General features: G+C 69.7%; 371 protein-coding genes, 6 tRNA genes, 3 rRNA genes, 6 pseudogenes and 1 riboswitch (2 of these 387 only partly in view). Of the genes and pseudogenes, 257 read left to right on the forward strand and 129 right to left on the reverse strand.

Annotated elements, in window-relative coordinates; genetic code table 11:
• The 7 genes from OWM54_RS35675 to OWM54_RS35705 all read left to right on the forward strand — a co-directional run.
• A protein-coding gene (locus tag OWM54_RS35675; RefSeq protein ID WP_223785676.1) for a hydroxymethylglutaryl-CoA reductase, degradative crosses the window boundary here: on the forward strand, positions 1-519 show its 3' portion. Its footprint begins 879 nt before the window's first position; the window shows 519 of its 1,398 coding nt (coding positions 880-1,398); its start codon lies beyond the left edge, outside the window; its stop codon occupies positions 517-519.
• 74 nt (positions 520-593) lie between these two features.
• Complete coding sequence (locus tag OWM54_RS35680; RefSeq protein WP_223785675.1) at positions 594-2,270, forward strand: sensor histidine kinase; 1,677 nt, start codon at positions 594-596, stop codon at positions 2,268-2,270.
• The gene (locus tag OWM54_RS35685) at positions 2,267-3,610 is read left to right on the forward strand and encodes a sigma-54-dependent transcriptional regulator (protein WP_141332964.1); all 1,344 of its coding nucleotides are present in this window, start codon (positions 2,267-2,269) and stop codon (positions 3,608-3,610) included. Before OWM54_RS35680 ends, OWM54_RS35685 begins: the two co-directional genes overlap by 4 nt.
• Before the next feature lie 230 nt (positions 3,611-3,840).
• Positions 3,841-5,385, forward strand: a complete 1,545-nt coding sequence (locus tag OWM54_RS35690; RefSeq protein WP_223745795.1) for a SulP family inorganic anion transporter — start codon at positions 3,841-3,843, stop codon at positions 5,383-5,385.
• Positions 5,382-6,137, forward strand: a complete 756-nt coding sequence (locus OWM54_RS35695; RefSeq protein WP_223785674.1) for a carbonic anhydrase — start codon at positions 5,382-5,384, stop codon at positions 6,135-6,137. Before OWM54_RS35690 ends, OWM54_RS35695 begins: the two co-directional genes overlap by 4 nt.
• A 99-nt stretch (positions 6,138-6,236) precedes the next feature.
• The gene (locus tag OWM54_RS35700) at positions 6,237-7,082 is read left to right on the forward strand and encodes a sulfite exporter TauE/SafE family protein (protein WP_046714866.1); all 846 of its coding nucleotides are present in this window, start codon (positions 6,237-6,239) and stop codon (positions 7,080-7,082) included.
• Complete coding sequence (locus OWM54_RS35705) at positions 7,079-7,528, forward strand: DUF1634 domain-containing protein (RefSeq protein WP_267700311.1); 450 nt, start codon at positions 7,079-7,081, stop codon at positions 7,526-7,528. The genes OWM54_RS35700 and OWM54_RS35705 overlap by 4 nt, the downstream gene beginning before the upstream one ends.
• 2 nt (positions 7,529-7,530) lie before the next feature.
• On the opposite strand, the gene OWM54_RS35710 is transcribed toward OWM54_RS35705, so the two are convergent.
• Genes OWM54_RS35710 through OWM54_RS35735 form a run of 6 tightly spaced genes read right to left on the reverse strand, consistent with a single transcriptional unit; the run spans position 7,531 to position 12,594 of the window.
• Positions 7,531-8,034, reverse strand: coding sequence for a SixA phosphatase family protein (locus OWM54_RS35710; protein ID WP_267700312.1), 504 nt, complete (start codon positions 8,032-8,034; stop codon positions 7,531-7,533).
• 60 nt (positions 8,035-8,094) lie between these two features.
• Positions 8,095-9,039 carry a metallophosphoesterase family protein gene (locus OWM54_RS35715; protein ID WP_267700313.1) on the reverse strand — a complete coding sequence of 315 codons (945 nt, stop codon included), beginning with the start codon at positions 9,037-9,039 and terminating at the stop codon, positions 8,095-8,097.
• A gap of 12 nt (positions 9,040-9,051) precedes the next feature.
• Complete coding sequence (locus OWM54_RS35720; protein ID WP_141327730.1) at positions 9,052-10,407, reverse strand: sensor histidine kinase; 1,356 nt, start codon at positions 10,405-10,407, stop codon at positions 9,052-9,054.
• Between the two features lie 20 nt (positions 10,408-10,427).
• Positions 10,428-11,108 carry a response regulator gene (locus OWM54_RS35725; protein ID WP_046714861.1) on the reverse strand — a complete coding sequence of 227 codons (681 nt, stop codon included), beginning with the start codon at positions 11,106-11,108 and terminating at the stop codon, positions 10,428-10,430.
• A gap of 56 nt (positions 11,109-11,164) precedes the next feature.
• Positions 11,165-11,674, reverse strand: coding sequence for a hypothetical protein (locus OWM54_RS35730; protein WP_141327734.1), 510 nt, complete (start codon positions 11,672-11,674; stop codon positions 11,165-11,167).
• Positions 11,671-12,594 carry a tetratricopeptide repeat protein gene (locus tag OWM54_RS35735; protein ID WP_141327736.1) on the reverse strand — a complete coding sequence of 308 codons (924 nt, stop codon included), beginning with the start codon at positions 12,592-12,594 and terminating at the stop codon, positions 11,671-11,673. Before OWM54_RS35735 ends, OWM54_RS35730 begins: the two co-directional genes overlap by 4 nt.
• A gap of 164 nt (positions 12,595-12,758) precedes the next feature.
• Between OWM54_RS35735 and OWM54_RS35740 the strand changes: the two genes are divergently transcribed.
• Positions 12,759-13,361, forward strand: coding sequence for a YceD family protein (locus OWM54_RS35740; RefSeq protein ID WP_141327738.1), 603 nt, complete (start codon positions 12,759-12,761; stop codon positions 13,359-13,361).
• 138 nt (positions 13,362-13,499) lie between these two features.
• Here OWM54_RS35740 and rpmF read toward each other — a convergent pair whose 3' ends face one another.
• Positions 13,500-13,688, reverse strand: coding sequence for a 50S ribosomal protein L32 (gene rpmF / locus OWM54_RS35745; RefSeq protein WP_046714857.1), 189 nt, complete (start codon positions 13,686-13,688; stop codon positions 13,500-13,502).
• A 524-nt stretch (positions 13,689-14,212) separates the two neighbouring features.
• On the opposite strand from rpmF, the gene plsX reads away from it, so the two are divergent.
• From plsX to OWM54_RS35870, 25 genes are all read left to right on the forward strand, one after another.
• Positions 14,213-15,274, forward strand: coding sequence for a phosphate acyltransferase PlsX (gene plsX / locus OWM54_RS35750; RefSeq protein ID WP_267700314.1), 1,062 nt, complete (start codon positions 14,213-14,215; stop codon positions 15,272-15,274).
• A 198-nt stretch (positions 15,275-15,472) separates the two neighbouring features.
• Positions 15,473-16,405, forward strand: a complete 933-nt coding sequence (gene fabD, locus OWM54_RS35755) for an ACP S-malonyltransferase (protein WP_141327742.1) — start codon at positions 15,473-15,475, stop codon at positions 16,403-16,405.
• 4 nt (positions 16,406-16,409) lie between these two features.
• Positions 16,410-17,156, forward strand: coding sequence for a 3-oxoacyl-[acyl-carrier-protein] reductase (gene fabG, locus OWM54_RS35760; protein WP_141327744.1), 747 nt, complete (start codon positions 16,410-16,412; stop codon positions 17,154-17,156).
• A gap of 104 nt (positions 17,157-17,260) precedes the next feature.
• On the forward strand, positions 17,261-17,503 hold the full coding sequence (gene acpP, locus OWM54_RS35765) for an acyl carrier protein (RefSeq protein WP_046714853.1): 243 nt from the start codon (positions 17,261-17,263) through the stop codon (positions 17,501-17,503).
• Between the two features lie 84 nt (positions 17,504-17,587).
• Positions 17,588-18,844: a beta-ketoacyl-ACP synthase II gene (fabF, locus tag OWM54_RS35770; protein WP_267700315.1), complete on the forward strand. Its 1,257-nt coding sequence runs from the start codon at positions 17,588-17,590 to the stop codon at positions 18,842-18,844.
• Between the two features lie 20 nt (positions 18,845-18,864).
• Entirely contained in the window at positions 18,865-19,308 is a 444-nt protein-coding gene (gene rpiB, locus OWM54_RS35775; protein ID WP_046714851.1) for a ribose 5-phosphate isomerase B, read from the forward strand.
• A 38-nt stretch (positions 19,309-19,346) separates the two neighbouring features.
• Positions 19,347-20,603, forward strand: a complete 1,257-nt coding sequence (gene glyA / locus OWM54_RS35780) for a serine hydroxymethyltransferase (RefSeq protein WP_267700316.1) — start codon at positions 19,347-19,349, stop codon at positions 20,601-20,603.
• A gap of 41 nt (positions 20,604-20,644) precedes the next feature.
• On the forward strand, positions 20,645-21,148 hold the full coding sequence (gene nrdR / locus OWM54_RS35785; RefSeq protein WP_223745806.1) for a transcriptional regulator NrdR: 504 nt from the start codon (positions 20,645-20,647) through the stop codon (positions 21,146-21,148).
• 10 nt (positions 21,149-21,158) lie between these two features.
• Positions 21,159-22,322 carry a bifunctional diaminohydroxyphosphoribosylaminopyrimidine deaminase/5-amino-6-(5-phosphoribosylamino)uracil reductase RibD gene (gene ribD, locus OWM54_RS35790; protein ID WP_223745807.1) on the forward strand — a complete coding sequence of 388 codons (1,164 nt, stop codon included), beginning with the start codon at positions 21,159-21,161 and terminating at the stop codon, positions 22,320-22,322.
• A gap of 108 nt (positions 22,323-22,430) precedes the next feature.
• Complete coding sequence (locus tag OWM54_RS35795) at positions 22,431-23,090, forward strand: riboflavin synthase (RefSeq protein ID WP_267700317.1); 660 nt, start codon at positions 22,431-22,433, stop codon at positions 23,088-23,090.
• A gap of 40 nt (positions 23,091-23,130) precedes the next feature.
• Positions 23,131-23,634: a 6,7-dimethyl-8-ribityllumazine synthase gene (gene ribE / locus OWM54_RS35800; RefSeq protein WP_046714846.1), complete on the forward strand. Its 504-nt coding sequence runs from the start codon at positions 23,131-23,133 to the stop codon at positions 23,632-23,634.
• Between the two features lie 3 nt (positions 23,635-23,637).
• Positions 23,638-24,069: a transcription antitermination factor NusB gene (gene nusB / locus OWM54_RS35805; protein WP_141327756.1), complete on the forward strand. Its 432-nt coding sequence runs from the start codon at positions 23,638-23,640 to the stop codon at positions 24,067-24,069.
• A gap of 25 nt (positions 24,070-24,094) precedes the next feature.
• Positions 24,095-24,586 (forward strand): M17 family peptidase N-terminal domain-containing protein, encoded by a 492-nt coding sequence (locus tag OWM54_RS35810; RefSeq protein ID WP_223745808.1) that lies wholly within the window; start codon positions 24,095-24,097, stop codon positions 24,584-24,586.
• A gap of 59 nt (positions 24,587-24,645) precedes the next feature.
• A complete protein-coding gene (locus tag OWM54_RS35815) occupies positions 24,646-25,020 on the forward strand; it encodes a response regulator (protein WP_046714844.1) in 375 nt (124 codons plus the stop codon).
• A complete protein-coding gene (locus OWM54_RS35820) occupies positions 25,017-27,452 on the forward strand; it encodes a chemotaxis protein CheA (RefSeq protein WP_267700318.1) in 2,436 nt (811 codons plus the stop codon). Before OWM54_RS35815 ends, OWM54_RS35820 begins: the two co-directional genes overlap by 4 nt.
• 34 nt (positions 27,453-27,486) lie before the next feature.
• A complete protein-coding gene (locus OWM54_RS35825; protein ID WP_267700319.1) occupies positions 27,487-28,053 on the forward strand; it encodes a chemotaxis protein CheW in 567 nt (188 codons plus the stop codon).
• Positions 28,050-28,574 (forward strand): chemotaxis protein CheW, encoded by a 525-nt coding sequence (locus tag OWM54_RS35830; RefSeq protein ID WP_223745811.1) that lies wholly within the window; start codon positions 28,050-28,052, stop codon positions 28,572-28,574. Before OWM54_RS35825 ends, OWM54_RS35830 begins: the two co-directional genes overlap by 4 nt.
• An 18-nt stretch (positions 28,575-28,592) precedes the next feature.
• Positions 28,593-28,973 (forward strand): hypothetical protein, encoded by a 381-nt coding sequence (locus tag OWM54_RS35835; RefSeq protein WP_223745812.1) that lies wholly within the window; start codon positions 28,593-28,595, stop codon positions 28,971-28,973.
• Positions 28,970-30,946: a HEAT repeat domain-containing protein gene (locus OWM54_RS35840; RefSeq protein ID WP_267700320.1), complete on the forward strand. Its 1,977-nt coding sequence runs from the start codon at positions 28,970-28,972 to the stop codon at positions 30,944-30,946. The genes OWM54_RS35835 and OWM54_RS35840 overlap by 4 nt, the downstream gene beginning before the upstream one ends.
• A gap of 15 nt (positions 30,947-30,961) precedes the next feature.
• Entirely contained in the window at positions 30,962-31,843 is an 882-nt protein-coding gene (locus tag OWM54_RS35845; protein ID WP_228557003.1) for a CheR family methyltransferase, read from the forward strand.
• Positions 31,840-32,877 (forward strand): protein-glutamate methylesterase/protein-glutamine glutaminase, encoded by a 1,038-nt coding sequence (locus OWM54_RS35850; protein WP_267700321.1) that lies wholly within the window; start codon positions 31,840-31,842, stop codon positions 32,875-32,877. Before OWM54_RS35845 ends, OWM54_RS35850 begins: the two co-directional genes overlap by 4 nt.
• A 46-nt stretch (positions 32,878-32,923) precedes the next feature.
• Complete coding sequence (locus tag OWM54_RS35855; RefSeq protein ID WP_223745816.1) at positions 32,924-33,304, forward strand: response regulator; 381 nt, start codon at positions 32,924-32,926, stop codon at positions 33,302-33,304.
• A 16-nt stretch (positions 33,305-33,320) separates the two neighbouring features.
• Entirely contained in the window at positions 33,321-34,079 is a 759-nt protein-coding gene (locus tag OWM54_RS35860) for an ABC transporter ATP-binding protein (protein ID WP_267700322.1), read from the forward strand.
• On the forward strand, positions 34,076-35,806 hold the full coding sequence (locus OWM54_RS35865; RefSeq protein WP_223745818.1) for a putative ABC exporter domain-containing protein: 1,731 nt from the start codon (positions 34,076-34,078) through the stop codon (positions 35,804-35,806). Before OWM54_RS35860 ends, OWM54_RS35865 begins: the two co-directional genes overlap by 4 nt.
• A 99-nt stretch (positions 35,807-35,905) precedes the next feature.
• Positions 35,906-36,799 (forward strand): NAD(P)-dependent oxidoreductase, encoded by an 894-nt coding sequence (locus OWM54_RS35870; RefSeq protein WP_267700323.1) that lies wholly within the window; start codon positions 35,906-35,908, stop codon positions 36,797-36,799.
• Between the two features lie 90 nt (positions 36,800-36,889).
• Here OWM54_RS35870 and OWM54_RS35875 read toward each other — a convergent pair whose 3' ends face one another.
• Positions 36,890-38,275, reverse strand: coding sequence for a RagB/SusD family nutrient uptake outer membrane protein (locus OWM54_RS35875; RefSeq protein ID WP_267700324.1), 1,386 nt, complete (start codon positions 38,273-38,275; stop codon positions 36,890-36,892).
• A 3-nt stretch (positions 38,276-38,278) separates the two neighbouring features.
• On the reverse strand, positions 38,279-41,131 hold the full coding sequence (locus OWM54_RS35880) for a SusC/RagA family TonB-linked outer membrane protein (RefSeq protein ID WP_267700325.1): 2,853 nt from the start codon (positions 41,129-41,131) through the stop codon (positions 38,279-38,281).
• A gap of 698 nt (positions 41,132-41,829) precedes the next feature.
• Here OWM54_RS35880 and leuS point away from each other — a divergent pair.
• Genes leuS through lptE form a run of 3 tightly spaced genes read left to right on the forward strand, consistent with a single transcriptional unit; the run spans position 41,830 to position 45,502 of the window.
• Positions 41,830-44,331 carry a leucine--tRNA ligase gene (gene leuS, locus OWM54_RS35885; RefSeq protein ID WP_267700326.1) on the forward strand — a complete coding sequence of 834 codons (2,502 nt, stop codon included), beginning with the start codon at positions 41,830-41,832 and terminating at the stop codon, positions 44,329-44,331.
• A gap of 12 nt (positions 44,332-44,343) precedes the next feature.
• Positions 44,344-44,946, forward strand: a complete 603-nt coding sequence (locus OWM54_RS35890) for a hypothetical protein (protein WP_267700327.1) — start codon at positions 44,344-44,346, stop codon at positions 44,944-44,946.
• A gap of 31 nt (positions 44,947-44,977) precedes the next feature.
• A complete protein-coding gene (lptE, locus tag OWM54_RS35895) occupies positions 44,978-45,502 on the forward strand; it encodes an LPS assembly lipoprotein LptE (protein WP_141332109.1) in 525 nt (174 codons plus the stop codon).
• A gap of 75 nt (positions 45,503-45,577) precedes the next feature.
• On the opposite strand, the gene rpsT is transcribed toward lptE, so the two are convergent.
• Complete coding sequence (gene rpsT / locus OWM54_RS35900; protein ID WP_141332110.1) at positions 45,578-45,850, reverse strand: 30S ribosomal protein S20; 273 nt, start codon at positions 45,848-45,850, stop codon at positions 45,578-45,580.
• Between the two features lie 136 nt (positions 45,851-45,986).
• The gene (gene mazG, locus OWM54_RS35905; protein WP_267700328.1) at positions 45,987-47,159 is read right to left on the reverse strand and encodes a nucleoside triphosphate pyrophosphohydrolase; all 1,173 of its coding nucleotides are present in this window, start codon (positions 47,157-47,159) and stop codon (positions 45,987-45,989) included.
• A gap of 152 nt (positions 47,160-47,311) precedes the next feature.
• Between mazG and OWM54_RS35910 the strand changes: the two genes are divergently transcribed.
• From OWM54_RS35910 to OWM54_RS36005, 20 genes are all read left to right on the forward strand, one after another.
• Positions 47,312-49,495, forward strand: a complete 2,184-nt coding sequence (locus OWM54_RS35910; protein WP_267700329.1) for a tetratricopeptide repeat protein — start codon at positions 47,312-47,314, stop codon at positions 49,493-49,495.
• A gap of 2 nt (positions 49,496-49,497) precedes the next feature.
• On the forward strand, positions 49,498-50,619 hold the full coding sequence (locus OWM54_RS35915) for a DUF4388 domain-containing protein (RefSeq protein WP_248544382.1): 1,122 nt from the start codon (positions 49,498-49,500) through the stop codon (positions 50,617-50,619).
• An 83-nt stretch (positions 50,620-50,702) separates the two neighbouring features.
• Complete coding sequence (locus OWM54_RS35920) at positions 50,703-51,797, forward strand: PhoH family protein (RefSeq protein ID WP_267700330.1); 1,095 nt, start codon at positions 50,703-50,705, stop codon at positions 51,795-51,797.
• A 134-nt stretch (positions 51,798-51,931) separates the two neighbouring features.
• Positions 51,932-54,433: an HD family phosphohydrolase gene (locus OWM54_RS35925; protein WP_267700331.1), complete on the forward strand. Its 2,502-nt coding sequence runs from the start codon at positions 51,932-51,934 to the stop codon at positions 54,431-54,433.
• Positions 54,434-54,455: 22 nt separating this feature from the next.
• The gene (gene ybeY, locus OWM54_RS35930; protein WP_141330607.1) at positions 54,456-55,313 is read left to right on the forward strand and encodes an rRNA maturation RNase YbeY; all 858 of its coding nucleotides are present in this window, start codon (positions 54,456-54,458) and stop codon (positions 55,311-55,313) included.
• 98 nt (positions 55,314-55,411) lie between these two features.
• The gene (locus tag OWM54_RS35935; RefSeq protein WP_223745828.1) at positions 55,412-56,740 is read left to right on the forward strand and encodes a DUF4105 domain-containing protein; all 1,329 of its coding nucleotides are present in this window, start codon (positions 55,412-55,414) and stop codon (positions 56,738-56,740) included.
• A gap of 78 nt (positions 56,741-56,818) precedes the next feature.
• Positions 56,819-57,941 (forward strand): peptide chain release factor 2 gene (gene prfB, locus OWM54_RS35940; RefSeq protein WP_223745829.1). Its coding sequence is split into 2 segments (ribosomal slippage): positions 56,819-56,887 and positions 56,889-57,941, totalling 1,122 coding nucleotides; the frame shifts between segments, so codons are not numbered across the junction.
• Positions 57,942-58,064: 123 nt separating this feature from the next.
• Positions 58,065-58,691, forward strand: a complete 627-nt coding sequence (locus OWM54_RS35945) for an RNA polymerase sigma factor (protein WP_223745830.1) — start codon at positions 58,065-58,067, stop codon at positions 58,689-58,691.
• Positions 58,688-59,071, forward strand: a complete 384-nt coding sequence (locus tag OWM54_RS35950) for an anti-sigma factor family protein (protein ID WP_141330615.1) — start codon at positions 58,688-58,690, stop codon at positions 59,069-59,071. Before OWM54_RS35945 ends, OWM54_RS35950 begins: the two co-directional genes overlap by 4 nt.
• Before the next feature lie 73 nt (positions 59,072-59,144).
• On the forward strand, positions 59,145-60,674 hold the full coding sequence (gene lysS, locus OWM54_RS35955; protein ID WP_223745831.1) for a lysine--tRNA ligase: 1,530 nt from the start codon (positions 59,145-59,147) through the stop codon (positions 60,672-60,674).
• A 12-nt stretch (positions 60,675-60,686) separates the two neighbouring features.
• Complete coding sequence (locus OWM54_RS35960) at positions 60,687-63,083, forward strand: ABC transporter permease (protein ID WP_267700334.1); 2,397 nt, start codon at positions 60,687-60,689, stop codon at positions 63,081-63,083.
• 2 nt (positions 63,084-63,085) lie between these two features.
• Positions 63,086-63,760, forward strand: a complete 675-nt coding sequence (locus OWM54_RS35965) for an ABC transporter ATP-binding protein (protein ID WP_046714818.1) — start codon at positions 63,086-63,088, stop codon at positions 63,758-63,760.
• 295 nt (positions 63,761-64,055) lie between these two features.
• Positions 64,056-66,296, forward strand: a complete 2,241-nt coding sequence (gene bamA, locus OWM54_RS35970) for an outer membrane protein assembly factor BamA (RefSeq protein ID WP_223745833.1) — start codon at positions 64,056-64,058, stop codon at positions 66,294-66,296.
• A 103-nt stretch (positions 66,297-66,399) separates the two neighbouring features.
• Complete coding sequence (locus tag OWM54_RS35975) at positions 66,400-66,957, forward strand: OmpH family outer membrane protein (protein ID WP_223745834.1); 558 nt, start codon at positions 66,400-66,402, stop codon at positions 66,955-66,957.
• A 12-nt stretch (positions 66,958-66,969) separates the two neighbouring features.
• A complete protein-coding gene (gene lpxD, locus OWM54_RS35980) occupies positions 66,970-68,034 on the forward strand; it encodes a UDP-3-O-(3-hydroxymyristoyl)glucosamine N-acyltransferase (protein ID WP_267700336.1) in 1,065 nt (354 codons plus the stop codon).
• Positions 68,034-68,501 carry a 3-hydroxyacyl-ACP dehydratase FabZ gene (fabZ, locus tag OWM54_RS35985; RefSeq protein WP_046714814.1) on the forward strand — a complete coding sequence of 156 codons (468 nt, stop codon included), beginning with the start codon at positions 68,034-68,036 and terminating at the stop codon, positions 68,499-68,501. The genes lpxD and fabZ overlap by 1 nt, the downstream gene beginning before the upstream one ends.
• Positions 68,502-68,530: 29 nt before the next feature.
• Complete coding sequence (gene lpxA / locus OWM54_RS35990) at positions 68,531-69,307, forward strand: acyl-ACP--UDP-N-acetylglucosamine O-acyltransferase (protein ID WP_046714813.1); 777 nt, start codon at positions 68,531-68,533, stop codon at positions 69,305-69,307.
• Between the two features lie 9 nt (positions 69,308-69,316).
• Complete coding sequence (locus OWM54_RS35995; protein WP_223785658.1) at positions 69,317-70,138, forward strand: LpxI family protein; 822 nt, start codon at positions 69,317-69,319, stop codon at positions 70,136-70,138.
• A gap of 238 nt (positions 70,139-70,376) precedes the next feature.
• A complete protein-coding gene (locus OWM54_RS36000; protein ID WP_223785657.1) occupies positions 70,377-71,402 on the forward strand; it encodes an OmpA family protein in 1,026 nt (341 codons plus the stop codon).
• A gap of 33 nt (positions 71,403-71,435) precedes the next feature.
• Positions 71,436-71,894: a hypothetical protein gene (locus OWM54_RS36005; protein ID WP_046714811.1), complete on the forward strand. Its 459-nt coding sequence runs from the start codon at positions 71,436-71,438 to the stop codon at positions 71,892-71,894.
• A 1-nt stretch (position 71,895) separates the two neighbouring features.
• Here OWM54_RS36005 and OWM54_RS36010 read toward each other — a convergent pair whose 3' ends face one another.
• The 3 genes from OWM54_RS36010 to lpxB are packed head-to-tail and all read right to left on the reverse strand — an operon-like array spanning position 71,896 to position 74,421.
• The gene (locus tag OWM54_RS36010; protein ID WP_141331721.1) at positions 71,896-72,528 is read right to left on the reverse strand and encodes a MarC family protein; all 633 of its coding nucleotides are present in this window, start codon (positions 72,526-72,528) and stop codon (positions 71,896-71,898) included.
• A gap of 19 nt (positions 72,529-72,547) precedes the next feature.
• Positions 72,548-73,252: a polyprenol monophosphomannose synthase gene (locus OWM54_RS36015; RefSeq protein WP_046714810.1), complete on the reverse strand. Its 705-nt coding sequence runs from the start codon at positions 73,250-73,252 to the stop codon at positions 72,548-72,550.
• A 17-nt stretch (positions 73,253-73,269) separates the two neighbouring features.
• Positions 73,270-74,421, reverse strand: coding sequence for a lipid-A-disaccharide synthase (gene lpxB / locus OWM54_RS36020; RefSeq protein ID WP_267700337.1), 1,152 nt, complete (start codon positions 74,419-74,421; stop codon positions 73,270-73,272).
• 61 nt (positions 74,422-74,482) lie between these two features.
• Between lpxB and OWM54_RS36025 the strand changes: the two genes are divergently transcribed.
• From OWM54_RS36025 to OWM54_RS36070, 10 genes are all read left to right on the forward strand, one after another.
• Positions 74,483-76,366, forward strand: a complete 1,884-nt coding sequence (locus OWM54_RS36025) for a DUF4388 domain-containing protein (RefSeq protein WP_267700338.1) — start codon at positions 74,483-74,485, stop codon at positions 76,364-76,366.
• A gap of 4 nt (positions 76,367-76,370) precedes the next feature.
• Entirely contained in the window at positions 76,371-78,155 is a 1,785-nt protein-coding gene (locus OWM54_RS36030; protein WP_223785654.1) for an ABC transporter ATP-binding protein, read from the forward strand.
• Positions 78,156-78,699: 544 nt separating this feature from the next.
• The gene (locus OWM54_RS36035) at positions 78,700-79,869 is read left to right on the forward strand and encodes a PHP domain-containing protein (protein ID WP_267700339.1); all 1,170 of its coding nucleotides are present in this window, start codon (positions 78,700-78,702) and stop codon (positions 79,867-79,869) included.
• Between the two features lie 21 nt (positions 79,870-79,890).
• Entirely contained in the window at positions 79,891-81,174 is a 1,284-nt protein-coding gene (locus tag OWM54_RS36040) for a 3-deoxy-D-manno-octulosonic acid transferase (protein WP_267700340.1), read from the forward strand.
• Entirely contained in the window at positions 81,171-82,178 is a 1,008-nt protein-coding gene (locus tag OWM54_RS36045; RefSeq protein WP_267700341.1) for a glycosyltransferase family 4 protein, read from the forward strand. The genes OWM54_RS36040 and OWM54_RS36045 overlap by 4 nt, the downstream gene beginning before the upstream one ends.
• Positions 82,179-82,182: 4 nt before the next feature.
• Positions 82,183-83,217 carry a glycosyltransferase gene (locus OWM54_RS36050; protein WP_267700342.1) on the forward strand — a complete coding sequence of 345 codons (1,035 nt, stop codon included), beginning with the start codon at positions 82,183-82,185 and terminating at the stop codon, positions 83,215-83,217.
• A 55-nt stretch (positions 83,218-83,272) separates the two neighbouring features.
• Positions 83,273-84,376 carry a tetraacyldisaccharide 4'-kinase gene (lpxK, locus tag OWM54_RS36055; protein WP_267700343.1) on the forward strand — a complete coding sequence of 368 codons (1,104 nt, stop codon included), beginning with the start codon at positions 83,273-83,275 and terminating at the stop codon, positions 84,374-84,376.
• Between the two features lie 31 nt (positions 84,377-84,407).
• Positions 84,408-85,421: a bifunctional heptose 7-phosphate kinase/heptose 1-phosphate adenyltransferase gene (locus OWM54_RS36060; protein WP_267700344.1), complete on the forward strand. Its 1,014-nt coding sequence runs from the start codon at positions 84,408-84,410 to the stop codon at positions 85,419-85,421.
• A complete protein-coding gene (locus OWM54_RS36065; protein ID WP_223745846.1) occupies positions 85,418-85,906 on the forward strand; it encodes an adenylyltransferase/cytidyltransferase family protein in 489 nt (162 codons plus the stop codon). The genes OWM54_RS36060 and OWM54_RS36065 overlap by 4 nt, the downstream gene beginning before the upstream one ends.
• Before the next feature lie 3 nt (positions 85,907-85,909).
• Complete coding sequence (locus tag OWM54_RS36070; protein WP_141331808.1) at positions 85,910-86,092, forward strand: Trm112 family protein; 183 nt, start codon at positions 85,910-85,912, stop codon at positions 86,090-86,092.
• Here the strand turns inward: OWM54_RS36070 and OWM54_RS36075 are convergent.
• Positions 86,082-87,176, reverse strand: coding sequence for a glycosyltransferase family 9 protein (locus tag OWM54_RS36075; protein ID WP_223745847.1), 1,095 nt, complete (start codon positions 87,174-87,176; stop codon positions 86,082-86,084). The genes OWM54_RS36070 and OWM54_RS36075 overlap by 11 nt on opposite strands.
• 83 nt (positions 87,177-87,259) lie before the next feature.
• Here OWM54_RS36075 and OWM54_RS36080 point away from each other — a divergent pair, with 83 nt between their 5' ends.
• From OWM54_RS36080 to OWM54_RS36125, 10 genes are all read left to right on the forward strand, one after another.
• Positions 87,260-88,138, forward strand: coding sequence for a YicC/YloC family endoribonuclease (locus OWM54_RS36080; RefSeq protein ID WP_141331812.1), 879 nt, complete (start codon positions 87,260-87,262; stop codon positions 88,136-88,138).
• Complete coding sequence (gene gmk, locus OWM54_RS36085) at positions 88,135-88,758, forward strand: guanylate kinase (RefSeq protein ID WP_141331814.1); 624 nt, start codon at positions 88,135-88,137, stop codon at positions 88,756-88,758. The genes OWM54_RS36080 and gmk overlap by 4 nt, the downstream gene beginning before the upstream one ends.
• 1,032 nt (positions 88,759-89,790) lie before the next feature.
• A 16S ribosomal RNA gene (locus tag OWM54_RS36090) occupies positions 89,791-91,328 on the forward strand.
• Positions 91,329-91,549: 221 nt separating this feature from the next.
• Positions 91,550-91,626, forward strand: a tRNA-Ile gene (locus tag OWM54_RS36095).
• Positions 91,627-91,696: 70 nt separating this feature from the next.
• Positions 91,697-91,769 (forward strand) — tRNA-Ala (locus OWM54_RS36100).
• A 260-nt stretch (positions 91,770-92,029) separates the two neighbouring features.
• Positions 92,030-94,993, forward strand: a 23S ribosomal RNA gene (locus OWM54_RS36105).
• Between the two features lie 163 nt (positions 94,994-95,156).
• Positions 95,157-95,273 (forward strand): 5S ribosomal RNA (gene rrf / locus OWM54_RS36110).
• Together the 16S, 23S and 5S rRNA genes with 2 tRNA genes alongside form the textbook arrangement of a ribosomal RNA operon.
• Positions 95,274-95,897: 624 nt before the next feature.
• Positions 95,898-98,780, forward strand: a complete 2,883-nt coding sequence (locus tag OWM54_RS36115; protein WP_267700345.1) for a serine/threonine protein kinase — start codon at positions 95,898-95,900, stop codon at positions 98,778-98,780.
• Between the two features lie 99 nt (positions 98,781-98,879).
• Positions 98,880-100,250, forward strand: a complete 1,371-nt coding sequence (locus tag OWM54_RS36120; RefSeq protein ID WP_141327821.1) for a KamA family radical SAM protein — start codon at positions 98,880-98,882, stop codon at positions 100,248-100,250.
• On the forward strand, positions 100,250-101,497 hold the full coding sequence (locus OWM54_RS36125) for a KamA family radical SAM protein (protein WP_223751715.1): 1,248 nt from the start codon (positions 100,250-100,252) through the stop codon (positions 101,495-101,497). The genes OWM54_RS36120 and OWM54_RS36125 overlap by 1 nt, the downstream gene beginning before the upstream one ends.
• A 36-nt stretch (positions 101,498-101,533) precedes the next feature.
• Here OWM54_RS36125 and OWM54_RS36130 read toward each other — a convergent pair whose 3' ends face one another.
• From OWM54_RS36130 to OWM54_RS36140, 3 genes are all read right to left on the reverse strand, one after another.
• Positions 101,534-102,250 carry a hypothetical protein gene (locus tag OWM54_RS36130; RefSeq protein WP_223751711.1) on the reverse strand — a complete coding sequence of 239 codons (717 nt, stop codon included), beginning with the start codon at positions 102,248-102,250 and terminating at the stop codon, positions 101,534-101,536.
• 139 nt (positions 102,251-102,389) lie between these two features.
• Positions 102,390-102,725, reverse strand: a complete 336-nt coding sequence (locus tag OWM54_RS36135; protein ID WP_223751710.1) for a hypothetical protein — start codon at positions 102,723-102,725, stop codon at positions 102,390-102,392.
• A 455-nt stretch (positions 102,726-103,180) separates the two neighbouring features.
• Positions 103,181-103,786: a hypothetical protein gene (locus OWM54_RS36140; protein WP_267700346.1), complete on the reverse strand. Its 606-nt coding sequence runs from the start codon at positions 103,784-103,786 to the stop codon at positions 103,181-103,183.
• Between the two features lie 368 nt (positions 103,787-104,154).
• On the opposite strand from OWM54_RS36140, the gene OWM54_RS36145 reads away from it, so the two are divergent.
• From OWM54_RS36145 to secF, 6 genes are all read left to right on the forward strand, one after another.
• Positions 104,155-104,925 (forward strand): SpoIID/LytB domain-containing protein, encoded by a 771-nt coding sequence (locus OWM54_RS36145; RefSeq protein WP_267700347.1) that lies wholly within the window; start codon positions 104,155-104,157, stop codon positions 104,923-104,925.
• 60 nt (positions 104,926-104,985) lie between these two features.
• Entirely contained in the window at positions 104,986-106,071 is a 1,086-nt protein-coding gene (gene queA, locus OWM54_RS36150) for a tRNA preQ1(34) S-adenosylmethionine ribosyltransferase-isomerase QueA (RefSeq protein WP_267700348.1), read from the forward strand.
• 5 nt (positions 106,072-106,076) lie between these two features.
• A complete protein-coding gene (tgt, locus tag OWM54_RS36155; RefSeq protein ID WP_141327825.1) occupies positions 106,077-107,282 on the forward strand; it encodes a tRNA guanosine(34) transglycosylase Tgt in 1,206 nt (401 codons plus the stop codon).
• Between the two features lie 143 nt (positions 107,283-107,425).
• Entirely contained in the window at positions 107,426-107,785 is a 360-nt protein-coding gene (gene yajC / locus OWM54_RS36160) for a preprotein translocase subunit YajC (RefSeq protein ID WP_141327827.1), read from the forward strand.
• A 2-nt stretch (positions 107,786-107,787) separates the two neighbouring features.
• Complete coding sequence (gene secD, locus OWM54_RS36165; RefSeq protein ID WP_248546495.1) at positions 107,788-109,560, forward strand: protein translocase subunit SecD; 1,773 nt, start codon at positions 107,788-107,790, stop codon at positions 109,558-109,560.
• Between the two features lie 24 nt (positions 109,561-109,584).
• Positions 109,585-110,733: a protein translocase subunit SecF gene (gene secF, locus OWM54_RS36170; RefSeq protein ID WP_223785415.1), complete on the forward strand. Its 1,149-nt coding sequence runs from the start codon at positions 109,585-109,587 to the stop codon at positions 110,731-110,733.
• A gap of 104 nt (positions 110,734-110,837) precedes the next feature.
• Here the strand turns inward: secF and OWM54_RS36175 are convergent, their stop codons facing one another.
• Complete coding sequence (locus tag OWM54_RS36175; RefSeq protein ID WP_223751706.1) at positions 110,838-111,437, reverse strand: outer membrane beta-barrel protein; 600 nt, start codon at positions 111,435-111,437, stop codon at positions 110,838-110,840.
• Positions 111,438-111,664: 227 nt separating this feature from the next.
• Here OWM54_RS36175 and recJ point away from each other — a divergent pair, with 227 nt between their 5' ends.
• Positions 111,665-113,380: a single-stranded-DNA-specific exonuclease RecJ gene (gene recJ / locus OWM54_RS36180; RefSeq protein ID WP_267700350.1), complete on the forward strand. Its 1,716-nt coding sequence runs from the start codon at positions 111,665-111,667 to the stop codon at positions 113,378-113,380.
• A 57-nt stretch (positions 113,381-113,437) separates the two neighbouring features.
• Here recJ and OWM54_RS36185 read toward each other — a convergent pair whose 3' ends face one another.
• The 3 genes from OWM54_RS36185 to OWM54_RS36195 all read right to left on the reverse strand — a co-directional run bounded on the left by OWM54_RS36185 (position 113,438) and on the right by OWM54_RS36195 (position 115,929).
• Positions 113,438-113,677 carry a YHS domain-containing protein gene (locus OWM54_RS36185; RefSeq protein ID WP_046714783.1) on the reverse strand — a complete coding sequence of 80 codons (240 nt, stop codon included), beginning with the start codon at positions 113,675-113,677 and terminating at the stop codon, positions 113,438-113,440.
• Between the two features lie 186 nt (positions 113,678-113,863).
• Complete coding sequence (locus OWM54_RS36190; protein ID WP_141327837.1) at positions 113,864-114,646, reverse strand: hypothetical protein; 783 nt, start codon at positions 114,644-114,646, stop codon at positions 113,864-113,866.
• Entirely contained in the window at positions 114,646-115,929 is a 1,284-nt protein-coding gene (locus OWM54_RS36195) for a hypothetical protein (protein WP_223785413.1), read from the reverse strand. Before OWM54_RS36195 ends, OWM54_RS36190 begins: the two co-directional genes overlap by 1 nt.
• A gap of 322 nt (positions 115,930-116,251) precedes the next feature.
• Here OWM54_RS36195 and aspS point away from each other — a divergent pair, with 322 nt between their 5' ends.
• A complete protein-coding gene (gene aspS, locus OWM54_RS36200; RefSeq protein WP_223751704.1) occupies positions 116,252-118,069 on the forward strand; it encodes an aspartate--tRNA ligase in 1,818 nt (605 codons plus the stop codon).
• Positions 118,070-118,072: 3 nt separating this feature from the next.
• Here aspS and OWM54_RS36205 read toward each other — a convergent pair whose 3' ends face one another.
• Positions 118,073-119,479: a PLP-dependent aminotransferase family protein gene (locus OWM54_RS36205; RefSeq protein WP_267700351.1), complete on the reverse strand. Its 1,407-nt coding sequence runs from the start codon at positions 119,477-119,479 to the stop codon at positions 118,073-118,075.
• Between the two features lie 123 nt (positions 119,480-119,602).
• Between OWM54_RS36205 and OWM54_RS36210 the strand changes: the two genes are divergently transcribed.
• From OWM54_RS36210 to OWM54_RS36220, 3 genes are all read left to right on the forward strand, one after another.
• On the forward strand, positions 119,603-120,490 hold the full coding sequence (locus tag OWM54_RS36210) for a PhzF family phenazine biosynthesis protein (protein WP_267700352.1): 888 nt from the start codon (positions 119,603-119,605) through the stop codon (positions 120,488-120,490).
• 370 nt (positions 120,491-120,860) lie between these two features.
• A complete protein-coding gene (locus OWM54_RS36215; RefSeq protein WP_267700353.1) occupies positions 120,861-121,238 on the forward strand; it encodes a hypothetical protein in 378 nt (125 codons plus the stop codon).
• Positions 121,239-121,394: 156 nt separating this feature from the next.
• Positions 121,395-122,318, forward strand: coding sequence for a diacylglycerol/lipid kinase family protein (locus tag OWM54_RS36220; RefSeq protein WP_267700354.1), 924 nt, complete (start codon positions 121,395-121,397; stop codon positions 122,316-122,318).
• On the opposite strand, the gene OWM54_RS36225 is transcribed toward OWM54_RS36220, so the two are convergent.
• A complete protein-coding gene (locus tag OWM54_RS36225) occupies positions 122,308-123,012 on the reverse strand; it encodes a hypothetical protein (protein ID WP_267700355.1) in 705 nt (234 codons plus the stop codon). The two genes, OWM54_RS36220 and OWM54_RS36225, sit on opposite strands and share 11 nt — an antisense overlap.
• 137 nt (positions 123,013-123,149) lie before the next feature.
• Here OWM54_RS36225 and OWM54_RS36230 point away from each other — a divergent pair, with 137 nt between their 5' ends.
• The 4 genes from OWM54_RS36230 to OWM54_RS36245 all read left to right on the forward strand — a co-directional run bounded on the left by OWM54_RS36230 (position 123,150) and on the right by OWM54_RS36245 (position 127,070).
• Positions 123,150-124,310 carry a sensor histidine kinase gene (locus OWM54_RS36230; RefSeq protein ID WP_267700356.1) on the forward strand — a complete coding sequence of 387 codons (1,161 nt, stop codon included), beginning with the start codon at positions 123,150-123,152 and terminating at the stop codon, positions 124,308-124,310.
• A gap of 274 nt (positions 124,311-124,584) precedes the next feature.
• A complete protein-coding gene (locus OWM54_RS36235; RefSeq protein WP_074955558.1) occupies positions 124,585-125,226 on the forward strand; it encodes a response regulator in 642 nt (213 codons plus the stop codon).
• Between the two features lie 136 nt (positions 125,227-125,362).
• On the forward strand, positions 125,363-126,418 hold the full coding sequence (locus OWM54_RS36240; protein ID WP_223751697.1) for a DUF72 domain-containing protein: 1,056 nt from the start codon (positions 125,363-125,365) through the stop codon (positions 126,416-126,418).
• Positions 126,419-126,698: 280 nt separating this feature from the next.
• Entirely contained in the window at positions 126,699-127,070 is a 372-nt protein-coding gene (locus OWM54_RS36245; RefSeq protein WP_267700357.1) for a Smr/MutS family protein, read from the forward strand.
• Here OWM54_RS36245 and OWM54_RS36250 read toward each other — a convergent pair.
• The 4 genes from OWM54_RS36250 to OWM54_RS36265 form a co-directional block, all read right to left on the reverse strand.
• Entirely contained in the window at positions 127,052-129,811 is a 2,760-nt protein-coding gene (locus OWM54_RS36250) for an SNF2-related protein (RefSeq protein WP_141332169.1), read from the reverse strand. The two genes, OWM54_RS36245 and OWM54_RS36250, sit on opposite strands and share 19 nt — an antisense overlap.
• Before the next feature lie 201 nt (positions 129,812-130,012).
• The gene (locus tag OWM54_RS36255) at positions 130,013-131,359 is read right to left on the reverse strand and encodes a DUF58 domain-containing protein (RefSeq protein WP_223785405.1); all 1,347 of its coding nucleotides are present in this window, start codon (positions 131,357-131,359) and stop codon (positions 130,013-130,015) included.
• Complete coding sequence (locus OWM54_RS36260; protein WP_267700358.1) at positions 131,356-132,291, reverse strand: AAA family ATPase; 936 nt, start codon at positions 132,289-132,291, stop codon at positions 131,356-131,358. The genes OWM54_RS36255 and OWM54_RS36260 overlap by 4 nt, the downstream gene beginning before the upstream one ends.
• 80 nt (positions 132,292-132,371) lie before the next feature.
• Complete coding sequence (locus tag OWM54_RS36265; protein ID WP_267700359.1) at positions 132,372-133,331, reverse strand: hypothetical protein; 960 nt, start codon at positions 133,329-133,331, stop codon at positions 132,372-132,374.
• Positions 133,332-133,380: 49 nt separating this feature from the next.
• On the opposite strand from OWM54_RS36265, the gene OWM54_RS36270 reads away from it, so the two are divergent.
• Positions 133,381-135,528, forward strand: coding sequence for a peptidylprolyl isomerase (locus tag OWM54_RS36270; RefSeq protein WP_267700360.1), 2,148 nt, complete (start codon positions 133,381-133,383; stop codon positions 135,526-135,528).
• A gap of 10 nt (positions 135,529-135,538) precedes the next feature.
• Here the strand turns inward: OWM54_RS36270 and OWM54_RS36275 are convergent, their stop codons facing one another.
• Positions 135,539-136,654 carry an HD domain-containing phosphohydrolase gene (locus tag OWM54_RS36275; RefSeq protein WP_223751691.1) on the reverse strand — a complete coding sequence of 372 codons (1,116 nt, stop codon included), beginning with the start codon at positions 136,652-136,654 and terminating at the stop codon, positions 135,539-135,541.
• 237 nt (positions 136,655-136,891) lie between these two features.
• Between OWM54_RS36275 and OWM54_RS36280 the strand changes: the two genes are divergently transcribed.
• The 5 genes from OWM54_RS36280 (at position 136,892) to OWM54_RS36295 (ending at position 141,059) form a co-directional block, all read left to right on the forward strand.
• The gene (locus OWM54_RS36280) at positions 136,892-137,893 is read left to right on the forward strand and encodes a dihydrodipicolinate reductase (protein WP_223751690.1); all 1,002 of its coding nucleotides are present in this window, start codon (positions 136,892-136,894) and stop codon (positions 137,891-137,893) included.
• 14 nt (positions 137,894-137,907) lie between these two features.
• Complete coding sequence (locus OWM54_RS36285; protein WP_046714763.1) at positions 137,908-138,357, forward strand: MaoC family dehydratase N-terminal domain-containing protein; 450 nt, start codon at positions 137,908-137,910, stop codon at positions 138,355-138,357.
• Complete coding sequence (locus OWM54_RS36290; RefSeq protein ID WP_223751689.1) at positions 138,357-139,046, forward strand: MaoC family dehydratase; 690 nt, start codon at positions 138,357-138,359, stop codon at positions 139,044-139,046. The genes OWM54_RS36285 and OWM54_RS36290 overlap by 1 nt, the downstream gene beginning before the upstream one ends.
• A 170-nt stretch (positions 139,047-139,216) precedes the next feature.
• Positions 139,217-139,780: an acyl-CoA dehydrogenase family protein gene (locus tag OWM54_RS43310; RefSeq protein WP_324289166.1), complete on the forward strand. Its 564-nt coding sequence runs from the start codon at positions 139,217-139,219 to the stop codon at positions 139,778-139,780.
• On the forward strand, positions 139,683-141,059 hold the full coding sequence (locus tag OWM54_RS36295) for an acyl-CoA dehydrogenase (protein WP_324289191.1): 1,377 nt from the start codon (positions 139,683-139,685) through the stop codon (positions 141,057-141,059). Before OWM54_RS43310 ends, OWM54_RS36295 begins: the two co-directional genes overlap by 98 nt.
• Before the next feature lie 140 nt (positions 141,060-141,199).
• On the opposite strand, the gene OWM54_RS36300 is transcribed toward OWM54_RS36295, so the two are convergent.
• Both OWM54_RS36300 and OWM54_RS36305 read right to left on the reverse strand, forming a co-directional pair.
• Positions 141,200-141,649: an ExbD/TolR family protein gene (locus OWM54_RS36300; RefSeq protein ID WP_267700361.1), complete on the reverse strand. Its 450-nt coding sequence runs from the start codon at positions 141,647-141,649 to the stop codon at positions 141,200-141,202.
• A gap of 19 nt (positions 141,650-141,668) precedes the next feature.
• Positions 141,669-142,388 (reverse strand): MotA/TolQ/ExbB proton channel family protein, encoded by a 720-nt coding sequence (locus tag OWM54_RS36305; protein WP_267700362.1) that lies wholly within the window; start codon positions 142,386-142,388, stop codon positions 141,669-141,671.
• A 43-nt stretch (positions 142,389-142,431) separates the two neighbouring features.
• On the opposite strand from OWM54_RS36305, the gene OWM54_RS36310 reads away from it, so the two are divergent.
• The 27 genes from OWM54_RS36310 to OWM54_RS36440 all read left to right on the forward strand — a co-directional run bounded on the left by OWM54_RS36310 (position 142,432) and on the right by OWM54_RS36440 (position 170,010).
• A complete protein-coding gene (locus OWM54_RS36310) occupies positions 142,432-143,262 on the forward strand; it encodes a DUF4292 domain-containing protein (RefSeq protein WP_223751685.1) in 831 nt (276 codons plus the stop codon).
• A gap of 60 nt (positions 143,263-143,322) precedes the next feature.
• Positions 143,323-144,084, forward strand: coding sequence for a general secretion pathway protein GspE (locus OWM54_RS36315; RefSeq protein ID WP_141324748.1), 762 nt, complete (start codon positions 143,323-143,325; stop codon positions 144,082-144,084).
• 9 nt (positions 144,085-144,093) lie between these two features.
• On the forward strand, positions 144,094-145,077 hold the full coding sequence (locus OWM54_RS36320; protein ID WP_141324749.1) for a general secretion pathway protein GspE: 984 nt from the start codon (positions 144,094-144,096) through the stop codon (positions 145,075-145,077).
• The gene (locus OWM54_RS36325; RefSeq protein ID WP_267700363.1) at positions 145,074-146,099 is read left to right on the forward strand and encodes an ABC transporter ATP-binding protein; all 1,026 of its coding nucleotides are present in this window, start codon (positions 145,074-145,076) and stop codon (positions 146,097-146,099) included. Before OWM54_RS36320 ends, OWM54_RS36325 begins: the two co-directional genes overlap by 4 nt.
• Positions 146,096-147,151 carry an ABC transporter ATP-binding protein gene (locus OWM54_RS36330; RefSeq protein WP_267700364.1) on the forward strand — a complete coding sequence of 352 codons (1,056 nt, stop codon included), beginning with the start codon at positions 146,096-146,098 and terminating at the stop codon, positions 147,149-147,151. Before OWM54_RS36325 ends, OWM54_RS36330 begins: the two co-directional genes overlap by 4 nt.
• Positions 147,120-147,527: a DUF2085 domain-containing protein gene (locus OWM54_RS36335; protein WP_141324752.1), complete on the forward strand. Its 408-nt coding sequence runs from the start codon at positions 147,120-147,122 to the stop codon at positions 147,525-147,527. Before OWM54_RS36330 ends, OWM54_RS36335 begins: the two co-directional genes overlap by 32 nt.
• A gap of 85 nt (positions 147,528-147,612) precedes the next feature.
• Positions 147,613-148,242: an RNA polymerase sigma factor gene (locus tag OWM54_RS36340; protein WP_223751681.1), complete on the forward strand. Its 630-nt coding sequence runs from the start codon at positions 147,613-147,615 to the stop codon at positions 148,240-148,242.
• Positions 148,239-149,678 (forward strand): zf-HC2 domain-containing protein, encoded by a 1,440-nt coding sequence (locus tag OWM54_RS36345; RefSeq protein WP_267700365.1) that lies wholly within the window; start codon positions 148,239-148,241, stop codon positions 149,676-149,678. The genes OWM54_RS36340 and OWM54_RS36345 overlap by 4 nt, the downstream gene beginning before the upstream one ends.
• Before the next feature lie 96 nt (positions 149,679-149,774).
• A complete protein-coding gene (locus tag OWM54_RS36350; protein ID WP_141324755.1) occupies positions 149,775-150,761 on the forward strand; it encodes a TadE/TadG family type IV pilus assembly protein in 987 nt (328 codons plus the stop codon).
• Positions 150,762-150,776: 15 nt separating this feature from the next.
• Positions 150,777-152,834, forward strand: a complete 2,058-nt coding sequence (locus OWM54_RS36355) for a TadE/TadG family type IV pilus assembly protein (RefSeq protein ID WP_223751679.1) — start codon at positions 150,777-150,779, stop codon at positions 152,832-152,834.
• Positions 152,835-152,854: 20 nt separating this feature from the next.
• The gene (locus tag OWM54_RS36360) at positions 152,855-154,015 is read left to right on the forward strand and encodes a TadE/TadG family type IV pilus assembly protein (protein ID WP_223751678.1); all 1,161 of its coding nucleotides are present in this window, start codon (positions 152,855-152,857) and stop codon (positions 154,013-154,015) included.
• Positions 153,984-154,796, forward strand: coding sequence for a hypothetical protein (locus tag OWM54_RS36365; RefSeq protein WP_223751677.1), 813 nt, complete (start codon positions 153,984-153,986; stop codon positions 154,794-154,796). The genes OWM54_RS36360 and OWM54_RS36365 overlap by 32 nt, the downstream gene beginning before the upstream one ends.
• Positions 154,793-155,614 (forward strand): hypothetical protein, encoded by an 822-nt coding sequence (locus OWM54_RS36370; protein WP_141324758.1) that lies wholly within the window; start codon positions 154,793-154,795, stop codon positions 155,612-155,614. The genes OWM54_RS36365 and OWM54_RS36370 overlap by 4 nt, the downstream gene beginning before the upstream one ends.
• A complete protein-coding gene (locus tag OWM54_RS36375; RefSeq protein ID WP_046714745.1) occupies positions 155,611-155,835 on the forward strand; it encodes a hypothetical protein in 225 nt (74 codons plus the stop codon). The genes OWM54_RS36370 and OWM54_RS36375 overlap by 4 nt, the downstream gene beginning before the upstream one ends.
• Positions 155,832-156,608 carry a hypothetical protein gene (locus OWM54_RS36380; RefSeq protein ID WP_223785398.1) on the forward strand — a complete coding sequence of 259 codons (777 nt, stop codon included), beginning with the start codon at positions 155,832-155,834 and terminating at the stop codon, positions 156,606-156,608. Before OWM54_RS36375 ends, OWM54_RS36380 begins: the two co-directional genes overlap by 4 nt.
• Before the next feature lie 125 nt (positions 156,609-156,733).
• Positions 156,734-157,477, forward strand: a complete 744-nt coding sequence (locus tag OWM54_RS36385; RefSeq protein WP_267700366.1) for a hypothetical protein — start codon at positions 156,734-156,736, stop codon at positions 157,475-157,477.
• A gap of 185 nt (positions 157,478-157,662) precedes the next feature.
• Complete coding sequence (gene cpaB, locus OWM54_RS36390) at positions 157,663-158,478, forward strand: Flp pilus assembly protein CpaB (protein WP_046714742.1); 816 nt, start codon at positions 157,663-157,665, stop codon at positions 158,476-158,478.
• 39 nt (positions 158,479-158,517) lie between these two features.
• Entirely contained in the window at positions 158,518-159,363 is an 846-nt protein-coding gene (locus OWM54_RS36395; RefSeq protein WP_141324761.1) for a type II secretion system F family protein, read from the forward strand.
• Between the two features lie 28 nt (positions 159,364-159,391).
• Complete coding sequence (locus OWM54_RS36400) at positions 159,392-160,258, forward strand: type II secretion system F family protein (RefSeq protein WP_223751674.1); 867 nt, start codon at positions 159,392-159,394, stop codon at positions 160,256-160,258.
• An 86-nt stretch (positions 160,259-160,344) separates the two neighbouring features.
• Positions 160,345-162,300 carry an FHA domain-containing protein gene (locus OWM54_RS36405; protein WP_420715392.1) on the forward strand — a complete coding sequence of 652 codons (1,956 nt, stop codon included), beginning with the start codon at positions 160,345-160,347 and terminating at the stop codon, positions 162,298-162,300.
• Positions 162,301-162,335: 35 nt separating this feature from the next.
• On the forward strand, positions 162,336-164,072 hold the full coding sequence (locus tag OWM54_RS36410; RefSeq protein WP_223751673.1) for an FHA domain-containing protein: 1,737 nt from the start codon (positions 162,336-162,338) through the stop codon (positions 164,070-164,072).
• Positions 164,069-165,799: an exodeoxyribonuclease VII large subunit gene (gene xseA / locus OWM54_RS36415; protein ID WP_267700367.1), complete on the forward strand. Its 1,731-nt coding sequence runs from the start codon at positions 164,069-164,071 to the stop codon at positions 165,797-165,799. Before OWM54_RS36410 ends, xseA begins: the two co-directional genes overlap by 4 nt.
• Before the next feature lie 48 nt (positions 165,800-165,847).
• On the forward strand, positions 165,848-166,195 hold the full coding sequence (xseB, locus tag OWM54_RS36420; protein ID WP_046714739.1) for an exodeoxyribonuclease VII small subunit: 348 nt from the start codon (positions 165,848-165,850) through the stop codon (positions 166,193-166,195).
• 24 nt (positions 166,196-166,219) lie between these two features.
• Positions 166,220-166,600 (forward strand): response regulator, encoded by a 381-nt coding sequence (locus OWM54_RS36425; protein WP_141324765.1) that lies wholly within the window; start codon positions 166,220-166,222, stop codon positions 166,598-166,600.
• 28 nt (positions 166,601-166,628) lie between these two features.
• A complete protein-coding gene (locus tag OWM54_RS36430; RefSeq protein ID WP_223751670.1) occupies positions 166,629-167,522 on the forward strand; it encodes a polyprenyl synthetase family protein in 894 nt (297 codons plus the stop codon).
• Entirely contained in the window at positions 167,519-169,267 is a 1,749-nt protein-coding gene (locus tag OWM54_RS36435) for a 1-deoxy-D-xylulose-5-phosphate synthase (RefSeq protein WP_267700368.1), read from the forward strand. Before OWM54_RS36430 ends, OWM54_RS36435 begins: the two co-directional genes overlap by 4 nt.
• Before the next feature lie 2 nt (positions 169,268-169,269).
• The gene (locus OWM54_RS36440) at positions 169,270-170,010 is read left to right on the forward strand and encodes a TlyA family RNA methyltransferase (RefSeq protein ID WP_074955495.1); all 741 of its coding nucleotides are present in this window, start codon (positions 169,270-169,272) and stop codon (positions 170,008-170,010) included.
• 54 nt (positions 170,011-170,064) lie between these two features.
• Here the strand turns inward: OWM54_RS36440 and OWM54_RS36445 are convergent, their stop codons facing one another.
• Positions 170,065-171,672, reverse strand: a complete 1,608-nt coding sequence (locus OWM54_RS36445; protein WP_223785393.1) for a hypothetical protein — start codon at positions 171,670-171,672, stop codon at positions 170,065-170,067.
• 559 nt (positions 171,673-172,231) lie between these two features.
• Between OWM54_RS36445 and OWM54_RS36450 the strand changes: the two genes are divergently transcribed.
• The 9 genes from OWM54_RS36450 (at position 172,232) to OWM54_RS36490 (ending at position 181,434) form a co-directional block, all read left to right on the forward strand.
• Entirely contained in the window at positions 172,232-174,739 is a 2,508-nt protein-coding gene (locus OWM54_RS36450; RefSeq protein ID WP_141324769.1) for an ATP-binding protein, read from the forward strand.
• 43 nt (positions 174,740-174,782) lie between these two features.
• Entirely contained in the window at positions 174,783-176,660 is a 1,878-nt protein-coding gene (locus tag OWM54_RS36455; protein WP_223751667.1) for a tetratricopeptide repeat protein, read from the forward strand.
• Between the two features lie 12 nt (positions 176,661-176,672).
• Positions 176,673-177,512: an alpha/beta hydrolase gene (locus OWM54_RS36460; RefSeq protein ID WP_223785391.1), complete on the forward strand. Its 840-nt coding sequence runs from the start codon at positions 176,673-176,675 to the stop codon at positions 177,510-177,512.
• A gap of 55 nt (positions 177,513-177,567) precedes the next feature.
• Complete coding sequence (gene bacN / locus OWM54_RS36465) at positions 177,568-177,909, forward strand: bactofilin BacN (RefSeq protein ID WP_046714731.1); 342 nt, start codon at positions 177,568-177,570, stop codon at positions 177,907-177,909.
• Between the two features lie 55 nt (positions 177,910-177,964).
• Positions 177,965-178,288, forward strand: coding sequence for a bactofilin family protein (locus OWM54_RS36470; protein WP_002636698.1), 324 nt, complete (start codon positions 177,965-177,967; stop codon positions 178,286-178,288).
• A gap of 3 nt (positions 178,289-178,291) precedes the next feature.
• A complete protein-coding gene (gene bacP / locus OWM54_RS36475) occupies positions 178,292-178,987 on the forward strand; it encodes a bactofilin BacP (RefSeq protein WP_223751665.1) in 696 nt (231 codons plus the stop codon).
• 352 nt (positions 178,988-179,339) lie between these two features.
• The gene (locus tag OWM54_RS36480) at positions 179,340-180,239 is read left to right on the forward strand and encodes a ParB/RepB/Spo0J family partition protein (RefSeq protein ID WP_267700369.1); all 900 of its coding nucleotides are present in this window, start codon (positions 179,340-179,342) and stop codon (positions 180,237-180,239) included.
• Complete coding sequence (gene pyrE / locus OWM54_RS36485; RefSeq protein ID WP_074955483.1) at positions 180,239-180,805, forward strand: orotate phosphoribosyltransferase; 567 nt, start codon at positions 180,239-180,241, stop codon at positions 180,803-180,805. The genes OWM54_RS36480 and pyrE overlap by 1 nt, the downstream gene beginning before the upstream one ends.
• Positions 180,802-181,434: a hypothetical protein gene (locus tag OWM54_RS36490; protein ID WP_223751663.1), complete on the forward strand. Its 633-nt coding sequence runs from the start codon at positions 180,802-180,804 to the stop codon at positions 181,432-181,434. The genes pyrE and OWM54_RS36490 overlap by 4 nt, the downstream gene beginning before the upstream one ends.
• A 19-nt stretch (positions 181,435-181,453) precedes the next feature.
• On the opposite strand, the gene OWM54_RS36495 is transcribed toward OWM54_RS36490, so the two are convergent.
• The 3 genes from OWM54_RS36495 to nadB are packed head-to-tail and all read right to left on the reverse strand — an operon-like array spanning position 181,454 to position 184,369.
• Positions 181,454-182,047, reverse strand: coding sequence for a TIGR00730 family Rossman fold protein (locus tag OWM54_RS36495; protein ID WP_267700370.1), 594 nt, complete (start codon positions 182,045-182,047; stop codon positions 181,454-181,456).
• A 1-nt stretch (position 182,048) separates the two neighbouring features.
• The gene (locus OWM54_RS36500; RefSeq protein ID WP_223751661.1) at positions 182,049-182,774 is read right to left on the reverse strand and encodes a rhomboid family intramembrane serine protease; all 726 of its coding nucleotides are present in this window, start codon (positions 182,772-182,774) and stop codon (positions 182,049-182,051) included.
• A 5-nt stretch (positions 182,775-182,779) separates the two neighbouring features.
• Positions 182,780-184,369, reverse strand: coding sequence for an L-aspartate oxidase (nadB, locus tag OWM54_RS36505; protein ID WP_223751660.1), 1,590 nt, complete (start codon positions 184,367-184,369; stop codon positions 182,780-182,782).
• Between the two features lie 87 nt (positions 184,370-184,456).
• Between nadB and OWM54_RS36510 the strand changes: the two genes are divergently transcribed.
• From OWM54_RS36510 to OWM54_RS36560, 11 genes are all read left to right on the forward strand, one after another.
• Positions 184,457-185,146 carry a lytic transglycosylase domain-containing protein gene (locus OWM54_RS36510; protein ID WP_223751659.1) on the forward strand — a complete coding sequence of 230 codons (690 nt, stop codon included), beginning with the start codon at positions 184,457-184,459 and terminating at the stop codon, positions 185,144-185,146.
• The gene (locus OWM54_RS36515; RefSeq protein WP_267700371.1) at positions 185,103-186,683 is read left to right on the forward strand and encodes a tetratricopeptide repeat protein; all 1,581 of its coding nucleotides are present in this window, start codon (positions 185,103-185,105) and stop codon (positions 186,681-186,683) included. The genes OWM54_RS36510 and OWM54_RS36515 overlap by 44 nt, the downstream gene beginning before the upstream one ends.
• On the forward strand, positions 186,617-186,967 hold the full coding sequence (locus OWM54_RS36520) for an AIM24 family protein (RefSeq protein ID WP_267701197.1): 351 nt from the start codon (positions 186,617-186,619) through the stop codon (positions 186,965-186,967). Before OWM54_RS36515 ends, OWM54_RS36520 begins: the two co-directional genes overlap by 67 nt.
• Before the next feature lie 10 nt (positions 186,968-186,977).
• The gene (pgsA, locus tag OWM54_RS36525; RefSeq protein WP_141324607.1) at positions 186,978-187,667 is read left to right on the forward strand and encodes a CDP-diacylglycerol--glycerol-3-phosphate 3-phosphatidyltransferase; all 690 of its coding nucleotides are present in this window, start codon (positions 186,978-186,980) and stop codon (positions 187,665-187,667) included.
• 78 nt (positions 187,668-187,745) lie between these two features.
• Positions 187,746-187,820 (forward strand) — tRNA-Gly (locus tag OWM54_RS36530).
• 93 nt (positions 187,821-187,913) lie between these two features.
• Positions 187,914-187,988, forward strand: a tRNA-Gly gene (locus tag OWM54_RS36535).
• 219 nt (positions 187,989-188,207) lie between these two features.
• Positions 188,208-188,990: an ABC transporter permease gene (locus OWM54_RS36540; RefSeq protein ID WP_223785385.1), complete on the forward strand. Its 783-nt coding sequence runs from the start codon at positions 188,208-188,210 to the stop codon at positions 188,988-188,990.
• Between the two features lie 9 nt (positions 188,991-188,999).
• Entirely contained in the window at positions 189,000-190,292 is a 1,293-nt protein-coding gene (locus tag OWM54_RS36545; protein WP_267700372.1) for an ABC transporter ATP-binding protein, read from the forward strand.
• Between the two features lie 75 nt (positions 190,293-190,367).
• Positions 190,368-194,180, forward strand: coding sequence for a glycosyltransferase (locus tag OWM54_RS36550; RefSeq protein ID WP_324289167.1), 3,813 nt, complete (start codon positions 190,368-190,370; stop codon positions 194,178-194,180).
• Positions 194,181-194,453: 273 nt separating this feature from the next.
• Positions 194,454-196,415 (forward strand): methyltransferase, encoded by a 1,962-nt coding sequence (locus tag OWM54_RS36555; protein WP_267700373.1) that lies wholly within the window; start codon positions 194,454-194,456, stop codon positions 196,413-196,415.
• A complete protein-coding gene (locus tag OWM54_RS36560) occupies positions 196,412-198,703 on the forward strand; it encodes a glycosyltransferase (RefSeq protein WP_267700374.1) in 2,292 nt (763 codons plus the stop codon). Before OWM54_RS36555 ends, OWM54_RS36560 begins: the two co-directional genes overlap by 4 nt.
• A gap of 48 nt (positions 198,704-198,751) precedes the next feature.
• On the opposite strand, the gene OWM54_RS36565 is transcribed toward OWM54_RS36560, so the two are convergent.
• Genes OWM54_RS36565 through OWM54_RS36575 form a run of 3 tightly spaced genes read right to left on the reverse strand, consistent with a single transcriptional unit; the run spans position 198,752 to position 203,225 of the window.
• Entirely contained in the window at positions 198,752-200,935 is a 2,184-nt protein-coding gene (locus OWM54_RS36565) for a glycosyltransferase (RefSeq protein ID WP_267700375.1), read from the reverse strand.
• Between the two features lie 21 nt (positions 200,936-200,956).
• Entirely contained in the window at positions 200,957-201,601 is a 645-nt protein-coding gene (locus tag OWM54_RS36570) for a hypothetical protein (RefSeq protein ID WP_267700376.1), read from the reverse strand.
• Positions 201,591-203,225 carry a glycosyltransferase gene (locus OWM54_RS36575; RefSeq protein ID WP_267700377.1) on the reverse strand — a complete coding sequence of 545 codons (1,635 nt, stop codon included), beginning with the start codon at positions 203,223-203,225 and terminating at the stop codon, positions 201,591-201,593. The genes OWM54_RS36570 and OWM54_RS36575 overlap by 11 nt, the downstream gene beginning before the upstream one ends.
• Positions 203,226-203,345: 120 nt before the next feature.
• Here OWM54_RS36575 and rfbB point away from each other — a divergent pair, with 120 nt between their 5' ends.
• Genes rfbB through rfbC form a run of 4 tightly spaced genes read left to right on the forward strand, consistent with a single transcriptional unit; the run spans position 203,346 to position 206,717 of the window.
• A complete protein-coding gene (gene rfbB / locus OWM54_RS36580) occupies positions 203,346-204,371 on the forward strand; it encodes a dTDP-glucose 4,6-dehydratase (protein WP_046714716.1) in 1,026 nt (341 codons plus the stop codon).
• A gap of 1 nt (position 204,372) precedes the next feature.
• On the forward strand, positions 204,373-205,275 hold the full coding sequence (locus tag OWM54_RS36585; protein ID WP_267700378.1) for an SDR family oxidoreductase: 903 nt from the start codon (positions 204,373-204,375) through the stop codon (positions 205,273-205,275).
• 15 nt (positions 205,276-205,290) lie between these two features.
• Positions 205,291-206,175, forward strand: a complete 885-nt coding sequence (rfbA, locus tag OWM54_RS36590; RefSeq protein ID WP_223752191.1) for a glucose-1-phosphate thymidylyltransferase RfbA — start codon at positions 205,291-205,293, stop codon at positions 206,173-206,175.
• A complete protein-coding gene (rfbC, locus tag OWM54_RS36595; RefSeq protein ID WP_267700379.1) occupies positions 206,172-206,717 on the forward strand; it encodes a dTDP-4-dehydrorhamnose 3,5-epimerase in 546 nt (181 codons plus the stop codon). Before rfbA ends, rfbC begins: the two co-directional genes overlap by 4 nt.
• Positions 206,718-206,753: 36 nt before the next feature.
• Here rfbC and OWM54_RS36600 read toward each other — a convergent pair whose 3' ends face one another.
• Positions 206,754-207,194 (reverse strand): SRPBCC domain-containing protein, encoded by a 441-nt coding sequence (locus OWM54_RS36600; RefSeq protein ID WP_141324597.1) that lies wholly within the window; start codon positions 207,192-207,194, stop codon positions 206,754-206,756.
• A 54-nt stretch (positions 207,195-207,248) separates the two neighbouring features.
• Here OWM54_RS36600 and OWM54_RS36605 point away from each other — a divergent pair, with 54 nt between their 5' ends.
• Positions 207,249-207,578: an ArsR/SmtB family transcription factor gene (locus OWM54_RS36605; RefSeq protein ID WP_223785375.1), complete on the forward strand. Its 330-nt coding sequence runs from the start codon at positions 207,249-207,251 to the stop codon at positions 207,576-207,578.
• A gap of 18 nt (positions 207,579-207,596) precedes the next feature.
• On the opposite strand, the gene OWM54_RS36610 is transcribed toward OWM54_RS36605, so the two are convergent.
• From OWM54_RS36610 to OWM54_RS36620, 3 genes are all read right to left on the reverse strand, one after another.
• The gene (locus OWM54_RS36610) at positions 207,597-209,279 is read right to left on the reverse strand and encodes a hypothetical protein (protein ID WP_267700380.1); all 1,683 of its coding nucleotides are present in this window, start codon (positions 209,277-209,279) and stop codon (positions 207,597-207,599) included.
• A gap of 180 nt (positions 209,280-209,459) precedes the next feature.
• Entirely contained in the window at positions 209,460-210,236 is a 777-nt protein-coding gene (locus OWM54_RS36615; protein ID WP_267700381.1) for an AAC(3) family N-acetyltransferase, read from the reverse strand.
• Between the two features lie 13 nt (positions 210,237-210,249).
• Positions 210,250-211,134, reverse strand: coding sequence for a LysR family transcriptional regulator (locus OWM54_RS36620; RefSeq protein ID WP_267700382.1), 885 nt, complete (start codon positions 211,132-211,134; stop codon positions 210,250-210,252).
• 114 nt (positions 211,135-211,248) lie between these two features.
• Here OWM54_RS36620 and OWM54_RS36625 point away from each other — a divergent pair, with 114 nt between their 5' ends.
• From OWM54_RS36625 to OWM54_RS36640, 4 genes are all read left to right on the forward strand, one after another.
• The gene (locus OWM54_RS36625) at positions 211,249-211,854 is read left to right on the forward strand and encodes a hypothetical protein (RefSeq protein WP_267700383.1); all 606 of its coding nucleotides are present in this window, start codon (positions 211,249-211,251) and stop codon (positions 211,852-211,854) included.
• Between the two features lie 141 nt (positions 211,855-211,995).
• Positions 211,996-213,018, forward strand: a complete 1,023-nt coding sequence (locus tag OWM54_RS36630; RefSeq protein WP_223752184.1) for an LLM class flavin-dependent oxidoreductase — start codon at positions 211,996-211,998, stop codon at positions 213,016-213,018.
• 157 nt (positions 213,019-213,175) lie between these two features.
• On the forward strand, positions 213,176-214,243 hold the full coding sequence (locus tag OWM54_RS36635; protein ID WP_267700384.1) for a YihY/virulence factor BrkB family protein: 1,068 nt from the start codon (positions 213,176-213,178) through the stop codon (positions 214,241-214,243).
• Between the two features lie 111 nt (positions 214,244-214,354).
• The gene (locus OWM54_RS36640; protein ID WP_267700385.1) at positions 214,355-214,813 is read left to right on the forward strand and encodes an RrF2 family transcriptional regulator; all 459 of its coding nucleotides are present in this window, start codon (positions 214,355-214,357) and stop codon (positions 214,811-214,813) included.
• A gap of 3 nt (positions 214,814-214,816) precedes the next feature.
• Here OWM54_RS36640 and OWM54_RS36645 read toward each other — a convergent pair whose 3' ends face one another.
• From OWM54_RS36645 to OWM54_RS36655, 3 genes are all read right to left on the reverse strand, one after another.
• Positions 214,817-215,233: a VOC family protein gene (locus OWM54_RS36645; protein ID WP_223785372.1), complete on the reverse strand. Its 417-nt coding sequence runs from the start codon at positions 215,231-215,233 to the stop codon at positions 214,817-214,819.
• 88 nt (positions 215,234-215,321) lie between these two features.
• On the reverse strand, positions 215,322-216,302 hold the full coding sequence (locus OWM54_RS36650) for a sigma-70 family RNA polymerase sigma factor (protein WP_267700386.1): 981 nt from the start codon (positions 216,300-216,302) through the stop codon (positions 215,322-215,324).
• Between the two features lie 85 nt (positions 216,303-216,387).
• Positions 216,388-217,986, reverse strand: coding sequence for an ABC-F family ATP-binding cassette domain-containing protein (locus OWM54_RS36655; protein WP_223752199.1), 1,599 nt, complete (start codon positions 217,984-217,986; stop codon positions 216,388-216,390).
• A gap of 212 nt (positions 217,987-218,198) precedes the next feature.
• Here OWM54_RS36655 and tgt (OWM54_RS36660) point away from each other — a divergent pair, with 212 nt between their 5' ends.
• The 4 genes from tgt (OWM54_RS36660) to OWM54_RS36675 all read left to right on the forward strand — a co-directional run bounded on the left by tgt (OWM54_RS36660) (position 218,199) and on the right by OWM54_RS36675 (position 221,437).
• A complete protein-coding gene (tgt, locus tag OWM54_RS36660) occupies positions 218,199-219,368 on the forward strand; it encodes a tRNA guanosine(34) transglycosylase Tgt (protein ID WP_141324588.1) in 1,170 nt (389 codons plus the stop codon).
• Positions 219,365-220,210, forward strand: a complete 846-nt coding sequence (locus OWM54_RS36665; protein WP_267700387.1) for an MnmC family methyltransferase — start codon at positions 219,365-219,367, stop codon at positions 220,208-220,210. The genes tgt (OWM54_RS36660) and OWM54_RS36665 overlap by 4 nt, the downstream gene beginning before the upstream one ends.
• Before the next feature lie 126 nt (positions 220,211-220,336).
• The gene (locus OWM54_RS36670; protein WP_223785369.1) at positions 220,337-220,861 is read left to right on the forward strand and encodes a hypothetical protein; all 525 of its coding nucleotides are present in this window, start codon (positions 220,337-220,339) and stop codon (positions 220,859-220,861) included.
• Positions 220,862-220,903: 42 nt separating this feature from the next.
• On the forward strand, positions 220,904-221,437 hold the full coding sequence (locus tag OWM54_RS36675; protein ID WP_223785368.1) for a hypothetical protein: 534 nt from the start codon (positions 220,904-220,906) through the stop codon (positions 221,435-221,437).
• Positions 221,438-221,445: 8 nt separating this feature from the next.
• Here the strand turns inward: OWM54_RS36675 and OWM54_RS36680 are convergent, their stop codons facing one another.
• Positions 221,446-221,901, reverse strand: coding sequence for a DUF1622 domain-containing protein (locus OWM54_RS36680; RefSeq protein WP_223752177.1), 456 nt, complete (start codon positions 221,899-221,901; stop codon positions 221,446-221,448).
• A gap of 175 nt (positions 221,902-222,076) precedes the next feature.
• Between OWM54_RS36680 and OWM54_RS36685 the strand changes: the two genes are divergently transcribed.
• Positions 222,077-222,940, forward strand: coding sequence for an alpha/beta fold hydrolase (locus tag OWM54_RS36685; RefSeq protein WP_267700388.1), 864 nt, complete (start codon positions 222,077-222,079; stop codon positions 222,938-222,940).
• Here the strand turns inward: OWM54_RS36685 and OWM54_RS36690 are convergent.
• Positions 222,937-223,755 (reverse strand): hypothetical protein, encoded by an 819-nt coding sequence (locus OWM54_RS36690; RefSeq protein ID WP_267700389.1) that lies wholly within the window; start codon positions 223,753-223,755, stop codon positions 222,937-222,939. The genes OWM54_RS36685 and OWM54_RS36690 overlap by 4 nt on opposite strands.
• A 232-nt stretch (positions 223,756-223,987) precedes the next feature.
• On the opposite strand from OWM54_RS36690, the gene gspC reads away from it, so the two are divergent.
• From gspC to OWM54_RS36710, 4 genes are all read left to right on the forward strand, one after another.
• Positions 223,988-224,851, forward strand: coding sequence for a type II secretion system protein GspC (gene gspC / locus OWM54_RS36695; RefSeq protein ID WP_267700390.1), 864 nt, complete (start codon positions 223,988-223,990; stop codon positions 224,849-224,851).
• A gap of 39 nt (positions 224,852-224,890) precedes the next feature.
• Complete coding sequence (locus tag OWM54_RS36700) at positions 224,891-225,334, forward strand: acetyltransferase (protein WP_223751598.1); 444 nt, start codon at positions 224,891-224,893, stop codon at positions 225,332-225,334.
• Between the two features lie 82 nt (positions 225,335-225,416).
• Positions 225,417-225,851, forward strand: a complete 435-nt coding sequence (locus OWM54_RS36705; protein ID WP_046714694.1) for a hypothetical protein — start codon at positions 225,417-225,419, stop codon at positions 225,849-225,851.
• Between the two features lie 71 nt (positions 225,852-225,922).
• The gene (locus OWM54_RS36710; RefSeq protein ID WP_267700391.1) at positions 225,923-226,519 is read left to right on the forward strand and encodes a hypothetical protein; all 597 of its coding nucleotides are present in this window, start codon (positions 225,923-225,925) and stop codon (positions 226,517-226,519) included.
• Between the two features lie 106 nt (positions 226,520-226,625).
• Here OWM54_RS36710 and OWM54_RS36715 read toward each other — a convergent pair whose 3' ends face one another.
• The 6 genes from OWM54_RS36715 to OWM54_RS36740 form a co-directional block, all read right to left on the reverse strand.
• Positions 226,626-227,135 carry an OmpA family protein gene (locus OWM54_RS36715; protein ID WP_223785363.1) on the reverse strand — a complete coding sequence of 170 codons (510 nt, stop codon included), beginning with the start codon at positions 227,133-227,135 and terminating at the stop codon, positions 226,626-226,628.
• Positions 227,136-227,231: 96 nt separating this feature from the next.
• Positions 227,232-228,593 (reverse strand): sigma-54-dependent transcriptional regulator, encoded by a 1,362-nt coding sequence (locus OWM54_RS36720; RefSeq protein ID WP_223751599.1) that lies wholly within the window; start codon positions 228,591-228,593, stop codon positions 227,232-227,234.
• Positions 228,583-230,688: a two-component system sensor histidine kinase NtrB gene (locus OWM54_RS36725; RefSeq protein WP_223751600.1), complete on the reverse strand. Its 2,106-nt coding sequence runs from the start codon at positions 230,686-230,688 to the stop codon at positions 228,583-228,585. The genes OWM54_RS36720 and OWM54_RS36725 overlap by 11 nt, the downstream gene beginning before the upstream one ends.
• Positions 230,689-230,801: 113 nt before the next feature.
• Positions 230,802-231,599, reverse strand: coding sequence for a DUF3014 domain-containing protein (locus tag OWM54_RS36730; protein ID WP_267700392.1), 798 nt, complete (start codon positions 231,597-231,599; stop codon positions 230,802-230,804).
• Between the two features lie 195 nt (positions 231,600-231,794).
• Entirely contained in the window at positions 231,795-232,415 is a 621-nt protein-coding gene (locus tag OWM54_RS36735; protein WP_046714688.1) for a DUF2378 family protein, read from the reverse strand.
• Between the two features lie 125 nt (positions 232,416-232,540).
• A complete protein-coding gene (locus OWM54_RS36740) occupies positions 232,541-233,545 on the reverse strand; it encodes a LysR family transcriptional regulator (RefSeq protein ID WP_267700393.1) in 1,005 nt (334 codons plus the stop codon).
• Positions 233,546-233,625: 80 nt separating this feature from the next.
• On the opposite strand from OWM54_RS36740, the gene OWM54_RS36745 reads away from it, so the two are divergent.
• Positions 233,626-234,522, forward strand: coding sequence for an NmrA family NAD(P)-binding protein (locus OWM54_RS36745; RefSeq protein ID WP_267700394.1), 897 nt, complete (start codon positions 233,626-233,628; stop codon positions 234,520-234,522).
• A gap of 64 nt (positions 234,523-234,586) precedes the next feature.
• Here the strand turns inward: OWM54_RS36745 and OWM54_RS36750 are convergent, their stop codons facing one another.
• Positions 234,587-235,300 carry an iron-containing redox enzyme family protein gene (locus OWM54_RS36750; protein ID WP_267700395.1) on the reverse strand — a complete coding sequence of 238 codons (714 nt, stop codon included), beginning with the start codon at positions 235,298-235,300 and terminating at the stop codon, positions 234,587-234,589.
• 350 nt (positions 235,301-235,650) lie between these two features.
• On the opposite strand from OWM54_RS36750, the gene OWM54_RS36755 reads away from it, so the two are divergent.
• From OWM54_RS36755 to OWM54_RS36765, 3 genes are all read left to right on the forward strand, one after another.
• Positions 235,651-236,559: a hypothetical protein gene (locus OWM54_RS36755; RefSeq protein ID WP_267700396.1), complete on the forward strand. Its 909-nt coding sequence runs from the start codon at positions 235,651-235,653 to the stop codon at positions 236,557-236,559.
• A 909-nt stretch (positions 236,560-237,468) separates the two neighbouring features.
• Entirely contained in the window at positions 237,469-238,191 is a 723-nt protein-coding gene (locus OWM54_RS36760) for a siderophore-interacting protein (protein ID WP_267700397.1), read from the forward strand.
• A 103-nt stretch (positions 238,192-238,294) separates the two neighbouring features.
• Complete coding sequence (locus tag OWM54_RS36765) at positions 238,295-241,036, forward strand: bifunctional acetate--CoA ligase family protein/GNAT family N-acetyltransferase (protein ID WP_267700398.1); 2,742 nt, start codon at positions 238,295-238,297, stop codon at positions 241,034-241,036.
• Between the two features lie 30 nt (positions 241,037-241,066).
• Here the strand turns inward: OWM54_RS36765 and OWM54_RS36770 are convergent, their stop codons facing one another.
• Complete coding sequence (locus tag OWM54_RS36770) at positions 241,067-243,754, reverse strand: galactose oxidase-like domain-containing protein (protein WP_267700399.1); 2,688 nt, start codon at positions 243,752-243,754, stop codon at positions 241,067-241,069.
• Positions 243,755-243,970: 216 nt separating this feature from the next.
• On the opposite strand from OWM54_RS36770, the gene OWM54_RS36775 reads away from it, so the two are divergent.
• The gene (locus OWM54_RS36775) at positions 243,971-246,517 is read left to right on the forward strand and encodes a DEAD/DEAH box helicase (RefSeq protein ID WP_223751611.1); all 2,547 of its coding nucleotides are present in this window, start codon (positions 243,971-243,973) and stop codon (positions 246,515-246,517) included.
• A gap of 3 nt (positions 246,518-246,520) precedes the next feature.
• Here OWM54_RS36775 and OWM54_RS36780 read toward each other — a convergent pair whose 3' ends face one another.
• From OWM54_RS36780 to OWM54_RS36790, 3 genes are all read right to left on the reverse strand, one after another.
• Entirely contained in the window at positions 246,521-247,036 is a 516-nt protein-coding gene (locus OWM54_RS36780; protein WP_267700400.1) for a hypothetical protein, read from the reverse strand.
• Between the two features lie 364 nt (positions 247,037-247,400).
• Positions 247,401-249,752 carry a glycosyltransferase family 39 protein gene (locus OWM54_RS36785; protein ID WP_267700401.1) on the reverse strand — a complete coding sequence of 784 codons (2,352 nt, stop codon included), beginning with the start codon at positions 249,750-249,752 and terminating at the stop codon, positions 247,401-247,403.
• Positions 249,753-249,880: 128 nt separating this feature from the next.
• On the reverse strand, positions 249,881-250,789 hold the full coding sequence (locus OWM54_RS36790; RefSeq protein ID WP_267700402.1) for a LysR family transcriptional regulator: 909 nt from the start codon (positions 250,787-250,789) through the stop codon (positions 249,881-249,883).
• A gap of 112 nt (positions 250,790-250,901) precedes the next feature.
• Between OWM54_RS36790 and OWM54_RS36795 the strand changes: the two genes are divergently transcribed.
• The 5 genes from OWM54_RS36795 (at position 250,902) to OWM54_RS36815 (ending at position 256,314) form a co-directional block, all read left to right on the forward strand.
• Positions 250,902-251,774 (forward strand): SDR family NAD(P)-dependent oxidoreductase, encoded by an 873-nt coding sequence (locus OWM54_RS36795; RefSeq protein WP_223751615.1) that lies wholly within the window; start codon positions 250,902-250,904, stop codon positions 251,772-251,774.
• An 82-nt stretch (positions 251,775-251,856) separates the two neighbouring features.
• On the forward strand, positions 251,857-252,324 hold the full coding sequence (locus tag OWM54_RS36800; RefSeq protein ID WP_267700403.1) for a hypothetical protein: 468 nt from the start codon (positions 251,857-251,859) through the stop codon (positions 252,322-252,324).
• A gap of 74 nt (positions 252,325-252,398) precedes the next feature.
• Complete coding sequence (locus OWM54_RS36805; protein ID WP_267700404.1) at positions 252,399-255,071, forward strand: phosphoenolpyruvate carboxylase; 2,673 nt, start codon at positions 252,399-252,401, stop codon at positions 255,069-255,071.
• A 10-nt stretch (positions 255,072-255,081) separates the two neighbouring features.
• Positions 255,082-255,546 carry a macro domain-containing protein gene (locus OWM54_RS36810; protein ID WP_223751618.1) on the forward strand — a complete coding sequence of 155 codons (465 nt, stop codon included), beginning with the start codon at positions 255,082-255,084 and terminating at the stop codon, positions 255,544-255,546.
• 60 nt (positions 255,547-255,606) lie between these two features.
• Positions 255,607-256,314 (forward strand): hypothetical protein, encoded by a 708-nt coding sequence (locus tag OWM54_RS36815; RefSeq protein ID WP_223751619.1) that lies wholly within the window; start codon positions 255,607-255,609, stop codon positions 256,312-256,314.
• Between the two features lie 12 nt (positions 256,315-256,326).
• Here the strand turns inward: OWM54_RS36815 and OWM54_RS36820 are convergent, their stop codons facing one another.
• Complete coding sequence (locus OWM54_RS36820; RefSeq protein WP_223751620.1) at positions 256,327-257,601, reverse strand: SGNH/GDSL hydrolase family protein; 1,275 nt, start codon at positions 257,599-257,601, stop codon at positions 256,327-256,329.
• Between the two features lie 214 nt (positions 257,602-257,815).
• The gene (locus tag OWM54_RS36825) at positions 257,816-258,679 is read right to left on the reverse strand and encodes a hypothetical protein (protein WP_267700405.1); all 864 of its coding nucleotides are present in this window, start codon (positions 258,677-258,679) and stop codon (positions 257,816-257,818) included.
• A gap of 200 nt (positions 258,680-258,879) precedes the next feature.
• Here OWM54_RS36825 and OWM54_RS36830 point away from each other — a divergent pair, with 200 nt between their 5' ends.
• The gene (locus OWM54_RS36830; protein WP_223751622.1) at positions 258,880-259,248 is read left to right on the forward strand and encodes a TIGR02266 family protein; all 369 of its coding nucleotides are present in this window, start codon (positions 258,880-258,882) and stop codon (positions 259,246-259,248) included.
• 57 nt (positions 259,249-259,305) lie between these two features.
• Here OWM54_RS36830 and OWM54_RS36835 read toward each other — a convergent pair whose 3' ends face one another.
• The 4 genes and pseudogenes from OWM54_RS36835 to OWM54_RS36850 form a co-directional block, all read right to left on the reverse strand.
• Positions 259,306-259,707 (reverse strand): GNAT family N-acetyltransferase, encoded by a 402-nt coding sequence (locus tag OWM54_RS36835; protein WP_223785344.1) that lies wholly within the window; start codon positions 259,705-259,707, stop codon positions 259,306-259,308.
• A gap of 200 nt (positions 259,708-259,907) precedes the next feature.
• The gene (locus OWM54_RS36840) at positions 259,908-260,966 is read right to left on the reverse strand and encodes an alpha-ketoacid dehydrogenase subunit beta (protein WP_141325735.1); all 1,059 of its coding nucleotides are present in this window, start codon (positions 260,964-260,966) and stop codon (positions 259,908-259,910) included.
• 3 nt (positions 260,967-260,969) lie between these two features.
• Positions 260,970-261,976, reverse strand: a pseudogene (locus OWM54_RS36845) (thiamine pyrophosphate-dependent dehydrogenase E1 component subunit alpha).
• A gap of 122 nt (positions 261,977-262,098) precedes the next feature.
• A complete protein-coding gene (locus tag OWM54_RS36850; RefSeq protein ID WP_267700407.1) occupies positions 262,099-263,226 on the reverse strand; it encodes a metalloprotease in 1,128 nt (375 codons plus the stop codon).
• Between the two features lie 244 nt (positions 263,227-263,470).
• On the opposite strand from OWM54_RS36850, the gene OWM54_RS36855 reads away from it, so the two are divergent.
• From OWM54_RS36855 to OWM54_RS36915, 13 genes are all read left to right on the forward strand, one after another.
• Positions 263,471-265,261, forward strand: a complete 1,791-nt coding sequence (locus tag OWM54_RS36855; protein WP_267700408.1) for a PP2C family protein-serine/threonine phosphatase — start codon at positions 263,471-263,473, stop codon at positions 265,259-265,261.
• 18 nt (positions 265,262-265,279) lie between these two features.
• Complete coding sequence (locus OWM54_RS36860; RefSeq protein WP_267700409.1) at positions 265,280-267,799, forward strand: tetratricopeptide repeat protein; 2,520 nt, start codon at positions 265,280-265,282, stop codon at positions 267,797-267,799.
• Complete coding sequence (locus tag OWM54_RS36865) at positions 267,796-268,713, forward strand: PhnD/SsuA/transferrin family substrate-binding protein (protein ID WP_141325740.1); 918 nt, start codon at positions 267,796-267,798, stop codon at positions 268,711-268,713. Before OWM54_RS36860 ends, OWM54_RS36865 begins: the two co-directional genes overlap by 4 nt.
• A gap of 222 nt (positions 268,714-268,935) precedes the next feature.
• On the forward strand, positions 268,936-271,584 hold the full coding sequence (locus OWM54_RS36870) for a TonB-dependent receptor domain-containing protein (RefSeq protein WP_267700410.1): 2,649 nt from the start codon (positions 268,936-268,938) through the stop codon (positions 271,582-271,584).
• A gap of 9 nt (positions 271,585-271,593) precedes the next feature.
• The gene (locus OWM54_RS36875) at positions 271,594-272,463 is read left to right on the forward strand and encodes a hypothetical protein (RefSeq protein WP_267700411.1); all 870 of its coding nucleotides are present in this window, start codon (positions 271,594-271,596) and stop codon (positions 272,461-272,463) included.
• Positions 272,456-275,662, forward strand: coding sequence for a serine/threonine-protein kinase (locus OWM54_RS36880; RefSeq protein ID WP_267700412.1), 3,207 nt, complete (start codon positions 272,456-272,458; stop codon positions 275,660-275,662). Before OWM54_RS36875 ends, OWM54_RS36880 begins: the two co-directional genes overlap by 8 nt.
• Before the next feature lie 72 nt (positions 275,663-275,734).
• Positions 275,735-278,059: a lantibiotic dehydratase gene (locus OWM54_RS36885; RefSeq protein WP_267700413.1), complete on the forward strand. Its 2,325-nt coding sequence runs from the start codon at positions 275,735-275,737 to the stop codon at positions 278,057-278,059.
• Entirely contained in the window at positions 278,056-279,690 is a 1,635-nt protein-coding gene (locus OWM54_RS36890; RefSeq protein ID WP_267700414.1) for a hypothetical protein, read from the forward strand. Before OWM54_RS36885 ends, OWM54_RS36890 begins: the two co-directional genes overlap by 4 nt.
• A complete protein-coding gene (locus OWM54_RS36895) occupies positions 279,687-281,987 on the forward strand; it encodes a lantibiotic dehydratase (protein WP_267700415.1) in 2,301 nt (766 codons plus the stop codon). Before OWM54_RS36890 ends, OWM54_RS36895 begins: the two co-directional genes overlap by 4 nt.
• 62 nt (positions 281,988-282,049) lie before the next feature.
• Positions 282,050-282,484, forward strand: coding sequence for a hypothetical protein (locus OWM54_RS36900; RefSeq protein WP_223785335.1), 435 nt, complete (start codon positions 282,050-282,052; stop codon positions 282,482-282,484).
• A 150-nt stretch (positions 282,485-282,634) separates the two neighbouring features.
• Positions 282,635-283,036, forward strand: coding sequence for a hypothetical protein (locus tag OWM54_RS36905; RefSeq protein ID WP_223751635.1), 402 nt, complete (start codon positions 282,635-282,637; stop codon positions 283,034-283,036).
• Between the two features lie 114 nt (positions 283,037-283,150).
• Positions 283,151-284,248, forward strand: coding sequence for an NAD(P)/FAD-dependent oxidoreductase (locus tag OWM54_RS36910; RefSeq protein ID WP_267700416.1), 1,098 nt, complete (start codon positions 283,151-283,153; stop codon positions 284,246-284,248).
• A 57-nt stretch (positions 284,249-284,305) separates the two neighbouring features.
• Positions 284,306-284,869 (forward strand): hypothetical protein, encoded by a 564-nt coding sequence (locus OWM54_RS36915; protein ID WP_267700417.1) that lies wholly within the window; start codon positions 284,306-284,308, stop codon positions 284,867-284,869.
• Between the two features lie 12 nt (positions 284,870-284,881).
• Here the strand turns inward: OWM54_RS36915 and OWM54_RS36920 are convergent, their stop codons facing one another.
• The 3 genes from OWM54_RS36920 to OWM54_RS36930 form a co-directional block, all read right to left on the reverse strand.
• Positions 284,882-286,678 carry a tetratricopeptide repeat protein gene (locus tag OWM54_RS36920; protein WP_267700418.1) on the reverse strand — a complete coding sequence of 599 codons (1,797 nt, stop codon included), beginning with the start codon at positions 286,676-286,678 and terminating at the stop codon, positions 284,882-284,884.
• Between the two features lie 215 nt (positions 286,679-286,893).
• Complete coding sequence (locus OWM54_RS36925; RefSeq protein WP_267700419.1) at positions 286,894-288,108, reverse strand: benzoate/H(+) symporter BenE family transporter; 1,215 nt, start codon at positions 288,106-288,108, stop codon at positions 286,894-286,896.
• A 439-nt stretch (positions 288,109-288,547) separates the two neighbouring features.
• Positions 288,548-290,164 (reverse strand): glycosyltransferase family 2 protein, encoded by a 1,617-nt coding sequence (locus OWM54_RS36930; protein WP_267700420.1) that lies wholly within the window; start codon positions 290,162-290,164, stop codon positions 288,548-288,550.
• Positions 290,165-290,387: 223 nt separating this feature from the next.
• Here OWM54_RS36930 and OWM54_RS36935 point away from each other — a divergent pair, with 223 nt between their 5' ends.
• Positions 290,388-296,075, forward strand: coding sequence for an ATP-binding sensor histidine kinase (locus OWM54_RS36935; protein WP_267700421.1), 5,688 nt, complete (start codon positions 290,388-290,390; stop codon positions 296,073-296,075).
• Positions 296,076-296,080: 5 nt separating this feature from the next.
• On the opposite strand, the gene OWM54_RS36940 is transcribed toward OWM54_RS36935, so the two are convergent.
• On the reverse strand, positions 296,081-296,386 hold the full coding sequence (locus OWM54_RS36940) for a hypothetical protein (protein WP_141324330.1): 306 nt from the start codon (positions 296,384-296,386) through the stop codon (positions 296,081-296,083).
• 257 nt (positions 296,387-296,643) lie between these two features.
• Between OWM54_RS36940 and OWM54_RS36945 the strand changes: the two genes are divergently transcribed.
• The 3 genes from OWM54_RS36945 (at position 296,644) to OWM54_RS36955 (ending at position 302,024) form a co-directional block, all read left to right on the forward strand.
• On the forward strand, positions 296,644-297,195 hold the full coding sequence (locus OWM54_RS36945; RefSeq protein ID WP_223751643.1) for a molybdenum cofactor carrier protein: 552 nt from the start codon (positions 296,644-296,646) through the stop codon (positions 297,193-297,195).
• A 133-nt stretch (positions 297,196-297,328) separates the two neighbouring features.
• Complete coding sequence (locus OWM54_RS36950) at positions 297,329-297,730, forward strand: hypothetical protein (protein WP_046714650.1); 402 nt, start codon at positions 297,329-297,331, stop codon at positions 297,728-297,730.
• 10 nt (positions 297,731-297,740) lie between these two features.
• Complete coding sequence (locus OWM54_RS36955) at positions 297,741-302,024, forward strand: AAA family ATPase (RefSeq protein ID WP_267700422.1); 4,284 nt, start codon at positions 297,741-297,743, stop codon at positions 302,022-302,024.
• Here the strand turns inward: OWM54_RS36955 and OWM54_RS36960 are convergent.
• On the reverse strand, positions 302,009-303,424 hold the full coding sequence (locus tag OWM54_RS36960; protein WP_267700423.1) for a B12-binding domain-containing radical SAM protein: 1,416 nt from the start codon (positions 303,422-303,424) through the stop codon (positions 302,009-302,011). The genes OWM54_RS36955 and OWM54_RS36960 overlap by 16 nt on opposite strands.
• Before the next feature lie 505 nt (positions 303,425-303,929).
• Between OWM54_RS36960 and OWM54_RS36965 the strand changes: the two genes are divergently transcribed.
• Positions 303,930-304,466: a YceI family protein gene (locus OWM54_RS36965; protein ID WP_223751645.1), complete on the forward strand. Its 537-nt coding sequence runs from the start codon at positions 303,930-303,932 to the stop codon at positions 304,464-304,466.
• Positions 304,467-304,469: 3 nt separating this feature from the next.
• On the opposite strand, the gene OWM54_RS36970 is transcribed toward OWM54_RS36965, so the two are convergent.
• Positions 304,470-305,483 carry an endonuclease/exonuclease/phosphatase family protein gene (locus tag OWM54_RS36970; RefSeq protein WP_248546084.1) on the reverse strand — a complete coding sequence of 338 codons (1,014 nt, stop codon included), beginning with the start codon at positions 305,481-305,483 and terminating at the stop codon, positions 304,470-304,472.
• Positions 305,484-305,732: 249 nt separating this feature from the next.
• Here OWM54_RS36970 and OWM54_RS36975 point away from each other — a divergent pair, with 249 nt between their 5' ends.
• Entirely contained in the window at positions 305,733-305,873 is a 141-nt protein-coding gene (locus tag OWM54_RS36975; protein ID WP_194869107.1) for a hypothetical protein, read from the forward strand.
• A gap of 13 nt (positions 305,874-305,886) precedes the next feature.
• Here the strand turns inward: OWM54_RS36975 and OWM54_RS36980 are convergent, their stop codons facing one another.
• Positions 305,887-306,780, reverse strand: coding sequence for a sulfotransferase domain-containing protein (locus OWM54_RS36980; protein ID WP_267700424.1), 894 nt, complete (start codon positions 306,778-306,780; stop codon positions 305,887-305,889).
• Positions 306,781-306,866: 86 nt separating this feature from the next.
• Positions 306,867-307,163, reverse strand: coding sequence for a hypothetical protein (locus tag OWM54_RS36985; RefSeq protein ID WP_141324338.1), 297 nt, complete (start codon positions 307,161-307,163; stop codon positions 306,867-306,869).
• 197 nt (positions 307,164-307,360) lie between these two features.
• Between OWM54_RS36985 and OWM54_RS36990 the strand changes: the two genes are divergently transcribed.
• From OWM54_RS36990 to eno, 4 genes are read left to right on the forward strand one after another with little or no spacing between them, the layout of a single operon-like run.
• The gene (locus tag OWM54_RS36990; RefSeq protein ID WP_141324339.1) at positions 307,361-308,797 is read left to right on the forward strand and encodes a DUF3375 domain-containing protein; all 1,437 of its coding nucleotides are present in this window, start codon (positions 307,361-307,363) and stop codon (positions 308,795-308,797) included.
• Positions 308,794-309,408 carry a DUF4194 domain-containing protein gene (locus OWM54_RS36995; protein ID WP_223785321.1) on the forward strand — a complete coding sequence of 205 codons (615 nt, stop codon included), beginning with the start codon at positions 308,794-308,796 and terminating at the stop codon, positions 309,406-309,408. The genes OWM54_RS36990 and OWM54_RS36995 overlap by 4 nt, the downstream gene beginning before the upstream one ends.
• Positions 309,405-312,788 (forward strand): ATP-binding protein, encoded by a 3,384-nt coding sequence (locus OWM54_RS37000; RefSeq protein WP_267700425.1) that lies wholly within the window; start codon positions 309,405-309,407, stop codon positions 312,786-312,788. The genes OWM54_RS36995 and OWM54_RS37000 overlap by 4 nt, the downstream gene beginning before the upstream one ends.
• 60 nt (positions 312,789-312,848) lie before the next feature.
• A complete protein-coding gene (gene eno / locus OWM54_RS37005) occupies positions 312,849-314,132 on the forward strand; it encodes a phosphopyruvate hydratase (RefSeq protein WP_223751653.1) in 1,284 nt (427 codons plus the stop codon).
• 55 nt (positions 314,133-314,187) lie between these two features.
• Here eno and OWM54_RS37010 read toward each other — a convergent pair whose 3' ends face one another.
• Positions 314,188-315,219, reverse strand: coding sequence for a hypothetical protein (locus tag OWM54_RS37010; protein ID WP_223785319.1), 1,032 nt, complete (start codon positions 315,217-315,219; stop codon positions 314,188-314,190).
• A 185-nt stretch (positions 315,220-315,404) separates the two neighbouring features.
• Between OWM54_RS37010 and OWM54_RS37015 the strand changes: the two genes are divergently transcribed.
• The 4 genes from OWM54_RS37015 to OWM54_RS37030 all read left to right on the forward strand — a co-directional run bounded on the left by OWM54_RS37015 (position 315,405) and on the right by OWM54_RS37030 (position 328,062).
• Complete coding sequence (locus tag OWM54_RS37015) at positions 315,405-316,505, forward strand: ornithine cyclodeaminase family protein (protein WP_223751655.1); 1,101 nt, start codon at positions 315,405-315,407, stop codon at positions 316,503-316,505.
• The gene (locus OWM54_RS37020) at positions 316,505-326,854 is read left to right on the forward strand and encodes a non-ribosomal peptide synthetase (protein WP_267700426.1); all 10,350 of its coding nucleotides are present in this window, start codon (positions 316,505-316,507) and stop codon (positions 326,852-326,854) included. Before OWM54_RS37015 ends, OWM54_RS37020 begins: the two co-directional genes overlap by 1 nt.
• A 133-nt stretch (positions 326,855-326,987) precedes the next feature.
• Positions 326,988-327,185 (forward strand): lysine biosynthesis protein LysW, encoded by a 198-nt coding sequence (lysW, locus tag OWM54_RS37025; protein WP_046714639.1) that lies wholly within the window; start codon positions 326,988-326,990, stop codon positions 327,183-327,185.
• 13 nt (positions 327,186-327,198) lie between these two features.
• Positions 327,199-328,062, forward strand: coding sequence for a family 3 encapsulin nanocompartment shell protein (locus OWM54_RS37030; RefSeq protein WP_223752174.1), 864 nt, complete (start codon positions 327,199-327,201; stop codon positions 328,060-328,062).
• 50 nt (positions 328,063-328,112) lie between these two features.
• Here OWM54_RS37030 and OWM54_RS37035 read toward each other — a convergent pair whose 3' ends face one another.
• Positions 328,113-329,081 (reverse strand): SAM-dependent methyltransferase, encoded by a 969-nt coding sequence (locus OWM54_RS37035; protein WP_141328624.1) that lies wholly within the window; start codon positions 329,079-329,081, stop codon positions 328,113-328,115.
• Positions 329,082-329,392: 311 nt separating this feature from the next.
• Between OWM54_RS37035 and OWM54_RS37040 the strand changes: the two genes are divergently transcribed.
• Positions 329,393-331,414 (forward strand): hypothetical protein, encoded by a 2,022-nt coding sequence (locus OWM54_RS37040; protein WP_267700427.1) that lies wholly within the window; start codon positions 329,393-329,395, stop codon positions 331,412-331,414.
• A 102-nt stretch (positions 331,415-331,516) separates the two neighbouring features.
• On the opposite strand, the gene OWM54_RS37045 is transcribed toward OWM54_RS37040, so the two are convergent.
• The 9 genes from OWM54_RS37045 to OWM54_RS37085 are packed head-to-tail and all read right to left on the reverse strand — an operon-like array spanning position 331,517 to position 343,002.
• Positions 331,517-332,923, reverse strand: coding sequence for an aldehyde dehydrogenase family protein (locus OWM54_RS37045; protein ID WP_267700428.1), 1,407 nt, complete (start codon positions 332,921-332,923; stop codon positions 331,517-331,519).
• A gap of 30 nt (positions 332,924-332,953) precedes the next feature.
• Positions 332,954-335,131: a 3-hydroxyacyl-CoA dehydrogenase NAD-binding domain-containing protein gene (locus OWM54_RS37050; RefSeq protein WP_267700429.1), complete on the reverse strand. Its 2,178-nt coding sequence runs from the start codon at positions 335,129-335,131 to the stop codon at positions 332,954-332,956.
• Positions 335,132-335,174: 43 nt separating this feature from the next.
• Complete coding sequence (locus tag OWM54_RS37055) at positions 335,175-336,386, reverse strand: acetyl-CoA C-acetyltransferase (protein WP_267700430.1); 1,212 nt, start codon at positions 336,384-336,386, stop codon at positions 335,175-335,177.
• A gap of 34 nt (positions 336,387-336,420) precedes the next feature.
• Complete coding sequence (locus tag OWM54_RS37060; protein WP_223752168.1) at positions 336,421-337,569, reverse strand: acyl-CoA dehydrogenase family protein; 1,149 nt, start codon at positions 337,567-337,569, stop codon at positions 336,421-336,423.
• A gap of 30 nt (positions 337,570-337,599) precedes the next feature.
• Positions 337,600-338,745, reverse strand: a complete 1,146-nt coding sequence (locus tag OWM54_RS37065; protein WP_223752167.1) for an acyl-CoA dehydrogenase family protein — start codon at positions 338,743-338,745, stop codon at positions 337,600-337,602.
• An 11-nt stretch (positions 338,746-338,756) separates the two neighbouring features.
• Positions 338,757-340,595: an AMP-dependent synthetase/ligase gene (locus OWM54_RS37070; protein WP_223752166.1), complete on the reverse strand. Its 1,839-nt coding sequence runs from the start codon at positions 340,593-340,595 to the stop codon at positions 338,757-338,759.
• A 57-nt stretch (positions 340,596-340,652) separates the two neighbouring features.
• Positions 340,653-341,480 carry an SDR family oxidoreductase gene (locus OWM54_RS37075; protein WP_223752165.1) on the reverse strand — a complete coding sequence of 276 codons (828 nt, stop codon included), beginning with the start codon at positions 341,478-341,480 and terminating at the stop codon, positions 340,653-340,655.
• Positions 341,480-342,163: a TetR/AcrR family transcriptional regulator gene (locus tag OWM54_RS37080; RefSeq protein ID WP_223752164.1), complete on the reverse strand. Its 684-nt coding sequence runs from the start codon at positions 342,161-342,163 to the stop codon at positions 341,480-341,482. Before OWM54_RS37080 ends, OWM54_RS37075 begins: the two co-directional genes overlap by 1 nt.
• A complete protein-coding gene (locus tag OWM54_RS37085) occupies positions 342,160-343,002 on the reverse strand; it encodes an enoyl-CoA hydratase-related protein (protein WP_223752163.1) in 843 nt (280 codons plus the stop codon). Before OWM54_RS37085 ends, OWM54_RS37080 begins: the two co-directional genes overlap by 4 nt.
• Positions 343,003-343,341: 339 nt before the next feature.
• Between OWM54_RS37085 and OWM54_RS37090 the strand changes: the two genes are divergently transcribed.
• Positions 343,342-343,647, forward strand: coding sequence for a hypothetical protein (locus OWM54_RS37090; protein ID WP_267700431.1), 306 nt, complete (start codon positions 343,342-343,344; stop codon positions 343,645-343,647).
• 62 nt (positions 343,648-343,709) lie between these two features.
• Entirely contained in the window at positions 343,710-344,027 is a 318-nt protein-coding gene (locus OWM54_RS37095; protein WP_267700432.1) for a hypothetical protein, read from the forward strand.
• A gap of 60 nt (positions 344,028-344,087) precedes the next feature.
• On the opposite strand, the gene OWM54_RS37100 is transcribed toward OWM54_RS37095, so the two are convergent.
• Entirely contained in the window at positions 344,088-344,492 is a 405-nt protein-coding gene (locus OWM54_RS37100; protein ID WP_223785594.1) for a peptidase inhibitor family I36 protein, read from the reverse strand.
• 267 nt (positions 344,493-344,759) lie between these two features.
• Between OWM54_RS37100 and OWM54_RS37105 the strand changes: the two genes are divergently transcribed.
• On the forward strand, positions 344,760-345,500 hold the full coding sequence (locus OWM54_RS37105) for a M57 family metalloprotease (RefSeq protein ID WP_324289168.1): 741 nt from the start codon (positions 344,760-344,762) through the stop codon (positions 345,498-345,500).
• Between the two features lie 71 nt (positions 345,501-345,571).
• On the opposite strand, the gene OWM54_RS37110 is transcribed toward OWM54_RS37105, so the two are convergent.
• Positions 345,572-346,162: a hypothetical protein gene (locus tag OWM54_RS37110; RefSeq protein WP_223785596.1), complete on the reverse strand. Its 591-nt coding sequence runs from the start codon at positions 346,160-346,162 to the stop codon at positions 345,572-345,574.
• Between the two features lie 142 nt (positions 346,163-346,304).
• Entirely contained in the window at positions 346,305-347,192 is an 888-nt protein-coding gene (locus OWM54_RS37115; RefSeq protein ID WP_267700434.1) for a bifunctional 5,10-methylenetetrahydrofolate dehydrogenase/5,10-methenyltetrahydrofolate cyclohydrolase, read from the reverse strand.
• Positions 347,193-347,765: 573 nt separating this feature from the next.
• Here OWM54_RS37115 and OWM54_RS37120 point away from each other — a divergent pair.
• A complete protein-coding gene (locus tag OWM54_RS37120) occupies positions 347,766-348,434 on the forward strand; it encodes a hypothetical protein (RefSeq protein ID WP_267700436.1) in 669 nt (222 codons plus the stop codon).
• 52 nt (positions 348,435-348,486) lie between these two features.
• Here OWM54_RS37120 and OWM54_RS37125 read toward each other — a convergent pair whose 3' ends face one another.
• From OWM54_RS37125 to OWM54_RS37155, 7 genes are all read right to left on the reverse strand, one after another.
• On the reverse strand, positions 348,487-349,650 hold the full coding sequence (locus OWM54_RS37125; protein ID WP_267700437.1) for an alkaline phosphatase PhoX: 1,164 nt from the start codon (positions 349,648-349,650) through the stop codon (positions 348,487-348,489).
• A 125-nt stretch (positions 349,651-349,775) separates the two neighbouring features.
• Positions 349,776-350,615: a methyltransferase domain-containing protein gene (locus OWM54_RS37130; protein WP_223785600.1), complete on the reverse strand. Its 840-nt coding sequence runs from the start codon at positions 350,613-350,615 to the stop codon at positions 349,776-349,778.
• Between the two features lie 32 nt (positions 350,616-350,647).
• A complete protein-coding gene (locus OWM54_RS37135) occupies positions 350,648-352,396 on the reverse strand; it encodes an ATP-binding protein (RefSeq protein WP_267700438.1) in 1,749 nt (582 codons plus the stop codon).
• 856 nt (positions 352,397-353,252) lie between these two features.
• Positions 353,253-354,446: a hypothetical protein gene (locus tag OWM54_RS37140; protein ID WP_141326360.1), complete on the reverse strand. Its 1,194-nt coding sequence runs from the start codon at positions 354,444-354,446 to the stop codon at positions 353,253-353,255.
• A 3-nt stretch (positions 354,447-354,449) separates the two neighbouring features.
• Positions 354,450-354,965 carry a hypothetical protein gene (locus OWM54_RS37145; protein ID WP_324289169.1) on the reverse strand — a complete coding sequence of 172 codons (516 nt, stop codon included), beginning with the start codon at positions 354,963-354,965 and terminating at the stop codon, positions 354,450-354,452.
• 209 nt (positions 354,966-355,174) lie between these two features.
• Positions 355,175-355,483: a hypothetical protein gene (locus OWM54_RS37150; protein ID WP_267700440.1), complete on the reverse strand. Its 309-nt coding sequence runs from the start codon at positions 355,481-355,483 to the stop codon at positions 355,175-355,177.
• Positions 355,484-355,529: 46 nt separating this feature from the next.
• Entirely contained in the window at positions 355,530-356,132 is a 603-nt protein-coding gene (locus OWM54_RS37155) for an RNA polymerase sigma factor (RefSeq protein WP_267700441.1), read from the reverse strand.
• A gap of 262 nt (positions 356,133-356,394) precedes the next feature.
• Here OWM54_RS37155 and OWM54_RS37160 point away from each other — a divergent pair, with 262 nt between their 5' ends.
• Complete coding sequence (locus OWM54_RS37160; protein WP_267700442.1) at positions 356,395-357,201, forward strand: GNAT family N-acyltransferase; 807 nt, start codon at positions 356,395-356,397, stop codon at positions 357,199-357,201.
• 231 nt (positions 357,202-357,432) lie between these two features.
• A complete protein-coding gene (locus OWM54_RS37165) occupies positions 357,433-357,741 on the forward strand; it encodes a DUF3892 domain-containing protein (RefSeq protein WP_267700444.1) in 309 nt (102 codons plus the stop codon).
• A gap of 112 nt (positions 357,742-357,853) precedes the next feature.
• Here the strand turns inward: OWM54_RS37165 and OWM54_RS37170 are convergent, their stop codons facing one another.
• Complete coding sequence (locus OWM54_RS37170) at positions 357,854-359,683, reverse strand: DEAD/DEAH box helicase (RefSeq protein WP_267700445.1); 1,830 nt, start codon at positions 359,681-359,683, stop codon at positions 357,854-357,856.
• Between the two features lie 317 nt (positions 359,684-360,000).
• Here OWM54_RS37170 and OWM54_RS37175 point away from each other — a divergent pair, with 317 nt between their 5' ends.
• The 5 genes and pseudogenes from OWM54_RS37175 (at position 360,001) to OWM54_RS37190 (ending at position 364,495) form a co-directional block, all read left to right on the forward strand.
• Positions 360,001-361,425, forward strand: a complete 1,425-nt coding sequence (locus tag OWM54_RS37175; RefSeq protein WP_267700446.1) for a B12-binding domain-containing radical SAM protein — start codon at positions 360,001-360,003, stop codon at positions 361,423-361,425.
• 186 nt (positions 361,426-361,611) lie between these two features.
• Positions 361,612-362,166: a transposase family protein gene (locus tag OWM54_RS43460; RefSeq protein ID WP_223752233.1), complete on the forward strand. Its 555-nt coding sequence runs from the start codon at positions 361,612-361,614 to the stop codon at positions 362,164-362,166.
• A gap of 241 nt (positions 362,167-362,407) precedes the next feature.
• Positions 362,408-362,674, forward strand: a pseudogene (locus OWM54_RS43465) (helix-turn-helix domain-containing protein); the annotation flags it as partial.
• 145 nt (positions 362,675-362,819) lie between these two features.
• On the forward strand, positions 362,820-363,686 hold the full coding sequence (locus tag OWM54_RS37185) for a DDE-type integrase/transposase/recombinase (protein ID WP_267700447.1): 867 nt from the start codon (positions 362,820-362,822) through the stop codon (positions 363,684-363,686).
• Complete coding sequence (locus OWM54_RS37190) at positions 363,683-364,495, forward strand: ExeA family protein (protein WP_223752235.1); 813 nt, start codon at positions 363,683-363,685, stop codon at positions 364,493-364,495. The genes OWM54_RS37185 and OWM54_RS37190 overlap by 4 nt, the downstream gene beginning before the upstream one ends.
• A 677-nt stretch (positions 364,496-365,172) precedes the next feature.
• Here OWM54_RS37190 and OWM54_RS37195 read toward each other — a convergent pair.
• The 5 genes from OWM54_RS37195 to OWM54_RS37215 all read right to left on the reverse strand — a co-directional run bounded on the left by OWM54_RS37195 (position 365,173) and on the right by OWM54_RS37215 (position 369,941).
• Entirely contained in the window at positions 365,173-365,505 is a 333-nt protein-coding gene (locus tag OWM54_RS37195; RefSeq protein WP_267700449.1) for a hypothetical protein, read from the reverse strand.
• A gap of 322 nt (positions 365,506-365,827) precedes the next feature.
• The gene (locus tag OWM54_RS37200) at positions 365,828-366,166 is read right to left on the reverse strand and encodes an endonuclease domain-containing protein (RefSeq protein ID WP_267700450.1); all 339 of its coding nucleotides are present in this window, start codon (positions 366,164-366,166) and stop codon (positions 365,828-365,830) included.
• 312 nt (positions 366,167-366,478) lie between these two features.
• On the reverse strand, positions 366,479-366,907 hold the full coding sequence (locus tag OWM54_RS37205) for a hypothetical protein (protein ID WP_267700451.1): 429 nt from the start codon (positions 366,905-366,907) through the stop codon (positions 366,479-366,481).
• A gap of 47 nt (positions 366,908-366,954) precedes the next feature.
• Positions 366,955-367,884 carry a DUF2381 family protein gene (locus OWM54_RS37210; protein WP_267700452.1) on the reverse strand — a complete coding sequence of 310 codons (930 nt, stop codon included), beginning with the start codon at positions 367,882-367,884 and terminating at the stop codon, positions 366,955-366,957.
• Positions 367,885-367,976: 92 nt separating this feature from the next.
• The gene (locus OWM54_RS37215; protein ID WP_267700453.1) at positions 367,977-369,941 is read right to left on the reverse strand and encodes a serine/threonine protein kinase; all 1,965 of its coding nucleotides are present in this window, start codon (positions 369,939-369,941) and stop codon (positions 367,977-367,979) included.
• 198 nt (positions 369,942-370,139) lie between these two features.
• Between OWM54_RS37215 and OWM54_RS37220 the strand changes: the two genes are divergently transcribed.
• The gene (locus OWM54_RS37220; RefSeq protein ID WP_267700454.1) at positions 370,140-370,391 is read left to right on the forward strand and encodes a helix-turn-helix domain-containing protein; all 252 of its coding nucleotides are present in this window, start codon (positions 370,140-370,142) and stop codon (positions 370,389-370,391) included.
• Positions 370,392-370,534: 143 nt separating this feature from the next.
• Positions 370,535-370,894: a helix-turn-helix domain-containing protein gene (locus OWM54_RS37225; protein WP_267700455.1), complete on the forward strand. Its 360-nt coding sequence runs from the start codon at positions 370,535-370,537 to the stop codon at positions 370,892-370,894.
• Positions 370,895-371,054: 160 nt separating this feature from the next.
• On the opposite strand, the gene tnpC is transcribed toward OWM54_RS37225, so the two are convergent.
• From tnpC to OWM54_RS37250, 5 genes are all read right to left on the reverse strand, one after another.
• Positions 371,055-372,494 (reverse strand): IS66 family transposase, encoded by a 1,440-nt coding sequence (tnpC, locus tag OWM54_RS37230; RefSeq protein WP_267700456.1) that lies wholly within the window; start codon positions 372,492-372,494, stop codon positions 371,055-371,057.
• 109 nt (positions 372,495-372,603) lie between these two features.
• On the reverse strand, positions 372,604-372,969 hold the full coding sequence (gene tnpB, locus OWM54_RS37235) for an IS66 family insertion sequence element accessory protein TnpB (protein ID WP_267700457.1): 366 nt from the start codon (positions 372,967-372,969) through the stop codon (positions 372,604-372,606).
• A 4-nt stretch (positions 372,970-372,973) separates the two neighbouring features.
• The gene (tnpA, locus tag OWM54_RS37240; RefSeq protein WP_267700458.1) at positions 372,974-373,288 is read right to left on the reverse strand and encodes an IS66 family insertion sequence element accessory protein TnpA; all 315 of its coding nucleotides are present in this window, start codon (positions 373,286-373,288) and stop codon (positions 372,974-372,976) included.
• A complete protein-coding gene (locus OWM54_RS37245; RefSeq protein ID WP_267700459.1) occupies positions 373,272-374,519 on the reverse strand; it encodes a serine/threonine-protein kinase in 1,248 nt (415 codons plus the stop codon). The genes tnpA and OWM54_RS37245 overlap by 17 nt, the downstream gene beginning before the upstream one ends.
• Positions 374,520-374,946: 427 nt before the next feature.
• Positions 374,947-375,831, reverse strand: coding sequence for a hypothetical protein (locus OWM54_RS37250; protein WP_267700460.1), 885 nt, complete (start codon positions 375,829-375,831; stop codon positions 374,947-374,949).
• 1,206 nt (positions 375,832-377,037) lie between these two features.
• Between OWM54_RS37250 and OWM54_RS37255 the strand changes: the two genes are divergently transcribed.
• Together OWM54_RS37255 and OWM54_RS37260 are read left to right on the forward strand one after the other, a co-directional pair.
• On the forward strand, positions 377,038-379,368 hold the full coding sequence (locus tag OWM54_RS37255) for a DUF3854 domain-containing protein (RefSeq protein ID WP_267700461.1): 2,331 nt from the start codon (positions 377,038-377,040) through the stop codon (positions 379,366-379,368).
• Between the two features lie 280 nt (positions 379,369-379,648).
• Positions 379,649-380,167 (forward strand): helix-turn-helix domain-containing protein, encoded by a 519-nt coding sequence (locus OWM54_RS37260; RefSeq protein ID WP_267700462.1) that lies wholly within the window; start codon positions 379,649-379,651, stop codon positions 380,165-380,167.
• Here the strand turns inward: OWM54_RS37260 and OWM54_RS37265 are convergent.
• From OWM54_RS37265 to OWM54_RS37280, 4 genes are all read right to left on the reverse strand, one after another.
• A complete protein-coding gene (locus OWM54_RS37265; RefSeq protein ID WP_267700463.1) occupies positions 380,164-381,114 on the reverse strand; it encodes a hypothetical protein in 951 nt (316 codons plus the stop codon). The genes OWM54_RS37260 and OWM54_RS37265 overlap by 4 nt on opposite strands.
• A gap of 198 nt (positions 381,115-381,312) precedes the next feature.
• A complete protein-coding gene (locus OWM54_RS37270; protein ID WP_267700464.1) occupies positions 381,313-382,476 on the reverse strand; it encodes a tyrosine-type recombinase/integrase in 1,164 nt (387 codons plus the stop codon).
• Between the two features lie 111 nt (positions 382,477-382,587).
• A tRNA-Sec gene (locus OWM54_RS37275) sits at positions 382,588-382,686 on the reverse strand.
• A gap of 33 nt (positions 382,687-382,719) precedes the next feature.
• Positions 382,720-383,319 (reverse strand): TetR/AcrR family transcriptional regulator, encoded by a 600-nt coding sequence (locus OWM54_RS37280; RefSeq protein ID WP_267700465.1) that lies wholly within the window; start codon positions 383,317-383,319, stop codon positions 382,720-382,722.
• Positions 383,320-383,463: 144 nt separating this feature from the next.
• Between OWM54_RS37280 and OWM54_RS37285 the strand changes: the two genes are divergently transcribed.
• Positions 383,464-384,468, forward strand: coding sequence for an SDR family oxidoreductase (locus tag OWM54_RS37285; RefSeq protein WP_267700466.1), 1,005 nt, complete (start codon positions 383,464-383,466; stop codon positions 384,466-384,468).
• On the opposite strand, the gene OWM54_RS37290 is transcribed toward OWM54_RS37285, so the two are convergent.
• A complete protein-coding gene (locus OWM54_RS37290; protein WP_248546060.1) occupies positions 384,422-385,495 on the reverse strand; it encodes a metallopeptidase family protein in 1,074 nt (357 codons plus the stop codon). The two genes, OWM54_RS37285 and OWM54_RS37290, sit on opposite strands and share 47 nt — an antisense overlap.
• Positions 385,496-385,585: 90 nt before the next feature.
• Between OWM54_RS37290 and OWM54_RS37295 the strand changes: the two genes are divergently transcribed.
• Together OWM54_RS37295 and groL are read left to right on the forward strand one after the other, a co-directional pair.
• Positions 385,586-385,942 carry a response regulator gene (locus OWM54_RS37295; protein WP_074955215.1) on the forward strand — a complete coding sequence of 119 codons (357 nt, stop codon included), beginning with the start codon at positions 385,586-385,588 and terminating at the stop codon, positions 385,940-385,942.
• Positions 385,943-386,110: 168 nt separating this feature from the next.
• Positions 386,111-387,754, forward strand: a complete 1,644-nt coding sequence (gene groL, locus OWM54_RS37300; protein WP_046714602.1) for a chaperonin GroEL — start codon at positions 386,111-386,113, stop codon at positions 387,752-387,754.
• Positions 387,755-388,227: 473 nt separating this feature from the next.
• On the opposite strand, the gene sinM is transcribed toward groL, so the two are convergent.
• Both sinM and sinK read right to left on the reverse strand, forming a co-directional pair.
• On the reverse strand, positions 388,228-389,406 hold the full coding sequence (sinM, locus tag OWM54_RS37305; RefSeq protein WP_267700467.1) for a signal integration modulator SinM: 1,179 nt from the start codon (positions 389,404-389,406) through the stop codon (positions 388,228-388,230).
• Positions 389,403-390,914 (reverse strand): hybrid histidine protein kinase/response regulator SinK, encoded by a 1,512-nt coding sequence (gene sinK / locus OWM54_RS37310; protein WP_170300461.1) that lies wholly within the window; start codon positions 390,912-390,914, stop codon positions 389,403-389,405. Before sinK ends, sinM begins: the two co-directional genes overlap by 4 nt.
• Before the next feature lie 153 nt (positions 390,915-391,067).
• Here sinK and OWM54_RS37315 point away from each other — a divergent pair, with 153 nt between their 5' ends.
• Positions 391,068-391,463: a demethoxyubiquinone hydroxylase family protein gene (locus tag OWM54_RS37315; RefSeq protein ID WP_046714599.1), complete on the forward strand. Its 396-nt coding sequence runs from the start codon at positions 391,068-391,070 to the stop codon at positions 391,461-391,463.
• A gap of 3 nt (positions 391,464-391,466) precedes the next feature.
• On the opposite strand, the gene OWM54_RS37320 is transcribed toward OWM54_RS37315, so the two are convergent.
• Positions 391,467-392,843, reverse strand: coding sequence for a diguanylate cyclase (locus OWM54_RS37320; RefSeq protein WP_267700468.1), 1,377 nt, complete (start codon positions 392,841-392,843; stop codon positions 391,467-391,469).
• A 50-nt stretch (positions 392,844-392,893) separates the two neighbouring features.
• Between OWM54_RS37320 and OWM54_RS37325 the strand changes: the two genes are divergently transcribed.
• From OWM54_RS37325 to nadC, 4 genes are all read left to right on the forward strand, one after another.
• Positions 392,894-393,709, forward strand: coding sequence for a chemotaxis protein CheW (locus OWM54_RS37325; protein ID WP_141323844.1), 816 nt, complete (start codon positions 392,894-392,896; stop codon positions 393,707-393,709).
• A 117-nt stretch (positions 393,710-393,826) separates the two neighbouring features.
• A complete protein-coding gene (locus OWM54_RS37330; RefSeq protein WP_267700469.1) occupies positions 393,827-395,110 on the forward strand; it encodes a response regulator in 1,284 nt (427 codons plus the stop codon).
• A 63-nt stretch (positions 395,111-395,173) separates the two neighbouring features.
• Complete coding sequence (locus OWM54_RS37335) at positions 395,174-398,998, forward strand: valine--tRNA ligase (protein WP_267700470.1); 3,825 nt, start codon at positions 395,174-395,176, stop codon at positions 398,996-398,998.
• Between the two features lie 11 nt (positions 398,999-399,009).
• Positions 399,010-399,891, forward strand: a complete 882-nt coding sequence (nadC, locus tag OWM54_RS37340; protein ID WP_174816738.1) for a carboxylating nicotinate-nucleotide diphosphorylase — start codon at positions 399,010-399,012, stop codon at positions 399,889-399,891.
• A 3-nt stretch (positions 399,892-399,894) separates the two neighbouring features.
• Here the strand turns inward: nadC and OWM54_RS37345 are convergent, their stop codons facing one another.
• Entirely contained in the window at positions 399,895-400,599 is a 705-nt protein-coding gene (locus OWM54_RS37345; RefSeq protein ID WP_267701199.1) for a helix-turn-helix transcriptional regulator, read from the reverse strand.
• Positions 400,600-400,703: 104 nt separating this feature from the next.
• Between OWM54_RS37345 and OWM54_RS37350 the strand changes: the two genes are divergently transcribed.
• Together OWM54_RS37350 and OWM54_RS37355 are read left to right on the forward strand one after the other, a co-directional pair.
• The gene (locus OWM54_RS37350; protein ID WP_267700471.1) at positions 400,704-401,465 is read left to right on the forward strand and encodes an alpha/beta fold hydrolase; all 762 of its coding nucleotides are present in this window, start codon (positions 400,704-400,706) and stop codon (positions 401,463-401,465) included.
• 151 nt (positions 401,466-401,616) lie between these two features.
• Positions 401,617-402,087: a hypothetical protein gene (locus tag OWM54_RS37355; RefSeq protein WP_141323839.1), complete on the forward strand. Its 471-nt coding sequence runs from the start codon at positions 401,617-401,619 to the stop codon at positions 402,085-402,087.
• Positions 402,088-402,102: 15 nt separating this feature from the next.
• Here OWM54_RS37355 and OWM54_RS37360 read toward each other — a convergent pair whose 3' ends face one another.
• Positions 402,103-403,719 carry an alkaline phosphatase family protein gene (locus tag OWM54_RS37360; protein ID WP_267700472.1) on the reverse strand — a complete coding sequence of 539 codons (1,617 nt, stop codon included), beginning with the start codon at positions 403,717-403,719 and terminating at the stop codon, positions 402,103-402,105.
• A gap of 100 nt (positions 403,720-403,819) precedes the next feature.
• Between OWM54_RS37360 and OWM54_RS37365 the strand changes: the two genes are divergently transcribed.
• The 4 genes from OWM54_RS37365 to OWM54_RS37380 all read left to right on the forward strand — a co-directional run bounded on the left by OWM54_RS37365 (position 403,820) and on the right by OWM54_RS37380 (position 406,232).
• Entirely contained in the window at positions 403,820-404,230 is a 411-nt protein-coding gene (locus OWM54_RS37365) for an acyl-CoA thioesterase (RefSeq protein WP_046714591.1), read from the forward strand.
• Positions 404,231-404,243: 13 nt separating this feature from the next.
• Positions 404,244-405,212, forward strand: a complete 969-nt coding sequence (gene glpX / locus OWM54_RS37370) for a class II fructose-bisphosphatase (RefSeq protein WP_267700473.1) — start codon at positions 404,244-404,246, stop codon at positions 405,210-405,212.
• A 33-nt stretch (positions 405,213-405,245) separates the two neighbouring features.
• Positions 405,246-405,671: a type II toxin-antitoxin system RatA family toxin gene (locus OWM54_RS37375; protein WP_223752017.1), complete on the forward strand. Its 426-nt coding sequence runs from the start codon at positions 405,246-405,248 to the stop codon at positions 405,669-405,671.
• A 384-nt stretch (positions 405,672-406,055) separates the two neighbouring features.
• Positions 406,056-406,232: a hypothetical protein gene (locus OWM54_RS37380; protein ID WP_194869062.1), complete on the forward strand. Its 177-nt coding sequence runs from the start codon at positions 406,056-406,058 to the stop codon at positions 406,230-406,232.
• Between the two features lie 119 nt (positions 406,233-406,351).
• Here the strand turns inward: OWM54_RS37380 and OWM54_RS37385 are convergent, their stop codons facing one another.
• The gene (locus tag OWM54_RS37385) at positions 406,352-407,419 is read right to left on the reverse strand and encodes an ADP-ribosylglycohydrolase family protein (protein WP_248546050.1); all 1,068 of its coding nucleotides are present in this window, start codon (positions 407,417-407,419) and stop codon (positions 406,352-406,354) included.
• A 79-nt stretch (positions 407,420-407,498) separates the two neighbouring features.
• Between OWM54_RS37385 and surE the strand changes: the two genes are divergently transcribed.
• The 4 genes from surE (at position 407,499) to OWM54_RS37405 (ending at position 411,644) form a co-directional block, all read left to right on the forward strand.
• Positions 407,499-408,281 (forward strand): 5'/3'-nucleotidase SurE, encoded by a 783-nt coding sequence (gene surE, locus OWM54_RS37390; RefSeq protein ID WP_223752015.1) that lies wholly within the window; start codon positions 407,499-407,501, stop codon positions 408,279-408,281.
• Between the two features lie 2 nt (positions 408,282-408,283).
• Positions 408,284-409,240, forward strand: coding sequence for a peptidoglycan DD-metalloendopeptidase family protein (locus OWM54_RS37395; RefSeq protein ID WP_267700474.1), 957 nt, complete (start codon positions 408,284-408,286; stop codon positions 409,238-409,240).
• A gap of 124 nt (positions 409,241-409,364) precedes the next feature.
• Positions 409,365-410,489 carry a hypothetical protein gene (locus tag OWM54_RS37400; RefSeq protein ID WP_267700475.1) on the forward strand — a complete coding sequence of 375 codons (1,125 nt, stop codon included), beginning with the start codon at positions 409,365-409,367 and terminating at the stop codon, positions 410,487-410,489.
• Positions 410,490-410,504: 15 nt separating this feature from the next.
• Complete coding sequence (locus tag OWM54_RS37405) at positions 410,505-411,644, forward strand: tetratricopeptide repeat protein (RefSeq protein WP_267700476.1); 1,140 nt, start codon at positions 410,505-410,507, stop codon at positions 411,642-411,644.
• 37 nt (positions 411,645-411,681) lie between these two features.
• Here OWM54_RS37405 and lexA read toward each other — a convergent pair whose 3' ends face one another.
• On the reverse strand, positions 411,682-412,347 hold the full coding sequence (gene lexA / locus OWM54_RS37410) for a transcriptional repressor LexA (protein ID WP_046714584.1): 666 nt from the start codon (positions 412,345-412,347) through the stop codon (positions 411,682-411,684).
• A gap of 198 nt (positions 412,348-412,545) precedes the next feature.
• Here lexA and OWM54_RS37415 point away from each other — a divergent pair, with 198 nt between their 5' ends.
• From OWM54_RS37415 to OWM54_RS37445, 7 genes are all read left to right on the forward strand, one after another.
• A complete protein-coding gene (locus OWM54_RS37415; RefSeq protein WP_223752011.1) occupies positions 412,546-415,872 on the forward strand; it encodes a response regulator in 3,327 nt (1,108 codons plus the stop codon).
• A complete protein-coding gene (locus tag OWM54_RS37420; RefSeq protein ID WP_223752010.1) occupies positions 415,869-417,716 on the forward strand; it encodes a sensor histidine kinase in 1,848 nt (615 codons plus the stop codon). Before OWM54_RS37415 ends, OWM54_RS37420 begins: the two co-directional genes overlap by 4 nt.
• Positions 417,717-417,752: 36 nt before the next feature.
• Positions 417,753-418,721 (forward strand): FecR domain-containing protein, encoded by a 969-nt coding sequence (locus OWM54_RS37425; protein ID WP_267700477.1) that lies wholly within the window; start codon positions 417,753-417,755, stop codon positions 418,719-418,721.
• 75 nt (positions 418,722-418,796) lie between these two features.
• Positions 418,797-418,877, forward strand: a riboswitch (cyclic di-GMP riboswitch).
• A 93-nt stretch (positions 418,878-418,970) separates the two neighbouring features.
• Positions 418,971-420,644 carry a hypothetical protein gene (locus OWM54_RS37430; RefSeq protein WP_267700478.1) on the forward strand — a complete coding sequence of 558 codons (1,674 nt, stop codon included), beginning with the start codon at positions 418,971-418,973 and terminating at the stop codon, positions 420,642-420,644.
• A gap of 52 nt (positions 420,645-420,696) precedes the next feature.
• The gene (locus OWM54_RS37435) at positions 420,697-422,595 is read left to right on the forward strand and encodes a hypothetical protein (RefSeq protein WP_267700479.1); all 1,899 of its coding nucleotides are present in this window, start codon (positions 420,697-420,699) and stop codon (positions 422,593-422,595) included.
• A gap of 68 nt (positions 422,596-422,663) precedes the next feature.
• Positions 422,664-426,203 (forward strand): flagellar motor protein, encoded by a 3,540-nt coding sequence (locus OWM54_RS37440; RefSeq protein WP_267701200.1) that lies wholly within the window; start codon positions 422,664-422,666, stop codon positions 426,201-426,203.
• A 9-nt stretch (positions 426,204-426,212) separates the two neighbouring features.
• A complete protein-coding gene (locus tag OWM54_RS37445; protein ID WP_267700480.1) occupies positions 426,213-429,275 on the forward strand; it encodes a hypothetical protein in 3,063 nt (1,020 codons plus the stop codon).
• Between the two features lie 9 nt (positions 429,276-429,284).
• Here OWM54_RS37445 and OWM54_RS37450 read toward each other — a convergent pair whose 3' ends face one another.
• On the reverse strand, positions 429,285-430,688 hold the full coding sequence (locus tag OWM54_RS37450) for a response regulator (RefSeq protein ID WP_267701201.1): 1,404 nt from the start codon (positions 430,686-430,688) through the stop codon (positions 429,285-429,287).
• A 13-nt stretch (positions 430,689-430,701) separates the two neighbouring features.
• Here OWM54_RS37450 and OWM54_RS37455 point away from each other — a divergent pair, with 13 nt between their 5' ends.
• The 3 genes from OWM54_RS37455 to OWM54_RS37465 all read left to right on the forward strand — a co-directional run bounded on the left by OWM54_RS37455 (position 430,702) and on the right by OWM54_RS37465 (position 434,561).
• Positions 430,702-431,088 (forward strand): VOC family protein, encoded by a 387-nt coding sequence (locus OWM54_RS37455; RefSeq protein ID WP_267700481.1) that lies wholly within the window; start codon positions 430,702-430,704, stop codon positions 431,086-431,088.
• A gap of 54 nt (positions 431,089-431,142) precedes the next feature.
• On the forward strand, positions 431,143-432,555 hold the full coding sequence (locus OWM54_RS37460) for a general secretion pathway protein GspE (RefSeq protein WP_267700482.1): 1,413 nt from the start codon (positions 431,143-431,145) through the stop codon (positions 432,553-432,555).
• A 113-nt stretch (positions 432,556-432,668) separates the two neighbouring features.
• Positions 432,669-434,561, forward strand: coding sequence for a hybrid sensor histidine kinase/response regulator (locus tag OWM54_RS37465; protein WP_267700483.1), 1,893 nt, complete (start codon positions 432,669-432,671; stop codon positions 434,559-434,561).
• A gap of 87 nt (positions 434,562-434,648) precedes the next feature.
• Here the strand turns inward: OWM54_RS37465 and OWM54_RS37470 are convergent, their stop codons facing one another.
• Both OWM54_RS37470 and OWM54_RS37475 read right to left on the reverse strand, forming a co-directional pair.
• Positions 434,649-436,748 (reverse strand): protein kinase domain-containing protein, encoded by a 2,100-nt coding sequence (locus OWM54_RS37470; protein ID WP_267700484.1) that lies wholly within the window; start codon positions 436,746-436,748, stop codon positions 434,649-434,651.
• Positions 436,749-436,826: 78 nt separating this feature from the next.
• Positions 436,827-438,178: pseudogene (locus OWM54_RS37475) on the reverse strand (trypsin-like peptidase domain-containing protein).
• 243 nt (positions 438,179-438,421) lie between these two features.
• Between OWM54_RS37475 and OWM54_RS37480 the strand changes: the two are divergent.
• The gene (locus tag OWM54_RS37480; RefSeq protein WP_267700485.1) at positions 438,422-439,036 is read left to right on the forward strand and encodes a response regulator; all 615 of its coding nucleotides are present in this window, start codon (positions 438,422-438,424) and stop codon (positions 439,034-439,036) included.
• A gap of 3 nt (positions 439,037-439,039) precedes the next feature.
• Here the strand turns inward: OWM54_RS37480 and speB are convergent, their stop codons facing one another.
• The 5 genes and pseudogenes from speB to OWM54_RS37505 all read right to left on the reverse strand — a co-directional run bounded on the left by speB (position 439,040) and on the right by OWM54_RS37505 (position 445,500).
• A complete protein-coding gene (gene speB, locus OWM54_RS37485) occupies positions 439,040-440,077 on the reverse strand; it encodes an agmatinase (protein ID WP_223752000.1) in 1,038 nt (345 codons plus the stop codon).
• 43 nt (positions 440,078-440,120) lie between these two features.
• Entirely contained in the window at positions 440,121-440,645 is a 525-nt protein-coding gene (locus tag OWM54_RS37490; RefSeq protein WP_223752029.1) for a hypothetical protein, read from the reverse strand.
• A gap of 45 nt (positions 440,646-440,690) precedes the next feature.
• A pseudogene (locus OWM54_RS43470) lies at positions 440,691-441,491 on the reverse strand (DUF4215 domain-containing protein); the annotation flags it as partial.
• 141 nt (positions 441,492-441,632) lie between these two features.
• Positions 441,633-442,655 (reverse strand): hypothetical protein, encoded by a 1,023-nt coding sequence (locus tag OWM54_RS37500; protein WP_223785635.1) that lies wholly within the window; start codon positions 442,653-442,655, stop codon positions 441,633-441,635.
• A gap of 13 nt (positions 442,656-442,668) precedes the next feature.
• The gene (locus tag OWM54_RS37505; RefSeq protein WP_267700487.1) at positions 442,669-445,500 is read right to left on the reverse strand and encodes a serine/threonine-protein kinase; all 2,832 of its coding nucleotides are present in this window, start codon (positions 445,498-445,500) and stop codon (positions 442,669-442,671) included.
• 452 nt (positions 445,501-445,952) lie between these two features.
• On the opposite strand from OWM54_RS37505, the gene OWM54_RS37510 reads away from it, so the two are divergent.
• Positions 445,953-446,486, forward strand: coding sequence for a hypothetical protein (locus OWM54_RS37510; protein WP_223751997.1), 534 nt, complete (start codon positions 445,953-445,955; stop codon positions 446,484-446,486).
• On the opposite strand, the gene OWM54_RS37515 is transcribed toward OWM54_RS37510, so the two are convergent.
• Positions 446,483-447,472, reverse strand: a complete 990-nt coding sequence (locus OWM54_RS37515) for an NAD(P)H-quinone oxidoreductase (RefSeq protein ID WP_267700488.1) — start codon at positions 447,470-447,472, stop codon at positions 446,483-446,485. The two genes, OWM54_RS37510 and OWM54_RS37515, sit on opposite strands and share 4 nt — an antisense overlap.
• An 85-nt stretch (positions 447,473-447,557) precedes the next feature.
• Here OWM54_RS37515 and OWM54_RS37520 point away from each other — a divergent pair, with 85 nt between their 5' ends.
• The 3 genes from OWM54_RS37520 to OWM54_RS37530 are packed head-to-tail and all read left to right on the forward strand — an operon-like array spanning position 447,558 to position 449,577.
• Entirely contained in the window at positions 447,558-447,767 is a 210-nt protein-coding gene (locus OWM54_RS37520) for a DNA gyrase inhibitor YacG (RefSeq protein ID WP_141333120.1), read from the forward strand.
• Entirely contained in the window at positions 447,764-448,495 is a 732-nt protein-coding gene (locus tag OWM54_RS37525) for a tyrosine-protein phosphatase (protein ID WP_223785638.1), read from the forward strand. The genes OWM54_RS37520 and OWM54_RS37525 overlap by 4 nt, the downstream gene beginning before the upstream one ends.
• Before the next feature lie 17 nt (positions 448,496-448,512).
• Complete coding sequence (locus OWM54_RS37530; protein WP_223751995.1) at positions 448,513-449,577, forward strand: lysylphosphatidylglycerol synthase transmembrane domain-containing protein; 1,065 nt, start codon at positions 448,513-448,515, stop codon at positions 449,575-449,577.
• A gap of 7 nt (positions 449,578-449,584) precedes the next feature.
• On the opposite strand, the gene OWM54_RS37535 is transcribed toward OWM54_RS37530, so the two are convergent.
• Genes OWM54_RS37535 through OWM54_RS37545 form a run of 3 tightly spaced genes read right to left on the reverse strand, consistent with a single transcriptional unit; the run spans position 449,585 to position 450,520 of the window.
• Positions 449,585-450,037 (reverse strand): hypothetical protein, encoded by a 453-nt coding sequence (locus OWM54_RS37535; protein WP_267700489.1) that lies wholly within the window; start codon positions 450,035-450,037, stop codon positions 449,585-449,587.
• A gap of 58 nt (positions 450,038-450,095) precedes the next feature.
• Positions 450,096-450,266: a hypothetical protein gene (locus tag OWM54_RS37540; RefSeq protein ID WP_223752028.1), complete on the reverse strand. Its 171-nt coding sequence runs from the start codon at positions 450,264-450,266 to the stop codon at positions 450,096-450,098.
• Positions 450,263-450,520, reverse strand: a complete 258-nt coding sequence (locus OWM54_RS37545) for a ribbon-helix-helix domain-containing protein (protein WP_223785640.1) — start codon at positions 450,518-450,520, stop codon at positions 450,263-450,265. The genes OWM54_RS37540 and OWM54_RS37545 overlap by 4 nt, the downstream gene beginning before the upstream one ends.
• A 179-nt stretch (positions 450,521-450,699) precedes the next feature.
• On the opposite strand from OWM54_RS37545, the gene OWM54_RS37550 reads away from it, so the two are divergent.
• Positions 450,700-451,257 carry a hypothetical protein gene (locus OWM54_RS37550; RefSeq protein WP_223785641.1) on the forward strand — a complete coding sequence of 186 codons (558 nt, stop codon included), beginning with the start codon at positions 450,700-450,702 and terminating at the stop codon, positions 451,255-451,257.
• A 231-nt stretch (positions 451,258-451,488) separates the two neighbouring features.
• Positions 451,489-452,811, forward strand: coding sequence for a hypothetical protein (locus OWM54_RS37555; RefSeq protein ID WP_267700490.1), 1,323 nt, complete (start codon positions 451,489-451,491; stop codon positions 452,809-452,811).
• 329 nt (positions 452,812-453,140) lie between these two features.
• On the opposite strand, the gene OWM54_RS37560 is transcribed toward OWM54_RS37555, so the two are convergent.
• Positions 453,141-453,214, reverse strand: a tRNA-Ile gene (locus OWM54_RS37560).
• Between the two features lie 444 nt (positions 453,215-453,658).
• Between OWM54_RS37560 and OWM54_RS37565 the strand changes: the two are divergent.
• From OWM54_RS37565 to OWM54_RS37590, 6 genes and pseudogenes are all read left to right on the forward strand, one after another.
• Positions 453,659-454,115, forward strand: a pseudogene (locus OWM54_RS37565) (transposase); the annotation flags it as partial.
• Between the two features lie 98 nt (positions 454,116-454,213).
• Positions 454,214-455,467 (forward strand): AHH domain-containing protein, encoded by a 1,254-nt coding sequence (locus OWM54_RS37570; RefSeq protein ID WP_267700492.1) that lies wholly within the window; start codon positions 454,214-454,216, stop codon positions 455,465-455,467.
• An 18-nt stretch (positions 455,468-455,485) separates the two neighbouring features.
• Positions 455,486-456,736: an imm11 family protein gene (locus OWM54_RS37575; protein WP_267700493.1), complete on the forward strand. Its 1,251-nt coding sequence runs from the start codon at positions 455,486-455,488 to the stop codon at positions 456,734-456,736.
• Positions 456,737-456,885: 149 nt separating this feature from the next.
• A pseudogene (locus OWM54_RS37580) lies at positions 456,886-457,058 on the forward strand (transposase); the annotation flags it as partial.
• A gap of 751 nt (positions 457,059-457,809) precedes the next feature.
• Positions 457,810-458,967, forward strand: a complete 1,158-nt coding sequence (locus tag OWM54_RS37585; protein WP_223785529.1) for an HlyD family secretion protein — start codon at positions 457,810-457,812, stop codon at positions 458,965-458,967.
• Between the two features lie 2 nt (positions 458,968-458,969).
• Positions 458,970-461,373, forward strand: the 5' portion of a protein-coding gene (locus OWM54_RS37590) for an ATP-binding cassette domain-containing protein (protein ID WP_324289170.1). The gene runs 332 nt beyond the window's last position; the window shows 2,404 of its 2,736 coding nt (coding positions 1-2,404); the start codon lies at positions 458,970-458,972; the stop codon falls past the right edge of the window.

Raw genomic sequence — 461,373 nt, forward strand, 5'->3', positions numbered from 1 at the left:
CTCGCCACGGGGCAGGACTGGCGCGCCATCGAGGCGGGCGCGCACGCGTTCGCGGCCCTCCGGGGGCGCTACGGTCCGCTGTCGGTGTGGCGCAGGGAGGCCGGCAACCTGGTGGGCGAGCTCCAGCTGCCGCTGGCGCTGGGCACCGTGGGCGGCACCCTCCAGTCGCACCCCGGCGTCCAGTCGGCGCTCACCCTGCTGGGGCGGCCCAATGCGCGGGAGCTGGCGTGCATCTTCGTCTCGGTGGGGCTGGCGCAGAACCTGGCGGCGCTGCGCGAGCTGGGCGCGGCGGGCGTGCAGCGGGGCCACATGGCGGTGCATGCGCGCACCGTGGCCTCGAGCGTGGGCGCGCCGCCCGAGTGGGTGGAGGCCATCGCCGCGCTGCTCGTGCAGGAGGGCGAGGTGAAGCCGGACCGGGCGCGTCAGGTGCTGGACAGGATGCGCGGCGGAGGGGAGGCGGCCAGCCTGGCGCCGCCGCCACCCACGGGGGACCTGCGGCGTCGCGAGGACCTGGAGTGAGCGCGGGCTGACGCCCGCGCGTTGTCGGTTCCCCAGGCGCGGGGGCTGTGCCACAACGGCGGGGCGAGCACGCCATGACCCCGCCCGAACCGCCTCCCGCGCCACCCTCCACCGCGCCCCTGCGCCACCTGCCGGTGCCCACGCTGACGCCCACGCCGGGGCAGCTGGCGCAGGAGCAGCGGCGGGGGGGCCGCTCGGCGCTCCTGGGGCTGGGCCTGGTGGGCGTGGTGGCGCTGACGAGCCCCGTCCTCGGCTACCTCGAGGATGTGGACAACGCGCGGGAGGAGCTGCTCGGCCACCTGTCCAACCAGGCCCGGGTGCAGGCGGACGCGCTGGGGGTCCACCTGCTGCTGCTGGAGGCGGAGCTGGCGCGCGTCGCGGGCCATCCCATGCTGCTGCCCGAGGACGGCGCGTCCCCGGCGGAGCAGGCGCTGCTCGACAGCGCCTTCTACCACTCGTCGCTCTTCTCGGAGGGCGTGGCGCTGCTGGGCCCCAAGGGGGAGCGCGTGTGGAGCGACCCGCCCGGCATGTCCCTGGGCGCGACACCCATCACCCGCAGGCCCTGGTTCCAGCGCATGGTGGAGAGGAAGGCGCCCACCATCGACCTGCTGGAGGGCGAGGGCGGCCCGCTGGTGGTGGCGGTGCCCATGATGAGCGAAGGCCAGCTCAAGGGGGTGCTGCTCGGCGAGGTGCGCACGGAGGCTTTGCCCACGCGCGCCACGGAGGAGACGGCGCTGTTCCTGATGGACGCGCGCGGGCGGCTGCTGCTGCCGTCGGCGACCTTCAGCCACGCGGAGGACTTCTCGCAGTCGCTGCGCGCCCTGGCGAAGGCGCCCGGGCCGCTGATGCTGGAGGGCACCCGGCTGATGGGGGCCGCGGCGTGGGTGGGACGCAGCGAGCTGCTCTTGGTGGTGCTCGAGGAGGAGCAGTCCGCCACCGCGGGCCTGCGCTCGCGCTTCCTGCGCCAGCTCGCCTTCCACATCGCGCTGCTCACCTGCACGCTGGGCCTGTTCCTCGTCCTGCTGCGTCACTCCTACCGCTCGCTGCTCGCGGCGGAGGAGCGGCTGCGTCGTCAGGAGACCATGGCGGCGCTGGGCACGGCGGCCGCGCTCATCGCCCACGAGGTGAAGAACGCGCTCAACGGCATCCAGGCGGCGCTGTCGGTCTTGAGGACCACGCCCGCGGGCAGCGAGCTGCCCGTCATCGGCCTGCGCTCGCAGGTGGAGCGGCTGGGGCACCTGGCGCGCTCGCTCTTGTCGTTCGGCGCGCCGCGTGCCGCGCTGCGCCGCAGCTGCGAGCTGCATCTGTTGGTGGGAGAGGCGCTGCAGTCGGTGCGCATGCTGCCGGAGTCGGAGACGGTGGAGCTGCGCACGTCGCTGGAGGAGCATCTCACCGTGCAGGGGGACGCGGCGCTGCTGGTGTCCGCCGTGGACAACCTGGTGCGCAACGCGGTGGAGGCGGGCGCGGTGGCGAAGGACACGGGCCTGCGCCCCTCGCCGTGGGTGTCGGTGAGCCTGTCGCGCGAGGGCCCGGAGGCGGTGCTGGTGGTGGAGGACAACGCGGGCGGGGTGGACCCCCGGCTGGAGCCCCGGCTGTGGGAGCCCTTCGCCACCGGACGGGCCAAGGGCGTGGGCCTGGGGTTGCCCATGGCGCGCACGTCCGTGGAGGCACATGGTGGAAGCCTGACCTATACCCGCCGTCCACAGGGCAGCCTCTTCACGCTGCGGTTGCCCCTGGAGCGCACCTCATGAGCACCCATCTGTTGCTGGTGGATGACGACCGGACCTTCGCCTCGCTGGCGGCCACCGTGCTGCGTCACGAGGGCTTCCGCGTGACGCTGGCGCACTCGCTCCATGACGCGCGCGCGGCGCTCGCCCGGCAGGCCCCCGAGGTGGTGGTGCTCGACAGGCGCCTGCCGGACGGGGACGGCATCGACTTCCTGCCGGAGCTGCGCGCGCAGTTCCCGGACACGGCGGTGATGATGGTGACGGCGCACGGCGACATCGCCAGCGCGGTGGACGCCATCAAGCAGGGCGCGCGCGACTACCTGTCCAAGCCCGTGGAGCTGGACGACCTGGTGCTGCGCGCGCGCAGGGCCGCGCAGGACCTGCAGCTGCACGAGCGGCTGCGCCAGGCGGAGAGCGAGCTGGGCGGGCGGCGTCGGCTCTTGCGTCCGCGCGCGCCGGCCATGGTGGAGGCGCTGCAGATGATCGAGCGCATCGCCACCGCGCCGCGCAGCCCGGTGCTCATCACCGGCGAGACGGGCGCGGGCAAGGAGGTGCTCGCGCGCCACCTGCACAACGTGCAGGGCGGGCAGGGGCCCTTCGTGCACGTCAACTGCGCGGCGCTGCCGTCGGCGCTGGTGGAGAGCGAGCTGTTCGGCCACGAGCGGGGCGCCTTCACCGACGCGCGAGCGGCCCGGCGCGGGCTGGTGGAGGTGGCCGACGGCGGCATCCTCTTCCTCGACGAGATTGGCGAATTGCCGCTGAGCCTGCAGGCCAAGCTGCTCACGTTCCTGGACCAGGGCGCCTTCCGGCGGCTGGGCGGGACGACGGAGCTGACGAGCAACGCGCGCGTGGTGACGGCCACCAACCGCGACCTCACGCGCGAGGTGGCCGAGGGGCGCTTCCGCGAGGACCTCTACTTCCGGCTCAGCGTCTTCCGCGTGGAGATTCCGCCCCTGCGCGAGCGGCGCGAGGACGTGCTGCCGCTGGCGGAGTCGCTCCTGGTGGAGCTGTGCGCGGAGCTGGGGCGCAGGCCGGTGGACTTCTCCAGCGCGGCGAAGGCCCGCCTGGAGCGCTACCGCTTCCCGGGCAACGTGCGCGAGCTTCGCAACGTGCTCGAGCGCGCGCTGGTGCTCGAGTCCGGCCCCGCGCTGGAGCTCCAGGCGCTGGAGCCCCGCGGCAACCAGGGCCCCGCCGCGGTGGACCCGGACGCCTTCGTCGTCTCCGGAGGCCCCCGCACGCTCGACGAGGTGGAGCGGCTCTACGTGAAGCACGTGCTGGGCAGGCTGGAGGGCCGCCGCATGGAGGCCGCCAAGGCCCTGGGCCTGTCGTATCCCACCTTCCTGCGCAAGCTCGAGGAGTCCTGAGCCGCCGTCCCACGGCGGCCGCCCGGGGCAGGGGACTTCAAGTTCCTTGCTCAAGTTTCTTGAAGTCGGCCCCCGGCCACTGAAGTTTCCTTTCATCGCCCGCCCTCCCTTGATGGGGGATTCGCATGTGAATCCAAGGGGTTGGTGCGTGGCACATTCATTGCCATGACGCGCCGCGAGACTCAGCGTGCGCCACCCCCGGTGGCGTCTTCTCGTGGAGGTGTATGGCGATGTCGACGAGTCATGGGAACGCTGGCTCGGCCTGGAAGAACCTGGCCGCTGACCTGCCCGCTTCCTTGGTGGTGTTCCTGGTGGCGTTGCCGTTGTGCATGGGCATCGCCCTGGCCTCCGGTGCGCCGATCGTGTCGGGCCTCATCGCCGGCGTGGTGGGCGGCGTGGTGGTGGGCCTCTTGGGCGGCGCGCCGATGCAGGTGAGCGGCCCCGCCGCCGGCCTGGCGGTGATGGTGTTCGGCTTCATCCAGACCATGGGCCTGGCGATGACGTGCGCCGCGGTGGCCGCCGCGGGCCTGCTGCAGATGGCCTTTGGTGGGCTGAAGGTGGCGCGCGCGGCGCTGGCCATCTCCCCCGCGGTGATTCACGGGATGCTGGCCGGTATCGGCATCCTCATCGTGCTGGGGCAGATCCACATCGTGCTGGGCGGCAGTCCCCAGTCGAGCGCCTGGCAGAACATCAAGGAGCTGCCCGAGCAGCTCATCGGGCTGCACGGCCCGGCCGCGCTGCTGGGCCTGGTCACCATCGGGTTGATGGTGGTGTGGCCGTTCATCGGCAAGGGCAAGCTGAAGCTGGTGCCCGCGCCGCTGGTGGCGGTGGTGGGCGCGACGGCGGTCTCGGTGTTCTGGGGCGCGGACGTGGCGCGCGTGCAGCTGCCGGAGAACGTGTTCAGCAGCATCCAGCTGCCGGCGCTGCCCGCGGCGGGAAGCTGGGGCACGTTCATCGCGGCGGTGCTGTCGCTGGCGCTGGTGGCGAGCGCGGAGTCGCTCCTGTGCGCGGTGGCCACGGACAAGATGCACACGGGCCCCCGGGCCAACCTGGACAAGGAGCTGTTCGCGCAGGGCGTGGCGAACACGGTGTCGGGTCTCATCGGCGGCCTGCCGATCACCGGCGTCATCGTGCGCAGCGCGGCCAACCTCGCCGCGGGCGCGAAGTCGCGCTGGTCGGCCGTCATGCACGGCCTGTGGCTCCTGCTCTTCGTCACCACGCTCGGCTCGGTGGCGGGCCTGGTGCCGCTGACGGTGCTGGCCGGTCTGCTCGTCGTCGTCGGCACCAAGCTGGTCAACCTGCACCACATCCGCGAGCTGCAGAAGCGCGGCGAGGTGCTCGTGTACGCGGTGACGGTGGCGGGCGTCGTCGGCATCAACCTGCTGGCGGGCATCGGCCTGGGATTGCTGGTGGCCATCCTGCGGTTGTTGTGGCGGCTGGGCAGCGTGAAGGTAGACGTGAAGCAGGTGCAGGACGAGTACCTCGTCCAGGTGTCCGGCTCGCTCACCTTCGTGGGTGTCCCCCGTCTGTCCATGGCGCTGGCGCAGGTGCCCGCGGGGAGCAAGGTCCGCGTGGACCTGGCCGTGGATACGCTGGACCACTCGGGCTTCGAGGCCATCGAAAGCTGGAGTGACACGCATCGCAAGACGGGCGGCTCGGTCGTCATGGAGTCGCTCGAGGAGGTCTGGGTCCGCAGCGGGACGTCCAAGACCTCGAGTCCTGTCCTGGGTCACCAGGTTCCCAACAACACTCTCGCCTCAGAAGGTGCCCGATGAAGAAGCTCATTCGTGGTCTCTTGGACTTCCAGCTCAAGAGCCGGCCCGCCTACCGGGACGTGTTCGCCAGGCTGGCGAAGGGTCAGTCTCCGGATTGTCTCTTCATCTCCTGCTCGGACAGCCGGCTGGTGCCCAACCTCATGGTGTCCACGGACCCCGGCGACCTGTTCGTCGTGCGCAACGTGGGCAACATGGTGCCCGCGTCGGACGCGCAGGGCGTCTCCACGGGCGACCAGTCCGAGGCCGCGGCGCTCGAGTTCTCCATCGCCAACCTGGAGGTCCAGGACGTGGTCATCTGCGGCCACTCGAGCTGCGGCGCCATGAAGGCGCTGCTCGCGGGCGGTCAGGTGCCCGGCGCGCCGAACCTGTCGGCGTGGCTTTCGCACGGCAACGAGTCGCTCAAGACGTTCAAGGCCGGAAGCAAGCTGGGGGAGGACCTTCCGGACTACGACCGCCTCTCGCAGCTCAACGTGCTCCAGCAGTTGGAGCACGTGGCCTCCTACCCGCTCGTGAAGGAGCGCGTGGCGGCGGGCAAGCTGCGGCTGCACGGCTGGTGGTTCGACATCGCCAACGCGCAGGTGCACGTGTGGCGTCCGGCGCATGGCCGCTTCATCCCCATGACGGAGCTGGTGGGGGAGGCGCTCCTGCGCGAGCTGGGCGGCGACGCGCTGACCCCCGGCGAGGGCGCGGCGGCGAACCAGTCCAACGGCGCGGGCGCGGTGCACCTGTCGGCCGTGGCCAGCGGCCACTAGTCGTCTCGTAGCAAGCAGGCAAGGGGCACGGCCCGTCCTGGGCTGTGACTCCTGATTGGAAATCGGACCGGGGAGAGGAAGGATGCGGCCCGGCGCCGCATGACACCCTTCCTCTTCACGTTCGTCGTCCTCGCCTTCTCCGTGGGGGCGGGCCTGTTGGGCTCGCTGCTGGGGATTGGCGGCGGGCTCATCCTCATCCCCGTGCTGACGCTGCTGTTGAAGGTGGACATCCACTACGCGGTGGGTGCGTCCATCGTCTCCGTCATCGCCACGTCCAGCGGCGCCGCGGCTGCGTACGTGCGCGAGCGGATGGCCAACCTGCGCGTGGCCATGTTCCTGGAATTGGCCACCACGGCGGGCGCGCTCACCGGGGCCTTCCTGTCGGGTCGGGTGGGCGGGCGTGGGGTGTACCTGGTCTTCGGCGCCGTCATGGCGTACTCGGCGCTGGTGATGCTGCGCCGGCTGAAGTCGGGCGCGGTGCCCACCGAGGTGCCCGAGGACGCGCTCGCGGACCGGCTGGGGCTGCACGGCAGCTACTTCGACGAGTCGCTGGGACGCGAGGTGGGCTACCGCGTCACCCGGCCCGTGGCGGGGCTGGGGCTGATGTACGTGGCCGGCACGGTGAGCGGCATGCTGGGCATCGGCTCGGGCGCGCTGAAGGTGCCGGCCATGGACCTGACGATGCGGCTGCCGCTGAAGGTGTCCACGGCGACGAGCAACTTCATGATTGGCGTCACGGCGGCGGCCAGCGCGGGCGTGTACTTCGCGCGAGGCCACATCGACCCGTTCATCGCGGGGCCCGTGTGCGTGGGCGTCACGTTGGGCGCGTGGCTGGGCTCGCGGCACCTGATGGCCCGGGTGAATGCCGCGTGGCTGCGCGCGCTCTTCGTGGGCGTGTTGCTGTGGGTGGCCTTCGAGATGCTGCGCAAGGGGTGGACGTCATGAGCGAGCCTTCGTCGAACGAGCCCCGCGTGGAGGTCCGCGCGGTGGTGGTGCCTCCTGCGGGGGACGCCCCGCTGAGCGCGGAGCTGCTCATCAGTGACCTGCTGCGCTACGGCGTGTTCGCCAGCATGGCGTTGGTGACGCTGGGCACGGTGGTGACGTTCTTGCGCCACCCCGACTACCTGGTGTCGTCGGAGGCGCTGGAGCGGCTCACCGCGCCGCACCCGGTGCCGCATGGGCTGGCGGACGTGGTGGCCGGCGCCCTGGCCGCGCGCGGGCAGTCCTTCGTGATGGCGGGCCTGTTGGTGATGATGGCCGTGCCGGTGATGCGCGTGGCGCTGTCGCTGCTCATCTTCCGGCAGCAGAAGGACAGGCTCTACGTGGCCATCACCACGTGCGTGCTGACGCTGCTGCTGGTGTCCTTCCTGGTGGGCGCGGCGGAGGGCTGACGTCAGCCTTGCGTGTCGTAGCGCTTGAGCGAGCGGCCCGGCGCGGCCCACCACTCGAGCTGGTAGCCGCCGTCGTCGTCGAGGGCCCGCAGGGCCACCGCGGTGCCCTTGCGCAGCTTGTCGGGGGCGCGGGTGTCCTCGCCGAGCGCGAGCGCGAGCGCCTTCTCCAGCGAGGGGTTGTGGCCCACCAGCGCGAAGCCCGGGCCCAGCTCGTGGGCGAGCTTCAGGATGCGACGGGCCGCGCCCTTCTTCGGCAGGAGCGCGGGGTGGACGTCCACCTGGGCCAGGCCCAGGGCCTCGGCGAGCAGCTCCGCCGTCTGGACGGCGCGCACCAGGGGGCTGGTGAGGATGCCGCGCAGCGGCGTGAGGCGGGCGAGCTTGCGCGCGTGCTGGCGGAACAGCGCGCGGCCTTCGGGGGTGAGTGCGCGGGCCTCGTCGCCCAGCACGTGGGCCTCCTCGGCTTCGGCGTGGCGGACGAGCAGCAGGGGCAGTTCGCGTGGGGACATGGTGGCCTGCCCTCAACCACCCGGCGCGCCCCGACTCAAGCAACGCCCTGGCGACAAATCTCAGCCGTCCAGGTCGTTCAACACATCCAGCGGCAGCGGCGCCGCGTCCGTGACGGTGCCGTCCATGTCCGTGGGCAGGGAGGTGGGGTCCACCTCCGGGGGCGCCCGGCCCTCCATCGGCACCGCCGCGTTGCGGATGGGCGCGCCCGGCGGGGGCCGCAGCACGGGGCCCGGAGGCGGCAGGCCGGAGTGACGGCGCGCGGCCTCCATCAGCGCGTGGTGGTGGCGGTAGCGTGCCTCCACCAGCTTGTGGATGAGCAGCGGCCCGCCCGGCACGCGCCGCGCGGTGAGCGCCTGGGTGGCCTTGCGCACCGGGTAGCGCACGCGGCGGATCTGCACGCGCCAGCCCTTGGGCGTGTACGTGAAGACGCCGTAGGCGGGGCGCAGGTCGCCGTCGCGGGGGATGCCCGCGCTGGCCACGTCCGCGATGAGCATGCGGCCCACGCGGCGGCGGTAGGGGAAGTGCAGGTGGCCGAAGGCGCACGCGGCCGCGTCCAGGTGGGCGAAGTAGCGGCGCACCGCCACGTCATCCAGCGTGGGGTCCAGCGACTCCTCGAGGTTGCGCGGGTTGGCGTGGCACACGAAGAGGTCCTGCCCCTTGCGCGGCGTGTAGCGCACGGAGAAGGGCAGGGCGCCCAGCTTGCGCAGGTGCTCCTCGCCCAACTGCTCCCGCGTCCAGCGCAACAGCTCCGTCTTCCAGTGGTCCCGCTCCCGGTACGCACCCCCCAGGTAGTTCCCGGCGAGGTAGCAGTCCGTGTTCCCCATCAGCACGGAGTCGCAGCGGTCGAAGATGAGGTCCACCGTCTCGCGAGGGTGCGCGCCGCGCAGCGCCAGGTCTCCGGCCGCGACGATGAAGTCGGGCGCCACCGAGCGCTCGATGTCCTCCAGCACGGCCTCGCAGGCGGGGAGGTTGCCGTGAATGTCCGCGAGGATGGCGACCCGCATGGTCGCGCCATCCTATCCCGTCGCAGACCGCGCGGGGGCCGCCTGGGGCAGAAAAATGGTGAAGGTGCTGCCCTCGTTCGGTTGGCTCTCGACCTTGACCTCGCCGTCCATGGCCTGGAGCAGGTGTTTCACGATGGAGAGCCCCAGTCCCGTGCCGCCCATGTCCCGGCTGCGACCCTTGTCCACCCGGTAGAAGCGCTCGAAGATTCGCGACAGGTGGCGCGGCTCGATGCCCACCCCCGTGTCCCGCACCCGCACCACGCACCGACCGTCCTCGCACGCTCCGTCCACGTCCACCCGCCCGCCCGCCGGCGTGTACTTCACCGCGTTGTCGAGGAGGTTGAGCAGCACCTGCTCCACCGCGCGCGGGTCTCCCACCGCCCGCAGGCCCGCCGGGACGTGGAGTGAAACCACGTGGCCCTTGCCCTCGGCCTTCAGGCGCACCGTGTCGGCCGCCCGGGCGGCGGCCTCGGCGAGCGAGACTTCCCCGAGTTTCAGGTTCACCTCGCGCGACTCCAGCCGTGACAGCTCCAGCAGGTCCTCCACCAGCTCGGAGAGGCGCTCGGACTGACGGTGGATGATTTCCACCATGCGTGGGGCCATCTTCGCGTCCCCGAGCGCGCCGCCCTGGAGCGTCTCGGCGTAGCCGCGGATGGCGGTGATGGGCGTGCGCAGCTCGTGGGACACGTTGGCGACGAAGTCCTTGCGCACCTTCTCCAGCCGCCGCAGCTCGGTGACGTCGTGGAAGACGGCGGCGCTGCCGGGCAGGTCCTTGCCCAGGGGCGTCACCCGGATGGACAGGGTGCGGGGGAACAGCCCCTCGAGCGACAGCTCCAGGTGCCGGGAGGCGCCCTCGCGGCAGGCGCGCATGACGGCGTCATGGAGCTGGTCGTCGCGCAGGATGGCCAGGGGGCGCTGGCCGACGAGGGAGGCGCCAGGCTGGAGGATGCCGCGCAAGGCGTCGTTGTGGCGCACCACCGTGCCCTCGGCGTCCGTCACCCAGACGCCCTCGGCCATGCTGTCCAGCACGGCGGTGAGCGTGCGCGTCTCCTGGCTCAGCTCGGTGTTGCGCGCGGACAGGCGCGCGTGCAGCGAGTCGATGGCGCCCTCCAGGCTCGCCACCTCCTCCAGCCGGTCCGGGTCCGGCGTGGGCCCGTTGCCGCCCTCGGCGCGGCCGCGCGTGCTGCGCTCCAGCCGGTCCAACTGGCGCTGCAGCGCGCCGCGGCTGAGCCCCAGCGCCATGAGCGAGCCGGCCAGGGTGATGAGCGCCACCGGCACCGCGCCGCTCGGCGTCCCGAGCGAGGCCACGAGCAGTCCCACCACCGTGGCGGGCAGGAGCAGGGGGAGCAGCGTGTAGCGCAGGGGCATGGCGCGTGGGGGCTCGTCGGCTACGGAGGGCTGAGCTTGTAGCCCACGCCGCGCACCGTCTCGATGATGTCACCGGCGGGGCCGAGCTTCTCGCGCAGCCGCTTGATGTGCGTGTCCACGGTGCGGGTGTGGATCTCGGCCTGGATGCCCCAGACGTCGGACAGGAGCACCTCGCGCGTCTGCACGCGGTCGCTTCGCTCCAAGAGCGTGCGCAGCAGGCGGAACTCCAGCGCGGTGAGGATGACCTCCTCGTTCTTCACGCGCACCTGGTGGCGGGAGGTGTCCAGGAGGATGTCGCCCGCGGCGAGCACCTGCGCGGGCCCCTCGTCGGCGTCGCCCCGGCGCAGCACCGCCTTGACGCGCAGGAGCAGCTCGCGCACGGAGAAGGGCTTCACCACGTAGTCGTCCGCGCCCAGCTCCAGGCCCTGCACGCGGTCGGACTCCTGGCCCTTGGCGCTGACGATGATGACGGACGTCTTGCGCAGCTCCGGGTCCTGCTTGAGCATCCGCAGCACCTCGCCGCCCGCGATGTCCGGCAGCATCAGGTCCAAGAGCAGCAGGTCCGGCGGGTTGGCGCGCGCGCGGGCCAGGCCCCCGGCGCCCGTGTTGGCGGACTCGGTCTCGAAGCCGGCGGCCCGCAGGTTGTATTCGACGAGGCCGGCGAGGTCCTGCTCGTCCTCGATGATCAGGATTCGCGTCATGGCGTCCTCTTAAGGCGGTGGGCGGCGCTGTGCCCGGAGCGTGGGCGCACGGCTGCTCAGGGGGCGATGCTCGGGTCGCAGGACTGCTCGGTCAGCACCAGCGGCGCGGCGAGCACCGGCGCGTTGTTCCCGGAGTTGACCACCTGCAGGTAGTTGCAGGAGCTGCCCAGGAAGCGCGAGGGCGAGCCCACGGCGATGGCCTCGATGACGAGCGCGTAGTCGCGCCCCACCGGCACGTCCACCTCGAGCGCCTGGCTGCCGCCGTTCTCCAGGGCCGCCATGTCCACGGTGAAGCGCAGCGCGCGGCCCTCGTTGCCGCGCGAGTCCTCCAGCATCACGAGGTCCTCGCGCTTCACCTGTGTGTTGAGGCAGGTGCGCTGCAACTCCGTGCAGCTGCGGCCCGAGCCGTTCTTGAGCACGCTCACCTGGAGCGCGTGGACCTCGTTGGCCACCGCGCGCGACATCGTCACGTCCAGCGGGAAGCGGCCGGCGTGGGAGGAGGGGGCATCACCGCACGCGAGGAGCAGGGCGGCGAGCGGCAGGACGTTCAGGAGGCGCAGGCTCATGGCTGGGAGGGGTCCACGCGGATGGTGATGGGGACGCGGCCGCGATCTTCGGACGAGGTGAGGGCGACGACGCCCGCGGTGCCGCCGATGGCCACCGCGCCCACGGCCACCCAGAGCCAGGGGCTCTTGTACCAGGGGCGGCCCTCGGAGGCCTCGGCGGCCGTGGCCGTGGCCTTCTCGGGGGCGACCTGGAAGAGCAGCGGCTGGAACGAGTCACCGCGGCCGGCGAGCCGGCGCTGCGCCGCGTCCACCACCTCGAAGTAGTACTCGACCTCGTAGGGCTCGGGCTCCAGGGGCACGTCGTAGGCGGGGACGACGGCGCGGAAGCGCTCCTTCTCGCCGCGGTCCTTCACGAAGTCGACGGAGTTGTACGCCTGGCCTCCGGCGCGTCGGTAGAACAGCCGCGCGCGGGCGCCGAGCGCCAGCTCCTGGATGGTGGCCTCCACGACGATGGGCTCTCCGCCGCGCGGGTCCGGAATCGGGTCCACGTCCAGGGTGACGGGGCGCACGCGCCGGCTGCGGATGTCCTCCTTGATGCGCGCGTAGAGCGAGCGCAGCTTGGGCGGCGCCGTGCGGGGCAGCTCGTAGTCGGGCCGGGCCTGGAGCAGCTTCTCGTAGGCCTCACGCGCCTGGTGCTCGTCGCCCAGGTAGAGCGCCGTGAGGCCGAGCAGGCGGTAGAGCTCCACCAGCTGGTCGTCCGTGACATCCGGCGCGTCCAGCCCTTCCTGGAGCGTGCGTCGGGCCTCCTCGAACTCACCGTCGTCGATCTGCTCGCGCGCGCGGTCGATTTGAGGGCTGGTGGGGCCGAGCTGTGAGAGGACGGGCGCGGGGAAGAGCGGACGGGCCAACCCGGGGGGCGCCAGGAGGCCCACGACGAGAAAGAGCGCCCCCACCCGCGACGGCGAATCATGCCTGTGCATCAAACCGACCCTAGCAAAGCGTTGTCTGGAGGATCCACGAAGGCCACTCCACCGGTGGTGACGGCGGCGTGACATCTTCGCGGTGCTGTGGAACCCGGGCGTGTTGACGCTGGAGGGTCCGCCTTCTATGTTGCCCGCCCCATTTTGACCGGGAAGTCGCGTAAATGCTCGTAAAGGTTGAACAAATTCATGAGTCCGGGCTGAAGCTGGACGAGCCCATCGCGCAGGAGCTGCTGAGCGCCGCGCTGGACGGCGAGTCGTCTGGCCAGGAGACCGGCTTCCGAGCGACGCGGGCCTCCCAGCTCAAGGCGTCGCTGCGCAAGGTGAGCGGCGGCGTGCTGCTGGAGGGGAAGTTCACCGCCCAGCTGACGGCCCCCTGCAAGCGCTGCCTGAAGGACGTGGAGCTGGCCCTGCCCGTGTCCTTCACCCTGAACCTGGTGCCCGAGTCGCTGGCCCGCGGCGACGACTTCAAGGACGACGACGAGAAGTCCATGGAGAAGAAGGAGCGGCAGCAGGGCGAGACGGGCGGCTCGTTCGAGCTGGACGACGCCGACCAGGAGCTCTTCGATGGGAAGACCATCCACCTGGACCCCATCCTCCGCGAGCAGCTGCTGCTGGCGCTGCCGATGAACCTCGTCTGCAAGGAGGACTGCAAGGGCCTGTGCTCGCAGTGCGGCACCAACCTCAACGAGGCGACGTGCCAGTGCGACACCCGGCCGGTGGACCCCCGGCTGGCGAAGCTCAAGGACATCAAGCTCAACAACTGAAGTCTGGATGATTGCTCACGGCCCCGCGCGGTTGGCGGGGTCGTGAAAAGAGCAAGGGCCGCGACCTCCGGAAGCAGGAGGCGCGGCCCTTCGCACTGAAGCGACGCTCCCGGGAAGGGGAGCGTCAGTGAGGCAGACTCAGGCCTCGGCCTGGGGCAGCAGCTCGCGGCCCTTGTACTGGCCACAGGACGTGCAGGCGCGGTGAGGCATCACCGGCTCCTTGCAGTTCGGGCACTTGGTCACCTGCACCGCGGTGCGCAGGTTGTTGTTCGCCGCACGACGGCGGTCACGACGCATCTTGGAAGTACGCTTCTTGGGGACGCCCACGGCTCACCTCTGTCTCACGCGCTGTGCCGGGGTCCCCGGCTCCCTGCGCAACATGTCGGTCCAACGCCGGGCTGGAAGCGGTCGCGATCAACTCGCGTACTCCCCGTCCGGCATGAAAGGCGGCGGACCCTAGCGGCTCACAAGGTCCGAGTCAATGAGCGTGTATGGCTTGGATCCATCATCCAGACCTCGGCGCTCGAAGGCCACCCCGGGGCCAGATATCCCATGGGGCGCGTCGGGACAACGCTCGTGACGCCCAGCCCATTCTGCGCCACCGCGCGGATCATCCCTGGAGCCCTGGAGCCGCGGATCCACGCCGCCCGCCCGGCTGACCTCCACCCCAGGTACGGGACACCGATGCGGAGCGTCTCCCGGGCCGTCGCCCACCTGCTCCCACCCCACGTGGCGGGGCCAGCGATTCGTTGCCCCCCTGGGAGGTTCCTGGTCTCCTGCGCGCCGCCTCGCGCCCGGAAGGTGCGGGCCGGGTGGGACATGACACGCGCACAGACGAGGGGACGGCAGGGATGAGGCTGGTCCTGGACGCGATGGGGGGCGACCATGCCCCGGCCGCTCCGGTGGAGGGTGGCGTGCTCTTCGCCCGCGCCCACCCCGAGCATCAGGTCGTCCTGGTGGGGGACACCGCGCGGGTGACGCCCCACCTGGGCCGGGGGCTGCCGCCGCCGAACCTCCGGGTGCACCACGCCTCGGAGGTGGTGGAGATGGACGACCACGCCTCCACGGCCTTCCGCCGCAAGCGCGACTCATCGCTGCGCGTGGGCTTCGAGCTGGTGCGCGACGGCCACGCGGACGCGCTCGTCTCCGCGGGCAACTCCGGCGCGGTGATGGCGGGAGGGCTGATGACACTGGGGCGGCTGCCGGGCGTGGAGCGTCCGGCCCTGGCCGCGCTCTTCCCCGCGCTCAAGGGCGGCGGGCGCTGCCTGCTGCTGGACGCCGGCGCCAACGTGGATTGCAAGCCCTCGCACCTGGCCCAGTTCGCCGTGCTGGGCGAGGCCTACGTGCGCCTTCGCATGGGCGTCTCGCGCCCCCGGGTGGCGGTGCTCTCGAATGGAGAAGAGGCCTCCAAGGGAACGCCCCTGACGCGCGAGGCGAGCGAGCTCTTGCGCCAGTCGGACCTGGACTTCGCCGGCTACGTCGAGGGCAAGGACCTGTTCTCCGGCGACGTGCAGGTGGTGGTGACGGACGGCTTCACCGGGAATGTCGTCCTCAAGACATCCGAGGGCGTGGGCATGGGCGTCATCGGGCTGTTGCGGCAGGCCATCGAGAAGCGGGGCGGCCTGTCGGAGAAGCTGGGCGCGATGCTGCTCCAGCCCGCCCTGGCGGGCCTGCGCAAGATGGTGGACTACGCCGAGGTGGGCGGGGCTCCCCTCCTGGGCCTGCGTGGGGTGGGCATCGTGGCCCATGGCCGCTCGTCCCCACGCGCCATCCACAACGCGCTGGGTGCCGCGCTGGCCACCGCCCAGGCCGGACTGCAGGAGGAGTTGACGCGATGCATCGCCCGCGCCGCGTCCTGGCTGCCTGCCCACCCGAGGGGAAAAAAGGGGACAGAGCAATCGGTTTCCGATTAGAGAGCGGACGCCTGGGCATTGGGCTGCGACGGGTCTCCTCGAGGTGACGTCAGGACCGGCTGGAGACAGGACGCGCCCCGCGACCCACGACGTCGGGTGAGTGCTTCCCGGCGGAGGACCGTGGCCCGGGGGATGTCGGCGCGAAGGCGCCCGATGTCACAGGACGGATTTGGACGTATCAGGAGGCAGAGACCGCACATGGCGAAGGTCGCATTCGTGTTTCCCGGGCAGGGCAGCCAGGCCGTCGGGATGGGCAAGGACCTCTTCGAGAAGTTCCCCGAGGCCCGCGCCGTCTTCGAGGCCGCGGACGACGCGCTCGGAGAGTCGCTCTCCAAGCTCTGCTTCGAGGGACCAGAAGACGCGCTGAAGCTCACGGCCAACACCCAGCCGGCCATCCTGACGGTGTCGGTGGCGGCGCACGCGGTGTTCGCGAAGCGCGGGCCCCAGGCGGCCTTCGTGGCCGGCCACTCGCTGGGCGAGTACTCCGCGCTGGTGGCCGCGGGCGCCATGTCGCTGGGCGACGCGGCCCGGGCCGTGCGCGCGCGCGGCAGCTTCATGCAGGAGGCGGTGCCCGCGGGCGTGGGCGCCATGGCGGCGGTGCTGGGGCTGGAGCCCGCCAAGGTGAAGGCGGCCTGTGACGCGGCGGCGGAAGGGCAGGTGGTGTCGCCGGCCAACTACAACTCGCCCGAGCAGACGGTGATTGCCGGCGACGCGGCGGCGGTGGAGCGCGCGGGCGTCAAGTGCAAGGAGGCCGGCGCCAAGCGGGTGATGCCGCTGCCCGTCTCCGCGCCCTTCCACTGCGCGCTGATGGAGCCGGTGAAGCCCCGGCTGGCGGCGGTGCTGGGCGGCGTGAAGCTGTCGGCGCCGGCGGTGCCGGTGGTGACGAACGTGGAGGCGCGGCCCAACCAGGACGTGTCCCGCGTGGTGCCGCTCCTGCTCGAGCAGGTGAGCGCGCCGGTGCGGTGGATTGAATGCGTGGAGGCGCTCAAGGCCGAGGGCGTCACGCGCGTGGTGGAGCTGGGGCCGGGCAAGGTGCTGTGCGGGCTGGTCAAGCGCATCACCAAGGACATCGAAACCTTCAACGTCGAGGACGCCGCGAGCCTGGAGAAGGTGCTCGCGGCGCTGGGGTGAGCGCATGAGCTTCAAGGACAAGGTGGTGCTGGTGACGGGTGGCTCGCGCGGCATCGGCCGGGCGTGCGCGGTGGCGTTCGCCAAGGCGGGCGCCTCCACGGTCATCATCAGCTACGCGGGCAACGAGGCCGCGGCCCAGGAGACGGTGGGGATGCTCACCGCCGCCGGCGCCAAGGCGGAGTCGGTGCGCTTCGATGTGTCGGACACCGCCGCGTGCGCCGCCGCCATCGAGGGCATCGTCAAGAACCACGGCCGGCTGGACGTGCTCGTCAACAACGCGGGCATGGCCGTGGACGGCCTGGTCATGCGGGTGAAGGACGACGACTGGGACAAGCAGCTCGACGCCAACCTGCGCGGCCCCTTCGCCCTCATCCGGGCCGCCAGCCGGCCCATGATGAAGCAGCGCTCGGGCGCCATCGTCAACGTCACCTCCGTCGTGGGCGACATGGGCAACCCCGGCCAGTCGGCCTATTCGGCGGCCAAGGCGGGCCTCGTGGGCCTGACGAAGACGGTGGCCAAGGAGCTTTCCAGCCGGGGCATCCGGGTCAATGCCGTTTCGCCCGGCTTCATCAGCACGGACATGACGGCCCACCTGAACGACGAGCTGCGCCAGAAGATGGTGGAGGGCATCCCGCTGGGGAGGCTGGGCAGCCCGGAGGAGGTGGCCCAGGCCGTCCTCTTCCTCTCAGGTGACGCTTCCTCCTACATCACCGGCGAGGTCCTCAAGGTCAACGGCGGCATGTACATGTAACCCAAGGTTGGATTGCCAGCGGGCGTGGGATATACCGCGCCGGCTTTCGACAGGGCTCGGGAAGCCTTCCGGGCCTACATCTGGTTCCTGGAGGGTTCAGCATTATGTCGACGTCCGCTATTGAGGCCAAGGTCAAGAACATCATCGCCGACCAGCTCGGCGTGGGAGAGGACGAGATCAAGCCCGAGTCGTCCTTCATCGAAGACCTTGGCGCCGACAGCCTCGACATCGTCGAGCTCGTGATGGCGATGGAAGAGGAGTTCGAGGTCGAGATTCCCGACGAGGAGGCCGAGAACATCAAGACCGTTGGCGACGCCATCAAGTACGTCACCGACCACAAGAAGTAGACAGCACACAGCGTGCCGGGGGGCGGGGTGACGCCGCGTTGAAGCGCGGCGTCCCCGGCGTCTCAGGCGCCACCGGAGAGGACCGTGTCACACCGTCGAGTCGTCATCACCGGTACCGGGCTCATCTCGGCACTGGGCACAGGAACCGAGAAGAACTGGCAGGCGCTGCTTGCTGGCACTTCAGGCATTTCCCTCGTCACCCGCTTCGACCCCAAGAAGATCGACACGCGAATCGCCGGCGAGGTTCGGGACTTCGAGCCGGAGAAGTTCATCGACAAGCGCGAAGTGCGCCGCATGGACCTCTACGCGCAGTACGCCATGGCCGCCGCGGCGATGGCGGTGGAGGAGTCTGGGCTGCCGGTGGGCCCGGACGCGCCGCACGGCTATGTGCCGGAGCGCGTGGGCGTCATCGTGGGCTCGGGCATCGGCGGCATCTCCTCCTTGGAGGAGCAGCACCGCAAGGGCCTGGAGAAGGGGTTCGACCGGCTGTCGCCCTTCTTCATCATCCAGATGATCGTCAACATGGCGCCTGGGCTGATCTCCATGCGCTACAACTGCAAGGGGCCCAACTGGGCTCCGGTGTCCGCCTGCGCCACCAGCGCCCACGCCATCGGCGAGGCCTGGAAGTCCATCAAGCTGGGCGAGACGGACGCGGCCATCGCCGGCGGCGCCGAGGCGGCCATCACCCCGCTGGGGCTGGGTGGCTTCTCGGTGATGAAGGCGCTGTCCACGCGCAATGACGACCCGGCGGCGGCCAGCCGTCCGTTCGACAAGGACCGGGACGGGTTCGTCATGGGCGAGGGCGCGGGCATGCTGGTGCTCGAGGAGATGGAGGCCGCGAAGAAGCGCGGCGCGAAGATCCTCGCGGAGCTGGTGGGCTACGGCGCCAACTCGGACGCGTACCACGTGACGCAGCCGGCGCCGGAAGGCGAGGGCGCGGCGCGCTGCATGCGGCTGGCGCTCCAGTCGGCGGGGATGAACCCGGAGGACGTGGGCTACATCAACGCGCACGGCACCTCCACGCCCTTCAACGACGCGAACGAGACCAAGGCCATCAAGGCGGTGTTCGGCGAGCACGCCCGCAAGGTGGCGGTGTCGTCCACCAAGTCCATGACGGGCCACATGCTCGGCGCGGCGGGTGGCTACGAGGGCGTGGTGAGCGCGCTGGCCTTGTCGCGCAACATCCTGCCTCCCACCATCAACCAGACGACGCCCGACCCCGAGTGCGACCTGGACTACGTGCCCAACCAGGCGCGAGAGCTCCGGGTGGACGCGGTGATGAGCAACTCGTTCGGCTTCGGCGGCACCAACGCGGTGCTGCTGTTCAAGCGCTTCCAGTAACGGGGAGCGAGGAGACCCGCGTGAAAGTCATTCTCGCTTCGGACCACGCGGGCCTGGAGCTCCGCCAGGAATTGGTGGCGGCGCTCCAGGAGCGGAAGGTGGCCCACGAGGACGTGGGGCCCTTCGCCCGGGACTCGGTGGACTACCCGGACTTCGCCGCGCGCGTGGCGAAGGCGGTGACGTCCGGCGAGGCCACGCTGGGCGTGCTGGTGTGTGGCACCGGCATCGGCATGAGCATCGTCGCCAACAAGCACAGGGGCGTGCGAGCGGCCCTGTGCACCACGGAGTTCGAGGCCCGGATGGCGCGGGCCCACAATGACGCCAACGTGCTGTGCCTGGGCCAGCGCGTGGTGGGGGCCGGCGTGGGCCGGGCCATCCTGGAGGCGTTCCTCGGCACGGCGTTCGAGGGCGGTCGCCACGAGCGCCGCGTGCAGAAGATTCGCGAGGCCGAGTCCCAGGGCTAGCGGCCTTCGCAGTACCCGTCGTCGTGAGGAGATCAGCCATGGAGAACACCCGCACTCTGGCCGAGGTGGACCCCGAGATTGCCCAGGCCGTGCGTCATGAGACCGAGCGCCAGGAGCAAGGCCTGGAGCTGATCGCCTCGGAGAACTTCGTCAGCCCCGCGGTGATGGAGGCGGTGGGCTCGGTGCTCACCAACAAGTACGCGGAGGGCTACCCCGGCAAGCGCTACTACGGCGGCTGCGAGGTGGTGGACGTGGTGGAGAACCTCGCCATCGACCGCGCGAAGCAGCTGTTCGGCGCGGACTTCGTCAACGTGCAGGCGCACTCGGGCAGCCAGGCGAACATGGGCGCGTACATGGCGCTGATGAAGCCCGGTGACACCATGCTGTCCCTGGACCTGAACTCCGGCGGCCACCTCACCCACGGCGCCACGTTCAACTTCTCCGGCAAGCTCTACAAGGTCGTCCACTACGGCCTGACGCGCGACACGGAGACCATCGACTTCGCCCAGGTGCGCCAGCTGGCCCTGGAGCACAAGCCGAAGGTCATCGTCGTGGGCGCCAGCGCCTACCCGCGCACGCTCGACTTCGCGAAGTTCCGGGAGATCGCCGACGAGGCGGGCGCCTCCATGATGGTGGACATGGCGCACATCGCGGGCCTGGTCGCCGCGGGCGTGCACCCCTCGCCGGTGCCCTTCGCGGACATCGTCACCACCACCACGCACAAGACGCTGCGCGGTCCGCGCGGCGGCCTGGTGATGGGCAAGGAGCCGTACGCGAAGTCCATCAACAGCCAGATCTTCCCCGGCATCCAGGGCGGCCCGCTGATGCACGTCATCGCCGGCAAGGCCGTGGCCCTGCGCGAGGCGCTGACGCCGGAGTACAAGGCGTACCAGAAGCAGATCGTCGCCAACGCGAGCGCTCTGGCGGAGGCGCTCCTGTCCGCGGGCCTGCGGCTGACGTCCGGCGGCACCGACAACCACCTGATGCTGGTGGACCTGCGGCCCAAGAAGCTGACGGGCAAGGTGGCCGAGGCGGTGCTCGACAAGGCGGGCATCACGGTGAACAAGAACATGATTCCGTTCGACCCGGAGAAGCCGATGGTGACCTCCGGTGTCCGGGTGGGCACGCCCGCCATCACCACGCGCGGCATGCGCGAGGCCCAGATGGCCACGGTGGGCAAGCTCATCGGCGCCGCGCTGGACGCGGCCCAGGACGACGCTGGGCTCGCGCGCATCCGCGGGCAGGTGAAGGAGCTGGCCCAGAGCTTCCCGCTGTACGCCTCGCGTCTGAAGTAGCTCGCCGCTCGTTCGCCGACAGGAGATTCTCTCCCGCCTCCATGCGTTGCCCGTTCTGCCAGGATGCCGAAAACAAGGTCATCGACTCGAGAGAGTCACACGAGGGCTCCGTCATCCGGCGGCGCCGCGAGTGTCTGGCCTGCAAGCGCCGCTTCACGACGTACGAGCGGGTGGAGGAGCTCTACCCGCTCATCGTGAAGAAGGACGGCCGGCGGGAGGCGTTCGACCGCGAGAAGATCGTCAGCGGCCTGAAGAAGGCCTGCGAGAAGCGCCCCGTCTCCGCCGACAAGCTGGAGGAGACGGTGGTGGCCATCGAGCGGCTCTTGCAGGGCATGGGCGAGAAGGAGATCAACTCGTCCGTCATCGGCGAGGAGGTCATGCGCCGGCTGCAGCAGATGGACGAGGTGGCCTATGTGCGCTTCGCCTCCGTGTACCGCAGCTTCCGCGACATCTCCGAGTTCATGCACGAGCTGAAGGACCTGCTCGAGGACCAGGAGCGCGAGCGCAAGGCGAAGCCGCCGCTCCTCCCGGGCCGGGGCAGTTGAAGGAGAACGGATGAGGCTGCTCACGCGGGCAAAGCTCGAAGCCACGAGGGCGCCCCGGGCGAAGCGGGCGGCGGACTTCGACCGCGCGGTGGCCGAGTTCTTCATGCGCATCGCCCTGGAGGAGGCCGCCAAGGGCCTGGGCCGCACCAGCCCCAACCCCGTCGTGGGCGCGGTGCTGGTGAAGGGCGGCCGCATCATCGCCCGCGGCTACCACAAGAAGGCGGGCACCGCGCACGCGGAGGTGGTGGCGCTGGAGGCCGCGGGCGCCAAGGCGCGGGGCGCGGACCTCTACTCCACGCTGGAGCCGTGCGACCACTACGGCCGCACGCCGCCGTGCAGCCTGGCCATCATCGAGGCGGGCGTGCGCCGCGTCTTCTGCGGCTCGGCGGACCCCAACCCCAAGGTGAGCGGCAAGGGCGTGGCGCGCATGCGCCGCGCGGGCGTGAAGGTCGTCACCGGCGTGCTCCAGGCGGAGGCCGACAAGCTCAACCGGCCCTTCTTCAAGCTCATCCGCACGGGCATGCCCTGGGTGACGCTCAAGGCCGCGGCCACGCTGGACGGCAAGCTGGCCACGGCCACGGGGGACTCGCGCTGGGTGACAGGTGAGAAGGCGCGCGAGTGGGTCCACCGGCTGCGCGACTCCGTGGACGTCATCCTGGTGGGCGCCAACACCGTGCGCCACGACGACCCCAAGCTCACCACGCGGCTGCCCGGCGGCGGGGGCAAGGACGCGCTGCGCGTGGTGGTGGACAGCCGGCTGCGCCTGTCGCCGCGCTACACCGTCTTCAACCAGAAGAGCTCCGCGCGCACCATCATCGCCACGCTGGAGGACCCCGAGGGCCGCAAGGCCCGGCGCTTCCTCGCCCAGGGCGTGGAGGTGTGGCAGGTGCGCCCCAAGGCGGACCGGGTGGACCTGAAGGCGCTCCTGCGCAAGCTGGCCCGCTCCGGCCACAACCACGTGCTCGTGGAGGGCGGCGCGGAGATGTACGGCTCCTTCCTGCGCGAGAAGCTGGCGGACGAGCTGGCGCTGTTCCTCGCGCCCAAGCTGCTCGGCCGCGAGGGCATGTCGTGGGCCGGGGACCTGGGCGTGAAGGAGATGGCCCAGGCGCTCGCGGTGAAGGACCTCACCTTCGAGCAGCACGGCCCGGACATCCTGCTCCAGGCGCTGCTCTAGGCACTTTCGGCGCCCATGAGCGGGGCGCATGGTGTCGGTGAATGACGGACACATCGGCGCGCCGGACGAGGGCGACCCGCGGGGCCGTTCGTTATAAGCCTGGGCATCATGTTCACCGGGCTCATTCAGGACATCGGCAGGGTGGAGCGCGTCATCCCGGGTGGGATGACGGACTTGTGGATTCGCACGGCGCTGGGGGCCTCGGGCTTCGCGCTGGGCGAGTCGATCGCCGTGGATGGCGCGTGCCTCACGGTGGTGGAGCGGTCCGGGGACACCTTCCGGGTGCAGGTGGCGCCGGAGTCGCTCAGGCGCACCACGCTGGACGGGGTGCGGCCCGGGGACCGGGTCAACCTGGAGCGGGCGCTGGCGCTGGGGGACCGGCTGGGCGGGCACCTGGTCTCCGGGCACGTGGACCAGGTCAGCTCGGTGCTGGAGACCTACCCGGAAGGGGGCTCGTGGGTGATGGTGTTCGGCCTGCCGGAGTCCCTGGCGCCGTACTTCATCGAGAAGGGCTCGGTGGCCATCGACGGCATCAGTCTGACGGTCAACAGCGTGGGCGCGGACCGCTTCGGGGTGCAGCTGATTCCGGAGACGCAGGAGCGCACCACCCTGCGGGCCAAGGCGGTGGGGGCCCGGGTCAACCTGGAGGCGGACCCGATTGGGAAGTACGTGGCCCGGCTGTTCTCGCTCCAGCGCGGGCAGGTGGGCGCTTCCCCGGGTGGGGTGACGGAGGCGACCGTCCGGGCGGCGGGCTTCGGCACGCCGTAGCAGGCGACGGCGGGGGCGCGGGTGGTGTAGGAAGCCCCGCATGCCTCGCTACATCGAAGGTGACTTCCTCCCCCCCAAGGGCCGCTTCGCCATCTGCGTTGCCCGCTTCAATGGCTTCATCACCGAGGAGCTGGCCAAGGGCGCCGTGGACACGCTGGTGCGCCACGGCGTGGCCGACGCGGACGTGGACGTGTACCGCTGCCCCGGCACGTACGAGCTGCCCGGGCTGGTGCGCCGCGTGACGGAGTCGCGTCAGTACGTGGGCGTCATCGCCCTGGGCGCCGTCATCCGCGGCGGCACGCCCCACTTCGACTACGTGGCCGGCGAGTGCGCCAAGGGCATCGGCGCGGTGGCCTTCAACGCGGCGGCGGCCAACCCCGCGACGTCCGTGACGTTCGGCGTGCTCACCACCGACACGGTGGAGCAGGCCATCGACCGGGCGGGCGTGAAGGCGGGCAACAAGGGCGCCGAGGCCACGCTGGCCTGCATCGAGATGGTGAACCTGTACGCGCGCATCCCCGCGCTCGACGCGAGGAAGGGGTAGTCCATGGGCGCGCGCAGAACGGGACGTGAGCGGGCGTTGCAGGCGCTCTACCAGCTGGAGATGGCGCCGGGGACGTCGGTGTACGAGGCGCTGGAGTCGGCGTGGACGGCCTCCGCCGAGGCCGAGGAGCAGAAGCGCGATCCGGACGCGGTGAAGTTCGCCCGCGAGCTGGTGGACGGCGTGCAGGGCCACCGCGCGGAGATCGACCGGCTCATCGAGTCGCACAGCCACAACTGGCGGTTGGACCGCATGTCCCGCATCGACCGCAACGTGCTGCGCGTGGGCATCTTCGAGCTGAAGTACCGTCCGGACATCCCCCGCAAGGTCACCATCAACGAGGCGGTGGAGCTGGGGAAGAACTTCGGGACGGAGGAGTCCAGCGCGTTCGTCAACGGCCTGTTGGACCGGGTGGCGGTGGCGCTCAAGAAGGACTGAAGTCCCGAGCCGAGGAGCAACCGCGGTGAGCCAGACGACGACGCACGACATCGGGATGGAGGGGCTGGACTCGCTGACCGGCGTGGACGCCCTGTGCCTGTTCGTGGCCGAGGATGATCGCCCGTTGCCAGCCACCGCGGGCTACGTGGACTGGCGCCTGTGCGGTGCGTTGTCGCGGGTGCTCAAGGGTGGCTTCTTCTCCGGCGTGAAGGACGACTGGCTCCTGTTGCCCGCGGACGGGAAGCTGGAGGTGCCGCGCATCTTTGTCGTGGGCCTGGGGGCCCGGAAGGCGCTGGACGCCGAAAGGCTCCACGAGGCGCTGGCCGAGGCGGGCAAGGTGCTCAGCCGGGCCAAGGTGGCGTCGGTGGCGCTGGAAATCCCCGGCGGCGGTTCGTTGGATGACGCGGCGCGGGCAGAGGCCTTCCAGAAGGGCTTCTTGCCGGCGTTCAAGGGCGGACGGGTGGCCCTCCTGACGGACAAGGCGCTCGTCCGACTCCTACCAGGCAGGAAGGGCTGAAGCTCGGCGACCGGGCAGGCCTTCTGTTAGCATCGGGGGACCGTCCGGGGCGTGCACGCATGCGTGTCAAGGTGTTGATTGTCGAGGACTCCAAGGCGTCGCGCGAATACATCGCGTCGACGGTGGAGGCGGTGGAGGGCATCGAGGCCGTCGTCACCTCCAGCGGCTTCGAGGCGCTGAAGCTGCTGCCGCGTCACCGCTTCGACCTCATCATCACCGACATCAACATGCCCGACATCAACGGGCTGGAGCTCATCAACTTCGTCAAGAAGAACCCCAACTACCGCGACGTGCCGCTCTTCATCATCACCACGGAGGGGCGGGAGCAGGACCGCGAGCGGGGCATGGCGTTGGGGGCGGCGGAGTACCTGGTCAAGCCGTTCCAGCCCGGCAGCCTCGAGGGGCTCTTGCGCCGGTACCTGAAGCTGCCGTGAGTCCCCCGAGCAAGGCCCTGGCCGAGTTCGTGGCCGAGGCGACCGAGATTCTCGAGGCGCTCGGCAAGGACCTGCTGGTGCTGGACGAGCGGCGCGGCCAGGAGGCGGACCCGGAGCGGGTCAACGGCATCTTCCGCGCGGCGCACTCGCTCAAGGGCCTGGCGGGGCTGTTCGGGCAGGAGCGCATCTCCCGGCTGGCGCACGGGACGGAGGACCTGCTCGACCGGCTGCGGCTGGGCAGGCTGCTGTTGGACGACGCGGTGCTCGACACGCTGATTGAAGCGCTGGATGCGTTCCAGTCGCTGCTGGCGGAGACGGCGCGGGGTTCGGAGACGGACGCGCTGAGCCGGCGCGTGGAGGGCATGGCGGAGCGGTTGATCCGCCTGGGCGAGGTGCCCGTCGCTCGGGACGAGGACCCGCTGGAGCGGCTGGAGCTGGAAGCGCAGGTGCGCTCGGTCTTCACGGAGTACGAGGAGCATCGGCTCCGGGAGAACGTGCGGCGGGGCGTGGCGCTGTGGCGCGTGCGCGCGGCGTTCGACCTGTCGGACTTCGACAAGGGGCTGGCGGACCTGAACACGCGGCTCAAGCCGCTGGGCGAGGTCATCAGCACGCTGCCGTCCGCGCGGCCGGGTGGGGCGCATGGCATCGCGTTCGACCTCATCTTCGGCACGCACGTGTCGGTGACGGAGCTGGAGTCCGGGTTGAGTGGGACGCCCGCGGAGCTGGCTCCCCTCAATGTGCGGCCCGTGGGAGTGCCCGCGACGGCCCACTCGGCGGAGGTGCTGGCCCGGGTGGTCGAGCCGCCCGCCATCGTCGTGGAGCCGCCGGGCACGCGCCCCGAGAGTCCCGGGGTGGCGACGCCCGCGCCGAAGCGCGGTGGGAAGAAGCGCGGCGCGAAGGGGGCGGCGGAAGGGCGACAGCCGTCGCTGCCGCTCACGGAGCAAGGGGCTGGGGTGGCGCGGGGTGACGCCGGGCGTGAGAACGCGGGCTCGCCCCCGATGGGGAAGGGGGGCGTGAATCCAACCTCGGGTCCTGCAAGTGTGGGGCTGGGTGGCGTGACGTTGCTGCAGGGCGTCGCGGCCACCACCGGGCCGTCGCTCGTGACGTACCTCCAGGGCCCCGGAGGCCGCGCTCCCGTGCGCGCGGTATCGACCTCCGCCGAAGCCCCGACCTCGACACCTCCGACGACCGTGGCCGCGACCGCGCCGGAGCCGTCGCTGCGCTCGTTGACGCAGACGGTGCGCGTCGACATCGGCAAGCTGGATGGCCTCATCAACATGGTGGGCGAGCTGCTGCTCATCAAGGCGAACCTCCAGCGGCTCGCCGAGTCCGCGCGGCAGGACGGCGTGGTGCCCCTGTCGAAGCTGTTCGGTCAGGAGCTGGCGCGCGAGACGCGGGGCCTGGAGCGCAAGCTGGAGGCCCTCCAGGAGGGCCTGCTCGAGGCACGCATGGTCCCCGTGGGCCAGGTGTTCGACAAGCTGGCCCGGCTGGTGCGTCGCATCACCCGCGAGGCGGGCAAGGAGATCGACTTCGTCATCGGCGGCGGCGAGGTGGAGCTCGACAAGCTCATCGTCGAGGAGCTGAGCGACCCGCTCATGCACCTCATCCGCAACGCCATCGACCACGGCGTCGAGTCACCGGACGCGCGACTGGCCGCGGGCAAGTCCCGCCGCGCGGTGGTGGCGCTGCGCGCCGTGCAGAAGGGCAACCACGTCGTCATCGAGGTGAGCGACGACGGCGCGGGCATCGACGAGCTGCGCGTGCGCGAGGTGGCGCTGACGCGGGGCCTCATCACCTTCGCGCAGGCCGAGGAGATGGGCCGCCGCGAGCTGCTCAACCTCATCTTCCTGCCGGGCTTCTCCACCGCGCGCAGCGTGTCCGAGCTGTCCGGCCGAGGCGTGGGCCTGGACGTGGTGAAGAACAACCTGGGCAACCTCTCCGGCATCATCGACGTGTGGAGCGAGCGCGGGAAGGGCACCGCCTTCCACCTGACGCTGCCCGTCACGCTGGCCATCATCCGCGCGCTGGTCGTGGGCGTGAGCGCGCGCACGTACGCGGTTCCCCTCAACAGCGTGCTCGAAATCCTCTCCGTGCAGCCCCGCGAGATTCGCACCGTGGAGCGGCGCGAGGTGCTGGACCTGCGCGGACAGACGCTCCCCTTCGTGCGCCTGTCGCGCCTGTTCGGTCTGCCCGAGCGGCCGGTGAGCCGCTACTTCGTGGTGGTGGTGGGGCTTGCCCAGGAGCGGCTGGGCATCGCCGTGGACGAACTGCACGGGCAGCAGGACATCGTCACCAAGCCCCTGGGCGGCCGGCTGCAATCGGTCCGGGGCATCTCCGGCGCCACGGACCTGGGAAACCGGACTCCCGTGCTGGTGCTGGATGTCGGCGCGCTGCTGGAAGACGGGCTGGCCCTGGAGCGAAGGCGGGCCTGACGTCCGGCGCGGCCGGCTGCTATCCTCGCGAGCCGTGTCCCGGTTCGCCGAACTGCTCGACGACTTCTTCTTCCGTCCGGACGAGGACGTCAGCGGGCTGCAGGACTTCGCCGCCGGCAGCGACGGCGTGGCCTCCGTCACGCCCGAGGAGGTCCCCGAGGAGTACCTCGCCTTCCGCCTGGAGGGAGAGTGCTACGCGGTGCCCATCCGCGCGGTGCGCGAGATCGCCAAGGTGCCGCCGCTGACGGAGATTCCCAGGGCCGAGCCCCAACTGCTGGGCGTGCTGAACCTGCGCGGCGAGCTGCTGCCCGCGTACGACATCAAGGTGCGCCTGGGCCTCGCGGAACGCGCGCCGCTGGTCGCCGGCCCCGACGCGCCCGTGCCGCCGCGAGAGGCACGCATCCTCGTGCTGCGCACGCAGACGGGGCCCGCGGGTGTGTGGGTGGACAGCGTCAGCGGCGTGGTGAAGCTCAAGCCCTCCATGTTGGAGCCGCCACCGCCGAGCCTCCGAATCGGGGACCGTGACTGCGTGGTGGCCATCGGCCGACGCGGACCCTCGCTGTTCATCCTCCTGGACCCCGAACAGGCGCTGGCGTCATGAAGGACTCCGTCAACCTGCTGGCGCATCATCCTTCCGGTGTGCCCGAGGCGCCCGCGGGACACCCGGACTCGCCAGTGCAGCTGTGCGCCTTCTTCGTCGGCGAGGACGAATACGCGCTCGATATCCAGCGCGTGGAGGAGGTGCTCCCGCTCCAGCGCGTGACACCCATCCCCCACGCGCCGTCGTTCGTCGAAGGCGTGCTGCACCTGCGCGGCGTCATCCTGCCGGTGGTGGACCTGCGCAAGAGATTGCAGGGGCAGCCCTCGGTGGAGTCGCGCAAGGCGCGCCTCTTGGTCTGCAGGCTGGGCGCGCGGCGGGTGGCGGTGAAGGTGGAGCGCGTGGCGGAGGTGCTGCGCGCGCGTCGGGGTGATATCAAGCCCGCGCCCGCGTTGAGGGTGGCGGGGCGCTCGCCCTTCGTCGTGGGAGTGTGCGGTCCACCGGACCGGTTGCGACTGTTGCTGGACTTGAAGGCGCTGTTGCGCGCGGAGCTGGAGCGCGAGGCGGTTCGTCCGGCGCGATGACACGTGAAGGGAAGGGCCATGCCTCGCAGTGACCTGGACAACCACCGCCGCATCCTCGGCATCAGCTTCCTGGTGGTGAACGGCTTGACGGTGCTGGTGGGCGTCGGCGCGATGCTCTTCTTCACGGTCATGGGGCTGGGCATCATCAGCGACACCGCTTCGGCCAAGGACCGCGCCGACTTCTGGTGGTTCGGCGGCGGCGTGAGCGTCTGTGTCCTGGTGTACTGCCTGCCGGGGCTCTTCACGGGCATCGGCTTGTTGAAGCGGCGCGCGTGGTCGCGGGTGCTGGCGCTGGTGCTGGGCATCCTGAACCTGGCGAACTTCCCGCTGGGCACGTGCCTGGGCATCTACGCCCTCTGGTTCTACGCGCAGGAAGGGTCCGACCGGGTCTTCGAATGAGCCACCTGCCCGTCTTCCCCGCGGAGGAGGAGCGCTACCGCGCGCTCCAGGAGCTGGACCCGCGAGCAGAGGGCATCCTCGACGTGCTCGTCACCGGCCTGCACGACGAGAGCTGGCGCGTGCGGCACGCGGCGGCGACGGGCCTGCAGCGGCTGACGCCCCCCGAGCAGGTGGCCTCCCGGCTCGTCGCCGTGCTGGGCGAGCGCGGGGAGACGGGCGCGCGCAACGCCGCGGCGGAGGCCCTCTCCGGCCTGGGCCCGGCCGCGCTCGCGCCGCTGGTGAAGCTCTTGGGCCACGTGGACCCGGACCAGCGCAAGTTCGCCGCGGACATCCTCGGGCAACTGGGGCTCGGCGCCGCGGAGCTGCCGCTCGTCCAGGCCCTGGAGGACCCGGACCTGAACGTGCGCGTGGCGGTGTCGGAAGCGCTGGGGCGCGTGGGCGGGGAGCACGCGGCGCGCGCGTTGTCGCGGCTGCTCGGTGACGCGGAGCCGCTGCTGCGCCTGTCCTCGCTGGAGGGCCTGGCGCTCCTGCGTCGCCCTCCGCCCCTGCCCGTGGTGGTGGCGCTGCTGGACGACGCGAAGCTGCGACGCAGCGCCTTCCGCGTGCTGGGGCTCATCCCCCAGGTGGCCGCCACGGAGCGGCTGTGTCAGGGCCTGTCGTCGGACGCGCGCTCGATTCGCGAGGCAGCCCTGGCGGCGCTGGGCACGCAGGCCTCGCTGGTGGAGGCGTCGCGTCGCTGTGAGCTGGAGGCCGTCATCGTCGCGGCGCTCCGGCGCCTGCCGGACGCGGTGTCGCGGCTGGAGCAGGCGCTGGAGGCGGAGGACGTGGCGGTGCGCTCGGGCGCGCTGCTCGCGGTGGCGGCGCTGGGCGAGGCCTCGCTCGCGGTGCGGGTGGCGGAGGTCGCCCGCGAGGACCGGCTGCTGCGGGATGTGCTGGGCACGCTGGGGCGGCTGGGCTCCGAAGGTGGCCGGCTCCTGCTCGCGGCGATGGCGGACCTGTCCGCGCCGGCGAGGGCCGCGGCGGCCGAGGCGCTGGTGGACCTGGTGGACCCCGGCTCCGTCACGCCGCTGTGCGCGCTGTTGGAGTGGGCGGAGGATGACCTGCGCGGGGTGGTGGTGCGGGCGTTGGGGCGGACCCGCTCACCGGAGGCGGCCAGCCCGCTGGTGGACCTGCTGCGGGACCCGGTGACGGCGGGCGCGGCGACGCGGGCCCTGGGCGCGCTCGCGGGGAGCTGCCGGGCGGCGGTGCTGTCGGCGCTGGAGGAGGCGGTGGCGCGTCGGGCCACCCCCGTGGCGGTGACGGCGCTGGGCCGCGTGGGAGGCGCGCCCGCGCTGCCGTCGCTGCGTGCGCTCGCGCGCGATGTCGACCCGCGCTGGCGAGCCGCGGCGGTGGAGGTGGCCGGAGAGGTGGACGGCGGCGTCGGTCGGGAGCTGGCGCGCGCGGCGCTCGCGGACGAGGCCTCTCCCGTGCGGGCGGCGGGAGCGCGCGCCATGGGACGGCTGGGAGGCGCGGAGGCGGGCGCGCTGCTGCGCTCCGCGCTCCAGGACGAGGACGCCTCCGTGAGGCGGGCCGCGGTGGAGGCGGTGGGGGAGAGCGGCGCGGTGGACCGCGCGCCGGAGCTGGAGCGACTGGTGCGTCATCCGGACGGCGCGTTGGCGGTGGCCGCGGTGCGGGCGCTGTCGAGGCTGGGCCGGGTGGAGGCGAAGGTGCTGCGGGAGGCGTCTGGGCATTCCGACGAGGAGGTGGTGAAGGCGGTGTTGTCCGCGGGTGCGGTGTCGCGGGAGGGCGTGACTCTGGCGGTATCCTTGCTGGAGCATCCCCACTGGGATGTGCGCGCGGCGGCGGCGCGAGTGCTGGGAGACTCGGGAGGGCCGGAGTGTCTGGAGCCGGCCCGTCGGGTGCTGGAGACGGAGCCGGACGCGCTGGCTCGACAGGCACTGGCGGACGCGGTGGAGCGCTTGTCGCGGCGCTGAGCGGGGGGACTCGGGGTGGCTCGCTTCGACGACAGTCGGCCGGAGATGACCGCGGAGGAGTTCCGGCTCCTGCGCGACCACGTGTACTCGCACTGCGGCATCCTCGTGCACGAGGACATGAAGTTCGTGATGGAGCGGCGGCTGTGGCCGCGCCTGGAGACGCTGGGCGTCCCGGACTTCAGCGCCTACCACCGCTACCTGCGCTACGACGCCAACCGGCACGCGGAGCTGGAGGCCGCCGTCGAGTCGCTCACCACGCACGAGACGTACTTCTTCCGCGAGCCCTCGCAGCTCAAGGCCTTCCGGGAGGAGCTGCTGCCCGTGCTCGAGAAGCGCAACGCACGCACGAAGCGGCTGCGCCTGTGGTCCGCGGGGTGCTCCTCCGGTGAGGAGGCGTACACGCTGGCGATGCTCCTCAAGGACGAGCCCCGCTTCGAGGGCTGGGACGTGGAGGTGTACGGCTCCGACATCTCCCGGCGCGTGCTGACGATGGCGCGGCGCGCGGAGTACGGCCCGTCCGCGCTGCGCGCCACGTCCGCGGACCTGCTGGAGCGCTTCTTCGTCCCCGCGGGCAACACCAAGGTGCGCGTGCGCGACGATGTCCGCGCCATGGTGTCCTTCGGCCATCACAACCTGCTGGACGAGGCCGGCAGCCAGCTGGTGATGAAGATGGACGCGGTGTTCTGCCGCAACGTGATGATCTACTTCGACCAGTCCGCGCGCAGGAAGGTGCTGCGAATCCTGCGCGACAGGCTGGTGCCCGGGGGGTACCTGCTCCTGGGGCACTCGGAGAACCTGCTCAACCTGGGCGCGGACTTCGAGCTGGTGCACCTGCGCGGAGACCTGGTGTACCGCAGGCCCGAGCTGCCGGGGCTCGCGGGCGGTGAGGTCCGATGAGCGAGCGGGGCACGGTCTCGGTGCTCGTCATCGACGACTCCGCGCACAACCGGCACACGCTCACCACGCTGCTGGAGTCCTCGCCGGACGTGCGCGTGCTGGACCGCGCGGCCGACGGCGAGGAGGGCCTCAAGAAGGTCCTGGAGCTCAAGCCGGACGTGGTGACGTTGGACCTGGAGATGCCGAAGCTGGGCGGCTACACGTTCCTGCGGCTGCTCATGCGCACGGCGCCCACGCCCGTCATCGTCATCTCCAGCTACGCGCACCGCTCGGATGTCTTCAAGGCGCTGGAGCTGGGCGCCTTCGACTTCATCGCCAAGCCCGCGCGCGGCACGCCCGAGGAGCTGGAGGGGCTGCGCGTGGAGCTGCTCGACAAGGTGCGCGCGGCCCTGCACGTGCGGCCGGGACAGCGCCACGTGTCGCCCGGGGCGAGAGCGCTGGCGGTGGCGGGCGAGCTGCCCCTGGTGGTGGCCATCGGCGCGTCCACGGGAGGACCTCCCGCGGTGCAGCGTGTGCTGGAGGGGCTGGCCGCGGAGCCGACGCCGTGCGTGCTGGTGAGCCAGCACATGCCCGCGCAGTTCACCCGGGCCTTCGCGGACCGGCTGGACAGGATTGGCCCCTTCTCCGTGACGGAGGCGAGCGAGGGGGACGTGGTGCAGCCCGGGCACGTGTACATCGCGCCCGGAGGCCGGCACCTGGTGGTGGTGGACCGGGGGACGCGGCTGGAGCTGCACACGCCCCCGCCGACGCCCGTGGACAAGTACGCGCCGAGCGTGGACCGGCTCTTCACCAGCGTGGCGCAGGTGCTGGGCCCGCGCGCGCTCGCGGTGGTGCTGACGGGCATGGGGGCGGACGGGGCGCTGGGGGCGCGCGAGGTGCAGCGCGCGGGGGGCGAGGTCTGGGCGGAGTCGGAGGAGACCGCGGTGGTGTACGGCATGCCGGGCGAGGCGGTGGCGGCCGGGGCGGTGAAGCGGGTGCTGCGACTGGGGGAAATCGGACCCGCGCTCGCCTCGCTGGCCCGTCGTCGACGGTGAGATGGCCGGGCGGGGCGACGGGGTCGGGTGTTAGTGTGCGCGGGCCATGACGCAGCAGATTCGAGCCCTCGTCGTCGACGACTCGCAGGCGATGCGACGCAGCATCATGTACGCGTTGCAGCGCATCAGCGGGATGGTCTGCACCGAGGCGCAGGACGGCGCCGAGGGGCTCAAGAAGCTGACCCAGGGCCGCTTCGACCTGGTGCTCACGGACATCAACATGCCGTTGATGGACGGGCTGAAGCTCATCCACCACATCCGTCAGGCCACGGACCATCGCGGCGTGCCCATCGTCGTCATCACGACGGAAGGCGCGGCGGCGGACCGGGAGCGGGCGCTGGCGCTGGGCGCCAGTGCGTACCTGGTCAAGCCCGTGCAGGCCAAGGTGGTGATGGACACCGTCAGGGACCTGCTGAAGCTGGCCTGAGGCGAGGGGCGTGCGAATGGACTTCGTCCTGCGGGTGGCGGGCCTGGAGAAGCGCTACGGCGCGGTGACGGCGGTGCAGGGCCTGCACTTCAACGTGGCGCCCGGCGAGGTGCTGGGCCTGGTGGGCCCCAACGGCGCGGGCAAGACGTCCACGCTGCGCTGCCTCGCCGGCATCCTCCCGCCCACGGCGGGCAAGGTCATCGTGGCGGGGTATGATTTGGGCAAGGACGCGGTGGAGGCCAAGCGCGAGCTGGCCTTCCTGCCCGACGAGCCGCGCTTCTTCGACTACCTCACGGTGTGGGAGCACCTGAACTTCACGGCGCGGCTCTACGGCGTGGAGGACTGGGAGGCGCGGGGCCGCGCGCTCCTGGAGGAGATGGAGCTGACGGGCAAGGAGAAGGCGCTGCCCGGCGAGCTGTCGCGCGGCATGAAGCAGAAGCTGTCCATCGCCTGCGGCTTCCTGCACTCGCCCCGGCTCATCCTGCTCGACGAGCCGCTCACGGGCCTGGACCCCATCGGCATCCGGCGCATGAAGGACTCGCTGCGTCGGCGCGCGGAGGAGGGCTCGGCGCTGGTGTTGTCCTCGCACCTGTTGCCCCTGGTGGAGGAGCTGTGCCACCGGCTGCTGGTGATTGCAGGAGGGCGGGCCATGGCGCTCGGCAGCCTGGAGGAGATTCGCGCGCGGCTGAGTGGACCGGACGCGGGCAGCGCGTCGCTCGAGGACCTCTTCGTGCGCATCACCAGCGGCGCGGGCTCGGAGATGCCCAGGCCGTGAGCTTCCCGGGCGCGGTGCTCTTCCTCTGGCTTGCGTCCACGCGCAACCGCCTGCGGCTCCAGGTGCTGCGGCTGCGCAAGCCCCGCTACCTCGTGGGCGCGGCGGTGGGCCTGTTCTACATCTACTCGCTCTTCCTGCGCCGGCTGGACTTCACGGGACCGGTGGCCGCGGTGCCTCCGGGCGTGAGGCTGTTCGCGGAGCTGTCGCTGGTGGGCTCGGTGCTCGTCACGCTGTTCTCCGCGTGGGCGCTGGGACCGGACCGGCCCTCGCTGACCTTCACGGAGACGGAGGTGGTGCAGCTGTTCCCCGCGCCCGTCACCCGGCGCTCGCTGTTGCACTACAAGCTCGCCCGAGGCGCGATGGGCGCGGCGGTGGGCGCGCTGTTCGCCACGCTGTTCGTCGGCCGGGTGGTGAGCCCCGAGCCCGCGCTCTTCTTCGCCGGGGCCTTCCTGTCGCTCGGCACGCTGTACCTGCACGGCATCGCGGCGTCCTTCATGCGCACGCGCTGGGCTGCGAGGGGACGGCGGGGGCAGGTGGAGCGCTGGGTGGGCGTGGGGCTGGTGCTCGCCGCGGTGGTGATGGGGGTGTTCTCCACGCTGGAGACGTACCCGTTCCCCAGGACGGTGGGGACGCCGGGGGCGCTGCGCCACTGGGTGGAGGCGGTGGTGGCCTCGCCGGGGCTGAGCGCGGTGCTGTGGCCCGGCCGGCTCCTGGTGGCGCCGTCGCTGGCGCGCGACACCTCGGCCTTCTGGAGCGCGCTGCCGCCCGTGGTGGTGCTGGCCGTGGCGCACTACGTCTGGGTGCGATTGGCGGAGGTGCCCTTCGAGGAGACGGCGGTGACGCAGGCCGAGGCGCGCGTGCGTGAGCAGTCCCAGCGCCTGTCCGGGACGCTCGTGCGCAAGGGCGGGCTGGGGGCTCGCAAGGCGCCCTTCCGGTTGTCGGCGCGGGGGCGTCCCGAGGTGGCGCTCATCTGGAAGAACCTCATCACCCGCAAGCGGATGGCGGGCGGGGTGTGGACGGTGATGGCGCCGCTGCTGCTCGCCGCCGTCATCGTGTCGGTGATGGGCGAGTCGAACGTGTTCACCGACACGCGCCGCGTGGTGGGGCCCATGGCCACGCTGCTGGCGGTGATGATGACGGTGGTGGGGCCGAGCGCGTTCCGCATGGACCTGCGCATGGACCTGCCGAAGCTGGACCTCTTGCGCGCGCTGCCGCTCGCGGGCTGGCAGGTGGTGGGCGCGGAGCTGGCGGCGTCGGCGCTGGTGGTCAGCAGCCTGCAACTGGGGCTGCTCGCGGTGGGCCTCGTCTGTGGCCCGGGCGCCGAGGACGACTGGCTCATGACGTACTGGTGGCCCGGGGGACTGGCGCTGGCGGCGCTGTTGCCCTCGGTGGCGCTGGCGGGGCTGTTCGTCCAGAACGGCGCGGTGGTGTTGTTCCCCGCGTGGGTTCCGGCGGACCGGGTGGGCAGCGCGCGCGGCATCGAGGCCCTGGGCCAGCGCCTGCTGACGCTGGTGGGCTCGCTGGTGGTGTCCCTGCTGGGGCTGGTGCCCGCGGCGCTGGTGGGCTCGCTGGTGGCCTTCGTGGCCTGGAGCTCGCTGGACCTCTGGGCGCTGCCGCTGGCGGGGCTGGCGGCGGCGGCCGTGCTGCTGACGGAGGTGGGGCTGGGCGTGCTCTGGCTGGGCCGCGCTTTCGAACACCTGGACGTCTCCGAGGACCGGCCGGAGTAGGCCTGAGCGTCGGCTCCTGGACTCGCGCCCGGAAAGAGGTGGCGGGCACCGGGCCCGGGCGCGCAGGAAGTCCGCGGACCGAACCGACGGGAGCGCGACATGAAGGTGGGATTCGTGGGACTGGGCAACATGGGGCTGCCCATGGCGAAGAGCCTGCTTGGCGCCGGGCATGCGCTGACGGTGTGGAACCGCTCACCGGCGCGAGGCGAGCCCCTGGTGAAGCAGGGCGCGCGCGTGGCGTCGAGTCCCGCGGACGCGGCCCGAGGCGCGGACGTGGTGTTCAGCATGCTCGCGGACGACGTGGCGGCGGAGGCCGTGTCCTTGGGCGCCCAGGGCATCATCGAGGGGCTGGGCAAGGGCGCGGTGCACGTCTCCTCGAGCACCATCTCCGTGGCGCTCTCCCAGCGCCTGACGGACGCGCACGCCAGCGCGGGGCAGGGCTACGTGGCGGCGCCCGTGTTCGGCCGCCCCGAGGCCGCCGAGGCGAAGCAGCTGTGGGTGGTGGCCGCGGGCGCGCAGGTGGACGTGGAGCGCGTCAAGCCGCTGCTGGAGTCGCTGGGCCGGGGCCTCACGGTGCTGGGCGAGCACGCGTCCATGGCCAACGTGGTGAAGCTGTCGGGCAACTTCCTCATCGCGTCGATGCTGGAGGCGCTCGCGGAGGCGTTCGCCTTCACGCGCAAGTCCGGCGTCGAGGCCCGGCAGTTCCTGGAGGTGTTCCAGTCCGTCTTCGCAAGCTCGCCCATCTTCGCCAACTACGCCCGCGCCATCGCGGAGGAGCGGTACTCTCCGGCGGGCTTCGCCCTGCGGCTGGGCCTCAAGGACGTGGGGCTGGTGCTGGAGGCGGCGCGCGCGGCGGAGGTGCCCATGCCGCTGGCCAGCCTCGTGAGGGACCAGTACCTGGGCGGCGTGGCCCAGGGACACGGAGAGCTGGACTGGTCCGCGCTGGGAGCGCTCGTCGCGGAGCGCGCGGGGCTGGGCAGGCCTCCTCGCTGAAATGAAACGCCCCGGGCGAGCGACGAGGCGCGCACCCGGGGCTGTGACGACGGGGGCTCCATGCGTTGGCGCTGGAGCCCCGGAGGACGGCTACTGCCGTCCGTTGACCTCGGCGACGGGGATGGGGAAGAACGCGTGCGGCGGGACGTTGGGGTCCAGGTTGCGCGGCAGCTCGTCCAGCTTCCCGTAGCGGCGCATGTCGATCCACCGGTGGCCGCCCTCGAACATCAGCGAGTAGCGCTTCTGCTTGAGCAGCTCGTCCACGGCGTTCTCCGCGGTGATGTCCGTGCGCGCCGGCAGGCGGCCGGAGCGGGTGCGGATGTAGTTGAGGTCATCCGCGGCGGCGCCAATCTGGCCCATGCCGATGTTGGCCTCGGCGCGCAGGAGGATGAGCTCCTCGTTGCGGATGATGGGCACGGGCGCGTCCGCGGACGTGTACAGCGTGAAGCGCAGGTCCGTCGTCAGCTTGCCGTCCGCGGCGCTGACGGGGGCGTTGAGCTTGACCGTCTTGCGCGTCACGCGGTCATCCACCGGGCCACCCGCGCCCGCGGTCTCCGCGTCCGTCGCGATGGACGGGTGGGCGAAGACGGTGGTGGACAACAGGCCGTTGTCCGCGTCGCCGGAGGCCGCGCGGAAGACGTGGTAGACGCCGACGTTGAGCGAGGCGAGGGCCGCGGCCTTCGCGCCGTCATCGGCCGGGGCGTTGGCGGTGATGAAGGACTGGCTCAGCGCCGTGAGCGCGTCCTCGTTGCGGCCCATGTACACGGCCACGCGCGCGCGGACGGCGCGGTTGAACGTGCGGAACGTCGCCGGCGTGTCGAAGCCGTTGAAGCCCGTGCTCAGCCGGAACGAGAAGCTGTCCCCGGCGTTGTCCAGGTGGCCCGCGGCCGTGTCGAGCAGGCCGGCGATGTGGGCGAACACCGCGTCCTTGCCCTCGATGGGGGCCAGGTCCGCGCCCAGCGGGCGGTCCACGTCGATGGGCGCGCCCTGGGTGTCACGCGTGTTGATGACCACCAGGAAGTCGAGCGCCTGCATCGTCTTCGCGAAGCCGCGCACGCCCTCCTTCTGCGCGTCCGACAGGCCCGCCACCTTCTCCAGCGCGGCCAGCAGGGTGTTGGCGTTGCGGATGTTGGCGTAGGGCGCCGTCCAGTAGTTGCCGCCGAAGGCCGCGGCGCCCGGGTCCATGACGGGGCCGAGCATCTCGTCGATGGCGCGCGGGTCCGCGGGGTCGAACACGTACGCCTCGCGGCCGATGACGCCCAGCTGCGCGACGTAGCCGTTCGGCGCCGACACGCCCGCGCGGTGGCCCAGCAGCAGGCCCGTGGACGCGCTGTTGACGCCGGAGACGGTGGGGTTGTCGCGGAAATCATCCAGGCTGGGGTTGTTGAGGTCGCCGATGTCCAGGCTGCCGCAGCCGCCCAGTCCCACCGCCGCGCACAACGCCAACAGGGTCTTCTTCGTCTGGTACATGTTCATGGCTTAGAACCCGACGTCGAGCGACGTCCAGAAGCTGCGGCTGGGAGGGAACGGGGCGACGTCGATGTTGCGCGCGATGGCCTGGTTGCCGAAGTTGCTCACCTCGGGGTCCAGACCCGAGTAGCCCGTGAACACCAGGAGGTTGCGGCCGCTGAGGCTCAGCCGCGCGTTCTGGAGCTTCGGGATGGCGGACACCCAGCTCTTGGGCAGGTTGTAGCTGAGCGTCACCTCGCGCAGCTTCAGGAACGTCGCGTCCTCGATGTAGATGGTCGCGTTGCCCCGGCGGTTCGCCACGCGCTCACGGCCCGCCGTCTCGAAGTCCGCGGAGGTGCCCGCGCTGTCATACAGGTAGCGCGTCAGGTTGATGATGTCGCTGCCCTGCTGCCAGTGCCACAGGAAGGACAGCGTCACGTCCGCGTAGCGCAGCGTGTTGGCGAAGCCCATGGTGAAGGTGGGCTCCGTGTCGCCAATCTTGCGGACGATGGGGTTGCCGTTCGCGTCGCGGCCCACGTTGCCGACGATCTGCGTGGCGGACGCGCCCTCCTCGATGAAGAACGCGCCCAGCGAGTTGCCGAAGCCGCCCGCCTGGAAGGGCGCCACCGGCAGGTTCGTCACCTTGCTGCGGTTGAGCGCGAAGGTCGCGGAGCTGGTCCACTCGAGCGGGCCGCTCAGCGGCGTCACCTGCACCATGGCCTCGATGCCGCGGTTGCGCAGCGAGCCGCCGTTGACGAACTGGGTGGTGAAGCCCGTGGAGGTGGGCAGCGCGCGGCGCAGCAGCATGTCGCTGATGGCGCGCTGGTACACGGACAGCTCCAGCGTCAGGTCGCCGCCGAACAGCAGCGCGTCGACACCGGCCTCGATTTCACGCTGGCGCTCCGGGCGGATGTTCGGGTCGCCCGCCACGCCCGTGCCGATGAGGCCCGGGGTGCCCTGCACGTTGTTCAGCGCGCTCATGCCGCTGAACTTCATGCCGTACTGCGGCAGGTTGCCCGTCTCGCCGTAGGCGGCGCGGACCTTCAGCTCGTTCATGAACGCGGGCAGCGTGGGGATGCGGTACGCGGCCGCCAGCTTGGGGAAGAAGAACAGCTTGTTGGGGTTGCCGTTGACGCTGGACTGCTCGCCACGCACGGCGCCCACCAGGGTCAGCCGCTCCTCGAGCAGGAGCACCTCCTCCTGCAGGTAGTAGCCGCGGTCCCTCACGTGGTTGGCGTCGTCGCGGACGCCAATCACGGTGCCGTTGTCCACGCCGGGCTGGCCGGCGTTGAGGTTCTCGCTGATGACGTAGGTGGAGTCGATGCGGCGCTCCTCGAGCTGCACACCGACGGACGTGGTGGCGCTGAGGAACTTGGAGGCCGGCTTGTAGCTGTGCACCAGGTTGAGGCCGCCGTTGAGGTTGCGCACCTGGCTGGTGCCGAACAGCGACGTGCCCGGGAAGGTGTCGTCCACCGGCTCGAAGTTGAGCTCGGGCGGGAACAGCAGCCGGTTCTCCTGCTGGAAGCGGTCCACGCCCGCGTTGGCCAGCACGCGCAGGTGGTGCTCGTCCGTCTTCATCAGGTGGACGGTGGCGTCACCGGACCCGATGAATCGCCACACGTCCTCGTCGTTCTTCACCAGCGCGGCCGTCTGCAGCGGGTTGGCGCCGTTGCCGAGGAACGGGTTGGTGGGGTACACGCCGGCCGCGTCCGGGTCCATGTTCAGGAACTCGGGCACGTTGGGCAGCACCATGTAGTTGGTGATGGTCTGGTTGTCGTTGTTCGTCAGACCGCGCTGACCCAGCGTGTGGATGAGGTTGGTGGCGACGTTCACCTCCACCACCTCGCCGATCGTCTGACCCAGGTTGAGGCGGAACGACTCCTTCTCGTACCCGGTGTTCTTGATGATGCCCTCGTCGTTGCGGAGCATCGCGGACGCGAAGTAGCGCGTGTTGCCGCTGGCGCCGCTCACGCTGGCGAGCGTCTCCGTGGACAGGTCCCGCCGGCCGCTCAACTTGGCCTCGTGGTCATACCGGTTGCCGGTCCAGTAGTTGGCGGCCTCCGGACCGAAGGTCTCCACGGCCTCTTCCACCGTCTCGAAGCGGCGGGTGCCCAGCTTGTTGGCCAGCGTGTACATGCCCACGCGCTGGGTGAGCTCCACCTTGGGCTCGCCGGCGCGGCCGCGCTTGGTGTTGATGATGACGACGCCGTTGGCGGCCTTGGAGCCGTAGATGGCGGCGGCGGACGCGCCCTTGAGGACCTCGATGCTCTCGATGTCGTTGGGGTTGATGTCCGCGATGCGGTTGACCTGGTTGTCCTGGGTGGGGTTCGGGTTGGAGCCGCCCACCGAGTCGGTCACCACGTACACGCCCGAGGCGATGGCCACGTCGCTGACGAGCACGCCGTCGATGACGTAGAGGGGCGCGGTGGAGCCGTTGATGGTGGACACGCCGCGCAGGCGCATCTGGATGCCGCCGCCCGGGGCGCCGGAGTTCTGCTGGATGTTGGCGCCGGCGATCTTGCCCTGGAGGGCCTGGTCCACCGTCTGCGCGGGCGCGCGGTTCATCTCCTCCGCGCTGACGGAGGCCACGGAGTTGGCCAGGTGCTTGCGCGCCAGCTCGGAGGCGCGGCCCACGACGACCATCTCCTCGGAGAAGACGTTGTCGAGCGCCACGTTCACGTTGTCCTGCGTGGCGCCGACGCGCACCTCACGCTCGCCGTAGTCCTGGCTGGAGAACAGCAGCGTGGTGGCCCCCGGCGGGACGTTGGGCAGCGAGAACGTGCCGTCCAGCTCCGTCTCCACGCCCTGGGTGGTGCCCTTGATGATGACGCGCACCAGCGGCAGGCCCTCGTTCGTCAGCCGGTCCGCGACGCGTCCCTTCACCGTGCGGCCCAAGGAGGGCGCGGGCGCCGCGGCGGGCGGGGGGGAGGCTGGAGTGGTGGCGGCCGGAGCCTGAGCGGGTGCCGGGGTCGCCGGAGCCTGCGCCGCGGGAGCCTGCGGCTCGGGAGCCGGAGTGGTGGCCTCCTGCGCCATGGTTTCCAACGAGAAGAGTGCGATCACGCACCCCGGAATCAACGCTCTCTTAAGCGTCATTCGGATCTTTCCTCGCAACGGTGGGAACGGCCCCCCCTGCAGGTGCCGTGGGCGCGAATCGTCGGTGGGTGAACTGAACCAAGTCAATGGTAAGACTTGTTTTTCAAGAATGTTGGCCAAATCCATCCAAACGGAAATATTCCGATCTCGTATCGAGAGCTGACTGACGCGAAGCGCGATGGACCGGCGCCACGAGGGAAGCGGTGTCCCTACCCGAGGGGGGACGTCGTGGATCTCCGCAAGGTCGACGTGGTGGGGAGGGTGGAGGCGTCACCGCAGCAGCCCCCGCAGGGCGGCGCTGTAGCGGGCTGTGTTGGCGCGGTGCATCCGTGCCTGCGGCCGCCCGGTTCCGTGCGCGCGGCGGGCACAGAACGGCCGGGCCGGGGGTTCTCTCGGGTCAGCCGGAGAAAGCGGGCTCCGTCGGCCAGGAGTGGCCGGCGAGATTGGTTGCCCCCAGGGCCGGCCCTCCCATAAGAGGCGCAGCGGATATGGCGATGAACGAGCGTTACGAGCCGCAGGCGATTGAAGGTAAGTGGCAGGCCCGTTGGGACGAGGCCGGCATCTTCCGGGCGGGCAAGCGTCCGGGCGCACCGAAGAAGTACGTGCTCGAGATGCTGCCGTACCCCAGTGGCAAGATGCACATGGGACACGTGCGCAACTACCTCATCGGGGATGTGTACGCGCGCTACTTCCTGATGCGCGGCTACGACGTGCTGCACCCCATGGGCTGGGACGCGTTCGGCCTGCCGGCGGAGAACGCGGCCATCAAGGACGGCGTGCACCCGGCCATCCGCACCCAGGAGAACATCGTCTCCTTCAAGGCGGAGATGAAGAGCCTGGGCTACAGCTACGACTGGTCCCGCGAGGTGAACACCAGCCAGCCGGAGTACTACCGCTGGAACCAGTGGTTCTTCATCAAGATGCTGGAGAAGGGGCTCGTCTATCGCCGCTTCAGCAAGGTGAACTGGTGTACCGGCTGCCACACCGTCATCGCCAACGAGCAGGTGAAGGACGGCGTGTGCGAGCGCTGCTCCTCGCCCGTGGTGGACCGCGAGATGCCCGAGTGGGCCTTCCGCATCACCGCCTTCTCCCAGGATTTGTTGGACGCGCTGGACACGCTCAAGGAGTGGCCGGACCGCATCACGTCCATGCAGCGCAACTGGATTGGGCGCTCGGATGGCGCGGAGGCGGACTTCCGCGTCCAGGGGCATGACGCCTCCATCCGCGTGTTCACCACGCGCGTGGACACTCTCTTCGGCTGCACCTACGTGGTGCTGGCGCCGGACCACAAGCTGGTGGCCCAGGTGACGACGCCCGAGCGCCGCGCGGACGTGGACGCCTTCGTGAAGAAGATGGCGGCCCAGTCCAAGACGGAGCGCACGGGCGAGGACACGGAGAAGGAGGGCGTCTTCACGGGCGCCCACGCCCTCAACCCGTTCACCGGCCAGCCGGTGCCCGTGTGGATCGCCAACTTCGTGTTGAGCGACTACGGCACCGGCGCGGTGATGAGCGTGCCCGCGCACGACGAGCGCGACTTCGCCTTCGCGCGCAAGTACAGCCTGCCCGTGAAGGTCGTCATCCAGCCGGCCTCGGGCGACCCGCTGCCCGCGGGCGACGCGCTGGAGGCGGCGTACACCGAGTACGGCGTGCTGGTGGACTCCGGTGAGTACAGCGGGAAGACGTCCGAGGCGGCGCGTCAGGAGATGGCGCGCAAGCTGGAGTCGGAGGGCCGAGGCCGCGCGACGGTGACGTACCGCCAGAAGGATTGGGGCTTCAGCCGCCAGCGCTACTGGGGCACGCCCATCCCCATCGTCTACTGCGAGAAGTGCGACCCGCAGCGCCACGGCATCCCCGTGCCCGAGTCGCAGCTGCCCGTGAAGCTGCCCGAAATCGACGTGCAGGAGGTGCTCACCGGCAAGGGCGAGCCCCCGTTGGCCAAGGTCGCCTCGTGGGTGAACACCACCTGCCCGAAGTGCGGTGGCCCCGCCCGCCGCGAGGCGGAGACGATGGACACCTTCGTCGACTCCTGCTGGTACTTCGCGCGCTACCTGTCTCCGCACTACGACGCCGCGCCGTTCGACCCGAAGGAGGCCCAGCGCTTCCTGCCCGTGGACATCTACGTGGGCGGGCCCGAGCACGCGGTGATGCACCTGTTGTACTTCCGGTTCTGGACCCGGGTGATGAAGCTCTTGGGCTTGAGCCCGGTGGACGAGCCCGTCACGCGGCTGATCACCCAGGGCATCGTCAACGGTCCGGACAAGCGCAAGATGTCCAAGCGCTGGGGCAACGTCGTCGCGCCGGCCTCCATCATCGAGAAGTACGGCGCGGATACGGCGCGCGCGTACGTGGCGTTCGCCGGCCCGCCGGAGCGGGACTTCGACTGGTCCGACGCCCAGGTGGAGGGCGTGTTCCGCTTCCTGAAGCGCGTCTGGGTGCTGGCCTCCACGCATCAGGCCGCCGTGGCGGGCGCCACGCACCCAGGCCCCTTCGAGGGCAAGGCGCTGGAGATCCGCCGCGCGGCGCACAAGGGGCTGAAGCGGGTGGGGGAGGCCATCGAGCGGCTGTCCTTCAACACCGCCATCGCGGGCATCATGGAGTGCCTCAACGCGCTCTCCGACGCGGGCACGCCGGAGACGCCCGCGGAGAAGGCGGCCATGGCGGAGGCGGTGCGCCTGTTGTCGATGATGCTCACGCCCTTCGCGCCGCACATCGCGGACGAAATCGCGGAGGCCTACGGCAGCGCGCAGCTCACCGTCTCGCAGACGTGGCCCGAGTTCGACCCGGCCCTGGTGGTGGACGACGTCATCCCCTACGCGGTGCAGGTGAACGGCAAGCTGCGCGCGGAGATCCAGGTGCCCGCGGACGCGAGCGAGGCGGACGTGCGCGCGGCGGCCGAGGCGGACGAGCGGGTGAAGTCCGCCATCACCGGCAAGACGCTGCGCAAGTTCGTCTTCGTGCCCAAGCGGCTGGTGAACTTCGTCGTCGGCTGAGCGGGGAGTCGGGTGCCCACCGAGGTCCTCGTCATGTGCACCGCGTGCGGTCGGCCCCAGGCGGCCGGCGGCGCGCGGTGCATCGCGTGTGGCGCGCCCCTGCCGGACGCGCCGCTGCCGGCCCCACCGCCGGCGGACGTGCCGCCTCCCGCTCCTCCCGGGCCGTTCCTGACGGCGGACCTGGGGGGAGGCCGCCAGCTCGTCGGCGAGGCGGGGCGGCTCTCCTATCGCATGGCGGATGGGGTGGCGCCCCGGGGGGTGGAGCTGGTCCACCTGCGCGCGCTGACGCTCGAGACGCGGCCGTTCCTGGAGGCGCTGATGCTCTGCGGCTTCGGTGCGCTGGGGGCCGTGGCCTCGGTGCTCGTGCTCAAGCTCGTCGCCTTCGGACTGACGGCGCTGGGCGTGCTGCTGGCGGCCGTGTGCCGCGTGCACACGCTGGTGCTGGAGACGTCCACCGGGGGCACGACGCGCTGGTCCCTGGGGCTCGCGCGGCGGGGCTCGGAGCGGGACGCGCGGCTGCTCCAGGCCTGGCGCACGCTGGCGGGCGCGGTGAAGGCGCGGGGCGTGGTGGTGACGGATGCGGACGGGCGCCCGGTGGACGGGCCTCACGCTTGACGCAAGGGCCGGGGCGGGTAGGGTGCCGCCCATGTCGCTCCGCTCGAAGTCCGCCTCACGGCGTCTCCACGTGGCCGTGCTGCTGTCGGGCTTGGGGGTGGGCTCCCTGCTGCTGTCCGGGTGTGGCTACCGCTTCACGCCGCGCGGCGAGGGGCTGCCCGAGGGCGTGAAGTCCGTGTGCGCGCCCATCTTCACCAACGACACGCCGGAGCCCGCGCTGGAGACGCTCTTCACGCGCCACTTCCGCCAGGAGCTGACGCGCGTGGGGCGGCTGGGCAGCGGGGCGTCGTGCGACGCGAAGGTGGAGGGGGCGGTGCTGTCGCTGTGGAGCTCGCCCACCATCGTGGGCCGCTTCTTCCGCGTCGCCGCGACGGTGCGCCTGCGGCTGGTGCGGGAAGGACAGCCACCCCAGGAGACAGTCATCTCGGGGACCGAGGACTACCTGCCGGGGAGCGGAGACATCCTCGAGGCCGAGTCCAACCGTCAGGCGGCCCTGGACCGGTTGGCGCAGGTGCTCATGCGGGATGGGTTCGATCGGCTCGCCAGCACCTGGTGAGGAGGCGCGGAGCCTCCTCCCGGGGAGCCTGTTTCGAGGACTGGGCGGGGACCTGTCGAGAGGCCCCCGGGTGCATCAGGCCTGACGCGCGCTCTTGGCGGCGGCCTTGGCCAGGCGGGAGATGCGGCGCGAGGCGGTGCGCTTGTGGATGACGCCCTTCGTCGCGGCCTTGCTCAGCGCCTTGGAAGCCGCCTTGAGCGCGTCCGTCTTCTTGGCGCCGTCCTTGGAGCCGATGGCCTCCCGGGCGGACTTCACGGCGCTCTTCACGTCCGTGCGGACGGTGACGTTCCGGGCGCGGCGCTTCTGGGACTGACGGTAACGCTTCTCTGCGGACTTGGTGTTGGCCAAGAGAAATCTCCAGCGAAAGGCAGGCTAAAAAGAGGGGCCGTCCTTACTGCGACGCCTCGCAGGCGTCAAGACGGGCGTGTGCGTACGGACGGGTTTTCCGGGCTCCGGACGCGATCAGAAGGCTCTGGCGGGGGAATCACCCAGGCTGGGTGGTGTATTCCCACACCAGCCCGGCGGGGTCCCGGAAGGTCAGCCGCCCGGCGCCCGCTTCGAGCACGGCGCCCGGGGAGGTCCGCTCCACCTGCCGGCGGATCAGCGCCACCGCGTGCTCGGACGGTGCCTCCAGGGTGAGGGTGGCCCCTGTCGCCGCCGTCTTCGCGCGCTGGAAGACCAGCCGGATGGATCCGCTCTCGTAGCGGGCCTCATCCGCCGGGGCAGGGGCCGGGATGATCCACCCGAGCAGGGCCGCCAGCGGCGTCCAGAAGGCGGCCTGGGCCTCCAGATCCACCACGCCCAGGCGCAGGGTGGACGGGGGCGCGCGGGGCAGGGTGGGGGGCGGGAGGGATTTCTCCTGGGACTTGGCCGCCTGCCAGTGGCGCTCCATGTGCTCCAGGGTGGCTCCGCCGAAGGGGACCCCCTCGGCCCGGAGTGCGGCCTCGATGTGCTGGAAGCGCCGGGTGAAGCGGAGGCTCGCCAGTCGCAGCGCGTCCTCGGCGGGGGTCTTCACGAAGCGCGCGAGGTTGGCCAGGGAGAAGAGGACGTCGCCCAGCTCATGCTCGATGGCGGCCCTGTCCCCGGAGGCGATGGCCTCGTCCATCTCGACCAGCTCCTCGGCCAGCTTGCCTCGCACGCCGGCCAGGTCCGGCCAGTCGAAGCCGATGCGGCTGGCCTTCTCGGTGAGCCGCTCGGCGCGCAGCAGGGCGGGCGCGGCGGAGGGGACGCCGTCCAGGACGGAGCCCTCGCTGCCCGTCTTCTTCTTGCGCTCCTCGGCCTTGAGCTTCGCCCAGTTGGCCAGCACCTGCTCGGAGCCGTCCACGCGCTGCTCGCCGAAGACGTGGGGGTGGCGGCGGGTGAGCTTGTCGCTGATGGCCCGGCTGACGTCGGCCATGGTGAACTCACCCCGCTCGGCGGCGAGCTGGGCGTGGAAGACAATCTGGAAGAGCAGGTCTCCCAGCTCTTCACACAGCGGGTGCCAGGGGCCGCCCTCGGTGACGCGGTCCATCTCGTCCAGGACCTCGAAGGCCTCCTCGAGGAGGTAGGGCCGCAGCGTGCCCAGCGTCTGCTCCCTGTCCCAGGGACAGCCGTCCGGGGCCCGCAGCCGCCGCATGATGTCCACCAGACGTTCCAGCTCGGTCCCGGGGGTCCCCATGTCGTTCACGCCTCCCTCGCGCGGGCCGTCCCGCGACATGCCGACCCTGTAACACGTGGTCCTGGCCGGCCGTCCCGGAAAGCCGGTCCTGACCGGACAGGTGGCGTTGTCTTTCGTGGTTCGGCCCGGCTCGCCTATCATCCGAACCCTGGATGATCCGCTTCCTGCTTCCCTCCCTCCTCCTCTCGGGCCTGCTGCTCCTGTCCCCTGCGTCGGCCCTCGCGCAGCTCGAGGCGCCCACGCGCCTCCAGGAGGTGGATCCGGGCCCGCTCGAGCCCGACCTCCAGGATGAGTCCTACGACGCGGCCGGGCCCGAGGACGACACCCCCGTCGAGGACGGCGAGCTCGATGTCGACGAAGAGCAGGATCCGGCCTCCCGGCGCACCGGACGGGGAGAGAAGGCCAGACCGCCTCCCGCGCGCGCCGCCACGCCCACCCCGCCCGTCGTCGAGCCCGCGCCGCCCCCCGTCATCGTGCCCCGCCCCGTGCTGAGCCCCATCCTGACGCCCCGGGTGTCGGACGAGGAGGTGCTCGCGGTGTGGGACCGCTGGCGGCAGGCGCGCTCGACGAACGACGTCGGCACGGCCGAGAAGGCGCAGCAGGAACTCCTGACGCTCAAGCAGGAGCTGCTCGCCGCGGACCTGGAGCCCATCAGCGTCGGCTTCCTCCGCGAGTCCGATGTCCGGCGTCGGGCCGGGGACATGGGCGGCGCGGTGCGGCTGGCCCGGCTCGCGGTGGAGCTGTCGCCCCGGCTCCCGCTGGCGCACTTCGAGCTCGCGGAGCTCTACGCCCAGGAGGACTTCACCGCCGTGGGTCGGGTGCTGGGCGAGCTTCGCGCCGCCTTCCTGTCCCTCGCGTTGGATCCCCGCTACCGGGGGCCGGCGCTGGCGGACCTGGGCTCGCTGTTGCTCCTGGCCTGGTCGGCCACGGCCGTGCTCTTCGTCGCGCTGCTGTTCCTCAGGCGCGTGCGCTACGCGCTGCACGACTTCCACCACCTGCTGCCGCGAGCCGTCGCGCGCTGGCAGTCGGCGCTGCTCGGGGTGCTGCTGCTCGGCCTGCCGCTGACGCTGCCGTGGGGGCTGGTGCCCCGGCTGCTGGTGCTGCTCGCCGTGGTGGCGGCGTACCTGACGAACCGGGAGCGCGTCGTCTCCGCCGTGCTGGTGGCGGGGCTCGGCCTGACGCCGCTCGCCGCGGGGCAGCTCACCCGGGTGACGGCGTTCGCGGGCACGCCCGCCGAGGACGTGTTTCTGTTGGAGCGCGGTGGCCTGTCCGCCGAGGGCGCGGTGGCCCGCGTCAAGGCGCGGCACGAGTCGCGCGCGGCCACCTTCGCGGAGCTCAACGCGCTGGGGCACTACGAGTCGCGCCGCGGCCTGCTGGAGGACGCCCGCACGCACTTCAAGGCGGCCTCGGCCGTGCGCAGCGGGGACGCGCGCCTGTTGACCCGCTTCGGCAACACGCTGGTGGGGCTGGGGGACGTGGACGGCGCCGCGCAGCTCTACGTGCAGGCCTCGCAGGCCGACCCGAGGATGGCCGCGCCGCACTACAACCTGGCGCAGCTCCACCGCCGGCGGGCCAAGACGCTGCCGGACTCGGAGGTGGGCAAGGAACTGGACCGCGCGGCCACGGCGACCGCGTCCGCGCAGGCGCTCGATGGCGAGCTGCTCCGCCGCGAGCCCCCTCCGGATGACCGCTTGCTGCTCAACCTGTTGACGCTCGCGCCCACGGTGCCCGCATCGGAGTGGCTGTCGCTCGCGGACGGCTCGGAGGCGGGGCGGCGGGTGGAGGCGCAGCTGTCCGGCTGGGTGTTGCCGGGCGTGGCGCCGGGGCCGGTGTCCTGGCTGCTTCCCGCCGGCGTGGCGGGGCTGCTGGTGCTCTGGGGCGTTGCGGCGCGACGGCTGAAGGCCGCGAAGGTGTGCGAGCGCTGCGGCCGTCCTGTGTGCACGCGGTGCGACCCGGAGCTGGGCGTGGGCAGCACGCAGTGTGGCCAGTGCGTGAACGTCTTCAGTCGCAGGGGCCTGGTTCCCCAGCAGCTGCGTCAGCGCAAGGCGGATGAAGTGCAGCGGCACCAGGCCTGGGTGGGTCGGGTGACGTACGCGGTGGGCACGCTCCTGTCCGGCGCGGGACACGTCTTCTCCGGGAGCACGGTGCGCGGGGCGCTGTACGCCTTCCTGTTCCTCTTCGCGCTGGCCGCCTCGCTGCTGTACCGGGGCCTGGTGCGCGCGCCGTACGCGGACGCGCCGCTGTACCTCAAGCTGGTGCCGGCGGTGCTGCTGCTGGTGGGCATCCACCTGATGTCGCTGCGGGGCCTGGTCCGGCTGCGCAGGGGAGAGGAGTAGCCATGTCCCTGAAGGGAACGCTCAAGGACTTCGGCATCGGCGACATCCTCCAGCTCATCGGCCAGCAGCAGAAGACGGGCTCGCTGCAACTGGAGAACAAGGACCAGGAGGTCCGCATCGGCTTCCGGGACGGCCACATCATCAAGGTCGAGAGCGTCACCCGCAAGCGCAAGGACCTCATCGGCGCCATGCTGGTGCGTGCCGAGCTCATCACCGAGACGCAGCTGGAGGCGGCGCTGGAGACGCAGCGGCGCACCCTGAAGCGGCTGGGCGACGTGCTCGTCTCCAGCCAGGCGCTCACCACCGAGCGCTTCCAGTCGATGATGCAGCTGCAGGCCACGGAGACGCTCTACCGCCTCTTCACGTGGAAGGCCGGCACCTACGAGTTCATCCAGGAGCCCGTGGAGCCCGACGCCGAGGCCATCCGCCCCCTGCGCGCCGAGACGGTGCTCATGGAGGGCTTCCGGATGGTGGATGAGTGGCCCGTCATCCGGAAGTCCATCCACCGCGACGACCTCTCCTTCGAGCGGCTCAAGGCGCTGCCCCCGCCCCGCGAGGGCGAGGAGGGCGGCGAACTGGGCGTCATCGCGGGCACCGAGCGCCGCGTGTACGACGAAATCGCGCCCGGCCGGGATTTGCGCAAGCTGGTGGATGTCTGCTGCCTGGGCGAGTTCGAGACCTGCAAGGCGCTGCACAACCTGGTGAAGGGCGAGTACGTCCGGGTCATCCACCCCGAGGGCGCAAGGGCTCCGGCCCCAGGTGACGAGCGGCTGCTCTCACGGCTGGTGGGCGCGGTGGGGCGCGTGGTGGCCACCATGCTGGTGCTGGCGGTGCTGGGGGTGGTCGTCTTCCGGGTGGCGCTCTCCGATGCGGAGCGCACGCGCGGGGCCACGGCGTTCGCGGACCCAGCGGCCCAGCGTCATGTTTCCGATGCCCAACGCGTCCGCATCGAGGCCGCGCTCGAAGTGTTCCGTCTGGAACGGGGTGAGTTGCCGGAGCGGTTGGATGCTTTGGTCCAGGCTGGATTGTTGAGCTCGGAGGAACTCAGATACCCCTGGCGGGAGGAGTACTACTACCGGCGGCTGGCCGCTCGGCGGTTCGTCCTCCTGCCACCCTTGCGCTAGCCTCTGCGTGAAGTCGTCTTTCGGAGCCGGGGGGGCGGCGTTACGTTGAAGACAACTGGTACCGACCCGAGGAACGACCCGCATTGCGAAACCCCGCCACGTTGGAAGCGCCCGCAGCCGCCGTCACCGCCTCCTCCGCCAAGGTGGACGTCCGTGACAACGAGACGGCCCTGGCGCTGTGCGGCAACCAGAACGAAAACCTCAAACTGATGGAGCGACGCCTCGGGGTCCGTGTGGGACAACGGGGGACGGAGTTCCACCTGTCCGGCCCCTCCGACGCGGTGGCCTTCACGGTGCGCCTCCTGGAGAACCTGGAGGGGATGATCCGCGCCGGTCGCCCCATCTACCGCGAGGACGTGGAGCAGGGCATCAAGGTGCTCGGCCGCGGCGCGGAGTCCCTGCAGGAGGTCATGCTCGGCCCGGTCCTCAAGAGCTCCGGCAACCGGCAGATCGCGCCCAAGAGCATCGCCCAGAAGCGCTACGTGGACGCCATCCGCGCCCACGACATCGTCTTCGGCATCGGCCCCGCCGGTACGGGCAAGACGTACCTGGCCATGGCCATGGCGGTGGCCTTCCTCCAGGAGCGCAAGGTCAAGCGCATCATCCTCGCGCGCCCCGCGGTGGAGGCGGGTGAGAAGCTCGGCTTCCTTCCCGGAGACCTGCAGGAGAAGGTGAACCCGTACCTGCGGCCGCTCTACGACGCGCTGCACGACATGATGGCCGCCGAGCGCGCGGCGCACCTGGTGGAGGAGGGCGTGGTGGAGGTGGCTCCGCTGGCGTTCATGCGCGGCCGCACCCTCAACGACGCCTTCGTCATCCTCGACGAGGCCCAGAACACCACCGTGGAGCAGATGAAGATGTTCCTGACGCGCCTGGGCTACAACAGCAAGGCCGTCATCACCGGCGACGTGACGCAGGTGGACCTCCCCACCGGGAAGCTGTCCGGCCTGAACCACGCCCGCGCGGTGCTCAAGAACATCGACGGCATCCACTTCGCGGAGTTCTCCGACGTGGACGTCGTGCGCCACCCCCTGGTCCAGGAGGTCATCCGCGCGTACGACAAGGCGGAGCTGGCGCAGCGCGAGGCCCACGCCGCTCGCGAGGCCGCCCACGCCACGGCCTCCACCTCGGAGTCCGCTCCCCTGGTCGCCATCCCGCCAGAGGCCGCCGTCGGCTGAGCACCTGTCGAGGCTTACGTATGCCCACCCGCGCCTACCCTGGCGGGCGGGCATTCGTATTTCCGGCCCCGTGAATATTCCGGGACGCTGCGGCCTTGATGGAGCCACGGCCCCTATCTAGGGTGAGGACCTCCATGGACGAACCGGAACCGCAGCACCCCGCGCCCAGTCCGTTGGACGCGCTCGCAGCACGCTTTGGCCTGGGCCGAGGCGTGTGGGGGCGGCGTGCGGTCCAGGTGTTCCTCCTGCTCCTCGTGTCGGTGGGGGCGGGCTTCGTCATCTCCCCCGGGCTGTACAGCCAGCAGATCCCCGCCCTCTCCGAGGAGAACCTCGGCAAGCCCTTCCGGGCCAGCTCCCCCGCCGGCTTCAAGGCCGCGCGCGACTACGAGGTCGTCCACCGCGCCATGACGGCCCAGCGGCGCCAGGAGGCCCGCTCCGCCGTCAAGCCTGTCTACGACTTGAACCCGGCCGTGGTGGGACACCTGCGCACCGTGGTGCGAGCCTCCTTCGCGACCATGCGCCAGCGGCTGGCGGAGCTCGCCGAGGCCCAGTCGGAGCTGGAGCCGGAGGAGGGCGCCGCCCCGAAGAAGTCGCGCAAGGCCCCGGTGCTGACGCCCGAGCAGGTGGAGCGTGAGCGTCGGACGCGCGAGGAGATGCAGGCGGAGCTCCAAGAGTTGCTCTTCGGCCAGCGCGATGCGGGGCTGGAGGCCGAGGACTTCCAGGCGCTCTACGCGAAGGGGTTCTCGGACGAGGTGGAGACGGCCACCTTGCTGCTGCTGGAGCGGGCGTACCGCTCCGAGCAGGGCCCGGTGAACGTGGCGGGCTCCCGGGAGGAACTGGCCCGCGAGGCCCCCCAGGGCCTCACCGTGCGGGACGTGGTGAACAAGGGCGAGGAGACCCTGCCCAACGGCGCGCCGCAGGTGGCGGACATCCGTGAGGCGCACCAGGAGATGGAGCGCTTCGCCTCCATCCCCGGCAACCTCCTGCCGGACGCGCCCGGTGTGCAGCGCCGCGCGGTGCTGCGGCTGGCCAAGCGGCTGGTGCGCGCCAACCTGACCATCAACATCGCGGAGACGGACGCGCGCCGGCACCAGGCCGCGCAGGCGGTGAAGGACGCCGTCATCTCCATCAAGAAGGGCCAGCGCGTCATCGGCGATGGCGAGCTGGTGAACGAGGGGCACCTGGTGGTGCTGCGCGGCATGCGCGCGGAGACGGACCGGCTGGACCTGGTGCAGGTGCAGCTGGGCGGCACGGGGCTGGTGGCCCTGCTGGTGGTGGCCTCGTACTTCTTCTGCATGACGGCGTTCCGCCGCTTCCGGCCCACGCGCAAGGACGGCGTCCTGCTGGGGGGGCTGCTGGTGGGCACGCTGGCGCTCCTGCAGCTCTGGGTGTCCATCGCGGATGCCATCCAGGACCGGTACACGGCGCTGCCCATCGAGGCGCTCTACTACGTGTTCCCGGTGGCCGCGGGCGCCATGCTGGTGCGCTTCATCCTCACGCAGGAGCTGTCGCTCTTCTTCGCGATGGTGTTCGCGTGTCTGGCGGGCGTGATGCTGGGCAACTCGCTGGCGTTCGGCATCTACACGCTGGTGGGCTCGCTGGTGGCGGCCGACCGCATCGTCCGGGCGAAGGACCGCGTGGGCATCTTCCGCGCGGGGCTCGTCACCGGCGCGGCCAACACGGTGGCGGTGCTGTTCCTGTTCCTCGTCGAGGGCAAGGGCCTGACGGCCGACACGGCCATCACCGCGCTGAGCGCGTTCGTCGGCTCGTCGCTGGCGGTGCCGGTGATGGTGATGGCGCTCACGCCGCTCATCGAGATGACGTTCGGCTACGCGTCCGACATCAAGCTGCTGGAGCTGGCGAACCTCAACCACCCGGCGCTCAAGGAGCTCATCGTCCAGGCGCCCGGCACCTACCACCACTCCATCATCATCGGCACGCTGGTGGAGAACGCGGCGGAGACCATCGGCGCCAATCCGCTGCTGGCGCGCTCGTGCGCGTACTACCACGACATCGGCAAGGGTCGGAATCCGCTCTACTTCGGTGAGAACCAGAAGGGCGAGAACCGCCACGACTCGCTGGCCCCCGCGATGAGCGCCGTCATCATCAAGCGCCACGTGACGGAGGGCCTGGAGATGGCGCGCCAGTACCGGCTGCCCAAGCTGGTGGCGGACGCGATTCCGCAGCACCACGGCACGCGCACGGTGGGCTATTTCTACCACAAGGCCTTGAAGGAGCAGGAGGGCAAGGAAGGCGCGCCCCCCATCGACGAGAGCATCTACCGCTACCCGGGACCGAAGCCCCAGTTCCGCGAGGCGGCGCTGGTGATGATCGCCGACGCGGTGGAGGCCTCGACGCGCTCCATGGCGGAACCCACCACGCCCAAGCTCCAGGCCCAGCTGCAGAAGATCATCAACCTCATCTTCTCCGAGGGGCAGCTCGACGAGTGCGACCTGACGCTGAAGGACCTGAACCTCATCTCCCAGTCCTTCCTGCACACGCTCGAGGGCATCTACCACACGCGTCCGGTGTATCCGGCCGGCGCGGTGGGAGGCGGCAAGGCGCCGCCGCTGGTGGTGGCGGGGGGCAAGGCCGTGGAGACCAAGGACAAGGCCCGCTCGGCGGGGGCTTCGTGACAGGGGTGCGAGGAGTGACGGCGTGAGACTGCGCAAGGGCAAGGTCATCCCGAGGGACGACGGCAAGCGCATCGAGGAGTTCGTGGGCGCGGCGACCACCGGCACGGACTCGGCTTCCGTGGCGCGCATGCTGGCGCCGCCGGGCTGGGCGGAGCCGGCGCAGCGGCCGGAGTTCGACGAGGTCGTGCTGGTCCTCAAGGGCGAGCTGACGCTCGTCATCGAGGGCCGCCGCGAGCGCATCGCCGCGGGCGAGGTCGGCCTGGTGCCGCGCGGCAAGCGCGTGGTGTACCGCAACGACGGCAAGGGCGCGTGTGACTACTGGTCCGTCTGCGCCCCGGCCTTCCGCCCCGAGCGCGCGCACATGGAGGCCCCCGCGCCCCCGAAGACGGAGAACGTCGTCACGCTGCAGGTGGCGCACCCCCAGGGCAAGGAGTTCGGCCGGCTGCTCACGACGTGGGCGCGCGACTACCTGACGCGCCTGTCGCTGGCGCACTGCGAGCTGTCGCTGTCGCTCGTCGACGACCGGGCCATCCGCCGGCTCAACCGCACCTGGCGCGACAAGGACAAGGCCACCGACGTGCTGAGCTTCCCCGCGGGCGATTTGCCCAAGGGGACTCCGGGCCCCCGGCCCCTGGGCGACGTGGTCATCTCCCTGGACACGGCGAAGCGGCAGGCCAAGGAGTACGGCCGACCGCTGGAGTCGGAGATGGCGCGCTACCTGGCGCACGGGCTGCTCCACCTGTTGGGGCACGACCACGAGCGCCCGCGCGACGCCAAGCGGATGGCGGCGCTGGAGGAGGAGCTGTTGGGCGAGCGCGGCATGGTGGCGGACTCGCTCCAGGTGGACGCGAAGGCCCGCCGGGCGCGCAGCCTGATGTAGGCCTCGCACGGCTCCCTGTCGGACAATCCGGCATCCTGTCGATTGAGTCGGCCATCGCGCATGATAGGTAGGCCGCCTCCCGCGTGTTGGACACAGCCATGCTCCGCCTGTCGCTCATCGCCCTCGGTCTGCTCGGCTTGTTGCTCGCGTCTCCCGCGCATGCGCAGTCGGGGCTTGTGCCCCCCTGGGGCACGGGCGAGAGCCAGGGCGAGGACCTGGTCATCTCGCTGGCCACCTTCAGCCCCGGCGACGACGTGCCCGCCTGGTGGGGCCACGGCTCGCTGGTGGTGGAGGACCGCAAGCTCGGCGTCACCCGTCTCTACAACTACGGGATGTTCTCCTTCGACGACGCCATGCTGGCCCGCTTCGCCATGGGCCGCCTGGAGTTCTGGGTGGGGCAGGCCCGCGCGGAGGCCACCTACCGCTACTACCGCGCCGAGGACCGCGACGTCCGCATCCAGGAGCTGAACCTCACCCCGGAGCAGCGCGAGCAGGTCGCCAGGCGCCTGGCCGACAACGTCCTGCCGGAGAACCGCGAGTACCTGTATCACCACTACAACGACAACTGCGTCACGCGTCTGCGGGACATGATCGACGTGGCCACGGGGGGCCAGCTGCGCGAGGCGGACCGGGCGCCGGGGCGGATGACGCTGCGCGAGCACACGCGGCGCTACACCGCGGTGAACCCGCCGATGAGCGTGCTGCTCGACTTCATGATGAACGATGAAATCGACCACCCGATCACCCGCTGGGAGGAGGCCTTCCTCCCGGACGAGTTGGAGCAGCAGGTCGCCTCGCTCCAGGTGAAGGGCGCGGACGGCCAGCTGCGTCCGCTGGTGGCCCGGCAGTGGAACTATTACGTGGCGTCCAACCGCCCGCGTCCTCCCGTCGAGCCTCCGCCCTGGGGACCCTGGATCCTGGCGCTCGGGCTGGGGCTCGGGGGCGCGGCGCTGGGACTCGCCGCCTGGGAGCGCAAGAAGGGCGGCCGGCTGCCCCGGGTGCTGCTCGGGTTGGAGACAGCGCTGCTCGGGCTGGTGCTGGGCATCCCCGGCACGGCGCTCTTCGTCATGTGGCTGGTCACGGACCACACGGTGACGTACCGCAACGAGAACCTCTTTTTGGCCAACCCGCTGACGCTGCTCGCCATCCCCTTCGGCGTGTCCCTCATGCGGGGCAAGAACCCGAAGGCGCGCACGAGGCTGTTCAAGCTCTGGGCGGTGCTGGCGGGCAGCGGCGTGCTGGGCGTGGTGCTCAAGTTGTTGCCGCCGTTCGACCAGGACAACTGGCGGCTCATCGCGCTCATCCTGCCCATCTCCCTGGGGATGGCGGGGGCCTTCGGCCTGGAGCGCCTGCTGGCGCGACTGCCGGGCGGGGCGCGGACGTCAGCGCGGCGGGACGGGCCCGTCGCTCGGCTCGAGGCGCCCTGAGCCCTTCACCTTCAACCCTTTCACCCGGGCGGTCGGCGAGCGTCGCCGCACGCGTCCGAAGACGAGGAACGACACACCATGGCGAACGATTCGATGGAGAAGATCAACGGCCTCAGGGAGCGCGTGTTGGCGCTCCGGGGGCATCTTTGACCTCGACCGCAAGCGCTCCCGCATCGCGCTGATTGAGCGGGACAGCACGCAGCCGAACTTCTGGGACGACAACACCAAGGCGCAGGCGATGTTGAAGGAGAAGTCCACGCTGGAGCTGAGTGTGGGCGCCTACGACAAGGTGATGCGCGGGCTGGATGACGCGCAGACGCTCCTGGAGCTGGCCGCGGAGGCCGGTGACGAGGACACGGCCCGCGAGGCGGAAGGCTCGCTCGAGGGGCTGGACGGCGAGGTCGCCAAGCTGGAGCTGGCGCGCATGCTCTCCGGCGAGCAGGACCGCAGCAGCTGCTTCATGGACATCAACGCCGGCGCCGGTGGCACGGACTCCATGGACTGGGCGGCCATGCTGCTGCGCATGTACACGCGCTACTGCGAGTCCAAGGGCTGGAAGGTTGAAATCAACGACGAGGTGCCGGGCGAGGAGGCGGGCTTCAAGAACGTCTCGCTGCGCATCGAGGGCGACTTCGCCTACGGCTACCTCAAGGCCGAGGTGGGCGTGCACCGGCTGGTGCGCATCTCCCCCTTCGACGCCAACGCGCGCCGCCAGACGGCCTTCGCGTCCGTGGACGTCTACCCGGAGGTCGATGACACCATTCAAATCGACATCCCGGAGAAGGACATCGACCTGAAGTTCATCCGGGGCGGAGGCGCCGGTGGACAGAAGGTGAACAAGACGTCCTCCACCGCGCAGCTGCGCCACCTGCCCACGGGCATCATCATCACCTGCCAGACGGAGCGCTCGCAGTCGGCCAACAAGGACATGGCCTTCAAGATTCTTCGCGGCCGCCTGTACGAGCTGGAGATGAAGAAGCGCGAGGCCCTGCGCGACGCCGCCGAGGCCGCGAAGAAGGACATCTCCTTCGGCTCGCAGATCCGCTCCTACGTGCTCGCGCCGTACCGCATGGTGAAGGACCTGCGCACCGGCGTGGAGACGGGCAACGTGGACTCGGTGCTGGACGGTGAGCTGGAGGAGTTCATCACCGCGCAGTTGTTGGGCGTGAAGAACCCCAACCGCAACGCGGCGTTGGATTAGTCACAGGTCCGGTGGAACCTTTTCCGCGCCCCGCTGTCGGAAGGCGGCGGGGCAGGGGAAAGGGGTAGGCTTCTGGGGCAGTGGCTCCTCCTGGGATGGAGGGGCCGTCGCGGGAGGACACCGGTGTCACCGGGCGGCGTGCTCGAAATCGGACAGGACGGGCCGGCCGCCGAGGCGTCCGACTCTCGGCGTGAGGACGCGGCCCTGCTGGCGCGCCTGCGTCAGGGGGACTCGGATGCGTTCGAGCAGCTGGTGCGCACCCACCAGGACCGCGTCTACGACTTCTGCGTCCGCATGCTGGGGGACCGCGAGGAGGCGCATGACCTGGTGCAGGAGATCTTCGTCAGCGTGCACCAGAACGTCCGCCGCTTCCGCGAGGACGCGCGGCTGTCCACCTGGCTGTTCCGAATCACCAAGAACCACTGCATCAACCGGCTGAAGTACCTGAAGCGCCGGGGCCGGGGCCGCTCGGAGGAGTACGACGAGACGAGCGAGGCGTGGGTGGATGGCCCGGGCGCCCCGCCCGCGCCCGACGCCGCCCTGGAGTCCGCGCGCGAGCGGGCCCGGGTGCAGTGGGCCATCTCCCAGCTGGACCCCGACGCGCGCGTGCTGGTGGCGCTGCGCGACATCGAGGGGCTGAGCTACGACGAAATCGTGGACATCACGGAGTTGCCCGAGGGCACCGTGAAGAGCCGGCTGCACCGCGCGCGCGAGAAGCTGGCCAATCTCCTGGGGCGGCTTGAGCCATGAGCCAATTCCATCGCAGACTCCCGGACGTGGACCCGCGGATGAACCACCGCGAGGCGAGGGCCCTGTTCCTCGCGCTCGCCGACGACGAGCTGCCCGCCCCCCAGGCGCAGGCGGTGCGCACGCACCTGGACGGCTGCGACGAGTGCCGCCACGGGTGGGAGGGCTATTCGCGCACGGTGCAGCGCGTGCGGGGTGTGCAGAAGGAGAAGGCCCCCCCGGCCCTGGCGTCGCTGGTGATGACGCGCGTGCGCCGCCAGCGCCGCTTCGGCCTCAAGGGCCTGCACATGGCGCATATGAACCACCGCTTCCCGGTGGAGATCCTCATCCCCCTGCTCCTGGCCGCCGCCGTGGCCGCCTTCCTGGTGATGGCCGCCCCCTGAAGCTTCCCGATGTGTTGCGTTGCGTCCCGGGGGAGCCTTGGCTACGGTGCCGCGCCTCTTGGAAGGGCGCGCGATGGCTGAAGACCAGAACAACGACCTGGGTTCGAAGGAGCAGGAAATCTACGAGCAGCGGCTGGAGAAGGCCGCGAAGTGGCGCGAGGCCGGCTTCAACCCGTACGGCAACGGCCACGCTCCCCAGCACCTCGCCGCCGACATCCTCGCCAAACATGCGGACTCCACCCCGGAGTCGCTCGAGCAGACGCCCGTCACCTACGACGTCGCGGGCCGGCTGGTCGCCATGCGCTCGTTCGGCAAGGCCGCCTTCATCAAGCTGCGGGACCGCTCGGGCGAAATCCAGGTCCACATGAAGAAGGACGCGCTGGCGGACGCGTACGAGGTCTTCAAGCTGTGTGATCTGGGCGACTTCCTGGCCGTCACCGGCACGCTGTTCCGCTCGAAGACGGGCGAGCTGACCCTGGCCGCGACGAAGTTCTCCCCGCTGACCAAGTCGCTGCGCCCGCTGCCGGAGAAGTGGCACGGCCTGACGGACGTGGAGAGCCGCTACCGCCAGCGCTACCTGGACCTGGTGTCCAACCCGGACGTGAAGCAGACGTTCCTGCGCAGGAACAAGCTGGTCCGCTTCATCCGCTCCTTCCTCGACGGGCGTGACTTCATCGAGGTGGAGACGCCCATGATGCACCCGCTGGTGACGGGCGCCGCCGCGCGGCCGTTCTCCACGCACCACAACGCGCTCGACATCGACCTGTACATGCGCATCGCTCCGGAGCTGTACCTGAAGCGACTGGTGGTGGGCGGCCTGGAGCGCGTCTACGAGGTGAACCGGAACTTCCGCAACGAGGGCATCAGCACCCGGCACAACCCCGAGTTCACCATGCTCGAGTTCTATCAGGCGTACGCCACGTACGAGGACCTGATGGACCTGAGCGAGGAGATGATTTCGGAGGCGGCCAAGGCCGTCACCGGCGACTCCAAGGTGAAGTACGGCGAGCACGTGATTGACTTCGGCAAGGGCTGGAAGCGCATCTCCATGACGGAGGCCATCCGCGAGGCGCTGGGCAGCGCGCTGTCCGACAAGGACATGTCGGACGAGGGCAAGCTGCGCCACGAGCTGCTCAAGACGACGCGCGGCGAGGCCGAGCGCCGCGCCGTGGACACGATGACGCACGGGGAGCTGGTGGGCGCGCTCTTCGAGGCCCACGTCGAGCACACCCTGATCCATCCCACCTTCATCACCCATTTCCCCACCGCCGTCTCGCCGCTGGCCCGGCGCAACGACCAGAATCCGGAAATCGCGGACCGGTTCGAGCTGTTCGTGGCGGGTCGGGAAATCGCCAACGCGTTCTCCGAGCTCAACGACCCGCTGGACCAGAAGGGCCGCTTCCAGGCCCAGCTCGACGCCAAGCAGCGCGGACAGCAGGAGACGATGGACTACGACGAGGACTACATCCGCGCCCTGGAGCACGGCATGCCCCCCACGGCGGGTGAGGGCATCGGGATTGATCGCCTCGCGATGCTGTTCACGGATTCGCAGAGCATCCGCGACGTCATCCTTTTTCCGCTCCTCAAGCCACTGGCGAAGTAGCCAGGAGGCCAAGTGCACTCGGCAGAACGGCAGACCGTCCATCGCTGGAGTCTCATCTGGGCCGGAGGACTCGTGGCCCTGGTGGGCCTCATCCTCGTCGGCCTCTCCATCTCCGCCTCCGAGGCGTGGGCGGAGGTGGCCTCGGCCCTGGGCCTGTCGCTCTTCGGTTGGGGTGGGGTGGCCCAGCTCGTCGACGGCGTGATGCTGCTGCCGGCGCAGGCCGCCGCGAAGCAGTCGCTCCCCCTGGGCAGCCCCGGCTTCCTCTGGTCGGGGGCGCTCGCCTGGCTGGTGGGCTGGGGGCTCATCGCCTCCGGCATCCGCCGCGCGCCCGAGCCCACGGAAGGCCCGAGCCCCGCGGCCGGCGCCCCGCTGTATCCTCGCCTGGCGCGCTACCGGGACTTCTACTGGAGCACCCTGGCGGCGTACGGCGGCGGCATCCTGCTGGCGGAGCTGGTGCTGGTGCTGCTCCAGACGGTGCTCTCCAGCGGCGTACCCTCCACGGACCTGTCCTCCGCGCGTGACGCGGGCGGCGGCTTGTCGCTCCCGCCCACGGGGGCGTTCGCCATCGCCCTGGTCGTCGCGGGCCTGGTCGCCTTCATCTCCGGCTTCGTGGGCGCTTCGCGCGCGCAGCGGCTCGCGCTGCCCGAGGCCACCATCGGCGTGCTCTACCTGGGCCTGCCGGTCCCCATCCTGCTCACGCTGATGGAGCGGATTCCGTCGCTCCAGCTCGCGCTCGGCTACCGGCTGCGCGAGGTGACGTATGTCGCGGGACTGCTGGGCCGCCCGGAGCTGGCGTACTGGCTGACCTTCACCGGGCTGGTGCTGGCGCTGGTGCTGGGCATCAACACGGGCTTCATCGCCGCCGGCAGCGGGCGCGTGGACCTGAAGCTCGGCTTCGAGCTGTTCGTCGCGCGCCGCCACGTGGCGGTGTTCCGCCCGTCGCTCCTGTTGGGGACGCTGGCGGTGCTGATGTTCGGCATCATCCCGCCGCTGCTCGTCTACTTCATCATCCGCGCCGCCGAGGCCGCGGTGGAGAAGACGCGCATCCGCTCGCTGGGCCTGTCGGACCCGCTGGCCGCTTCCGAGGCGCTGCACAAGCTGAAGCTGCGCGAGCAGTCGCCGACCATGATGATGACCGCGCTGTCGGTGGGCGGCGTGGGCGTGGGGGTCATGGCGCTCATCATCGTGCTGTCGGTGATGAGCGGCTTCGAGGCGGACCTGCAGCAGAAGATCCTCGGCACCAACGCGCACGCGGTGGTGTCGCGCTACGCGGGGGATTTGCCCGAGTACCCCAAGGTCATGGAGACCATCCGCAAGGTCCCGGGCATCGCGGGGCAGACGCCGTTCATCATCAACCAGGTGATGATCGCGTCCGAGGGCAACGTCGACGGCGTCATCATCAAGGGCATCGACCCGAAGACGGTGGGCGACGTGACGGACCTGCCCCGGAACATCCTGGGCGGCGGCTCGCTCGACATCCTCTACACGCCGGAGAAGATCCTCTCGCGTGGCGGGGACGACGAGGAGTCCGAGACCCCGGCGGGGGAGGGTGACGAGGCGCCCGCGGAGGACGACATCATCCGCCGCACCGGCCCCGCCAAGAAGGCGGCGGCGGTGCTGCCCGGCATCGTGATTGGCCGGGAGCTGGCCGCGTCCCTGCGCGTGGTGGTGGGGGACCGCGTCAACGTCGTGTCCCCGCTGGGCACCGAGCTGTCCCCGTCCGGCCCCGTCCCCAAGAACCGCGCCTACCGGGTGGCGGCCATCTTCTACTCGGGGATGTACGAGTACGACTCCAAGTTCGTCTACATCCTGCTCAAGGAAGCGCAGGACTTCTTCGGCGTCCAGGGCGCGTCCGGCATCGAATTGAAGGTGCTCGACATCGACGACGCGCGCCGCATCGCCGGGCAGGTGGTGAAGGCGCTGGGCGGCTACCCCTACCGGGCCCGCGACTGGGGCGAGATGAACAAGAACCTCTTCTCCGCGCTGCGCCTGGAGAAGCTGGTGATGGGCATCATCCTCTCCATCATCATCATCGTCGCCGCGGGCCTCATCGTCGCCACCGTCATCATGCTCGTGCTGGAGAAGCGCAAGGAGATCTCCGTGCTCAAGGCGCTGGGCGTCCCCGATGGCGGCATCGTGAAGATCTTCCTCGCCGAGGGGCTCCAGATTGGCGTCGCCGGCGGCCTGTTGGGCCTGTTCTCCGGCCTGTCGTGGTGCCTCTTCATCGAGAAGGTCGGCATCAAGCTGGACCCCGAGGTCTATTACATCCCCGCGCTGCCGGTGCGCGTGGAGCCCCTGCAGACCGCGCTGGCCGTCGTCATCGCGGTGCTCGTCACGTACCTGGCCTCCATCTACCCGGCCCTCAAGGCCAGCAGCGTGGAGCCGGTGGAAGGGTTGAAGGCGGAGTAGCCATGACGCTGTTGTCCATCCGCAACGTCTTCAAGAGCTACTTCCTGCACGGCAAGCGCATCGACGTGCTGCGCGCGGTGTCGCTCGACATCGGCAAGGGAGAGCTCGTCTCGCTGGTGGGGGCCTCCGGCGCGGGGAAGAGCACCTTCCTGCACGTGCTGGGCACCCTGGACGCGCCCGCCGCCGGGGAGGTCTTCTTCGAGGGCCGCTCCGTGTTCGCCATGAACGACGCGGAGATCGCCGAGTTCCGCAACCAGACGATGGGCTTCGTCTTCCAGAGCCACTACCTGCTGCCGGAGTTCACCGCCCTGGAGAACGTGGCCATGCCCGCGCTCATCCAGCGCAAGGACCGCGCCGGCGCCTATACCTACGCCCGGGAGCTCCTGGAGCGGGTGGGACTGGGACAGCGGGTGGACCACAGGCCGGGGGAACTGTCCGGTGGTGAAGCCCAGCGGGTGGCCCTGGCGCGCGCCCTGGTGCTCAAGCCCGCCGTCCTGCTCGCCGACGAGCCGACCGGCAACCTGGACCCGGCCACGGGCGAGGGCATCCATCAGCTCCTGAGGGACGTCAACCGGGACCTGGGCATCACCGCCGTGGTCGTCACCCACAATGAAACCCTGGCCCGTTCCATGCCCCGCCGCCTGCGGTTGGCAGGGGGGCAGGTGTCGGAGGCTTGATGGCTCCGCGCTTTTGGATTGAGGGTCTTCGGCCCCTTCTCGTAGATTGCCCCGCCTTTTCCTGGCCGGTCTCCCCTTGAGGCACCCCGTTCTGTCGCGCAAGTCACTGCTCCCGCTGCTAGCGGTCGTCCTGTGGTCGCTCGTGCCCGGCTCCGTCCAGGCGCAGGTGAACGGGGGTGCGCCTTCCGAGGCCCCGGTTCCGAGCTCCCCCGCGCCCGCAACCCCGACTCCCGCGCGTCCCCCGGACGCCCCCGTCGACGAAGAGGCTCCCCCCGAGGACGGCGACCCCGACCGGGTGGTGGAGATTCGCGTCGAGGGCAACAAGCGCGTGGAGGCCGAGGCCATCCGCCGCGCCCTGCGCACCCGGGTGGGCCAGACGCTGGACGCGTCCAAGTCCGCCGAGGACCTCCGCGCCGTCTGGGCCCTGGGCTACTTCACCAACGTGGAGCTGCTCGTGCAGCGGCTGCCCCGGGGCGTGGCCTACGTCGTCCGCGTGGAGGAGCGGCCCATCGTCCGGGCCGTGAACCTCAAGGGCAACGAGGAGCTCAGCCGCGACGACCTCAAGGACGAGCTCGACGCCAAGCCCAACACCATCCTGGACATGGAAGCCGTGCGCAGCACGGTGAAGAAGATCCAGGCCAAGTACGTGGAGAAGGGCTACTTCCTCGCCGAGGTGACCCACCAGATCAAGCCCTCCGAGACGGGGGGCAGCGTGGACGTCATCATCATCATCAACGAGCACGCCAAGGTGATGGTGAAGCAGATCACCTTCATCGGCGCGGAGAAGGTCCCCGCCCAGGAGCTCAAGGAGACGATGATCACCCGCGAGGGTGGCTACTTCTCCTTCTTCACCGGCGAGGGCACGTACCGCGAGGAGGCCTTCCAGCGCGACCTGGCCGTCATCCAGATCGCCTACTTCGACCGGGGCTTCATCAACGTCAAGATCGACAAGCCCACCGTCCAGCTCTCCGCCGACAAGCGCTACATCTACATCACCCTGCGCATCGAGGAGGGTGAGGCCTACGACATCGGGAAGATCGACTTCTCCGGCGACCTGCTCGACGACGTGTCGAAGGAGCGCATGGCGCAGCTGATGAAGTCGACGCCGGGCCAGCGCTTCAACCGCTCGCAGCTGTCGCAGGACATCGTCGGCCTGTCGGACGTGTATTACGACCGGGGCTACGCGTACGCGAACATCAACCCCGTCACCAGCGTCAACGCCAACAACCGCACGGTGGACCTGACCTTCGACGTGCAGAAGGGCCCCCAGGTCACCATCGAGCGCATCAACGTCGTCGGCAACAGCAAGACGCGCGACAAGGTCATCCGCCGCGAGCTGCGCGTCTACGAGGGCGAGCTGTACAGCGGCACCGGCGTGCGCCGCAGCAAGGACCGCGTCACCGCGCTGGGCTTCTTCGAGACGGTGGAGATCACCCAGAGCGCCGGCAGCACCGACGACACCATCGTCCTCCAGGTGGAGGTGAAGGAGAAGGCCACCGGCACCTTCCAGGTGGGCCTGGGCTTCTCCAACGTGGAGAACTTCATCTTCACGGCGCAGATCGCCCAGAACAACTTCCTGGGCTGGGGCCAGAGCGTCTCCGCGTCCGCGCAGATCTCCGGCCTGCGCTCGCTGGTGCAGCTGTCGTTCTACGACCCGTACTTCCTGGACACGAACTACCTCCTGTCCGCGGAGTTCTTCCGCGTCCAGGCCGACTACGACGGCTTCATCCGCAACTCCACCGGCGGCACCGTCTCCATCGGCTACCAGTTCATCGACGACCTGCTGGGCACCATCGGCTACACGCGTGAATGGGTGAACGTGGAGGCGGGCTCCAACCTGGGCGCGGTGCTGCTGGCCAACCAGTTCCTGTCCGGCACCACCAGCGCGGCGCGCCTGTCGCTCTCGTTCGACCGCCGCGACAACCGCCTGTTCCCCTCGCGCGGCTTCATCCACTTCGGCTCGGTGGAGCTGGCCCCGGACTTCCTGGGCGGCACGTTCCTCTTCAACCGGTACACCGCGTACTCGCGCCTGTACTTCCCCATGCCGCTGGGCTTCGTCTTCAAGACGAACGCCACCATCGGCTACATCCAGCAACTCGACTCGAACAAGCCGCTGCCCATCTCCGAGCTGTACTACGTGGGTGGCATCAACAGCGTCCGCGGCTACTACCTGCGCAGCATCAGCCCCTCGGTGAAGGTGCCCCGCTCCGGCAGTCCGGACGCCACCGTCACGGACTTCCTCGTCGGCGGCAACAAGCAGCTCGTCTTCAACTTCGAGCTGGAGTTCCCCATCTTCGAGAAGGCCGGCCTGAGGGGTGTGCTCTTCTACGACGCCGGCAACGCCTTCGCGTCGAGCGAGCGCTTCTTCCAGGACCGACAGAACGACCTGCCGCTCGGCCTCTTCCACTCGGCGGGCTTCGGGTTCCGGTGGTTCAGCCCCATCGGCCCGCTGCGCTTCGAGTGGGGCATCCCGCTCACCAGGCGGCCGGAGGACGACCGGATTCTGTTCGAGTTCACTATCGGCAACTTCTTCTGATAAGCCGTCGCCTGTCGTCCCGGCCCCGCCCTGGCGGGAAGGGTTGAACAAGCCCGGGCGTCTGACGTCGGACCCTGTACCCTTCCCTGAGGAGCTGTTGAACATGTCGCTTCGCACCACTGTCGCGGCCTTGGCCGCCGTCCTGTCGCTTGCCCTGCCGGTGGCCGCCTCGGCCGCCGAACTGAAGGTCGCCTACGTGGACCTCCAGCGCGTCCTGCTCGAGGTGGATGACGGCAAGGCCGCCAAGGCCCGTCTCCAGAAGTGGTTGGATGACAAGCAGAAGGAGATCGACAAGGAGCAGACCGCCCTGCGCGCCGAGAAGGAGACGCTCGACAAGCAGGCGAGCGCGATGACGGCCGAGGTGCGCGCCCAGAAGGAGGGCGAGCTGCAGAAGAAGGTGATGGTGCTCGCCCAGAAGTGGGAGAAGAGCCGGGGCGAGGCGGCCAACAAGGAGCGCCAGGAGATGGAGCCCATCATCAACAAGATCGACCAGGTGGTGGCCTCCATCGCGCAGCGCGATGACCTGGGCATGGTCCTGGACAAGCGGGACTCGGGCATCGTCTTCGCGAAGGCCCAGTACGACATCTCCAACGAGGTCATCCGGGCCTACAACGGCTCCGGCAAGAAGACGACGGCGGCCAAGGACGCCCCGACGAAGTAGCCCCGCGCTCCCGTGAAGACCTCTCCCGCACCCCGACGGCTCGGGGAGCTCGCCGCCCTCGTCGGTGGCGAGCTTCTCGGCGACCCTGAGCAGCTCATCCACGGACTCAACGGGCTCGAGGAAGCCGGCCCGGGAGACGTGTCCTTCTACGGAAACACGCGCTACCGCCGCCAGTTCGAGGCCTCCCGCGCCTCGGCCGTGCTGGTGGGCACCAGCGAGCCGGCCCGCGAGGGCGTGGCGCTGGTGCGCGTGTCCAATCCGCACCTGGCCTACGCGCGGCTCTTGCGCGTGTTCCACCCCGACGTGCGTCCCGCCCCCGGCATCCGCCCGGGCGCGTGGGTGCACCCGGAGGCCACCGTGCACCCGGAGGCCAGCGTGCTCGCGGGCGCGACGGTGGAGGCGGGCGCGAAGGTGGGCGCGCGCTCGGTGCTGTATCCCGGCGCCTACGTGGGCGAGCACGCCTCCGTCGGCGAGGACAGCGTGCTGCACCCCAACGTCACGGTGCGCGAGCGCTGTGTGGTGGGCTCGCGCGTCATCCTCCACGCCAGCAGCGTGGTGGGCGCGGACGGCTTCGGCTTCGCCTTCGACCCGGAAGGGGAAGACGGGCCCCAGCACTTCAAGATTCCCCAGGTCGGCATCGTCCGCATCGAGGACGACGTCGAGGTGGGCGCGTGCACCTGCATCGATCGCGCGACGGTGGGCGAGACGGTGGTGGGGCGCGGCACCAAGCTCGACAACCTGGTGCAGATCGCCCACAACGTCCGCGTGGGGCCGCTGGCGCTCATCTGCGCGCAGGCGGGCGTGTCCGGCTCGGCCGAGGTGGGCACCGGCGTGGTGCTCGCGGGCCAGGTGGGCGTGGTGGGCCACATCCGCGTGGGTGACCTGGCCAAGGTCGGCGCCCAGTCCGGCGTGGCCCATGACGTCCCGGACGGACAGATCGTGAGCGGCAGCCCGGCCATCCCCCACCGTGAGTGGCTCCGGGCCAGCGCGGCCTCGGGGCAGGTGGCGGACCTGCTCAAGGAAATGCGCGCCCTGCGCAAAAGGGTGGAGCAGCTCGAGAAGGAGAAGGGCCCGTGATGGACATCGGCGAAATCCAGAACCTGCTGCCGCACCGGTACCCGTTCCTCCTCATCGACCGGGTGGTGGAGATTGTTCCCGGCCAGCGCATCACCGCCTACAAGAACGTCACCATCAACGAGCCCTTCTTCAACGGCCACTTCCCCGGCCATCCGGTGATGCCCGGCGTGCTCATCCTGGAGGCGCTCGCCCAGGCCTCGGCCATCCTCGCGTACAAGAGCGAGAACATGGACCCGAGCCAGAAGGTGACCTACCTGATGGGGGTTGACGGGGCGCGCTTCCGCAAGCCGGTGGTGCCCGGAGACAGGCTGCAGCTGGGAATCGAAGTGCTGCGCCACAAGGGCGCCGTGTGGAAGACGAAGGGCACGGCGACGGTGGATGGCGTGAAGGTCGCCGAAGGCGAGTTCCTGGCCACGGTGGTGGACAAGGACAAGGGCGCGACGGCGGAAGAGGGCGCGGCGTCCTGACCGCGGGCCCGCGAGGTAGAGGAGACGACATGGCTCAGGTTCATCCCACCGCGGTGGTTCACCCCGATGCGCGTCTGCACGAGTCGGTCCACGTTGGACCGTACTCGGTCATCGGACCGCAGGTGACGATTGGCGAGGGCTCCCACGTGGGCCCTCACGTCGTCATCGAGGGCCGCACGACGCTCGGCGCGCGCAACCGCATCTTCCAGTTCGCCTCGGTGGGGGCGGACCCGCAGGACCTCAAGTACGCGGGTGAGGACACCGAGCTCACGCTCGGCGACGACAACCAGATTCGCGAGTTCGTCACCCTGCACAAGGGCACGGCGGGCGGCGGCGGCGCCACGCGCGTCGGCAACGGCAACCTCTTCATGGCCAACAGCCATGTCGCCCACGACTGTGTCGTCGGCGACGGGTGCCGCATCGGCAACGGGTCCGCGCTCGCGGGCCACGTGACGATGGAGGACCACGTCATCATCAGCGGCCTGGCGGCGGTGCATCAGTTCACCCGCCTGGGCCGCTTCGCCTTCATCTCCGGTGGGGCCATGGTCACCATGGACATCCCCCCGTACGCCACGGCGCAGGGAGACCGGGCGGAGCTGGTGGGGCTCAACACCGTGGGCCTGGAGCGCGGCGGGTTCACCAAGGACCAGATTGAACGCATCAAGGAGGCCCACCGCATCCTGTTCCGCTCCAAGCTGGGGCTGCAGGAGGCGCTGGGGCGGCTGCGCACGGAGCTGGGCGGCCACCCGGAAGTGGACCACCTGGTGTCCTTCATCTCCCAGAGCAAGCGCGGCCTGACGCGCTAGGCTGTGGACATGGAGCACGCACCTCCGGACGGTCGCATCGGCCTCATCGCGGGCAACGGTCAGCTTCCCCTCTTGTTCGCGCGCGCCGCGCGGGCCCGGGGGCTGGAGGTGGTGGCCGTGGCCCACAAGGGCGAGACGAACCCGGCCCTGGCCTCGGAGGTGGGCTCGCTCACCTGGGTGCGGGTGGGGCAGGTCAACCGCATCCAGAAGGCCTTCGTCGCCGCGGGCGTGAAGCAGGCGGCCATGGCGGGCGGCATCGGCCGGGTGAAGGCCCTGTCCGAGGCCCGGCCGGACCTGGGCGCGGTGCGCATCATCTCCCGGCTGCGCAGCTTCCGGGATGATGCGCTGCTGCGCGCGGTGGCTGCGGACTTCGAGTCGCGCGGCATCACCATCATCGCCCCCACGGACTTCCTCGGGGAGGTGCTGTGCCCCGAGGGGCACCTGGCCGGCCCCGAGCTCAGCCCCACGCAGCAGCAGGACGTGGCGCTGGGGCGCGAGGTGGCGGCGTTGCTGGGGCAGGCGGACGTGGGCCAGACGGTGGTGGTACACCAGGGCCACGTGCTGGCGCTCGAGGCCGTGGAGGGCACCGACGAGGCCATCCGCCGGGGCGGCAAGCTGGGCGGCGCGGGCGCGGTGGTCGTCAAGCGCTGCAAGCCGCAGCAGGACCTGCGCTTCGACCTGCCCGCCGCGGGGCCCCGCACGCTGGAGGTCATGAAGGAAGTGGGCGCCCGGGTGCTGGCGCTGGAGGCCGGGCGCACGGTGCTGCTGGACGCGCCGGAGCTCTTCGCCAACGCGCGCGCGGCGGGAATCACGCTCGTCGGCGTGCGGTAGCGGCCCCCTTCTCGCGCCCGGGCAGGAGAGGGCCTGGTGGCCGTCCCCCCGGCTGCCCTGAGAGGTGTGGCGCGCGGGAATGAATGTCGGCGCGCTTCTCGCGTCTGGCTCGCGAGGCGTTTCCACGCTCGCGAAGCATTTCCACGCGGGGGACACCGTCCTACCCTGGCGCGGAGGAATCCACCCATCCGGGTCGCTGTTGCACGGCGACCCGCGACGCCGGAGTCGACGCCGCGCCATGAATGCCCGCCTGGTTCTATTGCTCAGTCTTGTCGCCTCGACACCCCTGCCCGCGTTCGCCGACGCCATCCGCGTGTCCCTGGAGGGCCGGGCCGCGGTGGGCGAGAAGCTCCCGGCATTGCTCGTGCACATCGAGGAGCCCATCGCGGGCTTCGAGGTGAAGCTCAAACGCGACGACGGGAAGGTGGTCGACGTGAAGGGCGGCGGGAAGCCAGGCATGACCCGGCGTATCGAGCTGGAGCAGCCCGAGGGCCGCTTCCACTACGAGGGCGAGCTGGTGGTGCGCTTCGCCAACGCCGAGTCGGGCAGCCTGCCGTTGTCCTTCGACACGGAGCTCAACGGGCCGCTGCGCCTGGACGTGCGCCCGGAGGACGTGGACGTGCCGGGGCGCACGCTGCGCTTCCAGCTCTCGCGTCCCGCGGGCCGCGTGGAGCTCACCGTGCTGATGGACACGGGGAAGAAGGCCTTCGAGGGGGAGGTGGCCTTCAAGGGCGAGAAGGCGGGCACGCCGCTGACGTTGAGCTGGCCGGCCGCCGAGGGGAAGGTGATGAAGATTTCCCTCCGAGCCTTCGACACATCGGACTTCTACACGGGTGTGGACCTCTTCCCGTGGCGCGTGGACATTCCCCATGAAGAGGTGGGCTTCGCCTCGGGGCGCGCGGACATTCCCGCCGGCGAGCGAGGCAAGCTGGACAGGAGCCATGCGTTGATTGCGGAGGCGCTGGCGAAATACGGCCGCTTCGCGGCGGTTCGTCTGTACGTGCTGGGCCACACGGACACCGTGGGCGCCACGGCGGACAACCGCGAGCTGTCGCTCAAGCGCGCGCGCAGCCTCGCCGCCGCCTTCCGTCAGCGAGGGCTGAAGGTCCCCATCTTCTACGAGGGTTTTGGCGAGGAGTCCCCCGCGGTGCGGACTCCGGACGAGACGGCGGAGGCTGCCAACCGCCGGGCGGAGTACATCATCGCGGTGGAGGACCCGGTGCTCGCCGGCGCTCCCTTCTCGCCGCGGTGGAGGAAGCTGTAGCGGACGGACGCAGTGACGAGGAGGTAGCAGCGGATGGACCGATTCCAACGGTGGACCTGGGGCGTGGTGGGGATGGCGCTCCTGGTGGGGGCGGGCTGCGCGCATCAGGCGCCGCTTGCCGTGCGGCGGGAGGTGGAGGCGGACAAGTGCAGCCTGGTTCAATCCGTGTTGAAGGAACCGACACCGTCACGGGTGGTGGAGGAGATCGCCGCCCAGGGCCGTCACGAGCCCACGCCGGTGCGCGTGTACGTGCGCCGCCCGGAGCAGTCCATGCTGGAGCGCTTCTTTGAAGGCGATGAGCCCCGCTGCGGCGACTCCACCTTCAAGGTGGTGCAGGACAGCGTGCTGGACGCCGTCGTCGTCTACCTCCAGGAGATTCGCGAGGGCTACGCGTACGACGCGCGCCGCGCGGGCCCGGACGAGCTCACCCTGGAGGGCAAGCCCCAGGGCACGCTGCGCCGCGCGGGCCCCACCTGGGTCGTCGGCAACTAGGTTACTTCAGCAATTCCTTGGCGCCGTCCGCGATGAACTGCACGGCGATGGCGGCCAGGATGAGCCCCATGACACGCTCGACGATGGCGACGCCGGACTGGCGCAGCACCCGCTGCACGAGCCCGGAGGCGCGCAGGATGAAGTAGCTGAAGACGAACGTCAGGAGGATGGCCGCCAGCACCGGAAGGGTGGAGGCCATCGAGTTGGAGTTGCCGCGAGCCATCAGCACCATGGCGGTGGCGATGGCTCCGGGCCCCGACAACAGCGGGATTGCGAGGGGGACGATGGCCACGTCCTCCTTCACCACGCCTTCCTGTTCCTCGGTGGGGGTGGTGCGTGTCTCGGACGGACGCGCGCGCAGCATGTCCAGCGCGGTGATGAGCAGGAGGATTCCGCCCGCCACGCGGAAGGCCCCCAGCGACACGCCGAACACCTTGAAGATGATGGTGCCGAACAGGGCGAAGAAGGTCATCAGCCCGCACGCCACCAGACACGCGCGCATCGCCGTGCGGCGTATCTTCTCCTTCGTGTCCCCGGCCGTCATGGCCAGGAACAGCGGCACCACGCCGATGGGGTCCACCACGAAGAAGACCGCCGGCAGGGCGACGAGGAATTGCGTCAGGTAGTCCTTCATCACCGCACGACCTTTGCGACTACACCGTGAGGCGCAGCTTCCACACCATGGTGAGCGCCTCGGCGAAAATCTTCTTGCTCATCTTCGAGTGCCCCACGCGGCGGTCCTCGAAGATGATGGGGACCTCGCGCACGGTGAAGCCGTTCTTCAGCGTGCGGTAGGTGAGCTCGATTTGGAACGCGTACCCGGTGCTGTGTACGGCATCCAGGTCGAGGGTCTCCAGCACCCGGCGGTGGAAGCACTTGAAGCCGCCAGTCAAATCCTGCACGCCCACGCCCAGGATGGTGCGGGCATAGAGGCTGCCGCCGCGGCTGATGACCTGGCGGCCCACGCCCCAGTTCACCGTGCCGCCGCCCGTGACGTAGCGGCTGCCGAGCACCAGGTCGGCGCCCGCCTCGGCCGCGTCCATCAGCCCGGGCAGGTAGCGCGGGTCATGGCTGAAGTCCGCGTCCATCTCCAGGATGTACGTGTAGCCCTCCGCCAGGGCCCAGCGGAAGGCGGCGAGGTAGGCGCGACCCAGGCCCTCCTTCTTCTCGCGGTGGAGCACCCGCACGCGGGGCTCCTTGGCGGCGAGCTGGTCGGCGATGTGCCCCGTTCCGTCCGGCGAGTTGTCGTCGACGATGAGGATGTCGACGCGCGGGTCGGCCTTGAGCACCGCCAGGGTGATGGCCTCGATGTTTTCCCGCTCGTTGTAGGTGGGGATGCAGACCAGCGCTGGGTTCATGGCCGGGCCGACATACCCTAAATGGCGCGCGGGGGCAGTAGCTCCATGACGGTCTCCGCCGCCCGGGTGGCGGCCCCTGCCTCGCCCAGCCGCCCCCGGACCTCTCCCAGCCCCTGGAGCATCTCGTCCCGGGCGGCCCCCGGCAGCCACACCTTGCGGACCTCGTCGGCGATTCTCTCGGGGGTCATCTCCCCCTGGAGCAGCTCTGGCACCACGCGCCGCCCGGCCAGCAGGTTGACCAGGGACACGAAGGCCACCTTCAGCATCAGCCGGCCCACCCAGTACGAGATGAGGGACACCCGGTAGATGACGACGAGGGGGCGCTGCATCAGCCCCGCCTCCAGCACGGCGGTCCCGGAAGCGACCACCGCCGCGTCGCTGGCGCCGACCACCTCCGGGGCATGCCCGTCCACCAGCACCGGTGTCAGGCCGCTGCCCTCGAAGCGGGAGAGCACCTCCTCGCGGGGGATGGTGGGGGCCACGGGGACCACGACCTGGAGCCCGGGCCGCTCGGCGGACAGGCGGCGGGCCGCGTCCACCATGGACGGCAGCAGCCGGCGGATCTCGCTCATCCGGCTGCCCGGCAGGAGCGCGAGCGTGGGGGCCTCCCTGGCCAGGCCCAGGCGCTCCCGGAACGCGGTGGGGCTGTCGGGGGCGGGGACCTGCTCGACGACGGGGCTGCCCACGTAGCGGGCGGCGACGCCGGCTTCCCGGTAGAAGTCCTCCTCGAACGGGAGGATGCACAGCATCCGGTCCACCAGGCGTTTGATGGTGCGCACCCGGCCGCGGCGCCACGCCCAGATCATCGGCGAGATGTAATAGGCGACGGGGATGCCCTGGGCCTTGAGCTTCTCGGCCAGGCGCAGGTTGAAGTCCGGGATGTCGACGAGGATGGCGACGTCGGGGCGCCGCTCGGCGGCCGCGTTCGCCAGGCCCTTCATGATTTGGAGGATGCGAGGGATGCGGGGGAGCACCTCGGTGATGCCCATGACGGACACCTCGCGGGCGTCGAAGAGCAGCTCGACTCCCCGAGCGGCCAGGCGCGAGCCGCCCATGCCGAAGAAGGTGAGGTCCGGACGGCGGGCCTGGAGGGCGGCGACGAGCTCTGCGGCATGGGCGTCGCCGGAGGCCTCGCCTGCCACGACGAGGATTCGGGGCGGGGGCGTCATGTGAGGGGGGCGCATCGTACCCTGATGCAAGCCGGGGTGAAGGTGTAGACTGCGCCAACCCTTGAAGACGCTTCTGCTCGCCGAGAGCCATCCCCCCACGCTCGAGCACCTGACGGGCCTGCTCTCGCAGGCCGGGTACTCCGTGCGCGCGGTGAATGACCCCATCGCGGCGCTGGAGCACTTCGCGGCGGACAACCCGGATGTGATGGTGTTGTCGGTGGACCTGCCGCGCGTGGAGGGCTCGCACGTGGTGCAGCTCATCCGGGGGCACAGCCAGGGTGGGCGCGTGCCCATCGTCGCCATCGACAAGGGGCACCTGGGGCGGGCGCGGGGCGTGGGCTCGGTGTTGGACCTGAAGGTGAATGCGTACGTCGCGGACCCGCTCAAGCCCGGCGAGCTGGTGCCCCGGCTGGAGTCGCTCGTGCGCGCGGCGCAGGCGGTGCCGCTGTCGGGCCTGGCGTCCACGCTGTCGCGTCCGGCGGTGAACAGTGGCGAGCTGAAGGGTTATCCGCTGCCCGGCCTGCTGCACTCCATCCACCGGCTGCGGCGGGATGGTGTGCTGGTGGTGGCGCACCGGGGGCTGAGTCGGCGGGTGTACTTCCTGCGCGGCGGGCCGGTGAGCTTCGACTCGACGGTGAAGGAGGACTCGCTGCCGCGCTACCTCGTGGAGCGCAAGCTCGCCACGCCCGCGCAGGCGGAGCAGGTGGTGGAGGCGCTGGGCTCGGGGCTGCGCATCGGCTCGGCGCTGGCGGACGCGGGCGTGGAGCTGGTGGGTGAGGAGCTGTCGCAGTTGTTGCGGGACTACACGCGCGACAAGCTGGCGCGGGTGCTGGGCATGCGCGAGGGCCGGTACGCCTTCTACTCCGGCGACGAGTTCACCGCTGAGGTGGCGTCGGTGGACCTGCCGCCGCTGGCGCAGATTCTCGAGGGCGCGCGGCGCACCTTTCCGCTGAAGGTGATGGCCGCGTCGCTGAAGGCGAACCTGGGGGAGTACCCGGTGCGCTCGCCCGAGTTCGGCCGTGATTTGCAGGCGATGGCGCTGGACACGGACGACATCAAGATCGCCATGCAGGTCAATGGCCGCATCGTGCTCAAGGAGCTGCTCGCGCATGGCCGCGGGGAGCTGAGCGCGGCGTACTCGCTCCTGTGGTTCCTGAAGCTGACGGGGGGCGTGACGTTCTCCCCGACGCCGGTGGCGACGGGGGCGGACGTGCTGTCGGCGGCGGTGGTGCCGGACCGGATCGGCCCGCGCAAGCGCAAGTCGTTGCCGATGGAGACGGCGGCGTCGCTGCGCGAGGAGGCGGTGCGCATCATCACCCGCAGCTACTTCGGCAGCCTGGGGTTGGACATCGCGGCGGACGCGGAGGCGGTGGAGCGCGCGTACCACGAGACGGCGATGCGCTTTCACCCGGACACGTATGCCGAGTACGACATCTCGGACCTGAAGGACCTGCTGGACTCGGTGCAGGAGAAGCTGTCGGCGTCCTACCGGGTGTTGAGCGTGGAGGAGAAGCGCAAGGCGTACCTCCAGTACCTCTTCAGCAAGCTGGACGTGGGGCGCAACACGGCGGTGGTGGTGGACGCCGAGATTGCGCTGCGCCGGGGCGAGTCCGCGCTGAAGCGGCGGGACTTCCTGTCGGCGATGCACGCGTTCGAGGAGGCGGTGGCGCTCAACCCTCGCGAGCCGGAGTACTACTCCTTCCTCGCCTGGGCGACGTACCAGGGGGCGGGCGGTCCGTTGGTTCAGCGTGCGCAGAAGGCGCAGAAGGTGTTGAAGAAGGCGTTGTCCCTGGGGCCGTACGTGGAGCGGCTGCACATCATCGCGGCCATCATCGACACGGACCTGGGGGATGCGCCGCTGGCGCGGAAGAAGCTGCTGAAGGTGCTGGAGTACAACCCGTACTCGCAGCTGGCCAAGGCGGCGTTGCGCAAGGTGGGACGGTAGGCAGATGGGGCGGACACTCTGGCGATTGTTGCGCTACGCGCGCCCGCATGCGGCGGTGCTCGTGGTGGCGTTCGTGTGCATGGCGTTCGTGGGCATCGCCACGGGGGCGTACGCGTACCTGACGGGCCCCGCGCTGCGCTTCCTGCTGTCGGGCGGCGAGGAGGGCTTCGGCGGAGCGAACCGGGTGCCGTGGCTCTCGGACCTGCCGCGTGACGCGGCGCTGTGGGGCTTCCCGCTGATGATGGTGGTGGTGGGCGCGGTGAAGGGCGTGGGGTACCTGGGCCAGTTCTACTTCATGGGCCTCTTCGCGCAGCGGGTGGTGAAGGACCTGCGGCGGGAGCTCTTCGTGAAGCTCACGTCGTTGTCGCCGGCGCAGCTCGCGCGTGAGCGGCAGGGAGACTTGCTCAGTCGCTTCTCGTCGGACGTCGCGGCGGTGGAGGCGGCGGCGATGTACACGGTGGGCTCGTACCTGCGGGACAGCCTGCAGGTCATCATCCTGGCGGGAGTGGCGTTGTCGATGAGCCCGCTGCTGGGTGGGCTGATGCTGGTGGTGATTCCGCTCGCGGCGCTGCCGGCGTCGAGGCTGACGCGCAAGGTGCTCAAGGGCACGCGCGAGGGCCAGACGCAGCTGGGGCATCTGGCGGGGCAGCTCCACGAGGGGCTCGGCGGACTGCGGACGATTCAGGCGTTCAACGGGCAGGAGGCGGAGCTGGCGCGGTTCGCCTCGCACGCGAAGGCGCACGAGGAGGCGGTGGTGGGGGCGGCGTGGGCGCGTGGCGGGGTGCCCGGCATCATGGAGGTGCTGGCGGCGGCGGCGCTGGCGGGGGCGTTGGCCTTCGCGGCGAGCGCGAAGTTGATGGAGCCGGAGGCGCTGTTGTCGCTGCTGACGGCGGTCATCCTGGTGTACCAGCCGGTGAAGGACCTGGGCCGGGTGACGCAGTTCGCGATGCAGGCGGGCGCGGCGGGTGAGCGGCTCTTCGCGTTGCTGGACTTGAAGCACCCGGTGCTGGATGCGCCGGACGCGGTGCCTGCGCCGCCCTTGTCCCAGTCGGTGCGCTTCGAGGACGTGAGCTTCGCGTATGGCGAGCGGCGCGCGCTCGAGGGCGTGACGCTGGAGCTGAAGGCGGGGCAGGTGACGGCGCTGGTGGGAGGCAGTGGCGGGGGCAAGAGCACGGTGACGTCGCTGCTCCTGCGCTTCGAGCGGCCCCAGTCCGGGAGGCTGTTGTTGGACGGCGTGGACATGGACCGGTACACGGCGGCGAGCCTGCGCGAGCAGTTGGCGTTGGTGACGCAGGAGCCGTTGTTGTTCCAGGGGACGGTGCTGGACAACCTTCGCTATGCGCGACCGGACGCCACGCGTGAGGAAGTGGAGGCGGCGGCGAAGGTGGCGAACGCGGACGGGTTCATCCGGGCGCTGCCCCAGGGCTACGACACGCGCATCGGCGAGCGCGGCGTGACGTTGAGCGGTGGTCAGCGGCAGCGACTGTGCATCGCGAGGGCGGTGCTGGCGCGAGCGCGCGTGCTGGTCCTGGACGAGGCGACGAGCAGCCTGGACCCCGAGAGCGAGCGCGAGGTGCAGGCTGCGCTGGCGGCGGTGTTGCCGGGGCGCACGGCGCTGGTCATCGCGCACCGGTTGTCCACGGTGGTGAACGCGGACGTGCTCCACGTGATGGAGGCGGGGCGGGCGGTGGAGAGCGGCTCGCACGCGGAGTTGCTCGCGAGGGGCGGGCGTTACGCGGCGCTGTGGAAGATGCAGACGGAGGGCACCCTCGAGCGAGGCGCCGCGTGAAGCGCGGTCCCCTGGAGCCGAGGGCATGCCGTGAGACGCCTGTCCGGGAGTCACGGGTTCATGTTGGGTGGAGCGAAGTCCCGGCGTGCAGCGCACCCATGCGGCAAGACGCCTCTCGGGGCGGGGCTCGTCGTCGACGAACCAGGAGAGGGCGCTCGCCGTCGGACCGGGCGCTGGTGCGCCTGGGCAGGCCTTCGTGTGGCGGCATCCAGGCACAGGACCTGTCGCGGGACGCGGTGGTCTCCGCAGGAGCCGCGCCAATACGTCGGAGTGAGTGCGGGGCTGGCGCGCAGCGGTGCGGTCGGCCCGCGGATGGGGGCTGGCCGGAAGGCTCCTTCGTGCGCGCCACGCCTGTGCGGCGAAGCCGGGTCCCCGCGCCAGGAGTCGGGACTGAACGTGGTGGAGCGCCTGTTTCGGGGACGGCCGAGGTCCGGACAATGATGCTGGAGTCGTCACAGGCTTTGCCTCGGTGCGGCGCCAGGGGCGTTGCCCTCATCGTGACATCCATCGACGTCGTCCCTGCGCGACGTGGAGAAGAGGGGCGATGAGCCGACTTCGTGTGGCGCTCGGCAAGGGGCTTCGCGCGCTGGTGGGCCTGTTGCTCCTCCTCCTGGGCCTCTGCGGCTTCTTCGCGCTCCCGGCCTCGTACACGACATACCCGGTGGTGCCTCCGAAGGAGGGCGAGCCGAGGTGGATTCGGGGCGCCTTCCACGTGCACACCACGCGCTCGGATGGACGAGGCAGTCCCCTCGACGTGGTGCTCGCGGCGAAGGCCGCGGGCCTCGACTTCGTGTTGTTGACGGACCACAACGACTTCACGCCGCCCGCGCCGACCTGGGGCGATGGCGTGCTGCTGATTCCCGGCGTTGAAATCTCGACGTCCGCGGGGCACCTGGTCGCGTTCGGCATGGAGCGCCCGCTGGAGGGCATGACGCGATGGATGCCCGCGGCGGATGCGGTGAGGGCAGTGGAGGCCGCGGGAGGCATGACGGTCCTCGCGCATCCGGTGCAGAAGAAGAACCCGTGGACGGACGAGCCGACCGCCCGTGAGGCAAAGGGGTTCGAGCTGTACTCGGCGGACACGTTCTTCCGTCACGCCATGCGCAATCCGGTGAGCCGATTGCTGCCGGCCGTGGGCGCGTATCTCGCGAACCCGATGCACGGGGTGATGCTGCTCGTCGCGCCCGAGCCCGAGCCTGGCGAGCGCTTCATGGACCTCTCGCGGGAGCAGCCCAAGCGCTCCTTCTGCGCGCATGATGCGCATGGCCTGCCGTCGTACGAGTCCGTGTTCAGCTCGCTCGCGATGTACCTCCCGCCCGAGCAGCTCCCCTCGCCCCTGCCGAAGGATGCGAAGGTGGCCGCGGCGCTCGTGACGAGAGCGCTGCGAGGAGGCTCGGCGCTCTGTTCCTTCCGCGCGCTGGGGGAGCCCGAGGGCTTCGCCCTGGAGGGCGTGGACCCGGAGCAGCGCGAGGCCCGGGTGGGGGATGTCCTGAAGGTGCGCCTGCCGGGGTTGCCGGACGTGGACACGGTTCGGGTGCAGGTGTGGGGAGAAGGCCGACTGGGGGAGGACGGCACGTCGGTGGAGCTGACAGGGGAGGGGCTGGTGCGGGTGGAGGTCTGGGCGAAGGGGCCCGGACGCTTCTTCGGGTCCGAATGGCGACCTTGGATTGTTCCGAATCCCGTGCGTGTGCTGCCTCGGACCCCTGGCATCTGATAGAGGGCCGGGGAGCCGTCCATGCGACTCCTCTACATCCTCGCCACGTACCTGCTCTTCCCGCTGCTCCTCCCGGTGCTGTGTGTGCACCGGAAGACGCGTCATGGCCTGTGGCAGCGACTGGGGTTCTATTCCCCGGGCGCGTTGCCCGTGAGGGGCGATGGGCCCGTGGTGTGGCTGCACGGAGCGAGCGCGGGGGATCTGCTCGCGCTCTCCCCGATGTTCGCGCCGCTGCGAGCGCGCTTCCCGGGTTGCCAGCTCATCCTGTCGACGATGACGGACAGCGGCCATGCGATGGCGACGGGGCGGCTGGCCAAGGACATCGATGGCGTCATCTACGTGCCGTATGACCTGTGGGGCGCGACGCGGCGGGCGATGAAGGCGCTCCGGCCGGACATCCTGGTCCTCGAGTACACGGAGATCTGGCCCAACCTCATCCGCGCGGCGAAGCGCGGAGGGGCACGCGTGGTGATGACCAACGGCCGCTTCTCGCCTGCGAACGTGGGGCGCTACCGGGCGTTGTTCGGGCTCATCGGCAATCCGCTGAAGGACCTGGACCTGATGTTGATGCGCCACGAGGACGAAGCGGAGCGGGCGAGGAGTCTGGGCGCGCGGCCCGACTGGGTGATGGTGACGGGGAACACGAAGTTCGACTCCCTGGCCTCGGGGCCCGCGCCGGAGGACGCCACGTTGCGCGAGGTACTGGGGCTGCCGGTGGGCGCGCCCGTATGGATTGCCGGAAGCACGCACGAGGGAGAGGAGGAGGCGCTGCTGGGTGTCTACCGGCGCCTGCTCGCGAAGTGGCCGGAGCTGCGGCTGGTGATTGCGCCGAGGTACGTGGACCGAGCGGCGCGGGTGGTGACGCTCGCGCGGGACGCGGGGCTGAGCGTGGGGCTGCGCTCGAAGGGCAACCCCGAGCGAGGGCAGGTGGTGGTGCTGGACACCATCGGCGAGCTGTCGCGGGCGTACCGACTGGGGACGGTGGTGTTCGTGGGAGGCTCGTTCACGAAGCGCGGTGGCCAGAACATCCTGGAGCCCGCGGGGCAGGGCAAGCCGGTGTTGTTCGGGCCGCACATGGACAACTTCCGGGACAGTGTGACGGTGTTGTCGGGGCACGGAGGCATCCAGGTGGCGGACGCGGAGGAGCTGCACGCGAGGCTCGCGGAGCTGTTGGAGGACCCGAGGCGAATCGATGAGCTCGGGGCCCGGGCCCTGGAGACGGTGGGCCGGATCTCCGGCGCGAGCGAGCGCAACGCCGAGGCGATGCTGTCGCTCTTCCCGCACGGAAGGGCGGAGCCGCGATGACGCTCATCATCCACCCGCATTTCCACAACCGGTACACGGGCGTCACGCGTCACGTCGAGTCGGTGGTGCCGGCGCTGGTGAAGGACTCGGGCTCGGAGACGCGGGTCATCGGCTCGGGACTGAGCGAGGGCCTGCCGCGAATCACCTGGCCGGAGTTGCTGCGCAGGGCGCGCTCGGAGCCGGTGGTATGGCACGCGCATCGGAACAATGAGCTGCTCGCGGGGATGCTGTTGAAGCTGGTGGGCCGACAGGTGCGGTTGGTGTTCACTCGGCACACGTCGATGGCGCCCAGTGGTTTCACGCGCTTCATCGCGCGGGGCGCGGACGCGCTGGTGTCGTTGACGAAGCAGGTGGCGGACGTCATCGCGTTGCCGTCGACGGTCATCTCGCACGGCATCGACCTGACGCGCTTCCATCCGCCCGAGGACCGTCAGAAGGCCTGGGAGCGACTGGGGCAGGGTGGGCGCCTGGGAATCGGCGTCATCGGTCGCATCCGGAAGGAGAAGGGGCAGGGCGACTTCCTGGAGGCGGTGCGTCCGCTGCTACCCGAGCACCCCGAGTGGCAGGGCGTGCTGGTGGGCCTGGCGAAGGGCGCGGATCTGGACTGGGTGAACGGCCTGCGCGCCGGCATCGAGGACCGGGTGACGCTGGCCGGAGAGCAGTCGGTCATCGAGCCCTGGTACCAGGGGCTCACGGTGCTGGTGCACCCGTCCTATGCGGAGGGGTATTCGCTGGTGCACGTGGAGGCGATGGCGTCGGGTTGTTGTGTGGTGGCATCGAAGCTGCCGTACCTGGACACGCTCATCGAGCATGGCCGCACGGGCTTCTTCTTCGAGCCGGGAGACGTGAAGGCGCTGCGGGAGCTCCTCGGCATGTTGATGCGGGAGCCGGAGCGAGCGCGGCAGGTGGGGCGCAACGCGGCCGAGGAGGCACGTCGGCGGTGTGGCGTGGAGCATGAGGCGCACGCGCTGGAGGCGCTGTACCGCACGCTGGTGAGGCGCTGAGCGGATGCGCATCCTTCACCTGCTCGCGAGCCCGTTCTTCAGTGGACCCGCGGAGAACGTCGCGCTGCTGGCTCGAGCGCAGCGGGAGGCGGGGCACGAGGTGATGGTGGCGGTGGACCGTCGTCGCAAGGACGTGCCGGCGGAGGAGCCCGCGGTGCCGCGCTTCCAGGAACTCGGCCTGTTGGACGAAGGCGGCCTGGAGTTGTCCGTGAAGTCGCCGCCGTGGCGCATGTGGAGCGACTCGCGGCGTCTGCGCGCGCGGCAGGTGGACGTGGTGCATTCGCACTTCAGTCACGACCACTTCCTCGCGAGGTGGGGACGTCCCCGAGGCGCGGTGCTGGTGCGCTCGCTGCATGCGCCCCGTTCGCTGCGCTCCTCGTTGCCCGCGGCGGACGCGTACACGGTTCCGGCGAGCGCGCTGTTGCCGAGGCTGTTGGAGCGAGGGAAGCGAGCCCGGGTGCTCCCGGCGCTGGTGGACCCGAGGTTCCGGCCCGAAGCGGACCGCGAGTCGCTCCGGCGCGAGCTGGGGCTCATGGGCGGACCGCTGGTGGGAATGGTCTCCACGTTCCAGCCTTCGAGGCGCCATGCGGTTGGCGTGGAGGCCTTCGCGAAATACCGCCAGCACCATCCTCACGCGCGCTTCATCCTCGTGGGTGACGGAGCGTTGCTGGAGGCGACGCGCCATCAGGTGGCTGCGCTGGGATTGACGGACGCGGTGACCTTCGCGGGCTATCAGCAGGGCGCGGCCTTCGCGCGCTGGCTCAAGGCGCTGGATGAGGTCTGGCTGCTGGGCTTGGGGAATGACTGGAGCGCGAGGGCCGCGGCCCAGGCGCGAGCGTGTGGTGTCCGAGTGGTCGCGGTGGACGAAGGCGCATTGCCGGACCTGGCGGATGCGCGAGTGGCCGAGCCCACGCCCGAAGCCGTCGTGAAGGCGGCGCTCTCGGGAGTGCTCGCGCCGGTGGCCCATCCGACGAACGCGCGCATCGCCGCCGATGTGCTCGCCATGTACGCCGAGGCGGCCAACGGGGCTCCTCGATGAGGTCCATGTCGGACGTCGAGCCCAGCGCGCTCCGGGCGATGGGAGCCCGTCGGTCTTGAGTCCTCCCGCCTCCGAGTCGCCCACCGCCATCGAGCGGGTCTTCTACCCACCGTCACCGGAGGACTGGGGCCGCAGGGTGTTGCTGTCTCCGCTGACGGCGTTGTCGTGGAGCTACGCCGCGGCGGTGCAACTTCGAAGAGCCCTGTACGACAAGGGGCTGCTGCGAGCCGAGCGTGTCGAGGGACTCCGAGTCCTCTCCGTGGGCAACCTCAACGTGGGCGGAACGGGCAAGACGCCCGCGGTGCTGTACCTGGCGGAGCAGCTCGTCCGGGCGGGGCGCAAGGTCGGCATCCTCACGAGAGGTTACGGTCGGCGCTCACGGGAGCCGCTGACCTTCACGGGAGCACAGCCGCTCCCCTCGGTGGAGGACGCGGGAGACGAGCCGCTGTTGCTCGCGACGCGATGTCCGAGCGTGAGGCTCTTCGTGAATCCCGACCGGGTCGCCAGTGCGCTGCGAGCACGGGACGAGTTCGGCCTGGACACGGTGTTGCTCGACGATGGCTTTCAACACCGTCGCCTCGCGCGGGACGAGGACCTGGTGGTGGTGGACGAGGCGGTGGGGCTGGGCAATGGCCACATGCTTCCGCGAGGTCCGCTGCGTGAGCCCGCTTCATCGATTCGACGCGCCACGCTGCTCTGGGTGCGCACGTCCGCGGCGGCCGTGGGTGAGCCCCCAGCGGTGAGCCTTCCGCGAGAAGCCGAGTCGATTCCCCGGGTGCGAGCGCGCTATGGGCCCTCGGCATGGGTGGACCCGGAGGGCATGTCGCATCCACCGGAGCGCCTGAGAGGGCAGGGCGTGTTGGCGCTGGCGGGGCTTGGCCGGCCGGGGGGCTTCCTGAAGACCCTGAGGACGCTGGGGGTGGAGGTCGTCGACGCGGCGCTGTTCCCGGACCATCACCGCTTCACTGCCGAGGAGCTGGAGGACGTGGTCCAGCGGGCGGCGCGTCGCGGCGTGGTGGTGACGACGACGGAGAAGGACGCGGTGCGGCTGCCTCCCGGGTTCGAGGCGTGGAAGGTGCGGTTGGGGGTGGAGGTGCTGGAGGGAGCGGCCCACCTGTATCGGGCGCTCGGGCTGGCGGGCGCGTCAGGCGACTTGTGAGACGAGGGGGGCTGTGGGACAAACCGCCGCCATGGCCGCGGTCTCGCCCGTTCGCTCCTCGCCCTTGCCCTCTCGCCTGCCGCTCGCGTTCTCGCGTCGTCGCGTGCTGCTGGTCGGGGACCTCGTCGCAGACCACTACATCTACGGACAGACGGACCGGGTGAGCCGCGAGGCGCCCGTGCTCATCGTCCGCTACGAGTCCGCGGAGGTGAAGCTGGGCGGAGGCGCGAATGTCGCGGCCAACGTCCGCGCCTTGACGGGCCAGGTGACGGCTGTCGGTGTGCTCGGCGCGGACGAGATGGGCGGCGAGCTGCGCCACCTGTTCTCCGAGGCCGGCGTCCGGCTGCACGCGGTGGGCGGTCGAGACATCGCGACGGAGACGAAGACGCGCATCCTGGCCGGTGGCCTGAGCACCACGCGGCAGCAGATGCTGCGCCTGGACCGGGGACAGCGCTCGGAGTTGCCGCCCCGGGTGCGCAAGGCCCTGGCCCGTCACGTGGAGCAGGCCGCTCGGGACGCGGACGCGGTGGTCGTCTCGGACTACGGCGCGGGGGTGCTGAACGACGAGGTGCGAGGTGTGCTCCGCAAGCTCGCGGCGGATGGGCTGCCGGTGTGCGTGGACAGCCGCTATGCGCTCGCGTCGTTCTCGGGGCTGACGGTGTGCAAGCCCAACGAGCCCGAGCTGGAGGCGCTCGCGGGCCGGCCCGTGCGCTCGGAGCAGGACCTGCTCCTGGCCGGGAAGGAAGCGGTGCGCCGGCTGGGGTGTCGTGCGTTGCTGGTGACGCGGGGCCGCCACGGCATGGCGCTCTTCGACGCGGACGGCGGCGTGGACCTCATCCCGGTGCACGGCGCGAAGGCCGCGGTGGACGTGACGGGCGCGGGCGACACGGTGATTGCGACCTTCTCGCTGGCCGTCGCGGCTGGAGCTTCGTTCGGCGAGGCGGCGAGGCTGGCGAACGTGGCCGGCTCCATGGTGGTGCAGAAGTCGGGGACCGCGACGGTGTCCCGGGATGAGCTGCTGGCGGAGCTGCGGAGCGCGCGATGAGCACCTTGGAGAAGATTCAGTCGCTCGAGCAGGTGGCGGAGGCGAGGGCCCGCTGGAAGCAGGAGGGCCGCACGGTGGCGCTCGCCAACGGTGTGTTCGACCTGCTGCACGTCGGCCACGTGCGCTACCTGGAGGGCGCGCGCGAGCTGGCGGACGTGCTGGTGGTGGCGGTGAACTCGGACACCTCGACGCGCGCGTACAAGGGGCCTGGCAGGCCGCACATCCCGGAGAACGAGCGCGCGGAGCTGGTCGCCGCACTCGCGTGCACGGACCGGGTCATCGTCTTCGACGAGCCGAACGTGCGCGGCATCATCCGGGTGTTGAAGCCTGATGTGCACGTGAAGGGCACGGACTACACGCCCGACAGCATCCCCGAGGGTGACGAGGTCCGTGCCTACGGTGGCCGCACCGCGGTGTCGGGCGACCCGAAGAACCACAGCACCACGGAGCTGGCGCGTCGGCTCGGGCGTGAGGACGCGAAGTAGCCCATGGATGCCCCGCTCCTGGCGGTGCTGGGCTGCCCCCGATGCAAGGGGGCGCTCGTCGTCCTGGGGACTGGCGCCACGGAGCGGCTCCACTGCGTGGCCTGCCATGCCTCGTGGCCCGTGAAGGACGGCGTGCCGCAGCTGCTTCCCGAGCTGATGACTCGCGAGGACGCGCCTAGGCGGTGAGCTTCGCGGCGAAGGAGCGTGCCTCTTCGGCGGCGCGAGCCTCGAGCCCCTGTCCTCCCGCGCCATCGACGATGGACGTGAGGTCGACCATGCGGTGTGGGCCATAGGCGTGGCCCCAGCGCTCCATGTCCATCCGGAGGAAGAACGCCAACGTCGGCGCACCCACGGCGACGGACAGGTGCATGGGCCCGGTGTTGTTGCACACGGTGAGGCCGGCGGCGCGCATGAGGGCCGCGAGCTCATCCAGGTTGGTGGGAGGCGCCAGTCGGGCCCCGGGCGCGCCAACGAGCACGGCCTTCGCCAGCTCCTCCTCTCCGGGCCCCCACGTCACGATGGGCGTGCGGCCCGCCTCCAGCAACGCCCGTGCGGCGGCGGCGAAGGCCTCCGGAGGGATGCGACGGGGGCCCAGCCGGCCGCCGGGGTTGATGACCGCGCACGGCATGGAGGCGTCCTCTTCCAGGAACGTGCGGAAGGAGTCGCGGATGTACGGCTCCCGGAAGGACAGCTCCCGGGCCAGCTCGTTGCCGGCCACGGGGGAGAGCAGGTGGGTGCGCTGGACGGCCTCGCTGCGGGTATCGGGCCGCGCGGGAACGGAGAGCGAGTGCAGGTACGTCACGGGCCAGACCTTGGGGCCGACGACCACGGCGCGAGGACCGGCCAGTCGCGACACCAGCGCGCTCGTCACGGACGGGGCCTCCCAGTTGGCGCAGTCGACCACCAGGTCGTAGTTCGCCTGACGCAGGGCGCGGATGCCGGGGGCCAGGGGACCGGCCCAGATGTGGCGACGGTCGAAGGCGATGACCTGGTCCGCGTCGGGGTGGTTGGCGAGGACCCGGGCCACCTTGGCGTGGACCAGGACGTGGACCTCGGGCGCGGGATGGACCTGGGCCTTGAGGGCGCGCAGCAGGGGGGTGGTGAGGAGGGCCTCGCCCACGCGGTTGTCGGGCCGCACGAGCAGCACCTTCCGGGGGACGGGGAGAGACTTTCCGGGGCGCAGCTTGCGGCCGGGGCGCCAGAACAGCAGGGACGCCACGAGCGCGAGTGCCAGCTTCGCCCATAACTCGAGCCGCTTGTGCCAGGACATCGCGGCGCGGACCCTACACAGAACTGAAAGGCGTGCAAGCACGCTGCTTGACCTGCGGGCGGAAAGCCCCTAGCAACCGCCCAATGCTGAAGAGCATGACCGGGTTTGGCGCGGGCCGCGCGCGCGTGGGAGACGAAGAGGTCTCCGTGGAGCTGCGCTCGCTCAATCACAAGTTCTGCGAGGTGAAGGCGCGACTGCCGCGCGAGCTCGCCTCCCTGGAGCCGCTCGTCACGAAGCAGGTGAAGGACCGGCTGGCGCGTGGCTCGGTGGAGCTGCTGGTGAAGCGGCAGTCCTCCACGGCCTCGGGCACCGTGCCCACGGTGGACCTCAACCTGGCGCGCGAGTACCTGCGCACCTTCCGGGAGCTGGCCAAGGAGCTGGGCCTCTCCCAGGACGTCACCTGGTCCCAGGTGGCCAACCAGCAGGGAGTGGTCCGCCTGGAGGAGAAGGGCGTCGACCTGGAGTCCGCGACGCCCGCGGTGACGGCGGCGCTGGACCAGGCGCTCGGGGCCTTGGAGAAGATGCGGCTCGTCGAGGGGGAGGCCATCCACGCCGACCTCGATGCGCGCATGAAGCTGCTCGAGGGGTGGAGCCGGGAGGTGGCGCAGCTGGCGCCCCGCGCCGTGCAGGACTACCAGCAGCGACTCACCGAGCGCGTGGCGGAGCTGGCGCGCGGCGTGGCGGTGGACCCGCAGCGGCTGGCCCAGGAGGTCGCGCTCTTCGCCGAGCGCACGGACATCGCCGAGGAGGTGACGCGCCTGGCGAGCCACCTCGAGCAGTTCCGCGCCCTCATGGCGAGCCAGGAGCCCACGGGCCGCCGCATGGACTTTCTCGTGCAGGAGATGCACCGCGAGGTGAACACGACGGGCTCCAAGAGCCAGCACGCGGACATCTCCGCGCGCGTGGTCTCGATGAAGGCCGAGGTCGAGCGCATCCGCGAACAGGTGCAGAACGTCGAATGAGCGAAACCACCATCCTTCCGCCCGGTCTGTTGCTCGTCCTCTCCGCCCCCTCTGGAGCGGGGAAGACCACCCTGGCCCACCGGCTCCTCCGGGAGACGCCCCAGGCGAACTTCTCCATCAGCGTCACGACGCGCCGGCCCCGAGGCAAGGAGCAGGAGGGCGTCGACTACCACTTCGTGGACGTGGCCACCTTCCAGGCGAAGATCGAACGCGGCGAGTTCGTGGAGTGGGCGGAGGTCCACGGCCACTTCTACGGGAGCCCCCAGTCGACGGTGGACATCGCTCGGGCCAACCGGGGCGTCGCCATCTTCGACATCGACGTGCAGGGGGGCCAGGCCATCAAGCGCAAGCACCCGGACGCGGTCCTCATCTTCGTGCTGCCTCCCTCCATGGAGGAGCTCGAGCGTCGTCTGAGGGACCGGCAGACGGACTCTGACGAGACCATCCGTCGGCGCATGCTGGCGGCGCGCTCCGAGATGGAGCGGGGAATCGCCGCGTACGACTATGTGGTCGTGAATGACGACTTCGACCGGGCCTACAGTGAGCTCAAGGCCGTGGTCGTCGCCGAGGGATGCCGCCGGGGGCGGGCGGACGTCTCCCGGTTGAAGCTCGGCGTCTGAGCCTGGGAGAGGTGTCCTCCATGTGGCGCCGAAGTGACGAGAAGCAAACTTCTTGCGCTGGTCCCTGGCTTGGTGGATAAGCCGCCCACCTCACGGCGAGGCGCGGAAGGGCAGGTCGCCTTCGCGTCGCCGGGAGCCACGACGGAAACGCCGTGGAATCAGCGCCTCGGGCGCTGTGGTTCTCTGATTCAACATGGATAGGACCGTGCGCCTCGTGGCGGCCCAGAGTGGGCCCTCAGGGGGCAGGCAAGCGTCCGGAGCGGCTCGTGACTGCGAGTTGACATTCTCCGGAGCGCTCCATACATGGTCGACCGGATGGTAGTGGTTCAGTGGGCGTGCGGGTGGTAGTGCAGGACGTCGTCTCATGGGAGACGGCACTGAGCTGGGTCGGCGGGGGAGGGCAGCTTGTCGACGGTTTGACTTCAGTCGCGGTGGTGGTACAAGCCGCGCCCCTCGCAACGAAGCCGCGCACTGGCGCGGAGCACTTCACGCGAAGGCAGGACGACATCGGAAATACGGCGGTCAGCGCAGTGGGTTGACAGAAGATGCGGCGGTGGTAGAAGCCGCGCCCCGACGAAGAGGCCCGGGCAGCAGACGGGTGGGAACGGCGGGGTGGTCAACGAAGCGGCGGTTGACACGGGATGCGGCGAAGAGGTAGAAGCCGCGCCCCTCACGAAGAGAAACAGCGGAAGCCACTGGGCGGCGCTGAAGACTTCGAGAGAGCCAAGGGGACGCAAGTCGAAGTTGACAGCTGATGCGGACCTGAATAGAAGATGCAACCCGCCGAAAGCAGCAAGCGGCGGACAAGAAGAAAGATATCAAAAGGTCGCGGCAGAAACAAGCGACTCGGTCTTTGAAAACCAAATAGCAAGCCCAAGAAGAAGAGAAGGATTGCGGAAACCGCAGTCAATCTTTGAGAAGGCCCCAGTCAGGGAGCGCTGAGAAGCGCATACCGGCAGGGCCTCGTAGTGAATCAGCGAGTTGAGGTTCCTTAGCCGGGCCTCAGCTGACGCCGGTTCAACCTTCAAAATAAAATTGGAGAGTTTGATCCTGGCTCAGAACGAACGCTGGCGGCGTGCCTAACACATGCAAGTCGAGCGCGAATAGGGGCAACCCTTAGTAGAGCGGCGCACGGGTGCGTAACACGTGGATAATCTGCCTGGATGCTCGGGATAACCAGTCGAAAGATTGGCTAATACCGGATAAGCCCACGGTTTCTTCGGAGACTGAGGGAAAAGGTGGCCTCTGTATACAAGCTATCACAACCAGATGAGTCCGCGGCCCATCAGCTAGTTGGCGGGGTAATGGCCCACCAAGGCGACGACGGGTAGCTGGTCTGAGAGGACGATCAGCCACACTGGAACTGAGACACGGTCCAGACTCCTACGGGAGGCAGCAGTGGGGAATTTTGCGCAATGGGCGAAAGCCTGACGCAGCAACGCCGCGTGTGTGATGAAGGTCTTCGGATTGTAAAGCACTTTCGACCGGGACGAAAACCCGTAGCCCAACACGCTACGGCTTGACGGTACCGGGAGAAGAAGCACCGGCTAACTCTGTGCCAGCAGCCGCGGTAATACAGAGGGTGCAAGCGTTGTTCGGAATTATTGGGCGTAAAGCGCGTGTAGGCGGCGTGACAAGTCGGGTGTGAAAGCCCTCAGCTCAACTGAGGAAGTGCGCCCGAAACTGTCGTGCTTGAGTGCCGGAGAGGGTGGCGGAATTCCCCAAGTAGAGGTGAAATTCGTAGATATGGGGAGGAACACCGGTGGCGAAGGCGGCCACCTGGACGGTAACTGACGCTGAGACGCGAAAGCGTGGGGAGCAAACAGGATTAGATACCCTGGTAGTCCACGCCGTAAACGATGAGAACTAGGTGTCGTGGGAGTTGACCCCCGCGGTGCCGTAGCTAACGCATTAAGTTCTCCGCCTGGGAAGTACGGTCGCAAGACTAAAACTCAAAGGAATTGACGGGGGCCCGCACAAGCGGTGGAGCATGTGGTTTAATTCGACGCAACGCGCAGAACCTTACCTGGTCTTGACATCCTCGGAATCTCTCAGAGATGAGGGAGTGCCCGCAAGGGAACCGAGAGACAGGTGCTGCATGGCTGTCGTCAGCTCGTGTCGTGAGATGTTGGGTTAAGTCCCGCAACGAGCGCAACCCTCGCCTTTAGTTGCCACGCAAGTGGATCTCTAGAGGGACTGCCGGTGTTAAACCGGAGGAAGGTGGGGATGACGTCAAGTCCTCATGGCCTTTATGACCAGGGCTACACACGTGCTACAATGGCCGGTACAGAGCGTTGCCAACCCGCGAGGGGGAGCTAATCGCATAAAACCGGTCTCAGTTCAGATTGGAGTCTGCAACTCGACTCCATGAAGGCGGAATCGCTAGTAATCGCAGATCAGCACGCTGCGGTGAATACGTTCCCGGGCCTTGTACACACCGCCCGTCACACCATGGGAGTCGATTGCTCCAGAAGTCATCTCACCAAGAGATGCCCAAGGAGTGGTCGGTAACTGGGGTGAAGTCGTAACAAGGTAGCCGTAGGGGAACCTGCGGCTGGATCACCTCCTTTCTAAGGAGACCGGGCATCGGACACGCACTTCGGTGCGAGTAGGCGATGCCAGCAGCCTTCGGGCTGCGTCAGGTCGACCAGGTCAACGTTTCCGAGTCCAATCCGACTCGACTTCTTCGGGCTTGCTGTTTGGTTTTGAAGGACTGAGTGCGCGGGAAGCCGCGGCACCAGCTCTTTGAGAATGAAGGACGCTGTAGGAAGAATCGACGCGGTAGCTCCCTGGGCCTATAGCTCAGCTGGCTAGAGCGCGCGCCTGATAAGCGCGAGGTCGGTGGTTCAAGTCCACCTAGGCCCACCACTTCCTCGAGACGTAAGTCGAGAGGGGACAAGTGGTGACGCACCCAGCATGGTAGAATGGCCTGGTTTATGGGGCTGTAGCTCAGTTGGGAGAGCGCCAGCTTTGCAAGCTGGATGTCGTCGGTTCGATTCCGATCAGCTCCACTACGATTTTCCCTGCAGTCCGAGTGGGAAGCGTTCTTTGACAAGTGCATACGAAGGGTAAGTTGCAATTTCTGCTGAGTAACAAGTTCTCGCAGAAAGCACTGCCGAAACCGTCGCCGGGAGGCGAGGTGAGAGGCGGTGTTTCTACAAGCGAATTAGAAGTGAATCTTCCGGGCCTGCTGCGAAGAGCAGGGGTCTGGGCCTTGGTTTCGAGTTTCGACAATCCGCCGGGAGGCGGGCGTTGGACAAGAGATTAGGGCAAGTAAGCTACTAAGGGCGTGCGGTGGATGCCTAGGTGCCAAGAGGCGATGAAGGACGCGGGTGGCTGCGAAAAGCTTCGGGGAGCTGTCAACCAAGCGTTGATCCGGAGATGTCCGAATGGGGAAACCCAGCACTGCGAATAGCGGTGTTACCTCCTACTGAATACATAGGTAGGAAGGAGCTAACCAGGGGAAGTGAAACATCTCAGTACCCTGAGGAAGAGAAAACAATGAGTGATTCCCAAAGTAGTGGCGAGCGAAATGGGAGAAGCCCAAACCGAAGTCACGAAAGTGGCGTCGGGGTAGCGGGTCCACGGTAGGACTTTGACTGGCTAGCGGAAGCCTCTGGAAAGGGGCACCAAAGAGCGTGATAGTCGCGTACGCGAAAGCTGGTTGGAGCTGAGTGGGTTACCCAAGTAAGGCGGGACACGTGCAATCCTGCCTGAATCAGCCGGGACCATCCGGTAAGGCTAAATACTCCTTGGCGACCGATAGTGAACAAGTACCGCGAGGGAAAGGTGAAAAGAACCCCGGCAAGGGGAGTCAAAAGAACCTGAAACCGCATGTCTACAAGCAGTTCGAGCTCTACGGCGCAAGCCAGAGCGAGAGCGTACCTTTTGCATCATGATTCGGCGACTTAATATACGTAGCGAGGCTAAGCCGATAGGTGGAGCCGGAGCGAAAGCGAGTCCTAAAAGGGCGAATTAGTTGCGTGTATTATAACCCGAAGCGGGGTGATCTACACATGGCCAGGTTGAAGTGCGGGTAACACCGCATGGAGGACCGAACTCATGAAAGTTGAAAATTTCTGGGATGAGCTGTGTGTAGGGGTGAAAGGCCAATCAAACTCCGTGATAGCTGGTTCTCCCCGAAAGATATTTAGGTATCGGCTCGGGCAATTCAATACTGGAGGTAGAGCACTGGAACGGCTAGGGGTCTCACCAGATTACCAAACCGTACCAAACTCCGAATGCCAGTAATTGTTAGCCCGGGACGCAGTCAGTGGGTGATAACGTCCATTGGCAAGAGGGGAATAACCCAGACCGACAGCTAAGGCCCCCAAATCTAGTCTAAGTGAACACTAGAAAGGATGTGGCAGGTCATTGACAACCAGGAGGTTGGCTTAGAAGCAGCCATCCTTTAAAGAAAGCGTAATAGCTCACTGGTCAAGACAGGCCGCGCCGAAAATGTAACGGGGCTCAAGACTAGTGCCGAAGCTTCGGGTCATACGTAAAGCGTATGGCGGTAGGGGAGCGTTCCAACTGCAGCGAAGGCCGACCGAAAGGGCGACTGGAGCGGTTGGGAGTGCTGATGCCGAAATGAGTAGCGATAAAGGGGGTGAGAAACCCCCTCGCCGTAAACCCAAGGTTTCCTGGGTCAAGTTAATCTTCCCAGGGTTAGCCGGAACCTAAGTCGAGGCCGAAAGGCGTAGATGATGGAAAGCGGGTTAATATTCCCGCGCCATCTTGCAAGCGTTGAACTAAGGGAGGACGGAGAAAGCTAGACGAGCTGACCGGCGGTTGTGTCAGTCTAAAGGCGTAGGGGTGTCGCGTACGAATAAAGGCGCGGCAGCTATCCTCGAGACCTTATGGCGCCCCGTAAGGGGTAAGTCGTCGATGCTCTGCTTCCAAGAAAAGTCCCGTAGGGAGCTTGCAGGGTGTCCGTACCGTAAACCGACACAGGTGGGTGAGGAGAAAATCCTAAGGCGCTTGAGAGAACTCTCCTCCAAGGAACTAGGCAAATTTCCACCGTAACTTCGGAAGAAGGTGGGCCTCTGGTAGGTGAAGGCGTACAGCTGGAGCCGAGAGAGGTTGCAGAGAAATGGCGGTAGCGACTGTTTACCAAAAACACAGGACTCTGCGAAGGCGACAAGCCGACGTATAGGGTCTGACTCCTGCCCGGTGCTGGAAGGTTAAGGGGATTCGTCAGCCGCAAGGCGAAGCGATGATCCGAAGCCCCAGTAAACGGCGGCCGTAACTATAACGGTCCTAAGGTAGCGAAATTCCTTGTCGGGTAAGTTCCGACCTGCACGAATGGAGTAACGACTTCCGCGCTGTCTCGGAGAGGGACTCAGCGAAATTGAAATAGCTGTGCCGATGCAGTTTACCCGCAGCAAGACGGAAAGACCCCGTGAACCTTTACTATAACTTGACAGTGACACTAGGGATTGACTGTGTAGGATAGGTGGGAGCCTTTGAAGCCGGGCCGCTAGGTTCGGTGGAGGCAACGGTGAAATACCACCCTGTTGATTTCTGGTGTCTAACCATGTCCCGTTAGCCGGGATTGGGACACTGTCTGGTGGGTAGTTTGACTGGGGCGGTCGCCTCCCAAAGAGTAACGGAGGCGCGCGATGGTTCCCTCAGCCCGATTGGAAACCGGGCGGCGAGTGCAATGGCATAAGGGAGCTTGACTGCGAGACGGACACGTCGAGCAGGTGCGAAAGCAGGTCATAGTGATCCGGTGGTCCTGAATGGAAGGGCCATCGCTCAACGGATAAAAGGTACTCCGGGGATAACAGGCTTATCTCCCCCAAGAGTTCACATCGACGGGGAGGTTTGGCACCTCGATGTCGGCTCATCGCATCCTGGGGCTGGAGCAGGTCCCAAGGGTTTGGCTGTTCGCCAATTAAAGCGGTACGCGAGCTGGGTTCAAAACGTCGTGAGACAGTTTGGTCCCTATCTGCTGTGGGCGTAGGATACTTGAGAGGCTCTGACCTTAGTACGAGAGGACCGGGTTGGAGGCACCGCTGGTGTACCAGTTGTCTCGCCAGAGGCATCGCTGGGTAGCCATGTGCCGATTGGATAACCGCTGAAAGCATCTAAGCGGGAAACCGACCTCAAGACCAGGTATCCCGGGCGCAAGCCCCTGAAGACCCGTCGAAGACTACGACGTTGATAGGCTGGGTGTGTAAGCGCGGTAACGCGTTGAGCTAACCAGTACTAATTGGTCGAGCGGCTTACTTCCCCCTATCTCTTGCGCGCCCCCTTGAGGGGAGTAAGGGACTCGGGGCCAAGGCCGAGGCTTGAATGCATGTGCATTCACCCGGAAGAAACTTCTTTAAAGCACAGCGAGGCTTGATACTCGCAGAATGCTGCAACTTACCCTTCGTATGCACTGTCTCTTGTTTTCCGGTGGCAATGTCGGAGGGGTCACACCCGTTCCCATCCCGAACACGGAAGTTAAGCCCTCCAGAGCCGATGGTACTCCGCGGGAAACCGCGTGGGAGAGTAGGTCGCTGCCGGATTCTTTTTGAGAAGCCCTCGTCGCCTCGTGCGACGGGGGCTTTTCTTTTTCCGCGTGGACCACCCGCCTCAGCGCTCCAAGGACCTGCAGGCCTGGGGAAGCGCGGCGTGCCCAACGCGGCCTGCGTGGCTGTCCTGCTCAGCGCCGGACCCCATGCCTTCGTACACGAAGCCCTCGTTGCGCGCCTGTTCGTCATCGCGCGGACGGCCGGCGAGCTCGACCGCGTCAATGGCGCCACTCGGCTCCCTGAGCGACTCCGCGCGCCGCTTCGCTGCCCCGGCGCGCGTCGAAGGGCTTCGGCCGACACCGTTTCTCCCGCAGGAATCCGGCGGGAGTCGCCGTCGCGGCGCCATCGGTTCAAGCACCGGGCGGGGTGGGATCAGCGCGGCCGATGTGGGGCGTTTGCCGGGAGCGCATCAGGTCCTGTCCGACAGACGACGCTGCGCCTGGTCCCCACGCTGCCTCCGAGTGGCCTCTGAACCCCTCAACCTTCTGAATTCGTTCGGCTTTTGGGGCTGCCGAGGTGTTTGACTCGCTATCTGTGCAGAACTAGAGTCCCACTTCTCCGCCCGGTCTGCGCTCCGCCTGCCGCGGTGCTCACCCCGGCCTCGGACCGCTCCACGAGATGAAGAAGCCGACCCTTTTTGGGAAGTACCTGCTCCTCGAGCGCATCAACGTCGGCGGCATGGCCGAGGTGTTCATCGCGAAGGCCTTCGGCGTCGAGGGCTTCGAGCGCATCCTCGCCATCAAGAAGATCCTCCCCACGATGGCGGAGGACGAAGAGTTCATCACGATGTTCATCGACGAGGCGCGGATCAGCGTTCAGCTGAACCACGCCAACATCGTGCACATCCACGAGCTCGGGAAGCACGACGACACCTACTTCATCGCCATGGAGTACGTGGCGGGTCGCGACGTGCGGACCATCCTGGAGCGGTACCGGCGGCGCAAGGAGATCATGCCCACCGCCCAGGCGGTGTTCATCGCCTCCAAGTTGTGTGACGGCCTGGACTACGCCCACCGCAAGAAGGACGCGCGCGGCCAGGACCTCCACATCATCCACCGCGATGTGTCGCCGCAGAACGTCCTCATCTCGTACGAGGGCGAGGTCAAGGTCATCGACTTCGGCATCGCCAAGGCGGCCAACCGCTCGCAGAAGACGCAGGCCGGCATCCTCAAGGGCAAGTTCGGCTACATGAGCCCGGAGCAGGTCCGGGGCATGCCCATCGACCGGCGCAGCGACATCTTCGCCGTCGGCGTGCTGCTCTACGAGATGCTCACCGGCGAGAAGCTCTTCGTCGGCGAGTCGGACTTCTCCACCCTGGAGAAGGTGCGCAACGCGGACGTCCCGCTGCCGCGCGAGTTCAACCCGAACATCCCCCCGGGGCTCGAGAAGGTCGTCCTCAAGGCGCTCGCCCGCGAGCCGGAGGAGCGCTACCAGTGGGGCTCCGACCTCGCCGAGGACCTGATGCGCTTCCTCCTCGCGGGGGATGCCATCTACTCGTCGAAGCATCTGTCCTCCTACATGAAGGAGGCCTTCGCCGAGGACATGCTCCGCGAGGCGGAGAAGATGGAGCGGTTCGCGGGCATCGAGCGCCCGGACCAGATCGAGACCTCGGGCATCACCGTCCCGCCTCCCGCGCAGGTTCGCGGCACCAAGCAGCGCCCTCCGCCGGCGGTGGTGGTGACCGGCTCTCCCGCGGGGCGTGCCCCGACGGCGCCGGGCCATCCAGCCCCTGGCTACATCCCGCCTCCCTCCGCCGAGGAGCTGGAGGAGATGGGCGTCGGCGCGGGCGACAAGACGCAGATCGTCGACTCGACCCAGACCTTCATGTCGCCGGAGACGCGCGTCGCCGAGAGCAGCGTGCTCGTCGACGACAGCATCACGGGACGGTCCGAGAACCCCACGCTCCAGGGCAGCGGCACCGCGTCCGCCTATCCGTCGCGTGAGCCCGAGCCCTCGATGCGCAAGGGCAAGAGCGGGCCCAAGGCCCAGGTGGTCATCGCCAGCGAGGACGGCGAGGCCTACTCCGGCGCGACGATGATTGGCCCGGCGCCGACGGCTCCGCCCTCGCGCTCGAGGCCGATGGAGGACGAGCCGCCCGAGGAGACGACGGGCAACATCACCGTCGCCCAGAACGGGCGAGGGGGCCGTGGCGGTCAGCGCGGCTCGCAGCAGCCCCACGACACCGGCGCCTTCGATGCGCCCCAGGACGAGGGCTACGACCACCAGGACGGCTACGGTCAGCACGACGACGGCGCCTACGCCGACGACCACCAGGACCCCGAAGAGGTCACCGGTTCCCAGGCGCCCGCGCCCGTGGCGAACAAGGGCGGGAAGGGGAAGGCCAAGCCCGTTCAGCCCACGAAGGCCAAGCCCAAGGCGAAGGGCTCCGGCAAGGGGCAGCCGCCGCTCCTGCAGACGCTCGCGAACCTGCCCAAGCCGGTGCTCTTCGGTTCCGCGGCGGGCATCGTCGCCGTGTTGATTCTGCTCCTGGCGCTCGTGATGAGCGGCTCGGGGGGAGAGCAGGTCATCTTCTCCGTGACGCCCCAGGTGGGCGCGTCCGTCACGGTGAACAACCAGGCCGTCGAGCCGAACACCGTCCTGGCCCTCCCCGCCGGTGACTACGAGGTCATCGCCAGCGCTCCGGGACACAAGTCCGAGCGGAAGTTCGTGAAGGTCGTCGAGGGCACGCCGCTCGCCGAGTCCTTCAGCCTGGTGCCCGATGCAGTCGAGCCTCCTCAGGACGAGCCTCCCCCGAACAAGCCCGTCGAGGTGGCCGAGCGCCCCGCGACGCCCCCGGAGAACAACCCGGGAACGGTCGTGGACCCGGGCCAGCCCGGCACGCCTCCAGCCCAGCCTGGGACGGAGTCTCCGAGCGATGCGAAGCCGGGCACCGACTCGCCGACGGAGACGGTGAAGGTGGAGCCTCCTCCCAGCACGCCCACGGCCCCCGTGGAGCCGCCCGCGCCCAAGAAGCTCGCGGCGGTGTTCGAGGGCGCCGACGGCGCGGAGATCTCCGTGAATGGCAGCCGGGTGGGGCTCACGCCCGACGCGCGGATGGCCAACCTGGAGGCGGGCAAGACCTACCAGTTCACGGCGAAGCTCGCGGGTTACAAGCCCTACTCGGGCAAGTTCGTCGCCAAGGGAGAGGGGGACGAGCTGACCGTTCCGTTCCAGCTCGTGAAGGAGGAGGCTCCTCGGCCCCCCAAGCCCGTGGTACAGGCCGACCCGCCGCCGACTCCGAGGCCGCAGCCGCCCAAGCCGCCTCCGGCGTCCAAGGCCACGGGGACGCTGGCGTGCAGCACCAAGCCCGCGGGCGCGGAGATCTTCGTCGACGGAAAGAAGACTGGCCGACAGACGCCGGTGACCCTCGGCAGCCCCCTGGTCCTGCCGGTGGGCAAGCGGAAGATCACCTTCAAACTCAATGGCAAGACGAGCAAGCCTTTCGTTGTCTCCATCGCGGAAGGCAAGATGGAGAAGCTCGTCAACGTCGCCATCGAGTGAGGAGTCGGGCAGGCTGCGCGTCGTCGAATTGTTGAATGAACCGGTGCCGGGCGCGGTATGACGCCCGGCCCGCGACGCCACACGCTGAGGGAATGCGCCATGACCACGACGCCCATCCGGGGCAAGACCGAGGCCGGTCCTGCCCAGCAGCCTTTTTCCTATCCGCTCCGCCGTGAGTTCGTCGAACCCGACTGGAAGCGCATCCCCGGGTACAAGGACGTCACCCAGGCGGAGTGGGAGAGCTCCGTCTGGCAGCGCAAGCACACCGTCAAGAACCTGAAGGAGCTCAAGGCGACGCTCGGCGCGCTGCTCCCGGATGACCTGGCGGAGAGCCTGGAGCGGGATCAGCGCGAGCGCGCGACGATGTCCATCCTCGTGCCCCCGCAGATGCTCAACACGATGGACTTCCAGGACCTCTGGAAGGACCCCGTGCGCCGCTACATGCTGCCGGCCTTCGCGGACCGCCTGACGGACTGGCCCAACCACCCGAAGGCCAGCCGCGACAGCCTCCACGAGCAGGACATGTGGGTCGTCGAGGGGCTGACGCACCGCTATCCGACCAAGGTGCTCGCGGAGATGCTGCCCACGTGTCCCCAGTACTGTGGACACTGTACCCGCATGGACCTGGTGGGCAACGACGTGCCCCAGGTCAGCAAACACAAATTCTCGATAGGCCCCAAAGATCGCTACGAGCAGATGCTCGAGTACCTGCGTCGCACGCCGACGGTGCGCGACGTGGTGGTGTCCGGCGGCGACATCGCGAACCTGCCCATCCAGCAGCTCGAGCCGTTCGTCAGCTCGCTGATGGACATCCCGAACATCCGGGACATCCGTCTGGCCAGCAAGGGCCTGATGGCCATTCCCCAGCACTTCCTGCAGGACTCGGTGCTGGCGGGGCTGGACCGGCTGGCGAAGAAGGCGGTGGAGCGGGGCGTGGACCTGGCGCTGCACACGCACGTCAACAACGCCTCGCAGCTCACGCCGCTGGTGGGCAAGGCGGTGCGAAAGCTGTTGGACATGGGCTTCCGCGACGTGCGCAACCAGGGCGTGTTGCTGCGCGGGGTGAACGACAGCGCGCAGTCGCTGCTCGAGCTGTGCTTCACGCTGCTCGACCACGCGAAGATCCTGCCGTACTACTTCTACATGTGCGACATGATCCCCAACAGCGAGCACTGGCGGCTGTCGGTGGACCAGGCGCAGCGGCTGCAGCACGACATCATGGGCTACATGCCGGGCTTCGCCACGCCGCGCATCGTCTGTGACGTGCCCTTCGTCGGCAAGCGCTGGGTCCATCAGATCGCCGAGTACGACCGCGAGCGCGGCATCTCGTACTGGACCAAGAACTACCGCACGGGCATCGAGGCGAACGACCCCGAGGCCCTCAACCGGAAGTACGAGTACTTCGACCCCATCGACTCGCTGCCCGAGGCGGGCCAGGCCTGGTGGCGGGAACAGACGAAGGCGGCGTGATGGATTCCTCCGCGTGGGTGGTGCCCCCGTCGCCGGAGCCTCGCTCCGAGCGGACCTCGTTGAGCTCCGAGGGGCGCCGTCGCCTGTTCCCCCAGGCCACCGACGCGGAGTGGGCCGACTGGCGTTGGCATCAGCGGCATGCGGTGCGCGGGCTGGAGCAGCTCGAGCGCTACGTGCCGCTGACCGCCGATGAGCGCGCGGGCGTCCAGGAGACGGCCTCGCTGTTCCGCATCGGCATCAGCCCGTACTACCTGTCGCTCATCGACCCGGAGCATCCGTTCTGCCCGGTGCGCATGCAGTCCATCCCCGTGCGCGCCGAGGCGCGCGTGCGTCCCGGCGAGCTGGAGGACCCGCTCGGCGAGGACAAGACGCGGCCGGAGGAGTGCATCGTCCACAAGTATCCGGACCGGGTGCTGTTCCTGGCGCTGGATACGTGCTCGGTCTACTGCCGTCACTGCACGCGCAGGCGCATCACCCAGGGCGGCGTGGCGGAGCTGTCCAAGGACCAGATGCGGCGGGGCATCGACTACGTGCGCCGTCACCCCGAGGTGCGCGACGTCCTCATCTCCGGCGGAGACCCGTTCCTGCTCAGCGAGCAGCGGCTGGAGGAGCTGCTCGCGCCGTTGAGCGAGATTCCCCACGTGGAGATGATTCGCATCGGCACCCGGGTCCCCGTGGTGCTGCCCATGCGCGTCACCGACTCCCTGGCGAGCCTGCTGCGCCGCTACGCGCCCGTCTTCGTCGTCACCCACTTCAACCACCCGAAGGAAGTGACGCCCGAGGCTCGCGAGGCCTGTGAGCGACTGGTGGACCACGGCGTGCCCGTGGAGAACCAGGCCGTGTTGATGCGGCAGCTCAACTCGGACGCGCGCATCATCAAGGAGCTGTCACACCTGCTGCTGCGCACGCGCGTGCGCCCGTACTACCTGCACCAGATGGACGTGGCGGAAGGCTGCGAGCACCTGCGCACGCCCATCGCCAAGGGGCTGGAGATCATCCAGCAGCTGCGGGGGCACACCACGGGGCTCGCCGTGCCGCACCTCGCGGTGGACCTGCCGGGCGGCGGCGGCAAGGTGACGCTCCAGCCGGACTACGTCGTCGAGCGCAACGAGCGCGAGACGGTGTTCCGCAACTTCAAGGGCGAGCGTTACGCCTATCCGGAGCCCGAGGAGACCGACTGCGCCTGTCCGTATGACGAGACGTGGCGCGAGCGGGCCCAGCAGTTCGGCTACCACCGGAAGGGCTGAAGCCCGGGCCTCGGCCCAGGCTCCGTGGGACGACGCTCAGTCGTCCCTCGACTTCTTCTTCCGGACGAACTTCTTCTTCGCCTTGGACGACTCGGAGCTGGCGCGGCGCACGGCCTTCTTCGCCGGCTTCGCGTCGCCGTCGCCCATCACCTCCACCTGCACGTTGTCCTCGGCCGACGCGGCGGCATCGGCGCCCACCGCGCCTCCACCCTCGCCCTCGGCGGTCTCCACGCCTTCACCGTTCTCGCCGCCCGCCTCGTCCTCGACGGGGATGCCAATCTCGACCTCGGGGCCATCGCCTCCGGAGGACTCCAGCTCGACGGGGTTCTCGTTGTCGAAGCCCTTCTGGACGGAGACCTCCTTCTCCTCGCTGGCCTTCGCCGCGGCGGCCTGGCGGGCCGCGGCCGCCTTGGCCTGGTCTTCCAGACGCTGGGCCTCGACCTTGGCGCGCTCGTTGCCCTCCGGCCCCATCTTCGCGGTGAAGCGCTCGTACTCCTTCGCGCTGACGCCGTGCTTCTCCATCACCGCGGCGGTGACGGCGGCCTGCTTGCGGCTGGCCTGTCCGCGCTCCTCGTTGCTCATCTCCGAGGGCTTGCGGTTGCCGAACTCCTCATCCACCTGCTTCATCGCCGCCGCTTCGTCCCGGCGGATCTGCGCCACCTTCTCGGGAGTCATCTCGCCCCCTTCTTGCGCTCCAGCACCGCCCGGAACGACGAGCAGGGCAGCGATGAGCATGGAGATGGGGCGGGACATGACGCGGCTCCTCGATGTTGGAAACAAGGGCATCTAAGCACGGCCATCCACCGGCGTGCACCGGTTGCGTTCCTGCTGGAGAACAGTGTGGCGACGGGGGCGAATCCCGTGAAGCCCCGGCGGGCGCGCGCCGGTGGGCTCAGCCATTGCGGCAGCTCGTACAGCCGTCCCGGGCGCTGGAGCACTGCTCCCGACCCTCGGCGCAGCGCGGGGGCAGGTCATCGCGGTCCGCGTGACGGTCCACCAGGGCGCAGAGCTCCTCGGAGACCTCGCACGTCTGTGTCGCCGCGGCGCAGCGCTGGTCGCACGTCAGGTCGTCTTCCGCGGTCCGCACCCGCAACTCCTCGAGTCGCGCGGCGGCGCCATCGATGGCCGCGTCGTCATCTCCCGCGACGCGCGTGTCCACGTTGCGCGCGCAGCCAGCCAGGAGGGACGTGAGGACGACCAGGGGCAGGGCGAAGGAGAGGGCACTCATGGATTCCCCTTACGCGCCGGGTTGCCCCGTCGTCCAGCGCCCCAGGCTCCCAATGTCGGCCGATGACCGGCGCTCCGGCGCTGTCTGTTGCGCGCGCCCGACGGTGCGGAGTCTTTGCTCGGTCCGTGGAGAAGCGGCCTGAAGTTGTCGAAGCGCGAAACCCCCAGCCACGGTGGCCGCCGCGCTGGGCTGTTGTCCCATGCCAGGCGCGGCGGTCCATCGGCGGCGGATAGGCGCTCCGGTGGGACTGTCAGGTGCGTCGGCGAAGCCAGGGGCAGCGCCTCCCACGAGGCGGCCCGTCGGAGGAGTCACTGCACCGCTGCGCTGGGCTGACGTCCCATGGACGCCGAAGGTCGGGATGGCGCCCCCCGCTTCGCGAGGTGCCTGGTGTGTTCGTCCACGCGGCCAGGGGCGAGGCGGCACGTGCAGGGCGATGCCCCCGTGCTCTCGAATGCTCAGGGGCGCCCCGAGTCCGGCGCCGTGGGCTGTGGCGCCGTGCTGGGGCGACGCGCGGGCTCCTCGGGACGCGACAGGTACAGATAGGCCGTCAGCGCCAGCAGGGCCATGACGGCGAGCCTGCGCAGCCAGTCCTCACGACGCCGCTGGGGCGATGCCTGGTCCTCCCGCGTCGCGGCCTCGAGCCCCGCCGTCACGTCGCCGCTCAGCGCGCGCAGCCTGCGACACGCCTCCACCACGGGCACCAGGCCCGCGGGGACCGGGGCGGCCTCGCGCTCCAGCGCCGCCGCGAGCATCCTCGCCCAGGCGGATTCCTCCTCCGCCGTCGCGGGCTCCCGGGCCCCGGGGAAGACATTCCGCGTCAACGACACGGCCGCCCGAAGGAGCATCACCGACAGCGCCTCGTCCGTGACGCCATAGAAGCGCGCGCAGTCGCCCAGGGACGCCCCCGTCACGAGTCGACGGGTGAGGACGGCGGCGGAGCGGGGCTCCATCTCTCGCAGGGCCCGGACGAAGGCCTGGGGGGGAGGTCGGGAAGGGGAGGACTCGGGAGGTGTCACGTGGCCGCCATCCTCGCCCATCCACTGGTCGTTTTCTTGAGGCACGTGGCCACCCTCCTACACTCCCAGGCCATGTTGCGACCTGTTGCACTCCTCCTGCTCCTGCTCGCCGCTCCACGTTCGCTCGCCGTGGAGACCCTGCGCATCGCCATCGAGGACACGGGGAGTGAGGTGCGCATCCGGGGACAGGGCCTCGGCTTCGGCGCGGACAGCGAGGAGGCCACCTACGTCTCCATCCCCTCGGAGGTCGCCATCGTCCGACGCAAGGCCGGCAAGCTCGAGGTCAACGGCGCGCCGGTGCTCGGGGACTCGGTGCGCTTCCGCGCCGGCTTGAGCACCTCCGAGGACGCGGGGACGATTCCCGGGAGCAGCCCATCAAGGCCGGCAACACCCAGGTGCGCGGCGATGTCGTCGTGCGCCCGCTGCGCGAGGGCCTGCAGCTCATCAACGTCATCCCCCTGGAGGACTACCTGGCCGCGGTGCTCGGCAGCGAGATGCCCGTGTCCTTCCCGCCCGAGGCCCTCAAGGCCCAGGCCGTGGCCGCTCGCACCTACGCGTTGCAGAAGAAGCTGGATGCCTACAGCAACGCGTTTCATCTGGGCAGCAGCGTGCTCCACCAGGTGTACGGCGGCGTCAACCGCGAGGACCCGCGCACCCGCGCCGCCGTGGACGCCACCCGGGGGCAGGTGCTCACCTACGAGCTCGCGCCCATCGAGGCCTACTTCCACGCCTCCTGCGGCGGCCGCACCGAGTCCGGCCAGGATGCCCTCCACCGGGACTTGCCCTACCTGCAGCCCGTCGACTGCCCGTGCGGCCGGCTGCCCGCGAGCCGCTGGTCCGCCTCCATGTCGGACGCCGAGATCAAGGCGGCGCTCAAGCGGCCCGCCCAGGGCATGAAAATCACCGCCCGCACGTCCACCCGCCGCGTCACGCGCGTCACCCTGGGGGACGGCAGCTCGGTGGACGGCGTGGAGCTGCGGCGGAGGCTCGGCTACACCCGGCTCAAGAGCCTCGATTTCGAGGTGGAACGGACCGACCAGGGCTACCAGTTCTCCGGACGCGGCTATGGCCACGGGGCCGGGCTCTGCCAGTGGGGCGCCAAGGCGCTCGCCGACAAGGGCAGGGGGTACCTGGAAATCCTCACCCACTACTACCCCGGCGCCGAGCTGCAGCAGCTCTACTGAGGCCCCCGGCGTCGGCGCGCTTTCCGTGGCGGCGTGGGGGCTGCTACAAGCGCCAACCCCGTGTCGTCCCGCCTCTCAGACTACGACTTCGAGCTCCCCGAGTCCCAGATTGCCCAGGCGCCGCTCCCCCAGCGCGACGCCTCGCGGCTGATGCACGTGCGCCGCGCCTCGGGCGACGTGAGCCACCGCCAGTTCTCCGACGTGCTGGAGCTGCTCGGCCCCGGAGACCTGCTCGTCCTCAATGACGCCCGCGTCATCCCCGCGCGCCTGCTGGGCCAGAAGGCTGGCTCCGGAGGCCGCGTGGAGCTGCTGGTGGTGCGTCCGGCCGCCTCCACGCTCACCTCCGCCGCGCTCGGTGGTGCCCCCGAGTCGCTCGACTGGCTCTGCCTGGGACAGGCCTCCAAGGGCCTCAAGCCCGGCCAGCGCCTCACGTTCGCCAGCGGCCTGGAGGCCGAGGTGCTCGAGGTCCTGGGGGGCGGGGAGTACCGCGTGCGCTTCCACGCGCCGCCCGGTGCGTCGCTGGCCTCGCTGCTCGACGCCGCGGGCCGCCTGCCATTGCCGCCCTACATCACCCGCGAGCCCGACGCCGCGGACGCCGAGCGCTACCAGACGGTGTACGCCAAGGCCTCCGGCGCCGTGGCCGCGCCCACCGCCGGCCTGCACTTCACCCAGGACACCCTGGCCGCGCTCGAGGCCCGCGGGGTGCGCCGCGCCCTGGTGACGCTGGACGTGGGGCCCGGCACCTTCCTCCCCGTGCGCGAGGAGGAGCTGGACAAGCACCACATGCACCCCGAGCGCTACACCGTGCCCGAGTCCACCGCGCGCGAGGTGAACGCGGCGAAGGCGGAAGGCCGGCGCGTGGTGGCCGTGGGGACCACCGTGGTGCGCACGCTGGAGTCCGCCACCGACGCGGCGACGGGCCAGCTGCGCGAGGGCCCCGGCGAGACGACGCTCTTCATCCGTCCGGGCTTCACCTTCCGCCAGGTGGACGCGCTGTTGACGAACTTCCACCTGCCGCGCTCCACGCTGGTGGTGCTCGTCAGCGCCTTGTTGGGCCGGGAACGCACCCTCGCCGCGTATTCAGAGGCGGTGCGCGCGGGATATCGATTCTTCAGCTACGGCGACGCCATGCTGGTGTCGGAGTGAGTGTCATGGGTGAGCAGCACGAGCAGGACGCGGGCACGCCGCGCGAGAAGGGCGACACGCGGGTGGCGCCGGGCATGGTGAAGTTCGAGCTGCTCCACGAGGACGCGTCCGGCACCAAGGCCCGCCGCGGACGGCTCAATACGCCCCACGGCCCCATCGAGACGCCCATCTTCATGCCCGTGGGCACCGTGGGCAGCGTCAAGGGCGTGGGCCCGGACGACCTGCTCGCCATGGACGCGCAGATCATCCTCGGCAACACGTACCACCTGATGCTGCGCCCCGGTGAGGCGCTGGTGGGCGAGATGGGCGGCCTGCACCAGTTCGTCTCCTGGAACCGGCCCATGCTCACCGACAGCGGCGGCTTCCAGGTCTTCAGCCTGTCGGAGAAGCGGAAGATCACCGAGGAGGGCGCCGCCTTCCAGTCCCACCTCGACGGCGCGCGTCACTTCCTCACGCCCGAGCGCTCCATCGACATCCAGGAGACGCTGGGCGCGGACGTCATCATGGCGTTCGACGAGTGCCCACCCTCCACCGCCGAGCGCTCCTACCTGGAGAAGTCCCTGGCGCGCACCACCCGCTGGCTGCACCGGTGTGAGAAGGCGTGGACCCGGGGGCGCTCGTCGCTCTTCGGCATCGTCCAGGGCGGCCTGCACGAGGATTTGCGCAAGCGCCACGCCGAGGAGGTGTGCGCGGTGGACCTGCCCGGCTACGCGCTGGGCGGCTACTCGGTGGGCGAGGCCCCCGAGGCCATGCACGCGGGCGTGGCGTACTCCGCGCCGCTGCTCCCCCGGGACAAGCCCCGCTACCTCATGGGCGTGGGCACCCCGGTGGACCTGGTGACGTGCGTGGAGCACGGGGTGGACATGTTCGATTGCGTGCTGCCGACGCGTTGTGCACGCAACGGCCTGCTCTTCACCTCGGAGGGCAAGCTCACCATCCGCAACGCGGCGTTCGCCAAGGACCCCAGGCCGGTGGACCCTGAGTGCTCCTGCTACACCTGCCGCAACTTCAGCAGGGCCTACCTGCGCCACCTGTTCGCGGCGGGGGAGATCCTCGCCATGCGCCTGAACACCCTGCACAACCTCCATTACTTCCTGGGGTTGATGGCCCAGGTGCGCCGGGCCATCGCGGAGGACCGCTACGCCGCCTTCGCCCGGGACTTCCGCGAGCGGGCGCGGGCCCAGGAGGCCGAGCGGACCCGTGGCCGCTGAGCGGGCGGTTGGGATGTCGGGGTTCCCGCGTTCACTTGCTCACATGGGGACCCCTTGCTAAGAGGGCCCCCTTTCAGGATGGGTTCCTCGATTAGCGTGGGGGGTCCCCCATCCCAAGCCTTCCACAACCGACGAGGCAGTCTGTGGCTGAGAGCTTTTTGATGCTGGCGCAGGCCGGGGGCGGCGGGACGAGCCCGCTGAACACCCTGGCTCTGCTCGTGGGATTGGTCGCGATCATGTACTTCGTGATGATCCGCCCACAGCAGAAGCAGATGAAGGAGCACCGCAACCTGCTCACTTCGCTCAAGAAGGGCGATGAGGTGGTCACCGCGGGCGGCATGCTCGGGAAGATCCACCAGGTGGACGAGCGGACCGTGACGGTGGAGGTCGCGAGCGGTGTGCGCATTCGCATCCTGAAGACGTCCATCAGTGCCAAGGGCACGGTGGCCGAGGGCGCGCAGGCGGGGGCGCCGACCGAAGAGAAGAAGAAGGAGGAGAAGTAAAAATGGACCGCGGCTGGTGGTGGAAGTTCGGACTGATTGTCGCGGTGACGCTGGGGACCCTCTGGTTCCTGATTCCGACGTATTACACGCTGGTGGTCATGGATCGTGACCAGCGCAACAACCTGGCGCTTCTCGAGGAGAAGCTGCCGGCGTGGGCGCCCCCCGCGAAGTACCGGCTCAACCTGGGCCTGGACCTTCAGGGCGGCATCCACATGGTGATGCGCGTGGACACCAAGACGGCGCTCCAGAAGCGGACCGAGCGCCGAGGCCAGCAGATCGCCACGTACGTCGCCGACAAGAAGCTCGGCGAGGTCACGGCGGATACGGACCCGGAGAAGCTCCAGCTCACCTTGACGGCGAAGGACCCGGCGACGATGGACGCCATCGAGAAGGACGTCCTGGCGACCTTCGGCGACTTCAAGCGGGTCAGCCGCGACGGCGCGACGCTCGTGCTGTCGCCCGACGACACGCAGGTGAACCGCTTCCGTGAGGAAGCGGTGGACCAGGCGATGCTCGTCATCCGCCGCCGCATCGACAAGTGGGGCGTGGCCGAAGTGGACGTGCGAAAGCTCGGCACCGACTCCATCCAGATTTCGCTGCCCGGTCGCAGCAACCCGGAGCAGGCCAAGGAGCTGGTGGGTACCACCGCGCAGCTCGAGTTCCGGATGGTGGACGACACCAACCCGCAGTTCTTCGCGCAGATGCTCCAGACGACGCCGCCGCCCGCGGGCAGCGACATCACCGTGACGGACGAGGGGGGCTTCGCGCAGTTGCAGAGCGCCTCGCGCGAGGCGCTGCTCGAGTACACCAAGGACAAGGTTCCGGAGAACCGCCAGGTGGTCACCGAGTGCATCGCGAACCCGCTGAAGAAGAACGAGTGCTCCTCGTACCGCACGTACCTGCTGGACAAGAACGTCCCGCTCACGGGTGAGAGCCTGGCGGGCGCGGACGCGTCCGTGAACCAGATGAACGAGCCGGAGGTGAACATCGCGTTCGACCCGGCCGGCGCGCGCGAGTTCGAGAAGCTGACCGAGGCGGGCGTGGGCCGCCGGATGGCCATCGTGCTGGACGACAACGTCCACACCGCGCCGAACATCAACGAGAAGATCGGCGGCGGCCGCGCGCGCATCACCATGGGCCGCATGGGTGCTCGCACCCGCGACGAGTGGCTGGGCGAGGCGCAGACGCTGGCGCTGGTGCTCAAGGCGGGCGCGCTGCCCGCGCCGGTGACGGTGGGTGAGATTCGTCAGGTGGGCGCGAGCCTGGGTGACGAGCTCATCAAGAAGGGCGGCCTGGCCGTGGTCCTGGGCCTGGGCCTGGTGGTGCTCTTCATGGCGCTCTACTACCGCAGGGCGGGGCTCATCGCGGACGTGGCCCTCATCCTCAACGGTCTGCTCATCCTGGCGGGGTTGGCGTTCTTCAACGCGACACTGACACTGCCTGGTATCGCGGGGTTCGTGCTGACGCTGGGCATCGCGGTGGATGCCAACGTGCTCATCAACGAGCGCATCCGCGAGGAGCTGTCCCACGGGAAGACGGCGAAGGCGGCGGTGGACCAGGGGTATGATCGTGCCTTCTGGACCATCTTCGACGCGCACGTGACGGCGCTCATCGCCGGCTTCATCCTGTTCTTCACGGGAACGGGGCCGGTGCGAGGCTTCGCCACCACGATGATCATCGGGCTCTTGGCCTCGCTGTTCACGTCCATCATGGTCACGCGCGTGCTGATGACCTACTTCGTCCACGGCCGTAATGCGCAGTCGGTGTCCGTCTGACCGGCGGGAGCCCGGGAAACTGCCATGCAGATCCTCAAGAACAAGACCAACATCGACTTCATCGGCAAGCGCAAGCCGGCCGTGTTCATCTCCACCCTCATCAACCTCGCCATCCTGGTGGGCATTGCCACGGTGGGGTTCAACTACGGCGTGGACTTCGCGGGCGGCACGGTGGTCGAGCTGAAGTTCGACCACCCCGTCTCCGCGGCCGAGGTGCGTGAGCGCGCGGAGAAGGGTGGTCTGCACGACGTGAGCGTGCAGAACATCGGCAGCGCCTCCGAGAACGCGTTCCTCCTGCGCATGGGCGGCGTCACGCAGCTCAACGAGGAGAACGCGGACAAGGCCAAGGCGGCCATCGAGGGCCTGGGGAGCGTGAAGAACGTCTACGCGGACCTGGCCAACGGCATCATCAACTTCCGCTCCTCGACGCCGCTGACGGCGGAGGCCATCAAGGCGGCGGTGGAGAAGTCCGGCACCGGCGTGCAGGAGGTCCGCGTCCTGGGCGAGAACCAGGGCGGCACGGGCGTCGACTACCAGGTCGTCGCCAGCGGCATGGCGGACAAGGTGTTCGGCGCGCTGAGCGCGGGCCTGGAGAAGCCGGACTTCGAGCAGCGCCGCGTGGACTACGTCGGTCCGCAGGTGGGCAAGCAGCTGCGCAACCGCGGCGTCATGGCGCTGCTGTACTCCATGGTGGCCATCCTCATCTACGTGGCGTTCCGGTTCGACTTCAAGTTCGGCCCCGGCGCGCTCCTGGCCATGCTCCACGACGTCATCATGGTGGCGGGCTACTATCTGGTGAGCCGCCGCGAGTTCAACCTCACGGCCATCGCCGCGCTCTTGACCATCGTCGGCTACTCGGTGAACGACACCATCGTCATCTACGACCGCATCCGTGAGGACATGGCCAAGTTCAAGGGCAAGCCGTTCGCGGAGGTCATCAACATCGCCATCAACGACACCCTGGGCCGCACCATCCTCACCGCCGGCACCACGGCGCTGTCGCTCATCGGTCTGCTCATCTTCGGCGTGGGTGAGATCTTCGACTTCGCCATGGCCATGCTGGTGGGCATCGTGGTGGGCACCTACTCGTCCGTGTTCATCGCCAGCCCAGTGACCATCTGGCTGGACGAGCGCGCCGCGGCGAAGGAAGCCCGCGTCACCGCGCCGGCCTGAGGCCGCGCGGGCCCTGCTGGGGCCGCGTGACACGAAAGAGGGCCCTGCGCTTCCGGAGGTTCGGAAGTTCAGGGCCCTCGGTGTTTCTGGTGCGGGACGTCGCGCTAGAAGCGCGCGCCCAGCGTCACGGAGGCGTCGAAGAGGCCGCCGTCGGAGTCCTCCACCGCGCCGTTGGCGAAGCCCGCGTCGTCAATCAGCAGGCGGTAGGTGGCCCGGAGGCCCGCGGTGAGCGCGCCGCTGTTGAACTCCAGGCCCGCGGCGAGCGGCACCTCTTCCATGGTGTCGTTGTCGTAGAAGCCGCCGCCGGTGCCGCGCACGTCCACGTACGTCAGGCCGAAGCCCGCGCCGACGAAGGGCCGCACCGCGGTGAGCATGGGCGGGGAGAGCTTCACGAGCGCGCTGCCACCCTGGCGGACGATGGACGGGCCGTCGTCGAGGATGCGCACGTCGTTGATGCCGTTCTGCGAGCCCTCGTAGCCGAGCTCGAACCCCAGGAACGTGGTGGGCTGCACGTTGAGTGAGAGACCCCACGACGGACCGGTGCTCGTCAGATCTCCCAGGTTGCCCGTGTAGTCGCCCAGGCCGCCCTTCAGGAACACGTTGACGTCACCGCGCTTGCCCGCTTTGCGCTCCTGCGCGGAGGCCGTGCCCGCAGCGAGAATCGCGAGCGCCAGCGCGCCAACCTGGATACCCCTTGAAAACATGCGTCCTCCCTATCAGGTGGTGTGCACTCAAGCTGTGCACCGGGCGCACGGCGCGCCTCCCACCGGCAGGCAACGGAGCAAGCGCATGCCTGAACGCGTGAGCAGGAAGGGAAATGTCGTGCCCCAGGTTGGACTTTCCTCGTCAGACGTCTGAGGTACTGTCTCGCGTGTCAAGATTTCGTCCCGGCCACGGAGGAGTTCCGTGCGCCGAGGAGGGGAGCTCGCGAGTGCGGTGGTTGCTTCCAGACGTGGTCGAGGAGGAGGTGGGGTCGCTCGCTGGGGAGCTGTCGCTCCATCCGCTCGCGGCGAGGGTGCTCCTGCACCGGGGATACCGGACGCCGGAGTCGGCCTCGGCGTTCCTGTCGGACCGGTTGGCGGACCTGCCGGACCCCTTCCGGATGAAGGGCATGGCGGCGGGCGTGGAGCGGCTGGTGCGCGCGCTGCACAAGCGCGAGAAGGTGACGCTGTACGGTGACTACGACGTGGATGGGGTGTGCTCCACGTCGCTCCTGTTCCTGTTCCTGCGCGAGCTGGGCATGTCGCAGCTCGCCACGTACATCCCCCACCGGCTGGATGAGGGCTACGGCCTGAACCTGGGCGCGGTGGAGCGCATCGCCGGGGACGGGACGCGGGTGCTGGTGACGCTGGACTGCGGAATCACGTCCGTGGCCGAAATCACCCGCGCGAAGGAGCTGGGGCTGGACGTGGTGGTGGTGGACCACCACACGGTGCCGCCCACGCTGCCCCCCGCGGTGGCGGTGCTCAACCCGCACCAGCCCGGCTGCGAGTACCCCACCAAGGCGCTGTGCGCGGCGGGCGTGGCCTTCAACTTCTGCATGGGGCTGCGCAAGCGGCTGCGCGACGACGGCTACTTCGCCACGCGCAAGGAGCCCAACCTCAAGGCGCTGATGGACCTGGTGGCGCTGGCCACGGTGGCGGACGTGGTGCCGCTCACCGGCGCCAACCGCATCCTCGTCACCCACGGCCTGCAGGAGCTCACCGCCGCGCGTCGTCCCGGCGTGCGCGCGCTGAAGGAGGTGGCGGGGATGGACCCGGACACCCCCATCACCGCCGGGCAGGTGGGCTTCCGGCTGGGGCCTCGCATCAACGCCGCGGGTCGGCTGCATGACGCGTCGCTGGGCCTGCAGCTGCTCTGCTCGGAGTCGCTCGAGTCGGCGCGCGCGCTGGCGTCGGTCCTGGACCGGGCCAACGCGGAGCGCCAGGGCATCGAGAGCACCATCCTCACGCAGGCGCTGGCCCAGGCGGAGGAGCGCAAGGACGCGCGCGGCTTCGTGCTCTACGACGAGGGCTGGCACCCGGGCGTCATCGGCATCGTCGCCTCGCGCGTGGTGGAGCGCTACCACCGGCCCACCGTCATGGTGGGTGTGAAGGACGGGGTGGGGAAGGGCTCGGCGCGCAGCATCGAGGCGTTCCACCTGTTCGACGCGCTCAGCGGCTGCTCGGAGCTGCTCACCAAGTTCGGCGGACACAAGCACGCCGCGGGCCTCACCATCGACGCGGACAAGCTGCCCGCGCTGCGCGAGGCCTTCGAGAAGATTGCCCTCCAGCGCCTGTCCCCCGAGGACCTCATCCCCCGCTGCCGCGTGGACGCGGTGGTGAGCCCCCGGGAGCTGGACGCCACGGCGGTGGAGGCGCTCCAGCGGCTGGGGCCCTTCGGTCAGGGCAACCCGGAGCCCGTGCTGGTGCTGCGCCACCAGGTGGCCCGTCCGCGCGTGCTGCCGGCCAAGTCCGCGGGCAGCCACGGCCACCTCAAGCTCGCCCTCCTGGACGCGCCGGAGCTGGACGCCATCGGCTTCGGCATGGCGGACCGCGTGCGGCTGGTGGAGGGGCCGGTGGACCTGGCCTTCCAGGCCGGCTTCGACACCTTCCGGGGCCAGCGCAAGCTGTCGCTGCGCCTCAAGGACGTGCGCGTCGCCGCTTGAGCCCTTGGCTTGTGAGGCGGGCCCTCGCGGGTGTCGCGCGGGCCCGCGGGTGTCACCTCAGGCAAGGCCCCAGCGCACCCGGCCGGGCGTCATCAGCGCGCCCACGCGGGCCAGCTCGTTGAGACGGAAGCGCTCCGCCTGACGCTCGAAGGTGTGGCGACACCGCTCCGAGCAGAAGAAGTACCGGCGCTTCTTGTACTCCGAGGAGGGCTGGCCCTCCGGCGTCTCCAGCTGCTTGCCGCACACCGGATCCCAGTGCTTGCCCTGGCCCTGCGTCTGTCCCTGCACGCCTGTCATTCCTCGCCTCCCCGCGCCGCCCTGAGGGCTCTACGCCCACACCCGACGGTGGACACAAGCAGGGGATATGCCAACCCCCAACTCCTCGGAATGCCGAGGGGCGGGGGAACGCACGGTGGGCAGGAGGTGGAAAAACTTCCACTCGGCCGCGCCCGCGTGGGAGCGAGCGCGGCCGGGAAGTGTTCTTCAGAAGGCGATGCCGGCGCTGCCGCCCAGGAAGAAGTCGTTGAGGTAGCCCCGGCGGAAGCCCATGGCCTCCAGGCGCAGGGACAGCCTCATGTTGCTGTCGCCGAACACGCGGGGACGTCCGCGCAGGCCCAGGCCGTACTGGATGACGGGCTTGATTCCGTTCACCTTCGTCTCGGCGGTGTCGATGGTGATGGACGTGGCCTGGTAGGCGATGCCGCCGCCCACCTGCCCGAACACACCGAAGTCCGACTTGCCGAACTTGAACTCGTAGGCGGGGGCGAGGGTGAAGTAGTGCTGGCTGGAGCGGCCCTTCAGGAACCGGGTGCCGTCGCTCTGGCTGCCGTACGTCCAGCGCAGGTCCGCCCAGAGCGCCTCGCGCAAGGGCTCGATGTCGAGGATGCGGCCGTACTCCCAGGTCGCGCGGATGCCCAGGCCGAGCACGGGCTCGGCGAAGCGGCCTCGCGACGAGTCGAGCAGCAGCGCGCCGGCGAGCAGCTCCGCGGCGAAGCCCTTGTTGGGGTCGTCGATGCCGGCGAGCCGCTTGAAGTCGCCGTCCTCGCCCTCCTGCTCGGAGATGTCGCGGAACTCCTCCACCTGGTCCGCGTTGCGGCGGCGGCGCTCGTAGGCCTCCTCCTCGTCGAGCTGCTCCTGGGTGGGGCCCGGCTCGTCCTCCGGATAGGCGTACGGGTCGTCATCGGTCTGCGCGTGGGCGGCGGGCGCGACGAGCAGGCCGCCCAGCAGGCAGCGGGTGAGCCAGGTCTTCACGGTGGCGGTTCTCATCAGTCTTCGCTCAGGCGGGGGCAGGTGGTGCCGCCCGCGGCGCTGGGCGGGCAGAGGTTGGGATTGGTGGTGCCGACGAGCAGATCCCGGGGAATCTGCAGGTGGTCCATCACCTCGTTGCAGACGGCCTCCTTCAGGCGCAGGTCCGTGATGTGGGTGATGATGGGAGTCACCGCCACGGCGAGCGTGAACTTGGTCTGGTCCGACAGGTACTGACGGGTGAGCTGCAGGATGCCCGGCGTGGTCGTGGACTCGTCGTTGTACGCCGTGACGATGGAGCGCAGCAGGATGTCGCGCTGCCCGGTGGCCTCGCCCGCCTGGTACAGGGCGCTCGCGAGGATGGTGCCCACGCGGTAGTAGTTCTCGAACTGGTTCAGGTTGGCGCTGAGCAGCGTGTCGCGCAGGTTCTCGTCGATGCAGCGGTCCGAGCGGGCCAGGTCGCGCTCGTCGGCGACGGCGCCGTACTGGCCCTCGAAGGACGTGGAGAGGAAGCGCGTGTCACAGCCGTTCTTGGAGCGGCAGGTGGCGCCGTAGGCGTGCAGGTCCGCCAGGCCCTCGTCCATGGACTTGAGGATGTTGGCGCCCGGGCTGGGGCCGCCGCCGTCGGACCACGTGCCCAGGGCCTGCGGGAAGGGGTTGCCGCCGTAGGCCTTCTGGTTGAAGACGCGGTGCGCGTACTCGTGGGTGGTGACGCCCGCGTTGATGGCGAGCGGCGCGCGCTGCAGCTCGTCGAAGGGCAGGATGAAGAAGGAGTCCATCGCCGAGAAGTACAAGGCGTTGTCCCGCAGGGGGTCCTTGTCGGTGGCGGGGGTGCGGAACTCGGGGAAGTAGTACGTCCTGGGGGGCTTCTTGAAGTCCGCGACCGGGATGTTGGTGACCTCGCGGAAGTAATCGAAGGCGCGCTCGAGGTTGTAATACGTCGTCACCATGTTCCAGGTGTGGAAGTCCGCCGGCCACAGGACGTCGCCCTGGGTGATGTAGCTGGCGGTGACGTCGCGGCCCTCGTCCTTGAGCAGGGCGTTGACGAAGGCCTCGGGGGTGGTGGCGCCGCCGAGGTCCGGGTCGTTGGGGTCCAGGACGATCCGCGCGCCGCCGTGCAGGTCGGCCACGCTGCCGCTGAGACCGACGATGTCGGAGACCGTCTTGAGCTCGACCTCCTCGGGGATGTACTGCCCGTTGCTGGAGAGCACCAGGGCGCGAATCTTGACCGGCGCGCTCGGGTCGGGCGCACAGCCGGCGGCCAGGCCGAGCACGGCGGTGGTGGCGATGACTGTTCGGAGCATGGGGCCGTTTTACTCCGGTCCGGGCGGAACGTGTATTCCCCTCCGGGTGCCAGCGGCGCGTGAGGGAGACGCGGGGTGTGGGCGCGCGGCCGGACAGGGCAGGGGGCCGAGCATCCTGGCCGCGGGGACGATGCCGTGGGGCCGTGAGGTTCTCCAGGCAGGTCGACGTCGGGCGGGCAGGGCTTTCCGGGGCCGTCAGGAACGCGCGTCAGGCGGCGACCGTCTGGGAGCTGTCAGGCCGGCGCGGACTCCTTGACGCATCGTTTCCACGCTCTTTATGGTGCCGCGCCTTTTCCCTCTACGCACAGCGCAGGCGGTCTTTATGGCGGTCCCGTTCATCTCCGAGGTCAAGCGTACCCACACCTGCGGCCAGCTCACGGCGCGCAATGTCGGCGAGGAGGTCGTCCTCTTCGGCTGGGTGCACAATCGACGCGACCATGGTGGCGCGGTCTTCATCGACCTGAGGGATCGCGACGGCTTGACGCAGGTGGTGTTCGAGCCGGACCACGCGGAGGCGCATGGCCTCGCGGGCAGCCTTCGGCTGGAGTACTGCATCGGCGTGCGCGGCAAGGTGGTGTCGCGCGGCAAGAACGTGAACCCGAAGATGAAGACGGGTGAAATCGAGGTCCAGGCGAGCGACCTGACCATCTTCAACCGCTCGGAGCCGACGCCGTTCCCGATCGAGGACTCCATCGACACGTCGGAGGAGAAGCGGCTGGCGCACCGCTACCTGGACCTGCGCCGCGCGCCGCTGCAGAAGTCGCTGCGCACGCGCTCGCAGATGAACGCGCTGACGCGGGCGTACATGGTGGACCAGGGCTTCCTGGAGCTGGAGACGCCGTTCATGGGCAAGTACACGCCCGGCGGCGCGCGCAACTTCCTGGTGCCCAGCCGGATGAACGCGGGCAAGTTCTACGCGCTGGCGGAGAGCCCGCAGCTCTACAAGCAGCTCTTCATGGTGGCGGGCTTCGACCGGTACTTCCAGATCGTGAAGTGCTTCCGTGACGAGGACCTGCGCGTGGACCGGCAGCCGGAGTTCACGCAGATCGACGTGGAGATGAGCTTCGTCAGCCAGGACGACATCTTCACCATCATCGAGGGGCTCATCAAGAAGCTGTGGGGCGAGGTGCTGGGCATCGACGTGCCCACGCCGTTCATGCGCATGGACTTCTACGAGTCCATGTCGAAGTACGGCAACGACAAGCCGGACCTGCGCTTCGGGCTGGAGCACACGGTGCTGACGGACCTGATTCGCGAGCACGGCGAGGCGGGCGGCGTGCCGATGATGTTCGAGGCGGTGCAGAACAAGGGCATCGTCAAGGCGATGGTCATCCCCGCGGACAAGGCGATGAGCCGCGCGGAGAGCGACAAGCTGGAGGAGTTCGCCAAGCAGGCGGGCGCCAAGGGCCTGGCGCGCGCGAAGGTGGCGGAGGGTGGCGAGTGGACGCAGTCGCCGCTGTCCAAGACGATCACGCCGGCGCTGCGCGCGGCCATCAACCAGGCGGTGGGCGCGAAGACGGGCGACCTCATCCTGTTCCAGTTCGGCAAGGAGGCGCTGGTCCACACGGTGATGGCGAACCTGCGCGTGCATGTCGCCAAGAAGCTGGGGCTGATTCCGGAGTACGGCAGCGGCGGCCAGTGGAAGTTCCTGTGGGTGGTGAACCCGCCGCTGTTCGAGCACGACGAGGAGACGAACACGTGGGTGGCGGCGCACCACGCCTTCACGCGGCCGCACGATGGCGACGTGCAATATCTTCTGACGGAGCCGGGCCGGGTGAAGTGCCACCGCTACGACGTGGTGCTCAACGGCTTCGAGATTGGCGGCGGCTCCATCCGTCTGCATGACCCGAAGGTGCAGGCGGAGGTCTTCAAGGCGCTGGGCATCGGTGACGAGGAGGCGCAGGCGAAGTTCGGCTTCCTGCTGGACGCGCTCAAGTACGGCGCGCCCCCGCACGGTGGCATCGCGCTGGGCATGGACCGGCTCGCCTTCCTGCTCACCGGCTCCGAGTCGCTGCGCGACGTGATTCCGTTCCCGAAGACGAAGACGGGCACGGACCTGATGACGGGCGCGCCGGGCGACGTGGACGACAAGCAGCTGCGCGAGCTGCATGTCCGTCCGGTGCCGCCGCCGCAGAAGTAGTCGTCAGACGATGGAGGCGAGGGGCTCCGGCCCTCCCTCCAGCGTGTCTTTCAGGCGCTGGAGGCCCTTCTCCAGCGCGGCGCGGGTGCGCGGTGCTCCCAGGCACACGCGCACCGCCGCCGGCGCGGTGGCGGGCCCCACGCTGAAGACCTCTGCGGGTGTCACGGAGACGCCGCGCCGCCGGGCCTGGGACGTGAAGGGCTCCGCCCGGAAGCCGCCGGGCAGCTCGAGCCACAGGTGATAGGTGACGTGGTTCGCGGGAATGCGTCGCAGCCTGTCTCCAAGGATTTCCTTCGCCAGCTCCAGTCGCTCCCGGGCCTCGCGTCGACGGCGGGTGACGAGCTCGTCCGCGGTGCCGTCGTTCACCCATCTCGCGGCGAGCTCGGCCGTGAGCGCGGGCGTCATGCGTGAGGCGAGCGCGGCCTCTTCCGCGAGGCGCTCCGTACCAGGGCCCTCGGGCGCCGCCAGGTAGCCGATGCGCAAGCCCGGGGCGAGCAGCTTGGAGACACCCGCGATGAACCAGCCGGACTCGGGCAGGAGCGCGCAGAGCGGGGGTGGGCGCTTGTCGAGCAGCAGCCCGTAGGCATCGTCCTCCACGACGGAGAGCCCGTGCTTGCGAGCCACGGCGGCGATGCGGCGGCGGCGCTCCTCGGACATGACGGCGCCGGTGGGGTTCTGGAGATTGGGCAGACAGAAGAGGACCTTCGCGCCGCCCCGGCACGCGGCCTCCAGGGCTTCGGGCACAAGTCCTTGCGCATCCATGGCCACGCCCTGCAGACGCAGGTGGAGGCGGCTGGCGAGCACCTTGAGGCCCGGATAGGTGAGGGCCTCGCAGAGCACCGTGTCGCCCGGGCGCGTGAGGACATTGAGCGCCACCTCCATCGCGTGCTGGCCACCGGAGCACACCATGACGCGCGCGGGGGACACGTCGAGGCCGAAGCGGGACACCCACTCGGCGCCGGCCTCGCGGTGCGCGAGGTGGCCCAGGTGCGGGGCGTACTCGAGCAGCTCCGCGACGCGGGACGAGCGTTGCAGTGCGTCCAGGGTCTTCGCGAATGCGGCGCTGGCCGGGTCCTTCGCTGGTGTGGCGGGCCAGTTGAGGCCCAGCTCCACCAGGGCGTCATCCCCTTCATCCGGTGCGGGGAAGGGCAGGTGGCGGGGCGTGTCGCGGTGGCGCACGAAGGTGCCTCGGCCCACCTCTCCGCCGATGAGGCCTCGGCGCTCCGCCTCCGCGTAGGCCCGAGTCACCGTGCCCACGGTGACGCCGACCTTCTCAGCGAGCTCCCGGTGGGTTGGCAGGCGTGTCCCCGGAGCGAGGCGGCCCTCCTCGATGTCCGCGCCGAGCGCATCCGCGATGACCCGGTACAGCGGACCCTCTCGGTCGCGGAGGTTGGGCGTCCAGATTGTCATGGTGACAATTCATACGGTTGACGGGCGGCTCCGCGCAATGCATCGATTGTGTCGATTCTTGAGGTCGATTGTTTCGGTACAATCCTCGGCCATCGAGCGAGGTGGCCAGCGGAGGAGCACACCATGCAGGTGAGCATTGTCGATGCCTTCACGCGGACGCCGGGAGCCGGCAACCGCGCGGGCGTGGTCCTGGATGCGGCGGGGCTGGGCGTGGACGCCATGCAGCGCATCGCCGCGGCGGTGGGCGCGTCGGAGACAGCCTTCGTGTTGGCGGGCCCCGGAGCGCAGGGAGTGAAGCTGCGGTACTTCACGCCGGAGGCGGAGATTGATTTCTGCGGCCACGCGACTGTGGCGACGTTCCATCTGCTAGCCGAGCGAGGGCTGTTGCCGCGCTCCGGGGCGACGCGGTTGGAGTGCGCGGCGGGGGGGCTCGACGTGGAACTGGAGGCGCTGGAGTCGGGTGGCAGCCGCGCGTGGATCGTGACGCCCAAGAACCCGTGGCTGGAGTCGCCGGTTGCGCTGTCACAGGTGCTCGCGTTGGTGGGCGGGACGGTGGAGATGGTGGATGCGACGCTCCCGGTGCGGCGCAATGCACAGCGGCTGATGGTGCCGTTCCGTCGGCGCGAGGATGTGTGGGTATTGGCGGCGCGCTCGGGGGCGCTGGCGGAGTTGCTCCGGCCGCATGGGCTGCGTGGTCTGTATGTCTTCACGCGCGAGACGCGTGAGGCGGGGAGCGTGGCGCACTCGCGCTACTTCGTGCCGGGGCTGGGGGTGCCGGAGGATCCTGTGACGGGCTCGGCCGCGGGGCCGCTCGGGATGTACCTGGCGATGCACGGTGCGCTGGAACTGCCGGCCTCGGGTGGAACGGTCCGGGCGCGCATCGAACAGGGCGACGCCATGGGCAAGCCGGGGCGCATCGAGGTCGAGGTCTCCGGTCGCGCGGGCCATCCCGAGCAGGCCCGCATCGGCGGTGTCGCGGTGACGGTGCTCGAAGGCTCGCTGCGCGTTTGATTCGGACTGCTCGAAGGTCCTCTCGGGCCCGTTGATGAAGTCCGCGGTGACAGTCCTCGACGGCCCGCTGCGCGTTTGAATCGTGCAGCGGGATTGTGTCCGAGCGACTGCTCGATTCGCGGATGAAGTCCGGGCTGGCGCTGCGGTGAGACGCGTCTGGGCTTGCGCCTCGCGTTTTTTGTGGCTTCTTGTCCGTGTCGGGCAGCCAGCCCGTTCGCGCCGCATGCGATTGCTTGCCTACAGCTATGTGGGGTCCCCGGAGATACGACAGCGCTCGCTCGGGACTCCTGGGACACCCGTGACGTCTCCGTCGGCGCTCCGTTCCTGGCTCTCCGTTCAGCCGGAGGCCTTCAGTGAAGGAGCGACCTACGTGGTCGACCTGCTCGGACGCCTGCGCCTGGCTCCGCGCCGCTCCGAGCACGTCGCATGCGCGGACGGCGAAGAGGTGCTCGCGGCCGGAGAGCTTCGCTTCCGGCTGGATGCAGGACAGCCCACCGTCGCCGAGGTCTCGAACCTGTCCACCGGCTACTGCCCGGACGTCACCTGCTGGGCGGCCGTGGCCCGGGCCCTGGCGCCCTTGGGGCTCCACCCGCCCACGGGCTTCACCGTGGCGATGGACTTCCGTCGGTGCCTTGCGTGCGGTGAAGTCACCCTGGTGAAGGAGCGGTGGTTCGTCTGCACCTTCTGCGACGCGGACCTGCCCTCTGACTGGAATGTGTCACTCGCCCGGGAGGTGGACGTGGAGTGACGGCATCGTCGTGCCTCAAACGGCCGGGGCCTGTGCGCTGCGTCAGCGGAGGGGCGGGGTCGCGGGGACCTGGACGACCTGGGGAGGGGTGTCGCGAAGTGGAGGTTGGCGCCACAACCGCGTAAACAGGGGCGTTACAGGGAGGGGTAGGTGCCGATGAAGACGTTCCTCGTGGTCAACCCGCGCAGCGCGAATGGTCAGACTGGAAAGCGCTGGGTGGAGATTGCCGCGCAGGTGGGAAGGGTGCTCGGCGACTTCGGGCATGGCTTCACCCAGGGCGGGATGGACGCCGCGCGCATCACCCGGGAGGCCATCGACCAGGGCTACGAGTGCATCGTCGCCGTGGGCGGTGACGGCACCCTCAACGAAGTGACGAACGGCTTCTTCCGCGACGGCAAGGCCATCAACCCGAACGCCGCCCTCGGCCTCATCCCCCGTGGCACCGGCGGCGACTTCCGCCGCACCTTCGGCTGGGGCCTGGACCTGGAGTCGTCCCTGGAGCGCCTGCGCACCGACACCACGGAGCCGTTCGACGTGGGCCGGCTCGACTTCATCGACAACGACGGCAAGCCCGCGACGCGCTACTTCGCGAACATCGCCTCGTTCGGTGTCAGCGCGGTGGTGGCCCGCGAGGTGAACAGCGGCAGCAAGGCGCTCGGCGGCAACTTCAGCTTCGTCTGGGGCACGCTGAAGGGCCTGGTGAAGTACACCGAGCGCAAGGTGAAGGTGTCCACCGACGGCGGGCCCGCGCAGACGCTCGATGTCACCGCCGTGGCCGTGGCCAATGGTCGCTACTTCGGCAGCGGCATGTTCGTCGCGCCCGACGCCATCACCCACGACGGCGCCTTCGACGTCACCATCTGGTCCGGCTATGGCCTGAGCGACTTCCTGCTCAAGTCGAAGGGCGTCTACAACGGCTCCCACGTCACCTGGAAGGGCACGCGCCGCCTGCGCTGCCAGTCCGTGTACGCCGAGCCCGTCGACGAGCAGGAGGTGTTCCTCGACGTCGATGGTGAGACGCCGGGCCGCCTGCCCGCGACGTTCACGCTCCTGCCCTCGGCCATCCGCATCAAGGTGTAACCTGCGCCGTGGCGACGGTGACGCGGGGCTTGGGCGCGAACTTCTTCTGGTAGTACCGCTCCCACAGCTTGAGCCCCGTGACGCCCACCACGGTGGGCCCGAGGAACACCGCGAGCTGCATGCCGTTGATGCCCAGGTGCCGTGCGTTGACGACCAGCACCGCCGTCAGCGTCGCGATGCCCGAGCCCACCATGGCGCCCATGTGCTCGAACCACCAGTGCATGCGCGTCTGGGGCGGGCGCAGCCAGTAGCGGAGCGACGACGCTCCCAGGATGATGCCCACGAGTGAGAAGCCCCAGAGCAGTGGCATGCTCACCATGAGTCCCCACGCCGCCGTGAACAGGCCGAGCACGAGCGTCAGCGCGGACATCCCGAGGTCATAGGGATTGCGGTTCGCTGTCGTCCTCGCGCGGGTGCGCAGCACTCGAACGCCCATGGACGCGGACGTGCCACTCAGGACGCTGATGTAGATGAAGAACAGGGCCGCGGAGCGCTCCGCCGGCTCGTGCAGGAACCGCCAGCCGGACAGGAGGAAGCCGGTGAGGGACACGGCGGCCATCGCCGTCACGTAGACCCAACCCACGCGTTTGTGGAGCGTGCCGCCCTTTCGGGCCACCAGGGGCAGCCAGAGCGCGGTGAACCCGATGACCCCCGCGGTGATGTGGAGCGTGCGAGCCAGGTCATAGAAAGACATGCGAGCCTCCCGTGTGCTGCGAGACGAGGCCAAGGTACGGGAGCGCTCCGGGGCCCACATCTGCGGGAAGTCACACGGGCGCCCTGTGACTTCCGGCACATGTCCACCTTGAAGGGGAGGTCCTATGCTGCCCCTCCATGGCTTCGAGGCACCACACGCGCAAGTCGGCATCGGTCCACCGGTTGTTGCTCGTGGCCGGGCTGCTGACGTGGGCCGTGGTCGGCTCCTCGTACATGGAGGAGATTCTCCGGCGCCCCTCGGTGCTCGCCTCGCCGCGCGTGCTGGCGTGGTTCCTCGGGTTCCTCGCGTTCGGCGTGGGGTACTGGCGAAGTGCTCGTTCACGGGGGCAGGGCGGTCCGGTGCTGATGGCCGTGCAGACCGTGGCGGCGCTCGTCGTCATCGCCACGGGAGGCACGGGCGTGGAGGGCGCGCTGCTCGCCATCATCGCGGGACAGGCTCCCGAGATGATGTCCCAGCGTCGCGCGATGGTCTGGGTCCTCGCGCAGTCGGTGGCGATGCTGGGCGTCTTCCTCGTCATCTACCCGCTGGAGCGCGCGCTGCTCCAGACGCTCATCTTCGTCGGCTTCCAGGGCTTCACGCTGGGCTCGGCCGTCGTCATGGTCCGTGAAGCCAAGGCCCGCGCCGAGCTCGCCCGGCTCAACGTGGAGCTCCAGGCCACGCAGGTGCTGCTCGCCGCGCGGGAGCGGGAAGGGGAGCGGCTGCGCATCGCGCGGGAGCTCCACGACTCCTTGGGACATCACCTCACCGCGCTGTCGCTGAACCTGGAGGCCGCCGTGCACACGGTGAAGGACCCGGCCTCGGTCGAGCATCTGCGTCGTGCCCGCGAGGCCTCGCGCACGCTGCTCTCGGAGGTCCGGCAGTCGGTGTCCGCGTTGAGGGAGTCACCCGAGCCGTTGCTCGCCACGCTTCGCGAACTCGCGCGAAGCACTCCAGGGCTCACCGTGCATCTGGATGTGCCGGAGACTCTGGCGCTCGATTCGCCGGAGGCGACCCACTCGCTCATCCGCTGCGTGCAGGAGGTCCTCACGAACACGCTGCGCCATGCGCGAGCGACGCAGCTCTGGGTGCGCATCGCGCCCGAGGAGGACGGCGGGGTCCGCGTCTCCACGCGGGATGATGGGCACGGCGCTCGTGCTCCGACTCCGGGCGCGGGGCTCACGGGGATGCGCGAGCGCTTCAGTCGACTGGGCGGGCACGTGGAGTGGCGCGCGGAGGAAGGGCAGGGATGGGAGCTGAACGCATGGTTGCCCGCGGCGCGCGGCACGGAGCTCTCGTGAGTCGCGCGTATCCGAGGGAGCGTCGTGACAAGGGCATGGGGAGGATGACGCCTGAATCCCTTGATGGCTCCGGTGAGCGGGGCGGAGCGCTCTTGCGTCGCTTCATTTTGAGTCGCGCACAGCAGATGGCACGCGTGACAGCGTCGCGCGGAGACCGGGCGGAGAATGCAGCTGAAGTCAGGGCTGCCTGCGACGCGCGAGCCCGAACGCTCATGCATCCCTTCATCCGAGGGCGCGTGCAGCCAATGGCGTCCTGTGACTCGAGGGCCCGCGGATGATTCGTCTCGTCCTGGTGGATGACCACGCGCTGGTGCGCCAGGGGCTGCGCAGCCTGCTGGACCTGACTCCGGACCTCCGTGTCGTGGGCGAAGCGGTGGACGGTGAGGATGCGCTGGCCAAGGTGGCCGAGCTGAACCCGGACGTCGTGCTGATGGACGTGCGCATGCCGCGCATGACGGGCCTGGAGGCGCTCAGGCGCCTGCGCCAGGAGCCGGTGAACCGGCGCGTGGTGCTGCTCACCACCTTCGACGAGGACGCCGCCATCGTCGAGGCGCTGCGCGCGGGCGTGCAGGGCTTCCTGCTCAAGGACGTCTCGCTGGAGGAGCTCGCGGACGCCATCCGCCGCGTCCACGCTGGCGAGACGCTGCTGCCGCCCGGAGTCGCCGAGCGTGTCGCGCGTGGACTCGTGGACCTGGGCCGCGACTTCCCGCACGCGGAGCTGCCCGAGGGCCTCACGCGCCGCGAGGTCGAGGTGCTCCGCCTCATCGCCCGGGGACTGAGCAACCGCGAGATTGCCCAGGCGCTCGGGACGGCGGAGGGGACCGTCAAGAACCAGACCTCCAGCATCCTGTCGAAGCTCGGCGTCCGCGACAGGACGCGCGCGGTGCTCCGGGCCATGGAGCTCGGCTGCCTGTAGGACGGACATCCCCCTTGGGGAGTCCCTAGGTTCTGAGGCAACCTCCTGAATCCCGTGGAGTCCGGCGTTATGTGCGCTGGACGTGCGGCCCGCCGTCGCGGGTCCACGGGACGCAGGACGGACGTAGGAGACGCCGATGGCCCCTCAGCGTGGACCTTCCCAGCTCGACCTCTTCACCGGCGCGCCCGCCGAGGCACCCGCGCGTGCCCGGAGTCGGAGCCAGCCGGTGGAGCCCGCGCCGGTACAGGACTCGCTCGCGTCCCTCGGTCAGCAGCTCCCCACTGGCGTCTTCCTGGGCACCTCGTCGTGGACGTTCCCCGGCTGGTCCGGCCTCGTCTACGACCACGAGGCCTCCGCGTCGCAGCTCGCGCGCGAGGGCCTGTCCGCGTACGCGCGTCACCCCGTGCTGCGCACCGTCGGCATCGACCGGACCTTCTACGGCCCCATCTCCGCCGAGGCCTTCGCCGAGTACGCCGAGCAGGTGCCCGCCGACTTCCGCTTCCTCGTGAAGGCGCACGAGGTCTGCACCCTGGCCCGCTTCCCCGTGCACGAGCGCTACGGCGCGCACCGAGGCCAGCTCAACGAGCGCTTCCTCCACGCCGCCTACGCCGAGGAGCACGTGGTGCGCCCCTTCGTCGAGGGCCTGGGCGACAAGGGCGGCCCGCTCGTCTTCCAGTTCCCGCCGCAGGACCCGCAGGGGCTCGGCGGCACCGCGCGCTTCGTGGAGCGCCTCCACGCGTTCCTCTCCGCGCTGCCCAAAGGGCCCCTCTACGCGGTGGAGGTCCGCAACGAGGAGCTGCTGACGGAGGGCTTCGCGCAGGCCCTGGCGGACGTGGGCGCCTGTCCCGTGCTCGCGGTCTGGGCCCACATGCCCTCCATGGGCATCCAGGCCAGGCGCACCCGCGCGCTCGACGCCCGCGCGCTGGTGGTGCGGTGGATGCTGCCGCCGAACCTCGGCTACGAGGAGGCTCGCGCCCGCTACGCGCCCTTCAACCGGCTGGTGGACGAGGACGTGCCCACGCGCGACTTGCTGGCGCGCGCGTGTCTGGCGGCCCTGCGTCGTGAGCGCCCCGTCTTCGTCACCATCAACAACAAGGCCGAGGGAAGCGCGCCACTGTCCGCCATCAAACTGGCGGAGCGCATCGTCACAGGTACGACCAAGGAGGGGGACCAGCGAAGCGTCGCCTCATGAACGGGGGCTTGCCACCGAGCACGACTCTTGCTTACCTCATCAGGCATGAAGTCCGTCCTGCTCGCGGCACTGATGGTCCAGATGACGACAGCCGGTGGCGCTGGCGCGCGGGAGAAGCGCGCGGACGCACACCGCAGCGTGGCCGAGGACGAGGACGTTTCCAGGCACCTGTCGGCCCTGAAGAACGAGCTGACGTCCGTGTCGGAGCAGTTCCGCGCCGCTCGGGAGCGACGCCGGCTGGAAGCCGAGCAGAAGAAGCGCGAGTCAGGAGAGTGGACGAATGAGCCCGCGTCGCCTGCCCCCGCTGCCAGCAAACGAGCCCTCGCTCCCACCGGAGGGGCCGGAACCCCCGCCCCCTGATGACGAAGTCGTCGAGCTGCCCATCGACGGCACCCTCGACCTGCATTTCTTTCAGCCTCGCGAGGTGAAGCCCCTCGTCATCGAGTACCTCTGGGCCTGCCGCCAGAAGGGCCTGCTCGATGTGCGCATCATCCACGGCAAGGGCACCGGCGCGCTGCGTCGCACGGTGCATTCACTGCTGCCGAAGCTGGAGGAGGTGGAGTCGTTCCGCCCCGCCTCCGAGTTCGACGGAGGCTGGGGCGCGACCAGGGTGCGGCTCAAGCCGCTGGAGGCTCAGGACAGCCAGAAGTAGGCGGAGGCGATGAGCGCGCGCTTCTCCGTCACCTTCGCCTTCTGGGCGAGCTCGGCGAGCTGACGGTCCTTGGAGGCGTAGCGCTTCTCCTCCTCGTTGCGCAGCGAAGACAGCTTGCGGCGGTACTCGCGCTCCATCCGGTCCGAGTTCGCCCGGGCCTTGGCGCGCTCCGCGACGTCCTCCACCGTGGTGACCTGCTTGCGCGCGTCGATCCACTGCTGGCGCGCCGCCTCCACGCCCTCGCGGGACTCCATGAGGCAGTCCTCGACGTAGCGGTCCGCGCGCTCCTTGGCCTTGTCCAGCTCCAGCGCGTTGCGGCGCTCGGCGGCGCGGACGATTTCGTCCTTCGCGGCCACCAGCGCCTGCTCCTGCATCAGCTGCACGGACACCGGCGCGGGCTGGCGGCGCTTCTCGTCCTTGGCGGACAGCTTCACGAAGTGCGCGCCGTCCTGGAGGGGCAGGGCGCGGAAGTTGCCCTCGCGGTCCTTCACCAGCACCAGGTGGACCAGCTTCTCCTCGGGCTTGAGGCCCGTCGTCTCGAACTTGTAGACGAACCACCAGCCCTCGCTGCCGGCCAGCCGCGCCAGTCGCGACGGGAGCCCCGAGGCGTCGAGCTGCAGGTAGCTGACCGCGTCCTGCTTGCGCTCCTTGACGGCGTAGGCGGCCTTGGCGATCTCCAGCCGACCGGAGGTGCGGCTGCCCAGCACGGAGCTGGTGAGCGCGCGCGCCTCCTGCTGCCGCTTGGCGAGGGCCTCCTTGGTCTGCTCGCCCTGGCCGCGCAGGCGGCGGCGCACGTCACCGTCGAAGCGCTCCAGCACCACCGAGCGCATCTCCGTCATGCGCTTGCTGATGCGCGACTCCATCTCCGCGCGCAGCTTGTCGAAGGCGGCGTTGATGTCCTCCACCTTCCGGCAGCCCTGGTAGATGTCGAGGATGCGGCGCTCGAAGTCGACGCCGCTCTCCAGCGCGCCCAGGATTTCGTCGGAGGCGCCGAAGACACCGTCGAAGAGGTTGAGCTTCTTCTCCAACAGCTCGAACAGGCGCGCGTCCGCCGCGTTCGCGCGGTTGAGGAAGTTGATGACCAGCACGTCCCGCTGCTGCCCGTACCGGTGGCAGCGGCCGATGCGCTGCTCCACCCGCTGCGGGTTCCAGGGCAAATCGTAGTTCACCACCAGGTTGCAGAACTGGAGGTTCAGGCCCTCGGCGCCGGCCTCGGTGCAGATGAGGATCTGCGTCTTGTTGCGGAACTCGTCCACCAGCGCGCGCCGCTCCTCGGGCGTGCCGGCCATGTCCCCGGACAGGAGCGAAATCTTGCCCCGGTAGCCGTTGTCCGACAGCAGGTTGAACAGGTACTGCTGCGTGCGCTTGGACTCGGTGAAGATGAGCGCCTTCTCCGGCCAGCCGTGCGCGCGCATCACCCCGAAGGTGCGGTCCAGGCCGCGCTTGAGGGCCTCGCCCTTGGCGTTGACCTTGATGGAGTCCGCCAGGTCCGCGTACTGCCGCAGCTCCCAGACCTCCTGCTCCAGCACGCGGATGTTGGGCGCCTTGGCCGGATCATCCGACCACTCCTCGCCCTCCTCGACGTACTGCTTGGCCTCCTCCGGCTCGAACATCGCCAGGGCCTGCTGCCCCAGCTTCGCCGCCTGCAGGCGCTTCTCCAGGTTGTCCGACAGCCGCCGCAGCGTGGGCGCGATGGCGTACGTGGAGGACGCCAGCAGCTTGCGGTAGCACAGCGTCAGGAGCGTCTTCTTGCCGGGTTCAATCGCCGCGGCCTCGGAGCGCTGCAGGTACTCGCTGACCTTCTCGTAGAGGTCGTGCTCCTCGGGCGAGGGCGTGAAGTCCTCCACGATGGAGCGGCGGTTGGTGTACCGGACGTACTCGCGCACCTGCCGGCGCAGGGTGCGTTGCACCACGGGGGCCAGCCGCTCCTTGAGCTCGCACGCGGCGGCCTCGGACATGCCGCCGCCCTCGTCCACGCGGTAGCGGCTGCGGAAGGCGTGCTCGGGGCCGAGGATCTGCTCGTCGAGCAGCGACATCAGCCCGAACAGCTCCATCAGGTCGTTCTGGAGCGGGGTGGCGGTGAGCAGCAGCTTGGGCTTGCCCGCCAGGGACGCCTTGAGCGCCTGGCCCATCTTGTTGTTGGCGCGGTGGGCGTTGCGCAGGCGGTGGGCCTCGTCGATGACGATGAGGTCCCACGGGATTTCCGACGTCAGGTGCGCCTTGTTGGCCGCGAACGGGTGCGAGCAGATGACGGGGAAGGGCTGGTCGAAGCAGTTGCCGGTGGCGCGCACGGTGCGACCGTCCACGAGCACGCTGTCCAGGTCGAACTTCTCGCGCAGCTCGCTGTTCCACTGTGCGCGCAGCGTGGCCGGCGCGAGGATGAGGATGCGCGTCTTCCCCTCGGCCATCAGCTGGGCGATGACGAGCCCCGCTTCAATCGTCTTCCCCAGGCCCACCTCGTCGCCCAGCATGCAGCCGCCGCGCGACAGCGAGTCGAGCGCGAACATGGCGCCCTCGACCTGATGCGGGTTGAGGTCCACCTTCGCTTCCGACAACGCGCCCGCCAGGCGCTGCTGCGTGTCACCACTGCGCGCCAGCAGCTCCTCGGCCAGCAGGCGCTCGTGGAAGTGCGTCAGCGACTGGACCGGCTCGGTGGGCTCCGCCCGGGCGGCGATGGCCGCCGCATCCGCCTCGACTTCCAACCTCAATCCCCTCGCGACCTCCGCCAAGACCGTCTCCATCCGTGCTGTTTCAGGGGGCCCGCCGATGCGGCGGGCGAGAGAGACGCGCCATTTTGTTGACGAAGGCCCTCATGTAAAGGGGGTCGTGTCCGAAGCCGAAAAATCGGCCTCCGCGCGATTGGCATGCTTCTTCGCGAGCGACGCGCGCGCGCACCGTATGTGCACGCCACACGAACTTTCCGCTGGACATATTCGCGAGGCCTACAACAGCCCGCGCGACTTGACGTCCAGGTACACGTTGAGCGCGGCGGCGCCGAAGCCCTGGGCCGGCGCGCGCACCACCAACGCCCCCGCGTCGCGCAGCGTGGTGGCGGTGCGGCGGAACTCGGCTTCCAGCCGCGTGGCGGCCTGTCGCGCGTAGGCGTCCTGGGCCGCGTCGGGCACGCGCGTGGCCGCGTCGCGCACGTCCTCGTCCAGCAGCGAGGCCACCACGGGCAGGTGCCGGGGACGCAAGGCGAGCGTGCGGGTGAGCAGGCCCGCGGAGGCGTCCGGGTCCACCAGGTCCGTGAAGAGCACCACGAGCGTGCGGCGCGTCTGGCGGGCGAAGGCGAAGTCGTAGGCCCGGCCGTAGTCGCTCTCCTCGAGCGCGGCCTCGGCGCGGTAGAGCGACTCGGTGATGAGGCGCAGGTGCTCGTGGCCCTTGCGAGGAGGCAGGTACGTGAGCACGTCGCTGGCGAAGGACATGACCCCCACCACGTCTCCGGCGTCCAGGCCCACGCGCGCCAGCCGCAGCGCCGCGTCCACCGCGTGGTCCAGCTTGCGCCGGCCGCGCACCTTGCCGGCCATGTGACGGCCGCAGTCCAGCAGCAGCAACATGGGCTGGTGGCGCTCGGGCTGCCACGTGCGCACCAGGGTGTTGGCGTGACGGGCGGAGGCCTTCCAGTCGATGTGCCGGTAGTCGTCGCCGGGGCGGTACTCGCGCAGCGACTCGAACTCGCGACCCTCCGCGGCGCGGCGGCGCAGGGTGCGCTCGGAGGGAGCGTCCGAGGCGCGCGCCAGGCTCAGCGCCTCGCGCGAGAGCGCGGTGAGGTCCGGATAGATCTTCACCGCCTGCTCCGCCTTCACGCGCACCTGCCGCGCGCACAGGCCGAGCGGGCCGGGCAGTCGCAGGTGCACGTCGCCGAAGCGTGCGTCTCCGCGAGACGGTGGGGTGACGAAGTACGTCATCCTCGGGGCGGGCTCGCTGGGGGCGCCTCGGGGCGGCAGCACGACGGACTGTCGGTGGTGGTGGCTCGCGACGACCAGGGGCGGCTCGTCGCGCACCTCCACGCGCAGGGGCGAGGTGCCCGTGTCATGGCGCTCGAGGGCCAGGTGCACGGGGTTGCGCGTGCCGGAGGAGAGGATGGGCTCGACGACGCGTGTGACGGTGACGTCGCCCTCGCGAGGCGCGCGCAGGAAGTCCACGGCGCACAGCGCGAGCACCGCCACGTCCACGGCCAGCGCGAACCAGCCGAAGGTGGGGCTCGCCACCGAGAGGGCGGCGGGGACGAGCGCCACGGCGAGCAGCGCCACGGCGAGGCCCGTGGGGACCGGGCGGCCCAGGCTCACCGGGGGACCCGGACCCGCTCGAGCGTCTGCTTCAGCACGTCGTCGGAGGTGAGCCCCTCCACCTCGGCCTCGGCCTTGAGCAGCAGGCGGTGGTTGAGGACGCTGCCGGCCACGCCCTTGACGTCATCGGGGGTGACGAAGTCGTTGCCCAGCAGCGCCGCGCGGGCCTTGGCCGCGGCGAGCAGCGCCTGCGCCGCGCGGGGGCTCGCGCCCAGTCGCACGCGGGGGTTGGCGCGCGTGTCGCGCACCACGGCGACCACGTACTGGAGGATGGAGTCGTCGCAGGTGACGCGGGCCGCGCGGGCCTGCAGCTCCAGCAGGGTGGGAGCGTCCAGCACGCGCTCGACGGAGGGCACGCGGCCCTCGCGCTGGTGGAAGGCGCGCAGCATGGTCGTCTCCGCGTCCGAGTCCGGGTAGCCCACGCGCACGCGCATGAGGAAGCGGTCCAGCTGCGCCTCGGGCAGGGGATAGGTGCCCTCGAGCTCCAGCGGGTTCTGCGTGGCGACGACGAAGAAGTGCGGCGGCAGCGCGTGGGTGACGCCGTCGATGGTGACCTGGCGCTCCTCCATGGCCTCCAGGAGCGCGGCCTGGGCCTTGGGCGGCGTGCGGTTGATTTCATCCGCCACCAGGACCTCCGTGAAGATGGGGCCCTTCACCAGCCGGAAGGCGTTGTCCTGTGGCTGGAAGACGTTGGTGCCGAGGATGTCCGCGGGCATCAGGTCCGGGGTGAACTGGATGCGCGTGAAGAGCAGCCCCAGCGCGCCCGCCATGCTGCGCGCGGTGAGCGTCTTGGCCACGCCGGGCACGCCCTCCAGCAGCACGTGGCCTCGCGCCAGGAAGGCCGTCACCAGGTCCGCGAGCACGCGGGGCTGACCGAAGACGGTGCCGCCGAGCGCGGCGGTGAGGCGGGACAGGGGCGTGGCGTCGGACATGGTGCGCTGGACGGTAGAACGGCCGCGCGCGGCGCGGCACCACTTTCGTGGCGTCCGGGCCGCGCGGGCGGGAAGGGGCGTCAGTCCTGACGGCCCTTGAGTCCCAGGAACGCGCCGATGAGCGCGCCCACCGAGCCCAGGATGCCGATGAAGACGCCGAAGCTGGGCGACGAGTTCATCATCTCCGAGTTGCCCACGGGGCTGGGCACCAGCGTCGTGTCCGAGGACACCTTGATGAACACGATGCACCAGATGAGGCACAGGAACGTGGTCAACAGCTGCGCCATCCACGGCACCACGGGGTTGAGCTTGGGGAAGGTGGCGCGCACGCGCACGCCGATGGCGCCCATCGTCAGCAGCGCGAGCAGGAAGGCGCCGAAGCCCAGGCTCATCAAGCCCAGCGCGTCACCGTCCGCCGCCGTCTCCTTCCACGGCACGAAGCACGACAGGACCACGAGCCCCGCGCTGTAGAAGGCAATCTTGTCGCCGGCGCTCATCGCGCCCAGCAGGTCCTTCGCGTCCTGGATGAGCTCGTCCGGGTCGGCGATGGCGCTGTTGTTCTCCTCGTCCTCGTCGCGCGCGCCTCGGGCCCACGGGTCGGGCCCGGTGGCGGCGGGGGCGGGCGCGGGCGCCGGGGCACGACGCGGGGCGGTGCCGCCACTGCGCGCGGGCGCGGGACGGCTGGCGCGCTGCGAGGCGCTCCGGGCGATGTCGTCCACGCTGCGCACGTTGGTGGCGTCCCCACCCGCCGCGGCGGCGGGGGCGGGCCGGGCGCCGGACTTCGCGGGGCGGGGGCGCGCGGGGGCGGGCTTCCGGGCGGGAGGTGGACGGGGGGCTTCTCCGACGCCCGTGTCCTCATCGTTGTCCGCGGGGGGCTCGGCGGAGAGGAACGAGCCGTCGATGATGTAATCGCAGACGGGACAGATGGATGAGTTGGCGGCTACCTTCGAGCCGCAGCCAGGGCAGTTCAGGACCGGCGCTCCTGCTGAGAGATGCGAAGGCGCATCTTCCGGGGCCGGGGCGGACGTGTCAAACGGCACGCGGCCTAACCCCTGGATTTTCGCGGGGAATTGGCCTAGGCCCCAGCCCATGCGCCGCTTGAGCCCCGTCCGACTTCCCCACGTCTGCCTGGCCCTCGTCGTCCTGCTCTCCGGGTGTCACCGCGGTGTCCGCGGCTCCGACGAGGCGCCCCCGGACCCGGAGGTGATGGCGCGCATCCTGGACTGGGAGGACCGCCGCTCGCTCGGCGACGGGCAGCTCGCGGCGCTGGCCCACGACGCGCCGGACGCGCGAATCCGGGTGCGGGCCTATCGCGCGCTGGCGCGCATCCAGGACCTGGCCACGCTGGACGTGGTGGCGCGGGGGCTGAAGGACCCGGAGCCCCGCGTGCGCGGTGAGGCCGCCTTCGCGGTGGGCGAGCTGGCGCTGGCGTGGGAGGCCCCGACGGATGCCGAGCGCGCGCGGCTGGTGGCGCCGCTGCTCGAGGCCGAGGCGGTGGAGCGGGACGTGGACGCGCGTGACGCGCAGCTCGACTCCCTCGGACGGCTCGCGACGCCGGACGCGCTGGCGCGGCTGGTGGAGCGCCTGCAGGCAAAGGAGGTCGCGACGGCGGGCAAGGCCGCGCTGGTGCTCGGCGTGGCGGCGCGGCGGGGCGGCGCGGCGGTGGTGAAGGACGTCCCGCTGGCGCCCGCGCGGGCGTTGCTCTCGGCCGGGGTGCCGGTGGAGTCGCGCTACGGCGCGGCGTATCTGCTCGCCACGGCGAAGCGCGCCGAGGAGCTGCCGACGCTGCGCCGCTGCCTTTCGGACGAGGACGCGGACGTGCGCGGCCTGTGCGCGAAGGCCTTCGGCGACGTGGGCGGTCCGGAGGACGCGGTGGTGCTGGGGAGGCTGCTGGATGACTCGGTGCCGCGCGTGGCGGCGGAGGCGGCGCGCTCGCTGGCGAAGCTCGCGGCGATGTGTGGCGGGCCCTGCGTGCCGCTGGACGTGCTGGAGGGCCTTGCGCCTCGGGCGAAGCGTGTGGCGCGCGGCATGGAGACGCCCGTGCCCACGAGCGCGACGCCCCGGGTGGAGACGCTGGCGCGCTCGGCGGATGGCCACCCGTTGCTGGCGCTGGCGCAGCAGGGCCTGCCGGACTTCGGCGCGCCGGTGCTGGTGGCGCTGCGGCTGGCGCTGGCGGACGCGGAGCGGGGCGCGGCGTCGGACCTCGCGCGCGCGGACCTGGGCTGGCTCGACTGTCGGCTGGCGGCGGCGTTGGACCGGCAGCGCGGCGTGGTGGCGGACGTGCGTACGTGCGGCTTCGACAAGGTGCCCGAGGAGCGCCGGCTGGCGCTGGGCCTGCGCGAGGTGGCGCTCTTCTCGAAGAAGACGCCCGCGGACTTCGCGGTGGGCTACCTGCGCCACCCGGCCGCGCGCGTGCGGCTCACCGCGATGGAGGCCCTGGCCGAGCGCCCCGTGCCCCGCGGCGCGACGGCGGTGAGCGCGCTCCTGAAGGACGAGGACCCGGTGGTCGCCGGCGCCGCGGCCGCGACGTTGGGCCTGCTCAAGCCCCCCGCGATGCGTCCGGAAATCGAGGCGCTGGCGGAGCGGGTGCCGTCCCAGCCGGACCTCGCGGACCCGGTGGCTGGCGCGCTCGTGGCCCTGCAGGGCCAGGCCGCGGAGCCCCGGTTCCGGCAGTGGCTGTCGCTGCCCCACGCCAACGTGCGCCGCGTGGCCGCGGAGGCGCTGACGAAGCTCACCGGCCAGCCCGTGCGCTCCGAGCGCGTGGAAGTGCCCGCCTACGCCTTCCGCCCGGAGCCCGCGCCCAAGGGAGCGGGGCTGGTGCTGCGCACGGACAAGGGCGACATCACGGTGCGGCTCGACGCGGACGAGGCGCCCCTCACGGCGGGCAACCTGTACGCGCTCGCGCGCAAGGGCTACTTCAACGGCGTCACCTTCCACCGCGTGGTGCCGGACTTCGTCGCGCAGGGCGGAGACCCGCGCGGGGACGGGGAGGGCGGGCCGGGGCACTCCATCCGCTGCGAGATGACCCGCCGTCCGTACACGCGCGGCACGCTGGGCATGGCCCTGTCCGGCAAGGACACGGGCGGCAGCCAGTTCTTCTTCACGCACGCGCCCCAGCCGCACCTGGATGGCCGCTACACGGCCTTCGGCGAGGTGGCCTCGGGGATGGACGTGGTGGACGCGCTGCTGGAGGGCGACGTCATCCGCGAGGTCACCGCGGTGACGCTGTCGCCCTGACGGCCGTCGCTCAGGCGCCGCTCGCGCGGGCGAGCGGTGCGGGGACCCCGAGCGGGTGGCTGCGCCAGCGCTGGTTCTCCTCCTCCTCGAGCTGCTCCACCTGGTGGCGGATGCGCTGCCACTCCGTCTCCGGGATGCGCAGGAACGCATCCGCCAGGTTCGGGTCGAACTGGGTGCCCGCGCAGCGGCGGATCTCATCCCGCGCCACGCTCATGGGCCGCCCCTTGCGGTAGGGCCGGTCGGAGGTGATGGCGTCCACCGTGTCGGCGATGCAGAAGATGCGCGCGCCGATGCTGATGTCCTCGCGGGACAGCCCCTGGGGATAGCCCTTGCCGTCCCAGCGCTCCTGGTGCTGCAGGACGATGAGCGCCGCCTCGTGCAGGTAGGGCATCTTCGCCATCATCCGGTAGCCGAACTCCGGGTGCTTGCGCATCTCCACCCATTCGTCCGGCGTCAGCGGCCCGGGCTTGAGCAGGATGGAGTCGCGCACGCCAATCTTGCCGATGTCGTGCAGCAGCGCTCCCTGCTCCACCACGTCCAGCGCGGCGCCCACCAGCCCCACCTCCTCCGCCAGCCGACGCGAGTACAGCGCCACCCGACGCGAGTGCCACTGCGTCTCCGTGTCGCGGTAGTCCAGCGCGCTGATGAGCCCGTCCAACAGGCCCGTGGTGCGCTCCACCACCCGACGCTCCAGGTCCTGGTTGATGGCCACCAGCTCCGCGTTCTTCTCCGCCACCTCGCGCGTCAGCCGCTCGTTGGCCTCCACCAGCCGGTAGTGCTCCACGGCCTGGCGCACGCTGCTCGTCAGCTCGCTGAGCGACCACGGCTTGCCGAGCAGCCGGAACACCTCGCCGCGGTTGACCGCCTCGGACGCGACGCGGAAGTCCGCCGCCGCCGTGAGCATCAGCCGCACCGCCCTCGGGTTCTTCTCCCTCAGGGCGCCCAACAGCTCGATGCCGTTGAGGTACGGCATCATGAAGTCCGTCAGCACCACGCAGAAGCCCACCTCGCGCGCGGCGAGCGCGGGGTCGCTGTGCGTGACGACGTCATAGCCTTCCGTCTGGAGGATCCGGGAGAGCGCGGCGAGGATGAGCACGTCGTCATCCACCACGAGGATGCGGTCCATGTTGGAGGGTCTCCGGGGGATTTTGGGCCTGTCTTTCTTTATACAGCCTTGTCGCGCACCCAAACAGGGCCCCCCGACGGTTTTGCGCGCGCAAGCCCCGGAAATCCTTGAAGGTTCTCGCATTGCGCAAGATGCGCGGAACCAAGTGATGCTTGCCTGCCCGCCAAGGTGTGATTTATGGTGCGCGGCAAGGCTGCGTTTCAGCGCTAACCCCTTGGAATCCTGGAGCAATCTCCGATGGCTAGAGCCCCAGCAGGGCCGGTGCCGGTGGTCGTGATGGGGCTGGGATTCATCGGGCAGGAGATTGCCAAGGCATCCCTGTCCAGCCCGGAAGTGGAATTGATTGGGGCCGTGGATACCCATCCCTCCCTGGTCGGTCGCCCCTTGGGTGACGTGCTGGGAGGTCCCGCGCCCCGCGTGAAGGTGGTGGACTCGCTGGAGAAGGCGGTGGGCCGGCGCAAGGGCGTGGTGCTGCTGCACGCCACGGGCTCACGGCTGCCGCAGGTGATGGAGCAGCTGCTCGAGGCCATCAAGCTGGGCCTGCCCGTGGTCAGCACCTGCGAGGAGCTGGCCTTCCCCTATCTCAACCACCCGGAGCTGGCGGACAAGCTGGACCAGGCCGCGCAGCGCGCCGAGGTGGCGGTGCTGGGCGCGGGCGTCAACCCGGGCTTCATCATGGACCGGCTGGTGGCCACGGCCGGTCAGGTGTGTGGGCCCGTGCGGCGCGCCACCGTCACGCGGGTGGTGGACGCGCGCACCCGGCGTGAGGCCCTGCAGCGCAAGGTGGGCGCGGGGCTGACCGAGGAGGAGTTCTTCGAGTTGGTGGATGGTGAGCAACTCGGCCACGTGGGGCTGGTGGAGTCGGCGGCACTCGCGGCATTGGGGCTGGGGTTGGATTGTGATGACTACGAGGAAGAGGTAGCCCCCGTCTTCGCCGAGGAGGACATCTCGGGCGGAGCGTTCGCGGTGAAGAAGGGACGGGTGGCGGGCATGTTCCAGTCGGTGGTCGGGTTGGAGGACGGGCAGGAGCGGGTGCGGCTGGAGCTGACCATCGCCGTGGGGGCAGAGGACCCGAAGGACCGCATCGAAATCGATGCGGACCCTCGATTGGTGCTGGAAATCCCGGGGGGAGTGGCGGGCGACCGGGCCACCGCGAACGCGCTGGTGAATGCCGCGCCACGCTTGACGGCCGCCGAAGCTGGGCTCCTCACGGTGCTCGAGCTTCCGGCCGGACGCTAGTCAGGAGAGGGATAATGCTGGACAAGAATGCGATCGGCCGTGCCTCGCCGCCGACGCTCAACGAAGTGGAGAAGGGTGCCATCCGCCGCTTCGCGGAGGCCATCGGCGACTACAATCCCATCTACTACGACGAGGAGTACTCTCGGGCCTCCGGTTACCCCACCATCATCGCGCCGCCCACCTTCCCCGCGTCCTTCCATTCGGCCGCGGACCTGAGGGAACTCTTGGGGGTGGGCATCAAGAGCCTGCTCCACGCGGAGCAGGGCTTCGAGTACGAGCGCCCCATCTTCGCCGGAGACCGCATCTACGTCTCCACGCGCGTGGCGGACGTCTCCGAGCGCCAGGGCCCGTCGGGGAAGATGGACATCGCGGTCATCGAGGACGAAGGCCGCGACGAGGAAGGCAACCTGGTGTTCCGAGCCCGCCGGACGCTCGTGGTCCGCGCCACCAAGGAGACCCCGTGATGCCCGCGCGCAAGCTCTACTTCGAGTCCATCCGCGTCGGGGACGAGCTGCCCGCCCTGGCCAAGGCCCCCGTCGACCGCGTGCAGCTGTCCCGGTACGCGGGCGCCTCGGGGGACTACAACCCGGTCCACGTCGATGAGCTCTACGCCAAGAGCGTGGGCATGCCGAGCGTCTACGCCCCCGGCATGCTGGTCATGGGCATGCTCGGCCAGCTCATCAGCGACTGGGCCCGCGGCGGCCAGATGCGCCGCTACAACGTGCGCTTCAACAAGATGGTCTGGCCGGGCGACACCGTCGTCTGCAAGGGCCGGGTGAGCAACCGCCACGGCACCGGCGGCCGCTACTACGTCGAAATCGACCTGTGGGCGGAGAACCAGCGCGGTGAGCTGGTGATGAAGGGCGGCGCGCACATCCAGCTCTTCTATTCGCTCGAGGACGAGAACCGTCAGCGCTCGGGTCAGAGCCCCATCGTCATCGAGGTGCCCCGCGAGAGCCTCGCGGCCCCCGTGCCCACCCCCAGCAGCACCGGTGGGGTGAGCGAGGCGACGGGCGCCTCCGAGGACGACGAAGGAGACGACGAGGACTCGGACGAGCGTCCGGCCGGCGCCTCCTCCAAGAAGACGGCGCCCCGGGAGAAGCCCGCCGCCAAGACGGCGACGCTTCCCTCGGCCAAGAAGGTCAAGAAGTAGCGCTTTGCAGTCCTGCGGTGGGGGGCAGACGGGTTGCCCCTCAACGCAGGGTGTCATTCAGGGTTGACTCAAAAATCAGTCGCCGCCACACTTCCTGTGTCTCAATTTCGCGCCGCTGACCCGAGGCCCTCCCTGGAGGGTGGGCAGCGAGCCGTCACGCAGGAGTGGCCATGTCCGCCGGCATCAACACCTACAAGACCGACCTCCGAGAGATCTTCTTCACGTTGTTCGAGCAGTTCGGCTTCGGCCAGGTGGCCGGTCAGGCGCCGTACGACGCCTGGGGCCCGGACGAGGCGAAGGCGGTGCTGTCGGAGACGTACCGCTTCGCGCGCGAGGTGCTCGGGCCCCTCAACTCCGTGGGAGACCGCGAGGGCTGTCGGGTGGAGAACGGCTCCGTCTACACGCCCACGGGCTTCAAGGACGCGTGGAAGAAGCTCTACGAGCAGGGCTTCAAGACGGTGGCGGTCAGCCCCGAGCACGGCGGCCAGGGCGCGCCGATGATGCTGCAGGTGACGGTGGAGGAGCTGCTGTCGGGCGCCAACACGGCCTTCAACATGTACCCGGGCCTGTCCTTCGGCGGCCGAGGTCATCGCGGAGTGCGGCACGAAGGAGCAGCAGCACCTGTTCGTGGAGCGCATGCTCAACGGCACGTGGGGCGGCACCATGTGCCTCACCGAGCCGCACGCCGGCTCCGACGTGGGCGCGGCCAAGTCCACCGCGCGCCGCAACGGTGACGGCACGTACAACATCAAGGGGACGAAGATCTTCATCTCCGGCGGCGACCACGACATGGCGGAGAACGTCATCCACCTGGTCCTCGCGCGCATCGACGGCGCGGCGCCCGGCACCAAGGGCCTGTCGCTGTTCATCGTCCCCAAGCTGCGCATCGGCAAGGACGGCAGCTCGGGTGCGTCCAACGACGTGTCGGTGGGCTCCATCGAGCACAAGATGGGCATCAACGGCTCGGCGACCTGTGTGCTGAACTTCGGTGAGAACGACGGCTGTCTGGGCGAGCTCGTCGGCACCGTCGAGCACGTCGGCATGAGCCAGATGTTCAAGATGATGAACGGCGCGCGCATCGCCGTGGGCATCCAGGGCGTCGCGCTGGCGAGCGCCGCCTACTACAACGCGGTGGACTACGCGAAGGACCGCAAGCAGGGCTCCCACTTCACCAAGTGGAAGGACCCCACCGCGGCGCGCGCGGCCATCATCGAGCACCCGGACGTCCGCCGCATGCTGCTGGACATCAAGGCCCACGTGGAGGGCATCCGCGCGCTCATCATCAAGCTGGCGCACCACCTGGACAAGGCGCGGCAGCTGGCGGGCAAGGACGACGAGGCGGCCACCTACCACAAGGGCCAGGTGGAGCTGCTCACCCCGCTGGTGAAGTCCTACGGCTCCGACCAGTCCTTCCGCCTGTGCTCGCAGGCCATCCAGGTGTACGGCGGCGCCGGCTACATCCAGGACTATCCGGTGGAGCAGTACACGCGCGACTCGAAGATCTTCTCCATCTACGAGGGCACCAACCACATCCAGGCCATGGACCTGGTGGGCCGCAAGCTGGGTCAGGCCGGCGGCGCGCACTTCCAGCAGTTCATGGGTGACGTGGGCGCCTTCGTCGAGGCCAACCGCGAGCACGCCGTGTACGGCGAGGCCGTGAAGATCCTGGCGAGCGCCCAGGAGGCGCTGATGTCCAGCGCGATGACGGTGTTCGGCTGGTCGCAGGACGGCGGCAAGTTCCCGCTGATTCCGCTGTCCGCCAACCGCTTCCTCAACATGATGTCCGAGGTCGCCGTGGGCTGGCTGCTCCTGGACGCGGCGCTCATCGCGGAGAAGGCCAAGGCGGAGCTGTCCGCGGACCACCCGGACCGCGCCTTCTACGACGGCAAGAAGTACAGCGCGCTGTTCTACGCGCGCAACGTGCTGCCCAACGTGGAGCAGGCCGCGCGCCTCATCGCCCTCGAGGACACGTCCCCGATGGAGATCACCGACGCCGCGTTCGCGTCCGTCTGAGCGGGGAAGGCTCGCTCCTGGAGTCGAGGCGCCCCACGTGAATGGGGCGCCCGCCTGAAACACTCGAGGCCACCCTGGGGAGCCCAAGCTTCCCCGAGGTGGCCTCGATGCTTTCCAGCGGTGTGCCGTGGGCTGGCGGGTCAGTCGCCCTCGCGCACGCCGATGGCGAGCTGACCCAGGCCGGCCTTCTTCGCCAGCTCCATCACCTGGACGACGGTGCCGTGGGGCACGCCCTCGTCGGCCTGGACGATGACGACGGTGTCCGGGTCCTTCACCTTGGCCGCGTCGAAGGACTTCTGCAGCTCCTCCTGGGTGACGACGTTGCCGGCGAGCACGAAGCGGCCGTCGGCGAGCACCGCCACCGACAGGTCCGTCGTCTTCGCGGTGACGTCGGCCGCGCCGCCCTTGGGCAGGTTCACCTTGAGGCCCGCCTTGGCGCCGCCTCCCGGGCCCTGCTGGACGATGACCGAGCTGGTCACCATGAAGATGATGAGCAGCACGAGGAAGATGTCGGTGAGCGGGGTGATGTTGATCTCCGCGAAGACGCCTTCATCGCCGTCGTCGGACCCCGGTGTCTTGCCCATGGCCATGGTGCGTTCCTTCCGGGCGTCAGGCCGGCTGCGAGTCGGCGCGGGAAGCGGCCGGGGTGTCGGTGCGGGGCGAGGGCTCCGGAGGAGGTCCCCCCGCGGCGCGCTCCTTGAGCAGCTCCGCGAACTCGTCGCCCATCAGCCGCAGCTCCACCAGCACGCGCGACAGCCGGGCCTGGAAGTAGTTGTAGAAGACCATGGCCTGCACGGCGACGAGGATGCCGACGGCGGTGGCCACGAGCGCCTCCGAGATGCCCGTCATCACCGCGGCGCTGCCGCCGGTGCCGCCCGCCTCCACGTCCAGGCCCAGGTCCTTGAACGAGCGCATGATGCCCGCCACGGTGCCGAACAGGCCCACGAAGGGGGTGATGGAGCCGATGGTGGCGAGGATCCACAGGTTGCGCCGCAGCTTGAGGCCCACCTGCGCGCGCTCGCGCTCCACGGCGGCCTCCACGCCCGCACCGCCCGAGCCTCGGCTGCGCTCCCAGCGGTCGAAGCCCGCCAGGAAGATGTCGGCGGCCACGGAGTCGGAGCGTTCGGCCGCGGTGCGGGCCGCGGCCACGTCGCCTCGCAACAGGTGCTTGCTGACCGCCTCGCCCAGCAGGCGCGAGCGCTCGCTCACCCCCCAGAGGGCGATGATGCGCTCCACGGCGACGACGAGCGCGGCAACGGAGGCCAGCAGCAGCAGGGCCAGGGTGACTCCGCCCAGGCGGAGGTAATGCAGGATGTCGTTCAGGCTCATTGGTGGGTGACCCGGCAGGGCGCCATGGCCCAGACTAGGACATATGAACCGCGCAGCCGTCGCAATCTTCCTGGGAGTGCTCTGTTCGGGTTGCCCCAAGCGCATCGAGTTCGGCCCCGAGGGCCAGCTCACCGATGCCGAGGTCGTCTACGAACGGGTCCGGGCGAACCAGGAGAACGTCGTGACGCTGGAGGGGGACGCGAAGCTGCGCGTCGAGTCCCCCCAGCAGAGCGGCACCATCGGCATGTTCCTCGCCGTTACCCGGCCGGCCTTCCTGCACCTGGAGACGTTCGACTTCTTCAACCGGCCCCTCGCCTCCCTGGTGGGGGACGGCTCGCGCTTCGGCCTGTACCAGGCCCAGACGCATACCTGGTACCAGGGGCCGGCGAGCCCCGAGAACGTCTCGCGCTTCCTTCCCGTCGTCCTGCCGGGCGAGGAGCTGGTGGCCATCCTCCTGGGCCAGGTGCCCCTCATCCCACCCGAGCGCAAGACGCTGGAGCTGGACACGAAGGAGGGCGTCTACGTCCTCACGCTCCACCGGGGGGCGGCCACCCAGGTGCTACAGGTTCACCCCAAGTACTTGCGCGTGGTGCGCAGCCAGGTGCGGGGCGTGCCGGGGTACGACCTGGCGTTCGACGACTTCCTGGAGCAGGGCGGGCTCATCTTCCCGGGCAAGGTGGAGCTGGAGGCGAAGCAGGCACAGACGAAGCTCCAGGTGCGCTACCAGCAGATCAAGCTCAACGCCCGGCCGGACCTGACGCTCTACGAGCTGGTCCCGCCGGAGGGGGCCAAGGTCGTCGAGGTGGATGACTCCGGGCGTGAGCAGCCCGTCGGTCCCCCCGAGTCGCCGGCACCCCCGGCGCCGGGTTCCTGACCGGCCAGGCACGGAAGAAGGAGCGCGACGGCTGGACTCGGGTAGAGTGGCCCCCACGACATGGCACAGATCAAGCTTGGAGAATTGCTGATCAAGGCGAATGTGCTCCAGGAGAGCCAGCTCAAGGCCGCGCTCGCCGAACAGGCGAAGTGGGGCGGCAAGCTCGGTGAAATCCTGGTGCGGATGAGCCTCGTCTCCGAGGACATCCTGGTGCGGGCGCTGTCCAAGCAGCTCGGCATGCCGGCGGTCAACCTGGACGCGGTGCAGGTGGTCGCGCCGCACGTGAAGGCGAAGATTCCGGCGCAGACGGCGCGCGACTTCTCCGTGCTGCCGCTGCAGCTTCGCGACGAGGGAAAGACGCTGGTGGTGGCGATGTCGGATCCGCTCAACGTGCGGATGCTCGACGAGCTGCGCGCCGTGACGAAGTGCCGCATCATCCCCAACGTCGCCGGCCGCACCTCCATCGCCCGGGCGTTTGCTCGCATGTACGAGCAGAACATGGAGCTGGAGGACGCGGACACCAACTTCAAGGTGGTGGACGCCCAGGGCCGCACGGTGGTGAAGAACCTCAAGGACCTGGACCCGGCGGCGGCCGCTGTCGCCTCCGCTCCGGCGCCCAAGCCCGCTCCCGCCGCGCGCCCGGCACCGCCGGTCGCGGAGGCCCCTCGCGCGTCCTCGGGAGGTGGCAGTCCGGCGGACCTCCTGCGCAGCGTGGAGGAGGTGCAGCGCAAGGAGGTGGCGGCCCTGAAGGCGATGGTGGAGCTGCTCATCGAGAAGAACGTCTTCTCCCGCGATGAGTACCTCGCGAAGGTCAAGCGGTAGCTCTGCCTTATGCGCAAGAAGATTGGCGAGCTGCTCGTCGAGTCGGGCGTGGTGACGGCGGAGCAGGTGAGGGTGGCGCTCGGGCAGAAGGGCGCTCCGGGGAGCATGCGGCTGGGCGAGGTGCTGGTGGCGCAGGGGGCGTGTGCGCCCATCCATGTTGCCCGGGCGCTGGCCGTCCAGCACGGGCTGCCCTTCATCGAGCTGCCGGATGAGATCGCGCCAGCGGTGTCGTCACTGGTGTCGTTGGACTTCCAGGCCGAGCACCGGGTGCTCCTCTTCCGGATGGAGGTGGAGGGCCGCAGCGAGCGCGTCCACGTCGCCGTGGAGGACCCGGGGGATTTGACGTTGGTGGATGAGCTGCGCTTCCAGCTCCGCAAGCAGGTGCGGGTCTTCGTCGTCGCGTCGGACGACCTGGACACCGCGCTGGCCCGGGCGCGGGGAGAGCCGCTGGACATCGTCGAGGCGGAGCCGCTGTACGAGGAGGAGGGCGCAGGTCCTCTCCCCGTGGCCGCGGGAACGCCACTGGAGTGGGAGATGCCGGAGACGCCGAAGCCCCCCGCAGCGAGACCGCCCCCCGCCGCCGCTCCCGCGGCCCGTCGTCCCGGGACGCCGCCGCCTCCGCCCGCCGAGGCCCTGGGCGGCGCCGGGGGCGACTCGCTGGATGACCTGCTCGGCGTGAAGCCTCCGCCGCCCCGGCCTCCGCCGCCTCCCGTGCTCGAGGCCGACGACGGCAAGCCGCGCGTCCCGGTGGTGATGTTCGGTGGCGCGGCGAAGGGCTCGCAGCCCGCGCTGGCGCTCACGCCCACGCCGGACTTCTCCGACGACGACCTGGCCATCCTGGATGACCTGGAGCGCATGTCGCGGGGCGACGAGGCGGTGCTGGACACGGAGAAGGTGAAGCCCGCGCGCATGGTGGCCAGCCTCATCCGCCTGCTCATCCGCAAGGGGCTCATCCAGGAGGTGGAGTTCCTGGAGGAGCTGGCGAAGAAGTGACCTCCGTCGCGTCGCCCTCGGCGGAGGGGCCCCTGCTGGACGTCCGGGGCCTCACCGTGGAGCTGTCGCGGGAGGAAGGCCCGGTGCGCGCGGTGGACGGTGTGTCCTTCGCGCTGCCTCCTGGTGGCACGCTGGGCGTGGTGGGTGAGAGCGGCTGCGGCAAGAGCCTCACCGCGCTGTCCGTGCTGCGACTCGCGCCCCAGCCTCCCGTGCGGGTGGCGGGCGGCGAGGTGCTCTTCGAGGGGCGCGATCTGCTGACGCTCCCGGAGGAGGAGCTGCGGCGCGTGCGGGGACGCCACGTGGCCATGGTGTTCCAGGAGCCGATGACGTCGCTCAACCCCGTCTTCACGGTGGGCGAGCAGATTTCGGAGGGCGTGAGGCTGCACCTGGGCGCCTCGCGCTCCCAGGCCCGCGAGCGCGCGGTGGAGATGCTGCGTCAGGTGGGCATCCCCGCGCCCGGCGAGCGGGTGGATGCGTGGCCTCATCAGCTCTCCGGCGGCATGCGGCAGCGGGCGATGATTGCGATGGCGCTGGCGTGCGACCCGTCGCTGCTCATCGCGGACGAGCCCACCACCGCGCTGGACGTCACCATCCAGGCCCAGATTCTCGACCTGCTCAAGCGCCTGCAGGCCGAGCGCGGCATGGCGGTGATGCTCATCACCCACGACCTGGGCGTCGTCGCGGAGAGCTGCGACACGGTGGTGGTGATGTACGCGGGGAAGGTGGTGGAGCACGCGCCGGTGCGCGAGCTGTTCGCCCATCCGGCCCATCCGTACACCGCGGGGCTGTTGCGCTCGCTGCCCGCGCTGGGCGGCGAACTCGACGCGAATGCTCGCGCTCCCAGGCGGAGACTGAGGGCCATCCCCGGCATGGTGCCCGCGCTGGGGCGACTTCCCTCCGGCTGCGCCTTCCGCGAGCGGTGTGAGCGGGCCACCGAAGAGTGCGCGCGCGTGATGCCGGTGCTCGAGCTCAAGCGCGGCTCGCAGCGCGCGGCCTGTCATCATCCGGTGCCCGCGCCATGAGCCCCGTCGAGCCGCTCCTCCAGGCGAGGGATGTCCAGGTGCACTTCCCCGTGCGCACGGGCGTGTTGCAGCGCGTGCGCGGCGCGGTGAAGGCGGTGGACGGCATCAGCCTGGACGTCTTCCGGGGCGAGACGCTGGGCCTGGTGGGGGAGAGCGGCTGTGGGAAGAGCACGCTGGGGCGCGCGCTGTTGCGACTGGTGGAGCCTACCGCGGGCTCCATCCGCTTCGACGGGCAGGAACTCACCGGCTTGTCCCAGCGCAGGCTGAGGCCGCTGCGTCGCCGGATGCAGCTCGTCTTCCAGGACCCGTATGCCTCGCTCAATCCGCGCATGACGGTGCGCGAGCTGTTGGGTGAGCCCTTCGACATCCACGGCCTGGCGCGTGGTCCGGGAGAGAAGGAGCGCGAGGTGCTCGCGCTGCTCGACGCGATGGGCCTGCCGCGCGAGGCGTTGGGGCGGCTTCCCCACGAGTTCTCCGGTGGGCAGCGACAGCGGCTGGGCATCGCCCGGGCCATCGCGCTGCGCCCGGACCTGGTGGTGGCCGACGAGCCCATCAGCGCGCTGGATGTCTCCATCCAGGCGCAAATCGTGAATCTGCTGGTGGACCTGCAGCGCGAGCGCGGGCTCACCTATGTGTTCATCGCGCACGACCTGAACATCGTCGAGCACGTGTCCACGCGCGTGGCGGTGATGTACCTGGGGCGCGTCGTCGAGCTGGCCCCTTCGGACAGGCTGTATCGCCGACCGCGCCACCCCTACACGCAGGCGCTGCTCGCGGCGGTGCCGGTGCCGGACCCGTCGCGGACCCGGACGCGGCTGTTGGTACCGGGCGAGCCGCCCTCTCCGCTCGCACCGCCTCCTGGCTGCACGTTCCATCCGAGATGTCCCCACGCCATCGAGCGCTGTCGACGCGAGTCGCCTCCGCTGTATCCCCTGGACTCGGGGCACTTCGCCGCGTGTTTCCTGGCGGAGGACGCATCCCAGCGGGCTGCTCCCACTCCACCTCCCGGAGGGACCGACGGTGTTCTGGCTCAGTCACCATCACCCGGATGAGTACAACCGCACGTACCTCTTCGGCGGGCTGAGGCTCTGCGCCCGCTGTCTGGGGACCTACCCGGTGATGCTGGCCGGGCTGGTGGCGCTGTTCGTGGCGCGCGCGCCGCTGAGCTGGTCCTGGGACGTGCCCGCCGTGCTGCTGCTCACGCTGCCCGCGCTGGTGGACTGGGCGGTGGGCCGCTTCCGGCCCGCGGCGGGCTCCAACGCGGTGCGCACCGCGACGGGGGTCCTGCTGGGCCTGGCGCTCGCACGCTCGCTGCACGTCCACCTCCAGCGTCCCCTGCCTGGCGTGCTCCTGGCCCAGGCGGCGCTGGTGACAGGGGTCGCGCTGCCTGTCATTCTGGCCACTTACCGGAGACCACGACCGGATTAGACCCTCGCGCGCCGTCGTCCGTTATGACGGCACGGGTTGAGGGTGGGCCGGAAGTGAGCGTGGCTCCACGAGCGATGGGGGAGAGTTGGGACCGGAGACCTCAGACGAGCGCCTGATGCTCGCCTTCCAGGCGGGGGACGCTCGTGCGTTCGAGGCGTTGGTGCGAAGGCATCGGACACCGGTGTTCAACTTCATCCTGCGCTTCGTCGGGCAACGCGCGCGGGCGGAGGACGTGCTGCAGGAGACGTGGCTGAAGGTCGTACGCAGCGCCGGCGAGTATCAGGCGAAGGCCCGATTCACCACCTGGGTCTACACCATCGCGAGGAACCTCTGTGTGGACAGCGCGCGCAAAGAAAGCTACCGCCAGGCCGCGTCCCTGGAGTCGCCGGTGAATGGTGCGGACGGCGAGGACGGCCGGGCGCTCGCGGACGCGCTGCCGGATGGTGGCGCCAGCCCCGAGCGCGGCGCGCACAACGCGCGGCTGCGGCCCCTGTTGGAGCGCGCCCTGGCGGCGCTGCCGGAAGAGCAGCGCGAGGTGTTCATCCTGCGTGAGTACAGCGGCATCCCGTTCAAGGACATCGCCGACGTGACGGGTGTTTCGGAGAACACGGTGAAGAGCCGGATGCGCTACGCGCTGGACGGCCTGCGTCGCCGGTTGGCCGAGCTGGGCGTGGATGGCGACCTCGTCGAGGATGGAAGGACGGTGGTGGGATGAAGCCGCAGAACCTCCATGCTCATGAGGACCGGCTCCTCGACTTCGCCTACGGCGAGCTCTCCACGACGGAGGCCCAGGCGGTGGAGTCCCATCTGCAGGGCTGCGTGCGCTGCACCCAGGCCCTGGACGACATCCGTGGCGTGCGCGTCACCATGTCGCAGCTCTCCGAGGAGCCCGCGCCGGACGCGGGCCTGGAGTCGCTGCTGGCCTACGCGCAGCAGTCCGCGCGCCGGGCCGCGGCGGGCCCCGAACCCAAGCCGTCCCGGTGGCGTCGCTGGTTCTTGCCCGTCGTGGGGCTCGCGTCGGTGGGCACGCTGGGCATCGTCTCGTTCATGGCCGTCTCGCCCGACTTGACCCGCCCCGACCTGAGGCAGGTGGAGGCCCAGGTGAAGAAGGCGGAGCCCACCTCCGTGGACGCCCCTCCGCCGCCCACTGCGGGCATGGCCCCGGCCCCCGCTTCGGCCGCGGCCGCCGCCGCGTACGCGGACTCGGCGCCGGTCGTCGATGGCGAGCTGGCGGAGGACCGGCTCATGCACGAGACCCGGCAGCGCGACGAGTTCGGCGAGCGGAAGAACCAGGTGGCCCGCCGCGCCGAGGACTGGGACCAGAACGGCAGCGGGGGTGGAATCGGCTCGGTGGGCCCTCGCGAGGCTTCCAGGTCCAAGTCGAAGGGCGCCCCTTCGTTGCCCACGGCCTCGCTCCCCGTCACATCGAAGCCCGCGCCGAAGGCCCTGGAGAAGCGCGCTCCCGTGAGCGACGAGCTGGAGGCGCCGCAGGGGAAGGTGGCGCGCCGGGAGCCGCTCCGGCTCGGAGGTTCGAGCGCGGCGAAGAAGGAGTCCAGCGCGGACCTGGACGACAAGTCGTCAGCGGACGTTGCTGCTTGGGAGGAGGCCGAGGGTGCCCCGGCGATGGAGTCCGCCGCGGAGTCGCTGCCCCAGGCCGTCGTCGCCCAGCCGCCGCCCGCACCGCCCCAGGATGATTCCGCCATCGAACGTTCGCTCGCCTCCAGGACGGCTCCGGCGGCCCCGAAGCCTACGAAGCAGCAGGAGGATGCCCTGGTGATGCGGCCCAAGAGCCCCAAGGCCGCCTCGACGGCTCCCGAGGCCGCGAAGGAGGACAAGGCCCGGGGCCCCTCCGTCCGTGAGCTGTCCCTCAAGGCCGAAGCCGCGTTCCGGGAAGGGGACCGGGCCCGGGAGGCGGGTCTCTTGAACCTCGCCCTGAACGCCGGGGCCTCCGGGACGGAGCGCATGGGTCTGCTCAACCGGCTGTGCGATGCCGAGCTCGCCCTGGGACGCCGACGTGAGGGGTTGGCCGCGTGTCGTCAGGTGATCCAGGAATCTCCGGGTTCCAGCGCCGCGCAGGCGGCCCGGCGACGCCTGAGCCGCGAGGCCGACTCGGCCGAAACCCCGGCCGAGCCTGCCCAACCCGCGCCGTAAGCCCGCGCGATTTTTCAATAAATGGGAGGCTGAAACCGTCCGGCGGTGTCCATTTGACCGATGCGTCCCGGAGGCGCTGATCGAGATAATGGCGCCATGGGAATGGAACAGGAAGAGCGGCCGCGAAAGGCGTCGGGCCGTCAATCCGGGCAGGCGGCGGTCGAAGCGGCGATGATCATGCCGCTCGCGGTCTTCATGACGCTGGGCATCATCCAGCTGACGCTGATTCAGCACGCGAAGCTGATGACCGAGTACGCCGCCTACCAGGCCGCGCGCGCCGGCGTCGTGTGGAACGGCAACAACGAGCGCATGCATGACGCGGCCATCGTCGCGCTGCTGCCGACGTTGGGGCGCACCGACGACATCGGCAACTTGGCGAAGACCTTCGCCATCCATCAAATCTACGACTCCGCGATGCGCACGCTGAACTTCGGCGGCGGCGTGGTTCCTCGCACGGTGAACGGCTCGAACCTGTTCGGCCTGATCCGCGTGGACACCATCAACCCGGCGTACTTCACGCCCATCGACACCATCTGGAAGCTGCGCAGCGGCTACAACTGGCAGGAGCTGGACTTCGACGGCGCGGACAGCTTCCCGGAGGTCCCCTCGCTGGAGAGCAACATCCGCAAGTTCTTCAACCTGCCGGAGCCGGACAGCTCCGAGCTCGTCTACCGGAAGGCCACGCGGCTCACCATCCGCCTGCGCTACTTCTACGAGATGAAGGTCCCGTTCGCGAACTGGATCATCTTCACGTCCTGGTACGCGTCCAACGCCCAGGTGGCCCTGCGCGGCGCCATCGACCGCGCGACGCTCGCGCCCCGGGCCAACATGATGTCCGACGGCGGCAACCTCACGCCGCTGGCCGCGATGGCCAAGGGCATCGACCACGAGCAGGGCTACAACTCGCTGTACCCCGCCGAGATGTGGGTGCTCTGGGGGCTCGCCACCGGCAGCATCCCGTTCGTCTCCAGTCTCGTCGGCAAGCGCTACTTCATGCCGCTGACGGCCACCTACACCATGCGCATGCAGTCCAACTTCCACCGGAAGTGGATCATGCACCTCAACCCCGACTGGGGCCTGTAAGAGGACGCACGCACCATGTTCACTCGAATCCTCCGACAGAGCTTCCAGCGCCAGGAGGGCCAGGCCCTCATCCTGGCCGCCTTGATGGTGCTGGTGATGTCCATCGCCGTGCTGACCACGGTGAACATCGGCCACACCGTGCACGAGCGCGTGCGCCTGCAGAACACCGCGGACGCCGCCGCCTACTCGATGGCCGCCATGGAGGCGCGCGCGTTCAACTTCTACGCGTACGCCAACCGCACGCAGGTGTCCCACTACGTGTCGGCCATGATGTGGCACTCGCTCATCTCGGTCATCTACTCGGCCGAGGCGTTCTTCACGGACCTGTTCGGGTTCATGAAGACGCTCAACCCGTGCGCCGGCAAACGCAAGAAGCTGTGGATCGTCTTGTGTCCCATCATCGAAGTGATTCCGTACGTGGGACAGGTCATCAAGGCCGTGAACAAGATCATGACCTTGTACAAGACGGTCTTCCTGCAGCCGTTCCAGCGCATCCTCAAGGCCGCCAACCCCGACAAGTGGTTGGGCAAGTTCCTGATTCCAGCGCATCGGGTGCTCAACGGCGCCATGTACTTCATGTCCCAGGCGGTGATGATGTCCGCGTCGACACACGTGACGCAGACGACGCAGGGCGTGCTGGACGCGAACGACACCAAGCTCAACTCGCTGGCCAGCCAGCTGGCGACGGGCATCTACAGCCAGTGTCTCTTCAGCCAGGCGCACAACTCGCACGCGGGCGGCAAGCCCCTGAACCCTGGCACGTGGAAGAACCCGTTCGGCGCGCTGGACGTGACGAAGTACAAGGCCAACGACGACATCGCCCGCGCCAAGCGCTCCATGGGCGGCATCACCAACGCCACGCGCTACGCGTGTGACCACGAGGGTGGCATCTGCCCCGAGCGCTTCACCACCTCGCGCGAGCTGGGTGACATCCTCCCGCTGCCGGACGCGCTCGGCTTCCTGCGCGACATGCTCAACAACGGCGTGAACGCTCCGGGCCTGATGGAGTTCAAGAAGATGGGGCAGACGCGCATGCTGTCCGCGACGTTCCCCACCGCGAAGAGCATCATGGATTCGCGCAACTACATCCGCGACTGGAACGACAACCTGAGCCCGTGGGGCATGACGGCGCAGGGTGACAACATGGGCGCGGACGACCTGTACTGGCTCAAGCTGGGCCCCGCCGAGGTCGACGTGGGCGTGGGCAAGGCGGACAACCCGCTGTCCTGCAACAACAAGGACCCGTACACGCGCTGCTTCGGTGACAACCGCAAGGGCCTCAACGACAAGGGCGGCATCAAGCTGCCGTACCGTCACACCATGAAGCCCAGCGTGTGGGCGCTCAACGACAAGGACACCGGCAGCGTCAAGGGCGGCGTCCACTGGCGCATCCACTACCCCCAGAACAGCGAGGGGTGGCGCAACCACCGCGCGCCCAGCGGCGCCGAGCGCGAGGTGGGCATCCACCGCGAGAAGGTCTGCGTCCTCCAGCTCGTCGTCTGCTGGTTCAAGGTGGACGTGTACACGGCCAACGTGCGTCCGGCCCAGGACGGCAACCACCCCTGGGGTGGCGTGACACCGTTCATGCACTTCGAGCCCGGTCAGTACTCGGGAAGCACCTGCAACCCGATGGCGAACGCGGCGAACAACGCCATCGCCGAGCGCAAGTTCGACTTCAACCAGCCGTCGGCCTGGGTGGCGCTGAACAAGTCTCCCGAGGACGTGGTGAACAAGGAGAACGCGGACGGCACGGGCTCCAACGCGCCCGCGCTCCTCAACGACGACGGCAAGGTGAAGTTCTCCTTCACCGCGGACTCGGAGGGGCTGGAGATGCTCAACAACCGCAAGAAGTTCCTCAGCCTCACCGAGGGCCTCAACGTCATCTCGCGCGGTCAGAGCTACTACCACCGCCCGGGCAACTGGACCGAGCAGCCCAACTTCTTCAACCCGTACTGGCGTCCGCGCCTGGCGTCCGTGTACCAGGGGCGCAACCAGCTCCCGGTCGTCGGCAGCATGCTGGACGCGCTGCCCGGCGCGCTCCAGGGCTTCGCCCCGAAGGTCATGACGCACTGAGGACCGCGATGAGAGCCCCCATGTCCCGCAAGAGTTTCCGGCGCGGTGCCGCCACGGTCGAGTTCGCGCTCTCCGTGCCGCTCCTCGTCATGATTCTGATGTTCAGCATGTACCTGACGGAGTTGGTCCGGGCGAAGCTGAAGCTCCAGGAGATGGCGCGCTACGCCGTCTGGGAGATGACCAGCTACTCCCTCTCTGACTTCGCCAAGGGCAACCACGACAACGCCTTCGAGGACGCACGTCAGGAGGCGCACACCGAGCTGGTCGAGCGCTACAAGGACATGGACTCGGTGGAGCCCAACGGCACGGTGGGCACGTTCATCGCCCGCTACGGCAACGTGCAGGGCACCATCACCAACAAGGAGATTCCCTTCCTCGAGTCCGGGATGCTGGGCGGTCCCGGCAGCACGGGAGAGGGTGGCGGGCTGGGCGCCGGGGTGATTGGCATGCTCAACTCGGGCGCCGGCTCGGTGCTCAACATGTGGGGCTTCAACAACAAGGGATGGGTCGAGTCCGAAGTCACGATGAACTTCGACAACGTCATCATCCCGCGCAGCTACCTGGACGAGTCGGGGCAGGGCGGCTTCTTCAAGTCGGACACCTTCGGCGGGCAGGACCTGGCGAGCATCCCCATGCGCTCGCGCTACTCGATGTACGCCAACGGCTGGAACATGCCGGACGGCGGCGACGCGGTGGTGCGAGACAGGCGAGCGGGCAACCACCGCTCGGGCAGCGACCCGCACGGCATGCACGTGCAGGTGGGTCGGATGAAGTTCCTGGGCCTGACGCAGGCGCTGGATGGCAGCGTCGGCAGCGTGCTCAGCTTCCTGGGGAGCTTCCTGCCGAACTTCTTCGGCACCTATGTCGTCGCCCGCAACTACGGTATCGATCCCCAGCAGAAGGGGAACTGCAACGGCCTGACGGGGTACGACAGCTCGGCGAGCAGCGGTCTGCACGCGATGCGCGACCTGCTGGACAACGACCGGCCGGACTGCTTCGACACGGCGCCGTTCCGCGATGAGATGACGTACGGGGACAGCAACTACATCAAGCTGTTCATGGCCCGCGGTCCGCACTTCATGGGCTGCAAGAAGGCCATGGCCGACGACCCGTCGGACCCGGACGCCAACCAAGAGGCGACGAAGAAGGATGAGCAGGACAACAAGATTCGCTGCGAGTAGGGCCGCGGCCCTCGGGCTGGTGCTCGGCTGTGCGCTGGGGGCCTTCGGGCCGGCGCGCGCGGCCGAGCAGCAGGTGCCCGTGTATCCGGGCACCGTCCACACCCGCATCGGCAACGACCTGGTCATCGGCGGGGAGTACTACCGCCTGGCCTACTTCACCACGACCGACCCCATGAAGAAGGTGGTGGCCTACTTCGCGCAGAAGTGGCGCGACGAGGGCTACCCCACCGTGGTGGAGGGCGACATGGAGGAGGAGGCCGTCGTCTCCGCGCTCTTCACGCGCGAGGGCCTGCAGCGCGGGGTGGTGCTGCGCATGCACGCGGGCAAGACGGTGGGCTTCACGGCGCTGCGCGATTTGTGGTCGCGTCCGCCGAAGACGCCGCCGCAGGGCCTGGTCAAGCTGGAGGGCACGCTCTACAGCCAGGACCTGGCGACGCGCGACGACCCGGGCGGCTCGCAGAACCGCACGTCCCTGGTGACGGGGGACCTCAACGACGTGCAGCGCCGCGTGGACGCGGAGCTGGAGCGCCAGGGGTTCTCGCCGGTGCGCAGCACGGTGACGAAGCTGGGCGGTGGCACGCAGGTGACGATGGAGCACGCGCGCAAGGGCGAGCAGGTGATGACGACCATCTCCGAGGTGGACGAGGGCATGTCGACCGTCCTCCAGACCTGGGTGGGCTCGGACCGTCCGGACGCGGTGCCCAACGACGACGCGGTCCGCAAGAGCCGCGAGGCCTACGAGCAGGAGCAGAAGGCCAAGACGAAGGGGACGGGCAAATGAGGGCGACGTGGGCCGTCCTGGCGGTGGTGTTGATGGCGGCGTCGGCGCGCGCGGAGGAGAGCCCCGCGGCGCGCGAGGTGATGAACCACCTGACGCGCGGCGCGCGCAACACGCGCGTGGGGGATTGGGTGACGTACCGCTTCGACGGCGGCGCGGGTGGCCAGCGCATCTACTACTGGCGCATGGCGGTGGTGGGGGAGGAGAAGGACAAGCAGGGCCGGGACGCGGTGTGGGTGGAGATGGAGGCGGGCACGCACCCGGCCATGAAGTCGCCCCTGATGCAGATGCGCATGCTGGTGGCGCGCGAGGGCGAGCAGATCCAGTACGACGCCATCTCCCGGCTCTATGTGGGCGGCCCCACGGACCGTCCGCAGGAGTACTCGCAGGAGGCCCTGGACCACGTCATGAAGAAGATGGGGCAGGAGGCCAAGGACGACAAGCTGCCGCACCCGGACGAGGACAAGGAGCCGCTGCCCGCGGGGCTCAAGCCCGTGCTACGCTCCAGCAAGGAGATGCGGGTGATGACGCTGGCGGGGACGGTGTCGGCCGTGCAGATCGAACTGGTCGTGAAGAAGACCGTCGTCAAGCGGATGTGGATTTCCCGCGAGATTCCGTTGATGCAACTGGCGAAGATGGAGATTCCAGGCATCGCCCATTCGATGGAGGTGGCGGAGTACGGTATCGACGCCAAGCCGCGAATGGTGCTGCCGCCTCCGTCCGCCCCCAAGGTCCGCCTGGAGTACGCGGACCGTGTGTTCCCCAACCTGCCCGACATGGACGCGCCGCAGGACGCGGCCCCGGAGGAAGCCTCCCCATGAGCATCCCCAAGACGCAGCGCCGGCGCGCCTCCCAGCGCGGCCAGGCCATGGTCGAATACTCCATCCTCAACTGGGTCCTCGTCGTCGCGCTCATCATCGGCGGGTCGGTCAAGGTCCGGTGGACGGATGACGTGCAGTCGAACGTCATCGACCTGTTCATGCGCTCGTACCAGATCTACTACGACTCGTTTTACTTCGTGCTGAACCTGCCGTTCCCGTGACGGACCGGAGCACGGTGGGGGCGCCGTCCCCCTTGGGACTGAGGCTGGTGCACGCGGCCGCCTTCCTCGCGATGGCGGGGGGCGTGCTGTACGTCTCCGTCCCCGAATGGCGGCACGTCGTCGGCGTCCTCGGACACGCGTTCCATGTCGGCCCCCTGCCGCGCTGGACGCTGCTCGGGGGCTCCGTGGTGGCGGTGCTCGCGGTGCTGCGTCTGGTCTGGGCGCTGGTGCGCGGGCACTCCGCGCCGCTCTGGGCGTCGGGCGCGGTGCTGGTGGCCGTGGTGGGCGCGGTGGCGGCGGGCGACGGGCGGCCCCTGCGCGAGGCTCGCGCCGAGGAGACCGCCAACCTGTCCATCCTCCGCGTGGGGCGCCGGGTCCATCTGACGATGGTGCAGGAGCTCCAGGCGCACGGAGAGGTCCCCACGGAGCGTGGGGACTGGAGCACGGCCCTCGAGGTGGCGGGGCCCGTGAACGACCGCGTGCGCACGCGCGCGTTGAGCGCCGTGCCCATGCGGCTGGAGTGGCTGGAGTCGGATGACGACCGTCCCGCCACGCTCGTGCCTGGAGCGCTGTGGGTCCACGTCACGCCGGACGGAGTGGGCTTCAGCGTGCGCATGGTCGGCCTGCGGGAGGGCGAGCCCGCGATGCTGCTGGATGAGCGGGGGCGGGAATTGATTCTGCGCGGCCTCTACAATCCGGACCTTCCGCCCATGCAGCAACCCTCGGCGTCGCCCCTCGAATCGCCGCATCCTTCGCACACTGCTGGACACTGACGCGTTCCTTGCGCGTCGGTGTTGCCGAGGACCCGGGACTCGGCGAGTCTCGGGATACCTCATGACGCAGTGGCTCGTGGCCGGAGGAGTCGCCTGCGCACAACGACGAGGACAAGGAGCGCGACATGGCGCATGCGGCCTGGAAGTGGATGGTCGTCGCGGTGGGTGTCGGGGCAGGGGTGCTGGCGTGCAGTGATGACGACGACGGGGGCGGTGGTGGCGGCGGGGATGGCGGCTTCACCTTCGACGCGGGCGTGAACCTGGTGCGGCCCGGCTTCGGCGAGGACCCGGGCCGGCCGGTGGGCAAGACGTTCGTCTTCCCTCCGGGCGTGGAGCTCGCGGGGGTGCCGTACGGCGCCAGCGACGCCACGAAGGACTGCGGCAACGGCGTGGCGCCCATTGGAACGGGGCCCGCGGTGCTGGTCTGCGTGCCGCTGCGCAACACCACGGGTAGCCCCGTCGAGGTGACGTTCGAGCCGGGACTGGTGGTGCTCAACACGGCGCCCAGCCGCATCCAGAACGGCATGCTCATCGGCCGTGAGCCCATCACGGTTCCCCCCACGGGCACGGGCCCCGGCGGCGTCGACGCGGGCACGGATGGCGGCAGCGAGGAAGAGGTCTTCCTGGTCCCGCTCCACATGTACTGCCTCAATGAGGCGCGTGGCCCCTCCGAGGAGGGGGGCACCTTCGAACTGGGCCCCGTGTCCACGGACCCCGACATCGTGAGGCTGCTGCAGCTCCTGGAGAACAAGGTCATCGCCAACGAGGATGACGCCGACGTGGTCCAGGATGCGATCTACAGCATCACCGAATACAACGGGTTGACCGCCGAGGACCTCGCCGCCATCAACGGCCTCAGGAACCGTTGACGCAACCCAGCGATTCGACAGGGTTGGCGCGGGATTCTGTGCTGTCGCGGGAGGTGGTTTTGACACCTGCTGTATCGCACGGCTAACATCCCGCGCCGTCGGCGCCGATGTGCGCCTTTTTGGAATTCAACACCCCTCGACTTCGCCGCCGAACGGCGCCCCCCCGTTTTGGAGGTTCCTGAACCATGCTGAAGGGCAAGACTCCGCTCGTCGTCGCGCTCGTGCTCGGCCTTCTGGCCGGCGTCATCGCGTACTCCGCCATCAAGAAGAAGGAGGCGGATGTCCGCCGCGGTTGGAACCTGGTGCCCGTCGTCGTGGCGGCTCAGGATGTCCCCGAGGGTACGGTCATCACCTTCGAGATGATCTCCCAGCGCTCGGTCCCCGAGCAGTTCGTCACCTCGTCGGTGGTCCGTCCGGACTCGGCGTCGTACGTGGTGAACCAGAAGGTGCTGGTGGCCCTGCAGGCGGGTGACCCGCTGCTGTGGAGCCAGTTCGAGACGACCAAGGCCGCCGAGCGCCTGTCCTCGAAGGTCCAGAAGAAGATGCGCGCGATGACCATCGAGGCGAAGAACACCACCTCCGTTGGTGGCTGGATCCGCCCGAACGACCACGTGGACATCATCGGCACGTTCCGCGACCCGCAGACGGACGAGAACGTCGGCGTGACGCTGCTGCAGAACATCATCGTGGTGGCCACCGGCAAGATCACCGGCACCACCAACGTGAACCTCATCCCGGAAGGCCAGCGCGACTACAACAACGTGTCGCTGATGGTGCTGCCGGAAGAGGCGGAGATCCTCGTGCTCGCGGCGGAGCTCGGCGCGCTGACGCTGTCCTTGCGCAACGAGGACGACGTGGACCTCATCGAGGAGCGCGGCCGCGCGACCATCAGCACGCTCCTGTCGGGTGAGCGCACCCGCGTGCTGGAGGCCAAGCGCCGGGAGATCATCCAGATCATCAAGGGCAGTGGCGACAAGGCCGCGGCCGCGGGCGCCCAGTAGTCGGCGCCACGGCGCCCTCGTCCTCAGGGAAGCACGCCCATGCTCGCAGGAATCGTCCTCCTCCTCGTCACCGGCTCGGTCTTCTTCTTCAGCCTGGTGATCTTCAGCGTCCTCTCGAAGGCGTACGAGCAGTACCAGGAGCGCTACGTCGCCAAGTCGATGAACGACTTGAGCGACATGTTCCTGTTCATCGACGCGCGGCAGATGTTGGTCCTCAACATCGCCAGCATGTGCTTGCTGGGCATCCTCACCTACATCATCTTCAACCCCATCCTGGCGGTCATCGCCACGGTCTTCGGCTTCTTCCTGCCGATGATCATGGTCAAGCACTACCGCAAGCGGCGCATCAAGAAGTTCAACGTCCAGCTGGTGGACGCGCTGCAGGCGATGGCGAACGCGTTCAAGGCCGGCCTCACCTTCCCGCAGGCCATCGAGCACGTGGCGCGCGAGGCGATGCCTCCGCTGTCGCAGGAGTTCGGCCTGTTCGTGAAGGAAGTGAAGCTGGGCGTGCCGCTGGAAGAGGCGCTCATCAACATGGGCCGCCGGGTGGGCAGCGACGACCTGGAGCTGGTGGTGGTGTCCACCAACATCGCGCGCCAGCTGGGCGGCAACATGGCGGAGATGTTCGAGACCATCTCCACGGTGATTCGCGAGCGCTTCCGTCTGGAAGGCAAGATCGACGCGCTCACCTCGCAGGGCAAGCTGCAGGGGTGGATCGTCGCCGCCATGCCGGGCGTGCTCGGCATGGTGCTCAACTACATGCGGCCGGACCTGATGGAGCCCATGATGAACCACTACTTCGGGTGGATCCTCGTGGTGCTGATCGCCATCATGGAAGTGATGGGCATCCTCATCATCCGGCGCATCGTCAACATCGACATTTGAGGGGTGCCCGGTGGATATCCTGACGCAAGTGTTGGTCGGAAGCTCGGCGCTGCTCTTCGCAGGCGCGGTGGGCTTCCTCGGAATCGGTCTGTACCAGGTGCTCCTGGAGCGCTTCCTGTCGGAGGTGCGCGACGAGTCCCAGGGCGGCATGAAGGGCTTCGGCTCGGTGGCCATCCGCCGGCTGGGCGCCATGAACCGCCGGTTCATCTGGCCCAGCTACGAGGCGAAGTCGCGCCGCAACCTCATCAAGGCCGGTGAGCCCCAGGGCTACAAGCCCGAGGACATGATGGCGCTGCAGGAAGTCAGCGCCGTCGTCGGCCTGCTGATGGGCCTGTTCATGCTCAACGGCCTGGGCCAGAACCTGGTCTGGTCGCTGCTGTTCCTGCTGTTCGGCATGTACTACCCGCTCCTGTGGCTGAACGACCAGGTGAAGAAGCGCCACCTGCTCATCAGCCGCGCGCTGCCCTACAACCTGGACCTCCTGACGCTGTCCGTGGAGGCCGGTCTGGACTTCACCGCAGCGCTGGCGAAGGTGGTGGAGAAGGGCAAGGCGGGCCCGCTGCGCGAGGAGCTGCAGCTGGTGCTCAAGCAGCTGAAGATGGGCAAGACGCGTGAAGAGGCCCTCAAGAGCATGATTGTGCGCGTGGACCTGCCGTCGCTGACGACGTTCGTCACGGCGCTCATCCAGGCGGACAAGATGGGTACGAGCCTGGGCAAGGTGCTGCGCATCCAGTCCACGCAGATGCGCATCGACCGCACGCAGCGCGCGGAGAAGCTGGCCGGCGAGGCGCCGGTGAAGATGCTCTTCCCGCTCATCGCCTGCATCTTCCCGACCGTGTTCATGGTCCTCTTCGGACCCATCGTGTTCCAGTTCTTCTTCGGTGAGCTCGCGTAGGGGGAAGTCCTCTGCCGATTCTCCTCTCCATCACGAAGGGGCTCCAGGAAGGACGCGAGCTCGTCTTCGAGCAGGCCGAGGTCAAGATCGGCCGCACCTCGGAGAACGACGTGGTGTTGCATGACCACGGCGTCTCCCGGCAGCACGCTCGCATCGTCCTGCGTGCCGGGCAGTACTACGCCGAGGACAACGGCAGCTCCAACGGCACGGTGCTCAACGGCAACCTGCTGAAGGGCGAGCAGCTGCTGCGCGACGGGGACCGCATCGGCGTGGGGCCGGTGGAGTTCACGTTCCTGTGGGTGCCGCCGGATGGGGACGTGGACGCCACGCGGCCCATCCGCCGCGCGCCCCCGCAGCCCTCGGTGGTGCTGGAGCAGCCGGACCAGGAGTACCTGCCCACCGGAGAGCTCCCCGCCGTCGCTCCCGTGGCGCCGTCCTCGTCGAACCCGCCCAGCGGCAAGCGTCCGCTCGTGGCCCCCGCGGCGCCGCTCCCCATCCTGCCGTCGCTCGCGTCCCTGTCCGAGCCGGCGCCGACCGCCTCGAAGCGCCCCTCCGTGCCGCCGGTGCCCCCGGTGTTGGTGCCCCCTCCAGCGCCGCCGCAGGAGGACCGCACCGAGCTGAACCTGGCGCCGGTGGTGATGGTGCCGGTCCTCACCTCGCGGCCCCTGCCGCCCCCCGTGCTCCCACGCGAGGAGCACACCGAGGTCCTCCCTCCCGCCCGCGCCGCCATTCCCCCGGTGCTCCCCGTGGAGGAGCGCACCGAGGTGCAGCTGACCCTCTCACCCGCCCTGCTGGGCGTGTCCCTGGCGCCGCCGGTGGAGGAGCGCACCGACGTGCTCCTGGCCGCGGTGTCGCCGCCCATCGCCACCGCCATGCCTCCGGGGTTGCTGGAGGAGTCCATCCCGGAGGAGCGCACGGAGCTGGCGCTGCCCACGCTCGCGGCGGTGGGGCTGCTGGAGAGTCCCGCGGACGAGGACTCCACCCGGCCCATCGTCCGGCTCGCGAAGCCCGTCGCCGCGCTCGCCCCTGGCGTGGAGGACGCGCCGACGCTCGCGCCCCCTCCCGTCGTCGCCAAGAGCGCGTCCGCTCCCGGGGCCACCGCCGCGGACCGTGCGCGCGAGCGACGGGCGCTGTCGCGGAGCCGGGGAGGGCAGTTGGTGCTCGGGTGGCGCGGGCTGTCCCTGCCCCGCAGGCTGCTGACGGGCGCGGTGCTGCTCCTGGTGCTGGGGGGCGTGTCGGTGGGGCTCGCCGCCGTGTTCCTGCCCGGAGGGGTGGGCCTGGGCGGCGCTCGCGCGGAGCCCTCGAGCCTGGGCCTGGAGGCCGTGACGGACTCGTTCGGGCTGGGGGAGGGTGTGCGCTGGGAGCACCCGGACCAGAAGTCCTTCGAGTTCCAGTTCGTCGCGCCCACCCGCGCGGTGGCCCTGCTGCACTACCAGGCCAGCGGCGTGTCCAAGGAGGAGGTCGCCCTGGTGCTCAACGGGGTGAACCTGGGCTGGGTGCCACCGGATACCACCACCACCGCCGAGCGGGAGCTGGAGCACATCCTCCCCGCCAGCGCCCTCAAGCGCGGCGTCGTCAACACCTTCGCCTTCGACAACGTCCGCAACCCCCCGGGCAACGAGACGTGGCGGGTGTGGAACCTGCGGCTGGAAATCATCCCCGTGCCGGAATTACCGCCCGAGCAGCTTTTGGAGCAGGCGCGCGAATATGCCTCCACGGGCCGGCGTTTCTTCGACTCGAAGGGGGTGGGGGCGGAGAACCTGTTCCGGGCCTGGCAGCAGTTCCGCTTCGCCTGGATTACCCTGGAGGCCCTGGACACGCGGCCGGAGCTGTACGAGGACGTCCGGTATCAGCTTTCCCAGGTCTCCTCCGAGCTGGACCACCAATGTGCCCAGCTCATGCTCGAATTCCAACGCAGTGTGCAGTTCCGCAGCGCGAAGAAGGCCCGGGCGGCTTTGCAGGAAGTCAGCAGGCGCTTCCCTACGACAGAGCATCGCTGCCACAATCTGGCCAAGGAAAAGGCGTTCGAGCACGAGCTGTAGCTCTCGTGCTCTTTTCAGGAAGTCGGTGATTGGTCATGTCGAACGGTTCCCCTCCTGCTCGTCGCAGGCCTCCTTCCGGGACGCCCTCGGGCGGGACCGGAGCTCGCCCCGCCACCCGCAGGTCGTCTCCGGCCGCTGCTCGGCCCGCGCCCGTGGCGGCGTCGCCCCGGCTCGTCTGCATCGCGGGACCCAAGGCGGGTGAGGAGTTCTCCCTGGAGGACGGCGAGTACGTCATCGGCCGCGCCACGGACAACCCCATCTGCATCCCGGACACCTCCGTGTCGCGCAAGCACGTCATGGTGCGCAAGTCGGGCGGTGGCTGGACGGTGAGTGATCTGGGGTCCGGCAACGGCACGCTCGTCAACGGCGAGGCCATTGGCGACGAGACGCCCCTGGCCACCGGGGACATCATCACCCTGGGCGACACGGAGCTGCGCTTCGAGGACGTGGCCAACTCCACCATGATGGTGGCCGCGCCGCCGTCGCGCAGCCGTCCCTCGAGCGCCGCGGGCCGAGGCGGAGTCCCCGCGCGTCCGCCTCCGCGCGTGGAGGGTGGACGTGTGCGCAGCGCGCGCTCGTCGGCCATGGCGCCTCCTGACCCGGAGGTCCTGGCGAAGAAGAAGAAGATGATGCTCATTGGCGGCGGCGTGGTGGTGCTGCTGCTCGGTGGCCTCGTGGTCGCGCGCGTGCAGGTGGCGAAGCAGAACGAGCAGCTGCTCCTGCAGAAGGGCCAGCAGGAGGCCGTCCGCAAGGAGCTGAGCACCGTCTTCCAGGACGCCAAGAACCTGGTGCGCGAGGGCAAGTGGGTGGAGGCCAAGGCCAAGCTCGAGGAGCTGGCCGCCGCGGCGCCCGACTACCCCGGCGTGAAGGACTACCTCGACCACGCCCAGCGCGAGATTCCCATCCAGGAGCGGCTGACGGAGGCGCGCGCCGCCATCATCAAGAACGAGCTGGGCAACGCCGCCGCCGCGCTCGCGAAGGCCGGCGAGAGCCAGTTCCTCTACGAGCAGGTGAACGCCGCCAAGCGCGAGCTGAAGGACCTGGCCGACAAGCGCTCCGTGGAGGCGCGCAAGGCGCTGGACACCAACCAGCTGGACCAGGCCAAGTTCATCACCGACGACGTGCTCAAGGCGTACCCGGACCACCGCGACGCCAAGCTCATCAACGAGCAGGCGGTGCAGGCCATCGCCGTGCGTGACGCGCCCAGGCCCGTCATCGTCGGACCCGCGCCCAAGCCGTGGGAGCCCGCGGTGCAGCGCTTCGTCGACGGCGACATGTCCGGCGCGGTGGCCATCCTCAACGCCTGCATGTCGAAGGCGCCGCAGTGCAAGAAGCTGCTCGGGCAGATGTCGGAGTTCAGCAACCTGTACAAGCGCCTGGAGGACCTGGACGCCAAGGGCCTGACGAAGCTGATGGCGCTGGACAAGGACATCACCGACGGGCGCACGAGCAAGATGGCGCGCAACGCGGGTACCCGCGCGGCGACCATCTTCTACAAGAGCGCCACGGGCGCGAAGGCCGCTGGCCAGTGGGCGCGCGCCATGGAGTACGCCCGCCGCGCGCTGCAGGCGGACCCGGGCCACGCGGGCGCGTCCAACATCATCAGCGAGCTGAAGGCGAAGGCGAAGGAGCTGTACTTCCTGGCCTACGCGATGAAGGACGGCAACCCCGAGGACGCGCTGCCGAAGTTCAAGGACGTGGTGGCGATGACGCCCCCGGACGACGAGTACCACGACAAGGCGAAGACCTGGGTCGAGAAGCTCTCGCGATGAAGAAGCGCAAGGGCGCGGGCGGCGAGGTTCCGCCGTCCGCCGCGTCGGGATTCCAGGGGGACTTGTTCGGGACGCTCGCGCCGGTGGAGCCCGCCGTGGCCGCCGTGCCCAAGGTGGTGGCGCTGCCGCGCAAGGCGCCGCCGCCTCCTCCTGTGGACGCGGACGGCACCGGGCTGTTGGGGCCGTTGGAGGGCGCTCCCTCGGCGCCTCCGAAGCCCGAGCGCTCGGTGCTCTCCGTGGGAGAGCTCACGCGGCAGCTCAAGCAGACGATTGAGTCCCGCTTCGCGCGCGTCATCGTGCGCGGTGAGGTGACGGGCTTTCGCGGGGCGAACGCGCGGGGCCACTGGTACTTCTCGCTGAAGGACACCGTCGCCTCCATCGACGCGAAGGTCTGGGCGTCGATGGCGGGGCGGATGCGCTTCGCGCTGCGCGACGGCATGGAGGTGCTGGCCGAGGGCAGCGTCGACCTGTACGAGCCTCAGGGCCGCTATAGCCTCATCGTCACGCGGCTGGAGCCGGTGGGCGAGGGCGCGCTGGCGCTGGCCTTCGAGCAGCTCAAGGCGCGGCTCGCGGCGGAGGGCCTCATCGGCGACCGCCGCGTGCGGGCGCCCCGGCCGTTGCCCTTCCTTCCCCGGCGCATCGGCGTGGTGACGAGCCGCACGGGCGCCGCGCTCCAGGACTTCCTGCGCGTGCTCCACTCGCGCAACCCCCGGCTGAGCGTCCTGCTGGCGGACGCGCGCGTGCAGGGCGAGGGCTCCGCGCCCGAGGTGGCGCGGGCGATTGCTCGGCTCTCCCGCTCCGACGTGGACGTCATCGTGGTGACGCGCGGCGGAGGTTCGGTGGAGGACCTCTGGACGTTCAACGAGGAGGAGGTGGCGCGCGCCATCTTCGCCTCGCCCGTGCCGGTGGTGTCCGCCATCGGTCACGAAATCGACTTCACCATCGCCGACTTCGTGGCGGACTGGCGCGCGGCCACGCCCAGCGCGGCGGCGGAGCGGCTGGCGCCGGTGCTGGCGGACCTGGAGCTGTCGCTCGCGACGCAGGCCGGGCGGCTGCGGCGGGCCACGGAGCGCCGGGTGCTGGAGCTGCGCGAGCGTCAGGGGCAGCTCGCCTCGCGCCTGGAGGACCCGCGGCGCGCGCTCAACCACCAGCGGCTGCACCTGTCCGAGCAGGTGGAGGCGATGATGCGGGTGCTGCGGCCCGCGGTGCGCGAGCGGCGTGAGTCGCTGCGCGCGCTGACGGAGCGGCTGCAGCGCGCGCGCCCGCAGGCCCGGCTGGGCGAGCAGCGCGCGCACCTGTTGAAGCTGGCCATGCGGCTGGGGGAGGCGGCGCGCGCGGGCGTGGCGGCGCGGCAGGCCTCGCTGGCCTCGGCCCGGCTGGGGCTGGAGCGGGCCTCGCCGGTGGCGCTCGTGGCGAGGGAGCGCGCCCGTCTGGCCGCGCACCAGGCACGGCTGCGAGCGCTGCAGCAGGGGACGCTGGCGGACGCGCAGCGGCGTTTCCAGCGTCTGGAGGGACGACTGGACGCGATGAGCCCGTTGAAGGTGATGTCACGCGGCTACTCGGTGGTGTTCCGTCAGCGCGACGGGGGCGTGGTGCGCTCCGTCGCGGATGTCGAGGTGGGGGAGAAGCTGGGCATCAAGCTCGCGGCGAATGGGGCGAGGACACTCGGCGGGTGTGAAGAAGTCGAAGCCACCGTGACATCGGTAAAAGGGCCGGTGGACTGCTAACGGGCCACCCTCTAGAGTCCCGCGCCCCGAACGGGGAGGTGGAAGGCTGTGGCGAAGGCGGACAAGGCGTCCAAGGCGGACAAGGCAGGTGAGGCCGAGGTTCCCGGTCAGTACGGGGACGTCGTGAGCCGTCTCGAGGAGACGGTGGGCCGGCTGGAGAGCGGCAACCTGTCGCTGGAGGATTCGCTCAAGGCGTTCGAGGAGGGCATCCGGCTGGTACGTCGGGGTGAGAAGCTGCTCACCGAGGCGGAGCAGCGAATCGAGCAGCTCCTCCAGGACGAGGACGGCAACGACGTGGTGGCGCCGCTGTCGGTGGCGGCCCGACCTCCGGCGCAGGCGGCGGCCCCCCGGGCGCCCGCACCGCGACCTCCACCCGAGGATGACGTCCCGTTCTAGGTCGTGCGGGACGCGCGCTCGGGCATGTCGAAGCCGAAGATCACCATCGTCGACGATGACCGCGACACGCGGGAGCTGCTCGCGGCGGCCCTGGAGGACGAGGGCTTCGAGGTGACGCTGGCGGCCAACGGGCTGCGGCTCATCGCGTCGCTGCAGCTGCACCGGCCGCAGGCCATCCTCCTGGACGTGAACATGTCCTGGATCGACGGCTTCGAGCTGTGCAAGGCGGTGAAGAAGAACGAGCACTTCCGGGACATCCCCATCATCTTCATCAGCGGGCGTGGGGACTCGGAGGACAAGAAGCGCGGTCGCGAGGTCGGCGCCGCGGACTATTTCGTCAAGCCGCTGGATACGGACAAGCTCGTCCGACGCATCCGTGAGCTGGTGACCCCGGCCGCGCCCTAGCGCTCATCCAGCAGAGGAGTATCGATTCATGGCTCAGTTCGACCTGGATGCCTTCCTGCGGACCCAGCAGGCGCGGGTGGAGTCGCTGTTGCTCGAGCGCGCGGACCGGCTCGCCTCCTCGGGGGCTCCTCCCCGGTTGGTGGAGTCCATGCGCTACTCGCTGCTCGCGGGCGGCAAGCGGCTGCGGCCCGTGCTCTGCCTCACCTTCGCGGACACCGTGGCGCAAGCCTCGCTCGTGTCGGCGCTGGCGGCGGACGCGGCGTGCTCGCTGGAGTTCGTGCACACGTACTCGCTGGTGCATGACGACCTGCCGGCCATGGACGACGACGACTTCCGTCGCGGCCGGCCGACGAACCACAAGGTCTACGGTGAGGCGATGGCCATCCTCGCGGGCGACAGCCTGCTGACGGATGCCTTCGGACTGCTCGCCGACGGGCCGGAGCCCGTGCGGGGCGCGCTGTGCCGCGAGCTGGCGGTGGCGTCGGGCGCCGCGGGCATGGTGGGCGGCCAGGTGCTGGACACCGCCGAGGACCGACCCGCGAACCTGGACTACCTGGTGCGCATGCACCGGCTCAAGACGGGCGCGCTCATCCGCGCGGCGTGCCGCATGGGCGTGCTCGCGGGTGGAGGCGATGCGGAGGCGCTCGTGCGCGCGCAGATGTACGGCGACGCGGTGGGTCTGGCGTTCCAGATCGCCGACGACGTGCTGGACGTGACGTCGACGCGGGAGCAACTGGGCAAGCCCGTGGGCGCGGACGCCGACGCGGGACGCTTCACCTTCCCGGCCGTGGTGGGCCTGGAGGAGTCGCGCCGTCTGGCCGACGAGCAGGTGCGGCTGGCGGTGGAGGCGGTGCGGCCGCTCGAGGGTGAGGATGGGCCCCTGGCGGCGCTCGCGCGGTACGTGGTGGAGCGGAAGCTTTGACGGCGGAGGTCCTGAGCCGCATCGCCTCGCCGACGGACCTGCGGGCGCTTCCCGAAGCGGAGCTGCCGCAGCTGTGCACGGAGCTCCGGGAGGAGATCATCTCCATCTGCGGCCGCGTGGGTGGCCACCTGGGCGCCTCGCTGGGCGCGGTGGAGCTCATCGTCGCGCTGCACCGGGTCTTCCACTCGCCCACGGACGCGATTCTCTTCGACGTGGGGCACCAGACGTACGCGCACAAGCTGCTCACCGGGCGCCGGGCGCAGATGCACACGCTGCGGCAGGCCGGCGGCGTGGCGCCCTTCCTGGACCCGCGCGAGAGCCCGCATGACGCGCTGCTCGCGGGACACTCCTGCACCGCGGTGTCGGCGGCGCTGGGGGTGCTCGAGGGGCGGAGGATGCTGGGGCACCGGGGCCACGTGGTGGCGGTGCTCGGGGATGGAGGGCTCACCGGCGGCTTGACGTTCGAGGGGCTCAACAACGCGGGAGGCAGCCACCTGCCGCTCGTGGTGGTGCTCAACGACAACCAGATGTCCATCAGCGCGAACGTGGGCGCCATTCCCTCGCTCCTGCGCACGCGCGGCGCGCGGGACTTCTTCCAGGGACTGGGCTTCACGTACCTGGGCCCCGTGGATGGGCACGACCTGGGCGCGCTGACACACGCGCTGCGCGAGGCGCGTGCGTCCATGCGCCCCGTGGTGGTGCACGCGCTGACGCTCAAGGGGAAGGGGTTCCCTCCGGCCGAGGCGGATGCCCAGACGCGTGGGCACGCGATGGGGCCCTACGAGTGGCGCGACGGCAAGCTGGTGCGCTCGCGCGGAGGGCATCGCACTTACAGCGAGGCCTTGGCCTCGGCGCTGGAGGACGCGATGGCGCGTGACTCCCGCGTCGTCGCGGTGACGCCCGCGATGCTGGAGGGCTCGGCGCTCAATGCGCTCAAGGCCCGCTTCCCGGACCGCGTGCACGACGTGGGCATCGCCGAGCAGCACGCGGTGACGTTCTGCGCGGGGCTCGCCGCCGCGGGGGCTCGCCCCGTGTGCTGCATCTACTCCACGTTCCTCCAGCGCGCGTACGACCAGATCATCCACGACGTGTGTCTTCCGGGCCTGCCCGTCGTCTTCGCGGTGGACCGCGCGGGGCTCGTCGGCGCGGATGGGGCCACGCACCAGGGCACGTACGACGTGTCCTCGCTGCGCCCGCTGCCCGGGCTCCAGCTATGGTCCCCCGTGGTGGGCGAGGACTTCGCGCCCATGCTGCAGACCGCGCTCGCCTCGCCGCTGCCCTCCGTGCTCCGCTTCCCTCGCGGCACGCTGCCTGCGCTGCCTGCCGAGGTGCACGTGGGCGAGGCGCCGGTCCAGGGCGCCCGGTGGCTCGTGCGAGCGAAGCAGCCGGAGCTGACGTTGGTGACGCTCGGGCCGTTGGCGCTCTCCGCGCTCGAGGCGGCGCGACACGAGCCGCGATGGAACGTGCTCGACGCGCGGGAGCTGTCGCCGCTGGACGAGGGCGCGCTCCTGGAGGCCGCGCGTCAGGGGCCGCTGGTGGTGGCGGAGGAGGGCACGGTGCGCGGAGGGCTGGGGAGCGCGGTGTTGGAGCTGCTCGCCGACAAGGGCGTGTCCCAGCGCGTGCGGCTCGTGGGCATGCCGGACGTATTCGTCCCCCATGGCGATGCGCGGGTGCAGCGCGCGGAGCTGGGGCTGGACGCGGAGGGCTTGCGACGCGCGGGCCGGGCGCTCCTGGAGGGCACATGACGATGAAGCCTCGCAAGGAGCGGGTGGACGTGCTGGTGGTGGAGCGGGGGCTGGCGGAGTCGCGCACCAAGGCCCAGGCGCTCATCCTCGCGGGCCAGGTTGTCGTGGATGACCAGCGCGTGGACAAGCCCGGCTCCCTCATCCCCGTGGAGGCGGAGCTGCGCCTGAAGGGCGAGGTGCTGCCGTACGTCTCGCGCGGTGGGCTCAAGCTCAAGGGCGCCATCGACCACTTCGGCCTGGATGTCCGCGGCAAGGTGGGCGCGGACATCGGCGCGAGCACGGGCGGCTTCACCGACTGCCTGCTCCAGCATGGCGCGGTGCGGGTGCACGCCATCGACGTGGGCTACGGCCAGCTCCACGAGAAGCTCCGCAAGGACCCGCGCGTGCGCTCCCGTGAGCGCGTCAACGCGCGCTACCTGACGGAGGAGGACCTGCCGGAGAAGGTGGGCGTCGTCGTCATCGACGTCAGCTTCATCTCGCTCACCCAGGTGCTTCCCTCGGTGCTACCCTTCCTGGAGCCGGGCGGTGTCCTGGCCGCGCTGGTGAAGCCCCAGTTCGAGGTGGGCCCGGACCGCGTCGGCAAGGGAGGCGTGGTGCGAGACCCCGCCGCGCGGCAGGACGCCATCGACACCGTGACGGCCTTCGTGCGCGAGCAGGGGCTGACCGTTCGCGGCGTCATGGACTCGCCCGTGCCAGGGCCGGCGGGCAACGTGGAGGCGCTGCTCGTCGCCGAGCGGCCCTGACGCGGCACGGAGGGAAGGGCGGCCGGAGGGCTCGCCCTTCCCGGTGGCCTTCGGCTACGGCCGGGCGCTGCGGTACTGCGACGACGTCTGCAGCTCGAGCAGCTTCTGGTTGGTGCGCATCCAGAGCCGGCCGCTGTCGTCGAAGGCCGCGCCCATGGAGACGGAGACCTGGTAGCGGAAGAGCTCACGGCCCTCGGCCGAGCTCCCCAGCGTCTGGTCCACGCCCACCAGCTCCACCGGCAGCGTCGCCGTCGAACCCTGGGCCGCGGGGGCGTTCAGGAAGAACAGGTCCGAGGTCGGGTTCGCGGGCAGCAGGTACTTCACGTGGAGCGCGCCGTTGGCGTCCACCGAGCGCAGCTCCCGGTTGCGGATGGTGCCGGTGTTCGAATCCAGCAGCCACACGCGCTGCGTGGTCGCCGCGGCCACCCGGCTGCCGTTGGCGTAGGTGGCGATCTGCTGCACCTTTCCGGTGAGCACGCCCGTGGCCCACTTCGACGCGTTGCCCTCGCAGCCCTCCAGGTTCGCGACACAGGCGAGGACCTGCGACTTGTCCTCGGGCAGCGCGAAGCCCAGGTAGAGGATGCTGCCGTCGCTGCTGAACTGCCCCACCGGGCGCGGCGTGGCGGTGTTCGACGTGAAGAGCTGCCGGATGATGTGCGTGGCCTGCAGCGTCCCGCCCGCCGAGTCCGTGCCGCCGTCCAACTCCTCGACGATGATGTCCGCGCGGTTCTCGCTGTACTCGATGTGGCTGGCGAAGAGCACGCGGCCATCCCCGCGGATCAACAACTGGCCGACGGGGGTTCCCACGGAGATCTCCCGCTGGTACTCCCAGCGCGTGACGCCGATCTTCAGGCCGTCCTGGGTGTCGTGGGTGATGCGGTAGATGAGGCCCTGGACGGAGCGGATCAACGCGTCGCCGTTGGGGAAGACGACCAGGTCGTTGACCTCCAGGTCCACCGGCGTGCGCGCCGTCATCTTGAAGTCGCGGTCGATGGCGAACGCGCCGTACCCGGGCGTGTAGACCCAGCGCTTGCCGCTCTGCGCGTTGCGGGGCGTGATGACGGTGGACGCGTTGCAGAGCGTCGGGGCCTGCAGCGTCCCGGCGGCGCCACCCGAGGCGTTGTGCCGGTACATGGTCTCGATGCCGCCCGTGGTCGTCTTGGCGCAGCTCAGGAACGTCGCCGTGGAGCCCGAGCCGTCGATGGCCAGCGGCATGGCGTAGACCTGCAGGCCCTGCGGATCATCGTTGGCGCGGGAGACCGGGAAGAACGTGGCCGGCTGGGGCAGGGACGTGTTCTTGCGGCCGTCGTCGCACACCACCTCGGCGGTGAGGGACAGGCTCGCGGCGAGCCCCACCAGCGGGTTGGCGTACGGGATGTCCGACGCCAGGAGCTCGAAGTTGGTGGTGCCACCGCCCGAGGGGAACGCCTTGAGGAAGGTGGTCCGGTCGTAGAGGTTGAGCGTGTTGACCTTCTCGCAGCCGGCGATGGTCGCGATGAGCTTGAGGCTGGTGCCCGCGACGTTGCCCTGGGGAACCGTCAGGGCCACCTGCGGCGGATCCGGCGTGGGCGGTGGCGGGTCGTCGCCACAGGCGATGGCCAGACTGGAGACGAGTACGAGGGCGGTGCGCCATGCACGCCGAGTCACGGGAGGGTGGAGCATGGCACCGCACTCTACCTCGCTCGCACCATTCCCGGCATCCTCCCCCATCCGCAAAACGGCCCGGCCCCCGCGCCCCCGAAGATTGCGGCCCTCCAGGGCCCCATGACGTGATAGCCCGGCGATTCCCGTGGGTGGGGACCTCGGGTCCTCCACCACTCCAGGGCACACGGGAACGGGTGGGAGCTTGCGATGACGGGTGGTTGGCTGCTCGAAGGGACGGAGTCCGGCCGGACGAGCGGCGCCAGGTCATGGCGGGCGTGGGAAGGATTCCCACCGCGCGGTGTTGGCGCGCGCCCGTTCTGCCCCCGGAGTGGGGGACATGGGGTGGAAGTGCTCCAGGGGCGTGGGTGTGGGAAGCCACGATGGGCGTGGCGCCCGGGCATCTCCACTCACAGTCCCGGTCGCCACCAGCCGTGCGCCGCTCTGGCCCACGGACGTGAACGGCGGCAAGATTCGGAAACCGAACCATGAACCCTTCCGCATTCAACGGGTTTTTGCAGCCTCCCCAGTGGCGCCCGCACAGGGCCGCCGCGGCGCGAGGTTCACTGTGAGAGTCGAGATGCAGGCGGATCAGCGGGGACGCGTGCTGGTGGTGGCCGGGAAGGAGTCCGGCGACGCCTTGATGGAGCGGCTGACCGCCAGCGGCTACCACTGCGCGGCGGCCGAGAAGGACACCGGGCTGGCGGAGCTGGCGGACTCGCTGCAACCCGAGGTCGTGCTGCTGTCGGTGACGGCCAAGCGCGCCGCGGAGCTGCTCGAGTCCCTGCGTCGGGTGGAGCGGCTGCAGCGGTTGCCCGTGGTGGTGGACCTGGGCAAGTCCCGGTCGGCGGAGGCCTTCAAGCGCCTGGCGGTGGATGACTGGATTCGCGGCGCGGACGAGGTGGTGCCCCGGCTGGAGGCCGCGCTCAGGGCGGGACGGCTGAAGGACCGCGAGGAGCGCGTCCGGCTGCGCATGGGGATGCTGCTGGAGATCACCCAGGCGGCGACCAGCTCGCTGGAGCTGGAGGAGATCCTCCGCATCGCGGTGGACAAGGTGGGGCGCGTCACCGGGACGGACCGCTGCTCGGTGGTGCTGGTGGAGGGCAGCCACGCGCGCACGGGCAAGGTGGTGGCGACGCAGGAGGACCCCAGCCTCGTGCAGCTCGACATCGAGGTGGCGCGCTATCCGGAGCTGCGCCGCGCGCTGGAGACGCGCGAGCCGGTGCTCATCGAGGAGGCGCAGCGGGATCCGCTCATGGCGGAGGTGCGCACGTCCATCGTGCCCCTGGGCGTGAAGTCCATCCTGGTGCAGCCGCTCATCTGCCAGGACGACCTGCTGGGCGCGCTGTTCCTGCGCGTGTCGCGCATGGACGCGTCCTTCGGCCGCGACGAGCAGGAGTTCACCCAGGCCGTGGCCGGCGTGCTGGCCAACTCCATCCGCAACGCGCGGCTGCACACCGCGGTGAAGAAGAAGCGCGAGGACCTGGAGCTGGCGTACGTCGAGCGCTACCACGAGCTGCTCGAGGCGAACCGCCGGCTCAAGGAGCTCAACCGCCTGAAGGATGAGATCATCGCGGTGGTGAGCCACGACCTGCGCGCGCCGCTCCAGGTGCTGCTGGGCCATGGCCGCCTGCTGCTGGAAGGGCCGCTGGAGTCGCAGCAGAAGCAGTCCGCGGAGGCGATGATCCGCCAGGGCAAGAAGATCCTCGGCCTGGTCGAGTCGCTGCTGGAGAAGGGCAAGGGCGAGGCGGCGCGGCTGTCCATCGAGCCCCGTGTGCTGGACGTCGCGCAGCTGTGCCGTGACGCGGTCAACGAGCTGGAGATATTGGCGGCCGAGCGGGGCGTGTCCCTGCGCGCGGACTGCCCCGACAGCCTGATGCTCATCGGCGACGAGGTGAAGCTGCACGAGGTGCTGCAGAACCTCATCACCAACGCCATCCACCACGCGCGCGACGCGGGCGAGGTCGTCGTGTCCACGCGGCGGCTGGGCCGTCCGGACGGTGACGCGGCGAAGGTGTGCGTGCAGGACGACGGCGTGGGCATCCCCCAGGACGAGCTGCACCTGGTGTTCGACCGGTACCGTCACGGCGGCAAGGGGACGGGGCTGGGGCTCGCCATCTGCAAGGAGTTCGTGGAGCTGCACGGCGGCGAAATCTGGGCGGAGAGCCCGCCCGAGCACGGGTGCCTCTTCGTCTTCACGCTGCCGCTCGCGCAGGAGGCGCCGCGCAACCCCCGACCCGTGGTCGCCACGTCGTCGGTGACGGAGCAGCCGCGCGTGCTGGTGGTGGAGGACGAGCCCGAGATCGCCGCGGTGCTGTCGGAGGTGCTGCGCTCGAAGTACCGCGTGGAGGTGGCGCGCGACGGCGCGGAGGGCCTGGCCCGGGCGCGCGCGCAGCGGCCGGACCTGGTGGTCATGGACGTGTTCCTGCCCAAGCTGGACGGCCTGGACGCGGCCATGGCGCTCAAGTCGTCTTCCGACACGGCGCACATCCCCGTCATCCTGCTGTCCGCGCACCAGGGCGTCGCGGAGAAGGTCCGCTCGCTCAACCTGGGCGCGGTGGACTACATGAGCAAGCCGTTCAACGCGGTGGAGCTGCTCAACCGCACGGACCGCGCGCTCAAGCTGCGCCAGGGTGAGCGCGAGCAGCAGGAGAGGGAGCGCTCCCAGCCCTCGCTCCAGCGCCGCACCGGGAGCGACCCGGCCACGGGGCTGCATGACCGGCGCGGGCTGCTGCTCCGGCTGGAGCAGGAGCTGGCCCGCAGCCGGCGCTACCACCGGGCCCTGAGCCTGGCGGTGCTGCGGCCCGACCGGCCCGTGGAGCCCGTCCCGAACAACATCGCGGACGTGATGCGCAAGCGGGTGCGCCACCCGGATGCCATCTCCCACCTGGGCGCGGGGGTCTTCGTCGTCGTCCTGCCCGAGTGCAACGCGGAGGCCGCTCGCGCCGTCATCAGCCGCCTGATGCCCGACGTGGAGAAGGCGACGGACACCGAGTACCGCTCGGCGGTGGCGGACGTGAGCCAGGACAGCGACCCGGTGGAGAAGCTGCTCGAGAAGCTGGGCGCGCCGCCTCCCGAGGAGGCCTGAGACCCTGCAAGGCGGCTGGGGCCGCGCTAGACTTCCACCTCGCGTGAGCCCCTCCCGCCTCCTCGTCGCCGTCCTGCTCGTCGCCTTGTCCGGGCCCCAGGCCCTGGCGACGGCGCCCGCGTCGCGGCGTCCCCGCGTCGACCGGGAGGCCATGCGGGAGGCGATGGACGCGGCGGCCACGGACGACGGGGCCTTCTCCTCGTCCGCCAGCTACACCCAGTACCTGCGGGCCCGGTTGCTCCACCACGCAGGAGACCACCGGGGGGCGGTGGATGCGCTGCGGCTGGCGCTGGCCACGGATGACGGCCACCCGCTGCTGCTCACCCGGCTGGCGGAGGAGTACGCCCGGCTGGGAGACCTGGACAAGGCGGAGCGGGAGCTGCGCCGCGCGGTGGAGCGCTCCTCGGCGTACTACCCGGCGCACGTGCTCCTGGGCCGCGTGCTCATGGAGTCAGGCCGCTTCACCCGCGCGCGCCTGCACCTGCGCCGCGCCGTGGCCCTCAAGCCGCGCGAGCCCGAGGCGTACCTGGTCCTCGCCCAGCTCTACCTGGAGTCCGGCTCCCCGGGGGAGGCCGTGAAGGTGGTGGAGTCCCTGTCCCGCGCGCTGCCGGGAGAGGCCTCCGGTTACCGGCGGCTGGGGCTGGCCCTGGCCGAGCGCGGCGACACGGCCCGCGCCGAGCGGCTGCTCTCCGAGGCGGCCACGAGGGACCCCGGGGACGTGGAGGTGCTGGGCACGCTGGCGAAGCTGTACGAGGAGACGGGGCGTCCAGGCAAGGCCGAGGAGACGCTGGCGAAGGCGCTGGAGCGCGAGCCGGACAGCCAGGAGGTGCTCCTGGCCGCGGGACGCTCGGCGCTCAAGGCGGGCTCTCCGGTGCGGGCGCGGGCGTACTTCGACCGGCTCCTGTCGCTGTCGGGGGAGCCGGAGACGGCGGTGCGGGTGGCCTTCAGCTACCTGTCCGAGCGCGAGCCGGACGCCGCCGTGCAGGTGCTGGAGACCGCTCGGAGCGCCAGCGATGGCGAGCCCCGGCTGGCCTACTACGTGGGCCTGGTGCACGAGCGCCTGCGGCGCTTCCCCGAGGCGGCCAAGGCCTTCGCCTCCGTGCCGGAGGGCTCGGACATCTACCCCGACGCGCGGGTGCGCCTGGCGAAGTGCCTGTCGCTGTCGGGCCAGCACCCGCGTGCCCTGGCGCTCCTGCGGGCCGCGCTCCAGGACTCGCCCGATGACCTGGAGGTCCGCGCGCAGTACGCCCGGGCGCTGGAGCGGGGCGGCACGCCCGCGCGCGCCGAGTCCGTGCTGAAGGAAGGGCTGTCCCGGCAGCAGTCCGCGGCGCTCTACGACGCGCTGGCCGCCACGCTGCAGCGGCAGGGAAGGGGGGCGGAGGCGCTGGTGCTGCTGCGCGAGGCCCTGGCTCGGATGCCGAAGGACCCGGCCCTCCAGTACGTGATGGGCGCGGCCTTCGAGCGGCAGGGGGACATGGCGGGCGCGCAGGCGCGCATGCGCGCGGTGCTGGAGGTGGAGCCGGACCACGCGCCCGCGCTCAACTTCCTGGGCTACCTGCTGGCGCAGAGCGGACGTCACCTGGACGAGGCCGAGCGGCTGGTGCTGCGCGCGCTGGAACTGCGCCCCGACAACGGCGCGTTCCTGGACTCGCTGGGGTGGGTCTACTTCCGCCGCGGGGACTACCCTCGCGCGGTGGAGGTGCTGGAGCGGGCCTCCACGCTGGCGCCGGACGAGCCCGTCATCCTCGAGCACCTGGGGGACGCCTATCAGCGCGCCGCCCGGGGACCGGAGGCGGCGGGGGCGTGGCGCCGGGCGCTGGAGGTGTTGTCGCTGGACCCCGAGTCCGCCGAGCCCCCGGGCCAGCGCGAGGCCCTGGAGCGCAAGCTCAAGGCGCTATCCACGGGTGCGGCGGGCCGCTAAGTTGCTGGGCCTATGGCTCGCCATGACGAGGGCTACTTCACCGGCCGGGACGGGACGCGGCTCTTCTGGAAGACGCACCTGCCGGACGCGGAGCCGCGAGCGCACGTCGCGGTGGTGCACGGCTACGGAGACCACTTCGGCCGCTACCAGTACGTGACGGACGCGCTGGTGGCGGACGGCTTCGCGGTGCACGGCTTCGACTACCGCGGCCACGGGCGCGCGGAGGGACGCCGCGCCTACGCGGAGAAGTGGCCGCACTACGTGGACGACCTGGAGGTGTTCTGGGAGCGCGTGCGCGCGGCGGCCGGCGGCGCGAAGACGTTCGCCCTGGCCCACAGCCACGGCGGGCTGATGGCCGCGCACTGGGTGGGCGCCCGCAAGGTGGAGGGCCTCTCCGGGCTGGTGCTGTCGGGCCCGTACTTCAAGCTGGCGATCACCCCGCCCGCCGTGAAGGTGATGGCCGCGAAGGCGGCGGGAGCGCTGGTGCCCTGGCTGGGCATCGCCTCCGGGCTCAAGGTGGAGGACCTGACCCGGGACACGGAGGTCCAGCGCGCCACCCGGGAGGATCCGCTCTACCTGTCCATCGCCACGCCGCGCTGGTTCATCGAATCCACCAAGGCGCAGGCGGAGGCGATGTTGCTCGCCCCGAAGATTCAAGTCCCGCTGTTCGTGCTGTGCGGCGCGGAGGACGGGGTGGCGGCGCCCGCGGCGGCGCGGGTGTTCTTCGAGACGGCGGGCTCGGCGGACAAGAAGTTCAAGGAGTACCCCGGCATGAAGCACGAGCCGCTCAACGAGGTGGGGCGCGCCGAGGTGTTCCGGGATATCTCCGGCTGGATCTCCGCGCATCTCTGACATAATCAAGGCGCTCGGCTCCTCGGGAGGAGCGGGCTCTGGGTGAGGTCACCGCATGGCAACGGGTGAAACGGGCATCATCGGCAAGGGCATCGTCATCAAGGGGAACCTCACGGGTGGTGGGGACCTTGTCATCGAGGGGCGGGTGGAGGGGCAGATTGCCCTGAAGAACCACCTCACCATCGAGAGCACCGGGAAGGTGCAGGCGGACATCCGGGCCGAGGAGTTGACCATCAACGGCGAGGCGAGCGGCAACATCGACGCCTCGACCCGCGTGGCCATCAACGCCTCGGCGAAGGTGGCTGGCGACATCAAGGCGCCGCGCGTCGTCATCGAGGATGGCGCCGTGTTCAACGGCTCCATCGAGATGGACGTCCGGCTGCCGGACGACATCTGAAGCTCACGCCGCGGGCGGACGCGGCACACACCTTTCGAGAGGGCGGACAACACTCATGGCGAATACGGTCATTGGTTCGAGCATCGTCATCGACGGAGAGATTTCCGGAGACGAGGACCTGGTCATCCAGGGCACCGTGAAGGGGAAGATCTCCCTCAAGGAGAGCCTCTACGTGGAGGGCAGCGGCGTCGTCGAGGCGGACATCGAGACGCAGAACGTGGAGATCGCCGGCCGGGTGACGGGCAACATCGTCGCCAGCGACAAGGTCGAGCTGAAGACGGACTGCCGCGTGGTGGGCGACATCAAGGCGCCGCGCATCCTCATCGCCGATGGTGCCTCCTTCAAGGGCAACGTCGACATGGACATGAAGGAGCGCTGATTCGTGGCCACCCCGAAGGAGTTGAGCGGTAGCACCGCCGTCAACAACACCGTGGTGGGGCCTTCCATCCTCATCAGCGGCCGGTTGACGGGCGACGAGGACCTCACCGTCCGGGGCCGCGTGGAGGGCGAGCTGACGCTCAGCCGCACCCTCATCGTGGAGCCTTCGGGTGTGGTGAAGGCGAACGTGGCGGTGAAGAACGCCATCGTCAGCGGCGTGGTGGTGGGCAACATCAACGCCACGGAGAGCGTGGAGCTGACCCGCGAGGGCCGCATGGTGGGCGACATCCACGCCCCGCGCGTCATCATCGTGGACGGCGCCAGCTTCCGCGGCCGCGTGGACATGGGTGACGTGGAGCCCGGCCGCCTGCCTTCGGAGCGCCCCGTGGTGGCCCGTCCCACGGCCGTGACGCGGCCGACGACGGCGACCCCCGTGCGCACCACGACGACGCCCGCCCGCCCGCCGACGCCTCCCGCGCGTCCGCCGGCGCCCCCGGCCCGTCCCACGACGCCCGCCGCGGCGCCCACGACGGTGGCCCGCCCCTCGAGCAAGCCTCTGCCGCCGCCTCCGCCCCCCCGGGCCGAGACGCGTCCGACGCCGCCGCCCGTGGAGCAGACGACTTCTGCCGAGCCGCCAACGCCCTTCTCGGTGGGTGCTGGCGCCAAGAAGAAGGTCGTGGTGAAGAAGAAGACCCGCTAGAGCACACAGCCCGCGCCGCCGGAGTCGGTGGCGCGGGAGTGGGCAGACCAGGGGTGCCACCATGGACGCCGAGCACAGGGTTGACGGAGAGGAAGGGATGCCGGGTTCTCCGGAGGGTGGCTCGTCGTCCGCGCCCGAGGCGATGTCGGCGCGGGGCGACGGCGCGAGCCAGGACGGCGTGCCGTCAGAGTCGTCGCGTATAGAGGGAGCCGTCGGGGAGTCCGCCCCGGTCGATTCCCCCGCGCCCGAAGCGGGTGCGTCGGCGCCGGAAGGCGGTTCACCGGAGTCCCAGGCAATCGCCGCCGAAGGCGCGCCCAGCACGGGCGAGCCCGAGCGGAGCATGGAGTCGTCGGTGGGTTCGTCGGAAGAGTCCCAGGAGAAGTCCCCGTCGGAGGCCTCGAGCAGCGAGTCCGCGGCGTCGTCGGAGCCCGCGACCTCCGAGGGCGCTCCCCGCCAGGAGTCCGCGGAGGCGTCGTCCACCGATGGGGCGCCCGGCCAGGAGTCCGCGGTGTCGTCCTTCACCGGAGCGCCAGGCGAGGAGTCCGAGGCAGCGTCCTCTGAGGGGGCCCCGGGCGGGGCCGAGGCGTCCGGAGCGGAGGAGGACGAGGAGTCCGAGCTGCTCGCCGCGCCCGAGGAGCGCCTCGCGGGGCGGGTGGTGACGGTGTTGATGCCGCTGGAGCGCCTGGAGGACGAGTCGGCGTACCGGCTGCGGCCCGAGGGGGACGTGTCCGGGCTGGCCACGGACATCGCGCGGCTGGGGCAGCTGTTCCCGGTGGACGTGCGTCCCCGGGGCAACGACCGCTACCAGCTGGTGTGCGGGTTCCGCCGCGTGGCGGCGCTGCGCTTCCTCAAGCGCGACGCGGTGCAGGCGCGCGTGCACACCGACCTGTCGGACGAGGACGCGCTCCTCATGTCGCTGGCGGAGGCCATCCACGCCACGCCGGTGGAGCCGGAGGTACTCGAGGCCAAGCGCGACCAGCTGGAGTCCGAGGGCCGGTTGAGCGCGGCCGTGGCGGACATGCTCGCCAAGGCGCTCGCCACGGACGAGTCGCTGGCGCCCGAAGGGGTCGAGGAGGAGATCGACGCCGACGAGCTGGCCTCGGACGTGTCGCAGCGGCTGGGCGCCATCAACCAGGACCTCTCGCTGCTGGCGGACGTGTTCGCGTCGCTGGACGAGTCACGCCGGGCGGAGCTGTTGATGCAGTTGCGGTACTCGTCGGAGCTGGTGGCGTACCTGGAGGGCCTGTCGTGATGGTGGATGCTCTCGCCCGAGACCGGGCCCGGCTGCTGGAGCTGCTCACGCAGCGCTCCTTCGAGCGTCGCCGCGTCGTGCTCTCGTCCGGCAAGGAGTCGGACTTCTACATCGACTGCAAGCGCACGGCGCTGCTGGCCGAGGGGCACTTCCTCATCGGTCGGCTGTTCCTGGACGCCATCCGCCGCGAGGCCCCGGAGGCGGTGGGCGTGGGTGGGCTGACGCTCGGCGCGGATCCGCTCGCCTCGGCGGTGAGCCTCACCGGCTACCTCTCCAGCTACCCGCTGTCCGCGTTCATCGTCCGCAAGGAGCCCAAGGGCCACGGCACCGGCCAGTGGATCGAAGGCCTGAGCGGGCTGGGCACGGGCGCGAAGGTGGCCATCGTCGAGGACGTGGTGACGACGGGTGGCTCCACGCTGAAGGCCATCGAGCGGGCCCAGGCCGAGGGGCTCACGGTGCTCGGGGCGTTCGCCCTGGTCGACCGGTTGGAGGGAGGGCGCGAGGCGGTGGAGGCCGCGGGCCACCGACTCACCACGCTGTTCACCCGCAAGGACTTCATCCCTTGAAGAAGCTGCTCGCGACGGGAGCGCTGCTGGGAGCGCTGGTCGGCTGTTCCTCCCTGCCTCCCATCGCCGTGGGCGAGCAGGCCCCCACGCTGAAGGACGAGAACGCGGAGTCGCGTTACCGGGCGTTGCTCGCGAAGTACACGGGCCACCAGGAGATCTACGACGGCTTCGACACGCGCCTGTTCGCGGGGGCGACGCTGCAGACGTGGACCTTCCGCGAGGCGCGCGTGAAGCGGCAGGCGGCCTTCCAGGTGCTGCCCGAGGCGAAGGTGGCGGAGCTGCTCGCCGAGGAGCGCGCCGAGTCGTCCCAGGTGCACGAGTTCTTCCTGGGCGTGCACGTCAATGACTACCGCTACCTCGACTTCGACTTCCGTCGCTCCATCTGGCGCCTGGCGCTGGTGACGCCCGCGGGTGAGGTGACGCCCGTGCGCATCCGCCGCCTGGGCCGCGCCGATTTGGAGATGCGCGCCTACTACCCGTACACCAACGTCTTCTGGGTGGGGTACGAGGTGCAGTTCCCCACGGTGATGGCCAGCGGTCAGCCGGTGATTCCGCCGGGCACCGAGCACGTCACCTTCCGACTGGCCTCGTCGCTGGGGCAGGCGGAGATGAAGGTCTCCGCGCAGTAGCAGGACAGCTCGCGCCTCATCAGGTCTGCTCGGGGCGCTTGAGCCACTTCTCGGTGACGGTGAGCGTGGGGCCGGCCTGCAGCCGCTCCAGCAGCGCGGCCGGTGAGGCCTCCACCGCGAAGGGCAGGGCCTGGGATTCGGGGACGAAGCCCTCGGTGGCCAGGTGCCTGGACAGCGCCACCAGCGGCTGGAAGAAGCCGCGCGTGTCGAGCAGGCCCATGGGCTTCTGGTGCAGGCCCAGCTGCGCCCACGTCACGATTTCGAAGAGCTCGTCCAGGGTGCCGAAGCCGCCGGGCAGGGCGACGAAGGCGTCCGCGCGCGTGGCCATGAGGGCCTTGCGCTCGTGCATGGAGTCCACGCGGATGAGCTCGGTGAGGCCCAGGTGGGCAATCTCCCGCGCGCCCATGAAGTGGGGCAGCACGCCCACCACCTGGCCGCCCGCGGCGAGCGTGGCGGCGGCGACGGTGCCCATGAGGCCCACGCTCGCGCCACCGTAGACGAGCGTCATCCCCCGGCGGCCCAGCTCCGTGCCCAGCTCGCGCGCGGCCTCGGTGTACTCGGGGCGGGTGCCCGGCCTGGAGCCGCAGAAGACGCAGACGCTGCGCACGGACATGTCAGAAGGCTCCGCGCCGCTCGGGGTGCGCCGCGTAGAGCGCCACCAGGGCCGAGAGGAACAGGATGATGGGCAGCGCGAGCGCGTACACCTGCCGGCCCTGCCGGAGGGCGATGCCGCACGGCAGGCCAAAGAGGAAGCCGCCCAGGTGGCCCGACCAGCTCACGAAGGGCAACAGGCTGAGCACCGCCACCTGCACCAGCCAGATGCCCAGCTCCCGGCGCCCCTGCCGCGTGGCGATGGGCAGCATGGCGCCCGCCCAGCCCAGAATCATCCCGGACGCGCCCACCATGGGCGTGTCGAAGTTGAACAGCAGCGAGAACACGGACGAGCCCAGTGCCGTCACGAGCGACAGGCCGAGGAAGCGCAGCGAGCCGATGCCGCGCTCCAGCGTGAAGCCCAGCGTCACGACGACGGACATGTTGAAGACGAGGTGGAGGATGCCGCCGTGCTCCAGCGCGCACGCGAGCAGCCGCCAGTACTGGCCCTCTTGCACCGCGGGGCCGTACAGCGCGCCCAGCGGGAGCTGCCGCGCGGTGAAGGACGGCAGCTGTCCGGCTTCCTCCAGGAGGAAGACCGCCACGCACAGCCCGATGATGGCGTAGCAGACCCACGGGCGCGGCTGCGGGGCCTGGGGCGGGGGAGGCGTGCCGAACGGATGGCCTCCCCCGCGAGGCTCAGTCCCGCCACCTGGCGCGTCGAGGATGTGTCGCGGTCCTGAGGACATGTCCCTCACAGCTCCCGGGAAAGGGTGGTGTCTCGCAGCCAGTGGTGGTCATCGGGATGCGGATAGTCGAGGGTGAAGTGCAGTCCCCGACTCTCCTTGCGACGGCTGGCGCAGTCGACGATGAGCAGGGCCACATCGGCGATGTTGCGCAGCTCGATGACGTCCCGGGTCACCTCGAAGCGCCAGTAGTAATCACGAATCTCCTCGCGCAACAGCTCCAGCCGGCGGCGCGCGCGCATCAGCCGCTTGTCCGTCCGGACGATGCCCACGTAGTTCCACATGAGCCGGCGGATCTCGTCCCAGTTGTGGCTGACGACGACGCTCTCGTCGGACTCCACCGCGCTGCCCGGATCCCACTCCGGCGGGTCCTCGCGCGGGGTGGGCAGCGACGCCAGCTCCTCCGCCGCGACCATCACGGCGCGCTGACCGAACACGAGCCCCTCCAGCAGCGAGTTGGACGCGAGCCGGTTGGCGCCGTGCAGTCCCGTGCAGGACACCTCACCGATGGCGTACAGGCCCGGCACCGACGTGCGCCCGTGCAGGTCCGTCACCACGCCGCCGCACTGGTAGTGGGCCGCGGGGACGACGGGGATGGGCTGCACGGCCATGTCGATGTTGAACGCCTTGCAGGTGGCGTAGATGTTGGGGAAGCGCTCGGTGAGGAACGCCCGGCCCATGTGCGTCATGTCCAGGTAGACGCACTCGTCGCCGGTGCGCTTCATCTCCGCGTCGATGGCGCGCGCCACCACGTCGCGCGGGGCGAGCGCGCCCAGCGGGTGGTAGCGCTCCATGAACGTCTGCCCGCCCTTGAGTCGCAGCTTGCCGCCCTCGCCGCGCAGGGCCTCGCTGATGAGGAAGCTCTTGGCCTCCGGGTGGAAGAGGCAGGTGGGGTGGAACTGGTAGAACTCCATGTTGGCCACCTGCGCGCCCGCGCGGTACGCCATGGCGACACCGTCCCCCGTGGCCACGTCCGGGTTGGACGTGTACAGGTACACCTTGCCCGCGCCGCCGGTGGCCAGCACCGTCACCTTCGCGAGGAACCGCTCGATGCCGCCGTTCTCCAGGAGCGCGTACGCGCCCAGACAGCGGCTGCCGCCGGGCCTGGGCTGGCGCCGGTCCAGGATGAGGTCGATGGCGGCCGTGTTGGCGAAGAAGGTGATGTTGGGCGTCTCGTCGCACCTGGCGAGCAGCGCGCGCTGCACCTCGCGCCCGGTGATGTCACCCGAGTGGATGATGCGCCGTGCGGAGTGGCCGCCCTCGCGCGTCAGGTCGAACTCGCCGGAGGTCTGCCGGTTGAACTCCGCGCCCAGCGTGACGAGCTCCCGCACGCGCTCGGGGCCCTCGCGCACGGTGACCTCCACCGCGTCCCGGTGGCACAGGCCCGCGCCCGCGACGAGGGTGTCCTCGATGTGGGCGTCGAAGGAGTCGGTGGGGGCCAGCACGCTGGCGATGCCACCCTGGGCGTAGGCCGTGTTGCTCTCGCCTCGCTCGCGCTTGGTCAGCACCGCCACGGTGCCATGCCGGGCCGCCTGGAGGGCGAAGGAGAGGCCCGCCACGCCGCCTCCCAGGACGAGAAAGTCGAACCGATGGGGCATGGCCAACAGCCTTAACGACTGTAAGTGCTGGAAACAAGGCGTTTTCTTGAGGACTTTCCGGCGTGTGTCTAAGGTTCGAGGGCCGATATGCGAGCCATTCCCGCGCTCATGCTCTGTGCCGTGCTGGGCCTCCCGTCCTGGGCGGGCGCGTCCGAGTCCATCTACCGGTACGTGGAGAAGGACGGGACCATCGTCTACACGAACGTGCCGCCGACGGGCTCCAAGGGCGCGAAGAAGATGAAGGGGGCGTTCACCCAGGCGCCGGCGAAGAGCCGGCCGGTGGTGGGGCGCTCCCGCACGCCGCCGGACCTGGACCCGCACATCGCGGCGGCGGCGGTGCGCTACCGCATCCCGACGGCGCTCGTGCGCGCCATCATGCACGCGGAGAGCAACTTCAATAAGAACGCGCTGAGCCACAAGGGCGCGAGCGGACTGATGCAGTTGATGCCGGCCACGGCGTCGGACATGTACGTGAAGGACATCTTCGACGAGCGCGACAACATCGAGGGCGGGGTGCGCTATCTGCGCGTGCTCGCCAACATGTTCGACGGCGACATGGTGAAGATGATTGCCGCGTACAACGCGGGCCCGGACGCGGTGAAGCGCTACGGCGGCAAGGTGCCCCCGTACGAAGAGACGCAGGGGTACGTGCGCAAGGTGCTCCAGCTCTACTACCACTACAAGGAGCGCGAGCGACCCGCCGAGAGCGGACCCCGCGAGCTCACATCCCAGAATGACGACGCGCGTGAAGGGGCGGCCGGAGACGAGCCCCGCTGACGACGAGTTCCTCCAACAGCTCCAGCGTGGTGGAGAGCTGCTGGCGGCCAACAAGGTCATCGAGGCCAGGAGCTTCCTGGAGCGTGCCCACCAGCTCCAGCCTCGCAACGAGAAGGCGCAGAACCTGCTCGGGCTGTGCTTCTTCAAGCTCGGCATGTTCGACAGGGCGGCCGAGCTCTACGAGATGCTCGTGCGCGACAACCCGGTGGACCCGACGCTGCGGGTCAACCTGGGCCTGGTGTACCTGAAGACGAACGCGCTGCAGCGCGCGGTGCGCGAGTTCGAGACGGCCACGGACCTGTCGCCCGAGCACCAGAAGGCGCAGAACTACCTGGGCCTGGCGCTCGCGCAGATGGGCGAGTACGGCCGCGCGCGTGAGCACTTCCTGCTCGCGGGCAGCGACGCGATGGCGGAGAAGATGTCCCGCGCCATCGCCGGGGAGAACTTCGCCCGCGCCACGCCCGCGCCCGTGCCGCCGCCCGCGGCGCGGGTGGAGAGTCCTGCCCCCGTGCGGGCTCGGTCCCTGGAGCCCGAGGAAGAGGAGATCCGCTTCGCCGAGGACGAGGGGCCGAGCGCGCTCGGTGGTGGTGAGTCGGAGTCCTCCGCGTCTCAGTCCCCCGAGGAGGCGGGGAGTCCGTTCACGACCGCTGGCCCTGTCGGCACGTCGGGGGGGGCGCTCTCCGCGTCGGGGGCGTCCGGAGCGACTGGCGCGCCGGGAACCTCGGTGGCCGGTGGCGCGCTCTCCTCCTCGGGAGCGTCCGGAGCGGGTGGCGCCTCGGGAGCGTTCGCAGCGGGTGGCCCACCGGGGAGTTCAGGCCCGTCCGGGGTCGGTAGCTCGCTGGGAGCGTCCTCGGCGGGTGGTGTGCCGGGTGCGACGGGCGCGGTCGGTTCTTTGGGCGCGTCCGCCTCGGTCGGAGCCGTCACCGCTTCGGGCGCGTCGAACGTGGCGAGCCAGGGTGCCGCGGTGGGTTCGCCGCCCATCCACGGGGCGGCGGCCTCGGCGGGCGAGTCCCTCCAGACGGGCTCGAGCACGTCCCCCGCGTCGGGTTCCTCCGCCACGGCGGGCACGGGCCCCACCTCGGACGAGACCTCCGCCGCGACCTCCTCGGTGCCGCTGTCCCGGCTGCAGCTCACCAAGGTCGCCGCGCGGCCCGCTCCGACGCGTGAGGCGACCTCCTCCGCGCCGCTCCTGTCGGTGCTGGCGCCCTCGCTGGCCCTCGAATCGGAGCGGGGGAGTGGTCCCTTCGCCCTCGGCGAGGGCCGCTTCCGCATCGCCGTGGAGACGGAGCTGCTCACCCGGCTGGACGGCCTGGTGGCGCTCGAGGGGCAGCTCGCGTTCCAGCCAGAGATGAAGCGCTTCCGGGGCCGGGCGACGGACAAGCCCTTCGGTGAGGGCGCCTCGCGCATGGTGCGCGCCCGGGCCGGGGCGTGCTCCACCTGGAGCACGCCGAGCGCCGCACGTTCCTGGCGGTGGACCTGGGCGAGGACTCCGCCTACTTCCGGGACGAGAACGTCTTCGCCTTCGAGGAGCCGGTGATGTTCGAGAATGGCCGGGTGCCCTCCGACATCGCGCCGGACCTGGACCTGGTCCACCTGCGCGGTCAGGGGCAGGTGCTGCTGAGCCTGCCCGGGCCGCTGCGCTCGGTGGCGGTGCGCCTGGAGGCGCCGGTGACGGTGCCGCTGACACACCTGGTCGGGTGGCAGGGCAACCTGACGCCTCGCGTGGTGCCGCTGCTCAAGTCCGCCTCCGGCGAGTCGCTGCGCACGGCGGTGGAGCTGGGGGGCGAAGGTTTTGCCCTCATCGCGCTTGGGGTCCGCTAGAAGGCGCGCCATGGCCACCGACCGAGCGATTCGCAAACAGCGCAAGCGGGAGGAGCGGGCGCGTCGGCGCGCCGAGCGCAAGCCGAGCGTGCTGGTGCAGGAGTTCTGGAACCTGCCCAACATGCTGACGCTGGGGCGCATCTTCCTCATCCCCCCGTTCGTCTGGCTCATGTACGACGGGGACCCGCTCAGCTCCCTGTTCGCGGGGCTCGTCTTCGCCGTCGCCGCCATCACCGACGTCATCGACGGCTACCTGGCGCGCAAGTGGAACCTCATCACCGTGGTCGGCAAGTTCATGGACCCCCTGGCCGACAAGCTCATCGCCATGGCGGCCCTGGTGATGATGGTGCGGCTCGGACGCATCGCGGCGTGGGTCGTCATCGTCCTGCTCGCCCGCGAGCTCATCGTCAGCGGCCTGCGCACCATCGCCGCCAGCGAGGGCATGGTCATCGCCGCCGGCCAGGAGGGGAAGTGGAAGACCTCCCTCCAGCTCGTGGGCATCATCTCCCTGTGCGTCCACTACGTGCACCCGCTGACGCTCGGCTCGTTCAGCACGCCCGTGGACTACAACCTCGTGGGCAAGGTGCTCGTCTACCTGTCCGGCGCGTTCTCCGTCTGGAGCGCGGTCGTCTACTTCCGGGCCTTCCTCGCCATGCTCGCGAAGCGGGGAGACGAGGCGCCGATCGCGAAAAGTGTTTGACGCCGTTGGGAGGCCTCTGTATACCCCACCTCACTTCGGGCGCGGCGCTGACGCGACGCGGCTGAAGCGGTGCCTGATGCGGGAATAGCTCAGCGGTAGAGCATCGCCTTGCCAAGGCGAGGGTCGAGGGTTCAAATCCCTTTTCCCGCTCCAAAAGAAGGCCCCTTGGGAAACCAGGGGGCCTTTTGTTTTCACCTGAGAAGGGTGCGGGCGCCGGAAGGTTGAGACGTCGTCGCGGTCCATGATGCGGGAATAGCTCAGCGGTAGAGCATCGCCTTGCCAAGGCGAGGGTCGAGGGTTCAAATCCCTTTTCCCGCTCCAGAACGAAGGCTCCCAGGGAAACCCGGGAGCCTTTTTGTTTTCTCACGCAATGACTCGCATCGCATGCGTGGCGGCCCCGCGGGGTGGGACGGCCGAGCGTGCGTCAGGGCCGGCTGGACGGAGGGGAGACGACCCTTCGCGAGAGGGCACGAGGGAATCGTGCGGGGTGTATGGCTTGCCTCGCACGCACTCGGGCCCTGCTATATGAAGGGCCCCCTCATGATTCGCCTCGTCCGAGAACTGTACCAATACCGAGGCCTGCTCCTCAGCCTCGTCCAGCGTGAGCTCAAGGCCCGCTACCGCGGCTCGTTCCTGGGCTTCCTCTGGACGTTCCTGAATCCCACGCTGCACATGTTGGTGTACGCGCTGCTCTTCACCATGGTGATGCGGCAGAACATCCCCAACTACCCGTACTTCATGTTCGTGGGGCTGCTGCCGTGGATCTGGTTCACCTCGTCGCTGACGGCGGGCGCCAGCGCCATCAGTGACCGGCGCGACCTGATGACGAAGGTGCGCTTCCCGGCCCAGGTGCTGCCGACCACGGTGGTGATGACGAACCTGAGCAACTACGTGCTGTCGCTCCCGCTGATGCTGACCCTGGGGCTCATCTACGGGCAGTACCCCACCTGGCACGTCATCGCGTTCCCGCTGGTGGTGCTCATCCAGCTCATCTTCACGCTGGCGCTCACGTACATCGTCGCGGCCATCAACGTGTCGTTCCGGGACCTGCAGCACATCGTCGGCAACGTGCTGACCATGTGGTTCTTCCTCACGCCGGTGCTGTACCAGGCGAGCACCATCCACGACGAGAGCCTGCGCACGACCATCCTGATGGCCAACCCCATGGCCAGCTTGATGCTGTCGTACCAGGCCATCTTCTACGAGCACCGCCTGCCGGACGCGGGCCCGCTGGCCGCGCTGGCCGTCGTGTCGGTGGTGCTGCTGTGGGGCGCGTCCGTCCTCTTCGAATCCCGCCGCGAGGACTTCGCGGAATCCATCTGAGCCGTCGCCATGCAGGAACCCCTCGACGCCATAGTGCTGCGCGATGTCGTGAAGAGCTTCCGGAAGAGGACCATCCGGGGTGAGTACACGACCTTCAAGTCCGAGCTGCTGCGCTGGTTGCGCGGCAAGAACAAGCCGAAGGAGGGGGGGCTCATCACCGCCCTGCGCGGCATCAACCTGCGCATCCCCCGCGGCAAGACGGTGGCCATCATCGGCCGCAACGGCTCCGGCAAGAGCACGCTGCTCAAGCTCATCACCGGCATCTACACGCCCACCTCGGGGGTGATGGAGATCAACGGCCGCATCTCCGCGCTCCTGGACCTGGGCGCGGGCTTCCACCCGGACTTCTCCGGCCGGGAGAACATCCTCATCAACGGCATCATCCTCGGCATGTCGCGCACGGAGGTGCGCGAGCGGATGGATGACATCATCGCCTTCAGCGAGCTGGGCGAGTTCATCGACGAGCCGGTGCGCACGTACTCCAGCGGCATGTACATGCGCCTGGCGTTCGCGGTGGCCACGCACGTGGACCCGGACATCCTCATCGTCGACGAGATTCTCGCGGTGGGCGACGAGCACTTCAGCAAGAAGAGCCTCGCGAAGATGACGGAGTTCAAGAAGCGCGGGAAGACCATCGTCCTGGTGACGCACGACCTGGGCACCGTGGAGAAGTGGTGTGACGAGGTCGCCTGGATCGACGGTGGCTACATCCGCCGCGTGGGCCGCCCCTCGGACGTCGTGGCCGAGTACAAGCAGGCCATCGCCCTGGCGGAGGCGCAGTCCGCCACCTTCACGCCGCCGGCGCTGACCGAGGACGGCGGCGCGCTGCCCCAGGTCAACGTGCCCGTCGAGGACGGCCCCGTGCGCCTGTCCGGCCTGCGGCTGACGTCGCCGGGCGGCGCGGAGGTGGCGCGGCTGTCCCCGGAGGTGGCGGTGGAGGTCTGCGTGGACTTCTCCGTCCAGGGGCCGTGCGCGGACCTGGAGTTCGAGGTGTCGCTCCAGTCCCCCGAGGGCCGGGCGCTCTACGAGACGAGCACGCGCGTGGAGTCGGTGCCGCTGCCGAAGGAGCTGCCGTCCTCGGGGCGGATGCGCTTCGTGCTGGAGAGGCTGGGCCTCTTGGCGGGCACGTACGTGTGTGTGGTGTCGGCACGCACGGCGCAAGGGGTGTCCCGCGAGCGCTGCACCTTCGAGGTGAGCTCCTCGGTGGCCGAGCGCGGGGTGTTCCGTCCGGCCCATCACTGGGTGGTGGAGCCCGTCGCGGTGCAGCTCGCCCCCGCGCTCGCGGGTGGCGGCCGTCCCTGAGTCATTCGGGTTGGCGGGAGTCGTCAGGGGGCGTATCCGTGCGGCCGGCACGCGAACGAGAGAGGCGGTACGGCGGTGAAGACAGTGCTGGAGAAGCTCGCCGGTGATTCACAGGCGCCCGACGCGGCGCCGGGCGCCGGGGAGCTGGCGCGGATGGTGGCCGTGGTGCGCTCGCTGCTGGAGGCGCGCCGCCCGTGTCTGCCCGGGGCCTGCGAGGACGTGACGGCGCTGGAGGGCGCGCTGCGGCTGCTCACCGAGCAGCTCTACCGGGCCCGGCCGGAGGGGGCGCACGCGCTGTCCCCGCTGCAGGAGGCCTCGCGGCTGGCGGTGCCGCACGAGTTCGCGGTGCCGGACTCGCACCGCGCCACGCTGGGCCGCGTGGTGACGGCGACCAAGCGCGCCTTCATCGAGGGACTGCACCCGTTCCACGTCGAGTCACTGCGTCCCCAGGCCGACTTCAACAAGGCCGTGGTGCGCGTGCTGGAGTACCTCACGGTGCACCGCGCGCTGGGCCTGCGCGAGGACGTGTCGGCCTGGGCTCGCGCACAGCTGGCGCCCAAGGCGGACCCGACGCGCTGGCGGGTGGCGCGCTCCCACCGGGGCGGCGCGCTGGGCTCGGTGGTGGAGGCCGCCAAGCGCTCGTACCTGTCCGCGGCGGGGCCCGTGCTGGAGGGGCTGCTCAAGGGACAGTCGGCCTGGAACGCGGCCATGGTGGAGGCCGTCGTCGCGGCGGCCAGCCCCACGCCGCCCGACGAGGCCACGGGCGCCCGGTGGGTGGCGGGGCTCGTCGAGCACAACGACCCGCTGCGGCCCGAGGCCCTGCCGCGCCCGCTGCGCGCGGGGGCGCCCTTGTGGACGGAGCTGTTGCGTCGGCAGACGCGCTTCAACGAGCAGGCGGTGCTGGCGCTGGCGGGTGTGCTGGGCACGCGCACCCCCGCGCCCCGTCCCCCGGAGCTGGGTGACTACGAGGGCTGGTGCGCGGGCCGGGAGCCGGCGGACCTGGAGGCTGCGCGCGAGGCGCTCGGGACGCTGTCCTCGCGGCCCCGGGTGACGCTCGTCACGCCCGTCTACAACACGCCCGAGTCCTTCTTCCGCGAGTGCGCGGACAGCGTGCGGGCGCAGCTCTACACGGAGTGGGAGTGGGTGCTCGTCGACGACGCCAGCACCGCGCCGCACGTGGCGGGGATGCTGCGCGAGGCGGCGGCGGGGGACGCGCGCATCCGCGTGGTGACGTTGGAGCAAAACGGCGGCATCGCTCGGGCGACGAACGCGGGCCTGGCGGTGGCGACGGGCGACTGGGTGGGCTTCCTGGACCACGACGACACGCTGGCGCCGCACGCGCTGGCGCGGATGGTGCTCGCGGCGGAGGCGGAGCCCTCGCTCGAGGTCCTCTACAGCGACGAGGACCGGCTGGACTCCGAGGGCCGGCGCACGGCGCCGTTCTTCAAGCCGGACTGGTCTCCGGACCTGCTGCGCTCGGTGAACTACGTCTGCCACTTCCTCTTCGCGCGGCGGCGGTTGATCGAGGCGGTGGGGGGCGTGCGCGAGGGCTTCGACGGCTCGCAGGACTTCGACCTGATGCTGCGGCTGAGCGAGGCGGCGCGCGGCATCGGCCATGTGCCCCAGCTCTTGTACCACTGGCGCGCCAACCCGGCGTCGTTCTCCAGCCAGGCGGCGGGGCTTTCGAAGGCGACGGACGCGGGCGAGCGCGCGCTGCGCGAGCACCTGGCGCGCAAGGGCGAGGCGGCCGAGGTGTCCAGCCCCGCGCCCACGCAGTACCGGGTTCGCTATCCGGTGAAGGGCACGCCGAAGGTGTCCATCATCGTCCCGTTCAAGGACCGGCCGGACTTGCTGGAGCTGCTGGTACCGGGGCTGCTCTCGCGCACGACGTATCCGCACTTCGAGGTGCTGCTGGTCTCCAACAACAGCACGAAGCCGGAGACCTTCGCGCTCCTGGAGCGGCTGACGGACCCCCGGCTGGTGAAGCTCACCTGGGACTTCCCCTTCAACTACCCGGCCATCAACAACTGGGCGGCGAAGCAGGCCACGGGCGAGCTGCTGCTCTTCCTCAACAACGACATGGAGGTGGTGGACCCGGGCTGGCTGACGGAGCTGGTATCGCAGGCGCAGCGGCCCGAGGTGGGCGCGGTGGGCTGCAAGCTGCTCTTCCCCGAGGGCACGGTGCAGCACGCGGGCGCGGTGGTGGGAATCACCGGCATGGCGGGCCACCCGTTCTGGCGGCTACCGGATGGCCCCATCTCCACGCCGTTCGGCCACACCGAGTGGACGCGCAACTGGCTGTCCGTCACCAGCGCGTGCGTCATCTTCCGGCGCGACGTCTTCGAGGGCCTGGGCGGCTTCGACGAGCGCTTCCAGGTCTGCGGCAGCGACGTGGACATCGGCCTGCGGCTCAACCAGCGCGGCCTGCGCGTGGTGTACACGCCGCACGCGCGCCTCATCCACCACGAGTCCGCCAGCCGCCGCGCGGACGCCGTGCCGGAGTCCGACTACTGGTGGTCCTACGTGTCCTACCGGCCCTGGCTGGGGGAGCGCGGAGACCCGTTCTACAACCCGAACCTCTCGCTGCTCGGCACGGACTGCTCGCTCCGACGTCACCCGGAGACGGGCGAGACGCTGGCCCTGCGCACGCTGACGCACGACGTGCCCAGCGCGCAGGACCCGGCGATGGAGGCGCGGGCGCGGGCGCAGCGCCACCTGGTGGAGCACCTGGGCGAGCTGGACTTCACGCCCGAGCAGGCGGCGGCGTCCCGCGAGTCGGCGGGAGCGGCCCTCTCGGCCCTGCGCGCGCGGGGGAAGGTGCGCACGGCCACCTGGTTCATCCCCGCGTTCGGCCACGTCTACGCGGGCATCCACACGCTGTTCCGCTTCGCGGACCTGATGCAGCGGCGTCACGGCGTGCAGAGCGACTTCGTCGTCTACGACAAGCCGGGCGCGAGCCCCGGGGACTTCGAGGCCAGGGCGGCCACCGTGTTCCCCGGCGCGGCGGGGGCCTTCCGCGTGCTGGCGGGGGCGTCCGCGCTGTCGGAGCTACCCGAGTGCGACCTGGCCATCGCCACGTACTGGACGTCCGCGTACCCGGTGCTGAGCCACCCGCGCGCGGCGGTGCGCGCGTACTTCGTGCAGGACTACGAGCCGATGTTCTTCGCGGCCGGCACCCAGTCCGCGCTCGCGGAGCAGACCTATCAGCTGGGGCTCCTGGGCATCTTCAACACGCCGGGCCTGCGCGACACGGTGAAGGCGCTGCATGGCATGGACGGCTTCGCCTTCGAGCCCGCCGTGGACTCGGCGCTCTTCCATGACCGGCGTCCGGCGCGCAAGGGCCCGGTGCGGGTGTTCTTCTACGGACGGCCCGGCAACGAGCGCAACGGCTTCGAGCTGGGCCTGGCGGCGCTGGCGCGGCTCAAGCGGGAGCTGGGCCCGGCGGTGGACATCGTCACGGCGGGCGCCGAGTGGCATCCGGAGTCCTACGGCGTCCGCGGGCTGGTGACGAACCTGGGCGTGTTGCCCGCGGAGCGCACGGCGGCGCTCTACCGGGAATGCGACGTGGGTCTGTGCTTCATGTTCACCCGCCACCCGTCCTACCTGCCCCTGGAGATGATGGCGTGTGGCGTGACGGTGGTGACCAATGACAATCCCGCGAACCACTGGTTGCTGGAGGACGGGGAGAACTGTCTGCTGTCCGCGCCGACGGTGAGCTGCGTGCTCGCGCGGCTGCGCGCGGCCGTGACGGATGCCTCGCTGCGCGCGCGAATCGGTGCGCGCGCGGCGGAGCGTGTGCGCCGCACGAGCTGGGAGGAACAGGTGGACCTGCTGCTTGAATACCTGCTGACGCCAGACGTCGGGAGCGCTCGCGCCGCCGTCAAGTGAGGCACTCGCCCGGCCCGCTCGCTCGGATGTGGGCCAGGCGGGCGTCGGATGCGTCGGATAAGACAGGTGCCCGTGCGACTGGGCGCACCTCGTGGCTTTTACCCTTCACTGCCAGCACGTCCCTTGCCTGAGCGCCGCCAGTCATGGGAATGGTTGCAGGACTTACCGAACTTCGCTGGAAACGGACCCTCGGTCCATGTAGGCGGCGTCAATTCTCAACGGCCTATGTACAAAGACATCAAGAGCGAGCGCCCCAGCGGGGACTCGACGCAAATGAGCAAGGGGCTTCCATTGTGGACGCCGGCCGCCGGCCGCGCGCAGTGGGAGGCGGGGAACGCCGACGCGCAGGGCGCCAGGATTTACGGTCAGCAGGAGCGGGTGCTGAGCACGCTCATCCGCGCGGAGCAGAAGCGCCTGGACCGTGCACTGTCCGTGCTGGAGCTCGGCTGTGGCTTCGGTCGTCACGCCGCCTATGTCACCCGGCTCTCGCACGTCCAGTACCACGGGTATGACGCCTCCGAGTCCATGACGGAGCCGCTGCGTCGCGAGGCGCCGCAACTGGCGAAGGAGCGCATCTTCTTCGGCGAGGACCCGCTCACCGCGGTGGGCGAGCGCCGCTTCGACGTGGTCTTCAGTGTCGCCACGCTGCTGCACACGCCGGGGGACCGCATCTCCAGCCTGCTGGAACGCCTGGGGCGGCTGCTGTCGCCGGATGGCGTGCTGGTGCTGGTGGAGAACCCGCTGGTGCCCACGAGCGTGTGGGACGCCTCGCAGCACCCGGGCGGTTGGCTCCACGCCTTCGCGGACCTGCTGCCACAGGGGTGGGATCTGCACCACGGGCCCGGTCTGGTGGACGGCCAGGACGTCTATGTCCTCAAGCGCCACGGTGACGAGGGCCGCCGCTACTTCCAGCTCACGGGGCCGGAGTCGCCGCGGGACGAGTCGCGGCCGGTGACGCTGGAGGCGCTGCGCGAGCGTGCCATGCCCCAGTTCCTGGCGTGGGCGGAGCGGGCCAGCAAGTCGCTGTCGGGGGCCGCGGCCACGAGCGCCGAGGCGAAGGTGGAGGAGCTCACCGCGCGGCTGGCGGCGGAGACCGAGCGCTTCGCGCGCCGCCAGCGGCTCCAGGCGCTGTCCGACGACCTGGCGCGCCTGCGGGCCTCGCGCGTCGCGTTCCCGGACGCGCCCACGGCGTACACCCCGCCCGCGGGCATCCCGGGCTTCCTCCACAACGCGCCGCTGGACACGCGTTGGGCGGCCATCATGCCCCGCTTCGGGAAGCTGATGCATGTCTTCCACCAGGAATGGCATGGCATCCGCGCCGCCGCCGGCTACATGCCGGGTCAGAAGCTGGCCATCGCCTGCGAGCGCACGCTGGATGAGCGGGAGCTGCGCGCGGCCCTGGAGCTCGTGCAGCGCAGCGGCTGTGACACGGTCATCGTCCACTCGTACTCGCCCAACGCCCGCGACTTCATGGTGCTGCTGCGCCGGACGATGGGCTCGTCGGTGCGCATCCTCTCGCTGTGGCACGGCTCGTCGGCGCAGTTCCACTACTCGCTGGAGCTCGACTACTTCGCGCAGCTCGTGGACCTGAAGCGGCGCGGCGTCATCGACGAGGTGGCCACCGTCAAGCCGGGCATGCACCTGCTGTCCTCGGACATCTTCCCCAAGACGGTCATCAACCTGCCGCCGCGCGTGTCGGACGCCGAGCGCACCTCGCCGACGCGGCGGATGACGCGCGCCGCGCTCATCCCCACGCCCAATGACTGGCGCAAGAACTTCTTCACCAACCTCTTCGCCTGCCAGGCCTCCACGCGCATCGACGACGTCTACGTCACCGCGAGCTACAAGCTGCCCGAGGCGCTCAAGGCCCGCCGCCGCATCCACCACGTCGCGCGCCCCAGCCGCACGGAGCTGTTCGAGCTGGTGCGCCGGTGCGACATCGTCCTGAACGCCTCGCTGTCGGAGTGCCAGCCGATGACGGCGCTGGAGGCGCTCTCGCTGGGCATCCCGTGTGTCCATGGCACGCTGAGCCTGGGGGCGCTGGACGCGCATCCCTATCAGCGGCTCTCGCAGATCGCCGGCGTGGACTCGGTGGAGGCCGTCACCGCGGCCATCGAGCAGGTGGTGTCGCTGCGCGAGCGTGCGCCCGAGGAGCTGGCGGGGATGATGGCGGACTACGCGCGCGCCCTGATGGCGGAGGCCGTCGACGTCCTGGGGGAGTTCGTTCAGTCATGAGCCCGCGTCGTGTCTGTCTCGTCACCGACGAGCTCTATCCCTTCACCGCGGGAGGCATCGGACGGGTCCTCCACAACCTGGTCGAGGACTCGCTCCAGCGCGACGCGGACATCGAGCTGCACCTGCTCTTCCCGTCGAACGCGACGTTGAACCCACGCGAGGTGGAGGAGCACTTCCAGGGCCGCGTGCGAGCGCACCGCGCCGCGCCGCGCGCCGACTGGGAGACGAGCATCGACGAGGGCGGCGTCTATCCGCCTCCGGGGGCCTTCACCGACACCTCCTGTCATGCCCAATCGATGGAGCTGCTGCTCGAGCTGCGCCGGCTGGAGTCCGAGGGCATCGACTTCGAGGTCATCGAGTTCCCGGACTACCGGGGCTGGGGCTTCTGCGCCATCCAGGAGAAGCTGCTCGGCTGTGGCCTCGTGGGCGCGCGGATGGTGGTGCGGCTGCACTCGACGGCCGGGATGCTGGCGCCCTTCGAGCGTCAGCTGCCGGGGCGCGAGCACCTGGGCCAGTACGAGCTGGAGCGCAAGGCGCTGCTGGACGCGGACCTCGTCGTCGCGCACATCCCCGGCGTCGCCGAGCTCAACTGCTCACACTACGGCTTCGCGCGTGGCTGGCTGGACAAGGTCATCCGGGAGTTTCCGCCCGTCGCGCCGAAGCGGGAGCTGGTGCCGCTGCGAGGCGAGGGTGAGCCGGACCTGCTGTTCGTGACCAAGGTGCAGAGCATCAAGCGCGCGGACGTCTTCGTGCGCGGAGCCGCCGCCTTCATGCGCCGCTGCTCCGAGTACCGCGGCAAGGCGGTGCTGGCCTGCCACGTCGCGAGCGCGGCGTACCTGGCCCAGGTCCAGGCGCTGATTCCGGAGGACCTGCGTCCGCGGTTCGTCTTCACCGGTCCCAGCAAGGACCGGGACGCGCTGATGCGACAGGGCATCGTCGTCATCCCGTCCGCCTACGAGTCCCTCAACCTCACCGCGTACGAGGCCGCCAGCGCGGGCGCCACGTTGGTGCTCAACGCGGCGTGCGTGGCCTTCGCCCCGGGCAGCCCCTTCGTGGACGGCGTCAACTGCCACACCTTCGATGGCTCGGTGGAGGGGCTGGTGGATGCCATGGAGCGCGCGTGGCGCTCCGGTGCGCTCCATCCGGTGGAGTGGACGGCGGACGCGCCGTACTGGGAGCGGCCCCAGCCGAAGCCCGAGCGGACCGGGAACCCGCCCGACGAGCGGAGGCCTCGCGTCAGCGTGCTCATCACCAACCACAACCTGGGGCGCTTCCTCCCGGAGACGCTCGAGAGCATCGCGGACAGCGACCATCCGGAGATCGAGGTCATCATCGTCGATGACGCCTCCACGGGGGCGTTCGACCACGAGGTGCTGGCGCATATCGACGAGGCCATCCGCGCCGGTGACAGCGGGGTGAAGCTCATCCGCAACCCGGTCAATCGAGGGCTGCCGGCCTCGCGCAACATCGGCCTGCGCGCCGCGACGGGCGACTACATCCTGCCGTTGGACGCGGATGACTGCATCAGCCCCACCTTCATCCGCATGGCGGTGGAGGCGCTCGAGCGTCACCGCGAGTTCGACGTGGTGGTGCCGTCCACGGGCTACTTCGACTCCGACGAAGCGCGGGCCCAGCGTCGCTTCATCGACTACGCGCTCTTCATCGGTGACTGCCCATCCCTTGGAATGGTCGCCAACCGGTTGGCGTGCGCCACGTCGCTGATGCGCCGCTCGGTGTTCGAGCGGATCCGCTACAACGAGCAGCTGACGAGCTACGAGGACTGGGACCTCTACCTGCGGCTGGCCCACTCGGGCAGCCGATTCCTGGTCACCAACGCGCTGCACTTCCACTACCGGCGGCGCAAGGGCTCGATGATTACCGGGGTCAACCGGCACCGGCACCTGGAGCTCCTGTACCAGCTCCACCAGGGCCTTCCCCGGCCGCTGCCCGCGGGTACGCAGCTGGCCATGTTCCTGTTGCTGGCCCAGCCGGAGCACGCGCTCCACGCGGCGACCACCGAGGCGGTGTCGACGGCGGCGGCGAGCGAGGCGCCCCTGCGCTACGACGTGGTGGACAAGGTCAACCGGGCATTGAAGCGCGTGCCCGTGGTGCACCGGATGCTCAAGGTCGCCGCGGCCGGATTGACGCCGGAGGGCGAGGAGGTCCGGCCCATCCGTTATTCGCTGGTGGACCTGCTCAACCGAACCCTCAAGCGGATGCCGGCCGTGCATCCCCGCATGAAGCAGGTGGTTCGCACCACCAGCCAGTGGGGGCTCAGCCGTCGCTGAACCGGCGGTGCCCGGAGAGGACACGTCACGGTGTCCTCCGGGTGTCCTTCAGCGCCGACCGCGCAGGCGGTCCACGAGCTGCTGACGCAGCGGGCGCGAGGTGTCCTCCGTCCCCACCACGCGTGTCGCGACGCCGCGCAGCGCGTGGTGGACGAAGTCGAGGCGCTTCAGCGTCCCGTTCACCCGGTCGACCACCTTGTCGAGCAGGGGACGGGGGGCTGCTTCCGCGGCCCTGGCGAGCGCCAATGACTCCAGTTTGAGGGCCTCGCCCTGGAGGATGCACAGCGAGCGCTCGGGGTGGAGCGCGAGGCGTGGGTGCTTCTGACGCAGGTAGGCCATCAGTGGAGGGCGGTCTCCCACCATCGACGTCCGCGTCATCGAGTCCTGTCTCAGCCGGTACTGGAACAGGGGCTCCGGGATGACGGAGCCGCCGAGTCCCCGCTCCGCGAGGGAGCAGAAGACATCCCAGTCCTCGAAGCCGGTGAGCCACTCGTCGTACCCGCCGACCTCTTCCAGGTGACTGCGCCGCATCAGCGCGGTGCAGGTGGAGGCCACGTTGGCGACCCAGAGCGCGTCACGCTCGACGCCCCACGGAGCCCAGCCCCCCGTCACGTGGGTGGCGTCCTCGACGAAGTAGGTCACCAGGGACGTCACGTAGCCGAGCCCCGGCGTGCCCTCCAGCACCGTGAGGCACTTCTCCAGGAAGGTCGGGGCGATGAGGTCGTCCGGGTCCAACGGCAGGATGTAGTGCCCTCGGGCGGCCTTCAAACCCGCGTTGCGGGCGGAGCTCAGTCCTCCGTTCTGCTTGCGGATGATGCGCAGGTCGGGTGCCTGGACCCTGTCGAGCAGCTCGATGCTCTCCGGTTCGGTGGAGCCGTCGTCCACGAGGAGGATTTCGTAATCCGTGAAGGTCTGCGCGCGGATGGAGCGCAGCGTCTCCGGCAGGTATCGCCCCATGTTGAAGTAGGGCAGGAGCACCGAGACGCGTGGCGTGTCGGACCGCTCGCGAGCGGGTCGGGGGAGCACGTGGTTTCGCACGTGCGCCACGCCCTCCACGGCGGTCTCCCACTGCTTCACGACTCGCGAGGGGGCGTGGACGTCGGCGACACGGAGCGGGGCTTCGCGCTGTGCCGTCTGTCGAAGCTCGGGGCGGGTGAGTGCCTTCTCCAGCGTGGCCGCCAGCTGTCCCACGTCGCCAGAGCGGAAGAGCAGGCCGCTGCGGCCGTCCTCGATGAGGTCCGCCAGTCCGCTCGCATCGTCGCCGACCACGAGCACGCCGGAGGACATCGCTTCGAGACAGGCATCCGGAACTGGCCCCGAGGGCGCTGGGATACAGCACACGGTGGTCGCGGCGAATGCCGCTGCCAGCTCGGCGTCGGGAAGCGCGGAGTCGAAGTGGATGCGCTCGTGCCACGCGGGAGCGACCTGCCGCTCCAGCCAGCCACGCAAGGAGCGCCCGAAGGGGCCGGTCTCGGTGTCGTCTCCGATGAGGCGGAGCTCCGCGTCCACGCCTCGCTCGAAGAGCGCCTGCATGGCCTCGATGAGGAGGTGGAGGCCCGCGCGATACTCGAGCCGGCCGGCATACACGACGCGTGGCCGAGGCGTCTGCGTGCGCCGGGTCGGGGAGGCGTCGTTTCGCGCGACGAACGGCGGGGGCACCACGACACCCCGTGTGTCGAGCTTCAGCCGGGTGCTCACCTGCGCGAGCAGGGCGCGAGTGGGGGACAGCAGCAGGTCCGCCTCGCGAATGGACGTGTCCTCCAGGTGCTCCAGCTGGGCCGCGCCCATGTCCATCGTGGCGACGCGATTGAGCGCACGGGCTTCGTGGGTGGGGCCATGCAGCCGCACCGCGAGCACGGCGGAAGCGAAGTGGCCCAGGGTGCGTCGGGCGCGGAGCGAGAAGTAGCCCTCTCCCTCGAACTCGGGGAACTCGATGACGTCGAAGGGGTGGCTCGCGTGCAGCTCGCGCAGCGCGAGATACACCGCCATCGAGTGACGCAGGGGCGGGAAGGGGAAGGCCCCCGCGAACCCCGGCGTCAGCTCGGACGGTACGGTGTGGATGCGGACGCCGGGCAGCAGCGCCCGTGTCTGTTCGAGGGCCGGATGCGGTGCGGTGAGCAGATGCACCTCATGGCCCGAGGCCGCGAGCGCGCGGCTCATCGGCAGGGCATGGTGGCCGATGCCCTCGGCGGGGCTGACAGGCAGCGCTCGGCGGACCAGGCAGATGCGCACGAAGACCTCGGAAGCGAAGGGCTACCGTTTACCCGAACGGCGACGTCGCGAAGTGTCGGCGGACGGACGTGGCGTGGCTGCGCCGGTGCCCTTGGCGATGGGCTCCGACGTCCGAGACGAATCCATCGCGTCGCTGCCTTGCGGTGACGTGAACGCAGGCGCGTCCTGAGCCACCTCGCGCGCGTTGCCTTGCGCCGACGCGGACTGCGCCTGCGTGCCGCTTCCGCGCGCGGCCTCCTCGATGCGCGCGAGCCGCCGCTCGACGTCCTGCCGCCAGGTGGCCTGGGTCCGAGCGTGCTCACGCTGCACGTCGTGAATCGTCGCCAGCGCATCGAGGATGGACTCGTTGAACTCCACCTGCTTGCGCAGCGCCTCGTTGATGAACGGCTGGAACACGAGCCGGAAGGCGCGCTTCGCCAGCACCAGCGCCGGCCCCGTCACGCCGCCGCGGTGCGACGTCACCGGGCCCGCGTAGCGACTGTCCATCTTCCCGCGCGCCTCGGTGAGCAGCGCGGGCCAGGGCGTGGTGACCGCCGGCCTCGCGGACGCCTCGAGCACCTGGCGAAGCGACTCCCTCGCCTCGTCCGAGGGCTCCGGAAGCTTCTGGGTCTCCCTCGCCACCGTCTCGGCGGAGGGCGCCCGGGTCAACAAGTCCTCAGCGCGCATTCGAGCCACCTCGGGCAGAAGAAAGTGCCTCTACCAACGCCGTCACGGCCTGCTCCGGATGCGCAGGCTCCATGGCGACCAGCCGCGCTTCCAACTGACGACGCGCGGGCTCCAACACCGTCGACGGCGCCGACGGAACATGCGTGCCACAGGCCCTGGCTCCCACGTGCGGCAGGAGCGCCTGCGCCACCAACGTCTCCACTCCCAACAGCACCACCGGCGCCGCGGACACGCGCGCCGCGGTCTCCAGCGACGAGGACCCAGGCAGCGCATCAGGGCCCGGGCTCACCGGCTGGTCCGGCGTGAAGTGCCACACGGGCACCCCCTCCACGTCCTCGGGCCCCAGCGTGGTGGACGCCTCCTGTCCCCGAGGCCGCAACGCCAGCACCCGTGCTCCGGGCAACCGCTCCACCAGTCGCCGCGCCAGTCGCGACGAGGCGTCCTCGGGGCGCACGGTGAACGCGGGACACACCACGTCGACAGCAGCCTTCTCGTGTCCCAGCGAGGGCCCGCTCGGGCGCGCCGTGAGCAGCGCCTCGAACGCCTGGCGCACCTGCTCGGCCACGCTCTCCTGTGAGAGCGACGCCAGCCGGGCGCGCTGTCCCTGGAGCACCTCCGCGCGCAGGGCGGGGTTGCGGTCCAGCACGGCGAGCAACTGCGCCACCTCTTCCGGCGCATCCGTCAGCGTGGCCAGCCCCGCGCCACCCATCGTCTCCGGAACCGCCGCGGCTCCATACGCCACCACGGGCACGTCGCGGTACATCGCCTCCAACAAGGGCACACCGAAGCCCTCGTGCCGGCTCATCGACAGGTACGCGGACGCCGTCCTGAAGCACGCGGAGAGCTGCGCCGGACTCACGCGCCCCAGGAACAGCACCCGCTCCGCGCCGAGCACCTCCTTGAGCCCGTGCAGATACGCACCATAGGCCCCGTCCCGATGCAGGTACCCCGCGACCACCAGTCGGCTCCTCGGTTGGTACAGCCGCTGGTACGCGGTGAAGACGCGCAGCACGTCATCCACCTTCTTGCTCGGCACCGCGCGTCCCACGAAGAGGACGTTCGCGCACCCATCACCCAGCTCCGCGAGCAGCGCCGGGTCCGGGGCCGTGTCGAACGCACTCCAGTCGATGGCGAAGGGCAGCGTCGCCACGGAGCCGTAGCCCGCGGCCACCAGCTCCTCCGCGCTGAAGCGCGAGTAGCCGAACGCCCGCTCGATGTGCGGCCGCAGCTCCAGCAGCTCCTCCCGGGCCGCGTCGCACGCGGCGGCCACCTTCCGCTCGAACCCCTCGAACAGCCGGGCGGGCGTCACGTTGTGGTACACGAGCACCTTGCGACCAGGCGCCCGGGCGATGAGCGGCACCAGCCGCGACTGGAAGCTGTGGTGCACCAGCAGGAGGGAGTCCGGGCGGGCGTCTTTCGCGTACTCGCGCGCGGGGCGGACCTGGTCCTTGCAGGCGTCGTCCCAGTCCTCGGCGTAGATGTCCGACGCGTGGCCCCAGCGACGCAGCAGGTCCTGGAGGTAGCGCACCTGGTTGCCCACCGCGTCGCCCCAGGCGAGCCGGGGCAGGAGCTGGTGGACCGCCGGGAGACCCGTCGTCGGGGGGCTGCGTCTGGATTCACTCACGCGGAGGCTCCCTTAGCGCCGCGAGGGGGAGCACACAAGCCCGAGGCCCCTGGCGCCTTGACCGTCAAGAACCTCTCCGATACGCAGGCACCCTCTCTGAGCACCCGAGGCCCGCGGCACATGAACGTAATGGTGACAGGAGGGTGTGGCTTCATCGGCTCCAACCTCGTGCGGTACCTGCGACGCGAGCGACCCGACTGGACGGTGCTCAATCTCGACCAGCTGACGTACGCGGGCAACCTGGAGAACCTCTCCGACCTGGAGGGCGACCCCCGCCACGTCTTCGTCCGCGGCGACATCGGCAACCGCGAGCTGGTGGAGCACCTGATGTCCGTGCACGCCATCGACGCCGTGCTGCACCTGGCGGCCGAGAGCCACGTGGACCGCTCCATCCTCGGTCCCGAGGTCTTCGTCACCACCAACGTGTTGGGCACCCAGCGGCTGCTCGAGGCCAGCCGCGCGCGCGGCATCCAGCGCTTCGTCATGGTGTCCACCGACGAGGTCTACGGCTCGCTCGGCCCCACGGGCGCCTTCACCGAGTCCTCGCCGCTCAACCCCTCCAGCCCGTACTCGGCCAGCAAGACGAGCTCGGACCTGGTGGCGCTCGCCTACCACCACACGTTCAAGATGGACGTGGTGGTGACGCGCTGCTCGAACAACTACGGCCGCTACCAGTTCCCCGAGAAGCTCATCCCGCTCATGGTGGTCAACGCGCTGCACGACAAGCCCCTGCCGGTGTACGGCGACGGCGCCAACGTGCGCGACTGGCTCCACGTGGAGGACCACTGCCGGGCGCTGCTGCTCGCGCTGGAGAAGGGCCGCGCGGGCGAGGTCTACAACATCGGCGGCGGCGCGGAGCGGCGCAACATCGACATCGTGAAGGCCATCCTCGGCCTCGTGGGCAAGCCCGAGTCGCTCATCCAGTACGTCAAGGACCGGCCGGGACATGACCGGAGATACGCCATTGACCCGTCGAAGATTCGCGCGGAGCTGGGCTGGACGCCCGCGCACACCTTCGAGGAGGGCCTGGCCCAGACGGTGCGCTGGTACGTGGACCACCCGGCGTGGTGGGGCCGCGTGATGAGCGGCGCGTATCGCCAGTACTTCGAGACGCAGTACCAGCACCGCCTCCAGGGGAGGGCGTGACATGCGTGTGCTCGTCACGGGCTCGAATGGACTGGTGGGCAGCCGCGCCTGTCTGCAGTTGGAGCAGCGCGGCCACACCGTGGTGGGCCTGGGGCGAGGTCCCCGGCGCACCGGCGGCGCGTATGGCTACGTGGCGGTGGACCTGACGCGCGAGGCGGAGGTGGCCTCGGCGCTGGAGGCCGCGGCGCCCGAGGTCGTCATCCACTGCGCCTCCATGACGGAGGTGGACGCCTGCGAGAAGGACCCGGAGGCCGCCTACGCGGGCAACGTGCGCGCCACCGAGTTCGTCGCGCGGGGCGCTCGCAAGGCCGGGGCGCACCTGGTGCACGTGTCCACCGACTACGTCTTCGACGGCGAGGCGGGCCCGTACGACGAGGACGCCGTGCCCAACCCGCGCGGCGTCTACGCGGTGACCAAGCACATGGGTGAGCAGGCGGCGCGCGTGCTCGCGCCCGGCTGCGCCATCGCCCGGACGGCGGTGGTGTACGGCTGGCCTCCGGTGGAGGGGCGGCTCAACTTCGGCGCGTGGCTGGTGACGAATCTGGAGAAGGGCCAGCCCGCGAAGCTCTTCGAGGACCAGGTCGTCTCGCCCAGCCTCGCGGACAGCGTGGCGGCCATGCTGGTGGAGCTGGGAGAGCGCAAGCTCGGCGGCGTCTGGAACACCTGCGGCGCCGCCGTGGTGGACCGGGTGGCCTACGGCCGGGCGCTGTGCGAGGTGTTCGGGTTCGACCCGAAGCTCATCGTCCCCACGCGCATGGCGGAGCTGAAGCTGCCCAGCCCCCGTCCGCTGAAGGGGGGACTGAGGACGGACAAGGTTCGCACCCAGCTCGAGGCGAAGCCCCTGGAGCTGGCCGAGTCGCTCGCGCGCTTCCACGCCACGTGGAAGGCCGCGCGGGGGCACTGACGTGGAGAGGTGGACATGAAGGGCATCATCCTCGCCGGCGGCTCGGGCACCCGGCTGTATCCGCTGACCCGCGTGGTCAGCAAGCAGCTGCTCCCGGTGCACGACAAGCCGATGATCTACTACCCGCTCAGCACGCTGATGCTGGCGGGCATCCGCGACGTGCTCATCATCTCCACGCCGCAGGACCTGCCGCGCTTCCGGGAGCTGTTGGGGGATGGCTCGCAGTGGGGCATGCGCTTCGAGTACGCCGAGCAGCCCCGGCCCGAGGGCCTGGCCCAGGCGTTCATCATCGGCCGCGACTTCGTGGGCAAGGACCCGGTGTCGCTCATCCTGGGCGACAACATCTTCTACGGCCACGGGCTCAGCAACCTGGTGCGCGACGCCGCGCGCCGCACGTCCTCCGGCGCCACCGTGTTCGGCTATTACGTGAAGGACCCGCAGCGCTACGGCGTCGTCGAGCTGGACGCGAAGAACCGCGCGGTGAGCCTGGAGGAGAAGCCGGCGAAGCCCAAGTCCAGCTACGCCGTCACCGGGCTGTACTTCTACGACAACCAGGTGCTCGACATCGCCGCGCAGCTCAAGCCGAGCCCGCGCGGCGAGCTGGAGATCACCGACGTCAACATCGAGTACCTGCGCCGGGGCCAGCTCGACGTGGAGCTGATGGGGCGCGGCTATGCGTGGCTGGACACGGGCACGCACAGCTCGCTGATGGAGGCCTCCAACTTCATCGAGGTCATCGAGCGGCGGCAGGGCCTCAAGGTGTCGTGTCCCGAGGAGATTGCGTACCGGATGGGCTACATCGACGCGAAACAGCTGGTGGCGCTCGCCGAGCCGATGCGCAAGAACGAGTACGGCGAGTACCTGCTGGCCGTCGCGGAGAACCGGGGGGCGGTGTCGTGAAGGTCATCCCCCAGGAGATTCCGGAGCTGCTGCTGCTCGAGCCCAAGGTCTTCGGTGACGACCGGGGCTTCTTCATGGAGCTGTTCCACGCGAAGCGCTACGCGGACGCCGGCATCCCCGGGCCCTTCGTGCAGGACAACTACTCACGCTCGGCGAAGGGCACCCTGCGCGGTCTGCACTTCCAGGAGCCGCAGGGGCAGGGGAAGCTGGTGCAGGTGCTCGCCGGCAGCGTGTTCGACGTGGCCGTGGACGTGCGGCGCGGCTCGCCGACGTTCGGCCGGTGGGTGGGCGTGGAGCTGTCCGCGGAGAACCGCCGGCAGCTCTGGATTCCGCCGGGCTTCGCGCACGGCTTCTGCGTGACGAGCGCCACCGCGGACTTCCATTACAAGTGCACCACGCTGTACGCGCCGGAGGTCGAGCGCTGCATCGCGTGGGACGACCCGGACCTCGCCATCCCCTGGCCGGTGACGGAGCCGCTCATGTCCCCGAAGGACCTGCGCGCCCCCCGGCTGAAGGACGCGCAGGTGCTGCCCTCGCTGTAGTCGTCGCCTTGACGGGTGGGCGGGCGACGGGCCCGCTCACATCGCTCCGCCCGCGCGCAGGTTGATGCCGTACTCGAGGTAGGCCTTGAGGCACGACATCATGTGCATCCAGCCGCCGCAGTTGCCGTAGGACGCCTGGACGTCCGCCGGGGTGTCCTTCCAGCCGGACTCGCGAATCTGGACCATGGTGTTGCCGGCATCGATGGGCGTGAAGCGCATCTCCACCCGAATCTGATAGCCGCCCGGGCCCGCCTCCCACTCGAAGACGAGCCGGGCGTCCTTCTCCACCTCGCGGACGACGACGTCGTGCTCGCCCGGCACCTCCGCGAAGCTCCACTTCACCGTCGTGCCCGCCACCAGCGGCCCGCTCGCGGTCTGGACGAAGTAGCCGCTGAGCTTGCGCGGGTCCACCACCGCGTCGAACACCTGCGCCACCGGCTTCTGGACCTTCAGCTGCACCTGGAACCTGGGCTCCATCTCGTTGCTCCTCTCGCTGGGTTTCGGCCGGACAATATGTTATAGAATTATAACATGTCGAGGGCGGAGCGGGATGACCTCATCTTCAAGGCGCTGGCGGACTCGCGGAGGCGGGCGATGCTGGACTTGTTGAAGGAGGCGCCGCGGACGACGGGGGACCTGTGCGAGCGGTTCGAGGGCTCGCTGGACCGGTGCACGGTGATGCAGCACCTGAAGGTGCTGGAGCGCGCGGGCCTGGTCATCGCGGTGAAGGAAGGGCGCACGCGCTGGAACTACCTCGACGTCACGCCCTTCCAGGAGATCCACGAGCGGTGGATCTCCCCCTATGCACGGGAGGCGGTGGGCCTCCTGTCGAAGCTGAAGCGGGACGTGGAAGGCGACTGACGCCCGCTGGACTCGCGGCTACAGGCTCTTGAGGAACTCCACCAGGTCACCCCGCTGCGTGGCGTCCTGCACGTAGACGGGGTGGGGTGCCTTGTCGCCGCGCGCGGGGTCCAGCAGCGAGTCCAGCCCGGCGACCTCGCTGTCGTGGAGGAAGCGGTCCTTGCGCCCCAGGTCCAACAGCAGGGGCAGGGCGGAGCCACGCGGCTCACCGCGGCGGCTGGCCTCCACGATGACCGTCTTGTCGTCGAAGATGGTGGTCGGGTCGTCCTGGATGGGCGCGAAGGCGATGGTCCGGATGCCGGGCTCCACGGGGCGCTCGGCGAGCACCGTCGGGTTGTAGCCCGGGTAGATGCTCTTCATCGGCACGATGAAGGACGGGACGCGCTTGCTCTGGTCCACGTTGTGGCAGTTGGTGCAGCGCGCGGTGAACTGCTCGCGCCCACGCTCGGCGCGGGTGGCGTCGAAGGCGACCGGTGCGGGCGCCTGGAGGCTGTCGGTGTACGCGTTGAGGTCCCTCAGCGCGCTCTCGTCCACGCGCAGGCCCACGGGCGCGGCCTCGGTGCCGACCTGGTCGGCGGGGACGGCCGTCGCGGTGATGTACGGGAAGCCCTCGCCGACCACGCCTCCCTTGCCCACCACCTGCGTCTCCTTGAGGATGGCCAGGTAGTCGTCCGCCAGCTCGGTGCCCGCGGCCTTGCCGCCCAGGGCCTGGAGGAAGGTGCGCCCCCCGGGCGTCACCAGGCTCGTGAGGTCCAGCAGCACGGTGTAGACGAGGTTGTTGAAGTTCTCGAGCCGCGCGATGTCGCCGGGCGTGCCCCAGGGCGCGGCCAGGTCCGTGCGGAAGAACGACGCGATGTGCTGCTGCGCGCCCGTGCCGTCCGGCGCGTCGTCGAACGAGCCCAGCGGGTAGAAGGCCGGGTTGCTGACGAAGGCGTCGACCTCCGCCTCCGTGGACTTCTCCGTGAGGCCCTGCTCCGAGGGGGCGCGGCCGATGGACTTGTCGCCGTTGGCGGTCAGCTTCACCTGGAGGAGCGGGTAGAGCGCGCGCGTGTTGGCCGCCACCGCGAAGATGCCGCCCACGTTGAGGTTGTGCGGCGTGGGGCCGTCGATCTGCTTGCCGACGGAGCCGCCGCCCAGGTTGTTGGTCGACTTCACCACCGAGCCATCCGTGATGGCGTGGCACAGCGCGCAGGACACGCCCACCTTGTCGCCGCTGGCGACGTCCAGCTTGCCGTCCCCGTTGGTGTCCTTGACCACGACGCCAATCACCGCGTTGGCGTTGATGAGCGCCACGGTGGTGGCCGGGTCATTGAGCAGCGGACCGCTGGTGCCCTGTGAGGCCAGCTCCGCCGCGACGGCGGCCTTGGTGGCGTCATCGAGCGCGTCCACGTTGACGCTGAGGCCCGCCTGCAGCGCCTGCACCGGGGTGAGCCGCGCGGCGACGATGCCCGCGGGCAGGCGCACCGCGTCCGTCCAGAAGCCCTCGTTGCCGAAGGTCTCGAAGCGGAACACCTGCTGGCCCCGGGTGCTGTCGCCACCCGTCAGGCGCGGCAGGTCCGGGCCCTGGTCCGCGGGGCCGTCCTTCGTCTGGTTCTGGTTGATGTTCGGGCCGCTGTCCTTGCTCTTCGAGCAGGCCCCCTGCGCCATGGCAAGACTGGTGGCCAGGAACACCCAGCCGACCTTCCCACGATTCTTCTTCATCCTTGTTCCCCCAATGCTGACGCGCTTCGAAGCGCGCAGCTATTGAGGTCACTCGGGCGCGCGTGGCACGTGCATTCCGCGCGGGAGTTGGTGCCTGTCGCTTCGGCGACACCCGGGGTGATCGCCTGTGCTCACTCGGGCGCGCGAGCGTCGGGCGCCGTGCTTCCGGGTGCGGGGCACTCAGCGCGAGACGCTGTCACGGGCGAGCGTGCACTCCTCGCAGCCGGCGTCTGGCCCGCAGAGGAAGACGAGCGGGTCCGCGGCGAGCTGCTCCAGCGCGACGGCGACGATGTCCCGCGCGTCCGCCAGTCGCGCGTCGGCGTGGCCCACCTTGCCTTCACGTTGCAGTCCCCGAGCCCGGAGCCACGCGTCGGCGCGGCGGAAGCCGATGCAGCAGTGGTCCGTCTCGGCGATGTCCACCGTGCTCGCGACACCGTCGACCTCGACGACGCAGGGATGGGAGATGGAGTAGGGCACACCCGCGAGCGACTCGGCGAGGTGCAGCGTGGTGTCCTCGCTGTGCGTCACGCCGAGGAGCAGGACCTGTCCACCCAGCGCGTGCACCTGACCCACGGGGCTGTCGGGGCCGTGCGGCGGAGACAGGGGCTGGGGACGGCAGATCTCCACCGCGTGGGGACCCGCCGCGGCGAACGAGCCGCCCGGATGCGTGCTGCGCACCACGCCCGGCTGGCGCCAGAACAGCTCCGCGGTGATGCCCATGTCCGTGGTGGGCGTGGAGCGCGGGTCGAAGACGGACTCGCCATCGGTCATCGTCGGCATCACCAACGTCCCGCGAGGTCCGAGGGCCGCGCGCAGGGCGGCCACCAGGCCGAGCGGACCGCCTTCCACGGGGCGCACGGCCCGGAAGGACGTGTGGACCAGGAGCACGCCCGCCTCGCGCACGCCGAGCGCGCGGAGCTGCTCCACCATCTGTTGTTGGGTGATCTCGTCGGACATGGGGCTCGAAGGCTCAATGGGGCTTCATCGTGAGCGCCGTCGGAACGTGCTCGATGAGGAAGTCTCGCATCGCGACCACGCGGGGCGCGAGGGGGCGCTCGGGGAGGGTGACGAGGGAGAGTGGGGTGCCGGGGAAGGTGAGGTCCGACAGCACCCGAACGAGCGTTCCCTGCGCCACGTCCCGCGCGGCGAGGAACGTGGGCAACAGCGCCACGCCGCCCGCGTTCCGGGCCAGCTCCAGCAGGGCGCCGAAGTCCTCGCACTCGACGGCCGCGGGAGGCGAGTCCTTCTTCGCGGCGAAGCTCTTGCGCCCCGGTTGGGTGGAGGGCCACAGGCCGTCATGCCGGGCCAGCTCGCTCACGGACTTCATGCTCCCGCGTGAGGCCAGGTAGCGGGGCGAGGCGAAGAAGCCCGCCTCCAGGGTGCCCAGCTTGCGTGCCTTGTACGGCCCGGGGCGCAGCGTGCCCACCCGCAGGGCCAGGTCCGAGCGCGTCGCCGCGAGCGCCACCACGGAGGACTCCAGGACGAGCCGCACCCGGACCAGCGGGTAGCGCGCGCGGAAGGCGGCCACCAGGGGAGCCACCACGGTGCGGCCCAGGTCCGGCGTCGTCGTCACCGTCACCAGCCCCGAGGGTGTCACGGGCCGGTCCTCCAGCGAGGTCGTGGCGGATTCGAGCGCGGCGAGGGGCTCGGCGATGCGCGAAAGGAGCTGCTCTCCGGCGACGGTCAGCGCCACCGCGCGGGTGGTCCGGGTGAGCAGGACCACGCCCAGCTCGGCCTCGAGCGCGCGGACCACCCGGCTCACGTGCCCCTTGTCCACGCCGAGCCGCTTCGCGGCCTGGGTGTAGCCGCGCGTCTGCGCCACCGCGAGGAAGACGGTCAGGTGGTTGAGGTTCATCGTTGCGGATTCTACAACGATGGGTTGCGTTTCCTCGCATTGTTGATGGGGGAGGACGGACGCATGGTGGGGCTCGCGCATGTCGCGCCATCGAGTCCGAGGAGGTTGCCTCCCATGAAGCGTTGGGTCGTCGTCGCGTGGTTGCTGTTCACCTTTGCTTGCGCCAGCACCGTTCCGGGCGCGTTGCCCTTGCGCGCGGAGAAGGGGCCGGAGCCGGAGGTCACGTTGTTGTGGGTGGGCGAGGCGCAGGCGGAGCGCTTCGAGGAGGGAGCGTGGAAGCGGGTGCCGGCGTTCGACTACGAGTTCACGGTGGAGCAGCGCCGCTTCGGGAACCACTGGGAGTCGGTGAAGCACCTGCGTCGGCGGCACCCGGACTATGACGGGAGCGCGGGTCCGCGGGAGCAGACGATGTTCTTCCGGGTCGACCTGGGGGCGGTGGAGTCCTCGGGGAGCGTGGCGCTGAAGCTGGTCTCCACGCTGGGCCCGGGCGAGGGGACGACCGACCGCGCATTCCGGGAGGCGAAGCTGGTGTTCCACCCGGAGCTGAGCTCCTTCGCGCCCTTCGACACCTACCGCATCCAGCAGCATTACGAGTACGAGCAGGGGCTGTTGAAGGAGACGGTGTCCCTGGACAAGGGCGAGCGACCCTGGGTGCGCAACCACGAGCGGGCCGGGCTCTTCGCCCCCCACCGCTTCGAGTCGCCCCCGACGACGCGGTGACGAGGGGGGCGTCCGAGCCCTCCTGCGTTTCCCGTGCACGGGAGCGCGCCCTGCGTTAACGCAAGGGCTTTCCGGGGATGGCGCCGCCCGGGAAGGGACGGGCCCGTCCCTCGTTGCGCGTGCGCGCCCTGAGGTCCTCCGATGATTCCCTTCTCCGTTCTCGACCTCTCCCCCATCCGCCAGGGCAGCGACGCGGCGGACGCCCTGCGCTCCACGCTGGACCTGGCCCGGCACGCGGAGCGCTGGGGCTACCGGCGCTTCTGGCTGGCCGAGCACCACAACATGACCGGCATCGCCAGCGCGGCCACCGCCGTCGTCATCGGCCATGTCGCGCAGGGCACCTCGAGCATCCGCGTGGGCGCCGGCGGCATCATGCTGCCCAATCACTCGCCCCTCGTCATCGCCGAGCAGTTCGGCACGCTCGAAACCCTGTACCCCGGTCGCATCGACCTGGGCCTGGGCCGCGCCCCCGGCACCGACCAACGCACCGCCTCCGCCCTGCGCCGCAGCCGCGTGGACACCTCCGACGCGTTCCCCCAGGACGTCGCCGAACTCCAGGCCTACTTCCAGGACCCCGAACCCCAACAGGCCGTGCGCGCCGTGCCGGGCATGGGGCTCAAGGTGCCCTTGTGGATCCTCGGCTCCAGCCTCTTCGGCGCTCAGCTCGCCGCCGTCATGGGCCTGCCGTACGCGTTCGCCTCGCACTTCGCGCCCCAGCAGCTCTTGTCCGCCCTGCGCGTGTACCGCGCCAACTTCCGCCCCTCCGCGGCGCTCGACAAGCCCTACGCCATGGTCGGCCTCAACGTCTTCGCGGCCGACACGGAGCCGGAGGCCCAGAAGCTGTTCACGTCACTCCTGCAGGCCTTCATCAACCTGCGCCGCGGACGCCCCGGCCAGCTGCCGCCTCCGGTGGACAGCATGGACGGGCGCATCACCGAGTACGAGCTGGCGGAGGTGGAGTCCATGCTCGCCTGCTCCATCGTCGGCAACCCACAGCAGGTCGAGGAGGGGCTGCGCTCCTTCATCGCGGAGGTCCAGCCCGACGAGCTGATGGTCACCTCGCAGATCTTCGACCACACCGCGCGGCTGCGCTCCTACGAACTGCTCGCCCAGGCCCACGCCCGCCTCTCCAGCGGCGACGCGGCACAGCGCTCCGCGGGCTGAGCCAGGCGCCCTCCTTCGCGAGCGCTCCCCTGGATGCCTGCCCGCGGGCGTCCTCCCTGGGGGAGCGGGCGAGGAGGCTGTCCTTCCGGGCAGGGGCGCCACCGAGGGCGCGCATGGCCAATATCCCCTGGGACTTCCATGGGATGAGGACTGCGCGATGGTCTTGCCGGGCAAGGGCATGGGATGGCTGGAGTTCTTCAAGCTCCTGAAGGACGAATGGAAACGCGATGACGTGGGCGACGTCGCGGGAGCGTTGACGTTCCGCGCCATCCTCGCGCTGTTCCCGTTCCTGCTGTTCCTGGTGTCACTCGCGGGCGTCATCATCGACCCCAACCAGGCGCAGGTGCTCATCCAGGAGCTGGGCAAGGTGGCCCCCAAGGAGGTCACCGCCATCCTGAGCCAGCGCATCGAGTCGCTCGCCAGCAGCAACCCCGTGGGCCTGCTCACGGTGGGCGGCGTGGGCGCCATCTGGGCGGCGTCCGGCGGCATCGTCGCGTTGATCAACGCGCTCAACACCGCCTACGGCGTCGAGGAGACGCGGCCGGTGTGGAAGCTGCGGCTCATCGCTGTCTCCACGACGCTGATCGCCGCGGTGGTCGCCATCGTCGCGGCGCTGGCGGCGGTGGCCACGCCCGCGCTGGCGAGCAAGCTGCCCGGGCCCGTGTCCACCGTGGCGCTGTGGCTGCGCCTCCCGGTGGCGGGCCTGCTGATGATGTTCCTGTGGGCGGTGCTCTATTACGTCCTGCCCAACGCGAAGCAGAAGTTCCGGTTCATCACCCCGGGCTCCGTCGTGGGCGTGCTCATCTGGGTGGCCGCGTCCTGGGCCTTCTCCAAGTACGTGGCCAACTTCGGCAAGTACGACGTGAACTACGGCGCCATCGGCGGCGTCATCGTGCTCCTCCTGTGGATGTGGCTGTCCTCGCAGGTGGTGCTGCTGGGCGCCGAGATCAACGCCATCCTCGAGCAGCGCTCCCCGGAGGGGAAGGCGCCGGGCCAGCGCGTGCCGGGGCAGGGCAAGGCCCTGACGGCCACCAAGACGGAGCTGGAGGAGGGCGGCGCGGGCCTGCCTGGCTCGCGCGACTTCCGCCCCCAACTGGACCCCGCCACGGGTCAGCCCGTCACCAACACGCCCCCGAAGCTCGGGCAGACGCCCCTGGCCGCCGCCGCCAAGTGGGCCGCCGGCCTGGGCCTGGGCGTCTTCTTCCTGCGCAGGACGTCTCGCTGAGGCCCGTCCGGAAGCGGGCGGACGCCCCAGGGCCGGGGTTTGCCGGGTTGCACGCCGCCAGGGCGGACGATAGGTAACCTGGAGGTGTCTGCATCCCAGCCCGGAGGGTGAGTGAACAGCCGATTCACCATGGCGGCGCACATCGTCGCGATGCTCGCGAAGTGCTCGGCGAAGGCGGAGGGTCCGCTCACGTCCGAGGTCATGGCGCGCAGCATCCAGACGAACCCCGTCGTGGTGCGGCGGCTCCTGGGCGACCTGGCGCGCTCGGGGCTCATCGAGACGAAGCGCGGCGCGCGGGGCGGCGTGACGCTGGCCCGCAGCCCCGACGCCATCACCCTCCGCGACATCTACGAGTCGGTGGAGGAGGGCGAGCTCTTCGGCCGTCACCCCGTGGGCCCCGCGCCGGACTGCACCATCGGCCCGTGCGTGGCCGAGTACCTGGAAGGCGTCTTCGGCCGCGCGGAGGCCGCGCTGAAGAAGAGCCTGGAGGGCACCACCGTCGCCCAGATGTCCGAGGAGCTGGAGGCCCGCTTCCGCGCGCTCAATCCCTCCCTCGGGCAGTCCGGCTGAGCCTCAGTGCGGCAGCGCGCTCAGGTCCATGTGGATGACCTCCCAGTGATGGCCATCCGGGTCGAAGAAGCTCCAGCCGTACATGAAGCCGTGGTCCTGGGGCTCCCCCGCCGTCGAGCCGCCGGACGCCACCGCCGTCCTCACCATCCGGTCCACGTCCTCGCGGCTGGAGGCCGACAGCGCGAAGATGCCCTCGGCCGTCGTGCGCGTGTCGCACAGGGCCTTCTTGCTGAAGTCCTGGAAGCGCGCCTCCGTGAGCAGCATCACGAAGGCCTCTTCGCTGACCACCATGCACGTCGCGTGGTCATCACAGAAGCGGGCATCGAACGTGAAGCCCAGCTTCGTGAAGAACGCATTCGTGCGCTTCAGGTCCTTCACGGGCAGGTTGACGAAGAGCTTGCGCGAGCCGGTCATGGCCATGGATGCCTCCACCTCGGGTGGGTTCCCTGGCATGGACGGACAAGGGGGCCCGGAATCATCGGTGCCCCCCAGAAAAAGGCCCGGGCCCTCAGCGCGCCGGCAGGAAGGGGGGCAGCCCGAAGCGCGGGAAGAGCGTCTTCGCGTCGAGGAAGTAGTTGAGCCCGACGATGCGCTCCCCCTCGATTTCGAGCACGTTGAGCGCCCACGGGGTGAGCGTCCCGTCCGGGCCGCCCGGCTTGTACTGGCCGAACGCGGGGGCCCCGTTGGCGGACACAGGCACCAGCCGCGAGCCCCGGCACGCCGCGCCCCGTCCCTCCATCCACAGGGCCACCTGCTCCGGGCCGCGCACCCAGAGCGCGAGCGGAGGCATGGACATGTTGACCTCCTGGTGGAGCAGGGCGGTGAGCGCGGCCATGTCGTAGCGCTCGAACGCGTCCACGTACCGGTCCACCAGCGAGGCCTGTGTCTCTGACAGTGGCTCCCTGGGCGTGCTCACGTCCTTGGTGGCCAGCGTGGCGCGGGCCCGCTGCAGCGCGCTGTTGACGGCGGGCACCGTCAGCTCCAGCGCGTCGGCGACCTCGGCGGCGGACCAGTCCAGCACCTCCGTGAGCAGCAGCGCCGCGCGCTGCCGGGGCGGCAGGTGCTGGAGCGCGGCGACGAAGGCCAGCCGGATGCTCTGGCGCATCATCACCAGCTCCGAGGGCGTGGCGTGGCTCGGCACCACGAGCGCGTCCGGCACGGGCTCCAGCCACTCCTCCCCGGGGCGCTCGCCCAGGGGCGCGTCCAGCGGGCCCGGCGGCCCCAGCTCCATGGGCCGCACGCGGTGGGCGCGCTCCTGGAGCACGTCGATGCAGCGGTGGGTGGCGATGCGGTACAGCCACGTGCGCGCGCTGGAGCGCCCCTCGAAGTGCTCCAGGTGGCCGAGCGCGCGCACGAAGGTCTCCTGGACGGCGTCCTCGGCCTCGGCGATGGAGCCGAGCATCCGGTAGCAGTGTCCGGTGAGCGCGGTGCGGTGCTCCTCCATCGCGAGGAGCGCGGCCTGCGGTGCGGGGGAAGGGCCTTCAGCCATGGCCGGGCCTCTATCAAGCCTCCGCGGGGCGGGCCAAGCGCCGGGGTGTGAGGGCCCCGGCGCTTCGACTCGAAGAAGCGGTGCGTCAGCGGCGGTGGGCCGTGACGTCCGCGTGCTTCTCGCGGAACTCCGAGTAGGGGCCGTTGAAGTCGAGCACCTCCTGGCCGGCCTGGAGCGACCAGATGCGCGTGGCCACCTCGGAGATGAGCTCCTGGTCGTGCGTCACGACGATGACGGTGCCCTCGTACTTCTGCAGGCCCTCGGCGAGCGCGGAGATGGACTCCAGGTCCAGGTGGTTGGTGGGCTCGTCGAGCACCAGGACGTTGTCCTGCATGATCATCAGCTTGGAGAGCAACAGGCGCACCGTCTCACCACCGGAGAGGGTGTCCGTGTTCTTCATGCGCTCCTCACCGGAGAAGAGCATGCGGCCCAGCACGCCGGAGATCTCCTCGTTGGTGAGCTTGTCGTGCAGGTCCCGCAGCCAGCCGAAGCAGGTGGTGCCCTTGCGCACGACGCCGTGGTGGTCCTGCGGCAGGTAGCCCACGGAGGCCTGGTGGCCCCAGCCGATCTTGCCCGTGTCCGGCTCCAGCTGGCCGGCGAGCATGCGCACCAGGGTGGACTTGCCCACGCCGTTGCGGCCGATGACGCAGACCTTCTCGCCCTTGCACACCAGCGCGTTGAAGGGCCGGATGACGGCCTGGCCGTCGAAGGACTTGCTGATGCCCTCCACCATGAGCGTCTGCTTGCCGCTGACGACCTTCTGGTCGAAGCGGATGAACGGGCGCGCGATGTTGGAGCGCTTCAGGTCATCGGTCTTGAGCTTCTCGATCTGCTTGATGCGGCTCTGCACCTGGGAGGCGCGGGTGCCGGCGTGGAAGCGCGCGACGAAGTCCTGCAGCTGGGCGATCTTCTTCTTCTTCTCCGCCGTCTCGGACTCCACGCGGGTGCGCAGCTGGGCCTTCTGCCGCACCATGTCGTCGTAGCCACCGTTGTACTGGATGATGGCCTCGTAATCGATGTCCGCGATGTGCGTGCAGATGGAGTTGAGGAAGTGCCGGTCGTGGCTGATGGTGATGAGCACGCCCTCGTACTCGTGCAGGAAGTTCTCCAGCCAGCGGATGGAGTCGATGTCGAGGTTGTTCGTGGGCTCGTCGAGCAGCAGCCCCTCGGGCTTGCCGAACAGCGCCTGGGCGAGCAGCACGCGCAGCTTGAGGCCGCCCGTCAGCTGGCGCATCTGGCCCTCGTGGAACGACTCCTCGATGCCCAGGCCCGCCAGCAGCGTGGCCGCGTCGCTCTCCGCCGAGTAGCCATCCTCCTCCGCGATGACGCCCTCCAGCTCACCCAGCCGGTTGCCGTCCTCTTCGGTGATGTCGGACTTGGCCAAGAGCTGGTTCTTCTCCGACATGGCGTCCCACAGGGGCTTGTTGCCCATGAGGACGACGTCGAGGACGCGGTTCTCCTCGTAGCGGAAGTGGTCCTGGCGCAGGATGCCCAGCTTGCGCGGGCGCACGACGTTGCCCATGTCCGCTTCCTCGTCTCCGGCGAGGATCTTCATGAACGTGGACTTGCCCGCCCCGTTGGGACCGGTCAGGCCGTAGCGACGGCCCGGGGAGAAGGTCACGTTGACCTCCTCGAACAGCTTCTTGGGCCCGTAGGCCTTGGAGACGTTGATGACGTTGAACATGGCGGCGGCGTTGTAGCGGAATTGACGCGCAGCGGCCAAGGAAGCGTGGAATCGCCTCCGGACCGTCTCGCGGTGACCTGAGGAAACGCCTGCCAGGTGACGAAAAATGCCCTGGAATGGCGGGGCCTTGGGGCCCTGTCCGGCCGGCAGGTGGGGGAACGGGCGACAGGGATGGACTGTCGGGCGGGATTGGCGGGTATAAGGCCCCGCCCATGGCCGTCCGTTTCGAGCTCGTCACCACCGACCCCACCGGCGCCCGCGCCGGCATCCTCCACACCCGGCGCGGCAGCTTCCGCACGCCCATGTTCATGCCGGTGGCCACCCACGCCGCCTTCCGGCACCTGGCCATGGAAGAGGTGAAGGAGACCGGGGCCAGCATCCTCCTGGCCAACACCTACCACCTGATGCTCCGGCCCGGCACGGAGGTCTTCAAGCGCTTCGGCGGCATCCATCCCTTCATGCAGTGGGATGGCGGCGTGCTGACGGACTCGGGCGGGTTCCAGATCTTCTCCCTGCCGGAGGACCGGCTCATCACGGAGAAGGGCGCGCACTTCCGCAGCTTCTACGACAACAGCCGGCAGCTGCTCAGCCCCGAGTCCAGCATCGCGATGCAGCAGTCCATCAACTCCGAAATCATGATGGTGCTGGACGTGTGCATCGACTCGCGCACGGACGAGGCGGGCACGCGCGAGGCGATGGAGCGCACCCACCGCTGGGCGGTGCGCAGCCTCGCGGCGAAGAACCAGGTGGACACCGGGCAGGCGCTGTTCGGCATCGTCCAGGGCGGCGTGTTCCCGCACCTGCGCGACGAGAGCGCGGCCTTCCTGACGCAGCTGCCGTTCGACGGGTTCGCCATCGGCGGGCTGGCGGTGGGCGAGACGAAGGCGGAGCGCGAGACGATGACGTTGCGCACCACCGCGTCGCTGCCCGCGGACAAGCCTCGCTACCTGATGGGCGTGGGCACGCCGACGGACCTCATCGAGGCGGTGCTGCGCGGCGTGGACATGTTCGACTGCATCATCCCCACGAAGATGGCGCAGCAGGGCTACGCGTACACGTTCCAGGGGCTGGTGCGCATCACCCGCACCGTGTACCGGCTGGCGGACGAGCCGCTGGACGCCGAGTGTGATTGCTACGTGTGCAAGCGCTACACGCGCGGGTACCTGCAGCACCTGATGCGCGGCAAGCACCACCTGGGCTCGCGCTTCCTGTCGGTGCACAACGTGCGGCACTACCAGAAGCTGATGGGCCGCATCCGCGAGGGCATCCTCTCCGGCACGTACGACCAGGTGGCGCGGGAGCTGAAGGCCGCCATCGCCACGCCGAAGGACCTGAAGGAAGAGGCGGCGGCGCGCGACGTGACGCTCAAGGAGGTCGGGTGAGCCAGGAGGCCAACCCGCGCGACGGGGACTTCGAGCTGGTCACGCTGCGCAACGGCTCGCGCGCGGTGCGGCACCTGGGCCATGGCGAGGTGATGCACCCGTCGGTGGGCCCGTGGAAGGAAGCGCTGGGGCTCTACGTCGAGCAGCCGAGGCTGGCGGAGCGGCTGTCCCAGCCGGGGCCCACGCTGGTCATCCACGACGTGGGGCTGGGCGCGGCGACGAACGCGGTGGCGGCGCTGACGTGCGCGCGGGAGCTGGGCGCGGCGCGGAGGCGGGCGCTGGAGGTGGTGAGCTTCGAGGTGGACCTGGCGCCCCTGCGGCTGGCGCTGGCGGACGCGGCGGGCTTCCCGTTCCTGCAGCCGTTCCGCGCGGCCGTCGAGACGCTGATGCGGGACGGGGTGTGGGAGGAGGAGGGCCTTCGCTGGCGGCTGCACCTGGGGGACGCGGTGCCGTTCCTGGACGGGGCGCTGCCGGTGGCGGACCTGGTGTATTTCGATCCGTTCTCTCCCGCGTCGAACCCGGACATGTGGACGGAGGGCGTGCTCGCGCGGGTGCGTCGGCACTGCCGCGAGGACGGCGAGGGTGCGCTGTTGCTCACGTACAGCGCGGCGACGCCCACGCGGGTGACGCTGCTGCTGGCGGGGTTCTTCGTGGGTGCGGGCTCGTCCACGGGGACGAAGGGTGAGACGACGGTGGCCTCCACGCGGCGCGAGTCGCTGGTGGCGCCGCTGGGGCAGCGGTGGGTGGAGCGGTGGACGCGCTCCTCGTCGCGGGCTCCGCACGGTGGAAGCCTGACGCCCGAGGTCGAAGCACGCGTGCTCGCACATCCGCAGTGGCGGTGAGCGGGCCCGCCCGGTCCCCAGGTGCGAGCGTGGCCCCTGGGACGAGGGTGCAATGGGTTGTGATGGACATTGGGGTTAGGTGTGGAGTCCCCGCGCTCAGGCCTGTCGCGGGCTGGGAGCTCCCTCATGTCTGCCATTCGCGCGCGGCTGATGTCGTTGTCCTCTCTTCTCGCGGCGCTCGTCCTGTATGCGGGGCCCGCGAGCGCTGAACCCGTCACCCTCAACTGCCCGGGCACCATGGCGGTGAACTACTCGCCCGGCATGACGAACACCCCGCGCTTCATGACCATCTCCGGGACGGGCACGTTCGGTCCGTGTGTGGGATTGCCGCTCGGCATCCTCTCCGCGGACTATTCCGGCGTGGCGCAGGGGACGACGAGCTGTCTGACCAGCTCGACGACGGCGAACCTGACGTTGACGTGGAACGACGGCACCGTGAGCACGCTCTCCATGACGCAGACCCTCAACACCCGGCCGACGGGACAGGTGGTGTCTGTCTATGCGGGCACGGTGACCTCGGGCCGCTTCCAGGGCGCCACCGCGACGGGGACGCTGACCCTCCTCCAGACGGACCTCCTGGGGTGCTTCACCGAGGAGGGGGTCACCGCCACGGCGGGTCCGGCCGTCATCACCCTCATCGGGCTGCTCTGAGGCTCCGTTGGGAGCCGGAACACGTCTGTCCTGGGAGGAAGCATGTCATATCGTTCGTGGTGTCGTGGTGCGTGGGGAAGTCTGTCTCTGCTGTGGGTCGTCGTCGCGCTGGGCTGGGCCTCGCCTTCGCGCGCCGAGGCGGTGCTGTTGACCTGTCCCGGTACGCTCCAGGCGCGGTACTCGCCGGGCATGACCAACACTCCGCAAACCATCGCGACGAGTGTGAGCGGGACGTTCGGCCCCTGTGTCGGTACACCGCTGACGCTCCTGTCCGCGTCGCTCCAGGGCGGTGGAACGGGGCAGCTGAGCTGTCTGGCCGGTTCGACGCAGTCCATGTCGACGCTCACGTGGAATGACGGCACCACCAGCACCGTCAGCGTGAGCATCCTCGTCTCCGCCCGGCCGCTCGGCGAGGTGGTGGTGACGTACTCCGGCACCGTGTCGAGCGGGCGGTTCGCTGGAGCCGATGTGCTCATGGTGCTCGTCCTGGCCCAGACGCAGGTCACCGGATGCTTCACGGACGAGGGCGTCACCGCCACGGCGGGGCCCGTGGTCCTCACCCTCACCGGCGCCTGAGGCCCGGCTCAGTGGGGCGGATGGGACGTGGGGTCCGCTCCCGGGGGGCGCCGCAGGGGAGGCTGCTCTCGCGGGGGCACCTCATCCGAGGAGGGGCGGGCCGCCCGCGCGAGTGCGTCCTGTCGCTGCTCGTCGCGAATCTCCCGGCCGAGGAAGTAATTGAGGGCGGTCCGGATGGCGGCCACCGCGGCGACCTGGCCGATCTGCTCCCACGTGGGCGCGACGGCCGTGCGCAGCAGGTCCGCGCCGAGCTGGAACTCCAGCCCCAGCGCGAGGAAGCGGCCGAGGGTGAGGCGGATTCGGGTGAAGGAATCGGTCCGCTCCTTCTGGACCGCCGCCAGGATGAAGCGCACGAAGCCGATGGCGGCGCCGGTGAAGATGACGAGCGCGGCGGCGACCTCCACCAGTCGCACCAACAGCGTCACCACGCCGTGCAGCCAGGCTTCGTTGATGAGCTCGTCCATGGACCCGGGGCTCCTCCGTCTTGGAAGATGGACATCGCCAGGGGGCGCTGGTCCTGTTTCTCCGGATGCTCGGGCGGGCGCGCGAGGGGCCGCCGCCTGCCTGCATCTCGTGGACACCCTGGGGAGCTGTCGTCGAGGCAGACAACCGGGGCTGTTCGGGATATCCGGGAGGGGCATGAGCGAGGCCCTTCAACTGGATGACTGGGGCGGCACCGGCCCCGTGCTGCACCTGGCGCACGCCAACGGATTTCCCCCAGGCACCTATCGCCAGCTCATCGAGCGGCTGAAGCCTCGCTTCCACGTCGTGACGGTGCGCTCGCGGTGCCTCGTCCCCGGCTCGGATCCGCTGTCGATGCGGGACTGGAACGACATGGCGGATGACCTCATCGGCGCGCTCCGCGCCGCGAAGCTGGAGGGCATCGTCGGCGTGGGGCACAGCATGGGCGGCGTGGCGACGCTGCTCGCCTCCGTGAAGGACCCGAGCCTCTTCCGCGCCGTCGTCACCCTGGACCCGGTGCTGTTCTCCGGGATGCGCAAGCTGGTGTTGGACGTGCTGACGCTGCTCGGACAGCGAAGCCGTGTGCCTCCCGCGAGCCTGGCGCGCCGCCGTCGCGCGCACTGGCCCACGCGTGAGCTGGCCTACACCGTCTATCGCAAGAAGCCGCTGTTCGCGGCCTTCGACGAGGCGTGCTTCCAGGACTATGTGACGTATGGGCTCACGGAGGCTCCCGAGGGTGGTTTCCAGCTGACCATCCCGCGGGAGTGGGAGGCCCGCGTCTTCGAGACGACGCCGAAGGGGATGTGGCGGTCGCTGCGCTCCATCTCCGTGCCCACGCTCATCGTTCGAGGGGCACGCACGCGCACGTTGGCCGCCTCGGCCTTCGCCAAGGCCCGGCGGGTCATCCCGGGTGTCCGCCTGGAGGAGGCTCCCGGCGGGCACCTGTTCCCGTTGGAGGACCCGGCGGACTGTGCCCGGCGCATCCTCGCGTTCCTGGACTCACTCGAGGCTCCTGGCGAGCCGCTGCGTCAGGCGCGTTAGGGGGCGGTGTCGTCCGCCACGGGCGTCGGGAGCGCGTCGGGCGACTCCGAGGGCTGCTGGGCCTCGAGCTGGAGGAGCGCCTCGAAGGCCGCGGCCTTGGGGCTGGTGGTGGTGCTCTTGACGACGTGCTGCCAGGCGCCACCCGGGAGGCGGTGTGCGTAGCCGCCCCAGAGCAGCTTGCCCTGGAGCCCGACGAAGACCTCGTCCTTCTCGAAGCGCTGGTCGGCGGTCCGCTGCATCAACTCGAGGAGCTTCACGCGGTCCGGGTTGCTCACCTTCTTGAGGTGGGTGGAGCGCGCGGTGATGACCCTGATGCCCTGGTCCTTCACGGCCGCGGAGGCGGCGGTGACGGACATGGACGTGTGGCCCGCATCCTCGAACGCGGACTGAAGCGCCTCTTGGAGGGCGAGGTCCTCGGCCTGGGCGTGGAAGCGCTGGTCGAAGCCGTGGCGCTCTTCCTGGACCTCCGTGCCGTCCTGCGTGCCGGTGACGGCGGAGGTCACCGCGCCGACCACGGGGAAGCCCACGCAGCAGAAGAGCATCGCGCCGAGGGGGAAGAGACCTCCCAGGCGGTGCAGCACGGGCTTCGTCGGCACGTGGCCGATGGACTGCTCCGGCACCTCCGAGTGCAGGTTGCAGCGGGAGCAGGCGAGGACGTACTTCGTCCTCAGGGAGAAGAGCGGGAACCAGAAGACGTGGGCGACGCTGTAGTGCCGCTGGAGTCGGTGGGGCGTCTCCCGCTGGCAATCCCGGCAGAGGGCGGGACGCTCCCCGAGTTCCTGCTGCTTCGCCGAGCTTCCGTAGATGATGAACATGCCTGACTCCGCTCGGGGTGGAGTCCGTCCCATACCGCGACGTTGATACAAGCGTCCACCGTGACACTCTGTCTCGGAGACCCCTCGCTCCCGTGACAGCCTGTTCGGGCGAGAGGTCCCGGGCCGCGCGGTGATTCCGCGCGGGTCCCTCTGAAGTCCAGGCGGCGGAGGCCCCTGGCCTCGTGCTTGCTCAGTCCCTGCTTCACCCCTGGAGGGGAGGAGGTCGGGCCCGATGAGACATTGGTTGGAGCGGCACTCGTGGTGGTTGCATGGCGCATTCATCCTCGCGGTCGCGTTCCTGCTGTCGCGCATCGTCCACGTGTTCACCGAGTTTCATCTCAGCGCGCCTGTTCCTGGCTGGGAGGCGTCGAGCGCTCGCCCCATCCGGGTTACTCCAGGGGCGGCACGCGCACCGCTGAGTGAGGACACGCTGTCGAGGCTGCTGGGAGTGGCCCTGCCGACGCCCGGTGTCCCCGGGGGAGATGCAGGCCCGCCGCCTGGCGCACGGCGCGCGAGGCTGGTGGGGACGTTGATGTCACGCGAGGCGCACTGGTCGCTCGCGTCGGTGGAGGACCTGGAGAGTCGGCGGGTGCGCAGCCTGCGCGTGGGCGATGTGCTCCAGGACTCGGAGGTCGTCGCCATCGAGCGTGAGCGCGTCATCGTCACGGTCCAGGGGCGACGGGAGGTCATCGACCGGGGAGGCCCCTCGGGCGCCGCTTCGCCGATGCCGCGTCCGCCCTCGACCGGAGCCGCGGACATCCGACGCGTGAGCGAGCACACCTACGAAGTCCCGGGGCGGTATCTGGAGCTCGACCGCTGGACGGGAGGCTCGACGCTGTCGGACGCGCGGATGGTGCCGGCGTTCAAGGACGGGAAGGCGCAAGGCTTCAAGGTCCTCTCCATCCGGAAGGGCTCGCTCTACGAGAAGCTCGGCCTCCAGAACGGGGACGTCCTCCAGCGCATCAATGGCATGCAGCTCGACTCGCTGGAGAAGGCCATGGAGACGTACATGCTGCTCAAGAGCCAGCGGCGCCTGGAGGTCGAACTGGAGCGGGGTGGGGTGCGGGTGCGCAAGGTCTACGACGTCCAGCCCTGAATGTCAGGAGGCCGGGCGAGTCGCGTCCCCCCGCGAGCCATGACCATCCGCCCCTTCCAGCCCTCCGACACCGACGCGCTCGTGGACATCTGGAGCCGCGCGGTCCGCAAGACGCACGACTTCCTGAGCGACGCGGACTTCGAGGACATCCACCGCAAGCTCGGGCCCGTCTATCTCCCCGCCGTCGAGGTGCACGTCGCCTGTGAGGACACGCGGCCCGTGGCCTTCATCGGCATGAGCGGACACCACGTGGAGATGCTGTTCGTCGACCCCCAGGTCATGGGCGGCGGACTGGGACGACGACTCCTCGCCCACGTCTCCACGCGCGGACCGCTCACCGTCGACGTCAACGAGCAGAACCCCCGCGCCGTGGGCTTCTACCTCCACTGCGGCTTCGTCCAGACGGGCCGCAGCCCCACCGACGGCGAGGGCCGGCCCTATCCGCTCCTCCACCTGGCCATGCCCCGTCCCGTGACGTCGTAATCGCTGGAATTTCAGACAGGCTGGAGCTTGCTCCGAGGTCCGTCTAACCTCGGGAGTCACCCGCGTTGCCTGGAGTGATTCCATGTCCGAGTCCAAGCCCCGCCTCAAGCGTCCCGTGGAGAACGTCCGCGCCGAGCTGCTCGCGGACCCCGACACCCAGCGCATCGCGAAGTCCGTGGGCATGGAGCTGGCCGCCTACGTCGAGCTCGTCCTCGACTACGCCCAGCACCCGGAGAAGGAGCCCGTCCTCCAGGTCGTCCCCGACGAAATCCTCAAGCAGTCCGGCTACGAGCCCGCCAGCATCGAGGAGGTCGGCGAGTTCTTCCTGGGCGCCGCCCGGGGCGAGCTCGGCCTGGGCCCCCCGCCGGCCTATTACAGCGGCTTCGAGTCCAAGCCCGCCCCCGGTGCGGGCAAGCCCTCCCTCCGCGGCGACGAGAACCAGTCCCAGGTCGAGGTCGACGAGGAGACCCGCAAGGCCCTCCTCAAGCACGTCCCCCGGGGGCCTGATCGCCTCTGAACCTACCTTGGAGGCAACTTCCTCCGTGCTCCTCCGATAATGGGGATAATCATTTCTACCGAGGAAATCCCATGTCTGTCGGCGGCTCCAGTGGCGCGGGTGGTAGCAACGGCACGAACGGTGCGAACAGCGCCAGCAACGCCGCGAGCAAGGCGGCGGACGCGGCGAGCAAGGCGGCCAACAGCATCAGCAACGCGCTGGGCGGCCTGGGCAAGGCGCTCGGTGGGCTGTCCAAGGGCCTGAGCGGCCTGGGGGGCCTCGCGCAGGGCCTCAGCGGCCTGGCCAAGGGCCTCAGCGATGTGGTGGGCAAGGTCTCCGAGGCGCTCAGCTCCGTCTCGGGCCTGCTGGACAAGGCGCTCGGCGCCATCTCCGGCCCCCTCAAGGACATCGTCGGCAAGGCGCTCGACAACCTCCCGTTCGGCCTGGGCCAGCTGGCCAAGCCCTTCGCGGACAAGTTCATCGACAACGGCCTGTCCATGGTGGCCGGTGGCCCCCTGGCCGGCGTCAGCAGCCTGTTCAACGGCGCCTCCAACGTGGGCAAGCTCGCGGACACCGTCGACACGGTCCGCTCGGCGGCCACCGCGGTGGGCGACATCGCGCAGGGCAAGTTCAACACCCAGCAGCTCGCCGCCTTCGCCCAGTCGAAGCTGCTGCGCGGCCTGGACTGACCCGCCCGCGAACACCCAGCACGACGCTCGAGGACGTCCGCCCAGGCACCCGCTGCCCGTGGCGGACGTCGTCGTTTCCACCCACGTCACGACGGGGCGCCCCGCGTCAGTTCAGGTATCCGCCGGAGAGCTGGAGCTCAGCGCGGCGGTTCTTCTCCAGCTCGGAGGCGGAGAGCGGCCGCTCCTCGCCGTAGGACAGGGTGGACAGCCGGGACGGCTCCACGCCCAGCCGGCGCAGGTAGTCGCGCACCACCGAGGCCCGACGCTGACCGAGCGCCAGGTTGTACTCCGTGGTCCCCAGCTCGCACGTGTGCCCGGTGATGCTCACCTTCGCCTGCGGCCGCTGGCGAAGGTCGTCCGCCAGCTGCGTCAGCGTGTCGCGGAACTCCGGGCGCAGCGTCGTCGAGTCGAGCTCGAAGTAGACGGGCTCCAGGCGGATGGGGTGCAGGTCCGTGTCGGGATTCGGGGTCATCGCTGAGGGACGCTCCGGCTCCGGACGCGTGGCCACCGGAGCATGGGGGGGCTGGGAGTCGGTGGAGACCGTGGAGATGGGCTGCTTCGCGGCACAACCCACCAGACCGAGGACGACGACGAGAAGCGAGAGGAAGGGGCGCATGGCCTCGTGCTGAGCATGCGCCGTGCCGGGGTGTCCCCACCCGGGACGTCCCCGGCGACGCTCAGCCGGTGTTGCGAAACGCCAAGCCGCCCATGGCTATTTGCCCTCCGAACGCTCGCGCCGGTGAATCGTGGAGACGTCGATTCCGAGCAGCTCCGCCGCCCGTGTCTTGTTCCCGCCACAGCGCGCGACGGCCCAAGAGATGTACTCGCTCTCCAGTTTGCGCAAGGGGATGACCTCGCGTTGGGCCTCCAGGAGCGGGTGGGGCTCCGGCCCCCCCTCCGCCAGGTGCGGCCGCAGCTGCTCCAGGTCCACCACGTCCCGGGTCCCCAGCACCACCAGCCGCTCCACCAGGTTCTCCAGCTCGCGCACGTTGCCCGGCCAGCGCAGCGAGCAAAGCGCCGCGAGGGACTCCTGGGCGAAGCGCTCCACGGGCGAGCGCGGGTTTCGCGCCCGGGCCTGCTCCAGGAAGTGCTCGGCCAGGGCGGGGATGTCCTCGGGTCGCTCCCGCAGCGGCGGAGCCCGCAGCGTCACCACGTTGAGCCGGTAGAACAGGTCCGCGCGGAAGCGGCCCTCCTTCACCCGGGCCTCCAGGTCCTGGTGCGTCGCGGCCACCACCCGCACGTCCACCGTGCGCGAGCCGTCCGCGCCCACCGCCCGCACCTCGCCGTCCGCCAGCACGCGCAACAGCCGCGCCTGGAGCTCCGGCGCCATGTCCCCGATTTCATCCAGGAACAGCGTCCCGCCGTCCGCCTCCACGAAGAGCCCCCGCCGCGCGCTCGTCGCGCCGGAGAAGGCGCCCTTCACGTGTCCGAACAGCTCGCTCTCCAGCAGGGCGTGGGGCAGGGCGGTGCAGTTGACGGCGACGAAGGGGCCCGCGCGGCGGGTGCCCTCGAAGTGCAGCGCCCTGGCCACCAGCTCCTTGCCGCTGCCGCTCTCACCCCGCACCAGCACCGGCGCGCTGGACCAGGCCACGCGCTCCACCAGCGCGTACAGGGCCCGCATCGCGCCGCTGCGGCCCACCATGGCGCCCAGCCGGCCCCGGTCCTCCGCCTGCTGCTTGAGCGTGCGGTGCTCGGCGCGCATGCGCCGCTGCTCCAGCGCCCGGCCCACGTACAGCCGCACCTCGTCCAGGCGGAAGGGCTTGGCGAAGTAGTGCCACGCGCCGCGCTTCATCGCCTCCACGGCGTTCTCCACGCCGCCGAAGGCCGTCATCATCAGCACGGGCAGGTCCGGGTCCAGCTTGCGCGCGGCCTCCAGCACGTCGAAGCCGTCCACGTCCTTCATGCGCAGGTCGCAGATGACCGCGTCGTACACGGCGGCGCGCAGCTGGGCGATGGCCTCCGCGCCCCCGGACGCCACGTCCACCGTGTAGCCGGCGTCCGCCAGCGGCTCCTGCAGCATCTGCCCCATCTCGACGTGGTCGTCGACGACGAGGACCCGGGCTCTAACCGACATGTTGCTCCTCTCGCGCGGGGGCCGCGGCGGGCCACTGCAGCATCACTCGCGTGCCTTGACCGGGCGCGCTGTCCAGCTCGATGCGTCCACCGTGGTTGCGCACGATGTGCGCCACCATGGTGAGTCCCAGGCCCGTGCCCAGGCCGCGCTTCTTGGTGGTGAAGAATGGGTCGAAGACCTGGTGCAGGTGCCGGGGGGCGATGCCGCACCCGTCGTCCTCGATGGTGATGCACACGCGCCCCCAGGCGCCGGACGTGTCCGCCTCGCCCGGCGTCGCGGTGAGGCGCACCTGGCCTCCGGGCTCGCACGCGTCGCACGCGTTGAGCAGCAGGTTGACGAGCACCTGCTGGAGCTGGTCCGCGTCCGCCGCCAGCGGGGGCAGGGGCTGGGACACGTCCAGCCGCAGGTCCACGTGGCGCCGCTCCGCCTCGACGCGCAAGAGCTCCTGCACACTCCGGACGAGCGGCCCCAACGTCACCGCGCGCGACTCGGCGGGCTGCAGCCGGGAGAAGTCCAGCAGCTGGCGGATGGTGCGGCTGACGCGGTCGATCTGCTCGACGATGGCGCCCACGCCCGGGGACTGCGGGTGCTCCGGGCCCAGCTTGTCCTGCACGTACTCGGCCCGGCCGCGGATGACGCCCAGCGGGGTGCCGATTTCATGCGCGATGCCCGCCGCGAGCACGCCCACGGTGGCGAGCTTCTCCGCGCGCAAGAGCTGCCCCTCCAGCGCGCGCAGGTTGCTCAGGTCCTCCAGCACCAGCAGCGTGCGCACGTCGGGCTGGTGCGGCTCCAGCGGCACCGCGTGGACGTTGTACTGTCCCTCCGACTCGAACAGGCGCAGCGGCTCGGCGTGCAGGCTGCGCACGCGGTTGTCCTGGCCCGCGGCGTTGACCAGCTCCTCCAGCCGCTGGATGACGGGCGCGTGGGCCTGGGGGAAGGCCGCGGCGAGCGTGGAGCCCACCACGTCCTTCGGCATCCGCGAGCTGAGCGCCTGGTTGGCGGAGGTGATGCGGCCCGACGTGGACAGCGCCAGCACGCCCGTGGGGATGTGGTCGAGGATCTTCTGCGTCTTGTCGTGCAGGTGGGCCAGGCGGCTGGCGTGCCGCAGGCTCTCCTGGAGCGCCACCGCGCGGCTTCGCGCCAGCACCACGTACACGCCGAAGGCGATGAGGAACGACGAGAACAGGAAGGCCGCGAACGACAGCCGCAGCACCAGGCTCCGCTCGTGCGAGCGCAGCCCCCGCGTGGAGGACAGCGACGCCAGCGGCCACAGCGCGCCGTTCTTCATGCCCACCGGGGCGAAGCTCGCCACCACCTCCGCGTCGCCCAGCCCCAGCACCATCGCCTCGGCGCGGTCGATGACGAGCGAGCCCGCCTCACCCTCGCGCAGGCGCGAGGCCAGGAGCGCCAGCCCCGGCGTGTCGGTGCCGGGCTGCTGGTAGCGGGCCGCCAGCGTCGGCGCGCTCAGCGCGGTGGGCGTGCCGTGCGCGCCCAGGAGCAGGAGGTTCGTGTCGCTCTCCGCGGTGAGCAGCTTGAGCGGCGCGAAGAGGGGCTCGGCGTCCACCAGCACCACCACCGCGCCGCCACCCCCCGGCGAGTCCTCCGGCAGCGCGGTGGCGAAGGCCCTGAGCCACCCGGACACATCTCCGCTCAACGGCGGCGAGGACGCGATGTGGCCCGCGGGGCCCTCGAGCGCGCTCTTCGCCGTGAGGGTCAGCGCCTGGGCGGGGTACTGCCGGGCGATGGACTCGCCGGTGCGCCGGTCCAGCAGTCGCAGGCGCTCGTCACCCTCGGGGCCGAAGACGACGATGGCCTTGTACTGGCCCACGGCCTCCAGCAGCGCGCGCAGCTCCCGGCGGTGCTCCTCGGGCGAGCCCGGCTGGGAGAGCAGCTCGGCGGTGAAGCGCAGGTCCTCACCCACGTCCTCCAGGGCCTCGGACACCCCGCGCGCGGCCTCGCGCAGCTGCGCCTGACGCTCCCGGGCGAACTGGTCCACCAGCGCCTGCCTGTCCCGCTGGATGAAATACACGGCTCCGCCGATGACGCCGGTGAGCGCCGTGCACAGCAACAGGACGGGCAGGAGGGAGAGGCGCATGGGGGCAGATAGCAACATCCCGCGCGGAAGAGGGGGATGTTGCCCGCCGGGCCGCCCCTGCTCCGGGGGCCCGGACGTCGTGTCGGTGCCCGGCTCGGGCGGCAACGGAGGACTCAGGGCCTCGAGGCCTGCTGGTTGAGCTTCTGCGACACCTCGCGGACCTTGCCCTGGATGAGGCGCAGGTTCGCCGGGCCCATCCGCAGCAGGTGCTTCTGCGCGGGCGTGAGCGCCTCCAGCGCCGGGTCCGCGTACACGTACAGCGCGCCCCGGGCCAGGACCTCCACGTCACCGTCGAGCACCGGCACCGCGAGCACCTGCTCGAAGGCGCGCTGGAGCGTGGCCTCGAAGGAGCTGCCCGGCGGCGCGCTCTCCTGGTGGAGGCGCTCGGCCAGCCGCCGCACCTCGCGGTACGTGTCCACCAGCAGCGTCGAGTCCAGGCTGCCCACCACCCGGCCCACCGCGTCATGGCGGCCGTACGTCCGCTTCGCGATGTGCGTGCGACCCTCGTGGGTGCGCACCTGGAAGTCGCCAGACGGGGCCAGGAAGCCCACCACCGCGCGGGGACTCTCGCCGCTGGCCATGTTCGACACCACCGCGACGAAGCGGCGCAGCAGGTCCGCCTCGCGCAGCCACACGCCGAACTCGCGCTGGGACGACGCCCCCGCCAGCCGCGAGCGCAGCAGCGCGTCGAGCTCCGTCGCGGGAGGCAGCGGCGCGTCCGGGCCCCGGTCCAACGACCTGGGCGCCTGGGCGACGGGCGGCGGCGCGGCGGGCGTGTCCGGTGCGCCATGCAGCAGGCCGTGCCACACCCCGGCCCCCGCGAGCACCGCCGCCACCAGAATCACCAGGCCCCAACCCCAGAGCGCGCCGCGCTCGAGCTTCCCCACCACATCACCGCCATTGCCGTCCATGAGTCCTCCACTTCGGGACTCAGCGACTGCAGCGCGGATGCCAGCGTGGGGACGCGGGGGAGGGCGGCGAGGCCTCACTCGGGAGCGCGTGCCCCCGGGACCTCCGACGCGCCCGCTCGCAAGCCGCGCGAGCATGGCGTTCCGCGAGCCACCCTGGCGGATTGCGACAGGGGGGCGCGCGGGACTCGGGGCACCTCAGGCGCGAGGACGCGACGCGCCCGCCGACCCATCCTCCGGGGGAGGCATGGCCGCCTCCGCCGTCACCTCCGCCCAGCGGATGTGGAACGTCGACGCCGTGCCGTCGAACTCCTCTGGCAGCACCACCACGCGGAAGCCACCACACAGCTCCACCGCCCGGGCCAGCAGCCCCGCGGAGAACGTGGGCAGGTCCGCCAGCACGTCGTTCATCCGCAGCTCCAGGAAAGTGGGGCTGCGCTCGACGATTTCGACCACACTGAAGTTGTTGCCGGCGCGAAAGCCCATCCCCGCCCGCAGCAGCATCCTCCGGGGGCCGGCGAGCCGGACGACGCCCAAGAGCGCGCGACCGAAGAAGGTCCCGAAGTAGGCGTCCATGAAGCGCTCGCCCAGCGAGTAGTACGCGGCCTCGGCGGGAACTCCGCCGTAGACGTGACCCGCGGCGATGCGAAGGAACTCCTTCCATTGCTCCAGCGTGTAGGTCCGCTCCAGCTTCTGCTCGAGGTCCAGCCCCGCACGACGCAGGTGCTCGCGGCACGCGGGCGTGAGCCGGTTCTCGAGAGCGCGAAGGAAGAGCGCTTCCACGGTTTGCGTGAAAATCAGCTTCTCGGAAGAAGTCATAGGGTCGCACCCTACACCGGTCGGCCCGTCGCATGCTCGCCCACAGGTGAATCGGCGTTCAGTGCCCCTGTCGGCGAGCGACAGCCCGACTGCTCGCCGAGAAAAAGCCCTGGAGAGTCGAAGGGTTAGCGGTTGCTACGCGGTGCGGCGGCGGCGCGGAGCATCATCCCCCGGAGCCACCGGTGGGCCGGGTCGTCGTCAAAACGCTCGTGCCAGACCTGGAGGACGTCGAACGGGGCGAGCTCCACGGGGGGAGGGAGGATGCGGAGGTTGCCTGGCTCGACGAACAGCTCGGCGAGCCGGCGAGGGGCGGTGAGCACGTGGTTGGTGCGCGTCACCGCCAGCGCCGCGGTGAGGAAGTACGGCAGCCGCACGCCGATGCGTCGCGTGCGACCCAGCTTCTCCAGCGCGATGTCCACCGAGCCGACACCTTCGCCGCGCGGGCTCATCAACACGTGCGGCAGCCGCAGGAATGTTTCCAGGTCCAACCGTTGCTTCACCACGGAGTTGTCGCGGCGCACGACGCACACGAAGTGCTCCGTAAAGAGCTTCTGCTGGCGCAGGACGGGGGACGGCTCCGGATAGGCGCCGACGACCAGGTCCAGCTCGCCGCTCTCCAGCTGGGCTTCGATTTGGGGGATGACGAGCGGGCGCACCACCAGGTCCACCTGGGGGGCCTCGGTGTCCATCAGCTCCAGCAGGGACGGGAGCAGGGCGGAGGCGAAGTAGTCCGTCGTGGCGAGGATGAAGCGCCGCGAGGAGGCCTGGGGGGCGAAGACGGACTCGTTGCGCAGGGCGCGTTGGACCTCGAGCAGGCCCCGGTGCAGGGGCGCGGCGAGCTGCTCGGCGCGAGGCGTGCGCACCATGCCGCCACGTCCCCGGATGAGGAGCGCGTCCCCGAGCAGCTCACGCAGCTGCCTGAGCGCGTGGCTCATGGCGGACTGGGTGATGCCCACGCGGGCCGCGGCGCGGGTGACGTTGCCCTCGGTGAGCAGCGCGTCGAGCGCCACCGCGAGGTTGAGGTTGATGTTCGCCAGGTCCAGGTCGGCCTTCGCGGGCGAGCTCGGCGCGGGGGCGCGGGGCCGTCTGGGGGCGCGGGCCTTGCGGCGGGCGGTATGCATGGCGCTCATGGGCACATGAGTAACATGCGGTCGCCTCATGGTGTGGCCGGGCGCATCTTTCGCCCATCTCGAAGTCACTGGAGCCGCCCATGAGCATCGTCATCAACACCCCGAACGGAAACATTGGTCGTCCCCTCGCGCACGCGCTGCTCGACGCGGGCCAGCCGCTCACGCTCATCAGCCGGGACGCGCGCAAGGTGGAGGACCTGGTGAAGCGCGGCGCGAAGGTGGTGGAGGGCTCCACGGATGACGCGGCGGTGCTGGACAAGGCGCTCACGGGAGCGAGCGCCCTGTTCTGGCTGACGCCCCCGGCGACGCGGCCGGACTTCCTCGACTGGGCGGAGGCGACGGCGCGGCTGGCGGCGGGCAAGGCGAAGCAGCACGGCGTGAAGCGGGTGGTGGTGCTGTCGAGCATCGGCGCGCAGACGGGCCGGGGCACGGGCCCGGTGGGCGCGCTCCTGGCGGTGGAGGAGGCGTTCAAGGCGGCCATCGCGGACGTCACCATCCTGCGCCCGGGCTACTTCATGGAGAACCTGCTGCAGTCGCTGCCGACGCTGGCGAGCGCGGGCTCGCTGTTCGTTCCCATCTCCCTGTCGCGCGCGCTGCCCATGGTGGCGGTGGCGGACATCGCGCGCAAGGCGGCGGACGTGCTGCTGGACGCGGGCTGGAAGGGCTCGCGCATCATCGGTGTGCATGGCCCCGCGCACCTGACGTACGCGGACGTGGCGCGCATCCTCACGGAGGTGTCCGGCAAGCCGGTGAGCGCCGTGCAGATCTCCATCGACGACTTCCGCAAGGCGATGGCGGGGTACGGCCTGCCGGACTTCCTGGTGGGGCTGCTGGCGGAGATGTACCAGGCGGTGGGTGAGGGGCGCATGGACCCCGCCGAGCCCCGCAGCGCGGAGACCACCACGGCCACGACGTTGGCGCAGTGGGCGAAGACGGTGCTCGTGCCCGCGGTGGAGCAGGCGCGCGCGGCGGCGTAGTGCTGGAGCGTGCGAAGGAGGAGCACCGCCGGGGTGCTCCTCTCGCGCGTGGGGTGCGCCCACGTCAGTTCGCGCGGCGGTGTCGTGCCCGGTAGAGGTCGTCGAAGAGGTTCATGATGAGGTGGGCGCCCAGCGCGAGCCCTTGCTCGATGTCCCGCGCCAGCTTCGGGTCCGACTCATAGGCGTCGTCGAGGAAGCGGTAGAAGTCATCGGCGTGCTTGTTGTCGAGCGTGGAATGGAGCGGGTAGTGGACCATCTGGTCCCGCGCGAGCCAGCCGTGCTTGACGATGCTCTCGCCCGTGATGAGGGCGATGGTTCCGAACAGGTCTTCAATCATCCCGAAGACCGCCATGGCGAAGTGGACGGACTCGAAGCAGGCCGTGCCCGCCAGGGACGTGTTGAACGCGAGGATCTCCGGCCAGGGGCGACACTTCTCCACCCGAGCGCGCGGCGCGCCAAGGCGCTCCAGGAGCAGGCAGAAGGCGTTGTCGTGGGCCTCGCCGGGCCTTCCATTGCCGTGCTCGTCGATCACGTTCTCGAGGAGGGGGAGCCTGTCGGAGACGTTCGGCAGCCGGCTCAGGAGCAGGGCCATGGGACGCGAGAAGTTCGCGACGGCGGTGCGCATGTGGACCTGTGCCTCCACGAAGTCCTCGCGCGCGAAGTCGCCCGAGGTCAGCGCGTTGAGGTACTTGCTGGACTTGATGTGATTGCCGCGCTCCTTGAACGCGGCGATGTAACGACGCAACTGGGGTGTCGCGCTGGGAGAAGCCAGAGACATGAGAGACACTCCTGTGGGTGGGGTGTGACTTTCTGAGGGTAATCAGAGGGCTCGGGAGAGGCCAGTTGCTTGTTTTGGAATTCGTGACTGTCTTTGTTGCGGGGTGGTCTGGGATTGATTGCGGGTCGCTCGTGGAAGGTTTGTCCGGTTCCCGGGCGAGTGTCTTTGAGTGGTGCGGGGGGAGCGCGGGCCCGCAGGCGCCCGGGCACCACGGGCAACCCGGAAGTGGCTTGAGCCTTGTTTTGCCGGCGAACCGCCGACGAATTGCTGGGGGCGGCGTGGAGAGAAAGGCGCGGCCTGGGCCGGGATGACATAGGGTGGGTCCTCCCTCTCTCTCGTTGGAGACACACGTGGCAGGCCACTGGACCCATCACTTCTCGTTCCTCTCTTCCACGGTTCGCTACAAGGACCTCGCCTACGTCGCCATGAGTGGCGACGAGCTGTCGCGGATGGAGGTGGTCAAGACCCACTTCGTCGAGTGGGATGCGGGGACGTGGCGGGATGGTGGGGCGGTCGACTGGCCGCTGGCGGGCCTCGCCGTGGCGCAGGTGCCGAGGCAGCAGATGTGCGCGGTGGGTTGGAACGGCGGCGTGCGGATGATGGGGAGCGGTGACCGGCACGACGAGCAGATCGGCGGCTCGGTCGGGGCCGTCGCGCAGCGGGGCCCTTTGAAGGGCGTGAGGACCATCGGCCAGCGCGTCTATGTCGTCGGGATGGGCCGACAGGTCTATCGCCGTGACGGTGACGAAGCCTGGGTGTCGATGGACGAGGGCGCTCGCCCGGAGTCGGGTTCCACCGGGGTGGTGGGTTTCGAGGCGGTGGATGGCTTCTCCGAGGAGGACCTCTACGCGGCGGGCTGGAACGGAGAGATCTGGCGGTGCGACGGCGCGCGATGGCAGCGGTGCCCGAGCCCCACCGAGCATGTGCTCACCGCCTTGTGCTGCGCGGGGGATGGGAAGGTGTACGCGGCCGGGCGCCGGGGACTGTTGCTGTGCGGCCGGAACGACACGTGGGAGGTCATTCCGCAGAGCACCCTCGCGGACATCTGGGACCTCACCTGGTTCCAGGGGCAGCTCTATGTGGCCACGATGGGGGAACTCTACGTCCTGAAGGGAGAGGCCCTGGAGCCGGTGGACTTCGGCGCGGAGAACCCGAAGACCTTCTATCGTCTGAGCGTGGGAGATGGGGTCCTCTGGAGCACCGGTGCGAAGGACATCCTCGCGTTCGACGGAACGAACTGGGCCCGCATCGACGGCTGATGCGCGGGGCGTGGTACGTGAGCCCGTGCGGTCAAAGGCCGCCATCTTCATGGCGCTGGTGTGACGCCCCTGACGCCACTCAACCCGGACCCGAGTGGCGTTCCGCTCGATGGCGCCACCACGTGGCCGAACTCCAATGGCTCAGTCGGAACAACCGGGAAGGCATCGTGTCCGGATGGCTCGGATTTGGGCGTTCGTTCTGCGGAGGAGTCCTTGAGGGGCTCCGGTTGCGTCTCGGGGTGCGCGGACCCATGGGATGCCCTGCGATGTGCATCCAGCTCTTCTTGGATGGCGACTGCCACCACGACTGCGGCGGTGACAATCGCTGCTCCTACGATTATCTCCGGGGCGCTCGGGATGCAGATGCCCAATCCAAGGGCAGCGGCCCCGTGGAGGCGACGCTGCAGCCTCCTGTGACATCGCGAGATTGGCTCCGCTCAGGGGCGAGCGGGTGAAAGCACCGCTCCACAAGCACGCCCCATTCGTTGGATGCCTCCCGCACGACGCATCGCCCTCCAGCTGCCCATGGCAACCTCGCGGCTCTCTGAGGTTGGCGCTCTTCGGGGACCGGGCTGCTGGTGCTTTCTGATTCGGCGCCGATGTCGCGCAGGCGCGGAGTCGCATCGTCAAGGCCCTTCCCTCAGGCCAGGGTGTTGGGGGGCCAGACGGGGCTGCTCCGGCGCAGCGCCCCCGCCCCCATGGGCCAAGGCTTCTGGCGCGAGTCGACTCCAGGGGGGCGGTTGGCCGGACACGCATTCGTCTTGAATGGACTCTCCGGCATCCTCTGTCGGCTCGTGTCATCTCGACACTTCACACTTCTTCATCTCGGCGTCATCTCTGTTCATCCGCGAGACGGCGCGGAGGGGGAGAATGTCCTCTCGGAAAGACGTCGTGCGCGGAGAGCGAGTCATGGCTTCGGGGCAGGGAATCATCGGCGGATTGTTGGGGCGGTTGTTCTTCCGGGAGGCGACGGTGGAGCGCGTCCGCGAGGTGTCACCGCACTTCCGCTGGGTGGAGTGGGTGGGGGACGGCCTGCGGGACGTGGCCTGGAGCCCTGGTGACAAGGTGCAGGTCTATCTCCCGGGCGAGGGCATGCGGACGTACACCCCGCTGGGCTGGGACGCGGCGTTGGGTGCCACGCGCTTCCTCGTCTATCTCCATGGCGACGGCCCTGGCGCGGCGTGGGGACGCGCCATCAAGCCTGGTGACCGCTGCCAGTTCTTCGGGCCACGAGGTTCCATCGACCTGAAGTCCCTGCGTGGCCCCGTGGTGCTCTTCGGCGACGAGACGTCCTTCGCGGTGGCGCACATGCTGCGCAACCTGCGAGTGCGCACGGCCGACGTCGAGCACGTGTTCGAGGTCTCTTCTCGCGTCGAGTCGGAGTCCGTGCTCACGGAGCTGGGGCTCACCGGTGCCGCGGTGGTGGAGCGGCAGGCGGCGGACGCGCACGCGACGGAGGTGGCGTCGCGGGTGCGCGCGGCGCTGGAACGCCACCCTGGCGCGCAGCTCGTCCTGACCGGGCGTGCCCGCTCCATCCAGGCCCTGCGCGCCACGCTGCGCGACAGTGGCGCGCCCCACGCGGGACAGAAGGTGAAGGCCTACTGGGCCGACGGCAAGCGCGGCCTCGACTGAGGCTCACAAGGGGCTCCCTTCTCGACGAGACGGATGACGGGTGCCACACGCTTTTCACGCAAGAGCCTTGCGTGGGGCCCCGCGTCGCGTGAGACAGGGCTTCATGGACCCGCGCGCCCCAGGCTCCCGGAAGTCGGACCCTTCCTACGACGTGCTGCACCAGCAGCAGCGCACACGTCAGCCCCTGGATGTCCTCTTCAAACCGCGCAGCGTCGCGGTGGTGGGGGCCAGCGAGCGTCCGGGGAGCGTGGGACGCACCGTCCTCTGGAACCTCATCAGCAACCCCTTCGGCGGCACCGTCTATCCCATCAATCCCAAGCGGCCCAACGTGCTGGGCATCCGCGCCTGGCCGTCCCTGCGCGCGCTGCCGGAGCCGGTGGACCTGGCCGTCGTCGTCACGCCCGCGGCCGCCGTGCCCGACGTCGTCCGTGAATGCGCGGAGGTGGGCGTCCAGGGCGTCATCATCATCTCCGCGGGCTTCAAGGAGACGGGCCCCGAGGGCGCGGCCCTGGAGCGGGAGGTCCTCCAGATTGCCCGGACCGCCGGCATCCGCATCATCGGCCCCAACTGCCTGGGCGTGATGCGTCCCCCCACGGGCTTCAACGCCACCTTCGCCGGCGCCATGGCCCGGCCGGGCAACGTGGCCTTCATCAGCCAGAGCGGCGCGCTCCTGACGGCCATCCTCGACTGGAGCCTGCGCGAGTCGGTGGGGTTCAGCGCCTTCGTCTCCGTGGGCTCCATGCTGGACGTGGGCTGGGGCGACCTCATCGACTACCTGGCCGATGACCCGATGACGCGCTCCATCCTCATCTACATGGAGTCCATCGGTGACGCGCGAGCCTTCCTCTCCGCCGCGCGCGAGGTCGCGCTCACCAAGCCCATCATCGTCATCAAGGCCGGACGCACGGCGCAGGCCGCGCAGGCCGCCGCGTCCCACACCGGCACGCTCACGGGCAGCGACGAGGTTCTCACCGCCGCCTTCCGCCGCTCCGGCGTGCTGCGCGTGGAGTCCATCTCCGACCTCTTCTACATGGCGGAGACGCTCGCCCGGCAACCCAGGCCCTCGGGCCGCCGCCTCACGGTGCTCACCAACGCGGGAGGCCCTGGAGTCCTCGCCACCGATGCGCTCGTGGCCGGCGGAGGCGAGCTGGCGGTGCTCGGAGACGACACGCTCGCCGCGCTGAACACCTTCCTGCCGCCCCAGTGGAGTCATGCGAACCCGGTGGACGTGCTGGGAGACGCGGACCCGGACCGCTACGCACGGGCGCTCGAGGTGGCGGGCAAGGACCCGAACAGCGACGGCCTGCTGGTCATCCTCACGCCGCAGGACATGACGGAGCCGACACAGACTGCGGACCGGCTCAAGCCCTACGCGAAGCTCGGGCACAAGCCCGTGCTGGCGAGCTGGATGGGAGGCTCCGAGGTCGCCGCCGGTGAGCGCATCCTCAACGACGCGGGCATCCCCACCTTCGGATACCCCGACACGGCCGCGCGCATCTTCAATTACATGTGGCGCTACGCGTACAACCTCGCGGGCCTGTACGAGACGCCCACGCTCACCGAGGAGCCCGCCGGGCGTCGCGACGTGGCCCGTGGGCTCGTGGACGCCGCGCGGGCCCAGGGCCGAACGCTGCTGACGGAGTACGAGTCCAAGCAGCTGCTCGCCGCCTACGGCATCCCCACGGTGGAGACGCGGCTCGCCACGACCGAGGACGGCGCGGTGGCCGAGGCCCAGTCCCTGGGCTTCCCCGTGGTGCTCAAGCTCCACTCCTACTCGGTGACGCACAAAACAGACGTCGGGGGCGTGCGGCTGGACCTGCGGGACGTGGACGCCGTGCGCGCGGCGTTCCGGGGCATCCGAGAGCGACTGGTGGAGCTGGGACAAGGGGACGCCTTCGCGGGAGTGACCGTGCAGCCCATGGTGCGACTCGGCGGCTACGAGCTCATCGTGGGCAGCAGCCTGGACCCGCAGTTTGGCCCGGTGCTGTTGTTCGGCGCGGGCGGGACGCTGGTGGAGGTGTTCAAGGACCGGGGGCTGGGCTTCCCGCCGCTCAACACCACGCTGGCGCGCAGGATGATGGAGCAGACGCGCATCCTCCAGGCGCTCAAGGGTGTGCGCGGGGCGAAGCCCGTGGACCTGGCGGAGCTGGAGCGACTGCTCGTGCGCTTCGGCCAGCTGGTGGTGGAGCAGCGCTGGGTGAAGGAGGTGGACATCAACCCACTGCTTGCCTCACCGGAGCGACTGCTCGCGCTGGACGCGCGCGTGGTGCTGCATCCCCCGTCCGTGACGGAGGCCGAGCTGCCCCGGCTGGTCATCGAGCCGTATCCGCAGCAGTACGTGGCGCCCTTCCGCATGAAGAGCGGCGAGGAGCTGATGCTGCGCCCCATCCGTCCTGAGGACGAGCCGGCGATGGCGCGCTTCCACAAGACGCTCTCCGAGCAGACGGTGTTCCTGCGCTACGCGGGGCTGATGCAGCTGAGCACGCGCGTGGCGCACGAGCGCCTGGCGCGCATCTGCTTCAACGACTACGCGCGGGAGCTGGCGCTGGTGGCCGAGCGCAAGGGCGGAGAGCTGCTGGGGGTGGGGCGGCTGACACGCCTGCGAGGCACGGAGGACGCGGAGTACGCCATCCTCATCAGCGACGAGGTGCAGCACCAGGGCTTGGGGACGGAGATGCTGCGCCGGCTGGTGGAGGTGGGCCGCGCGTGGGGCGTGCGGCGCATCGTCGCGGACATCCTCGCGGGCAACCGGGCCATGCAGAACGTCAGCAAGCAGCTCGGGTTCTCCATCCTGCCGCACGAGGAGCTGGCCCCGGACATGGTCAAAGCGGTGAAGGTGCTCTGAGCCACCTCCGGGGCCGGTGACGCTCCGGGTTCAGCGGGCCTCGAGGTCCAGCTCGAGGTCGAACGCCACGTCGCTCGACTCCGCGTTGGCCTGCTTCACCATCACCGCGATGATGTTCTCCCCCTCGACGAAGACGGAGCCGTCGAAGCTGAAGGTGCTGAGGACCGCGTCCTTCACCACGCCGCTGGCGAAGGCGCCGTGCTCCACGCCGTTGTCCATGTAGCGCGAGAAGACGAGCCGCCCGTTCACCCAGACGGCCACGCCGTCATCATGGAGCACCTGGAGGTGCGCGGTGCGGATGGCCTCGTCCAGGGTGAGCTTCTTGCGGAAGTACACGCTGGGCTGCACCGGGTTCGTCTTGGTGAGCACCGTGTGCTCGTCCCCGTCGCCATAGCCGAGTCGACCGGGCCCCTGCCGCCACGCGCTGTCGTTGAAGCCTGGCGAGGTCCACTGCGCGCCAGGGCTCACGTTGCGGTCGTCGAGCTTCCAGTACTCCCCGAAGGCGATGGCCTTGAACCGGGGCGTGGCGGTGATGGTGAACGGCAGGTCCGTCTTGTCCTCGATTTCCGGCCGGGCGCCATCCTGGATGCGCAGCACGCCCTGGGACGTCTCCGTGCGCGGCACCTTCCACTCGTAGAAGCCGATGTTCGACACGCCCGTCTCCACGGTGCTCCAGCTGGCGCCGTTGTCCTGGGAGAACTGCACGTCGACCGTGTCGACGCCCGCGCCGTGCGTCATCCACTGCACCGTCTGCAGCTGGCCTGGCCGCAGCGTCTCGCCCCCGTTGGGGCTCTCCAGGAAGAGGGCGTCGTGCTGCATGCCGTCCGTCGTCACCTTCAGCTCCAGATCAAAGGACAAGTCACTGGAGGTGGCGTTCGCCTGCTTCACCATGACGGCCAGCGTGTTCTCGCCCATCGCGAAGCGCATGCCTGGGATGGTCGTCTGGCTCAGGTGGTTGTCGGAGCTGGCGCCCTGGGCGTAGGCCGCGTGGGCGGGGTTGGGAATCAGGCTGTTGAACACCTGCGTCCCGTTGAGGAACACCGCCACGCCGTCATCGTGAATCACCTTGAGCGTGGCCTGCTCCACCATGCCGTGCAGGGTGAACTTCTTGCGGAAGTACACCGTCGGCTGCGCGGGCGTCGTCTTCGTCAGCACGGTCCGCTCGTCCGCCTCGCCATAGCCGAGCTGCGCCAGGCCCTTCTTCCACGCGCTGTCGTTGAACGTCGCGGCCTTCCACGTCGGGCCCGGGTCGACGTTGCGGTCGTCGTACTTCCACTCGGCGCCGAAGGCCACGGCGGTGAAGCCCGTGTTCGGCGGCGGCTCCGTGGGCGGCGGCGTGGTGCCATCCCCGCCGATGCGGATGATCTTCGCGACGGACGGCACCTTGCGCCCGTTGAGCAGGAACAGCATGTAGTGCCCGGGCGGCGCCACGTTGGGGTTGGGGGGCGCGACGACGTTGATCCCGCCGCCGCTCGCGGTGAAGCGCAGCTTCATGAAGCGCTGGTTCTCGTCGAACGCGTGTGTGACGGAGCCCAGCCGCACCCAGGACGCCATGGTGATGTTGGCTGCGTCCGGCGTGTTGACGCGGAAGGTCTCCCCATAGCGGATGGTCGCGGGCGCGGAGGAGATGGTGGGACGCGGGCCCTTGAAGAGGTACGGCGGCGAGTAGACCTGCATCGTCTTCACGTTGCGGCTGCCGGCGGACAACAGGCGCCCGTCGGGCAGGAGCACGGTGGTGGAGTGATAGCCGCGATAGGTCCCCAGCGGGGCGAGCAGCGACCAGGTCTCCTTGACCGGGTCCCACAGCTCCGTCTCCAGGCGGGGGTAGTTGGGGTTGTCCGTGCCGGGGCCGCCGTGGCCGCCGGTGACGAGCACCGTCCCGTCCGGGAGCACGGTGCTGTTGTGCTGGCGGCGCACGTAGCGCATGGGGGCGACGGGGCGCCACGCGGGCTTGGTGACGTTGAGGTCCAGCACCTCCACGTTGTTGGTGGGCGGGTTGTCGCCGCCGGTGATGAGCACCTTGCCCTCGTCGTACATCACCGCGCTGCCATAGTTGCGGCTGGCGGTGTAGGTCGTGCGCGGGCCGCTGGTCCACGCGCCCACGCCGTCCGTGTCCAGATAGCGCGAGGGCCTCCAGTAGCCGGACATGAGCGTCTTGCCCGAGGGCATGACGAACATCCACGGGTAGTACATGAGCTCCAGGCTCGCGCCGGTGAGCGTCCGCCAGGAACCCTTCGACGTCTGCCACACCTGGGGAATGAGGTTCTTGGTGCGGTCCTCCTTGGCGCCGCCAATCACCAGCATGTCGCCGTTGGGCAGGGTGGTGACGGTGGGGTACCAGCGGCCCGCGTTCATGTTGGGCAGCCGCGTCCAGGTGAGCTTGAAGGGGTCGAAGATGGCGGCGTACGGCAGGCCCGAGTCATCCGCGATGTGGCCTCCGGCGATGAACAGCCGCCCGTCCGCCATGAAGGCGTGGCCCGAGCAGAAGATGTTGAAGCCCGCCTTGGGCAGGGGGGTGAGCGCGTCGGTGGCGGGGTCCCAGAGGTAGGGATTGTCTCCATCCGCGAACTCGGAGAAGAACATCACCTTCCCGGTGGGAAGCACGTGGGTGTGGACGGCGGAGTAGGGCCACTTCTTGACGGGCGTCCATTGGCCGACGACGGCCGGGTCCGTGGACTGCGCCTGGGCGACCGCGACCGAAACCCAGACGGAAAGCAAGGCGAGACGCCATCGATGGAACATCATGCTGCCCCTTTGTTGGCCGGAGGTCGCGCAACGGTAGGCATGCGCTCGGGCCCCCACATCGTTCCGGCGTGCGTGGCCAATGACGCGCGGTGGACCGTGCCATGGGCCCCTCGTCGTGGCTCGTACGGGGGGGCGCTCCGGGATTTCACAGCGGACGGGAGGCGGGGGCTGCTCTAGAGTCCGGCGGTGATGGCCACCCCTGAATCCCAAGCGCCGCTCGCAGCCCTGCTCCCCAAGAAGGGAGAGCCCGCGCTCGACCCGGACAGCATCCTGGACCGTTTCGTCGGCTATGTCGCATCGAACGGGCTCAGCCTCTACCCCGCCCAGGAGGAAGCCATCCTGGAGCTGCTCGCGGGCAAGCACCTGTTCCTCAAGACGCCCACGGGCTCCGGCAAGTCGCTGGTCGCCACCGCCCTGCACTTCAAGGCCATGGCCGAGGGCAAGGTCTCCTTCTACACGTGCCCCATCAAGGCGCTGGTGAACGAGAAGTTCTTCGCGCTGTGCGACGCCTTCGGCGCGGAGAACGTGGGCATGCTCACCGGCGACGCGAGCATCAACCGCGACGCGCCCATCATCTGCTGCACCGCCGAAATCCTCTCCAACCTCGCGCTGCGAGACGCGGGGGCGAAGGTGGACTACGTCGTCATGGACGAGTTCCACTACTACTCGGACCGCGACCGCGGCGTGGCGTGGCAGATTCCGCTCATCGCGCTGCCGCAGGTGACGTTCCTGTTGATGTCGGCGACGCTGGGCCCCACGCACATCATCGAGGAGAGCCTGCAGCGGCTCACCGGCCGCGAGGTGGCCACGGTGCGAAGCGCGCAGCGCCCGGTGCCGCTGGACTTCGACTACCGCGAGTCCGCGCTGCACGAGACGATTGAGGACCTCATCGCGCGCAAGAAGTACCCCATCTACCTGGTGAACTTCACGCAGCGCGCCGCCGCCGAGCAGGCGCAGAACCTCATGAGCGTGGACTTCTCCACCAAGGAGGAGAAGGAGGCCATCCGGCTGGCGCTGATGGACGCGCCCTTCGACACGCCCTACGGCAAGGACTTCCAGCGCTTCCTGCGCCACGGCATCGGCATGCACCACGCGGGGCTGTTGCCGAAGTACCGGCTCCTGGTGGAGAAGCTGGCGCAGGGCGGGCACCTGAAGGTCATCAGCGGCACGGACACGCTGGGCGTGGGCGTGAACATCCCCATCCGCACGGTGCTCTTCACGCAGCTGTTCAAGTTCAACGGCGAGAAGCTGGCGACCCTGAGCGTGCGCGACTTCCAGCAGATCGCCGGGCGCGCGGGCCGCAAGGGCTTCGACAACGAGGGCAGCGTCGTCGCGCAGGCGCCCGAGTACGTGGTGGAGAACATCAAGCAGGCGGCGAAGGAGGCGGCGGGCAAGAAGAAGGCGCCCAAGCAGAAGCCTCCGCAGAAGAACTTCGTGCAGTACGACAAGAACACCTTCGATCGACTCCAGACGGGCATGCCCGAGCCGCTGGAGTCACGCTTCGCGGTGTCGCACGGCATGATCTTGAACCTGCTCCAGAGCGACCACGTCCGGGGCACGGGGGGCTACCACCGGCTGGTGCAGCTCATCCAGCGCTGCCACGACTCGGACTTCCTGAAGCGCCGGCACCTGAAGGAGGCGGCGCGGGACTTCCGCACGCTGCGCGGCGCGGGAATCGTGGAGGTGCTGCGAGGGGAGGGCGGCTCGGGGGCCTCGGTGAAGGTGGCGCAGGAGCTCCAGCACGACTTCAGCCTCAACCACACGCTGTCGTTGTATCTGCTGGAGACGCTGGAACTGCTGGACCCGACCACGGAGACGTACGCGCTGGACGTGGTGACGCTGGTGGAGTCCATCCTGGAGAACCCGGAGGTGGTGCTCTACGCGCAATTGCACCAGCTCAAGGGCGAGAAGATTCAAGAGATGAAGGCGCAGGGCGTCGAGTACGACGACCGGATGGAGCAGCTGGAGAAGCTGGAGTGGCCCAAGCCGAACCGGGACTTCATCTACGGCACGTTCAACGCCTTCGCGCGCAAGCACCCGTGGGTGGGCGAGGAGAACATCCGCCCCAAGGCGGTGGTGCGGGACATGTTCGAGCGCTTCATGTCCTTCCACGACTACGTACGCGAGTACGGGCTGCAGCGCAGCGAGGGTGTGCTGCTGCGCTACGTCAGCGACGTGTACAAGACGCTGGCGCAGACGGTGCCGGAGCGCTTCCGCACGGAGGAGGTGGAGGACATCATCGACCACCTGCGCGCGACGATTCGTCAGGTGGACTCGAGCCTGGTGGACGAGTGGGAGCGCATGCGCAACCCGGACGCCGTGGTCGAGGCGAAGCCGGCGGTGGAGCTCAAGCCGAAGGAGCTCACCGAGGACCCGCGCGCCTTCGCGGCCCGCGTGCGCGAGGAGCTGCACCGGCTGCTGCGCGCGCTGGGGCAGAAGCGCTACACGGACGCGCTGACGCTCCTGGACAACCCGCTGGGCGAGTGGACGGCGCCGAAGCTCGAGCAGGCGATGGTGCCGTACCACGAGGAGCACAAGGTGGTGGTCCTCACGCCGCAGGCGCGCAAGCCGGCGAACACGTTCCTGAAGGAGACCGGCCCCCGGCTCTGGGAGGTGCAGCAGCGCATCATGGACCCCGAGGGACATGGGGACTGGATGATCGACTGCGAGATTGATTTGCGAGATCGACGGCTGGATGAGGGGGCCATCCTCATCCTGCGGCGCATCGGGCCGTAGGCTTCAGCCCTGGGGGCCGGGCTTCACGGGCTCGGCCTGGGCGTGCTCGGTGGGGACGGGGGTGACCTCGCCGTCACCGAGGACGGACTCCTCGACGTCGAAGTCGCCCTTGCCGTCGGGGACGAGGACCATCTTCCAGTCGAAGGTGGAGAGGATGATGCGGTCGGCGTCGCACTGGACCTCGACCGTGGTGTCCTCGACGGTCCAGGAGCCGACCCACACTGTCGTCTTGTCGATGCACTCGGTGTCGCCGCACTCCTCGGTGGACGCGACCCAGAGGCGGCCCTCGGGCGCGGAGGTGCAGGCGACGGGCTCGACGTGGCGCAGGCGCGGCGGGGCCATCTCGTCGGGGGCGCCGGAGAAGAGCTCCTCGGGCGACGGTGGAGTGAGGCTCGGCTCCAGCGTGGTCATGTCTGGCTGCTCGGTGGGCTCAGCAAGCGTCGTAGACCGCGCGAGCGCCCCGGACGCGGCCAGCGAGCCGCACATCACCGCCACCTTCCACCACCCTGTCGTCCACATGACCTTTCACCCCTGTGCGGCACCGTGGGCCGCGTCGTGTGCACAGGGGTTCTGCAAGGCGCGGACCGGGCCTGAGTGCGGTCGATGGGCCACAGGGGCGTGGCGTGTGCTCACGCGAGGCGGGAGGCCAACGCCGGTCATGGGTGGGATGCCGCGCCATTCGTCTGTGCCGGGGCTGATGCGCCGCTCGTGCACGGCGAGCCCGGTACATGAGGGCGTCATGGCTGGCGCACAGAGCGTACCGGGTGCGGCTGCCGCGCCGCGAAGCCAAGGCGCGTCGCTGACGGTTCAGGAGGCCTGGCGGAGCGAGTTGCTCGCGGAGAGGGCGGGTGCGGCGCCGAGTCACGAAGCCAAGGCGCGTCGCTCACGGTTCAGGGGGCGTGGCGGAGCGAGTAGCTCGCGGAGAGGGCGGTGGCGGAATGGGGACACCGGAAGGTCGGGCCTGGGCCAGTTCCTGGGCGATTCGCGCGAGGTTCTTGTCCTCGGGGGCGAGCTTGCTGGCGCGAGCGGCGAGGTCGCGAGCCAGTTCCAGTCGTCCCGCGCGGAGGTGATGCTCCGTGGCCACGCTCAGCACCCCAGGAGCCTCGGCGGCTTCCGCGAGCGCCATTGCCACGGTGTCCTCGAGCGGACGGGTCGCGAAGTTGTGCCCCGGTAGAAGCTGGAGGGCGCGCGCATAGGCGCGAAGCGCCTCGGCATGGCGGCCGAGTCCCGTGAGCGCGGCGGCGCGCAGGTGGTGGGTGACGGCCACGTCGGGAATGGCGGCGAGGACCGCGTCCGCGTCCTGCAGCGCACCGGTGAAGTTCCCCCAACGCAGGCGCGCGAGCCCTCGCGCGTGTCTGGCGCTCAACAGGTCGTGGATGGCGAAGAGCTTCGCGTCCCAGCGGGCTCGCTGTTCCTCCGCATCGGTGGCGAGCGACTCCGCGCCAGCCACCGCGAAGGCGAGGGCGTCCAGCGTGCCGCCTCGTTCATTCAGCGACGCCTCCGCGGCCTTCAACGCGCCGGCGCGGTCGCCACGTGACAACAGGCAATCCGCCACCACCAGGGCGGGGTCCAGCGAGGTGTCATAGAGCGCTCCGCGATAGCCCGCGTCCTGGGCCGCGTGTGCGGCGGGGAGGGCCTGGTCGCAGTGGCCGGCGCGCCGTGCCAGCTCCGAGGCGAAGTAGAGGTCCATGGGTGTCTCCAGGCCCAGCTTCTCCACGGACATCGCTCCCGAGCGCTCGGCGACCACGGGCGATTCGAACGGCACGCCGCGCAGGGGCCTCGCGAGCGCGGTGAACGGATGCGCGGCCTGGAGCTGCTCGAAGGCCTGCGTCGCCTCGTCATACCGGCCCTGCTGGAGCGCGGTGTTGAGCGCCGTGCCCGGACTGCCCACGGCTTCTGGCCGCGCGAGCATCCGCTCCACGTCGCGTACAAAGGGGAAGAACGTGGGCAGCGCGAGACAGAGCGCGAGGCCGACGGTCAGCAGTCCGAGGACCCGGGGCTCGCGCCGTGACTCGAAGGCCATCACCGCGAGCGCGCTCGCGAACAGCGCCCAGGCGGGCAGCGCGGCCAGTCGGTATCGGCTCACCACGTAGAAGCCCACGGCGAGCGCGGTGCTCGCGGCGAGGTAGAGCACGATGAGCCCGACGCTTCGTCGTCGCGCGAGCAGGGCGCCGAGTCCGGCCACGCCGAGCAATCCCAGGACCTGGGCATCGAGGAGCGGGAGCCCCGCGAGGTGCGCTTCGGCGCGGCGCACCTCGACCAGGTCGTGGCCTTCCGGGCCGAAGAGGAAGAACGCCAGCTTCCGGCCGAACAAGCCGAGGACGGTTCCTGGCTCCTCCAGTGCGAAGTTCAGCGTCTTGCGCATCCAGTACAGCTCGGTGCGGGAGGGGGACAGGTCTTCGCCCGCCTCGGCTCGGGCGAACTGTCGGTAGAGGCTGTGCGCGTGGTCGGGGCGCTCGGGGGAGCGCAGCTGCGCCTCGTACTGCTTGATGAGCGTGGGCGGTTGCGCGCCCAGTCCCGTGCCCTCGGGGCGGTTGCCCATGTGCAGCACGGCGCCCGCGCTCATGGTCGCGCCGAGGTGTGAACCCACGGTCGCGCGGATGATTTGAGCGGGCAGCCAGGATGAGAACATCCCCGTGCCCAGCAACAGCGCTCCGGCGAGCAGGCTCGCGCGTCGTGCCTCGTGGCGGCGCTCCCAGAGCATCCAGCCCGTCGCGAGGACGAGGATGGCGAGGCCCGTGGGACGTGTCGCTCCCGAGAGTCCGAGCAGCGCTCCGGCGAGCACCAGCCAGCGCTTCTGGAAGTGGGGCCGTGCGTGGGCCAGCAGCGCGAGCGCGCCCAGGTTGAGGACCATGACCAGCAGGTCCGGCTCCAGCGTGGCTTCGTAGAGGAGGACGGGCGTCGTCACCGCGACGAGCGCCGCGGCGAGCAGTCCCACGGGGCGCGACAGCAGCCGGGCGCCGAGCACATAGATGGCGATGAGCCCGAGCGCTCCCGCGATGCTCTGGACCCAGCGCAGCGGAGTAGGGGAGAGGGCCACGTTGAGGATGAGGTACAGGGGGCTGAAGTCCGCGCCCTGCTCGGGGAGCATCCGGCCCGACGTCAGCAGCCGCGCGCTGTCGGGGTACTTGGCGAACATGGCCCCGGGTAGGAGGACGAGCCCGAGCGCGACGTGCGCGACGCACAACACCAGCAGGACGATGGGGACAAACCCACGGGGGAGGGGCCGACTCATGCTCACGGAGGGCACCTTACCGGATGTGCCCGCCCGGAGCGTCAGGGCCCGCTCGAACGCGTGCAGGGCGGGAGGTATCGACCCGAGCAGGCGACCATGAACAGGATCCCCTCGGCAACAGGCTCACGTCAGGAGGTCCTTGCTCCCGAGCGTCGGGCCCGCAGGAAGTCGACGAGCGCGCGCAGCTTGAGGGGGAGTTGGGCCCGACTCGGGTAGTAGAGGAAGAGGCCGGGGAAGGGCGGACAGTAGTTGGAGAGCACCCGGACGAGGCGCTTGTCAGCCAGCTCCTGCTCGACGGTGTGCTCCATGACGTACGCGAGCCCCACGCCATCGAGCGCTCCTCGAACCATCAGCTCGTTGTCGTTGACGATGAGCCGCCCCTCCACGGCGACGGTGAAGTCCCGACCCTTGTCGCTGAACTCCCAGCGGTACACGGTGCCACTCCTGAGGTGGCGGTAGTTGATGCAGTCGTGCGCGTGCAAATCCCGTGGATGCTTGGGCCGTCCGCGCTCGCTCAGATACGCGGGTGAGCCGACCACCGTCATGCGCAGGTCGTCGGTGAGCCGCAGCGCCACGACGTCCTTGTCGAGCATCTCGCCGAGTCGGATACCCGCGTCGAAGCCGTGCTCCACGATGTTGGTGATGCCGTCGTCGACGACGATGTCGAGCTTGAGCTCCGGATTCGCCGCGAGGAAGCCCCCCAGGATGGAGTCGAGCACCGCCGTGATGGCCAGCCGGGGCACATTGAGTCGCAGCGTGCCGGAGGGACGCCCGCGGACCGCGTCGAGTGACTCGAAGGCGGAGCGGATGCTCGCCATCGCGGGCCTGAGCTGCGATAGGAAACGCTCGCCTGCCTCCGTCAGACCGACGCTCCTCGTCGTCCGCTGGAGCAGCCGCACGCCCACCCGCTCCTCGAGCGCCCGGATGCTCTGGCTGAGTGCCGACGGCGTCACGCTCAACTGGGCCGCCGCGGCCGTGAAGCTGCGCTTGTCCGCCACCGCCGCCAGCGCGTTCAGCCCCGAGTAGTCGTCTCGCATGTGCATCTTTTAGCGAAACTTAAAAAACCATCGCAATTCCACTGCTAATCACGAGGTCCCCGGACTCCTATTCTGAACTGCGTCAACGAACTCGCAGTCGAAGGAGTCCACCATGGGCAGCCAAGGTTCTTCAGCGTCCACCTCCAACAAGGTCTGGTTCATCACGGGAGCGTCCTCGGGACTGGGGCGTGCGCTCGTCGAGGAGGTGCTGCGGCGAGGCGACAGCGTGGTCGCCGCCGCGAGGCAACCGCAGGTCCTCGCGGAGCTGGCGTCGTCGGCCTCGGGGCGGCTGCGCCTCGCCGCACTGGACGTGACGCAGCCCGAGAAGGTGCGCGACGCCGTGACGACCGCCATCTCCCGCTTCGGCCACATCGACGTGCTGGTCAACAACGCGGGCTTCAGCATCCTCGGCGCCATCGAGGAGACGAGCGACCGGGACCTGCGCGCGACGATGGAGTTGATGTTCTTCGCCGCCGTCACCACCACGCGCGAGGTGCTGCCTCACATGCGGGCACGGGGCTCCGGCACCATCGTGCAGGTCTCGAGCGTCGCGGGGCTCTCCTCCGCGCCGGGCTTCGGTGCCTATTGCGCCGCGAAGCACGCCCTGGAAGGCATGTCCGAGAGCCTCGCGCAGGAGGTGAAGCCGCTGGGGATTCGCGTGCTCGTAGTGGAGCCGGGGACCTTCCGCACCTCGCTGTTCGGCGCTTCGTTCCGGCACATGCCCGCGATGAGCGCCTACGAGGGAACGGTGGGGCAGTTGCGCACCTGGGTGCGCCAGACGGACGGCAAGCAGGGCGGAGACCCGGTGAAGGCAGCCCGGGTCATGGCGGACGTCATCGCGCGACCGAGCGCGGAGCTTCCGTTGCGGCTGCCCTTGGGCGGTGACGCCGTGGAACAGATTCGCGCCAAGTTGTCCCTCGTCGCCACCGATGTCGACCGGATGGAGCTTCTCTCGCGCTCCACTGCCTTCGACGCGAAGACGTAGCCGCGAAGTGCCCGGTCAGCTCCCGCCCGTTCGCGCCGTCGGCGCGCTCGACCCGCGTCGAACCCAACGAGGAGCCGGCCCCATGGGCTACAGCATTCAACGACCGTCGGAGCTGTTCGAATCCGTTCGCTACAACACCAAGACCACCCCCGACCTTCGGGTGGCGATGCAGAAGAAGGTCAAGGAGCTGGTGGCGCGCATCGAGGACCGCGAGGGCCGGATGCGTCGCATCCGCGCGGAGTACCAGATCGACTCCGAGCGTCTGGCCGCGCTGGTCATCCAGTTCCAGAACAAGAAGTCCGAGTTCGTCTCCTATCAGAACCAGGGCGGATCCCCGAGTGAAGCCATCGTGCCCGCGGGCGTCATCGCCAACCTCATCAAGGAGGGAGAGATGATCGACTCGGAGCGAGGGCAGATCCGAAAGCTGGAGCTGGTGCTGCGCAACCTTCCGGACTCGGAGCTGTACAACCACCCGGAGACTGGCGAGGTCCTGAGCCGGCAGCCGTTGCACCAGCTGACCGATGACGAGCTCGAATACCTTGGGTTCTGAGGTGGACGAGAAACGACGGGCCCGCCGACATTGCCCGCGCGGCCCGTGGCGGAAGGCGTTACCTTCCACGGCATATGGCCCGTGTCCGTGCCGTGGATCAGCCCCTGCGTCGTGATGTCCGCCTGCTCGGGCGACTGTTGGGAGAGGTGCTCGTCGAACAGGAAGGCCAGGACCTGTTCGACCTGGAAGAGGAGGTCCGTCGGCTCGCCATCCAGCGACGACGCGGCCCCGTGGCGGGAAGGCGCGCCTCCGCGGCCGAGCTCGCGGAGATCCTCAAGCGCCTGCCTCTGGAGCGCACCGAGCCCGTGCTCCGCGCCTTCTCGGTGTACTTCCAGCTCGTCAACCTCGCCGAGCAACACCACCGCATCCGCCGCGCCCGCGCGCACTCCAGCGCCGAGTCCACGACGCCCCAGCGTGGCTCGCTGGAGGCGACGATGCTGTCGCTCAAGGACGCGGGCATCCCCGCGACCCGCGTCCGCGAGGCGCTGCGCCAGATGCACGTGACGCTCACGCTCACCGCGCATCCCACGCAGGCCGTGCGCCGCACGCTGCTCGAGAAGCTCTACCGGATGGCCAGCCTGCTCGAGGAGCGCGACCGGTGCGAGCTGACGCCCCGCGAGAGCGCCGCCAACGTGGAGTCCCTCCGCGAGGAGATCACCACGCTGTGGCAGACGGACGAACTGCGCCGCGAGCGGCCCACCGTGGGCGACGAGGTGAAGAACGCCCTCTGGTACGTCGAGGAGGTCATCGCCGAGCAGCTCTCCGAGCTGCCCGAGCTGCTCGACTGGGCCTTCGAGCGCGCCTACGGAGAACCCCTCGGCCAGGTGGACACGCCGGTGCGAGTCCACTCGTGGGTCGGCGGGGACATGGATGGCAACCCGCTGGTGACACCGGAAGTCTTCGCGGACACGCTGCGGGCCCACCGTGCACGTGGGTTGCGCCTGCTGACCCAAGGCCTGGAGCGCCTGGGTGGAATGCTCTCGCAGTCGGAGCGCCATGCGAAGCCGTCGGCGGAGCTCATCGCCTCCCTGGCGCGCGACGCGAAGGAACTCCCCGAGGCCGAGCAGCGCCTGGGGCCACGCACCATCGGCGAGCCCTGGCGCCGCAAGCTGCGCTTCATGGAGGAGCGGCTGAACCAGGCCCTGCGCCATGTGCTGGCCCAGCGCACCGGTGACGCGGGCCCCATGCCGGCCAGCGCCTATCGCACGCCCGAGGCCCTGCTCGCGGACCTGGACCTGTTGTCGCGCTCGCTCGAGGAGGCGAAGGCCGCGAAGTCCGGTCTGCGCCAGGTGCGCCGCATGCGCGAGCGGGTCCTCGCGCTGGGGCTCTCCCTGGCCGAGCTGGAGGCGCGCGTGCCCGCCGAGGACGCGGTGAGCGCGGCGGCCTCGCTGGACGCGGGAGGTCCCGCTCCCTCCGAGGGCGGCAAGCGGCTGCTCGCGGTGCTGGAGAAGTTGCGCGAGGCGCAGGCCGAGGCAGGTGAGCCCGCCTGTCGCACGCTCATCCTCAGCATGGCCAGCACGGCCGAGGACGTCCTCGCGGCCTTCAAGTGCCTCAAGCTCACGGGCCTGTGGGACGAGCAGCGCGGCTGCGCCACCGTGGACGTCGTCCCGCTCTTCGAGCAGCTCGGCGCGCTCGACGGTGGCCCCGACGTGCTGCGCACGCTCTTCGCCAACGCCGAGTACCGCAAGCACGTCGACGCGCGCGGCTTCCAGGAGGTCATGGTCGGCTACAGCGACTCGGGCAAGGAGGTGGGGCTGCTGGCCGCCAGCGCCGCGCTCTATCGTGCCCAGGTCGCGCTCACCGAGGCGGCCGCCCAGTCCGGTGTCCCCCTTCGCCTGTTCCACGGTCGCGGCGAGTCCGTGGCCCGCGGTGGTGGCCCCGCCCAGGAGGCCATCCTCGCGCTGCCTCCCGGCGCCGTGGCCGGTGGCTACAAGGCGACGGAGCAGGGCGAGGCCCTGGACCACAAGTACGCGCGCCCGGAGCTGGCGCGCCGCACGCTGGAGCTCATCCTGGGCGGCGTGCTGCCCCACCTGCTCGACGCGCAGCCTCGCCCGACGCCGGAGGACGAGAAGACCTTCCGCGCCACGTTCGACACGCTGGCGGAGACGGGGCGCAAGGCCTACCGCGCGCTCGTGTGGGAGGACCCTCGCTTCCTCGAGTTCTTCACCACGGCGACGCCCGTGGAGGAGATCTCCGCGCTGCCCATCGGCTCGCGCCCCAGCAAGCGCAAGGCCGGAGGGCTCGAGTCGCTGCGCGCGATTCCCTGGGTGTTCGCCTGGACGCAGAACCGGGCCATCGTCCCGGGCTGGTACGGCGTGGGCTCCGCGCTGGAGGCCCTCTCGAAGGAGCCGGGCGGGCCCGCGCTGCTCAAGCGCATGTACCGCCAGTGGCCCTTCTTCAAGGCCGTCATCGACAACGTCACCATGGTGCTGGCCAAGTCGGACATGGCCATCGCCGGGCGCTACGCGGCGCTCGCCCCCGCGTCCACGAAGGCCCTGTGGCGTCGCATCCAGCAGGAGCACCGGCGCACGCGTCGGCAGGTGAAGCGGCTGACGGGGGAGGGGAAGCTGCTCGACAACAACCCCCAGCTCCAGCGCGCCATCGCCCTGCGCAACCCGTACGTGGACCCGATGTCCTTCCTCCAGGTGGAGCTGTTGCGCCGCAAGCGCGAGAGTGACTGTGACTGCGACAGGCCGCTGTTGCTCTCGCTCAACGGCATCGCGGCCGGCATGCGCAACACCGGTTAGACTCCGCGCCATGCCCGTCTCTGTCTGCGAAGGCGACCTGCTGGACCAGCCGGTGGAGGCCATCGTCAATGCCTGGAACCGGAACATCATCCCCTGGTGGCTGCTGTTGCCGCAGGGGGTGTCCGGCGCCATCAAGCGACGGGGTGGCGTGGGCCCCTTCCGCGAGGTGGCGAGGGCGGGCCCCATGCCGCTGGGCTCGGCGGTGGTGACCTCCGCGGGGCGGCTGCCCTTCAAGGCCATCATCCACGTGGCGGGCATCGACATGCTGTGGCGCGCCTCCCAGCGCTCCATCCAGGACTCGGTCCGCAACGCCTTGGAGAGAGCCCGTGAGCAGGGCCTCCACTCCGTGGCCTTCCCCATCATCGGCGCGGGCTCCGGCAGCTTCGACGAGACGCGCGCGCTCGAGCTGATGAGGCAGGTCCTGGACGCGGAGGCGGGGGACCTCGACGTGCGCGTGGTGCGCTTCCGGCGCTGACGACTTAACCTTCAGCGCTCCAATACAGACGTCTTCAACGGCTTTCGAGACGAGGTCGGGATGGCCAGGGACGCATTCACGGTGGAGGACGTCAACGCCCAGCACGGCTTCGCGCTCTTGCGGCCGGACTCGGGAGAGGGGCCATTCCATGCCCCGCTCTATCCGGAGCCGGAGTCCGACGCGCCTCCCTTCCAACTGCGCAAGGGAGACCGGGTGACGGGACAGCGTCGCGGGCAGTCCGTGACGGAGGTCGCGTGGGTGACGCGCGTGGAGCCGCCGTACGAGCTGGTGGAGCGCATGGCGGAGCTGCTCGCGAAGCTGGAGCAGTGGGAGCTGAAGGTCCCCGCCACCGCGCTGGAGCTCGCCGAGCACCACTGGCGCCAGAGCCGTGAAGACCCGCTGCGCAGCGAGCTGACCTCGCAGCTGCCCACCTTCTTCGACTGGGAGCTGTCCCACCCGTACAAGGACGGCGCGCTGCTGGAGCGACTGGAGGCGGCGCTGCAGCCCTATCTGCCGGGCTTCGCGGTGCGGCCCCTCCAGGGGCGCGAGGCCTTCGTCGTGGACCCCGGTGGACACGAGGTCGAAGCGGGCGAGGGGGACTGGGACGCGCCCGCCACCACCTTCGAGCCGCTGCTCCAGCGGGTGAACGCCGTGCTGGAGCAGGCGGGCGCGCCCGTGCGCTGGGTGCCCACGGGCAACGACTGGGTGCTGGCTCCGCCAGCACTGGCGGAGCTGCTCGTCCTCAACAACGTGCTCGGACCCCGCTGAGCCACAGCGGGGCTACAGCTCGCCCCGCTCGCGCAGCGTGCGCACCACCTCGGCCGCCATCACCCGGTGGCCCTCGGTGCTCGGGTGGATGCCGTCGATGCCCAGGCCGTCGAGGTAGAGGTGCACGTTGCTCGTCTGCCGCATCACCGACTCCAGGTCGATGACGTCCGTGCTCGTGCCGCCGCCGCGCAGCCACGCGTTGAAGCCCAGCCGCTGCGACTTCACGTAGTCATAGGCACCGTAGTTCGTCTTCTCCTTCGGCAACAGCGTGCTCACCCACACGCGGCAGAAGGGCTCCAGCCGCTGCACCAGCAGGAGCATCCGCGTCTCCATCTGCTCCTCCGCGCCCGCGTCGCCCAAATCATTGGTGCCCAGCAGCACCAGGCAGTCGGTGACGCCCTTCACCGCGAGCACCTCGTCGGACAAGAGCCTCAGCGCGTCGTAGAAGCCCTGGCCGCTGACGCCCGCGTTGACCACGGGCACGCCCAGCTGCGCCTCCACCAGCGCCGGCCAGGCGTTGCGCGTGTCGTTGCGCAGGTCGACGTAGCCCTCGGTGATGCTGTCACCCAGCGCGATGAAGGCGCGGCCCGTGGGGCCCTCCACGTGCACCGAGGCCACGCCCACGGAGCGCTCGAAGGGCTCGCCGCCGATGGCGCCCGTCACCAGCGCATGCGTGCCCGCTCGCGCGAAGCTGCCCGGGAAGGCGTTGATGGCGCTGGCGGCCAGCGCCCCGCGCACCTCGAAGGTGATGGCCACGTCCTCGCGGAAGCCCACGGGGAACACCACCGGGTCCGACGTCACCAGCGCGCGCGCGCCGACGTTGAAGCCCGGCTTGCCCTCGAAGCTCAGCGCCACCGGCGCCGACACCAGCGAGCCGTCCACGCCCGCCTTCGCCACCGTGGCGCGCTGGAGCATGAGGTTCCCGTCGCCCGCGCGGAACGTCACCTGGAGCCGCTCTCCGGCGCGCGCCACCGGCACGCGCAGGCGGAACGTGGTGACACCGCCCACGTAGTGAGACCAGCGCAGCGCCTGATGGAAGCCCGGCTGGAAGCCGATGCTCGGCAACGGCGGCTGCGGCGCGGGCGGCGGCGGTGAGCTCACGTGCCCGTCGTCGTTGAGCACCAATGGCGGCGCCACGTCCACGGAGGCATCCGGCGCGTTCGTGGACTCACCCTGCTCTTGAGAAGGCTCTTCCGACAACGGGTCCTCGGGGCTGCTGGGAGTGCACGCCAACTGCGCGCCACCCACGCACGCGAGGACACCGAGCCACGTCCGCCACATTCGCATCGTCGCTCCCTCCCGACGACGCACGATGTACACCGCTCATTCCCGCGACGACCACCGAACATGCGCGCAAGTCCCGAGGCTCGCGGCGCACGCCCCCTTGGTCTCCGGGCGAGATGGAGACACCGCTTTCCCTGTCACGCGAACCCGCGGCGCTTGCGCGAGTCCGGAACGCACCCACGTGGTGGCGGACGTTGCCCCACGTGGGTAACGCGCTTCATGGGATGCAGGCTCCCACCCCAGGATTGTCATTCAGTGGACGGCATGTCCCGGTGGTGCATGCGGGCGAGCTGGAGGGCCTGCACAGGGGGCGGCAGTTGAGCCCTTGCCCCGTGTTCACGCAGGCACTCCCCGGCGCGCACTGGTTGCTGAAGTCGCACGCCTCACCCGTCGCGCGCGTCCCGCTGCCCGCGCACACCGGACCCGACGAGGACGGGTAGCAGCTGAGCGGCGCCGCGCAGCCCTGCGCGAACGGGTCGCACGGCTGCGAGCGCGGTCCGCACAGCAGCGGCAGCTCCGACGTGCCCGCCAGCCGCAGCACCGTGTTGCACTCGCGCGAGTCCGTGCACTGGCTGCTCGTGTGGCACAGCTTCCGGCAGAAGAAGCCCACGCCGCCGTCGTCCTGCCGCTCGTCCTTGCAGAACAGGCCCGCCGCGCACGTGTCGAACTCCGGCCCACCGTCCGTGGGGGACAGCGTGCACCGCGCGCCCTCGGCGACGGTGCCCGCCTCCACGCACCGGCGCTCCGTCACCGCGCCCGTGCTCACGTACGTGCAGCGCTGCCCCTGCGCGCAGTTCTGCAGCACCACGTCGCACGCCGCCGCGAAGCACCGGCTGCCCGTCTTGCCGCCCGACAGGTCCGCGAAGTGACAGCTCTGGCCGGTTCCGCAGCCTTCCTGTCTTGCGACGTTGCACGCGAAGTCGGGACTCACGCCGCCATCGCCCGCGCCGCCTCCGTCCGGGTCTCCGGGCACCCCGGAGTCACCCTGGCCGGGGCCCGGCTGTTTGTCGTCGTCATCACACCCAGGCGTGACGAGCGCCAGGAAGAGGGTCCCCGTCAACACCGCGAGCCACGCACGCATCCCGAACTCCCGAATCGAACTGTGTGAGGACTTACCTGATGGCGCCCATTCGTGGGGGCCCTCTTGAATCGAGCCTGGAAAGCAGCGGACACTTGCTGGATGACCGATGCCCAAGGGGTGGCTCGGCGCGTCAGTATCCCGTCGGTCCTCGGGAAGGCATTAGGTCGCCAGCGGCGGACGGCTGGGGGTAGCGGGTGCACATGACTAGCAAGGCGGCGGAAGCAGAGATGTCATCGGGAGACCCAGCCGCGTACGCGAACCGGCGCACGGACGAGCGCGTCGCCGCCAAGTTCGCGGTTCGCTTCACCCAGGCCGAGGACGCGGCCAGGGCGCTGCGCGTGTTCTCCATCAATGTGTCCGCGGGTGGCCTGTGCCTGCGCACGCGCAAGGCCTACGACGTGGGCGCCCAGGTGCGGCTGTCCATGGACATCGCGGGCGAGCAGTTCGACCTCACCGGCGTCATCGCGTGGGTGCGTGACGAGCAGGAGGCCATCGGCGTGCGCTTCACGGACGTGAGCGACGACGACCGCGTCCGGCTGCACAACGTGGTGGAGCGCATCAAGCGCTGACGTCACCGCGCGCCTCGGCCCCGGAAGAAACCCGGGGCGCGAGGGACGGGCGGCACGTCAGCGGCCCTTCTCCGTCTCCAGGTGGCGGAACACGCCCGCGTCGACCTCGGAGAAGCCGCACGCCGTATAGAAGCTGCGCACCTCCGGCGTGGTCGTTATCGGCGAGACCAGCTGGAGCTGGCGCGCGCTGAGCACCTTGCAGCGCTCCAAAATCTGCTTGATGAGCGCGCGGCCCACGCCCCGGCGGCGCCACGACTCGGTCACCACCAGCTCGTCGATGGTGCCCACGCGCCCGCGCAGCCGCAGCTGCGGCCGGTGGGAGAAGGAGAGCATGCCCACGGGTTTGTCCTGCGGGTCTCCGGCCACGAAGATTTCAATCTCCGGATGGCTCACCACCCAGTGGACCGTCTGCTGGTCCGTTCCCTGGGGGTAGCCCAGCTCGCGAAGCAACAAGGCCATGGCCTCGGCGTCGCCGCGACGGGCTCGGCGGATGCGGAAGGCGGGAGCTTCTGCGCCCGCGGGGCTGACGGTCCGGACGATTGGCTGTGACAAGGCAGTTGGCAGTCTAACGAAAGGGCCGCCGCTCCTCCAAAGAGGAACGGCGGCCCGGGACTTTTCCCGTGGGCGGACAGCCCACACGGGGGCACTGGGTAAGATGCCTAGGGCTGCTCGCCGGCGAGCGAGCGCAAGGCGTCGGTGATGTCGTTCTGCTGGGGCACGGAGGCCATCTCCAGCGTGTCGGCCAGGCCGATGCCGGGGATGAACTTGCCCGCCAGCAGCCGGGGCGGCGCGAGCAGGGAGTAGAAGAGCTCCTCCACCGTGCGTCGCACCAGGTGCTCGCCGAAGTTCGTCACCTCGGTGTCCTCGTTGACGAAGAGCACGCGGCCCGTCTTCTGGACGGAGGCCTTGATCATCTCCCAGTCGTAGGGCCACAGCGAGCGCAGGTCGATGACCTCCACGCTGATGCCCTCGTCGGCGAGCAGCGCGGCGGCGCGCGCGCACAGGGGCAGGGTGCGGCCGTAGCTGACCACCGTCACCTGCGAGCCCTCGCGCACCAGCTTCCCCTTGCCGATGGGGATGGCGAACGCCTCCAGCCCCTCGGGCCACGCGGGCTTCCACTGGCTGCGGTCACCCAGGGGCGCGTCGATGGCCTTGGACAGCGCGCGGTCATCGTCCGGCTCGCCGGGGATGCGCTCCTCGCCCTTGACGCGCAAGAGCGCCTTGGGCTCCAGGAACATGACCGGGTTCTGCTCCTTGCACGCGGAGATGAGCAGGCCGTACGCGTCCAGCGGCGTGGAGGGCATCACCACCTTCCACCCGGCGATGTGGGTCATCGTCGCGTCGAAGGAATGCGAGTGGTAGATGGACCCGCGGATGCCGCTGCCCACCGGCGTGCGCACCACCATGGGCAGGTTCCAGTCACCGTTGCTGGACCAGCAGGTGTTGCCCGCCAGCTTCAAGAGGTCGATGGTGTTGTAGACGTAGTCGCAGAACTGGATTTCGGCGACGGGGCGGCCGCCGCCCATCGCGATGCCCATGGCCGCGCCGATGATGCCGCGCTCGTCCAGAGGCGAGTTCCACGTCGTCTTCAGGCCCTGCGTGCAGGTGAAGACGCCGCCCAGCGGGGCGCCGACGTCCTCCCCGAAGATGTCCGTCACGCCCAGGTTCTCCTCGGCGTAGTGGAGGGCCATGCGAATGGCCTGTGCCATGTTGGCCATGGGTTACTTGTCCTCCGCGAAGATGTGCTTCCAGATGGTCTCGGGGCCCGGCAGCGGCTCGTCCCGGGCGATGCGGCGGCGGCGGCCATGTCCTCGGTGTAGCGGTTGCGCAGCTCGTCCATCTGCTGGCGCGTCAGCACGCCGTCCTGCTCCAGGCGCGCCTCGAAGTTCTTCAGGCAGTCCACCTCTTCGGAGACGTAGTTGGCGCCGGACGCGGACGAGTGTCCGTACAGGCGCGACACGTTCGCCTCCAGGAGGAACGGCTTGCGCTCCTTGCGCACGTACTCCATGGCCTCCTTCAGCTCCTGGTAGGCCTCCACGGGGTCGTTGCCGTTGATGGTCTTCGAGCGGATGCCGAACGCCTTGCCGCGCTCGCTCACGCGGGGCTCGCCGTGCTGGCCTTCCGCCGACGTGGAGATGCCCCACTTGTTGTTGGTGACGATGATGAGGATGGGCAGCGGGTTGGCGGGACGGCTGCTCCACACCAGGCAGGAGGCGAAGTCACCCTCGGCCGTGCCGGCGTCGCCACCGGTGACGATGGTGATGCCGTCGCCGCCCACGCGCTTCTGCACCATGGCCGTGCCCGGCGCGATGGCGTACTGCACCTCGATGGGCGAGCTGACGGGGGCCACGTTGTACTTGCGCAGCGAGAAGTGGCCCGCGAAGTTGCGGCCGCCGGAGTACGGGTCCGACGCCGTGTTCTTCATCTGCCGGAGGGCGCCGATGGGCTCCTCGCCCAGCGCCAGCAGCGTGCCGGACTGACGGTAGTGGGCGTGGAGGTAGTCGTACTCGGGGCCCTGGCCCTTCTTCATCAGCAGGCCGAGCGGGACGTTGAACGCCTCCTCGCCGGGACCGCCAATCCAGAAGTACCCATGGCCCTGCTTGTACATCTGGATGAGGCGCTCCTCGAGGACGCGCGTTTTGACCATGAGGTCGTGGATGCGGACCAGCAGCTCCTTGTCCAGCTGGAGCGGCGCGGACGATTCTTTGATGAGTCGGGGTCGAGACACGCGCGGGCTTCCTCTATCTGGAGGGGACGCCCCTATAACCCGGATGCGCCCCCATTTCTCAAGCGAGAGATGCCGCGTCGGCTTCCCACCACCCGGCCGGGCCCGGTGGCGCGGCGCGGCAATCAGCCTCGCTCATCCGACTTAGGAGCCCGGCCACGTCGCAGGGCCGTGACGCGGTCCGTTAGCGTGGCGTGGCCCAGGACGTGGGCCCGCGCGTCGACGGCGGCCAGCGTCTCGTCGGAGACCAGCGGCGCCTGGGGGCCTGAGAGCAGCGACTCCAGCTCCGCGGTGCGTCCGGCCTCCAGCAGGGCGAGGGCCAGCGCGTGGGCCGCGCGTGGCGAGGGCTCGCGGGTGAAGGACTCCTGGAGGGGCCGCACCGCGAGGTCCGCCAGGCCGCTGTCGAGCAGGAGCTGGCCCACGCTGCCCGCGTCGTGGGGGACGTCCTCGTCGCTGGCCACCGTGCGCGGGGAGGCGCGCGCGTGCTCGGGGCCCGGCTCGGGTGTCTTGGCCGCGGCGGGCTTGCGTCCCAATAGCGCGTCGAGCGGGATGGCGCCCTCGGTCGAGCCTTCGCGCGCCAGGGGGCGGCGGGGTGGGGTGATGGGCTTCAGGCGTGCCTCGCGCTGGCGCTGGAGCAGCCTGCGCCCGTTGCTGAACCCCAGCATCAGGGCGAGCACGCCCATCCAGACGGTGCGCGTGACGATGGCGCCCACCACCAGCGCCACCGCGGTGAGGACGCCGAGGACCTGGAGCCCCCGCTCGTGTCGATAGCCGGCGCGGTGGCGCACGAGCGAGGCGACGAAGTCCCCGCCATCCAGGGGGCGCACCGGCAGCAGGTTGAAGAGCCCCCAGCCCGCGTTCGCCCACAGGAGCTGTTGGAGCAGCGCCCCGCCCAGGCCCGGTTGCCCTCCCGGCGAGGCGAGGTCCGAGGCCCACCACGCCAGCCCGCCCACCAGGAGGCTCGCGGCGGGCCCGGCGAGGCTCACCCACGCGGACTGGCGGTGCGTGAGCCGGTCCGAGCCCCGGGTGGTGCCGCCCAGCTCATGGAGCGTGATGTTCGCCGGGGAGCCGAAGCGGCGCAGCGCCCAGGCGTGGGCCAGCTCGTGGAGGAGCACGGACACGAAGACCACCGGCAGCCACATCGCCAGACGGCCTGGCTCCGCGGCGAAGTCCCAGCCCGTCGCCAGCGCGGTGAGGAAGAAGAGCGGCTGGAGATGAACGGGCGTTCGCGCCACGTGGAAGAGCGGCTTCATGCTCCCGCGAGCCTAACCGGGCCCGCGCGTGGACGCCGGGTGAAGGGCCCCGCCCGACACTCACCGGACGTGAAGTGTCCTCGCTGAACAGGATGCGGGCCACACCCGTCAAGGCACGTCGCGCCGCGTGGTGGCGGAGACGTGTCGTGGGGGGCAGGACCTCGCGAAGCAGGAGAAGTGCGCTAGAGTCGCGACTCTTTTTCGCTCCCGCCGCGCCTCGGGCGTGGCCCTTCCGGGTGTGTCCTTGTCCAGCACGAACACGCGTCTGAACCCCGCGCCGGAGTCCGGTACGTCCCCTGGCACGTCTGCGGGAGCCGCCCCACCACCGGCCGAGAGGACAGGCACCCGGGAGCTGACGGGCTCTCGCGAGTCCACCGCCACGCGCCTGACCTCCAACGTGGGCCTGCCCCACGCCGAGCAGACGGGCACGCTCATCGCGCCGCTGGAGGCGGGGGAGCTGCCCAACGTCGCCGCCATCCGCGGGCCCCGGCTGGATCAGATCCTCCTGCTCACCACCACGGCGCTCGTCGTGGTCATCGTGGGCCTGCTGGCGGCGCTGTCGGTGGCGTCCACCCAGTCCCAGTTCGAGGAGACCGCGCGCCGCTCCACCGAGCGCATCCAGGAGCAGGCCCGCGAGCTGGGGCGCACGGTGGGGCAGACGCTGGCGCTCACCTCCGTCACCAACCTGCGCGACAACAACTACGCCTTCCTGGAGGGCGTGGCCGGCTCCATCGTCACCACCAACCCCAACATCCTCCGCGTCCAGATTCTCGACCCGGAGGGCGTGGTGATGGCGGACAGCGAGCCGAAGGCCGCGGGCGCGGCCGAGTCCGATGCGCCCACCGGCCGCGTCGCCGAGCAGCGCCTGGTGCAGGCCTTCTACCGCGACCAGCCGGTGTACGAGATTCAAGAGCCCATCGACTACGGCTCCAGCAGCGGCAAGGGGCTGGTGGTCATCAGCTACTCGCTGCGCGCGCTCCAGGTGCAGTTGGAGGAGCTGGAGCGGGACAAGCGCGAAACGGTGCGCGCGAACACGGTGCGCATGCTGGGCCTGGGGCTGGGGTTCGTGGTGCTCGCGGGCGTGGTGGCCGCGTTCCAGAGCCGTCGCATCACCCGCCCGCTGGGCATGCTCACGAACAAGGTGATGCAGCTGGCCGCCGGTGATTTGGGCGCGCGCACGCAGGCGGCGCGGGGCGCGGGGCGCGAGGTGCGCACGCTGGGCGTGGTGTTCAACCACATGGCCGAGCGCATCAAGGTGCTGCTCGACGACGTGCGCGCCAAGGCGCAGCTGGAGCGCGAGGTGTCGCTGGCGCGCACCGTCCAGGAGACGCTCCTGCCCGGCCGCGACGCGGTGCAGGTGGGCGCGCTGCGCATCGCGGGCCTCGTCGTCACCGCGGACGCGTGCGGCGGCGACTGGTGGTTCCGCGCGGCGCTGGACGAGCAGCGCGTGGTCATCGGCATCGGCGACGTGACGGGCCACGGCCTGTCCACCTCGCTGGTCGCCACCAGCGCCACCAGCGGCTTCGCCTCCGCGATGACGCTGCGCGAGCCCTCGGAGGTCAACGCGCGGATGCTCATCACCGCGCTCAACGTGACGCTGGCCAACGTGGGCCGCGGCGAGCACCAGATGTCCAGCGCCCTGGCCGTCATCGACGTGTCCACCGGCGTCATCGACTACGCGGCCGGCGCGCACCCCAGCCCCCTCGTCTTCAACCGCCACAGCGGTCAGGTGGCCTCGCTGCCCGCGCGCGGTCCGCTGCTGGGCGCGTCCGTGACGTCGCAGTTCACCTCGCGCGACGGCCAGCTTCGCCCCGGCGACATCGTCGTCTGGTACACCGACGGCCTCACCGAGGCGCGCGACGGCGGAGGGCGCATGTACGGCACCCAGCGCCTGGCCGCCGCGGTGCAGGCCAATGCCCACCTGTCCCCGGAGGCGCTGCGTGAAGCGCTGCTCGCGGACGCCCGTGCCCACAGCGCGGGACAGCCGCAGCGCGACGACATCACCGTCGTCGTCGCCGAGTTCAGCCCCGCCTGACCCCTGGACGACTCCCGCATGCGCCGCACACCCCACACCCCCAAGCGACGTCTCGTCCCCGCGCTCGCGCTCCTGGCCTCGCTGGCCAGTCCTCCCGTCCTGGCGCAGTACCGCGCGCCCCCCATGTCCGAGTCGCAGCGGCTGGTGAAGGAGGGCGAGCAGGCCCAGGTCTCCGCCAGCGCCGCGAGCGCCTCCGGTGACAAGAAGGAGGCCGAGGAGAAGTACAGGAAGGCCCTGGGCCTCTTCGAGAAGGCCCTGGCCGCCGAGCCCACCTCCATCACCGCCGCCGCGGGCGTGGGCTCCGCCGCCAACGCGCTGCAGGATTGGGCGCGCACCGTGGAGCGCGTGTCCGCCGTGCACACGGCGAACCCGTCCGAGCTGACGCTCGCGTATCCGCTGGGCGTGGCCCTCTTCAAGCTGCGCCGCTTCCCGGAGGCGGTGCCGATGCTGGAGCAGGTGGCCCAGGCCGACCAGGCCGAGCACCTCATCGTCCACTACTACCTGGCCAGCTACTACCTCTACGCCCAGCAGGGCGACGCGGCGGTGACGCGGCTGCAGCGCTACCTGTCGCTGCGCCCCGCGAAGCTGTCCGGCAACGACTTCCAGATCCACGAGCTGCTCGGCCGCGCGCACGTGCTGCGCAGGGACACCGTGGCCGCTCGTGCGTCCTTCACCCAGGCCCAGGCCGGGCGGCCCGAGTCGCCCACGGTGCAGTTGGGGCTCGCGAGCGTGCTGGAACTGGAGGGCAAGGGGGTGGAGGCGCGCACGCTGCTGGAGGGCGTGGCCACGCGCTTCCCGCAGGCCGCCGAGCCGAGGGAGAAGCTCGCGCGGCTGTACCTGTCCGCCGGTGATTTGACGCGCGCGGAGTCGGAGGCGGTGGCGGTGGTGAAGCTGGGCGCGACGCCCGCGGCCTACCTGCTGCTCGGTGACGTGCGGCTCGCGCGCAAGCAGGCCCCGGCCGCCGAGGAGGCCTACCGCAAGGTGCTGGAGCTGCAGCCGGGCCTGGTGCTGGGACAGATGGCGGTGGGCAAGGCGCTGCAGGCGCAGGGCCGTCACGAGGAGGCCATCCAGTTCCTGGAGGCCGCGGTGCGCTCGGGCGCGAGCAGCGTGGACCTGTGGGCCTCGCTCGGCTCCGTCAACCGCCGCGCCGGCCGCTTCCAGCGCGCGGTGGAGGTGCACCGCCGCGTGGTGGAGATGGCGCCCCGACAGGCCCTGGGATGGATGCTGCTGGGCGCGGACCACTTCGCCACCGGCCAGTGGGACCAGGCCATCGAGGACTACGGCAACGCGCTCCAGGTGGAGCCCCAGCACGCGGGAGCCAAGCAGTGGCTGGCGCGCGCGCTGGCCCATCGCGCGAGAGATCGCAGCGGTGCAGGTCGGGCCGACGACGCGGTGCGGGATTTGCGCCGAGCCTTCGACCTGGACCGCAGCGCGGTCATGGCCCGTCGACTGACGGCGGCGCTGCTGGAGACGCGCACGTACGCGGATGCGCGCAAGGTGATGGAGCAGGGCGCCACGCTGCCTGGCGCGACGTGGAGGGACCAGCTCCTGTTGGGCTATGCGCGGCTGGGCGCGGGTGACGCGCAGGCGGCGCTGGAGGCGTTCAACCTCGCCGGCAAGCAGACGGAGGAGCCCGACCAGCAGGCCGAGGCGTCCGTGGGCGCCGCGCTGGCGGAGGTCGAGCTGGGGCAGGTGGACGCCGCCGTGCAGCGGCTCACCGAGGTGGGCCCGTCGCGAGATGCCGCGAGCGTGGCCCAGGCCAACCTGCCGCGCGTGCTGGTGCGTCGCGCGCTCGCCCGGCTGGAGGCGGGAGATGCGGAGGGCGCGGACCGCGACCTCGACGCGGTGGACAAGCTGGGCACCGGCAAGCGGGGAGACCTCGCGAAGCTGGCCCTCTTCGCCCGGGGCCTGACGCGCGCGGAGGCCGGTCGTCACGCCGAGGCCGCCGCCGCGCTGAAGAAGGCGCTCACCCCCGCGCAGCCCTGGGCCTGGCCCAACACGCGCGCGCTGGCGGACGCCTTCGTGCTCTACAAGAAGGGGCAGGTGGCCGCCGCCCGCAAGCAGCTCACCGCCGCGGCCAAGAAGCCCATGCCGGGGCAGCCCAGGTGGATTGCGTCCATGACGGGCGCGCTCCACCGGCGCGAGGCCTCGCTGGCCTACGCCTCCGGCAACATGAAGCTCGCCGAGAAGGCCCTCAAGGCCGCGCTCGCCACCGAGCCCGAGGACGCGCTCGTCCAGCACAACCTGGCCTGCGTCGAATGGCGCAAGGGCAAGACGTCCGACGCGCTGAGCACCTGGCGGCGGCTGGAGTCGACCGTGTCCGTGGCCTCGCTCAACCTGGGCATCGACGCCCAGGAGCGTCGCCGTGAGCCGGCCGAGGCCGTGGACGCCTGGCGCCGCTACCTCGCCTCCGGCACCGGGCCTCGCATGGCCCAGGTGCGCGAGTGGAAGGACCGACTGCAGAGCCTGCACGGCCTCGCCGAGCCCGCGGGCAGCGTCCCGTCCAACGGCCCCGCCGTGGTGGAGGAGACCCCATGAAGACGCCTCGTTTCCCGTGGGCCATCCTCGCGCTGGCCTTCCTCGTCGCATCCCCCGCCGTCGCCGCGGCCCCCAAGAAGGCCACCGTGGGCGTCTTCCTCGCCACCACCTTGAGTGATGGTCAGGAGCGCTTCCAGTACGCGGAGGCCCTGGCCGCCAAGCTCACCGAGGTCCTGGACCGCCCCGTCGCCGCCAAGAGCTTCGGCCGCTACGAGGACTTCGCGCGCGCCATGGCGGACGGCCTGGTCGACTTCGCCGTGGTGGAGGGCTGGGCCGCCGTGCAGCTGGGCTCGCGCGCCACGCCCCTGGCCTGGGCCTCGCGCCCGGGGGAGTCCCAGCAGCGCTGGGCCATCGTCTCCACCCACAAGGGCGCGGTGAAGGACCTCGCCGGCAAGCGCCTGGCCCTGGTGAAGGGCGCCGGCCCCGCCGACCCCAAGTTCGTCACCCACGCGGTTCTCGGCGGCGACTTGGACGCACAGCGCCATTTCAAGCTGTCCCCCGTGCCCAACGTGGAGTCCGCGCTGAAGATGCTCGAGGCCAAGGGCGCCGAGGCCGCGCTCGTCCCCGTTTCCCACGTCCCCAAGGACAAGGACCTGCGGGTGCTCTTCCGCAGCGCCCGGCTCCCCGGCGCCGTGCTGGTGGACCTGCGCAACCACAAGGAGGCCCTGGAGCAGGCCCTGCCCACCGTGGGCGCCGTGGCGCCGTTCGAGCCCTTCGCGCGCATCCAGGGCAAGGACTTCGAGGACTTCCGACGTCTCGTCACCCAGGGCCCCCCGCGCCGCCAGCCCGTCTTCGCCGACGTGGCGGACACGCGCGTGGACGCCGAGGTCTTCGTCCGCGCCGAGGCGCTGGGGCCCTCGCTGCCGTCCTTCACCAGCGACCTCGCCGTCTCCGCCGAGCAGCCCGACGACTGATTTCACGCAACCTTGGACGCTACAGCCCGAAACACTCTTGAGTTTCCAGGGAATGAGAATCACCGGCTTGGCCCGGCGGGGTCTCTGGGGTAGCTTGTTTTTCGACGGCGCGAGCGTGCAGGTGAGCGAATTCGTCCAACAGACCGATTGCCCTGGCGCCGCGCCCGCCAACCGGGGCGTACAGGACCGCGGGGGCTCCTCCCATCCGCGGATGAGAGAACGATGCACTCGATTGTGTGTGGTGATCCGCTGCCAGGCGCGGTGCGTGCTCACGTGAAGCGCCGGGGCCTTCGCGCCTTCTTCACGGTGTCGGCCGTCCTCTGCGCGCTGGCCGTGGCCCACCCGACGGTGGCCCAGGCGCAGCAGAGCGACGCGGCCTCCGAGTCGCAGCCCAAGGTGAAGCGCAAGAAGCGCGTGGCGAACGGGACGAAGCCCGCCGCCACGACGACGAAGACGCCCGCCACCAAGCCTCCGCGCGCGACGGCGAAGAAGCCGCCCAAGACGCGCAAGCCTCCTCGTGGCACCGAGGCCGCGCCCGCCGACGCGGAGATCCCCGTGCTGGGCGGTGGCCTGGGGGACGAGCCCACCCCGACGACGGAGTCCGTGACGGCCGAGCCCCCCGTGCCCGTCGCCCCGGCGCCCACGGTGGAGTCGCATCCCCCCGCGCCGCTGCCCACGGCTCCCGTGGCGAGCCCCGGCGCGCAGCCCGGCCCCAGCATCGCGGATCCGCTCCTCTCGACGCCCGCCTCCACGCCGGGCCACGGCGCCGTGCTGCCCGCGACCAAGACCCCGCCTCCCGCGCCCGTCGCCACAGACAACGTCCCCATCAGCGCGCCCTTCGCCGAGCCCACCCTGGACCGGGCCATGCCGCCCCCGTCGGGCCTGGCCGGGCTGGATCCCCTGGGCGGCGCCGACCCGCTGGAGGAGTCCGTCAACCGCGTGCTCAGCGAGGCGGTGGTGACCACGGCCGGCAAGCGCAACCAGCGCATCGCGGACGTGCCGCTGACGGTGTCGTGGATTCCCGCCGAGGAGCTCGAGGGCACCGGCCAGTTCACGCTGTGCGAGGCCATCCAGTACTTCCCCGGCATGGAGTGCCGCCGGGGCTCCATGCGCAAGGCGGCGGTGAGCGCGCGCGGCCTGGGCTCCAACTACCTGTCCAACCGCCTGCTGCTCCTGAAGGACGGCCGCCCGCTGACGGACCCGTGGACGGGCCAGTTCTACGCGGACGAGACGACGCCCCTGGTCAACCTGAAGCAGGTGGAGGTCATCCGGGGCCCGGGCTCCTCGCTGTACGGCTCCAACGCCTTCAGCGGCGTCATCAACATCATCGAGCGGCAGCCCGCGGACCTCATCGCCCCGGGGCGCAGCGTGGGCGCGGAGGCGCGCGTGCTCGCCGGTCAGGACCAGACGTGGCGCCTGCACGGCAACGTGGCCGGCCGCGGTGGCCCGGTGGAGGCGCTGCTCGGCTACTACGGCTTCGGCTCGGACGGCCCGCAGCTCTTCAATGATCCGGCCACGGGCCTGGTGGACCGCAACCAGGACTCGATGGTGCACCAGGTCAACGGCAAGGTGCGCGTGGGCCCGCTGGCGCTGGACGCGGACTTCACCGACGCGACCATCGGCCGTCCAGGCGGCTCGCACACCGGGATTTCGACGGTGGGCAACTGCGGCCGCTGCCACTACACGCCGAACGACGAGGAGTCCGTCCAGAACCTCAACGCCTCCGCGCAGGTGGACCAGCAGGTGACGGACAGCCTGCGCCTGTTCGGTCAGGTGTACGGCTTCTTCAAGCGCCGCGACGTGGTGATGGAGAACGCCTTCGGTGGCGACCCCACGCGCGCGCTGGGCAAGCGTCGGCGGCTGGGCGGCGAGGCGCGCGCCTTGTACTCGGCGGGCCCGGTGTCCGTGACGTTCGGCGGCGACGTGAAGTTCGACCAGGTCAACGTGCCCAACGTGCTGCCCGAGCTCACGATGGACGACACGAAGCAGACCATCATCGGCGGCTTCGTGGACGCGGAGTACCGCCCGCTGGAGCGCGTGGTGCTCAGCGCGGGCGCCCGCTATGACCGCTACCAGATTCCCGAGCGCGTCTGGCGCGAGCGCACGGACCAGATCTCACCGCGCGCCAGCGTCGTCTTCCACGCGGTGCCGGAGCTGCTCACGCTGCGCACCAACTACGGCCGCGCCTTCCGCGCGCCCACGCTGGCGGAGCTCGCCATCAACCAGCAGATGTACGCCTCCACGCTGGTGGGCAACGCGGGCCTGCGGGCGGAGACGCTCGACACCTTCGAGGCCTCGGTGGACTTCTGGCCCTTCGAGCGGCGGGTGCGCCTGACGGGGACGGGCTTCTACAACGTGGCCAAGAACTTCATCAATCAGCAGCTCGTGTTCGGCTCGGTGTCGCAGTTCCGGAACATGGGCGACGCGCGCATCGCCGGCGCGGAGCTGGAGGCGGCCGCGCAGATTCCGTCCATCAACTCGTCCTTCGACGTGGCCTACCAGTTCCTCGACGCCAAGAACGTGCCCTTCGACGGCGGGGCCCGCACGCCGCTGGACTACGCGCCCACCCACCGCATCTACGCGCGCGGCCGCACCAACATCGGCAAGGTGGCCTTCGTGGAGCTCTACGCCCTCTTCGTGGGCTCGCGCTTCGACCCGGGCTTCCAGGTGGACGAGGCCACGGGCCTGCCTGGCTCCCGCGTGGAGCTGCCCAGCTACCTCACCGCCAGCGCGCGGGTGGGCTTCAACGTCTACGACGGCATCTCCGTGTCGTTCCTGGGCTCCAACCTCTTCAACGCCGCCTACGAGGAGTCTCACGGCTTCCCCGTCGCGCCCCAGTCCTTCTTCAGTGAAGTCAAGGTACGCTACTAGGCACCTCGTTTGAGTACCGCACCCCACCTGGAGGCCAGTGGCCTCCTGCTGATTGCAGATGCTTCCCTGCCCGCGGCCGCGCTCGAGCAGGTGGTGCCTCTGCTGACGCAGGGTGGGGTGGGGGCCTCCGCGGAGACGTCCCCGTCGACGGGCTCGCGCGGCCTCCTGCTGTTCGACGGGGTGCTCAAGCCCGAGCACGCGCAGTGGCTGCGGCGCGAGCCCCCGGCGTTGCTGCTGGCCACGCGCGAGCGCGACGGCGGCCCGTCCATGTGGGAGGCGCTCCTGGTGGGCGCGGTCCTCAAGCCATCCGGGACGCTGATGCCCGAGCGCGCGGAGGTGACGCGCCATCCGCTGCGCCGCGTGGCGGACATCCACGAGGCGGCCACGGCGGCCGCGGCGGCGGTGGGCGCGGCCGAGGGCAGCCGGGTGGCCGCGGGGCTGGTGGCGGACGTGGTGCATGAGATCTCCGCCAACGCGCTGCTGGATGCGCCGGTGGACGCCAAGGGCGAGCCCCGCTACGCGCACCGCCGCACCGAGGTGCGCGAGGTGGCGCCGGAGGACGCCTGCGAGCTGGTGTTCGCGGTGGAGGACGGCCGGATGTGGCTGGAGGTGGCGGACCGCTTCGGCGGGCTGCGGCCGGGGCCGTTCGCCCGGGCGTTGGACGGGTGGGGCCAGAAGGTGAAGGTGGATGCGTCCGGGGGCGGAGCGGGCCTCGGGTTGCGCCGCATCCTCGAGCATTGCGACACGGTGGCCGCGCGGGTGTGCGTCGGCCGCGAGTCTCGCGTCGTGTGCGTGGTGGACCTGGGAGACGCGCGCCGCCGCGCGACCCAGCCCAAGTCACTGCTTTTCTGTTCGCATGAGGTCAGGGCCGGTGGATAGCCAGGGTTCCAACGCCATCATCAGCCGGCTCCGTGTGGGTACCATCACCCACGTCCGGATCGCCGGCGTCATCGACGAGACCTTCCCCCTGACGTCGACCAGCCCGGAGCTCAGCGGGCTTCTCGTCGTCGACCTGGGGAGGGTGGAGCGCATCAGCTCCTTCGGCGTGCGTCGGTGGATCGAGTTCGCCGCCAAGCTGCCCCCGGGCGCGCTGGGGCTCTACGTCGTCCACGCTCCGCCCGTCGTGGTGGACCAGCTCAACATGGTGGAGGGCTTCGCGGGAGTCGCCCGCGTGCTCTCCATGCTGGCGCCGTACACGTGCCGCACCTGCAACGAAGACCGGATGCGGGTGGTGAACTTGGTCGACGAGGCGCAGGTCATCGCCGAGGAGCGCGCGCCCGAGCACGCCTGCCCCGTCTGCTCCAACCCGCTGGAGTTCGCGGACCTGCCGGGCGAGTTCTTCGACTACGCGCGCCGCCAGCAGTTCGGCACCGTGGACCCGGTGGTGATGCGCTACCTGCGCGCCAGCATGCCGAAGGAGCAGCCGGACCTTCCGCAGCACCTGAAGATCGTCCAGGACGACATCACCTTCATCTCGCTGGCGAGCACGCTCAAGGGCGACCTCAACGTGCGCCGGCTCGCCTCGGGCCTGGAGGGGCGCGTCGCGTTCGACTTCAGCCACGTGAGCAAGGTGGAGCCGGAGGCCTTGCCCAAGCTGGAGCAGGTGCTGGACACCGCCGCGCAGGGCGCGCAGGTGGTGCTCTGCCGGCTGCCTCCGCCGGCGCTCGCCGTGCTGGCGCGCTCGGCCAAGCTGCTGCCCGCGAAGCTCGCCACGCTGTGGCTGCCGTGTGAGTGCCGCAGCTGCGGACAGGTGAGCCACCAGCGCATCCAGGCCAGCGCGTACCTGGCGCAGTTGCGCACGCAGCAGACGGGCCTGTCCAACGAGTGCCCCATCTGCGGCGGCGCCGCGCAGGTGCCGCACATGCCCCAGCTGCAGGGGTTCCTGGCGCGGATGCAGCTGACGGACCGGCCGCTCGAGGACATCGAGGTGCTGGAGCCGCGCGCGCTCAGCCAGTACCTGTTCGGGTCCACCAACATCGACCCGCAGGCGAACAAGGGCTCGCCCACCGACATCTCCAACTCGCTGGGCAGCACCAAGCTGAACGTCATCCGCCGGCTGGGGCAGGGCGGCATGGCGGAGGTCTTCCTCGCCAAGCAGGTCGGCGTGAAGGGCTTCGAGAAGTTCGTGGTGATGAAGAAGATCCTCCCGCAGTTCGCGCAGAACCCCGAGTTCGTGGACATGCTCTTCGCGGAGGCGCGCGCCAACGCGCGGCTGACGCATCCCAACGTCGTGCAGACCTTCGACGTGGGCGTGTCCGACGGGGTGGCGTACATCCTGATGGAGTACGTGCGCGGGCCGGACCTGAAGCGGCTGGTGAACGAGCTGCGCCGCAAGGGGCTGGCGCTGCCCCTGGAGCACGCGCTGCGAATCGTGGCGGAGGTGGCCGCGGGCCTGCACTACGCGCACGCGTACGTGGACCCGGCGGGCATTCCGCACCCGGTGGTGCACCGCGACGTCAGCCCTCACAACGTGCTCATCTCGCTGGACGGCGCCATCAAGCTCAGCGACTTCGGCATCGCCAAGGTGGCGGGCGAGGAGCACACGCAGGCGGGCGTGCTGAAGGGGAAGATTTCGTACATCTCCCCGGAGGCCGCGTCCGGGCGCACGCTGGACGCGCGCAACGACGTGTTCGCGCTGGGCGTGGTGCTCTTCGAACTGCTCACCGGACAGCTGCCGTTCCGCAGGGACCACGACGCGGCCACGCTCAACGCCATCGTGCGCGAGCCGGCGCCGGTGCCCTCGCAGCTGCGGCCCAACATCCCGCAGGACGTCTCCGACCTCATCCTCCGCGCGCTGGTGAAGGACCCGGCGCGTCGCACGGCGTCCGCCGCGGCGATGCGCGAGGAGATTGAAGCGGTGATGGCGCACCACCGCCTGAACTCGTCTCCGGCGGCGGTGGCGCAGTTCTTCAAGGACACGCTCGGGGACCGGCTGGTGGAGTACGCGCCTTCGTCCGCGACGGGGACGGGCAGCCATCCGCGCCCGGTTCCCTCCGGGAGCGGCACGGGCAGCGGCGACATGGCCGCGCCGGTGGACGGCAAGACGCCGAGGCCGGGGACGGGCAGTGGCCCGAAGCCGACGGCCTCCACCAGTGGAAGCATCCCCCGCGTGCCGGGGACGGGCAGCGGCAACGTGTCCGCGCCCCCCGTGCCCGGGACTCCACCGCGTCCGTCTCCCGTGGCCGCGCCGCCTCCGCGTCCCGCGCCGGTCGCCGCGCGTCCCGCGACGCCGCCTCCCGTGGCGCCCGTGCGTCCTCCTCCGCCTCCCGTCGCGCCCGAGCTGCCGATGCTCCCGGATCTGGACGCGGGGGACAGGACGGAGGTGGTGGTGCTCCAGCCGGGGGTAACTCCTCCCGCGGCGCCTCCGCGTCCCGTGGCGCCCGCGCCCAGGCCCTCGCAGCCGGGACACACCGCGGTGCCCACGCCGCAGCGTCCGTCGTCCGTGGGGATTCCCGCGGCGAACGTGGCGCCCAGGCCGGCTCCTTCGCCCCGTCCCTCCACGACGGCGCATCCGGTCCCGGTCGCGCCTTCTCGCGTCGAGCCCGAGGTCGAGGCCGATGGGGCGGAGCCCTCGAATGCCTCCACGTGGAAGTGGGCGGCCATCGGTGGTGGCGCGCTCCTGGTCATCGCGGTGGTGGCGCTGGTGATGCTGCGCGGCTCCGGCTCTGTGTTCGTGAACCTGTCGGAGGGCGAGCACGTGTTCGTCGGCGGTGTGCGGGTGGAGCCCGGCACGAAGACGCTCGCGGTGCCGTCCACCGGCTCGCTGCTCATCTCCACGGCGGTGGATGGCAAGCTGCGCCGGTTCGGCACGACGACGCAGCGCGAGGACATCGACGTGCGCACGCTGGCGGACGCCACGCCGCAGTCCGGGACGCGTGGGGCGCTGAGCGTGGCGACCAGCTCGCCGGGGTGTGAGGTGAAGGTGGACGGCGCGGTGCTGCCCCACCGCACGCCGGTGACGAAGTCCTCCATCGAGGCGGGCAGGGAGCTGGAGGTGGTGGTGAACTGCGCGGGGAGCGAGAGCACGCGGTGGGTGCTCGCGGTGCCTGGGCAGGAGATTGTCGTGACGGCTCGCTAAAGTCGCAGTGGCTGGCCTCGGGACGGGACGCCTCTTGTGGGGCGTCCCTCGAGGTTGAAGGGCATGTGATCCATGAAGGGCTGGACCCTCTTCCCCCACCTCGTCGTTCGCGCGACAGGCTTCCCGTTCGACTGGCTGGAGCGGCTGGGGTGTCCGGAGTCGGCGCGATGGGCGCGCGCGCTCGAGGCGGAGCGGCGCGCCTTGGACGCGCTGCGTGCCCAGGGCCCGCGCGTGCACCGTCCTCCCCGGGAGCTGCTCTCCGCGCTCAAGGCGGGCCGCCCCGTCGACACGGAGGGGCTGGAGGCCCCCGAGCGCTTCGCGGAGTGGAACACCCGCGCCCGCGCGGCGCAGGAGGCGGAGGCCGCCCTCGCGTCGGCGCTGGAGCGTGAGCTGCCGGCGGTGGAGACGCAGATGGAGGCGCTGTGCCAGGAGCCGCGCTTCCTGGAGGCGGTGGCCAGCTCCAGTCCCCCCGTGGCCAGGGACCTGCTCGCCAAGCGCGAGGGCTCGCGGCTGCGCAGGCAGGTGGCGAGCTACCTCCAGCGGCTGTGCGCGAAGAACGAGACGATGGGCTTCTTCGGCCCCATCAACTACGGCCGGGTGGATGCTCAGGCGCCCACGGGCGTGACGCTGCGCTGGTCCGGGCCCGAGACGCTGGTGGGGCGCAACACCTTCGCGGCGTCGTGGCTGGTGCAGGGGCTGGTGCGCGCGATCGCCTTCGACCCGGACATCGCCTCGTGGCTGGTGCCGCGACGCAAGGCCTTCGCGGAGATGCCCGCGCGCAAGGCGGGGCCGACGCCGGAGAGCGCGGAGGAGCTGCTGCCGCGAATCGTGGAGCTGGCGGATGGGACGCGCACGCTGGCGGCGCTCGCGTCCTCGCTCGGCGTGGCGCCCGGCATGGCGCGCGAGGCGCTGCGGCTCGGCTGTGACAAGGCGCTGCTCACGCATCAGCTCGAGGTCCCGTCCGCCGTGCATCACCCGGTGGACGACCTGGCCCAGCGGGTCGCCGCGCTGCCGGGCGCGGGCGCGCGTCGTCACGTCGAGGGGCTGAGCACGCTGCTGGAGCTGATGGGGCGCTACGGGGCGGCCGACGCGAGCGGGAAGATGGCGCTCCAGGACGCCTTCGCGCGCAGGGCGAAGGAGCTGTGGGGCGTGGCGCCACCGACGGAGCGCGGCCCCGCGTCCGAGTCCCACAACTTCTACCAGGACCGTCTCCCGCTGCGGGAGGAGTGCGGCGGAGACCTGCGGCTGGAGGTTGGCGGTGAGCGCGCGCGGGAGCTGGGCGCGCGCCTGGAGCCGGCGCTGGCGTGGATGGCGGAGGCGGCGTGGCGCACGCGTGACGCGGCCCGTGAGGCGGTGGCTCGCAAGGTGGGCTCGCGCACGGTGCCCTTCTGGAAGGTGGCGGCCGCCGCCGCGGACCTGCCCGTGCCGCTGGACACGACGGTGGCGGAGCTGCTCGCGAAGTCCATTCCCGACGCGGCCGCCCGGTCCGTCGAGCTGGGCGCGGTGGAGCGCCCCTCGTGGGACACTGGGAGGACCCTGCCACTCGTCACCTCCGTGGACCTGCTGGTGGGCGCCACGGACGTGGAGGCGTGGGGCCGGGGCGAGTACACGCTGGTGATGGGAGACATCCACGACACCGCGCTCGTGTGGGGCTGGGCGCTCCAGTTCCATCCGTCGCGCGCGAAGGTGGAGAGCGAGATGGTGCGCGCGCTCGGGGCGCTGTCTCGCTCCGTGCCGTTGGTGACGGTGTTGCCGTCGCGGCGCACGGGGTTGTTGCCCTCCGAGTTCCCGGGGCCGGTGGTGGAGCTGGGCGGCGTGAGCTCCCATGCCTCCGCGTGGCGAATCCCCCTGGATGACCTGTTCGTCGAGAGCGATGGCAAGAGCGCGCGGCTGGTGTCGAAGCGGCTGGGCTCCGAGGTCTGCCTCTACAACGGCGAGCTGGAGAGCGCGGTGCACACGGCGTTCTCGCTGCCTCGCATCCGCCCCTTGAAGGTGTCCCTGGGAGAGCACACGCCCCGAGTGACGCTCGGTGGCGTGGTGGTGCAGCGCGAGCAGTGGAAGCTGGACGCGGCGGCGTGTGAGGCGCTGCTGGCATGCAAGGACGACCGCGCGAGGCTGCGTGTCGCCGCGGGCCTGTGGGACGCGCGGGGGCTTCCTCCGTGTGTCTTCGCGAAGTTCAAGGGCGAGCGCAAACCGGTGCTGGTGGATGTGCGCAGTCCGCCGCTGCTGCGCGTCTTCCTCAACCTGCTGGAGCAGAAGGAGGAGGTCCTCCTCTCGGAGATGCTGCCCGGGCCGGACCAGCTCTGGCTGCGAGGGCCCTCGGGCCGCCACACGGTGGAGCTGCGCTGCACGCTGATGTCGGGGTCTCCCTCCGTCTCGCGGGAGGAGGAGCGATGAAGTGGCTGGTGCTGCCTCCACACCGGGACGTGACGCTCGTGCCCGAGGTCCCGGAGGGGTGGCACCTGTTGGACCTGGCGAGGGACTTCACCCGTCGGGTCTTCTCCGCCGGGTCCGTGGAAGCGGAGTGTCTGACGCGCGAGTCGTCGCCTCCGTCGGCCCAGACGATGCGCGAGCTGCTCCTGCTGCGGGCCGCGCAGGGCCTGCGTGAACGAGGCGCTCTGTCGGAGCTGCGCGCGCTGGGCGCGGTGCTGACGGCCATCTCCGGCTCGCCGCACGGTGTGCACCTGCGGCTCGATGACGTGGAGCTGGAGTCCGGGACGACGGAGCGGAGCGCGGACGTGCAGCGCGTGTCGGGGATGCCCTCGCCGTTCTCGGATGACGTGGCGGCGGTGCTCGCTCGGTTCGAGGATGCGCGGTGCGTTCGTCTGTGGCTGGAGCGAGACCTCCAGCTCCCGGCCGCCGTGTCTCTGGCGCAGGCGTGCCCCGCGCACGTGGCCCTGGAGGTCGCGGGGCCCTTTGCCTCGACGCATCGCAAGGTGCTGGCGCGGATGCCCGCCTTCCGGCGCGCCACGTTCCCGGAGCAGGTCCCCGCGTTGCGTTGGCGTGTGCGCCCGCTGTCCGGCGACACGAGCGTCGAGGACCTCGTGTGGATCTCCGACGGGCTCGGGCTGGAGGTCCTGGCTCCGTCTCCGTGGGGTGATGACCAGGACTGGGCGGTGATGGAGCCCGACAGCGCGAGGCCGGAGTCCGGACCCGAGGAGGGTTGGCTCGGTCGGTGCGCGTTGGACGACGTGCGCGCGTACACAGGGGGCGCGCGGTGGGCGGGGCATGTCTCGCTCGGCTCGCTCCTGGCCGCGGACGCGCTCGTGGAGAGCGGCGGTCACACGGTGGTGGTGGGGTTCTGCGGCCTCGCGAGCGGTCGCGTGGTCGACCCCGACCACGGCTTCATCCCGGTGGAACTCCTGGTCCAGGGCTACCAACGACTGAAGGCCGCGGGCGTGCGCGTCGTCGCGGAGTGGTGGGTCGGCGCGCCGGGTGTGGACGAGGCGGCGCTGGACGCCACGCTGGCCGCGCTGGAGGGCTCACGCTTCTTCGACCACCTCGCCGGAGTGCGCCCGTTCCATGCGTCGGTGGAGCGCATCGCGCGGGTCCGCAACCCGGCGCGCTGGTGGGGACAGCCCGGAGACGCTCCGGCGGACCGCGATCTGTCGCGCAGTCGCCCCGTCGAGAGGCCAGGCACGATTCCCAGTGCGCGTCTGCCCGGGGTCCTCACGTCGCTGGCGAGCCGGCTGATGACTCGGGCTCCGCTCAGTCCAGGCCGTGTCGCGGCGGCCTTCCTGCTCGCACCGCCAGGCCTCGATGGCGCCACGCACGTCCGCCTGGACGTGGACTGCGCGGTGGTGCACCTGCCCGCCACGCTCGAAGGGGCGCCGAAGCCTTCCTGGTACGCGGCGAACCTGCGCACGGGTGGGGTGGTCGCGATGGATGCGCGCCTCGCGCCGGTGCTGGCCCGATTGACCGAGGCCACCGACGTGGCGAGCGCGTTGCCCCAGGTGCCGGAAGCGCAGCGCGCGAAGCTGGTGGAGATGTTGGTGACGAAGTCCATCCTGGAGAGGACGCACGGATGAGCGGACGCTGGACCTTGGGCGAGGTGTTCGTGCTCCGTCATGCCGGCTTCCCCTTCGACTGGCTGGAGTCGCTCGGGTTCTCCACCGCGCTGGTGGACGACGCGAACCGATGGCTCGCGGATGAGCAGGCGCTCATGGATGCGCTGAGCGCGGAAGGCAGCCCCGTCAAAGCCCCCGTCCTCCGGGCGTTGCTCGAGAACGACACGGCGCCGCGTTGGGCGCCCGCGGGCTCGGAGCGCCTCGCCGCGCTGTCGCGCCTGCGCGCCGGGTACAAGTCCCTCCAGGCGCGCCATGCCCAGGAGCGCTCGGAGCTGCGCTCGAGGCTGCGCGAGCGCGCGGCGGAGCCCTCCATCCAGGAGGCGGTGTTCCTCTCCAGCCCCGCGATGTTCGACAACGTCTGGGCGCGCTACCTGCGCGGCGGTGAGAGCAGGGACACGTCCGACGGGCGCCGGGTGGAGCGACAGGTCTACACGTACCTCCAGCGCTTCTGCGCCAAGAACGAGACCACGAGCTTCTTCGGTCCCATCTCCTACGGCGAGCGCACGGACGAAGACGGGTTCGACGTGCGCACCGTCGCGAGCGGTGACACGAGCCGACGCACGTTCTTCTCCTTCTGGGCGGTGACGGAGCTGGCGCGCGCGGTGGGCCGTGAGCGCACGCTGCGGCCCCATCTCCCGTTGCGCCTCAACCCGCTCTTCACGGTGTCCCCCGGCCGCGCCGCCTGCGAGGTGTTGAAGCTGGAGGTGCCGCTCTCCGAGAGCGCCGAACGCCTGCTGTCCGTGCTCCGCGAGCATCCGACCCCCGCCGCCGCCGCGAAGGTGCTGGGCATCGCGGTGGAGGACGCCGAGCGCGCCGCGCTACCCCTGGTGAAGGGTGCGCTGCTGCTCTGGGGACTGCCATTCCGCCCCAACGACTTCGCGACCTTCGAGAGCGTGCGGGACGCCGTCGCCGCGCTGCCCGAGCTGGAGGCGCGCTCGCGTTGGTTGGAGCGCCTGGACACGCTGTCGCGACTGAAGGCCGAGTTCCAGGTCGCGGACCTGACCCGCCGCAAGGTGCTGCTCCTCGAACTGGAGGCGTGCTTCACGGAGGCCACCGGCAAGCCAGCCCGACGCGGTGACGGTCAGGTGTACGCGGACCGGCTCATCCTCTACGAGGAGGCCAGCTCTCCGTTCCGTCTGCGCTTCGGCCGCCGCTTCACCGAGGAACTCGAATCCGCGCTGAGCGGCCCGCTCGAGCTCTCGGCCGCCTATGGCGAGCGCGTCCAGCAGGGCTTCCGCGAGCAGGTGCGCGAGGCGCTCGGCACGGACGAGCGTCCGGTGGACCTGCTCGACTACGCGGTGCGACTGCGCCCGGACCAGGTGACGGGCAGCCGCTTCTCACCGGTGCCCCCGGTGTTGTTGGACGAGTCACCCGAGCGCGCGCGCACGTTGCCCGTGGACTTCCTCGGCACGTCCACGCCGGGAGGCCGCTACGCGCTGCCGGATGTCTGCCTCGCCGCGAAGGGGGCCGGCGCGGGCTTCGAGGTGATGCTCGCGCGAGTGCATCACCACCTGCTCCTGCGAAGCTGGCTGAGCGCGTTCTTCCCGTCGAAGGAGCGCTACTCGGCGGTGGCCTCGCGCTGGTTGGAGTCGGACCCGTCCGCGCGCGGACTCGTGGGCCTGTCCATCCGCCGTCGCAACAAGGGCTTCTATGTCTTCCCGGGCCGGCGGCTCGTCTACTCGGTGTCGGACGTGCTGGACGTCGAGGACGGCGCGCTCACGCCGGGCGACGTGAAGGTCCTGCCCACGTCCAAGGGCCCCGTGCTCGTGGACGGGAAGGGTGAGCGGCTGCACCTGTACCTGCCGCTGGATGACTTCTCTTCCTACCCGCCCTTCGCCGCGCTGGCGCATCCCCAGGTGCTCCATGCGCCGCTGCGCACGAAGGGACAGCACCTGCCTCGGCTGAGCATCGGCGGCGCGGTGTACCAGCGCGAGCGCTGGGAGTTGTCCTCCGAGCACCTCGCGCGCCCCTCGGGCTTCGAGCTGTTCCTCGCCGTGCAGCGTGAGCGCCAGGCGCGCGGCTGGCCTCGCTTCGTGTTCATGCGCAGCACGAAGGAGCGCAAGCCCTACCTCATCGACACCGCGAGCCCCTTCGCGTTGGACCTGCTCTCGCACCTGGCCCGCGAGGCCGAGCGGCTCTCCGTGGAGGAGATGTACCCGGCCCCCGAGCAGCTCTGGCTCCGGGACGAGCGGGGCCGCTACACCTGTGAGCTGCGCATGCAGTTCACCCGCTGGAGCGAAGGCGCCTCGCCGCTTTGACATCCGAGCCGTGTCCGCGAACAGAATGCGCCCGAGGTTCAGCGCACCACCCTGGAGAGGTCATGGCTGGAGAGAACACCGTCGTTCCGGAGCCCCGGAAGCTCAAGCGCCCCGTGGAGGAGATTCGCGCGGAGCTGCTCGCGGACGCCGACGTGAAGGAGCAGGCGCGGATGCTCCAGATTCCGGTGGAGGCCTACGTCGAGAAGATCATCGGCTACAAGCTGCACCCCGAAAAGCCGATGCCGCTGGAGATCACCCTCGACCACGAGCTCAAGGCCAAGGACCCCAAGGCCGCCACCGTCGAGGAGATCCAGGGCCACCTGGACAAGCTCATCAGCGGCGAGGTCATCATCAGCCGCGCCCAGCAGCGCGACGGCTTCAGCTCCGACAAGGGCGATGAGCGCTACAAGGCCGCGCTGGCCTCGGACGCGGTCCTCACCGGCGCCCCCGAGTCCCGGGGCGCGCCGACCCCACCTCGCGACCCGAAGAAGGGCTGAGCCCCGCAACCACTCGGAATCACTGGGCCTGACGGGGCTCTCCCGGATTTGTTCCGGATCCACGGAACTTTGTGGGCGCCCGTCCGATAACTCCACTGTCAGGCTTACTTTCGGCGGACGCTGCGCGACGCCGGCACGCGAGAGGCAATCATGGGGCTCTTCAAGAACGTTCTCGGCAAGGCGCTGGACATCCTCAAGCCGGCGCTCACGGCCATCAACCCGGCCCTGGGCATCGCGGCGGGCTTCGTCAGCGGGCTGATGAAGGGCGAGAACCCGCTCCAGGCGGGCCTGGGCGCGGCCATGGACCTCTTCCCCGGCGCGAGCGTCGCGAAGAACCTGCTCAACAAGTTCCCGGGTAGCAACTTCCTCGAGGGCATGGGAGGCAACAGCCTCGTGAGCGGCCTGCTCGACAAGATGGGCGGCAAGAACCAGATCACCGACCTGCTCTCGGACGTGATGAAGGCGAACGAGAAGGGCGGCCTGTCGGAGCAGAGCCTGCGCAACGCGGCGGAGCTGTTCGCCAAGCGCATGGCCGAGGCGACGCCGTCCTGATTCGGGCTTCCATTCAGTAGCCCTCCCCCCCGGGCGCCGTCCCCTCGATACAGGGGCGGCGCCCTTCGTGTATTCAGGGAGCGACATCTCGCTGCACACCGGTGGGTCTGACGGATGGGTTTCAGCTCGGAGGTCCTGATTCTCGGCGCGGGCGTGGTGGGGCTGTCGGCCGCGCGGCGGCTGGCGGCGCTCGGCGCGCGCGTGACGGTGTTGGACGCGGTGGACCCGGGAGGCCGGGGCTCTCGCGCGGCGGCGGGTGTGGCGATCCCCTCCGTGCGCCTCCACGACGACGCGGACATGCTGGCCTTCGCGCGCGGCGGCAGGGATGCGCTGGTGGCCGAACTGGACTCGCTCCCCGAGGGCGCGCTGCTCCGCCGCGGCCAGGGCATCCTCCGCATCGCCGCCGATACCAAGGGCCGCGACGCGCTCGCGGCGCGCGCCGAGAAACATCCCGAGGAGCTGGGCACGTGGGTGGACGCCGCGCGCCTGGTGGAGCTGGAGCCCGCGCTGGAGGGAACGCCGCTGTTGGGGGCCTTCGAGTCGTCGCGTGGCCACATGGTGGACACGGAGGGCTACGTCAACGCGCTGCTGGGCGCGGCGGCTCGCGCGGGTGTGCGACTGCGGCTCGGTGAGTCGGCGCGCGCGGTGGAGGAGACCTCCGACGCCGTGGTGCTGCGCACGGACCGCGAGACGCTGCGCGCGGACCAGCTCCTCGTGAGCGCGGGGCCCTGGTCCTCGACACTCGCGGGCCTGCCTCCGCTGCCGCTCAAGCCGGTGCGAGGGCAGATGATGGTGGTGCACCAGCCAGGGCTCTCCTTGTCGCGGGTCGTGTCCGGGCCGACGTACCTGGCGCCGTGGCGCGCGGGCGAGCTGGTGGTGGGGGCCACGGAGGAGGACGTCGGCTTCGTGGAGAATGTGACGCCCACGGGCCTCCTTCACCTGAGCGCCACGGTGGCGAAGCTGGCGCCGCGTCTGCGCGAGGCTCGCTTCGTGCGGGCCTGGGCCGGGCTGCGCGCGGTGACGCCGGATGGTCGTCCGTACCTGGGGCGCTACCCGGGCACGCGGCGCACGTTCGTGGCCACGGGGTTGGGCGGGCAGGGGATTCTCACCGGCGCCCACGCGGCGGCGCTGGTGGTGGAGCAGCTGGCGTCGGGGCGCGAGGCGCCGTTCCCGCCTGCCCGGGACTTGGTGCCGGGCGAGGGGCGCGGCTGACGTCTTTGCTGGGAAACACCGTCTCTGGGCCGGAATGCAGTGGGTGGGGAATCCGACATGCGTGACGAAGTGTCTCGAGGAAAGACGTACCTGCGCGTCCCGTTGCTGTTGGTGACGGCCGTGCTCTCCATGGGCAGCGGCATGGGCAACCCGGGCTGCGACAGCGGGGATGACGACGTCGACGTCATCGCGCCCGAGGAGTGTGAGTTCGGCTGCGCCGTCAGCGGCGCCTATGTGTTCCGCTTCCAGGACACCACGCCGTTGAGCGCCGAGTGCGGCCAGGTGGGCGTGTCGTTGCCGGAGGGCGAGCGGGTCGTCGTCGTCCAGAACGGACGCGAGGTGGACATCCAGGGCACCCTGGGCGAGGTCCCGCTCACGGGCTCGCACTACAAGGTGGGCGAAGACAAACACCTCGTGCTGAGGGCGGTGGTGGAGCTGCGTCGCCGCGAGGGCCCGCCCACCGAGCTGCTCTATCTCATCGAAGGCGTGTTCGCCGAACCCCCCGAGCGCCTCGATGCACCGGCCTCCTTCTCCGGGACGTTCAATGCCAGCCACGTGAAGACGATGGATGGCGACCCGGAGTGCCGCGTGGTGCGCCGCTTCACGGCGACGCGCCAGTGACGCGTCGATGTCTCAGTAGAGGCTGACCGAGTCGAACGGTCGGTTCAGCTTCGTGCGAGGGCGGGGCAGCAGCGCGTGCACCGCCTTCGCGTCCGACTTCGTGAGGGCGTCCACCAGGGCCTGGGTCTCCTTGGGCCAGGTGGTGCTGGCCCGGGCGCAGCGCAGGGCCTCGGACCAATCCTCGCGTCCCGCCGCGAGCGACAGCCCCGCCAGGCTCTCCGCCGCCTTCAGGGGCTCGCCAATCTCGCGGGCGTGCTGCTCGGCGCGGGCGAACCACTCCACCGCCTGCTCCATGCGTCCGTCGTCCAGGAACAGGCGGCCCAGCTCCGCCGCGATGACCTGACGGTGGAACGAGTCGCGCAGGGCCTCCGCGCTGGCATAGGCCTGCTGGAAGTGGTCCACGGCCTCGTCACGCTGGCCCGCCGCGAACTCCAGGCCCGCGAGTCGGTAGCGGTGGTGCTTGGAGAAGTTGACGCCCCAGCGCTCGCTGATGCCCTCGAAGCGCCGCCACGTGCCGATGGCGTCCGCGAACTGCCGCGCGGATTCCTGCAGGTAGCTGGCATTGGAGATGAGGTTGATCTTCAGGTGCGTGGCGCTCGCGTCGTGCAAATCACCTACGCAGCGCATGGCGAGCTTCTCCTCCACCAGCGCCTTGTCGAGCTTGCGCTCCTGGAACCAGGTCAGCGCGCACACGTTGCGCAGCCAGCCCTCCTGGAGCGCGCGGTCCGGCGCGGTGGAGCGGCCGAGCTCCGCGAGCCCCGCCTCCACCTCCGCGCGGGCATTGGGGAGCTGTCCGAAGCGCTTGGTGAGCGTCAGCGCGCGGAACATGTGCAGCCGCGCGCGCAGCTCGGGAGGCAGTCGGCACTCGAGCCCGCGGCCGAACGCGGCCATGGCCTCGTCGTGCGAGCCGGTGAAGACATGCACCACGCCCATGCACCGGTGGAGCAGGGCCTTCAGCTCGTCCTCGTCGCCCAGGCTCGCGCGGTCGATTTCGATGGCCGGCGTGGTGAAGCCCGTATCGAGCGCCTCCCAGGCCTGGACCACGCGCCCGGGGAAGTTCGGCTCGGACGTGGACTCGAGCAGCGACAGGCCGTGCTCGGCGGCGAGCAGCGCGCCCTCGTAGTTCGTGGTGAAGAAGCAGCTGCGGATGGCGAGGATGGCCGCGGCGACGCGCGCCTCGCGCGACTCCGACTCGTCCACCACGAGCCGCAGGTAGCGGCCCTCCAGGTCCACCGCGGGCTCCAGCTCGCGCGAGGACACGGGGCCCGGGCCGGAGGCGTGGGGGACGCGCATGCGGTCGCACAGCGAGTCGAGATAGGCCTGCCGGCGGGACTCGAAGGCGGCGGCGCCATGGGGACGTCGCATCCGCCAGCCGGTGAGCAGGAGGGTGCCGTCCAGGCCCTCCAGCCGGGCCCACTCGGCGGCGCGCATGACGGCGCGCAGGCTGACCAGGTCACACTCGCCCGCGCCATGGAGTACGAGCGGGCGGCCGCTGGCGCGCAGCGTCTCCACGAGGGTCCGCGCGGCCACGGTGAGAATCCAGAACGTCTGTTCGGATTCACGGTGGAGCCGTCGCTCGGACGGGGACAGCGCCAGGTCCTCGAGCGCGGGGACGCCCTGCGTCGTGCCCGGGAACAGCCGGTTCCACTCGGAGGGGTGGGCGGCGGCGATGGCGCGGTGGACGTCGGGGGCCGCGTCCTCACAGGCCTTGAGGACCTTGCGCAGGCCGCCGAAGGCGGTGGGCAGCGCCACGCCGACGTCGACTTCGATGGCGCGGGAGGGGAGGGCGGAGGGAACTCCCTGTTCCACGGACACTGCGAAGGCAAGACCAGGTCGGGCGCTCACGCTGGGGGGGCCTCGAGAGGGGGACGACTGCGGACGACTCGAGGCGTACTTTCACATTCTCCAAGCAACCGAGCAATCCGGGGTCCCCGTAATTCACCCGGGGCGGAACGACCAGGTGTCTTCAGCGATGTATCACGCGGCGCGCCATGTGTCGGGGAAGGCGGGCGCGCGGGGGATTCCTAGCGTCGCCAGTTGACGACGGTGGAGGTGGCGAGACCCAGGACCAGGGCCCAGAAGGCGGCGCCGACGCCGAACAGGGAGACATTGGACAGGGCGACCAGGAAGGTGACGACAGCACCCTCGCGATGGCGCTCGCTGCTCATGGCCGTGGACAGGCTGTTGGCGATGGTGCCGAACAGGGCCATGCCGGCGATGGCGAGGACGAGCTCGCGGGGGAAGGCGGTGAAGAGGGTGACGAAGGTCGCTCCGGCCAGGCCCGCCAGGAGGTAGAGGACGCCGGAGACGACGCCGCCGGCATAACGCTTGGAAGGGTCCTCGTGGGCTTCCTTGCCGGTGCAGATGGCGGCGGTGATGGCGGCGAGGTTGAGCGCGAAGCCGCCGAAGGGGGCGAGCACCATCGTCGCGAGGCCCGTGGTGGTGATGATGGGCGAGATGGGCGTGGTGTAGCCGGACGCGCGCAGCACCGCGACGCCGGGGACGTTCTGGGACGCCATGGTCACGATGAAGAGCGGCACGCCGACGCCGAGCAGCGCGTGCCAGGAGAACGTCGGAGCGGTGAAGACGGGCGTGGCCCAGGCGAAGTGGAGCTCGGAGAAGCGCATCAATCCCGAGGCCCAGGCCACGCACGTGCCGAGCCCGAGGACGACGAGGATGGCGTAGCGGGGCCACAGGCGCTTGCCGAGCACGTACGCGCCCAGCATGACGGCGACGAGCAGGAGCCGCGTCTTCATGGACACGAAGACGTCCAGGCCGAAGCGGGCGAGGATTCCGGCGAGCATCGCGGCGGTGAGGGGGAGCGAGATGTGTCCGAGCGCTCGCTCGAACCACCTGGTGACGCCGAAGAGGGTGATGAGCGCGCCGCAGAAGAGGAACACGCCGATGGCGTCGGACATCGGCAGGCCGACGAGGCTGGTGGCGAGCAGCGCCGCGCCGGGGGTGGACCACCCGGTGAGGACGGGCGCGCGGTAGCGCAGGGACAGGCCGATGGTGGTCGCGGCGATGCCGAGACCGAGGGCGCCCATCCAGGAGCTCATCTGCGCGGGCGTCGCACCCGCGGCCTCCGCGGCCTGGAAGATGAGGGCGCCCGTGCTCGAGAAGGCCACGAGCACCGTGACGAAGCCCGCGGACAGCGTGGAGCCCGTGAAGGCGGGCGCGGTTCCGCCGGTCAGCAGTTGACTGGCTTCAGCGGACGGTGTGACGGCGTGCTGTTTCATCCACTCGCCACCGTATGCCCGCGCGAGCGGTACAGAACAGGGGGCGCCGAAGCCAGTACAGAAGCCACGTCGCTGGACGTGTCTCGGATGTGAGGGTTTGATTGGGTGCCACGGGTTGGAATGTCTGGGTGAGCTGTCCTGCCTGGACCCTTGCTGGTCGCTCGTCCAGAGGAGCACGCTGATGCAATCAACAGTCCAAGGACCCAGTGTATGACAGGCTCGTTCCCCTGCTGCAGGACGGTCTGCTGCCGAGCGCCGACAACTACCTTGGCAAGACGTGGGTGGCCTCCTTCGGTTCCCCGCAGACGTCGGCGGGTCCCGTCCCGGGCTGGCTTTCGAATGGGGATACCAGCCCGTTCGCGCTGCTTTCGGGGGCGGGGTTACATCCGGTGGAGGACGGTGAAAGAGGACCCCTCGGGTTGCCAGTTCGAAGCCCGGCTCACGGCGCCCTCCGGCGGGTCCTGCGGCACGGTGCGCCTGCCGAGCACGGGATGGCTCCCGCCCGAAAGATGTCGAACGCCTCGCCCATCAACATCCGCACGGTGTCGGTGGGGTGGGGGAACCAGTAGGGCTGGTGGACCTGCTTCGGGGCCACATTCGCCTCGTGGATGCGCGCGACATAGAAGCTCGGGTCCTGGAGCACCTGGACCCGAGGCGTCACCGCGCCCCAGAGGAAGCGCGCGTCTTCTCCGACCTGGATGTCCGCGAACGGATTGCGCTGCCAGAACGCCTTCACGTAACACATCGTCCCGCCGGCAACCCAGGGGCGATGACCCCGGGGATAGACATACTGCCAGGACTGTCCCGTGGACGGCTGATGATAATAGACACGCGTCAGTCCATTCACATCCGCGCCTGAGTCGAGCAGGGACGTGACCTGATATCGAAGCCGCCGAGGCGCGAGCCAATCATCGTCATCCCAGTGGACGATGACCTCCGCTCGCGCCGCCTCGCAGGCGAGGTTCCGCTTCGCCCCCACGGAGTGGCGCCCCTCCAATCGCACGTACCGGATGCTCGGCAAGTCCGGTAGCAGGTCCGCGACAGGCTCGCTGCCGTCATCGACCACGATGAGCTCCTTCTCCGCCCAGTCCTGGGAAAGGAACCAGCGCACCGCCAACGGCACGAACCTCCGCCGGTTGAACGTCGGCATGATGCAGGACACCGTCGGACGCGACGGGATGACCGGTGCCCGCTGGGGCTCCTCGACAACCGGCGCCGGTGCCTCCTTCTCAGGCGGACGCTCGTAGCCACCGAATCGCGCCCGCACATGCGCGCGCAGCGGGTCCTCCAGCCGACGTGGAATCGGGTGCGCCCAATACGCGCGAGGCGCGTCCATCGCGGTGTCGAGCTGCGCGGTCGAGTACTCGACCCGGTACTTCACCCACTCGTAGTCACACGGGCTCGTGAGGACGCGATGACCCAGGAGCGCGGCGAGCGTGGGGAACAGCACCTCCTCCGATGCCCAGATGCGCGAGCGTCGCAGGATGTCCCGGAGCTGCTCATCCCGCTCCCACAGCGCGACCAGGTCCCGAGCCGCGTCCACCGTGAACACCGTCGACGGCCAGAACGTCCAGTGGACGAACTGCGACTCCCCATTCACGAACTTCCGGAGGAACGGCCTCCACAAATCCACCTCGCGCCGAGCCTCGACCGCCGGAGCCGCCCGCGGCCCAGGTCCATGTGGCGCCTGCACATTCCCCAGGAGCCCCGCCCCAGGATTCGCCGCCAGGAAACCCCGCAGGTGCTCAGAGTACCCAGGTCGCAACCCGAGCTGGTCCGAGTCGACGATGGTCATCGCCTCGAACGGATGGCTCTCCAGCGCGAAGCGGAAGCAGTCGAGCGCGAAGTCATGCAGCCAGCCCCACTTCATCGGCCGCGGAGCCGGATGGACCACCGCGTTGAAGCGCTCGAAACAGAGCCCGTCGAGCAGTCCCGGATGCTTCCCGCCGTTGTAGAGCAGGATGAGCGAGTCCGGGTCCAGGTGGTGGAGGTTGCGCACCAGGTCCATGACGCAGTCGGGCCGCTCGTGGACCAGGCACGCGAAGATGTTCCGCATCGAGCCCCCTGCCGCGTGACGCGGCGCCGCACCGCCCATCACCTTACCCGCGGTCGCTGACGCCGCTCACTACTCGACGTGTCCACCTCCAGGTCCGTGCGAATCCGGTAGGGCGTGCGTGTGTGCTGTTGACGTCCGAGCGGGAGGAGGCCCGCCCCCCTGGACAGGTCCTCGCCCGCATCGTCCGTTACAGCTTACGAGTAGGGTCGTCGCCGAGGGGGGCATGATGCTCGAACTGCCCGGCTTGCAAGACGCTCGGAGAATCTACCGGGGCCACCGGTATGACGTGCTCCGTGCCTGGACTCCCGACGGCGGCGCTCGGGTGCTCAAGGTCGTCCGCGAAGGCCCGCTGGCGGAGAGCAGCGCCGGAATGCTGCGCCACGAACATGTGATGCTCCGCGAGCTGTCCGACCTCGACGGGGTGGTCGACGTCATCGGCCTCGAAGAGCTGTCGGGCCACCTGGCCCTCGTCCTCGAGGATGCCGGCCCCACTGACCTCCGGGACCTGCTGCGACGAGGACCGCTCGAGGTGGACCTCTTCCTCGAACTGGCCCTGGACGTGGCGACCACCCTGGGCGCCCTGCATCGGCGGCACGTCATCCACCGTGACCTCAACCCCGCCAACCTCGTCGTGGCGGCCAGCGGTCGCCGACTGGTGATGATCGACTTCGACCTGGCCACCAGCGTGCAGGGCCTCGTGCGCAGCGCCGGTGTTCCGGGCGGCTTCGAGGGCACGCTGCGCTACATCGCCCCCGAGCAGACCGGGAGGATGGGCCGGCGCGTGGACCACCGCGCGGACCTCTATGCGCTGGGCGCGACCTTCTACGAGATGCTCACGGGCGAGGCGCCCTTCCTCTCGGCCGATGCCGCGCAGCTCGTGCATGCGCTCCTGGCACAGCCTCCCATTCCTCCCGCCGACCGGAACGCCTCGCTCCCGAGCATCCTCTCCGACGTCGTGCTCCGCCTGCTCGCGAAGTCCCCCGAGGAGCGCTACCAGAGCGCCGAGGCCCTCGTCGCAGACCTGCGGGAAATCCAGCGACGCTGGCGCGGTCCCGGGACGCCCATCACCTTCGAGCTGGGCCGCCACGACCTCGCGCGCGAGCTGGGCCTGCCCGACAGGCTCTACGGCCGCGAGCGTGAACTGGCCCTCCTGGATGCCGCCCTGGAGCGCGCCCGCGCGGGCTCTCGCGAGTGGGTGTTGCTCGCCGGAGCCTCCGGGAGCGGCAAGTCGTCCCTGGCCAACGTCCTGCGCGAGCGCGTGGGCGCGGGCCACTTCCTCGCGGGCAGGTCTCCCGAGCTGCGAGGGCAGACGCCCTATGCGTCGCTGATGGAGGCCGTGCGCGGGCTCGTGGTGAGCGTCCTCGAGCTGCCGCCCGAAGGTGTGGAGGCGTGGCGACTGCGCCTGCAGAAGTCCCTCGGAAACCACGGGCGCATGCTCACCGAGCTCGTGCCCGAGCTGGAGCGACTCATCGGCGAACAGCCCCCCGTCGTCGCGCTGGGGCCGCGTGAGGCCGGGAGCCGCTTCCTGCTGATGCTCCAGTCCTTCCTCCGCGACCTGGCCACCGCCGAGCAGCCCCTGGTGCTCTTCCTCGACGACCTCCAGTGGGCGGACGCGGCCACGCTGGAGCTGCTCTCACGATTGTCGACGGACTCGGAGCTGCACCACCTGCTGGTCCTCGGCGCCTGGCGTCCGGGCGAGTGGGGGCCCACGCATCCCCTGGAGCGCTGGCGGACGGCGCTCTGCGCCGTGGGGTGCTCGCCGCTCCTGCTGGAGCTGGGGCCCTTGGACCTGCCCGCGTTGACGGCGCTGTGCGCGGACGCGCTGAAGTGCGACGCGGCGCACGTCGAGCCACTCGCGAGGCTCGTGCTCGAGAAGACCGCTGGCAATCCCTTCTCCGTGGGCCACTTCCTGCGGCACCTGCATCGCACGGGGCTGCTCACGTACGACCTGGAGTCGGGGACGTGGCACTGGGAGCTGGAGCGGATCGCGCAGGCCGAGGTCACCGACAATGTCGTGGAGCTGATGCTCGACTCCATCCGCCGACTGCCGGCGTCGACGCAGCGCCTGTTGACGGTGGCCGCGTGCATGCGAGGGCAGGTGGACCTGTGGTTGCTGGCGCGCGTGGTGGAGGCGCCCCTGGAGGACACGGCGGGAGCGCTCTGGAGCGCCCTGCGCGCGGGGCTCCTCGTCCCGGAGGGGCGTGGCCCTCGCTTCCCGTCCCAACAGCCGGTCAGCCTCATGTCGGTGAATCAAGCCACGTATCGCTTCGCGCATGACCGCGTCAGGCATGCCGCGTACTCACTTCTGTCCGAGGCCGAGCGGGCCGCCGTGCATCGCGCCATCGCCCGCCATCTCTGGGCCGATGCGCGGGGCACGGAGAACGAGTCGCGCGTGTGCGAGGTGGTGGACCACTACCACCTGGGCGGCGACGTGGTGCGTGACACGAACGAGCGCACGTGGCTCGCCGAGCTCAACCTGCGCGCGGGACGCAAGGTGCGCGATGCCTCCGCCTTCGAGGCGGCGCTGGCGTACTTCATGCGTGCTCGCGCCCTGCTGCCCGAGGACGCCTGGTCGACCCGGACCGAGCAGATGCTCCAGCTCCACCGGGACGCGGCCGAGTGCGCGCAGCTCACCGCAGACCGCCTGTTGTCCGAGCGCCTCATCGACGCGGCGATGGCGCACGCGCGCACGCCGCTGGAGAAGGTGGACCTCTACGTCCTGCGGATGAACGCGAGCATCTTCGCCAGGGACCACGAAGCCGCGCTCCGGCACGCGCGCGAGGGGCTCCGCTTGTTCGGCGTGGAACTGCCGGAGGGGGATGCGACCGAGGCCTTCCGCGCGGAGCTCCCCCAGGTGGAGGCCCTGTGGAAGGACCGCTCCGAGGAGGCGCTCCTGTCCGCGCCGCGCATGGACGCGGAGTTGGAGCGCGGCTGCATGCGGCTGTTGATGAACGCGGGCATCGCGGCCTGGTTCTCGGACCCGCCGATGTTCTCGTTCATCTACACGCGCATGGTGGGCCTCACGCTGCGCCACGGCAACAGCGTGTACTCCGCCTTCGCGTACGTGTGCTTCGGCCTCGTCTTCGGCGAGTCCCGAGGCGACTACGCCGCGGGCCACCCCTTCAGCCACCTGGGCATGGAGCTGAGCCGCCGCTTCGACGAGCCGCGCGAGGAGTGCCGCGTGCTCGCAGCGTTCCTCTTCTACATGCGCCACTGGCGCGAGCCCCTGCGCTCGTCCATCCCGCTTCTGCGCCGGGGCATCTCCGCGGGGCTCGAGAGCGGTGAGCCGCAGTACGTCGCATACTTGCTGGCGAGCCTCAGCTTCACGCGCTTGCGGATGGGCGCCGAACTGGACCGCGTCCACGCGGAGAGCGAGTCGGCGCTCGCGTTCGACCAGAAGAGCGGACAGCGCGCCATGGCGGACCTCCAGCTCGCGCTGCGTCAGGCCGTGCGCTGCCTCCAGGGGCGGACCCGCGAGCGCGCGGGCTACGACGATTCGACGTTCGACACGCGTGCGTTCCTCGAGAAGGCCCAGGGGGACCCCACCATCCTCGGGCAGTTCTTCATCCTCCGGCTCCAGACGTCCTATCTGCTCGGAGACCTGTCGGGCGCGCGGGAGATGCTCCGCGCCGCCGAGCCCCACCTGCGGTTCATGCCGTCGCTCTTCACCGTCACCGAGCACGCCTTCTTCAGCGCGCTGGTGCACGCGGCGGGCAACGGCGCCCTGACCTCACTCGACGAGCGTCGGTCCCTCGTCGAGCGCGCCTGGAGCCAGTTCCGCCACTGGTCGACGAATTGTCCGGAGAACTTCCGCCACCGCTACCTGCTGCTCTGCGCCGAGCGTGCCCGGCTCGAAGGCCACGTCACCGAGGCCGCCGAGCTCTTCGACGAGGCCATCGACCGAGCACGCGAGGACGGCCATCCCCACGACGAGGCGCTCGCGAACGTGCTCGCGGGGCGGCTGTACGGCGCGCTGGGCCGCAAGCGCGTGGCCTCGCTCTACCTGCGCGCCGCGCGGGAGGGCTTCGCCCGCTGGGGCGCCAAGGCCGTGGTGTCCGCGTTGCAGGAGGAGTTCCCCGACCTCCAGGTGCAGGAGTCCGGCCTGTGGGACCAGACCGTCACGCCCACGGGCGACGACTTCCGGGGCGCGTCACTCGACCTGCTCAGCATCCTCAAGGCGGCGCAATCCCTGTCGGGCGAGGTCGCCCTGGAGCGGCTGCTCGAGAAGTTGATGGCGGTGTGCCTGGAGGTGGCGGGCGCGCAGCGCGGCGCGCTGGTGTTGGACGAGCAGGGCGCGCTGGTGCTCACGGCGGTGGGCGGAGTGGGGGAGCCCCTCTCGCGGCCCCAGCTTCCCCTCGTGGGTTCGACGCTGGTGCCCGAGTCGCTCCTGGCGCACGCCTTCCGCACCGGGGACGCGGTGGTGCTCGGGGACGCCGTGCACCAGGGGCGCTTCGTGTCGGATGCCTACGTGGCGCGGCAGCGCGTGAAGTCCGCCCTGGTGGTGCCCATCCGCCGCCACGCGCGCACCATGGGCGTCCTCTATTTGGAGAACAACCTGGCCACCCACGCCTTCACCCCGGACCGGGTGCGCGTGCTCCAGTTGTTGTCCTCGCAGATGGCCATCTCGCTGGAGAACAGCCTCCTGTTCGAGGAGCGCCGGCGCGCGGAGGAGGCCGTGCGCTTCCTCGCCGAGAGCAGCGTGGTGCTGGCCGAGGCGCTGGACTTCGAAGCGACGCTGTCCCGGCTGGCGCGCCTGTGCGTGTCCTCGCTCTCCACGCTCTGCGCCATCGACGTGGTGGAGCCCTCGGGCGCCATCCGCCGGCTCTCCACCGCGCACGCCGACCCGGGACACGAGCGCATCGCTCGCGACCTGCAGTCGTTCTACACACCCGACTGGGACTCGTCCCAGCCCGCCATCGCCGTGCTGAAGAGTCGCGAGCCGCTGCTCATCCCCGTCATCACCGACGAAGTCCTGGAGCGGTTGTGCCGCGACGAGGCGCATGTCGCGCTCATCCGCGCGCTGAAGGCCCGCTCCTTCCTCGCGGTGCCGCTCATCGCCCGGGGGCGGATGCTGGGCGTCATCTCGCTCGTGTCCTCGGTGCCGGGCAAACGCTACGGGCCCCCGGACGTGGAGCTCGCGCAGGACCTGGCGCGCCGCGCGGCCATCGCCCTGGACAACGCGCGGCTGTACCACGAGTCCCAGGACGCCATCCGCCTGCGCGACGAGTTCCTCTCCATCGCCGCGCACGAGCTCTACACCCCCATCACCGCGCTCCAGCTCTCCGTGCAGGGACTCGCCCGGAGCGAGGTGCCCACGCGCGACGCCGTCCAGCGCGCCTCCAGGACGACCCAGGCGCAGACCCGGCGACTGGCGCACCTGGTCGACGAACTGCTCGATGTCTCCCGAATCCAGACGGGCCGCCTCCACCTGACGCTGGAGCCGGTGGACCTGGCCTCCGTGGTGCGCGACGTGACCGAAGGCATGCGGGACGCCATCCAGCGCTCCCGGTCGCCCATCTCCTTGAGCCTGTCCCCGGACTGCATCGGCCGATGGGACCGCGTCCGCCTGGAGCAGGTGGTGACGAACCTGTTGTCCAACGCCCTCAAGTTCGGCGCCGGCGGCCCCATCGAAGTGCGACTGGCGCATGCCGAGGGCCGTGTCCACCTGGACGTCATCGACCAGGGCATCGGCATCCCCGCCGAGCGACTGCCTCACATCTTCGGCCGCTTCGAGCGCGCCGTGTCGTCACGCGAATACGGGGGCCTGGGCCTGGGCCTCTTCATCGTCCGCGAAATCGTCGCGGCGCTCGGCGGACAGGTCCACGCACAGAGCATCCAGGGCGAGGGCGCCCGCTTCACCGTCGAGCTGCCGAGCGAGGGCCCCGTGGACCTCCGCGCCAGCAACCCCTGACACCCTCAGTCGTGCGTGCCGATGTGCTGGTCGCCGTGCCGCTCGCAGACCCAATGGAACGCGCACGAGCACGCCACCGCGCGGGCACTGGAGCAGCACCGCCCACCGAAGTGCTCGGGCAGGGGAAGGGCGTCGTCCTCCGGCGGGTCCGGCAACAACCGCGGCGCGCCACGCCCCGACTCCGCGGGGTACTCGTCACAGCACCCTCGCTCCATGCAGCGCGGGCACAGGGACAGCTCACAGTTGGCGCACCAGTCGAAGATTTCACCGGGGCCACCACGTCGCTCACATCCACCACAGGTGTCGAACACGGCCACCTCCAGGCTTGACGTGAAGCAGGTTACGGAGGGGGTCTGACAGGCCAGGGCGCCTGGGGCGCGGAGTACCCCTGGGCGCGCCGCGTCCTGCAAGCGTCATTTCGGGCTCTGTCGGAGGGTGGATCCTTCCATCGGTGAACGGCGGACGCGGACTCTGTGCCGCACTGAACGGTTGCGCCGGATGCGTGGGACGCACATGGAAGAAGCTGGGGGGCGGGCCGGTCACATCCGCGGGAAGGAGCAAACCAGTCATGAGAAAGGAACGGCGGATCATCGGCGTGTTCGGCTCGGGGCGGCAGGAGCACCTGGAGCGCGTCATCCCGTTGGCGCGGTGGATCGCCGAGGCGGGGTTCGACCTGCTCACCGGCGCGGGCAGCGGCGTCATGCGCGCGGCGGCGGACGCGTTCGTCCAGGTGGTGGGCCGGCGGGGCATCTCCATCGGCATCGTCCCCGGCACGGTGAAGGACGGCGAATACGTCCCGCGCCAGGGCTACCCCAACCCGCGCGTCGAGCTCGCCATCTACACCCACCTGCCCTTGAGCGGTGAGCAGGGGACGGATCCTCTCAGCCGCAACCACATCAACGTCCTCACCCCCCACGCCCTGGTGGCCCTGCCCGGAGGCGCCGGCACCGCGGCCGAGGCCGTGCTGTGCGTCCGCTACGACAAGCCCATCATCCTCTTCGGCTCGCCCGATGAGTTCCGCCGCTTCCCCTCCGGCCTGGAGCGCACCGACTCCCTGGAGCGCGTCGCCGAGTTCCTCCGCGCCGCCGTCCTCGAGCCCGCCCGCCCTCCTGCTCCCTGAGCTTGGAAAGCCAGGAATCCTCGTCTGATTCGAGGGTGCTCGAAGCCGGGTGAAAACCGACTAGGATGGGGAGTCGGGGGCACTGCCGCTCCACGCTGAAGACCGGTTTCCGCGTCGTTCCTCGTGCGTCGACATGATCAGTGCCGAATACCCGCTGGCAAGTTGGTTCCTGGCCGTCTCGACGACGTTCTTCCTGTTGGTGTTCGCCCTGCCGCTCCTCTTGATGCCGCTGCGTTGGTCTCGCTGGTTGGGCTGGGCGCCCATGCAGGGCAACACGGACCTGACGGTGTACTTCGGCCGGTGCCTGGGCGGGGTGGCGCTGGCCATCATCCTCACGGTGATGCGCTACATCCCGGACCCGCGAAGCCAGCCGGCGCTCTTCGAGCTCATCGGCTGGGTGTGCGCGGCCATGGTGGTGGTGCACGCGTGGGGGGCGTTGAGGAAGGCGCAGCCGTTGTCGGAGACGCTGGAGACGTTCCTCTACGCCGGGGTGGGCGTGGCGGCGATGTGGATTCGCTTCAGGACGTTGGGCTGAGGGCGCCAGCATGTCGTCGGCCGACATCGACCTGGTGCTGTCCTCGCTCCGGCCCTACATCCCTGGCGCCCTGATTCGCAGGCTGGAGGACACGGAGGCGCACGCGCTGCCGCCGGTGGAGTCGGTGCGCGGCGCCATCCTGGTGCTGGACATCGCGGGCTTCACGCCCATCGTCGTGCGCCTGAGCGGTGAAGGGCCTCGCGGCATCGACGCGCTCCAGCGCCTCTTGCGCGGCTACTACACGGAGATGATCGACGTCGTGAAGGCGCACGGCGGCGACATCTACCAGTTCGCCGGTGACTCCATCCTCGCCTGCTTCGAGCCCGCCTCCGACGAGGGCGACGCGGAGGCGGTGGCGCGCGCGGCCCGGTGCGCGCTGGACGTGCAGCGAAGGCTCGCTCCTTTCTCCCGGCTGGAGCTGCTGGGGCAGCGCTTCGGTGTGTCCTCGCGCATCGGCATCGGCGTGGGCGAGTCGCACCGCATCGTCCTGGGGACGACGGGCATGTGGATGCACCCGGCGCTCGTCGGCCGGCCGCTGGAGCAGGCGGTGGCCGCCGAGAAGCGGGCCCGGGTGGGCGAGGTGCTGCTGAGCCCCGAGGCCTGGGCGCTCCTGCCGGACCTGGCGCGCGTGGGCGAGGAGTGCGACGGCGCCTACCGCCTGGAGCCCTCGGTGCCGCTGGAGGCGCGGCCTCCGCCGGTGTTCGACGCGCCGGGCGGCGAGGAGCTGGTGGGCCGCTGCGCGCTCCTGCTCCACCCGGTGCTCTTCACGCGCATCACCACCGCGCACCAGGAGCTGGGCGGTGACTTCCGCGACCTCACCTGCTTCTTCCTGCGCTTCAAGACGGACCACGGGCCGTCCGAGGTGGAGGCCTTCACCCGCGAGCTGAACGCCTTCTACGAGTACGTCCAGCGCGAGAGCGCGCACCACGGCGGCGTGCTCCTGATGACGGACTTCACGGACAAGGGCAACGTGCTCTACGTCCTGTTCGGCGCGCCCACCGCCCAGCAGAACAAGGAGGTGCTGGCCAGCCGGCTCGCGTGCAAGCTGGTGCGCGAGCGCGAGGCCTACCCCTACGTGCGCGAGCTGCAGATCGGCATCGCCACGGGGCACGCGTACTTCGGCGACATGGGCTCGCCCTGGCGCAAGGGCTACTCGGCGTTGGGCGAGGTGGTGAACCTGGCCGCGCGGCTGATGACGTATGCGGACGGGGTGGGCATCCACATCGACGCGCAGACGGAGCGCAAGCTGCAGCAGGGCGGCTTCGCCACGGAGTTCGTCGAGGACGCCACGCTCAAGGGCGTCACCCGCGCGGTGCCCATCTTCCGGCTCAAGGGCGAGGTGCGCCGCAGCCTCTTCGTGAAGGGCCGGGGCGGCATCGTCGGCCGGCGGCGCGAGCTGGGGCAGCTGCAGGCCGCGGTGGAGGAGTCGCTCCAGGGCGCGGGGCGCCTGTGCGTGGTGTCCGGCGAGGCGGGCATCGGCAAGTCGCGCCTGGGCGCCCGGGTGGTGGAGGAGGCCGAGTCGCGCGGCGCGCGCAGCCTGTACGGCATCTGCTACTCGTACGAGATGTTCACGCCCTTCTTCCCCTGGAAGGAGGTGCTCGTGCAGCTGTTCGGCCTGCACGAGGGCGATGACGTGGACGCGCAGCTGCTCCGGGTGCGGCAGGGGCTCGACAGCCTGGAGGACGTGGGGCCGGAGTGGACGCCGGTGATGGCGCACATCCTGGGCCTGAGCGTGGCGGAGGACGCGGCCACCTCGGGGCTGGACGCGCGCCACAAGAACCAGAAGGTCTTCCACATCATCTTCCAGCTCCTGGAGAAGCACGCGCGCAAGACGCCGCTCCTGCTCTTCTTCGAGGACCTGCACTGGGCGGACAACATCTCCGTCGACCTCATCGAGTACGTCGCCGCCCGGCTCGCGCCCCTGCGCCTGACGCTGCTGGTGACGATGCGGCCCGGAGAGCAGCTGCGCGGCCTGGAGCACCTGCCGTACCTGCGCAAGCTCGACGTCTCCAGCCTGGATGACGAGGACACGCGGGCGCTCTTGCGCGTGCACCTGCGCATGGAGCCGCCGGACACCGCGCTGGAGGACCTGCTGCTCTCCAAGGTGCAGGGCAACCCGTTCTTCGCGGAGTCCATCGTCCAGGGCATGGTGGAGGGCGGCTACCTGGGGCCGGTGTCGCCGGGCGCGGCGCGGCGCGAGCTCAAGCGCGGCCTGCAGACGCTGGTGCTGCCGGACTCCATCCAGGACGTGGTGCTCGGGCGCATCGACCTGCTCAGCGAGACGGAGAAGCTGGTGGTGAAGGTCGCGTCCGTCATCGGCCGCATCTTCACGCTGGACGCCGTGGCGGCGCTGGCCCCCGGCTCGGTGCCTCGCCAGCGCATCCGCGAGGCCATCGACACGCTGACGCACCTGGGGCTCATCCTCCTGGAGGTGGAGGAGCCCTTCACGTGCATCTTCAAGCACATCGTCATCCGCGACGCCGCGTACAACACGCTGATGGTGTCCTCGCGCGAGGACCTGCACCGGCGCTTGGCGCTCTTCCTGGAGGCGCGCGCGGGGGAGAACACCGCGCCGTCCGCGGGCATCCTGGCGTTCCACTTCCTCGCCGGGAACGACGAGGTGAAGGGCCTGGAGTACACGCTGATGGCGGCGCGCGGCGCTCGCTCGCAGTACGCGAACGACGACGCCGTCCACCACTACAACAAGGCCATCGAGATCCTCGCCATCACCCAGGCGTTGGACCCGGACGAGGTGCTGCTCAAGACGCGCCGGGTGATGCAGGAGCTGGCGGAGACGCTCTTGCAGGCGGGCAACTACGCGGGCGCCATCCACATGTTCGAGCAGTGCCTGGCGGACGAGGACCAGGACCCGCGCCGCGCGGAGCTGCACCTGGGCCTGGGCCGCGCCCACCAGGAGAAGGGCGAGTCCAAGCGCGCCATCCAGGAGCTGGAGCGCGCCATGGACTTGATGGGGCGTCCCATGCCGCGCAACCTGTTCTCACTGGCGCTGCGCACGCTCCTGGCCTTCGGGCTGCACCTGCTCTACGGCCTGTTCCCCTTCCTCGCCCGGCCGCTGGGGCCTCGGCTGCCGCTGTACCTCAAGCAGCTGTCCACGCTCGTCTCGCTCATCAAGATCTACTACTTCAAGGACCTGGCGAAGCTCACGTGGGCGACCATGGTGGCCACCATCATGGCGGAGCGCTCGAAGGGGGAGCGGGGGCTGAGCCTCGCGAGCAGCTACTACGGCTCGCTGCTGTTCGGCTCGGGCTTCCTCGGGTTGTCGAAACGCTGGTGCCAGCGGGCGCTGAGCTACGCGCGGCGGGCGAGGGACCCTTCGGCGGAGGGCATCGCGCTGTCGCGCCTGGCCACGCTGTCCATCTTCAGCAACAAGCAGGCGGAGGCCACGCAGTACGCCGAGCAGTCCATGGCGCTCTTGCGCCAGGTGCGCGACATGTGGGAGGTGCAGACGGGGCTGATGATGCTGGGCTCCAGCCAGTTCCTCGCCTCGCGGTTCGAGGGCGCGGAGGCCGCGTACGTCGAGATGGGGAAGATGGGCGAGGAGCTGCACGCGCTCATGCACCAGGGCTGGGCGCACTCGTGGGTGCCCATGTGCCGCTACCTGCGCGGCGAGGGCGAGGTGGGCGAGCTGTGCGCGGAGCTGGAGCAGGGGCTGCGCATCAGCATCGAGGTGCAGGACCTGGCCAACCAGTGCGCCAGCCTCAACCACCTGGTCAACGTGACGGTGCGCGAGCACCAGGTGGAGGAGGCGGGGCTGATGGCGGTGCGCGCGGACGAGGCGCTGTGGCGCTACCACGTGCTCGTGCCGTTCCTCCAGATTGGCCTCGTGGACGCGGCCGAGGGTGCGCTGTTCGCGCTGGAGCAGGGGGCGCAGGCGGTGCCGCGCCAGACGCTGTGGGCCATCGTCCGCCGGTGTCTGTTCAAGGCGCGGCTGCTCGCGTGGCGCTATCCGTACATGAAGGGCCCGGCCTTGCGCGTGTCGGCCCGCGCGCTGGCGCTGAAGAAGGGCGGCAAGGCGGCCGAGCCGCTGTTCCTGCGCGCCATCAAGACGCTGGAGGACACGCCGAACCGGTGGGAGACGGGCGTGGCGTACCACGACGCGGCGGTGGCGCTGCCGCACCGGCGCGCCGAGTTCCTGGCCCGGGCGCGCGCCATCTTCGAGTCCATTGGCGCGAAGGCGGAGCTGCGCCGGCTGGACCGGCTGGAGGCCGAACTGGGGATGGCGCCCGTGGTGGAGGCGTCACCCCCGGCGGGCGGGCGTCAGGTGAGCTGCTGAGGCTTCAGGCCCAGCGCCGCCATCTGCCGCGTGTCCCAGTCCTCGAGTGCGTCGAGCCCCGCGATGTAGCGCCGGGCGGGGTTCTTCAGCGGGTTGCGGATGCTGAGGATTTCGGGGCCGGAGAAGGTGATGACCTGCTTGTAGCGGGGCAGGTTGCTCAAGGTCAGCTTGGACCAGTAGTGCCTCGCGATGTTGGGCAGGCTGCCCAGCTGGCCGCAGAGCCGGTGGAAGTGCTCGATGACCTCGGAGGGGTGCAGGTTCTTCGGCCGGTGGCAGAGGGTGTAGCCGTCGTAGTCGCGGCTGACGGTGCCCGGCAGCAGGCGGTTCTCGGCCTGGAGCTCGCGGAAGAAGGGCGTCTCCGGATAGGGGCAGACGATGCCGAGGAAGGTGACGGAGAAGTAGCCCAGGTCCGAGAGGTACATGGGCAGCTTCTCCAGGTACTCGTTGGTGTCGCCGTCGGAGCCGACGATGAGGCCGAAGGACAGGAGGATTCCGGAGGAGAAGACGCGGCGGATGACGGCGTCCACTTCGGAGAGCGTGTTCTGGCCCTTGTTCATCGCCTTGATGGACTCGGGGTTGAGGGACTCCAGGCCGGTGTAGACGTAGCGGCAGCCGGCCTTGGCCATCAGCTTGACCAGCGACTCGTCCTTGAGGACGTTGAAGGTGAGGGCGCAGCCCCAGGTCTTCTTCAGGGGGATGAGCGCCTCGCACAGCTCGCGCAGGTACTTGGGGGAGCCGCCCAGGTTGTTGTCGAGGAAGATGAAGGCGTCCTTCATCAATCCCAGGTAGTTGGGGTTCCAGCGCATGCGTGTCTGGATTTCGTCGAGGACCTGGGCGACGGGGCGGTAGCGGTAGCGCTCGTGGCCGGTGAGGACGCAGAAGTTGCAGCGGAACGGGCAGCCGCGGGACGCCTCGATGCCGGGCAGGCGGACCTTGTTGTGCTCGAAGTCGATGAGCTCGTAGCGATACGGGCGGATGGCGGTGGGGCCCGAGGAGGGCAGGGCGTAGCGCTTCTGGAGCCGGCCCTGCTCGAAGTCCGCGATGAGCGCGGGGACGTTGGACTCCGGCTCGCCGGTGATGACGGCGTCGAAGTGCGCCTGTGCGTCATCGGGGAAGTGATTGGCGTGCCGGCCTCCCGCGACGGTGGTGATGCCCCGTTGACGGAAGAGCGTGGAGAGCACCTTGGTGTGCTCGTAGTAGGAGTGCAGGTACGAGAAGAAGACCAGGTCCCAGTGACGGTCCATGGGGAGGTCCACCTCCTTCTCGTTGAAGATCTCCACCTCGGCATGCTCCGGGCACAGGCCGGCGATGAGCTCCGGCACGGCCGACTGCATGATGGAGGGTTCCTTGATGCGCAGACGGGTGGGGTGCGTGTACGTGGAGATGACGGCGATCCGCATGCGGGACTGTGGCTCCTGGAAGAAGCGGACGCGCGTGAGGAGCCGCCAGCCGGCGGTCGGGTCTCCCCCTCACGAGACCGTGTTTCCAGAATCCCTCCGGGAAGGCGGCTTGGCAAAATGCCAGCGCCGTTCTCCGGGTGTTTCATGACGCCGCCGGGGTGTCCGAGTGGACGGGCCTTGCTTGGCTTTACGGTCGCTCTTACCGCGGGACTCGCGGCAGTGGGCACGCGGCACGTCTCTCGGAGAGACACGGGCTGCTTCGCGCCTTCGGTTGCCCGGAGGTTGCTACCTTAGGACCGTTAGTAGGGCTTGGTTGCGTGTCGGACCCGTACGGCCAGACACCCCGGCGACGAAGATTCTCACCGCCTGTGCTCGTGGTGACGCGCGGTGGACGACTCCTCGGCGCGGGGCCTGACAGCGGCTGTGATTGGCGTAGGATGGCTGTGTCGGCCGTGACCCGCTCACCCGACACTCCCCCTCGATTCGCACCGACGAGCTCCCCCTCATGCCCGTGACCTCCTGGAACATCGACCCCGCACATTCCACCGTGCTCTTCATCGCCCGCCACATGGTGGTGGCGCGCGTGCACGGCCGCTTCGAGCGCATCTCCGGCTCGCTGCGCGTGGACCCCGAGCAGCCCACGCGGGGCGAGGTCGAAGTCTCCGCGGACACGGCCAGCATCTACACGGGCGCGCCGGAGCGCGACGCGCACCTGCGCTCGCCGGACTTCCTCGACGCGGAGGCCGCGCCGAAGCTCACCTTCCGCAGCACCCACGTGGAGCCCACCGGCGGCGCCAGCTTCCGCCTGTCCGGCGAGCTGTCCATCCGCAACGTCACCCAGCCCGTCGTCTTCGAGGCGCGCCACACCGCCACGTCGAAGGACCCGTGGGGCAGCACGCGCCTCATCTACACGGCGCGCGCCACCATCAACCGCTCCGACTACGGCATCCGCTGGAACAAGACGCTCGACAACGGCGGGTGGCTCGTCGGCGAGAAGGTCGACATCGAGCTCGACATCCAGGCCATCCCCGCCGCGAGCTGAGCGTCAGGGCCCCGGCATGAAGTCGGCCTTCACGGCGGCGTGGTCCGAGCCGCCGTAGCCGCTGCCGTCCCGGACCGCGCGGAACGAGCCCGGCACGTACGTGCCGGCCGCGTTGTTGGCCACGAACAGGTGGTCGATGGCCTGCTTGCGACCGGAGTAGTTGTACGTCCACGTCTGGTCGTCCGGCCGGTCCTTCGCCACGCGCTTGAGCATCCCGTCCTGCTCCAGCGCGTCGATGGGCGCCGAGCCCGGCGTGTCGTTGAGGTCCCCGCCCATCACCACCAGCGAGCGGGGCGCGCGCGCCGCCGCCTGCGTGACGATGTCCCGGGCGGCGCTGGCCTCCGCGTAACGGCGGCCCGGGTCATCGTTCGACTTCGCCTTGAAGTGCGCCGCGAAGACGATGACCTCCTTGCCGTTCACGTCCAGGTGCACCTCCAGGAACTCGCGAGCGAAGCGCGTGGACGAGCCGTCCGGCCGCGTCAGCGCGCGGTGCCGGTGCGTGACGACCGAGGTGATGGGGAACGCGGAGAGCACCCCCACGTCCACACTGGCCGGCTCGTGAATCTCACCCAGCACCGCGTGCGGGAACTCCGGCAGCCGCGCCTGGAGCGCGTCCAGCCCCGCCTGCGTCTCCACCTCCGCCAGCAGCACCACGTCCGCGTCCAGCAGCCCGATGGCGCCGGAGAGCCGGGCCACCTGCGCGTCGAACTCGTCGCGCGTGGGCAGCTCCTCGTACTCCGTGCCCCCACACCGACCCGAGTCGCAGACGGTGTCGAACAGGCGATGGACGTTGTACGCCGCGATGCGCACGCTGCCCTCGGGGCGGATGGCCTCCCCGTCGCCGTTGCCGCACGGCCCCGAGGGGCACTCGGCCCCCGGGAGGTCCGGAGGCGGGCGCCCGTCACAACCGAGCAGCCCGACGAACAGTCCCCACACCAGCCGCGCGCGGAGGAAGGAAGGACCCAACGCCCCGACGAACGCCAGGGGCCGTGCACCGCGAGTGGACAGGTGGGGCATGCGGCCGTGCACACTACCACCGCGCGCCCGCGCGGACGTTGTCCGTGCACGATTGCACTCGTGACGCGAGCTGCTAGTTTGCCGCGTCACGCGAGGTGTTCCAGGAAACCGCGTGCCTGCCCGGTCTCCAGGGCAGCGGGCTCACGGGGCGGCTCGGGTCACGAAGCGGCGCGGGGTGGAACGGGACCTCCGCCGTGTGCGGACCGGGGCTCGAGACGTCAGGTTGTGGAAGTGGAAGGAGGCGAGGACATGGTCTGGGAAATCCTCATCGGCGCGGCGGTGATGACGCTCGTCACGGTGCTCTTCACGGGGCCGGGAATGTGGAGCTCCACGTGGGGCTGGAAGAACAACAAGCAGAAGGGCAAGGAGCCGTCCAAGCCGGACGTGTAGGCGACCGCCCGCGTCAGGGCCCGGTGCCCGGCATGCCCAGGCGCTGACGGGCCGAAGCCACCCGCGCGTCCAGCTCGGCGCGCTGCGCCTCGTCGAGCATCGCGCGTCCCTGACCCACGCCGCCCTGGTGGATGAACGTGCCCCGCGCCAGCGCCGCGGCCCGGGGGCCCAGGTTGTCGAAGCGCTGGGTGTGCTGCTTCATGTAGGCGATGCCGCAGCGCTCCAGGATGTCGCCCATCCGGGACTCATCGATGGGCAGCCCGCAGAAGGCGGCCACGCGCCGCACGCCCCCCTCCAGGTCCTGGACCAGGTCCTCGTAGCGCACGTGGAGCACGTTGGGGTCCGCGCGGTGCGGCCACCAGGACTCCAGATGCGTGAGCCACGGGTCGTCCAGGTCCATCACCACGCGGAAGAAGCGGTTGAAGTCGAGCGGCGTGTCCTCCACCAGGTAGTGGTGGTGGTAGAGCGACTTGAGCGAGTCGGCCGCGTTGCGCGTTACGTACAGGATGCGGCTGTCCCGGGGCGGCTTGAGCTGCGAGTAGGGCAGGTGCGTCTTGATGATGCGCGGCGACGGCAGCCCGTCCAGCAGCGCCTCCGCCTTCGCGTCGCGGACCAGCTGCTCCAGGAAGGGCGAGACCTGGTTGATGTGCTCGAACTCACCGCGCCCCTGCGTGACGAGCTGGTAGACGATCATCTGCATCCACGTCGTCCCCGCCTTGGGGCTGGTGGCGATGTAGATGTCGCCCGGCCTGGGCTTGAGCCACGTGTGGCGCAGGCGCACCCAGCGCAGCCGCTCGGCGGCGCCGGCGAGCACTCCGGACAATCGGGTCAGCCCGATGATGGTCTGACGCAGCAGGAAGCGAAGCCACGGACGGCGAGGGCGCGCGGAGGGAGCGAGGGCCGACATGCGTCGGCCACTATGCCCAATCGCGCGGAGACAACCAATGCTGGAAACGCGTGGAAATCTGGAGTCTGCCCTGTCCTGGCGAAAGGCTATTCGCAGACGCCCGGACAGTCCGCGCCACCCGCGCCCGGAGTGCAGGAGTCGGTGGGGTCGTCGACGCAGCGCGCATCTTCGCCGGAGGCCACGCAGCCTCCCAGGAAGCCGCCGCAGCACTCGCGATAGCCCGCGGGGATGTCGCAGCTGGACGCGTAGGACGTGCAGTCGCCCGTCGGCGAGCGCGCGAAGACGGTGCGCTCGACGCACGGCTCCCGCTTCACGTCGTCCGAACCACACGCGCCCCACAGCAGCGCGCCCAGCAGCCAGCCTGTCGTCGCGAGCTTGTTCATGGTCGCCATCCTGCCAGCCTGGCGCGCCACGTGTCCGGTGAATGCGTGGCGTCTGTCATCGCGCCGACTGCGGCCCGTGCGCGCACGTCGGTGCCCGAGTGGGCAGCCAACCAGGCAGGGCATCCAGGCGCCCTCAATCCAGCCATCCCGTGACGTCACCCGGGCATGTCAGAGGTGGGGTGTATGGATGATGCGTCATGGACTTCACGACGCTCGAGACCTTGCGTCTGAAACACCCCGGCTGGCGGTTGCTCGTCGCGGACCACGCGCCGCTCATCGTCGGCTTCCTGCACCGGGTGTTCGTCGCATCCAACGCACGCGCCATCGCCCAGCGGGAGCTGGTGCTGCGGCTGGAGGACCACCTGCACGCCCTGCGCGAGCAGCGGGGCGCGGCCGCGTTCCCGCGCTCGGCGAGCGCCTATCTCGATGAGTGGGCGGCCGACGGCACCGGCTGGCTGCGCAAGTTCTATCCACCGGAGATGGACGAGCCGCACTTCGATTTGACGCCCGCGGCGGAGCGCGCCATCCGGTGGCTCGTCCAGCTCACCGAGCAGCCCTTCGTGGGGACCGAGTCGCGGCTGCTCACCGTCTTCCACCTGCTCCAGGAGATGACCGAGGGCACCGAGGTGGACCCGAAGGCGCGGCTCGCGGAGCTGGAGAAGCGCAAGGCGGAGCTCGAGGAGGAGATAGCCCGCGTGCGCGAGGGCCATCTGGAGTTGATGGACGAGTCCGCGCTCAAGGACCGCTTCCAGCAGATGTCCGACACGGCGCGCGGCCTGATGTCCGACTTCCGCGCGCTGGAGGATGGCTTCCACGCGCTGGACCGTCGGGTGCGCGAGCGCATCGCCACGTGGGAGGGGACGCGTGGCGAGCTGTTGGAGACGGTGCTGGGGGAGCGGGACGCCATCAACGGCTCGGACCAGGGGCGCAGCTTCCGCGCGTTCTGGGACTTCCTCATGTCGCCCGAGCGCAAGGAGGCGCTCACCCGCAACCTGGAGCGGGTGCTGTCGCATCCGGCGATTCAATCCCTCCAGCCGGACGCGCGCCTGCCGCGCATCCACTTCGACTGGCTGGAGGCCGGCGAGCACACCCAGCGCACCGTGGCGCGACTGTCCGGACAGCTGCGCCGCTTCCTGGATGACCGTGTGTGGTTGGAGAACCGCCGCATCCTCCAGGTGCTGCGCGGCATCGAACGCAACGCGCTGGCGGTGCGCGCGCGGCCTCCGGGCGAGGGCTTCATGTCGTTGGAGGAGCTGGCGCCCACGCTCGAGCTCCCGCTGGAGCGGCCCCTGTATGGCCCGCCCGCCCGCGCGCGGATGGCGGACGAGGAGGTGAAGGAGGCGACCGACGACGTGCCGTCGGAGGCGCTGTTCAACCTCGCGTTCATCGACAAGGCGCGGCTGCGGCTCAACGTGCGTGAGGCGCTGCAGGCGCGCGAGCAGGTCTCGCTCGCGGAGCTGGTGCGCGAGCATCCGCTCCAGCACGGGCTGGCCGAGCTCGTCACGTACCTGAGCCTCGCGTCGGAGGACCGGAAGGCCTCGGTCGACGACGCGCGCACGCAGGACCTCTTCTGGACCGATGCGAGCGGCGCCACCCGCCGCGCCTCCCTTCCCCTGGTGCTCTTCGTCCGATGATGACCCCCGCGATTCGTACCGCCGATGCCGCCGACACCCTGTCCGTCGTGCTCGTCTCGCTCCTGAAGGGCGCGGTGTACCGCGACGAGCACGCGGGGGTGTGGCAGGCCCTGCTCCAGCTCCAGCCGAAGGTGCGCGAGCAATTGGCCGTGCTGGGCTTGAAGCTCGTGCTCGACGAGCCGGAGGGCTACGCGTTCCTGCGCCAGCGCTCGGAGTCGGAGGGCGGCGTGGAGCTGCCCCGGCTCGTGGCGAGAAGGCAGCTGGGCTACGGGCTGAGCCTGTTGCTCGCGCTGCTGCGCAAGAAGCTGGCGGACGTGGACGCGGCGGCGGGGGGCACGCGGCTGGTGCTGCGGCGCCACGAGGTGCACGAGCTGGTGCGGCTGTTCCTCCCGGAGGGCACCAACGAGGTGCGCTGGGCGGAGCGCGTGAACCAGGACCTGGAGCGCGCGGTGGGCATGGGCTTCGTGCGCCGGCTGGGCGAGGAGGAGGACACCTTCGAGGTGCGTCGCATCCTCAAGGCGTTCATCGACGCGCAGTGGTTGGAGGACTTCGAACGGCGGCTGGAGGCGTACCGCGTCCGGCTCGTCGAGGAACAAGGAGGCACGGAATGACCACGGTGCGAACCCTCACCCAGGCGGACCTGCTGGACATCGGCGCGCCCAACGAGCGCGCGGGGTTCCGGCTCCACCGCTTCGAGGTCTACAACTGGGGCACCTTCCACCAGCACGTCTGGCATCTGGACCTGCATGGGGAGAGCGGGCTGCTCACGGGAGACATCGGCTCGGGCAAGTCGACGCTGGTGGACGGGCTGGTGACGCTCTTCGTCCCGCCGCAGAAGCTGGCCTACAACAAGGCGGCGGGCGCGGAGGCAAAGGAGCGCAACCTGCGCTCGTACGTGCGCGGCCAGTACAAGTCCGAGCGCGGCGACGCGGGGCAGGTCGCGCGGCCCGTCTACCTGCGTGACGCGCCGACGTACTCGGTGCTGCTGGCGCACTTCCACAACGAGGGCTACGGGCAGGACGTCACGCTCGTGCAGGTGATGTGGATGCGGGAGCCGGAGGGCCAGCCGGTGCGGCTCTATGTCGTGGCGGACGGGAAGCTCTCCATCGCCGAGCACTTCTCGCGCATCGGCTCGGACCTGAACGCGCTGAAGAAGCGCCTCAAGTCGCTCGCGCGCGAGGTGCATGAGACCTTCCCGCCGTATCAGGCCGCGTTCCGCCGGCGCTTCGGCCTGGAGAACGAGCAGGCGCTGGAGCTGTTCCTCCAGACGGTGTCGATGAAGTCGGTGGGCAACCTGACGGACTTCGTGCGCCACCACATGCTGCCGCCCTTCGACGTGGAGACGCGGCTGTCGGCGCTCATCGGCCACTTCGACGATTTGCACCGCGCGCACGAGGCCGTGCTCCAGGCGAAGCGGCGGGTGAGCCGGCTGGAGCCGCTGGTGGCGGACCACGAGCGCCACGCGGTCCTGGCGCGGGAGCTCGAAGCGCTCCGGCTGTGTCGGGAGGCGCTCCGACCCTGGTTCTCCGAGCAGAAGGCGCGGCTGTTCGAGGAGCGGCTGGCCAGCGTGCGCGACGAGCGCGAGAAGCTGCGCGCGGAGGCGGAAGCGCTTCGCGAGCAGCGCGAGCGGCAGGGCACGGAGCGCGACGGGCTGCGGCAGGCCATCTCCGCCAACGGGGGAGACCGGCTGGAGACGGAGAAGGCGGAGCTGACCCAGCGGCGCCGCGAGCGGGACGAGCGCGCGCTGAAGTCGGACCGCTACGCGCGGATGGCCCAGTCGGTGGGGTTGCCCGCGGCCACGGACCTGGACCTCTTCCTGTCCAACACCCGCGCCATCCAGCTCCAGCGCGAGGCGGCGGCGCGCGAGCTGGCCGAGGTGCAGGAGTCGCGCACCGAGCTGGGCATGGCGCTGCGCGATTTGAAGAAGTCGCACGAGGCCGTGGCCGTGGAGCTGGAGTCGCTGCGCCGTCAGCGCTCGAACATCCCCGCGCGCTTCCTCCACCTGCGCGCCCGGCTGTGCGCGGACCTGGGGCTGTCCGAGGAGGCGCTCCCGTTCGCCGGTGAGCTGCTGCGCGTGCGTGACGAGGCGGGCGATTGGACGGGCGCCATCGAGCGCGTGCTGTACTCGCTGGGCACCTCGCTGCTGGTGGCGGACGCGGACCATCCCCGCGTGAGCCAGTGGGTGGAGCGCACCCACTTGAACGAGCGGCTGGTCTACTACCGCGTCCGTGAGGACGGGCTCGCGAGGCCCCAGGAGCCTCGCCCCGATTCGCTCCCGGGCAAGCTGCTCATCAAGCCCGGCTCGCACATGGGCGGATGGCTCTCGGCGCAGCTCGCGCGGCAGTTCGACTACACCTGCTGCGACACGCCGGAGCAGTTCCAGCGCGCGCGTCAGGCCCTGTCCCGCTCGGGGCAGGTGAAGACGGGCGGCGAGCGACACCTGAAGGACGACCGGCGGCGCATCGATGACCGCTCGCAGTGGGTGCTCGGCTGGACGAACGACTCCAAGCGCCAGTCGCTGGAGTCGGAGGGCAAGGCCCTGGAGACGCGCCTCCAGGCGGCCTCGGCGAAGTGGGAGGCCCAGGAGCAGCGCCACGCGCGGCTGAGTCAGCGGGCCGAGCAACTGGGGCAGCTCGCGGTGTTCGACAACTTCCGGGAGCTGGACTGGCGCTCGGTGGCCAGCGACATCCAGCGCCGGGAGGCGCGGCTGGGCGAGCTGGAGGGCGAGTCCGACGTGCTGCGGGGCTTCGAGCGTCAGCTCGCCGCCATCGAGAAGGAGCTGGCGGCGACGGACACCGCGCTGAAGGCGGTGGAGAAGCGTCAGGGACGGCAGGAGGAGAAGGAGGAGGCGGCGCGGCGGACGCTGGCGTCGTGTCAGCGCACGGCGAGCGAGACCCCCGAGTCCATCCGGGCCTGCTTCCCGCGCGTGGCCGAGCTGTGCGCGGAGGGGCAGGGCGAGCTCCTGCTGGAAGCGGAGGCGTGCGACGAGCGCGAGCGTCAGGTGCGCGAGCGTCTCCAGTCGCGCATCGACGGCGAGGCGCGCAAGCTGGAGCGGGTGCGCGACGCGCTGTTGTCCGCGATGCAGGCCTACCGCGCGGAGTTCCCGGTGGAGACGCAGGAGCTGGGCGCGAGCCTGGAGGCGGCCGGGGAGTACGTGGCGCTGCTCCATTCGCTGCGCGCGGACGACCTGCCTCGCTTCGAGGAGCGCTTCAAGCGCCTGCTCAACGAGAACACCATCCGTGAGGTGGCCAACTTCCAGGCGCAGCTGCACCGGGAGCGGCACGGCATCCGCGAGCGGGTGGACACCATCAACCGCTCGCTGAGGGCCATCGACTACAACCCGGACCGCTACATCGTCCTGGAGCTGTCGCCCACCCAGGACGCGGACATCCGCGAGTTCCAGCAGGACCTGCGCGCCTGCATCGAGGGCACGCTCGGCGGCGCGGAGGAGGACGCCTACTCCGAGCAGAAGTTCCTGGACGTCAAGCGCATCATCGAGCGCTTCCGGGGCCGTGAAGGCTCCGCGGACGCGGACGCGAAGTGGACCGGGCGCGTCACGGACGTGCGCAACTGGTTCAGCTTCTCCGCCTCCGAGCGCTGGCGCGCGGACGACCAGGAGCACGAGCACTACGCGGACTCGGGCGGCAAGTCGGGCGGACAGAAGGAGAAGCTCGCGTACACGGTGCTGGCCGCGAGCCTCGCCTACCAGTTCGGTCTGCAGTGGGGCGAGACGCGCTCGCGCTCGTTCCGCTTCGTGGTCATCGACGAGGCGTTCGGCCGGGGCTCGGACGAGTCCGCGGCGTACGGCCTGGAGCTGTTCCGCCGGCTGGACCTGCAGCTGCTCATCGTGACGCCGCTGCAGAAGCTTCGCGTCATCGAGCCGTACGTGGCCAGCGTGGGCTACGTGCACAACGAGGAGGGACGTCGCTCCCGCGTGCGCAACCTCTCCATCGAGCAGTACCACGCGGAGCGCGAGGCCCGGAGCGCCTGAGGCGGACGCTCGGGGCCCTGTCTCCTTGACGCACTGGGGACCCTTCGCTACGAAGGCGCGATGACTACAATCGTCGGTGTCGTAGGCCGTGAGATAATCGACAGTCGCGGCAATCCCACTGTCGAAGTCGACGTCATCCTGGAGAACGGCATCCGCGGTCGCGCCGCCGTTCCCTCCGGCGCCTCCGTCGGTACGCACGAGGCCGTGGAGCTGCGGGATGGCGACAAGCGCCGCTACCTCGGCAAGGGCGTGCAGAAGGCCGTCGCGGCGGTGAACAACGAGCTGTTCAAGGCGGTCCGCGGCCTCAACGCGGAGTCGCAGCTCGAAATCGACGAGACGATGATTGCGCTCGACGGCACGCCCAACAAGGGCAAGCTGGGGGCGAACGCCATCCTCGGCGTGTCGCTGGCCGTGGCCAAGGCCGCCGCCGCCGCGCGCGGGCTGCCGCTCTACCGCTACGTGGGCGGCGTCTCCGCCAGCCTCCTGCCCGTGCCGATGATGAACATCATCAACGGCGGCGCGCACGCGGACAACGCCATCGACTTCCAGGAGTTCATGATCATGCCCGTCGGCGCGAAGTCGCTCGCCGAGGCGGTGCGCATGGGCGCCGAGGTCTTCCACACGCTGAAGAAGGGCCTGTCGGAAGCGGGCTTCGGCACCAACGTCGGTGACGAGGGCGGCTTCGCCCCCAACCTGACGTCCGCCGAGGCCGCGCTGGACTTCATCATGAAGTCCATCGAGAAGGCCGGCTACAAGCCGAACGAGGACATCGCCCTGGCGCTCGACTGCGCCGCCAGCGAGTTCTACAAGGACGGCGTCTACGACTACGAGGGTGAGGGCAAGAAGCGCTCCGTGGAAGAGCACGTGAAGTACCTGGAGAGCCTGGTGGCGAAGTACCCCATCGTCTCCATCGAGGACGGCCTGGCCGAGGACGACATGGCCGGCTGGAAGCTGCTCACGGACCGCATCGGCTCGAAGGTGCAGATTGTCGGCGACGACCTGTTCGTCACCAACGTCAAGCGCCTGTCGGACGGCATCAAGAACGGCATCGCCAACTCCATCCTGGTGAAGGTCAACCAGATTGGCACGCTGTCGGAGGTCATGGCCGCGGTGGAGATGGCGCACAAGGCGGGCTACACGGCCGTCATGTCGCACCGCTCCGGTGAGACGGAGGACGCGACCATCGCGGACCTGGCTGTCGCCACCAACTGCGGGCAGATCAAGACCGGCTCGCTGTCGCGAGCGGACCGCACCGCCAAGTACAACCAGCTCATCCGCATCGAGCAGGAGCTGGGCAAGCAGGCCCGCTACGGCGGCCGCTCCGTGCTGCGCGTTCGCGGCTGAGCCCGACGCCAGGGGCCGCGGGGCGAAAGCCCTCGCGGCCCTCCTGGCCCGGGCCTCACGCGGCGAGCCCCAGGTTTCGCCGCACCGCCGGCTGCCTCACCTTCCAGATGAGGCTGTCGACGATGTAGTGGTGGAAGTTGAGCGTCTGCACGATGAGCAGGCTGGCCGCTGGAATCCACGACAGTCCGCGCAGGATGAACGTGTAGAGCAGCGCGGACAGCGCCACGCACACCACCAGGTACTGGAGCATCCGCCGGCTCTGGCTCAGCGTGGACAGGAAGCGGTGCTCGGGGCTGACCTGCTCCTTGAAGCGCCGGTTGTGGAACAGCCAGACGATGAGGATGTACTGGGCGTTGTGCCACACGTTGAGGCCCAGCCAGCCCGTCTCCAGGCTCGGGATGACGAAGTAGCCCACGGCGAACATGCCCGCGTGTGTGGCCAGGTAGAGCGTCTGGGCGGGGCTGCCCGCGCCCGAGCGCAGCGCCCGCGCCTGGAGCACCGCCCACGCCGCGAAGGCCACCAGCGCGCACGCCGCCGCCGCCCACGCCGCCTCCCAGGGCACCGGCAGCATCCGCACCTCCAGCTTGAGGAAGGTGGTGGAGCCCTGCGCGGAGCGGTAGAGCAGCCCCGCGAGCGGCAGCAGGTAGAGCATCCACGCGGTGGCGGGGTTCTCCGCCGCCGGCCGCTTCGAGGCGCGGTCCAGGATGCGGCTGACGCCGTAGCTCTGCCTGAGGTAGTGCCACCCCTGCCAGTAGAAGTAGATGGACATCAGCGGCCAGACGCCGCCCGCCTGGTACACGGCGAACGTCGCCGCGAAGACGAGCCCCGGCAGCACCCACAGATGGAAGCGGTGCTGACGCCGGCTCTCCGCGTCGAACCCCAGCCGCGTGAAGGTCGACACCACGTGGTGGTAGCCGAGCAGCCACACGTCCACCATCAACAGCACGGGGAACAGCGACGGCCGCGCCAGCGCCGCCAATGAGAACGCGAGCCCCAGGCCCGCCGTTCCGAGGATGAAGAAGAGGTCGAACCTGGGATTGCGAACCCAACCCCAGGACAGCGTCGCGGCGTCCGTTCGTGTGCTCACGGCTCGCGATGATAGGGCTTGTTCGTAGTTCATGTAAAACGTGCAATGTCGGCAAGTGTGGTCATGGGCAATCAGGGATGATTATTCTTCTGGGCGCGTAAAGAGATGTCGGAATGTTTTGATTGTCTTCTCAGGTGACACGGATTGATGCAGAGTGCGCGCATCTCCAGGCTGAGGGAGCGCCCGTGAAGACACTCCTCGTCACCCAGGCGGACCTGCGCAGGCTCGTGCACGAAGTGGGAATCGATGTCCTGATGGACCGGGTCATCGAGTCGGTGGAGACGGCTTTCCGAACGTTCGACCTCGCGCGCACGGAGCTGCGGCAGCGCGAGGGCTTCACGCTGCGCAACGCCCGGACAGGCGTGCTCGAGTGGATGCCGGTGATGCGGCAGGGTGAATCCATCACCATCAAAGTTGTCGGCTACAATCCGATGAATCCCAGACACTATGGGGTTCCCACCATCATCGCGACGAACAGTGTCTATGACTGTGCAACGGGCCACCTGACGGCGCTGGTGGACGGGGTGCTGGCGACGGCGCTGCGCACGGGGGCGGCGTCCGCCATCGCCAGCCGGCACCTGGCACATCCGGAGAGCCGGGTGGTGGGGCTGGTCGGCGCCGGCGCCCAGGCGGTGACCCAGCTGCATGCACTGTCGCGGTTGTTTTCCATTGAGAGGGTGCTTGTCTTTGACGTGGACCCGGTGGCGCAGCGCTCGTTCGCGGGGCGGGCGGCGTTCCTGGGATTGGATGTCCGCGCGGCGCCGTTGGAGACGGTGGAGGCGGAGGCGGACATCGTGTGCACGGTGACGTCGGTGGGCGTGGGAGAGGGGCCGGTGTTGGAGGACGGGCGGCTCAAGCCGTGGGTGCACGTCAACGCGGTGGGCTCGGACCTGCCGGGGAAGCTGGAGCTGCCGCGCTCGCTGCTGGAGCGCAGCCTGGTGTGTCCGGACTTCCTGCCGCAGGCGCTGGTGGAAGGAGAGTGTCAGCAGCTGCGGCCCGAGCAGATTGGCCCGGGCATCATCGAGGTCGTCCAGCATCCCGAGCGCTTCGGGGAGTGGCGGGAGCGGTCCACGGTGTTCGACTCCACGGGGTTCTCGTTGGAGGACGAGGCGGTGACGGGCGTGCTCATCGAGCTGGCGCGACGCCACGGTTTGGGGCTGGACGTGGAGCTGGAGTGCCTGGCCGGTGACGCGATGAATCCGTACGACCTGCTCTTGCCGGAGCCTCAGGGGCAGCCCGGGCAGGGGGCGCCAGAGGGGCCTCGGCCCACGATTCGAGTGGCGTGATGACGCGGAGCGCGCCGTCCATCGCCACGAAGCCGGAGCGGACGAGCCGTCGGCCTCCGCTGACGCACCAGCCGCATGGCGGCGTGGCGGAGCAGTCCTTCGCGCAGCAGCGGCTGTGGTTCCTCTCGCAGCTCGACGCGGGCGGAACGTCCTACAACGCGCCCTTCGCGGTGCGGCTCACGGGCCGGCTGGACGTGGGAGCGCTGGAGGGCGCGCTGCGTGACGTGGTGCGAAGGCACGAGTCACTGAGGACGACCTTCGGCGAGGCGGATGGGAAGCCGGTGCAGCGGATCCACGACGAGGTGGAGCTGTGGCTGGAGGTGGAGGAGGTGGCGGCCGCGGACGTGCTTCCAAGGGTGGAGGAGGAGGCCCGGCGTCCGTTCGACCTGGAGCGAGGGCCGCTGCTGAGGGCGAAGGTGTTGAGGGTGGGGGAAGAGGAGCACGTGCTGGTGTGGGTGGTGCATCACATCGTGTTCGATGGGTGGTCGGTGGGGTTGCTGGAGAAGGAGGTGGGAGAGGGGTACGGGGCGAGGGTGAGGGGTGAGGCGGTGGAGGCCGCGCGACTGGAGGTGCAGTACGCGGACTACGCGAGATGGCAGCGGGAGTGGCTGAAGGGGGAGGTGCTGGAGAAGCAGCTGGGGTGGTGGAAGGAGCAGCTGGCGGGAGCGCCGCTGGTGTTGGAGCTGCCCACCGACAGACCGCGTCCCGCCGTGCAGACCTATCCGGGCGCCCTGAAGTGGATGCCGCCCCTGCCGGCCCTGGAAGAGAGGCTGCGGGAGCTGAGCCGGAAGGAAGGGGTGACGCTGTACATGACGCTGCTGGCGGCGTTCCAGGTGCTGCTGGCGCGTCACAGCGGGCAGCGGGACATCGTCGTGGGCTCGCCCTTCGCGGGGCGCGGGCAGCGTGAGCTGGAGGGCGTGGTCGGGTTCTTCGCCAACATGCTGGCCCTGAGGGCCCAGGTCGAGGACGTCCCGTTCCAGAAGCTGCTGCGTCAGGTCCGCAAGACGTGCCTGGAGGCCTTCGCAAGGCAGGACGTGCCCCTCGAACAGCTGGTCGAGGCGCTGCAGCTGGAGCGGGACCCGAGCCGCTCGCCGCTCTTCCAGGTGGCCTTCGTGCTCCAGGGAGAGCCGTCCGCGGCGCTCAGCCTGCCGGGGCTCGTCGCGACGGACGTCCCGCTGGAGCCGGGCGTCTCCAAGTTCGACCTCACGCTGTTCGCGCGCGAGACGAGCCGCGGGCTGGTGACGTACTGGGAGTACAACACGGACCTCTTCGACGAGGAGACGGTGACGCGACTGGCGGAGCGCTACGTCGCGTTGCTGGAGGCGGTGGTGGAGCGCCCCTCGTCGAGCGTCTTCGAGCTCCCGCTCGTGAGCGCGGCCGAGCGTGGGCTGCTCCTGACGGAGTGGAACGCGACGCGGACGGAGTATCCGCGCGACGCGAGCATCCCCGCGCTGTTCGAGGCACAGGTGTCCCGCACTCCGGACGCCGTCGCGGTGGAGTTCGAGGGCGAGCGCCTGACGTACGCGGAGCTGAACCGGCGCGCCAATCAGCTCGCGCACCACCTGTGTCGACTGGGGATCGAGCCCGGGAGTCGGGTGGGGCTCTTCGCGCGACGCTCGTTGGAGATGGTGGTGGCGACGCTCGGCATCCTCAAGGCCGGGGCCGCGTACGTTCCATTGGACCCGTCGTATCCGGACGAGCGGCTGTCCTTCATGTGTGAGGACTCGGAGCTCGCGGCCTTGCTGGCACCGGACGCGGCCTGTCCGTGGCTCGTCTCGGGTCCGGTGAAGCTCGTTCCCTTGGAGCCCTCGGGGGCGGCGTTCGCTCACGAGCCCGAGGTCGACCTGGCGTTGCCCTTGCCGCCGGAGTCGCTCGCCTACGTCATGTACACCTCCGGTTCGACGGGGCGGCCGAAGGGCGTCTGCGTTCCGCACCGCGCGGTGGTGAGGTTGGTGAAGGGGAGCCGCTTCGCGGAGCTGGGACCGGAGGAGGTCTTCCTCCAGCTCGCGCCCATCTCGTTCGATGCCGCGACGCTGGAGCTGTGGGGGCCGCTGCTCAATGGCGCGAGGCTGGTGCTCTTCGCGCCGAGGACACCCTCGGTGGAGGAACTGGAGGCAGGGCTGGCGCGAAGTGGCGTCACCACGCTGTGGCTGACCTCCGCGCTGTTCGAGCAGGTGATGGCCACGCGTCCCGAGGCGCTGTCCGGGGTGCGTCAGCTCCTCACGGGTGGCGACGTGGTGTCGCCCTCCGCCGTTCGCGCGCGTCTGGCGCGAGGGGGAGCCGTCATCAACGGGTATGGGCCCACGGAGAACACCACGTTCACCACGTGCCATCCGTTGACGGCGGGCTCGCGGGTGGACGGCGCCGTGCCGATTGGTCGACCCATCTCGAACACCCAGGTCCATGTGGTGGACGCGGCGATGTCGCTCGTCCCCGTGGGTGTCTGGGGCGAGCTGTATACGGGCGGCGATGGGCTGGCGTGGGGATACCTCCGTCGTCCGGAGCTGACCGCCGAGCGGTTCGTCCCGAATCCGTTCAGCGCGGAGCCCGGGGCGCGGCTGTACCGCACGGGAGACCGGGCGCGGTGGCGGCGGGATGGGACGCTCGAGTTCGCGGGGCGGTTGGACGGACAGGTGAAGCTGCGCGGCTTCCGCATCGAGTCGGGCGAGGTGGAGTCCGTGCTCGCGAGCCACCCGGACGTGCGCGAGGTGGCGGTGGTGGCGCGCGAGGATGGCCCCGGAGGACGGTGGCTCGTCGCGTACTGTGTTCCCTCGGAGGGGGCGCTCCCGAAGTCCCAGGAGCTGCGCGCGTGGGTGCGTGCGCGCCTGCCCGAGTACATGGTGCCCTCGGCCATCGTCATGTTGCCGGGCCTGCCGCTCACGCCGAACGGGAAGCTCGACCGGAGGGCGCTGCCTTCCCCCGGGGGCGAGGGCTCGCGGCGTGAGTACGTGGCGCCTCGCACGGCGATGGAGCAGGTGGTGGCGGAGGTCCTGGCCCCGCTGCTGGGCCTGGCGCGGATGGGCGTGGAGGACGACTTCTTCGAGCTGGGCGGGCACTCGTTGCTGGCCACGCGGGCCATGTCGCGGCTGCGCGAAGTGGTGGGACGTGAGCTGCCCGTGCGCGTCCTGTTCGAGTCTTCGACGGTGTCCCGGCTCGCGGAGCGGTTGGAGGAGGACCACGAAGCCCAGCGCAGTCCCCTCACGCACCAGCCGCACGGTGGCGTGGTGCCGCAGTCCTTCGCGCAGCAGCGACTGTGGCTCACGTCACAGCTCGACACGGAAGGCATCTCCTACAACGTCCCGTTCGCCCGCCGACTCACAGGCCGGCTGGATGTGAGGGCGTTGGAGGGGGCGTTCCGTGACGTGGTGCGAAGGCACGAGTCACTGAGGACGACCTTCGGTGAGGTGGACGGGAAGCCGGTGCAGCGGATCCACGAGGACGTGGAGCTGTCGCTGACGGTGGAGACGGTGTCCGCGGCGGAGGTGCTGCCGAAGGTGGAGGAGGAGGCTCGGCGTCCGTTCGACCTGGAGCGAGGGCCGCTGCTGAGGGCGAAGGTGCTGAGGGTGGGGGATGAAGAGCACGTGCTGGTGTGGGTGGTGCATCACATCGTGTTCGACGGGTGGTCGGTGGGGTTGCTGGAGAAGGAGCTGGGAGAGGGGTACGGGGCGAGGGTGAGAGGGGAGGCGGTGGAGGCCGCGAGACTGGAGGTGCAGTACGCGGACTACGCGAGATGGCAGCGGGAGTGGCTGAAGGGGGAGGTGCTGGAGAAGCAGCTGGGGTGGTGGAAGGAGCAGCTGGCGGGAGCGCCGCCGGTGTTGGAGCTGCCCACCGACAGGCCGCGTCCCGCGGTGCGCACCTATCGCGGTGCACTCAAGCGCGTGACGCTCTCGCACGGTCTGGAAGAGAGGCTGCGGGAGCTGAGCCGGAAGGAAGGGGTGACGCTGTACATGACGCTGTTGGCGGCGTTCCAGGTGCTGCTGGGGCGCTACAGCGGGCAGGGCGACGTGGTGGTGGGGACGCCGATATCGGGGAGGAACTGGAGTCAGGTGGAGGAGCTGGTCGGCTTCTTCGTGAACACGTTGGTGGTGAGGGTGGAGACGGGAGGTGCGAGCTTCAGGGAGTTGCTGAGGAGGGTGAGGAAGGCGTGTCTGGGGGCGTTCGCGCACCAGGACCTGCCCTTCGAGCAGGTGGTGGACGCGCTGCAGCCGAGCCGGGATTTGAGCCGCTCACCCCTCTTCCAGGTCATGTTCGTCATGCCCGGCGAGCTGGCGCCCCTGGCGCTCGAAGGAGTCACGTCGGAGGAGCTCGACTTCGAGCCGGGCGTGTCGAAGTTCGACCTCACGCTGTTCGCGTGGGAGACGCCGCGCGGGCTGGTGACGTTCTGGGAATACAACACGGACCTGTTCGACGAGGAGACGGTGTCGCGGATGGCGGGCCATTACGGACGCTTGCTCGACGCGGTGGTGGCGTCCTCGGAGCAGCCCATCTCCGCGCTCCCGTTGCTCGATGCGACGGAGCGTCGGCACCTGCTGGTGGAGTGGGGCGCGCGTCGCGACGCGACCTATGTGCCGGGCCTGATGCACCAATGGGTGGAGGCCCAGGTGGCGCGGACGCCTCACGCGGAGGCGGTGACGGACGGGACGCGCTCGCTGACGTACGCGGAGCTGGACGCCCGCGCGAACCAGCTCGCGAATCACCTGGTGGCGTTGGGGGTGCCGCCCAACGGCTCGGTGGGGTTGTGCCTGGACCGGAGCAGCCTCGAGATGCCCGTGGCGGTGCTGGCCACCCTCAAGGCCGGAGCGGCCTTCCTGCCCCTGGACCCGACGTGGCCCACCGAGCGACTGCGGCTGATGTTGGAGGACACGGAGGCGCCGGTGGTGGTGGCGCAGGCGCACCTGGCCTCCGCGCTGCCCTCGGGGACGTCGGCGCGCGTGCTGCGCCTGGAGGACGAGGCCGCCGCCATCTCGCGCCGCCCCACGAGCGCGCCTTGCGTGGACCTCTCCGTGGAGACGAACTGCTACTTCGTCTACACGTCCGGGAGCACGGGGCGACCGAAGGGCATCGTCATGTCCCACCGCGCGGTGGGCAACATGCTCTGGTGGTTGCTGAAGAGGACGGTGAAGCCGGACGCGACGACGCTCCAGTTCGCCTCGCTCAACTTCGACGTCTCCTTCCAGGAGATGTTCGGCACCTGGTGTCTGGGTGGCCGCGTCCTGCTCATCACCCCGGCGCTGCGACAGGACCCTGGCGCGATGCTCCGGTACATGGTGCGTCACCAGGTCGAGCGGCTCTACCTCCCCTTCGTCGCGCTCCAGGCGGTCTGCGACGCCGCTGCGTCCGAGGAGGTGCTGCCTCCCTTGACGGAGGTGGTGACGGCGGGAGAGCAGCTCCAGGTGACGCCCGCGCTCGTGGCCTTCTTCGAGCGGCTCCCGGGATGCGTGCTGGAGAACCAGTACGGGCCCTCGGAGGCGCATGTCGTCACCGCGTGGCGGGCCTCGGGACCTCCTTCCTCGTGGCCCGCGCTTCCGCCGGTGGGCGTGCCCATCACCAACGTGCGCCTGTACGTGTTGGACGCGAACGGCGAGCCCTGCCCCATCGGTGTCCCGGGTGAAGTGGGCGTCGCGGGCGCGAGTCTGGCGCACGGCTACCATGGCCGCCCCGATTTGACCGCGGACCGGTTCCTCCCGGACACGCTCGAGGGCACGTCGGGTGAGCGCTACTACCGCACGGGAGACCGGGCGCGGTGGATGGCGGACGGGAACCTGGAGTTCCTCGGGCGCCTGGATGGACAGGTGAAGCTGCGGGGCTTCCGCATCGAGCTGGGCGAGGTGGAGGTGGTGCTGCGAGCCCTGCCCGGTGTGCGGAACGCGGTGGCGGTGGTGCGCGAGGACGTGCCGGGAGACCGGCGCCTGGTGGGCTACGTCGTGTTCCAGGACGGACACACGCTGACCCCGGCGGAGCTGCGCGCGCACCTGCAGGCGAAGGTGCCCGAGTACATGGTGCCCTCGGCCTTCGTCGCGCTCCCCGCGTTGCCGATTGCCCCGACGGGGAAGGTGGACCGCAAGGCGTTGCCGGTGCCGCGCGTGGAGGAGTCACGCGGTGGCGACGTGGCGCCACGCACGGCGATGGAGCGGGTCGTCGCGGAGGTGTTCGGTCCGCTGCTCGGCTTGGAGCGCGTGGGCGTGGAGGCACACTTCTTCGAGCTGGGTGGGCACTCGCTGCTCGCGACCCAGGCGGTGTCCCGCTTGAAGGACGTGGTGGGGCGAGACCTCCCCGTCCGTGTGCTCTTCGAATCGCCCACGGTGGCGCAGCTCGCCGAGCACCTGGAGGATGTCCTCGAGGAATCGAGGGGTGCACCTCCGCCCGCGCTGGCCAGGAGACCGCACAACGGCGTGGTGGAGCAGTCCTTCGCGCAGCAGCGACTGTGGTTCCTCTCGCAGCTCGATGCGGAGGGCTTCTCGTACAACATGCCCTTCGCGGTGCGGCTCTCGGGTCGGCTGGACGTGGGCGCGCTGGAGGGCGCGTTCCGTGACGTGGTGAGAAGGCACGAGTCCTTGCGGACGACCTTCGGTGAGGTGGACGGGAAACCGGTGCAGCGAATCCACGAGGACGTGGAGCTGTCGCTGAAGGTGGAGCCCGTGGCCGCGGCGGAAGTGCTGGAAAGGGTGGAGGAGGAAGCCCAGCGCCCGTTCGACCTGGAGAGAGGGCCGCTGCTGAGGGCGAAGGTGTTGAAGGTGGGAGATGAAGAACACGTGCTGGTGTGGGTGGTGCATCACATCGTGTTCGACGGGTGGTCGGTGGGGCTGCTGGAGAAGGAGCTGGGAGAGGGGTACGGGGCGAGGGTGCGAGGGGAGTCGGTGGAGCGCACACCGTTGGACGTGCGGTACGCGGACTACGCGAGATGGCAGCGGGAGTGGCTGAAGGGAGAGGTGCTGGAGAAGCAGCTGGGGTGGTGGAAGGAGCAGCTGGCGGGAGCGCCGCCGGTGTTGGAGCTGCCCACGGACAAGCCGCGTCCCGCGGTGCAGTCCTTCAACGGAGCGCACCTGTCGCTCCGGATTCCTCCCGAGCTGGCGGGCGCGCTGCGGGAGCTGAGTCGGAAGGAAGGGGTGACGCTGTACATGACGCTGCTGGCGGCGTTCCAGGTGCTGCTGGGGCGCTACAGCGGGCAGGGCGACGTGGTGGTGGGGACGCCGATATCGGGGAGGAACTGGAGTCAGGTGGAGGAGCTGGTCGGCTTCTTCGTGAACACGTTGGTGGTGAGGGTGGAGACGGGAGGTGCGAGCTTCAGGGAGTTGCTGAGGAGGGTGAGGAAGGCGTGTCTGGGGGCGTTCGCGCACCAGGACCTGCCCTTCGAGCAGGTGGTGGACGCGCTGCAGCCGAGCCGGGATTTGAGCCGCTCACCGCTCTTCCAGGTCATGTTCGTCATGCCGGGCCCCACGGTGCCGGTGTCGCTCCAGGGGCTCGGCGTCGAGAGCCTCGCCTTCGAACCGGGCATGTCGAAGTTCGACCTCACGCTGTTCGTCCAGGAACAGCCCCAGTCGCTGGTGACGTCCTGGGAATACAACACGGACCTGTTCGACGAGGAGACGGTGTCGCGGATGGCGGGGCACTACCTCCGGTTGCTCCAGTCCGCGCTCGCCCAGCCCGCGCAGGACGTGGCGACGCTGCCGCTGCTCGCCGAGTCCGAGCGGCACCGGCTGCTGGTGGAGTGGAACGCCACCGAGGCGCCACTTGCCTCCGTGAGCCGGGTGAACGCGCTCTTCGAGGAGCAGGCCGAGTGCACTCCCGACGCGGTGGCGGTCCGCTTCGGGGAGCACGTGCTCACCTACGGCGAGCTGAACCAGCGCGCGAATCGACTGGCGAGACTCCTTCGCAGGGAAGGCGTGGGCCGCGATGTGCCGGTGGGGCTGTGCGTCCGTCGCTCCCTGGACCTCGCGGTCGGTGTGCTCGCCATCCTCAAGGCGGGTGGCGCCTACGTCCCGTTGGACCCGTCCTATCCGCGCGAGCGACTGGCGTGGATGCTCCGCTTCTCCAGGGCGCCGTGGTTGCTCACGCAGTCCTCCCTCGCCGACCTCGTGCCGGACGGGGCGGCACAGCTGCTGCTGCTCGACACGGAGGCGGCGCGCTTCGAGGACGAGGACCCGGAGGACCTCCCGCCACTGGCGGGGCCGGAGTCGCTCGCCTATGTCATCTACACCTCGGGTTCGACGGGAGACCCGAAGGGCGTGGCCATGTCCCATGGGCCCCTGCTCAACCTGGTGCAGTGGCAGCTCGGCGCCTCGCGCCTGCCACAGGGGCGCACGCTCCAGTTCTCCGCGCTGAGCTTCGACGTCTGCTTCCAGGAGCTGTTCTCCACCTGGGCGGCCGGCGGGGAGCTGGTGCTCATCCCCGAGGAGCTGCGGCTGGACGCACGTGCCCTGCTGGAGCACCTGGAGCAGCATGGCGTCGAGCGGCTGTTCCTCCCCTTCGTCGCGCTCCAGAACCTCGCCGAGGTGGCGGACCGGGACGGGCTGGCGCCGGGTCGACTGCGCGAAATCATCACGGCCGGAGAGCAGCTCCGAGTGACACCCGCGCTGCGGCGCTTCATCGGCCGCCTGCCGGGCTGCGTGTTGCACAACCACTACGGGCCCACGGAGTCCCACGTGGTGACGGCCCACACGTTGGAGGGCGACCCCGCGTCCTGGCCGGACCTGCCGCCCATCGGTCGTCCCATCTCGAATGCGCGTGTGCACGTGCTCGATGCGCGAGGCACTCCGGTTCCTCCGGGTGTCCCCGGCGAGCTGTATCTCGGCGGCGCGGCGCTGGCGCGCGGCTACCTCCACCGTCCGGACCTGACGATGGAGCGCTTCGTCGCGGACCCGGTGGGCCTTGCTCCTGGCTCACGGGTGTACCGGACGGGAGACTTCGCGCGCTACCTCTCCGACGGCACCCTCGAGTTCCTCGGCCGACGCGACGCACAGGTGAAGGTGCGCGGCTACCGCATCGAGCTCGCGGAGGTGGAAGCCGCGCTCGCACACCATCCCTCGGTGAAGGACTGCGTGGTGGAGGCGCGCGCGGATGGCTCGGGGCTGTCGCGGCTGGTGGCCTATGTCGTGGGCACGGACGGCGCGGAGCCCGAGTCGAGAGCCCTGCGCGCCTTCCTCCAGGAGCGGCTGCCGGACCACATGGTTCCAGGCCACTTCGTGATGTTGGACTCGCTGCCCCTGTCTCCCAGCGGCAAGGTGAATCGCCGGGCCTTGCCCACGCCGGACGCGGACGTCACCCGACGGGACACGGCGCCCCGGGTTCCTCCGAGGACCTCACTGGAGCTCCAGCTCGTCCGGGCCTGGGAGGAGACGCTCGGCGTGCACCCGGTGGGCATCCGCGATGACTTCTTCGAGCTGGGTGGCCACTCGTTGCTGGCCATGCGCCTGCTCGCGCGGATTCGTGAGCTCACAGGCCGAGCCCTCCCCGTGGCCGCGCTCTTCCAGGGCGCGACGGTGGAGCGCATCGCGGCCCTTCTGTCGAGCCGCGCGCCCGCGGCCAGCTCGCCCCTGGTCCAACTGCGCGGCGGCACGAAGCGTCCCTTCTTCTGCGTCCATCCGGTGGGCGGCACCGTGCTCGCGTACGCGGAGCTCGCGCACCTGCTGGGCGCGGACCAGCCCTTCTTCGGCCTCCAGGCGCCCGGCCTCGATGGGGAGACCGCGCCGCTCGACAGCGTGGAGGCCCTGGCGGAGCGCTACCTGCACGCGATTCGCCCGGTGCAGCCACAGGGCCCCTACCTGCTCGGGGGCTGGTCCCTGGGCGGGACGCTCGCGTTCGAGATGGCCCAGCAGCTCCAGGCGCGCGGAGAGTCGGTGGACCTGCTGGTGCTCATCGACACCTATGCGCGGGCCCACGCGGAAGGAGCGGTGGACCCGTCCTGGCTCGAACCCGCGCGGTTGGGCGCGCTCTTCTTCCGGGACGTGCTGCGCTCGGCGGGAGCCTGGCTGCCGTGCTCGGAAGACGTCCTCGCGAGCCTTGCCCCCGAGGAGTCTCTGAGCGTGCTGGAGGACGCGGCGCGCCGTGTCTCGGCGCTCCCTGAAACAGGGCTCGTCGCCCTGCGCGCCGTGTTCGAGTCCAACCTCCGCGCGGCCTGGCGCTACGTGCCCAGGCCCTACCCGGGAGCGCTGGTCTCCATCGAATCCGCCGAGTCACCTCGTGCGCACGAATGGGAGCTGCTCGCCAGGGGAGGCGCGGTCGTCCACACGCTGCCCGGTGACCACTACGCGTTGCTGCGCGCCCCGGGAGTTCACACCCTCGTCACGCTCCTGCGTGACGCGCTGGAACGTTCCCACGCCCGCACACTCCCTCGGAGTGTGTCCGCGTGAGCACGTCGATACGCCGTGCCGAAATACCTGAGAAATGTAGCCTTGCTGCACTCACTTGTGTTTCAGGGCTTGTCTTGACGACTGGAATGAAGACTCACACACTGCGCCGATTCAGCAAAAGAGGAGCAAGGGCATGCATGCACTGACGAAGCAGTCGGAATCGACCGGGCAGGCCCGCTGTCCCACGTGTTCGGAGCCCATCGAGGCCGAGGGCCGCGTGCAGGGCGAGGTGTTGACGTGCTCGGGCTGTGACGGAGAGCTCGAGGTGGTCGGCCTCAATCCGCTCCGGCTCGAGGAAGCGCCCGAAGTCGAGGAGGACTGGGGCGAGTAGGCCCGGGGGCGCCATGAGCACGAACGAATCCCCGGAGCAGCCGCTCCTCTCACCCGGAAGGGTCTTCGCCCAGGCCGTCGCCACGCAGGGCGCGAAGGCCTCGGTGGAGTTCTCGCACACCATCACGGAGGCCTTCCCGGGCTTCAAGCGGCGCCCGCGCATCGCGGTGCGCGGCCTGTTCAAGGTGGTGAAGGCCGAGGGCGGCAAGGTGAAGTACTGGCACGAGACGCCGCCCCAGTCGCCGCCCACCGTGCAGGTGGAGGACGTGGGCCTGCGCCCCGAGGCCGCGTTCGAGTTCCACACGGACCTCGCCACGCTCAAGCCCACCACGGCGTGGATCCAGGTCCCCCCCGCGCTCCTGGACGACCCCGAGACGCTGGCGACGTTCATCGACTTCCGGCTGCTCGTGCGGCTGTGCACCGCGGAGAACCAGGCGCTCGCCAGGGGACGGGGAGGAGACCGCGTGCGGGGCCTGCTGGAGACGCCGGGAATCACGCGGCTGCCGGCGCGCTCGGACCCCGTGTCCTCGCTGCTGGCGGCGTGTGACAGGGTGGAGCAGATGGGCGGCAGCGCGGACGGCATCCTCGTCAACCCGGCGGACTACTACCGCTACTTCGTGGGCAAGGGCGGGCTGTTGTCGGACCTGACGAGCATGGGCGTGCGCATCGCCCGCGCGCGCATGGTGGACCCCGGGCAGGTCATCGTCGGGGACTTCACCGCGGCGGCCACCATCTTCGACAGCGGCCGCTCCTCCATCCGCTTCGCCACGCCGCCTCCCGGCATCTTCCCGCGCGACGGCCTGGCCGTCTGCGGAGAGATTCACGAGGCGCTCGTCGTCCACCTGCCGACGCACTTCTACGTCGCCTCGCTCGCCTGAGGCGGGGTGCCTGCCCGGAAGTCCTTCAGCGACTTCCGGGCGAGTGGGCGTCAGGGCTTCTCGGCGCTGACCACCGCGTACTCGTCGCAGTTGAACAGCGTCAGCCACTGGAGCTGCTCGAACTCCATCTGGCGGGCGCGCCGCACGTCCTCGCGCACCTTCGCCACGGTGACGCTGCCGGGCTGACGTTCCGCGGCCGTCATGCCCCGGAGCGCGGCCAGCGCGGTGTTGACGGCCGGGTAGACGTCCGACGCGATGGACTCCAGCTTGCCCTGATGGAAGCCGGCCGCGTTCAGCTCCGTGAGGTAGCGCTGCGTCGTCCAGACGTTGGCCTCCGGAAACGCAATCCGTCCACGCCAGTAGCGGTGCCGCAGGCGTCGGCGCAGGCCCGCGCCGGACTCGCGGTCCGTCTTCTGACACATGTCCGCCATCACCAGACGCCCACCGGGCCTGAGCACCCGGAAGGCCTCGCGCAGGAAGTCGCCGCGCGTGCGGAAGTGCATCGCGGACTCCAGCGCGAAGACGACGTCGAACTCGCCGTCGCCAAAGGGAATCTGGGTCGCCGAGCCCACCTCCAGCCGCACCCGGTCCTCCAGCCCCGTCAGCTTCACGCGCTCCTTGCCCACGCGCACCTGATTGGGGGTGACATTGATGCCCACGATTCGGGCGGGGCGGTATTCCTCCGCCCAGAGGATGTCCTGGTCGGCGTAGCCAAACCCGCAGTCGAGCACCACGTCCCGCTCGCCCAGTCGCGCCGTGCGCGCGAGCAGGTGGGCCATCTGGGCTTGTGCGGCTTTGAACAAATCCCCGACGCGCTCGCAGTTCGTCTCGTCCACGCGCTCCACGTCGCGCCAGTAGCCCAGGTTGATCCAGAAGGGCTCCCGCCCCGTGACGACGCGAATCTCTTGCGGTCTGGGCAGCCCTGCCACCCATGCACCCGTCTCGTTCGAGTAGAAACGCTCGGGGTCCGCCAGCACCGCGCTCTTGAGCTGCCTTGCGACCTGCATGACGTCGAACATCGCGAGCCTCCTTCGTGGCGGTCCTCTCATTATGACCTGGAATGCACGAATTGAGGAGCTGTCCTGAGGCGCCAGCCGTCCGCCCAGGCCCTGTCGGCTGATGGACAGAAGTGGCTGTCTTTCAGGTGGAGTCTCTCTTTGCCGTGTCGTTGTTTTGGTTGTGATTGCCTCCGGGACCCGCTCGGCCGGCGAGGAGGCCTTATTGGCAATTGGCAGTCACAGGGTGACGCGACGCGTATTGAGACGCTTCACTGACAGGCATAGAAAGTGCCTTGTTGTCACCCTGCTAATAAGCGGAGGAGGGCCCGCTCATGCGACTGCACCGCAGTGGTTCGTTGGCTTTGTCGAGTGTCTTCGTCGCGGCCCTGGGAGTGACCCAGGCCGCGGCCGCGGAGTTGCCGTTGTTGGACAGCACCCCCTTGCGAGCGCCGTTCGCGGCGGCCTGTGAGGGGAAGCCGGACTCCACGCTGCTACCCGTGGACCCGCGCACGCTCGTCGTCCCGGGCGTCAACAAGCCGGGCGCGGCGGTGCAGTTCAACGCCTTCTGGGTGGACCTGCACACCCCGCCGCCGCCGTTCATCTCCAACCTGCCGCCCAACCCCAAGACATGTGGCGAGTTCCGGGCCAGCGTCGCCCGCGGCAAGAAGAACATCGAGACGCGGGCCTACTTCCAGCCGTTCACCACGGCGTCCGCGTACTACTACATGTACACGCTGTGGGGTTACCCGCTGCGCCCGTCGGACTTCGACGAGCAGATCATCAAGCGCTTCGGCCTGGCGAAGGCCCCCTTCCGCAATCCCTATCCGTACCCCTGGGAGAACCCCAACCTCACCAATGGCGGGAGCGGGCAGCTGCCCCTCGGCATGGTCCAGGAGCGCGACGCCAACGGCCGCTGGACGGGCGCCATCGCCTCCTCGTGCTCGGGTTGCCATGACTCGAAGCTGGGGGGCGACTCGGAGTCGTCCTTCCTGTGGGGCCGCTCCAGTGACGCCATCGACGCGGGCCTCATCCAGTCCGACATGTTCCGCTCCACCGTGGTGGGAAACATCTTCCAGATCGTCCCGGTGCCCTGGAGCGTCGGGCGCGGCATGAGCGACGCCATTGGCATCGTGGACCTGCTGCCCGCGCTCTTCGACATGGATGCCATGTCGCTGGCGCCCAGCCTGCTGGAGTACTTCCCCACCCACGCGGGCGGCATGTCGCGCGCCCCCAACTGGTGGTACCGCGCCTTCAAGACGCGCCAGTTCTGGGACGGCGCGCTCACGTCCGACAACGTCCGCTCGGAGATGGCGTTCGGCATCGCCAACATCACCCGCTCCGCCCCCGAGCGTCGCGCCCTCACCGCCGAGTTCGAGGACAACGACAACTTCTTCGTCTCCCTGTCGCCGCCCACCTATCCCAAGCCCATCAACACGGCGCTGGCGGAGCAGGGCGCCATCCTCTTCCACGAGCGCGACCTGTGGGCCAACGGCGCCAACGCCAACATTCCCAAGCAGCCCGGCAACGGCTCCTGCGCGAGCTGCCACGGCGTCTACTCGCCGCGCCACGCCGCCAACCCCGCCTTCCTCCCGGATCCGCGCCTCAAGGGCATCTCCGGCGTCATCACCCCGATTGAAACCATCCGCACGGACCCGGCCCGCAAGGACCTCATGGCGGACGAGCGCAAGCGCCGCGCCTGGAACACGTCCTTCCTGGCCTACAACGACCAGCACCCGGACCACGGACCCTTCTATGACGACCCCATCACCAGCGCCCTGCGCCGCGTGCCGCGCGCCGCGTATGACCGGGGCACCGGGCCCATCTACTCGCCGGAGGGGCCGAACATCTGGATCAAGCCCTTCGGCTACATCGCCACGCCGCTCTACGGCGCCTGGGCCTCCGCGCCGTACTTCCACAACTCCAGCGTCCCCACGCTGTGGGACGTGCTCAAGCCCTCGGACCGCCCCAAGGTCTGGAAGCGTCAGCAGGTCTCCGGCAACGCGCTGGGCTCCAACGCCGGCTACGACATGAGCTTCGCCGCGTACGACTTCAACAAGCTCGGCTGGAAGGTGCAGGCCCTGGCCTGCGGAGACCGCCCGGCCAATGACCCCTTCATCCCCTGCAGCCAGGAGATGGCCACGCTCGACGTCCTGTTCGCGAACATCGCCAACACCGTCGCCAACTACAACTCGCTGGCCTACCAGTCGCCGCCGCCCATCACCCAGAAGCAGATCCGCTCGCGCATGATCTTCAACTCGCACCTGTACGGGCTCGGCAACGAGGGCCACGACTTCACCCAGTCGCTCACCGACAGCGAGCGCTGGGCCATCATCGAGTACATGAAGACGCTGTGACGACGAAGGCCTCCCGCGGGCGGGGCAGGGTGCCCGTCCGCGAGAGGCCTGGAGGAAGCCGGGCCGTCGGGAGCAGCGTCCCGGCGGCCTCGTCGTGTCGGGCTACATCAGGCGCTTGAAGAGGCCCAGCTTGCCCACGTACGGCGGGTAGCGCATCGCCAGGTCCAGCAGGAAGGGCCGCTTCACCACGCTCTTCTTGTGGCTGAAGGCATCGAAGCTGGCCTGGCCGTGGTAGCCGCCCACGCCAGACTCGCCCACGCCGCCGAAGGGCAGCCCCTCCGCCGCGAAGTGCACGCACACGTCGTTGACCACCGCGCCGCCGCTGGACGTCTCCGTCAGCACCCGCTCGTTGACCCTCGCGTCCTTGGAGAAGCTGTAGAGCGCGAGCGGCTTGGGGCGCGAGCGCACGAAGCGGATGGCCTCGTCGATGCTCGGGCAGTCCACCAGCGGGAGGAGGGGGCCGAAGATCTCATCCTGCATCAGCGGGCTGGACAGGGGCGCGTCGGTGATGACGGTGGGCGCGAAGAAGCGGCTGGCCGCGTCGTGCTCGCCGCCGAAGGCCACCTTGCCGTGCCCGGCCAGCGCGCGGACGCGCTCGAAGTGCCGGGGGCTGATGATGCGGCCGTAGTCGCTGCTCTGGCGCGCGTCCTGGCCGTAGAACTGGGTGACGGCCTTCTTCACCAGCTCCGTGAAGGGCGCCTTGAGCTCGGGAGGAATCAGCACGTAGTCCGGGGCGATGCACGTCTGGCCCGCGTTGAGGTACTTGCCCCAGGCGATGCGCCGGGCGGTGACCTCCAGGTCCGCGCTCCGGTCGACGATGCAGGGGCTCTTGCCGCCCAACTCCAGCACCGTGGGCGTCAGGTGCTTGGCGGCGGCCTCGGCCACCACGCGGCCCACCTGGGTGCCGCCGGTGAAGAAGATGAGGTCCCAGCGCTGCGCCAGCAGCTCGCGGCTGGCGTCCGCGTCACCCTCCACCACGGCGACGACCTCCGGAGAGAAGGCCTCACCCAGGAGCTTCGCCAGCACCGCCGACGTCGCCGGCGCCAGCTCGCTGGGCTTGAGCACCGCGGTGCACCCGGCCGCGAGCGCCCCGATGAGCGGCGCGATGGACAGCTGATACGGGTAGTTCCACGGCGCGATGATGAGCGTCACGCCCAGCGGGTCCGAGTATTGGTACGCCCGCGCCGGCTGGATGACGATGGGCGCCGAGCCCCGGCGCGGCTTCATCCACGACTTCAGGTGCTTGAGCGCACCTTTTATCTCTCCATAGATGCTGCCGACCTCCGTCAGATACGCCTCCTCGGCGCTCTTCGAGAGGTCGGCCTTGAGGGCGGCGAGGATCTCCGCCTCGTACTTGCGCACCACCCGGTCCAGGGCTTCCAGCCGCGCCCGCCGCCACTCGAGCGGGAGCGTCACGCGAGACTCGAAATAGGCGCGCTGCTTTTCGACGAGCGCCCCCGCGTCGAGCGGAGGCGGTACGGCGGCGAGGCGACTGGAGCTCTGGACCATGGACTTCTCCTTGCGAAAGGCGATGCGCGGCTACTTCAGGAGCTCACCTCGCTCCGCTTTCTGGATGAGCGACGCGGGCGGCTCGAAGTGCTTGCCGTAGCGCTTCGCCAGCTCGTTCGCGCGGGCGATGAAGCCCCTCAGGCCCGTGCCCGTGGGCCCCTCGTAGCCGTTGATGAACTGGGCCACGCCGCCCGTCCACGCCGGGAAGCCGATGCCCAGGATGGAGCCGATGTTGGCGTCCGCCGCCGAGCGCAGCACGCCCTCGTCGAAGCAGCGCACCGTGTCGATGGCCTCCGCGAACAGCATCCGGTCCTTCATGTCCTCGAAGGGGATGGTCGTGCCCGGCCTGGTGTAGTGCTTCGCCAGCCCCGACCACAGGCCCGCGCGCTTGCCGTCCACGTAGTCGTAGAAGCCCGCCCCCGTGGAGCGTCCCTTGCGCCCGTGCTGGTCGATGAGCGAGTCGACGACGGCGTAGCTGCCGTGGTCCGCCCACGGCTTGCCCTCGGCCACCGCGGCGGCCTTCGTCTCCTCGCGAATCTTGCGCGGCAGGGTCAGCGTCAGCTCGTCCATCAGCGCCAGGGGCGCCGCGGGGTAGCCCGCCTGCAGGCCCGCCTGCTCGATGGACGCCGGGGAGATGCCCTCGCCCACCATGGCGATGGCCTCGTTGAGGAACGTGCCGATGACGCGGCTGGTGAAGAAGCCGCGGCTGTCGTTGACGACGATGGGCGTCTTGCCGATCTGCACCGCGATGTCGATGGCCTTCGCCAGCGTCGCGTCGCTCGTCTTCTTGCCGGCGATGAGCTCCAACAGCGGCATCTTGTCCACGGGGGAGAAGAAGTGCATGCCCACGAAGTCCTCGGAGCGCTTCACGCCCTCGGCCAGCAGCGTGATCGGCAGCGTGGACGTGTTGGACGCCAGCACCGCGTCGGGCGCCACCACGTCCTGGACCTCCTGGAAGACCTTGTGCTTGAGCTCCACGCCCTCGAACACGGCCTCGATGACCAGGTCGCAGCCCTTGAGCGCCGCGGCGTCCTGGGTGGGGGTGATGCGCGCGAGCAGCGCGTCGCCCTTCTCCTTCGTCGTCTTGCCCTTCTCCAGCGCCTTCTCCACGAGCTTCACGGAGTACTGCTTGCCCTTCTCCGCGGCGGCGACGCTCACGTCCTTGAGCACCACCTCGATGCCCGCCTTGGCGCACACGTAGGCGATGCCCGCGCCCATCATGCCGGCGCCCAGGATGCCCACCTTCTTCGCCGTGTGCTGCGGATGGCCCTTGGGCCGGCCGCCACCGGAGTTGATGTGTTGCATGTCGAAGAAGAACGCCTGAATCATGTTCTTCGCGACCTGACCCGTCGCCAGCTCCGTGAAGTAGCGCGACTCGACGGTGAACGCGGTGTCCACGTCCACCTGCGTGCTCTCCACCGCCACCGCCATGATGGCGCGGGGGGCGGGCATGATCGCGCCCTTGAGCTGCTTGCGCAGGTTGGCGGGGAAGGCCGGCAGGTTCGCCGCGAGCCCGGGGGACGTCGGCGTGCCGCCCGGAATCTTGTAGCCCTTCTGGTCCCACGGCTGCTGCGAGCTCGGGTTCGCCTTCACCCACGCCTTGGCCGCGGGGATGAGCGCCTCCACCGAGTCCACCACCTCGTGCACCAGGCCCACCTCCTTGGCCTCCTGGGGACGGTAGCGCTGGCCCTGCAGGAGCACCTTCATCAGCGCGTCCACGATGCCCAGCATCCGCACCGTGCGCACCACGCCGCCCGCGCCGGGCAGCAGGCCCAGCGTGACTTCCGGCAGGCCAATCTGCGCGCCCTTCACGTCCGCGACGATGCGGCGGTGACAGGCGAGCGCAATCTCCAGGCCGCCGCCCAGCGCCGCGCCGTTGATGGCGGCGACCACGGGCTTGCCCAGGGTCTCCAGCGCGCGCAGCTGCGCCTTGAGCTCCTGGCCCAGCTCGAACGCCTGCTTCGCGTTCTCCTTGCGGATCTTCAACAGGTCGTTCAGGTCGCCGCCGGCGAAGAAGGTCTTCTTCGCGGAGGTGATGACGACGCCCTTGATGTCCGCCTTCTCCTTGACCAGCCGGTCCACCGTCGCGCGCATCGACTGGATGTACGCGGCGTTCATGGTGTTGGCGGACTGGTGGGGGTCATCCAGCGTCAAGGTGACGATGCCGTCGGCATCCTTGTCCCAGCGGATGGTGCTCTGCTCGCTCATGGGGTTTGCTCGAATCTTGGTCGAAAGGGGATGCGCAGAAAGGTCAGACGCGCTCGATGAGGGTGGCCACGCCCATGCCACCGCCGACGCACAGGGTGATGACGGCCCGGCGCGCCTTGCGCCGCTCCAGCTCGTCCACCATGGTGCCCAGGATCATCGCGCCCGTGGCGCCCAGCGGGTGCCCCATGGCGATGGCGCCGCCGTTGACGTTGATCTTCTCGTTCGGGATGCCCAGGTCCTTCTGGTACTTGAGCACCACGGAGGCGAAGGCCTCGTTGAGCTCGAACAGGTCGATGTCCTTCACCGACAGGCCCGTCATGTCGAGCAGCTTGCGCGTGGCGGGGATGGGGCCCGTCAGCATGATGGTCGGGTCCGAGCCGGACGTGGCCACCGCGGCGATGCGCGCGCGCGGCGTCAGCCCCAGCGACTTGCCCACCTTCTCCGAGCCGATGAGCACCAGCGCCGCGCCGTCCACGATGCCCGACGAGTTGCCCGGGGTGTGCACGTGCTCGATGCGCTCCACCATGTGGTACTTCTGCAGCGCCACCGCGTCGAAGCCGCCCATCTCGCCCATGGCGGCGAACGACGGGCTCAGCTGCCCCAGCGAGGCGACGGTGGTGTCCTTGCGCGGGTGCTCGTCGCGCTCCAGGACGACCAGGCCGTTCTGGTCCACCACGGGGATGACGGAGTTCTTGAAGTAGCCCTCCGCCCAGGACTTCGCGGCGCGCGCCTGCGACTGCGCGGCGTAGGTGTCCACGTCCTCGCGGGTGAAGCCCTCCATCGTCGCGATGAGGTCCGCGGAGATGCCCTGCGGCACGAAGTACGTGTCGTAGTTGGTGGCCGGGTCCATGGCCCACGCGCCGCCGTCGGAGCCCATGGGCACGCGCGACATGCTCTCCACGCCGCCCGCGATGACCAGGTGCTCCCAGCCCGAGCGCACCTGCTGCGCGGCCATGTTCACCGCCGTCAGGCCGGAGGCACAGAAGCGGTTGAGCTGCACGCCGCCCACCGTCTCCGGCAGGCCCGCCGCCAGCACCAGCGTGCGCGCGATGTCCGCGCCCTGGTCGCCCACCGGCGACACGATGCCCAGCACGATGTCGTCGATCTGCTTTGGGTCCAGGCCGGGGTGGCGCTTCTTGAGGGCGTCCACCAGGCCGACCAGCAGGGAGATGGGCTTGATGCCGTGCAGCGCGCCCTTCTTGCCCTTGCCGCGAGGTGTACGGACGGCGTCGAAGATGAATGCTTCCTGGCTCACCGGGAGCCTCCTTGGGATTCGGTGTGGGAGTGGTCTACAGCGAACGGGCGACGAGTTCCTTCATGACCTCGTTGGCGCCGGCGAAGATGCGCATGACGCGAGTATCCGCGAACAGGTGAGCGATGGGGTATTCCTTCATGTACCCATACCCTCCGAAAAGCTGGAGGCAACGGTCCGCGACGCTGCTCGCCTGGTCCGTCAGCCAGTACTTGGCCATGGCCGCGGACGCCACGTCCAGCTCCCCCGCCAGGTGCTTCTCCACGCACTCGTCGAGGAACGCCCGTCCAACCCGGCCCAGCGTCGCGCATTCCGCCAGCTCGAAGCGCGTGTTCTGCAGAGCGAAAAGCGGCTTGCCGAACACCTGGCGCTGCTTGGTGTAGTCGACCGTGAGCGCCACGGCCCGCTCGATGCTCGCCTGCGCGAGCACCGCCGTGGCCAGCCGCTCCTGGGGCAGCTGCTGCATCAGCTGGATGAAGCCCGAGCCCTCCTCGCCGCCCAGCACGTTGACGGCCGGAATCCGGAGCTCGTCGAAGAACAGCTCCGTGGTGTCCTGACCGTGGCCGCCCAGCTTCTCCAGGATGCGGCCCCGCTCGAAGCCGGGCGTGGTGTCGGAGACCTCGGCACACAACAGGGAGATGCCCGCATGGCCCTTCACGTCGCTGGTGCGCACCGCGATGATGAGGAAGTCACAGACGCGGCCGTTGGAGATGAAGGTCTTGGACCCGCTCACTTTGTAGAAGTCGCCGTCGCGCACCGCGCGGGTGGAGATGGCCTGCAGATCCGAGCCCGTGCCCGGCTCCGTCATGGCGATGGCGCCCACCCACTCGCCGCTGGCGAGCTTGGGCAGCCACTTGAGCTTCTGGGCCTCGGAGGCGTACGCGAGCACGTAGTGCGCGACGATGGTGGAGTGCACCGCGAAGCCCATCGTCGGGTCCCCGGCGCGCACCTGCTCCTCCAGGAGGATGGCCTCGTGGGCGAACGTGCCGCCGCCGCCGCCGTATGCCTCCGGGATGGACATGCACAGAAGGCCCAGCTCGCCCGCCCGGCGGTAGAGCGCCTTGTCCGGGAAGCCCTGGGCCACGTGCTTGGGCACGTTGGGGAGGACCTCCTTCGTGAAATAGGTGGCCGCGAGGCCGCGCACCTGCTCGAGCTCGTCGGAGCTCCACCGAGGACGTGCCGTCATAGTCTGTCTCCGCGCTGTCGTGACTGCTGTCTAGAGTCCGAACGTCTTGCCGATGATGTCCCGCTGGATTTCGCTGGTGCCACCATAGACGGTGGAAATCACCGTGGCACGCAGATGCGATTCCATATCGAACTCGGTGGCGTAGCCGTAGCCCCCCATCATCTGCACGCCCTCCAGCGCCACGCGCTTGGCCGTCTCGGTGGCCTTCAGCTTGGCCATGGAGGCCTCGCGCGGGAGCATCTTCTCCGGGGCCTCGTCCGCCATCTGCGCCACGCGGTACAGGAGCAGCTCGCTGCACTCCAGCTCCAGCGCCAGGTCCGCGATGCGGTGCTTGAGGGCCTGGAACGAGCCCACCGACTTGCCGAACTGCTGGCGGTCCTTCACGTACGCCACCGCGTCGTCGAACGCGCGCCGGCCCCGGCCCAGCATCGTCGCCGCCAGGATGAGCCGCTCGCTGTTGAGCCCCGACATCAGCTGCGGCCACGCCTGGTCCACCACGCCCACCACGCTGTCCTCGGGCAGGAAGCAGTCGGTGAAGTAGACGTCGTTGACCTCCTTGCCGTTGAGCGTGGGGATGCCGCGAATCTCCACGCCCGGCGTGCTCGTGGGCACGCAGAACATGGTGAGCCCCTCGTGGCGCGAGCCCGGGCCCGCGCCGCGCGTCCTCGCCACCAGCAGCAGGTGGTCGGCGATGTGCGCGTTGGAGCACCACGTCTTCTGGCCGTTGACGACGAAGCCGCCCGAGGCGCGCTCGGCGCGGCAGGTGATGGCCGCCGCGTCCGAACCCGCGCCGGGCTCCGAGATGGAGATGGCCTCCACCCGCCCTTGCGTGATTCCCGTGAGCACCTTCTGCTTCTGCGCGGGCGTGCCGAACCTCGCGTAGGGCCCGGCCGCGACGGCGGTGGTGACGTAGCCGCCCACCGGCGCGAGCCCGTAGGCGGTGCGCTCCGCGAACAGGCAGATCTCCGACATGCCGCCGCCGGAGCCGCCGTACTCCGCGTCGATGCCCACGCCGAGCCAGCCCAGCTCGGCCATCTGCGCGTACAGCTCGACGTTGTGCGCCTCCACGCCGTGCTGCGTCAAGGCGTCGCGCTGGGCGCGGGTGCCCGTCCTGGCGCGGCAGAAGGCATCGATGGACGCGGCGAACGAGGCTTGCTCGGGGGTTCTGGCGTGCATGGCGGCAGGGCTCAGGCGTTCTCGTAGAAGGTGGCGATGCGCTCGGCGTACTGCTGGAGGATGACGCGGCGCTTGAGCTTGAGCGTGGGGGTGAGCTCGCCCGTCGCCGGCGACCACGTCTCGTTGACGACCTCGAAGCGCTTGACCTGCTCGGCGCGCGACAGCCGCTGGTTGACGGAGGCCACCAGCGCCTCCAGCTCCGAGCGGATGGCGGGGTCCTTCGTCAGCTCCGCCACGGACATGGGCGGCAGGCCCCGGGCCTTGGCCCACACGGGCGCGACCTCCGCGTCCAGGCAGATGAGCGCGGTGACATACGGCCAGCCATCGCCAATCGCGAGCGCCTGGCCCACGAGCGGGTGGGCGCGCAGCAAGCCCTCGATGCGGGACGGGGCGATGTTCTTCCCGCTCGAGGTGATGATGAGCTCCTTCTTGCGGTCGGTGATGGTGAGGAAGCCCTCGGCGTCGATGGTGCCGATGTCACCGGTGGCCAGCCACCCGTCCTCGTCCGTGGCGCTGACGATGCGCCCGTCCCCCGCCAGGTAGCCCATGAACAGCACGGGGCCGCGCACGAAGATTTCACCGTCGGAGGCGAGCTTCAGCTCGAGCCCGGGGACGGGGCGGCCCACCGAGCCCACGCGGAAGTCGGTGGGCAGGTTGATGGTGGCGCAGCCCGTTGTCTCGCTCATGCCCCACACCTCGAGCACGCGGATGCCGAAGCCGCCCAGGTACTCCAGCACCTCCACGGGGATGGGCGCGGAGCCGCTGCTGGCCCACTGGAGCGCGTCCAGGCCCAGCGTGGAGCGCAGGGGCTTGAGCACCTTCTCCTCCGCCACGGCGACCTTGGCGGCCAGCTCCTCGGACACCTTCTGGCCGGAGCCCTCCAGGCGGAAGGCCTCCAGCGCGAGCGCGTGCGCGCCCATGATGGCGTCGCGGCGGGGCGCCTCCAGCGTGCCCAGCTTCGCGCGCAGGCCCGCGGCCAGCTTCTCCCAGACGCGGGGCACGCCGAAGAAGGCGGGCGGGCGCACCTTGGCCATCAGCGGCACCACGCCCGCCGGGTCCGAGCAGACGTGCACGTGCAGCGCCTTGAAGAGCATCCGGTACAGGCCCAGCTCGCGCTCGGCGATGTGCGCCAGCGGCAGGTAGGCGATGGACGGCGCGCGCATGGGCGTGGGCACCACCGCGTCCACGCAGATGGCCTCGTAGAAGGCGTTGCGATGGCTGAGCACCACGCCCTTGGGGTCTCCGGTGGTGCCGGAGGTGTACATCATCGCGATGGGGTCCTCGGGACGGATGGGCTTCCAGGTGTCCTCGAAGACCTGCGGCGCCTGCTCATGCAGCGCCGCGCCGTCCGCCTCCAACTGCGCGAAGGAGACATAGAGCGCGTCTCCGGCGGGCACGGCCGCTGCGTCGATGACGACGATGCGCTTGAGGGAGAAGAGCGACTTGAGGATGGGGCGCCAGCGGGCCACCTCCTCCGCGCCCTCGAGCACCACCACCGTGGCCGCGCTGTGCTGGGCGACGTAGCCTACTTGCTCCGTGCTCAGCGTTTGATAGGCGGTACAGGGGATGGCGCCCAGGTGGGCCGCGGCGTAGTCGATGAGCCAGTGCTCGGGCCGGCTCGACATCATGATCATCATCCGCTCGCCGCGCTGGAGCCCGAGCGCGCCCAGGCCCCGGCTCAGCGCCGCGGTGCGGGCGCGAATCTGGGCCCAGGTGAGCGTGGTGTCACCGGCGGTGAGCGCCGGCTCGTCCGCCAGTTCGTCCGCGTTGCGCTTGAGCAAGAGCGGCAGGGTGAGCTTGTTCGCCAGGGATTGGCACTGCGCCTCCAGGTCTGCGAGCGACGTACCCATGGACTCCTCCTGCGTCTGGTTTCGCGGCGACTGCGGATGCGGCGTGTGGGGTGCTCCTCAGGGGTCGACGTAGAGGTCGAGGATGACGTCGTCGCCGCCCCCGTAGCGGCTGAAGTCGGTGACGCCCTCGGCGCGCAGCACGTCCTCGTCGATGAAGGTGTGGCCGGTGCAGTCGCGCGGCTTGCGCTGGAGGATGGCCACCGCCGCGTCCGCCATGATGTCGGGCGTGCGCGCGCGCTGCATGGAGTCATCCCCGCCGAGCAGGTTCTTCACCGCCGCGGTGGCGATGAGCGTGCGCGGCCACAGCGCGTTGGCGGCGATGCCCGCCTCGGCGAACTCCGCGGCCCAGCCCAGCGTCAGGAGCGTCATCCCATACTTCGCCACCGTGTACGCCGGGTGCTTGCCCAGCCAGTGCGGCGCCAGGTTGACGGGCGGCGACAGCGACAGGATGTGCGCGTGCGCAGAGCGCTTGAGGTGCGGCAGCGCGGCGCGCGTGAGCAGGAAGGTGCCGCGCACCTGGATCTGCTGCATCAGGTCGAACCGCTTGAGGGGCAGCTCGTCTGTCTTCAGCGGCGCCAGCGCGCTGGCGTTGTTCACGCAGAAGTCGATGCCGCCGAAGCGCTTGACGGCCTGGTCCACCGCGCGCTGGACGTCCGCCTCCTCGCGCACGTCGCCCACCACCGCGAGCGCCTGGCCTCCGGCGGCCTCGATGTCCGCGGCCGCCGTGTGGACGGTCCCCGGGAGCCTGGGGTCGGGCGTGTCCGTCTTGGCCAGGAGCACCACGTTGGCGCCCAGCCTCCCCGCGGCGACGCCAATGGCGAGGCCGATTCCGCGGCTTCCTCCGGACATCAACAACGTGCGTCCCGACAGAGGCTTCTGGCTCATCAGGACTCCTTGTCGCTCGGACCCTCGGACGGAGCGGGCGTGGCTTCCGGCTCCGCGCGGGGCGGCATGTTCTTCAGTTGGGGGATGACGTCGCGAACGAGCGTGATGAGCGATTCGCTCAAGAGCAGGTGCGCCTCCTCGCGCGTGAGCGTCCCGCCGCGAATCCACTCGCGGATGGTGGCCTTCACCATGCCGGAGTAGGAGCGCATCATCGCGCGGTGACGCGCGTCGCTGCCCACCTCCACCTTGAGCCCCAGGAACTCGAGCGTCTTCGCCGCCGCCACGTCGTCCGCGGCGGAGATGATGCGCTCGACCTCCGGGTCCGCGCCGATGCCGCCCACCGCGGTGACGGCCACGTACGTCTTGCCGTGGGTGGCCACCGTGTCCAGGTACCACCGGACGCTGCGCTCCACGCGCTCGCGCAGCGTGCCCGTGTTGCTGACCTTCTCCTCCAGGCCGGGCATCAGGAGCATGCGCTTGACGACCTTGAGGTACAAGTCGCGCTTCTGCCCGAAGTAGTGGTTGAGCAGGCCGCGGGCGACACCCGCTTCCTTGGCGATGTCCGTGGTGGAGACGTCCGCGTAGGGACGCTCACCGAACAGACGCGTCGCGACCTCGAGGATCTGCTCGCGGCGCTCGTCCGGCTCCAGGCGCTTCCAGCGGGGGGCGGGGGAGGGGCTCATGACTTGTGCTCCCGCCACGGCAGGAAGGCCGGCTGGTCCTGCTCCACGGTGCGCGTGAAGGCGGGGGGGCGCTTCTGGAGGAACGCCATCACACCCTCCACGGCGTCCGGGTTCTGTCCCAGGCTCGCGATGAGCTGGCTGTCCAGGGAGAAGGCCTGCTCCGGGCTGGGCAGGGCGCTCATTCGGTAGAGGGACTGACGGATGACGGCCACGGACACGGGCGCGGTGGACTCCACCAGCTCGCGCGCCAGCGCCTGCGCGGCGCCGAGGACCTCGTCGGATTCATGGAGCGAGCGCACCAGCCCCGCGCCGAGCGCCTCGTCCGCGGGGATGAGCCGGCCGCTCACCATCCAGTCGAGCGCGCGGCCCATGCCGACCAGTCGGGGCAGGAACCAGCTGGAGCCGCCCTCCGGGTAGATGCCCCGGCGGCTGAAGACGAAGCCGAAGCGGCTGTCCTTGGCCGCCAGCCGGAAGTCCGCGGGCAGGAGCATCGTCGAGCCCACGCCCACCGCGGCGCCCCGCACGGCGGCGATGACGGGCTTGCGCAGGGAGAACAGGCGGCGGGTCACCCGCGTCGCGGGCTCCACCCACCCCGGCTCGGGCAGGCCTCCGTTGGCGACCTCGAAGGACAGGCCGCTCAGGTCCGCGCCCACACAGAAGTCCTTGCCGGCCCCCGTGAGGATGACCACGCGCACGTCCTCGTTGGCGTCCGCCTGGGTCAGCGCGTCCGCCAGCTCGTCCGCCATGGTGATGGTGAAGCCGTTTCGCGCCTCGGGACGGTTCAGCTCGAGAGTGGCAACCCGGTCCGAGACCGAGGTCCGGATGTGTTGGTAGCTCATGGTGGGGGCCTCATCACTTCGATGAAAGGGATATTGGAGGCTTGTTGGCGGGGTGTCAACAGTGTCTGCGCGGCCGGATTCCGAAAGAGTGACGACGTGTTGCGTCATCCCGGAGTGACTGTTCTGGGTGGGTGGGGTGGGGAGCTGCCGCGTGGGTGAAGTCTTGTGGCGGGACGGGACCTCCGGGGCCGCGTCTGTCGTTGACCTGTATCAAGACTGGGGAGTGGTGTCCGACCCGGCGCGACTGTCTTTGATGTTTCCTGACGTGGGGAGGATAGTTCCGCCGCCGTGTGAGGTGACGCGGCTTGTCCTCATCCGATGTGTCGTTCTGGAGGCTTCATGAACCGCATCTCGAAGGCGTTGTTCGCGGCGTTGGCGCTGGCCCCCCTGTCGGCGTTGGCGCTGCCGCCGGACTGTGATGCCCGCTGCGTGTCCCCCATCCCGTGTCGAATCGTCTGCGCCATTCCCTGGACCATGCAGGTGGTGTCGTGCGGCGTCTGGGTGGAGGACTACGACCCGGGCGCGTCGTGCGTGCCGGACACGGCGGCGCAGGCGGGGGAGGAGGAGCAGATGTTCTCGTCCGAGGACGCGGACGAGGTCGACGCGGCCTGGGAGTGCTCAGAGCAGGGCGCCGCCGAGCAGTGAGTCCCGTCCCGCTGGGACGTGTCGTGATGGGTTCAACTCGACGTTTCAACCTGGAGAATTCAATGAAGCTCATGTCGAAGACGTTGCTCGCGGGTTTCGTGGCGTGCGTGCTGTCCCCCCTGTCCGCGCTGGCGCTGCCGCCGGACTGTGACGACATCTGCGTGGAGTACGAGTCGTGCGACACCACGTGCGCCGTGCCCTGGTCCACGCGCATCATCACCTGCGGGCGGTGGGCGACCGAGTACCACCACCCGAACCCGGCGTGCATGCCCTCGCTGGCGGCCGAGGGCAGCGAGGAGGAGTCGCTGCTGTCCTCTGAGGACGCCGAGGAGGTCGACGCGTCCTGGGAGCGCGCCGCGCAGGACGTCTCCGCGGAGTAGGACCGTGGCGGGCGGGTGCGCCTGGGAGGTGACGCCTTCCCCGGCGCACCCCGCCTCGCATCAGAAGACGAAGACGCTCTTGGGCGCGAACTCGAGCGGGCTCAGCCACTCGCCCGGCAGGAGCGTCACCGGGTAGCCCGAGCAGTCCTCGTTGGGGAACAGGTACGCGTTCTGGGTGCCCCGGTTGATGGCGGACTCGGCGCGGCCCTCCCAGCCGTGCTCGGGCAGCCCCACGCAGGTGGACGTGCCCGGAGGCCAGGCCCGGACGTTCCACACCGCGCCGGTGTAGTCCTCTCCATCGAACAGGCAGAGCACGTCCGAGAAGGGACAGGGATTGGTGTCATCGGCCGAGGCCTCGGCCGGGGACAAGAGCAGCGAGCCCGTCGCGAGCCCCGCCACCGTGAGAAGGGCGCCGAGTCTCCAGGAGCCCGCGCGCGTGAGACGACGGAAATCGAGCCAGTTCATACAGGTGTCTCCTCTGCCCGCCATGGGCGTTTGCCGCGGACGCATGGTGACATGGCGTTGCCTGGGGCAAGGCCCGACCTGCGCGTCTGCGATTGAGTCCATCCGCTGGTGGACTTCCCGTGGCCCGTCGGCTTGGATTGATGCCGTGCCTCTGTAAATGGCACGCCCACCTCGAATGCTGGCCGGGAGAAGTCGATGGCGAAGAAGGCGACCGCTGTTGCATGGCTTTGCTGCGCGTGGATGTCTGGCTGTGGAGGTGTCGGGCCGGTGCTCACGGACGAGACGCGGGAGACCGTGGAGAACCTGGTGGAGGCGGGGTTCCGGACGGAAGACATCCAGGTGGTTGACGGTGTCGTCCAGGTGGGGGGCGACGCGGTCGTGAGCCTCCAGGCCTCGCGGGAGATGCTCGACACGGGAGATTCGGGAGCGGAGCACTACCGGACGACGAATCTGGTCTCCAGCGCGGTGACGAAGATCACGGTCCAGCTCCCGTCACCCGTCGCGTCGACGATTGCCGCGGGCCTGGCGCAGGCCGTCGCCAACTACAACGCGCTGGGGCTTCGTCTCACGTTCTACACCGCCAATCCGTGCCTCGCCGACCCCTCGGCGTGTCCGCCCGGCAGCCACGCCACCATCAACGTGGTCGTCAACTCCACGCTCCCCAGTGGTCCGAGCGGGGCGAGCGGCTATCCCTCCGGCGGGTTGCCTTATCCGACCATCTGGATCGGCACGGGCCTGTCCACGTACCCGCTGGATGTCATCGAGCACGTCCTCACGCATGAGCTTGGCCACACGATTGGCTTTCGCCACACGGACTTCTTCAACACCGCCATCAGCTGCGGCGGCACGCCCGTGCGCGAGGGCGCGAACCCGGGAGGCGCCATCCTCATCCCCGGGACACCCTCCAGCGCGACGCCGGGCGGCTCCATCATGAACACCTGCGTGCCCCTGAGCACGAACGGGGAGTTCACCTCGACGGACATCGCGGCGCTGAACTTCATGTACTGACCCAGGGCGCTCGGAAGCGAGGGGCACTCCGGCCGCACCCGTCGTCGGTGGGGCCCGGAGTGCCGTGGGCGTCAGAAGCTGCGACCGAGGCCGAGCACCGCGGCGTCGTTGACCCGACCCACCGTGGGCATGAGTCCCAGCGGGAGCCGGAGCTGCGGGCCGCGCGAGGACGCGAGCTGCGCCTTCCGGGTGGGGCGGGGACCGCCGCGCTGGGCCTGCCGGCAGGACGCCTTGTCGACGCATCCGCCGTAGCCCTCGTCGTCCTCGTACTCATCCAGGTCCGCGAGCAGCTCCAGGTAGCCCAGTCCAAGCGTCGCGCCGACCACGATTCCACCCAGGATGGCCTTGCCGCAGTCCCCGTCGCCCACCGCGCCGGACGCGCAGACCGCGATTCCAGCGACGAGCCCTCCGCCCGTGAGAATCAGCGGGACGAGCCAGACATGCGTGGGGATGAACTCGTCGTCCTCGTACGTGTCGGTCTGCAGGGCCCGCAGGCGGTTGCCCTCCGCCATGACACCCCTCGCGGAAGGCGAAGACATCAGCCGCAGGGCCCTGGACTGGTGGCGCGGCGAGAAGTCGAACGGGCGGGGCGCGGCATGGGCGGTGCCTGGCGTGAACAGCCAGAGGCACAGCCCGGCGAGGGCGAGGACATGCTTCGTCATGGTGGGGAGTCCGGGAATGGCGCTGACCGGCCGCCTGGCCGGCAAACGTGCGGTACTCGACGCAAGCCGCGTCGATGTATTCACACTGCGTCGCGCCCAGGCGCGCACCCCGGGATGGGGCGCGCCGGACTCCCCGGTGTGGCTACGTGCGGCGGGCCTGCGCGGACTGGCGCGCGGCCTGGAGCGTGTTGGCCAGGAGCATGGTGATGGTCATGGGGCCCACGCCGCCGGGGACGGGGGTGATGGCCTCGGCGACCTGGCTGACGCCGTCGAAGTCCACGTCGCCCACCATGCGGAAGCCGCGCGCGGAGCCGGGGTCCTCGACGCGGTTCTGTCCCACGTCGATGACCACGACGCCGGGCTTCACCATGTCGCGGGTGATGAGGTTCTGCTTGCCCACCGCGACGATGAGGATGTCCGCCTGGCGGGTGAAGGAGGCCAGGTCCGGGGTGTGCCGGTGGGTGATGGTGACGGTGGCGTCGGGGCCGGGGGCCATGAGCAGCGAGGCCAGCGGCTTGCTGACGATGAGGCTCCTGCCCACGATGACCACGTGCTTGCCCCGGGTGGGGACGTTCTCCCGGCGCAGCATCTCGAGGATGCCCGCGGGGGTGCACGGGATGAAGGCGCGGGGGTCTCCCACGAAGGCCAGGCCCGCGTTGCGCGGGTGGAAGCCGTCCACGTCCTTGTCCGGGGCGATGTGCTCCAGGACGGCCTTGTAGGGAAGGTGCGCAGGGAGGGGGAGCTGGACGAGGATGCCGTGGACGGCGGGGTCCTGGTTGAGCCGGTCGATGACGGCGAAGAGCTCCTCCCGGGAGACGTCCTCGGGCAGGTTGAGCGTCTGCCCGCGCATGCCGAGCGCCTCGCACGCGCGCGTCTTGCTCGCCACGTAGGCCTGGCTGGCGGGGTTGTTGCCCACCAACACCACGGAGAGCCCCGGAGTGATTCCCTGGGCCTGGAGCTCGGCGACCTGCTGGGCCATCTCCGCCCGCATCACCCGGCTGATCTCGGTTCCATCGATGTTCCGCGCCATGGAGCGCTCCATACGCCAGTTTCCCGCCCGCGCCGCGCCCTTTCTGGGAGGGGCGACGCCTGGTCGACGGCTCGGGGCGACGGTCCGCCGCACCCAGGACACACCCGGAGCGAGAGGACCTGTTGGAACGGACGTCGCCCGTGTGACGTGGAGGACGATTCCGGCGCCGAGTCACGTGCTCATCCATGGCGCCGGGACGGCGGTCGGTGGACGGTGATGCGGCGTGCCCGCGTCTTCGAACCGTGGACGCGCAATGCCTGCCCGTCGGGCGCGAGACCGTCAGGTGCGTCGGCTGGAGACAGGGCCGGGTGGTGGTGTCTCGGTTGTGGCGAATGGGGTTACAGCTGAAGACTGACAGAGGGGACCTGGCTGTGGCGTGGGGCGCTACAGTTTCAATGTGTCACCATGTATCCGGGGCGTCGCTGTCAGGAGTGTAGCATCGAGCGCCACAGCTCGGAGTGGTGTGTCGTGAAATGTTGATGTTGTGTCTTGTTTTTGAGCCATCAATCACAGCAGAGTGCGTGCATCACACCTGGAGGTCGTATGCACGCTGCTTCATCGTCTGGTGGGCGCATGGGTCTGTCTCGTCTTGGCTCGTTGGTGGCTGTCGCCGCCGTGGCGCTCGTCCTGGGGGCGCCGGTGCGCGCCGAGGCCCAGTGTACGAGCTGGCCCACCAACACCACGGTCACGCCGGGGACGTCGTACGCGGACACCATCAACGTCTCGGGGCTGGCCTACGGGACGTACATCATCACGGCGTCGTTCTCCGGCAGCGCGGGGCTCATCAACCTGGCCTTCAGCGCGGCGCCGGGCGTGAGCTGGAGCAACGGGCAGAAGGGCTTCATCGGCTCTTCGACGACGCTCTACCTGAGCTTCATCATGGCGGCCGGCGCCCTGCCGGGTCGTTACTCGACGGTGACGATGAACGTCGCCAACACGGCGGGCCAGACGGTGTGCAGCTCGAGCTTCGTCGTGGGCGTGCCCGGTGACGCCTGCCCGGGTGACGTGAGCTGGCTGGGCAACACCATCAAGGCGGGCTTCGACAGCGCCAACTGCTACGTGGCCGCCGTCCCCGCGCAGGACGGCTCGCCGTTCATCCACGCCAACAACTATTACGTCACGCGCGGCCCGAACAACGTGTGTGAGTACGGCTGGTTCGACGGCGCCAACTGCTACCTGGGCACGCCGCCGCCTGGGAAGTCCGCCTTCATCTGGGGCAACGCATTCTACTACTCGCCTTGAGGCGCGAGGGCTCCCCGCGCGATGTCGTCCACCGCGCGGGGAGTCGTGTGGGTCAACGGAACGGTCCGCTCACCTCGAAGGTGACGCCGGTGGTGCCGTCCGTCCCGCGCTGCGAGCTGAAGTACAGCCGCCGACCATCGGGGCTGAAGGCGGGACCGGTGAGCTCGGAGCCCGAGTGTCCGTCGAGCTGGAGGAAGGGGGCCACGGTGCGCTCGGGCCCCGGGGTGATGAGACACAGCTGCAGGTCTCCGCCGTCCTCGGCGACGAAGAGGTCACCCGAGCGGGACATGGTGATGTTGTCCACGCCCCGGAGGGGCGAGTCCGGGTAGAGGTCGTCGTCGTAGATGACTTCGACCTGGCCGGTGGCGGGGGTGTGGGCCCACACGCGGTTGTCGCCCTTGGTGGTGAAGTAGACGGTGCCGCTGTCGTACCAGCAGCCCTCTCCGCCATTGAAAGCGGTGGTGAGGAAGCGCTCGAGCTGGAGCGAGGCGGAGCGCGACGCGGAGACCTTCACCCAGCTGAAGCTCGCGGTGCCGTCCAGGGCGTTGCCGTTGAGCTTCGCGGCCTCCAGTCTCCCAGCGCCGAGCGAGGGCCACTGTGAGGGCGTGAAGCGGTAGAAGCGGCCCTCGGGGCGGTCCTCGGTGAGGTAGAGGCGCTGTCCCACCGGGTCCACGGCCACGGCCTCGTGGGTGAAGGCGCCGAGGGCCGAGCGGCGCTGGCCCTGGGAGGGGGAGCGCGGGTCGCATTCCCAGACATGGCCCAGGTCCCATTCCTCGCACGACAGCCAGGTGCCCCACGGGGTGGGACCTCCGGCGCAGTTGATGCTCGTGTTGGAGAGGATGCGGTAGGCGTCCACCACGTTGCCGCCGCCGTCGAAGCGGATGGAGGACACACCGCCCAGGAGGGGAATCTCGCTGTTGGAGACGTAGACCCAGCCTCCGTCACCGGTGTCGAAGCACGCGCCGCCGTCGGGGGCGAGGTGCCAGGTGTAGTTCGTCCCGGGGACGTTCTGTCCGGTCCGGGCGATGATGCGCGAGGTGAAGCCCGCGGGCAGCCTCAGGCCGTGGGCGTCCGGTGAGCCCGAGATGGCGCCATAGGGGCCGGGGCCCGGACGGGCGGGGGCGGCATAGGCCGCGCGCCAGAAGCCGGGTCCCAGGACCAGGATTCCACTGCTCATCGCGGTGAGTCGAAGGAAGTTCCTGCGCTGCATGGGCATGTCTCCAATCGCCAGGAGGGCGAAGGAGATTGAGTCGCACGGCGCGGTGCGCCCACCGCATCACGAGTCGGTGACCTTGTCGCGTGGGTGACAAGGTCACGCATTCGTCACCTCAATCGCAGCCTTCAGCGTCGCGGGGCGTGTGCGGTCACCTGCCTCATGCTCCAGTGGCAGGAGATGTTTCCAGCGGAATCCCGCAGGGGCTCCACGGCGGAGAGGAAGGCCTTGCGGACGTCCTCGCGGGTGGAGGGGGAGAGCTGGTCCGCGTCATAGGTCTGGGCGAGCGAGTCCCAGACGTGCTCCGGGGAGCCACCGTCCTGGACGAGGAGGTCGAAGACGTCGACGTGTTGGAAGGCGAGGCCGAAGAGCTGCTGGAGTCCCTCGGTGGAGCGGAAGCGCTTGTCGCCCAGGCTCAGCAGGGGGCGCGGCTGGGATTCGATTGCGGGCTTCATCAGCTCGCGGAACACGGCCAGCGAGCCCGTGGGGGCGAAGCCTCCGCCGACGACGCAGGACAGCTTGCCGTCGGGCTTGAGTGTGCGCCGGACCTCGGAGAGGACCTGTTCGCAGTCGTCCATCAGCATGAGGGCCAGGTGGCTGAGCACGACGTCGAGGCTGTCGTCCTCGAAGGGGAGCGACTGCGCGAGCCCCTGGTGGAGCGTGGCGGCGCCCTGGAGTCGGGCCTGGGCGTGGGCGAGCTCGTCGGCGCTCATGTCGAGGCCGAGGAGTCGGGGGCGGGGAGGCTCGCGGTGGGCGAGCAGCTCCAGCAGGTAGCCATCACCGCAGGCGAGGTCGAGCACGGTGTGTTCGCGCGAGTCCGAGGGGACTTCGGCGGCGAGCAGCGCGTAGGTCGAGTCGAAGCGGTGGTCGCCTCGCGTGACGGGCGTTCGGGAGAACCACCGCGCCGTCACGCCGGCGAGGCGACGGTGGTAGTCGAGGAGGTAGGACTCGGTCTCCGAGGGCGGCATGGGGGTGGGTCATACCATGCCGCCCCTGGGGGTCAGTCGACGAGCAGGCGTTTCACGGGCGCGGGGTCGACGGCCACCATGAGCGGGCGTGCGAAGTTGCTGAAGGAGACCAGCGCCTGTCCTGGCGCGAGTCTCGTCACGCGGTTCCAGAGACTCTCATCGATGCTGCCCACGGTGCGTTGCATGCGGGAGATGACGGTGCTGTCGGTCATCTTGTGGATGATGAAGTTGTTGAGCAGGCCGAGCACCTCGTTGGGGAGGTGTTGGGGGAGCTGGGTGACGAAGACGAGTCCGAGCCAGCGCTTGCGGCCGCGCTTTGCGATGCGAGCCACCTGTTCGAAGAGGACGGGCATCTGGCTGATGCGGCTGGCGGAGAGGAACTCGTGGGCCTCCTCGATGATGATGAGCACGGGAGGGACGGCCTGGTCCTGGGCGTTGGCCTTTTCGTAGCGGACCTCCTGGGCTTCTTGGAGGCCGCGGAGGACATCCGCGATGACCAGGTTGTTGAGCTGCGGCGAGTCCGTGTCCGACAGGTCGATGACGGACACGCGGCCCGGAGCGAGCATCGAGTTGTAGGCGGGGCCGGGCACCGAGCCCATGTCGAAGATGTTGAGCCGGCGCAGGCGGTGGAGCTTTCCGTAGAGCGTCTTCCAGCTCACCGCGTTGCGGCTGCTCTGGGCCATGACGCGTCTCATGACCGTGCCACGGTTGGCCTTGAACTCGCTCTGGAGGAAGGGACCGGTGGGCGTCGCTTCTTCGGTCTCTTCCTCGGCCTCGGCTGTCTCTGCTGTCGTCTCCCTGCGGCGGCTGCGTGAGCGGCTTCGAGTCGTCTCCCCGCGATTCTCGTCGCCCAGGCTGTAGATGTACGCGTTCACGACGTCCAGCAGGTGCTGGATGGTCATCTTGGGATAGCCCGTGGACATCTCGTCGACTTCGAGCGCCTGCCGCCTCTCTTCATCCGTCTGCGGGAAGACCTCGAAGTCCTCCAGCAACTGCTTGGTGACGTCGTAGGCCTTGAGGAAGCGCTCCTGCTGGGCATCCGACAGGCCGAGAATTTCCGCGATGGCGTAGGGCGAGAGGCTGGAGAAGTTGAGGGAGAAGCGGTGGAGGTTGCGGTGTCGGGGGTTGCGGCTGGTGCGTCCGATGAGGTGGTGGATGTGCAGGTCGCGGACGCCCTCAGCCTGCTGGCCCCGGCGCTTGAGGGCCTCGAGCATGGGCTCATGGTCCGTGGGTTCGTCCACGTGGGTGTACTCACCCTCCACGTCGAACACGATGGTGGCGATGCCTTGGGACTGAGCGCGGTGGACGAGCGTGGCCACGGTGGTGGACTTGCCGCCGCCGGTGGTCCCGATGATGCCGGTGTGCCGGGGGAGGACGGACTTGTCGCTAGGACTGATTCGAGCCTCCATCTGCTCGTAGCCAACGACGACACCCAGGGACATGTCGCCACCGACACCGAGCACGCGCTCGCTCTCCTCGTCCGTCAGCACGAACACGGGGCTCTGGGGGCGAGGACGGAAGCGGGGCGGCTTGAGGGTGCCTTCCACTTCTTCGCCGAGCAGCTCCACCTCCGCGCGACCGTGGTAGTCGAACGTGTACGTGAGCTTCTTGCCGTGCGTCACGACACCGACGGCCATCGTCGAGTTGGCGGGGACCGCGTTGGGTTCGGCGAAGGGGCCCTTGACGACGACGCCCAGGTAGGCGCGGCCATCCTCGCGGGACTTCACCCGCACCAGCGTCTGGGACGCGAGCAGGTGCAGGTCCGCGCGAGTGAGCAGCACGGTGAGCAGGTTGTCCTCGCTCGACGCGGTGTCGAAGTGGGTGAACCCCGCGGCGGACTCGAGCTCCGGGTCGACTCGTGTCGCCGAGGAATCGTTCTTCAGCTCCTCGAGCGCGGCACGGGCCGAGGCGGGCGTCTCGCGGACGACGTTCTCCGACCCGTTGGGGGGCGTCGAGGGGCCCCTCGACGAGAGAGGGACGGGAGCTCCGGTGGGGGCACGCGTCGAAGCAGGGGCGGTGGCTCCCGGGGTGCGAGAGGCGGCTCCTGCGTCGGAGGAGGTTCCCGCGACAGGTGAGGGGCCTCCTGACGCGCGAGACGTGATGCCTGCGCCAGGAGGCGCTCCCATGGAGCGCGATGCGCCCTCCGCGCTCGAGGTCAGAGGTCCAGAGGCGTTCGAGGGGCCTCCCGAGGTGCGGGAGGGGCTCTCCGCCCCCGAGTGGGTTGAAGGACCGCCCGAGGCACGGGAGGCGCCGTTCAGGGCGGACGAGGTGGTTGTCGAAACAGGGGGCGATGAGCCGGGGGAGGGCGCTTTCGTGGGCGGCGGCACCCCAGGAGGCTCGGCGCGGTCCGATGCCTGCACCGATGACGGGGCACGTCCGACGGACACAGGAGGAGGGTTGGGCCGGTGAGCCGAGCCATTCGGAGGCGGAGGGCGGCCGGCCGCGCCGTTGGGAGTCGGCTCTCGCTGCGCGCTCGGCGGTGGGGTTCTCGTGGCGCCGTGAGGCGGTGGCGTGCCGTTGCGTGGAGGTACGGCACGTGCGCCATTCACTATCTGGAGGGAGGGAGACTTCCCGTTGATGTTGCCTGCACCCTGCGGCCTCGGTTCCTTGCCATCATTGGACATCCGTGGTCCCCCCTTAACGGCGCATCCCGCGCTCGGTCATGAACTGCAGATTGGCTCCGGCCTGGGTGTAGGCGTCCTCGACGAGCCCCAGGAAACCATCGACCCCGAAGACACCGCGGCAGGTCACCGCCGCGACATCGAGGAGCATCGGGAATCCGCGCTCGGGGCGCAGGATGCTGTCGGCCATGGCCACCCAGGCGGCCTCGTGGGCGTGGTCCTTGTGCGCGTAGAACAAGCGCGGCGCCGAGTGGTCCGACACGCGGAAGATGCCCTTGACGACGCAGGGGCTCGAGTCCCTCACGAACTTCCAGGCGCGGTGCTTGCTCCGTCCGCCGTACTCCCAGTTGCGGACGATCTGCGTGCCCTCGCGCTTGAGCGTCTCAAGGAGGGCATACTCGCCAGCGTCCAGCGCGAGTCCCATCGTGAGGAATCCCCGGTCGGTGAGGGAGTCCGAGACGTAGACGAACTTCTTGTGCTCGTGGATGAGCCGCTCGAGCACCGTGAGTGAGCGGTCCAGGAGTGACATGTACCCCGAACCGGAGAGCAGCTCGTGGGCGCACGGATTGCCGGAGCCCATGCGCCACTCGGCAGTGGCCTTCTCCACGAGCGCGGCGCGCTCGGCATAGGCCTGGATGCCACGGCGGGCCATGCGCGACAGGGTGTCCTGCTTCCCCTGATAGCGGTTCTGGCGCATGTCGATGAAGTCCATCGCCTCCTGGAGAGGGTTGCTGGTGTTCTGGGACGCCATCTCCTTGCGGAACAGTCGTTTGGTGAAGGCGCCCGAGGTGCCCTGGTAGCTGACGATGCCGACGCCAATCTGGGAGATGCCGATGGGCAGGCTGTCATGGGAGACGTGGGTTCCGGTCACCGCGTCGACCTTGCTGCGAAACAGCAGGCGCTCGTGGACCAGGGTCAGGTCTTCTGGAGTGACCTTGTAGACACCGGCGTCCGGGAAGGCATCGGGGCGCGTGGCCAGCCGAGGGAAGAGCTCGCTGCGGACGATGGCGCGCAGCTCGCCCTCCTTGTGGACGGCGCTGGCGATCTCCCGGCGGAACCGCTCCATGATCTTGTCGAGGTCGAGCCCCGTGGACCACCGGTCGAGGTCCAACGTCGAGGCGAGGTCCTCGCCGAACGCCGAACGGTAGTCCGCATCGCCAAACAGCTCTTCCTTCAGTTCATCCGCCTCGGGCGGCAAGTCACTCGACATGGATTACCCCTCCTCCACTCCCAGGAACTCCGCGATGGAAAAACGGGACACGCGCAGCCGCCGCCGAAGCCCATCGACGTATTCGGTGGCTTTCTCCACGGGCAGGTGGAACTGGAACCGCAAGCTGTTGATGGCATCCTCCCGAGAGAGCTGTTTCACGAGCGGCAGGACGCGCTCCACGGGCGCCAGCAGCTCGAGGGCGACCCGGTCCGCGCGGTGCTCGGCCACGACGACATCCCGGCTGGCGTAGCCCCCCGATGCGTCACGGGCCATGAGGTCCGTGCGCAGATTCAGTGGGACCTGCTCGAAGAACAGGGTCAGGGCCTCCTCGGGAGAGGGGGCCCGCTCTCCATTGAGGACCGGGAGTATCTCAGGGCCGAAGATGCTCAGGGCTCGCCTGCGGGGGAGCCACTCCTCCAGGACGAAGTGCGCGACCTCGTGGACGATGGTGAAGCGCTGCTCCGCTTCCTTTCGCTGATTGTCAAAGAAGAGGATGCCGTGTCCGCGCCACCAGGCCATGAAGCCATGGAGGTCATGATCTTGTGTCGTGAACCACTGCCCCGGGCTCCGGCGAGACAGCCAGTCCTGGGCTGTCTGCGGAGTGAATCTGGGGAGGGCAACGGGCCGGATGTGGAACTGGCCGCAGAAGCAGTCGAGCAGGTCATGGACGGACGCATGACAGTCCTTCAGTGCACAGGCTTCCACCGCTTCCTGCAGCCAGCTTTCCATCACGTGTCCGTTTCTTCATCCGGGAGGTGGTCTTGGGCCGCCATCCGGATGGGGGTCGTCGACCCGGTTCGTGTGCCGTTGGAGAAGACATTGATGACGTCGACGTGGCGAATCACCTGCATCAGCGTCAGGCGGTCCACGCCGAACTTCTGGGCGATGGCGGTGCACTGCTCGCTGAAGCTGTCGCCTTCGGGGCGGCGGCACAGGGACATCCAGTGGAGCGTCTCCTGGGTGCACCCCAGTTCCTCGGCCAGCGTGTCCTCGTTGATGCCCTCGATTTGTCTGTACTGCTCGAATGTGTAGGCCATTGACCAGGGCTCGCTCCGGCCGCGTCGGGCCGCTCGCTCGAGCCATTCAGGATTCGTCATCTCGGTCCTCCTTCCCGATGCGCCTCAACGTCTTGATGAGGCGGTCTCGATTCCGCTTCACCTCGCGACGGCGGTCCTGCTCCGGCATGGGGGGAAGTCCCATGGCCTTGGCGAGGATTCGAGTGGAGCCTTCTCCCTGGAGGATCAGCCCGATGGCATCCCGGTCCTGTTCCGACAATCCGGCTTGGTCGATTCGTCTCACGGCGAGCCTGGCTTCCACGGTGACCTCCAGGCTTTCATTCGGTGCCCTCGCGCGAAGTTCGAAAACAGTCCCGAATTCCCGTTCCCGGCGGCTGCGGGCTACCTGGGAGCGGTAGCGATCGAAGAGCTTCTTCTTGGCTGCCTCCCTCAGGTAGGTGGACAGCCGACCCTTCTGCGGGAGGTACCGTTCAGGACGCGCCACATAGGAGTGGATGACGTCGACGACCGCGTCCCAGACCTCTTCCCTGGAGCGATTCAGGCTCCTGCACAGACGCGCAGTGATTGGGTCAACGAAGACCGCGAAGGCCTCCGCGGTGGCCAATGACTCATCCTTCTTCAGGATGCGTTCGTGAAGCTCCTGCTCCTCCGATGGTGTTGGAAGACTCATCCCCACTCCTCGCCGGGAACACGTGCCCGCTCTCGGGTTGACATCGAACTGTGTGTCCTTTCGTTACCGGCTCGGTGAGTTCGACGGCGTGTGTCTCGTTCACGTCCGCAGAAGGTTGGTCGCGGAGCGAAGCAATGTCTGTACCTCCCGGGTGGTATGGCTCAGGGTGGACGAGACATGGGGTGGTGGGCGCAGTCGGGGCGGGGGCGCCGAAGAAGGGGGATGGGGTCGGTATGTCGCCGGCCTGTTTCAGGAGGGACCCATGACGTCCATGCACTGCCGAGTCGCCACCACCCAGCGCGAGTTGGATGACGCGCTGCGGATCCGCTGGGCTGTTTTCGGAGGAGAGCTGCGCTTGCTGGGGGGCAAGCCGTCACCGACGCGGCGCGAGGTGAGCTGCTTCGACACGCTGGAGACGACGGTGCATCTGGTGGTCTACGCGGACCGGACGCCGGTGGCGACGCTGCGGATGTTGTTGACGAATCCGGAGGTGGCGCTGGCGACGGGAGGGCGGCTGGGGGTGGAGATGGAGCAGAAGCTGGACCTGTCGAGCCTGGTGGGGCCGGGGCGGGTCATCGCGGAGACGGCGCGCTTCTGCGTGCTCGAACAGTGGCGGCACACGGAGGCGGTGGCGCACCTGCAGGCGGGCATCTACGCGGAGAGCCGGCGGCGCGGCGTGACGCACTGGGTTGCCGCGGCCAACATGGACACGGACTCACACGAGGACGCGCGGCTGATTGCGTGTGTGGCGGAGCACCGGGGTTGGGTGAGTCCGCGTTGGCGGGTGAGGTCGACGGTGCCTCATGAGTCGCCCGCGATCCCCAGGAGCCCGTTCTATACGCCGGCGGAGCGCGAGCGGGCAGGGCAGGGGTTGTTGGCGGGATTGAGGATGCCCCGGGCGCCGTCGCTGTTCGCCAGGAAGATGGGCGCGCGGTTCGTGGGTCAGCCGCTGTACGACGCGAGCTTCCACCGTTTCACGCTGCCGCTCGTGGCGGCGCTCGATGAGATTCCCGCGAGCACGTTGGAGCGCTTCCGGGCGTTGGATGGTGGACTGCGACGAGCTGGTTAGACCCGGTCGAACTCGTTCCTTCACGGCTTGCCAAGTTTGGGGCTGACGGTCGCGGTCCTGCTCACGTCATTGCGATACAGGCAGTCCATCCATGGGCGTCCGCGAGTTGTGATGTTTCGTACCACTGGAGTGGTAGAGACAATCCAGCCGCGGGGTCGCATGCTTCTCGTCGAAGTGGACATCAGGCCAGACAAGCATGTCAGGCCTCTGTTCGTTCGAGGGAGGCATTGAATGTCGAAGTGGGCTGATTATGGTGTTTTCCGGGTGAAGTATGACAACGACCACACCAAGATCGTCGAGGTCGAGGTGCGCCCAGATCTGGGCACGAGCTTTGGCGATGCACGGAAGATGCGCCGTCAAGACGTGGTTTCCGCCATCGACGAGCAGAAGAAGACGTTCGTCACGGTGTATTTGAAGGACAATCAGAACAAGAAGGGAGAGGATGTCCGTACGGTGTCGGTTGGCAACGAGAAGTACCTTCGCACTGACACCAATTCGACGAGGGCAGACAACCTCGGCTCGCTGCCCGAATACACGTGAGTGACGGCGACCTCGATGCCCTGCTCTTCGAGGTCGTCACGCTTCTGGCTGGAGGGATGCACGAGAGCCGTCGATGACCTGGTCGCTCCACGACTCGTTGCGGAGCGGGCTCCTATGCCGAGGGCCGCTGGGAGGGCAGGGTGACACGCAGCGCTTCCGGGCTTCCCGTGAGCACCAGTCGGTCAACGGCCCGGGTCATAGCGACATATAGGAGGCGCGCCTCCTCCTTGGCGTCTTTCACATGTCGAGAGGGCCGCCCGACCCCGGGAATCGCGATGACTGGAAATTCCAGGCCCTTGCTGGAATGGAAGGTGATGACCTTGACGCTGTCTTCCATGGGTCTCAGCGCGGATTGAGGCGCGCGAGTGCCCACCCACTGGGACGGGATGCCTGACTTCTGAAGCTGGTGGATGGCCGCGTCTCCGACATCGACGGTGCGGTAGAGCACCGCCATGTCACTCCAGCGGAGGCCTTCCGAGCGGAGTTGCTGCAGGTGCCCGGTGATGTATTGCAGCTCGACCCTCAAGTTGGGCAACGCAATGACTTGCGGCGGAGGCCCATGTCGGCCCGCACTCTGGGGGAGGAGAAGTGGAACCCCGTCTTCATCTGCATCCTCCGGAGTCAGCACGTCCTTGGCGTAGTGATAAGCGAACTGAAGGATCTCGGAGGTGTTCCGGTAGTTCAGGCGAAGGATGGTGGTCCTTCCCTGGGCCTGGATGCCGACGCTGCGGAAGCTGAAGCGCCCACGCCGGTTGATGGACTGGGCATCGTCGTAGAGCACGAGGAGGGAATTGGTCTCCGGGGCGACCATCTGGGCCACGAGCTTCAGCCACGCGGGCTCGAAGTCGTGCCCTTCGTCAATCAGCACCGCTCCGTACTGTCCACGCGGGATGAGGCCCCGGTCGGCAGCGAGGATGACGCGCTGGACAAGCTGCTCGAAGTACTCGGAGTTGGAAGTTACCTGGTGTGGCAGCCCTGCGTGGTACGTCACGAGCTGTTTGCGGCACCAGGCGTGGAAGGTGCTGACGTTCACCTGCTGGCGTGAGATGCCTCGTGCGGCGAGATAGGCTTCCAACCAGTCTGTCAGGGCGCGGTTGTAACACAACACGAGTATGGGCCGTTGCAGGACCTTCGCGAGCTGCAAGCAGCGGTAGCCCAGGATCATCGTCTTGCCGGAGCCCGCGACGCCATGGATGACGCGGTGCCCTTCACCCAGGCTGCGAGCGAGTTGCTCCTGCTGGAGGTCCATGACTCGGATGAGGTCGGGCAGCGTCGCTTCGGCGTCCGGCTGCTCGAAGAGACCAAGCTGCGCTCCTCCGATGCGGAGCTCCGGGAAGATGTGCCATCGAATGCGGTCTATCTGAGGAAGCGTCAGGGGGCGTGAGGGGACCCACGGGAACATCTGCCAGAGCCGCTGCTGAAAGGCCTCGGGGTCGACGCTTTCGGTGATCTCGTCCTTGCAGAGGACTCGCTCTGCTGGAATCACTTCGTGCAGCTGCGCTTCGTCGAACTGTGCCCGGGTCAGATTGGAGAAGACGACACCGTAGCTCCAGGGGAAGACCAGCCTGCCTCGTTGGGGGCCCTCGGGGAGAACGAGGGAGGCATCCTTTTGAAGAAGGCTCGCGATGTCCTGGGCATAGAGCCGCGCCTGCTCGAAGGGGTTGGCGACCTCCTTGGGGCCGCCATCAGTGAGGAGGGTGACGCTGTTCTTGTCGATGCGGTGGATTGTGTCGCGCTTCCAGTCCTTGACCTCCAGGACCAGGAGGCCTCGGCGGGGGTGCAGGACGATGAAGTCAGGATGGCGGCCCGTCTGTCCAATGGCGACGTCGTACCAGAGGAGGTAGTCATCCTCGAGCTTCTCTTCGAGTCGTCGGGCGAGGCGCTTCTCGCCCGACTGCATCCGAGGGAGGCATTGGCTCAGGGCGGGGATGAGGGTCGCCATGTCCTCATGTTAGTTCCAGGACCGGGGAATAGGAAATGCTGGCCTATTGGGACGAACTGCCAGGGGGCTTGGCCAGCCAGGCGCCCAGGGCGAGGGCAAAACATGGGCAGGGGGGACCCGAGTCAGAACACCACACGGGGTCGCCGGTGGCCGGGGCGCGAGGCACCCAGTCTGTCAGGGTGGTGAGTCGATGTAGGGGATTCGATTGGGGGCAGGTGCCAACGGTTGATTGAATTCCAAGGGTCATGCTGCGTCTGGGTTGACTGTCATTGTCGCCATCGCTGAACATTTCGCTCGAACCAGGTTCGGGGGGACTCATGTCCATTCAAGGCGCGGAGGCTCATTTCGCCTCTTCTCGGGCTCGTCGGGTCGTCCTGGTCTCCATCGATTGGACCCGAGAAAAGGATCCCCGGGTTCCGCTGGGGCATGCCTCCATCGTCGCGGCGCTGCGGAATGCGGGGATGGACGTGCGAGAGTTCTCCTTCGCCATCAATCAACCTGGCTTCAGCGCCGCGAGCGTTCTCGAGAGAGTCCTCGAGAATGCCCTGGGGCTCGCGCCGGAGATGGTGGACGTGGGCTTTGGTGTCTACGTGTGGAACGACCAGGTGGTGAAGCGGCTCCTGGTCCTTCTCCGGCAGAGAGGATTCATGGGGCGCATCGTCCTCGGTGGGCCTCAGATTTCATACGCGGCAGTGGGCGTTGAGCGTTTCTATGCAGAGGCGGATGTATTCGTGCGCGGGTATGGTGAAGAGGCCATGGTGGCTCTCGCCGCGACCTCCGAGCGCATTCAGGTCATGGGCGTCCACTGGGCGGGGCAGACTGACTCCTGCCTGCAGGCCGAGGCAAGGTTGGACCGGTTGGCATCACCTTTCCTGGAGGGAGTGATCGAGCCTTCCGTCCGGCAACGATTCATTCGTTGGGAGACCCAGCGCGGATGCCCCTTCCGATGTTCGTTCTGTCAGCACCGCGAGGCAGGCAGTCGCCTGCGTCGCCGCGACATTCCGCTGGCCCGGCTGGAGCAGGAGATTGATTTGTTTGTGCGCTCAGGTGTGGACGACATCGCCGTGTTGGACCCGCTCTTCAATCTCGGGAGCCACTCCCTTGCTGTTCTGGGGGCTTTCCGGCGACTGGAGTATCGGGGGCGGCTGTCATTGCAGTGCCATTTCTCCACGCTGGATGATGAGTTCCTCGATGCGTGCGAGGGGCTTGATGTGCGGCTCGAGTTCGGCCTCCAGACCATCCACGAGCAGGAGGCGCGGGCGGTAGATCGGAGCAATCAGCTCAAGCGTGTCGTGGAGGGCATCCACAAGCTCCACGAACGAGACATTTCGTTCGAGGTTTCCGTCATCTTTGGTCTGCCCGAGCAGACTTTGGAGTCGTTTCGTGGCACGGTTGATTTCTGCCTTCGACAACGGATTCCCGTGGTGAAGGCGTTCCCCCTGATGCTGTTGCGAGGGACCCCGTTGGAGCGAGATCGCGCGAAGTGGGGCCTGGTCGAGAACGACGCGCCCATCCCCAGTGTCATTCGCAGTCGAACGTTCGACGAGCAGGCGTGGAGTCGGATGGCGGCAATCGCCGAGGCCCTGCGTCAGACAGAAGGGAATCATCCATCCTGTGTGTTGCTGAGCGAAGTGGTTGATGGAGAGCGCGGTCGCGACGAGCGCGTTGGTTGCCGGGAAGAGATGTTGCAGGCCGTGCGGAGTCCAGCAGCGAGCCGGATTCTGGCGCGCCACGCTGCGTGAGGTAATCCACGGGGCCCTGAGAGGACGGGGCGCGGCGGTGTTCGCCAGCTCGCGTGAGAGAAAGGTGACCTGGAGCGTGCGGCAACACGCTCACAGGTCGAGCGCCCCGCTCAACGTGTGAGAGAGAAGCGAGGCCCCCAAGGAGTCGTACGGACGCGCGTCGGCGTCAAGTCCTGGGCTGCGCAGATGCCATCCGTCTGTGCGGTACGTCCGGCGAGCTGCGCCGCGTGCGGCGCGGCGAGCCGCCCTGTGGGAGAGCCGCTGGGGCTTCATGGGCATGGAAGCCGGAGCCGCCAGGTACGTGGGCCACTGGAGGTTGGCGCGTCGCCCGTCCTCGTGGAGTTGCGCGTGCGACGCTACCTCTGCCGTAGGTGTGGCGTGTCGCAGACAGTCGTTCCCTCGCAGGTGCTGGGCAGGAAGCTGTATTCGCTCGCGGCCATCGCCTGGGCGCTCGCCCTGTGGGGTCTCGAGTCGCTAACAGCCGCGGCGGTACGCCGACGCGTGAGTCCCTGGGCCGTGGTGGGGCCTGGGAGCATCGAGCGCTGGGACTCGCTCTGCCGCTGGTCCAGGGAGGCCAGAGTCGGGACACTGCTGTGCTGCGTGCGGCCATCGCCCACGGACTGGACGGCGCGAGCAGTGGCCGCACGAGCGGCGACGACAGTCGCCGCCTTCGCACTCCCGGCGACCGGACCGCCATCGCTGTCCGCTTGCTCGTTCCGGGGCGCCGAGCGCGCTCACTGAGGGGCTTGCTCCACGGCCATCGGCGCGCCCCTCACAGAAGTCTGTCCCACCCGACACGCCCCGTCCTCGAAGCCCTGCCTGCGGCGGGACGGTAGGCGTCTGCCCTCCCAAGAGGCCCATGTCGGGATGAGGAGGCAGTATGGGAAGTCCGCGCGAAATGAAGAGCCTCACCCCGAAGTCCCACGCCGAGGCGGTGGCGGTGTTTCGCCACGGAGTCATCGGCGCCCTCACCCAAGCGCAGATGGACCGAGGCCAGCTCGCCTCGGCGCTCGAGTCCCTCACCCAGCAGCGCTTCGTACCGCCGGGCGCCGAGGTGAGCCGCTGCTACTCGGCGGCTACACTCGAGCGCTGGTACTACGCGTACAAGAAGCGCGGCCTCTTGGGCCTCACCCCGCGCGGACGCAGCGACAAGGGCCGGGCCCAGCAGCTTTCGGCGGCCCAGCGCGAGCTGCTGCTCGACATCCGGCGGGAGTACCCGTCCGCGTCCGTGGCGCTCATCCTGCGCACGCTCGTCACCGATGGCCGGCTGGAGAGGGACGCTGTCTCGGCGACGACGGTGCGCCGCCTCTTCGTGCAAGCAGGACTCGACCGCGTCGGGATGCGCGACGGCAGCGGCACGAAGATGCGCCTCTCGCTGGCAGGCCGAGCGTCCCATGGCCCTGTGGCACGCGGACGTGTGTCACGGGCCTGGACTCACCGTCGGGGGCAAGGTGCGGCCCTTGCGCATCCACGCGCTGCTGGACGACGCGAGTCGGTACGTCGTGGCGTTGGAGGCCCACCACACCGAGCGCGAGGTGGACATGCTGGGCCTCATGGTGCGCGCCCTGCGCAAGCATGGCCCTCCGGACGCCCTCTACCTGGACAATGGCGCCACGTACCGGGGCGAGACACTCGCCACCGCGTGCGCTCGCATCGGCACCTCCCTCTTGCACGCCAGGCCCTACGACGCCCCCGCACGCGGGAAGATGGAGCGCTTCTGGCGCACGCTGCGCGAGGGCTGCCTCGACTTCCTCGGGCCCGTCGCCTCCCTCCACGACGTCAATGTCTGCCTCTGCGCCTTCCTCGACGCGCACTACCACGTCACCTCGCATGCGGCCCTCCTGGGCGCGACACCGAAAACCGTCTTCGAGGCCGCGCCCCGGGCGCCTGATGGCTTCGACGAGGCGAAGCTGCGCGAGGCCCTCACCACCCGTACCCGCCGACGCGTGCGGCGCGATACCACCGTCGTCGTCGACGGTGTCGACTACGAGCTCGACGCAGGCCACCTCGCCGGGCGCCTCGTGCACCTGTGCCGCTGCCTTGTCGACCTGGGGGAGACGCCCTGGGCCGAATTCGAGGGCAAGCGCTACGCTCTCCACCCAGTCGACGCCGTGAAGAACTCGCGCCGCAAGCGGCCGCTGCGTCGCCCTCCCATCCACGACGAGACGTCCCGGCCACACCCCGCGTTTGACCCGCCCCTGGCGCTGCTCGACCGCGCCGTCGGCCGTCCTCCCCGGCATCGCGATGCAGGTGAGTCATGACGCCCGCCTACGTCACCCACTTCGGCTTCTCCGAGGCGCCCTTCTCCAAGGAGATTGCCGACGCGGACCTCTGGCTGCCCACCTCCAAGACGGGCCTCGTCGAGGAGCTCTGCGAAGCCGTGCGCGAGCGGCAGAGCGTCATGCTGGTGGGCGAGCCCGGCGTCGGCAAGACGTGCGTCCTGCGCGCGCTTCGTCACCGGCTTCCCCAGGCGGGCTTCCGCCTCACCTATTGTCACAACGCCACGCTGGGCCGCCGCGACTTCTACCGCCAGCTGTGTCTGGCCCTCGGGCTCACCCCGTCCGCCACCGCCGCCGCTGTCTTCTACGCCGTGTCCAGCCACGTGGAGGAACTCGGTCGCGAGCGCGTCCACCCCGTCTTCCTCCTCGACGAGGCGCACCTGCTCCACCAGGACGTGCTCGACCACCTCCACATCCTCCTCAACTACCAGTGGGACTCCAAGGCACTCCTCTCCCTCATCCTCGTCGGCCTGCCCGAACTCGACTCGCGCCTCGCGATGCGCCGCAACCGTAGCCTCGCCTCCCGACTCGCACGCCGGCTCGCCATCGACGCGCTTGGACCCGAGGACACCGCGGAGTATCTCCGCCTGCGCCTGAAGAACGCGGGCTGCGAGCGAGAACTCTTCGCCTCCGACGCCATGGCCATGCTCCACGAGGCCGCCTCCGGCGCCCACCGCGACATCGACCGGCTCGCGACCACGGCACTTCGCGAGGCCGCGCGTCGCAAGAAGAAGCTCGTCGAGCGCGACGTCCTCGCACGCGTGCTCGACACCGACTCCGCCGCTCTTTAGGCCACTCCCATCACCGGGCGCGCGCGCTGACGCTCGCGCTCGGTGATGCCCATCAACCAGGCGGCTCGCTCGTCCATCAACCAGCTCGCCTCGCAACACTGTGTCCAGTCACTGGACGAGCGGATGGCGCCTACGGCTGGTTTTGCGAAGGGGTGGTCACCTTCGCTTCAGCTGCCCTGACGCCTGCTGAGGCGCGGCCTCTGCCATTTCACAGGGCCCAAGCCTCTGAGTTCGCTATCGGTAGAGCATGAGAATCGAACTCACCAAGGACTGCTCTCGCAGCCCCTCACCGGTTTTGAAGCCCCGCCACCCCGATCCGCGAGGTGCCCGAGGGGATTGAGGGTCGGCCAGTTTCCCTCTGGAGCGGGGAGGGTGGAGAGTCCAGGAAGGTCCACCCGCGTCCGTTCATCTTGGGTACAGCTTGGGTACGAACCCGGTCTGTCGTCCAGGCCCCTTCTTCAAGGGATGAGCAGGGCCTCAGGGAGGCTCTGGATGAAGTTCTTGAGCTGGTCCTTGCGCACACGCACCGACCAACCGGCGCCGGGCCTAGAGCCGGGCGGATGCACCCACACGATGAGACTCGACGGGCTGTCGGGATCCTGCTCGATCGTCAGGTCGCGCGGGTGGATCCCATCGGGCGATGTTCCTCGGAGGTCTGGCATGGAGGCAGGATAGCGCTACTTGCGCGACTTGCCATGGATCTGGGTCCACTCGCGGTACAGGCGGTCCAACTCGCGGTGAAACCCCTCTGGGTCAGTGAACTCGTCGTACGCGCGCTGACCTTCCTCCGTGACCGTCCAGCGTCCGTGAGGCTGTTTCCGGAACCAGCCTGCTTTGGTCGCTCCGGTCGTTCCCCACGATGCCCTGCGGACCTCTGGCTCGTTCAGACTCATTTGCTCCATGAGCTGGTTCATGGCCACGGAGCCCTTGATCCCGGGCTGCCCCATGACGATCCCGAACAGGGCGCTGACGATCTCGCCTGTACGTCGATGGTGGTTTTCTTTGGGCATGTTGGTGTGACCGACCGTAGAGCGGCCTCAGGCAGACCGCTGGATCTTTCTCCATCCCTGATTTTCGGTAGCTACCTCTCCGCGAACATTTGGGCTGTCCAGTCGATCGGTCTTCTCAATCACTACTAGTCGGCCGAGCGCGCGACCGATCTCGGCATGCGTGGCCAGGATTGGGTCCGGAAGGTGGACACGCGAATACAGCTCGCGCACATACTCCTGAGGGTAGGATCGCATGATGTGTCGAATGACATCATGGGAATCGAAAGTGTCATTCATGGCATCCACAGATGCGCGGAGCATGTCTGGAGCAATGTGGTGCATGTCAGATCTCGTTCATCGCGTTGAGGATCTTGTTGGCTACTCGCTTCGGATTCTTAAGAACCTCTTCGTTCGAGAACCGCAGCATACGGATTCCCAACTTCTTGATGCGCCATTCACGAATAGCGTCGTTCTTCTGATTGAACTGGTGAACTGGCCCATCGACCTCCACGACCAGATTCAAGGATTCGCAAAAGAAATCCACGATGTAGTTGTGATCATCGATATTGAGGCAGTGCTGGCGCCAAAACGTGACGCCAAGCTTCTTATTCGCAAGATGCTTCCAGAGAATAGCTTCAGCCTCGGTAGGATTTCCCCTGTTCTCCTGGGCGAGATCCTTCATGTGTTCTGGCACATCACCGGATACGACTTTCTTTCTTGGGGGCATGAGACTCACAGGAAGGTGTTGGGGAACTATACACCGAGTAGTTGTCGATCGCGCCGTCTGCAACCCCACGGTCCTGGCCGGTTCCCAGCCCCGCCACCCCAAGCCTCGAAGTGCCCGGGGGATTGAGGGTCGGCCGGTTTCCCTCTGGAGCGGGCGGGCGGCGCGTCCATAGAGGCCCACCCGCGTCCGCTTTGGTATGGAGCGGTTGCCGATGCATAGTCACCCCACGATCCGCTGCTTGAGGCGGGAGCGGGCGCCGGGTTTCCCTCAGGCAGGGTCCATCAGGACAAAGGGTGGCGAAAGCTTGAGTTCCGCTGGTTGGTCGTCGTTGAAGTGGAAAGCGCGCACTTTGCGTCCCTGGATGAGCACCCCCTCGGAGGAATCCAACATTTGCTGAACTTGGTACGTCATTGCCCCGTTCAGGAACCCAGTTGCCTGGTTCACCAAATTCCCGGTCAACAGCACCCGGTAAAAGGCGCCCCTTTCGTGGACGATCTCGGGCGAACAGCTCATCGGGCCGAAGTACTCCGGCGTTCGCCCCACCCGGCAGACGTAGATGCTACCTTTCGAAGTGACAACGTCCACTACCGCCTGAGTGATCGAGCACAGCGTCTGGAGGCCAATGCCGTTCGGGTGCGCTTCGTTTCCCCAGTAATTCCCCTTGGCGACGTTGAACTTGAGGATCACAGCGTTCATCTGACCACCTCGTGAAATGAGAGCCTCTGGCAACACACCGGGCGCCCTTATGGGAACGTCACGCCGGAGACGATCACGCTTCGGGTTCCATCCTCGTTCCAGAGCTTGAGCCTGAAGCTGCCCCGGGTCTCCTGCTCCGTCGCCTCAGCCTCGATCACAACCCGACCATCAATCACGCTGGGGGCAATGGGCTCACTCTGCCAGGGGGGCAGCGCGCGCAGCGTGCGGCGGCCAGGGCCCACCAGCTCGGCTCCGGCCGCAGTCCATGGTAACGCCCCGGCGGGCGCCTCCAGCGACACCACCACCGCCACGAGCCCCCTGGCGCGGTAGGTGATGGCGTTCTTCAAATTGAGGGCACTCGCTGGATGCAGACTGATGTCCATCATGACGTCCTTGGCCACAACCCCGTTCCTGTCCATGCGCCTCGCGGCCAGGAGTCCCGTCAAGCCGCGTGGCCCTCCACGCTCCGAGCGGAGCCGTACAGTCTCCTCGCGGCACTGCTGAAGCTGGAGTTCCTTCTCCTTCTCCGACTGCTGGTAGGACGCCAAGGTGCGTTTCTGGCGAAAGACCTCCACCTGGCGCGTGGCACGGGCCGGATGTACCACCAGCACGAAGCTGATGCTCGCGGGGGACTCTCCGTCCGCGAAGCGGGCCGTCAGTTTCAGCCGCTCGCCAGGAACCACGTTCTCGGAGGGCAGAAGTGAGATGCTGCGCTTTCCTGCCTCCACCACCGTGAATCGGTCGGCTCCCTCCAGCGTCAGGTTCTCGCGCTTCAACTCGGACGAGAAGAAGACAATCAGAGTCGCTAGGCCCGGGCTGATGCAGACTTCGTACACCCTGCCTTCGGGCTCGTCCGGGAGCGCGATCTGTTCCTGGGCCGAGTCGCAGGCTGGAAGTCGTGACGGCTCATCGGCGTGGGTCGTCCAGCCAAGGAGGGCCACCAGGACGAGCAGGGCGATGGGTGCTGACGCGGACACGAGACAAGTCCTCCGATGTGGGCGCGAACATTTAGGCCCGAGGCGCCGCCCCTACCACGCCCCGAGCAAACCACGCGTGCGCCCGGGTGCGCTTACTCGAAGCGATCCACTGCCCGGACGTACCCGGTGTCCCAGACCTTCACGTTGCCCTCCGTGGAGCCGGGTTGTCGTTCCAGACCACGCTTGCCGGATCCGTCCCGCAGCTCCATGCACACGCGTACGGTGCCACCTCCCTTGGGCAGCCGGGCCTCGGTGAAGCGGCCATAGACGCGATCTCCGAAAAGGAGCTTCCCGGACAGAATGGTATCCGGGTGCATTCCGATTTCGCGGCTGCCTGAGAAGACGCGGATGCTGGTCCACCCCTCCTTCACGGAGCGGCGCCCGGAGTTCTCCCCGCGCGCAGACCAGGTCACCTCTAGCGTTTCATCCCCCACCTTGATGCCGAGCTTTTCCATCGCCTCGACGGCGCCCAGGGGGCAGTCCTCGGGCGGTGGCGTCGGGCGCACCTGAGGGCCAGGGCAGGCCATCGTCAGGCAGGCCGCGATCCCCAGGCCGAGCGCCTTGCCAGGGGACACGCCGGTGTTCTTCTTCATCTTCACGGAAGCCTTCTCCTCGGAGAGCGTCGCAGGAAGGACGACGGCCGCAAGGGTGGGCGCGCCATTGAGCGCGGCTGCGGCTTCCTGAGCTTCCGGTGGCATCCACGGGGCCGCCACTTCCTGACCGGGAGCCCAGAGCGCAAGCGTGGACGTTGAGGCGGCTGACGGTGAGAACGAGACTGCGTTGGAACGAAGCTCCAAGGCGTGACGTGCGGCCGGAGCAGGAGAGGAGGACCACAGGTTGCGCGCGATCACGAGCACGCCCACGCCCACGCCCACGCCCAAGAGCACCAGCAGCCCCATCCAGATCGCCGCGCGCAGATCATGGAAGTGACTGGCTTGTGCCGGGGGCGGAGCAGGCGTGGGACCGGGGCGAGCGGGAACTGGAGGCGGCAGCTCGGCCTGAATGGCCGCTGCGTTTGACTCTGGATCGTGCGCGGCATCTTCCGCTCGTTGACGCGGCCCCCGGCGAGGCCGGGCCTTGCGCTTCTTCAACCACTGCACCAGCTCGTCTTCGCCCGCGTGCGGCACCTCCGCGAGTGTGGTGGCGGTGTCCGGGCCATAGGCGTCGCAGAGCTTCACGTCCCAGGACTCGTCCGCCTGGGCCAGCAGGGCCTCCAGCTCCGCGCACAGCGCGTCGGCGTCCGGGTGGCGCTCCTCGGGCTCCTTGGCCAGCAGGCGCATGCACACGGCACTCAGGGCCTCGGGAACGCGCGGGTTGAGTACATGGGGTGGTTTGGGGGCGCGGTTGAGCACGGCCTCCACCCCTGCGGCCTCGTCTGGAAGGAAGGGCTGCCTGCCCGTCAGGAGCCCATAGAGAACGACGCCCAGCGAGTACAGGTCATCCGAGGGGCCGGGCTGGTAGGAGCGGCCACGCTCGTCTCCGTGCTCCTGCTGGAAGCGCCATGCCTCGGGCGCGCGGTACTCCGGCGTGCCCGGTGGCAGCACGCCGCCGGTGATGCTGGGGGCGCTCTCGTACCCGCCCGCGCCGAAGTCCACCACCACTGCCTCGCCGTCCGAGGCGCGCTCGATGACGTTGCTCTCCTTCAGGTCTCGATGCACCACCTTCGCCCGGTGCGCGGCGCCCAGCCCGCGCGCCACGCCGCGCACCTTGAGCACGACTTCTCGGGCCGAGGGGTTCTCCTCCCTGGCCCACACGTCCAACCGGCGTCCCTTCACGTAGTCCATGACGATGAAGAAGTATTGAGGCGCCTCGTCCGGCCACTGTCCGTGCCCACGGATGCGTACCAGATTGGAGTGTTTGAGCCGCAGGAGGATGGCCACTTCGCGCTCGGCCCACTCGGCCAGCCCCCAGAGTGGGATGAGCTTGAGCGCGTAGAGCCGCCCTCCACGCCGGGCGCGGTACACGGCACCGAAGCCCCCGGCTCCCAGCTTCTCCTCCACGAGGTACCCGCCGATGTCCGTGCTCGGAGGCACAACGGGATGCAGACGCGGGCTCAAGTGTCCTCTCCTTGGGCGGGGCGGGTGGGGTCGGCGTTCCTGGACATGCTCTCAACCGGCAGTGGAATTCGTACGAGTTCCCCCGCGAAGTGGCGCGGGAGAGGGATAAACCCGGAGCGGATACTACTGTTGAACCTGATGAGCTATATGTTCGGAGTGCCGCCGAAGCGGCATTTCCTCTTTCTCCCAGGTCTCCTCATGTACGCGAAGCTCTCCCAGCAGATCGGAACCAATGTCCGCGCCGCTCGGCATCGAGCGGGCCTGTCGCAGGCCCAGGTGGCCGAGGCCATCCACGTGCCGACGCTGGTGTTCAGTCGCCTGGAGCGCGGCAGGTTGCTGCCCAGCCTCCCCACGCTGGTGGGCCTGTGCGGTGTCCTCCGTGTCCCCGTGGACCTCATCCTGGGCGGCAAGGGCTTGGCGGTCTCTGCCCCCGAAGGTTCCGGCACGTAGGGGTAGCGGGTGGCGCCGCCGCGTGACGGGGGCTGATCGCGCATCGACACGGCCGCCAAGATGCGGCAGGAAGGGGGCGTCCCCGAGGCGCGGGCCCCCTGTTCGCGCCAGACCTGGTTCTCGGTGTTCCTGGTACCCGACGAATGAACGAAGAACTGGCGACCCGTATTGGAAGTGCCGCTCGTGAGGCCCGGACGCAGCTCGGGCTCACGCAGGCGGAGGTGGCCGAGAAGCTGGGCCTTGCGCACATGGTCTACAGCCGCCTGGAGCGCGGGAAGATGCTGCCCAGCGTCCAGACGCTGCTGCGGATGTGCTCGGTGCTGCGCATCTCCTCGGACGAACTGCTGGGGATCACGGACGCGGAGGAGGGGACGAAGTCGGGCAAGGGGGAGCGCGGGCAGGGTGGGGCGCCAAAGCTGCGCCAGCTCACCGGCCTTGCGCGCAAGATGGATGAGGACCAGCTCGATGCCCTCGTGAAGGTGGCCCAGGTGTTGTTGCGCTGAAACGACGCGGGCCCACACCTGGGGCCCGCTTGCTTCCAGGAATGCTCGGCCGCCCGTTCTCACTCTTCGTTTGTATCTGTCCGGTCAGCGACGTGGCGTGAGCGGTTGAAGATGGACAAGGTCCGTGCCCGACGGACGGACGCCGCGACCGGCGGAGTGTTCAGGGAGAGGGTGGTAGGTGTGACTCGGGCGGACCGGTGGTCTGCCTGTGCTTCCACTCGTGCGGCAGCAACTCCGCGATGCGCGAGTTGGGATGCGTTTGGACGCGGAGCAGGACGTCGGCCAGGTACGTCTCGGGGTTGACGCCGTTGGCCTCGCAGGTGGCCACCAGCGCGTAGAGGCCCGCAAGGTTCTCTCCGGCGGCTTCGTGCCCGACGAAGAGGAAGTTCTTCCGGCCCAGAGCTGCCTTTCGCAGCGCCGCCTCCGAGCGGTTGTTGTCCAAAGGCAGCCGCTCGTTGTCGACGAAGCGCGTGAGGGCCTCCCACTGCTTCGTCGCGTAGGAGAGGGCCTGTCCCATGGGGCTCTTCGGCGGGTGGCGCGGCGTCTGGACTGCGAGCCACGTCGACAGACGCGCGAGAATGCGAGTGCTGGACTCCTGGCGCAGCGCTCGGTGCGCCGCGGTGCCCACGAGGTCCGCGTCCCGCGCCTGGGCTTCCACGCGGTAGAGCTCGAGGATGAAGTCCATCGCCTCGCGGGCTTCGGGCGCGGTAGAGAGTGCCTCGAAGAAGCGACGACGCAGGTGGGCCCAGCAGCCGACGCGCGTGCGGCCCTCCGGCAGCGTCACCGCGTTGTAGCCGGTGTACCCATCCACCACGAGCGCGCCCGTGGTGTCACCCAGCACGTCCTTGGCTGTCTTGCCCGCGCGGCCCAGGCTGAAGCGGTAGCCGATGAGCCACTCACCCTGGGGCGTCTGGGTGAGAAACGTCCAGAGGTAGCCCCGGCGCGTCTTCTTCACATCCAGCACCAGCAGCGGCGTCTCGTCGGCCCACACCACCTCCGCCGAGGCGATGCACTGCAGGAGGTGAGAGGACAGCGGCAGCAGCGTCTGGGCGGACTGGTGGAAGAGGTCCGTCAGCGTGCTGCGGCTCATGGGGACGCCGCCGCGCTCCATCCGCTGGGCCAGCCGGTGCAGGGGCATGGCGTCCGCGCACTTGGAGACGACGACGTGCGCCAGGAGGCCCGGGCCGTACTCGCCCTTGTCCACCACCTTGGGCGGCGCGGGCGCGGTGACGACGCCTCGGCCACACGCGCACGCCAGGACTTCTTGCGCGTGTACCTGCTTCTCGAAGAAGGCCGGCACGTACTCGTACACCACCGTCCGGCGCCCCTCTCCCAAGGGCTTCAAAGCCTCGCTGCCGCACGCCGGGCAGCGCCGCTCCTCCGCGGGCACCTCATGCGGGACTTCGCGCTCCACAGCCCCGGCGGCCTTGCGTGCCGCGCGCTCGCGGCGCGTCTGCAGTGCGCTCGCGGCCCGGGCCGCCTCGTCTTCCGGGCTGGTGGATGACGGCCTGAGCTCCATGGCCACCGGCGGCAGCTTCTCCGTCTTCCTGCCGAAGACGCGCCGCTCCAGCGCCGCCATCTTCGCCTCCAGCGAGGTCATCCGCTCGCGAAGCTCTTCGGCTTCCTCGCGCCAGGGGCAGAAGTGGTCTTGGGGCAGCTCTCGTGGCACCTGGTGCCAACACCTCGCCACCCAGCGGCGTGCCCGCGCGCTACGAGGACGTGCGCCCGGGCGGCGTCCAGGCGGGCGAGCGTTTGACTTCGGTGACGTCCATGCCGTCCAGCAGCATTGCCAACTGCGTCGCGTCCAACTGCACCGCGCTTGCGTCCGCGTCCACCTTGGGCATCCGGAAGCGGCCCGTCTCCAGCCGCTTGTACAGCAGCACGAAGCCGCCCCGACTCCACGTCAGCACCTTGATGCGGTCGCCCCGCCTCGAGACGAAGGCGAAGAGATGGCCGGAGTAGACGTCCTCACCCCAGGCGGACTTCACCAGTGCCATGAGGCCATCAATCGACTTGCGCATGTCCACCGCCTCGGTGGCCAGCACCACGCGCACGGACGCCGGAAGCGTGAACACTCGCTCACCTGCTCAGCGCGGTGACGAGCCGGACCACGTAGTCGACGTCGGCGCCCGACGGGAACCGCAGCCGCGCTCCGCTCGCCAGCTCCACCTCGAGCCGCACGGGAGTCTCCTTCGCAGCGGCGGAGACCTCCACCGGCAGCAGGCGCACCGCAGGAGTCTTCTGGGGGCGCTGGCGGCGCCGCCGGTACACCCACGACTGCAGCGTGCTCAGCCTCAGCCCTCGCTGCGCGGAGAACTCCTTCTGCGTCAGGCCGCTCGCCTCGAAGGCTTCGGCGACTCGGAACCACTCCTGCTTCTCAACCGGCTTCGACATTCCGGCCAGGGTCCACCACGACTGCTACCCCGGCAATGCCTCTCGCCACGTCGCTCGCCGGACGGTTACCTTCGTTTGGTGCGGGCGTAGCCTCGTCGGCGTCCAGGCCCTCGGGGAAGATGCCTTCTTCGTCCAACTCCACCCGGTCGCGCAGGACGGACGCCTCCGACAGCATCCGCGCCAGCTCCTCGCTCGCCTCCTTCCGGCCGAAGGGCTGTGACTCCGCCGCGAGCGCCGCCCGCAGCGCATCGCGCATCTCGGCGGCCGTGGCAAAGCGCTCGGAGAGCTTGCGCTGGAGAGCCTTGTGGACGATGGCCTTGAGCGCGTCCGGCAGGCCCGCCATCGCGTTCTCCACGTCTTCGGGGCGGTAGCGGTTGACGAGCGCGATCATCTGCGTGAGGGGCACCGAGGGCGTCTCCTCCGTCTTCACGTCCACGGTGGCGTTGGGGGCCCTTTCGTCCTCCACGTCGAAGAGGTGCTTGCACGTCAGCATCTCCATGAGGACGAGGCCCAGCGAGAAGATATCGGACCGGCCATCCATGGGCTTGCGGTGCAGGTACTCGGGCGAGGCGTACGCCACGTCGCCCTTGAGCAGGAGGCCCGGCGTCTCCTCCCGGCCCACCATGAGCGAGTAGGTGGCGCCGAAGTCCGTCACCTTCACCTCGCCGCTCCGGGCCACGCGGATATTCCGGGGCGCCACGTCGCGGTGGATGATGCCCAACGGCCGGTTCTCCGAATCTCTCAATGTGTGCGCGTGGTGGAGGGCGTCGGCCACCTCGGCGGCGATGTAGAGGGCGAAGGGCGCGGACAGCGGCTTCTCGCGCATGGTGGCGAGGCTGATGAGGGTGTCCAGCGTGGGGCCGTCCACGTACTCCGCGATGACGTGCGGCCGGTCGGCGTGGATTTTCAGGTGATGGACCTGGGCGATGGCCGGGTGGTGGAGGCGGAAGGCGAGCTGGACCTCCTCGATCAGCCGCTGGCACCGCTCGAAGGTGGCGGGATTGCGCAGGCGCTTGATGGTGACGAGCCCGGCGAGCCCATGGGGGAGGTGACGCTCGGCCAGAAGCACCACCTCGCCGTTACCCCGCCGCTCCAACGCTCGGATGGTCTCGTACGTGGTGGTCTCGATGGTGAACCGGAGCCGGGGGCGGGCGCCCTCCAAGTCGGAGGAGTTCTCCGGCGTCGGGTCCTCGATCAGCGTTTCGTCGGTCGGCGTGCTGTCATCGGTCATGTGCGGCCTCCAGGTGGGAAGGGCCGCGCGGCGGGCACTGGCTCGGGCCTCCCGGCTCCCTGGTGGGGCCTCGGTTGCGGGAAACAGGGCTGGTGGCGCTCGCGGTCCAAGGTCTACTATTCATAAACCCATGGAGTATTACAAACGACCACAGGACTCGGCCGGGTGTGCGAGGTGGCTTGTCCGCGCGGTGCTCGCGTTCTGCCTCTGCTCCACGCCCTGCGTCACACCTCTAAGCACTGGCCGCAGGAAGCTTGAACAGGACCGTGCGGTCCAGGAGACGGATGTGGTCGCGCTCGTCCGCGTTCGCCATCATCCAGTCCACGATCATGGTCACAAGTGTGTCGCTGCGGTTCTTGCCGCAGGAAACGATCTCCCGCGTGAATCGGCACTCCAGGACGCAATGTATGTGGGTGTGCACGAACTCTCATTTTTGGCCGGAATTCTTTGGATCTTGATCTCCGAGGGCAGCCTTTCGCGCATAAATTATCGCCTGGACTATTTCTCTGGTCTTTCCAACCGAAAGGCTCAACTGCGCTGCCGCGTCTCTGTAAAAGCTTGTCGGCAAAGGAAGTTGTTGAGGTATCAGCGCCTCGACCCTTTTGACAAAATCAGGCGAGAGTGACGAAAGGATCTTCTCTCTTTTGTAGTCTCGCAGGTCAAGGCGATCCTTTACGGTCTCGATCAGTTGGAGTTCGTCTTTTCGAACAAGCTTCTTCAGGTGCCGCAAGTACTGCTTCAGATGTTCATTCTCACCTTTGAGAACAAGTCTTTCCGTGCCATGGGTAGACGTTCGACTGAGTTCGATATCTTTCAGCCTGATAATTCGTTCGCCAGATGGATCTGCAAACGAAAAGCGCTCAGAAAGCGCCTCTTGGGCCCTTTTTGAGAAAGGTACGGCCTCGATCGTGATGGTGACGGGCGGCTCTCGTCGCGATGGTTCAGGATGAGCTAAAAGGCCATGGGCTCGATCCCACATCTCCATGCAGAAAGCCAATACGGTGGCGAAAGATTCCACAAGATACTGATCGTCAATTGTAATCGTCTTGGCTTGGGTGCCGTAGGTGTGACGGTACTTCTCATCGGTCTTCCCAAGTCGATGTACGAGCAAATGCCTTCTCTCGTACATCTCTTTAAGCCTATTCCCGCCCTGCACGTCAGGAATTTTGATGCCGACTATTTTTTGATAGAACTTAACTATCTCGCTGAAGCCCTGGTTTTGGAGCCGTCTGCACTCTTTGTTGATTATCGTCGCGAAGAGGTCGGATAGCGATGTGAACGAGACGAGGCGGCCATATTGGAACTCAGCCATAGATTCGATCTTCCCGAGCAAATCTCTTCTTTGGGTCAATATCTCGCGAGTTAGATCTATCAAAAACACTTCGAGAGCAGAAATTAGCCGAACATATGCTGTTTCGCGGAGGTATCGCGGGAGTTGGCGCTCAAGCCGGTGCTTAAGCTGGTAGATGTTTTTTGCGACAGGAGCAGACGAATTACCCTCCGGGACAATAAATGGCTTATGGCGGTCCGAGGAGGCGGACGTGCTTTCGAATGACTGTTGCACGACCAAGTCAAATGCATGTGGTACTGCACTGCAAAGCGCTCTGAGGCGTTCGATCTCGACCTGAAGCTTCCGTAAAGTGTCCATTGTTCAGGGCTCTAGAGGAGAGGGTGGAAGACCAATACTATGTGAGGAAGAACGCCCAACAAAGATGAGAACGGAGCGGTCCCCTGATTGGACGCGTCCTTCGATCCCACTGATTGGTAGATGTCCTTAATCCCAGGTGAACGCCGGGCGCTTCCAGGCAACCGGCTTGGTGCTTTCCCCTGCGGGTACACGACCATCGTGATCACCGGGGGAGGGTCCGGAAACCTGGCCCTGCGGCTCCACGCGCGGCTGTACCGGTTCCGATGCTGGCGGCCCGGTCGCGGTCGGCGAAGGGGCTTCGGTTCCGTTTGCCACATGGCGATCTCCAATGCCGTGGCCGTTGGGGTCGCTGACGGTTGCCGCCCGGCAACCACCAGGGACCAACGCGCTCCGTTCGAGCATCGACCGGAGCGTCGCGTTTTCATCCCGAAGCCGCTGAAGCTCTGCGTGGATCTCCTTCTCTTTTCGCTGGCGGTGCAGCCGTAGGGTGCGCGCAGGCAGCCCTGGCGCGGCCGTGGCCGTGAACTGCTCCGAGGTCAGCCCGGACTTCGCCCAGGCCGCGATCATCACGTCCAGGTACTCCGTGCTCCAGCAGGTGCCACGGCTCATACACGTAAGGTTGCCGTCCGGTGTACGCCGCGAATCCCACGGCCGTCCACGGCTCAGGATCGCGCGGTTGGGCAACTGAGCCTCGTGCCTCATGCGCACTCACCGCATGGATGCCTCTGGAGCGCACCTGCTCCCTTGCCCACCAAGGGGGAGGTCTGGAGCCTGAATTCGATACATCCATAGCACGCCCTACCGCGCGTGGTGCTCGGTGTCGCCCCTGGGGCGCAGGGGGCCATCAACCCAATTCGATATCTCTTCGATATGGACAACTCGACGAACCTCAATGAATGCAGCATCAGCAGCGACACCAACACCGACACGGGGCGCAACGCGAGCACGCCGAAGTTCTCTGCCGCATCGCAGGCGGTTCTGACTGAACGTGGCATCACCGTCGAAACCGCGATCAAGGCCGGGATTCGCGCGTACTGGACACCGGAAGAGGGAGCTGAACTCCTTGACCGGCGTGGTGGCCACCAGTCCATCCCAGCCCCCGGCCTCGTGATTCCGTACTCGGGCTGCGATGGGTACGTGAAGCTGCGACCCGATGATCCTCGGGTACCGGTCCCCGAGAGCCAGATGCCGAACAGCATCGCGGCCGAGTACATGCGCGACCCACCGCCGCATTTCATCGAAGGCCCGAAGTACCTGTGCCCATGCGGCAAGGGCTCGCCCGTGTACTACCCGTTCGGGCCGGATGACCCTCTCCTGCGCTCGGCCACGAGCATCTGGATCTGCGAGAGCGAGTTCAAGGCACTGGCGCTGCGTCAGGCGGGGCTCGCGGCCGTTGCCATCCAAGGGGTTCAGAACGGTGGTGATGGCAATGCGCGCTGGATCGCGAAGTGTGAGGGCAGGGACGTGCGCGTGCTCGCCCAGGGGCTGAAGCGGCTCTCTGTCGCGGACAAGACCTTCATCATCTGCTTCGACTCCGACGTGGACACCAACGGGAACGTCCTCGCGGGCCTCCACCAACTCGGTGTGCTCCTTGCCGGAGAGAGTGCCACCGTCGAAGTCGCGTACCTGCCGCACGAGAAGGGTGAGGAGAAGCTGGGGATCGACGATTACCTCGCCGTGTCTTCTCCGGACTGGGAGTGCCGTCTGGAGCTTCTTCAGGACTCGGTTCGACCATTCAACGTGGCCGAGGCCCTGGACTGGCTGGAGGCGCATTGGGACGACATGGACCGGCAGCAGCAGAAGCTCGAACTTGGCCGAGCCGCGAAGCTCGCGCGGCTCTTGCTCAAGAGGCACGACTTCAACCGCTGGCAGAAGGAGGCGAAGAAGAGGCTCGGCGGTATCGAAGAGGACGAGATCGCGAACCTCGTTTCAACTGCCGAGGTGCTCACCGCTGAGGCAACGTACACGAACTTCGGGACCGCGAAGATCGTGGAGCACTGCGTCCCGGTGCTGAACAAGCGGTTCGCTCTCCTGCGGGCTGAAGATGGCACCGAGCGCATCTTTTCGGTTAACGCCCGCCGGGAGGTGAGCCTGCTCCACTGTGACGCGCACCTGCGACAGGTTCTTCATGACCACCTGAAGGCGCTCTTCGGTCAGATCCCGCCGGACAAGATCCTCGGCGATGCGATCCTGCTCTGGAAGAAGGAATGCCCGCGCCTCGTGGCTGAGCCGAAGCCATTCTGCTTCGAGGGGGACCAGCGGCTCTGCTTCAAACGCTTCGACTGGCAGCCCACCCAGGCCCCTTGCCCGGCATGGAGTGAGTTCCTGGAGCGGCTGAGTGACCGCGAGACGTTCATGGCCTACGTCTGGTCCTGCTTCGAGCCGAAGAACATGGGACGCCAGTATCTGTGGCTCCGGGGCGAGGGGCAGGATGGGAAGTCCGTGGTGCTCGGTGTGTTGATGGAGGTGTTCGGCCCGGCTGCCACGGGCATCACGAACAGCCACTTGAAGGGCAACCAGTTCGTCTACAGCGCCTTCTACGGCAAGCGCCTCGCGGTCTACGCCGACTGCAAGAACCCCCGATTCGGCATGATGGAGGTCGTCCGGAACCTCACGAGCGGCGATCACGTCCTGGTCGAGTACAAGGGCCAGACGCCGTTCTCGTACCCGCTCAAGACCAAGCTGTTCGTGGCCAGCAACCCGAAGCCGGAGATCAGCAGCCAGAACTCGGACCGCTCCAGGATGCTTTACATCGAGATCGCCGAGAGCAAGCGCAAGGACGACCCGACGTGGCGGTCCCGGCTCATGGTCGAACTGCCGGGCTTCCTGTGGATGTGCAGGCTCATCTACCAGCGCCTGTGTCCGCATCATGGTGACCTGCCACTGACGGACTCCACGCGCGCGCTCCAGGATGAGCGCGCTGCCTCATTCGAGCAGAAGTTCCAGGACTTCTTCGACGAGAACTTCGTCTTCGCCCAGGGCGCGAAGCTCACGGCCAGCATCGTCTCGAAGCGAGCGCGCGCCGAGCACCTGAGCGACAACGAAATCAGCGACTTCAAGCAATGGATGGAGCGCACTCATGGCATCAACTACCGGCGTACCAACTCCGAGCGGTATTACGAGAACCTGGCCGAGGGGCGGAATGAGCTACAACTCCCTCCGGAGGCGTTTCCACAGGTGCTGCGGGAACCGGCTCGCTGATGACGACCGTGACGGCCGGAGTGACAACCGGAGCCGTTGAGGCTGTCACTCCGATCTCGCTCGGGTAGCGCGTCGGTGACACCCGTGACGACCCTTTGGTTGAGTCAGAAGAAGCAGAAGAGAAAAGGAACTGCCCCCTTCTTCTGGCCCGACCGAACCGGGTCGTCACCGGGCGTCACGAGCGCCGTCCTCCACCGCCGTGGTTGTTTGGGCCCTCGGATCGATCCACATCTTCGCAACCTTTCACCGGCTCCGATGGGAACCGGTCGAGTGCACGTCCATGACCGAGAATTTCAGCTACATCCGTACAGGCTCCTTGCTTGCTCGGCCGGAACCACCGTCGGACCTCATTCCTATTCCCATTCCATTCTTTCGACCTGCCGTGTCCTTTGAAGACCGCGAACCCGCGCCCGTCGACTGCGCCATCCTCCAGGAATTGGCCGAGATCAAGCGCGAGGTTCGAGCGCTTCGCGCCCAATCCGCCACGCAGAACGCCTCGGCCGTGTCGCTGGAGCGAGCAGCGGAGATGCTTGGCTGCAAGCGGTCACAGGTCTTCAAACTCGTGGCGCAGGGCCGGTTGGAACGGGCACCGAAGGTCGGGCGGTCCACGATGATTCTGGTGGCGAGCATCAAGGCGATGCTCGCGGAGGAAGACCCACGGAAGGGCCACCGGTCGTGCAGGCCACATAGGCGTCGACCTGCGTCGGCCAATACGAGGACACCGATGCACAAGAGTGGGAGGCAGACCAGTCAAGCAGTTCGGGATCCGGGTGCAAAGATACGCAAGCTTGATATCTAGAGGACGAACATGTTGCAAGGCATATCGTCTGTGAGAAATCCCAGTGGATGGCTTGGGGGTAGCACGTATTCAGGCCATCTATTGGCAAGCGTTGCGAGCCAGGAACTGCTCGTTGGAGAAGGGAAACGCGCGTACTTTGAGCATACCTCAACGAATCGCTCTATCGTTTTCGTGACTGCGTCTTCGCCGACTATCGCTGGAACTGACACTTCCATGCTTCTTGGGCCGCTCAGGGCGATGTGAGTGCAATTCTTGTGTACGGATTGCGTTTCCTGAAGAACATGCTCATGCGCCAGCGATCCATCCCCAGCGCGCAGTGCCATAAAACTCACGCGATAGATTACCCCAGCATGTCCCATGATTGAGGGTGGGGTCAGTGTAGCCCAATTGCGAACTGAATACCGCAGGAAAACGCCGAGAGATGGGTTGAGACGATCTCTGGCATAAAGCCAATGCTCACCATGTCCAGAGTCTGTAATGACGTTCATTTCGACAACGGCGCGCACGGGATGGGTTTTGGCGAAGTATCTAGTGGCTGGGTCGGAGAATCCTTTGGGCAGGTTGCCCAATTGTTCATTGTAGCTAGTGCAGAATTTCCAGATTCCAGTGTCGATATCCTTCAGCAACAATCGGACGCGATCTAGATCATTGTCGTGAGGGGCGCGAAAGTGCGCCACGCGGTTGCGAATCTGCTTTATTTCGTCGATCTTGGCCAAAAACAGAGCCTTCTTTGGGAAGTAGTCCTCAAAAAGGTTCCAATTTGCGTCATCGCAGATGATGTCGAATAGTTCGCCTGTCGTTAAGTATGACACTGCGCTCTGGTGGCGAGTCGACATGTGCCAATATGCCTTGTCGTTCGTCTGGGATCTGGGTGGCCAGTTTTTGACACGCTTTTTAATGGCCGTCTCCCAGGCAGCATCCCGGGTGCGTAGTTCCACGTAGACCATTTCTCGAAGCCACGCCTCCAACTGCCAGAGCACGTCGTACAATTTTTGGATCGTGGATGGCGGTCTGAGCGGATTCCGCATCCTCGGCTCACTCTTGCTGGCTCTCTTTGTTGTGGCTTTCTTCGTGCCGCTCTTTTTTGTGCCCATGTGTGTTTATCTGTAGGTGTTTGTTGCGTGTGTGCCTGGGATGCGAAGTGGTCACGGGGCGTGGGGCTGCATCTGAATCCTATCCGATGTGGTCTGCATCGCTTGAATTGCAATCGGATCCTCGGGATGCTCAAGTCGAATGGGGACGACGTACATCGGCGGCACCGTGGCGCTCACGTAGTGGAGGGCCGTGGTCCTCGTGCTGCTGTGGTTGAGCGCCTGAGCGACGGCTTCCAGAGACAAGCCACCGCCCTTCGGATTGTAGATGCGGCCCCGCTCGACCAGCCACGTTGCGAAGCTGTGCCGGATCGCGCCGAAGTGGATGAACTCCAGACCCGTGCGCGCGCACACTCGCTCCACGGCCTCGCGGATGGTCTGGCGATCTGGCGCTGAGCCCCGGGCCTGGAGGCGCTTGGCGGCGGCGAGCCCCTGCGCATCGAGCGACAAGGTGAACCGCTTCCCGGTCTTGTGCTTGAACGTGACGGTGGCGGCGATCTCGCCCTGGTCCTTCAGCACCGTGATCTTACCGTCACCGCTCGCGAGCCGGTTTACCTCGGTGCCGTGCATCCCGGTCTTGGCCTGGAGGCACAGCACGTCGCGGATCGCCTGCGAGCCGAGGGCCGCGTAGAGCTTCTGGACGTGCTCGATGCTGTAGCCCTTGAGTTCGTGGTTCCGGCGGGCAGGGGGGACCTTCAGGAAGCGCCCGGGGTTCACCATCGGGTCCAGCTCGCCCGCGTCCTGAAGGAACGAGGTGAAGGACTTGAAGACGATGATGCGCCACTTCTTGCCGGTGTCCCAGGTGGCCAGGATCTTCTTCAACGCGGGTCCGGTCACCGCGCGCAGGTCCTTGTCCGCGAGCGCCGTTGCCCACGCGGCCAGGTAGCTGCGCGTGCTCTTCAGGTACTCGTCGGACCTGCCGCTGGCCTTCAGGTGCTGGAGGAACCTCCGGGCGCGGTCCTCGTCCAGGAACACCGCATGCGCGGCGTCCTCCTGGGCCTGCTGGGCCTCGTCCTGGCGTTCCTGGCTCGCGGTCCGGTACGCGGCCGGGTTGCGGCGGAAGGCCGCCAGCTCGGCCAGGGCCTCGGCCTCGCTCCGCACGTCCAGCGTGACGTTGTGCGCGACCCCGGCGACGGTCTTGCGGATGATCCAGCGCGTGCTTCCGTCGGTGGCCGTGTACGTGCGACCCCCGCTCCACTTCCCGCTCCACTTCGGCATGCGCAGCTCCCGTACCCCCTCACTTGGGTAAAACTTGGGTACGAGAGGTACAGGAGGGTGGGGCGTCCCGCAACCCGATCAGGGCCGCGTCAGAAAACCCCAAGGAAAACATGGCGGTAGGGCACGGGAATCGAACTCGCCAGGGACGCCTCTCAGCGCCCCTCACCGGTTTTGAAGACCGGGCCGGCCACCAGGTCCGGAGGCCCTACCACCTTCGATTAGTGCCGGCCACCCCCGCACCCGTCAACGCGCCCGTGCACCCCGCGCCGGCTTCAGCCCCGGCAGCCCGTGCACCAGCGTCTCCAACAACGTGTCCCGCAGCATCTCCGCGGTCGTCTCCTTGAACGCGGCGCACGTCAGCTTGAGGCTCACAATCCCGTGCAGCCCCGCCCACAGCATCTCCGCGAGCCTCGCGGGCTGGGCCTCCGGCGCCAGCCGCCCAGCGGTCTGCAGGTCCACGAACACGCTCGCCAACAAGCCAAATGAGCGCGGCCCCGCTCCGTTCGGCGTGCCCTGGAACAGCTCCGCCGACAGCTTGGGGTCTTCCATGAAGATGAGCCGGTAGGTCTCCGGATGCTCCAATCCGAACGCCACATAGGCCGCGGCCATCACCTTCAGCCGCGCCAGCGGCTCGGGCTCCGCCGCCGCGGGCTCCAACCTGGCCAGGAACTCCTCGAACCCCCGGATGCACAGCTCCCGGGCAATCGCCTCCCGGTTCTCGAAGTGCAGGTACAGCGTCGCCGGCGCGTACTCCACCGCGTCCGCCAGCTTGCGCATCGACAGCGCCCCGAACCCCTCCTTCACCACCATCTCTCGCGCCACCCGCAGGATGTGCTCCCGCAACTCCGCCCGCTGGCGCTCCTTCCGCTCCGAAATCCCCATACCCACCACCCTAGGACTTGACCTCCCGAACGACCACCATTAAATGAACGGCGTTCAGTGAACGGTGTTCACAAAATCTCCGCTGTTCGCGCAAAGGAGTCCGACATGGCAGGCAAGGTGGCGTTGTTCGGAGCGTCCGGAGTCATCGGTCAGAGCGTGGCCAACGCGTTGAAGGCCGAGGGACGGCCCTACCGGGTGGTCGGCCGCTCCAGGGGCTCACTCGAGTCCGAGTTCGGCGCGGACCCGCTCGCCGAAGTCGTGACGTGGAACCCGGATGACCCGGCCTCCGTCAGGTACGCCGCCCGGGGCGTGGACACCCTCATCTACATGGTGGGCGTCAATTACTGGCAGTTCCACCTGCATCCGCAGGTCATGCGAAAGACGCTCGACGGCGCCATCGCCGAGGGCGTCAAGCACGTGGTCCTCATCGGCACCGTCTATCCCTACGGCCTGCCTCGCACCACGCCCGTGCGCGATGACCACCCGCGCGAGCCCAACTCCTTCAAGGGCCGCATGCGCAAGGAACAGGAGGACCTCCTCCTCGCCGAGCACGCCGCCGGCCGCATCCAGGCCACCATCCTCCGCCTGCCCGACTTCTACGGCCCCCACGTCGAGCGCAGCTTCCTCCACCGTGCCTTCGTCGCCGCCCTCGCCGGCAAGCGCGCCCAACTCATCGGCCCCATCGACACGCCCCACGAGTTCGTCTTCGTCCCCGACGTGGGCCCCATCGTCCTCAAGCTCATGGACGAGCCTCGCGCCTACGGCCGCTCCTGGAACCTCGCCGGCGCCGGCGCCACCACCCAGCGACAGATGATTGAAGAGACGTACCGACAGCTCGGCCGCCCCGCCAAGGTCCTCACGATGGGGAAGGGGATGCTGCGCTTCATCGGCCTGTTCGACCCGTTCATGCGCGAGCTGGTGGAGATGCACTACCTGCTCACCACCCCCGTGCTCATGGACGACTCGGAGCTGCGCCACCTGCTCGGCGACGTCCCCAAGACGCCCTACGCAGAGGGCATCCGCCAGACGCTCGCCGCCATGAAGGCGCCGCGCTCGGCCACCGTCAGTCCAGCCCCCGTTGCCACAGGTCGTCCTCGTCCAACCCCATGAGGTGACCAACCTCGTGCATCACCGTGATTCCAATCTGCTCGATGAGCTCCTCGCGCGTCTTCGCGAAGCGCTCCAGGTTCTTCTGGTAGAGCACGATGGACGCGGTGAGGTGGTCATACGCGCTCGTCACGCTGCGCTCGCCCACGGGCGTCCCACGGAACACGCCGAGGATGCTCGGTGACAGGGGCGGGTCCTGCCCCAACAGGTCCTCATCCGACGGGAGGTCCTCCACCGCGATGGTGACGTTGTCCAGGTACTGCTTGGCGTGCTGGGGCAGCGCCTTCACCGCGTCCTCCACCGCGCGGTCGAACTCCGCCTCGCCCAGCGCCACCGGGGGAGGGAACTCCTCGGGCACCAGCGCCTGCGCCCGCGCGAAGCGCTTCTTCGCCTCCTTCTCGTCCCCACGCCGCTCCGCCATCAGCCCCAGGTAGTGGTGCGCCCACGGCTCGTCCGGCATGTCCTTGAGCACCGCCTCGAAGGCTCCGCGCGCGTCGTCGAAGCGGCACAGCTCGAACAGGGCGATGCCCCGCTCCAGCCTCGCGTCCACCGAGCGCGGCATGTGCCCGAGCGCCGCGTCCAGGCTCACCAGGGCCTGCTCGCACTCGCCCATCTGGTTGAGCCCCATGCCCTCCAGGAGCAGGAACTCGTAGAGCATCTCCACGTCCTGCTCGCGCTGCGCCAGGCGCTTGCCCCGCGCGCACAGCTCCAGGCCCTCCTCCACCGCCTCGCGGTCCTCGCCCGCCCGGCACACCAGGCAGTCCGCGGCGCCCAGCAGGATTTCCAGGTCCTCGGGGGCGGCCTTCAGCGCCAGGCCGAAGGCGCGGCCGGCCTCCTCCAGGCGCCCCAGCTCCGTGAGGGCCGCGGCCCGGTAGTGCAGGGCCTCCGGCAGCTCCGGCGCGTCCGAAAGCAGACCCTCCACCTGTCCCAGGGCGCCCTCGAAATCGCCCGCCTCGAAGGCGTCCGCCACCGCCTCCAACCGCACCCTCGGGTCCCCCGACCCCGATGCCTTCCCGGTCCGCTTCTCCATGGCCCGGCTCATAAGAAGGCCCGCTGTGCGTTGTCAACGACAGGGGCGGCTGTTACGGTTCAGCGCCCTGTTGGTGCGGCATTCCGTCCTGTGAACATCCTTGTCGTCGACGACGATCTCGAGCTGTGCACCTTGCTCTCTCGCTTCCTGGAGATGCATGGGTACACCGTGTACTCGGCGTCCGACGCCCTCCAGGCGCTCGACATCATGGAGCGCAACGAGGTGGGCATGGTCATCACGGACTACATCATGCCCCACCTGGACGGCATCGCCTTCACGGAGATGCTCAAGGCCGACCCCCGCTTCCAGGCCATCCCGGTGCTCCTCATGACGGCCAGCACCGACGGCAACGTCACCGAGAAGGGCCTGCGCAAGGGCGTGGCCCTCACCCTCAACAAGCCCCTGGACATGGGTCAGCTTTTGACCCTGGTGCGCTTCGCCGAGTAGTCCCGGCCGCCCCTGTCCCAAGGACGCGGCGGGCCGTCCGCTCGCCCACACGTCCGCCCTTCTCGGTTGACATCGTTGCCCCGCCCCTTATGTTGGCGCTCGCCAGGGCCGAGTGCTAACGGCCTGCGTTGTACCCACAAAAATTCCAAGTAACTTCAGGAGGTTGCGATGGCAGCGAAGGAGATTTTCTTCCACCAGTCCGCCCGTGAGGCCATCCTGCGCGGCGTTCGTACGCTGGCGGATGCGGTCGCGGTGACGCTGGGTCCCAAGGGCCGCAACGTGGTCATCGAGAAGAGCTTCGGCTCGCCCACGGTCACCAAGGACGGCGTCACCGTCGCCAAGGAGATCGATCTCGAGAACAAGTTCGAGAACATGGGCGCGCAGATGGTGAAGGAGGTCGCGTCGAAGACCTCCGACAAGGCGGGCGACGGCACGACGACGGCGACGGTGCTCGCGCGCGCCATCTACGAGGAGGGCCTGAAGCTGGTGGCCGCGGGCCACAGCCCGATGGACCTCAAGCGCGGCATCGACAAGGCCGTCGAGGTGGTGGTGGAGGAGCTCAAGAAGATCTCCAAGCCCACGTCCGACAAGAAGGCCATTGCCCAGGTGGGCACCATCTCCGCGAACGGGGATGAGACCATCGGCACCATCATCGCGGACGCGATGGAGAAGGTGGGCAAGGAGGGCGTCATCACCGTCGAGGAGGCCAAGGGCCTCGAGACGACGCTCGACGTCGTGGAGGGCATGCAGTTCGACCGCGGCTACGTCTCGCCGTACTTCGTGACGAACCGCGAGCGCATGGAGGTCGTGGTCGACGACCCCTACATCCTCATCAGCGAGAAGAAGATCTCCTCGATGCAGGACATGATTCCCATCCTCGAGCAGGTCGCGCGCTCCGGCAAGCCCCTGCTCATCATCGCGGACGACATCGAGGGCGAGGCGCTGGCCACGCTCGTCGTCAACAAGATCCGCGGCGTGCTGAACGTGGCGGCGGTGAAGGCGCCGGGCTTCGGTGACCGCCGCAAGGAGATGCTCAAGGACATCGCCACGCTGACGGGCGGCATGGTGGTGAGCGAGGAGCTGGGTCACACGTACGAGAAGCTGACGCTCGCCGAGCTGGGCCGCGCCAAGCGCATCACGGTGGACAAGGACAACACCACCATCGTCGATGGCAACGGCAAGAAGGAGGAGATCGAGGGTCGCATCAAGCTCATCCGCGGGCAGATCGACGCCGTGACGAGCGACTACGACCGCGAGAAGCTCCAGGAGCGTCTGGCGAAGCTGGTGGGCGGCGTGGCCGTCATCAACGTCGGCGCGGCGACCGAAGTGGAGATGAAGGAGAAGAAGGCCCGCGTCGAGGACGCGCTGCACGCGACCCGTGCGGCCGTCGAGGAGGGCATCGTCCCGGGCGGCGGCGTGGCGTACCTGCGCACGCTGAACGCGCTGGAGGCGCTCAAGCCGGGTGGTGAGCAGAACTTCGGCGTGGAGATCATCCGCCGCGCGCTCCAGGAGCCGCTGCGGAAGATCGCCAGCAACGCGGGCGTCGAGGGCGCCGTGGTCATCAACAAGGTGCGCGAGGGCAAGGGCGCGTTCGGCTACAACGCCCGCACGGACACCTACGAGGACCTGGAGAAGGCCGGCGTCATCGACCCGACGAAGGTAGAGCGCACCGCGCTGCAGAACGCCGCCTCCGTCGCCTCGCTGCTGCTGACCACCGAGGCCATGGTGGCCGAGCGTCCGAAGGGCAAGTCCAAGGCCGGCGGCGCCGGCGGCGGGATGCCGGACTACGGCGGCGACGACATGGAGTACTGAGCCACGCTCCGCGCCCCGGGCATCGCGCTCGGGGACGCGGTGGGTGAGCCGACCTCGGCCCCGGTTGCCTCTTGTGAGGCACCGGGGCCGTTGTTTTTGGCGGGGGAGGGGACGACCCGTGCGTCAGGGGCCCGCGGCCCAAGTTGAGGGAAGAGCCGGCGTGAGGCGGGTGCGCGTCATGGCTCGTGGCCCACCGGGCCTCGCGTGAGGGCAGGACCGACGCTTGCCGACAGCGCATCAAGGCACATGTCCTTCGGCCGGACGGAACGAACGCGAGGCTGGTGCGCACGTCAGGGCACAAGGACTGCTGCGCCCCCGGCTATGGACGGAACCCAGGCAAGGCTGGTGCGCATCAGGCCCCGCGGCCCGCAGCGCCTGAGGGAAGACGGGACCGACGCGAGGAGGGGCCGGCGTCAGGGCACGTGGCCTGACGCGCCTCGGCGGCGATGGGACCGACGCGAGGCGGGGCCGCGTCAGGGCACGCGGCCGACCGCACCCCCGGTGCCGCTCTCCTGCGAAGTGAAGAGCAGCGTGTCTCCGTCCACGATGAGGCCACCGGGGCCCGTGCCCACGGGACCGACAGAGTCGGTGGTGTTCGCCGGGCACCCGCGCACCCGGCGCAGGAAGCCCGCGTCACCCGCCACGGACTCCTTGAAGTACACGGCGCCATGCAGCTCGACGGGGAAGAGGGGACCCTGCAGCCCGTCCGCGAGCACACGTGCCTCGCCACCGGCCCTCGGCAACGCGAGGACACGGCCCGTGCCGCCGCCTCCCTCGGTGATGAGGAAGCGCGTGGGCGTCAGCTCCAGCGAGGTGCCCGAGGTGATGCTCGCATTCACGCGCGCTGCTGGAGTTTCCAGGTCCAACGGGACGCGGTAGAGACCCGGCTCCGTGTTCCCCGTCACGAGGAACCACACGTCCGTGCCGTCGATCCGCGCACCACGGACCTGGGTACCGGCGGGGCCCTCGTACAGCACCAGTGACGAGGACGCGCTCCCCGTCGCGTCCACGCGCACGAGCCGCCGTGCTCCCGTCGCGACCACGACGTAGTCACGCCCGGCCAGCCGTCCGAGGCGAACGTCCGTCCCGCTGGAGATGACATCCGGCACCGAGGCCTCGATGGGCACCGTGCCGCGCGCGCCCGTGGCCTTGTCCACGCGCCACAGTCCCGTCTGGTCCAACACGAAGACGAACTGCGTGTTCACTGCGATGGCGTTGGGGGCAATGAAGCCCTTCGCCACCGTCGCCACCTCGCCTCCCGACCTGGGGACCCGGAGGATCTGCCCGTTGCCCTCGGTCTGGCTCGGACGCAGCGAGTGCGACTCGGAGATGTAGATGTCGGTCGCGTCCACCGCGAGCCTGCGCGGATTGTTCAGCCCAGGGACGAGCAGGGATTCGCGCACCGAGGCAGGGGGCTCGCAGCTCCCCGCGTCCTCCTCGCCAGAGCCCGCATCCGGCGAGCCGGTGCCGCCGTCTCCCGTCGAGCCACCGTCATCGGCGCCCGTTCCACCATCGTCGTCGGAACCTGCGTCACTCCCAGCATCCGAGCCCGAATCCACGGGCCCGCTCGCGTCCGGTTCGCCCTGCACCGGGGGCTTGTCCGAGGAACACGCCACACCCAGCAACAGGACGGACAGGAGCGCGAGTCTCATGGGACGCCTTTCTTGAACGCGCGGCTCAGCTCACGGCTGAGCGCCGTGGTATCGGACAACAACTTCGGCAGGCACGCCGCCGCTCCCGCGCGCAGCGACTCCAGCGCCGTCTCCATCGTCAGGTGCTCGGCGAGCACAACGAAGGGCGCGCCCTGCGCCAGCGCCTTGCCCAGCTCCAGCGCCTTGCGCCCGTACGCCGGCGAGAAGTCCCAGCTCACCACCACACCCGCGGGCTGCTCCAACGCGATGAGCTCCGACGTGGGGAGGATGCGCGCCTCCAAGCCCACCAACTCCAGCGCCTCGGCGATCTGCGCCGCCGTGGTCGGGTTGTCCTCGAGCACGTCCACCCGCTTCACCTGCGTCGCGGCCCCAGGCTGGGCCGGCGGCGCCGCGAGCGTCGCGCGCAGCAGGTTGCGCACCTCGCGGATGTCATCGAAGGGCTTGAGCAGGTAGTCCACCACGCCCAGCTCCAGCGCCTGCTGCGTCGTCACCAGCGACGGATAGCCCGTCATCAAAATCACCCGCGACGTCGCGGACAGCCGCCGCGCCTGCTGCGCCAGCTCCAGCCCGGACAGGCCCGGCAGGTTCTTGTCCGTGACGATGAGGTCCACCGGCGCCTCGCGCAGCAGGTCCAGCGCCTCCTCGCCGCTCGCGGCCTCGATGACCTCGCACTCCTTGCTCATCAAGTCGCGGAACACCATGCGGATGATGGTCTCGTCATCCACCACCAACAGCCGCTTGCGCCGCCCGGGCGCCGCCTCGGTCGCGGGGAAGAGCACCCGGAACACCGTCGCCGGCGGCGGCACGTCCCGAATCGCGCCCTGCGGCGCCAGGTCGATGCGCGCGTGGTGCTCCTGCGCGATGCGCCGACACACCGACAACCCCAGCCCCGTGCCCCGCTTGCTGGCGGTGACGTACGGCTCGAAGATGCGCTCCTTGAGCTCGTCGGGGATGCCCGGGCCCCAGTCCGCCACGTACAGCACCGGCGCCGAGCCCTCGCGCGTGAGCACCACCTTCACCCGCCCGCGCCCCGACATCGCGTCGCGCGCGTTGTTGAGCAGGTTCAGCGTGAGCTGCTCGATGAGCCGCGCGTTGCCCTGCGCGAAGATGTCCTCGGGCGCCTCGACCTCCAGTGAGATTCGCGCCGAGTCCGGGTTGACGCTGAAGAGCCTCGCGGCGGCCCAGATGGGCGCGGCGAGCGACAGGCGCTGCTGCGGCGCGGGCCGCTCGCTTGCCAGGCGGATGTAGTCGGAGACGATCTGCTCCATCCGCTCCACCTGCGACATGAGCAGCCGCAAGGGACCCGTGGGGCCACGGTCCTCGGCGAGCAGTTGTGCATACGCCTTCACGCCGAGCAACGGCTGCCGCAGCTCGTGCAGCACCTCGGCGGCGAGCTGGGTGGAGTGGAGTCCCGAGCGCTGGAAGGCCGCCGCGGCCGCACGCGCGGCTGGCAGGTCCCCCGCATCCAGGGCCTGGAGCAGTTGGGCGAGCGGCGCGGGTATCTCCATGTGAAGAGCATGACGGAGGCGGGCGGCTCCACGCAACGCACCAGGAGGGATTCCGTTGACCGACTCCCCGGGGACACGGATGCTCCGAGCGTTCGCCTCGCGGCCCCAGCCTCCCCTGGACTGGACGCCGCCGGTAGGCCTCGGAGGGCCTCAATGCCGCAGACCGACCCGTTCCATTCGCTCGTGCCCCGGAAGATGACCGACTCCGAGCTCGCGCGCTCCATCCGGCTCAACATCGAGGCGGAGCTGGACGCCATCAACCTCTACGCCGCCCACATCGACGCCACCGACAACGAGGAGGCCAAGGCCGTCCTCCGTCACGTCATGGATGAGGAGCGCGAGCACGCCGCCCTCTTCTGGCAGCTCATCGCCCGGCTGGACCCGGAGCAGGCCCAGCACGCCCAGGAGGCCGTGGAGAAGTTCAAGCTCATCATCTCCGGTGCCCCGCATGAGTCCGTGGAGGCAGTGGGCAAGGAAGGCAAGGGCGGCGCCGAGGCCCCCGAGCCCAGCATCGTCAAGCGCCTCACCGTGGGGAACATGCGGCCCTGAAGCTCAGGCGCCGCTGCTCCCCTGGCGCCGCTCGGCCGGGGGGGCCTCCAGGTCCTGCGCGGCCATGTAGACCACGTTTCGGGTGCCGCGCTTGCCGCGGTACATCGCCCGGTCCGACAAATCCAGCAGCGTGGCCTTGTCCCGTGCGTGCTCCGGGAAGCTCGCCACGCCGATACACGTGGACAGCTTGAGCGACAGCCCCTCGCGCGCGAGGAACTGGTGCGTCTCCATGGTGCGCCGGATGCGCTCGGCCACCTTGAGCGCGCCGCCCGAGTCGGTGTTGCGCAGCAGCACCACGTACTCGTCGCCGCCGTAGCGCGCCACCACGTCGTGGTCTCTCACGCAGCCCTTCACCACGCGCGCGGTCTCCACCAGCAGCTTGGAGCCGACCAGGTGTCCGTGGTTGTCGTTGATGGACTTGAAGTGGTCCAGGTCCAGGAACAGCAGGCTGAAGGGACGCTGCGTCTGGATGGACGCCTGGACCTCGCGGTCCAGCACCAGGTGCAGGTAGCGCGTGTTGAACAGGCGCGTCAGGTCGTCGACGTACGCCAGGTCCTCCACCGCCGCGAAGCGGTCCAGGTTGCGCAGGGCCAGCGCCCAGTTGCGCACCAGGTAGCTGGCGGCCTCGGCGCCGCCGTCCGTGGCGCGCGCGTCCGAGTAGAATAGCACCGCGTGCCCCAGCACCGTGTTCGACTCGATGGCCGGGAAGGAGCTCACGCGCTGGAAGGGGACATCCAGCATCTCCGAGTCGCTGGGCGCCTTGCCGTGGAGGAGCTGCTCGCGCAGCCACGCCACCAGCGCCTCCTCGGTGCCCTCGGGGAGCCCCCGCGTGCCCTGGGCGCGCAGGCCCAGGTTGGCGTCGCGCTCCAAGAGGACGATGCCGTTGGCGTGCGCCATGGTCTCCAGCGCGCTGGTGGTGGCGACGGCGAGCTTCTCGCGGTCCAGCGTGGTGGCCAGGCGCTGACCGGCCTCGAGCAGCGCGACGTGCCGGCGCAGCGAGGCGTTCTCCTGCATCAGCTCGCGGGTGGTGAGCGCGCGGCGCACCGCGTGCTGGAGGGCTTCGGGCGCGACGGGCTTGACCAGGTACTCCGCCGCGCCGCTCTTGATGGCGCGCACGGCGGGGTCCACCTTGTCCAGACCGGTGATGACCACCACCTCCACGCCCGGATGCCGCTCCCGCACGTGCCGGAGCACCTCCATGCCGTCGCCACCGGGGAGGATGAGGTCCGTCACCACCGCGTCGAACCGGTCCGCGGCGAGCGCCTGTCGGGCCTCCAGGAACGTGGCCACCGCCGTGACGGTGTGGCCCACGGCCGTGAGGTAGTCGCCGTAGAGGGTGCGGGCGATCTTTTCGTCGTCGACGAGGAGAATGCGCGCCATCTCCCGCATGGCTTAGCACCCCCCATGGAACGCTGCTAGGGTCGCGCCCCGTGTCGCCCTTCGAAAGCGGTCGCCGTCTCTGCTTGCTCGTCGAAGCCGGGGAGACCCGCTATGCCGTGGAAGCCACATCCGTCATGGAAGTGGCGATGCCCGGTGGCAATGGCAGCAACTTGCGAGGCGTGCTGGAAGTGAAGGACCTTGCGGCGCTGCTCGGCGGCGCGCCGGAGCCGGACGCGGGCATGGTGGTGGTGCTGGATGTGAGCCCCACGCTCGCGGTGCGAGTGCGCTCCGTGGTGGAGGTGGCGGACGTGGCGCGCGCGCCGTTCTTCCTGTTGCCGCCGGGGCTGGCGGACTCGCTGGCGCCGTTGAGCCGGGGGGCGGTGCTGCACAAGGACCGGCTGTACCTGGAGCTCATCGCGGAGGCGCTGCCGCACCGGGTGGGCCCCCGCGCGACGCCTGCTCCCCCGCGCCCCGTGCACTGGGCCGAGTCCGTGCCCGAGCGGGCGCTGGTCTTCGAGTCACAGGGGCGGCTGTTCGGCGTCCCCCTGGCCTTCGTGTCCCAGGTGGTGGAGCGGGGCGAGGCTTTCAGCGTCCTGCCCGTGCAGAGCGGGCCGGTCGCCGGTATCTTCCCGCATGCCCAGGTCCTGTGGCCCATCTGTTCGGTTCCGGCACTGCTCGGCACGCCCCCCGCGCCGGAGCCGTTCTTCCTCCTGGCGGAGCTGGCGGGACGTCACGTGGGGCTGACGGCCACGCGGGTGCTCGGAGTGCTGCAGCGCTTCGAGCCGGACGAGACGGCGGGGACCTTCCGGGTGCCCGGGTTGGCGGAGCCGGTGCTGTTCCTCGACCTGCAGCGCATGTTTTCTTGATCGTCCCGGAGCGCGAACCGTAAGCTGCCAGGCTTGATACCGTGCCGTGAAGCAGGTTTTCACGGCCGGATTCCTCAACGAATTCAGGGGGTCCGACGCCCCCGAGGCCCGATACCGATGCCCAAGAATCTGCTGGTCGCCGATGACTCGCTCACCATCCGCAAGGTGATCGGCATGATCTTCGCGACCGAGGACTTTCAGGTGACCGCGGTCGACAACGGGCTGGACGCCATCTCGCGCAGCCGCGAGCTGCGTCCGGACGTCGTCCTGGCCGACGTGATGATGCCGGGCAAGAGCGGCTACGAGGTCTGCGAGGCGCTGAAGAACGACCCGGCCACGCAGGGCATCCCGGTCATGCTGCTGGCGGGCACCTTCGAGGCCTTCGACGAGAACCGCGCCCGCGCGGCCCGCGCCGACGACCACATCACCAAGCCCTTCGAGAGCCAGGTGCTGCTCGACAAGGTGAAGGCGCTGGTCGGCCAGAAGTCCAACACCCTGCCGGCTTCTGTCGCCACGCAGGTGATTCGTCCCTCCGCCACGCCCGTCGCGCCGCAGCCGGCCCCCGCCGCCGCGCCTCCCGTGGCCGCCCGTCCGGGCGTGCCGCCGGCGCCGGGTGCGCGTCCTCCTGGCCCCGGGATGCCGCCGGGCCCTGGCGCTCCGCGTCCTCCGGGTCCGGGCATGCCGCCGGGCATGGCGCGTCCTCCTGGCCCTGGCATGCCGCCGGGTCCTGGCGCTCCGCGTCCTCCGGGTCCGGGCATGCCGCCGGGGCCGGGCATGGCGCGTCCTCCTGGCCCCGGGATGCCGCCGGGCCCTGGCGCTCCGCGTCCTCCGGGGCCGGGCATGCCGCCGGGCGCCGTGGGTCGTCCGGGTGTCCCGCCTCCGCCGGGGGCTCCCGCGCCGGGCATGCCGCCGCGTCCGGGGATGCCTCCGGGGCCTGGTGCTCCGGGCATGGCCGGTCGTCCGGGCGCGCCCGGGCCGGGCATGCCGGGTGGGCTGCCCCGTCCGCCGGGTGCCACGCCGCTGCCTCCCATCGCGGGGGGTGGGGCGACGCAGCCGGCGGCTCGCAACCGGGATCCGTTCGGCCTGGGGGCTCCGGCGGCGCCGGTGGCCGCCCAGCCGGCCATCAGCATCGAGGACTCGCTGCCGGACACCAGCGGCGCCGAGGAGATCTCCCTCGACATCGGTGGCCCGCCGACGGCGCCCGCTCCGGTGGCCCGTCCGGCCGCCACGGCGCGTCCCACATCGTCGGATGGGGGCGAGGCCCTGCTTCGCGAGGCGCTGTCCAAGGCGTCGCGCGAGGTCATCGAGAAGATTGCCTGGGAGGTCGTACCGCAGCTGGCGGAGACCATCATCCGTGAGGAGCTCGAGCGGCTCATCAAGGACCGAGAGACCCAGCACTGAGGCGCCCCGCGCCGTAACCCCTTGACCTTTGCCGGCCCCCCTCAGGGGGGCTGGCCGTCTTCAATGACCGACACGACCGAACTGTCCAAGGCCTACGAGCCCACCGAGGTCGAGGCTCGCCTCTATGCCTTCTGGCTCGAGCGCGACTACTTCCGCGCCGCGGCGACCTCCGACAAGCCCGCCTTCTCCATCGTCCTGCCGCCGCCCAACGTCACGGGCAGCCTGCACATCGGCCACGCGCTTACCGCGACCATCCAGGACATCCTCACGCGCTGGAAGCGGATGAGCGGCTTCAACGCGCTCTGGCTGCCGGGCACGGACCACGCCGGCATCGCCACGCAGATGGTGGTGGAGAAGGAGCTCAAGAAGACCGAGGGCAAGAGCCGCCACGACCTGGGCCGCGAGCAGTTCCTGGAGCGCGTCTGGACGTGGAAGGGCAAGTACGGCGCCCGCATCGGCGAGCAGCACCGCTTCCTGGGCGCGTCGCTGGACTGGAGCCGCGAGCGCTTCACCATGGACGACCAGTCGTCGGCCGCGGTGCGCGAGGTCTTCGTCCGGCTGTACGAAGAGGGCCTGATGTACCGGGCCCAGAAGCTCATCAACTGGTGTCCCTCGTGCCGCACGGCGCTGAGCGACCTGGAGGTCGAGCACGAGGAGAAGAACGGCTCCATCTGGCACATCCGCTATCCCATCAAGGACAGCGAGCGCACGCTCACCGTGGCGACGACGCGCCCGGAGACGATGCTGGGCGACACCGCCGTCGCCATCCACCCCGAGGACGAGCGCTACCTGGGGCTCGCCGGCCAGCAGGTGGTGCTGCCGCTGACGGGCCGCGAGATTCCCATCATCGCGGACGCGGAGCTGGTGGACCCGAAGTTCGGCACCGGCGTGGTGAAGGTCACGCCCGCGCACGACTTCAACGACTACCAGACGGGCCTGCGGCACAAACTGCCGATGCTGTCCATCCTGGACGAGTCGGCGCGGATGACGAAGGACACCGGCAAGTACGCTGGCATGGACCGCTTCGAGGCGCGCAAGGCGGTGCTCGCGGATCTGCAGGAGCAGGGGCTCCTGGAGAAGGAGGAGCCGCACAAGCTGAACGTCGGCACCTGCCAGCGCTGCACCACCGTGGTGGAGCCGCGCCTGTCGCCGCAGTGGTTCGTGAAGATCGAGCCGCTGGCGCGCCCGGCCATCGAGGCGGTGGAGCAGGGCCGCACGAAGTTCGTCCCCGAGTCGTGGACGAACACGTACTTCCACTGGATGCGCAACATCCACGACTGGTGCGTCAGCCGCCAGCTGTGGTGGGGCCACCAGATTCCCGCGTACTACTGCACGTCTTGCAGCCCTCGTCAGGGTGACGACACCGACCTCCCGCTGGATGCGCCGACGGTGAAGGTGGGCGGCGTGGACTTCGCTCGCGCGGAGCCCATCGTCGCGCGCACCGCGCCCGAGGCTTGCCCCAAGTGCGGCGGCAAGAGCTTCATCCAGGACCCGGACGTGCTGGACACCTGGTTCTCGTCCGCGCTCTGGCCCTTCTCCACGCTGGGCTGGCCGCGCGACACGGCGGAGCTGAAGACCTTCTACCCGACGTCCGTCATGGAGACGGGCCACGACATCATCTTCTTCTGGGTCGCCCGGATGATGATGATGGGCCTGCACTTCATGGGCGATGTGCCCTTCCGCACCGTGTACCTGCACGCGATGGTGCGCGACGAGAAGGGCGAGAAGATGTCCAAGACGAAGGGGAACGTCATCGATCCCCTGGACGTCATCCTCGGCGCCAAGCCCGAGCAGCTCAACGCGACGCTGAAGAACAAGTTCCCGCAGGGCATGCCCGCGTTCGGCGCGGACGCGCTGCGCTTCACGCTCGCCTCGCTCACCCAGCAGGGCCGCGACATCAAGCTGTCGATGGACCGGCTCGCCGGCTACAAGGCGTTCTGCAACAAGCTGTGGAACGCCAGCCGCTTCGCCCTGATGAACATGGGCGGCGGGTACCAGTACGACGGCCGCTCGCCGAAGGAGCTGCCGCTGACGCTGGCGGACCGGTGGATCCTCTCGCGCCTGCAGCGGGCGACGACGGAGGCCCGCGCGTCGCTGGAGGTCTACGGCTTCGCGGAGGCCGCCTCCACGCTCTACCAGTTCCTCTGGGCGGAGCTGTGCGACTGGTACATCGAGCTGTCGAAGCCCTCGCTGTACGGCGACGACGCGACGGCGAAGGACACCACGCGCGCGGTGCTGGTGTACGCGTTGGACCGCGTGCTGCGGCTGATGCACCCGTTCATGCCCTTCATCACCGAGGAGATCTGGCAGAAGCTGCCGATGTCCCGGCCGACGGAGAGCATCATGATTGCCTCCTACCCGGAGCCGGACGCGGCGCTGGTGGACGAGGCGGCCGAGTCGGAGATGGCGCCGGTCATCGCGGCCATCGAGGGGCTGCGCACCATCCGCGGTGAGAGCAACCTGCCGCCGGCCACCAAGCTGAAGGCCGTGGTGCAGAGCCCGGACGCGCGCACGCGCGAGCTGCTCGAGCGGTGGCGGGGCTACCTGCTGCCGCTGGCTGGCCTGTCCGACGTCCAGGTGGGCCCGCCGGGCGCCAAGCCTCCCCAGGCCGCGGCCTTCGTGGCGACGAACCTGGAGATCTACGTTCCGCTGGCCGGGCTCATCGACCTGGACGCGGAGCGGGACCGGCTGCGCAAGGAGATCGCCCGCGCCGAGCAGGAAGCGGCCAGCGTCCTTCGCAAGCTCGACAACCCCAACTTCGTGGCCAAGGCGCCTCCGGACGTGGTGGAGAAGGATCGCGCCCGCGTGGAGGAGTTGAAGGAGCGCAAGGCCAAGCTCGAAGATCACCTGCAGCGGATTGCCCCGGAGCCCTCCATGCCCGAGAACCTGCCGTCCGAGAGCACCACAAGTCCTGACGAGGAGAGTGCCTCCCCCTCCGAGCCGGCCCAGGTGAAGGTCGCCCCGTCGAAGCAAGAGACGGGCGGCGTCGACCTGGGCCAGGAGCTGAAGGGTGAGATGGGAGGGGACGAGGGCCAGGTGCCCCAGACGGACCCCCAGGTCCAGGACGCGCTCGCGAAGCTGCGCGAGGGGACGAAGGAGGGGCTGTCTCCCTCTGACCACCACGACCTGGGCGTCGCGTACATGAGCATGGGGCTCGTGGACGACGCGATGCGCGAGTTCGGCAAGGCGAAGGAGGGCGGCGATGGCCGCGAGGCTCCCGCCGATGCTCCCAAGGCAGAGAAGAAGCCCAAGAAGGCCAAGGCGCAGGCCGACGACGGGGCTCCCAGCGCGACGACGTTCCCGCCCCCGACGGAGGCTCCGGCCCCTGTCGCCAAGGCGGCTCCGGCGAAGAAGCCCGCCGCGCCCAAGCCCACGCCTCCGGGTGGGGTGGCCGCGAAGAAGGCCGGCGCGGACGTGGCGCCTCCGGGCGCGGAGTTCGTGGTGACGGCCCCGACGAAGAAGGCTCCCGCGAAGCCCGCGGACTCGGCTCCGGCGAAGAAGGCCGGCGCGAAGTCCGCTGGCAAGGCCCCGGCCAAGAAGGCTGGCGCGAAGTCCACGGGCAAGGCCGCTGCGAAGAAGACCGGCGCGAAGTCCACGGGCAAGGCCGCTGCGAAGAAGGCCGGCGCGAAGTCGGCGGGCAAGGCCCCGGCCAAGAAGGCTGGCGCGAAGTCCGCGGGCAAGGCCGCCGCGAAGAAAGGCGCCACGGGGAAGAAGGCCACGGGCAAGGCCGCCGCGAAGAAGGGCGCCCCGGCGAAGAAGGCCCCCGCGAAGTCGGCGGGCAAGAAGACGGGTGGCAAGGCCACCGCGAAGAAGGCCTCCGCCCGGAAGGCGGCGGCCAAGAAGGTCACCCGGGCGAAGCCCTCGGCACGGGCGAAGGCCCGGCGGTAGCAGGAGGAGACGTGCAGCAGGATTACCTGGATCGGCTCATCGACCTCGCCCTCGACGAAGACCTGGGGGCGGCGGGAGACGTCACCTCGCAAGCGCTCATCCCTCCCGACGCGGAGGGAAGCGCTGAGCTGGTCGCCAAGGAGCAGTTGGTCCTCGCGGGGCTGGAGGCCTTCACGCGCGTCTTTCACAAGGTCGACCCGGACGTCGAGGTGGAGCTGGTCCGCCAGGACGGCCAGGAGATCAAACCCAAGGTCGTGGCCGCCCGATGTCACGGGCGGCTGCGCTCCCTGCTCGCCGCCGAGCGCACCGCGCTCAACCTCGTGCAGCGCGCCGCCGGCATCGCCACCCTGGCTCAGCAGGCGATGACGTCGGTGCGTGGCTCGAAGATGCAGGTGCTGGACACGCGCAAGACGCCGCCGGGCATGCGCGTGCTGGCCAAGGACGCCGTCCGCATGGGCGGCGCCACCAACCACCGCTTCGGCCTCTTCGATGGCGTCCTCATCAAGGACAACCACATCGCGGCGGTGGGCGGCTCCATCTCCGAGGCGCTCAAGCGCGCCAAGGCCAATGGCCCGCGCCTGTGCAAGATTGAAATCGAGGTCACCAACCTCAAGCAGCTCGCGGAGGCCCTGGAGGGTGGGGCGGACGTGGTGATGCTCGACAACATGGACGACGCGCAGATTCGCGAGGCCGTGAAGCTCGCGGGGGGCCGCGTGCCTCTCGAGGTCTCCGGTGGCGTCACGCTGGACCGGCTGCCCCGGCTGGCGAAGATGGGCGTGGACTTCGTCTCCATGGGCGCGCTGACGCACTCGGCGCGGGCCATGGACCTGTCGCTGGAGATCACCAGCACCAAGAAGCCGCGTCGTCCGCGCGCGACGCCCACGCAGGGCTGAGCGTCACTGCTCCGGGCCCTTGCCTTTCTGGGCGAGGGCCTGGGCCTGCAACCCCTCCATGTCGGGCGTGAAGTGGCGCCCGGGCACGCGGCGGGGCCGCTGGATGCGGTCCATCCGGAACATCCGCGCCGCGGACTTCTCCACGTCGCGCGCGAGCACGTACCAGACGGGCGCCTCGACGAGCAGCCCGTGCGGCTCGACGCACCGGCGGCTCTTCTTCCCATGCCGGTCCACGTAGTCGAAGGACAGGCACACCTGCTCACGGAAGGCCTGCTCGAACACGGCGAGCAGCTCCCGGGGCGGAGTCCCCAGCTCCGCCAGCACCCGCTCCGTCGCGGGCTTCCCCACCACCACGCGTCGACAGAGCTCGCGCATGCCGCGTGCGCGCTCCTTCGGCACGCTGGCGAAGAGCTTGTCGAGCCCCGAGCGCGCCGCGTCCCCCCACGGCAGCGCGCTCCCCGTCGAGGACAGGCTCGCCATCAGCCACAGCGAGACGACCTCCTCCACGGACAGGTGGACGGCGGTGACGCCCCTGTCCCTTTCCAGGCGCACGCCACCTCCAGGGCCCGTGTCGCTGGCGATGGGCAGGCCCTGCCCGCGCAGCGTCGCGAGGTCCCGGTGGACGGTGCGCTCGCTCACCTCCAGCGCGGAGGCAATCTCCCCCACGGTGGTGGCCTCGCGCCCCCGCAGGAAGTCCACCAGACGCATCACTCGGCTGACTCGTGTCATTTGGTGACAGATTCTGACAGGGATGGGGCGTACTCAAGGATTCATGGCGCGGCTGGACGCGCTCTCGATTCCTGGAGGTCGTCATGAAGGGCACGGCGGGTGAGCTGTACGTGGATGATGGTGGCGTGGGTGGGCTTCCGGTGGTGTTCGTCCACTCGAGCGCCGGGAGCACGAAGCACTGGCGCGCGCAGCTGGAGCACCTGCGCACGTCGCGTCGCGCGCTCGCGTTGGACCTGCGCGGCCACGGCCAGTCCGAGCTCACGCAGGCCGCGGATGCCACCGTCGAGGACTTCGCCTCGGATGTGGCCGCGGTGGTGGAGGGGTTGAAGCTGGAGCGGTTCGTGCTCGTGGGACACAGCCTGGGCGGCGCGGTGTGCGCGGCGTACGCGGCGGCGAACCCCTCGCGCGTGGCGGGCTTGCTGCTGTTGGACCCCGCCTCCGACGGTCGCCAGATTCCCGCCGAGCAGGCCCAGGGGCTGATGGCGGTGCTGGGCTCGGACGCGTGGCTGTCCGTGGTGGAGGAGTACTGGGCGCCGATGCTCGCGCCGTCCAGCGAGGAGGTCCGGGCGCAGGTGCTCGCGGGCCTGCGCGCAACCCCGCGGCGCGCGGTGCGCTCCGGACTGGGCGCGCTGCTGACGTTCGACCCGGTGACGGCGCTGCGGGCCTACCCCGGGCCCAAGCTGTCCGTGGTGACGGCGCACAACCAGGGCCCGGACGCGTACCAGCACGTGGTGTCCGAGCTGCCGTGCCTGAAGGTGGAACCCGTCACCGGACACTGGCTCCAGCTCGATGCGCCTGTGTGGGTGAATGGCGTCCTGGACCGGTTCCTCGCGACCACAAGTTGATCCACGGACGCGTCGGCCTCATCCTCGTTCCGAAGGGCGGCGAGGGTGTCGCGTGGTGGGCATTCGTGGTGTGCGGGCGTTGCCGGGAAATGTCGTGATGTGAAGATTCGAAGCGTAGGGCCAGCGTCGCGCCGTCATCCCCCAGCCGACCATGATCAAGTTTCCCAAGAAGCCCGGGGCCCGAGGGCTGCCGGACATTCCGCCGAAGGCGTCCGTCCCCGCACGTCCGCCTGACCCGAAGCCCCTGGCGCCGACACCGGCGAGGGCCAGCGCGTCTCCCAAGGACGCGTTCCAGCCCACGGCCAGCGTGCCCCGCACCGGCTTCGCGGCTTCGCAGGCGCGACTGTCGGTGCTGACCACGAAGAAGTCCGAGCTGGAGCTCCAGGCCCAGCACATCCTCCAGTCGCGCAACCAGCTCAGCCACCTGATTGGCGTTTTGTCCAACCTGGCGGCGAAGCATCCGCCTGGCTCGCGCGAGGGACGGACGCTGGAGTCGCGCATCGCGAACATCCAGCAGGTGGACAAGGCGTTCGAGCTCCAGTTGCAGCAGCTCTCCACCCAGCGTCAGTCGGTGGAGGCGGAGCTCGACGCCGTCCAGAAGCTCATCGCGAAGACCCCCTAGGACCGGGGACTCGCGTCACTTGCCGGTGAGGATCTCCGCCCGGGGCTTGCCCTCCGTCGACGCGGGCATGCCCATCTCCATCAGCGCCGCGAGCGTGGGCGCCACGTCCACCGGGTCCAGCTCCGTCATGTACGTGCCCGGCTTGACGCCCTTGCCCGCGAACACCACGGGCACCTGCGAGTCGTACGAGTACGGCGAGCCGTGCGTGCTGCCCTGCGCGTCGTAATAGACGACCTGGAAGGGGGCCAGCATGTAGAGCACGTCGCCGCTGCGCTCCGGGTAGTAGCCCTTGCGCAGCGTGGCCAGGTGGCCCGCCGGGTCCGGCGCGGAGAACAGCTCCTCGCGCGTCACCGCCGCCACCACGATGGGCTGCTTCTTCAGCCAGTCCACCACCGCGCGCCGCACCTGGGCTCCATCCACCTTGCCCGACGCCAGCGCGGGGCCTCCCAGGTACACGTCTAGCTCCTCCATCGCCACGGTGACATCCGGCCCGAAGCGCTCCTTCACCATCGCCGTGATTCCCTCGCTGATGGCCTTCGGGTGCATCCGCTGCGCGGGCAGTCCCGCCGCGGCCCACTCCTCGGGCGCCGCCGCTCCGCCGTGGTCCGCCACCAGCGCGATGCTCAGGTTGGCGCGACCGCCCGCCGCGCGCTCGGCCGCGGAGATGAGCTCCCCCAGGGCCTTGTCCAAACGCAGCACCGTGTCCTGCATCTCCCACGAGTACGGGCCGTACTCATGGAACACGTTGTCCGTGCCGCTGAAGCTCACCATGAGCAGGTCCGGCACCGCGTCCTTGCCCAGTCCCTCGCCGGCGATGGCCGCCTTGGCCGCCTCCACGAGGAACTCGTGCGAGTCCGGGGATACGCCGAACGCCTTGTAGAAGTCCGTCCCCGGCGCCTTCAACCCTCCCGTGAGCGGGTGGGGGAACACGCGGCCCAGGCCGTACGAGTCCGCCTCGTGGGGCAGGTCATCCTCGCCCACGTACTCGGCGCGCGGACGCGACAGCTCCCACGTCTTGCCGAAGGACCGGTCCGGAATCTTGCGCGCGTTGAACTGCTGGAGCCACTGCGGGAACTCCTTCGCGTACCAGGTGCCGGTGACGAACTTGCCGCTGTCCTCGTCGAACCACCACGCCTGACCCAGCCGGCCCGCCATGGCGATGGCCGAGCGGGACTTGAGCGACACCGACACCGCCTTGCCGCGCTGCTGCGTGGCCATGCGCAGCCGGTCCGCCAGCGTCTCCGCCATCAGGTTGACGGGGCTCGCGTCCTGGCCCGGCTTGGACGCGGCCTCCAGCACCGGGTGCGCCGGGTCCACGAACGAATAGACCCGTTTGCCCGAGGCCCGGTCCCACCAGCGGTTGTCGACGATGCCGTGGCGCCACGGGTTGGCGCCGGTGGCCAGCGTGGTGTGGCCCGGCGCCGTGCGGCACTTCGCGTAGCCATAGCGCGCGTACGGGAAGTAGGCGCCACTGTCGAGCAGTTGACCCAAGCCGCCCTGGAGCCGGGGGCGGTTGCGGAGCAGGACGTCGCTGCCGAGCGCGTCCACGGTGATGAGCAGGGTGAGTCGGGGAGGACGCGCGGCGGCGGGGAGCGACGCCAGCACCACGGTCAGGACGAGGGCGCGAATCATACGTCCGAGAAGCTGCACTGCCCGGCCGCGTGGATGCAATCCAGAAGGTTCGTCGCGGCTTGGACGCAGGCGCCCACCCCCTGCTACGGTCCGCGCCCTCATGGTCGAGGCCCGACTTCGCGTCATCTACGGCGACACCGATCAGATGGGTGTCGTGTACTACGCGAACTACTTCCGCTACTTCGAGTTCGCCCGGAGCGAGTTCTTCCGCGCGCGCGGTGGCAGCTACCGGGAGCTGGAGGGCTCCGGGCTGATGCTGCCCGTGGCGGAGGCGAGCTGCGCGTACAAGGCGCCCGCGCGCTACGACGACGTGCTCGTCATCCGCGCGAGCGTGAGCGAGTTGCGGCGGGCCTCGGTCGTGTTCACCTACGAGCTTTTTCGCGAGGGCGAGCCGCGCACGTTGCTGTGCACCGGTCGTACCCTCCACGCGTGCGTGGGGCGCGACGGCAAGCCCACGCGGTTGCCGGAGTCCGTGGCCCGGCTGCTGGAAAATCCGAACGCAGGACCTTGAAGGAGCACAGAAGATGGATCGCAACCTGGCAATGGAGGTGGTGCGCGTCACCGAGATGGCGGCCATCGCCTCCGCCCGCCTGATGGGCCGTGGGGACAAGAACGAGTCGGACCAGGCCGCCGTGGACGCGATGCGCCGCGCCTTCGACGCGCTGCACATCGACGGCACCATCGTCATCGGCGAGGGCGAGCGCGACGAGGCGCCCATGCTCTACATCGGCGAGAAGGTGGGCCGCCGCGCCGACGGTGACCCGGCGGTGGACATCGCGTTGGACCCGCTCGAGGGCACCAACCTGTGCGCCTACGGCCGTCCGGGCTCCATCACCGTGGTGGCCATGGCCAGCAAGGGCGGGCTGCTCAACGCGCCGGACACGTACATGGAGAAGCTGGCCGTGGGCCCCAAGGCCCGGGGGGCCATCGACCTGCGCAAGAGCGCCACGGAGAACCTGCGCACCATCGCGGAGAAGATGAAGGTCTACGTGTCGGACCTCACCGTGGTGGTGTTGGATCGCGAGCGGCACCAGGACCTCATCAAGGAGATCCGCGCCGCGGGCGCGCGCATCCGGCTCATCGAGGACGGTGACGTCGCGGGCGCCATCGCCACGTGCTTCGAGGGCACGGGCGTGGACGTGCTGATGGGCACCGGCGGCGCCCCCGAGGGCGTCATCGCGGCGGCGGCCATCCGCGCCACCGGCGGCGACATGCAGGGCCGGCTGGTGCCCCGCAACGCGGGCGAAATCGAGCGCGCGAAGAAGATGGGCATCACCGACATGGCGAAGATCTACGCGGCGGAGGAGCTGGCCCGGGGCGAGGTGATGTTCGCGGCCACGGGCGTCACCAGCGGCGACTTCCTCAAGGGCGTGCGCTTCTTCGGCGGCGGCTGCGAGACGCACTCGGTGGTGATGCGCAGCAAGACGAGCACCGTGCGCTTCATCCAGTCCCTGCACAAGTTCGACAAGAAGCCGGGATACGCTTCCATCTAGGCCGTCCCCTCGACGCTTTCGGAGACCGACACCATGCCTGGCGCCACGCGGACCATCGTCATCAACGCCCCCATCGAGAAGGTGTTCGACGTCATCACGCAGTACGAGCGCTACCCGGAGTTCCTCCCGGAGGTGAAGGAGATCCGCACCGCCAACCGCAAGGGCGACACCGTCGACGTCCACTACAAGGTCGACGTGATGAAGACCGTCCGCTACTCCATCCGCGTGGTGGAGGAGCGCCCGCGCCGCATGGCCTGGACCTTCATCGAGGGCGAGGTCATGAAGGACAACAAGGGCAGCTGGCTGCTGGAGGCCGAGGGCGAGGGCAAGACGCGCGCGACCTACAACGTGGAGATGGCCCTGGGGCTTCTCGTGCCCAAGGCCGTCGTCAACGCCCTGGTGGACACCTCGCTGCCCAAGATGCTGGACGCCTTCAAGAAGCGCGCGGAGTCGCCCTGAGTCAGGGGTCCACCCGGACCCCTCGCCGGACGTTGACCCCGCCTGTCACGCGGCAGGCAGGCGGGCGAGCCCTTCCAGCAGGGAGGCTGACCTCCCTGAAGGGCGACGTGTGCCCGAGAAGGGTCTGCTTGCGGGCCGTCGTGAGGGCATTAGAATCAACACCATCCCGACCGGAAGTTTCGGATGTCCATGACATCTATGCCACGGTTCCCCTGGCCCTGATGTCGGATGGCGGACGAGCAACCGTGCGAGATGGCGGCAGCGTACCCAGTGCGGAACCGGGGTTCTTAATTTGCATCTGAGTGTCGTGGAAGTCGAAGCGCTTTTCGGGCGGGACGGCGGGCGTACATCGGGGTACGTAGGCTGAGGGGAGACGGAAGACCCATGCTCGACGCCTTCATCATCGAGGAAATCAAGCGCCGCGAGCGCCGCCGCGAGGACCACGACAGGCCCGTGGTGGAGCTGCCGCTGCCCATGCCGGACGACCGCCCTCGGCGGCGGACGGAGACCGAGGAAGAGAAGCCCCAGCGGGGCGTGGTGGTCATCGACATGCTCTCGTGAAGAGACAACCTCACGCGGCCCCACGGCCGCGTCGTGTGGCCACGAGCCCGCGGCGGACGTCCCGATGAGGACGGTCCACCGCGGGCTTCGTGCATCCTGGGCCCGGGCGGGGACGGCCCTCAGGTGGCCACGAGCCCCAGCAGGTGGCGGGGGTGGTAGACGTCCCACAGGGGGCCCTTCTGGGTGGAGAGGGCCTCCAGCACGTGCTTCCGCCACTCGGCGGGCAGGGCCTCCTCGCCGTGGAAGGCGCCCACCAGCGCGCCGGTGACGGCGCCGTGGACCTCGGTGTCGCCGCCCCGGTGGATGACGTCGATGAGGGCGGCCTGGGCGGTGGGCGCGTGCAGGAGCTCCCAGAAGGCCAGCCGGAAGGCGACGTGGATGGCGTGCTGGGCGCGGTGCACGTGCAGCTCAGGGCCGTACAGGCGCGGGTCGTCGTCACGGGCGCGCGCCAGGTCCTCGCGCAGCAGCTGCTGGGCGAAGGCCACCTCCTGGACGTAGTCGGGCGCGGAGCGGCCGAGCGCCGCTCCGGCGAGCAGCAGGCCGGACTCCGCCGCGGTGAGCACGTCCTCGAGCTTGAGCTCCGCGCCGCTGGTGACGGCCTTGGCGATGGCGGCGGTGAGGCTCGCGCAGGCAAGCTGGCAGCGTGGGTCGTAGTGGGTGAGGGCGGAGTCCTCGAGCGAGGCCTGGGTGCGGGCCTTCGGGTCGCTCGCCAGGTAGACGCCCAGGGGGGCGACGCGCGCGAGGCTGCCGGCGCCCACGGCCTTGCGGTGGCCCCGGAGCCACACGCGGCGGCCCGCGCCGAGCGGTGGCAGGCCGGACTGGCACTCCTCGAACACTTCCTTGAGGGGCTCGCTGACGTCGAAGGCGTGGGGCTGCCAGGCGCGGTAGCGGCGCAGGGCATCCGCCGCGTCGTAGCGCTTGAAGTCCCGCAGGCTGTGGCCCAGGGCGCAGGCCAGGTGGACCTCCTCCGTCACCTGGCCCTTGCGCAGCTGCTGGGGTCCTCCACCGGACATCGCCGTGTAGATGCCGTCCGCGAGGGTGGGGAAGGCGGGCGCGTGGAGGGGCCGGTGCGCGGTAGGCACCGCGAGGGCGTTGCCCACGGCGAGTCCCAGCAGGGCGCCCCTGCGTCGCTGGGCGAGGAGCGGATCAGGCCCCTGAGGGGCATTGCGGCGACGGGGCGGCGGCATTCGGCGGGTGGACACTGTAGCAGCGCGGTCCCCGAGTGTGCTTGCCCACTCCGGAGTGCTCCTCTACAACCGCGCGGCCATGCGGAAACCGCGGATTCTCGTATCCAACGACGACGGCTATTTCTCCGAGGGACTCCAGGCGCTGGTGGAGGCGGTGACGCCGCTGGGAGAGGTCTGGGTGGTGGCGCCGGACCGCGAGCAGAGCGCCGCGTCCCACGCCATCTCCCTGCACCGGCCCCTGCGCATCAAGGAGGTCCGCGAGCGGTGGTTCGCCATCGACGGGACGCCGACCGACTGCGCTTATCTGGCCATCGTCCATCTCCTGAAGGATGATCGCCCCACGCTCATGGTGTCCGGCATCAACCACGGTTCGAATCTGGCCGAAGACGTCACCTACTCGGGGACGGTCGCGGCGGCGATGGAAGGGGCCCTCCTGGGGGTGCCCGCCATCGCCTTCAGCCTCGTGGCGCGGGGCACGTTCGACTTCGCGCCCGCGGCCCGGTTCGCCCGCGCGCTGGTGACGGAGGCGCTGTCGCGTCCGTTGCCCAAGCGGATGCTGCTCAACGTGAACATCCCGGGTGGGGTGGAGCCGGAGGGCTACAGCGTCACGCGGCTGGGGCGCCACTCGTACGGCTATGGCGTGGTGGAGAAGGAGGACCCTCGCGGCCGGAAGTACTACTGGATTGGCGGCAGCGACTATCAGCACGAGGACATCCCGGGCAGCGACTGCAACGCCGTGCACCTGGCGAAGCGGGTGTCGGTGACGCCGCTGCACCTGGACCTGACGGACCATGGTCGCCTCGAGGACCTGGGAGGGTGGAACCTCCAGGGCTTCGCCCGACACGAGCCGGATGGTGCCTAGCGTTGAGGCCCGGCATCTGCATCCGAGCGGCCAGGGCGCTCCTGTTCCTCCTGTCGACCGTCGTCGTGACGGGCTGCGTGGGCCCCCGGGCGTCTTCCTCCGGGACGGAGCTCTCGCTGGTGCAGGAGACCAGGTCGCAGGCCGTCTCGGGTGACGGAGCCGGTGCGTCCGCCGCGTCGGGCGAAGCGCCACCGCCGAAGTCGGGGGCGTTCCCGTTCGCGCTGCGCTCCTCGCACGAGGAGCCGGAGCTGGTGGCCGTGCGCCACCGCGTGGCCGCGGGCGAGACGGTGTACCGCATCGCCAAGACGTACGGGCTCACGGTGGACGAGCTCAAGTCCGCCAACGGCATCAAGGACGTGCGCTCGCTGGCGGTGGGCCAGGAGCTGACGATTCCGGGCGTGGAGCGGCGCGTGCCGGTGGATGCGCCGGAAACGATCGCGGCGGAGGCGGACCCGGAGCCGGTGCGCACCTCGGTGGAGACCCCGCCTCGTCGCGGTGGGCCGGTGGTGGCGCGGCGCGAGGAGCCGCCGCGTCGACCCGTGTCGCGTCCGGGCGCGCGGCCCCGGCTGGCCACGCAGGGGATGATCGACTGGCCCCTCAAGGGCGTCCTGTACGGGAGATTCGGGAAGAAGGGGCGCGAGCCGCACGACGGCATCGACCTAGCGGCGCCCTCGGGGACGCCGGTGAAGACGGCGCAGGAGGGCACGGTGCTCTACGCCGGCGAGCAGCGCGGCTACGGCAACATCGTCATCGTCGAGCACGAGAACCGGCTCATCACGCTGTACGCGCACAACCGCGACTTGCGCGTGCGCACGGGGCAGAAGGTCCGCCGCTCGCAGGTCATCGCGACGGTGGGGGAGTCCGGCAAGACGTCCGGTCCGCACCTGCACTTCGAACTGCGGCTGGATGGGAAGCCCGTGGACCCGCTCGACTACCTGGGGCCGATGCCCAGCCTGTGAGCGCCTGGCCGGGGAGGGCGGGGCTCGCCTCGTCGCCTGCTGGGGGCGGGTTCCCGTGAGAATGTTCCATCGAGACCGGGCAGGCCCTCCGGGTGGGGGCCGGGGAAGGGTAGAGTCCCGCGCCGTGTCGCGCGTCTTCGCCCAGCTCGTGGTCCTCCTCGTCCTTGCTCCCTCCGCGTGGGCACAGTCCCCCGTGGCGTCGGTGCCGCCCCCCGAGGCTCCGCAGGTGGGCTCGGCCCCAACGCCTCCGGCCTCCGAAGCTCCCGCCGTCACCGCGCCGTCCGCTCCCGCTCCAGACGACGCGCCGATGAGCGTCGCGGTGCTCGCGTTCGACTCCAATCCTTCCGCGCGGGACTCGGTGACGGGCGTCACCTCGCTCATCACCGCGCGCCTCGCCGAGTCACCCCGCCTCTGGGTCATCTCCCAGCGCGACCTCGAGGCGTCCCTCGACGCCGAGCGCCGCCGCCAGCTCGCCGAGCTCGAGACGTGCGACGTCGGCCCGTGCCTCCAGCAGCTCGCCACCCTCACCGGCGCGCGCTACGTCGTGTCCGGCCGCGTGGACCGCTTCGGCGACTCGTACCTGCTCACCGCCCGACTGGTGGACACGGAGGCGGGGCTGACGCTCGCGAAGCCGCGCGCCGAGTCCCCCGAGGCCGACACGCTGTTCCCCACCGTCTACGCCATCGCCGACGCGCTGGTCGCCGAGCTCGTCAACCCCGGCGAGAACCACGGTGCCCGACCGCTGATTGGCGGCGCGCCTCGCACGGGCGGCGGCGGCCTGTCCCTGGGCCTGCGCATCAACAACAACTTCGTCGACAAGCTGGCCACCCTCAACCCGGGCGCCGACGTGGAGGTGGGCTACTGGTTCCACCCCGAGTGGCTCGGTTTCATCCAGGTGGGCTTCTCCTACGTGCAGTCCACCACCGAGGGCGCCAAGGGCGGCCTCAACGTCCTGCCCAGCGTCGTGGGCGCGCGCCACTACCACAACGTGGAGAAGTCCCTGCGCCCGTACTGGGGTTTCGGCCTGGGCGTGCAGCTGTCCTTCGGCGACTTCGGCATCTTCCAGTCCACCGGCCCCCTGCCCACCGTCGTGGGCTTCATCGGGCTGGAGTACCTCATCGCCGGCCACGTCGGCGTCCAGCTGGAGGCGGGCACCAACGTCGCCCAGGCGGTGCTCGGCCTGGCGGAATCCCAGCTCGGCGATGGCCTCAATCTGGACCTCAACCTGGGCATCGCGTACCACTTCTAGGATTCGGAGCCCCTCATGTTCCAGCGCCTGCGCGCCTTCCCGCTGATTGCCCTGCTCGCCGCCGCCGCGTGCGACGAGCGCCCCACGGTGACGCCCAAGGACCACGCGGAGGGCCTCTACATCAAGGGCACCGCCGAGTACCTCCAGGGCCAGTTCACCGCCGCGCTCGCGTCCTTCGACGAGATGCAGAAGCTGGCCCCCAATGACCCCCGGTTGCCCGCCGCCCGAGGCGAGGTCTACCTCTCCATGGGGAAGATCTCCGAGGCCGCCACCGAGTTCGAGGCCGCCCTCAAGCTGGAGCCCAAGCGCTCCACCAACTGGAGCCGCCTGGGCTTCGTCCAGGCCCAGCTGGGCCGCACCGACGAGGCCATGAGCTCGCTGCGCAAGGCCATCGGCCTGTACCCCAACGATGCCAACGCGCTGGAGCAGCTGGGCGAAATCCACTTCAAGAAGGGCGAGCACGAGGAGGCCGTCCGCCACTTCATCCTCGCCGCCAACGTCGCCTCCCATCTGGAGGCGAAGTCCGAGCTCATCCTTCGCGCCGTCGACGTGCTGACGAAGCAGGGGCGCGAGCCGGAAATCCTGGCGCTGGCGCAGAAGTCCGCCAACGAGGGGGTGCGCACCGCGGGCGTGCTCACCACCCTGGGGGACTCACTCGTGCGCGCCAAGAAGCTGCCCGAGGCCGCCGCCGCCTACCAGGAGGCCGCCAGCAAGTCTCCGAGAGACCCGACGCTGTGGGAGCTGGTCGGCACCATCCACCTGCAGCTCGACAAGCCGGGCGACGCCATCGCCGCGTACAAGGAGTCCCTGCGCGTGAAGGACCGCGCCATCGTCCACGTGGCGCTGGCGCGCATCCAGCTCGCGATGAAGAGCAAGGAGGGCGCGGAGCAGGAGCTCGCCGCCGCGCTCGAGTCCGTGCAGGGCAACGACGTGCGCGAGCTGCGGGAGCTGGCGGACCTGCTCGTCACCATGGAGCGCAAGTCGGATGCGCTGCGCATCCTCGGCAACCTGAGCGCCGAGAAGGACATGGCGAAGGACGCGGAGCTCCACCTCACCACGGCGCGCCTCGCGCGAGACTTGAAGGACGTCGCGCTCCAGCAGACCGCGTGTGCCCGCGTGCTGGCCGCGGACCCCACCCAGAAGAAGTGCCCCTGAGCTCCCTGCGGGAGCCCAGGAGCTCACGGGGCCACGGTTACGCGCGTCCGCCCTGCATCTTCCGGTACACGCCGACGACCAGTCCCAGAATCATCGTCGAGCGGAACTCCGTGCGGCTCACGTAGATGGGCTGCATGGTCGCGTTCGCCGGCTGGAAGCGGATGCGGTCGCCCTCCGGGTAGTAGCGCTTCACCGTGGCCTCGTCCTCGATGAGCGCCACCACGATGTCGCCCGGCTGGGCGGCCGGCGTCTTCTTCACGAAGAGGTAGTCGCCGTCGTGGATGCCGTCGTCAATCATGGACTGGCCCTTCACCCGCAGGGCGAAGACCTCCCGGCCGTTGACGCCTCCCAAAAGGAAGCTGTCGATCTTGACCGAGTCCTCCATGTGCTCCTGCGCGAGCAGCGGCGCGCCGGCGGCCACCTTGCCCAGCAGGGGGACCTCCACCATGCCCGCGTCGCGCTTGGCGCCCAGGCCCAAGAGCAGCCGGGCCCGCTTGGTGGGCACCAGCGAGCGGCTCTGCTGCTCGCCCCGGTTCAGGTAGCCCTTTCGCTCCAGCGCCTTGAGGTGGTCGTTCACCCCGTTGGTGGAGCGGATGTCCATGTGCTCGCCAATCTCCCGGATAGTGGGCGGGAATCCGCGAGTCTCCGTCTCCTTCACGATGAAGCTGAGAATCTCGCGCTGGCGGTCCGTCAGCTCTTCCATGCGCTCCCTCGCTCGGCGGGCCTGATTGCTACAGGGCGGTTGCCCAGGCAACAGGCTTTCAGTGTCCACTCTCCCTGAACAGACGTGTAGAGTCAATTCGTTCAGTGTCCCACCGCGCACCTGGAGTGCGTGCCCATCTTTTCGGCATTCTCAGTTCTTGAGGGTAGTGGACGAACTCGACGTACAATTCCGCCCGCTTTGTCCGAACTCCGCCACACGCTGCTCTTCGTCGACGATGAGGCCGACGTCCTGGACATCCTCACCCGGATGTTCCAGCGCCGGTATCGCGTGCTCACGGCCCTGAGCGGGCAGGCCGCGCTGGAAGTGCTTCGCCGGGAGACGGTGGACGTGCTCGTCACGGACCAGCGGATGCCGGAGATGACGGGCATCGAGCTGGCGGCGACGGCACGCGCCGAGGGCTTCGACGTCACCACGCTCCTGCTCACGGGCTTCACGGACCCCGATGACCTCATCGCGGCCATCAACCAGGGGCAGGTGTACCGCTACATCACCAAGCCCTGGGACGTGAACGACCTGCTCATCACCGTGAAGAACGCGGTGGAGTACACGCAGCTGCGGCGCGACAAGGAGCGGCTCATCCGCCAGCTCCACCAGCGCGTGGAGGCCCTGTTCGTCCTCTACGAGGTCAGCCGCGCGAGCGCGAATGATCCGGCCAGCTACGACAACATCATCGACCGCGTGCTCATCGCCGTGGCCAGGGTGCTGCCGTACGACTGCGGCGCGGCGCTCATCGCCCCGGACGAGTCGCGCAGCGCGACCTTGCGGCTGCGCTGTCACGGCACGGTGGGGGAGCAGGCGCTGCTGGGCGTGAAGGAGTCGATGCTCGGCGCGTACCGCAAGAGCTCCGGCCTGCTCCTTCCGGAGGACCGCGTCATCACCCGCGTGGCGGGCACGACGACGCAGGACGCGGCGGCGCCGGCGGTCTACCCCAGCCAGCTCACGGTGAACCTGGTGGCCGGCGGGCGTCCGGTGGGCATGCTGTCGCTGTTCAGCCAGCGCTCGGACGCGTTCACCGAGGACGACGGCGTGCTGCTGGACGTGCTCGCCAACCAGACGGCGGACGCCATCCAGTCCTTGCGCTCGGCCGAGGAGGAGGCCCGCCACCGCATGGAGCGGATGGTGGAGTCCATGGCCGACGGCGTGGTGCTCACCGACGAGAAGAACGACATCGTGGTGATGAACCCGGCGGCGCGAAGGCTGTTGCACGTGGGGGACGACCCCGCGGAGCACACCAGCCGGATGATGGAGGAGCGCCTGGGCTTCCAGCCGTTCCACCTGGTGCGCGGCTGGGAGTACAGCGGCACGCAGGTGCTGCGCGAGGAGGTGAAGCTCTTCGACCGGCACGTGCAGACCACCACCACGCCGGTGGGCGACGCGCGCGGCACGCTGCGCGGGGTGTGCGTGGTGCTGCGCGACATCACCGACCAGAAGCGCCTGGAGGAGCGCAAGGACGAGTTCGTCTCCATGGTGAGCCACGAGCTGCGCACGCCGCTCACGTCCATCTCCGGCGCGCTGGACCTGGTGCTCAACTTCATGGCCGGCGACATCAACGAGCGGCAGCGCCGCTACCTGTCGCTGGCGCGCGACTCCACCGAGAAGCTCAACACCATCGTCGACGACCTGCTGGACCTGTCGAAGTTCGCCAAGGGTCGGCTGCGGATGAACTTCGAGGTCGCGTACCTGGACGAGCTGGTCCAGCGCGTGGTGGAGAAGTACGGCCCGGCCTTCGACGAGAAGCGGGTGAAGGTGACGCCGGGGCTGCCGCGCCACCCGCTGCGCGTCATCGCGGACCCGAACCGGCTCAACCAGGTCCTCAACAACCTGCTCAACAACGCGGTGAAGTTCACGCCCGAGGGCGGCGAGGTGCGCGTGGAGCTGCACGCCACGTCCAGCCTGCCCGGCTACGTGGTGCTCTCCTGCTGGAACAGCGGAGACCCCATCGCCGAGGACAGCCTGGAGCGCATCTTCGACCGCTTCGAGCAGGCGCGCACCAAGGCCAACCGCACCGTGCGCGGCACGGGCCTGGGCCTGGCCATCTGCCGCAACATCGTGGAGGCCCACGGCGGGCGCATCTGGTGCGAGCCGTGCGTGGACGGCGTGCGCTTCATGGCGGTGCTGCCCACCGAGCCTCCCGCGGAGCTGCGGCAGTCGGACGACGCCGCCGAGGCCCAGTCCCCCAAGCGGCGCGAGAGCCGGGGGCGGGTGCTGGTCATCGAGGGCGAGCACGAGGTGGGCTACATCGCCAAGGCGCTGATGTCCGCGCGCGGCTACGAGGTGCGGCTCGCGTTCAACGCCGAGGAGGGCCTGTCCAGCGCGCGCAAGCACCACCCGGACATGGTGCTGGTGTCCGTGCGCCTGCCGGACGTGGACGGCCTGCGGCTGGCGGAGATCCTCCGGCACGACCCGGAGACGCGGCGCGCGCCCTTGCTGCTCACGTCCGCGTTCGACGAGCGCCAGCGCGCCTTCCGCGCCGGCGCCGACGCGTTCCTGGTGCGCCCGCTGACGCCGGACAAGCTGCTGGCCACGGTGGACTCGCTGGTGCGCGGCCGCGCGGGCCCGGCGCACGGGCGCGTGCTGGTGGTGGACGACGACTCGAAGATCTCCGCCATCTGTCGCGAGGTGCTGGAGAACATCGGCTTCGACGTGGCGGTCGCGGGCTCGCTGGAGGAGGGCCGGCGCGCCCTGCGCGAGCGCAGGCCGGACGTCATCCTGCTGGACGTCACGCTGCCGGATGGCGACGGGTTCCTCTTCCTCGAGGAGATAAAAGCCGAGCGCGCCAGCGGTCACATCTCCGTCATCTTCATCTCCGCGCGCGCGGAGACGTCCTCGAAGGTGCGCGCGCTGAAGCTGGGCGGCGACGACTACCTCACCAAGCCCTTCGACGCGCTGGAGCTGGGCGCGCGGGTGGAGAGCGTGCTGCGCCGCAAGGAGCAGGAGCTGTCGGCCTCGCCGACGACGCAGCTGCCGGGCTCCACCGCGATTGAACGCGAGGTGCAGCGGCGGCTCATCGCCCGGCGCCCCTTCGCCTTCTGCTACCTGGACCTGGACAACCTCAAGGCCTACAACGACTACTACGGCTTCGCGAAGGCGGACGGCGTCGTGCGTCAGACGGGCGACCTGATGCGTGAGATCTTCGCGCAGGAGGGCGTGGCCGGGGACTTCCTGGGCCATGTGGCCGGGGACGACTTCGTCTTCATCGCCTCGCCGGAGTCGGTGGACCGGGTGTGCCAGACGGCCATCGAGACCTTCGACCGCATCATCCCGCTCTACTACGACCGGCAGGACCGGGAGCGGGGGCACATCGAGGCGGAGGACCGCTTCGGGGAGCGCCGGCGCTTCCCCATCATGAGCGTGTCCATCGTCGCGGTGATGACCGACGGCACCCAGGACCACGCGGAGCTGGCCCGGCGGGCGGCCGACATGAAGAAGCGCGCCAAGGCCATCCAGGGCTCCGTCTACCTGCGCAGTGACCGCGAGCAGGTGGTACGCTCCGTCGCCGGGTGAGGCTCTACCAGCAACTGGTCCTGTTCATGCTCGCGGCGACGGTGCTGCCGCTGGCCGCCGTCGGCTTCCTGTTGCTGTCGCGCGCGGAGGCGGAGCTCGTCGCCCGCATCGACGCGGAGCAGCGCACGCAGGCCGCCGCGGCGGCGGAGGCCGTGGGCTCCACCCTCATGGAGGTGGTGGACGCGCTGGCGCGCTCCGCGGAGCTCATCGACTGGCAGGCCGCCACGGAGGCGGAGACGGTGGGCGGCCTGCGGCTGCTCTACGGCCAGTCCCAGGCCGTGAGCGCCGTGCTCAAGCTGGACGCGCGGGGCCAGCCGGTGGGCGCGCCCGTGTTCCGACCCCGGGATACGGAGGGGCACCCCGGTTTCCGTGAAACGGGGCTCGAGCGGATGGTGGGCTCGGTGCCCGTGCAGCAGCTGCGGGGCGGCGGCAAGGGGCAGGCGGCGCTCGGCGGCGCGTACGTACACGCGGAGAGCGGCCGCGCGGCGGTGGCCGTCGCCGTGAAGCTGGCCGAGGGCGAGGACGCGCCGTTCGCGCTGGCGGAGGTCGTCTTCGGTCCGCTGGAGGCCGCGCTGCGCCGCCGTCCTCCAGGCGCGCTGGGGCGGGTGGACCTGGTGGACGAGGAGCGCCGGGTGCTCGCCAGCTCCGAGCCCGAGCGGCGGATGGTGACGCTCTCGCCGGAGGTCGCCGCGCACCTGCTCGCGCCCACGGCGCCGGAGCCGGACGTGGTGCGCAGCTTCCGGCTGGAAGACCCGCCGCGCCGGGTGAGCGTGGCGCGCGTGTCGCGAGGCCTGCGCTTCGACGTGGTGGTGGAGGTGGACGAGGCCGCGGCGCTGGCGCCCGTGCGGGCCATGCGGCGCACGGTGCTCTTCTCCATCGGCGGCGCGCTCTTCGTCCTGTTGGGCCTGGGCGCGCTCTTCACGCGGCGGCTCAACCGGCGGCTGGAGGACGTGGTCCAGGGCGCGGAGGCCTTCGGCCGGGGGGAGCTGGACAAGCGCGTGAAGGTGGAGGGGCAGGACGAGCTGAGCGAGCTGGCCAACACCTTCAACCGCATGGGCGCGGAGCTGGAGGCGGCGCGCGCGCGGATGCTGCGATGGAACGACGAGCTGCGCGTGCGCGTGGAGGAGGCCACGGGTGAGCTCAAGAGCGCCCAGGCCCAGCTGCTCGAGGCGCAGAAGCTGGCGGCGGTGGGACAGCTGGGCGCGGGCGTGGCGCACGAAATCAACAACCCGCTGGCCGGCATCCTCGGCAACGTGCAGCTGCTCATGCTGGACCGCGGCTCCGCGGACCCCGACCTGGATACGCTGCGCAAAATCGAGCAGAGCGCCAAGCGCTGCAAGGAGATCACCCAGAACCTGCTGCGCTTCTCCCAGCAGCGCGAGCGTCCGGACCTGCGCCCCGTGGACCTCAATGCCGTGGTGCGCGATGCGCTCAGCCTCACCGAGCACCAGATCCTCAGCGACGGCGTGACGCTCGAGACGAAGCTCGCGCCCGGGATGGGCCGCGTGCGCGCGGACCCCGGCCACCTGTCGCAGGTGGTGCTGGCCCTGTTGTCCAACGCGCGCACCGCGATGATGAAGTCCCCCACGCGCAGGCTCACGCTGCGCACCGGTGAGCGCGACGGGCGCACGTTCCTGGAGGTGGAGGACACGGGGAAGGGCATCCCCGCGGACATCCGCCCGCGCATCTTCGAGCCCTTCTTCACCACGAAGGATGTGTGGTCCAACGTGGGGTTGGGCCTGAGCGTGTCGTGGCGCGTCGTGACGGAGGCGGGAGGAACACTCAGCGTCCGCTCGGAAGTGGGGCAGGGGGCCTGCTTCACCGTGGAGCTGCCGAGGGCCTGAGCATCCCACGCGGCCTGTGATAGCTAGGAGGACTCCATGGCCGAGCCCCGCACCCATCGGCGCCAGACGCCCTTCTACGTCGGCCTCGCGCTGATCCTCGCGGCCCTGCCCCTGGGCTGGTTCCTCTTCCTGCGCCAGCCTCCCGCGCCGCCGACGCCGCCGCCCCCGCCCGTCGTCCCCGTGGTGGCGCCGGTGGTGGAGAAGGCGATGGAGCTGGAGCTCACCGAGGTCACCGGCACGGTGGAGGTGAAGGAGGGCAGCGGCGCGTGGCGCAAGGCGTCCGTGGGCATGGCGCTGAGGCGCCACGACAAGGTGCGCACGGAGGATGGCTCGTACGCCGTGCTCATCGGCGGCGAGGCGGTGGAGTTCCGCATGGACCCGGGCACCGAGGTGTCCGTGGAGGACCTGACGAAGTCCGCGTCGCGCCTGTTGCTCGCCAGCGGCATGGCCACCGCCGTGGTGCGCCCCGGCAAGCGTCACACCTTCGAGGTGAAGGCCGCGCAGAGCGACGCGGTGGCCACCCTGCACGAGTCCGGTGCCTTCACCATGAGCAACAACGGCCAGGGCACCGTGGCCGTGGGCACGCGCGAGGGCGAGGTGACGCTGCTGGGGCAGGGCAAGGTCGTCATCGTCCGTGCGGGCCAGCAGTCCGTGGTGCGCCCCGGACAGGCGCCGTCCGAGCCCGCGGCCGTCCCCACCAGCCTGCTGCTCAAGGTGGACTGGCCCTCCGAGCGCACGCGCCGGGAGAAGGAGCTGCTCGTGCGGGGTCAGACAACGCCGGGCAGCCGCGTGCAGGTGAACGACGTGCGCGTGCTCGCCGACGCGGAGGGCCGCTTCGAGCGCAAGGTGAAGCTGCGCGAGGGCGCCAACACCGTGGACGTGCGGGCCGTGGGCGTCGGTCGTGTCGAACAACGCGAGCAGGCCGAGGTCATCGTCGACACGCGCCCGCCGCCGTTGAAGACGGACTCGGACATCTGGAATCAGGCGAACGATTCAAGCCCCTGAAACCCCGAGCGTCCTGGCAGGCGGTCGGCTTGACCCCTGGCAGGGGGTCTCCCTAGACTTCGTCGCGAAGTCATTCCTGTTCAAGGGCAATCCAGGGCGAAAGCCTTGGTGCGCAAAGCCGCGGGGCCCGAAGCAAGGCCGGCCGTGGTTGCCGTGGGGAACCAGCTCCGGGGAGGACTCCGGGCCCACTGCTGCCTTGTGCGGGCATGGGTCTGTGGTTCCAGCGTCCTTCCGGGAAGGTGGTTTCCGATGCTGCGCGCTCTGTCCCTCATGACGTGCCTGCTCCCTGCCTTGGCCTCCGCGGACACCCCCGAAGTGGGAACGCTGTCCGGCTTCGCCAAGGTGGTGAACGACAGCCCCGGAGACCAGACGGACCCGCACGTGAGCGGCGCGCTGGTCGCGTATACGAGCGAGTCCGGAGGCCGCAGCGAGATTCGCTACCACGACCTGGTGTCCGGCGAGGACGCGGCCATCCCCAACGAGGGCGCGTTCGACTTCGTCTCGGACATCAGCGGGGACACGGTGGTCTTCACCCGCGTCAGCGCCTCCAGCGCCATCTACACGTACCAGGTGGGCGCGGGGCTGCCGGCGCGGGAGCTGGCGCCCCAGCCGGGCAGCAGCCGCAGGGCGGCGGTCATCGGCGGGCGCACCGTGGCGTGGCAGGACTTCGGCTTCACGGGCAGCACGCTCGAGCCGGAGATCGCCCTCTACGATTTGGACCAGGGCACGCTCACCCGGCTCACCGAGGACCGGATGTTGGACCGCACGCCCGCGGTGGCGCCGGACGGCCAGACGGTGGTCTGGGCCAAGTGCAACGCGGAGGGCCTGCAGTGCGACATCTGGCGCGCGCGGCGGGAGGGCGCCGCGTTCTACTCGCAGGCGCTCACCGGCAGCGAGGGCGAGGAGTCCCAGCCGGACACCAACGGAGAGCTCGTCGTCTACGCGAGCACGCGCACCGTCGACGGGGTCTCGGACCGGGACATCTACTGGAAGCCGGTGAACGGCGGCACCGAGCAGCGGCTCGCGCTGCCGGGCCTGGATGCGAACCCCAGCATCAGCGGCTCGTTGATCGCCTTCGAGCGGAGGGACCCGACCAAGGGCGACTTCGACATCGCGCTGTACAACCTCGACACGCAGACGCTGTACCTGCTCACCGACTCGCCGGACAACGAGAACCTCAACGACCTGAGCGTGTCCGACGACGGCACCGTGCGCGTGGTGTGGACGGTGTCGAAGAACGGTGACTTCAACGTGCACAGCTTCACCTTCCAGCTCACTCCGGATGGACCGTGCGATGTCGCGCCGACGGCCTCTCCCGCGCCGACTCGGACCGCGGAGGAGGTGTGCAAGCAGCCGGGGAAGACGCCGCTGCTCGCCGCGCTGGAAGTCGCGCGCACCACGGGACAGCCCAACGCCGTCTCGCTGGGGTTCCATGGCAAGGGCGCGGGGGTGATGTGTGTCGACAACGGCTACAGCGGCGAGCGCGCCACGTCCGGTTGGGTGTGGCTGGACGGGCGTGAGATTGTCGACCCGTCCCGTTTCAAGCCCACCGTGGCACTCGTGGCGCGTGACGTCACGCTGGGCGGAAACACGTGGCTCGCCGCGCTGATCTCCGGAAATCCAGGAAGCTCGTTCCGCATCCGCGTGTACGGCACCGCCTCCGAGTGTGGCGCGACGGTGTCGCCCGCGGGCTCGCAGCAGGTCGCCGGGCAAGCCATCACACCGATTTCCCTCACGGTGGGTGGGGTGTCATCCCTGACCTTCGAGCCGGGCGAAGATGGGCGGGGCTTCGGGTGCAGTACGAGCGGAACCACGTCCGGGGCGGTGGGGCTGGTGATGTTGGCGTTGTGGCTGGCGCGGCCTCGGCGCGAGCCGGTGTTGGTTTCGCGGAAGGAGCTTCGGAGAAGGGGAAGCAGCCTGTAGACTTCCGTGCGTCCTGAACCGTTTTCATCCCCCAGTTCTCCTGCTGCTATGCGTGTGCGCTGCCTCGGCCTGGGCCGACACGCTCGAGCTGCTTGGACCGTCATCGGCGGTGACGCCCGATGGTTTCCCGCTGGCGCTGGTGCGCAGGGATGCCTCGGGTACGCCCGTGCCGTGGGTGGGCAAGCCGGTGGTGACAGTGGAGGGCGCGGAGCTTCGGCCAGGTGACGCACGGCCGCCGCTGGGCACGTACGTCGTCGTGCCTCGGCCGGGGGCTCGGGACGTGGTGGTGCGCGCGAAGGTGGATGGGCTGGAGGCGCAGGCGCGCTTCGTGTTGGGGCCGCCGGCCACCGAGGTGCAGCTGGCGCTGGAGCCCGCCGCGCCGGTGAAGGGGCGCGACAAGGAGGCTCGGCTCACGGTGAAGCTGCTGCGGCCGGACGGCACGGCCGACGACAGCGGCGCGCCGCCCGTGGTGCGCGTGAGCACCGGACGGGTGGCGGACCTGGAGCGGGTGGAGCCGGGCACGTATCGCGCGCGCTACATCCTGCCGGACACGCGCTACCCGGAGGTGGCCATCCTCGTCGCGTTCTCCGCGTGGCCCAGTCCGCAGTCCGTGCACGGTGCCTATGGGCGCGTGCTGGTGCCGCTGGCCGCGTCGGTGAACCTGCCGGGCACGACGGAGAAGGACGCGCGCATCTCCATCGAGATCGCCGGTGAGAGCTTCGGCCCGGTGACGGCGGGGCCGGACGGGCGCTTCCGTCTGCCCATCGTCGTGCCGCCGGGACATCGCTTCGGCAAGGGGAGCGTGGTGGACCGGGCGGGCAACGTGCGTCGGGAGAGCATCGACCTGAACCTGCCGCCCACGGATGGTCTGGCGTGTGTGCTCCAGCCGCAGCGGCTGCCGGCGGATGGGGTGTCGCGAGCGCGTCTGGTGTGCGCGACGAGCGACCCCTTGGGCAAGCCGGTGGAGGACGCGAAGGTGACGGCGCAGGCGCGGCGGGGAACGCTGTCGAATGGCACGCGCGCGGCGGGCGGCATGCTGGAGTGGCTCTACACCGCGCCCAAGACGCTGGCGGATGACGAGCGCATCGAGGCGGCGTGGCCTCAGCGTGGCGCGGGCTCGAAGGAGAGCCTCGCGCTCCAGCTCGCGCAGGGGCCCGCGTCGGAGCTGACGATGTCCGTGGCCGACCCGCTCGTGCACCGTGGCTCCCGCGTGGACGTGACGGTGGGAGCGCGGGATGCGCTCGGCAGGCCGCGTCCCGGGGTGATGCTGGCGCTGGAGGCGCCCGAGGGGGAGTTCTCCGTGGCGCAGGAGACCTCGCCGGGGCAGTTCTTGAGCACATGGTCTCCGCCGGCCTCGGGTGGCGAGGAGTCGGTGGCGCTGCGTGCGCGGGCCTGGGGGCCGTTGGGCAGTGAGCCCGCGCGCATCGCGGTGTGGTCTCGCGGTGGCGAGCTGTTCGCGGGCGTGTCCGACCTGGCGGACCAGCCGGTGCCCTCACAGCCGCTGCGCGTGGACGGGCATCCGCTGACGACAGGCCCGGATGGCACCGTGTCCCTGGGCGTGTTGGCGCCGGGCGCGCACGTGGTGGCGCACGGCGTGTGGACGGGGCTGGTGCGCACGCTCCATGTCCTGACGAAGGACGGACAGGCGTACCCGTTGGATTCGCCGCTGGTGCCCGAGCCGCTGACGCAGACGGTGCGCGTGGCGCCCGAGGTCCCCGTCAACGTGCGGCTCCGCGTGGAGGGCACGCGCGTGACGTACTGGCTGGAGGACGCGAAGGGACACACGCTCGAGGGGCGGCGGGTGCATGTCTCGCTGTCGGAGGGCGCGCGGGAAGCCGAGCAGGTCCGCGAGGGCCGCACGTCCTTCACGGTTCGCGCGGCCACGCCGGTGAGTGTCTCCGTGGCGGACGTGGAGACCGGCGTCACGGCGCTGGCCGAGGTACGACCGTGAGACGCTCGGGCCTGGGCCTCCTGCTGGTGGTGTTCTGGGCGGGCCTTGCCCGGGCGCAGGGCGCGTCGATGGACGTGCCGTCGCTGGCGTCGACCATCGCCGGGCGCGTGTGCCAGGACACGGATGGTGACGGACGCTGTGGCGCGGACGAGCCTGGCATCGCGCAGGTGCGCCTGGTGCTGGCGACGGGACGCGAGGTGCTCACCGATTCGCACGGGCGCTTCCACCTCACCGGCGTGGACGCGCGCGTGCCGGAGGTCACCCGAGGGCTGCACCTGCGGCCAGGGCGTCATCGGCTCAAGGTGGATGCGCGCTCATTGCCCGCGACGAGTCAGGTGACGCCGGAGGCCGCCACGGTGGAGGTGCCCTGGGGCGCCGTCGTCCTCCAGGACTTCGCGGTGCGCACGAGGCCCGCGTCGGCGTCGTCGCTGGGGCTGTCCTTCGAGCGCGCGCCGCCGGTGGCGAGCGTCGCGTCCGGCGAGGGCGCGGTGCTGTTCCGGGTGGCGGGGCAGGCGTCCGTGGGGGACCACGTGCGCGTGGGGGCCGCGGAGGCGGAGGTGGATGCGCGCGGCGGTTGGAGCGCGCGGGTGCCGCTCATCGCGGGCGCCAACGAGCTGGCCATCACCGCGACGGCGCCGGATGGCTCGGTGCGCCTGTATCGCCAGCGCATCGACGTCGTGCAGCGCGCCGAGGGCTGGCTGGTGGTGCCCAGGCCCCTGGAGCTCCTGGGCTCGGTGCGCCTCCCCGCGGCGCGTGACGAGCGCGCGGCCACCGGCGTCGCGCGAATGAAGGTCGAGGCCCGCGAGGGCACGCTGGTTCGCGGCGCGGGGCAAGAGCCCCTGTTCGTGGGGCCGGAGGGCTGGGTGGAGGTCCCCGTGACGCTGTCCCCGGGCCTCAACCGCGTGCCCCTGGTACTGGCCCCGCCGGGCGCGAGCGAGCGCGAGCTGCTGCTGGACATCCAGGCGGAGGCGCGGCCCTTCGCGGTGGCCCTGCTCGATGTCGAGGTGTCGTTCGCGCCGGGAGACAGCGACTGGCAGCTGCGAGGGCGAGGCTCCGCGCACGCCGAGCTGCGCCTGGGGCCCGTGGACGTGGTGGGCGAGGTGGACCTGCGCGACACGGACGCGCGCACGCTGCGCGGCAAGGAGCTCCCGGACTGGCTGCGTCCCCGGGTGCCCGAGCGCTTCGAGCGCGTGGCGGACCCGGACTTCTCTCCGGCGGAGTGGGGCGATGACTCGGTGTCGCTGACGCCGAACGCCTCCGAGGCGCGCCTGCGCGTCGAGGCCCGGCACGCGGAGCATGGCCGCACGGGCCTGGGCACCTATCGCGCGCTGGTGCAGGACCGCGAGGTGGGCCGCTATCACCGTCCGCTCTTCGGTCCCTACGCGGAGCTGGCGACGTCGGCCGACGCGCGCGACGGAGCGCTCCGGGCCGGCGTGGACGCGTTCGGCGGAAGCCTCACCGACCCGACGCGAGGGCTCGCCGCGGTCCCCGCGCACGAGGAGCTCCGCGCCACGGGCGGCAGCCTCTACTACCTGGGCGCGGTGTCGGTGGCGGAGGGCTCGGAGCTGCTGCGCGTGGAGGTGCGCGACGGTGTCACGGGCCTGCCGCTGGCGGAGCGGCACCTGGTGCGAGGTCGCGACTACGACATCGACTACTTCGCGGGCCGCATCCTGCTGTCCCGGCCGCTGTCGTTCCTCGCGAGCGACCCCTTCTTCCGGACGGACATGGTGACGCAGGCGCCGGAGCCGGTGCTCGTCGCGGACTACGCGGCGCTGCGCTCCATGGACACCGAGGACTCCGGCGGCGGTGAGCTGTGGGCCGAGTGGAAGGGTGCCCGCGTGGGGCTCGCCGCGGTGCGGGAGGGGCGCGGCGAGGGCCGACCCTACACGCTCTACTCCGGCCGGGCCTCGGCGCGTGTCGGTGGCTACGCGCTGGAGGCGGAGGGGGCTTCCAGTCGCGGCTCCGCGGTGGACGCGGGGCTCTTCGGCGTCTCGGATGATGGCGGGCTGAGCTATCTGCGTCCGACGGGCGCCGTCGCGACGGGCGGCGAGGCGCTGGGCCTGCGGCTGCGCGGTCCGGGGTTCTCCGGCGATGGCTCCGTGGATGCGTCCTACCGCTGGCGCGCGCGGGGCTTCTCGGATGGCGCGCACCTGGACGCGGCGCGCTTCCAGCAACTGGCGCTGAGGGTGCGTCAGCCCCTGGGCCGACTGCGCCTGTCGCTGCTCGCGGATGGACGTCAGTCGGCGGACCCGCGCGAGCCCTTCGTCGACCATCCCTTCTCCGCGAGCACCGTCGGCGCGAGCGTGGGGTGGGAGGAGGCCGACTGGGGCGTGAGCGTGGAGGCGCGCGACGCGCGCTTGAAGGCGGCCGAGGTCGTGGGGCAGGGCGAGGCGCTGACGGGAGGCCGCACCTCCGTGGGTGTCGCGGGCCGCTACCGGCTGCTCGAGGGACTGTGGCTCCAGGCGTCGCACCGCCAGAAGCTGGCGCTGCATGGCGCGGGGCCCGGTCGGGTGGATGACACGTTCAGCGCGGCGGGCGTGGACGTGGCGCTGGGCCGCGACACGCGCGTGGACGTGCGCGGCGGCTGGGGGCCGGACCTGGGGCCCCGGGCCTGGGCCAACGTGGAGTCGCGTCGTGGCGCGGACGTGTACTACGGCGGCTACTCGGTGGACGTCGACGGGCCGGACTTCGGCGCGGGCCGGACGCTCACGGGCGCGCGCACGGAGCTGCCCGACAGCGGCACGGCGCTCTTCGTCGAGGAGGTGGGCCTGCATGATGCCTCCACCCTCCGCATGTCTCGCGCGGTGGGCTTCCAGAAGACGGTGCTCGACGGCTTGAGCGTGGGCGCGCGCTATGAGCGCGGCGTGCGCAGCCTGCTGGACCTGGACCCGCCGCTGCGGCGCGACGCGGGAGGCGTCTTCGGCCAGCTGCTCCTGAGCCGGCTGCGACTGGAGGGCCGCTTCGAGCTGCGTCGCGAGAAGGGCACGCCGGAGCGAGGCGCGACCGAGGCCGTGGACCGGCTGCAGACGGTGGTGGCGCTGGCGGCGGAGGCGGAGCTGCCGCGCGACGTGACGGCCTCCGGCCGTGTGGACTTCGCGCGCACCGTCAACGACGACGCGCTGGAGGCCCGGCTGCTGGAGGGCTACGCGGCGCTGGCCTGGAGGCCCGGTCCGTGGCTGGTGGTGGCGCGCTACGGTGTCACCCGAGAGCTGTTGCCGGGGACTCGGGCCGCGTTCGGAGACAGGGCGCTGCAGATCCTCTCGCTGATGCCCGCGGTGCGCCTGGGCGACCGGTTCTCCGTCGCGGCCGGGCTGCACGCGGGGCGCAGTGAGCTGCGGGGCTCGTCGCGTTGGGTGTGGACCGGCACGGTGCGTCCGGCGGTCCGGGTGGTGGGGGCCGTGGAGGTGGCGGCGGAGGCGGCGCGCAGGACGGCCTCCCTGGACGGAGAGCGGCTGACGGCGGTGCGGGCGGAAGTGGCCTATCGGATGGATGAGCGACTCCGGATGGCCGTGGGGTACACACTGCTGGGCTTCAGCGGCTTGGGTCTGGCCACCGAGTCGTCGGAGAATCAGGACCGGCTCTACCTGCGGGCGGAGCTCGCCTACTAGGAGTCTCGCGTGCGCGCCGGCATCCTCATCTGTCTCTGCGTGGGAGTGTCCGCGGTCGCCTCCGCGGAATGGAAGGTGGGGCCCGGCGTGCCCGGAGAGCCCCGGGACGTGCGGGCCTGGGGCCATGAGCGTGTGGCCCTGGCGCACTCCACGGGCGCCGAGCTCTTCGAGAACGAGGAGCAGGTGGCCTTCCGCTTCCTGTCTCCCGCGGTGGGCACCTTGCTGACGTCCACGGGCTGCTTCGCCGGCGTGCACGCGAATGGAACCCTCTACGCGTACGACAGCTGCCTGCCCGACTCCAAGTTCATCCCCGAGATTCCCACCTCCACCGTGTTCGATGTGCGCCGGGTGATGCAGACGCAGTCGGGGAGCAGCTACGCGGCCATCACTGTGGACACGAACGAAATCCTGGTGCTGGGCGCGACGCCGTCCGGCACCGGTGTGCTTCCCTGGAACACGCGCATCCTGCAGACGAGCCAGTTCAGGGCGACCTCGGTGATGGGGGTGACGGACACGGCGGGCGCGGTGCCGCACGCGCTCCTCCAGGTCGTCGGGCCGCCCAACCTCATCTACGTGCGCGGCGACCAGCGCCTGGCGGAGTTCAGCGTGCCCACCGCGCTGACGACGCTCCCGTTCCTGACGCTGGACCTCTTCGCCACGAGCGGTCCCCATCCCGTCGCGCTGCTGGGCAACCAGGACGGGCTCTTCCGGGGGCAGCTCACGTCGGGCGTGCCACCGAACGACACGTTCCAGCGCGTCACCCTGCATGGCTCGGGGCCGGTGAGCATCACGTCCGTGGACGTCACCACCGAGCAGGGCAGCGCCCGGGGGACGGGCTTCGGTCTGGCGGTGGGCGTCGACAGCAATGGGGAGCCGGTGGTCCTGGGCGCGGTGCCCACCGCGAGCGCGGCGGACTCGGGCACGACGTGGCGCATCCACCCCGCCTTCGCGGGCGCGTCGCTGCCCGTGTCGGCCCCGTTCAACCAGGTGTCCTGCGTGGACCCGACCTTCTGCGTGCTCACGCTGAGCAACATCGAGCCGAACGTCATCTACTACTCCAACGCCGCGGCGCCGGTGTTCGGCTCCTTCCCGGACCCGGTCCTCATCGACGAGCGCACCACGCGGACGCTGGACATCACCGCCACGGACCCCGACGGCGACGCGGTGCGCGTCTCCGTGGACGCGGCGCAGTCGACGCTGAACGTCAGCGCCACGCCTCGTCCGGACGCGGTGACGCTGACGCTCACCGCGCCCGAGGTCTGCGAGCCGACCACCACGCAGCTCACCGTCTTCGCCGCCGACGGCCTGGGCACGCATGACCGGCAGACCACGGTGAACGTGCGTGTCGAGAACACGGCGGGGCCCGCTACGCCGCGCGTGCAGCCCGCCCAGGCCTCGACGAGCGCGGGAGGCCCCTCGCGCGTCTTCACCGCGTCCCCCGGCGCGGGCTTGTGCGAGTCGGTGGACTACGTGTGGAGCTCGCCCCCGGGCCAGCCCGTCCTGGTGACCGAGGGCAACGGTGGCAGCGCCACCTTCGTGCCGCCGGAGTTTTTGTGCGCGGCCTCCGGCGCGCGCTACACGTACGAGGTCCGCGCGAGGGACCGGGGCCAGACGCCTTCGCCGCCCACGACGTTCAGCGTGGACGTGCAGCCCTGGGGCCGTCCTTCGGCGCCCTTCGCGCCGGACGCGGTCCGCCGGTTCACCTCGGGCGAGAGCGTGGAGGTGCGTCCGGACTTCCTGCACCCGTGCGCCGGCACGCAGGCGCTGCCCGAGGTGCAGACGGTGTGGCGGCTGGCGGACGGGAGCACCACCGTGCCTGCGGGGCTGACGGTGCGGGATGACGCTGGCTCCGCCGTCGACCTGTCCGCGCCCGTGACGGCGCGCGCGCTCCAGGTGTCGGCCGAGGGCTGCGCGAGCGCCTCGCTGACGTTCTCGGTGCGCAACCACCTGTCGCTGCAGGACGGGACGGTGCTGGAGGGGCCGGAGGCGTGGGTGAAGGTGGAGGCGGCGCCTGCCCCCGAGGACGTCTCCGCCGCGAGCCTGGACCTGTCGATGCAGCTGTCGGGTGGCCAGGACGCGGAGGCGCGGCTGGGCACGTCGCTGCGCTGCCCGGGCGTCCACGCGCTCAAGGCGCGCATGTTCCTGGAGTCCGCGTCCGGCGAGCCCATCGCCTCGGACGTCGTCCCCGTGCCCGGGGTGTGGCGCTTCACGCTCCCGGCGGTCTGCTCGCAGACGCCCTTCACGGTGCGCGGCGAGCTGTTCTCGGACGGGCCCACGCCCGTCGAGGCGGGGCGCGCGCGAGAGACCTTCACGGCGCAGGCGCGTCCGGTCGCGCTGGGGGAGCTGGACGGTGAGGCGCTGGTGGCCCGGTGTGGCGAGGGCGCGACGGCGCGGCTCACCCAGGAGATTCCCGCCGACGCCTGCAGCGAGGTCAGCCTGTCGTGGTCGCGCGAGTCCGGCCCGGCCCTCACGCAGGACTCCCTGTCGGGCCCGAGCGTCACGCTGAGCACGCGGGAGACGGGGCTGCAGGACCTGGTGGGCGAGTCCCTCACCCTGCGCGTCACCGCCAGCGCGAGCGGCGGCGGTCAGGCGGACCGGGTGCACTCGGTGCCGATTGTCGCGGACCCCTTCGTCGACGTGCGCCATGAGACGGAGGCCGCCGCGGGACAGGAGACGGGCCTGGTGGGCGTGGTGGTGGCGCTGCGCAACACCACCGCGTGTGACGTGACGGGTCTGAGCTACGTCGAGCACGTCGAGGGCATGGACGTGGTGCCCGGCAGCGTGCGCGTGGAGGGACAGTCGCTCGCGGAGCAGGCGACGGAGGGCGGCTTCTCGGTGGAGGGCGTGTCGCTCCCGGCCCACGCGCAGCGCACGCTGACGTACGTGGCCCGGCCCCGGCTGTTGGGCTCGTCGCGCTTCAGCGGCGAGGTGTTCCTCAAGGGCGTCCCGGTGTCGGGGACCCTGGACCGTGAGCCGCCGTCGTCCTGTGGTTGCTCGCAGGGCGGCTCGGGTGCGGCGCTGTTCGGCCTGCTCGCGGTGGCTCGGCTGCTGCGCCGTCGCCGCGAGGGCTGACGGGGCGGCTCAGAGCCCGAAGGAGATGCGGTGACGGCGGCTGGGCGTCTCCGGCCGCTCCTCCAGCACCCCGAGCAGCTCCAGGCCCCGCAGCGTGGCGAGGGCCTGTCGCTCCGACACGTCCACCAGCGCGAGCAGATCCTCCACCGTCTTGCTCCCGTCGGCGTACGCGAGCAGCAGGGCCTGTGGACCCTGCAGCTTCAGCTCGTGCAGGCCGTACGGCGGGTCGGCGGTGGGGAAGAGGCGACGTCCGGCGGACATGCGCTGGCGCAGCGCGACCAGCGTCTCCGTCTTCTCCACGCCCTCCAGAATCAAGTCCCCCGGGAAGACGGACAGCTTCACCAGGTCGGCGCGCTGGGGGCGCATCGCGCTGAACCCGTACGCGCCCTCCGTCCAGGGGAAGGTGGACCAGAGCAGCTCGCGCACCTGCTCCTCGAGCAGCTGCTTGCGCCGGCCCGCGTCCAACAGGCCCAGGCGAATCATCGCCTCGCCCGTGCGCAGCCCCTGCTCCTTCGCGACGGTGGCGACCTCCGCGAGTCTCGCCTCGTCGAGCGCGCCCCGGCGCACGCAGAAGCGGCCGAAGCGCTCATGGGCCAGATTGGAGGCGGCGTACACGATGCGGCCGGACTCGAAGTAGACGACCTTGAGCACGGAGCCCTGGCGCAGCTTCAGCTCGCCGTGGTGGCGCGACTCGTAATAGGCGTTGAGCAGCCGCGCGACGGACGTGTCCTTCAGGTCCCCCGCCAGCGACCACTCGGGCAGGGCGCGCCGGGCCTTCGCGGGCGCGGGCGTGGGGGACGCCTGCTCGCCGGACCACACCTTGCCCCGGTGGGCGAAGGGCAGGGGGAGCGCGGGCTCCTCGCTCTCCAGGCCGGGCAGCGGCGCGGAGTCGGGGATGGCCTGCATGGGCGAGCCGGTCTCCCCCGCGTCCTCCGGGGTGGGCATCAGCTCCTCCAGCACGATGAGGTCCGCGTCGTCGAGCAGCACGTCCTGCGCGGCCGCCTCGTCCACGGGGGGCGGGGCTCGCGGCACGGGCTCGAAGCCGCCGGCCTTCTCCAGCGCCTCCAGGACCTGGATGAGCTCGAAGGGCTTCTCGAAGAAGCCGCGGGCGCCGTGAATCTGCACGGCCTCCTGCGCGAACCGGTCCCCCTTGTAGACGCCGCTCACCGCGATGGCGGGGATGCCATGGGCGCGCAGGGCGCCGAGCACCTCGCTGCCCCGGATGTCGGGCAAGAGCAGGTCCACCAGCGCCGCGTCCCAGCGCGTGCCCGGGCTGAGCGCCTCCAGGGCGGCCTCGCCCGTGTGCACGGCGCGCGCGTCATGGCCCCGGCCCTGGGCCGAGGAGACGATGAGGGAGGCCAGCTCGTGGTTGTCCTCGACGATGAGCAGTCGCGCCATGGGCGGGCGGACCATACCATCCGGCCCCATGAACGTTCAGGGCTTCCACCACGTGGCAATCCAGGCGAGGGACGTCGAGCGGGTGACGGCGTTCTACAGGGACTTGCTGGGCTTTCCCGAGCTCGCCCGGCATCCGAGGCCGGACGGCACCTTGAGGAGCATCTGGGTGGGCGTGCCCGGGGGCGGCTTCCTGGCCATCGAGGCGTCGAGCGGCGAGCCCGAGGGGCGCCCCTTCCGCCACGAGCACCCGGGCCTGCTCCTGCTGGCGTTCCGCATCGCCCGCTCGGAGCGGGAGGATGTGGTGTCCGAGCTTACTCAGGCGGGCGTGACGCTGGAGCACCAGACGAAGTGGACGGTGTACGTGCGAGACCCGGAGGGCAATCGCGTCGCGCTCAGTCATCATCCAGAGGACTAGGCGAGGGCGGCGGCGTGCTTGCGGAGGGGGATGGGGCACGGCTACAAGCCCGGCATGCGCCTGGGTGAACAGCTCCTGAAGGAAGGCCTCGTCACCGCCGAGGGACTGGAGGAGGCGCTCGAGGCCCAGGTGGTGCACGGCGGCCGGCTCGGGACGAACCTGGTGGAGCTGGGCCTGTTGTCCGAGCAGGACCTGGCGAAGACGCTGGGCGCGCTGCACAACGCCGCGTTCGCCTCCGGGGAGATGGTGCCGGACCCGAAGGCGCTGGAGCTGGTGCCGCCCAACCAGGCGGACGACAAGGAGCTGCTGCCCATGCGGGTGGACGCGACGCGGCTGAGCGTCGCGGTCGTCAACCCGCACGACTTCACGACGCTGGACGCGATTGCGTTCAAGACGGGCAAGCGCGTGGTGCCGGTGGTCATCCCCGAGTTCCGGATGAACCAGCTGCTGCGCCGCTACAGCAAGGCGTTCCGGCCCCTCCGGGCCATCGACATGAACGCGGTGCGGCCGCGCCCCAAGCCCGGCTCGCGGGAGGAGGTCGAGCTCGCGAAGTCGCGTGAGAAGCCGCCCGACCTGATGAGCGAGGAGGAGTTCCAGTCCCTCTACGCCCAGGCCCTGCGCGGCGGCGCGGACGGCGACGTCGACATCGAGGTGGGCGAGGAGGAGGTCATCACCGGCGTCGAGGTGCTCGAGGCGCCGCCGATGCCCGTGGCGCCGCCTCAGCCGCAGCGCCCCGTGGCGCCGCCTCCCGTGCAGATGGTGCAGCCTCTCGTGGCGCGGCCTCCGATGCAGGTGGGCGTGCCGGTGGCGCAGCCTCCGATTCAGGTGGGCGTGCCGGTAGCGCAGCCTCCGATTCAGGTGGGCGTGCCGGTGGCGCAGCCTCCGATGCAGGTGGCGCAGATGTCTCCCAGGCCGCCGGTGGCGCAGCCGCCCGTGGCCGCGGCGCCGCCGACGCCGCCCCCTCCCGCGCCGCCGCCGACGCCGCTGTCCTTCGCGGAGGCGCAGGCGGAGCTGTCGCGCAGCCTGGACCGCGAGGACGTGGCGCGCACGGTGCTGCGCTTCGCGATGGGCAAGTGGCGGCGCAACCTGCTGCTGTCGGTGCAGGGCAGCCTGGTGACGGGCTGGCACGGGATGGGCTCCGGCGTGCGCGAGTCGGCGGTGCGGCGCATCGGCGTGGCGCTGCGGGAGCAGAGCACGTTCCGGCTGGTGCGCGACACGCGCTCGCACTACGTGGGCCCGGTGCGCCGGGACGCGGCGATGGCCGTGTTCTACAAGCTGCTGGGCGGGGGCTTCCCGACGACAGCGGTCATCCTCCCGCTGCTGGTGCGGGGCAAGGTCGTGCACCTGCTCTACGTGGACAACGGCCCGGACCAGCTCACGCCGCCGGACGTGGGCGAGTTGATGATCCTCTCGCAGAGCGTGGGCCGCTCGTACGAGGCGATGATGCGTCGTCGCAAGAGCGCGTAGCGTCGCGCGGGATGAGCGAGACCGCGACGCGTGTTCGTGGTGGCCGCGAGATGGCGTCGTGAGAGGGCGCGCGCCGCGTCGGCATGACGGGTGCGGCGTCTCGGGAGCAAGGCTTGGAAGACGATGGCAACCACAAGACGGGGAGCGACCAGGCGCAGCTGCGCGCGCTCCTGGCCGCGATGGAGGCCGCCCACCAGGGTGACTTCTCGCGGCGCGTGCCCGTGTCGGGGACGCATCCGTTGCTGGACCGCATCGCGGAGACGTTCAACGCCGGGGCCGAGCGCTTCGTCCTGCTCACGCGCGAGGTGACCCGCGTCTCCCGAGAGGTGGGCTTGGAGGGTCGGCTGGGGAGCCTGGTCGACGTGCCGGATGCGTCGGGGGCGTGGCGGCAGCTGGTGGACGGCGTGAATGTGCTCGCCAGCAGCTTCACCGTGCAGGTGCGCGACCTCATCCGCGTCAGCGGCGCCGTGGCGCGGGGCGATTTGACGCAGACGCTGGAGGTGGATGTCCGGGGCGAGTCGCTGGAGCTGAAGACTATCGTCAACACGATGGTGGAGCGGCTCACGGACTTCGCGCGGGAGGTGAACCGGGTGGCCCGGCAGGTGGGCGTGGAGGGGGCGAGCACGGACACGGGCGCCTCCGGCGTGTGGAAGGACCTGACGGACAACATGAGCTTCACGGAGAAGCTCGCGGTGGCGTCACGGCACAAGAGCGAGTTCCTGGCGAACATCAGCCACGAGCTGCGCACGCCGCTCAACAGCCTGCTCATCCTGGCGAAGGTCCTCTCGGAGGACTCGGACCATCGGCTGGGGCCTCGCGAGGCGGAGTACGCCCGGACCATTCACGCCTCGGGCGTGGACCTGCTGGACCTCATCAACGACCTGCTGGACCTGTCGAAGGTGGAGGCGGGGAAGCTGGAGGTCGTCGCGGAGGAGGTCGCGCTGGCGGAGGTGAAGTCGCTCGTCGAGCGGGACTTCGAGCACGTCGCGGACCAGAAGCGGTTGGGGTTCGGCGTGGTGTTGTCGGGTGGGCTGCCGCGCTCCCTGCGGACCGACTCGATGCGGCTGCGGCAGGTGCTGAGGAACCTGCTGTCGAACGCGTTCAAGTTCACGGACGTGGGGCGGGTGGAGCTTCGCGTCGCGCCCGTGGCGAAGGGGCTGTTCCACTTCGAGAGCGACGTGCTCAACCGCGCCGAGGCGGTGCTGGCGTTCAGCGTGGCGGACACGGGAATCGGCATCCCTCAGGACAAGCTGCAGCGCATCTTCGAGGCCTTCCAGCAGGCGGAGGCGGACACGAGCCGCAAGTACGGCGGCACGGGGCTGGGCCTGTCCATCAGCCGGGAGCTGGCGCGCCTGTTGGGCGGAGAGCTGCAGGTCGCGAGTGAGTTGGGGCGCGGCAGCACGTTCACGCTCTATCTGCCGGACGTCTACGTGGGCGCGGAGGTCGGGGGGCGCGACGCGGTGGTCGAGGCGGGCGTCGGCTCGCCGATTCATCTGGAGGCGATGGAGTTGTCGGCGACCGACTTCGCCGGGGGCTCCCGGGAGGATGCGGAGTCGGAGGTGGCTGGGTGGGAGCCGGTGGACTCGCGTGAGGCGCTGATGCGTCAGGAGGCCTTGCTCGAGCGGCCCACGCGGCACCGGGTCCTCGTCGTGGACGACAACATCCGGGAGGTGTTCTCGCTCATCAGCGTCCTCGAGTCGCGAGGGCTGGAGAGCTTCCACGCCGAGAGCATGGGGGAGGCCCTGCGCGTCCTGTGGGACTCGCCCGAGGTGGATGGGGTGGTGCTGCTCGTGCCCATGACGGACGCGGGCTACGACGTCCTGCGGACGATGCGGAAGGACGCGCGCTTCGGAGCGCTGCCCATCGTCGTCGTCGCGTCGCAGCTGACCGACGAGGAGCGGGGACGGTGCCTCGCCGCCGGCGCGAGCGACTACGTGGCCCGCCCCGTGGATGCCCACCGCATCATGGAGTTGCTGAGGCTGGAGCCGCGTCTCGGCAGGTCGTGAGCGGCGTGGCCTGCGTCGCGATGCCCCCACCGGTTCGCCGCGCGCCCGCGCTGTCGGCGCGCGGCTTCGGTGGGGACCTCGGGTGAATCACTCCTCGGGCGGCGCCTCGAAGTCGACGTCGAACGAGATGCGCTGGCCGGGCTCGACCTTGAAGGTCTTCTGCCAGCGCGCGCCGTTCGCGATGACGAGGAGCTGGTGGGTGCCCTCGTAGACGTCCTGCTCCTCGACCGGCGCGGCGCCGATGAGCCGTCCATCCAGGGTGACGATGGCGTCCTTGGGCGCGCGCACGTTGAGGAAGGCCTTGTTCAGGTAGAGCTGCTGCGCGTTGCGCCCGTTCGCGGGGATGGTGAACGTGCGAGACAGCTGGATGCCGAGCACCGCGTTGGTCAGCGTGAACACGTGCCGTCCCGCCGGAAGCGACACGCTCAGCGGCGTGCGCCCGAGGAAGCCGCCCGGATAGGACACGTCCACGCGCGGGTCGACGGTGAGGTCCAGGTAGCCCATCGCGATGGCCTGGGCGCCCGCGTCCGTTCCCGCATCCGTCCCCGCGTCGCCGTCCACTGCCGCCTGCGCCACGGTGGCGGGGCCGGCGTCCTCCAGCGAGGCCTCCACCTGCGTGGGCAGCCGCTGGACGATGACCGCCGCGCCCGCGAGCGCCAGCGCGGAGCCGACACCCACGATGGCGAGCCAGCCGCGCGAGGACTTCCTCGGCGCCGCCGCGCCCGGAGGCACGGGGCCGGCCGCGGTGGCGGTCGCGGGCTGGGTCGACGAACCCTGCGCGCTCGTCGCCACCGGCTGCCGCGAAGGTGCGCCGACGACGGGAGCGCTGCCCGTGCCCTCGGAGGACTTCGTCACCACGGCTGTGGGCTCGGGGGACTTCGCGGCCACGGCCGTGCTGTCCGTGGGCTCGCCCGCCTTCGCGGCCACGGCCGTGCTGCCCGTGGCTTCGGCGGCCGTGCCGACCGTGGGCGCGCTTCCAGTGGCCTCGGCGGCGGGGGACGCGCTGCTCGCGGGAGCCGAGGCCGTGCCCTCCGTGCTCACGGCCTGGGCCGCGCTCGTCGCAGCCGTGCTCGCGGGCTCCTTCGCCCCCTGCGCGGAGGAGGGCTCGGCGATCTGCACCTCGCTGCTTCCCCCCGACACGGCGGCCAGGATGGACAGCTGGCCCTGCATCGCCGGCCAGACCTTCGGGATGATGGAGGCGGGCAGGGCGCCGGTGGCGAGGAACTCCGCCACGGCCGGGGGCGGCACGCCCGTCTTCTGCAGCACGTCCGCGATGCCCGCGTCGATGACCCGGCGCCGCGCCGCGCGGGCCTCGTTCTCCGGCGGGAAGAGCTTGGCCAGGTAGTCGGCGAGCAGCGTGTGCGCGGGCAGCGTGCCCACGGCCTCGACGATGGCCTCGCGGAAGGCGTGCGCGGAGGCGTACCGGTCATACGCGCGCTTCGCCGTCGCCTTGCGCACCACCGCGTCCAGCTTCAGCGGCACGTCCTGCGACATCGTCGGCAGCGTGCGCGTGAGCGTGGCCTTGTCCGGGTCCGCGTTGTCCTTGAAGGGCATCTTCCCGGAGAGGCACTCGTGCAGCACGAGCCCCAACAGGAACACGTCCGACTGGACGTTCACCGCCTCGCGTCCGCCGAGCAGCTGCTCGGGAGCGCTGTACGCGCGGCGGTTCTTCACGCGCTTTCCGTCGCGCTCGCGCGGGGCCACACTCAGCGCGCCGTAGCCCGTCACCTTCGTCAGGCCGCTGAAGGAGACCATCAGCGTCTCCGGCCGCACGTCGCCGTGCACCAGCGGCGTGCCGTCGTCGTTGCCGGCCATGTGCGCGTAGTGCAGGCCCGTGGCCGCGTCGGCCGCCACCAGTGCGGCCAGGGGCGGAGGCAGGCGCGGGCTCGCCTCCAGCACGCGACGCAGGGGCTCGCCGTCGGCGAACTCGGTGACGCGGGCCAGTCCCCCGTCCTGGGCCGCGAGGCTGTGGACGCGGAGGATGTTCGGGTGCTCGAAGACGAGCGCGCGGCTCGTCTCTCGCGTCAGCTTCGCCGTCAGCTCGGGGCTCTGGACCACCTCCTGGGGCGCCCAGATGAGGACGACAGGACGAGGAGGCAATCCATCTTCCAGGGCGAGCCCCAGGAAGGCTCGGGAGCCCGCCCCGGCGAGCAAGGGTCCAAGGGACAGGTAGCGCACGGTGCTCATGGGGCACGCATGCTAGTGCGAGATGCGCGCCCTTCGAAATCCGAGGAACCCGAACCCCAGCTCGGTCGGAGGGCAGCCCTACAGGCTCTGCCCCGTGTCCTGCTCGAAGGGCAGGGTGATGTGATAGCCGTAACGGCCCCGTCTCACGAGCAACAGGACGCTACGTCCGCGACGCGCGGTGAGCAGGGCCTCCTTGAAGGCGTCCGCCGTCGTCACCGGCTGGTTGTTCACCCGGAGGATGGTGTCCCCGGGCTCCAGCCCCACCTCCGCGGCCGCCGAACCCCCTCTGACGCCCGACAACGTCAGCACGCCCCGGTTCTCCTTCACCCGCAGTCCCAGCCTGTCCCAGGCGAGCGCCTCCACCATGCGCGCGGGGAACTCGGAGGGGGTGACCTGGACGGTGCGCGAGGCGCCTTCACGGAACAGCACCAGCGCGAAGGCGGAGCGGGCGGGGTAGCCGCGCACGCGGGTGTCGAAGTCCTCGGCGTCCTGGATGCGCGAGCCGCCCAGCTCCGCGACGATGTCCCCGCGCCGCACACCGGCCTGGGCCGCGGGGCTGCCGTCCTCCACGGCCGTCACCAGCGCGCCGTAGGAGCGGTCCCACCCGAGCTGTCGGGCCGCGCGCGGCGTCAGGTCCACCGCATCCATTCCCACCCACGCCGGGCGCAGCTTCCCGAAGCGGGTGAGCTCATCGACGATGCGGCGGACCTTGTCGGCGGGGATGGCGAAGCCGATGCCCTGCGCGCCGCCGCCGAAGATGGCGGTGTGATGCCGATGATTTCGCCGTCCACGTTGAGCAGCGGCCCGCCCGAGTTGCCGGGGTTGATGGCCGCGTCCGTCTGGACGAAGTCGTTGTACACGCGGTTGTCGGCGCGGAAGGTGCGCCCCGTCGCGGACACCACGCCCGCCGTCACCGTCTTGCTCAGGCCGAACGGGCTGCCGATGGCGACCACCGTCTCGCCAATCATGAGGTCGGAGCTGATGCCCAGCTTCGCGATGGGCAGCGGCTCCTTCGTCGTCACCTTGAGCACGGCCAGGTCGTTGTTGGCGTCGCTGCCGATGACCTCCGCGTCGAGCGAGCGCCCATCCGCGAGCACCACGTGGATGGTGGACGCGCCCCGGATGACGTGGTCGTTGGTGACGATGATGCCCGTCGGGTCGATGATGACGCCGCTGCCCAGGCCCTGGATCTTCTGTCGCCCGCGCTCGCCGCGCTCGCCCCCGAAGCCGCCGAAGAACTCCTCCAGCGGGGAGCGGCGGCGGAAGCGCGCCTCCACCTCCTGCTCGGTGCCGATGTAGACGACGGCCGGCGAGACCTTCTGGACGACCTCCACGACGGCGTCACGCCGCCGGGCCAGGTCCGCGCTCGCGCTCCCCGTGGCGATGAGCGCCGCCAGCAGGGTTGCCCACCTCATGACTCCACCCTTCATGTCACCCTCCGTGGGCCTCCAGCGGATTGTCCGGCGAAGGACAGGTGGACTGTCGGGAAGCCGGCGTCATTCCCACGATTCGCTGGAGGCGGTGCTGCGCCTTTCATAAACCACTCCGCACGTCCGTGAACGATTGCATCTCCGGGTGGTGGCCGTTCCCCGAGGATTCTCGCTTCATCCAAGGGGCAGGCCGAGTCCTGGCGGCGTGGCTTGGGGGCCACGCTGGTGCGGAGGAGCGGAAGCATGAGTCTGGTCCTGGTCGCGGATGATGAGCCCGCGGTGCTGGAGGTCCTCAGTCAGGTGGTCGAGGACCTGGGTCACGATGTGGTGAAGGCTCGCGATGGCGAGGAGGCCCTGGCCCTGGCCCGGACGCGTCGCCCACATCTGGTGGTGACGGACCACATGATGCCGCGCCTGAGCGGGGTGGAGCTCTGCCGCCGGCTCAAGCGCGACCCGGACCTGCACGGTGTGCCCGTCATCCTGCTGAGCGCGGTGTTGCCGCAGGGGGCGCCGGAGGCGGACGCGTTCCTCCACAAGCCGTTCGAAATCACCGACTTCGAGGCGCTCATCCACAAGTCGCTGATGGACGCGCCGAAGGGGGCGGCGGTGGGCGGGGGGCTGCCATTGGGGGCGTGGGCGGCCCGGGCGCTGCAGGGGCCGCTGGACGAGGCGCGGCGGCAGCTGCGGCGGCTGGAGGCGGGGGCGTCGGTGGACGCCGCGGCGCTGGAGGTGCTGCACGCGCAGCTCGAGTCGATGGCCTCGGTGGCGACGGAGCTGGCGCGCCAGCAGGGTGTGGAGCCCTCGGTGGTGCGGAGCGTGCCCTTCGGCGTGCGATTGCCGAAGGGCGGGGTGAGCTGACGCTCAGGCCTTCTGGGACTTCAGCATCCAGCCAATCATCTTGTAGAGCAGGCGGGCGCCGACGTTGCCGTCCCACTCGCTGCCCTCGGGGTCGGGGGCCACCTCGGTCAGGTCGAAGCCGACGATGGTGCGCCCGGAGCGGACGACGCCGGCGATGAGGGCCACGGCCTCCGGGAAGGACAGGCCGCCGGGGACGGGGGTGCCGGTGTGGGGGCAGAGGACGGGGTCCAGGCCGTCGATGTCGAAGGACAGGTAGACCTGCTGGGGGAGCAGGGCGACCATCTCATCGACCTGGCGGTTCCAGGGCACGCCGTCGAAGCGCTTGTTCTGGAGGGCGGCGTCGAAGAAGCCGTGGACGCGGCCGTTGGAGTCCTCGATGTAGCGGTGCTCCTCCTGGCTCATGTCGCGCAGGCCGACCTGGACGAGCGTCTTCACGCCGGGGATGCGCTCGGCGACGTTGTACATGATGGAGGCGTGGGACCAGGTGAAGCCCTCGTAGGCGACGCGCAGGTCGGCGTGGGCGTCCAGGTGGAGCACCCCGAGGCCGGGGTACTTCTCGGCGTGGGCGCGGATGATGCCGTAGGAGATGGAGTGGTCTCCGCCGACGGCGGCGACGCGCTTGCCCTGGTCGAGCCAGTGCTGGGTGGTGCGGTAGACCCACTCGTTCATCTGGTCGCAGAGGGCGTTGACGTCCTTGGCGGCGGCGAGGAGCTCGGCTTCACCGGAGTGGATGCCGCCGGCCTCGATGACGACCTGGGCGCGCTCCTTGGCGCGGGTGTTCCAGTCGCGCAGCTGCTGGGGCTCGGGGAGCATGGCGATGCCGCGCTCGTAGGGGCGGCCGGTCTCCACGTCGAAGAGGTCCACCTGGCGGCTGGCGTCGAGGACGGCGGCGGGGCCCTCGGAGGTGCCGCCGCCGTAGCTGGTGGTGGCCTCGAAGGGCACGGGGATGAGGACGACGTGCGCCTCGTCGGGAGAGTGGGGGAGTCCGAAGACGCCGGAGCCCGGCTGCGCCGCGGCGCTGGGGTCGAAGTGGGTGGCCATGGCGGCGGAGGATACGGACCCCGGGACGGGGCGCAACTGTCCGTTACGGACTGCGTCGGACGCCACACCGGCCGACGGGTTGGTCGTCGTCCTTCAGGCACTCATGGCGGCCATCGACCGGGTCACAGTCGCGGTCATCGGTGCACCCCGTGCCGGCCGGGCAGTCCATGCCAGTTCCTCCGCCCAGGGACGTCACGGTGAAGCCGGGGTTCACCACCGACTCGATGATGGGCTGATTGCCCTGGGGCCCTGGATGACGATGCTCCAACTCCAGACGTGTCCCTCCATCGGGTCGGCGGACGTTCAGTCGGAGGGCAGGAGGAGGCGCGAAGCTGCCTGCGTCCGGAGTGTCGCAGCCCTGCTTGGTCTCGTGGGTCGTAGCGTCACCGAGCGCGGAGAAGAGGTGGTCGGCCACGTCCATCCCGCTGCCCGGGGCAGAGGGTCTCACCTGGGCATGCGTGTCGAGGACCTCGCCATCGGTGTCGAACTCGAAGATGCAGCGGCCGACACCGTCGCTGACGATGAGGATTTCGCCATCCCGGACTCCCCCGTCCACCAGGTCGAGCATGATGACGCCTCGGGCGTGGGCAGGCTCCTGCTGATGGGTGCAGGTCGCACTGCATGAACCACATGCGCTTGTATTGCCGTCATCGCATTCCTCGCGAAGTTCATTCGTGTCGAGGACGAAGCCGTCTCCGCACGTTGCGTTCTTGCAGGTGCGAGGGCACGCATCGGTGTCGACGTCATTGCCGTCGTCGCATTCCTCGCCTGGGTCCACCAGGGCATTTCCACACTTCTTGAGCGAGCGGCAATCGGAGCGACAGGGACCGTCGAGAAGGGGGCCGTCATCACAGGCTTCGTGGTCAGTTCCCTGGACGTTGGTGAACCCGTCACCGCAGCGGGCGCTCACGCACGTGGTGAGGCAGTCATCGCTGTTGGACTCGTTTCCGTCGTCACATTCCTCGTCGATGTCTCGAATCCCGTTCCCGCACGCCTCCATGGACCTGCAGTCACTGCTGCACTTGTCTCCGTTCGCCCTGTTCCCGTCATCACAGAGTTCGCCAGGGTCGAGGAATCGGTTCCCGCAGCTCTCGGTGGAGGTGCAGGTCGCATTGCATCCATCACCCGAGGCTTCGTTGCCATCGTCGCAAGCCTCTCCGGGGTCGAGGAGTCCATCGCCGCAGCGCCTCTGCGCGCAGTATTGATTGCATCCGACGCCGCCGTCGGCGTTGTAATCACATTCTTCATGCAGGTCCACCAGCCCGTTTCCACAGCGTTCGAACATGCAGTCAGGGCTGCATCCATCTCCAGCCACGGAGTTGCCGTCGTCGCATTGTTCTCCTTCGTCTTTCTGGGTGGTCGCATCGCCACAGAGACCCTGGATGCAGCGGTCTTCCTCGGCGGCGCAGACCATCCCAGCAGGACATACGAGCCCGTTCTTGCAGGTCACGCTCTTGGACTCGATGCATGCGGCGGTCGTGAGGACTGCGAGGCATGTCACGACGATGCTTGGGATTGAGCTCGGGGAAGCATTGGGGAACACGAAGCGCCTCCTTCAGAAGCGAATGGTTGCCACGACGCTCTGTGATTCGGATTCGACGACGGGGACGATGACCACGGGTGGCGCGAGGTCCTCCGCCGTCAGCCGATAGGACCGCTGCCGGTTCAGGTAGAGCAGCACGGTTCCCGTGATGGCGGTGGCTCCTCCCAGTGCATAGCCGCTGTAGGCAGCCGCCCTGAAGCTCGCGCCCTTCTTGTGAAGGCTCTTCAACTCGGGCGTGAGCGTGCTTCCCTGGGGACGCTCGATGCGTGCATCGAACTTCCCGAAGGACTCATTCGCCTTCCAGTGCATCCAGCCACCTCCGCCCGCCGCCGCCAGTCCCGCGCCCAGCACGGTCCACGGCACCCACGCGGACCACCGTCGTCGGTACCGGATGACCTCCTCCTCCGTATACAAATCCAGCGCGAGCTTCGTCCGCTCCCCGGGCATCAAGGCCTGACGCTTCTCCGTCGGCAGATACCCGTCCTTGAAGGCAATCACGCTGTGCATCCCGGGCCGGATGAGCCCCTGGTATCTCCCCGGCCCCGTGAACAGCGGCTGTCCATTCAGCGTGACGATGGCCCCCCGCTCGTCACACCGGACGTCCACCCACGCCAACTGCTTCTCGAGCAACGCCTTGTACGAGCGCGCATGCTCGTACCGGTTCGAATCCAGCGGGTCCGCCCCATGACTCAGCGCCGATTCCAGGTGCTTGTGCACCTCGATGGGCTGGTCCAGGTTCATCAACGCCAGCGCCAGGTTGTAATGAATCGCCGGATGGTTCCAGTGCCGCAGCGCCCGCCGATAGCTCCGGCTGGCCTCCACGAAGACCGACTCCCGCAGCCGCTCGTTCCCCTCCAGGAAGAGCGCCTGTGCCGCCTGCTGCTCGTCCCGAGGCACCCCCTGCGCCCACGGGCGATTCCCGCCGACCTCCAGCGGCGAATCCAGCCGCTGCGCCTGCGCCAGCATCCCCCACAACGACACCACCACCACGGCCAGCCCGCGCCCACGCGAGCCCCAGCTTCGCATCACCGACATGGCGTGCCTCACGTCACTTCAACGTTTCGATGAAAGGACTTCCGAGCGTCGACTGGATCCGCAGCGTCCGCTCCTGCTCGCGCTGCAACAGCCGCTCCGCCTCGGCGCGCGCCTGCCGCGCACTCAACGCGCTCTGCTCGGCCCGCCGCATCGCCACGTTCGCATGGAAGCGCGCCCACTTCGCCCGCTTCAGCGCGGTGACGAGCTCGGCGTTGCGCAGCACCAGCGTCTCGTTGGTCGCCTCGACCCGCTCATTGGCCTCCTCCGCGCGAGACTGCGCCGCCCGTCGGTCCTCCTCCTTGGCGCGCACCTCCGCGAGCCGCTCCTGCGCCTCCGCCTCCGAGCGCTTCGCCAGGAACTCCGCGTTGCGCGCCGTCGCCTCCGCGCGCAGCGCGATGATGGCCTGGTGCTCGGCCTCCTGCTGCGCCTCCCGGATGAACACCAGCGCCACCGCCGCCGCCGCGAACAGCATCGACACCAGCGCCACCGCCCCCACGATGAACGCCCGCTTCACCCGCGCCAGCCGCTTCGCCTGCGCCCCCACCGCGTCCAGGAACGCCCGCTGCGACTGCGGCAGCTCCCCCCGGTAACGACGCTGGAAGCGCCGCGCCTCGTCCGCCATCTCCCCCCGCCACAACAAACCGCCGTCCCGCCCCTTCGCCTGCCACTGCCGCGCCGCCGCACGCAACTGCTCCAGGAACGCCGCATCCTCCTGCCCCTCGTCCAACCACCGCTTCAGCGTGGGCCAGCTCCCGATGAGCGACTCGTGCACCAGCTCCACCGACGAGCCCGAGCTCCCGCCCGTCTGGATGACCAGCAGCCGCGCCTGCCCCCACCCATCGATGAGCCGCTGGAGCGCGTCGGTGTCCCGCGTCAGCTCCCGCAGCTCCTCCATCGACACGATCGCCCGCGTGCGCTCCGCGGTGACCAGCCTCAGGCACACCGCGCGCGCTAGCGCCCGCTCCTGGGACGACAACCCCGCCAGCACGCTGTCCGCATGCGTCGCCAGCGCACCCGAGATTCCCCCCATCCGCTGGTACGCGCCCTCCGTCAGCAGCCGCCGGCCCGGGTCTCTCGCCTCCCACAGCCGCGTGGCCGCGAACTGGAGCAACGGCAGCGCGCCCGGCGTCGTCTCCAGGTGCTGGAGCATCTGGTCCACCATCTCCGGGGACTCGAACCGATAGCCCGCCAGCTCCGCGGGCTGCACGAGCGCATCCCTCAGCCCGTCCTGCTGCGGCGCCGTGAGGAAGAACAGCCCCGGCGACAGCTCCGCCATGAACCGCTCGTCCTCCGACACCCGGTCCAGGAAGTCCGAGCGCAAGGAGAGCACCACCCGGATGGGCGACGTCGCGTCGTCCGCGATGCCCGACAGGCAGGCGGTGAAGGCGCGGCGCTCGGCCGCGTCCGGCACCAGCGTGTACAGCTCCTCGAACTGGTCGATGAAGAGCACGATGCGCCGGCGCTCCCGCCGCGCGCGGGCGCGCAGCACGGCGCCCACGTAGCCGGGCTCCCGGCGCAGATGGGCGGAGATCTGCTGCTGCTTGCGCAGGTCCTCCTCCAGCGTGGGGGACGACGTGACGAGCGGCGCCACCATGCTGGCCAGCGCGGCCAGCGGGTCCCTCCCCGGGCGGATGATGAGCGACTCCCAGGGGATGCCCGAGCGCTTGAGCACCGGCACCAGCCCGGCGCGCACGAAGGACGACTTGCCCGCGCCCGAGGGCCCGACGACGGCGAGCAGCGGCCGGTCCTGCAGCCGGTTGACCAGCGCCGCCGTCTCCCGCGCCCGCCCGAAGAACCGCGGCGAGTCCTCCTCCTGGAACGAGCCGAGCCCCGCATAGGGGCTCTCGTCCACGCCGACGTCGGGGATGAACCGGCCGGGCAGGAACGGCTCCAGCGCGCGCAGCACCGCGAGCGCATCCGGGAAGCGCTGCTCCTTGGGCTTGAGCAGGCAGCGGTCCACCACCGAGGCCAGCTCCCCCGGGATGTCCGGCAGCACCGCGCGCAGCTGCGGCATCGGCTCGTCCATCATCGCCGTCACCATCAACTGCGGACCCCGCAGCGGCTCCATCGGATGTCTGCCCGAGAGCATCCGGAACAACATGATGCCCACCGCCCAGATGTCCGTGCGGTGGTCCACGCCCACGCCGTTGCCCCACTGCTCCGGGGACATGTACGCCAGCGTCCCCAAGAGCGCTCCCTGGCGCGTCAGGTGGACCGACTGGTCCATCCGGCCCGGCGGGGGGAGCAGCCGCAGGCCCTCCAGCAGGACGCGCGGGTCCGTCTCCGCGCCGTGCTCGTCCCCCTGCAGCACCTTCGCGATGCCGAAGTCGAGCACCTTGATGGTGCCCGCGTCCGTCACGATGATGTTCTCCGGCTTCAAGTCGCGGTGGACGATTTTGTGCGCGTGCGCGCACGACAGCGCCCGCAGCACCGGGGACATCAGCTCCACGGCGCGCGACGGCGGCAGGCGCGGACTGCTCTTGAGCAGCCGGTCCATCGGCTGCCCCTGCAGGTACTCCAGCACCATGTATGGGCTGCCATGGGCCTCGCCCACCTCGTAGATGATGACGATGTTCTCGTGGCTGCACCGCGCCGTGGTGCGGGCCTCCAGGATGAAGCGCTGGCTGAACTGCGCGTCCTTCGAGTGCAGCAGCTTGATGGCCACCCGGCGGCCCAGGCGCGTGTCCCGCGCCAGGAAGACGGTGCCCATGCCTCCGCTGCCGAGCTGCCGGATGAGCTCGTAATGCTGGATGCGGGCTCCGGGGCCGAAGGCTCCAAGACCCATCGGAAGCGGAGCGCTGGGGTGGGGCGCACTGCGGGCGGACAGCGAGGGTTCTGGCTTCATGGTCTGCACTCGACGAGGCGAGGGGACACCTCTGGAAAGCACGCGCGGCCCGCGCCACCGCGAAGGGTGCGGGCCGTTCATCGGGGACGCGGAAATGAGCGCTGGCGCGCCAGGGATGGGGCCTCGGGCCCGTCCCTGGTCGCGGGGGTGACTGACGCCAGCCTGGGCGAGAGCGTGGGGGGACTCGGGAGTCGGACTTTCCGGAGAAAGCTCTCGTTGCCAATCTTGAGCGGACGCGTCTGCTTGCCTATGTGAACGCGAGGGCAGGCGTCTGTCATTTGATGGGCGCCGGGCCGGAACCATGCAGACACTTGCGCGTGCGGTCCTGGACCACCCCGGCGCTGCTCAGCGCGTGCGAAGTCGGCAATCCGTCAGCGCGCCCCGCGTCAGGAGTCCAGGGGCTCTGTCGGTTCGAGGACGCTCGGGGGCCATCCGTCTGCTATCGTCACGACATGGCGAAATGGCTCGTGCCCCTGCTGACGCTGCTGGGAGCGGCGTTGATGACAGGATTGGGATATCTGTCGTTCACGGCGGCGCTGGCGGTGCCGCTCCTGATGCTGGCGGGGGCCGGGTTGGTGCTCGTCGCGCTGGTGCTGGCGGTGCTCCCGGTGCGCAGGAGGGTGAACTTCCTGTCCCTGGCCTGGATGCTCGCGGGCCTCGTGCTGTCCTACCTGGGGCTGACGCGCGGCACCTCCTGGCGCTTCGACCAGCTGGAGGTCCGCTTCGCTCCGCTCATCGCGGCGCTGGAGTCCTATCACGCGAGCAAGGGCGCCTATCCCGAGTCCGCGAAGGAGCTGGTGCCCGAGTGGATCGCCCAGGTGCCCACGTGTGATGGGGTCGAGCCCGAGGGCCCGGCCGCCACGTTCGCCATGGACATCGGCTATCAGCGTCGGGAGGACGGCTCGTTCGGCATCACCTGCTACACCATCGTCTTCTGGAAGTACTCGTACGACTCACGCCAGAAGCTCTGGTATGGCTGGGATTAGTCCCAGCGCACCACCAGCTTGCCCACCGAGTCGTTGCGCGCCATGCGCTCCAGGCCCTGGGCGAGTTCGGCCCGGGGCAGCACCGCGTCCACCACGGGGCGCAGCGCGCCCGAGCGGAACAGCGGCAGCAGGTGTCGCTCCGCGCTCTGGACCAGGGCCATCTTCTCCTCGAGCGGCCGGCTGCGCAGCACGGTGCCGGTGATGCTCAGGCGCCGGGTGAGCCACAGCCCCAGGTTGACCTCCGTGCTCGCGCCGGCCACCAGGCCCACGAGCAGCATCCGGCCCCTGGGCGCCAGGGCCTGCATGGACTCGGGCACGTAGTCCCCGCCCACCAGGTCCAGGCACAGGTCCGCGCCCCGACCTTGTGTGAGCTCACGGACCGGGCCCGCGAAGCGCGGCGGCGAGGACTCGCACACGAGCGTGTGCTTCACGCCCCACTCGGAGGCGCGGGACAGCTTCGCCGCGCTGCGCCCGGTGCCCACCACGCGCGCGCCCGTGGCCTGACACAAGAGCGCCGCCGCCGAGCCCACGCCGCTGGCCACCGCGTGCACGAGCACCGTCTCGCCCGGCTTCAGGCCTCCCTGGAGCACCAGCGCGTCGTACGCGGTGAGGTACGCCTCCGGCAGCGCCGCGGCGTCCGTGAAGTCCAGGCCCTCCGGCATCGGCAGCGTCTCCCGCTCGTGGGCCAGCAGCTGGTCGGACCACGCGCCGCCGCCCACCAGCCCCATCACGCGGTCTCCCACCTTGAAGCGGTGCGTGCGCGGGCCCACCGCCACCACCTCGCCCGCGTACTCCAGGCCGGGGACGTCCGGCGCCACGTCCGGCGGGGCGGGGTAGAGCCCGCGAATCTGGAGCAGGTCCGCGCGATTGAGGGCGGTGGCGCGCACGCGCACGCGCAGCTCTCCAGGGCCGGGGATGGGCTCGGGGCGCTCGTCCTCGGCGAGGACCTCGGGGCCTCCGGGCGTGGTGATGCGGATGACCTTCATGGCGGGCCTCCTCCTGCTGGCGGGCGGGCACGAAACGTCCTGGCCCACGAGAGCGTCAAGGCTTATCTAAGAAGGCAGGTCCCACATGAGCACGCCCTCCTGTCCCATCTGCAAGAAGCCCGTTCCTCCCCGTCCCGAGAACACCTCGTTCCCGTTCTGCTCGCGCCGCTGCCGCGCGGTGGACCTGGGCAAGTGGTTGGGGGAGGAGTACCGCATGCCCGACCGCCAGTCCGATGAGACGGAGGACGAGCTGCCGCCCGGAAGCCATCCCGACCGCCAGCGCGAGGATGCGTGAAGGGCTACGTCGACCTGCACTGCCACCTGCTGCCCGGAGTGGATGACGGCGCGCGCTCGCTGGAGGACGCGCTGGAGATGGCGCGGGCGCTGGTCGACCTGGGCTTCTCCACCGTCGCCCCCAGCCCCCACGCCCGGCCCGAGTACGCCCCCGTGGACGTGGTGGAGGCCCGCCTCGCCGAGCTGACGGCCGCCCTGGCGCGCGAGCGCATTCCGCTGACGCTCGGCCGCAACGCGGAGAACGTGCTGGACGACGCCTTCCTGCGCGCCCTGGGCACGCCCGCCGCGCGCATGCTGGGGGCGGGGAAGGTGACGCTGGTGGAGCTGCCCTACACCGCGCCCGTGCCTGCGCTGCCGGACATCCTGTTCCGCATCCGCACCAAGGGCGTGGTGCCGCTCATCGCCCATCCGGAGCGCTGCGTGGAGTTCGAGCGCAAGGGGCGCGCCGCGGAGGCGGTGCGCACCGGCGCCCGGCTCCAGCTCGACGTGGGGGCGCTCATCGGCCGCTACGGCCCCACGCCGAAGAAGCTCGCGCGCGCCTTCCTGGAAGAGGGCCTCTACGCCGTCGCCGCCACGGACCTGCATGGGCCGGTGGGGGCGCGGGACTGGCTGGGGCGCTCCCTGGCGGAGCTCGTCGGCCGGGTGGGGGAACAGACGGCCGTCCGGCTCCTGCGGGACAACCCCTCCCGACTGCTGGCCGGAGAGTCGCTGGAGTCCGACCAGGACTGACGGTATACCCGGCCGCCGTGAAACGCGCCGTCAAGCTCGCAGCCAGCCTGCTCGTTACCCTCGTCTTCCTCTGGTGGGCCTTCCGGGACACGGACTGGGGGACGCAGCTCAACAGCCTCAAGTCGGCCAACTACATCTGGTTGCTGCCGTACTTCGGTTGCCTGCTGGGCATCCACGTCTTCCGCACGCTGCGCTGGGGCAGCCTGTTGTCGGGCCTGGAGCGGGTGCCCTTCCGCAAGCTCAACGAGGCCTCCGCCATCGGCTTCATGATGCTGCTGGTGCTGCCCTTCCGCCTGGGCGAGTTCGCCCGGCCCTTCCTCATCGCCCAGCGCAGCTCCATCCGCCGCAGCGCCGCCATGACGTCCGTGGTGCTCGAGCGCATCGTCGACGGCCTCTTCGTCGCCGCGTCCATGCGGGTGCTGCTCTTCTTCGTGCCCACCGAGACGCCCGAGGTGCGCTACGTCAAGCTGGGCTCGTGGCTGATGTTCGCGGTGTTCGGCGGCGGGCTGCTCTTCCTGCTCTTCGGCCTGTGGCAGCAGGAGCGCACCGTGCGCCTGGTGCGCGCGACGGTGGGCCGCTTCGCGCCGGGGCTCGCCGACAAGGTGGCCGACATCGTCGACACCTTCGTGGGCGCCATGCGGCAGCTGCCGGACGCCAGGCAGGTGGTGCTCTTCTTCCTCTTCACCGTGGGCTACTGGGGCCTCAACGGCTTCGGGATGATGCTGCTCGCCAACGCCTTCGACTGCTCGGGCGTGGCGGCCGGCGCCGCGTGCCAGCCCATGGAGCTGTCGCTCTTCCAGGCGTACGTGGTGCTGTGCGTGCTCGTGGTGGGCGTGATGATTCCGGCGGCGCCGGGCATGGTCGGCACCTTCCAGGCGGCGTGCAAGGTGGGCCTGAGCCTCTTCCTGCCGGCCACCGTGGTGAACGCCGGCGGGCTCGCGTACGCCAACGTGCTGTGGATGGCGCAGACGGCGCAGACGGTGGGCCTGGGCCTCATCCTCATGTCGCTGGGCCACATGTCCTTCAAGGACATCGCGGGCAAGCTGGAGAAGGAGGGCGAGGCTACGGCCCCCAGCGCGTGACGCGGGCTCAGTACGGGGCGTCGTCGGGCTGCGTGTCGGCGCCCGGCGCGCTGTCGGCCGGAGGCGTCGACTTCCTCGGCGCCTTCGTCGAGCCGAGCGAGCCCTTGAAGCTGCCGAAGGGAGTGTCGATGCGCTGCTCGCCGCGTGTCTCGATGGCGTAGCCCTCCGGCGCGCACACGGCCTTCGCGGTGTCACGGATGGAGACGATGGGCGTGTCGACGGCGGTGCGCTCTCGCGTGGTCGACTTGGCGACGAGCTTGTCCTCGCGCATCAGCACGCACTGGTCGTCGCCGTAGTACCAGGCGGAGGACCGGTCGGGGAACTCGTGGGCGCGGGTGGGGCCCTGGCCCATGGCCTCGACGACCTCCCGGGACGTCATGCCGGGGTAGAGCTTCTGGAAGCCACCGGGGCCGGCACAGCCGGAGGCGGCGAGGGCGGCGACGAGTAGGACAGTGCGCATGGCGGCAAGCCTAGCCCGCGCGTGTCGGTCGCCTCCAGGTGCCGCGTGGGCGGGGCTCCTACAGCTCCTGGTCCAGCCAGCGGATGATGGCATCCCGGATGGAGGAGGGGCGCTCGGAGGAGGGGCGCGGGCGGGGCAGGCGGAAGGCGCCGTCCCACTCGCGGCGTCGCAGGACGGGCTGGGGCTCGCCCAGACGCGGGGAGGCGCCTCGCTGGGCGAGCATGCTCACGACTGGCCCTCGGGCTTGGCGGCGCCGCGGCCGTACTTGCCGAGCAGGTCCTCCACCGCCTCGCGCAGGTACTCGCTCTGGTGGATGCGGGTGCGCCGCGCCAGCTCGCGCAGCTTCTGCACCTGCTCCTCGGGGACCAGGACGTGGGTGGAGACGATGTCGGCCTCGGGGCCCCGCGCGTCGACGGGCGTCTCCGTGGCGCCCGATGACGGGGCGAGCTCGGGGCTCAGGGGGCTGGCGCTTCCATCCTGCATGGGGGTTCCTCCCGGGGGGACTGCTACAGGCCGCTACTGACGTGTCCGGGCATTAGGGGGGTGGTCCGGGGACTCGTCAACAAAACGGCCCGGCCCCCGAGGGGTGGAAGTGACACCTTTGTTAGCCGGTTTCTCAAATTGGTGTGCTAATCCGCGCCTTCCTCACCTGGAGCACACTGATGAACTTCCGTCGTCTGATGGTTGCGGTGGTCGCTGTGTTTTCTTTCTCCGCCTTCGCGGAGGGGAGTCGGGAAGTCGCGACGGCGGCCAAGGCGTGTACGCCGGTGCCGTTCTCGCTGACGTCCATCAATGCCTCATCACTGGAGCCCGCTCGCGCGACGTGGAACCTGGGCTCCAACGGTGGTGCGTGGCACTACCTGCATCCGATTACCGCGTACATCACGCCCCAGTGTCCCACCACGCCCACCACCATCCAGGCGGTGATGCAGGAGCTGGCGTGGGAGAACCAGGGCTTCCCCTCCGCCGAGGATGGGACGTTCACCAACCGGGCCGGTCTGTCGCAGAGCATCCTCCTGACGTCGAACTACTACGGCAACGGACTGGCGCTGCTGGCCGCCATCGACGCCTTCGCGGGCGGTGGCGAGGTGCAGGCGTGGCTGTCGACGCAGGAGGTGCCGTGCCACAACTGCCATGAGTTCAACCAGTTCGCGGTGCTGTACTACCCGGCCAGCCGCAAGGTCGTCGTGCTGCAGGGCTACACCGGCTACGACTCCTGACGTCTCGTCGTCCCCGGGCGCCGGTCCCCTGTGCTGGGGCCGGCGCCTTTTTCGTTTCATGTATCAACCCAGGTCTCCTCGGGGCCCGCGGCGCTGTGACGGGATTGACACGTCGTGCGGCCGGGTGCTCACGTTATTGTGATTTTCCCCGAGTAGCCCACCTGGAGCGGAATGATGCGTCTTCGCAAGGTATTGATTGCATGTCTGGCGTTGTCTGGAGCGACGGGCTGTATGGATTCGGGTGGGGAGCCGGCGCCCGAGCAGTCGCTGGCGGTCTCCGAGGCGGAGGCGACGGCGACGCGCATCTACGCGTCCGAGGCGTCGCTGGAGCTGAGCTTCGAGACGATGGGCACGTTCGAGACGCGCAACGGGGTGCGCTCGCTGGTTTTGAAGGCGACGGCGAACCGGTATCTGCAGTACGTGTTCAGCTTCGTGCCGGATGACGCCTTCGGCACGGCGAACATCATCAGCGAGCGCCGCTTCGAGGTGGTGCTGCCGGTGGGGCACGAGCTGAACTCCATCCTCTCCGGGCTGCCGCTGTTCATCACGGTGAACACCTTCACGGGCACGCCCACGCAGTACACGGCGCGCATCGAGGTGTACCCGCGCTTCTTCGACTTCCGGGGCACGTCGCCGGTGTGGATCGACGAGAAGGTGGACCCCGTCTATGTGAAGGACCCCATCAGCAGCCTGGTGTACCGGGGGCGCGCGGACGTGCTGGCGGACGGGCTCCTGGTGACGGGGCCGGATGGGATTCCGCAGGTGTCACGCGTGGACGCGGACACCTTCAAGCTGGACTGGTCCTACTCCGCGGTGGAGCAGGCGATGGACCCGACGACGATTCCGCTCGCCTTCAACGTGATTCAGGGCGGGCAGGCGGTGTCGCAGAAGACGGCGCGGCTGGTGCCGAGGGTGACGAGCCTGGCGGTGACGACGGGGGACCCGTACGAGGTCTGGCCGACGCCCGCCTGTGAGCTCGCGGTGTATGACTGCATCCACGCGCAGCCGGCGGGGACGCTGGACTTCGGGCTGTGTGGCTCGTACCGCCAGGTGTCGCGGTGCCAGTACGTGACGAACATCTGCGACCAGACGCCGAACGTGCCGTTCGCGCTGACGGAGATCGACGCCTCGGCGCTGGAGGCGGCGCGGGATGCGTGGAACGACGGCTCGAACAACGGCGCGTGGCACGGGCTGGACTCCATCTCCGCGTACACCACGCCCCGCTGCTCGCAGCCGGCCGCGAGCCTGCGCGCCGCGTACGACGCGCTCCAGTGGCCGGGGTACCGGGACATCCCGGCGTTCGAGGCCGGCACGGTGACGAACCGCGCGGGCCTGGCGAACAGCATCCTCTTGAGCACGAATTACTACGGTGACGGCGCGGCGCTGCTGGCCGCCATCGACGCGTTCACCGGAGGCGGTGAGGTGCAGGCGTGGCTGGGCACCCAGGAGGTGCCGTGCCAGAACTGCCACGAGTTCAACCAGTTCGCGGTGCTGTACTACCCGGCCAGCCGCAAGGTCGTGGTGCTGCGCGGGTACATCGGTTACGACTCGTGAGTTGCTGAGGTCGTGACTCGGGCCGGTGCCCCTGGCCGCGCATGCTGGCGCGGTGGGGCGCCGGGTTCAGTTCCTCCACGAGTGCTCGGTCCGCCGTGGCGAGTGGCCCGGCGGCTCGCTCGCCCTCCTGCGCGGCGAGGTGTCCTGTGGGATGGAGGGCCCCGAGGTGCTGGAGGCTCGTGGTGGCCTTCCCGGGGGAGCAGGGGGGCCAGTCTCCACCCGGGTCCTGTCCTCGCAGGCTGGCCAGCGCGGGGATGCCAGGTCGGCTGCAGCCCCGGACCACGAAAAGAAAAGCCCCGGAATCACTTGGGAAAGTGAGTCCGGGGCAGTGGCCAGGGTCGGACTTGAACCGACTACCTGCGGATTATGAGACCGCCGCTCTAACCAGGTGAGCTACCTGGCCACAAAGTGACGCCCGTATAGCGGGACAAGGACGCCGCCGCAAGGACTTCGACGCAGGGAGGCTCGGGAGGAGCGCCCGAGGCGGACTGTCGGTCCTGGCTCATGGCGGATGGCGCTGGCAGCAGGGCCTCCCGCGCTCCGGGCTTCAGGTCGTGACTCCTGGGCTCTGCGAGAGCGTGAGACCGGTTCTCTGGACCGCCCGCCAATCGACTCTCTGAGGTGGAGCGCCGCATCCTGGGGGGGAGGCAACTCTCAGTGGTCACCCAGAACCGGCCAATGAAGTTCCCCTGAAAGCGGCCAAAGGGGAGGGCCGAGACGTTGACGCCCGGGAGGAGTGGGGCCTCATCTGCGCCACCCACAACCTTCTCAAGCTCTTCCGCGCGACGGCAGCGTTGGGGGTAGCCCAGTTCCGTAGACACCCGAGATGTGATGGACGGAGCCCGGGATGTCCGCGAACGAGGAGAAGCAGAAGAAGCCCAGCAGGCCGCGCCGTGAGTTCTCGGCGGAGTTCGAGGCTGGGGCGGTGAAGCTGGTGCTGATGGAGGGTAAGTCTCTGCCGCAGGTGGCCCGTGACCTGGACCTGCTGGAGTCGGCACTGCGGCTGTGGGTGGAGCAGACGAAGACGGACCAGGGGGAGGGCAAGCCGGGTGCGCTGACGACGGCTGAGCGCGAGGAACTGGCTCGGCTGCGCAAGGAGAACCGCGAGCTGCGACTGGAGCGGGAGATACAAGAAATGCAGCGGCCTTCTTCGCGAAGGAGTTGGAGTGAAGTTCTCCTTCATCGACGCGAAGAAGGCCTGCCTCCCGGTTGCATCCCTCTGTCGTCACCTGGGCGTCTCGCGCAGTGGCTACTACGCCTGGGCGAAACGGCCCGAGTCCGCACGAAAGAAGAGTGACAGGGCCCCCAGCGTCGACCCCTGCCGCTGCATGGAGCGCCGTTTCTTCAGGCTCCCGGGGCAAGGTGAGTCTGCTCTGGAATTCCATGGACTTCGACCCTCAAGATGGGGGGCCATGACGCGGAGCCCGTCGAACTGGACGAGGACGAGTTCGCGGAGGCGGTCCAGAAGCTGGCGCGCACCGCGCCTCTGTCCTCTCGGCCAAGGGAAGCGGCGTTGAGGCTGTTCAACCTGGGCCAGCCCCGCGCTTCCTCTCCTGTGCGCGGGCGCCTGGGATTGGTCTCCGTCGAAGATCCGCAGCGGGGCCGGCTTCTCGTGACTGAGGAACCGGACACGGAAACAGAGCTGGCGAGCGCCTACGGACGCTGGTGCCAGCGCCAGAAGAAGCCCCGGGACTGTCTGCGTCTGCTGGACGAGGACGTCACCCTGGACGAGGAGGGCAAGCGCACCCTGGCCTTCCGTCTGGCCCTGGATGCGGTCTGGGACGAAACGGCCGAGGCACTGGGCGAGCTGACGGACAAGGATGCGATGGTGACGATGCTCGCCACAACGGGAGCTATCTACTTCGGCTTGTGGCTGGTGCCCGACCCGGTGCTTTCAAAGGGCATCGCCGCGACCCTGACCGTCGTGCTGATTGGCTACCTGGGCTGGGACACGGTGTGGAGCCTGGTGAAGGGCTGGAGGGTGCTGGCGAAGGAGGTGGAGGCGGCGACCACCTTCGATGAGCTACAGGACGCAGGAGAGAAGTACGGGAAGGTGATGGGGCAGAACGCGGCGCGGGCGTTCATCATGCTCGCGATGGCGGCGCTGGGCAGCACGGCGCAGACACTGGCGACGAGGGTTCCCGCGCTCCCCGGCTCAGCGCAAGCCTCGCTGGTGGGGGCGGGGCAGGGCGGCTTCCGGCTGGCGGCGGCGGGACAGGTCACCTCGGTGGCGGTGGCCCCGGGAGGCGTCATCACCATTGCACTGGACCCGGAGGCTGTCGCGGAGACGGCACGCGGCACGAGTGCCGTTGCGTCCGAGCCGGTGGCGACCTCGGCCCACGAGCACCACATCGCCACGAACAAGTGGTGGGACTCCATCAGTAACGGTGGCCCGTGGTCACCCATCTTCCAAAAGCTCTTCGACCGGGCGGGCATGTCACTCAATGACGCGGCCAACAAGGTCCGCGTGCGGGGCCATAAAGGGCCTCACCCCGTGGAGTATTATCGCGATGTGTTCAAGCGACTGAATGAGGCGATGGAAGACTGTAGCAGTATGAAACAGTGTCGTGAGTCGCTCACCAGTGCCTTGAGGGAGCTTGCCGAGGAAATCTCTACCCCAGGCTCCAAGCTCAACAGGCTCGTGACTCGGACTTGAGACAGGGTGGAGCCCTTCATGCCGATGCGGTACTTCGAGCTGTTCGATGACGTCTACGTTCCTGGGCGCTGGCAACTGGGCGACCCGCTCGACGAGACAGGCGGAGAAGTGGCCAATCCATGGATGTTCAGGAAGGGGGAGCCCGTCCACGTTGAAGGGCGCCTGACGATTCCGCTCGACCGGCCAGGCAAGTCGCTGGATTTCTCCATGGCCGGTGTTGGCGTCACACCTGTTGTTCACGCGAGGGTAGCCTCGGTGCTTGCCAGCCTGGCTCCTGATGACGTTCAGCTCTTTCCTGTGAAGGTCGCCTCGGAGTCGGAGCCGTACTTTCTCGTCAACGTGACCCGTACTGTCCGGTGCATCGACGACAGCGCTTCGGAAGAGGTGCGCTATTGGAAGCCGGAGGATGGGCGCCCGGAGAAGGTTGGCAAGTACCGGGCGGTGTCCGGCATGCGCATCGACCCGACGAAGGTGGGCGGCGCCAAGGTGTTCCGGACCTGGGGGTGGAGCATCGCGCTCATCGTGTCCGAGGACATCAAGGAGGCACTGGAGCACGCGGGTGTCACGGGCATGAAGTTCGAGGAGGTCACCGGCCCGAGTGCCATCAGCCCGGAGGAGCGCGAACACAACCGGAAGCTCCTGGCGCTTCGGGATGAGACGGACGTGGCCCGCGAAGCCTTCTGGCGCACCCTGGGAAAGCTGGACGACGAGGTCATCATCCCCATCGTCGTTGGTGGCAACTGGCCCGCCCGGCGCCAGGTCTGGCGTGTCATCCACCGCCCCGAGGGGCGGACTCTGCTGGTGACGGACGGGCTGTCAGACTTCTTTGTGGACCGCGCTGAGCCGTCCGTGGGCTTCGGCCTGGAGCTTGCCCTGGAGACGGACGAGCCCCTCGGAGACGTCGAGAAGAGCTGGCCCGTGCTGCTCCTGGAGCGGGTGGGGAACGAACTCGCGGGACACGAGAGCGTGCGCGAGAAGGTGAAGGTGGGCTTCCTTTCCATGGAGGTCGCTGGCCAGGGCGTACCAGAGCCGCTGCTGACGAAGGAGGGCAGGGTGGGGGTGCTGCTGGGCATGGCGCCGAGCACGCTTCCAGCCCGCTTCACCATGCCGGCCGGAGAGGTGCGGCTGGTCACCGTCAAGGTGCTGATGCCCGTGGAACTGGCGTACCTGCTGGAGCACGGGAAGCGCGGCCGGGACGAACTGGTGCAGCGCTTCGCTCAGGAAGGGCAGGAGCACCTGTCTCGCACCTGGCGCCAGCCCGTGGTGTGACTGCCACATGCAGGGATAAGGTGCGTCATGGAACTCAACACCGGCCAGCGCCAAGGTTCGGGAGCTGGCCGGTGTCATTACGGAGAAGCTGGAGCGGGAGGAACATGCGCAGCCTCTCCACCTGCTGACTCGGTTACTGCGGGATTGGGCAGAACGTCTCCGCCCTGGTGGCCTACGGCGCGGGAGAGGATGTGGGCACCGGCACCTGTTGTCCGTGACTCTGGGCGGCAGCGAGTCGCAGGACTCGTGGCTGGAACTACTGCGCCAACTGCTGGAGCGGGGGCTGACGGGCATGAGGCTCGTCATCGCCGACGGGCACGCACCTGGGCGCGACCCAGCGACTCCAGGCTCGGGGCTACGGCTCCGACGGCCGCGTGGATCCGGTGACGGCGAAGAAGTTCCACGAGGGCGTCAAGGTGCCCCGAGAATGCCCCGCAGCATTGCTTGAGAGGGTTGGCCGTACTTCTCGGGTAGGCCTCTGCACCCGCGCCCGCCTTCACACGCCAGAACTGGGCGCGAAACCAGCTCAATCAGGCCAATTTGCTCATCAATGCTGGTGCGACACACGGTGAAGCAGAGATACATGGCGGGGAGCCTGTCCGACTTGCAAGGTTGGGATTGAGGTGGCGCCCGACTTGAAGACGTCGCCAGAAATAAAAAAAGAGGAGCTGATGGAATAATCCCCATCAACTCCTCTCGGACGATCTTGAAATGAGGTACGACCCGCCGAGACATCCGGCGTCAAGACAACTCACTACTTAGCGAGCCTTGGGGCCGCCGCGGACGTGGATCTTGATCTTCATGTGTGCCTCCTTTCAAGACGAACGCTAAGTGTAATCGAGTCTGGATGTCAAATCGAACAAGCGATCAATGTGCGACGCATTGCGGCGATGTGAACGAGCGTCCGTGTCGCATCGAGGTGCCTGTATTGAGTCAGAGGGAGAGTGCATCATTCAGCAGCGGCCGAGGTGTTGACACGGTGCGACCATTAAGGCGACTTTCGTTCACGGACCATGGCATATCCCTTCGAGCGGACCCTTCGTTCCCTGAACTACGAGTCGGACACGCGCCTCGTGTTCGTCGCTCTGATGGTCTTGTGTGCTGGCGGGCTCGTCGCCTGGTCGTTGTTCGCCAAGGTCCCGCTCGTCAAGGCCAGCTCACAGGCGCGGATCGAGCCCCATAACGCCGTCCATCGCATCGAGCCGCCCAGTGCGGGCAGGGTCGTGCGCTCGTTGCTCAAGCTCGACCAGACGGTCAAGGAAGGCGACCTGCTCATCGAGTTCGACGCACGGGCCGAACGCCTCGAGCTCGAGCGGAGCCAGGCGACGCTCGCCGCGACCGAGAAGGAACTCGCCATCATCCGCCAGCAGATCACCAACAAGCGCGACGAGGCGGCCCTGACGGCGGCGGTGGACGAGGTGGCCATCAAGGAGGCGCTGGAGCGGGAGCAGGAGCTCGCGCCCAGGCACCGGCTCGCGGTGGAGCGCGCGGAGCTGGCCCTCAAGAGCCCGACGGGCGCGGTCTCCGAGATGGAGAAGCTCGAGCGCACGACCGACGTCGACGCGCTCCGCTCCGCGAAGGCGGCGCAGAGCCTGGCGCTCACCCGACTGCGACGCGAGCAGAACGTGCGCCGTCAAGCCCTCGCCGCGCAGCTGCTGGAGCTCGAGCGAGAGGCGCTGGGCGCCGAGGGGCGCATCCGGGAGCTCCAGGGTGCCATCGACCGCCTCGAGTACCAGATTGACCGGAAGCTGTACCGGGCGCCGGCCACGGGCCACCTGGTCGACGTGGCGGAGCTCGGCTCGGGAGCATTCATCGCCGACGGGCAGCGGGTCGGCACCATCGTCGCGAGCGACGCCGAGGTGCGCGTGCGCGCCCGCTTCCCGAAGGAGGTCGTCGGGTTGATCGAGCCCGGTCAGACTGCGCGCCTCAAGCTCGACGGCTACCCGATGACCATCTACGGGACGGTCCCCGCCAGGGTGACCGCCGTCGGGACCGAGCCCGGCCAGACCGCCACGCCCGAGGCCATCCCGGGCACGGTGCGCGTCGAGCTCAAGTTCGCGCCGCCGGAGGACCCCCGCATCCAGCTTCGCCACGGCATGACCCTGTCGGTGGAGGTCGAGGTCGCGCGGGCGTCGCCCGTCGCGCTGCTGATGCGGGCGGTCGGCGAATGGAATCCGCAGCCCGATGAGCCGCCCGTGACCGTGTTTCGGCCCGAAGCCGAGGCCCGCTGACCATGACTCCTCCCAGGCGTCGGTCCTCAATCATTCCCGAGGTGATCCAGATCTCGGCGACGGATTGCGGCCCTGCTTCACTCAAGAGCCTGTTCGCGGGGATGGGCGCCGAGCTCAACTATCGCGTCCTCCGCGAGGTGTGTCAGACGGACGTCGACGGCACCTCGATCGTCACCTTGGATGAGGTCGCCAACCAGCTCGGGCTCGACTCCGAGCAGGTGATGCTCCCGCTGGACCACGTGGTGGTCCCCGAAGCCAAGGCGCTTCCCGCCATCATCGTCACGCTCAGCGCGGGAGGGCGGCCGCACTTCGTGGTGCTGTGGAATCGCATCGGCCCGTTCATCCAGGTCATGGACCCGGCGGCGGGCCGCCACTGGACCCGGATCTCGACGCTGCTGAGCCACCTGTACCAGCACACCACCTCCGTTCCGGCGGACGGCTGGCGCGAGTGGGCCGGGTCCGAGGAGGCGGTCGCCACGTTCGAGCGCCGCCTGCTGGACCTGGGGGCGACGCAGGCGCGGGCGCTGGTGGCCCAGGCGCTCGAGGACCCCGGGTACCTGTCGATCGCCAGGCTCGACGCCGCGTGCCGGGCGTCCGAGGCGATGATTCGCGCGGGCGCCGTCCGGAGAGGCCGGACGGCGGCCAGTCTGCTGCAATCCATGGTCGCGAAGGACGCCTCCGGCGAGGTGCCCATTCCCGCGACCTATTGGTCCGTTCGCCCCAACCCCGAGGTGGACGGCGAGCTGTCGATGACCGGCGCGGTGCTGATGCGCATTCGCGGCTGGCGCGAGGCTCCGCGCGAGGGCGAGGACGCCCCCCGGGCGGTGCTCGCGAGCGACCTGGCGACGGAGCTCGTCGCCAAGCAGGTGAGCCCCGCGCGGACGCTGCTGCGCCTTCGAGGCCAGGATTCGTGGCTCGTTCCGGGCCTGATTGTGATGGGCCTGGTGTTCGCCACCTTCGGGCGGCTCCTGCAAGCGCTGATGCTGCGTGGCGTGCTCGACCTGGGGCGCGACCTGGGCACGTTCGCGCAGCGTGCGACGGGCATGGCCGTGCTCGCGGGCGTCGCGCTCTGCTTCATGCTCATCCAGATCCCCATCTCCTTGGGGCTGCTCGGCATCGGCCGCCGGCTGGAGGTGCGGCTGCGCAAGGCGTACTTCGAGAAGCTCCCGGAGATGGAGGACCGCTATTTCCAGAGCCGGCTCGCCTCCGACATGGCGTCGCGCACGCACAACATCCAGGCGATGCGCTCGCTGCCACTCCTGCTCTCGCAGGCCTTGATCCTGTCGCTCGAGGTCGCGAGCATCACCGTCGCGCTCATCTGGGCCGCGCCGTACGCATGGCACATCGTGCTCGCGCTCGCGGCGGTCACGCTGCTGGTGCCCCTGATGGCCCAGAAGCTCCTCTTCGAGCCCGACCTGCGCGTGCAGATGCACTCGGGCGCGCTCAGCGGCTTCACCCTGAACGCGCTCGTCGGGCTCACGCCGATCCGCATCCACGGCGCCGAGCGGTCGCTGCGCCGCGCGCAGGAGACCTTGCTCGTCAGCTGGACCAAGGCGCGCTACTGGCTGCAGACGCTGTCGGTCGGGTTCGAGGGCGTGCTGATGCTGGTGAGCTACGGCCTGGTCATGCTGCTCGTCTATTCGTACCTCGCGGGCACGAGCCGGGCTTCGCTGGTGTTGCTGGTCGTCTACTGGGCGCTGCGCTTCCCCATCCTCGGCCAGCGGCTGATGGTGCTGAGCCGCGCGTTCCCGAACGCGATGAACCGGGTCCGCCGGCTCCTCGACGTCATCGGCGATATCAAGGAGCCGCAGGCCCGGCCCGAGGCGCCGGTGCAGGCGCCCGTCGCGCCCGCGGCCTCGGCCGACGCGAGCGGCGTTTCCATCGTGATGGAGAAGGTCCGCGTGAAGGGCGGCGGTCACACCATCCTCGACAAGGTCTCCTTGAACATCGCCCCCGGCGAGCACGTGGCCGTGGTGGGTGTCTCCGGAGCGGGCAAGTCGACGCTGGTCGGCCTCCTGCTCGGCTGGCTCCGGCCGGCGCGTGGTGAGATCCGGGTCGACGGGCAGGTGCTCGACCAGGCCGCCATCGAGCGGCTGCGGCGCACCACGGCCTGGGTGGACCCGGCGATCAGTCTCTGGAACCAGAGCCTCCTCGACAACCTCCGGTACGGCAACGACGGCGCGCACGGCTGGGCCCTGTCGGGGGCGCTCAAGGGCGCGGAGATGCTCGACATCCTCGAGGCGCTTCCAGACGGGCTGCAGACGTCGTTGGGCGAGGGCGGAGGGCTGGTCTCCGGTGGCCAGGGTCAGCGCGTGCGCCTGGCGCGCGCGATGCTTCGCTCCGGCGTGCGTCTGGCCATCCTCGACGAGCCCTTTCGTGGTCTCGATCGCGACCGGCGCGCGCGGC

Origin of the sequence: Myxococcus sp. MISCRS1 (assembly GCF_026626605.1) — a bacterium.
Taxonomy (GTDB): domain Bacteria; phylum Myxococcota; class Myxococcia; order Myxococcales; family Myxococcaceae; genus Myxococcus; species Myxococcus fulvus.

Coding starts and splice junctions, on each gene's coding strand:
- sinK (WP_170300461.1), bottom strand. CDS start 390,914: ATGGAGATACCCGCGCCGCTCGCCCAACTGCTCCAGGCCCTGGATGCG.
- OWM54_RS36960 (WP_267700423.1), bottom strand. CDS start 303,424: ATGCGGATCGCCGTCATCTCCACGTACACGCACCCCACCCGTCTGCGC.
- OWM54_RS37225 (WP_267700455.1), top strand. CDS start 370,535: ATGAACGAAGAACTGGCGACCCGTATTGGAAGTGCCGCTCGTGAGGCC.
- OWM54_RS37170 (WP_267700445.1), bottom strand. CDS start 359,683: ATGGCGACCCTCATCCCCGCCCTGAGCCAATGCCTCCCTCGGATGCAG.
- OWM54_RS36495 (WP_267700370.1), bottom strand. CDS start 182,047: ATGTCCGTGCGCAGCGTCTGCGTCTTCTGCGGCTCCAGGCCGGGCACC.
- OWM54_RS37140 (WP_141326360.1), bottom strand. CDS start 354,446: ATGTCGAGTGACTTGCCGCCCGAGGCGGATGAACTGAAGGAAGAGCTG.
- OWM54_RS36305 (WP_267700362.1), bottom strand. CDS start 142,388: ATGAGCCTGAACGACATCCTGCATTACCTCCGCCTGGGCGGAGTCACC.
- OWM54_RS36675 (WP_223785368.1), top strand. CDS start 220,904: ATGTCATATCGTTCGTGGTGTCGTGGTGCGTGGGGAAGTCTGTCTCTG.
- OWM54_RS35735 (WP_141327736.1), bottom strand. CDS start 12,594: ATGCACAGGCATGATTCGCCGTCGCGGGTGGGGGCGCTCTTTCTCGTC.
- OWM54_RS36785 (WP_267700401.1), bottom strand. CDS start 249,752: ATGAGTCGGCCCCTCCCCCGTGGGTTTGTCCCCATCGTCCTGCTGGTG.
- eno (WP_223751653.1), top strand. CDS start 312,849: ATGACTACAATCGTCGGTGTCGTAGGCCGTGAGATAATCGACAGTCGC.
- mazG (WP_267700328.1), bottom strand. CDS start 47,159: ATGGGGACCCCCGGGACCGAGCTGGAACGTCTGGTGGACATCATGCGG.
- OWM54_RS36245 (WP_267700357.1), top strand. CDS start 126,699: ATGAGCCCGCGTCGCCTGCCCCCGCTGCCAGCAAACGAGCCCTCGCTC.
- OWM54_RS36450 (WP_141324769.1), top strand. CDS start 172,232: ATGCAGGCGGATCAGCGGGGACGCGTGCTGGTGGTGGCCGGGAAGGAG.
- OWM54_RS37155 (WP_267700441.1), bottom strand. CDS start 356,132: ATGAGTCTTCCAACACCATCGGAGGAGCAGGAGCTTCACGAACGCATC.
- OWM54_RS37030 (WP_223752174.1), top strand. CDS start 327,199: ATGAGCACGAACGAATCCCCGGAGCAGCCGCTCCTCTCACCCGGAAGG.
- OWM54_RS36210 (WP_267700352.1), top strand. CDS start 119,603: ATGCAGGTGAGCATTGTCGATGCCTTCACGCGGACGCCGGGAGCCGGC.
- OWM54_RS36540 (WP_223785385.1), top strand. CDS start 188,208: ATGATTCGCCTCGTCCGAGAACTGTACCAATACCGAGGCCTGCTCCTC.
- OWM54_RS37480 (WP_267700485.1), top strand. CDS start 438,422: ATGAGTCTGGTCCTGGTCGCGGATGATGAGCCCGCGGTGCTGGAGGTC.
- OWM54_RS35975 (WP_223745834.1), top strand. CDS start 66,400: ATGTCGCTTCGCACCACTGTCGCGGCCTTGGCCGCCGTCCTGTCGCTT.
- OWM54_RS35795 (WP_267700317.1), top strand. CDS start 22,431: ATGTTCACCGGGCTCATTCAGGACATCGGCAGGGTGGAGCGCGTCATC.
- OWM54_RS36410 (WP_223751673.1), top strand. CDS start 162,336: ATGTCGAACGGTTCCCCTCCTGCTCGTCGCAGGCCTCCTTCCGGGACG.
- lysW (WP_046714639.1), top strand. CDS start 326,988: ATGCATGCACTGACGAAGCAGTCGGAATCGACCGGGCAGGCCCGCTGT.
- OWM54_RS36285 (WP_046714763.1), top strand. CDS start 137,908: ATGCTGGACAAGAATGCGATCGGCCGTGCCTCGCCGCCGACGCTCAAC.
- OWM54_RS36985 (WP_141324338.1), bottom strand. CDS start 307,163: ATGAACAAGCTCGCGACGACAGGCTGGCTGCTGGGCGCGCTGCTGTGG.
- OWM54_RS35685 (WP_141332964.1), top strand. CDS start 2,267: ATGAGCACCCATCTGTTGCTGGTGGATGACGACCGGACCTTCGCCTCG.
- OWM54_RS37260 (WP_267700462.1), top strand. CDS start 379,649: ATGACCGAGAATTTCAGCTACATCCGTACAGGCTCCTTGCTTGCTCGG.
- OWM54_RS37285 (WP_267700466.1), top strand. CDS start 383,464: ATGGCAGGCAAGGTGGCGTTGTTCGGAGCGTCCGGAGTCATCGGTCAG.
- OWM54_RS35910 (WP_267700329.1), top strand. CDS start 47,312: ATGATCCGCTTCCTGCTTCCCTCCCTCCTCCTCTCGGGCCTGCTGCTC.
- OWM54_RS37185 (WP_267700447.1), top strand. CDS start 362,820: ATGGCCCTGTGGCACGCGGACGTGTGTCACGGGCCTGGACTCACCGTC.
- OWM54_RS36065 (WP_223745846.1), top strand. CDS start 85,418: ATGAGCACCTTGGAGAAGATTCAGTCGCTCGAGCAGGTGGCGGAGGCG.
- OWM54_RS36050 (WP_267700342.1), top strand. CDS start 82,183: ATGCGCATCCTTCACCTGCTCGCGAGCCCGTTCTTCAGTGGACCCGCG.
- OWM54_RS36240 (WP_223751697.1), top strand. CDS start 125,363: ATGGCCCCTCAGCGTGGACCTTCCCAGCTCGACCTCTTCACCGGCGCG.
- OWM54_RS37355 (WP_141323839.1), top strand. CDS start 401,617: ATGATCAAGTTTCCCAAGAAGCCCGGGGCCCGAGGGCTGCCGGACATT.
- OWM54_RS36975 (WP_194869107.1), top strand. CDS start 305,733: ATGGTCTGGGAAATCCTCATCGGCGCGGCGGTGATGACGCTCGTCACG.
- OWM54_RS35915 (WP_248544382.1), top strand. CDS start 49,498: ATGTCCCTGAAGGGAACGCTCAAGGACTTCGGCATCGGCGACATCCTC.
- OWM54_RS37250 (WP_267700460.1), bottom strand. CDS start 375,831: ATGGCTGAGTTCCAATATGGCCGCCTCGTCTCGTTCACATCGCTATCC.
- OWM54_RS35850 (WP_267700321.1), top strand. CDS start 31,840: ATGAGCGAGCGGGGCACGGTCTCGGTGCTCGTCATCGACGACTCCGCG.
- OWM54_RS36600 (WP_141324597.1), bottom strand. CDS start 207,194: ATGGAGCCCAGGTTCCAGGTGCAGCTGAAGGTCCAGAAGCCGGTGGCG.
- OWM54_RS37500 (WP_223785635.1), bottom strand. CDS start 442,655: ATGTCGGTGATGCGAAGCTGGGGCTCGCGTGGGCGCGGGCTGGCCGTG.
- rfbB (WP_046714716.1), top strand. CDS start 203,346: ATGAACGTAATGGTGACAGGAGGGTGTGGCTTCATCGGCTCCAACCTC.
- OWM54_RS37100 (WP_223785594.1), bottom strand. CDS start 344,492: ATGAACTGGCTCGATTTCCGTCGTCTCACGCGCGCGGGCTCCTGGAGA.
- surE (WP_223752015.1), top strand. CDS start 407,499: ATGCGGAAACCGCGGATTCTCGTATCCAACGACGACGGCTATTTCTCC.
- OWM54_RS37220 (WP_267700454.1), top strand. CDS start 370,140: ATGTACGCGAAGCTCTCCCAGCAGATCGGAACCAATGTCCGCGCCGCT.
- OWM54_RS35860 (WP_267700322.1), top strand. CDS start 33,321: ATGGACTTCGTCCTGCGGGTGGCGGGCCTGGAGAAGCGCTACGGCGCG.
- OWM54_RS36955 (WP_267700422.1), top strand. CDS start 297,741: ATGTCGTCGGCCGACATCGACCTGGTGCTGTCCTCGCTCCGGCCCTAC.
- secF (WP_223785415.1), top strand. CDS start 109,585: ATGCAGATCCTCAAGAACAAGACCAACATCGACTTCATCGGCAAGCGC.
- OWM54_RS36130 (WP_223751711.1), bottom strand. CDS start 102,250: ATGTCCCGCCCCATCTCCATGCTCATCGCTGCCCTGCTCGTCGTTCCG.
- OWM54_RS36765 (WP_267700398.1), top strand. CDS start 238,295: ATGGACCCGCGCGCCCCAGGCTCCCGGAAGTCGGACCCTTCCTACGAC.
- OWM54_RS35695 (WP_223785674.1), top strand. CDS start 5,382: ATGAAGAAGCTCATTCGTGGTCTCTTGGACTTCCAGCTCAAGAGCCGG.
- OWM54_RS37335 (WP_267700470.1), top strand. CDS start 395,174: ATGACCGACACGACCGAACTGTCCAAGGCCTACGAGCCCACCGAGGTC.
- OWM54_RS37145 (WP_324289169.1), bottom strand. CDS start 354,965: ATGGCCTGGTGGCGCGGACACGGCATCCTCTTCTTTGACAATCAGCGA.
- OWM54_RS36510 (WP_223751659.1), top strand. CDS start 184,457: ATGCGAGCCATTCCCGCGCTCATGCTCTGTGCCGTGCTGGGCCTCCCG.
- OWM54_RS36790 (WP_267700402.1), bottom strand. CDS start 250,789: ATGCGAGACGACTACTCGGGGCTGAACGCGCTGGCGGCGGTGGCGGAC.
- OWM54_RS36865 (WP_141325740.1), top strand. CDS start 267,796: ATGAAGACGCCTCGTTTCCCGTGGGCCATCCTCGCGCTGGCCTTCCTC.
- OWM54_RS37320 (WP_267700468.1), bottom strand. CDS start 392,843: ATGGCGCGCATTCTCCTCGTCGACGACGAAAAGATCGCCCGCACCCTC.
- OWM54_RS35840 (WP_267700320.1), top strand. CDS start 28,970: ATGAGCCACCTGCCCGTCTTCCCCGCGGAGGAGGAGCGCTACCGCGCG.
- nadB (WP_223751660.1), bottom strand. CDS start 184,369: ATGCCCCATCGGTTCGACTTTCTCGTCCTGGGAGGCGGCGTGGCGGGC.
- OWM54_RS36635 (WP_267700384.1), top strand. CDS start 213,176: ATGGTCTTGCCGGGCAAGGGCATGGGATGGCTGGAGTTCTTCAAGCTC.
- OWM54_RS37000 (WP_267700425.1), top strand. CDS start 309,405: ATGACCACGGTGCGAACCCTCACCCAGGCGGACCTGCTGGACATCGGC.
- OWM54_RS37520 (WP_141333120.1), top strand. CDS start 447,558: ATGAGCACGCCCTCCTGTCCCATCTGCAAGAAGCCCGTTCCTCCCCGT.
- OWM54_RS36625 (WP_267700383.1), top strand. CDS start 211,249: ATGAAGCGTTGGGTCGTCGTCGCGTGGTTGCTGTTCACCTTTGCTTGC.
- leuS (WP_267700326.1), top strand. CDS start 41,830: ATGGCGATGAACGAGCGTTACGAGCCGCAGGCGATTGAAGGTAAGTGG.
- OWM54_RS36735 (WP_046714688.1), bottom strand. CDS start 232,415: ATGACTTCTTCCGAGAAGCTGATTTTCACGCAAACCGTGGAAGCGCTC.
- OWM54_RS36585 (WP_267700378.1), top strand. CDS start 204,373: ATGCGTGTGCTCGTCACGGGCTCGAATGGACTGGTGGGCAGCCGCGCC.
- OWM54_RS37450 (WP_267701201.1), bottom strand. CDS start 430,688: ATGGTCCGCCCGCCCATGGCGCGACTGCTCATCGTCGAGGACAACCAC.
- OWM54_RS36205 (WP_267700351.1), bottom strand. CDS start 119,479: ATGACAATCTGGACGCCCAACCTCCGCGACCGAGAGGGTCCGCTGTAC.
- OWM54_RS36925 (WP_267700419.1), bottom strand. CDS start 288,108: ATGAAACAGCACGCCGTCACACCGTCCGCTGAAGCCAGTCAACTGCTG.
- lptE (WP_141332109.1), top strand. CDS start 44,978: ATGTCGCTCCGCTCGAAGTCCGCCTCACGGCGTCTCCACGTGGCCGTG.
- OWM54_RS35870 (WP_267700323.1), top strand. CDS start 35,906: ATGAAGGTGGGATTCGTGGGACTGGGCAACATGGGGCTGCCCATGGCG.
- OWM54_RS37455 (WP_267700481.1), top strand. CDS start 430,702: ATGAACGTTCAGGGCTTCCACCACGTGGCAATCCAGGCGAGGGACGTC.
- tnpC (WP_267700456.1), bottom strand. CDS start 372,494: ATGACCTCGCTGGAGGCGAAGATGGCGGCGCTGGAGCGGCGCGTCTTC.
- OWM54_RS37425 (WP_267700477.1), top strand. CDS start 417,753: ATGGCCGAGCCCCGCACCCATCGGCGCCAGACGCCCTTCTACGTCGGC.
- OWM54_RS37255 (WP_267700461.1), top strand. CDS start 377,038: ATGGACAACTCGACGAACCTCAATGAATGCAGCATCAGCAGCGACACC.
- OWM54_RS36990 (WP_141324339.1), top strand. CDS start 307,361: ATGGACTTCACGACGCTCGAGACCTTGCGTCTGAAACACCCCGGCTGG.
- OWM54_RS36910 (WP_267700416.1), top strand. CDS start 283,151: ATGGGTTTCAGCTCGGAGGTCCTGATTCTCGGCGCGGGCGTGGTGGGG.
- OWM54_RS36070 (WP_141331808.1), top strand. CDS start 85,910: ATGGATGCCCCGCTCCTGGCGGTGCTGGGCTGCCCCCGATGCAAGGGG.
- OWM54_RS37035 (WP_141328624.1), bottom strand. CDS start 329,081: ATGTTCGACGTCATGCAGGTCGCAAGGCAGCTCAAGAGCGCGGTGCTG.
- OWM54_RS36965 (WP_223751645.1), top strand. CDS start 303,930: ATGCCCGTGACCTCCTGGAACATCGACCCCGCACATTCCACCGTGCTC.
- OWM54_RS36750 (WP_267700395.1), bottom strand. CDS start 235,300: ATGTCTCTGGCTTCTCCCAGCGCGACACCCCAGTTGCGTCGTTACATC.
- OWM54_RS35965 (WP_046714818.1), top strand. CDS start 63,086: ATGACGCTGTTGTCCATCCGCAACGTCTTCAAGAGCTACTTCCTGCAC.
- fabD (WP_141327742.1), top strand. CDS start 15,473: ATGGCGAAGGTCGCATTCGTGTTTCCCGGGCAGGGCAGCCAGGCCGTC.
- OWM54_RS36250 (WP_141332169.1), bottom strand. CDS start 129,811: ATGGAGACGGTCTTGGCGGAGGTCGCGAGGGGATTGAGGTTGGAAGTC.
- OWM54_RS36615 (WP_267700381.1), bottom strand. CDS start 210,236: ATGTCCGACGAGATCACCCAACAACAGATGGTGGAGCAGCTCCGCGCG.
- OWM54_RS36610 (WP_267700380.1), bottom strand. CDS start 209,279: ATGAAGAAGAATCGTGGGAAGGTCGGCTGGGTGTTCCTGGCCACCAGT.
- OWM54_RS37575 (WP_267700493.1), top strand. CDS start 455,486: ATGCCGATGCGGTACTTCGAGCTGTTCGATGACGTCTACGTTCCTGGG.
- OWM54_RS36795 (WP_223751615.1), top strand. CDS start 250,902: ATGGGCAGCCAAGGTTCTTCAGCGTCCACCTCCAACAAGGTCTGGTTC.
- OWM54_RS35715 (WP_267700313.1), bottom strand. CDS start 9,039: ATGCGGGTCGCCATCCTCGCGGACATTCACGGCAACCTCCCCGCCTGC.
- xseA (WP_267700367.1), top strand. CDS start 164,069: ATGAAGAAGCGCAAGGGCGCGGGCGGCGAGGTTCCGCCGTCCGCCGCG.
- cpaB (WP_046714742.1), top strand. CDS start 157,663: ATGCTGAAGGGCAAGACTCCGCTCGTCGTCGCGCTCGTGCTCGGCCTT.
- OWM54_RS37385 (WP_248546050.1), bottom strand. CDS start 407,419: ATGCCGCCGCCCCGTCGCCGCAATGCCCCTCAGGGGCCTGATCCGCTC.
- OWM54_RS36375 (WP_046714745.1), top strand. CDS start 155,611: ATGAGCATCCCCAAGACGCAGCGCCGGCGCGCCTCCCAGCGCGGCCAG.
- OWM54_RS36970 (WP_248546084.1), bottom strand. CDS start 305,483: ATGCCCCACCTGTCCACTCGCGGTGCACGGCCCCTGGCGTTCGTCGGG.
- OWM54_RS37060 (WP_223752168.1), bottom strand. CDS start 337,569: ATGACGGCACGTCCTCGGTGGAGCTCCGACGAGCTCGAGCAGGTGCGC.
- OWM54_RS36775 (WP_223751611.1), top strand. CDS start 243,971: ATGGCCACCCCTGAATCCCAAGCGCCGCTCGCAGCCCTGCTCCCCAAG.
- OWM54_RS35815 (WP_046714844.1), top strand. CDS start 24,646: ATGCGTGTCAAGGTGTTGATTGTCGAGGACTCCAAGGCGTCGCGCGAA.
- OWM54_RS37545 (WP_223785640.1), bottom strand. CDS start 450,520: ATGCAGGATGGAAGCGCCAGCCCCCTGAGCCCCGAGCTCGCCCCGTCA.
- OWM54_RS37085 (WP_223752163.1), bottom strand. CDS start 343,002: ATGAGCTACCAACACATCCGGACCTCGGTCTCGGACCGGGTTGCCACT.
- OWM54_RS36280 (WP_223751690.1), top strand. CDS start 136,892: ATGGCTAGAGCCCCAGCAGGGCCGGTGCCGGTGGTCGTGATGGGGCTG.
- OWM54_RS36930 (WP_267700420.1), bottom strand. CDS start 290,164: ATGCGGAACATCTTCGCGTGCCTGGTCCACGAGCGGCCCGACTGCGTC.
- OWM54_RS36320 (WP_141324749.1), top strand. CDS start 144,094: ATGCGCAAGAAGATTGGCGAGCTGCTCGTCGAGTCGGGCGTGGTGACG.
- OWM54_RS43460 (WP_223752233.1), top strand. CDS start 361,612: ATGCCATCCGTCTGTGCGGTACGTCCGGCGAGCTGCGCCGCGTGCGGC.
- OWM54_RS36440 (WP_074955495.1), top strand. CDS start 169,270: ATGAAGCCTCGCAAGGAGCGGGTGGACGTGCTGGTGGTGGAGCGGGGG.
- OWM54_RS36260 (WP_267700358.1), bottom strand. CDS start 132,291: ATGTCCGACGCCACGCCCCTGTCCCGCCTCACCGCCGCGCTCGGCGGC.
- OWM54_RS36690 (WP_267700389.1), bottom strand. CDS start 223,755: ATGTTCATCATCTACGGAAGCTCGGCGAAGCAGCAGGAACTCGGGGAG.
- OWM54_RS36185 (WP_046714783.1), bottom strand. CDS start 113,677: ATGACAGGCGTGCAGGGACAGACGCAGGGCCAGGGCAAGCACTGGGAT.
- lysS (WP_223745831.1), top strand. CDS start 59,145: ATGGCTGAAGACCAGAACAACGACCTGGGTTCGAAGGAGCAGGAAATC.
- OWM54_RS36730 (WP_267700392.1), bottom strand. CDS start 231,599: ATGGACGGCAATGGCGGTGATGTGGTGGGGAAGCTCGAGCGCGGCGCG.
- ribE (WP_046714846.1), top strand. CDS start 23,131: ATGCCTCGCTACATCGAAGGTGACTTCCTCCCCCCCAAGGGCCGCTTC.
- OWM54_RS37045 (WP_267700428.1), bottom strand. CDS start 332,923: ATGGTCCAGAGCTCCAGTCGCCTCGCCGCCGTACCGCCTCCGCTCGAC.
- OWM54_RS37195 (WP_267700449.1), bottom strand. CDS start 365,505: ATGCCCAAAGAAAACCACCATCGACGTACAGGCGAGATCGTCAGCGCC.
- fabG (WP_141327744.1), top strand. CDS start 16,410: ATGAGCTTCAAGGACAAGGTGGTGCTGGTGACGGGTGGCTCGCGCGGC.
- OWM54_RS35690 (WP_223745795.1), top strand. CDS start 3,841: ATGTCGACGAGTCATGGGAACGCTGGCTCGGCCTGGAAGAACCTGGCC.
- rfbA (WP_223752191.1), top strand. CDS start 205,291: ATGAAGGGCATCATCCTCGCCGGCGGCTCGGGCACCCGGCTGTATCCG.
- OWM54_RS37515 (WP_267700488.1), bottom strand. CDS start 447,472: ATGAAGGTCATCCGCATCACCACGCCCGGAGGCCCCGAGGTCCTCGCC.
- OWM54_RS36350 (WP_141324755.1), top strand. CDS start 149,775: ATGGGAATGGAACAGGAAGAGCGGCCGCGAAAGGCGTCGGGCCGTCAA.
- OWM54_RS37360 (WP_267700472.1), bottom strand. CDS start 403,719: ATGATTCGCGCCCTCGTCCTGACCGTGGTGCTGGCGTCGCTCCCCGCC.
- OWM54_RS36740 (WP_267700393.1), bottom strand. CDS start 233,545: ATGAGCGCCATGCATACCGCCCGCCGCAAGGCCCGCGCCCCCAGACGG.
- OWM54_RS35705 (WP_267700311.1), top strand. CDS start 7,079: ATGAGCGAGCCTTCGTCGAACGAGCCCCGCGTGGAGGTCCGCGCGGTG.
- nrdR (WP_223745806.1), top strand. CDS start 20,645: ATGCGTTGCCCGTTCTGCCAGGATGCCGAAAACAAGGTCATCGACTCG.
- OWM54_RS37110 (WP_223785596.1), bottom strand. CDS start 346,162: ATGACGAAGCATGTCCTCGCCCTCGCCGGGCTGTGCCTCTGGCTGTTC.
- OWM54_RS37460 (WP_267700482.1), top strand. CDS start 431,143: ATGCGCCTGGGTGAACAGCTCCTGAAGGAAGGCCTCGTCACCGCCGAG.
- OWM54_RS35855 (WP_223745816.1), top strand. CDS start 32,924: ATGACGCAGCAGATTCGAGCCCTCGTCGTCGACGACTCGCAGGCGATG.
- OWM54_RS36355 (WP_223751679.1), top strand. CDS start 150,777: ATGTTCACTCGAATCCTCCGACAGAGCTTCCAGCGCCAGGAGGGCCAG.
- OWM54_RS36075 (WP_223745847.1), bottom strand. CDS start 87,176: ATGTCCTGGCACAAGCGGCTCGAGTTATGGGCGAAGCTGGCACTCGCG.
- lexA (WP_046714584.1), bottom strand. CDS start 412,347: ATGGAAGAGCTGACGGACCGCCAGCGCGAGATTCTCAGCTTCATCGTG.
- OWM54_RS37290 (WP_248546060.1), bottom strand. CDS start 385,495: ATGGAGAAGCGGACCGGGAAGGCATCGGGGTCGGGGGACCCGAGGGTG.
- bacN (WP_046714731.1), top strand. CDS start 177,568: ATGGCAACGGGTGAAACGGGCATCATCGGCAAGGGCATCGTCATCAAG.
- OWM54_RS35935 (WP_223745828.1), top strand. CDS start 55,412: ATGCTCCGCCTGTCGCTCATCGCCCTCGGTCTGCTCGGCTTGTTGCTC.
- OWM54_RS37190 (WP_223752235.1), top strand. CDS start 363,683: ATGACGCCCGCCTACGTCACCCACTTCGGCTTCTCCGAGGCGCCCTTC.
- OWM54_RS36470 (WP_002636698.1), top strand. CDS start 177,965: ATGGCGAATACGGTCATTGGTTCGAGCATCGTCATCGACGGAGAGATT.
- OWM54_RS36005 (WP_046714811.1), top strand. CDS start 71,436: ATGGACCGATTCCAACGGTGGACCTGGGGCGTGGTGGGGATGGCGCTC.
- OWM54_RS36040 (WP_267700340.1), top strand. CDS start 79,891: ATGCGACTCCTCTACATCCTCGCCACGTACCTGCTCTTCCCGCTGCTC.
- OWM54_RS37245 (WP_267700459.1), bottom strand. CDS start 374,519: ATGACCGATGACAGCACGCCGACCGACGAAACGCTGATCGAGGACCCG.
- pgsA (WP_141324607.1), top strand. CDS start 186,978: ATGGCCACCGACCGAGCGATTCGCAAACAGCGCAAGCGGGAGGAGCGG.
- OWM54_RS37570 (WP_267700492.1), top strand. CDS start 454,214: ATGGGGGGCCATGACGCGGAGCCCGTCGAACTGGACGAGGACGAGTTC.
- OWM54_RS36430 (WP_223751670.1), top strand. CDS start 166,629: ATGGCTCAGTTCGACCTGGATGCCTTCCTGCGGACCCAGCAGGCGCGG.
- OWM54_RS36670 (WP_223785369.1), top strand. CDS start 220,337: ATGTCTGCCATTCGCGCGCGGCTGATGTCGTTGTCCTCTCTTCTCGCG.
- OWM54_RS37080 (WP_223752164.1), bottom strand. CDS start 342,163: ATGAGCCCCTCCCCCGCCCCCCGCTGGAAGCGCCTGGAGCCGGACGAG.
- OWM54_RS35720 (WP_141327730.1), bottom strand. CDS start 10,407: ATGCCCCTGCGCTACACGCTGCTCCCCCTGCTCCTGCCCGCCACGGTG.
- OWM54_RS36360 (WP_223751678.1), top strand. CDS start 152,855: ATGTCCCGCAAGAGTTTCCGGCGCGGTGCCGCCACGGTCGAGTTCGCG.
- OWM54_RS36195 (WP_223785413.1), bottom strand. CDS start 115,929: ATGCTCCGAACAGTCATCGCCACCACCGCCGTGCTCGGCCTGGCCGCC.
- OWM54_RS35925 (WP_267700331.1), top strand. CDS start 51,932: ATGGACGAACCGGAACCGCAGCACCCCGCGCCCAGTCCGTTGGACGCG.
- OWM54_RS36815 (WP_223751619.1), top strand. CDS start 255,607: ATGGCCAGGGACGCATTCACGGTGGAGGACGTCAACGCCCAGCACGGC.
- nusB (WP_141327756.1), top strand. CDS start 23,638: ATGGGCGCGCGCAGAACGGGACGTGAGCGGGCGTTGCAGGCGCTCTAC.
- OWM54_RS37120 (WP_267700436.1), top strand. CDS start 347,766: ATGGGTCTGTCTCGTCTTGGCTCGTTGGTGGCTGTCGCCGCCGTGGCG.
- OWM54_RS37365 (WP_046714591.1), top strand. CDS start 403,820: ATGGTCGAGGCCCGACTTCGCGTCATCTACGGCGACACCGATCAGATG.
- tgt (WP_141324588.1), top strand. CDS start 218,199: ATGGCCGTCCGTTTCGAGCTCGTCACCACCGACCCCACCGGCGCCCGC.
- OWM54_RS35725 (WP_046714861.1), bottom strand. CDS start 11,108: ATGACGCGAATCCTGATCATCGAGGACGAGCAGGACCTCGCCGGCCTC.
- OWM54_RS35830 (WP_223745811.1), top strand. CDS start 28,050: ATGAAGGACTCCGTCAACCTGCTGGCGCATCATCCTTCCGGTGTGCCC.
- speB (WP_223752000.1), bottom strand. CDS start 440,077: ATGGCCACCCACTTCGACCCCAGCGCCGCGGCGCAGCCGGGCTCCGGC.
- OWM54_RS35875 (WP_267700324.1), bottom strand. CDS start 38,275: ATGAACATGTACCAGACGAAGAAGACCCTGTTGGCGTTGTGCGCGGCG.
- OWM54_RS36805 (WP_267700404.1), top strand. CDS start 252,399: ATGGCCCGTGTCCGTGCCGTGGATCAGCCCCTGCGTCGTGATGTCCGC.
- OWM54_RS36030 (WP_223785654.1), top strand. CDS start 76,371: ATGGGGCGGACACTCTGGCGATTGTTGCGCTACGCGCGCCCGCATGCG.
- OWM54_RS37265 (WP_267700463.1), bottom strand. CDS start 381,114: ATGGTCTACGTGGAACTACGCACCCGGGATGCTGCCTGGGAGACGGCC.
- OWM54_RS36620 (WP_267700382.1), bottom strand. CDS start 211,134: ATGAACCTCAACCACCTGACCGTCTTCCTCGCGGTGGCGCAGACGCGC.
- OWM54_RS36895 (WP_267700415.1), top strand. CDS start 279,687: ATGAGCGGACGCTGGACCTTGGGCGAGGTGTTCGTGCTCCGTCATGCC.
- OWM54_RS36745 (WP_267700394.1), top strand. CDS start 233,626: ATGAGCATCGTCATCAACACCCCGAACGGAAACATTGGTCGTCCCCTC.
- OWM54_RS36720 (WP_223751599.1), bottom strand. CDS start 228,593: ATGTCGGTTAGAGCCCGGGTCCTCGTCGTCGACGACCACGTCGAGATG.
- OWM54_RS37330 (WP_267700469.1), top strand. CDS start 393,827: ATGCCCAAGAATCTGCTGGTCGCCGATGACTCGCTCACCATCCGCAAG.
- OWM54_RS36270 (WP_267700360.1), top strand. CDS start 133,381: ATGCGCCGCTTGAGCCCCGTCCGACTTCCCCACGTCTGCCTGGCCCTC.
- OWM54_RS36080 (WP_141331812.1), top strand. CDS start 87,260: ATGCTGAAGAGCATGACCGGGTTTGGCGCGGGCCGCGCGCGCGTGGGA.
- groL (WP_046714602.1), top strand. CDS start 386,111: ATGGCAGCGAAGGAGATTTTCTTCCACCAGTCCGCCCGTGAGGCCATC.
- OWM54_RS36995 (WP_223785321.1), top strand. CDS start 308,794: ATGATGACCCCCGCGATTCGTACCGCCGATGCCGCCGACACCCTGTCC.
- OWM54_RS35835 (WP_223745812.1), top strand. CDS start 28,593: ATGCCTCGCAGTGACCTGGACAACCACCGCCGCATCCTCGGCATCAGC.
- fabZ (WP_046714814.1), top strand. CDS start 68,034: ATGGACATCGGCGAAATCCAGAACCTGCTGCCGCACCGGTACCCGTTC.
- OWM54_RS36385 (WP_267700366.1), top strand. CDS start 156,734: ATGGCGCATGCGGCCTGGAAGTGGATGGTCGTCGCGGTGGGTGTCGGG.
- OWM54_RS36800 (WP_267700403.1), top strand. CDS start 251,857: ATGGGCTACAGCATTCAACGACCGTCGGAGCTGTTCGAATCCGTTCGC.
- sinM (WP_267700467.1), bottom strand. CDS start 389,406: ATGAGACTCGCGCTCCTGTCCGTCCTGTTGCTGGGTGTGGCGTGTTCC.
- OWM54_RS36820 (WP_223751620.1), bottom strand. CDS start 257,601: ATGCGAATGTGGCGGACGTGGCTCGGTGTCCTCGCGTGCGTGGGTGGC.
- OWM54_RS37125 (WP_267700437.1), bottom strand. CDS start 349,650: ATGCCCATGCAGCGCAGGAACTTCCTTCGACTCACCGCGATGAGCAGT.
- OWM54_RS36630 (WP_223752184.1), top strand. CDS start 211,996: ATGATTCCCTTCTCCGTTCTCGACCTCTCCCCCATCCGCCAGGGCAGC.
- OWM54_RS36235 (WP_074955558.1), top strand. CDS start 124,585: ATGATTCGTCTCGTCCTGGTGGATGACCACGCGCTGGTGCGCCAGGGG.
- OWM54_RS36825 (WP_267700405.1), bottom strand. CDS start 258,679: ATGCGTGCGTGGCTCGCGGTGTTGACGGGGACCCTCTTCCTGGCGCTC.
- OWM54_RS36365 (WP_223751677.1), top strand. CDS start 153,984: ATGAGCAGGACAACAAGATTCGCTGCGAGTAGGGCCGCGGCCCTCGGG.
- glyA (WP_267700316.1), top strand. CDS start 19,347: ATGGAGAACACCCGCACTCTGGCCGAGGTGGACCCCGAGATTGCCCAG.
- OWM54_RS36905 (WP_223751635.1), top strand. CDS start 282,635: ATGGGGCTCTTCAAGAACGTTCTCGGCAAGGCGCTGGACATCCTCAAG.
- OWM54_RS36225 (WP_267700355.1), bottom strand. CDS start 123,012: ATGTCTTTCTATGACCTGGCTCGCACGCTCCACATCACCGCGGGGGTC.
- OWM54_RS36015 (WP_046714810.1), bottom strand. CDS start 73,252: ATGAACCCAGCGCTGGTCTGCATCCCCACCTACAACGAGCGGGAAAAC.
- pyrE (WP_074955483.1), top strand. CDS start 180,239: ATGGTGGATGCTCTCGCCCGAGACCGGGCCCGGCTGCTGGAGCTGCTC.
- lpxA (WP_046714813.1), top strand. CDS start 68,531: ATGGCTCAGGTTCATCCCACCGCGGTGGTTCACCCCGATGCGCGTCTG.
- OWM54_RS37040 (WP_267700427.1), top strand. CDS start 329,393: ATGCGACTGCACCGCAGTGGTTCGTTGGCTTTGTCGAGTGTCTTCGTC.
- lpxB (WP_267700337.1), bottom strand. CDS start 74,421: ATGACGCCCCCGCCCCGAATCCTCGTCGTGGCAGGCGAGGCCTCCGGC.
- OWM54_RS36605 (WP_223785375.1), top strand. CDS start 207,249: ATGTCGAGGGCGGAGCGGGATGACCTCATCTTCAAGGCGCTGGCGGAC.
- OWM54_RS36445 (WP_223785393.1), bottom strand. CDS start 171,672: ATGCTCCACCCTCCCGTGACTCGGCGTGCATGGCGCACCGCCCTCGTA.
- OWM54_RS36980 (WP_267700424.1), bottom strand. CDS start 306,780: ATGTCGGCCCTCGCTCCCTCCGCGCGCCCTCGCCGTCCGTGGCTTCGC.
- OWM54_RS36710 (WP_267700391.1), top strand. CDS start 225,923: ATGTCTGTCGGCGGCTCCAGTGGCGCGGGTGGTAGCAACGGCACGAAC.
- OWM54_RS37150 (WP_267700440.1), bottom strand. CDS start 355,483: ATGGCCTACACATTCGAGCAGTACAGACAAATCGAGGGCATCAACGAG.
- OWM54_RS37350 (WP_267700471.1), top strand. CDS start 400,704: ATGAAGGGCACGGCGGGTGAGCTGTACGTGGATGATGGTGGCGTGGGT.
- glpX (WP_267700473.1), top strand. CDS start 404,244: ATGGATCGCAACCTGGCAATGGAGGTGGTGCGCGTCACCGAGATGGCG.
- OWM54_RS35740 (WP_141327738.1), top strand. CDS start 12,759: ATGCTCGTAAAGGTTGAACAAATTCATGAGTCCGGGCTGAAGCTGGAC.
- OWM54_RS36870 (WP_267700410.1), top strand. CDS start 268,936: ATGCACTCGATTGTGTGTGGTGATCCGCTGCCAGGCGCGGTGCGTGCT.
- OWM54_RS36570 (WP_267700376.1), bottom strand. CDS start 201,601: ATGCGCGCTGAGGACTTGTTGACCCGGGCGCCCTCCGCCGAGACGGTG.
- OWM54_RS36295 (WP_324289191.1), top strand. CDS start 139,683: ATGCTCAACGGCACGTGGGGCGGCACCATGTGCCTCACCGAGCCGCAC.
- OWM54_RS43310 (WP_324289166.1), top strand. CDS start 139,217: ATGTCCGCCGGCATCAACACCTACAAGACCGACCTCCGAGAGATCTTC.
- OWM54_RS36835 (WP_223785344.1), bottom strand. CDS start 259,707: ATGGCCTTGTTGCTTCGCGAGCTGGGCTACCCCCAGGGAACGGACCAG.
- OWM54_RS36780 (WP_267700400.1), bottom strand. CDS start 247,036: ATGTGGACGACAGGGTGGTGGAAGGTGGCGGTGATGTGCGGCTCGCTG.
- OWM54_RS35710 (WP_267700312.1), bottom strand. CDS start 8,034: ATGTCCCCACGCGAACTGCCCCTGCTGCTCGTCCGCCACGCCGAAGCC.
- OWM54_RS36850 (WP_267700407.1), bottom strand. CDS start 263,226: ATGAAGCCGCTCTTCCACGTGGCGCGAACGCCCGTTCATCTCCAGCCG.
- aspS (WP_223751704.1), top strand. CDS start 116,252: ATGGCGGTCCCGTTCATCTCCGAGGTCAAGCGTACCCACACCTGCGGC.
- gmk (WP_141331814.1), top strand. CDS start 88,135: ATGAGCGAAACCACCATCCTTCCGCCCGGTCTGTTGCTCGTCCTCTCC.
- OWM54_RS37535 (WP_267700489.1), bottom strand. CDS start 450,037: ATGCGCACTGTCCTACTCGTCGCCGCCCTCGCCGCCTCCGGCTGTGCC.
- OWM54_RS36190 (WP_141327837.1), bottom strand. CDS start 114,646: ATGAGAACCGCCACCGTGAAGACCTGGCTCACCCGCTGCCTGCTGGGC.
- OWM54_RS36560 (WP_267700374.1), top strand. CDS start 196,412: ATGAGCCCGCGTCGTGTCTGTCTCGTCACCGACGAGCTCTATCCCTTC.
- OWM54_RS36900 (WP_223785335.1), top strand. CDS start 282,050: ATGGCTGGAGAGAACACCGTCGTTCCGGAGCCCCGGAAGCTCAAGCGC.
- OWM54_RS37380 (WP_194869062.1), top strand. CDS start 406,056: ATGCTCGACGCCTTCATCATCGAGGAAATCAAGCGCCGCGAGCGCCGC.
- OWM54_RS36230 (WP_267700356.1), top strand. CDS start 123,150: ATGGCTTCGAGGCACCACACGCGCAAGTCGGCATCGGTCCACCGGTTG.
- OWM54_RS36175 (WP_223751706.1), bottom strand. CDS start 111,437: ATGTTTTCAAGGGGTATCCAGGTTGGCGCGCTGGCGCTCGCGATTCTC.
- OWM54_RS35730 (WP_141327734.1), bottom strand. CDS start 11,674: ATGAGCCTGCGCCTCCTGAACGTCCTGCCGCTCGCCGCCCTGCTCCTC.
- OWM54_RS36395 (WP_141324761.1), top strand. CDS start 158,518: ATGCTCGCAGGAATCGTCCTCCTCCTCGTCACCGGCTCGGTCTTCTTC.
- OWM54_RS37130 (WP_223785600.1), bottom strand. CDS start 350,615: ATGCCGCCCTCGGAGACCGAGTCCTACCTCCTCGACTACCACCGTCGC.
- OWM54_RS36135 (WP_223751710.1), bottom strand. CDS start 102,725: ATGAGTGCCCTCTCCTTCGCCCTGCCCCTGGTCGTCCTCACGTCCCTC.
- OWM54_RS37315 (WP_046714599.1), top strand. CDS start 391,068: ATGCCGCAGACCGACCCGTTCCATTCGCTCGTGCCCCGGAAGATGACC.
- OWM54_RS37470 (WP_267700484.1), bottom strand. CDS start 436,748: ATGAGCACCGTGCGCTACCTGTCCCTTGGACCCTTGCTCGCCGGGGCG.
- OWM54_RS37115 (WP_267700434.1), bottom strand. CDS start 347,192: ATGGCGCGGAACATCGATGGAACCGAGATCAGCCGGGTGATGCGGGCG.
- tnpA (WP_267700458.1), bottom strand. CDS start 373,288: ATGTCGAAGCCGGTTGAGAAGCAGGAGTGGTTCCGAGTCGCCGAAGCC.
- OWM54_RS37505 (WP_267700487.1), bottom strand. CDS start 445,500: ATGAAGCCAGAACCCTCGCTGTCCGCCCGCAGTGCGCCCCACCCCAGC.
- OWM54_RS37345 (WP_267701199.1), bottom strand. CDS start 400,599: ATGCGTCTGGTGGACTTCCTGCGGGGGCGCGAGGCCACCACCGTGGGG.
- OWM54_RS36915 (WP_267700417.1), top strand. CDS start 284,306: ATGCGTGACGAAGTGTCTCGAGGAAAGACGTACCTGCGCGTCCCGTTG.
- OWM54_RS37075 (WP_223752165.1), bottom strand. CDS start 341,480: ATGAGCCAGAAGCCTCTGTCGGGACGCACGTTGTTGATGTCCGGAGGA.
- OWM54_RS36890 (WP_267700414.1), top strand. CDS start 278,056: ATGAAGTGGCTGGTGCTGCCTCCACACCGGGACGTGACGCTCGTGCCC.
- OWM54_RS37050 (WP_267700429.1), bottom strand. CDS start 335,131: ATGAGCGAGCAGAGCACCATCCGCTGGGACAAGGATGCCGACGGCATC.
- OWM54_RS37405 (WP_267700476.1), top strand. CDS start 410,505: ATGTTCCAGCGCCTGCGCGCCTTCCCGCTGATTGCCCTGCTCGCCGCC.
- ribD (WP_223745807.1), top strand. CDS start 21,159: ATGAGGCTGCTCACGCGGGCAAAGCTCGAAGCCACGAGGGCGCCCCGG.
- OWM54_RS36300 (WP_267700361.1), bottom strand. CDS start 141,649: ATGGCCATGGGCAAGACACCGGGGTCCGACGACGGCGATGAAGGCGTC.
- OWM54_RS37090 (WP_267700431.1), top strand. CDS start 343,342: ATGAACCGCATCTCGAAGGCGTTGTTCGCGGCGTTGGCGCTGGCCCCC.
- OWM54_RS36045 (WP_267700341.1), top strand. CDS start 81,171: ATGACGCTCATCATCCACCCGCATTTCCACAACCGGTACACGGGCGTC.
- OWM54_RS36685 (WP_267700388.1), top strand. CDS start 222,077: ATGAGCGAGGCCCTTCAACTGGATGACTGGGGCGGCACCGGCCCCGTG.
- OWM54_RS36310 (WP_223751685.1), top strand. CDS start 142,432: ATGAACCGCGCAGCCGTCGCAATCTTCCTGGGAGTGCTCTGTTCGGGT.
- OWM54_RS35680 (WP_223785675.1), top strand. CDS start 594: ATGACCCCGCCCGAACCGCCTCCCGCGCCACCCTCCACCGCGCCCCTG.
- OWM54_RS35700 (WP_046714866.1), top strand. CDS start 6,237: ATGACACCCTTCCTCTTCACGTTCGTCGTCCTCGCCTTCTCCGTGGGG.
- OWM54_RS36830 (WP_223751622.1), top strand. CDS start 258,880: ATGACTAGCAAGGCGGCGGAAGCAGAGATGTCATCGGGAGACCCAGCC.
- OWM54_RS36545 (WP_267700372.1), top strand. CDS start 189,000: ATGCAGGAACCCCTCGACGCCATAGTGCTGCGCGATGTCGTGAAGAGC.
- OWM54_RS37095 (WP_267700432.1), top strand. CDS start 343,710: ATGAAGCTCATGTCGAAGACGTTGCTCGCGGGTTTCGTGGCGTGCGTG.
- OWM54_RS36860 (WP_267700409.1), top strand. CDS start 265,280: ATGCGCCGCACACCCCACACCCCCAAGCGACGTCTCGTCCCCGCGCTC.
- OWM54_RS37175 (WP_267700446.1), top strand. CDS start 360,001: ATGTCCATTCAAGGCGCGGAGGCTCATTTCGCCTCTTCTCGGGCTCGT.
- OWM54_RS36885 (WP_267700413.1), top strand. CDS start 275,735: ATGAAGGGCTGGACCCTCTTCCCCCACCTCGTCGTTCGCGCGACAGGC.
- OWM54_RS36700 (WP_223751598.1), top strand. CDS start 224,891: ATGACCATCCGCCCCTTCCAGCCCTCCGACACCGACGCGCTCGTGGAC.
- OWM54_RS36500 (WP_223751661.1), bottom strand. CDS start 182,774: ATGTCCTCAGGACCGCGACACATCCTCGACGCGCCAGGTGGCGGGACT.
- OWM54_RS35950 (WP_141330615.1), top strand. CDS start 58,688: ATGAGCCAATTCCATCGCAGACTCCCGGACGTGGACCCGCGGATGAAC.
- OWM54_RS36645 (WP_223785372.1), bottom strand. CDS start 215,233: ATGGCCATGACCGGCTCGCGCAAGCTCTTCGTCAACCTGCCCGTGAAG.
- OWM54_RS36000 (WP_223785657.1), top strand. CDS start 70,377: ATGAATGCCCGCCTGGTTCTATTGCTCAGTCTTGTCGCCTCGACACCC.
- acpP (WP_046714853.1), top strand. CDS start 17,261: ATGTCGACGTCCGCTATTGAGGCCAAGGTCAAGAACATCATCGCCGAC.
- OWM54_RS36655 (WP_223752199.1), bottom strand. CDS start 217,986: ATGTTCAACGTCATCAACGTCTCCAAGGCCTACGGGCCCAAGAAGCTG.
- OWM54_RS36315 (WP_141324748.1), top strand. CDS start 143,323: ATGGCACAGATCAAGCTTGGAGAATTGCTGATCAAGGCGAATGTGCTC.
- OWM54_RS36115 (WP_267700345.1), top strand. CDS start 95,898: ATGAAGAAGCCGACCCTTTTTGGGAAGTACCTGCTCCTCGAGCGCATC.
- OWM54_RS37070 (WP_223752166.1), bottom strand. CDS start 340,595: ATGGGTACGTCGCTCGCAGACCTGGAGGCGCAGTGCCAATCCCTGGCG.
- OWM54_RS36290 (WP_223751689.1), top strand. CDS start 138,357: ATGCCCGCGCGCAAGCTCTACTTCGAGTCCATCCGCGTCGGGGACGAG.
- OWM54_RS35995 (WP_223785658.1), top strand. CDS start 69,317: ATGGAGCACGCACCTCCGGACGGTCGCATCGGCCTCATCGCGGGCAAC.
- plsX (WP_267700314.1), top strand. CDS start 14,213: ATGAGGCTGGTCCTGGACGCGATGGGGGGCGACCATGCCCCGGCCGCT.
- OWM54_RS36935 (WP_267700421.1), top strand. CDS start 290,388: ATGATGCTCGAACTGCCCGGCTTGCAAGACGCTCGGAGAATCTACCGG.
- OWM54_RS36680 (WP_223752177.1), bottom strand. CDS start 221,901: ATGGACGAGCTCATCAACGAAGCCTGGCTGCACGGCGTGGTGACGCTG.
- OWM54_RS36035 (WP_267700339.1), top strand. CDS start 78,700: ATGAGCCGACTTCGTGTGGCGCTCGGCAAGGGGCTTCGCGCGCTGGTG.
- OWM54_RS36010 (WP_141331721.1), bottom strand. CDS start 72,528: ATGAAGGACTACCTGACGCAATTCCTCGTCGCCCTGCCGGCGGTCTTC.
- OWM54_RS36125 (WP_223751715.1), top strand. CDS start 100,250: ATGGATTCCTCCGCGTGGGTGGTGCCCCCGTCGCCGGAGCCTCGCTCC.
- OWM54_RS37205 (WP_267700451.1), bottom strand. CDS start 366,907: ATGAACGCTGTGATCCTCAAGTTCAACGTCGCCAAGGGGAATTACTGG.
- OWM54_RS37200 (WP_267700450.1), bottom strand. CDS start 366,166: ATGAAGGATCTCGCCCAGGAGAACAGGGGAAATCCTACCGAGGCTGAA.
- OWM54_RS36330 (WP_267700364.1), top strand. CDS start 146,096: ATGAGCCCCGTCGAGCCGCTCCTCCAGGCGAGGGATGTCCAGGTGCAC.
- OWM54_RS37270 (WP_267700464.1), bottom strand. CDS start 382,476: ATGCCGAAGTGGAGCGGGAAGTGGAGCGGGGGTCGCACGTACACGGCC.
- OWM54_RS37490 (WP_223752029.1), bottom strand. CDS start 440,645: ATGCTCGACCTGGTGGACGGGGGAGTCCGGGATGGCGAAATCCTCATC.
- OWM54_RS36220 (WP_267700354.1), top strand. CDS start 121,395: ATGAAGACGTTCCTCGTGGTCAACCCGCGCAGCGCGAATGGTCAGACT.
- OWM54_RS37165 (WP_267700444.1), top strand. CDS start 357,433: ATGTCGAAGTGGGCTGATTATGGTGTTTTCCGGGTGAAGTATGACAAC.
- OWM54_RS36120 (WP_141327821.1), top strand. CDS start 98,880: ATGACCACGACGCCCATCCGGGGCAAGACCGAGGCCGGTCCTGCCCAG.
- OWM54_RS36840 (WP_141325735.1), bottom strand. CDS start 260,966: ATGGCCAACATGGCACAGGCCATTCGCATGGCCCTCCACTACGCCGAG.
- OWM54_RS36515 (WP_267700371.1), top strand. CDS start 185,103: ATGACGACGCGCGTGAAGGGGCGGCCGGAGACGAGCCCCGCTGACGAC.
- OWM54_RS36945 (WP_223751643.1), top strand. CDS start 296,644: ATGAGAAAGGAACGGCGGATCATCGGCGTGTTCGGCTCGGGGCGGCAG.
- OWM54_RS36425 (WP_141324765.1), top strand. CDS start 166,220: ATGTCGAAGCCGAAGATCACCATCGTCGACGATGACCGCGACACGCGG.
- OWM54_RS37430 (WP_267700478.1), top strand. CDS start 418,971: ATGCTGCGCGCTCTGTCCCTCATGACGTGCCTGCTCCCTGCCTTGGCC.
- OWM54_RS37510 (WP_223751997.1), top strand. CDS start 445,953: ATGGCGAAATGGCTCGTGCCCCTGCTGACGCTGCTGGGAGCGGCGTTG.
- OWM54_RS37160 (WP_267700442.1), top strand. CDS start 356,395: ATGACGTCCATGCACTGCCGAGTCGCCACCACCCAGCGCGAGTTGGAT.
- OWM54_RS36725 (WP_223751600.1), bottom strand. CDS start 230,688: ATGCGCCTCTCCCTCCTGCCCGTCCTGTTGCTGTGCACGGCGCTCACC.
- OWM54_RS36705 (WP_046714694.1), top strand. CDS start 225,417: ATGTCCGAGTCCAAGCCCCGCCTCAAGCGTCCCGTGGAGAACGTCCGC.
- tgt (WP_141327825.1), top strand. CDS start 106,077: ATGGGTGAGCAGCACGAGCAGGACGCGGGCACGCCGCGCGAGAAGGGC.
- OWM54_RS37440 (WP_267701200.1), top strand. CDS start 422,664: ATGGACGTGCCGTCGCTGGCGTCGACCATCGCCGGGCGCGTGTGCCAG.
- OWM54_RS37375 (WP_223752017.1), top strand. CDS start 405,246: ATGCCTGGCGCCACGCGGACCATCGTCATCAACGCCCCCATCGAGAAG.
- OWM54_RS36950 (WP_046714650.1), top strand. CDS start 297,329: ATGATCAGTGCCGAATACCCGCTGGCAAGTTGGTTCCTGGCCGTCTCG.
- OWM54_RS36345 (WP_267700365.1), top strand. CDS start 148,239: ATGAAGCCGCAGAACCTCCATGCTCATGAGGACCGGCTCCTCGACTTC.
- OWM54_RS36460 (WP_223785391.1), top strand. CDS start 176,673: ATGGCTCGCCATGACGAGGGCTACTTCACCGGCCGGGACGGGACGCGG.
- gspC (WP_267700390.1), top strand. CDS start 223,988: ATGAGACATTGGTTGGAGCGGCACTCGTGGTGGTTGCATGGCGCATTC.
- OWM54_RS37065 (WP_223752167.1), bottom strand. CDS start 338,745: ATGCACGCCAGAACCCCCGAGCAAGCCTCGTTCGCCGCGTCCATCGAT.
- OWM54_RS36810 (WP_223751618.1), top strand. CDS start 255,082: ATGCCCGTCTCTGTCTGCGAAGGCGACCTGCTGGACCAGCCGGTGGAG.
- OWM54_RS36060 (WP_267700344.1), top strand. CDS start 84,408: ATGGCCGCGGTCTCGCCCGTTCGCTCCTCGCCCTTGCCCTCTCGCCTG.
- secD (WP_248546495.1), top strand. CDS start 107,788: ATGGACCGCGGCTGGTGGTGGAAGTTCGGACTGATTGTCGCGGTGACG.
- OWM54_RS36650 (WP_267700386.1), bottom strand. CDS start 216,302: ATGGCTGAAGGCCCTTCCCCCGCACCGCAGGCCGCGCTCCTCGCGATG.
- OWM54_RS36275 (WP_223751691.1), bottom strand. CDS start 136,654: ATGGACCGCATCCTCGTGGTGGATGACGACGTGCTCATCCTCGCCGCG.
- OWM54_RS36715 (WP_223785363.1), bottom strand. CDS start 227,135: ATGCGCCCCTTCCTCTCGCTTCTCGTCGTCGTCCTCGGTCTGGTGGGT.
- OWM54_RS37020 (WP_267700426.1), top strand. CDS start 316,505: ATGACGCGGAGCGCGCCGTCCATCGCCACGAAGCCGGAGCGGACGAGC.
- OWM54_RS36555 (WP_267700373.1), top strand. CDS start 194,454: ATGAGCAAGGGGCTTCCATTGTGGACGCCGGCCGCCGGCCGCGCGCAG.
- OWM54_RS36760 (WP_267700397.1), top strand. CDS start 237,469: ATGGCTTCGGGGCAGGGAATCATCGGCGGATTGTTGGGGCGGTTGTTC.
- OWM54_RS37550 (WP_223785641.1), top strand. CDS start 450,700: ATGAACTTCCGTCGTCTGATGGTTGCGGTGGTCGCTGTGTTTTCTTTC.
- OWM54_RS37555 (WP_267700490.1), top strand. CDS start 451,489: ATGGATTCGGGTGGGGAGCCGGCGCCCGAGCAGTCGCTGGCGGTCTCC.
- OWM54_RS36370 (WP_141324758.1), top strand. CDS start 154,793: ATGAGGGCGACGTGGGCCGTCCTGGCGGTGGTGTTGATGGCGGCGTCG.